General features: G+C 52.1%; 387 protein-coding genes, 10 tRNA genes, 1 other RNA gene, 10 pseudogenes and 1 riboswitch (1 of these 409 running past the window's edge). Of the genes and pseudogenes, 202 read left to right on the top strand and 206 right to left on the bottom strand.

What is annotated here, in order from left to right; genetic code table 11:
* The first annotated feature begins 71 nt into the window (after window positions 1-71).
* From BJJ97_RS11700 to BJJ97_RS11690, 3 genes are all read left to right on the top strand, one after another.
* Window positions 72-764 carry an ABC transporter ATP-binding protein gene (locus BJJ97_RS11700; protein WP_095994028.1) on the top strand — a complete coding sequence of 231 codons (693 nt, stop codon included), beginning with the start codon at window positions 72-74 and terminating at the stop codon, window positions 762-764.
* 16 nt (window positions 765-780) lie between these two features.
* Window positions 781-1,761, top strand: coding sequence for an ABC transporter substrate-binding protein (locus tag BJJ97_RS11695; protein WP_095698873.1), 981 nt, complete (start codon window positions 781-783; stop codon window positions 1,759-1,761).
* Window positions 1,762-1,853: 92 nt separating this feature from the next.
* Window positions 1,854-3,509 carry an ABC transporter permease gene (locus tag BJJ97_RS11690; protein WP_095994027.1) on the top strand — a complete coding sequence of 552 codons (1,656 nt, stop codon included), beginning with the start codon at window positions 1,854-1,856 and terminating at the stop codon, window positions 3,507-3,509.
* A 153-nt stretch (window positions 3,510-3,662) separates the two neighbouring features.
* Here BJJ97_RS11690 and BJJ97_RS11685 read toward each other — a convergent pair whose 3' ends face one another.
* Window positions 3,663-3,869, bottom strand: a complete 207-nt coding sequence (locus BJJ97_RS11685; protein WP_010299142.1) for a YbfA family protein — start codon at window positions 3,867-3,869, stop codon at window positions 3,663-3,665.
* 421 nt (window positions 3,870-4,290) lie between these two features.
* Between BJJ97_RS11685 and kdpF the strand changes: the two genes are divergently transcribed.
* The 7 genes from kdpF to BJJ97_RS11650 all read left to right on the top strand — a co-directional run bounded on the left by kdpF (window position 4,291) and on the right by BJJ97_RS11650 (window position 13,009).
* Entirely contained in the window at window positions 4,291-4,380 is a 90-nt protein-coding gene (gene kdpF / locus BJJ97_RS11680; RefSeq protein ID WP_039290783.1) for a K(+)-transporting ATPase subunit F, read from the top strand.
* The gene (gene kdpA, locus BJJ97_RS11675) at window positions 4,380-6,068 is read left to right on the top strand and encodes a potassium-transporting ATPase subunit KdpA (RefSeq protein WP_095994026.1); all 1,689 of its coding nucleotides are present in this window, start codon (window positions 4,380-4,382) and stop codon (window positions 6,066-6,068) included. Before kdpF ends, kdpA begins: the two co-directional genes overlap by 1 nt.
* Window positions 6,069-6,083: 15 nt before the next feature.
* Window positions 6,084-8,228, top strand: coding sequence for a potassium-transporting ATPase subunit KdpB (gene kdpB / locus BJJ97_RS11670; RefSeq protein ID WP_095994025.1), 2,145 nt, complete (start codon window positions 6,084-6,086; stop codon window positions 8,226-8,228).
* A 19-nt stretch (window positions 8,229-8,247) separates the two neighbouring features.
* Window positions 8,248-8,823 carry a potassium-transporting ATPase subunit KdpC gene (gene kdpC, locus BJJ97_RS11665; protein WP_095994024.1) on the top strand — a complete coding sequence of 192 codons (576 nt, stop codon included), beginning with the start codon at window positions 8,248-8,250 and terminating at the stop codon, window positions 8,821-8,823.
* Window positions 8,824-9,049: 226 nt separating this feature from the next.
* Entirely contained in the window at window positions 9,050-11,812 is a 2,763-nt protein-coding gene (gene kdpD, locus BJJ97_RS11660) for a two-component system sensor histidine kinase KdpD (protein WP_095994023.1), read from the top strand.
* 5 nt (window positions 11,813-11,817) lie between these two features.
* Entirely contained in the window at window positions 11,818-12,498 is a 681-nt protein-coding gene (gene kdpE, locus BJJ97_RS11655) for a two-component system response regulator KdpE (protein ID WP_010309408.1), read from the top strand.
* Between the two features lie 82 nt (window positions 12,499-12,580).
* Window positions 12,581-13,009, top strand: coding sequence for an EamA family transporter (locus BJJ97_RS11650; RefSeq protein ID WP_095994022.1), 429 nt, complete (start codon window positions 12,581-12,583; stop codon window positions 13,007-13,009).
* A 63-nt stretch (window positions 13,010-13,072) separates the two neighbouring features.
* Here the strand turns inward: BJJ97_RS11650 and pgm are convergent, their stop codons facing one another.
* Together pgm and seqA are read right to left on the bottom strand one after the other, a co-directional pair.
* Entirely contained in the window at window positions 13,073-14,716 is a 1,644-nt protein-coding gene (pgm, locus tag BJJ97_RS11645; RefSeq protein ID WP_039319251.1) for a phosphoglucomutase (alpha-D-glucose-1,6-bisphosphate-dependent), read from the bottom strand.
* Between the two features lie 63 nt (window positions 14,717-14,779).
* Complete coding sequence (gene seqA, locus BJJ97_RS11640) at window positions 14,780-15,319, bottom strand: replication initiation negative regulator SeqA (RefSeq protein WP_095994021.1); 540 nt, start codon at window positions 15,317-15,319, stop codon at window positions 14,780-14,782.
* Window positions 15,320-15,592: 273 nt separating this feature from the next.
* On the opposite strand from seqA, the gene ybfF reads away from it, so the two are divergent.
* Entirely contained in the window at window positions 15,593-16,360 is a 768-nt protein-coding gene (gene ybfF, locus BJJ97_RS11635) for an esterase (protein ID WP_095994020.1), read from the top strand.
* A gap of 289 nt (window positions 16,361-16,649) precedes the next feature.
* Window positions 16,650-16,931, top strand: coding sequence for a LexA regulated protein (ybfE, locus tag BJJ97_RS11630; protein WP_010285457.1), 282 nt, complete (start codon window positions 16,650-16,652; stop codon window positions 16,929-16,931).
* 162 nt (window positions 16,932-17,093) lie between these two features.
* Here ybfE and BJJ97_RS11625 read toward each other — a convergent pair whose 3' ends face one another.
* The gene (locus tag BJJ97_RS11625) at window positions 17,094-18,761 is read right to left on the bottom strand and encodes a methyl-accepting chemotaxis protein (RefSeq protein ID WP_095994019.1); all 1,668 of its coding nucleotides are present in this window, start codon (window positions 18,759-18,761) and stop codon (window positions 17,094-17,096) included.
* An 887-nt stretch (window positions 18,762-19,648) separates the two neighbouring features.
* Between BJJ97_RS11625 and fldA the strand changes: the two genes are divergently transcribed.
* Together fldA and fur are read left to right on the top strand one after the other, a co-directional pair.
* Window positions 19,649-20,176 (top strand): flavodoxin FldA, encoded by a 528-nt coding sequence (gene fldA, locus BJJ97_RS11620; protein WP_010285453.1) that lies wholly within the window; start codon window positions 19,649-19,651, stop codon window positions 20,174-20,176.
* A gap of 329 nt (window positions 20,177-20,505) precedes the next feature.
* Window positions 20,506-20,955, top strand: a complete 450-nt coding sequence (fur, locus tag BJJ97_RS11615; protein ID WP_010285452.1) for a ferric iron uptake transcriptional regulator — start codon at window positions 20,506-20,508, stop codon at window positions 20,953-20,955.
* A gap of 63 nt (window positions 20,956-21,018) precedes the next feature.
* Here fur and glnS read toward each other — a convergent pair whose 3' ends face one another.
* Together glnS and nagE are read right to left on the bottom strand one after the other, a co-directional pair.
* Window positions 21,019-22,677, bottom strand: coding sequence for a glutamine--tRNA ligase (gene glnS / locus BJJ97_RS11610; RefSeq protein WP_095698862.1), 1,659 nt, complete (start codon window positions 22,675-22,677; stop codon window positions 21,019-21,021).
* Between the two features lie 190 nt (window positions 22,678-22,867).
* Complete coding sequence (nagE, locus tag BJJ97_RS11605; protein ID WP_095994018.1) at window positions 22,868-24,364, bottom strand: N-acetylglucosamine-specific PTS transporter subunit IIBC; 1,497 nt, start codon at window positions 24,362-24,364, stop codon at window positions 22,868-22,870.
* A gap of 343 nt (window positions 24,365-24,707) precedes the next feature.
* Here nagE and nagB point away from each other — a divergent pair, with 343 nt between their 5' ends.
* The 12 genes from nagB (at window position 24,708) to BJJ97_RS11540 (ending at window position 32,151) form a co-directional block, all read left to right on the top strand.
* On the top strand, window positions 24,708-25,508 hold the full coding sequence (gene nagB / locus BJJ97_RS11600; RefSeq protein WP_095994017.1) for a glucosamine-6-phosphate deaminase: 801 nt from the start codon (window positions 24,708-24,710) through the stop codon (window positions 25,506-25,508).
* 18 nt (window positions 25,509-25,526) lie between these two features.
* Entirely contained in the window at window positions 25,527-26,672 is a 1,146-nt protein-coding gene (nagA, locus tag BJJ97_RS11595) for an N-acetylglucosamine-6-phosphate deacetylase (protein ID WP_095994016.1), read from the top strand.
* 96 nt (window positions 26,673-26,768) lie between these two features.
* A complete protein-coding gene (nagC, locus tag BJJ97_RS11590) occupies window positions 26,769-27,992 on the top strand; it encodes a DNA-binding transcriptional regulator NagC (protein ID WP_095994015.1) in 1,224 nt (407 codons plus the stop codon).
* 203 nt (window positions 27,993-28,195) lie between these two features.
* Window positions 28,196-29,860 carry an asparagine synthase B gene (gene asnB / locus BJJ97_RS11585; RefSeq protein ID WP_095698857.1) on the top strand — a complete coding sequence of 555 codons (1,665 nt, stop codon included), beginning with the start codon at window positions 28,196-28,198 and terminating at the stop codon, window positions 29,858-29,860.
* A gap of 219 nt (window positions 29,861-30,079) precedes the next feature.
* Window positions 30,080-30,156 (top strand) — tRNA-Met (locus tag BJJ97_RS11575).
* A gap of 8 nt (window positions 30,157-30,164) precedes the next feature.
* Window positions 30,165-30,249 (top strand) — tRNA-Leu (locus BJJ97_RS11570).
* 56 nt (window positions 30,250-30,305) lie between these two features.
* Window positions 30,306-30,380, top strand: a tRNA-Gln gene (locus tag BJJ97_RS11565).
* 35 nt (window positions 30,381-30,415) lie between these two features.
* A tRNA-Gln gene (locus tag BJJ97_RS11560) sits at window positions 30,416-30,490 on the top strand.
* 53 nt (window positions 30,491-30,543) lie between these two features.
* Window positions 30,544-30,620, top strand: a tRNA-Met gene (locus BJJ97_RS11555).
* A 6-nt stretch (window positions 30,621-30,626) separates the two neighbouring features.
* Window positions 30,627-30,701: transfer RNA gene (locus BJJ97_RS11550), tRNA-Gln, on the top strand.
* Between the two features lie 158 nt (window positions 30,702-30,859).
* Window positions 30,860-31,348, top strand: coding sequence for a hypothetical protein (locus BJJ97_RS11545; RefSeq protein ID WP_095994014.1), 489 nt, complete (start codon window positions 30,860-30,862; stop codon window positions 31,346-31,348).
* A 173-nt stretch (window positions 31,349-31,521) separates the two neighbouring features.
* On the top strand, window positions 31,522-32,151 hold the full coding sequence (locus BJJ97_RS11540) for a hypothetical protein (RefSeq protein WP_095994013.1): 630 nt from the start codon (window positions 31,522-31,524) through the stop codon (window positions 32,149-32,151).
* A gap of 22 nt (window positions 32,152-32,173) precedes the next feature.
* Here BJJ97_RS11540 and ubiF read toward each other — a convergent pair whose 3' ends face one another.
* Window positions 32,174-33,340: a 3-demethoxyubiquinol 3-hydroxylase gene (gene ubiF, locus BJJ97_RS11535; protein WP_095994012.1), complete on the bottom strand. Its 1,167-nt coding sequence runs from the start codon at window positions 33,338-33,340 to the stop codon at window positions 32,174-32,176.
* Between the two features lie 227 nt (window positions 33,341-33,567).
* On the opposite strand from ubiF, the gene miaB reads away from it, so the two are divergent.
* The 9 genes from miaB (at window position 33,568) to BJJ97_RS11490 (ending at window position 43,191) form a co-directional block, all read left to right on the top strand.
* Complete coding sequence (miaB, locus tag BJJ97_RS11530; protein ID WP_039482809.1) at window positions 33,568-34,992, top strand: tRNA (N6-isopentenyl adenosine(37)-C2)-methylthiotransferase MiaB; 1,425 nt, start codon at window positions 33,568-33,570, stop codon at window positions 34,990-34,992.
* Between the two features lie 331 nt (window positions 34,993-35,323).
* Window positions 35,324-36,382, top strand: coding sequence for a PhoH family protein (locus tag BJJ97_RS11525; RefSeq protein WP_014914633.1), 1,059 nt, complete (start codon window positions 35,324-35,326; stop codon window positions 36,380-36,382).
* Entirely contained in the window at window positions 36,379-36,858 is a 480-nt protein-coding gene (gene ybeY / locus BJJ97_RS11520; RefSeq protein WP_095698852.1) for an rRNA maturation RNase YbeY, read from the top strand. The genes BJJ97_RS11525 and ybeY overlap by 4 nt, the downstream gene beginning before the upstream one ends.
* A 251-nt stretch (window positions 36,859-37,109) precedes the next feature.
* Window positions 37,110-37,988: a CNNM family magnesium/cobalt transport protein CorC gene (corC, locus tag BJJ97_RS11515; protein WP_010298789.1), complete on the top strand. Its 879-nt coding sequence runs from the start codon at window positions 37,110-37,112 to the stop codon at window positions 37,986-37,988.
* A 7-nt stretch (window positions 37,989-37,995) separates the two neighbouring features.
* A complete protein-coding gene (lnt, locus tag BJJ97_RS11510; protein ID WP_095994011.1) occupies window positions 37,996-39,525 on the top strand; it encodes an apolipoprotein N-acyltransferase in 1,530 nt (509 codons plus the stop codon).
* Between the two features lie 407 nt (window positions 39,526-39,932).
* Window positions 39,933-40,829: an amino acid ABC transporter substrate-binding protein gene (locus BJJ97_RS11505; RefSeq protein WP_095994010.1), complete on the top strand. Its 897-nt coding sequence runs from the start codon at window positions 39,933-39,935 to the stop codon at window positions 40,827-40,829.
* A gap of 218 nt (window positions 40,830-41,047) precedes the next feature.
* Window positions 41,048-41,788, top strand: coding sequence for an amino acid ABC transporter permease (locus BJJ97_RS11500; RefSeq protein WP_010285409.1), 741 nt, complete (start codon window positions 41,048-41,050; stop codon window positions 41,786-41,788).
* Between the two features lie 3 nt (window positions 41,789-41,791).
* Window positions 41,792-42,466, top strand: coding sequence for a glutamate/aspartate ABC transporter permease GltK (gene gltK, locus BJJ97_RS11495; protein WP_039482823.1), 675 nt, complete (start codon window positions 41,792-41,794; stop codon window positions 42,464-42,466).
* Complete coding sequence (locus BJJ97_RS11490; RefSeq protein WP_039482825.1) at window positions 42,466-43,191, top strand: amino acid ABC transporter ATP-binding protein; 726 nt, start codon at window positions 42,466-42,468, stop codon at window positions 43,189-43,191. The genes gltK and BJJ97_RS11490 overlap by 1 nt, the downstream gene beginning before the upstream one ends.
* Before the next feature lie 51 nt (window positions 43,192-43,242).
* Here the strand turns inward: BJJ97_RS11490 and BJJ97_RS11485 are convergent, their stop codons facing one another.
* Window positions 43,243-43,725 carry a zinc ribbon-containing protein gene (locus BJJ97_RS11485; protein ID WP_010298779.1) on the bottom strand — a complete coding sequence of 161 codons (483 nt, stop codon included), beginning with the start codon at window positions 43,723-43,725 and terminating at the stop codon, window positions 43,243-43,245.
* A gap of 309 nt (window positions 43,726-44,034) precedes the next feature.
* On the opposite strand from BJJ97_RS11485, the gene leuS reads away from it, so the two are divergent.
* The 13 genes from leuS to lipA all read left to right on the top strand — a co-directional run bounded on the left by leuS (window position 44,035) and on the right by lipA (window position 57,857).
* Window positions 44,035-46,617: a leucine--tRNA ligase gene (gene leuS / locus BJJ97_RS11480; protein WP_095994009.1), complete on the top strand. Its 2,583-nt coding sequence runs from the start codon at window positions 44,035-44,037 to the stop codon at window positions 46,615-46,617.
* A 14-nt stretch (window positions 46,618-46,631) separates the two neighbouring features.
* Window positions 46,632-47,186 carry an LPS assembly lipoprotein LptE gene (gene lptE / locus BJJ97_RS11475; protein ID WP_039356450.1) on the top strand — a complete coding sequence of 185 codons (555 nt, stop codon included), beginning with the start codon at window positions 46,632-46,634 and terminating at the stop codon, window positions 47,184-47,186.
* A complete protein-coding gene (gene holA, locus BJJ97_RS11470) occupies window positions 47,183-48,208 on the top strand; it encodes a DNA polymerase III subunit delta (protein WP_095698848.1) in 1,026 nt (341 codons plus the stop codon). The genes lptE and holA overlap by 4 nt, the downstream gene beginning before the upstream one ends.
* Entirely contained in the window at window positions 48,175-48,864 is a 690-nt protein-coding gene (gene nadD, locus BJJ97_RS11465; protein WP_095994008.1) for a nicotinate-nucleotide adenylyltransferase, read from the top strand. Before holA ends, nadD begins: the two co-directional genes overlap by 34 nt.
* 194 nt (window positions 48,865-49,058) lie before the next feature.
* The gene (gene rsfS, locus BJJ97_RS11460) at window positions 49,059-49,376 is read left to right on the top strand and encodes a ribosome silencing factor (RefSeq protein WP_039482837.1); all 318 of its coding nucleotides are present in this window, start codon (window positions 49,059-49,061) and stop codon (window positions 49,374-49,376) included.
* A 1-nt stretch (window position 49,377) separates the two neighbouring features.
* On the top strand, window positions 49,378-49,848 hold the full coding sequence (rlmH, locus tag BJJ97_RS11455; protein WP_005976291.1) for a 23S rRNA (pseudouridine(1915)-N(3))-methyltransferase RlmH: 471 nt from the start codon (window positions 49,378-49,380) through the stop codon (window positions 49,846-49,848).
* Between the two features lie 33 nt (window positions 49,849-49,881).
* Window positions 49,882-51,786, top strand: a complete 1,905-nt coding sequence (mrdA, locus tag BJJ97_RS11450) for a peptidoglycan DD-transpeptidase MrdA (RefSeq protein WP_095698846.1) — start codon at window positions 49,882-49,884, stop codon at window positions 51,784-51,786.
* A gap of 9 nt (window positions 51,787-51,795) precedes the next feature.
* A complete protein-coding gene (gene mrdB / locus BJJ97_RS11445; protein ID WP_039482841.1) occupies window positions 51,796-52,908 on the top strand; it encodes a peptidoglycan glycosyltransferase MrdB in 1,113 nt (370 codons plus the stop codon).
* A gap of 13 nt (window positions 52,909-52,921) precedes the next feature.
* On the top strand, window positions 52,922-54,046 hold the full coding sequence (gene rlpA, locus BJJ97_RS11440; RefSeq protein ID WP_095994007.1) for an endolytic peptidoglycan transglycosylase RlpA: 1,125 nt from the start codon (window positions 52,922-52,924) through the stop codon (window positions 54,044-54,046).
* Between the two features lie 166 nt (window positions 54,047-54,212).
* The gene (dacA, locus tag BJJ97_RS11435; RefSeq protein ID WP_039482846.1) at window positions 54,213-55,424 is read left to right on the top strand and encodes a D-alanyl-D-alanine carboxypeptidase DacA; all 1,212 of its coding nucleotides are present in this window, start codon (window positions 54,213-54,215) and stop codon (window positions 55,422-55,424) included.
* Window positions 55,425-55,557: 133 nt separating this feature from the next.
* The gene (gene ybeD / locus BJJ97_RS11430) at window positions 55,558-55,821 is read left to right on the top strand and encodes a DUF493 family protein YbeD (protein ID WP_005976281.1); all 264 of its coding nucleotides are present in this window, start codon (window positions 55,558-55,560) and stop codon (window positions 55,819-55,821) included.
* A 159-nt stretch (window positions 55,822-55,980) separates the two neighbouring features.
* Window positions 55,981-56,664, top strand: a complete 684-nt coding sequence (gene lipB / locus BJJ97_RS11425) for a lipoyl(octanoyl) transferase LipB (RefSeq protein ID WP_172644760.1) — start codon at window positions 55,981-55,983, stop codon at window positions 56,662-56,664.
* Between the two features lie 227 nt (window positions 56,665-56,891).
* Window positions 56,892-57,857, top strand: a complete 966-nt coding sequence (lipA, locus tag BJJ97_RS11420) for a lipoyl synthase (protein ID WP_095698844.1) — start codon at window positions 56,892-56,894, stop codon at window positions 57,855-57,857.
* Between the two features lie 82 nt (window positions 57,858-57,939).
* Here the strand turns inward: lipA and tatA are convergent, their stop codons facing one another.
* Window positions 57,940-58,137, bottom strand: coding sequence for a Sec-independent protein translocase subunit TatA (gene tatA, locus BJJ97_RS11415; protein ID WP_095994006.1), 198 nt, complete (start codon window positions 58,135-58,137; stop codon window positions 57,940-57,942).
* 262 nt (window positions 58,138-58,399) lie between these two features.
* A riboswitch (Fluoride riboswitch) is annotated at window positions 58,400-58,504 on the top strand.
* Window positions 58,505-58,589: 85 nt separating this feature from the next.
* Here tatA and crcB point away from each other — a divergent pair.
* On the top strand, window positions 58,590-58,973 hold the full coding sequence (crcB, locus tag BJJ97_RS11410; protein WP_095994005.1) for a fluoride efflux transporter CrcB: 384 nt from the start codon (window positions 58,590-58,592) through the stop codon (window positions 58,971-58,973).
* 98 nt (window positions 58,974-59,071) lie between these two features.
* On the opposite strand, the gene cspE is transcribed toward crcB, so the two are convergent.
* The gene (gene cspE / locus BJJ97_RS11405; RefSeq protein WP_005976270.1) at window positions 59,072-59,281 is read right to left on the bottom strand and encodes a transcription antiterminator/RNA stability regulator CspE; all 210 of its coding nucleotides are present in this window, start codon (window positions 59,279-59,281) and stop codon (window positions 59,072-59,074) included.
* Window positions 59,282-59,498: 217 nt separating this feature from the next.
* Between cspE and BJJ97_RS11400 the strand changes: the two genes are divergently transcribed.
* Both BJJ97_RS11400 and BJJ97_RS11395 read left to right on the top strand, forming a co-directional pair.
* Window positions 59,499-60,206 (top strand): aspartate/glutamate racemase family protein, encoded by a 708-nt coding sequence (locus BJJ97_RS11400; protein WP_095994004.1) that lies wholly within the window; start codon window positions 59,499-59,501, stop codon window positions 60,204-60,206.
* A gap of 404 nt (window positions 60,207-60,610) precedes the next feature.
* Window positions 60,611-62,497: an autotransporter outer membrane beta-barrel domain-containing protein gene (locus BJJ97_RS11395; RefSeq protein WP_095994003.1), complete on the top strand. Its 1,887-nt coding sequence runs from the start codon at window positions 60,611-60,613 to the stop codon at window positions 62,495-62,497.
* A 218-nt stretch (window positions 62,498-62,715) separates the two neighbouring features.
* Here the strand turns inward: BJJ97_RS11395 and ypfM are convergent, their stop codons facing one another.
* A complete protein-coding gene (gene ypfM / locus BJJ97_RS22475) occupies window positions 62,716-62,775 on the bottom strand; it encodes a protein YpfM (protein ID WP_137739554.1) in 60 nt (19 codons plus the stop codon).
* Between the two features lie 233 nt (window positions 62,776-63,008).
* Between ypfM and BJJ97_RS11390 the strand changes: the two genes are divergently transcribed.
* The 4 genes from BJJ97_RS11390 to BJJ97_RS11375 are packed head-to-tail and all read left to right on the top strand — an operon-like array spanning window position 63,009 to window position 65,383.
* Complete coding sequence (locus BJJ97_RS11390; RefSeq protein WP_095994002.1) at window positions 63,009-63,386, top strand: ArsC family reductase; 378 nt, start codon at window positions 63,009-63,011, stop codon at window positions 63,384-63,386.
* Between the two features lies 1 nt (window position 63,387).
* Complete coding sequence (gene dapE, locus BJJ97_RS11385) at window positions 63,388-64,515, top strand: succinyl-diaminopimelate desuccinylase (protein ID WP_095698835.1); 1,128 nt, start codon at window positions 63,388-63,390, stop codon at window positions 64,513-64,515.
* A complete protein-coding gene (locus tag BJJ97_RS11380) occupies window positions 64,512-65,186 on the top strand; it encodes a M15 family metallopeptidase (protein ID WP_095994001.1) in 675 nt (224 codons plus the stop codon). The genes dapE and BJJ97_RS11380 overlap by 4 nt, the downstream gene beginning before the upstream one ends.
* Window positions 65,187-65,188: 2 nt before the next feature.
* Window positions 65,189-65,383, top strand: coding sequence for a YpfN family protein (locus BJJ97_RS11375; RefSeq protein WP_095698833.1), 195 nt, complete (start codon window positions 65,189-65,191; stop codon window positions 65,381-65,383).
* Window positions 65,384-65,491: 108 nt separating this feature from the next.
* On the opposite strand, the gene BJJ97_RS11370 is transcribed toward BJJ97_RS11375, so the two are convergent.
* The 3 genes from BJJ97_RS11370 to BJJ97_RS11360 all read right to left on the bottom strand — a co-directional run bounded on the left by BJJ97_RS11370 (window position 65,492) and on the right by BJJ97_RS11360 (window position 68,538).
* Entirely contained in the window at window positions 65,492-67,162 is a 1,671-nt protein-coding gene (locus tag BJJ97_RS11370) for a methyl-accepting chemotaxis protein (RefSeq protein ID WP_095994000.1), read from the bottom strand.
* 365 nt (window positions 67,163-67,527) lie between these two features.
* Window positions 67,528-68,145, bottom strand: a complete 618-nt coding sequence (gene ypfH / locus BJJ97_RS11365; RefSeq protein WP_095993999.1) for an esterase — start codon at window positions 68,143-68,145, stop codon at window positions 67,528-67,530.
* Window positions 68,146-68,310: 165 nt separating this feature from the next.
* The gene (locus tag BJJ97_RS11360) at window positions 68,311-68,538 is read right to left on the bottom strand and encodes a DUF1272 domain-containing protein (protein WP_095993998.1); all 228 of its coding nucleotides are present in this window, start codon (window positions 68,536-68,538) and stop codon (window positions 68,311-68,313) included.
* 140 nt (window positions 68,539-68,678) lie between these two features.
* On the opposite strand from BJJ97_RS11360, the gene BJJ97_RS11355 reads away from it, so the two are divergent.
* Window positions 68,679-69,050, top strand: a complete 372-nt coding sequence (locus tag BJJ97_RS11355) for a hypothetical protein (protein ID WP_095993997.1) — start codon at window positions 68,679-68,681, stop codon at window positions 69,048-69,050.
* Between the two features lie 62 nt (window positions 69,051-69,112).
* Here BJJ97_RS11355 and BJJ97_RS11350 read toward each other — a convergent pair whose 3' ends face one another.
* The 7 genes from BJJ97_RS11350 to BJJ97_RS11320 form a co-directional block, all read right to left on the bottom strand.
* On the bottom strand, window positions 69,113-71,170 hold the full coding sequence (locus BJJ97_RS11350) for a tRNA(Met) cytidine acetyltransferase TmcA (RefSeq protein WP_095993996.1): 2,058 nt from the start codon (window positions 71,168-71,170) through the stop codon (window positions 69,113-69,115).
* Window positions 71,171-71,187: 17 nt separating this feature from the next.
* Window positions 71,188-71,640, bottom strand: a complete 453-nt coding sequence (locus tag BJJ97_RS11345; RefSeq protein WP_039482881.1) for a DUF441 domain-containing protein — start codon at window positions 71,638-71,640, stop codon at window positions 71,188-71,190.
* A gap of 219 nt (window positions 71,641-71,859) precedes the next feature.
* Window positions 71,860-72,573, bottom strand: coding sequence for a phosphoribosylaminoimidazolesuccinocarboxamide synthase (gene purC / locus BJJ97_RS11340; protein ID WP_010286515.1), 714 nt, complete (start codon window positions 72,571-72,573; stop codon window positions 71,860-71,862).
* Between the two features lie 147 nt (window positions 72,574-72,720).
* Window positions 72,721-73,758 carry an outer membrane protein assembly factor BamC gene (gene bamC, locus BJJ97_RS11335; protein WP_095698827.1) on the bottom strand — a complete coding sequence of 346 codons (1,038 nt, stop codon included), beginning with the start codon at window positions 73,756-73,758 and terminating at the stop codon, window positions 72,721-72,723.
* 16 nt (window positions 73,759-73,774) lie between these two features.
* Window positions 73,775-74,653, bottom strand: coding sequence for a 4-hydroxy-tetrahydrodipicolinate synthase (gene dapA / locus BJJ97_RS11330; protein WP_039482886.1), 879 nt, complete (start codon window positions 74,651-74,653; stop codon window positions 73,775-73,777).
* A 214-nt stretch (window positions 74,654-74,867) separates the two neighbouring features.
* A complete protein-coding gene (locus BJJ97_RS11325; protein WP_039482888.1) occupies window positions 74,868-75,230 on the bottom strand; it encodes a cupin domain-containing protein in 363 nt (120 codons plus the stop codon).
* A 76-nt stretch (window positions 75,231-75,306) separates the two neighbouring features.
* Window positions 75,307-76,119, bottom strand: a complete 813-nt coding sequence (locus tag BJJ97_RS11320; RefSeq protein ID WP_095993995.1) for an AraC family transcriptional regulator — start codon at window positions 76,117-76,119, stop codon at window positions 75,307-75,309.
* A 230-nt stretch (window positions 76,120-76,349) separates the two neighbouring features.
* On the opposite strand from BJJ97_RS11320, the gene BJJ97_RS11315 reads away from it, so the two are divergent.
* The 4 genes from BJJ97_RS11315 (at window position 76,350) to arsC (ending at window position 79,460) form a co-directional block, all read left to right on the top strand.
* Window positions 76,350-76,901 carry a glycine cleavage system transcriptional repressor gene (locus BJJ97_RS11315; protein ID WP_174866086.1) on the top strand — a complete coding sequence of 184 codons (552 nt, stop codon included), beginning with the start codon at window positions 76,350-76,352 and terminating at the stop codon, window positions 76,899-76,901.
* Window positions 76,902-76,976: 75 nt separating this feature from the next.
* Window positions 76,977-77,444, top strand: a complete 468-nt coding sequence (gene bcp, locus BJJ97_RS11310; protein ID WP_039356343.1) for a thioredoxin-dependent thiol peroxidase — start codon at window positions 76,977-76,979, stop codon at window positions 77,442-77,444.
* Between the two features lie 169 nt (window positions 77,445-77,613).
* Complete coding sequence (bepA, locus tag BJJ97_RS11305) at window positions 77,614-79,077, top strand: beta-barrel assembly-enhancing protease (RefSeq protein WP_095993994.1); 1,464 nt, start codon at window positions 77,614-77,616, stop codon at window positions 79,075-79,077.
* A 14-nt stretch (window positions 79,078-79,091) separates the two neighbouring features.
* On the top strand, window positions 79,092-79,460 hold the full coding sequence (gene arsC, locus BJJ97_RS11300; protein ID WP_095993993.1) for an arsenate reductase (glutaredoxin): 369 nt from the start codon (window positions 79,092-79,094) through the stop codon (window positions 79,458-79,460).
* Window positions 79,461-79,497: 37 nt separating this feature from the next.
* Here the strand turns inward: arsC and hda are convergent, their stop codons facing one another.
* The 3 genes from hda to upp all read right to left on the bottom strand — a co-directional run bounded on the left by hda (window position 79,498) and on the right by upp (window position 82,438).
* Window positions 79,498-80,205, bottom strand: coding sequence for a DnaA inactivator Hda (gene hda / locus BJJ97_RS11295; protein ID WP_095995357.1), 708 nt, complete (start codon window positions 80,203-80,205; stop codon window positions 79,498-79,500).
* Window positions 80,206-80,305: 100 nt separating this feature from the next.
* On the bottom strand, window positions 80,306-81,595 hold the full coding sequence (gene uraA / locus BJJ97_RS11290) for a uracil permease (protein WP_040031268.1): 1,290 nt from the start codon (window positions 81,593-81,595) through the stop codon (window positions 80,306-80,308).
* 216 nt (window positions 81,596-81,811) lie between these two features.
* Window positions 81,812-82,438: a uracil phosphoribosyltransferase gene (gene upp, locus BJJ97_RS11285; RefSeq protein ID WP_010307474.1), complete on the bottom strand. Its 627-nt coding sequence runs from the start codon at window positions 82,436-82,438 to the stop codon at window positions 81,812-81,814.
* A gap of 321 nt (window positions 82,439-82,759) precedes the next feature.
* On the opposite strand from upp, the gene purM reads away from it, so the two are divergent.
* From purM to speG, 5 genes are all read left to right on the top strand, one after another.
* Window positions 82,760-83,797, top strand: coding sequence for a phosphoribosylformylglycinamidine cyclo-ligase (gene purM, locus BJJ97_RS11280; protein ID WP_040031267.1), 1,038 nt, complete (start codon window positions 82,760-82,762; stop codon window positions 83,795-83,797).
* A complete protein-coding gene (gene purN / locus BJJ97_RS11275; RefSeq protein ID WP_095993992.1) occupies window positions 83,797-84,435 on the top strand; it encodes a phosphoribosylglycinamide formyltransferase in 639 nt (212 codons plus the stop codon). The genes purM and purN overlap by 1 nt, the downstream gene beginning before the upstream one ends.
* A 282-nt stretch (window positions 84,436-84,717) precedes the next feature.
* Entirely contained in the window at window positions 84,718-85,824 is a 1,107-nt protein-coding gene (locus BJJ97_RS11270) for an ABC transporter substrate-binding protein (RefSeq protein WP_095993991.1), read from the top strand.
* Window positions 85,817-87,943, top strand: coding sequence for a TonB-dependent siderophore receptor (locus BJJ97_RS11265; RefSeq protein ID WP_095993990.1), 2,127 nt, complete (start codon window positions 85,817-85,819; stop codon window positions 87,941-87,943). The genes BJJ97_RS11270 and BJJ97_RS11265 overlap by 8 nt, the downstream gene beginning before the upstream one ends.
* A 168-nt stretch (window positions 87,944-88,111) precedes the next feature.
* Entirely contained in the window at window positions 88,112-88,687 is a 576-nt protein-coding gene (gene speG, locus BJJ97_RS11260; RefSeq protein WP_039472461.1) for a spermidine N1-acetyltransferase, read from the top strand.
* 56 nt (window positions 88,688-88,743) lie between these two features.
* Here the strand turns inward: speG and ybbP are convergent, their stop codons facing one another.
* Entirely contained in the window at window positions 88,744-91,173 is a 2,430-nt protein-coding gene (gene ybbP / locus BJJ97_RS11255; RefSeq protein ID WP_095993989.1) for a putative ABC transporter permease subunit YbbP, read from the bottom strand.
* Window positions 91,170-91,901, bottom strand: coding sequence for a putative ABC transporter ATP-binding protein YbbA (gene ybbA, locus BJJ97_RS11250; RefSeq protein ID WP_095993988.1), 732 nt, complete (start codon window positions 91,899-91,901; stop codon window positions 91,170-91,172). Before ybbA ends, ybbP begins: the two co-directional genes overlap by 4 nt.
* Here ybbA and tesA point away from each other — a divergent pair.
* From tesA to BJJ97_RS11235, 3 genes are all read left to right on the top strand, one after another.
* Window positions 91,824-92,507, top strand: coding sequence for a multifunctional acyl-CoA thioesterase I/protease I/lysophospholipase L1 (tesA, locus tag BJJ97_RS11245; protein WP_095701874.1), 684 nt, complete (start codon window positions 91,824-91,826; stop codon window positions 92,505-92,507). The genes ybbA and tesA overlap by 78 nt on opposite strands.
* 28 nt (window positions 92,508-92,535) lie before the next feature.
* Window positions 92,536-93,306: an SDR family oxidoreductase gene (locus tag BJJ97_RS11240; protein ID WP_095993987.1), complete on the top strand. Its 771-nt coding sequence runs from the start codon at window positions 92,536-92,538 to the stop codon at window positions 93,304-93,306.
* A gap of 110 nt (window positions 93,307-93,416) precedes the next feature.
* Entirely contained in the window at window positions 93,417-94,277 is an 861-nt protein-coding gene (locus BJJ97_RS11235; RefSeq protein WP_039486057.1) for a thioredoxin family protein, read from the top strand.
* Window positions 94,278-94,704: 427 nt separating this feature from the next.
* Here BJJ97_RS11235 and BJJ97_RS11230 read toward each other — a convergent pair whose 3' ends face one another.
* Complete coding sequence (locus BJJ97_RS11230; RefSeq protein WP_095993986.1) at window positions 94,705-95,898, bottom strand: nicotinamide mononucleotide deamidase-related protein YfaY; 1,194 nt, start codon at window positions 95,896-95,898, stop codon at window positions 94,705-94,707.
* Window positions 95,899-96,119: 221 nt separating this feature from the next.
* On the opposite strand from BJJ97_RS11230, the gene tyrP reads away from it, so the two are divergent.
* Entirely contained in the window at window positions 96,120-97,328 is a 1,209-nt protein-coding gene (gene tyrP / locus BJJ97_RS11225) for a tyrosine transporter TyrP (RefSeq protein ID WP_095993985.1), read from the top strand.
* Between the two features lie 144 nt (window positions 97,329-97,472).
* Here tyrP and BJJ97_RS11220 read toward each other — a convergent pair whose 3' ends face one another.
* Window positions 97,473-98,012 (bottom strand): YfaZ family outer membrane protein, encoded by a 540-nt coding sequence (locus BJJ97_RS11220; protein WP_010301323.1) that lies wholly within the window; start codon window positions 98,010-98,012, stop codon window positions 97,473-97,475.
* 249 nt (window positions 98,013-98,261) lie between these two features.
* On the opposite strand from BJJ97_RS11220, the gene BJJ97_RS11215 reads away from it, so the two are divergent.
* Window positions 98,262-98,474, top strand: a complete 213-nt coding sequence (locus BJJ97_RS11215; protein ID WP_227003514.1) for a catalase — start codon at window positions 98,262-98,264, stop codon at window positions 98,472-98,474.
* A 1-nt stretch (window position 98,475) separates the two neighbouring features.
* On the opposite strand, the gene menE is transcribed toward BJJ97_RS11215, so the two are convergent.
* From menE to menF, 6 genes are all read right to left on the bottom strand, one after another.
* Window positions 98,476-99,960, bottom strand: a complete 1,485-nt coding sequence (menE, locus tag BJJ97_RS11210; protein WP_095993983.1) for an o-succinylbenzoate--CoA ligase — start codon at window positions 99,958-99,960, stop codon at window positions 98,476-98,478.
* A complete protein-coding gene (menC, locus tag BJJ97_RS11205) occupies window positions 99,948-100,919 on the bottom strand; it encodes an o-succinylbenzoate synthase (protein ID WP_095993982.1) in 972 nt (323 codons plus the stop codon). Before menC ends, menE begins: the two co-directional genes overlap by 13 nt.
* Window positions 100,919-101,776 carry a 1,4-dihydroxy-2-naphthoyl-CoA synthase gene (gene menB / locus BJJ97_RS11200; protein WP_039486044.1) on the bottom strand — a complete coding sequence of 286 codons (858 nt, stop codon included), beginning with the start codon at window positions 101,774-101,776 and terminating at the stop codon, window positions 100,919-100,921. The genes menC and menB overlap by 1 nt, the downstream gene beginning before the upstream one ends.
* Window positions 101,777-101,781: 5 nt before the next feature.
* Window positions 101,782-102,543, bottom strand: coding sequence for a 2-succinyl-6-hydroxy-2,4-cyclohexadiene-1-carboxylate synthase (gene menH / locus BJJ97_RS11195; RefSeq protein ID WP_095993981.1), 762 nt, complete (start codon window positions 102,541-102,543; stop codon window positions 101,782-101,784).
* 56 nt (window positions 102,544-102,599) lie between these two features.
* Window positions 102,600-104,282 carry a 2-succinyl-5-enolpyruvyl-6-hydroxy-3-cyclohexene-1-carboxylic-acid synthase gene (menD, locus tag BJJ97_RS11190; RefSeq protein WP_095993980.1) on the bottom strand — a complete coding sequence of 561 codons (1,683 nt, stop codon included), beginning with the start codon at window positions 104,280-104,282 and terminating at the stop codon, window positions 102,600-102,602.
* A gap of 217 nt (window positions 104,283-104,499) precedes the next feature.
* The gene (gene menF, locus BJJ97_RS11185) at window positions 104,500-105,822 is read right to left on the bottom strand and encodes an isochorismate synthase MenF (protein ID WP_095993979.1); all 1,323 of its coding nucleotides are present in this window, start codon (window positions 105,820-105,822) and stop codon (window positions 104,500-104,502) included.
* 410 nt (window positions 105,823-106,232) lie between these two features.
* Here menF and BJJ97_RS11180 point away from each other — a divergent pair, with 410 nt between their 5' ends.
* From BJJ97_RS11180 to rcsB, 3 genes are read left to right on the top strand one after another with little or no spacing between them, the layout of a single operon-like run.
* Window positions 106,233-107,402: an MFS transporter gene (locus BJJ97_RS11180; RefSeq protein WP_095993978.1), complete on the top strand. Its 1,170-nt coding sequence runs from the start codon at window positions 106,233-106,235 to the stop codon at window positions 107,400-107,402.
* Window positions 107,403-107,418: 16 nt separating this feature from the next.
* Window positions 107,419-110,103: a phosphotransferase RcsD gene (gene rcsD / locus BJJ97_RS11175; protein ID WP_095993977.1), complete on the top strand. Its 2,685-nt coding sequence runs from the start codon at window positions 107,419-107,421 to the stop codon at window positions 110,101-110,103.
* A gap of 8 nt (window positions 110,104-110,111) precedes the next feature.
* Window positions 110,112-110,762 carry a response regulator transcription factor RcsB gene (gene rcsB / locus BJJ97_RS11170; RefSeq protein ID WP_005976164.1) on the top strand — a complete coding sequence of 217 codons (651 nt, stop codon included), beginning with the start codon at window positions 110,112-110,114 and terminating at the stop codon, window positions 110,760-110,762.
* 37 nt (window positions 110,763-110,799) lie between these two features.
* On the opposite strand, the gene rcsC is transcribed toward rcsB, so the two are convergent.
* Both rcsC and gyrA read right to left on the bottom strand, forming a co-directional pair.
* The gene (rcsC, locus tag BJJ97_RS11165; protein ID WP_095993976.1) at window positions 110,800-113,655 is read right to left on the bottom strand and encodes a two-component system sensor histidine kinase RcsC; all 2,856 of its coding nucleotides are present in this window, start codon (window positions 113,653-113,655) and stop codon (window positions 110,800-110,802) included.
* 115 nt (window positions 113,656-113,770) lie between these two features.
* Window positions 113,771-116,410 carry a DNA topoisomerase (ATP-hydrolyzing) subunit A gene (gene gyrA, locus BJJ97_RS11160; RefSeq protein WP_095993975.1) on the bottom strand — a complete coding sequence of 880 codons (2,640 nt, stop codon included), beginning with the start codon at window positions 116,408-116,410 and terminating at the stop codon, window positions 113,771-113,773.
* A 261-nt stretch (window positions 116,411-116,671) separates the two neighbouring features.
* On the opposite strand from gyrA, the gene ubiG reads away from it, so the two are divergent.
* The 4 genes from ubiG (at window position 116,672) to yfaE (ending at window position 121,540) form a co-directional block, all read left to right on the top strand.
* The gene (gene ubiG / locus BJJ97_RS11155) at window positions 116,672-117,391 is read left to right on the top strand and encodes a bifunctional 2-polyprenyl-6-hydroxyphenol methylase/3-demethylubiquinol 3-O-methyltransferase UbiG (RefSeq protein WP_095993974.1); all 720 of its coding nucleotides are present in this window, start codon (window positions 116,672-116,674) and stop codon (window positions 117,389-117,391) included.
* A gap of 349 nt (window positions 117,392-117,740) precedes the next feature.
* Window positions 117,741-120,026 carry a class 1a ribonucleoside-diphosphate reductase subunit alpha gene (gene nrdA, locus BJJ97_RS11150; RefSeq protein WP_095993973.1) on the top strand — a complete coding sequence of 762 codons (2,286 nt, stop codon included), beginning with the start codon at window positions 117,741-117,743 and terminating at the stop codon, window positions 120,024-120,026.
* A gap of 119 nt (window positions 120,027-120,145) precedes the next feature.
* Window positions 120,146-121,276, top strand: a complete 1,131-nt coding sequence (nrdB, locus tag BJJ97_RS11145) for a class Ia ribonucleoside-diphosphate reductase subunit beta (protein ID WP_095993972.1) — start codon at window positions 120,146-120,148, stop codon at window positions 121,274-121,276.
* A gap of 3 nt (window positions 121,277-121,279) precedes the next feature.
* Window positions 121,280-121,540 (top strand): class I ribonucleotide reductase maintenance protein YfaE, encoded by a 261-nt coding sequence (yfaE, locus tag BJJ97_RS11140; RefSeq protein WP_010284079.1) that lies wholly within the window; start codon window positions 121,280-121,282, stop codon window positions 121,538-121,540.
* Between the two features lie 117 nt (window positions 121,541-121,657).
* Here yfaE and BJJ97_RS11135 read toward each other — a convergent pair whose 3' ends face one another.
* Window positions 121,658-122,008 carry a hypothetical protein gene (locus BJJ97_RS11135; RefSeq protein WP_095993971.1) on the bottom strand — a complete coding sequence of 117 codons (351 nt, stop codon included), beginning with the start codon at window positions 122,006-122,008 and terminating at the stop codon, window positions 121,658-121,660.
* Between the two features lie 575 nt (window positions 122,009-122,583).
* On the opposite strand from BJJ97_RS11135, the pseudogene BJJ97_RS11130 reads away from it, so the two are divergent.
* From BJJ97_RS11130 to BJJ97_RS11105, 6 genes and pseudogenes are all read left to right on the top strand, one after another.
* Window positions 122,584-122,787, top strand: a pseudogene (locus BJJ97_RS11130) (hypothetical protein); the annotation flags it as partial.
* A 16-nt stretch (window positions 122,788-122,803) separates the two neighbouring features.
* Window positions 122,804-123,151, top strand: a complete 348-nt coding sequence (locus BJJ97_RS11125; RefSeq protein ID WP_095993970.1) for a hypothetical protein — start codon at window positions 122,804-122,806, stop codon at window positions 123,149-123,151.
* A 521-nt stretch (window positions 123,152-123,672) separates the two neighbouring features.
* Window positions 123,673-125,040: a hypothetical protein gene (locus BJJ97_RS11120; protein ID WP_095993969.1), complete on the top strand. Its 1,368-nt coding sequence runs from the start codon at window positions 123,673-123,675 to the stop codon at window positions 125,038-125,040.
* Window positions 125,041-125,199: 159 nt separating this feature from the next.
* A complete protein-coding gene (locus tag BJJ97_RS11115; protein WP_095993968.1) occupies window positions 125,200-126,078 on the top strand; it encodes a hypothetical protein in 879 nt (292 codons plus the stop codon).
* Window positions 126,079-126,356: 278 nt separating this feature from the next.
* Window positions 126,357-127,271 (top strand): SPFH domain-containing protein, encoded by a 915-nt coding sequence (locus BJJ97_RS11110; RefSeq protein WP_095698795.1) that lies wholly within the window; start codon window positions 126,357-126,359, stop codon window positions 127,269-127,271.
* Entirely contained in the window at window positions 127,271-127,726 is a 456-nt protein-coding gene (locus tag BJJ97_RS11105; RefSeq protein ID WP_095993967.1) for an NfeD family protein, read from the top strand. The genes BJJ97_RS11110 and BJJ97_RS11105 overlap by 1 nt, the downstream gene beginning before the upstream one ends.
* A gap of 37 nt (window positions 127,727-127,763) precedes the next feature.
* Here BJJ97_RS11105 and cueR read toward each other — a convergent pair whose 3' ends face one another.
* A complete protein-coding gene (cueR, locus tag BJJ97_RS11100) occupies window positions 127,764-128,171 on the bottom strand; it encodes a Cu(I)-responsive transcriptional regulator (RefSeq protein ID WP_039502918.1) in 408 nt (135 codons plus the stop codon).
* A gap of 117 nt (window positions 128,172-128,288) precedes the next feature.
* Here cueR and copA point away from each other — a divergent pair, with 117 nt between their 5' ends.
* A complete protein-coding gene (copA, locus tag BJJ97_RS11095; RefSeq protein ID WP_095993966.1) occupies window positions 128,289-131,009 on the top strand; it encodes a copper-exporting P-type ATPase CopA in 2,721 nt (906 codons plus the stop codon).
* A gap of 95 nt (window positions 131,010-131,104) precedes the next feature.
* Here copA and BJJ97_RS11090 read toward each other — a convergent pair whose 3' ends face one another.
* Both BJJ97_RS11090 and BJJ97_RS11085 read right to left on the bottom strand, forming a co-directional pair.
* Entirely contained in the window at window positions 131,105-131,536 is a 432-nt protein-coding gene (locus BJJ97_RS11090) for a type II toxin-antitoxin system HicB family antitoxin (protein WP_039312292.1), read from the bottom strand.
* A gap of 22 nt (window positions 131,537-131,558) precedes the next feature.
* Window positions 131,559-131,741, bottom strand: a complete 183-nt coding sequence (locus BJJ97_RS11085; protein WP_039485998.1) for a type II toxin-antitoxin system HicA family toxin — start codon at window positions 131,739-131,741, stop codon at window positions 131,559-131,561.
* A 185-nt stretch (window positions 131,742-131,926) separates the two neighbouring features.
* On the opposite strand from BJJ97_RS11085, the gene BJJ97_RS11080 reads away from it, so the two are divergent.
* Window positions 131,927-132,745 carry a TraB/GumN family protein gene (locus tag BJJ97_RS11080; RefSeq protein ID WP_095993965.1) on the top strand — a complete coding sequence of 273 codons (819 nt, stop codon included), beginning with the start codon at window positions 131,927-131,929 and terminating at the stop codon, window positions 132,743-132,745.
* Window positions 132,746-132,815: 70 nt separating this feature from the next.
* Window positions 132,816-133,295: a Cys-tRNA(Pro)/Cys-tRNA(Cys) deacylase YbaK gene (gene ybaK, locus BJJ97_RS11075; RefSeq protein ID WP_095993964.1), complete on the top strand. Its 480-nt coding sequence runs from the start codon at window positions 132,816-132,818 to the stop codon at window positions 133,293-133,295.
* Window positions 133,296-133,402: 107 nt separating this feature from the next.
* On the opposite strand, the gene BJJ97_RS11070 is transcribed toward ybaK, so the two are convergent.
* The 9 genes and pseudogenes from BJJ97_RS11070 to ushA all read right to left on the bottom strand — a co-directional run bounded on the left by BJJ97_RS11070 (window position 133,403) and on the right by ushA (window position 149,767).
* Window positions 133,403-134,785 (bottom strand): glycoside hydrolase family 28 protein, encoded by a 1,383-nt coding sequence (locus BJJ97_RS11070; protein WP_095698790.1) that lies wholly within the window; start codon window positions 134,783-134,785, stop codon window positions 133,403-133,405.
* 281 nt (window positions 134,786-135,066) lie between these two features.
* A complete protein-coding gene (gene yjiA / locus BJJ97_RS11065; protein ID WP_095993963.1) occupies window positions 135,067-136,053 on the bottom strand; it encodes a GTPase in 987 nt (328 codons plus the stop codon).
* A 16-nt stretch (window positions 136,054-136,069) separates the two neighbouring features.
* On the bottom strand, window positions 136,070-136,273 hold the full coding sequence (locus BJJ97_RS11060) for a YbdD/YjiX family protein (protein ID WP_005976130.1): 204 nt from the start codon (window positions 136,271-136,273) through the stop codon (window positions 136,070-136,072).
* 145 nt (window positions 136,274-136,418) lie between these two features.
* Window positions 136,419-138,572, bottom strand: a complete 2,154-nt coding sequence (locus BJJ97_RS11055) for a carbon starvation CstA family protein (RefSeq protein ID WP_095993962.1) — start codon at window positions 138,570-138,572, stop codon at window positions 136,419-136,421.
* Window positions 138,573-138,894: 322 nt separating this feature from the next.
* Window positions 138,895-141,033 (bottom strand): SGNH/GDSL hydrolase family protein, encoded by a 2,139-nt coding sequence (locus BJJ97_RS11050; protein ID WP_095993961.1) that lies wholly within the window; start codon window positions 141,031-141,033, stop codon window positions 138,895-138,897.
* A gap of 458 nt (window positions 141,034-141,491) precedes the next feature.
* Window positions 141,492-143,498, bottom strand: coding sequence for a discoidin domain-containing protein (locus tag BJJ97_RS11045; protein ID WP_095993960.1), 2,007 nt, complete (start codon window positions 143,496-143,498; stop codon window positions 141,492-141,494).
* A 162-nt stretch (window positions 143,499-143,660) separates the two neighbouring features.
* Window positions 143,661-145,678 (bottom strand): annotated as a pseudogene (locus BJJ97_RS11040) (discoidin domain-containing protein).
* A 162-nt stretch (window positions 145,679-145,840) separates the two neighbouring features.
* The gene (locus BJJ97_RS11035) at window positions 145,841-147,874 is read right to left on the bottom strand and encodes a discoidin domain-containing protein (protein ID WP_095993959.1); all 2,034 of its coding nucleotides are present in this window, start codon (window positions 147,872-147,874) and stop codon (window positions 145,841-145,843) included.
* A 243-nt stretch (window positions 147,875-148,117) separates the two neighbouring features.
* On the bottom strand, window positions 148,118-149,767 hold the full coding sequence (gene ushA / locus BJJ97_RS11030; protein ID WP_095993958.1) for a bifunctional UDP-sugar hydrolase/5'-nucleotidase UshA: 1,650 nt from the start codon (window positions 149,765-149,767) through the stop codon (window positions 148,118-148,120).
* A 668-nt stretch (window positions 149,768-150,435) separates the two neighbouring features.
* On the opposite strand from ushA, the gene ybaL reads away from it, so the two are divergent.
* Window positions 150,436-152,121: a YbaL family putative K(+) efflux transporter gene (ybaL, locus tag BJJ97_RS11025; RefSeq protein ID WP_095993957.1), complete on the top strand. Its 1,686-nt coding sequence runs from the start codon at window positions 150,436-150,438 to the stop codon at window positions 152,119-152,121.
* Between the two features lie 111 nt (window positions 152,122-152,232).
* On the opposite strand, the gene hemH is transcribed toward ybaL, so the two are convergent.
* From hemH to BJJ97_RS10985, 8 genes are all read right to left on the bottom strand, one after another.
* Window positions 152,233-153,195: a ferrochelatase gene (hemH, locus tag BJJ97_RS11020; RefSeq protein ID WP_125460903.1), complete on the bottom strand. Its 963-nt coding sequence runs from the start codon at window positions 153,193-153,195 to the stop codon at window positions 152,233-152,235.
* Window positions 153,196-153,542: 347 nt separating this feature from the next.
* Complete coding sequence (gene adk, locus BJJ97_RS11015) at window positions 153,543-154,187, bottom strand: adenylate kinase (protein ID WP_039487885.1); 645 nt, start codon at window positions 154,185-154,187, stop codon at window positions 153,543-153,545.
* A gap of 263 nt (window positions 154,188-154,450) precedes the next feature.
* Window positions 154,451-156,334, bottom strand: coding sequence for a molecular chaperone HtpG (htpG, locus tag BJJ97_RS11010; RefSeq protein ID WP_174868970.1), 1,884 nt, complete (start codon window positions 156,332-156,334; stop codon window positions 154,451-154,453).
* Window positions 156,335-156,514: 180 nt separating this feature from the next.
* Window positions 156,515-157,120: a recombination mediator RecR gene (gene recR / locus BJJ97_RS11005; protein WP_039487881.1), complete on the bottom strand. Its 606-nt coding sequence runs from the start codon at window positions 157,118-157,120 to the stop codon at window positions 156,515-156,517.
* The gene (locus BJJ97_RS11000; RefSeq protein WP_005976112.1) at window positions 157,120-157,449 is read right to left on the bottom strand and encodes a YbaB/EbfC family nucleoid-associated protein; all 330 of its coding nucleotides are present in this window, start codon (window positions 157,447-157,449) and stop codon (window positions 157,120-157,122) included. The genes recR and BJJ97_RS11000 overlap by 1 nt, the downstream gene beginning before the upstream one ends.
* A gap of 40 nt (window positions 157,450-157,489) precedes the next feature.
* Window positions 157,490-159,577, bottom strand: coding sequence for a DNA polymerase III subunit gamma/tau (dnaX, locus tag BJJ97_RS10995; protein WP_095993954.1), 2,088 nt, complete (start codon window positions 159,575-159,577; stop codon window positions 157,490-157,492).
* A 74-nt stretch (window positions 159,578-159,651) separates the two neighbouring features.
* Window positions 159,652-160,206 (bottom strand): adenine phosphoribosyltransferase, encoded by a 555-nt coding sequence (gene apt / locus BJJ97_RS10990; protein ID WP_095698780.1) that lies wholly within the window; start codon window positions 160,204-160,206, stop codon window positions 159,652-159,654.
* Window positions 160,207-160,421: 215 nt separating this feature from the next.
* Window positions 160,422-160,817: a DUF454 family protein gene (locus BJJ97_RS10985; protein WP_095993953.1), complete on the bottom strand. Its 396-nt coding sequence runs from the start codon at window positions 160,815-160,817 to the stop codon at window positions 160,422-160,424.
* Window positions 160,818-161,025: 208 nt separating this feature from the next.
* Here BJJ97_RS10985 and priC point away from each other — a divergent pair, with 208 nt between their 5' ends.
* A complete protein-coding gene (gene priC, locus BJJ97_RS10980) occupies window positions 161,026-161,562 on the top strand; it encodes a primosomal replication protein PriC (RefSeq protein WP_095993952.1) in 537 nt (178 codons plus the stop codon).
* A gap of 37 nt (window positions 161,563-161,599) precedes the next feature.
* Window positions 161,600-161,770 carry a pleiotropic regulatory protein RsmS gene (rsmS, locus tag BJJ97_RS10975; protein ID WP_095993951.1) on the top strand — a complete coding sequence of 57 codons (171 nt, stop codon included), beginning with the start codon at window positions 161,600-161,602 and terminating at the stop codon, window positions 161,768-161,770.
* A gap of 55 nt (window positions 161,771-161,825) precedes the next feature.
* On the opposite strand, the gene acrR is transcribed toward rsmS, so the two are convergent.
* Window positions 161,826-162,467 (bottom strand): multidrug efflux transporter transcriptional repressor AcrR, encoded by a 642-nt coding sequence (acrR, locus tag BJJ97_RS10970; RefSeq protein WP_095993950.1) that lies wholly within the window; start codon window positions 162,465-162,467, stop codon window positions 161,826-161,828.
* Between the two features lie 165 nt (window positions 162,468-162,632).
* On the opposite strand from acrR, the gene BJJ97_RS10965 reads away from it, so the two are divergent.
* The 6 genes from BJJ97_RS10965 to BJJ97_RS10940 all read left to right on the top strand — a co-directional run bounded on the left by BJJ97_RS10965 (window position 162,633) and on the right by BJJ97_RS10940 (window position 168,848).
* Window positions 162,633-163,826 carry an efflux RND transporter periplasmic adaptor subunit gene (locus BJJ97_RS10965; protein ID WP_095698776.1) on the top strand — a complete coding sequence of 398 codons (1,194 nt, stop codon included), beginning with the start codon at window positions 162,633-162,635 and terminating at the stop codon, window positions 163,824-163,826.
* 28 nt (window positions 163,827-163,854) lie between these two features.
* Entirely contained in the window at window positions 163,855-166,983 is a 3,129-nt protein-coding gene (locus BJJ97_RS10960) for an efflux RND transporter permease subunit (protein ID WP_095698775.1), read from the top strand.
* Between the two features lie 232 nt (window positions 166,984-167,215).
* Window positions 167,216-167,464 carry a type B 50S ribosomal protein L31 gene (locus tag BJJ97_RS10955; RefSeq protein WP_015839361.1) on the top strand — a complete coding sequence of 83 codons (249 nt, stop codon included), beginning with the start codon at window positions 167,216-167,218 and terminating at the stop codon, window positions 167,462-167,464.
* 17 nt (window positions 167,465-167,481) lie between these two features.
* A complete protein-coding gene (ykgO, locus tag BJJ97_RS10950) occupies window positions 167,482-167,625 on the top strand; it encodes a type B 50S ribosomal protein L36 (protein WP_005976091.1) in 144 nt (47 codons plus the stop codon).
* Window positions 167,626-168,222: 597 nt separating this feature from the next.
* Window positions 168,223-168,591: an Hha toxicity modulator TomB gene (gene tomB, locus BJJ97_RS10945; protein ID WP_005976089.1), complete on the top strand. Its 369-nt coding sequence runs from the start codon at window positions 168,223-168,225 to the stop codon at window positions 168,589-168,591.
* Between the two features lie 53 nt (window positions 168,592-168,644).
* Window positions 168,645-168,848 carry an HHA domain-containing protein gene (locus BJJ97_RS10940; RefSeq protein WP_005976087.1) on the top strand — a complete coding sequence of 68 codons (204 nt, stop codon included), beginning with the start codon at window positions 168,645-168,647 and terminating at the stop codon, window positions 168,846-168,848.
* Window positions 168,849-169,309: 461 nt separating this feature from the next.
* On the opposite strand, the gene ffs is transcribed toward BJJ97_RS10940, so the two are convergent.
* An RNA gene (gene ffs / locus BJJ97_RS10935) (signal recognition particle sRNA small type) lies at window positions 169,310-169,406 on the bottom strand.
* A gap of 185 nt (window positions 169,407-169,591) precedes the next feature.
* Here ffs and BJJ97_RS10930 point away from each other — a divergent pair.
* Window positions 169,592-169,912: an MGMT family protein gene (locus tag BJJ97_RS10930; protein WP_095993949.1), complete on the top strand. Its 321-nt coding sequence runs from the start codon at window positions 169,592-169,594 to the stop codon at window positions 169,910-169,912.
* Between the two features lie 19 nt (window positions 169,913-169,931).
* Here the strand turns inward: BJJ97_RS10930 and BJJ97_RS10925 are convergent, their stop codons facing one another.
* Window positions 169,932-170,513: a YbaY family lipoprotein gene (locus BJJ97_RS10925; RefSeq protein ID WP_095993948.1), complete on the bottom strand. Its 582-nt coding sequence runs from the start codon at window positions 170,511-170,513 to the stop codon at window positions 169,932-169,934.
* Between the two features lie 212 nt (window positions 170,514-170,725).
* Between BJJ97_RS10925 and tesB the strand changes: the two genes are divergently transcribed.
* Window positions 170,726-171,589 (top strand): acyl-CoA thioesterase II, encoded by an 864-nt coding sequence (gene tesB, locus BJJ97_RS10920; RefSeq protein WP_095698773.1) that lies wholly within the window; start codon window positions 170,726-170,728, stop codon window positions 171,587-171,589.
* A 127-nt stretch (window positions 171,590-171,716) separates the two neighbouring features.
* Here tesB and amtB read toward each other — a convergent pair whose 3' ends face one another.
* The 5 genes from amtB to BJJ97_RS10895 all read right to left on the bottom strand — a co-directional run bounded on the left by amtB (window position 171,717) and on the right by BJJ97_RS10895 (window position 177,821).
* Window positions 171,717-173,003: an ammonium transporter AmtB gene (gene amtB, locus BJJ97_RS10915; RefSeq protein WP_167385195.1), complete on the bottom strand. Its 1,287-nt coding sequence runs from the start codon at window positions 173,001-173,003 to the stop codon at window positions 171,717-171,719.
* Between the two features lie 39 nt (window positions 173,004-173,042).
* The gene (glnK, locus tag BJJ97_RS10910) at window positions 173,043-173,381 is read right to left on the bottom strand and encodes a P-II family nitrogen regulator (protein WP_039485501.1); all 339 of its coding nucleotides are present in this window, start codon (window positions 173,379-173,381) and stop codon (window positions 173,043-173,045) included.
* A 359-nt stretch (window positions 173,382-173,740) separates the two neighbouring features.
* Complete coding sequence (locus tag BJJ97_RS10905; RefSeq protein WP_095993947.1) at window positions 173,741-175,519, bottom strand: SmdB family multidrug efflux ABC transporter permease/ATP-binding protein; 1,779 nt, start codon at window positions 175,517-175,519, stop codon at window positions 173,741-173,743.
* Window positions 175,512-177,281 carry a SmdA family multidrug ABC transporter permease/ATP-binding protein gene (locus BJJ97_RS10900; RefSeq protein WP_095993946.1) on the bottom strand — a complete coding sequence of 590 codons (1,770 nt, stop codon included), beginning with the start codon at window positions 177,279-177,281 and terminating at the stop codon, window positions 175,512-175,514. Before BJJ97_RS10900 ends, BJJ97_RS10905 begins: the two co-directional genes overlap by 8 nt.
* Before the next feature lie 78 nt (window positions 177,282-177,359).
* Window positions 177,360-177,821, bottom strand: coding sequence for an Lrp/AsnC family transcriptional regulator (locus tag BJJ97_RS10895; RefSeq protein WP_005976040.1), 462 nt, complete (start codon window positions 177,819-177,821; stop codon window positions 177,360-177,362).
* Window positions 177,822-178,101: 280 nt separating this feature from the next.
* Here BJJ97_RS10895 and BJJ97_RS10890 point away from each other — a divergent pair, with 280 nt between their 5' ends.
* The 3 genes from BJJ97_RS10890 (at window position 178,102) to queC (ending at window position 180,632) form a co-directional block, all read left to right on the top strand.
* Window positions 178,102-178,545 carry a hypothetical protein gene (locus BJJ97_RS10890; RefSeq protein WP_095993945.1) on the top strand — a complete coding sequence of 148 codons (444 nt, stop codon included), beginning with the start codon at window positions 178,102-178,104 and terminating at the stop codon, window positions 178,543-178,545.
* Window positions 178,546-178,701: 156 nt separating this feature from the next.
* Entirely contained in the window at window positions 178,702-179,778 is a 1,077-nt protein-coding gene (locus BJJ97_RS10885; protein ID WP_095993944.1) for a PLP-dependent cysteine synthase family protein, read from the top strand.
* A gap of 158 nt (window positions 179,779-179,936) precedes the next feature.
* Window positions 179,937-180,632: a 7-cyano-7-deazaguanine synthase QueC gene (gene queC, locus BJJ97_RS10880; RefSeq protein WP_095993943.1), complete on the top strand. Its 696-nt coding sequence runs from the start codon at window positions 179,937-179,939 to the stop codon at window positions 180,630-180,632.
* A 95-nt stretch (window positions 180,633-180,727) separates the two neighbouring features.
* Here queC and BJJ97_RS10875 read toward each other — a convergent pair whose 3' ends face one another.
* The 9 genes from BJJ97_RS10875 to bolA form a co-directional block, all read right to left on the bottom strand.
* Window positions 180,728-181,126, bottom strand: a complete 399-nt coding sequence (locus tag BJJ97_RS10875; RefSeq protein ID WP_095993942.1) for an acyl-CoA thioesterase — start codon at window positions 181,124-181,126, stop codon at window positions 180,728-180,730.
* Window positions 181,127-181,231: 105 nt separating this feature from the next.
* Window positions 181,232-181,597, bottom strand: a complete 366-nt coding sequence (locus BJJ97_RS10870) for a helix-hairpin-helix domain-containing protein (protein WP_095698765.1) — start codon at window positions 181,595-181,597, stop codon at window positions 181,232-181,234.
* A 138-nt stretch (window positions 181,598-181,735) separates the two neighbouring features.
* Complete coding sequence (gene ppiD / locus BJJ97_RS10865; protein WP_095993941.1) at window positions 181,736-183,616, bottom strand: peptidylprolyl isomerase; 1,881 nt, start codon at window positions 183,614-183,616, stop codon at window positions 181,736-181,738.
* A gap of 269 nt (window positions 183,617-183,885) precedes the next feature.
* Window positions 183,886-184,158 carry a nucleoid-associated protein HU-beta gene (gene hupB / locus BJJ97_RS10860; RefSeq protein WP_005976031.1) on the bottom strand — a complete coding sequence of 91 codons (273 nt, stop codon included), beginning with the start codon at window positions 184,156-184,158 and terminating at the stop codon, window positions 183,886-183,888.
* Window positions 184,159-184,355: 197 nt separating this feature from the next.
* A complete protein-coding gene (gene lon, locus BJJ97_RS10855) occupies window positions 184,356-186,737 on the bottom strand; it encodes an endopeptidase La (protein WP_095993940.1) in 2,382 nt (793 codons plus the stop codon).
* A gap of 192 nt (window positions 186,738-186,929) precedes the next feature.
* Window positions 186,930-188,204, bottom strand: coding sequence for an ATP-dependent protease ATP-binding subunit ClpX (clpX, locus tag BJJ97_RS10850; protein WP_039485483.1), 1,275 nt, complete (start codon window positions 188,202-188,204; stop codon window positions 186,930-186,932).
* 163 nt (window positions 188,205-188,367) lie between these two features.
* Window positions 188,368-188,991, bottom strand: coding sequence for an ATP-dependent Clp endopeptidase proteolytic subunit ClpP (gene clpP, locus BJJ97_RS10845; RefSeq protein WP_010282141.1), 624 nt, complete (start codon window positions 188,989-188,991; stop codon window positions 188,368-188,370).
* Window positions 188,992-189,513: 522 nt separating this feature from the next.
* Complete coding sequence (gene tig / locus BJJ97_RS10840) at window positions 189,514-190,818, bottom strand: trigger factor (RefSeq protein ID WP_095993939.1); 1,305 nt, start codon at window positions 190,816-190,818, stop codon at window positions 189,514-189,516.
* A 319-nt stretch (window positions 190,819-191,137) separates the two neighbouring features.
* Window positions 191,138-191,452, bottom strand: a complete 315-nt coding sequence (bolA, locus tag BJJ97_RS10835) for a transcriptional regulator BolA (protein WP_039485477.1) — start codon at window positions 191,450-191,452, stop codon at window positions 191,138-191,140.
* A 323-nt stretch (window positions 191,453-191,775) separates the two neighbouring features.
* On the opposite strand from bolA, the gene BJJ97_RS10830 reads away from it, so the two are divergent.
* The 8 genes from BJJ97_RS10830 (at window position 191,776) to BJJ97_RS10795 (ending at window position 200,798) form a co-directional block, all read left to right on the top strand.
* Window positions 191,776-192,354 carry a lipoprotein gene (locus BJJ97_RS10830; protein ID WP_010304166.1) on the top strand — a complete coding sequence of 193 codons (579 nt, stop codon included), beginning with the start codon at window positions 191,776-191,778 and terminating at the stop codon, window positions 192,352-192,354.
* 59 nt (window positions 192,355-192,413) lie between these two features.
* Window positions 192,414-193,901, top strand: coding sequence for a muropeptide MFS transporter AmpG (gene ampG / locus BJJ97_RS10825; RefSeq protein WP_095993938.1), 1,488 nt, complete (start codon window positions 192,414-192,416; stop codon window positions 193,899-193,901).
* 424 nt (window positions 193,902-194,325) lie between these two features.
* The gene (gene cyoA, locus BJJ97_RS10820; protein WP_039514069.1) at window positions 194,326-195,288 is read left to right on the top strand and encodes a cytochrome o ubiquinol oxidase subunit II; all 963 of its coding nucleotides are present in this window, start codon (window positions 194,326-194,328) and stop codon (window positions 195,286-195,288) included.
* Window positions 195,289-195,292: 4 nt separating this feature from the next.
* Window positions 195,293-197,284: a cytochrome o ubiquinol oxidase subunit I gene (gene cyoB / locus BJJ97_RS10815; RefSeq protein WP_039485471.1), complete on the top strand. Its 1,992-nt coding sequence runs from the start codon at window positions 195,293-195,295 to the stop codon at window positions 197,282-197,284.
* Window positions 197,274-197,888: a cytochrome o ubiquinol oxidase subunit III gene (locus tag BJJ97_RS10810; protein WP_095698760.1), complete on the top strand. Its 615-nt coding sequence runs from the start codon at window positions 197,274-197,276 to the stop codon at window positions 197,886-197,888. The genes cyoB and BJJ97_RS10810 overlap by 11 nt, the downstream gene beginning before the upstream one ends.
* A complete protein-coding gene (locus BJJ97_RS10805; protein WP_039490482.1) occupies window positions 197,888-198,220 on the top strand; it encodes a cytochrome o ubiquinol oxidase subunit IV in 333 nt (110 codons plus the stop codon). Before BJJ97_RS10810 ends, BJJ97_RS10805 begins: the two co-directional genes overlap by 1 nt.
* Window positions 198,221-198,234: 14 nt before the next feature.
* Complete coding sequence (gene cyoE, locus BJJ97_RS10800) at window positions 198,235-199,125, top strand: heme o synthase (protein WP_010282097.1); 891 nt, start codon at window positions 198,235-198,237, stop codon at window positions 199,123-199,125.
* 308 nt (window positions 199,126-199,433) lie between these two features.
* Window positions 199,434-200,798: an MFS transporter gene (locus BJJ97_RS10795; protein ID WP_095993937.1), complete on the top strand. Its 1,365-nt coding sequence runs from the start codon at window positions 199,434-199,436 to the stop codon at window positions 200,796-200,798.
* A gap of 62 nt (window positions 200,799-200,860) precedes the next feature.
* Here the strand turns inward: BJJ97_RS10795 and BJJ97_RS10790 are convergent, their stop codons facing one another.
* Window positions 200,861-201,352 carry a YajQ family cyclic di-GMP-binding protein gene (locus tag BJJ97_RS10790; protein ID WP_095993936.1) on the bottom strand — a complete coding sequence of 164 codons (492 nt, stop codon included), beginning with the start codon at window positions 201,350-201,352 and terminating at the stop codon, window positions 200,861-200,863.
* A 188-nt stretch (window positions 201,353-201,540) separates the two neighbouring features.
* Here BJJ97_RS10790 and panE point away from each other — a divergent pair, with 188 nt between their 5' ends.
* Both panE and yajL read left to right on the top strand, forming a co-directional pair.
* On the top strand, window positions 201,541-202,449 hold the full coding sequence (panE, locus tag BJJ97_RS10785; protein ID WP_095993935.1) for a 2-dehydropantoate 2-reductase: 909 nt from the start codon (window positions 201,541-201,543) through the stop codon (window positions 202,447-202,449).
* Window positions 202,412-203,002, top strand: coding sequence for a protein deglycase YajL (gene yajL, locus BJJ97_RS10780; RefSeq protein ID WP_010299098.1), 591 nt, complete (start codon window positions 202,412-202,414; stop codon window positions 203,000-203,002). Before panE ends, yajL begins: the two co-directional genes overlap by 38 nt.
* Before the next feature lie 217 nt (window positions 203,003-203,219).
* Here the strand turns inward: yajL and thiI are convergent, their stop codons facing one another.
* Window positions 203,220-204,668, bottom strand: a complete 1,449-nt coding sequence (thiI, locus tag BJJ97_RS10775; RefSeq protein ID WP_095993934.1) for a tRNA uracil 4-sulfurtransferase ThiI — start codon at window positions 204,666-204,668, stop codon at window positions 203,220-203,222.
* A gap of 252 nt (window positions 204,669-204,920) precedes the next feature.
* Here thiI and xseB point away from each other — a divergent pair, with 252 nt between their 5' ends.
* The 3 genes from xseB to dxs are packed head-to-tail and all read left to right on the top strand — an operon-like array spanning window position 204,921 to window position 207,961.
* Window positions 204,921-205,169 (top strand): exodeoxyribonuclease VII small subunit, encoded by a 249-nt coding sequence (xseB, locus tag BJJ97_RS10765; RefSeq protein ID WP_010282080.1) that lies wholly within the window; start codon window positions 204,921-204,923, stop codon window positions 205,167-205,169.
* Complete coding sequence (gene ispA, locus BJJ97_RS10760; RefSeq protein WP_095993933.1) at window positions 205,166-206,077, top strand: (2E,6E)-farnesyl diphosphate synthase; 912 nt, start codon at window positions 205,166-205,168, stop codon at window positions 206,075-206,077. The genes xseB and ispA overlap by 4 nt, the downstream gene beginning before the upstream one ends.
* An 18-nt stretch (window positions 206,078-206,095) precedes the next feature.
* Window positions 206,096-207,961 (top strand): 1-deoxy-D-xylulose-5-phosphate synthase, encoded by a 1,866-nt coding sequence (dxs, locus tag BJJ97_RS10755; protein ID WP_039485456.1) that lies wholly within the window; start codon window positions 206,096-206,098, stop codon window positions 207,959-207,961.
* 236 nt (window positions 207,962-208,197) lie between these two features.
* Here dxs and pgpA read toward each other — a convergent pair whose 3' ends face one another.
* The 6 genes from pgpA to nrdR all read right to left on the bottom strand — a co-directional run bounded on the left by pgpA (window position 208,198) and on the right by nrdR (window position 212,410).
* Window positions 208,198-208,734 (bottom strand): phosphatidylglycerophosphatase A, encoded by a 537-nt coding sequence (pgpA, locus tag BJJ97_RS10750; RefSeq protein WP_039485455.1) that lies wholly within the window; start codon window positions 208,732-208,734, stop codon window positions 208,198-208,200.
* On the bottom strand, window positions 208,709-209,689 hold the full coding sequence (thiL, locus tag BJJ97_RS10745; protein ID WP_095993932.1) for a thiamine-phosphate kinase: 981 nt from the start codon (window positions 209,687-209,689) through the stop codon (window positions 208,709-208,711). Before thiL ends, pgpA begins: the two co-directional genes overlap by 26 nt.
* Before the next feature lie 68 nt (window positions 209,690-209,757).
* Entirely contained in the window at window positions 209,758-210,177 is a 420-nt protein-coding gene (gene nusB, locus BJJ97_RS10740) for a transcription antitermination factor NusB (RefSeq protein WP_010282066.1), read from the bottom strand.
* Between the two features lie 24 nt (window positions 210,178-210,201).
* Complete coding sequence (gene ribH, locus BJJ97_RS10735) at window positions 210,202-210,678, bottom strand: 6,7-dimethyl-8-ribityllumazine synthase (protein WP_010282064.1); 477 nt, start codon at window positions 210,676-210,678, stop codon at window positions 210,202-210,204.
* A gap of 110 nt (window positions 210,679-210,788) precedes the next feature.
* Window positions 210,789-211,925: a bifunctional diaminohydroxyphosphoribosylaminopyrimidine deaminase/5-amino-6-(5-phosphoribosylamino)uracil reductase RibD gene (gene ribD / locus BJJ97_RS10730; protein WP_095993931.1), complete on the bottom strand. Its 1,137-nt coding sequence runs from the start codon at window positions 211,923-211,925 to the stop codon at window positions 210,789-210,791.
* A gap of 35 nt (window positions 211,926-211,960) precedes the next feature.
* Window positions 211,961-212,410 carry a transcriptional regulator NrdR gene (nrdR, locus tag BJJ97_RS10725; protein WP_010282042.1) on the bottom strand — a complete coding sequence of 150 codons (450 nt, stop codon included), beginning with the start codon at window positions 212,408-212,410 and terminating at the stop codon, window positions 211,961-211,963.
* A gap of 217 nt (window positions 212,411-212,627) precedes the next feature.
* On the opposite strand from nrdR, the gene BJJ97_RS10720 reads away from it, so the two are divergent.
* Entirely contained in the window at window positions 212,628-213,197 is a 570-nt protein-coding gene (locus BJJ97_RS10720) for a SadB/YajI family lipoprotein (protein WP_039485445.1), read from the top strand.
* Between the two features lie 73 nt (window positions 213,198-213,270).
* On the opposite strand, the gene secF is transcribed toward BJJ97_RS10720, so the two are convergent.
* The 5 genes from secF to queA all read right to left on the bottom strand — a co-directional run bounded on the left by secF (window position 213,271) and on the right by queA (window position 218,881).
* Window positions 213,271-214,182 carry a protein translocase subunit SecF gene (gene secF, locus BJJ97_RS10715; RefSeq protein WP_217451075.1) on the bottom strand — a complete coding sequence of 304 codons (912 nt, stop codon included), beginning with the start codon at window positions 214,180-214,182 and terminating at the stop codon, window positions 213,271-213,273.
* A 72-nt stretch (window positions 214,183-214,254) separates the two neighbouring features.
* Window positions 214,255-216,102, bottom strand: coding sequence for a protein translocase subunit SecD (gene secD, locus BJJ97_RS10710; protein ID WP_071822569.1), 1,848 nt, complete (start codon window positions 216,100-216,102; stop codon window positions 214,255-214,257).
* Window positions 216,103-216,129: 27 nt separating this feature from the next.
* The gene (gene yajC, locus BJJ97_RS10705) at window positions 216,130-216,462 is read right to left on the bottom strand and encodes a preprotein translocase subunit YajC (protein ID WP_010282033.1); all 333 of its coding nucleotides are present in this window, start codon (window positions 216,460-216,462) and stop codon (window positions 216,130-216,132) included.
* A gap of 109 nt (window positions 216,463-216,571) precedes the next feature.
* Entirely contained in the window at window positions 216,572-217,717 is a 1,146-nt protein-coding gene (tgt, locus tag BJJ97_RS10700) for a tRNA guanosine(34) transglycosylase Tgt (RefSeq protein WP_039485440.1), read from the bottom strand.
* Between the two features lie 96 nt (window positions 217,718-217,813).
* On the bottom strand, window positions 217,814-218,881 hold the full coding sequence (gene queA, locus BJJ97_RS10695; RefSeq protein WP_095993929.1) for a tRNA preQ1(34) S-adenosylmethionine ribosyltransferase-isomerase QueA: 1,068 nt from the start codon (window positions 218,879-218,881) through the stop codon (window positions 217,814-217,816).
* A gap of 236 nt (window positions 218,882-219,117) precedes the next feature.
* On the opposite strand from queA, the gene BJJ97_RS10690 reads away from it, so the two are divergent.
* From BJJ97_RS10690 to BJJ97_RS10680, 3 genes are all read left to right on the top strand, one after another.
* Entirely contained in the window at window positions 219,118-219,699 is a 582-nt protein-coding gene (locus BJJ97_RS10690; RefSeq protein WP_095993928.1) for an acyl carrier protein phosphodiesterase, read from the top strand.
* A 211-nt stretch (window positions 219,700-219,910) separates the two neighbouring features.
* On the top strand, window positions 219,911-220,513 hold the full coding sequence (locus BJJ97_RS10685) for a peroxiredoxin C (protein WP_095698751.1): 603 nt from the start codon (window positions 219,911-219,913) through the stop codon (window positions 220,511-220,513).
* 223 nt (window positions 220,514-220,736) lie between these two features.
* Window positions 220,737-222,011, top strand: coding sequence for a mechanosensitive ion channel family protein (locus BJJ97_RS10680; RefSeq protein WP_095993927.1), 1,275 nt, complete (start codon window positions 220,737-220,739; stop codon window positions 222,009-222,011).
* A gap of 65 nt (window positions 222,012-222,076) precedes the next feature.
* On the opposite strand, the pseudogene proY reads toward BJJ97_RS10680, so the two are convergent.
* The 6 genes and pseudogenes from proY to phoB all read right to left on the bottom strand — a co-directional run bounded on the left by proY (window position 222,077) and on the right by phoB (window position 229,853).
* Window positions 222,077-223,446 (bottom strand): annotated as a pseudogene (gene proY / locus BJJ97_RS10675) (proline-specific permease ProY).
* Between the two features lie 141 nt (window positions 223,447-223,587).
* Window positions 223,588-224,907, bottom strand: coding sequence for a branched-chain amino acid transport system II carrier protein (brnQ, locus tag BJJ97_RS10670; RefSeq protein WP_039485425.1), 1,320 nt, complete (start codon window positions 224,905-224,907; stop codon window positions 223,588-223,590).
* Between the two features lie 603 nt (window positions 224,908-225,510).
* Complete coding sequence (locus BJJ97_RS10660; RefSeq protein WP_095993925.1) at window positions 225,511-226,617, bottom strand: cobalamin-independent methionine synthase II family protein; 1,107 nt, start codon at window positions 226,615-226,617, stop codon at window positions 225,511-225,513.
* 242 nt (window positions 226,618-226,859) lie between these two features.
* On the bottom strand, window positions 226,860-227,798 hold the full coding sequence (locus tag BJJ97_RS10655) for a PstS family phosphate ABC transporter substrate-binding protein (protein ID WP_095698747.1): 939 nt from the start codon (window positions 227,796-227,798) through the stop codon (window positions 226,860-226,862).
* 15 nt (window positions 227,799-227,813) lie between these two features.
* On the bottom strand, window positions 227,814-229,136 hold the full coding sequence (phoR, locus tag BJJ97_RS10650; protein ID WP_095698746.1) for a phosphate regulon sensor histidine kinase PhoR: 1,323 nt from the start codon (window positions 229,134-229,136) through the stop codon (window positions 227,814-227,816).
* A 27-nt stretch (window positions 229,137-229,163) separates the two neighbouring features.
* Window positions 229,164-229,853, bottom strand: coding sequence for a phosphate response regulator transcription factor PhoB (phoB, locus tag BJJ97_RS10645; RefSeq protein ID WP_005975981.1), 690 nt, complete (start codon window positions 229,851-229,853; stop codon window positions 229,164-229,166).
* 294 nt (window positions 229,854-230,147) lie between these two features.
* On the opposite strand from phoB, the gene sbcD reads away from it, so the two are divergent.
* Together sbcD and BJJ97_RS10635 are read left to right on the top strand one after the other, a co-directional pair.
* Window positions 230,148-231,386: an exonuclease subunit SbcD gene (gene sbcD / locus BJJ97_RS10640; RefSeq protein WP_095993924.1), complete on the top strand. Its 1,239-nt coding sequence runs from the start codon at window positions 230,148-230,150 to the stop codon at window positions 231,384-231,386.
* Window positions 231,383-235,066 carry an AAA family ATPase gene (locus BJJ97_RS10635; protein ID WP_095993923.1) on the top strand — a complete coding sequence of 1,228 codons (3,684 nt, stop codon included), beginning with the start codon at window positions 231,383-231,385 and terminating at the stop codon, window positions 235,064-235,066. The genes sbcD and BJJ97_RS10635 overlap by 4 nt, the downstream gene beginning before the upstream one ends.
* 3 nt (window positions 235,067-235,069) lie before the next feature.
* Here the strand turns inward: BJJ97_RS10635 and mak are convergent.
* A pseudogene (gene mak / locus BJJ97_RS10630) lies at window positions 235,070-235,980 on the bottom strand (fructokinase).
* A 289-nt stretch (window positions 235,981-236,269) separates the two neighbouring features.
* On the opposite strand from mak, the gene rdgC reads away from it, so the two are divergent.
* Entirely contained in the window at window positions 236,270-237,199 is a 930-nt protein-coding gene (rdgC, locus tag BJJ97_RS10625) for a recombination-associated protein RdgC (RefSeq protein WP_039485408.1), read from the top strand.
* A gap of 109 nt (window positions 237,200-237,308) precedes the next feature.
* On the opposite strand, the gene BJJ97_RS10620 is transcribed toward rdgC, so the two are convergent.
* Entirely contained in the window at window positions 237,309-239,099 is a 1,791-nt protein-coding gene (locus BJJ97_RS10620) for a methyl-accepting chemotaxis protein (protein WP_095993922.1), read from the bottom strand.
* Window positions 239,100-239,636: 537 nt separating this feature from the next.
* On the opposite strand from BJJ97_RS10620, the gene BJJ97_RS10615 reads away from it, so the two are divergent.
* Complete coding sequence (locus BJJ97_RS10615) at window positions 239,637-240,383, top strand: GntR family transcriptional regulator (RefSeq protein WP_095993921.1); 747 nt, start codon at window positions 239,637-239,639, stop codon at window positions 240,381-240,383.
* Here BJJ97_RS10615 and BJJ97_RS10610 read toward each other — a convergent pair.
* From BJJ97_RS10610 to BJJ97_RS10580, 7 genes are all read right to left on the bottom strand, one after another.
* Window positions 240,357-241,334, bottom strand: a complete 978-nt coding sequence (locus BJJ97_RS10610) for a PfkB family carbohydrate kinase (RefSeq protein ID WP_095993920.1) — start codon at window positions 241,332-241,334, stop codon at window positions 240,357-240,359. The genes BJJ97_RS10615 and BJJ97_RS10610 overlap by 27 nt on opposite strands.
* Window positions 241,334-242,335, bottom strand: coding sequence for an ADP-ribosylglycohydrolase family protein (locus BJJ97_RS10605; RefSeq protein ID WP_095993919.1), 1,002 nt, complete (start codon window positions 242,333-242,335; stop codon window positions 241,334-241,336). The genes BJJ97_RS10610 and BJJ97_RS10605 overlap by 1 nt, the downstream gene beginning before the upstream one ends.
* Entirely contained in the window at window positions 242,332-243,612 is a 1,281-nt protein-coding gene (locus tag BJJ97_RS10600) for a nucleoside permease (protein WP_039485397.1), read from the bottom strand. The genes BJJ97_RS10605 and BJJ97_RS10600 overlap by 4 nt, the downstream gene beginning before the upstream one ends.
* A 262-nt stretch (window positions 243,613-243,874) precedes the next feature.
* Window positions 243,875-244,159 (bottom strand): pyrimidine/purine nucleoside phosphorylase, encoded by a 285-nt coding sequence (gene ppnP / locus BJJ97_RS10595; RefSeq protein WP_039485395.1) that lies wholly within the window; start codon window positions 244,157-244,159, stop codon window positions 243,875-243,877.
* 140 nt (window positions 244,160-244,299) lie between these two features.
* Window positions 244,300-244,821, bottom strand: coding sequence for a shikimate kinase AroL (gene aroL / locus BJJ97_RS10590; protein ID WP_039485393.1), 522 nt, complete (start codon window positions 244,819-244,821; stop codon window positions 244,300-244,302).
* A gap of 282 nt (window positions 244,822-245,103) precedes the next feature.
* On the bottom strand, window positions 245,104-246,153 hold the full coding sequence (locus BJJ97_RS10585; RefSeq protein WP_095698738.1) for a type II asparaginase: 1,050 nt from the start codon (window positions 246,151-246,153) through the stop codon (window positions 245,104-245,106).
* A gap of 206 nt (window positions 246,154-246,359) precedes the next feature.
* On the bottom strand, window positions 246,360-248,006 hold the full coding sequence (locus BJJ97_RS10580; RefSeq protein ID WP_095698737.1) for a multidrug ABC transporter permease/ATP-binding protein: 1,647 nt from the start codon (window positions 248,004-248,006) through the stop codon (window positions 246,360-246,362).
* A gap of 733 nt (window positions 248,007-248,739) precedes the next feature.
* Here BJJ97_RS10580 and BJJ97_RS10575 point away from each other — a divergent pair.
* The 5 genes from BJJ97_RS10575 to BJJ97_RS10560 all read left to right on the top strand — a co-directional run bounded on the left by BJJ97_RS10575 (window position 248,740) and on the right by BJJ97_RS10560 (window position 268,306).
* A complete protein-coding gene (locus BJJ97_RS10575) occupies window positions 248,740-259,317 on the top strand; it encodes an Ig-like domain-containing protein (RefSeq protein ID WP_227003591.1) in 10,578 nt (3,525 codons plus the stop codon).
* 44 nt (window positions 259,318-259,361) lie between these two features.
* Window positions 259,362-263,357 carry an Ig-like domain-containing protein gene (locus tag BJJ97_RS22290; RefSeq protein ID WP_264372082.1) on the top strand — a complete coding sequence of 1,332 codons (3,996 nt, stop codon included), beginning with the start codon at window positions 259,362-259,364 and terminating at the stop codon, window positions 263,355-263,357.
* 152 nt (window positions 263,358-263,509) lie between these two features.
* Window positions 263,510-264,949, top strand: coding sequence for a TolC family outer membrane protein (locus BJJ97_RS10570; protein ID WP_095993918.1), 1,440 nt, complete (start codon window positions 263,510-263,512; stop codon window positions 264,947-264,949).
* A 37-nt stretch (window positions 264,950-264,986) separates the two neighbouring features.
* Window positions 264,987-267,125 (top strand): type I secretion system permease/ATPase, encoded by a 2,139-nt coding sequence (locus tag BJJ97_RS10565; protein WP_095993917.1) that lies wholly within the window; start codon window positions 264,987-264,989, stop codon window positions 267,123-267,125.
* Window positions 267,126-267,136: 11 nt separating this feature from the next.
* A complete protein-coding gene (locus BJJ97_RS10560) occupies window positions 267,137-268,306 on the top strand; it encodes an HlyD family type I secretion periplasmic adaptor subunit (protein WP_095993916.1) in 1,170 nt (389 codons plus the stop codon).
* Between the two features lie 94 nt (window positions 268,307-268,400).
* Here BJJ97_RS10560 and BJJ97_RS10555 read toward each other — a convergent pair whose 3' ends face one another.
* A complete protein-coding gene (locus BJJ97_RS10555; RefSeq protein WP_095993915.1) occupies window positions 268,401-269,609 on the bottom strand; it encodes a glycoside hydrolase family 28 protein in 1,209 nt (402 codons plus the stop codon).
* Window positions 269,610-270,312: 703 nt separating this feature from the next.
* Here BJJ97_RS10555 and pelI point away from each other — a divergent pair.
* Window positions 270,313-271,356, top strand: coding sequence for a pectate lyase PelI (gene pelI / locus BJJ97_RS10545; RefSeq protein ID WP_095993913.1), 1,044 nt, complete (start codon window positions 270,313-270,315; stop codon window positions 271,354-271,356).
* Between the two features lie 103 nt (window positions 271,357-271,459).
* On the opposite strand, the gene uxuA is transcribed toward pelI, so the two are convergent.
* Window positions 271,460-272,656, bottom strand: coding sequence for a mannonate dehydratase (gene uxuA, locus BJJ97_RS10540; RefSeq protein ID WP_095993912.1), 1,197 nt, complete (start codon window positions 272,654-272,656; stop codon window positions 271,460-271,462).
* A 274-nt stretch (window positions 272,657-272,930) separates the two neighbouring features.
* On the bottom strand, window positions 272,931-273,665 hold the full coding sequence (locus BJJ97_RS10535; RefSeq protein ID WP_095993911.1) for an FCD domain-containing protein: 735 nt from the start codon (window positions 273,663-273,665) through the stop codon (window positions 272,931-272,933).
* A gap of 211 nt (window positions 273,666-273,876) precedes the next feature.
* Here BJJ97_RS10535 and BJJ97_RS10530 point away from each other — a divergent pair, with 211 nt between their 5' ends.
* The 6 genes from BJJ97_RS10530 to BJJ97_RS10500 all read left to right on the top strand — a co-directional run bounded on the left by BJJ97_RS10530 (window position 273,877) and on the right by BJJ97_RS10500 (window position 279,276).
* On the top strand, window positions 273,877-275,070 hold the full coding sequence (locus tag BJJ97_RS10530) for an alpha/beta hydrolase (protein ID WP_095993910.1): 1,194 nt from the start codon (window positions 273,877-273,879) through the stop codon (window positions 275,068-275,070).
* A 272-nt stretch (window positions 275,071-275,342) separates the two neighbouring features.
* Window positions 275,343-276,587, top strand: coding sequence for a SpoIIE family protein phosphatase (locus tag BJJ97_RS10520; RefSeq protein WP_095993908.1), 1,245 nt, complete (start codon window positions 275,343-275,345; stop codon window positions 276,585-276,587).
* Between the two features lie 13 nt (window positions 276,588-276,600).
* Complete coding sequence (locus BJJ97_RS10515) at window positions 276,601-277,155, top strand: SiaB family protein kinase (RefSeq protein ID WP_039485363.1); 555 nt, start codon at window positions 276,601-276,603, stop codon at window positions 277,153-277,155.
* A gap of 1 nt (window position 277,156) precedes the next feature.
* Complete coding sequence (locus tag BJJ97_RS10510; RefSeq protein ID WP_039485361.1) at window positions 277,157-277,609, top strand: DUF1987 domain-containing protein; 453 nt, start codon at window positions 277,157-277,159, stop codon at window positions 277,607-277,609.
* Entirely contained in the window at window positions 277,596-278,303 is a 708-nt protein-coding gene (locus BJJ97_RS10505; RefSeq protein ID WP_095993907.1) for a GGDEF domain-containing protein, read from the top strand. The genes BJJ97_RS10510 and BJJ97_RS10505 overlap by 14 nt, the downstream gene beginning before the upstream one ends.
* A 79-nt stretch (window positions 278,304-278,382) precedes the next feature.
* The gene (locus BJJ97_RS10500; protein ID WP_095993906.1) at window positions 278,383-279,276 is read left to right on the top strand and encodes a LysR family transcriptional regulator; all 894 of its coding nucleotides are present in this window, start codon (window positions 278,383-278,385) and stop codon (window positions 279,274-279,276) included.
* Here BJJ97_RS10500 and BJJ97_RS10495 read toward each other — a convergent pair.
* The 4 genes from BJJ97_RS10495 to BJJ97_RS10475 form a co-directional block, all read right to left on the bottom strand.
* Window positions 279,273-279,998, bottom strand: coding sequence for a sulfite exporter TauE/SafE family protein (locus tag BJJ97_RS10495; RefSeq protein ID WP_224072359.1), 726 nt, complete (start codon window positions 279,996-279,998; stop codon window positions 279,273-279,275). The genes BJJ97_RS10500 and BJJ97_RS10495 overlap by 4 nt on opposite strands.
* A gap of 515 nt (window positions 279,999-280,513) precedes the next feature.
* Window positions 280,514-281,584, bottom strand: coding sequence for a lytic murein transglycosylase B (gene mltB, locus BJJ97_RS10485; RefSeq protein WP_095698722.1), 1,071 nt, complete (start codon window positions 281,582-281,584; stop codon window positions 280,514-280,516).
* Between the two features lie 138 nt (window positions 281,585-281,722).
* Entirely contained in the window at window positions 281,723-282,064 is a 342-nt protein-coding gene (locus tag BJJ97_RS10480; protein ID WP_095993904.1) for a zinc ribbon domain-containing protein YjdM, read from the bottom strand.
* 120 nt (window positions 282,065-282,184) lie between these two features.
* Complete coding sequence (locus BJJ97_RS10475; protein ID WP_095993903.1) at window positions 282,185-283,807, bottom strand: EAL domain-containing protein; 1,623 nt, start codon at window positions 283,805-283,807, stop codon at window positions 282,185-282,187.
* Between the two features lie 301 nt (window positions 283,808-284,108).
* Here BJJ97_RS10475 and fecI point away from each other — a divergent pair, with 301 nt between their 5' ends.
* The 10 genes from fecI to BJJ97_RS10425 all read left to right on the top strand — a co-directional run bounded on the left by fecI (window position 284,109) and on the right by BJJ97_RS10425 (window position 294,153).
* Window positions 284,109-284,630 carry a ferric citrate uptake sigma factor FecI gene (fecI, locus tag BJJ97_RS10470; RefSeq protein WP_095995355.1) on the top strand — a complete coding sequence of 174 codons (522 nt, stop codon included), beginning with the start codon at window positions 284,109-284,111 and terminating at the stop codon, window positions 284,628-284,630.
* The gene (gene fecR, locus BJJ97_RS10465; protein WP_095993902.1) at window positions 284,627-285,583 is read left to right on the top strand and encodes a ferric citrate uptake sigma factor regulator FecR; all 957 of its coding nucleotides are present in this window, start codon (window positions 284,627-284,629) and stop codon (window positions 285,581-285,583) included. Before fecI ends, fecR begins: the two co-directional genes overlap by 4 nt.
* A gap of 92 nt (window positions 285,584-285,675) precedes the next feature.
* Window positions 285,676-288,024: a TonB-dependent Fe(3+) dicitrate receptor FecA gene (gene fecA / locus BJJ97_RS10460; protein ID WP_095993901.1), complete on the top strand. Its 2,349-nt coding sequence runs from the start codon at window positions 285,676-285,678 to the stop codon at window positions 288,022-288,024.
* Between the two features lie 90 nt (window positions 288,025-288,114).
* Entirely contained in the window at window positions 288,115-289,029 is a 915-nt protein-coding gene (locus tag BJJ97_RS10455; protein WP_095993900.1) for a Fe(3+) dicitrate ABC transporter substrate-binding protein FecB, read from the top strand.
* Window positions 289,029-290,024: an iron-dicitrate ABC transporter permease FecC gene (gene fecC, locus BJJ97_RS10450; RefSeq protein WP_095993899.1), complete on the top strand. Its 996-nt coding sequence runs from the start codon at window positions 289,029-289,031 to the stop codon at window positions 290,022-290,024. The genes BJJ97_RS10455 and fecC overlap by 1 nt, the downstream gene beginning before the upstream one ends.
* A complete protein-coding gene (fecD, locus tag BJJ97_RS10445) occupies window positions 290,024-290,983 on the top strand; it encodes a Fe(3+) dicitrate ABC transporter permease subunit FecD (protein ID WP_095993898.1) in 960 nt (319 codons plus the stop codon). The genes fecC and fecD overlap by 1 nt, the downstream gene beginning before the upstream one ends.
* Window positions 290,984-291,751, top strand: coding sequence for a Fe(3+) dicitrate ABC transporter ATP-binding protein FecE (gene fecE, locus BJJ97_RS10440; RefSeq protein WP_095698715.1), 768 nt, complete (start codon window positions 290,984-290,986; stop codon window positions 291,749-291,751).
* A 196-nt stretch (window positions 291,752-291,947) separates the two neighbouring features.
* The gene (locus BJJ97_RS10435; protein WP_095993897.1) at window positions 291,948-292,577 is read left to right on the top strand and encodes a glutathione S-transferase family protein; all 630 of its coding nucleotides are present in this window, start codon (window positions 291,948-291,950) and stop codon (window positions 292,575-292,577) included.
* A 258-nt stretch (window positions 292,578-292,835) separates the two neighbouring features.
* A complete protein-coding gene (locus BJJ97_RS10430) occupies window positions 292,836-293,315 on the top strand; it encodes an Hcp family type VI secretion system effector (RefSeq protein ID WP_095993896.1) in 480 nt (159 codons plus the stop codon).
* A 1-nt stretch (window position 293,316) separates the two neighbouring features.
* The gene (locus BJJ97_RS10425; protein ID WP_157910777.1) at window positions 293,317-294,153 is read left to right on the top strand and encodes a DUF4225 domain-containing protein; all 837 of its coding nucleotides are present in this window, start codon (window positions 293,317-293,319) and stop codon (window positions 294,151-294,153) included.
* 73 nt (window positions 294,154-294,226) lie between these two features.
* On the opposite strand, the gene BJJ97_RS10420 is transcribed toward BJJ97_RS10425, so the two are convergent.
* Window positions 294,227-294,622 carry a hypothetical protein gene (locus tag BJJ97_RS10420; protein WP_095993894.1) on the bottom strand — a complete coding sequence of 132 codons (396 nt, stop codon included), beginning with the start codon at window positions 294,620-294,622 and terminating at the stop codon, window positions 294,227-294,229.
* Window positions 294,623-295,602: 980 nt separating this feature from the next.
* Between BJJ97_RS10420 and mutS the strand changes: the two genes are divergently transcribed.
* Entirely contained in the window at window positions 295,603-298,167 is a 2,565-nt protein-coding gene (mutS, locus tag BJJ97_RS10410) for a DNA mismatch repair protein MutS (protein ID WP_174877716.1), read from the top strand.
* 71 nt (window positions 298,168-298,238) lie between these two features.
* On the opposite strand, the gene nlpE is transcribed toward mutS, so the two are convergent.
* On the bottom strand, window positions 298,239-298,934 hold the full coding sequence (gene nlpE, locus BJJ97_RS10405) for an envelope stress response activation lipoprotein NlpE (RefSeq protein WP_125460917.1): 696 nt from the start codon (window positions 298,932-298,934) through the stop codon (window positions 298,239-298,241).
* 73 nt (window positions 298,935-299,007) lie between these two features.
* The gene (locus BJJ97_RS10400; protein ID WP_095993891.1) at window positions 299,008-299,562 is read right to left on the bottom strand and encodes a YaeQ family protein; all 555 of its coding nucleotides are present in this window, start codon (window positions 299,560-299,562) and stop codon (window positions 299,008-299,010) included.
* 240 nt (window positions 299,563-299,802) lie between these two features.
* Between BJJ97_RS10400 and BJJ97_RS10395 the strand changes: the two genes are divergently transcribed.
* Both BJJ97_RS10395 and rof read left to right on the top strand, forming a co-directional pair.
* Window positions 299,803-300,003, top strand: coding sequence for a YaeP family protein (locus BJJ97_RS10395; protein ID WP_010285748.1), 201 nt, complete (start codon window positions 299,803-299,805; stop codon window positions 300,001-300,003).
* A complete protein-coding gene (rof, locus tag BJJ97_RS10390) occupies window positions 299,990-300,250 on the top strand; it encodes a Rho-binding antiterminator (protein WP_029367608.1) in 261 nt (86 codons plus the stop codon). The genes BJJ97_RS10395 and rof overlap by 14 nt, the downstream gene beginning before the upstream one ends.
* A 120-nt stretch (window positions 300,251-300,370) precedes the next feature.
* On the opposite strand, the gene tilS is transcribed toward rof, so the two are convergent.
* From tilS to rpsB, 19 genes and pseudogenes are all read right to left on the bottom strand, one after another.
* Window positions 300,371-301,705 (bottom strand): tRNA lysidine(34) synthetase TilS, encoded by a 1,335-nt coding sequence (tilS, locus tag BJJ97_RS10385; protein ID WP_227003589.1) that lies wholly within the window; start codon window positions 301,703-301,705, stop codon window positions 300,371-300,373.
* Complete coding sequence (locus tag BJJ97_RS10380) at window positions 301,695-302,105, bottom strand: VOC family protein (protein ID WP_095993890.1); 411 nt, start codon at window positions 302,103-302,105, stop codon at window positions 301,695-301,697. The genes tilS and BJJ97_RS10380 overlap by 11 nt, the downstream gene beginning before the upstream one ends.
* A 126-nt stretch (window positions 302,106-302,231) precedes the next feature.
* Window positions 302,232-303,191: an acetyl-CoA carboxylase carboxyl transferase subunit alpha gene (gene accA / locus BJJ97_RS10375; protein ID WP_039483881.1), complete on the bottom strand. Its 960-nt coding sequence runs from the start codon at window positions 303,189-303,191 to the stop codon at window positions 302,232-302,234.
* Window positions 303,192-303,203: 12 nt separating this feature from the next.
* Window positions 303,204-306,686: a DNA polymerase III subunit alpha gene (gene dnaE, locus BJJ97_RS10370; RefSeq protein ID WP_095993889.1), complete on the bottom strand. Its 3,483-nt coding sequence runs from the start codon at window positions 306,684-306,686 to the stop codon at window positions 303,204-303,206.
* 103 nt (window positions 306,687-306,789) lie between these two features.
* Complete coding sequence (gene rnhB, locus BJJ97_RS10365; RefSeq protein WP_095993888.1) at window positions 306,790-307,386, bottom strand: ribonuclease HII; 597 nt, start codon at window positions 307,384-307,386, stop codon at window positions 306,790-306,792.
* Window positions 307,387-307,393: 7 nt separating this feature from the next.
* The gene (lpxB, locus tag BJJ97_RS10360; RefSeq protein WP_095993887.1) at window positions 307,394-308,545 is read right to left on the bottom strand and encodes a lipid-A-disaccharide synthase; all 1,152 of its coding nucleotides are present in this window, start codon (window positions 308,543-308,545) and stop codon (window positions 307,394-307,396) included.
* A gap of 3 nt (window positions 308,546-308,548) precedes the next feature.
* Complete coding sequence (lpxA, locus tag BJJ97_RS10355) at window positions 308,549-309,337, bottom strand: acyl-ACP--UDP-N-acetylglucosamine O-acyltransferase (RefSeq protein WP_095701864.1); 789 nt, start codon at window positions 309,335-309,337, stop codon at window positions 308,549-308,551.
* A gap of 4 nt (window positions 309,338-309,341) precedes the next feature.
* Window positions 309,342-309,815 carry a 3-hydroxyacyl-ACP dehydratase FabZ gene (gene fabZ / locus BJJ97_RS10350; protein ID WP_172644777.1) on the bottom strand — a complete coding sequence of 158 codons (474 nt, stop codon included), beginning with the start codon at window positions 309,813-309,815 and terminating at the stop codon, window positions 309,342-309,344.
* 83 nt (window positions 309,816-309,898) lie between these two features.
* Window positions 309,899-310,921 carry a UDP-3-O-(3-hydroxymyristoyl)glucosamine N-acyltransferase gene (lpxD, locus tag BJJ97_RS10345; RefSeq protein WP_039490407.1) on the bottom strand — a complete coding sequence of 341 codons (1,023 nt, stop codon included), beginning with the start codon at window positions 310,919-310,921 and terminating at the stop codon, window positions 309,899-309,901.
* Window positions 310,922-310,924: 3 nt separating this feature from the next.
* The gene (gene skp, locus BJJ97_RS10340) at window positions 310,925-311,422 is read right to left on the bottom strand and encodes a molecular chaperone Skp (protein ID WP_039483875.1); all 498 of its coding nucleotides are present in this window, start codon (window positions 311,420-311,422) and stop codon (window positions 310,925-310,927) included.
* A 143-nt stretch (window positions 311,423-311,565) separates the two neighbouring features.
* The gene (bamA, locus tag BJJ97_RS10335; RefSeq protein WP_095993886.1) at window positions 311,566-314,001 is read right to left on the bottom strand and encodes an outer membrane protein assembly factor BamA; all 2,436 of its coding nucleotides are present in this window, start codon (window positions 313,999-314,001) and stop codon (window positions 311,566-311,568) included.
* Window positions 314,002-314,036: 35 nt separating this feature from the next.
* A complete protein-coding gene (rseP, locus tag BJJ97_RS10330; RefSeq protein ID WP_095993885.1) occupies window positions 314,037-315,392 on the bottom strand; it encodes a sigma E protease regulator RseP in 1,356 nt (451 codons plus the stop codon).
* Window positions 315,393-315,413: 21 nt separating this feature from the next.
* Window positions 315,414-316,271, bottom strand: a complete 858-nt coding sequence (gene cdsA, locus BJJ97_RS10325) for a phosphatidate cytidylyltransferase (protein WP_095701860.1) — start codon at window positions 316,269-316,271, stop codon at window positions 315,414-315,416.
* Window positions 316,272-316,280: 9 nt separating this feature from the next.
* Window positions 316,281-317,041: pseudogene (gene ispU / locus BJJ97_RS10320) on the bottom strand ((2E,6E)-farnesyl-diphosphate-specific ditrans,polycis-undecaprenyl-diphosphate synthase).
* A 198-nt stretch (window positions 317,042-317,239) separates the two neighbouring features.
* Window positions 317,240-318,436 (bottom strand): 1-deoxy-D-xylulose-5-phosphate reductoisomerase, encoded by a 1,197-nt coding sequence (gene ispC, locus BJJ97_RS10315; protein WP_095993884.1) that lies wholly within the window; start codon window positions 318,434-318,436, stop codon window positions 317,240-317,242.
* Window positions 318,437-318,686: 250 nt separating this feature from the next.
* Complete coding sequence (frr, locus tag BJJ97_RS10310) at window positions 318,687-319,244, bottom strand: ribosome recycling factor (RefSeq protein ID WP_095701858.1); 558 nt, start codon at window positions 319,242-319,244, stop codon at window positions 318,687-318,689.
* Window positions 319,245-319,379: 135 nt separating this feature from the next.
* Window positions 319,380-320,105, bottom strand: coding sequence for a UMP kinase (gene pyrH, locus BJJ97_RS10305; RefSeq protein ID WP_005975910.1), 726 nt, complete (start codon window positions 320,103-320,105; stop codon window positions 319,380-319,382).
* A gap of 155 nt (window positions 320,106-320,260) precedes the next feature.
* Window positions 320,261-321,112 (bottom strand): translation elongation factor Ts, encoded by an 852-nt coding sequence (tsf, locus tag BJJ97_RS10300; RefSeq protein WP_010296401.1) that lies wholly within the window; start codon window positions 321,110-321,112, stop codon window positions 320,261-320,263.
* Window positions 321,113-321,246: 134 nt separating this feature from the next.
* Window positions 321,247-321,972 (bottom strand): 30S ribosomal protein S2, encoded by a 726-nt coding sequence (gene rpsB, locus BJJ97_RS10295; RefSeq protein WP_039483864.1) that lies wholly within the window; start codon window positions 321,970-321,972, stop codon window positions 321,247-321,249.
* Window positions 321,973-322,316: 344 nt separating this feature from the next.
* Between rpsB and map the strand changes: the two genes are divergently transcribed.
* From map to BJJ97_RS10275, 4 genes are all read left to right on the top strand, one after another.
* Complete coding sequence (gene map / locus BJJ97_RS10290; RefSeq protein ID WP_014914446.1) at window positions 322,317-323,111, top strand: type I methionyl aminopeptidase; 795 nt, start codon at window positions 322,317-322,319, stop codon at window positions 323,109-323,111.
* Window positions 323,112-323,153: 42 nt separating this feature from the next.
* Window positions 323,154-325,868 carry a bifunctional uridylyltransferase/uridylyl-removing protein GlnD gene (gene glnD, locus BJJ97_RS10285; protein WP_095993883.1) on the top strand — a complete coding sequence of 905 codons (2,715 nt, stop codon included), beginning with the start codon at window positions 323,154-323,156 and terminating at the stop codon, window positions 325,866-325,868.
* Window positions 325,869-325,896: 28 nt separating this feature from the next.
* Window positions 325,897-326,724, top strand: coding sequence for a 2,3,4,5-tetrahydropyridine-2,6-dicarboxylate N-succinyltransferase (gene dapD, locus BJJ97_RS10280; RefSeq protein ID WP_010284812.1), 828 nt, complete (start codon window positions 325,897-325,899; stop codon window positions 326,722-326,724).
* 84 nt (window positions 326,725-326,808) lie between these two features.
* Window positions 326,809-327,201 (top strand): DUF3461 family protein, encoded by a 393-nt coding sequence (locus tag BJJ97_RS10275; protein WP_095993882.1) that lies wholly within the window; start codon window positions 326,809-326,811, stop codon window positions 327,199-327,201.
* A gap of 73 nt (window positions 327,202-327,274) precedes the next feature.
* Here the strand turns inward: BJJ97_RS10275 and BJJ97_RS10270 are convergent, their stop codons facing one another.
* The 4 genes from BJJ97_RS10270 to syd all read right to left on the bottom strand — a co-directional run bounded on the left by BJJ97_RS10270 (window position 327,275) and on the right by syd (window position 330,284).
* On the bottom strand, window positions 327,275-327,730 hold the full coding sequence (locus tag BJJ97_RS10270) for a flavodoxin (protein ID WP_095701857.1): 456 nt from the start codon (window positions 327,728-327,730) through the stop codon (window positions 327,275-327,277).
* Window positions 327,731-327,785: 55 nt separating this feature from the next.
* On the bottom strand, window positions 327,786-328,571 hold the full coding sequence (gene truC / locus BJJ97_RS10265) for a tRNA pseudouridine(65) synthase TruC (RefSeq protein WP_095995353.1): 786 nt from the start codon (window positions 328,569-328,571) through the stop codon (window positions 327,786-327,788).
* Window positions 328,564-328,914: a YqcC family protein gene (locus tag BJJ97_RS10260; RefSeq protein WP_095993881.1), complete on the bottom strand. Its 351-nt coding sequence runs from the start codon at window positions 328,912-328,914 to the stop codon at window positions 328,564-328,566. The genes truC and BJJ97_RS10260 overlap by 8 nt, the downstream gene beginning before the upstream one ends.
* 821 nt (window positions 328,915-329,735) lie before the next feature.
* Window positions 329,736-330,284 (bottom strand): SecY-interacting protein, encoded by a 549-nt coding sequence (syd, locus tag BJJ97_RS10255; RefSeq protein ID WP_095993880.1) that lies wholly within the window; start codon window positions 330,282-330,284, stop codon window positions 329,736-329,738.
* Between the two features lie 70 nt (window positions 330,285-330,354).
* On the opposite strand from syd, the gene queF reads away from it, so the two are divergent.
* The 3 genes from queF to xni all read left to right on the top strand — a co-directional run bounded on the left by queF (window position 330,355) and on the right by xni (window position 333,741).
* Window positions 330,355-331,203: an NADPH-dependent 7-cyano-7-deazaguanine reductase QueF gene (queF, locus tag BJJ97_RS10250; protein WP_095993879.1), complete on the top strand. Its 849-nt coding sequence runs from the start codon at window positions 330,355-330,357 to the stop codon at window positions 331,201-331,203.
* Window positions 331,204-331,521: 318 nt separating this feature from the next.
* Entirely contained in the window at window positions 331,522-332,886 is a 1,365-nt protein-coding gene (gene ppnN, locus BJJ97_RS10245; RefSeq protein ID WP_010284789.1) for a nucleotide 5'-monophosphate nucleosidase PpnN, read from the top strand.
* Window positions 332,887-332,958: 72 nt separating this feature from the next.
* A complete protein-coding gene (xni, locus tag BJJ97_RS10240; protein ID WP_095993878.1) occupies window positions 332,959-333,741 on the top strand; it encodes a flap endonuclease Xni in 783 nt (260 codons plus the stop codon).
* 53 nt (window positions 333,742-333,794) lie between these two features.
* On the opposite strand, the gene rlmM is transcribed toward xni, so the two are convergent.
* From rlmM to BJJ97_RS10220, 4 genes are all read right to left on the bottom strand, one after another.
* Window positions 333,795-334,895 carry a 23S rRNA (cytidine(2498)-2'-O)-methyltransferase RlmM gene (gene rlmM, locus BJJ97_RS10235; protein ID WP_095993877.1) on the bottom strand — a complete coding sequence of 367 codons (1,101 nt, stop codon included), beginning with the start codon at window positions 334,893-334,895 and terminating at the stop codon, window positions 333,795-333,797.
* The gene (locus BJJ97_RS10230; protein WP_010296354.1) at window positions 334,888-335,283 is read right to left on the bottom strand and encodes a DUF423 domain-containing protein; all 396 of its coding nucleotides are present in this window, start codon (window positions 335,281-335,283) and stop codon (window positions 334,888-334,890) included. The genes rlmM and BJJ97_RS10230 overlap by 8 nt, the downstream gene beginning before the upstream one ends.
* A gap of 102 nt (window positions 335,284-335,385) precedes the next feature.
* Window positions 335,386-336,309 (bottom strand): transcriptional regulator GcvA, encoded by a 924-nt coding sequence (locus tag BJJ97_RS10225; RefSeq protein ID WP_039362098.1) that lies wholly within the window; start codon window positions 336,307-336,309, stop codon window positions 335,386-335,388.
* A gap of 537 nt (window positions 336,310-336,846) precedes the next feature.
* A complete protein-coding gene (locus BJJ97_RS10220; protein WP_005975888.1) occupies window positions 336,847-337,068 on the bottom strand; it encodes a YgdI/YgdR family lipoprotein in 222 nt (73 codons plus the stop codon).
* A gap of 183 nt (window positions 337,069-337,251) precedes the next feature.
* Between BJJ97_RS10220 and csdA the strand changes: the two genes are divergently transcribed.
* Both csdA and csdE read left to right on the top strand, forming a co-directional pair.
* Window positions 337,252-338,457: a cysteine desulfurase CsdA gene (gene csdA, locus BJJ97_RS10215; RefSeq protein WP_095993876.1), complete on the top strand. Its 1,206-nt coding sequence runs from the start codon at window positions 337,252-337,254 to the stop codon at window positions 338,455-338,457.
* Window positions 338,458-338,460: 3 nt separating this feature from the next.
* Window positions 338,461-338,916, top strand: coding sequence for a cysteine desulfurase sulfur acceptor subunit CsdE (gene csdE, locus BJJ97_RS10210; protein WP_095993875.1), 456 nt, complete (start codon window positions 338,461-338,463; stop codon window positions 338,914-338,916).
* 51 nt (window positions 338,917-338,967) lie between these two features.
* Here csdE and tcdA read toward each other — a convergent pair whose 3' ends face one another.
* Together tcdA and BJJ97_RS10200 are read right to left on the bottom strand one after the other, a co-directional pair.
* Window positions 338,968-339,780 carry a tRNA cyclic N6-threonylcarbamoyladenosine(37) synthase TcdA gene (gene tcdA, locus BJJ97_RS10205; protein ID WP_095993874.1) on the bottom strand — a complete coding sequence of 271 codons (813 nt, stop codon included), beginning with the start codon at window positions 339,778-339,780 and terminating at the stop codon, window positions 338,968-338,970.
* Window positions 339,781-339,848: 68 nt separating this feature from the next.
* A pseudogene (locus tag BJJ97_RS10200) lies at window positions 339,849-342,106 on the bottom strand (molybdopterin-dependent oxidoreductase).
* Between the two features lie 414 nt (window positions 342,107-342,520).
* Between BJJ97_RS10200 and BJJ97_RS10195 the strand changes: the two are divergent.
* From BJJ97_RS10195 to BJJ97_RS10165, 7 genes are all read left to right on the top strand, one after another.
* Complete coding sequence (locus tag BJJ97_RS10195; RefSeq protein WP_095993873.1) at window positions 342,521-344,107, top strand: ABC transporter substrate-binding protein; 1,587 nt, start codon at window positions 342,521-342,523, stop codon at window positions 344,105-344,107.
* Between the two features lie 52 nt (window positions 344,108-344,159).
* Entirely contained in the window at window positions 344,160-345,146 is a 987-nt protein-coding gene (locus tag BJJ97_RS10190) for an ABC transporter permease (protein WP_095993872.1), read from the top strand.
* A gap of 1 nt (window position 345,147) precedes the next feature.
* Entirely contained in the window at window positions 345,148-346,083 is a 936-nt protein-coding gene (locus BJJ97_RS10185) for an ABC transporter permease (RefSeq protein ID WP_095993871.1), read from the top strand.
* Window positions 346,080-347,801 carry an ABC transporter ATP-binding protein gene (locus BJJ97_RS10180; protein ID WP_095993870.1) on the top strand — a complete coding sequence of 574 codons (1,722 nt, stop codon included), beginning with the start codon at window positions 346,080-346,082 and terminating at the stop codon, window positions 347,799-347,801. The genes BJJ97_RS10185 and BJJ97_RS10180 overlap by 4 nt, the downstream gene beginning before the upstream one ends.
* Window positions 347,794-349,065 (top strand): M20 aminoacylase family protein, encoded by a 1,272-nt coding sequence (locus BJJ97_RS10175; protein ID WP_227003588.1) that lies wholly within the window; start codon window positions 347,794-347,796, stop codon window positions 349,063-349,065. The genes BJJ97_RS10180 and BJJ97_RS10175 overlap by 8 nt, the downstream gene beginning before the upstream one ends.
* 91 nt (window positions 349,066-349,156) lie before the next feature.
* Window positions 349,157-349,858, top strand: a complete 702-nt coding sequence (locus BJJ97_RS10170) for a TetR/AcrR family transcriptional regulator (RefSeq protein WP_039520853.1) — start codon at window positions 349,157-349,159, stop codon at window positions 349,856-349,858.
* A 43-nt stretch (window positions 349,859-349,901) separates the two neighbouring features.
* On the top strand, window positions 349,902-350,819 hold the full coding sequence (locus tag BJJ97_RS10165) for a 4-hydroxy-tetrahydrodipicolinate synthase family protein (RefSeq protein ID WP_095993869.1): 918 nt from the start codon (window positions 349,902-349,904) through the stop codon (window positions 350,817-350,819).
* 87 nt (window positions 350,820-350,906) lie between these two features.
* On the opposite strand, the gene mltA is transcribed toward BJJ97_RS10165, so the two are convergent.
* Window positions 350,907-352,037: a murein transglycosylase A gene (gene mltA / locus BJJ97_RS10160; protein WP_095993868.1), complete on the bottom strand. Its 1,131-nt coding sequence runs from the start codon at window positions 352,035-352,037 to the stop codon at window positions 350,907-350,909.
* Between the two features lie 291 nt (window positions 352,038-352,328).
* On the opposite strand from mltA, the gene BJJ97_RS10155 reads away from it, so the two are divergent.
* The 3 genes from BJJ97_RS10155 (at window position 352,329) to BJJ97_RS10145 (ending at window position 352,702) form a co-directional block, all read left to right on the top strand.
* Window positions 352,329-352,405 (top strand) — tRNA-Met (locus BJJ97_RS10155).
* Window positions 352,406-352,476: 71 nt separating this feature from the next.
* A tRNA-Met gene (locus tag BJJ97_RS10150) sits at window positions 352,477-352,553 on the top strand.
* A 72-nt stretch (window positions 352,554-352,625) separates the two neighbouring features.
* Window positions 352,626-352,702: transfer RNA gene (locus tag BJJ97_RS10145), tRNA-Met, on the top strand.
* Window positions 352,703-352,889: 187 nt separating this feature from the next.
* On the opposite strand, the gene amiC is transcribed toward BJJ97_RS10145, so the two are convergent.
* Window positions 352,890-354,134, bottom strand: a complete 1,245-nt coding sequence (gene amiC / locus BJJ97_RS10140) for an N-acetylmuramoyl-L-alanine amidase AmiC (RefSeq protein WP_095993867.1) — start codon at window positions 354,132-354,134, stop codon at window positions 352,890-352,892.
* Between the two features lie 260 nt (window positions 354,135-354,394).
* Here amiC and argA point away from each other — a divergent pair, with 260 nt between their 5' ends.
* Entirely contained in the window at window positions 354,395-355,738 is a 1,344-nt protein-coding gene (gene argA, locus BJJ97_RS10135; protein WP_174866179.1) for an amino-acid N-acetyltransferase, read from the top strand.
* 83 nt (window positions 355,739-355,821) lie between these two features.
* Here argA and BJJ97_RS10130 read toward each other — a convergent pair whose 3' ends face one another.
* Window positions 355,822-357,018, bottom strand: a complete 1,197-nt coding sequence (locus tag BJJ97_RS10130; RefSeq protein WP_039283981.1) for an L-talarate/galactarate dehydratase — start codon at window positions 357,016-357,018, stop codon at window positions 355,822-355,824.
* Between the two features lie 326 nt (window positions 357,019-357,344).
* On the opposite strand from BJJ97_RS10130, the gene BJJ97_RS10125 reads away from it, so the two are divergent.
* The gene (locus tag BJJ97_RS10125) at window positions 357,345-358,367 is read left to right on the top strand and encodes a LacI family DNA-binding transcriptional regulator (protein ID WP_095993866.1); all 1,023 of its coding nucleotides are present in this window, start codon (window positions 357,345-357,347) and stop codon (window positions 358,365-358,367) included.
* A gap of 76 nt (window positions 358,368-358,443) precedes the next feature.
* Here BJJ97_RS10125 and recD read toward each other — a convergent pair whose 3' ends face one another.
* The 8 genes from recD to BJJ97_RS10085 all read right to left on the bottom strand — a co-directional run bounded on the left by recD (window position 358,444) and on the right by BJJ97_RS10085 (window position 372,330).
* Complete coding sequence (gene recD, locus BJJ97_RS10120) at window positions 358,444-360,309, bottom strand: exodeoxyribonuclease V subunit alpha (protein WP_095993865.1); 1,866 nt, start codon at window positions 360,307-360,309, stop codon at window positions 358,444-358,446.
* Complete coding sequence (gene recB / locus BJJ97_RS10115) at window positions 360,306-363,887, bottom strand: exodeoxyribonuclease V subunit beta (protein ID WP_095993864.1); 3,582 nt, start codon at window positions 363,885-363,887, stop codon at window positions 360,306-360,308. Before recB ends, recD begins: the two co-directional genes overlap by 4 nt.
* On the bottom strand, window positions 363,884-366,820 hold the full coding sequence (gene ptrA, locus BJJ97_RS10110) for a pitrilysin (protein WP_095993863.1): 2,937 nt from the start codon (window positions 366,818-366,820) through the stop codon (window positions 363,884-363,886). Before ptrA ends, recB begins: the two co-directional genes overlap by 4 nt.
* A gap of 96 nt (window positions 366,821-366,916) precedes the next feature.
* Window positions 366,917-370,315, bottom strand: a complete 3,399-nt coding sequence (recC, locus tag BJJ97_RS10105; protein ID WP_095993862.1) for an exodeoxyribonuclease V subunit gamma — start codon at window positions 370,313-370,315, stop codon at window positions 366,917-366,919.
* A gap of 57 nt (window positions 370,316-370,372) precedes the next feature.
* A complete protein-coding gene (locus BJJ97_RS10100; protein ID WP_095993861.1) occupies window positions 370,373-370,768 on the bottom strand; it encodes a prepilin-type N-terminal cleavage/methylation domain-containing protein in 396 nt (131 codons plus the stop codon).
* Window positions 370,755-371,210 carry a YgdB family protein gene (locus tag BJJ97_RS10095; RefSeq protein WP_227003587.1) on the bottom strand — a complete coding sequence of 152 codons (456 nt, stop codon included), beginning with the start codon at window positions 371,208-371,210 and terminating at the stop codon, window positions 370,755-370,757. Before BJJ97_RS10095 ends, BJJ97_RS10100 begins: the two co-directional genes overlap by 14 nt.
* Entirely contained in the window at window positions 371,207-371,833 is a 627-nt protein-coding gene (locus tag BJJ97_RS10090) for a prepilin peptidase-dependent protein (protein ID WP_095993859.1), read from the bottom strand. Before BJJ97_RS10090 ends, BJJ97_RS10095 begins: the two co-directional genes overlap by 4 nt.
* The gene (locus BJJ97_RS10085; protein ID WP_095993858.1) at window positions 371,827-372,330 is read right to left on the bottom strand and encodes a prepilin peptidase-dependent protein; all 504 of its coding nucleotides are present in this window, start codon (window positions 372,328-372,330) and stop codon (window positions 371,827-371,829) included. Before BJJ97_RS10085 ends, BJJ97_RS10090 begins: the two co-directional genes overlap by 7 nt.
* A 222-nt stretch (window positions 372,331-372,552) precedes the next feature.
* Here BJJ97_RS10085 and BJJ97_RS10080 point away from each other — a divergent pair, with 222 nt between their 5' ends.
* A complete protein-coding gene (locus tag BJJ97_RS10080) occupies window positions 372,553-373,107 on the top strand; it encodes a hypothetical protein (protein WP_193438359.1) in 555 nt (184 codons plus the stop codon).
* A 21-nt stretch (window positions 373,108-373,128) separates the two neighbouring features.
* Window positions 373,129-373,365: a hypothetical protein gene (locus BJJ97_RS10075; protein WP_095993857.1), complete on the top strand. Its 237-nt coding sequence runs from the start codon at window positions 373,129-373,131 to the stop codon at window positions 373,363-373,365.
* Between the two features lie 44 nt (window positions 373,366-373,409).
* Here the strand turns inward: BJJ97_RS10075 and thyA are convergent, their stop codons facing one another.
* The 4 genes from thyA to rppH all read right to left on the bottom strand — a co-directional run bounded on the left by thyA (window position 373,410) and on the right by rppH (window position 378,057).
* Window positions 373,410-374,204, bottom strand: coding sequence for a thymidylate synthase (thyA, locus tag BJJ97_RS10070; RefSeq protein ID WP_095701828.1), 795 nt, complete (start codon window positions 374,202-374,204; stop codon window positions 373,410-373,412).
* Between the two features lie 36 nt (window positions 374,205-374,240).
* A complete protein-coding gene (gene lgt, locus BJJ97_RS10065; protein WP_095995351.1) occupies window positions 374,241-375,107 on the bottom strand; it encodes a prolipoprotein diacylglyceryl transferase in 867 nt (288 codons plus the stop codon).
* Window positions 375,108-375,333: 226 nt separating this feature from the next.
* Entirely contained in the window at window positions 375,334-377,580 is a 2,247-nt protein-coding gene (ptsP, locus tag BJJ97_RS10060) for a phosphoenolpyruvate--protein phosphotransferase (protein ID WP_095993856.1), read from the bottom strand.
* A 12-nt stretch (window positions 377,581-377,592) separates the two neighbouring features.
* Window positions 377,593-378,057 carry an RNA pyrophosphohydrolase gene (gene rppH, locus BJJ97_RS10055; RefSeq protein WP_337248129.1) on the bottom strand — a complete coding sequence of 155 codons (465 nt, stop codon included), beginning with the start codon at window positions 378,055-378,057 and terminating at the stop codon, window positions 377,593-377,595.
* Between the two features lie 764 nt (window positions 378,058-378,821).
* On the opposite strand from rppH, the gene mutH reads away from it, so the two are divergent.
* From mutH to BJJ97_RS10030, 4 genes are all read left to right on the top strand, one after another.
* A complete protein-coding gene (gene mutH / locus BJJ97_RS10050; RefSeq protein ID WP_010282867.1) occupies window positions 378,822-379,517 on the top strand; it encodes a DNA mismatch repair endonuclease MutH in 696 nt (231 codons plus the stop codon).
* A gap of 215 nt (window positions 379,518-379,732) precedes the next feature.
* Window positions 379,733-380,449: a TerC family protein gene (locus BJJ97_RS10045; protein WP_095993855.1), complete on the top strand. Its 717-nt coding sequence runs from the start codon at window positions 379,733-379,735 to the stop codon at window positions 380,447-380,449.
* A 174-nt stretch (window positions 380,450-380,623) separates the two neighbouring features.
* Entirely contained in the window at window positions 380,624-380,842 is a 219-nt protein-coding gene (locus BJJ97_RS10040; RefSeq protein WP_174872011.1) for a YgdI/YgdR family lipoprotein, read from the top strand.
* Window positions 380,843-381,049: 207 nt separating this feature from the next.
* Window positions 381,050-382,111 carry an NADP(H)-dependent aldo-keto reductase gene (locus BJJ97_RS10030; RefSeq protein WP_095993854.1) on the top strand — a complete coding sequence of 354 codons (1,062 nt, stop codon included), beginning with the start codon at window positions 381,050-381,052 and terminating at the stop codon, window positions 382,109-382,111.
* A 406-nt stretch (window positions 382,112-382,517) separates the two neighbouring features.
* Here the strand turns inward: BJJ97_RS10030 and phnE (BJJ97_RS10025) are convergent, their stop codons facing one another.
* The 16 genes from phnE (BJJ97_RS10025) to trmB all read right to left on the bottom strand — a co-directional run bounded on the left by phnE (BJJ97_RS10025) (window position 382,518) and on the right by trmB (window position 398,137).
* Window positions 382,518-383,414 carry a phosphonate ABC transporter, permease protein PhnE gene (phnE, locus tag BJJ97_RS10025; protein WP_095993853.1) on the bottom strand — a complete coding sequence of 299 codons (897 nt, stop codon included), beginning with the start codon at window positions 383,412-383,414 and terminating at the stop codon, window positions 382,518-382,520.
* Between the two features lies 1 nt (window position 383,415).
* Window positions 383,416-384,276: a phosphonate ABC transporter, permease protein PhnE gene (phnE, locus tag BJJ97_RS10020; protein ID WP_095993852.1), complete on the bottom strand. Its 861-nt coding sequence runs from the start codon at window positions 384,274-384,276 to the stop codon at window positions 383,416-383,418.
* A gap of 125 nt (window positions 384,277-384,401) precedes the next feature.
* Window positions 384,402-385,334: a phosphonate ABC transporter substrate-binding protein gene (gene phnD, locus BJJ97_RS10015; protein WP_095993851.1), complete on the bottom strand. Its 933-nt coding sequence runs from the start codon at window positions 385,332-385,334 to the stop codon at window positions 384,402-384,404.
* Between the two features lie 84 nt (window positions 385,335-385,418).
* The gene (phnC, locus tag BJJ97_RS10010) at window positions 385,419-386,246 is read right to left on the bottom strand and encodes a phosphonate ABC transporter ATP-binding protein (RefSeq protein ID WP_095993850.1); all 828 of its coding nucleotides are present in this window, start codon (window positions 386,244-386,246) and stop codon (window positions 385,419-385,421) included.
* A gap of 151 nt (window positions 386,247-386,397) precedes the next feature.
* Window positions 386,398-387,534, bottom strand: coding sequence for an alpha-D-ribose 1-methylphosphonate 5-triphosphate diphosphatase (gene phnM / locus BJJ97_RS10005; protein WP_095993849.1), 1,137 nt, complete (start codon window positions 387,532-387,534; stop codon window positions 386,398-386,400).
* Window positions 387,521-388,234 (bottom strand): phosphonate C-P lyase system protein PhnL, encoded by a 714-nt coding sequence (gene phnL, locus BJJ97_RS10000; RefSeq protein ID WP_095993848.1) that lies wholly within the window; start codon window positions 388,232-388,234, stop codon window positions 387,521-387,523. The genes phnM and phnL overlap by 14 nt, the downstream gene beginning before the upstream one ends.
* A gap of 63 nt (window positions 388,235-388,297) precedes the next feature.
* Entirely contained in the window at window positions 388,298-389,062 is a 765-nt protein-coding gene (gene phnK / locus BJJ97_RS09995; protein ID WP_095993847.1) for a phosphonate C-P lyase system protein PhnK, read from the bottom strand.
* Complete coding sequence (locus BJJ97_RS09990) at window positions 389,049-389,903, bottom strand: alpha-D-ribose 1-methylphosphonate 5-phosphate C-P-lyase PhnJ (protein WP_095993846.1); 855 nt, start codon at window positions 389,901-389,903, stop codon at window positions 389,049-389,051. Before BJJ97_RS09990 ends, phnK begins: the two co-directional genes overlap by 14 nt.
* On the bottom strand, window positions 389,896-390,972 hold the full coding sequence (locus BJJ97_RS09985; RefSeq protein WP_095993845.1) for a carbon-phosphorus lyase complex subunit PhnI: 1,077 nt from the start codon (window positions 390,970-390,972) through the stop codon (window positions 389,896-389,898). The genes BJJ97_RS09990 and BJJ97_RS09985 overlap by 8 nt, the downstream gene beginning before the upstream one ends.
* The gene (phnH, locus tag BJJ97_RS09980; protein ID WP_095993844.1) at window positions 390,972-391,553 is read right to left on the bottom strand and encodes a phosphonate C-P lyase system protein PhnH; all 582 of its coding nucleotides are present in this window, start codon (window positions 391,551-391,553) and stop codon (window positions 390,972-390,974) included. Before phnH ends, BJJ97_RS09985 begins: the two co-directional genes overlap by 1 nt.
* Entirely contained in the window at window positions 391,553-391,999 is a 447-nt protein-coding gene (gene phnG, locus BJJ97_RS09975) for a phosphonate C-P lyase system protein PhnG (protein ID WP_095993843.1), read from the bottom strand. The genes phnH and phnG overlap by 1 nt, the downstream gene beginning before the upstream one ends.
* Window positions 392,000-392,713, bottom strand: coding sequence for a phosphonate metabolism transcriptional regulator PhnF (phnF, locus tag BJJ97_RS09970; protein WP_167385222.1), 714 nt, complete (start codon window positions 392,711-392,713; stop codon window positions 392,000-392,002). It abuts the gene before it with no gap.
* Between the two features lie 252 nt (window positions 392,714-392,965).
* On the bottom strand, window positions 392,966-396,031 hold the full coding sequence (locus BJJ97_RS09965) for an autotransporter domain-containing protein (RefSeq protein WP_227003586.1): 3,066 nt from the start codon (window positions 396,029-396,031) through the stop codon (window positions 392,966-392,968).
* A 212-nt stretch (window positions 396,032-396,243) separates the two neighbouring features.
* Window positions 396,244-396,957, bottom strand: a complete 714-nt coding sequence (locus BJJ97_RS09960) for a YggN family protein (protein ID WP_010282855.1) — start codon at window positions 396,955-396,957, stop codon at window positions 396,244-396,246.
* 114 nt (window positions 396,958-397,071) lie between these two features.
* The gene (locus BJJ97_RS09955) at window positions 397,072-397,416 is read right to left on the bottom strand and encodes a YggL family protein (RefSeq protein ID WP_039483816.1); all 345 of its coding nucleotides are present in this window, start codon (window positions 397,414-397,416) and stop codon (window positions 397,072-397,074) included.
* A 1-nt stretch (window position 397,417) separates the two neighbouring features.
* The gene (gene trmB / locus BJJ97_RS09950) at window positions 397,418-398,137 is read right to left on the bottom strand and encodes a tRNA (guanosine(46)-N7)-methyltransferase TrmB (RefSeq protein WP_095993841.1); all 720 of its coding nucleotides are present in this window, start codon (window positions 398,135-398,137) and stop codon (window positions 397,418-397,420) included.
* Window positions 398,138-398,301: 164 nt separating this feature from the next.
* Between trmB and mutY the strand changes: the two genes are divergently transcribed.
* The 4 genes from mutY to BJJ97_RS09930 all read left to right on the top strand — a co-directional run bounded on the left by mutY (window position 398,302) and on the right by BJJ97_RS09930 (window position 401,990).
* Complete coding sequence (gene mutY, locus BJJ97_RS09945) at window positions 398,302-399,408, top strand: A/G-specific adenine glycosylase (RefSeq protein ID WP_039483814.1); 1,107 nt, start codon at window positions 398,302-398,304, stop codon at window positions 399,406-399,408.
* Window positions 399,405-399,677, top strand: coding sequence for an oxidative damage protection protein (locus BJJ97_RS09940; RefSeq protein WP_005975842.1), 273 nt, complete (start codon window positions 399,405-399,407; stop codon window positions 399,675-399,677). Before mutY ends, BJJ97_RS09940 begins: the two co-directional genes overlap by 4 nt.
* Window positions 399,678-399,729: 52 nt before the next feature.
* Window positions 399,730-400,803 carry a membrane-bound lytic murein transglycosylase MltC gene (gene mltC, locus BJJ97_RS09935; protein ID WP_095701811.1) on the top strand — a complete coding sequence of 358 codons (1,074 nt, stop codon included), beginning with the start codon at window positions 399,730-399,732 and terminating at the stop codon, window positions 400,801-400,803.
* A 95-nt stretch (window positions 400,804-400,898) separates the two neighbouring features.
* A complete protein-coding gene (locus BJJ97_RS09930) occupies window positions 400,899-401,990 on the top strand; it encodes a helix-turn-helix domain-containing protein (RefSeq protein ID WP_095993840.1) in 1,092 nt (363 codons plus the stop codon).
* Here the strand turns inward: BJJ97_RS09930 and BJJ97_RS09925 are convergent.
* The gene (locus BJJ97_RS09925) at window positions 401,953-402,996 is read right to left on the bottom strand and encodes an alpha/beta hydrolase family protein (RefSeq protein ID WP_095993839.1); all 1,044 of its coding nucleotides are present in this window, start codon (window positions 402,994-402,996) and stop codon (window positions 401,953-401,955) included. The genes BJJ97_RS09930 and BJJ97_RS09925 overlap by 38 nt on opposite strands.
* A gap of 567 nt (window positions 402,997-403,563) precedes the next feature.
* On the opposite strand from BJJ97_RS09925, the gene BJJ97_RS09920 reads away from it, so the two are divergent.
* Entirely contained in the window at window positions 403,564-403,977 is a 414-nt protein-coding gene (locus BJJ97_RS09920; RefSeq protein ID WP_095993838.1) for a DUF2628 domain-containing protein, read from the top strand.
* 122 nt (window positions 403,978-404,099) lie between these two features.
* On the opposite strand, the gene BJJ97_RS09915 is transcribed toward BJJ97_RS09920, so the two are convergent.
* Both BJJ97_RS09915 and BJJ97_RS09910 read right to left on the bottom strand, forming a co-directional pair.
* Window positions 404,100-404,933, bottom strand: coding sequence for a phosphoenolpyruvate hydrolase family protein (locus tag BJJ97_RS09915; RefSeq protein ID WP_095993837.1), 834 nt, complete (start codon window positions 404,931-404,933; stop codon window positions 404,100-404,102).
* 12 nt (window positions 404,934-404,945) lie between these two features.
* A complete protein-coding gene (locus tag BJJ97_RS09910) occupies window positions 404,946-406,169 on the bottom strand; it encodes a Tm-1-like ATP-binding domain-containing protein (RefSeq protein ID WP_095993836.1) in 1,224 nt (407 codons plus the stop codon).
* A 288-nt stretch (window positions 406,170-406,457) separates the two neighbouring features.
* On the opposite strand from BJJ97_RS09910, the gene BJJ97_RS09905 reads away from it, so the two are divergent.
* The 3 genes from BJJ97_RS09905 to ansP all read left to right on the top strand — a co-directional run bounded on the left by BJJ97_RS09905 (window position 406,458) and on the right by ansP (window position 409,670).
* Complete coding sequence (locus BJJ97_RS09905) at window positions 406,458-407,087, top strand: TetR/AcrR family transcriptional regulator (RefSeq protein ID WP_039483806.1); 630 nt, start codon at window positions 406,458-406,460, stop codon at window positions 407,085-407,087.
* Window positions 407,088-407,166: 79 nt separating this feature from the next.
* Complete coding sequence (locus BJJ97_RS09900) at window positions 407,167-407,907, top strand: SDR family oxidoreductase (RefSeq protein ID WP_095993835.1); 741 nt, start codon at window positions 407,167-407,169, stop codon at window positions 407,905-407,907.
* 311 nt (window positions 407,908-408,218) lie between these two features.
* A complete protein-coding gene (gene ansP / locus BJJ97_RS09895; protein ID WP_095993834.1) occupies window positions 408,219-409,670 on the top strand; it encodes an L-asparagine permease in 1,452 nt (483 codons plus the stop codon).
* A gap of 60 nt (window positions 409,671-409,730) precedes the next feature.
* On the opposite strand, the gene BJJ97_RS09890 is transcribed toward ansP, so the two are convergent.
* Entirely contained in the window at window positions 409,731-411,884 is a 2,154-nt protein-coding gene (locus tag BJJ97_RS09890; protein WP_095993833.1) for an ornithine decarboxylase, read from the bottom strand.
* A 231-nt stretch (window positions 411,885-412,115) separates the two neighbouring features.
* Complete coding sequence (locus BJJ97_RS22375) at window positions 412,116-412,247, bottom strand: hypothetical protein (RefSeq protein WP_262252947.1); 132 nt, start codon at window positions 412,245-412,247, stop codon at window positions 412,116-412,118.
* Between the two features lie 312 nt (window positions 412,248-412,559).
* On the opposite strand from BJJ97_RS22375, the gene BJJ97_RS09885 reads away from it, so the two are divergent.
* Window positions 412,560-412,635 (top strand) — tRNA-Phe (locus BJJ97_RS09885).
* A 248-nt stretch (window positions 412,636-412,883) separates the two neighbouring features.
* Here BJJ97_RS09885 and BJJ97_RS09880 read toward each other — a convergent pair.
* A pseudogene (locus BJJ97_RS09880) lies at window positions 412,884-413,015 on the bottom strand (helix-turn-helix domain-containing protein); the annotation flags it as partial.
* 18 nt (window positions 413,016-413,033) lie between these two features.
* On the opposite strand from BJJ97_RS09880, the gene BJJ97_RS09875 reads away from it, so the two are divergent.
* From BJJ97_RS09875 to BJJ97_RS09860, 4 genes and pseudogenes are all read left to right on the top strand, one after another.
* A complete protein-coding gene (locus tag BJJ97_RS09875) occupies window positions 413,034-413,282 on the top strand; it encodes a helix-turn-helix domain-containing protein (protein ID WP_010299606.1) in 249 nt (82 codons plus the stop codon).
* Window positions 413,283-413,296: 14 nt separating this feature from the next.
* The gene (ccdA, locus tag BJJ97_RS09870) at window positions 413,297-413,515 is read left to right on the top strand and encodes a type II toxin-antitoxin system antitoxin CcdA (RefSeq protein ID WP_095993832.1); all 219 of its coding nucleotides are present in this window, start codon (window positions 413,297-413,299) and stop codon (window positions 413,513-413,515) included.
* A gap of 59 nt (window positions 413,516-413,574) precedes the next feature.
* Window positions 413,575-413,825 (top strand): annotated as a pseudogene (locus tag BJJ97_RS09865) (CcdB family protein).
* Between the two features lie 100 nt (window positions 413,826-413,925).
* Window positions 413,926-414,741 (top strand): toll/interleukin-1 receptor domain-containing protein, encoded by an 816-nt coding sequence (locus tag BJJ97_RS09860; protein WP_095993831.1) that lies wholly within the window; start codon window positions 413,926-413,928, stop codon window positions 414,739-414,741.
* A 401-nt stretch (window positions 414,742-415,142) separates the two neighbouring features.
* Here BJJ97_RS09860 and BJJ97_RS09855 read toward each other — a convergent pair.
* The 15 genes and pseudogenes from BJJ97_RS09855 to BJJ97_RS21985 all read right to left on the bottom strand — a co-directional run bounded on the left by BJJ97_RS09855 (window position 415,143) and on the right by BJJ97_RS21985 (window position 430,331).
* A pseudogene (locus tag BJJ97_RS09855) lies at window positions 415,143-415,572 on the bottom strand (GNAT family N-acetyltransferase).
* 56 nt (window positions 415,573-415,628) lie between these two features.
* Window positions 415,629-415,922, bottom strand: a complete 294-nt coding sequence (locus tag BJJ97_RS09850) for a type II toxin-antitoxin system TacA family antitoxin (RefSeq protein WP_095993830.1) — start codon at window positions 415,920-415,922, stop codon at window positions 415,629-415,631.
* A gap of 206 nt (window positions 415,923-416,128) precedes the next feature.
* Window positions 416,129-416,629 (bottom strand): serine acetyltransferase, encoded by a 501-nt coding sequence (locus tag BJJ97_RS09845; RefSeq protein WP_039461785.1) that lies wholly within the window; start codon window positions 416,627-416,629, stop codon window positions 416,129-416,131.
* 26 nt (window positions 416,630-416,655) lie between these two features.
* On the bottom strand, window positions 416,656-418,050 hold the full coding sequence (locus BJJ97_RS09840; RefSeq protein ID WP_095993829.1) for a DUF4832 domain-containing protein: 1,395 nt from the start codon (window positions 418,048-418,050) through the stop codon (window positions 416,656-416,658).
* A 38-nt stretch (window positions 418,051-418,088) separates the two neighbouring features.
* The gene (locus tag BJJ97_RS09835; RefSeq protein WP_039483767.1) at window positions 418,089-418,496 is read right to left on the bottom strand and encodes a hypothetical protein; all 408 of its coding nucleotides are present in this window, start codon (window positions 418,494-418,496) and stop codon (window positions 418,089-418,091) included.
* A gap of 2 nt (window positions 418,497-418,498) precedes the next feature.
* Window positions 418,499-419,611, bottom strand: coding sequence for a glycosyltransferase family 4 protein (locus tag BJJ97_RS09830; protein WP_095993828.1), 1,113 nt, complete (start codon window positions 419,609-419,611; stop codon window positions 418,499-418,501).
* A 1-nt stretch (window position 419,612) separates the two neighbouring features.
* Complete coding sequence (locus BJJ97_RS09825; RefSeq protein ID WP_095995350.1) at window positions 419,613-420,824, bottom strand: glycosyltransferase family 4 protein; 1,212 nt, start codon at window positions 420,822-420,824, stop codon at window positions 419,613-419,615.
* A 9-nt stretch (window positions 420,825-420,833) separates the two neighbouring features.
* On the bottom strand, window positions 420,834-421,823 hold the full coding sequence (locus BJJ97_RS09820; RefSeq protein WP_039513016.1) for a glycosyltransferase family 2 protein: 990 nt from the start codon (window positions 421,821-421,823) through the stop codon (window positions 420,834-420,836).
* Complete coding sequence (locus BJJ97_RS09815; RefSeq protein WP_095993827.1) at window positions 421,816-423,198, bottom strand: capsular biosynthesis protein; 1,383 nt, start codon at window positions 423,196-423,198, stop codon at window positions 421,816-421,818. Before BJJ97_RS09815 ends, BJJ97_RS09820 begins: the two co-directional genes overlap by 8 nt.
* On the bottom strand, window positions 423,195-424,406 hold the full coding sequence (locus BJJ97_RS09810) for a lipopolysaccharide biosynthesis protein (protein WP_095993826.1): 1,212 nt from the start codon (window positions 424,404-424,406) through the stop codon (window positions 423,195-423,197). The genes BJJ97_RS09815 and BJJ97_RS09810 overlap by 4 nt, the downstream gene beginning before the upstream one ends.
* A gap of 13 nt (window positions 424,407-424,419) precedes the next feature.
* Window positions 424,420-426,552, bottom strand: coding sequence for a GumC family protein (locus BJJ97_RS09805; protein ID WP_095993825.1), 2,133 nt, complete (start codon window positions 426,550-426,552; stop codon window positions 424,420-424,422).
* 2 nt (window positions 426,553-426,554) lie between these two features.
* Window positions 426,555-427,112 (bottom strand): polysaccharide biosynthesis/export family protein, encoded by a 558-nt coding sequence (locus tag BJJ97_RS09800; RefSeq protein WP_029368636.1) that lies wholly within the window; start codon window positions 427,110-427,112, stop codon window positions 426,555-426,557.
* A 1-nt stretch (window position 427,113) separates the two neighbouring features.
* A complete protein-coding gene (locus BJJ97_RS09795; protein WP_095701789.1) occupies window positions 427,114-428,400 on the bottom strand; it encodes an outer membrane beta-barrel protein in 1,287 nt (428 codons plus the stop codon).
* A complete protein-coding gene (locus BJJ97_RS09790) occupies window positions 428,390-429,781 on the bottom strand; it encodes an undecaprenyl-phosphate glucose phosphotransferase (protein WP_193438358.1) in 1,392 nt (463 codons plus the stop codon). The genes BJJ97_RS09795 and BJJ97_RS09790 overlap by 11 nt, the downstream gene beginning before the upstream one ends.
* A gap of 364 nt (window positions 429,782-430,145) precedes the next feature.
* Window positions 430,146-430,331, bottom strand: coding sequence for a hypothetical protein (locus BJJ97_RS21985; protein ID WP_125460901.1), 186 nt, complete (start codon window positions 430,329-430,331; stop codon window positions 430,146-430,148).
* Window positions 430,332-430,339: 8 nt separating this feature from the next.
* Between BJJ97_RS21985 and BJJ97_RS09785 the strand changes: the two are divergent.
* A pseudogene (locus tag BJJ97_RS09785) lies at window positions 430,340-430,486 on the top strand (type II toxin-antitoxin system CcdA family antitoxin); the annotation flags it as partial.
* Between the two features lie 416 nt (window positions 430,487-430,902).
* On the opposite strand, the gene BJJ97_RS09780 reads toward BJJ97_RS09785, so the two are convergent.
* Together BJJ97_RS09780 and BJJ97_RS09775 are read right to left on the bottom strand one after the other, a co-directional pair.
* Window positions 430,903-431,268, bottom strand: a complete 366-nt coding sequence (locus tag BJJ97_RS09780; protein ID WP_095993822.1) for a cyanovirin — start codon at window positions 431,266-431,268, stop codon at window positions 430,903-430,905.
* Window positions 431,269-432,013: 745 nt separating this feature from the next.
* Window positions 432,014-432,970: an AraC family transcriptional regulator gene (locus tag BJJ97_RS09775; RefSeq protein ID WP_095993821.1), complete on the bottom strand. Its 957-nt coding sequence runs from the start codon at window positions 432,968-432,970 to the stop codon at window positions 432,014-432,016.
* 115 nt (window positions 432,971-433,085) lie between these two features.
* Here BJJ97_RS09775 and BJJ97_RS09770 point away from each other — a divergent pair, with 115 nt between their 5' ends.
* Entirely contained in the window at window positions 433,086-434,273 is a 1,188-nt protein-coding gene (locus BJJ97_RS09770; protein WP_095993820.1) for an MFS transporter, read from the top strand.
* A 130-nt stretch (window positions 434,274-434,403) separates the two neighbouring features.
* Here BJJ97_RS09770 and BJJ97_RS09765 read toward each other — a convergent pair whose 3' ends face one another.
* The gene (locus BJJ97_RS09765) at window positions 434,404-434,826 is read right to left on the bottom strand and encodes a MarR family winged helix-turn-helix transcriptional regulator (protein ID WP_010303416.1); all 423 of its coding nucleotides are present in this window, start codon (window positions 434,824-434,826) and stop codon (window positions 434,404-434,406) included.
* 158 nt (window positions 434,827-434,984) lie between these two features.
* Between BJJ97_RS09765 and BJJ97_RS09760 the strand changes: the two genes are divergently transcribed.
* Window positions 434,985-436,004 carry an alpha/beta hydrolase gene (locus BJJ97_RS09760; protein ID WP_095993819.1) on the top strand — a complete coding sequence of 340 codons (1,020 nt, stop codon included), beginning with the start codon at window positions 434,985-434,987 and terminating at the stop codon, window positions 436,002-436,004.
* Between the two features lie 688 nt (window positions 436,005-436,692).
* Here BJJ97_RS09760 and BJJ97_RS09755 read toward each other — a convergent pair.
* Both BJJ97_RS09755 and BJJ97_RS09750 read right to left on the bottom strand, forming a co-directional pair.
* Window positions 436,693-437,832: a methyltransferase gene (locus BJJ97_RS09755; protein WP_227003585.1), complete on the bottom strand. Its 1,140-nt coding sequence runs from the start codon at window positions 437,830-437,832 to the stop codon at window positions 436,693-436,695.
* A gap of 131 nt (window positions 437,833-437,963) precedes the next feature.
* Complete coding sequence (locus BJJ97_RS09750) at window positions 437,964-438,551, bottom strand: NAD(P)H-dependent oxidoreductase (protein ID WP_095993818.1); 588 nt, start codon at window positions 438,549-438,551, stop codon at window positions 437,964-437,966.
* A 117-nt stretch (window positions 438,552-438,668) separates the two neighbouring features.
* Between BJJ97_RS09750 and BJJ97_RS09745 the strand changes: the two genes are divergently transcribed.
* Together BJJ97_RS09745 and cueP are read left to right on the top strand one after the other, a co-directional pair.
* A complete protein-coding gene (locus tag BJJ97_RS09745; RefSeq protein WP_095993817.1) occupies window positions 438,669-439,271 on the top strand; it encodes a TetR/AcrR family transcriptional regulator in 603 nt (200 codons plus the stop codon).
* Window positions 439,272-439,471: 200 nt separating this feature from the next.
* Window positions 439,472-440,023: a copper-binding periplasmic metallochaperone CueP gene (gene cueP / locus BJJ97_RS09740; protein ID WP_193438365.1), complete on the top strand. Its 552-nt coding sequence runs from the start codon at window positions 439,472-439,474 to the stop codon at window positions 440,021-440,023.
* Between the two features lie 106 nt (window positions 440,024-440,129).
* Here cueP and BJJ97_RS09735 read toward each other — a convergent pair whose 3' ends face one another.
* A complete protein-coding gene (locus BJJ97_RS09735; protein ID WP_095993816.1) occupies window positions 440,130-441,023 on the bottom strand; it encodes an ABC transporter six-transmembrane domain-containing protein in 894 nt (297 codons plus the stop codon).
* 93 nt (window positions 441,024-441,116) lie between these two features.
* Between BJJ97_RS09735 and BJJ97_RS09730 the strand changes: the two genes are divergently transcribed.
* Entirely contained in the window at window positions 441,117-441,689 is a 573-nt protein-coding gene (locus tag BJJ97_RS09730; protein ID WP_095993815.1) for a TetR/AcrR family transcriptional regulator, read from the top strand.
* Between the two features lie 58 nt (window positions 441,690-441,747).
* Here BJJ97_RS09730 and BJJ97_RS09725 read toward each other — a convergent pair whose 3' ends face one another.
* Complete coding sequence (locus BJJ97_RS09725; RefSeq protein WP_095993814.1) at window positions 441,748-442,218, bottom strand: FidL; 471 nt, start codon at window positions 442,216-442,218, stop codon at window positions 441,748-441,750.
* The gene (locus BJJ97_RS09720; protein ID WP_095993813.1) at window positions 442,205-442,978 is read right to left on the bottom strand and encodes a winged helix-turn-helix domain-containing protein; all 774 of its coding nucleotides are present in this window, start codon (window positions 442,976-442,978) and stop codon (window positions 442,205-442,207) included. Before BJJ97_RS09720 ends, BJJ97_RS09725 begins: the two co-directional genes overlap by 14 nt.
* A 716-nt stretch (window positions 442,979-443,694) precedes the next feature.
* Here BJJ97_RS09720 and BJJ97_RS09715 point away from each other — a divergent pair.
* From BJJ97_RS09715 to BJJ97_RS09695, 5 genes are all read left to right on the top strand, one after another.
* Entirely contained in the window at window positions 443,695-444,243 is a 549-nt protein-coding gene (locus tag BJJ97_RS09715; protein ID WP_095701757.1) for a fimbrial protein, read from the top strand.
* 241 nt (window positions 444,244-444,484) lie between these two features.
* On the top strand, window positions 444,485-446,908 hold the full coding sequence (locus BJJ97_RS09710; protein ID WP_227003584.1) for a fimbria/pilus outer membrane usher protein: 2,424 nt from the start codon (window positions 444,485-444,487) through the stop codon (window positions 446,906-446,908).
* Window positions 446,909-446,945: 37 nt separating this feature from the next.
* Window positions 446,946-447,695 carry a fimbrial biogenesis chaperone gene (locus tag BJJ97_RS09705; protein ID WP_095993812.1) on the top strand — a complete coding sequence of 250 codons (750 nt, stop codon included), beginning with the start codon at window positions 446,946-446,948 and terminating at the stop codon, window positions 447,693-447,695.
* A gap of 16 nt (window positions 447,696-447,711) precedes the next feature.
* Window positions 447,712-448,746, top strand: a complete 1,035-nt coding sequence (locus tag BJJ97_RS09700) for a hypothetical protein (protein ID WP_095993811.1) — start codon at window positions 447,712-447,714, stop codon at window positions 448,744-448,746.
* A 27-nt stretch (window positions 448,747-448,773) separates the two neighbouring features.
* Window positions 448,774-449,343, top strand: a complete 570-nt coding sequence (locus tag BJJ97_RS09695) for a fimbrial protein (RefSeq protein WP_095993810.1) — start codon at window positions 448,774-448,776, stop codon at window positions 449,341-449,343.
* A gap of 107 nt (window positions 449,344-449,450) precedes the next feature.
* Here the strand turns inward: BJJ97_RS09695 and BJJ97_RS09690 are convergent, their stop codons facing one another.
* Both BJJ97_RS09690 and BJJ97_RS09685 read right to left on the bottom strand, forming a co-directional pair.
* Window positions 449,451-449,942, bottom strand: a complete 492-nt coding sequence (locus tag BJJ97_RS09690; RefSeq protein ID WP_095993809.1) for a DUF2569 domain-containing protein — start codon at window positions 449,940-449,942, stop codon at window positions 449,451-449,453.
* A gap of 97 nt (window positions 449,943-450,039) precedes the next feature.
* Window positions 450,040-450,789: an AAA family ATPase gene (locus BJJ97_RS09685; protein ID WP_095993808.1), complete on the bottom strand. Its 750-nt coding sequence runs from the start codon at window positions 450,787-450,789 to the stop codon at window positions 450,040-450,042.
* A 282-nt stretch (window positions 450,790-451,071) separates the two neighbouring features.
* On the opposite strand from BJJ97_RS09685, the gene BJJ97_RS09680 reads away from it, so the two are divergent.
* Entirely contained in the window at window positions 451,072-452,418 is a 1,347-nt protein-coding gene (locus tag BJJ97_RS09680; RefSeq protein WP_095993807.1) for an MFS transporter, read from the top strand.
* Window positions 452,411-453,760 (top strand): enolase C-terminal domain-like protein, encoded by a 1,350-nt coding sequence (locus tag BJJ97_RS09675; RefSeq protein ID WP_095993806.1) that lies wholly within the window; start codon window positions 452,411-452,413, stop codon window positions 453,758-453,760. Before BJJ97_RS09680 ends, BJJ97_RS09675 begins: the two co-directional genes overlap by 8 nt.
* Window positions 453,761-453,864: 104 nt before the next feature.
* Here the strand turns inward: BJJ97_RS09675 and fhuE are convergent, their stop codons facing one another.
* The 3 genes from fhuE to BJJ97_RS09660 form a co-directional block, all read right to left on the bottom strand.
* Window positions 453,865-456,108, bottom strand: coding sequence for a ferric-rhodotorulic acid/ferric-coprogen receptor FhuE (gene fhuE, locus BJJ97_RS09670; RefSeq protein WP_095993805.1), 2,244 nt, complete (start codon window positions 456,106-456,108; stop codon window positions 453,865-453,867).
* A 208-nt stretch (window positions 456,109-456,316) separates the two neighbouring features.
* Window positions 456,317-457,243 (bottom strand): AEC family transporter, encoded by a 927-nt coding sequence (locus BJJ97_RS09665; RefSeq protein WP_095993804.1) that lies wholly within the window; start codon window positions 457,241-457,243, stop codon window positions 456,317-456,319.
* 146 nt (window positions 457,244-457,389) lie between these two features.
* On the bottom strand, window positions 457,390-458,283 hold the full coding sequence (locus BJJ97_RS09660) for a LysR family transcriptional regulator (protein WP_095993803.1): 894 nt from the start codon (window positions 458,281-458,283) through the stop codon (window positions 457,390-457,392).
* 635 nt (window positions 458,284-458,918) lie between these two features.
* Between BJJ97_RS09660 and BJJ97_RS09655 the strand changes: the two genes are divergently transcribed.
* The 3 genes from BJJ97_RS09655 to BJJ97_RS09645 all read left to right on the top strand — a co-directional run.
* Entirely contained in the window at window positions 458,919-459,608 is a 690-nt protein-coding gene (locus BJJ97_RS09655; protein ID WP_095701741.1) for a helix-turn-helix transcriptional regulator, read from the top strand.
* A gap of 14 nt (window positions 459,609-459,622) precedes the next feature.
* The gene (locus BJJ97_RS09650; protein WP_095993802.1) at window positions 459,623-460,939 is read left to right on the top strand and encodes a purine-cytosine permease family protein; all 1,317 of its coding nucleotides are present in this window, start codon (window positions 459,623-459,625) and stop codon (window positions 460,937-460,939) included.
* 306 nt (window positions 460,940-461,245) lie between these two features.
* Window positions 461,246-461,373: the 5' end (the start) of an Svx/AvrXca family virulence/avirulence protein gene (locus BJJ97_RS09645; RefSeq protein ID WP_095993801.1), read on the top strand. Its footprint extends 1,738 nt past the window's final position; the window shows 128 of its 1,866 coding nt (coding positions 1-128); its start codon is at window positions 461,246-461,248; its stop codon lies off the right edge, out of view.

The raw sequence follows: 461,373 nt of genomic DNA, 5'->3' as shown, positions 1-461,373 counted from the left end.
ACCCCAAAGCGCTCGCCCGATCCACCGATATCAAAATGGATATCGCCTCCCGTTATTGCACGGAGGTGATGATGACCACCGCTGAACTCACCGCACCCGCCGCGATTGCGATCGACAAATTGTCCCACGCTTTTGCAGGCAAAACGGTTCTCGATTCCATCAGCCTCGATGTGCCAAAAGGCACCATTCTGGCCCTGCTGGGGCCTTCCGGCTGCGGCAAAAGCACGTTGCTAAAGCTGCTGGCCGGTTTGTTACAGCCGGACGCGGGCACCATTCATTTTGGCGATCGTCAGGTTGCTGGTCACCAGCTATCCCTGCCGCCTGAGCAGCGCAATCTGGGCATGGTCTTTCAGGACTACGCGCTTTGGCCACATATGACCGTTGCACAAAACGTCGGGTTCCCGCTGCTGATGAGGAAGGTTCCGCGCGATCTCTGCCGCCAACGCGTTGACGTCACGCTAGCGCGCGTCGGTCTGGCTGATTTTTCCGATCGCAAACCGGCCGATTTGTCTGGCGGCCAGCAACAGCGAGTCGCGCTGGCACGCGCCATCATCGCGGAACCGAACATCCTGCTCTTCGATGAACCGCTATCCAATCTCGACCGGGATCTACGTGAATCGCTTTGTCAGGAGATGGCATCGCTCTTGCGCCATCTTGGGACCACCGCCGTGTATGTCACCCACGACAGAGGCGAAGCCAACATATTGGCGCACCGTATTGTTCACATGTCGCAAGGCCACATTACTGATATCACCACTCTTTAACTTTGGGGAAAATGCAATGAAAAACACACTGTTTACCATGAATCAACGAGGCATCATTATGGGTATAGCTCTCTCATTAGCAGCGGTAGCAGGCAGCGCACAGGCCCTGACGCTGTACACCGCCGGACCGGGAGCACTGGCAAAGAAACTGGCAGCAGGTTATGAAAAGCAGACTGGCGTGAAAGTCGATGTTTTTCAGGCAACAACCGGTAAAGTCATGGCCAGACTGGAAGCCGAGCAGGCCAACCCACGTGCCGATGTCCTGATTTCCGCCTCCTGGGATACGGCGACAGATTTGCAGCAACGCGGCTGGCTGCTGGAATTTGATAGCCCGAATGCAGCCACCGTGCCTGCACAGTTCAAAACCCCTTTCTACGTGGCACAGGGCATTTCCGCGCTGGGCATTGTCTGGAACAGCAAGAGCGGCACGCCAGAACCCAAAGACTGGAACGACCTCACCAAACCTGAATTTAAAGATAAAGTCACCACGCCAGATCCCGCGCTGTCCGGTGCCTCGCTCGATCTGCTGATTGGTTTGCAAAATGCGGAAAAAGATAAAGCCTGGGAGATGTTCGATCGCTTAAAAGCCAACGGTATGATCATCGCAGGCCCGAACGCCCAGGCATTAACGCCGGTGCTGCAAGGCGCGAAAGCCGCCGTTTTTGGTGCCGTGGATTACGTTTCTTACGGCAGCATGGAGTCTGGCGAATCCATTAAAGTCATTTTCCCTTCCAGCGGCACCGTCATTGCCCCTCGCCCGATGATGATCCTGAAAAGCAGCAAAAACCAGCAGCAGGCCAAAGACTTCATCAACTATATGTTGTCGCCTGAAGGCCAGAAAGCCGTGGCGGAAGCCTGGCTGATGCCCGCACGTCAGGACATTGATGCCAAGCGTCCTTTGTTTAAGAGCCTGACATTACTGCCGGAAGGCGATAGCGCGTCAGCGTCCCGTGCTGCCATTCTCGATCGCTTTGCCACCTTATTTGGTCAGCGCTAAGCCTGTTCAGTCATGACAGCCCTCGGATAGTTCGAGTGGTATGACACGAGATAATGCCTTGCTGACGACCGTCAGCAAGGCTGGAGTATCAGATGAACAAGTTTGCTTTACTGCCACTGTTTACGGTGGCGGTACTTTTTACGCTGGTTGGCATTCCCGTATTGTTCGTTGCGCTACAGGCGATTTTCCCGAATTTGGGTTCAGGTTCCTTTGCGAACCCGTTCTCGGCCTTCGCGGACGTCTTCGCACAGGCGCGCTTGTTCGCGCTGTTGAAAAATACGCTGCTGCTTGGGCTGGGTGTTGCTCTGTGCTGTGCGGTCATTGCTATTCCACTCGGTGCGTTACGCGGGCTCTTTGCGCTCCCGCTGGCAAGATTTTGGGATTTACTGTTTCTCATTCCCTTCCTGATCCCACCGTATATTGCCGGGCTGTCGTGGATGCTGGCGCTACAGCCACGAGGCTACGCAGAACAGCTATTGCCCATTCAACTCGGTGAGGTTCTGTTTTCACTGCCCGGCATGATTGGTGTCATGACGCTGAATATTTTCCCAGTCGTCTATTTCGCCGTTTCGCGCAGTATGGCTGCAAGCGGAAACCGTCTGGCGGATGTCGCTCGCGTTCACGGTGCCAGCGGCTGGCAGGCCTTCTTGCGAGTCACGCTGCCATTGTCGCTGCCTGCGACAGCAGCCAGCCTGCTGCTTGCCTTCACGCTGGCTATCGAGGAATACGGCATACCTGCCGCACTGGGATCGCGTGCCGGTATTCAGGTCCTGACGACAAATATCGAGCAGCGTCTGGCGGACTGGCCGATCGATCTCTCCGGTTCCGCTGTGCTGTCTTTGCTGTTGGTCGCCATTGCGCTCTGCGCATTTACCCTACAGCGGGCGATTGTCGCCGGTAACAATGTGGAAACCACCACCGGCAAACCCGCCGCCATTGTCACTCGTCCATTAGGAATATGGCGCTGGCCGGTATTAGTGCTGTTTAGCACCGTCGGGCTGCTGGCCGTCGGGATTCCACTGGCGTCCATGCTGATTACCGCGTTTTCTGCCACCATCTCCAGCGAGATTTCCTGGCAAAATTTAACCTGGCAGCACTTCACTATGTTGGTTGATTACGAAAACGAAGCGTTACCCGCCTTGACGACCAGTCTGGGACTGGCGGTCGGCAGCGCGTTGCTGACGGGTACGGTCGGCTTTTTGGCATCGTGGTTTGTGGTCGCCAAGCGTATTCGGGGGGCAGCAGTGTTGGATGGACTATCGATGCTACCCGCCGCGCTGCCGGGAATCGTTGTCGGAGTGGGGTTGATACTCGCCTGGAACCAAAGCTTCTGGCCGATCACGCCCTATAACACCTGGGTGATTTTGCTGCTGTCATACAGTTGTCTGCTGCTGCCCTACCCTGTCCGCTATAGCAGTGCGGCATTGGCGCAAATCGGCAGTAATCTGGAGTCAGCGGCGCGTGTTCACGGCGCTAGCGCAATGGCGGCATTACGATTGATCGTTTTCCCGCTGGTCTTCCCCAGCCTGCTGGCAGCGATGATGCTGGTTTTTGCCGTCGCGTCGCGCGAGCTGGTGACGTCACTCCTGCTATCACCTGCGGGCGTGCAAACGGTGTCCATTTTCGTTTGGCGTCAGTTTGAGCAAGGTTCCGTCGGGGATGGGATGGCGATGGCAAGCGTTGCGGTATTTATCAGCTTATCGGTGATGTTGCTGGCATTACGATTTCATGCGCTAAAAACAAAATAAGCGCCAGATCCGTAGTGGAAATGACGCTTAATCAGTGCCGTTGAATGTTTCAAACTCATGGCGTCAGTATGCACAACGTACTGGCGTCACTGTTCACGACTACATTCACGACTACGCGCGCAGAGCGGTCAACGGTAACCTGGCGCGGTATTCTTAATAAAAATCGCAGGCGGCGGCTTCGGACTGCGCCATCCATACCGGCTTATCGCTGGTTTTCAGCCAGACGCGGTGTAAATAGCTGTAAAAACGTGCCCGATCGCGACGGAACAGCATCACCGGTAACGCCAGCACGCCGATGGCAACCACGGCAGCGCGACGCAGGAGAATACGGTGCAAGGGATAAGTAGTATAAAGCGACATAACGATCCTCCTCTGGGATAAGCGCCCTTGTTCAGCGGCGCTTTTCATAACGATAAAATAAGAACTGTGATATTGGTTAAAATTTTACCGCCTTTTCTGAAAGTTTACTACTCATCTGACCAGTAAAAGATGAAATAATCGCCAATTTTTTCATCATCACGTTATTAAGTTACAGCGACGTTAAAAATAAACCCACCATTAGTTAATTTATGGTTTTAGATTGGATCACTTTATTCCCTTTCCTCAGTACCCGCTTCTCGCCACCTACAGCTTTACTGACGCCATAACGCCCTTATAGCCTCCACCGCCGACTTTTCATCCCATTTTTATACTTTTTTTACGCCCGCATACGGGAAATTTGCACCTTCTTTTCCTGCGTTTTCCTACTCTGACGCTGTCTATTTTGTTCTGGAGGTGTGTTGTGACGCTTAGCATCGTCTTAGGCGGCCTACTCGTGCTGCTGTTACTGGCCTATCTGGTTTATGCCTTGTTGAAGGCGGAGGAATTCTGATGGCCGCTGACGCTTTTTTACTGATCTTTGGTCTGCTGCTTACCGTACTGATCGCCGCTCAGCCGCTGGGCAGCGGACTGGCCCGTCTGATTGAGGGCGAAACGGGTGTGTTCCTGCAAAAGTTTGAAGCGGGAACGGCGCGCCTTTTCGCTTTCGATACGACGGAGATGCGCTGGCAGCAGTATGCGGCGGCTATTCTGACGCTTAACCTGATCGGCATTGTCGTCTTGTTTGTCCTGTTAATGGCGCAGGGGGGTCTGCCGCTTAACCCAGAAAATATGCCGGGGTTGTCGTGGCATTTGGCGTTGAACACGGCAATCAGTTTTGTCACCAACACCAACTGGCAGGCTTACAGCGGTGAAAACACGCTGAGCTACCTGAGCCAGATGGTTGGCCTAACGGTACAAAACTTCCTGTCCGCCGCCAGCGGCATTGCGGTGGCTTTCGCGTTAATCCGCGCCTTCTCCCGCCGCTGTGTCGACACGCTGGGCAACGCGTGGCTCGATCTGTTTCGCATCACGCTGTATGTGCTGCTGCCGCTGTCTCTGCTGCTGGCGCTGTTTTTTGTCAGTCAGGGCGTGTTGCAGAACCTGCTGCCTTACCAACATCTGACCACGCTGGACGGCGCAGCCCAAACGCTGCCGATGGGGCCGGTTGCCTCACAGGAAGCGATTAAACTGCTGGGCACAAACGGTGGCGGCTTCTTTGGTGCCAACTCGGCGCACCCGTTTGAAAACCCGACCGCACTGAGCAACATCGTGCAAATGCTGGCGATCCTGTTGATCCCTACCGCGCTGTGCTTCGCCTTTGGTAAAGCCGTGAGCGACAAGCGTCAGGGCCATGCGCTGCTGTGGGCGATGGCGCTGATCTTTATCGTCGCCGCTGCCGTGGTGATGAAAATGGAGGTCAACGGTAACCCGCATCTGCTGGCATTAGGCGCGGACAGCGCCGCAAACCTGGAAGGTAAAGAGACGCGTTTTGGCGTTCTGACGTCCAGCCTGTATGCGGTTGTCACCACGGCCACCTCGACGGGCGCGGTGAATGCGATGCACGACTCCTTCACCGCCCTCGGCGGCATGGTTCCCATGTGGTTGATGCAGATTGGTGAAGTGGTGTTCGGCGGTGTCGGTTCTGGCCTGTACGGCATGCTGCTTTTCGTCCTTCTGACCGTCTTTATTGCTGGCCTGATGATTGGCCGCTCGCCGGAATATCTGGGCAAAAAGATCGAAGTCTATGAGATGAAGATGACGGCGCTGGCGATTCTGATTCCGCCCGCACTGGTGCTGCTCGGCACCGCGCTGGCGCTAAGCACAGAAGCCGGACGCAGCGGCATTCTGAACCCTGGCGCACATGGCTTTAGCGAAGTGCTCTATGCCGTGTCCTCCGCCGCGAACAACAACGGCAGCGCATTTGCCGGCCTGAGCGTCAACACGCCGTTCTATAACGTTCTGCTCGCTGTCGCCATGCTGCTGGGCCGCTTTGCCGTCATGATCCCCGTGCTGGCTATCGCCGGTTCGCTGGTCGTGAAAAAGCGCCAGCCGGAAAGCAAAGGCTCACTGTCCACTCGCAGTCCGCTGTTTATCGGCATGCTCATCGCCATCGTTCTGCTGATTGGCGCACTGACGTTTATCCCTGCACTGGCGTTAGGGCCAGTTGCTGAACATTTACAGTTCGGCCTGACTCACTAAGGCTGGAGACTTTTTATGACTCGTCACACGATGAATCATCAGGCAACACAGGAACCGACCTCTGCCCAGCAGAGCGAGGCTTCCCGCCACGTTGGCAAACGTAAACAGCAAGCGCTGTTTGATAGAACGTTAATCCGCTCAGCGCTGAAAGATGCGCTGAAGAAACTCGACCCGCGCATACAGTGGCGCAACCCAGTCATGTTTGTGGTGTATCTCGGCAGTATGCTGACGACCCTCGTCTGGCTGGCTATTCTGGCGGGTAAGACAGAAGGGAACGCCATGTTTACCGGACTGGTATCACTCTGGCTGTGGTTTACCGTGCTGTTCGCCAACATGGCCGAAGCGCTGGCAGAAGGTCGCAGTAAAGCGCAAGCGAACGCGCTGAAAGGCGTCAAAAAAACCAGTTGGGCTAACAAGCTCGCCGCGCCACATCACGATACCAGCTCGGAATCAGTGCCAGCCGACAGCCTGCGCAAGGGCGATATCGTGCTGGTGAGCGCGGGTGAGACCATTCCGTGCGACGGTGAGGTGCTGGAAGGCGGCGCGTCCGTCGATGAAAGCGCCATCACCGGGGAATCCGCACCAGTGATTCGCGAGTCCGGCGGCGATTTCGCCTCCGTCACTGGCGGCACGCACGTGTTGTCCGACTGGCTGGTGATTCAGTGCAGCGTCAATCCGGGCGAAACCTTCCTCGACCGAATGATTGCCATGGTCGAAGGGGCACAGCGTCGGAAAACGCCGAACGAAATCGCGCTGACCATTCTGCTGATTGAGCTGACACTTATCTTCCTGCTGGTGACGGCGACGCTCTACCCGTTCTCCTGGTTCGGCGTACAGGCGAATAACAGCGGCGATGTCGTCGGCGTGACCGTACTTGTCGCTCTGCTGGTCTGTCTGATCCCGACCACCATCGGTGGCCTGCTGTCGGCTATCGGCGTGGCTGGGATGAGCCGGATGCTGGGGGCTAACGTGATTGCCACCAGCGGACGCGCCGTCGAAGCGGCGGGCGATATTGACGTTCTGCTGCTGGATAAAACCGGCACCATTACGCTGGGCAACCGCCAGGCTTCCGCTTTCCTGCCCGCGCCGGGTGTGACCGAACAGGCACTGGCTGACGCCGCGCGTCTCGCGTCTCTGGCGGATGAAACGCCCGAAGGCCGCAGTATCGTGGTGCTGGCGAAGCAGCGCTTTAATCTGGCAGATCAGGATCTCAGCTCGCTGGACGCCACCTTTGTTCCTTTTACGGCTCAGACACGCATGAGCGGCGTCAATTTTGGTCAGCGCACCATTCGTAAAGGTGCCGTCGATGCTCTGCGCCGCTACATTGAAGCGAACAACGGCGACTTCCCGCATCAGGTCGAAGAAGCGGTCTCCAACGTCGCACGCAGCGGGGGGACGCCGCTGGTTGTTGCGGAAGGTAAGCGCGTGCTTGGCGTGGTGGAGCTGAAAGATATCGTGAAAAGCGGCATCAAAGAACGCTTTGCCGAGCTGCGCAGTATGGGGATCAAAACCGTGATGATCACCGGCGACAACCCGCTCACGGCAGCAGCGATTGCCGCAGAAGCTGGCGTCGATGATTTTCTGGCGGAAGCGACGCCAGAAACCAAGCTAGCGCTGATCCGCCAGTATCAGGCCGAAGGGCGGCTGGTGGCTATGACCGGTGACGGCACTAACGATGCGCCCGCGCTGGCGCAGGCCGATGTGGCGGTTGCCATGAACTCCGGCACGCAAGCAGCAAAGGAAGCGGGCAACATGGTTGATTTAGACTCCAATCCAACCAAGCTGATCGAAGTCGTACACATCGGTAAGCAGATGCTGATGACGCGCGGCTCGCTGACAACGTTCAGTATCGCCAACGACGTGGCGAAGTATTTCGCCATTATCCCGGCCGCTTTTGCCGCTACCTATCCGCAGCTCAATGCGCTCAATGTAATGCAGTTGCATTCCCCCACCTCGGCCATGCTGTCGGCGGTGATCTTCAATGCGCTGATTATCGTGTTTCTGATCCCGCTGGCGCTCAAAGGGATTCGCTATCAACCCATGAGCGCGGCGGCGCAGTTAAGCCGCAATCTGTGGATTTATGGTCTTGGCGGGCTGCTGGTGCCGTTCCTCGGTATCAAGCTGATTGATATGTTGCTGACTGGGCTGAATCTGGCTTAAGGACTGACGGGTATACGCTATGCGCTATTTACGTTCTTCATTGTTTTTATTCTTGTTATTACTGCTGTTGACCGGTCTGGCCTACCCGCTGCTGACAACAGTGCTGGCACAGTGGCTGTTCCCGACACAGGCAAACGGATCGCTTATTTACCGTGAGAATACCGCCGTGGGGTCATCCCTGATCGGGCAGGCGTTCAATCGAGCGGGCTATTTTCAAGGGCGCCCGTCCGCCACGTCAGATGCGCCTTATAACGCGCTGGCGTCCGGCGGTAGCAATCTGGCCGCCAGCAATCCGGTGCTGGACAAACAGATCGGTGAACGCGCCGCTCGCTGGCATCAGCTAGTTGGCAATCAGCAGCCAGTACCTGCTGAACTGTTGACGGCATCCGGCAGCGGGCTGGATCCGCAGATTTCCCCAGAAACCGCGCGCTATCAGGCGCTCTACATCGCGCAGGCCAGAGGAATGTCGCTCCAGCAGGTGCAGCAACTGATCGATCGCTTTACTGAGACGAGTAAACCCGCGTTCATTGGGCAGCCAGCGGTCAATGTCCTGCTGCTGAATCTGGCGCTGGATAAGGAAAAAGGCCTGCCTTAATCGACAGTGCGTTACTATTAATCATCATACCCGTCATACTTCAAGCTGCTTGTGCGTTGGCTGCCCTTACTCACCCCAGTCACTTACTTGTGTAAGCTCCTGGGGATTCGCGCGGTTGCCGCCTGCATGCAGCTCGAATTATTTAGGGTATAACGGGGAGCCAGACTCCCCGCCGTCTTTGCTGCGGCCTGACCACGGTTCAGGCCGCGCCAATAAGGGATAGAACATGATTGACGGTGAAGATCGTCGCCCGGATCCCGATAGCCTGCTGGCTCAGGTCGGTGCGCCACCGCGCGGCAAGCTGAAAATCTTTTTTGGTGCCTGCGCCGGTGTCGGGAAAACCTATGCCATGTTACAGGAAGCTCAGCGGCTGCGGGCACAGGGGCTGGATATTCTTGTCGGCGTGGTCGAAACTCACGGCCGTAGCGAGACCGCTGCGCTGCTGGAGGGGTTGCCGCTGCTGCCGCCCAAACATTTTCGCCACCACGGCCGCCATACTGTCGAATTCGATCTGGATGCGGCGCTGGCGCGCTGTCCGGCGCTGATTCTGATCGACGAACTGGCGCACAGTAACGTAAACGGCTCTCGCCACCCAAAACGCTGGCAGGACGTGCAGGAACTGCTCGATGCCGGTATCGACGTTTTTACGACAGTGAACGTTCAGCATCTGGAAAGCCTGAATGACGTGGTCGGCGGCGTCACGGGGATTCGGGTACGGGAAACCGTACCCGATCCGATATTCGATCAGGCCAGCGAAGTCATTCTGGTGGACTTGCCACCGGACGATCTGCGCCAGCGCCTGAATGAGGGCAAAGTCTATTTGCCGCTTCAGGCCGAGCGCGCCGTCGAGAACTTTTTCCGTAAAGGCAATTTGATCGCTCTGCGTGAACTGGCGCTGCGGCGCATGGCGGATCGGGTTGACGATCAAATGCGCGCCATGCGTGCCGGAAAAGGACGCGAGCAGGTCTGGCATACGCGCGATGCCATTCTGTTATGCATCGGCCACGGCACGGGCAATGAAAAATTGGTGCGAACGGCGGCACGACTGGCGGCACGGTTGGGCAGCGCCTGGCACGCCGTTTACGTTGAAACGCCACGTCTGCACCGCTTGCCCGAACCGCAGCGGCGCGCCATCTTACGGGCGCTCAAGCTGGCACAGGATTTAGGGGCAGAAACGGTTACGCTATCTGAACCCGACGAAGAGCTTGCCGTCCTGCGCTATGCGCGTGAGCACAACCTCGGTAAGATCGTTATTGGTCGCCACGTAGAGCAACGTTTCGGCTGGTGGTGGCGTACCCGCTTTGCCGAACGGCTCGGCAGGCTGGGGCCGGATCTCGATCTGGTCGTCGTGGCCGTGCAGGATGATGCGCCAGCCGCACCGATTAAAACGCCTGATGCGCGCGGGCTGGTAGAGAAATGGCGTATGCAGCTGTTTGGCTGCGGGCTCGCCACGCTGCTATGTGCCTTTATCACCCTGCTCGCGTCGTGGTCGCCGTTTGCCATGCTGGAGCCAGTCAATCTGGTGATGATTTATCTGCTGGCCGTGGTGATCGTCGCGCTCTTCTTTGGCCGCTGGCCGTCGGTATTCGCCGCCGTCATCAACGTCGCCAGTTTCGATCTCTTCTTTATTTTACCGCGCGGCACGTTTGCCGTGTCGGATGCACAATATCTGGTCACCTTTGCCGTGATGCTCGGCGTCGGCCTACTAGTCGGTAATCTGACCGCAGGCGTGCGCTATCAGGCCAGAGTCGCCCGCTATCGCGAGCAGCGCGTCCGCCATCTGTATGAGATGTCCAAGGCGCTGAACCGCAGCCTGTCCAGCGCCGATATTGTCGAAGCTAGCCAACATTTTCTCAGCACGACGTTTCAGGCCAGAATCGCGGTTCTGCTCGCCGATAGCCTGCATCATACGTCGCCTGAACTTGCGCAGCCTGCGCGAGACAGCCAGCAGCTGATTGTCGATCGGGCTATCGCCCGCTGGAGCTTCGATCATCGCGCGCCGGCCGGAGCGGGAACGTCCACCCTGCCCGGCGTGTCGTATCAGATCCTGCCGCTCGCCACCACGCAGCAAATCTTCGGTGTGTTGGCGATCGAACCCAATAACGCCCGCCAGTTGATGATCCCCGAACAGCAGCGCCTGCTGGAAACCTTTACCGTGCTGATCGCCAACGCGCTGGAGCGTCTGCATCTGATGCAAAGTACGGAAAATGCCCGGCTGGATGCCGAGCGCGAACAGTTGCGTAACTCGCTGCTTGCCGCGCTTTCACACGATCTCCGCACACCGCTGACCGTCCTTTTTGGTCAGGCAGAAATTCTGACGTTGAATCTGGCAAGCGAAGGGTCGCCTTATGCCCAGCAGGCCAACCAGATTCGCCAGCACATTTTAAACACCACGCGGCTGGTGAATAATCTGCTCGATATGGCGCGCATTCAGTCGGACGGTTTTAACCTGCGCAAAGAGTGGCAAACGCCGGAGGAACTCATCGGCAGTGCTCTGCAACAGTTGGAAAGCGCACTGGCGAAAAACACCATTCAGGTTAATCTACCTGATGAGATGGTTCTGGTTTATTGTGATGCGGGGCTGATGGAACGCGTGTTCATTAACCTGCTGGAGAATGCGCTGAAGTACGCCGGAGAGCAGGCCACCATCGCGATTTCGGCGAGCGTGATTCCCACAAGCCTTATTGCAGAGAACACAACCTCGCTGCCTGCTACGCAGGAAAACGTTTTGGAAATCATCGTGCAGGACAATGGTCCGGGGATTGAGCACGGCCAGGAAAGCATGATTTTTGATAAATTTTCCCGTGGTCACAAAGAGTCATCGATTCCCGGCGTGGGGCTGGGGCTGGCGATCTGTCGAGCAATTGTGGAAATTCACGGCGGCCGTATCTGGGCAACGAATGCGGAAAGCGGCGGTGCAGCTTTCCACTTCACGCTACCGTTATCGGCACCGCCGGATCTCGAACCGGAAGATATTGAGGAGCACTGAATCCATTGCAGGCCACTATTTTAATCGTTGAAGATGAAAAAGAGATCCGTCGTTTTGTTCGTCAGGCGCTGGAAGGCGAAGGCTGTCGCGTGTTTGACGCCGAAACGATGCAGCGCGGCTTGCTGGAAGCAGCCACGCGCAAACCCGATCTGATTATTCTCGATTTGGGCCTGCCGGACGGCAACGGTATCGACTACATCCGCGATTTACGCCAGTGGAGCAGCCTGCCCGTGATTGTGCTGTCTGCCCGCACCGACGAGCAGGATAAAATAGACGCACTGGATGCGGGTGCCGATGATTACCTGACGAAACCGTTCGGCATCGGCGAGCTGCTGGCACGGTTACGTGTCGCGTTGCGTCGCCACAGCAATACACAGCAGGAAACGCCGCTGGTGAGCTTTGGTAATATTACCGTCGATTTACTTAATCGGCAGGTGAATCGCGACGGTCAGGAACTGCACCTGACACCCATCGAATTTCGTTTGTTAGCCACACTCCTCGCCAGCCCCGGCAAAGTGCTGACACAACGTCAGCTCCTGACGCAAGTCTGGGGGCCGAACGCCGTCGAGCACAGCCACTATCTGCGCATTTATATGGGGCACCTGCGCCAGAAGCTGGAAAGCGATCCGGCAAGACCGCGCCATCTCTTGACTGAAACCGCTATCGGCTATCGTTTTATGCCGTAAAATCACATTTCTGTATCAGGCAACGTCCGTGGAGAATATCTCCTGCGGTACACGCCTGTCTTTTCTTCAGGAATACGCCGTCATGAGTAGTTGGTTAATTTACGCCTTGCTGTCTGCCGTGTGTGCCGCGATGGTCGCGATATTTGGCAAGATCGGTCTGCAAAATTTGGACGCCAATACGGCGACCGCGATTCGTGCCGTCATCATGGCACTTTTTCTAGTGGGAGTGGTGGTCGCACAAGGCAAACTGGCGCTGGTCGGTGAGGTTGTCGCCAATAAGAAAGCGCTGTTGTTTATTGTGCTCAGCGGCGTCGCGGGGGCGCTGTCGTGGCTGTTTTACTTTGTGGCGTTGAAGAACGGTAACGTCGCACAGGTCGCGCCGATCGATAAGCTCAGCGTGGTCTTCGCTGTAGTGCTGGCGGTCATACTGCTGGGAGAAAAAATTTCGCTGATAGCGGGAGCTGGCGTGGCGCTGATTTCCGTGGGAGCGCTGCTTGTCGCATTGGGGTAAAGGCGTTCTGCATTTTCTGTCCGTACAAGATTAAAAAAGGCGCTGCAAGCAGCGCCTTTTCACTTATTTAGCCGTTGCGAGTACCGCACTGACAATTTCTACCGCTTCTTTCTCGATTCGCTCTCGGTGCTCCGCCCCGAGGAAACTTTCACAGTAGATCTTGTAGGCTTCTTCCGTGCCGGAAGGACGTGCAGCAAACCAGCCGTTCTCCGTCATCACTTTCAAGCCACCAATCGATGCCCCGTTGCCCGGCGCAGCGGTCAGGCGTGCCGTAATCGGATCGCCCGCCAGCGTGCTGGCTGATACTTGCTCAGGCGACAGCTTAGACAGCACAGCTTTTTGCGCATGCGTCGCAGAAGCCTGAATACGGTTGTAGCTCGGCGCGCCAAAGCGCTGTGCCAGCTCATCATAGTGCTGCTGCGGGTTTTTCCCCGTCACGGCTGTAATTTCTGCCGCCAGCAGACACAGGATGATGCCATCTTTGTCCGTCGACCACGGCGTGCCGTCAAAGCGCAGGAAAGACGCCCCCGCGCTCTCTTCACCACCGAAGCCAAAGCTGCCGTCATACAGGCCGTCAACGAACCATTTGAAGCCAACCGGTACTTCTACCAGCTTACGGCCCAAATCAGCAACCACGCGGTCGATCATCGCACTGGATACCAGCGTTTTGCCGACAGCAACAGACTGTCCCCACTGTGGACGATGTTGGAACAGGTAGTTGATCGCCACCGCCAGATAGTGATTCGGGTTCATCAGCCCAGAAGGCGTGACAATACCGTGGCGGTCATAGTCAGGATCGTTGGCAAACGCCAGATCGAATTTGTCACGCAGCGCCAGCAACCCAGCCATCGCGAACTCTGACGAGCAGTCCATACGGATCACACCATCGTGATCCAGCGACATAAAGCGGAATGTCTGATCGACGGCATCGTTCACCAGCGTCAGATCCAGCTTGTAGTGCTCTGCGATACGCTGCCAGTAGGCAATACCGGAACCACCCAGCGGGTCAACGCCCAGCTTCAGACCGGCGCGTTGGATCGCCGCCATGTCCACCACGCTAGCCAGCCCTTCGACATAGGCCTGAACCAGATCCTGTTCATGGACGTGTCCGCTGTTCAACGCCTGATCCAGCGTGATGCGCTTAACGTCACGCAGTTCATCCGCCAGCAGCGCATTCGCACGCGTCTCAATCACGCTAGTGAGGTTGGTATCTGCCGGGCCACCGTTCGGCGGATTATATTTGATGCCACCATCTTCCGGCGGGTTGTGAGACGGCGTAATCACAATGCCGTCCGCCAGCGCACCGCCCTGACGATTGTGAACCAGAATCGCGTTAGACACCGCAGGCGTTGGCGTAAAACCATTATCCAACTGCACGATCACATCCACGCCGTTGGCAGCCAACACTTCCAGCACAGAGATAAACGCCGGCTCGGAGAGCGCATGCGTATCTTTACCGACATAGCACGGGCCACTGATACCTTGCTTTTTACGCTCTTCAGCAATCGCCTGCGCAATCGCCAGAATGTGCGGTTCATTAAAGCTATGACGCCCCGCGCTACCGCGATGACCAGACGTACCGAATTTCACCGCGTGCGCTGTGTTGCCGACTTCCGGGCGCAGCACATAATATTGTGACGTTAACTGTGCCACATTAATCAAATCGCTCTGCTGGGCAGGCTGTCCGGCCCTTGGGTGATTAGCCATTGGCGCTTCTCCCTAACGCTGTGGTTAGATAGATAGTTGATAGATAGTTAAATAGATAAATAGTTAGATAGTGCCGCACACTTTTTCTGTCAGTTCTGCGGGGAACTGCATTGCCAGCATGATGTGTTCAACCATGCTGCGTTTACGACCGGTATTCGTGTTGGTGATCGCCCAGTATGGCGTGCCCGGAATATGTTTGGGCTTAGTGTGTGTGCCATGCTGAAGCAAGGTTTGCTGGTCGCCCGCGAAATAGACGCGGGTGCGGCCATGAAGAGATTCTGTCGCGGCAGCAAATTCCTGCGGCGATAAGGTATACAGCGTGGACAAAACCAGCATAAAGCGATTAATGGCTTTATTCTGTTCAGCGTATTCATCCGACAGCAGCAGCTCACGCAGGGTTCGTACCCGATCGCGCGGGCTCGGTGCAGCGGCAGGCTGAGACGTCGTTGTTGTTGCGGCAGCCGCTACCGCAGGCGTTGCGACAGGCTGCCCAGCGGTAAATTTCAGCATGCGCCGTAAAATATCTGATGCGCTCTCACCAATATGCTGTGTGTGGCTGGCAATATAACGATAAAGCTCTTCGTCGACTTCAATAGTTTTCATCTTTATCCAGTGCTGTTTTTACCCATTATCATGCAAATTACAGAGACGTTCCCCTTCTGTAACCCGACATCTATGGGTAGATGACTCAAATCAAAAGGATTATACAGGCGTTCAAACATTATCGAACAGCGGCATAGTGGGACAATAGCAAAAGTCAGACTATGCCCCAATGCCTTTCACATCCCTTCGAGTGGCTATACTGTTCCTTCAGCGACAACATTGATTCTAAAGTCATGATACCCTAACCCCATGTCTCTCTGAATGAACTTCACCATGAAATTGAATCATCGCTGGCAAAATGCGCACCAACCCACAGATAAACTTCCTGTCATCCTGATTCATGGCCTGTTTGGCACATTAGATAACCTTGGCGTATTGGGCCGGGATTTGCAAAACACGCATGACATTCTGCAAATCGATTTACGCAATCACGGTTTGTCGCCACGTTCATCGCAGATGAATTACCCCGAGATGGCGCAGGATGTGCTGGCATTACTGGATGAACTGAACATCGAACGCGCTATTGTTATTGGGCATTCGATGGGCGGAAAAGTCGCCATGGCGCTCAGCGCGCTCATTCCCGAACGGTTGGACAAGCTGGTCGCCATTGATATCGCGCCGGTGGATTATCAGGTACGCCGCCACGACACTATCTTTGCCGCACTGCGTGCCGTAACGGAAGCGGGCGTGACATCACGCGCAGAAGCAACAACACTCATGCGCCAGCACATAAAAGAAGACGGTGTGATTCAGTTTTTGCTGAAATCCTTCCAACAGGGAGAGTGGCGTTTTAACGTACCGGTGCTGTGGGATGAATACGAAAACATCGTTGGCTGGCAAGAGGTTCCGGCCTGGCAAGGGCCAATCCTGTTCATTCGCGGCGGCGATTCTCCCTATCTGGACGATGGTTACCGCGATTCACTGCTTCGCCAGTTCCCGGCGGCGCGTGCGCATGTGATCAGCGGTGCCGGTCACTGGGTTCACTCAGAAAAACCCGATGCGGTTTTGCGCGCTATCCACCGTTTTCTGGACACGAATTAACCAGACGATACTGACACTGGCGGATTCATGATAACGGCGGCAGTTAACCGTTGTCGCCGCCAGTGCGGCTAGGGTATGATGACGCCCGCAGTAGAGGGACGGCTGATTCAGCCACAAGCATTGTAACCACTTCATCAAAATGCACGCATAACTTCCCAACATGTTTCACAGATAGAAAACCGCCACCTGACAATCCTGTAGCAGGGTGAGAATAGGCATCGATTTTATCTGTAGAACAAGACGGACAGCGCCGTGTATTTTGGTCCGAATACCTTGCAGTATATTACTTATGGCAAAAGAACAAACGGATCGCACCACACTGGATCTGTTCGCAGATGAGCGTCGTCCGGGCCGCCCCAAGACCAACCCGCTCACGCGTGACGAACAACTAAGAATTAACAAGCGTAATCAACTACGTCGCGATAAAGTTCGTGGGTTGCGCCGTGTTGAATTAAAGATTAACAGCGACGCCGTCGATATCCTGAACAGCCTTGCTGAAGAGCGGAACATTAGCCGCAGTGAATTGATTGAAGAGATGCTGCTGGCGCAGTTGGCCGAACAGCAATCCTGATTGACGTAACCTGATATTTATAACGTAGTATTTAAATAACGCTGCATTTAAATAACCTTGTATTTTAATAGCTTAGGTACTCACATCTTGTGCGGCGCCATTTCTGACGCCGCCTGAACATTCACCCAAGATTACACACGCTCTCTCAGATTAAAACGACGCTTAGAATTTTTCCCAATTGTCGTTACTGGGCGGTAGCGTTTTGCCCGCACGCGGGGCAATCACCGGCGTTTTCAGCACCGGTTTTGCCGCCACTTGCAGTCCTGACTGCGTATCGGACAGTTGGAACAGCGACACAGTCTGGTTCAACAGCGCCGCCTGCTCTTCCAGAGACAAGGCTGCTGACGAGGCCTGTTCAACCAACGCGGCGTTTTGCTGCGTTACGCTGTCCATTTCCGCCACGGCCTGACCAACCTGCGCAATCCCTTTGCTTTGTTCTTCCGATGCCGACGCAATTTCACCCATGATATCCGTCACGTTAGTCACCGCACGGACGATATCCTGCATGGTGTCACCCGCGTCGCTAACCAGATTGGAGCCAGTATCCACACAGCGAACAGACTCAGAAATCAGTCCTTCAATCTCTTTCGCTGCCTGCGCACTGCGCTGCGCCAGACTACGTACTTCGCCCGCCACTACGGCAAACCCGCGGCCTTGTTCACCCGCACGTGCCGCTTCTACTGCCGCGTTCAGCGCCAGAATGTTGGTTTGGAACGCGATGCCGTTAATCACGGTGGTGATCTCTGCAATTTTTCTCGAGCTGCCGGAGATTTCCGCCATGGTTTTCACCACGTTCTCAACAATTTCACCGCCCTTCTTCGCCGTTGTCGAGGCTTGTAATGCGAGTTGGCTGGCATGGTTGGCGTTTTCGGCATTCTGTTTCACCGTTGCCGTCAGTTGCTCCATGCTCGCCGCAGTTTCTTCCAGCGCGGAAGCTTGCTCTTCGGTACGTGAAGACAGATCGTTGTTGCCTGCGGCAATCTCAGAAGCGCCCTGATAAATAGAATCCGTGCTGTTTCTGATTGTGCTAACCGTGCTGGCCAAACTCCCCTGCATTTCACGCAGCAGTGGGAACAGGCGACCGACACAGTTATTACCAAAGTCCAGAATCGGTTTGCCCAAGTGGCCGGAAGCAATCACGCTAAAGTGATAGCGCAGATCGTTTAATGGACGAACCAGACACACCACCAGATAGCGGTCGGTCAGGAACAGCATGATCAGGCCGATAATCAACCCGCTCAGCAAGATGTTCTGTCCAATCGTGGTAATTTGTTCAAAACGAACACCGGCGGCATCAAATTTCTCTGCGCTGGCGTTACTGAATGCGGAGAGAGAGGCGCCAAACTGACGGCTCAATGGCGGCACAACATTCTTGGCCTGATTTTGGTAGTCGTCCAGCGCGTTAGCAACGGCCTTCTGGTAAAGCGGTTCAACGCCCTGAGTCACCAGGTTATTCCAGTCACGACTAACGGCCTGTACCAGCGCAGCATCCAGACCCGCATGATCGATAGCATTAAACGCCACCAAATCAGATTTCAGTTTATCCAGCGCAACAAGTGCAGAAGCCTGCTCTTTATCTGCGGTGGCATTATCACCGCTGCGACGAGCGTCAACCGCACGCGCCAGACGGGTTACCATACGGAAATATTGATCGTTGCCCTGGTTGATAAAATTCATGTTCTGAACCAGCAAGGTGCTGGTTTTCGAGGTCGCAGTCATCTCTTTAAAAGAGAACATGGTATATATCGATACGCCACCCCAAAGAACACAAAAAATGCCCAGAACCCATAGCATCGCGGTTCTGATGGCAATATTTTTTATAAGTTTCATAGCTCACTCCAAATCAGGAAAATGGTTAAAAAGATTTTTATCGCTAATCAACCGATATGAATCAGAAAATTCACACCATGAAACAAGTCACTTCTCCCTAGCGTTCACATTTCACCGAGTTGAAAACTCAAAAACCACGCTAACTCATCGGCTAAATACAGAGAATATTTAGCGTTCTCGCTATATTTATTAATATAATTTTTCATACTGAGAATAAGCCTACCTATTTTTATAGATATAAGTCTTCTAATCATAGGGTTGCAAGAGAACACGCCGCCAACCCGCGTCCTGCGTGCGTTAGCATGGACAGGTTACCAGGCGACAAAGTAGTTTGAATGACATTTCATTTTATTCTTTAACATCAAAAGAATAAAACCCCCTTTTATAGATTTGCATCGTTTCAGCTGCAAATGGTTATAATTCTTATTTCCATTCCCTAAGAATATTCCCGCGAAATGTTACAGATTTTCAATTCTATAAAAACATTATCTTTTGTACGTATTTTAATTCCCACGAATAACAACGTACCGTTACGTGACTTTTATTCTTCACAAACAGAAGTCTGCTTTTAATTACAATTGAAACAAACCATAAAATAAAAAATACATTCATAAAAAATGAAACGCAGTTGCAAATAAATAACCGCAACGCTATTAAGGGAATGTGTACTGAGTCTCAGACAATAACATAATCCCTATTCATTATGGGGAATTTAGCATCAAGCAGAGATACGTTTCGTTTCCTTACTTACCTCGCATTTCACACACTCTTGATTTACGCATCCTTACCGATACGAGTTTCTCCCGATGTGAGTGTCTGTTATTATTAACAGATAAGTGGGTGAAATATTACACCATACCATTAGGAATCAAGAGGTTATTCAATTCATGGCACTCATCGGAATATTCTTTGGCAGTGATACTGGCAACACTGAAAACATCGCCAAAACGATTCAACAGCAGTTAGGCACCAACGTCGCTGATGTTCATGACATCGCCAAAAGCAGCAAAGAAGACCTCGAAGGTTTCGATATTCTGCTGCTGGGTATTCCAACCTGGTATTACGGTGAAGCTCAGTGCGATTGGGATGACTTCTTCCCATCGCTGGAAGAAGTGGATTTCACAGGAAAATTGGTTGCCCTGTTTGGCTGCGGCGATCAGGAAGACTATGCAGAATACTTCTGTGATGCCATGGGCACTATCCGTGACATTATTGAGCCGCGCGGCGCGACGATTGTCGGTCACTGGCCAACAGAGGGCTATTACTTTGAAGCCTCTAAAGGACTCGCCGACGACAATCACTTCATCGGCTTGGCTATCGATGAAGACCGTCAGCCTGAATTGACCAGCGAACGCGTAACAACGTGGGTGAAACAGATCAGTGATGAACTGAACCTGAAAGAACTGGTTGGCTAAGCCATTTTGGCTCTGATAATCCCTATCAGAGCCAAAACAGCATTGATAGGTAAAACCTTTCATAATAATTGATACATTTTTTTAACTTCTATCAGTAAACCTGTACAATAATCCCATCGGCTTTGTATGTGCATCATCATTTCCTCATTCATCAACAACGAATTGCGTTGTATACCAATAGTGTGAATGGGGACAATATTGTTAACATTCGCTTGTTTTCATTTTGTATGCGCGGTTCTATAATTGAGACGCTTTTGCATTTTTTGAGCCGACCGATGTCATAGGCTAGGCAACCTCCATTGATAAGTAAGCAACAGGATTAAACCCGCATGACTGACAACAATACCGCATTAAAGAAGGCCGGCCTGAAAGTCACTCTTCCAAGACTGAAAATACTGGAAGTGTTACAGGACCCTGTCTGCCATCACGTCAGTGCGGAAGATTTATATAAGAAACTGATTGATATGGGCGAAGAGATTGGTCTTGCTACCGTCTATCGCGTACTCAACCAGTTTGATGATGCGGGTATCGTAACCCGTCATAACTTCGAAGGTGGTAAATCCGTCTTTGAATTGACGCAGCAGCATCATCACGATCACTTAATTTGCCTCGACTGTGGCAAAGTCATTGAATTCCGCGATGAATATATCGAAGCACGTCAGCGCGAGATCGCAGAAAGACACGGCATCAAACTGTCCAACCACAGTCTGTATCTCTACGGGCATTGCAGTGAAGGGGATTGCCGAGAGGATGAAACCCTGCACGATTCCACACGATAAATCGACCGCATAAAAAAATAAAACCGCCTAGGCGGTTTTATTTTTGTCTTCTTACTGGTGGCCTTAGCCTACCCAGGTATCGCGTAGTCCAACCGTACGGTTAAACACCAGATGTTCTGCACTGGAGTAAACGCGGTCAGCACAGAAATAGCCTTCACGCTCAAACTGATACGCTTTCTCTACTTCTGCCTGCGCCAGGCTCGCTTCCACAAAACCTTGCGTAATTTTCAGTGAGTCTGGATTAATCGTCGACAGGAAGTCTTCTGCCGCACCCGGATTAGCCACACTGAACAGGCGATCGTACAAGCGGAACTCTGCTGGTACCGCGTGTGCCGCAGAAACCCAGTGGATAACGCCTTTCACTTTACGGCCGTCAGCCGGATCTTTGCTCAGCGTTTCCGCATCATAGCTACAGTAAATCGTGGTGATAACGCCCTGCTCATCTTTTTCAATGCGCTCTGCTTTGATCACATAGGCATTACGCAGGCGCACTTCTTTACCTAGCACCAGACGCTTGTACTGTTTGTTGGCTTCTTCACGGAAGTCAGCACGATCGATGTAAACTTCGCGGCTGAATGCGACCTGACGTGAACCCATTTCCGGCTTGTTCGGATGGTTTGGCATCGCGACAAACTCTTCGTGCTCGGCTGACAGATTCTCGATCACGACTTTGACCGGATCCAACACCGCCATGGCACGCGGAGCGTTCTCATTCAGATCGTCACGGATACAGGACTCAAGCGCGGCCATTTCCACGTTGTTATCCTGCTTCGTTACGCCGATGCGCACACAGAATTCACGGATAGAGGCTGCGCTGTAACCACGACGACGCAGACCAGAGATGGTCGGCATACGCGGATCGTCCCATCCTTCAACGACGTTTTCCACCACCAGTTGGTTCAGCTTACGCTTGGACATAATCGCGTATTCGAGATTAAGGCGGGAGAATTCGTACTGACGCGGATGGCAAGGAATGGTGATGTTATCCAGCACCCAGTCATACAGACGGCGGTTATCCTGGAATTCCAGCGTACACAGCGAATGTGTGATCCCTTCCAGCGCATCGGAAATGCAGTGGGTGAAGTCATACATCGGGTAGATGCACCACTTGTTGCCCGTCTGATGATGATCGGCAAATTTAATGCGATACAACACCGGATCGCGCATCACGATAAAGGACGATGCCATATCGATTTTTGCACGCAGACAGGCTGTACCTTCCGCAAATCCACCGTTACGCATTTTTTCAAACAGCGCCAGGTTTTCCTGCACGGTACGATCGCGGTATGGGCTGTTTTTGCCCGGTGCCGTCAGCGTACCGCGGTATTCGCGAATCTGCTCAGGCGTCAGTTCATCAACGTAAGCCAGCCCTTTACCGATCAGCTCAACCGCATAAGCGTGCAGTTGATCGAAATAATCAGAAGAATAGCGAACGTCGCCGCTCCATGAAAACCCCAGCCATTCGACGTCACGTTTGATCGACTCAACGTATTCGATGTCTTCTTTTACCGGATTGGTATCGTCAAAACGCAGGTTGCATTGCCCCTGATAGTCACGCGCGATACCAAAATTCAGGCAAATAGACTTTGCATGCCCAATATGCAGATAGCCGTTCGGCTCTGGCGGGAAACGCGTCTGAATATGGTCATGCTTACCGGACGCCAGATCTTCATCGATAATCTGACGGATAAAGTTGGTTGGGCGGGCTTCAGCCTCACTCATTCTTCATTCCTCAATGCTAAAACGACGTATAACCGACAATGATCCAACAAGCTACGCTGGGAAACAACCGTTAGTTTCATTTAATTATTCATAACGAAAAAAAAGGGCGAGATTGCTATCTCGCCCCATTCATTTCATCGATATAACACAGCGTTAAACGATCAACACCGCCATATTACGTCTTGCCATACTATATCTTGTCATACTCCGCTTTCAGTGCGGTCGCTATCAATTCAGCCTGCGTACCCACCACAATCTGTACACTTTGCTTATTCAGACGAATAACGCCCGCCGCACCAAGACGTTTTGCCTGTGCATCATCAACCAGTGAGGAATCAGCCACGTTCAAACGCAGACGTGTGATACAGGCATCAATACCTGTCAGGTTGGCTTTTCCACCAAGCGCCTGCAAATAGCCCCGCGCCAACGCTGCTGTATCGCTTGATTTCTCGCCAGCAGACGCAGTACTCACGTCATAGCCATCGGCTTCGCTACCGCTTACAGCCAGTTCACGCCCTGGCGTTAACAGATTGAAGCGAGTGATGGTAAAGCGGAACACCACATAGTAAATGACGAAGAATACCAGACCCTGTGCAAGCAGCATGTACCACTGAGTAGCCAACGGGTTACGTGAGGACAGCACCATATCTACCAGACCCGCACTGAAACCAAAACCGGCAATCCAATGCATGCTGGCCGCGATAAACACGGAAAAGCCTGTCAGCAACGCATGCAGGAAATACAGCACCGGCGCAACAAACATGAAGGAGAATTCCAGCGGTTCGGTGATCCCGGTAAAGAAAGAGGCAAATGCCGCCGCCAGCATAATCCCCGCCACTTTGCTTTTGTTCTCAGGACGTGCGCAGTGATAAATCGCCAGCGCAGCGCCCGGCAGGCCGAACATCATAATCGGGAAGAAGCCCGCCTGATAACGTCCGGTGATCCCAACGACAGCTTTGCCAGAGTCGATAGACTGTTGGCCGGCTAGGAAGTTAGGAATATCGTTGATACCCGCGACATCAAACCAGAACACGGAATTCAGCGCATGGTGCAATCCAACAGGAATCAGCAAACGGTTAAAGAAGGCATAAACCCCAGCACCAACCGAACCCAGTTGTTGAATGTATTCACCGAACGACACCAGCGCATTGTAAATCACCGGCCAGACGTACATTAAAATGAACGCCACCAGAATCATCAGGAAAGAAACCAGAATCGGGACCAAACGGCGTCCGCTGAAGAACGACAGCGCTTTAGGCAATTCAACCTGACTGAAGCGGTTATACAGCTCGGCGGACATGACACCAACCAGAATCCCGATGAACTGGTTTTCAATCTTGCCAAACGCAGCGGGTACCTGTTCAACAGGGATCCGTTGGATCATGGCAACAACGGCCGGTGAACACAGCGTGGTCAGCACCAGATAACCGACAAAGCCGGTCAATGCTGCCGCACCATCTTTATCTTTCGACATACCGTACGCGACACCAACGGCAAACAGCACGGCCATGTGCCCGATAATCGCCTCACCCGATTTGATGAGGAGTGCCGCCAACGCGTTCTCGCTTCCCCAGCCAACCGGATCAATCCAGTAACCTATCCCCATCAGGATAGCGGCAGCAGGCAGCGTCGCGACAGGCACCATCAATGCCCGACCGACTTTTTGTAAATAGCTCAGAGTACTCACTTTTCCCTCTCTTACCTTTGCGAGGTAATGAAATGTTGTGGGGCAAACAAACCTGCCAATAAATTTCACTGCCGAAGAACGCCGCTGTCGAAAAAACGTGGCAGCGGTGGTTCTTAGGGGGAGTGTAAGAAAAATAATTCGCTACACAAATTAAACCCCGTAATTATGTGATAAAAATCACCAAAAAACTGCATACAAAAAGTTTATACCTGAATAAAACCCCAACTTATTTCAAGATTAAAAAAAACGGAGTAGACTAATTTTAATGCATAGACAAAACGCGCAACTGGCGTGATTTGCGCAATAACGTATTTAATTCCACTAAAAAATCAGGAGAGCGCTGATGAGACTCATTCCTTTAACCACCGCCGCCGACGTCGGAAAATGGGCCGCCCGCCACATCGTTGAGAAGATTAACGCTTTCAAGCCCAGCGCAGAGCGCCCTTTTATTCTGGGATTGCCGACAGGCAGCTCACCGCTGGAGGCTTACAAATCGCTGGTCGCCATGCACAAAGCGGGACTGGTGAGCTTCAAACACGTCATCACCTTCAATATGGATGAATATGTTGGCCTGCCAACCGATCATCCAGAAAGCTATCATACCTTCATGCACCAGAATTTCTTCAATCACGTTGATATTCCGCGTGAAAACATTAACCTGTTGAATGGCAACGCAGAAGACACCACAGCAGAATGTCGCCGTTATGAAGAGAAAATAAAGTCCTACGGGAAAATTCACCTTTTCATGGGCGGCGTGGGCAATGATGGACATATCGCCTTCAATGAACCCGCTTCCTCTCTGGCCTCCCGCACCCGCATCAAAACGTTGACAGAAGAAACCCGTATCGCCAATTCCCGTTTCTTCGGCGGGGACGTCAGTCTGGTGCCTAAATTTGCCCTGACCGTTGGCGTCGGTACGCTGCTAGATGCCGAAGAAGTGATGATTCTGGTGACCGGTCGCAACAAGGCGCAGGCGCTACAGGCTGCGGTAGAAGGCAACGTTAACCATATGTGGACCATCAGCTGTCTGCAACTTCACGCCAAAGCCATCATGGTTTGTGACGAGCCTTCAACAATGGAGCTGAAGGTAAAAACCGTTAAATACTTCCGTGAATTAGAAACGGAAAGTATGAAAAATCTCTAACCGATGCGGGAGTCGATGATGTACGCGTTAACCCATAGCCGGATCTTCACCGGCCACCAGATTCTGGACAATCACGCTGTCGTGATTGCCGATGGGCTGATCGAGCGAGTCTGCCCACTTGCCGAGCTTCCTGCCGGCATTGAACAACACGACCTGAGCGGTGCGTTCCTCGCCCCGGGTTTTATCGATCTCCAGTTGAACGGCTGCGGCGGCGTGCAGTTCAACGACTCGCTGGACACGATCTCCGTCAAGACGTTAGAGATCATGCAGCAGGCGAATGAGCGTTCAGGCTGTACCAGTTTTTTACCTACGCTGATTACCTCCAGCGATGCATTTATGAAGCACAGCATCGATGTGATGAGAGACTGGCTGGCGCAGAATAAGCATCAGGCGCTTGGGCTGCATCTCGAAGGTCCGTGGCTGAATGTACTCAAGAAAGGCACGCATGACCCTGCCTTTATTCGCAAACCCACGCAAGAGCTGGTCGACTTCCTGTGCGCCAACGCGGATGCCATTACGAAAGTCACGCTGGCACCGGAAGAAGTCGAACCGTCGGTTATCCGTCAGCTAACGGCTGCGGGCATTATCGTGTCCGCGGGGCATTCCAACGCCACCTGGGAACAGGCTAAGCTGGGTTTTGCCGCGGGTATTCGTTTCGCTACCCACCTATTCAACGCCATGCCGTATCTGACTGGCCGCGAACCCGGATTGGTCGGTGCGATTTACGACGCCCCAGAAGTCTATTGCGGTATTATCGCGGATGGACGACACGTTGACTGGGCCAATATTCGCAACAGTAAACGTATCAAGGGCGATAAGCTGGTGCTGGTTACCGACGCCACGGCACCGGCCGGCGCGGATATTGACCAGTTCATTTTTGCTGGTAAAACCATATACTACCGTGATGGCATTTGTGTCGATGAACACGGCACCCTGAGCGGTTCGGCACTGACCATGATTGAAGCCGTGCGTAATAGCGTCGAACACGCGGGCATCGCGCTGGATGAAGCGATTCGGATGGCAACGCTCTATCCCGCCCGTGCCATCGGCGTGGATAAGCAGTTAGGCAGTATTGAAAGCGGTAAAGTGGCCAACCTGACCGTCTTTGACCGTGACTATCACATTCTCAAGACGTTTGTTAACGGTAATCCTGTTTGGGGATAAAACGAGAAACGCCTTGGGGTAACGCGGATATACGTTGGGGTAAACTGAGATAAGGTTTACCCCACGTTGAGTTAAACCTAAGCGAGTAACTTCTTAATGACCACAGGCGGACAAGCGCAGATAGGGAATGTCGATCTGGTTAAGCAATTAAACAGTGCGGTGGTTTACCGCCTGATTGACCAGCAGGGTCCGATCTCACGAATTCAGATAGCAGAAGAGAGCCAGCTTGCCCCCGCCAGCGTTACCAAAATCACCCGCCAGCTTCTGGAACGTGGGCTCATCAAAGAAGTCGATCAACAAGCCTCCACCGGCGGCAGACGCGCCATTTCGATTATCACCGAAAACCGTCCTTTCCATACCATAGCCGTACGCCTTGGTCGCTATGACGTCACCATTGCGCTGTACGACTTGCAGGGAAAAGCGCTGGAAGAAGCGCACTACGATCTGCAAGAAAAAACGCAGGCGTCGCTAGAAGCCGCGCTCTTTAAAGTTATCAGCGGCTTTATCGCCAGCCATCAGCGCCGTATTCGCGAGCTCATTGCTATCTCGGTTGTGCTGCCGGGGCTCGTTGATCCGGTTGCGGGCATCGTCCGCTATATGCCACACATCAGCGTGAATAACTGGCAACTGGTCGAAAATCTGCAACGACACTTCAACGTTACCAGCTTTGTCGGACACGACATCCGCAGCCTGGCGCTAGCAGAACACTATTTTGGTGCCACCCACGACTCACTGGATTCTATCCTGGTACGCGTCCATCGCGGCACTGGCGCGGGTATTCTCGTCAACGGGCAAATTTTTCTCGGCAGTAACGGCAACGTGGGCGAGATCGGTCATATTCAGATCGATCCACTTGGCGATCGCTGCCACTGCGGCAATTTCGGCTGTCTGGAAACTGTCGTCGCCAACGCCGCCATTGAACAGCGCATACAACACCTGCTGAGTCATGGCTATCCCAGCAAACTGTCTACCGATAACTGTACGATTTCTGCGATTTGCAAAGCAGCAAACCGCGGTGATGCCCTCGCGCGTGAAGTCATCGAACAAGCAGGACTCAATCTTGGCAAAGCGCTGTCCATCGCGATCAATCTGTTCAATCCTCAGAAAGTGGTGATTGCCGGTGAAATCACCGAAGCAGAAAAAACGCTGCTTCCTGCGATCCAACGCTGTATCAACGCGCAGGTGCTGAAAGAATTTCGTCATAACCTGCCGATTGAGATCTCCAGCCTCAACCATCTTTCCGCTATCAGCGCGTTCGCCTTGGTCAAACGGGCGATGCTAAACGGCATGCTGCTACAGCAATTGCTCGAAAACGCCTGATTCCCTTTCTGGCCGGATTATGTAATCTCTAAAAATCCGGCCTTTCCCTTCTATGAATTTGACGAATCAACACCAAAAAACCAAATAAATTAACGAAACACCACGTCGATGGCTTTTTTCATTAAATAATATTGAATTCCTATGGCACTTTGATGCTAAATCAATGGCACTGAGTTCGAATCTGTCATTACTGGGAGTCATGTATGTGTTCTATTTTTGGTGTGCTTGATCTGAAAAGCGATCCTATTGAACTGCGTAAGAAAGCGCTGGAGTTATCCCGTTTAATGCGTCACCGCGGGCCAGACTGGTCCGGCGTTTATGCCAGCGACAAAGCGATTCTGGCTCACGAACGTCTGTCTATCGTTGACGTCAACACGGGCGCACAGCCGCTTTACAACGCCGAGCGCACCCACATTCTGGCCGTTAACGGTGAAATTTATAACCATCAGGCATTGCGTCAGCAATACGGTGACCGTTACGCGTTCCAGACTGGCTCTGACTGCGAAGTGATTCTGGCGCTGTATCAGGAAAAAGGCCCAGAATTCCTGGATGAACTGCGCGGCATGTTCGCTTTTGCCCTGTATGACAGCGAAAAAGACGCCTACCTCATTGGCCGTGACCACCTCGGCATCATCCCGCTGTATATGGGTTACGATGAGCACGGCAACCTCTACGTCGCTTCTGAAATGAAAGCGCTGGTGCCAGTTTGCCGCACCATCAAAGAATTCCCAGCTGGCAGCTACCTGTGGAGCAAAGACGGCGAAATTCGCGAATATTACCAGCGTGACTGGTTTGATTACGATGCAGTAAAAGACAACGAAACGGATAAAGAAGCGCTGCACGATGCGCTGGAAGAAGCCGTGAAAAGCCACCTGATGTCTGACGTGCCCTACGGCGTGTTGCTCTCTGGCGGCCTGGATTCTTCCGTTATCTCTGCGATCACCAAAAAATATGCGGCACGTCGTGTAGAAGATGACGCGCGCAGTGAAGCCTGGTGGCCTCAGTTGCACTCTTTCGCCGTCGGTTTGGAAGGTGCACCAGATTTGAAAGCCGCGCAGGAAGTCGCTAACCACTTAGGCACCGTGCACCACGAAATTCACTTCACCGTGCAGGAAGGGCTGGATGCGATTCGCGACGTGATTTATCACATCGAAACCTATGACGTCACCACGATTCGCGCTTCAACGCCGATGTACCTGATGTCCCGTAAAATCAAAGCGATGGGCATCAAAATGGTGCTATCTGGCGAAGGCTCTGACGAAGTGTTCGGCGGCTACCTCTACTTCCATAAAGCGCCAAACGCCAAAGAATTGCATGAAGAAACTGTGCGTAAGCTGCTGGCACTGCACCAGTACGACTGCGCCCGCGCGAACAAAGCAATGTCAGCCTGGGGCGTGGAAGCTCGTGTACCGTTCCTGGACAAAAACTTTCTCGATGTCGCGATGCGCATCAACCCGCGCGACAAAATGTGTGGCAACGGCAAGATGGAAAAACACATCCTGCGCGAGTGCTTTGAATCCTACCTGCCGCACAGCGTTGCATGGCGTCAGAAAGAACAGTTCTCTGACGGCGTGGGCTACAGCTGGATTGATACGCTGAAAGAAGTAGCGGCTCAGCAGGTTACCGATCAACAGTTAGAAACAGCACGCTTCCGCTTCCCATATAACACGCCGGGCTCTAAAGAAGGCTACCTGTACCGTGAAATCTTCGAAGAGCTGTTCCCGGTTCCAAGCGCAGCAGAATGCGTACCGGGTGGCCCATCAGTCGCCTGTTCGTCTGCTAAAGCGATTGAGTGGGATGAATCTTTCAAGAAACTGGATGATCCATCAGGCCGTGCGGTTGGCGTACACCAGTCAGCCTACAAATAATTCGATTTAACTTCTTCAGTCAACGGGCCTTTCATGGCCCGTTTTTGTACGCTTAATTGCTTGGGAATGTGTGCTTTTTGGCGTTTTTCTCACCATACTGTTCACAACCCAAACAAACGATACATTGAGGGCACTTTTCGGGAAAAAACTAGTTGACGCAATTAGGCCAACTACGCATAATGCGCCCCGCAACGCCGATGAAGGTGACGCGGAAAAGATGGCTACGTAGCTCAGCTGGTTAGAGCACAGCACTCATAATGCTGGGGTCACAGGTTCGATTCCCGTCGTAGCCACCATCTTTTTTGCGGGAGTGGCGAAATTGGTAGACGCACCAGATTTAGGTTCTGGCGCCGCAAGGTGTGCGAGTTCAAGTCTCGCCTCCCGCACCATATCATCTTCTCGGTCTGACATCGCTTTTCGAAGCTTGTTAGTGTTTTGTAGTGATTGGGGTATCGCCAAGCGGTAAGGCACCGGTTTTTGATACCGGCATTCCCTGGTTCGAATCCAGGTACCCCAGCCATTTCAAAACATATGCTGAAAAATTCGTTGTCCTGTTGGGGTATCGCCAAGCGGTAAGGCACTGGTTTTTGATACCAGCATTCCCTGGTTCGAATCCAGGTACCCCAGCCATCTACTTGATAGTAGAAGATTTGTTGAAGTGAAGTAAGATTAGCAGTACATTTGGCTACGTAGCTCAGCTGGTTAGAGCACAGCACTCATAATGCTGGGGTCACAGGTTCGATTCCCGTCGTAGCCACCATATTTTTGGGGTATCGCCAAGCGGTAAGGCACCGGATTCTGATTCCGGCATTCCGAGGTTCGAATCCTCGTACCCCAGCCAAATAAAGCTGGTAAAACAGCAAAGAAACGGGGCGACAATCGAAAGATGTCGCCCCGTTTTGTTGTGCGTGGCGACAAAGTGGCGATAGAAAGACAAAATGCGTGCGTCTCTTTTATGTTCAATTTTCTTAGCTGTTATTTTGAAGACGGAATTTCCACATGGCATTAACGAAATGCAGAGAGTGTAAAAAAGAAGTCTCCATGTCGGCAAAAGTGTGTCCACACTGCGGGATTAAAGACCCTGCCGTCACATTAGGCATGTTGTTAGTTATGACCGTTATGCTAGTTGCTATCGGATGGGGAATATTCCGTTGGGTTAGTGGTGATGACGAAAGTACAGCACCAAAAACTTGTAGCGCTACCGATGGGCAATGCCTTTTCAAAGCCAATGTTGTTGACGCGACAGCTCACTGTAAGCCTCTTGTAGAAAAAGCCTCAAAGTACGATTACGAATGGGCTGACGACATACTCGATAATATCTTTTCCCGCTTTTTACTCGACAGCAAAAACAATCAGCTAACGTTCATCGGCGACAAAGTCAAATTCACAAATAGCGTTAACGCAAAAATGACGATGACGTATGCATGCTCTTTAGATCTGAAAACCAAAGGCGTGGTTAGCTTCGATATTGCAGAAGGGAAGCTGTAACACCGGAATTCCAGCAGCAGCGCGGGCTAGCGTATACATTCGTAAAAAAATAAAACTGAGATCCGAAAACCAGACAATAGAAAGATGTCGCCCCGTTTTGTTGTGTCTGGTATTAACATAGTCTGGTGTTAATATATCCAAACCAATCATTCGATTTTCCCCAAAGGGCAGGCATGAAGGTTTTATCTACATCCTCTGTTATTCATGATTTCAGCCACGTTGTGCTGCCACAGCAGAATAACATCGGCCAATCGCAATGGTCTGTCATACGTCCACAGTTAACTACGCTGTTACTCTGCGTGGCGTTGCTGCTTTGCTTCATTACACCGACTTATGCTGCTGGCGTTCCTTCTTTTAAGATGTCTTCGCAAACGTTCGCCGACCGGATGAATGCTAATCTGACGAAACTCAATATCCCTCTCGCATTGACCGTTAAGTTGGAAAAGGGAAGCTCCGTCGATGACTTTCAGCACGTCTTTAACGAGCATGTTGGATTAATTGGGTCGGTAGAGAGTAAAAGCCAACAGCTTAATGGGATCTTGCTGCTCAACGCCGCGTCAGAATCCGCCGAAGCAACAAGACAGAATCTGCAAATCGTCACAGCCGCGTTTTCTGCGCTATTGGGCGGGGCGTCTTCAGGTGAAAACAGTCTCGAAAGCCCTGAGATGACTGAGATGATGTTCGGCCTGCTTCAAGATAGCCAGACCTCAGGTAAAGGCGTTAGGCAGATAGGACATGTTCGCTTTACGGCAACAACGAATGAGGACACCGATATTATCTTTACCGCCGAGCCCGTGATGTAGCGGGTGGCGTCCTCATTATTCATCAGACGCCAATGGCATATTTCAATGCGCGCTGTTTTAACACGCCAGCGCGCTGTGCAACCATCAGTGCCATATTGCGAGCAAAGCTCAGCGGCGGTAACGCATTACTGAACGCGTTATAGAAGAGATCCATCCCGCTTTGCATCATCAGATTATCCGGCATACGGCGGCACTGATAGCGGCGTAACACGCGCTCAGAAGCCCATTCTTCTCCTGCATTACGCGCATTAATTAACACATCCAGCAGCGCCTCAACGTCGCGATATCCCAGATTCACCCCCTGCCCCGCCAGCGGATTGATGGTATGCGCAGCATCCCCTAGCAGCACCAAACCTGGCTTGATATAGGTTTGCGCATGGCGTCTAACCAACGGGAATGATCCCGCAGAGAGCGCCTTAACCGCGCCCAATCGTTCAGGAAACGCAGCCGCAATTTCTTTATCCAGCTGTGCAAGCGGCATCGCCTGAAGCTGACGAATACGCTGCGGACTGTCATACCACACCAGCGATCCCCACTGATCAAACAGCGGTAAAAACGCACGCGGACCGCTCGGCGTGAACTGCTGCCAGGTCACATCCTGCTGGGGTTGCGAGGTCTCTACGCCGATCAACATACAGGACTGACGATACTGCCAGCCGCTGATACCAATCCCCGCCCACTGGCGAACCTGAGAATTTGCGCCATCGGCACCAATCACCAGCGAAGCCGTCAGTTGCTGCCCGTCAGCAAGCTGTAAACACCAGCCATCATCGGTACGTTGCAGGCTCTGCGGCGTAGCTGGGCAATAGCATTGGCAGCGATCCTCTTCCTGCAAACTTTCCCAGAGCGCCAGTTGCAGCACGCGGTTTTCCACCATAAAACCCAGCTCGGGCAGGTGAATGTCGGCAGCATCGAAAACGACTCTGGCATTCGCCCATTCCCAGGTTTCCAGCCGACGGTAAGGCGCGCTGCGCATCTGCTGCACTCGCTGCCATGCGCCCAGTTCTTTCAATAGCGCAACCGACGCATAGCCAATCGCCGAGATCCGTAAGTCTGGCGGACTGGCGGCATCAAACGGTATCGGCATGTCCTGCTCAACCACTGCAACCTGAAATCCTTGCTGTGCCAGCCCAAGCGCCGCGGCCGCGCCGACCATGCCACCGCCAACCACAATCGCATCGTAATGCATATTGGCTTTATCCTCTCTGGTTCTGGTTTATTCACACCAGTAAAAATGCATGAAAATAGTGTACTGGATTTGCGGGTAACTTTTCAGAAAAGCCGCATTTTTATAGAAAGTAAGGGGTTATCAAACCAGCGAGGTTTCCGGCGCTGGTCACAACGTCGGCGAGCGATTACAATACCCACCCCAAATGAGGGGAATCTTTCTTATCCGCACTGAGTAATGGTAAGTCGATGATAAAAAAACTGCATATTAAAACCTGGGGCTGTCAGATGAATGAGTACGATTCATCAAAGATGGCTGATTTACTGGGAAGTACGCACGGCTATGAGCTAACTGAAATCGCTGAAGAAGCCGATGTCCTGCTGCTCAATACCTGCTCGATCCGTGAAAAGGCGCAGGAAAAGGTCTTCCATCAACTTGGCCGTTGGAAAACGCTGAAAGATCTCAATCCGAACCTGATTATTGGTGTTGGTGGCTGTGTCGCCTCACAGGAAGGTGCGCATATTCGTGAACGTGCGCACTACGTTGACGTTATTTTTGGCCCGCAAACCTTACACCGCCTGCCGGAAATGATTAATCACGTTCAGGGCACTCGTAGCCCCATCGTGGATATCAGTTTCCCTGAAATCGAAAAATTCGACCGCCTGCCAGAACCACGCGCCGATGGGCCAACGGCTTTCGTCTCCATCATGGAAGGCTGTAATAAATATTGTACATTCTGCGTTGTGCCTTATACCCGCGGCGAAGAAGTCAGCCGCCCGTGCGATGATGTGTTATTCGAAATCGCTCAACTGGCCGCGCAAGGCGTACGTGAAGTTAACCTGTTAGGACAGAACGTCAACGCCTACCGCGGCGAAACCTATGACGGTGAAATCTGCTCCTTTGCTGAGCTGCTGCGTCTGGTTGCCGCCATCGATGGGATCGACCGTGTCCGCTTTACCACCAGCCATCCGATTGAGTTCACAGACGATATTATCAGCGTCTATGAAGATACGCCGGAACTGGTCAGTTTCCTGCATTTACCAGTGCAAAGCGGCTCTGACCGCGTGCTGACGATGATGAAACGCCGCCATACCGCGCTGGAATACAAAGCTATCATCCGTAAGCTGCACAACGCACGTCCGGGCATCCTGATCAGTTCTGACTTTATCGTCGGTTTCCCTGGCGAAACGCAGGCTGACTTTGAACAAACGATGAAGCTGATTACCGATGTGAATTTCGATATGAGCTACAGCTTCGTCTACTCTGCCCGTCCGGGAACACCGGCTGCGGATATGGTCGATGACGTGCCGGAAGAAGAGAAAAAACAGCGTCTGTACCTTCTGCAAGAGCGCATCACCCAGCAGGCAATGCGGTTTAGCCGCCTTATGTTGGGTACCGTCCAGCGTATTCTGGTGGAAGGCACCTCGCGTAAGAGCGTGATGGAACTGTCTGGCCGCACGGAAAACAACCGCGTCGTCAACTTCGAAGGCACGCCGGATATGATCGGTAAATTCGTCGATGTGGAAATCGTTGATGTTTATACCAACTCGCTGCGCGGCATCGTGGTGCGTACAGAAGATCAAATGGATCTGCGCGTACATGAATCACCGTCTTCCGTGATTGCGCGTACCCGCAAAGAGAATGAGATCGGTGTCGGGTTCTATCAGCCGTAACTGACACTCACTCCAGTCTCAGCGTGATGATGGGTGGCTTTGCCACCCATTTTTTATGGCAGACTATCGCTGTCTACCACCCTTCGGGCCGTTGCGATGCAACGTTGAAAAACGCTCCTGCGTTTTTTTATGGCAGGCTATCCACTTCAATTTCATGCCGCTTACATTTGCTTTTGCGAGGCAGCATCCCAATATCATGATTGTGACTTGCACCATCGGGCATTCACGATGAATAATTCATTCATATGGCGGATACATCAGGCCGTCTGACAACTGTTCATTTTGTGCGGGCAGAAATAGCGCCAGCACAGTAACGCTCAAGAGGAATAATTTGAACGTAACGACAAAAGAAATTGCCCTTGAACCTGCGGATAACCAGCGTCTGCTCAGCCTTTGCGGTCCGTTTGATGACAATATTAAACAGTTAGAGCGTCGTTTAGGTATCGAGATCAATCGCCGGGATAATCAATTCAAACTGGTTGGAAAAAACCTGCTGACGCAAGCTGCCGCCGATATCCTGCAACGTCTGTATGTCGATACGGCCCCAGTACGTGGCGTCATCGGTGATATCGATCCTGAGCAAATTCACTTGGCGATTAAAGAATCTCGCGTGCTGGAACAGTCTGCGGAACACGTTCCTGACTATGGCAAAGTGGTCAATATCCGCACCAAACGCGGCGTAATCAAACCGCGCACGCCAAATCAGGCGCAGTATGTTGCCAATATCCTCGATCACGACATCACGTTCGGCGTTGGCCCTGCAGGAACGGGGAAAACCTACTTAGCCGTCGCTGCCGCCGTGGATGCATTGGAGCGTCAGGATATTCGCCGTATTCTGTTAACGCGCCCAGCGGTCGAAGCCGGTGAGAAGCTGGGCTTCCTGCCCGGCGATCTGAGCCAGAAAGTCGATCCTTATCTGCGCCCGCTTTATGATGCCCTGTTTGAAATGCTGGGCTTTGAGCGCGTCGAGAAGCTCATCGAACGCAACGTGATTGAAGTTGCGCCACTGGCTTACATGCGTGGCCGAACGCTGAACGATGCCTTTATCATTCTGGATGAAAGCCAGAACACCACCATCGAACAGATGAAGATGTTCCTGACACGTATCGGGTTCAACTCAAAAGCGGTCATCACCGGTGACGTCACGCAGATCGACCTGCCGAAGAATCTGAAATCCGGCTTACGCCACGCGATAGAAGTGCTGGCCGATGTGGAAGAGATCAGCTTTAACTTTTTCCACAGCGAAGACGTGGTGCGCCATCCGGTGGTCGCGCGGATTGTGAATGCCTATGAAGCGTGGGAAAATGCCGAACAGAAACGTAAAGACGCCTTAGCAGAACAGCGTAAGCGTGAAGCACAGGCTGCGGCATCAGATCAGGAGCAAAAATGAGTCAGGTGATTCTGGATTTACAAATCGCCAGCGAGCAAGCACAAGGGCTACCGGAAGAAAAAGACTTTCAGCGCTGGCTGGAAGGTGTTCTGCCGCAGTTTCAGGAAGTCTCTGAAGTCACGATCCGTATCGTGGATGAAGCCGAAAGCCGAGACCTGAATAACACCTATCGCGGGAAAGACAAACCGACCAACGTACTGTCGTTTCCTTTCGAGGCACCGCCTGAGGTTGAGCTTCCTTTGCTTGGCGATTTAATCATCTGCCGTCAGGTTGTCGAGCGTGAAGCCACAGAGCAGGAAAAAACCGTAGAAGAGCACTGGGCGCACATGGTTGTCCATGGTAGCCTGCATCTGCTAGGGTATGACCATATCGAAGACAGCGAAGCCGAAGAAATGGAAGCGCTGGAAACCGAGATTATGCAAAGTATGGGCTATGCCGATCCTTACCTTGCAGAAAAAGATGGCCTCACCGAATAAATAGAAATACATTTTGTATAGACCCTAAATAATTCGAGTTGCAAGAAGGCGGCGACACAGCGAATCCCTGGAGCTTACACCAGTAAGTGACTGGGTGAGTGAGGAAAGCCAACGCACATGCAACTTGAAGTATGACGGGTATAGCCCGAGATCGGGAAGATATCGGGTACTAATCTGCTCCACGTCAGCCGCTGTGTTGATTCCAACGGCTGGCAATAATCCCTTAACAAGAGTGATGTTAATTAAAACGCATGAGCGACGACCATTCTCAAAACAGCGATGCACCCAGTCCCAAAAAGGGCTTCTTTTCTCTTATTCTTAATCAGCTTTTTCACGGCGAGCCAAAAGATCGTAACGGTTTACTCACTCTGATTCGTGATTCCGAACAGAATGACCTGATCGATCCTGAAACACGAGATATGCTCGAAGGCGTCATGGATATCGCCGACCAGCGTGTACGCGACATCATGATCCCTCGCTCGCAGATGATTACGCTCAAGCGCGATCAAACGCTGGAAGAGTGTCTGGACGTGATTATCGAATCCGCCCACTCTCGTTTCCCCGTGATTAGCGAAGATAAAGACCACATTGAAGGCATCCTGATGGCGAAGGATTTGCTGCCGTTTATGCGCAGCGATTCCGAGCCCTTCAGTATGGATAAAGTTCTGCGTTCCGCCGTGGTTGTGCCGGAAAGTAAACGCGTTGATAGAATGCTGAACGAGTTCCGCTCGCTGCGCTATCACATGGCGATTGTCATCGATGAGTTTGGTGGCGTATCCGGCCTGGTCACGATTGAAGATATTCTTGAGCTGATTGTCGGCGAAATTGAAGACGAATACGACGATGAAGAAGACAGAGATATTCGTCAGCTTAATCGCCAGACCTACACCGTTCGTGCTTTAACCGATATCGAAGATTTTAACGAAGCTTTCGGTACACGATTCAGCGATGACGAGGTCGATACCATTGGCGGCTTGGTTATGCAGTCTTTCGGCCATCTTCCTGCCCGTGGTGAAACCATCGACATAGAAGGTTACCTGTTTAAAGTTGCGATGGCGGACAGCCGCCGTATTATTCAGGTTCATGTCAGAATCCCTGACAATGCCCCTCAACCAAAATTGGAAGAATAATTTGGCAATGGTTGTCGCTTCTTTTCTACAACGCCAGCAGGTTAAAGCCCTGCTGGCGCTCTTATTTGGTGCCTGTGGCACACTGGCGTTTTCTCCCTTTGATTTCTGGCCTGCGGCAATTATCTCGCTCATGGGGTTACAGGCACTGACGCTCAACCGTACGAGTCGTCAGTCAGCCTGGATAGGATTTTGCTGGGGATTGGGTCTGTTCGGCAGCGGCGTTAACTGGGTTTACGTCAGCATCGCGCAATTTGGCGGAATGCCGGGCCCTGTCAATGTCGCGCTGGTCATTCTGCTCGCCGCCTATTTGTCGCTCTATCCACTGCTGTTTACTGCCCTGCTCTCACGCCTGTGGCCGAAAACAACGCTGTGGCGTCTGGCGCTTGCCGCCCCCGTGCTCTGGCAGTTAACCGAATTTCTACGCGGCTGGGTGCTCACCGGTTTTCCATGGTTGCAATTCGGCTACAGCCAAATTGACGGCCCGCTCAAAGGTATCGCGCCTATTCTGGGTATCGACACCATTACCTTCCTATTGATGAGCCTCAGCGGGCTACTCGTTTATGCCATCAACCAACGAAAAATAGCGCCGGCAGCCATTGCCATCGGCGTTTTCGTTTTATCATGGCCGCTGCGTAACGTGCAGTGGTACACCCTGCAACCTGAACGTGCCGTCAATGTCGCACTGGTACAGGGCAACATCCCACAGGCCATGAAGTGGGAACAAGATGAGCTGTTGAACACGCTGAAAATCTATCTGGATAACAGCCTGCCCTATATGGACAAGGCCCCCATCGTTATCTGGCCAGAAACGGCGATTCCCGATATTGAAAGTCGTCAGGGTGCCTATCTGAAGCAGATTGACGATATCCTGCGTAGCCGTAATAGCAGCCTGATTACGGGTATCGTCGATATCCGGCGTGAAGGTAATAAAACCGATTTTTATAACTCGGTGATCGTTTTGGGCGACAAAGATCCGTATCACTACCCCACAACGAACCGTTACAACAAAAACCATCTGGTACCTTTTGGCGAATTTGTCCCTCTGGAAACGTTGTTACGCCCGCTCGCGCCGTTCTTCGATCTCCCTATGTCGTCATTTAGCCGGGGAGACTACGTTCAGCCACAGCTTTCTGTTCATGGCTTCAAGCTCAACGCCGCTATTTGTTATGAAATTATCTTAGGCCAACAGCTGCGTGATAACTTCCGGCCAGACACCGATATGCTGCTGACCATCTCGAACGATGCCTGGTTTGGCCATTCAATCGGCCCGTGGCAACACTTCCAGATGGCACGCATGCGCGCGCTGGAATTAGGGCGTCCGCTGGTTCGTAGCACTAATAACGGCGTCACAGCGGTGATTACCCCTGATGGCAATGTCAGCGCCAGTCTGCCGCAGTTTACGCGTGCGGTGCTGGACACGCAGGTTGTGCCGGCAACCGGGATAACGCCTTATGCGCGCTTCGGTTCCTGGCCGCTCTGGATCATTACGCTACTGGGCGGCATTGTTGCCGTTTTCTTCGGTTTGCGTCGCCGATAACTGGCCCCTCCTCACTTCCCTAAGGGCATGCTTTTGCATGCCTTTTTTTATTTATGGCACGGTATTTGCCTCTTATTACCCTGTAAAGGGTTGTTTCTGTATTTTTTTGGATATTACGTCGGCGTAAAGCGCTCTATTGGGGCAAGCAACGCACCAAATTGGTGCCACCCTCTGACATTGCTGTTATTTGGTGCGGCGGATATCGCAAAAAACAAACATTTCTATTTCAATCTATTTACAATCAGCTACTTTTTAACTGTATAGACAGTAACTTCGCGCTTTAACGGTGCAGCGTTATCACAGAGAAACCGCAAAGCCTTATGAGTGATACAGCAATACGATGTTAGCTTGAAGACAATGTTAACTTGAAGATGACGGGTATATAACGACAGCAAAGGAGTTAGAACATGCAAATGCGTAAACTGGCATTATCACTGCTTCTGCTTGGCACCGCCGCCAGCGTAGCTCAGGCTGAAGATCTGGCCGGTACATTGAAAAAGGTCAAAGATAATGGCGTGATCGTCATTGGACACCGCGAATCGTCCGTGCCTTTTTCTTACTATGACAACACGCAAAAAGTGGTCGGCTACTCTCAAGCCTACTCTGACAAAATTGTCGAAGCGATTAAGAAAAAACTGGATACGCCTAATCTGCAGGTCAAGTTACTCCCTATCACCTCTCAGAATCGTATCCCTCTGCTGCAGAACGGTACCTTTGATTTTGAATGTGGTTCAACGACTAACAATCTGGAACGTCAGAAACAAGCCGCGTTCTCTAACACCATTTTCGTGGTCGGTACGCGTCTGTTAACCAAAAAAGATTCCGGCGTAAAAGACTTCCCAGATCTGGCGGGTAAAACCGTCGTCGTGACTTCCGGCACCACCTCTGAAGTTCTGCTGAACAAGCTGAATGAAGAAAAACAGCTGAAGATGCGTATCATCAGTGCGAAAGACCACGGTGACTCCTTCCGTACGCTGGAAAGCGGCCGTGCTGTCGCCTTTATGATGGATGATGCACTGCTGGCGGGCGAACGTGCGAAAGCGAAAAACGCCGATCAGTGGGATATCGTCGGCAAAGCACAGTCTGAAGAAGCTTACGGCTGTATGCTGCGTAAAGACGATCCACAATTCAAGAAACTGGTTGATGACACCATCGCTGAAGTTCAAACCTCCGGTGAAGCTGAAAAATGGTTTGATCGCTGGTTCAAACAACCGATCCCACCAAAAGATCTTAACCTGAACTTTGCACTGTCAGACGAAATGAAAGCGCTGTTCAAAGCGCCAAATGACAAAGCACTAAACTAATTAATAATGAGAATAAGGGCAGAGCTATCTGCCCTCTGATTGCTGATTCGTGGCAGGACAGACAGGCATGTGATGGTCGTTCCCCGTCACATGTTGCCCGAGAAATTTCGATAAACAGGAAAATAAACAATACGCCTGTAGTTTGAAACTGAACGGGAATATGGCCGCTCATCAATCTTCAGGGTAGCTTCGCTACCCTTTTTTTACCGGAGTTCGTTATGTCAATAGATTGGAACTGGGGCATATTTCTACAAGCCGCCCCCTTCGGCAACACAACCTACCTCGGGTGGATTTTGTCCGGTCTGCAAGTCACTGTGACATTATCTATCTGTGCCTGGATTATCGCCTTTCTCATTGGTTCTTTATTTGGAATCCTGCGTACCGTCCCAAATCGTTTTCTTGCGGGTATTGGCACCTGCTACGTCGAACTATTTCGCAACGTCCCACTGATTGTCCAGTTCTTTACCTGGTATCTGGTGGTTCCTGAACTGCTTCCCGTCAACATCGGAATGTGGTTTAAAGCCGAGTTAGACCCGAATATTCAATTCTTCCTGTCATCGATGATTTGTCTGGGGCTCTTCACCGCCGCGCGCGTTTGTGAGCAGGTGCGTGCGGGGATTCAGTCTTTACCACGCGGACAAAAAGCAGCAGGTCTGGCAATGGGCCTGACACTGCCGCAAACCTACCGCTATGTATTACTGCCGAATGCGTATCGCGTGATCGTTCCGCCGCTGACGTCAGAGATGCTGAATCTGGTAAAAAACTCAGCTATCGCGTCCACGATTGGTCTGGTGGATATGGCGGCACAGGCAGGGAAACTGCTGGACTACTCCGCCCACGCATATGAATCCTTTACCGCTATAACGCTGGCGTACGTTGGCATCAATGCCATCATTATGTTGATTATGCAGGTCGTTGAGCGAAAAACCCGTTTGCCGGGCAATATGGGGAGCAAATAAATCATGCATGAATTTGACTGGAGCTCAATTGGGCCAAGCATGCCGTACCTGATTCAGGGGATGGTCGTCACACTCAAAATTACGCTGACAGCAGTGGTATTCGGGATTGTCTGGGGCACGATTCTGGCGGTGATGCGCCTGTCACCGATAAAGGCCGTTAGTTGGTTTGCCAAACTGTATGTGAATCTGTTCCGCTCCGTTCCACTTGTCATGGTGCTGCTGTGGTTCTATCTGGTAGTTCCTAGCTTATTACAAAATGTGCTTGGGCTATCGCCGAAAACCGATATTCGACTGATTTCAGCTATGGTAGCCTTCTCGCTGTTCGAAGCAGCCTATTATTCGGAAATCATTCGTGCAGGTATTCTCAGCGTGTCACGTGGTCAATCCTCCGCGGCGCTAGCATTAGGCATGACGCACTGGCAATCCATGAAGCTGATTATTCTGCCGCAGGCATTCCGCGCCATGGTGCCATTGCTGCTGACGCAGGGGATTGTTCTGTTCCAGGATACCTCACTGGTTTACGTGCTCAGCCTCGCTGATTTTTTCCGTACCGCCTCAACCATCGGCGAGCGTGACGGAACACAAGTTGAAATGATCCTGTTTGCCGGGTTCATTTATTTTCTCTTCAGCATTACTGCCTCAATGCTGGTCAGTTACCTGAAAAAAAGGACGGTTTGATGATTTCCCTGAAAAATGTTTCTAAATGGTACGGCCAATTTCAGGTGCTAGCCGACTGCTCCACAGAAGTAAAAAAAGGTGAAGTTGTGGTCGTCTGCGGACCTTCTGGCTCTGGCAAATCAACCCTGATCAAAACCGTAAACGGTCTGGAACCGATTCAAAAAGGTGAAATTACCGTCAATGGCACCGCCGTTAACGATAAAAAAACCAATCTGGCTCAGTTGCGTTCCAAAGTCGGGATGGTATTCCAGCACTTTGAACTGTTCCCACACCTGTCGATTATCGAGAACCTGACGCTGGCGCAGGTGAAAGTGCTGAAACGTAAGCGTGAAGACGCCAAAGCCAAAGCACAGAAGCTATTGGAGCGCGTTGGGCTGTCAGCACACGCCAACAAATTCCCAGGGCAGCTTTCTGGCGGTCAGCAACAGCGTGTCGCCATCGCCCGCGCGCTGTGCATGGATCCTATCGCGATGTTATTTGACGAACCGACATCCGCACTTGATCCAGAGATGATCAACGAAGTGCTGGACGTTATGGTTGAATTGGCGCAGGAAGGCATGACCATGATGGTCGTCACGCATGAAATGGGCTTTGCCCGTAAAGTGGCGCACCGTGTGATCTTTATGGATGAGGGAAAAATCGTTGAAGACACCCGCAAGGATGATTTCTTCAATAACCCACAGTCCGAACGCGCTAAAGACTTCTTGGCGAAAATCCTGCATTAATACTCAGACAAAGCGTGCCGCAAGGCACGCTTATTTACCGCCCCCAGCAAACTACGGCTGAAACGGCTGGCGGTGGAACAGGTCATGTGAGCATTTCGGGCAGAGTGGTAAAACCTCCGGCGTGTAGAACGCGATATGATGATGGCAGTTCTCACACACCAGATTACCTAGCCCCACCACTTCACCGCTGTGGTACACCCCGTGATGATTCACATCTTTGAAAATCTCACGCCACTCCAGCTGTGTTTTATCCGTAATATCCGCCAGTTCCTGCCACAGGCTTTCCTTGATGACTCGCATAAACACGCTGTCGGTAAACTCATCCTGACTTTCGTTATAGCTGCGGGCAAACTCTTCCAGATCGCGCTGAACGGCCTGAATCACCTGCTCTATTTCTTTCTGCGTCAGCTCCGAGCTTTCCTGCAAGGTTTTGCGGGCGCTCAGCACCAGACTGTCGAGATCGCGTTCACCATTGTTCAGCCGAGCCGTCACTGAAGCCATTAACTCGCGATAATAGCGGGCTAGTTTATTCATGCTTCCTCCTGAATTAAGCGGGTTGAAGGGTGATAAAGAACGCCTATTCGCTGTCTGGCACATCTGGCCAAAACCGATACGTTACCTATCTGTCTCTATTTTAGATTATTTTTTCGGTACGCCTGATAAATTGTCGCCAATTTGCGCAACGCCTCGCAGTATGTCGTTCCTAGATCAGAAATATTCCTCAGTCGGGCGCTGGGTGTTGTTGCACGCGCCGCTTACGGCTATGCTATGCGGATCTTTTGTTATGAATCAGAAGAGGCTACTCACGTAGCAATTCTTCACTAAACAGGACCCCTGGCAGCCATGCAAGAGCAATACCGCCCAGAAGAGATAGAAGCGGACGTCCAGCTTCACTGGCAAGAGAAGCAGACCTTTAAAGTCACCGAACAGCCCGGCAAGGAAAAATACTATTGCCTTTCCATGCTGCCTTACCCTTCTGGCCGACTACATATGGGGCACGTCCGTAACTACACCATCGGCGACGTGATCTCCCGTTATCAGCGCATGCTGGGCAAAAACGTTCTGCAACCGATCGGTTGGGATGCCTTTGGTCTGCCAGCAGAAGGGGCTGCGGTCAAAAACAACACCGCGCCAGCACCTTGGACCTACGCCAACATCGATTACATGAAAAACCAGCTCAAACTGCTGGGCTTTGGCTATGACTGGGATCGTGAAGTCGCGACCTGCAAACCAGACTACTACCGCTGGGAACAGTGGTTCTTCACCAAGCTGTACGAGAAAGGTCTGGTTTATAAAAAAACCTCCGCCGTTAACTGGTGTCCGAACGACCAGACCGTACTGGCGAACGAACAGGTTATCGATGGCTGCTGCTGGCGTTGCGACACCAAAGTCGAACGCAAAGAAATTCCACAGTGGTTTATCAAAATCACCGCTTACGCAGACCAACTGCTGAACGATCTGGATACGCTGGAAAGCTGGCCTGAGCAGGTCAAAACCATGCAGCGTAACTGGATCGGCCGTTCTGAAGGTGTGGAAATCACCTTTGATGTGGCGGACAGCGAAGAGAAACTGAGCGTTTACACCACGCGCCCAGATACGTTCATGGGTGTGACCTACGTTGCTGTTGCCGCGGGTCACCCTCTTGCAGCACAAGCTGCCGCAACAAACCCAGCGCTGACTGATTTCATTGCAGAATGCCGTAATACCAAAGTCGCCGAAGCCGATATGGCAACGATGGAGAAAAAAGGCATGGCCACTGGCCTGTATGCGATTCACCCGCTGAACGGTGAGAAAGTCGCTATCTGGGTCGCCAACTTCGTCCTGATGGAATACGGTACAGGCGCAGTGATGGCCGTTCCGGGCCACGACCAGCGCGACTGGGAATTTGCCACCAAATACGATCTGTCCATCAAGCCGGTTATTCTGAATGCCGATGGCAGCGAGCCCGATCTGTCCGCTCAGGCGATGACAGAAAAAGGCAGCCTGTTCAACTCTGGTGAGTTTGACGGTCTGGATTTCGAGGCTGGATTCAACGCCATTGCTGATAAGCTGGTAGAAAAAGGCATCGGCGAGCGTAAAGTCAACTATCGCCTGCGCGATTGGGGTGTATCTCGTCAACGTTACTGGGGTGCACCAATCCCAATGGTGACGCTGGAAGACGGCACCGTCGTCCCAACGCCAGAAGATCAACTGCCGGTAATCCTGCCGGAAGATGTTGTGATGGACGGCATCACCAGCCCGCTGAAATCGAACCCGGAATGGGCGAAGACGACCGTTAACGGTCAGCCAGCGCTGCGTGAAACCGACACATTCGACACCTTTATGGAATCCTCTTGGTACTACGCGCGCTACACCTGCCCGCAGTACGATCAGGGAATGTTGGATCCGGCTGCCGCCAACTACTGGCTGCCTGTTGACCAATACGTTGGCGGTATCGAACACGCCATCATGCACCTGATGTATTTCCGCTTCTTCCACAAACTGATGCGCGACGCGGGTCTGGTGACCTCTGATGAGCCCGCCAAACGCCTGCTGTGTCAGGGCATGGTGCTGGCCGATGCCTTCTACTATCTGGGCAATAACGGCGAACGTATCTGGGTGTCTCCGACCGACGTAACCGTTGATCGTGATGAGAAAGGACGCATCGTCAAAGCCGTCGATAACGAAGGCCGTGACGTGGTTTACGCGGGTATGAGCAAAATGTCGAAGTCTAAAAACAACGGCATCGACCCGCAGGTCATGGTAGAGAAATACGGTGCAGATACCGTGCGTCTGTTCATGATGTTTGCTTCTCCGGCAGAAATGACGCTGGAATGGCAGGAATCCGGCGTAGAAGGCGCAAACCGCTTCCTGAAACGCGTCTGGAGACAAGCCTTCGAGCATACAGAGAAAGGTGCGGTAACAGCTCTGGATATCGCTACACTGACGGAAGATCAGAAATCACTGCGCCGCGATCTGCACAAAACGATCGCTAAAGTGACCGATGATATCGGCCGTCGCCAGACCTTCAACACCGCGATCGCTGCCATCATGGAACTGATGAACAAGCTAGCGAAAGCGCCGCAGGACAGCGATCAGGATCGCGCGCTGACGCAGGAAACGCTGCTGGCCGTCGTTCGTATGCTGTATCCGTTCACGCCGCACGTCTGCTTCACGCTGTGGCAGGCGCTGCAAGGTGAAGGCGACGTTGATACTGCGCCGTGGCCGGTTGCAGATGAAAGCGCAATGGTTGAAGATTCCAAGCTGGTCGTTGTTCAGGTTAACGGTAAAGTACGTGGTAAAATCACCGTTGCCGCTGACGCAAGCGAAGAACAAGTTCGCGAACGCGCTGCACAGGAACCGCTGGTCGCGAAATATCTGGACGGCGTCACAGTTCGTAAAGTGATTTATGTCCCTGGCAAACTGCTTAACCTGGTTGTGGGTTAAGGCAAGGAGGAACTGTGCGACATCGTCTATTCACGTTGTTGCTGGGGCTGGCGGTGTTAATCACCGCTGGCTGCGGTTTTCATCTGCGCGGCACGACACAAGTGCCTGCGCAGTTACAAACACTGGTGCTCGACAGCAGCGATCCTTATGGTCCGCTAACGCGTGCGGTACGTGAGCAGCTCCGTCTCAGCGATGTGAAAATCGTTGATGATGCGACGCGTCAGGATATCCCGTCTCTGCGGGTACTGGGCTCAAGCGAAACGCGCGATACCGTCTCTATTTTTCAGGACGGTAAAACAGCGGAGTACCAGATGGTGCTAACGTTGCAGGCGCAGGTGCTGATGCCGGGTGAAGATATTTATCCGCTCAGCGTGACGGTGTTCCGCACGTTCTTTGATAACCCGCTGGCTGCTCTGGCGAAAGATGCCGAACAGGACATCGTCCGTCAGGAAATGCGTGAGCAGGCTGCCCAGCAGTTGGTGCGTAAGTTGCTGACCATCAACGGTAGTCAGGAAGTCAAAAATCGGCTGCAGTCCACCGATTCAACGACTGCCGCCACGCGTTCATGATTCGGCTTTACCCCGAACAACTCACCGCGCAGCTCCATGAGGGGCTGCGCGGTTGTTATTTGGTCTTTGGTTCAGACCCGCTCTTGCTGCAGGAAAGTCTCGACAGCATCAAACGGGTCGCTCAACAGCACGAATTCAGCGAGCATTTCAGCTTCATCCTGGATCTTCATACCGACTGGGATGCGATTTTCAGCACCTGTCAGGCGCTCAGCCTGTTCGCCTCACGCCAATCGCTCTTACTGGTTTTGCCGGAAAACGGCCCAAATGCCGCGATGGGTGAAAATCTGGTTAAGCTCTCTGGATTATTGCACCCCGATATTTTGCTGATTCTGCGCGGTCATAAGCTGACCAAAGCGCAGGAAAACAGCGCCTGGTTTAAAGCGCTGGCGCAAGACAGCGTCTATATCAATTGTCTGACGCCAGAACAAGCCCAGCTCCCTCGCTGGGTTGCTCAGCGTGCGAAAGCCATGAAGTTGACGCTGGATGAACAGGCCACGCAGCTCATTTGCTATTGCTATGAAGGCAACTTGCTCGCACTGTCTCAGGCGTTAGAACGGCTGGCGCTGCTTTATCCCGATGGCAAGCTGACTCTGCCTCGCGTGGAAAGCGCAGTCAATGATGCCGCTCACTTCACACCGTTCCATTGGCTTGATGCGCTGCTGGCAGGAAAAGGCAAACGCGCCTGGCACATTTTGCAGCAGCTAAAACAGGAAGATTGCGAACCTGTCATTTTGCTACGCACGCTACAGCGTGAACTGCTACAGCTTCTGGCGCTGAAACGGCGCATGTCAGACACGCCGCTACGTACGCTATTCGATCAGCAAAAAGTGTGGCAAAACCGGCGTGACCTGCTCACTCAGGCATTACAGCGGCTCTCTCTTCAGCAGCTACAGCAGGCTGTCCGATTGCTGACGCAGGTAGAAATAACCTTAAAGCAAGACTATGGTCAGTCCGTTTGGTCTGAATTGGAATCGCTTGCCATGCTGCTATGCGGCAAAGCCTTGCCGGAGGCATTCATCTGAATACGTCGCCCGCAGCGCCATCGCTGACCGCGTTTTTTGGCGGCACGTTTGACCCGATTCATTACGGTCACCTTCAGCCAGTAACGGCACTGGCAAAGCTTGTGGGTCTGACTCAGGTCGTCCTGATGCCCAATAATGTTCCGCCACATCGGCAGCAGCCCGAAGCCAGTTCCCGGCAGCGTTTCCATATGGCTGAGCTGGCCGTCAAAGGCAACCCGCTATTTACCGTGGACGATCGTGAACTACAACGGCAAACGCCCTCCTACACCATTGATACATTGGAGGCATTTCGGGCTGAAAAAGGCGGTGATGCGCCGCTGGGCTTTATCATCGGGCAGGACTCGTTGCTAACGCTACACCATTGGCACCGCTGGCAGGACCTGCTTAACGTTTGTCATTTGCTGGTATGCGCTCGGCCCGGCTATCGCTCAACGCTGGAAACGCCCGAATTACAACAGTGGCTGGACGATCATCTGACGCACACGCCGAACGATCTTCATCAGCAACCGCATGGGCGGATTTTTTTAGCAGACACGCCGCTAGTCACCATTTCCGCAACGGACATTCGTCAACGTCGACAGCAAGGTCTGGACTGTCACGATTTATTACCTCCCGCCGTACTCCGTTACATCAACGAACACGGCCTGTACCAATAGCGCAGGTTTTCCCGTCCATCAGCCACGGGCTTTGTACCACTCGACAAAAGTGCGTGATATACTCCGCGGCTGGTTTCAATCACCGGGAAAAGCGAAAATTTTCGACAATGACTCGGTGATTCACGTTTTTCCTAAACAATTCAGCGCCGCACGCGTTCGTCAGTTCCTGACAAAACGCCATTGAGGGGGAACCTTTGCAAGGCCAAGCACTCCAAGACTTCGTTATTGATAAGGTCGATGACTTAAAAGCTCAGGATATCGTTGCACTCAACGTCCAGGGTAAGTCCAGCATCACCGATTACATGGTTATCTGTACGGGTACTTCTACACGTCATGTCGCCTCCATTGCCGATCACGTCGTACAATCCTCACGCGCCGCGGGTTTGATCCCACTCGGTGTCGAGGGTGAAAACGCCTCAGATTGGGTTGTTGTCGATTTGGGTGACGTGATGGTTCATGTCATGCAAGAAGAAAGCCGCCAGTTGTACGAACTGGAAAAACTGTGGGGCTAGCATGAAACTGCAACTGGTCGCCGTTGGCACCAAAATGCCCGACTGGGTGCAGACTGGTTTCACCGATTATTTGCGCCGTTTCCCAAAGGACATGCCTTTCGAATTACTCGAAATTCCGGCGGGGAAACGGGGTAAAAATGCGGACATCAAACGCATTCTGGAGCGCGAAGGCGAACAGATGCTAGCGGCAGTGGGCAAAGGCAACCGCATTGTGACGCTGGATATTCCAGGGACTCGCTGGGAGACGCCGCAGTTGGCGCAACAGTTGGAGCGCTGGAAACAGGACGGGCGCGACGTCAGCCTGCTGATTGGTGGGCCTGAAGGGCTTTCACCAGAATGCAAAGCCGCAGCGGAACAAAGCTGGTCACTCTCGCCATTAACGCTGCCGCACCCGCTCGTTCGTGTACTGGTGGCGGAGAGCCTGTACCGTGCATGGAGCATTACGACTAATCACCCTTACCATCGGGAGTAAGGCGATACGATGAAACTTGTGAAATAACGCTGGATGAAAGTAGAACGTAAACCCTTTCGTGATTATACGGCTGAGTCCGCCCTGTTTGTGCGTCGTGCTTTGGTCGCATTTCTGGGCATTTTGCTGCTTTCCGGTGTATTAGTCGCTAATCTGTATCATCTGCAAATTGTGCGCGTTGATGACTACCGCACACGCTCTAATGAGAACCGCATCAAGCTGGTTCCTATCGCGCCGAGTCGCGGCATCATCTATGACCGTAACGGCACTCCGCTGGCGTTGAATCGCACTATCTATCAGTTAGAACTGGTACCCGACAAAGTCGACAACCTTAAAGATACGCTCGAAGCCCTGCGCCCCGTCGTCGACCTGACCGATAGCGATCTGGAAAACTTTGAAAAAGAGCGTAAGCGTTCACGCCGTTTTACTTCCATCCCCGTAAAAAGCGGGCTGGATGAGATTCAGGTTGCCCGTTTTGCCGTCAACCAATATCGCTTCCCCGGCGTTGAAGTTAAAGGCTACCAGCGCCGCTATTATCCTTACGGCTCTGCCCTGACGCACGTCACGGGTTATGTTTCCAAAATCACCGATAAAGAAGTGGAACGGCTGACCAAAGAAGAAAAAATTGCCGATTACGCCGCCACGCGTGACATCGGTAAGCTAGGTATTGAACGTCATTACGAAGATCTGCTGCACGGCAAGCCTGGCTATGAAGAAGTTGAAGTTAACAACCGTGGCCGCGTGATCCGCCAGCTCCACGAACAGCCACCGCAGGCTGGACGTGATATTTATCTGACGCTGGATCTGAGCCTGCAAATCTACATCGAGAAACTGCTGGAAGGCAGCCGTGCCGCCGTGATTGTCACCGATCCACGCGACGGCGGTATTCTGGCGATGGTTTCCACCCCCAGTTACGATCCCAACCTCTTTGTCGACGGGATTTCTACCAAGAATTACGCAAAACTACAAAGCGACCCCGATCGTCCACTGATCAATCGCGCAACACAGGGGATTTATCCCCCCGCCTCCACCGTTAAACCTTACATCGCGGTTTCCGCCCTGACAGCGGGTGTGATTACCACTAATACCAGCCTGTTCGATCCCGGCTGGTGGCAATTACCCGGTTCCGAAAAGCGCTTCCGCGACTGGAAAAAATGGGGACATGGCCGCCTTAATCTCACCAAGTCACTGGAAGAGTCCGCGGATACCTTCTTCTATCAGGTCGCTTATGACATGGGCATCGATCGCCTGTCAGAATGGATGACCAAATTTGGTTACGGCGAGAGAACTGGTATCGATATTTCGGAAGAAAGCAAAGGCAATATGCCAACGCGCGAGTGGAAATTAGGCCGGTTTAAAAAGCCGTGGTATCAAGGGGATACGATTCCAGTCGGGATTGGTCAAGGTTATTGGACCGCTACGCCTATCCAAATGAACAAGGCGCTGGTCACGCTGATCAACGACGGTCAGGTCAAAACACCGCACCTGCTTTATAGCTCGCGGGAAAATGGCAAGATTGTGCCTTTCCGCCAGACTGAAAATCAGCAAATTGGCAACATCCACTCTGGCTATTGGGAAGTGGCGAAGGACGGTATGTATGGCGTGGCTAACCGGCCTAACGGTACCGCCCACAAAAGCTTTGAGGATGCGCCTTATAAAATTGCGGCAAAATCCGGTACGGCACAGGTTTTCGGCCTGAAAGAAAACGAAACCTATAATGCGCACAAGATCGCAGAACATCTGCGTGACCATAAATTAATGGTTGCGTTTGCCCCGTATAAAGACCCTAAAGTAGCGATGTCGATTATTCTGGAAAACGGTGGCGCAGGCCCGACCGTTGGCACCATCACCCGCCAGATCCTTGATCATATTCTGCTAGGTGATAACAATACCGATTTACCCAGTGCGCCTCCTGCGCCACCGGGTAGCGAGAGTGAGTAACAGACAGTCATGACCGATAGCCAACAAAAGGGATCGTTCTGGGCGAAAATCCACATCGATCTCCCGTTTCTTCTCTGCATCCTGGCACTGCTGGGCTATAGTCTATTTGTCTTATGGAGCGCCAGCGGGCAAGACGTCGGCATGATGGAGCGAAAAGTCGTTCAAATCGTGCTGGGGTTTACGGTAATGATCGTAATGGCGCAAATTCCCCCGCGCGTGTATGAAGGCTGGGCTCCTTACCTCTACATCGTTTGCGTGATTTTGCTGCTAATCGTGGATATTTTTGGGCAAATCAGTAAAGGCGCACAGCGCTGGCTGGACCTGGGTTTTATCCGTTTTCAGCCGTCAGAAATTGCCAAAATCGCCGTACCGCTGATGGTCGCGCGTTTTATCAACCGTGATATGTGCCCACCGTCGCTAAAAAATACGGCAATCGCGCTGGTGCTGATTTTTGTCCCTACGCTGCTGGTTGCCGCACAGCCCGACTTAGGTACCTCGATTCTGGTCGCGCTATCAGGGCTATTTGTGCTTTTCCTCGCGGGTATGAGCTGGCGCTTAATTGGCATCGCCGTCCTGCTACTCGCCGCTTTTATTCCTATACTCTGGTTTTTCCTGATGCATGACTATCAGCGCGCCAGAGTCATGATGCTGCTCGATCCAGAAAGCGATCCGCTCGGGGCTGGGTACCATATTATTCAGTCGAAAATTGCGATAGGCTCAGGCGGTCTGTCTGGAAAAGGCTGGCTGCATGGCACACAGTCTCAGTTAGAGTTTCTGCCAGAGCGCCATACCGACTTTATCTTTGCCGTACTGTCAGAAGAGCTTGGGTTAATCGGCGTGTTGATTCTGCTCGCCATGTATCTGTTCATGATCATGCGCGGTCTGGTCATTGCCGCGAATGCGCAAACCTCGTTCGGCCGGGTGATGGTCGGCGGGCTGATGTTGATTCTGTTTTTCTATGTGTTCGTCAATATCGGGATGGTCAGCGGTATACTTCCCGTCGTTGGCGTGCCGCTGCCGTTAGTCAGCTACGGTGGGTCGGCGCTGGTCGTCTTAATGGCGGGGTTCGGTATCGTCATGTCGATACATACTCACCGCAAACTGCTATCTAAGAATTTATAACACGAGGTGAGCAATGCGTAAGGATTGGCTTTGGGTCGGCGTAGCAACTCTGGCGCTTGCGGCCTGTACCACAACGGAACAGCGGCAGCCTGCGCCGCCTGTGACTCAGGTTTACAGCGGACCGACGGAAGAAATCGGTGGCGCAGAACCACGTTATGAACCCTACAATCAGGGCACGCTGCAAGACTACAGCATCAAAGGCAAGAGCTATAAAATTGTCAAAAACCCGCAAAATTTTAGCGAGACAGGTTTAGCGACGTGGTACGGCGAAGAAGCCAGCGGCAACCGCACGTCAATCGGCGAAACATTTGATCCTAATGCGATAACCGCCGCACACCCAACGCTGCCGCTGCCAAGCTATGTCCGCGTGACCAACCTGAGTAACGGTCGCCGTCTGGTTGTACGCGTGAACGATCGCGGGCCGTATACACCGGGCAGAATTATCGATCTGTCGAAGGCCGCAGGCGATCGGCTGAACATTTCGAACAATACCAAAGTAAAAGTGGATTTCATCAACGTCGCGCCAGATGGCACGCTCTCCGGCCCCGGAACCGTAGGCACCACCGTCGCCAAGCAAAGCTTCTCCCTACCGGAACGCCCGAGCTTCGGCGCCAGCGGGCTGGGCACACCGATGATGGAAACAACGTCGCCAACGCCCAACAGCGCCGTACGCCCAATCAGCAATAGCAACCTGAGCACGCCAACAGATAGCACGCAGCCACAGAGCAGCGCGCCGTCGCACAGCGGTGGTTTTCTGGGAGCACCATCCGCGCTGCGCACTGGCGTGGTTGAGTCCACTGTGACGCCAGCGGCGGCGGCAACACCATCGTCATCCGCTGCGCCAATGAATGTCGCGCCAGCGGCAGCGGTTACAGCTCCTGCTGCTGCAACGCCATCTGCCACGGGTCGCTATGTGGTTCAGGTCGGTGCATTGAGCGATCAGCAGCGCGCGCAAACCTGGCAGCGCAGCCTGAGCGAACGCTTCCGCGTGGCCGGAAAAGTCAGCGCGAGCGGCGGCCTGTATCGCATCCAACTGGGGCCATTCCAGAATCGTCAGCAAGCCGCTGAACTTCAACAACGTTTGTCAGTCGAAGCTCAGCAGCAGTCGTTTATTACCGCCGCACCCAGCACCCTCTAGTAACGGATAATCGGCAGACTCACTCAGCGAAAACGGCGGCTATGGCATTGAACATACCGCCCTTTTGCAAAATCACGTAACGTAATGTCTGATGCCTGCCTATTTCCCATCTGCTATAGTGTGGCTCGTTTTTTAACTCATACCCACGGATGTTGTTGTTCCAATCATGAATACTGTAAACACGTCTCGTTTTACTAAACGTACTGCGCTTGGCGCACTGCTCGCCATTAGTGCCTCTTCCTTTGCCTATGCCGAAGATATCAATCTTAAAACGATGATCCCTGGCGTCCCGCAAATCGATGCTGAATCCTACATCCTGATTGATTACAACTCTGGGAAAGTGTTGGCGGAAATGAATGCCGACACGCGCCGCGATCCGGCCAGCTTAACGAAAATGATGACCAGCTACGTGATTGGTCAGTCCATTAAATCAGGAAAAATCAGCCCGAACGACATCGTTACCGTCGGTAAAGATGCCTGGGCAACCGGCAACCCAACCTTCCAGGGCTCTTCCCTGATGTTCCTGAAGCCGGGCGACCGCGTTCCTGTCTCCCAGTTAAACCGCGGTATTATCCTGCAATCCGGTAACGATGCCTGCGTCGCGATGGCCGACTACGTTGCTGGCAGTCAGGATGCCTTCGTTAACCTGATGAACGGTTACGTGAAAGCACTGGGACTGAAAAATACCAATTTTGAAACCGTGCACGGTCTTGATGCACCGGGCCAGTTCAGTTCAGCACGCGATATGGCCTTGATCGGTCAGGCGCTGATTCGCGATGTGCCAGAAGAGTACGCGACCTACAAAGAGAAAGAGTTCACGTTCAACAATATTCGCCAGCCTAACCGTAACGGTTTGCTGTGGGATTCCAGCCTGAATGTTGACGGCATCAAAACGGGCCATACGTCATCAGCTGGCTTTAATCTGGTCGCCTCGGCAACAGAAGGCCAGATGCGCCTGATTTCTGCGGTACTGGGTGGACGTAACGCCAAAGGCCGCGAATCAGAAAGTAAGAAACTGCTGACCTGGGGCTTCCGCTTCTTTGAAACCGTCGCGCCATTGAAAGCAGGCAAAGAGTTCGCGTCTGAGCCCGTCTGGTTTGGCGACAGCGACCGCGTTGCGTTGGGCGTTGAGAAAGATGCCTACCTGACCATTCCACGCGGCCGTATGAAAGATCTGAAAGCCAGCTATGTTCTGGACAACACGGAACTGCATGCGCCGTTAGCCAAAAATCAGGTTGTGGGTTCCATCAACTTCCAACTGGATGGCAAAACCATCGATCAGCGCCCGCTGGTGGTGATGAACGAAGTGAAAGAAGGCGGAATCTTTGGCCGCATGATCGATTACATCAAACTGATGTTCCATCACTGGTTCGGCTAATCCCTTGTGTGGGGCCAAAACGCCCCCATATCGATACCATCCATAACTCCCGCACAACGCGGGAGTTATATTTTTTAGTATACTGTACTGATGTCAGTGCGAATGTCGGCGTATTACCCTCTCTGGAGCGCAAATGAAAACCAAATTAAACGAACTGCTTGAATTCCCCTGTGTTTTTACCTACAAGGTCATGGGTGAGGCAAAACCAGAGTTGGTCGATCTGGTCGTTGAAGTGGTACAGCGTCATGCGCCTGGCGACTACACGCCGCAGATCAAACCCAGCAGCAAAGGGAATTATCACTCGGTTTCCATCACCATCACTGCGACACACATTGAGCAGGTGGAAACGCTGTACGAAGAACTGGGCAACATCGACATCGTGCGCATGGTTCTGTAAGGCATAGGGTTCTATAAGACATAGAGCTCTGTCAAAGTCGTACTGTAATAAAAACGAGCGGGAAAACTGGCGAGTGCGGCAGGGTTTTGTGATGTTGCAAAGTGCTGTTCGCTGAGGCTTCCCGCCGTTATAATCCCCCCACCTTTCCTTAACCTGAAGATGACACACTTGCTACAGGATAAGATCATCGTACGCCAATTTGACGTACAGCCGTATGAACCCGTCTCTCTGGCGATGCATAATTTCACCGACCGACGTGATGATAAAACGCCAGATGAAATCTGGCTGGTTCAGCACCCTCGCGTATTTACACAGGGTCAGGCAGGCAAAGCCGAACATGTCCTCATGCCCGGTGATATTCCCGTGATTCAGAGCGACAGAGGCGGTCAGGTGACTTACCACGGCCCCGGTCAGCAGGTCATGTACGTGTTGATTGACCTGAAGCGTCGCAAGCTCGGCGTTCGTCAGCTCGTCACTGCCATCGAAAACACCGTGATTGGCACACTGGCACATTTTCAGATTGAAGCCCATGCGCGCCCTGATGCACCCGGCGTCTATGTAGGCGAGCGTAAAATCTGTTCGTTAGGACTGCGTATTCGCAAAGGCTGCTCTTTCCACGGGCTGGCGCTCAATATTGCTATGGATCTCTCCCCTTTCCTGCGTATCAACCCGTGTGGTTACGCTGGTATGGAGATGACGCAACTCAGCGATCTGGTGCCGGGCGTCACGCTGGATGACACCGCCCCCGTGCTGGTGAACACCTTTTTGCAGTTAGTCGGCTATTCCGCACCCGAATTTGTTTCGTGGAATCTGGACGTTCAGGGTGAGCCGCTTCCTGGCTAATGCATTTTGTCCTGTTAATAAAAATCAGTCAGTTAGACGATCGTTTTTTGATAAATTACATTTTATTCACATAATTTCTTCATTTTGATCGTGCAAAGGCTGATTGTGGTTAGGCAAGATGATATAATTTTTATAGTTTTTTAAAAAAAAGTTTAACTAAAAACATAATCCTTTGAATTTGAATTACAAATTTAAAGAAACGATTCAGAACTGGAACTTACGCAAACATGAGTAAACCGATTCAGATCGAACGCGGCGTTAAATACCGCGATGCCGATAAGATGGCGCTAATCCCGGTACGTACCGTCGTCACCGAACGCCAAGAGCTTCTGCGCAAACCTGAATGGATGAAGATTAAACTTCCGGCGGATTCAAGCCGTATTCAGGGAATCAAAGCAGCCATGCGCAAAAACGGGTTGCACTCAGTTTGCGAAGAAGCGTCCTGTCCGAATCTGGCAGAGTGTTTCAACCACGGCACCGCCACCTTCATGATTCTGGGCGCGATTTGTACGCGTCGCTGCCCGTTCTGTGACGTTGCCCACGGCCGCCCGCTTACGCCGGATGCCAATGAGCCTGAGAAACTGGCACAGACCATCCATGACATGGGCTTACGCTATGTCGTGATCACCTCCGTTGACCGTGATGATCTGCGCGACGGCGGTGCCCAGCACTTTGCAGACTGTATTAGCGCTATTCGCCGCAAAAACCCGACTATTCGCATCGAAACGCTGGTGCCAGACTTCCGTGGACGTATGGATCGCGCGTTAGAGATCCTGACCGCCACGCCGCCAGATGTGTTCAACCACAACCTGGAAAACGTACCGCGCGTTTACCGTCAGGTCCGTCCTGGTGCGAACTATGAGTGGTCACTGAAGCTGCTGGAAAACTTCAAGAGCGCACATCCAGATATCCCAACCAAATCTGGCCTGATGGTTGGATTGGGGGAAACCAATGCTGAAATCGTGGAAGTGATGCGTGACCTGCGTCGCCACGGTGTGACGATGCTGACGCTGGGACAATATTTACAGCCGAGCCGCCATCACCTGCCAGTACAGCGCTACGTCAGCCCGGATGAGTTCGATGAGATGAAGGCCGAAGCGATGGCGATGGGCTTTACCCACGCTGCCTGCGGTCCATTTGTTCGCTCGTCCTACCATGCCGACCTACAGGCAAAAGGCATTGAAGTAAAATAAGCGCTCATACATATTTACACATTTTTTGTGTGGAATAAAAAACGGACGGCTATTGCCGTCCGTTTTGCTGTGTGGGGTGCGATCAGAGTTCTTTACGAGATGAATCATTCAGCGCTGTCGTTTCATCCGTCTTTGCCGGCTGATCGTCACTCATCGCCTTCTTGAAGCCTTTAATCGCCGCGCCTAAATCACCGCCGAGGCTACGAAGTTTATTCGTACCGAACAGCAGAATTATTAACGCGCCAATCACCAACAGCTTGGCAATACTGATACCTTCCATACAAACCTACCTGATTTAGATGCTGGAGACGCCAGCGAACGAGAACGATTTTTATTAAAAATAATTCTTTTACCCTATGTCCTCTATCTAAGACCTTATGCAGCACGACACAATTTGCATCTGTAACAAATTGCATCTATAGCAAATTGCATCTATAAAAACGTAAGACGCGGCAAAAGGGCTTTCTCGCGCATTCAGATTGCTTTACAACTTTCGCCTCGGCACCACTACAAAAATCCCTTCTGACGGCGTAAACTTTCTTTACTAAAGCGGAGATGACATTCCTCCCTACCCTCGCGCAGCCAAAACGCTGACAGCCTTAAAAACAGGGTACAACCGCCACTCGGCTAATGATGTCTACGTCCACCTCGCAGAGAGGGCGTAGCGTCCTGCCCAATACTCTCCGAGATCGCAAAAACAATTCAGGCAAAACAGCCCAAAGAAAGGTTTCTATGTTTAGTACATTACTTGCGGTATTTATTGGCGGCGGAGTCGGTAGCGTGGCGCGCTGGCAGCTTGGCGTGAAGTTTAACAATCTGTATCCAACGCTGCCGCTGGGCACTCTGCTTGCTAACTTAATTGGGGCTTTTGTTATTGGCGGCGCACTCGCTTTCTTCCTGCGCCATCCTCATCTCGATCAGGACTGGAAAATATTGATTACCACCGGGCTGTGCGGCGGTTTAACGACGTTTTCGACCTTTTCCGCAGAAGTCGTCATGTTCCTGCAAAGTGGGCAGCTTGCGGCGGCGGGGTTACACGTACTGTTGAATCTGGCGGGTTCGTTGCTCATGACCGCACTGGCATTTGCTCTGGTCACGTGGGTGACAACACACTGATGTCACGTGGAAATTGCTAGCTCGTGAAAATTGATAGCACGTGGAAAATAAAGCAAAAAAAACCCGCCATCGGCGGGTTTTTCACGAAATCGGTATAATTAAATAGCGTTAACGTTAGCAGCTGAAGGACCTTTGGCACCGTCAGTGATTTCGAACTCTACACGCTGACCCTCAGCCAGAGTTTTGAAACCATTGCTCTGGATGGCAGAGAAGTGTACGAACACGTCTTTGCTACCATCTTCAGGAGTGATGAAACCGAAGCCTTTAGACTCATTGAACCACTTAACACTACCTTTAATCTTAGACATCAAACTTACCTTTACATGAATGAAAGACACAAAATCTGTGTCAGGTACAGTACAACAATAGATTGGCCTTTTGTCCAGTTGAAGTTGGATAAAAAGTGATAAAAGTCGCTAAAAATGTATACCACGTAACTCCGCTGTCCTATTTTAACCCGATGCAGAACGCAGAGAGTTCAGTTCTGGTCGATTCATCACTTTTTACGATATGAAGGAAGGCATCATGATAAGCAAAACGCTGGGTCTGATCGGGGGTATGAGTTGGGAATCTACCATCCCGTATTACCGCATGATCAACGAGTATGTGAAAAGCCAACTTGGCGGCCTGCACTCCGCTAAAATCATCCTGCACAGCGTCGATTTCCACGAGATCGAACGGTTGCAGTCACAAGGTGATTGGGCGCAGTCATCCGCCGTACTCAGCAATATCGCAGTAGGATTACGTCAGGCGGGAGCGGAGGCGATCGTCATCTGTACCAACACCATGCATAAAGTGGCCGATGACGTTGAACGCGCCTGTCAGCTTCCTCTTTTGCATATTGCCGATGCCACCGGTGCCAGCCTGAAACAGCACGGATTGAAGAAAGTCGGTTTGCTTGGAACCCGCTACACAATGGAGCAGGATTTCTATCGCCAGCGCATTCAGGAACGATTTGCCGTGGAGGTGATGGTTCCCGATGATGAGGGGAAAGAGGCCGTCAATCGCATCATTTACGATGAGCTGTGTCTGGGAAATATCAACGAGGCATCGCGGCAGGTCTATCGGGACATCATCCAGCAGCTTGAACAGCAAGGCGCGGAAGGCATCATTCTGGGTTGTACTGAGATCCCGCTATTAATCAGTGCCCAGGATGCGAAAGTTCCTCTTTTTGATACCAGCAGGCTCCACGCGATTGCCGCTGCAAAATTTGCGCTTAACCAGCCATCATGATGAATTAATTCGATAAAATAAAATCTATACGCAAACTAATAATATCCTCTTTTATTTACTCAAGTTTCCTCTTTTACCCCTGAGTTACCCTAGAGCAACACTGATACCGGCCCCCTATGTACAAAGGGCCGATATCAGTCCAGGTAGTTAAAAAGCCAACACCAGCGTCTTGAAGTATGACGGCCGTATCTATAGCCAGCATGTTCTCCGTAATAAGGAAAACATCGTAGCTAAGATAGCTCTCATAGTTTTACATATAAGACATATCCTATATATCGCAACCTCAACACTAATAATCTTCATTCGTTATTATCAACTACCGAAAGTAAATTCCTTATTCTCGATTATCCGTATCCAATTACCTGAACATATTATTTTCTCACAATCCCGGGGGGATAAAAATTATGAAAACCATCCGAAGACTCCTGACAATTACTTATAACAGTAATTATGTTGATTTAATAAACAGAGTGTTATGGATGAAATCAAAGGCATTTTTACTATTTATTATTTTTGCATTGCTGATTTACACATCATCTACGGAAGCAGAGACTTTTAACAACACGGTCGTTTTTGGTGATAGCTTAAGTGATGCAGGCAATCTTTCACATGCGTTAGGCATCGGAACATCAAGGTTTACAACCAACCCTGGGGAAACAGCTACGATGTATGTTGCAGATGGGCTAGGTCTGTCGGCAACAGATTCATCCTCAGGAGGAACCAACTATGCCTGGGGTGGGGCCGGTATTATTAATAATTATTCACTGGGCGTTATATTTTCGCCGACGATTCAATCTCAAGTTAACAATTATATTCAAAGCAATAAAATTAGCGCATCAACGCTTTATCAGTTCTGGGGAGGCTCCAATGATATCTATTCTATTTATGAATCATCGCCTTCAACTGAAACCAGTAAAATCATTCCTGTTGCGAATACTGAAATATCATTACTAAATAATCTATATCATGCAGGAGGGAAATATGTCGTTGTTTATAACCTCACCAACCTTGGCGCAACCCCCGATGCCGCAAGACGCAACCTACAAGAAAAATATCAGGACGTAGCCAATCAATATAACAATACATTAAACAGCGGACTTCGCACGTTGAGTGATAATGGTTTAAATATAATCCCTGTCAATACGTATGGATTGTTGTCTGAAATAATGGCAACGCCATCAACCTATGGCATTATCAACACCACCAGTGGTGCCTGTAACACAACCTCATCACTTTTTTGCAATACAGGAAACTACGCTGGCGGCACAGAATATACCTATCTTTTTGCTGACAATGTCCATCCTACAACGGGTGTCAACAAGATGCTCGCCAGTGTCGTTTTATCTGAAATTTCAGCGCCAGGTAAAATTTCATTACTGAGCAAAGCTCCTCTACAGGCAACAAAGTCGCAGTACAACTTGTTACGCAAAGCGATCCTTACCGATACCTATGGCGGCGATACGCGGGTATTCGCTAATGGTGATTACCGCCATCAGGCCAACTCAACCGACGATACTTTTTCAAGCAGTAGTAATAACCGCTTTGCTTCAGTCGGTGGCGACGTGAGATTAAGTGACAACCTTAACATCGGGGCGCTGGTCACCGTCTCTAACCAAAAGACGGCGCTTGATGGCGCAGGCTACACATTGTATGACCACAGCGTTGCGCTTTATCAGGTCTACCACGCCGACCATCCCTGGATGAGCACCTTCGTCAATGCTGGTTCTTCTCACTTTGATGATGTTTATCGCACCATTAACATCGGCCCGGCTACGCGCACAGAATCCGGCTCAGTGAAAGGACGCCATTTTGGTGGTGGGATTGATGCTGGCTGGTGGTTTGATCTGGGGACATCCGTCAAAACAGGGCCTTTTGCGCGTCTGGAACGTCAATCCGTTGAGGTAGAAGGTTATCGTGAGCGCGGAAATAACAGCTCGGCCATGTGGTTTTCTGAACAGCATCGTAATTCTCTGGTTTCCAGTCTTGGCTGGCAAACTCAGGCCCACTTACTCGTGGCCAGTTTGGACATTAACCCTTACATCGGGATGGCCTGGAATCATGATTACATGGCAAGTAATGTGCGCCCAGTCACCGCGGGATTAAACTCTATGAGTGGTCACTTCTCCATGCCAAGCGCGGCTTCAGAAAAAGACTGGGGCGTCGCAGACGCTGGGGTTATGGTCAACCTGACAACCAATCTGCATACATGGCTGCAATATTCCAATGAGTTTGGTGGTAACTCCAGAAAAGGCAATTACAGCACCAGCGTCGGTCTGGAATACGCATTCTAATCATGCTGTTATGTATTATCTGGTGATAAAAATGGCAGCAGTGTTCTCTTTGGATCGGCAAGGTTATGGGGCGAGACATGAGGAAAGAACGCTACGAATGCGCATAAGATTGAAGTATGGCGGGGAGAAAAAAAGCAGTATTGAGAGACTCAATACTGCTTTATTCGTATGATTTTATTCCTGGTATGGTATGCAATGACTAACAGTACTTCTCGTTATTATTTACGTAACATTGCTTCAATAAAATCTTTCCAAGTACTTACTTCTACTTCTACCATGCGAACCTCTTGGTGATTAACGGCGACGCATTATATGCACACTTTTTAATCAGGAAAAAGTGTTATGAAAGTATAAAAACTATACTTCTTCACATTTCTGCTACACAGTTCACAGTAGATCTCCCCGCCTTTTTTCGGCATGCTGGGCTATCGCACGATTAAGCTCAGTCAGGCTGTGCTGTCCTGAACAGCAATCGTCATGCAACCCAATAAGCAGAAAGGATTTTATCCCTATGGCGCTGACCATGTACGGCATCAAAAACTGTGACACTATAAAGAAAGCGCGCCGCTGGCTGGACGATCAGCAGGTGACGTATCGCTTCCATGATTACCGTGCCGACGGTCTGGATGAACAGCTGCTACAGCGCTTTATCGACCAACTGGGGTTTCAGGCCTTACTCAACACACGCGGAACGACCTGGCGTAAGCTCAGCGAAGAATTGCGTGAACAGATCAACAGCGATACCAGCGACAACGCAGAGGCCGCCAAAAACCTGATGTTGGAACAGCCAGCGGTGATTAAACGGCCGTTGCTGATAACCGATGACGGCCACGCGCTGCTTGGTTTCAGTATCGACAGCTACCAGAAATTTATTGCGGAGAACAAATAACGTGTCTTGCCCAGTCATAGAACTCGCTCAACAGTTAATTAAACGCCCTTCCCTCAGCCCGAATGACGAGGGTTGCCAGGCGCTCATGATTGAACGCCTGACGGCGATTGGCTTTACCGTCGAAGCGATGGATTTTGGCGATACCCAGAATTTCTGGGCATGGCGCGGCACAGGGAAAACGCTGGCCTTCGCCGGACACACCGATGTGGTTCCCAGCGGTGATGAAAGCCACTGGCAGCATCCACCGTTTGAACCCATCATTCGTGACGGCATGCTGTACGGTCGCGGCGCGGCGGACATGAAAGGCTCACTGGCTGCGATGGTGATTGCCGCCGAGCGCTTTGTCGCTGCCCATCCTAATCATCAGGGGCGTCTGGCGTTCCTGATTACCTCAGACGAAGAAGCCAGCGCCGTAAACGGTACCGTGAAAGTGGTTGAGGCGCTGATGGCTCGCAACGAGCGATTGGACTACTGTCTGGTCGGCGAACCGTCCAGTACGCATGTTGTGGGTGATGTGGTCAAAAATGGCCGCCGTGGTTCTATCACCGCGAATCTGCGCGTACACGGCGTACAAGGGCACGTTGCGTATCCTCATCTGGCGGACAACCCCGTTCACCGCGCAGCACCGGCGCTTAACGAACTGATCGCAACCGAGTGGGATCAGGGCAACGCCTTCTTCCCGCCGACCACGATGCAAATCGCCAATATTCAGGCAGGCACCGGCAGCAATAACGTCATCCCCGGCGAACTGTCTGTGCAGTTCAATTTCCGCTTCAGCACCGAATTGACGGACGTGTTAATCCAACAGCGCGTGGCTGAATTACTGGATCGCCACCAGCTTAAGTACACCATCGACTGGAAGCTCTCCGGCCAGCCATTCTTGACCGCACGCGGCGAGCTGGTCGATGCCGTAGTGAATGCCGTCAAGCATTACAACGAGGTCACGCCAGAGCTACTGACAACCGGTGGCACCTCCGATGGCCGTTTCATTGCCCGCATGGGCGCGCAGGTCGTTGAACTGGGCCCCGTAAACGCGACGATCCACAAAGTCGATGAATGCGTCAGCGCGGCAGACCTGCAACTGCTGAGCCGCATGTACCAGCGCATTATGGAGCAGCTCATCGCATGATGACGCCAGCTACATTAACCGGTAAAAGCGACCAGCATTTGGTCGCTTTACAGGGGCGTCATCGTCTTCAGCCGGAGGCAGTAACCGCATTTCTGGCGCTACAGCAGGCGGCAAAAACGGCGGGATTTAACCTACAGCCCGCCAGTACGTTTCGTGATTTCGAGCGCCAGCGTCAGATCTGGAATGGCAAATTTCGCGGTGAGCGTCCCGTCATGGATGCCAACAGCCAGCCGCTGGACGTGTTATCTCTGAACGAAGGCGAGCGCTGTGAAGCCATTCTGCGCTGGTCCGCTATGCCCGGCTCTAGCCGCCACCATTGGGGCAGCGATCTCGATATCTACGATCCCGATTTATTACCCGCAGGCCGTTCGCTCCAGTTGGAGCCGTGGGAATATGAAGAAGGCGGTTACTTTGCCGCACTGAACGCGTGGCTGAGTGCGCACATGCATGAATACGGTTTTTATCGACCTTATGCGCACGATCTCGGCGGTGTCGCAGCCGAACTCTGGCATATCAGCTATTATCCACTAGCACAGTATGCGGAAGAACAGCTGACACCCGACCTCATTCTTGCCGCTTGGCAAGATGAGGACATTGCAGGCTATCACTGGCTTTGCCAGAACTTGCCGCAGCTGTTTACCCGTTATATTCATAATGTTGATGAGGCGTAACCATGGCATGGCTGGCTGATTACTGGTGGATAATTCTGATTGTCCTGATAGGCATGCTGATTAACGGCATCAAAGAATTGCGCAACGTTGACCATACGCGTTTTCTGCTCAACAAACCGAAATTGCCCCCACACCGTGACAACAACGACAAGTGGGACAATGAAGAAGACGACGACTGGCCGAAGAAAAAACCCTGATACCTATCATCGTCAAACCGCCCGCAGCGCGAGGCTTAGCTCGCGTGCAGGCGGTTTGGATGCTTACTCTTCCGTTAAATACTCATTTCCATTAAACACTTACGTCAGCTAAAACGTTTCCCAATTTGCATTCGATGACCCGGCATGAGCAGGTTTAGGTAACAGCGATTTCGGTAATGTAGCAAGTGAAGGCGCGCTCTCGGCACGATGTTCCTGCGCGGCTGCCTGATTAATCTTGAACACCGCCACCGCGTTTTGTAAATATCTGGCCTGCTCTTCCAATGCCGCTGCGGCAGACGCGGACTCTTCCACCAGCGAGGCGTTTTGCTGAGTGACGCGATCCATTTCATTGACCGCCTGCCCAACCTGATCGATTCCCCGGCTTTGCTCATCGGACGCCGAGGAGATTTCCCCCATGATATCCGTTACCCGGCTCACCGCACCGACGATTTCTTTCATCGTGTCACCCGCGTCTTTCACCTGCAAAGATCCGGTATTAGCACGGCTAACCGAATCATCAATCAGCGATTTGATCTCTTTGGCGGCCTGAGCACTGCGCTGCGCCAGCGTTCGCACTTCACCCGCCACCACGGCAAAACCTCGCCCTTGCTCCCCGGCTCGCGCTGCTTCTACCGCCGCATTCAGCGCCAGAATATTGGTTTGGAAGGCGATGCTATCAATCACGCTGGTAATGTGGGCGATTTTTTGTGAACTGTCGGCAATCTCATTCATCGTTTTCACGACATTATCGACGACAGTGCCGCCTTTATTGGCCGTTTCCGACGCATTTTTTGCCAGCAGCGTAGCCTGACGCGCGTTGTCTGAGTTCTGCTTCACCGTTGAGGTCAGTTGCTCCATGCTGGCCGCCGTTTCCTGTAGTGATGCCGCCTGCTGCTCCGTACGCGAAGACAGATCGTTGCTACCTACCGAGATTTCACTGGCCCCAGAGTGGATGGAGTGGGAACTGTCGCGCACCAGACTGACGGTACGGATTAATGACTGCTGCATATGATGTAGCCCCGCCGCAAGCTGGCTCATCTCATTACGACCGGTCGCATCAATAGGATGCGTCAGATCGCCCTCGGCAATCGCGCTGATATGCCGCATGAGCGTACGCAGCGGATGCAAAAGAATACGCTGCAACCCGATCCAACTGAGGATAATCACCAGCACGACGACGACGGAAAGTGCACCCAGAAGCCACAGCATCGTTTCAAATGCAGCGTGGTTTTCCTGTAGCCCGTCATCCGACAGCTGGTTTTGCGCCGCTCGCCACGTAATATAGGCGTCCTGCATGGCCACGTTCAGCGGCGTGGCACCGCTACTCAATTTCATCGCCGCCCCCGCTAACCCACCGGAAAGCGAATCCACAATATCATTCAGTAACTTGTCGTAAGCGGTATAGCTCGCCTCAAGTTTTTTGGATAATGCTTCATCCAACCCGGGCGTATTCGGTAGAGACAAATAGTGTTTATAACTACTCTCTGAGGCGGCCAATTGCGATTTGGCTTGTTGTAAAAGAGCCTGCATAGCCTCTTTATCCGCATTCCCCATCATCATGTTTTGTATAATAGAACCGATAGCGATACGCGTCTGATTCATCATAATCCATGCATCAGTAAATGCGGCCACATTCTGGTTAGAGCGTTGGGAAACAAGGAATCCCTCTCTGTCGTTAATCAGTGCACGAACGGATAACGCACCAGTTAAAAACTGAGATATCCCCAATACAAACAATAAGATAACAAGGATGGTAATGACTTTAATTCGTTTAAACATGGCACACCCTCTTTTTCCATAAGGATGCGATATTTATATCTGAAAAAATAAGATAAATATTGAACACTCAACACAAATAAAAACATTGCCTATATTATTTAACATTCAAATATGGATTATATTCTTTTTAATATGGATAAATTCTCATTCCTAAAAATAGAGCCTCTACTTTGAATAGAGATATTCATAAATGAGCAATAAGATAATCTGATGGAATAAAAAATAATTCGAGCGGCGTGATAAAACGTGAGCAAATTGAACAGCGCAAGGCGTTGGTCCTTTAAAGCCAGCCCATAAAGAACTGGGCATTTAAGGGAACAACGCTCAAGCAGCTTGAAGTATGACGGGTATAGCGGGATAGATTTTTATTTGAGGTAAGACAAGGCCTGTTTCAACATCCGTTCATCAATGCCGTGCCCGACAGCGGGGGCAACATCCAGCGTAAACGACGTCCCCAGTTCCTGAAAGCGCTGAGCGGCAGCATGCGCATGTCCAACCACAATCACGCCGTCCGCTTCGCCGTGAATCAGGTGCACCGCAACATCAGCAAAGGCTTTTTCTGGCAGCACAGCAAAGCGACCGCTGAACGCGATAATGTGCCCAGCCAGCGAGGACTCAGACTTCAAGGCCTCCAGCGACATAATGCTACCTTGCGAGAAGCCCACCAGCACAGTTTGTTCCGCACTCATACCACTTTGCTCTTGCCAGTGGCGCACCGTCTCAATAAAACGCGGCAGATTCGCCTCAATGCGAGAGAAACGATTCTCTTCCGTGACTCCCTGAACAGAGAACCACTGCCGCCCGTCGCCATAGCCGCTGCTGAACGGTCCAGCAATGCTGATCACCATCGCCTGCGGCAAGGCGGCGGCAAAATAGCGCCCAATCTGCGCCATGCCTGCGGCGGTATCCCCCACGCCATGAAACAGCAGGATTAACCGATTCGCCTTCGAAGGCTGCTGAACAACAACATAATCTTGATTCACGTTTCTCTCCTGAAGGCATGCGCCGAACGCGTCACCTGCCGATATTCGTCATAAAGTACGGTTAGCTCTCACTATACGCCGCGCAATAACAGGAGAAATCGGGAATTACTGAATGAGATGTTCCATTTTTTGCAACGACAAAGGGAATATTCCGCCCTCGCCTTGTCAGTGCGGTTTGATAATACGGATCGTTGAAGCGGGATCGTTCGCCAGACAGCGTGCCGGACGCACCGGCCGTTTAACCAGTTCGCCGCCGCAGTTTGGGCAGGCGTGATGAAAGACGGTATCTGCGCAGTCAGGACAGAACGTGCATTCGTAGGAGCAGATATACGTTTCGGCATCCGGCAGCAAATCACAATCGCAGTGTTCACAGTTGGGACGTAATTCCAGCATCGGCTTATCCTGACTCAGCAAAAATAATGAGATTCTTTTCTACCAGAAACCTTGGCAATAGCAAATGTGCTGCAAAAATTCGCAGGCCGTCGCTGATGATGTAGAGTGGGACGGTTTAGTTCAAGGCAAGGAAGTGAGAGATGACGGATGACAGAGAAGAAATGTATCGGCTCGCGGGCGCGCTATTGAAGAGCATCCAACATGGCGATCCCGCGACGTTATTGGATTTTGGCGTGAGCCCTGCGATTTACGAAGAGATTCTGGAGGAGCTGGATAGCGCAGGGGAAAATCTGGCAGATTTGGCGATTCCACCTTATGACGTTGCCTTTACCCCCGACAAAACAGGCCGGATTCCTCTGTGCAGCTACGCGACAGACGCCGAACCTCAGCGCAAGCGAGTGGAATGTCAGCTCTGGTCTGGCGAGCGGAAAACCGATCTCACATTAATTGCCGACTATTCTGACAAACAGGGGAAAACTCCGCTGATTTTCCGACTGTTAGAGACGCAATAAATCCGCCCATACTCAACGTGCCGATTGAGTATCCCTATGACCGTCTTGGCACATCGAACACATCATCCGGTGGTGTTAACCATTACAGCGTCCTTCCAGCGCTCACACCGCTGCGCATCGAGATCGACCAGCGCACTGGTGGTTTCTTCACGCCAGCGTTTCAGGAGTGCTTTCCTGCCGGTCAGCCCCAGTGTTATGGCTATCTGCTCGCTTTCATCCGGCTTTTCTGCCAGCAGGCGTAGCGCAGGTAGCGACAATGTGGTGTGAATCAACAAGCGGCAAAGTGCGGCGAAGCTGGCCTCCATCGGCCGATGCGCAAACGCAAATCCCGCCAGCTCACGCCAGTCGTCTTCATCCAGCTCGGTATTTCCTGTCTGCGGCAGTGCGAGGTTCAGCGGAATCAAGCGCTGTAACCAGCGCCAGTTACGCGCCAATTGCTGACTTCCCTGCTCTGCCAACCGATACCCCGCTTCGCTCAGCGGCAGCACCGCCATCGCGCTGTAACAGCCGCTGCTGGCCTCAATATGGCTACCAATACGCATCAGTTGAAACCCACACGACTGCCAGAATGCCCACAAGTCTGGCTGATAGCCAAAGCTAACCGACAGATAATCCAACGCTCGTCGCTGTGCCTCGCGCATCTGCTCTGCAATGAGTGCCCGACCAATCCCCTGTCGGCGACATGACGATGCAACTGCAATACGGCTCACGCGGCGCGCACGCAGCGTCGGCGCATGCCATAAACCCGCGTGTGCCGCCAGCGACTGCGCCACCAGATTACCGCGCGGGCGTCGTCGTCCTGCCCACACCTCATGAGCCAGTGAAGCTGACAGTCCGCCTTCCTCCACCAGCCACAGCACACCACACATCTCGCCCGCCACCTGTGCGCTGGCAATATGCATGCCCGGCGCGTCCATCAGGCGACGCAAATCCAGCGGCGAAGTACGGTAATGTGCACTGCACAAAAGCGCGTAGCACCACGCCAGACGCTCAGGGTGTATTAGCCAGTCGTCGGCACGTTCGATTCGACTTTCCAGCGCAGAAGAGGGAATAGGTCGATCAGGCTGATGTGGGGAATGAAACACTTCGGGCTCGTTGAATAACAGCGCCTGATCCAACACCCGTTCCAGTGGATCGTTCGCGGCCCAGCGCAGAGGCTCGTTCAGCGTAAATGCCCGCCACTGCGGCAGCGTCGCACAAAACTTCAGTAGAAATCCCCGCCCGGTGCCTTCATACCCTTGCACCGTCGTGGTCATCAGAATACGGGGAAAATACGGCAACAGCGCGGAAAGCACGGAAGACGGAACCGCCGCTGCTTCATCAATTAACAACCAGTCGACATTGGGAGCGCCATGCAGGCGGCAGTGTGCCAGCAGCGCATCCGGTGCCCAGAACTGCGCATCGGTACGTGCGTGCTGTTGCAGAATCTCCGCCGCAGCACGAGACGGTGCGGTAATCCAGCAGGTTCCGCGACTGCGCTGCGTCAGCATTCCCGCCAGTGCTGATTTCCCCCGTCCGCGCGGTGCGGTAATCACAAACACACCAGATTCTGCGGCATTCAGCTCATGCAGAATATGCTGCTGTTGCGCTGTCGGTTCACCATTCGCAGGCTGCCAGTCAGTGCGTTCGCCCAGTGGACGAATCACGACTTCCTGATCTTGCTGCCAGAGGACAACGTCTTCATCGGCCAACAGCTGGCGCTGAAAATGCTGGATAAAGTGCGGGGCAGCAATCGGCTGTTCTTGCTCGCTCCAGCGCAGGCTGTCTTCATCCGGCAGCGTCGGCCATGACTGCCACGACGGCACCAGCATGATCAGCCAACTACCGACCTGTAGCGTGCCTGATAGCATCGCCAGCGCCTCGACGTCCACGCCTTTGCGCGCATCAAACACCGCATGGAGAAACTCTCGCCCTAGCAGCGTCCGCACTCGGCTGGCTGGCAGCGAAGTGACGGAATCAGGTACAGATTCGCCGATCCACAGCCAGTCGCCAGACAATTGGCGGCTGAGCGCCAGCGCCTGTTCTTCACACCAGTCCGCTTCACCACTCAGCACCAGCAGTCGCCGGACACCATAGCGCTGCTGCTGGCGTTGGCTGTGGAGAAAATCACGCAACATCATCACACGCGCCGGATCAATCAGGTCTTGCCAATCAGCAGGGAAAGCAGCCCTGCGGCGATTAGCGGCCCAACGGGAACGCCGCGAAACAGCGCCACGCCCATGACCGTGCCCACCAGTAGCCCCGCCACCACGGAGGGCTGGTTACTCATCAGCGACACGCCGCGTCCGCCAAGCCAGGACACAGCAACGCCAATAAGGATCGCCAACAGAGATTTCCAGTGCAGGAAGGAATGCATGACTTCACTGGCGGTAATTTTTCCGCTGGCAATCGGTGCCATCACGCCAATCGTCAAAATGACGATACCGATGCTCAGGCCATATTTTTCCACCCACGGGAAATAGCTGTTCAACGGCGTGATACGTATCGCCAGCAGAACCAGAATCGCCAGCGTGACGGTCATGTTGTGACTGATGATACCCAGCCCCGCCAGGACGAGCAGAATTAACAATGTTGGATCGAGATAGGTCATGGATGCGAGTCTGTCGAAAGTAGTCGGATTGAGCGTTAAGCAAACCGCGATGATAGCATTAATCAGGGTCAGGGGCAGGAATCGAAGTAAGGGCCAAGTGAGCAAATCATTCGGGCAGAGACGAGAAGAGAAAACCAGTTTTTCGAGAGGAAAATCGGAAAAACATTCAGGCCGTCAGCCTATCGCCAACTGGCGACCCGAACGTAAACGATTGCGCAATTAGTCTAATTTTACGCCGATACGGTGCGCAACTTCTTCATACGCTTCAATCAAGCCACCGAGGCTTTGACGGAAACGGTCTTTATCCATTTTGTTCAGCGTTTCTTTGTCCCACAGGCGGCTACCGTCTGGTGAGAACTCATCACCCAGCACGACTTCACCTTTGAACAGACCGAATTCCAGCTTGAAATCGACCAGAATCAGCCCAGCGTCGCCAAACAGTTTGCTCAGTACGTCGTTCGCCTTGTAGCTCAGCTCTTTCATGCGAGCCAGATTCTCTTCATTCACCCAGCCGAACGTCTTGCAGTAAGATTCGTTCACCATCGGGTCATGCATCTCATCGTTTTTCAGGAACAGATCGAACAACGGCGGGTTCAGCTCGATGCCTTCTTCGATGCCCAGACGTTTTACCAGCGATCCCGCCGCGCGGTTGCGCACGACACACTCGACCGGCACCATGTCCAGTTTCTTAACCAGCACTTCATTGTCAGACAGCAGGCTCACCATTTGAGTTGGGATTCCAGCTTCTTCCAGTTTGCTCATGATGAAATGGTTGAACTTGTTATTCACCATTCCTTTACGGTCAAACTGCTCAATGCGTGCACCGTCTCCTGCTGATGTATCATTGCGGAACTCCAGCACCAGTAGATCGGGATCTTCGGTGGTGTAGACGGTTTTCGCCTTTCCACGATACAGCTCAGCTAGCTTTTGCATCTTTAATTACTCCACACAGTGAGGGTCAACAAGTACGACCCGATATTTAACGCTTCCCCGAACGGTTGCCGATAGCGCCCGTCAATTCGGGTAGAGATTGTTGAATGAAGAAGGGCCGGATAATCCGACCCTTGGTTTACTTATGCGTTATTTACTGAACGCCGCCTGGAATACGGCCACCAGTGCATCGTTCTGAGACTGGGTTAGCGTATGCCCTTTGGAGTCGATAAATTGCAGACTGCTGCGGTTATCTAAATCGCCGACCTGCAATTTGTAATCGCCGTTAGGCAGTTCAGGATTTTTCGCGCCCAGGTCATCCCAGGTTCCGCCGCTCGGTGCACGATACGTCACGGAGACAGAACCTTGCGGACGGCTGCGATCGTTAACCTTCATGCCGATTTTGTCCAGCGCGACAGGCAGACGATCCCACACCACGGTATACGGGCCACGCACAATCAGCAGTGGCAAGCCAGTGTCATCCGCCCCGCTCTGCACATCCAGCGAACCAATAGTGCGGTTTGCCAGCGCGTTTTCACGTGCGGTTGCCTGAGAGTCCAGACCATTGCTAAGCGCATTCAGCATCAAGCCGGTGTAGCGCTGAGCCTGATCGCCCGCCGTCACCGGCTGACCGTTCAGCTGTAATCCCAGCAGTTTCACGACCAGTGCGACCTGATAACCTTGCTGCTGCACGGAAATCTGATAACGTCCTTGATACGGGACGTCTTCATCTTCACGCGGCCATGAGATCCAGTCGGTCGTCAGCGTTTGGCTGGCATCCTGACGGCTGGCAATGGTGAATGCTTTGTCTTGCAACACGCGGATAACCTGAGACCAGAGCTGGCTGTTTTGCGCGCTGTTTTCTAACAACAGCGTTGCCGTATCTCCTGAGATCTGGGTACGGGAACCATTCAACAAAGCCAATGGCTGCACTGGAGGACGAATATCCAGTTCCTTGCCGACCGCACCATTCAGGGTCACTGGCGGTATATCATAATCCCCGTTCTGCACCGGTAAAATCATCCCGGCAGGCGTATTCAGCGCGTGCAGCGCCGATGCCTTCAGATAGGATTCATCGCCACTGACCTGACGCTTATAGCGCTGATCGCTGGAACAAGCCGCCAGCAACATCACGAGTGATATGCCAACAACTTTCGCCACCATCGACTTTTGTAATGAATAACTCATTAAATCTCCCTAACGATTACAGCAAACCCGCTTGCTTAAGTGCTTGCCCCATCACCGTACGACCGGAATCGGTCAGCGGTGTCATCGGCAGGCGCAGCGTATCGGTCGCCATGAGTCCCAATTCCTTACAGGCCCACTTCACCGGAATAGGATTGGGTTCAACAAATAATTTCTGATGCAGTGGCATCAGGCGCTGATTCAAACGACGCGCTTCAACAAAATTGCCCTGCGCTGCCAGCCTGCAAAGTTCCGCCATTTCACGCGCAGCAATGTTCGCCGTTACGGAAATCACCCCGTTACCGCCGAGTTGCATAAAGTCCAGACCGCTAGCGTCATCGCCGCTCAGCAAAATGAAGTCTTCACTAACCAGCTCTTGGATCTGGCTTACCCGACTTAAGTTCCCCGTCGCTTCTTTAATTGCGACAATATTTTTCACTTCGGACAAACGGGCAACGGTTTCCGGCAGCATGTCGCAGCCGGTGCGGGAAGGTACGTTATACAGGATTTGCGGCAGATCGGTATGCTCGGCAATCGCTTTGAAGTGCTGGTACAGGCCTTCCTGCGTCGGTTTATTGTAGTACGGTGTGACCGTCAGGCAGCCAACAACACCGGTGCCATGAAAGCGTTTGGTCAGTGAAACGCCTTCAGCGGTAGCATTCGCACCGGTTCCAGCGATGACAGGAATACGTCCGTCGCTCAGTTCCAGCGTAAGCAGCACGACATCGCCATGCTCGTCGTGGCTCAGCGTGGCAGATTCCCCCGTCGTGCCGACAGAGACAATCGCCGATGTACCGCTAGCGACATGATAATCAATCAGTTTTTTCAAGCTCGCCCGATCGACGGCGCCTTTGGCGTCCATCGGCGTAACTAGCGCAACAATACTTCCCGTAAACATTGGCCATCCCCTCCACAAACAAGTGCTTCATGGTACTTTTGACTTCTATGCAAAAGCAAGCGGACAAGGGCGTTGTAGGTGCCTGACGCAGGTTTTTTTATGACGCAGTAAACGAAATTAAAAATGCTTCTGATGTTTTGGTACAAAAGCAGCCCGTTTACTGCGACTTATGCGTCACTCGCAGGACGTCTTCGGTTATTTTTCACTCAACTGATCAAATCCAAATATCATTTTCAGCCGTCCGCCCGCCGCCTTCATGTCCCGTATTCAGAACACCTTTCGGTTCAATGAGCAGCAGCTTTACTTCGTGTTCTGCATAAGGCTTGTGTTCAACGCCGCTCGGAACGACATACATTTCTCCGGCATTGATGCGCACATCACCGTCACGAAAATCGATTCTCAATTGGCCTTCCAGCACGATGAACGTTTCATCCGTTTCGGGGTGGGAATGCCAGATAAAATCGCCCTGAATTTTAACGATTTTGAATTGATAGTCATTCATCTCAGCGATTACTTTCGGCTGCCAGCGATCGTCGAATAACGCTAACTTTTGGGCAAAATTAATGGATTTATACATATCGTCTCTCCTTATGATGACGCCCTCAGACTAACTAAGCAGAGTACCGACTGTATTGAACGATTGTGCAAGCAGGCTAAGACGCAGCAAACATGCGCTGCCAGTGACCGGGGGAAAGGCCAAATGCCTTCACGAAATGGCGCGTCATATGGCTTTGATCGGCGAAACCCGTCCGGGCAGCAATATCGACGAGACTGTCACCAGCCAGCATGAGCCGCCGACAGTGTTCGAGACGGCGCATGGTGACGTAGCGGTACGGCGTCGTACCAAAGAGCGCGCGGAAATCACGTGTCAGGCTCCAGCGGTCTCGACCGCTCACCTGTGCCAGCTCATCAAGCGTAATGGTCTTATCAAAGGCATCATGAATATATTCACGCGCCCGCTCGGCAGCGTGATAGTCGAACAAACGCCGCGGATGCCGCTGCCCCCCCACAGCCGATAGCGCCTGCGCCAGATCGTAGAGCACATCGTCTTTTTCCAGCTCATCAAACGCTTCTTCCATCGCTCTGAGTAACGGTTCTGTTGCCGCAAACAGACGTGGATCGTTGGATATACCGCCGTTAATGAAGGGCAAAGGTTTACCACCGAGTATTTTTTGAATCAGCGCAGGCTCAACGTAAATCATGCGGTACTGAAAGCCGTCGACAGAACCCGCTTCGCCATCATGAATCTCATCCGGATGAAGCACCAGCGTTCCCCCCGGCACGCTATTGCACAGGTTGCCGCGATAGTGAAAACGCTGCACGCCGGATAACGTCCGTCCAATCGCATAGGTATCGTGTCGGTGGGGATCGTAGCCATGACCACGGAAAAAAGCCTCAATTCGTTCGAACGAGGCGGGATGCTGAGCCTGTTTTACCCAGTCGGTATTTATTTGATGGCGTCGCATGATGGAAGGCGCTTTATCTCTGGTTACCAACGCTTACCTTAGCGCGGAATGCCCACAATCACGAAATATTGTCTGATATACCGCAAGCGGCGTTAAAAATTGCTCCAGTTTTTTACGGCGGACTATCCCTGTCCGCCGCCCTTCGGGCCACCGCAAGCGGCGTTAAAAATTGCTCCAGGCAATTTTTTATGTTTACCATGTGATTAATGGGAAAAAAGACAGGAAGCACGATGTTGCCAAGCTCACAAGAACACTATCTGGTTATTACCGCGCTGGGGGTTGATCGCCCCGGTATTGTCAATGCGATTACCCGCCACGTCAGTAGCTGTGGCTGCAACATCGAAGATAGCCGTCTTGCTATGCTGGGCAAAGAGTTCACTTTCATTATGCTACTGTCCGGCAGTTGGAACGCGATAACGCTGATTGAATCAACCCTGCCGCTGAAAGGCGCGGAGATGGATTTGCTGATCGTGATGAAGCGGACAGAGTCGCAGGCCAGCCAGCCAACACCTTCTACCGTCTGGGTGAAGGTTGACGTTGCCGACTCTCCTCACATCATCGAGCGTTTTACCGATTTGTTCGATTCTCACCAGTTAAACATTGCTGAGCTGGTTTCAAAAACCCAGCCCGCCGAAGGTGACAAGCCGCCGCAGCTGTATATTCAGATTGCCGCACACAGTTCGACCACGCTTGATAGCTCAATTATTGAGCCAGCCTTTCATCAGCTATGTACAGAATTGCACGCACAAGGCAGTATTAGCGTCGTTAACTATGCCCAATAGCATAACGTTGCCATTATTATTGCAAATAGCATGGGTATATCCACAGCATGAAGAGAAACAAGACGGAGAGTCGTGATGAACACACTGAAAGCCGGTGATATCGCACCGAAATTTAGCTTGCCCGACCAAGATGGCGAACAAGTAAATTTAACCGACTTCCAGGGACAGAAAGTGTTGGTGTATTTCTACCCTAAAGCGATGACGCCAGGATGCACCGTTCAGGCTTGCGGCCTGCGCGATAATATGGACGATTTGAAAAAACATGGCGTTGAAGTTCTCGGTATTAGCACGGACAAATCAGAAAAACTGTCCCGCTTCGTCGAGAAAGAAGTCTTAAATTTCACGCTGCTTTCTGATGAGGATCATCAGGTTTCAGAAGGATTTGGCGTTTGGGGAGAAAAAACCTTCATGGGGAAAACCTATGACGGTATTCATCGCATCAGCTTCCTGATCGATGAAAATGGCAAGGTGGAGAAGGTGTTTGACGACTTCAAAACCAGCAACCACCATGACATCGTTCTCGATTATCTGAAAAGCGCCTGATTCGCGGTTTTCAGTTCGTCCACCGGCACCGTCATACGTGCCGGTTTTTCCTGCCTTTCTCTCTCTTCTCCACGTTTTTCCCGCTCGGGCATTTCTTTGTCTGCCATCGCTGGCTAAGATAGTCAGCAGAATGTTTTCACGTTAGCTGTTGATAAGGTTATCTTCCGTTATGTCTATTCGGTTAAGAAAAACGGTCATGTCCGTCCTGTTTGGGGCATTACTGGCTGGCAACCTGCTTCCTGCTCAGGCCGACACGCAGGATCGGCTGCCGGATATCGGCACCACCGCGGGCGGTACGCTCAGTATCAATCAGGAACTGGCAATGGGCGATTTTTACGTCCGCCAGTTGCGGGCTGGTGCGCCGCTTATCAACGATCCGCTGCTGTCCAATTACATTAACCAGCTCGGCAACAGATTGGTCAAACAGGCCGATTCAGTGCGTACGCCGTTCCATTTTTATCTGATCCGCAATGACGACATCAACGCCTTCGCCTTCTTCGGCGGCAACGTGGTGCTGCATTCCGCGCTGTTCCGCTATGCCGACAGCGAAAGCGAGCTGGCCTCGGTGCTGGCACATGAAATCTCTCACGTTACCCAGCGCCATCTGGCGCGCAGCATGGAATCACAGCAGCGTAGCGCCCCGCTCACCTGGGTCGGCGCGCTCGGTTCTATTCTGCTGGCGATGGCCAACCCACAGTTGGGGATGGCGGCGCTCAGCGGTACGCTGGCGGGCGCACAGCAAGGCATGATTACGTTCACACAGTCAAATGAACAGGAAGCAGACCGTATCGGTATTCAGGTGTTGCAGCGCGCGGGCTTTGATCCGCAGGCCATGCCGAATTTCCTGCAAAAGCTGGCGGATCAATCTCGCTATGCCTCCAGACCGCCGGAAATGTTACTGACTCACCCATTGCCGGAAAGTCGCCTGTCCGATGCCCGCAACCGCGCCAACCAGATGCGCTCCACGCCGGTACAATCTTCTCAGGATTTCCTGTTCGCCAAAATACGCACCTTTGGTATGTATGGCTCACCGGAGCGTCCGCTGAGCAACGATCTGCTGGAGCAGTGGGAAAAAGGCAACGTGCGGGAGCAACTGGCTGCGAAATATGGCCGCGCGATCCAGCTTTATCAGGCGAAGAAGTACGATGAGGCGCGTAATGTGCTGCAACCGCTGCTAAGCAGCGCGCCTGAAAATCCGTGGTTTCTGGATATGATGACGGATATCGATATAGGACAAAGTCGCGCGACACAGGCTATCGCACGCTTACAAAACGTGCCGGGAATGCAGGCGAACCCGGTACTTCAGCTTAATCTGGCGAATGCCTATGTGGAAGGGAAACAGCCTGCTGCTGCCAGTAAAATACTGTATCGCTACACCTACGCGCACCCTGACGATTCGAACGGCTGGGATCTGCTGGCACAAGCCGCAGCAGCACAAGGACAGCGGGCAGAAGAACTGGCCGCGCGAGCGGAAAGTCTGGCCCTCAGCGGTCAGCTCGATCAATCGATTCGGTTACTGAGCAACGCGAGTTCACTGGTTAAATTGGGGAGTCTGGAACAGGCGCGTTACGACGCCCGCATCGACCAGCTTCGCCAGTTGCAGCAGCGCTTCCGCCAGTACCAGAAATCCTGATAAGGAGCATGACGATGACACCCCAAACATCCGTGACGATTTACCACAACCCGCGCTGCTCCAAAAGCCGTGAAACGCTGGCGCTGCTACAGGAACATAATATTACGCCCGACGTCGTGCTCTATCTCGACACGCCGCCCGATGCCGCGACGCTGGCTCAGCTTATCAAGCAGTTGGGCTTTACTAGCGCGCGCGAATTGATGAGAACCAAAGAAGAGATTTATCAGCAGTTGGGGCTGTCCGACGCTGCAATAACGGAAGCGCAGCTGATTCAGGCGATGATCGATAATCCGAAGCTCATCGAGCGCCCCATCGTCGTGGCACAGGGTCAGGCTCGAATCGGCCGTCCGCCGGAACAGGTGCTAGAAATACTGTCGCTGTAAGTGATCCTCAACGACGACCTTTATTAAAGATCGTCAATTACAGCCCGAGGATCTCTTTCACAAAAGGAATGGTCAGCTTGCGCTGTGCAGTGATGGAAGCATGGTCGAGCTGATCGAGCGTCATAAATAACGTACGCATTTCCCGATCCAGACGCTTAAGCAGAAAACGGCTGACGTCTTCCGGCAATTCGAACCCGCGCAGTCTGGCACGCAGCTGTAGCGCTTCCCCTTTTTCGTCATCCGACAACGGTTGCAGCTTGTAGATTTGTCCCCAATCGAGGCGAGAAGCCAGATCGGGCAGGCGTAAATTCAGCTGGCGCGGCGGACGATCGCCGGTAATCAACAGCAGTGCACGCCCTGTTTCCTGAATGCGGTTATACAGATTAAACACCGCCATTTCCCACTCTTCATCGCCCGCGATAGATTCAATATTATCGATACACACCAGCGCCAGTTGCTCCATCCCTTCCAGCACATCTGGTACAAAGTAGGCACGTTTATCCAGCGGCACATAGCCCACCGCGCGTTCCTGACGCGACAATTCGGCGCAGGCAGCATGCAGCAGATGGCTGCGCCCGCCCCCTTCGCGTGACCAGAAATAGATGTAGCTACCATGCTCTTGATACAAAGCATTATTGACGGCGGCAAGAAGAGACGCGTTTTCACCCGGATAGAAACTGGCAAATGTTTCGTCATCGGGTAAGTAGAGTGGCAATGAAAGCTGTGCCGGCGTGTTCAGAATCACCTCAAGCAAAACGGGCAGGAAATCGGATCGAGTTTATCACAGAAACCGGCCCCTGTTGAGGACGCGATACGCACGGCCTCAACAGGGGGGAATGACGCGGTTATGAACGCGCGTCGTTCTCTTCCGGCGCATCGAGGATCTCTTCCTCTTTGCGGAACAGGCTGATGACCTTAAACACCAGACTCATGCCGATACCGACAACCGTCGCCAGCGCCATGCCTTTCAGTTCGGTCGAGCCCAAATGCACTTTCGCGCCGCTGACGCCAATGATCAGAATCACGGAAGTCAGGATCAGGTTTTGCGCTTTGTTGTAATCAACTTTGGATTCAATCAGCACGCGAATACCGGATGCACCAATTACGCCGTACAGCAGCAGCGACACGCCGCCCATAACAGGAACCGGCACAGCCTGAATCGCCGCCGCCAGTTTACCCACGCAGGAGAGCAGAATCGCCAGGATCGCCGCACCACCGATCACCCAGGTGCTGTACACTTTGGTAATCGCCAGCACGCCGATATTTTCGCCGTAGGTTGTGTTCGGCGTAGAACCAAAGAAGCCGGACAGCACGGTAGAAATGCCGTTGGCAAACATGGAGCGGTGCAGCCCCGGTTCACGCATCAAGTCTTTCTTCACGATATTCGCCGTCACCACCAGGTGACCAACGTGTTCCGCAATCACCACCAGCGCCGCAGGCAAAATCGCCAGAATGGCAAACCACTCAAAACGTGGCGTATAGAATGTTGGCATCGCGAACCAGTGCGCTTCACGAATCGGAGTCAAGTCAACCACACCCAGCACGAACGACAGCGCATAGCCAGCCAGTACCCCAATCAGAATCGGGATGATCGCCAGAAAACCGCGAAACAGCACCGAGCCCAGAATGGTGATCGCCAGCGTCGCCAGTGAAATCGTCACGGCAGTAGAATCGACAGAGGCGCCATCGGCAGGCAACAGTCCAGCCATTCCCGCCGCAACACCCGCCAGTTCAAGGCCGATAACGGCGACAATCGCCCCCATCGCCGCAGGCGGAAACAGCACATTCAGCCAGCCGGTGCCCGCTTTCTTAACAATCAGCGCCACCAGACAGAACAACACGCCGCACATAATGAAACCACCCAGCGCGACTTCATACCCCAGCGGCAACAGCAGTAAAACAGGGGAAATAAACGCGAAGCTCGATCCCAAATACGCCGGGATTTTGCCCTTACAAATGAATAAATAAAGCAGCGTCCCCACACCGTTGAATAACAGTACGGTGGCCGGATTGATCTTGAACAGAATGGGCACCAGAACGGTAGCGCCAAACATCGCGAACAGATGCTGGAAACTCAACGGGATGGTTTGTAACAAGGGTGGTCGTTCACTTACCCCGATGGCGCGACGAGTCATCTTCAATATCCTCTGTAGTGTTGCTATTTATGTGTGCAGGTAGACCCGCACTTCTTATGACAGCCAGACGCATCCCGCCCCACCGTAGTGAAGCAGGATCATATTGACTGCTGATGTATAAAAGAACCGCGTGTGACGTAACACAGGCTGTGGCGCACCATAGGAAATACTTAGGTTTACGCCAAAAAAAAGCCGACTATCAAGTCGGCTTACCTGTTATTTGGTACCAAATATTTTATCGCCCGCATCACCCAGGCCCGGCATGATGTAACCCTGCTCGTTGAGGCCTTTATCGATGGATGCCGTGTAAAGCTCGACATCTGGGTGGGCTTTTTCCAGTGCGGCAATCCCTTCTGGCGCTGCGACCAACACCAGCACCTTAATGCTGTGACAACCCGCTTTTTTCAGCAGGTCGATCGTCGCGATCATTGAACCACCGGTTGCCAGCATAGGGTCAACAACCAGCGCCATGCGCTCTTCGATATTGGAAACCAGCTTCTGGAAATAAGGAACAGGCTCCAGCGTCTCTTCATCACGGTAGATGCCGACAACGCTGATACGCGCGCTAGGGACATTTTCCAGCACGCCATCCATCATCCCCAACCCTGCACGCAGAATCGGTACGACGGTAATTTTCTTGCCTTTGATCTGATCGACTTCAACCGGACCGCACCAGCCATCAATGGTGACTTTTTCGGTTGCCAGGTCAGCCGTCGCTTCGTAAGTCAGCAAACTTCCCACTTCGGAAGCCAGCTCACGAAAACGCTTGGTACTAATATCGTTCTCACGCATCAAACCCAGTTTGTGTTTGACGAGTGGGTGTTTCACCTCGACGATCTTCATCATTATCTCCCCATCGGCTAGTGGACGGACAAAAACGCCAAGCGCGTTTTTAAACACCGCTTGCGGCGGCCCGCAGGGCGGCGGGCACGAGAGCCCGTCGTAAAAAAAATCGCGGGATTATACCGCCTTTTTTACTTAGCGCCATATGATTAAGCCTGATCCAGATCAACCGAGCAGAGAAATTGTCGCCATTAACGAAAAATAGCCAGCCGATGACTCATCACTCGCAAACGATTGCCTACACTGTTAGAATTAGCGCGCATTATTTTTACCACAACGTGTTTTCTGAATACAAATCGTAACCTTCGTGGGGACTCAGCAGTGACCGACAAAACCTCTCTCAGCTATAAAGACGCAGGCGTGGATATCGATGCGGGTAATGCATTGGTAGACCGTATCAAAGGTGTAGTGAAACAGACCCGTCGCCCGGAAGTTATGGGTGGATTGGGTGGTTTCGGTGCCTTGTGCGCCTTACCGCAAAAATACCGCGAACCGATTCTGGTTTCCGGCACTGACGGAGTCGGCACCAAACTGCGCCTGGCGATGGACCTGAAACGCCACGATACGATTGGTATCGACTTGGTTGCAATGTGCGTGAACGACCTGGTCGTTCAGGGCGCTGAGCCGCTGTTCTTCCTCGACTATTACGCCACGGGCAAGCTGGATGTTGACACCGCTGCCAGCGTGATTACTGGTATCGCGGAAGGCTGTAAGCAATCAGGCTGTGCGCTGGTCGGTGGCGAAACCGCCGAAATGCCGGGGATGTATCACGGCGAAGACTACGACGTTGCCGGCTTCTGCGTCGGTGTCGTAGAAAAATCAGAAATTATTGACGGCAGCAAAGTGCAGAACGGCGATGTTCTGGTTGCCCTTGCTTCCAGTGGCCCGCACTCAAACGGCTATTCGCTGGTGCGCAAAGTGCTTGAAGTCAGCAAGACCGATCCAGAGCAGTTCGAGCTGGAAGGCAAGTCACTGGCCGATCACCTGCTGGCCCCAACCAAAATCTACGTGAAATCCATACTTTCCCTGATTGAGAAAGTTGATGTCCACGCGATTTCTCACCTGACTGGCGGTGGCTTCTGGGAAAATATCCCACGCGTGCTGCCAGAAGGCATGCAGGCAACGATCGACGAATCCAGCTGGCAATGGCCTGCCGTTTTCAACTGGCTGCAACAGGCTGGTAATGTCAGCCGCCACGAAATGTATCGTACTTTCAACTGCGGTGTTGGTATGATCATCGCACTGCCAGCAGACCAGGCAGACGAGGCCGTTGCATTACTGAACAGCAGCGGCGAAAACGCATGGAAAATCGGCGTCATTACTCAAACCGATGCCGGAGACGCAGTGGTTATTAACTGATGAAAAACATCGTTGTTCTGATTTCAGGTCATGGAAGCAACTTGCAGGCGTTAATTGACGCCTGTAAGAACGGACGCCTTAAAGGAAAGATCGTTGCCGTATTCAGTAATAATGCGGAGGCTTACGGGCTAGAACGCGCACAGAATGCGAATATTCCTACGTGCGTCCTGAACCCTGAAGACTTTGCCGACCGTGCTGCATTTGATGCCGCACTGGCAAACGAAATTGAGCAATATGAACCCGCGCTGGTGATCTTGGCAGGCTACATGCGGATTCTCAGCCCGGAATTTGTTGCCCAGTTTGCTGGCAAAATGCTGAACATTCACCCTTCCCTGCTGCCCAAGTATCCCGGCCTGCATACGCACCGCAAGGCGCTGGAAAATGGCGATCGGGAACATGGGACATCCGTCCATTTCGTCACCGATGAACTGGACGGCGGCCCACTGATTCTGCAAGCGAAGGTACCTGTATTCAGTGACGACACGGAAGAAAGCCTGAGCGAGCGCGTGAAGACGCACGAGCACACGATTTATCCGATGGTCATTAACTGGTTCCTGAACGGCAGGCTGGTGATGCGGGATAATGAAGCCTGGCTGGACAGCATTCGCATCCCGCCGCAGGGCTACGCTGCCGAGTAGTTTTGTCAGCTCATCGCTTCATCATAGAGTAAGGCTCCCCTGCGGAGCCTTACTTTTTATTACGTCTTCTTAACCACATCTTCCTTTCTACATCTCATCGACCATCACTCTTTTCCCTTCCCTCACCACGCTTTAAATATTTACTAATCTTTACGAAAAATTCATTAACCATCAGATAATAAAGAATATTTCTATCAACCGAAATTACACATACTCTTCATCGGTTGAAAATGAAAATAACAATGATTATCTTTCCCCATCTTAAATTTTGTGAACTCCATCATGCGTACCGTCTTACTGCTTTGCCTGCTTTTTCTCAGCCCGCTCTTGCAGGCAAAAACCGTCACCGACATTTTAGGCCGACAGGTGGCGATCCCAGACAATCCTCAGCGCATCATTCTGGGCGAGAGCCGTATGCTCTACACGCTGGCATTACTCCAGCCCGATAACCCGGCAAAATATATCGTCGGCTGGCCAGGAGACATGGCGCGCTACGATGCGCAGAGCTGGTCACGCTATACCGAAAAATTCCCACAGCTGAGCCAGATCCCCCAGTTAGGTAACGGCAGCCTGCAAGCGATGAATGCAGAAATGCTGCTGCCGTTAAAACCCGATCTGGTCATTCTTCCACGGCTGGCAAAAAATGCGGCTAATGAAGACCTCCTGCAACAGACGCTGACTCGTGCAGGAATCCCGTTTATTTACGTCGATCTGCGTATCGATCTGCTTAACAACACGTTGCCCAGTATTCGCCTGCTCGGTGAGGTGTTAAATCAACCCCAGCGCGCTACCGCCTTCAGCAATTTCTATCAGCAGCATATGGATGTGATTCGCCAGCGCATCGCGCAATACCACGGCAAGAAACCGACGGTCATGCTGCATCTGCATCTGGGCAGACGAGACACCTGCTGCACCACGGCGGTCGGCGGTAGCCTTGGCGATCTGCTGACTTTCGCTGGCGGCGAGAATATCGCCAGCGGCACCATCAATAGCGTCTACGGCGAACTGAGTCCGGAGCGCGTGTTGGCGGCCAATCCCGACGTCTACGTCGCCACCGGTATGGCAGGGCCAGACGGCAAACGCTTCTCCAGTCTGATGCTCGGCCCGCTGGTTAACGCTGCACAAGCAAAAGAGAGCTTCGACACGCTTATTCGTCAGGAGCCCATTTTGTCTCACCTGCGTGCCGTGCAAACAGGCCATGCCTGGAGCATGTGGCACAACTTCTATCTCAGCCCGTACCACGTCGTAATGGTCGAGATGTTTGCCAAGGCGCTCTATCCAGATCGGTTTGCCGATATCGATCCGCAACAAACACTACAACAACTTTATCAGCAGTTTTTACCTATTGAATTTTCAGGGATTTATTGGAGTCAGATTTCGCATGAATAAGTTTTTTATAAAAAAGACCACGCTCCGTCACGGTTGGCCGCTGCTGGCGCTGTTGCCGTTTAGCATTCAGGCTGCCACCGTCGATGGCAAAGAAGACACTATGGTGGTGAATGCCACTCCTGGTGCTCAGGCAGGAAAAGAGACTGGCTATCAGCCGCATAAAACCGTGACCGGCACCCGCACCGAAAGCCGCCTGCTGGATGTTCCACAGGCTGTTAACGTCGTCCCGACTCAGGTACTCGAGGATCGTGCGGTACGCAACATTGATGAAGCGCTGTATAACGTCAGCGGCATCACCCAGTCCAATACGTTGGGCGGCACGCAGGATGCCATAATCAAACGCGGCTTCGGCGATAACCGAGACGGTTCAATCTTTCGTGACGGCGTGCGATCTATTCAGGCGCGCAACTTTACGCCCAGCAGCAAACGCGTCGAAGTGCTGAAAGGTCCGGCGTCCATGCTCTACGGCATGGGCGAACCCGGCGGCGTCATTAATATCATCAGTAAAAAACCCGAACTGGTACAGAAAACGCACATTGAAGGCTGGGGAAGCAGCTTCAAAGGTGGCGGCGGGCAGTTGGATGTCACCGGCCCGTTAGGCACATCCGGTCTGGCTTACCGTATGGTGGTCGATCACGATGAAACTGACTACTGGCGCAACTTCGGGCGTAACCGCCAGACGACGGTTGCTCCATCTTTGATGTGGTATGGCGAAGACACCACCGTGCGTGTCTCCTACGAACATATGGAATACCTGACGCCTTTCGATCGTGGCACCCTTATCGATCCGAAGACGGGCAAGCCGGTTAATACGCCGCGCGATCGCCGCTTTGATGAAAGCTACAATGCAACACGCGGCGATCAGGACAGCGTCACTATGCAGGTTGACCGTAACCTCAATGACCGCTGGAAAAGTAGCCTGACCTACTCGTACAACCGCAACCGCTACAGTGACAATCAGGCACGCGCCACAAAGTACAATGCCAACACGGGAGTCCTGACGCGCCAGCCAGACGCCACGGGTTACGCACATAGTCAGGCACAAATCGTCCAGCTCACGCTGAACGGCGATGTGGACTGGGGGCGTATCAACCACCAGTTACTGTTTGGGTTTGATTATGAAGCGGATAGGACATTCCGTGGCGATATGATTCGCGGCACCGCAACTTCAGGGTTCAACATTTATAACCCGATATACGATCAACTGCCTGCTTCTACCGCCGTCAACGCGAAGGACAGCGACCAGCGCGAGAATATCGATAGCAAAGCGCTCTTTATGCAGGATGCTATCCGGCTTAACGATCGCTGGCAGTTGCTGGGTGGTCTACGTTATGACACGTTCGATGTCATGGCAGGTAAAGGACGTCCTTTCCTCACCAACACAGACAGTTCATACCACCGCGTCGTGCCACGTGCAGGCATCATTTACAGCCTGACGTCGTATTCATCGCTCTATGCCAGCTACAGCGGGTCATTTAAACCCAACAGCAATATTGCCAATAATATCGGTGCCCTTCCGCCTGAAATCGGCAAGTCTTACGAAATGGGTGCCAAGCTGGATCTGCCCAATCGTATTACTGGTAACGTAGCCTTGTTCGACATTGAAAAACAAAACGTGATGGTCAAGGTCGACGACAATCTTTACCGCACAGCAGGAAAAGTGCGCTCACAGGGAGTTGAACTCGATCTGGCTGGCAGTCTCACGGATACCCTGAGCCTGATTGGTTCTTATGCCTACACCGACGCCCGAGTCACCGCCGATCCAGAAAACACCGGTAAACGCATGCCTAACGCTACGCGCCATACCGCCTCGCTGTTCCTGACGCAGGACTTCGGAAACATTGGTTTGGCGGCTGGTGACGATCTTCGTGCTGGTGCAGGCGCACGCTACGTCAGCCGTCGCGCAGGCGATGCAGCAAACACCTTTTATCTGGATGATTACACCGTCGCCGATGCCTTTGTTGCCTATAGTCTGCCGCTCAATGGTTACAAGGTGAAATGGCAGCTCAACGTGAAGAACCTGTTCGACCAGACCTATTATCCATCCAGCGGTAACAACCTGCGCGTCGCCGTCGGTGAACCGCGTCAGGTGGTGCTGCGCGCCAGCGTCGATTTCTGATGCACTTTCGCCCCGCGTCTAACCGATGCGGGGCACCTTACCGAGTTTCATTCCACATTGAGAGTTCAGCACCCGCCTCCCCGCCGCTATACTAGCGTTGGCATACTCATGCCAGCGTGACCTCGGTAACCACGGGTCACGTCCCTTTATATCAATTAAGGATTCACTATGTCCGGTACGAGCAATTCTGTTCGGCTACGACCGCTGGAGCGAGACGATCTCACTTTTGTTCATCAGTTGGATAACAATGCCAGTGTGATGCGTTATTGGTTTGAAGAGCCTTATGAGGCCTTTGTCGAACTCAGCGATCTGTACGACAAGCATATTCATGACCAAAGCGAGCGCCGCTTCATTATTGAACACGAGCAGACCAAGGTAGGTTTGGTTGAGCTGGTGGAGATTAACCATATCCACCGTCGTGCGGAATTTCAGATCATTATTGATCCCGCGTATCAAGGCAAAGGTTACGCCAGCGCGGCGGCCAAGCTGGCGATGGATTATGGCTTCTCGGTGTTGAACCTCTACAAGCTGTATTTGATTGTGGATAAGGAAAACAAGAAAGCGATCCACATCTACAGCAAGCTGGGGTTTGAGGTAGAAGGCGAGCTGATCCACGAGTTTTTCATCAACGGCGAATACCGCAACACGATCCGCATGTGCATTTTCCAACATCAATACATGGCGAAGCACAAAACCGTGACGGGAACCGGCGGCGAAGCGCCGGGAAGTTCTATTAGCCAATAAGTTCTATCAGCCGATATGTAAGAAGGCCAGCAATGCGCTGGCCTTCCGTTAGAGCATTAACCCGCGAATTGCCGGAACAACGCTTTACCGCGTAAGAGTCGTAGCCCCAGCCAGCCGCCGCAGAGCGACAGCAGGAACGCCGCAATTAACGGCAGTGCTATCCACATCCCGATATTCGGTTCCCAGGCAAAGTTAAAGACCTTACGCTGCAACAGCCACAGGGCCGATTCTGCGCCAATCGCCGCCGCCGTTCCCGCCACCAAGCCCAGCACCGCGAATTCACACCACAGCGTGGTGCGCAGCAGGCGCAACCCGGCTCCCAGCGTGCGGTATACCATCAGTTCCTGACGTCGCTGACGCATCCCGACCTGAATCTGAGCCAGCAACAGCAGCACGCCGCAGAACAGTACCAGGATGACCATAATCTCCAGCGCACGACTCACCTGCTGCAAGACCTGCCCAACCTGACGCAGAATACTGCCAATATCCAACACGCTCACCGTCGGGAACTGGCGATTCATCTGCGTAATCATCTTCTCATCACCATCGTAGCGGAAGCTGGTCAGCCAGGACTGTGGCTGGTTATCCAACGCCCCCACGGGGAAAATGAAGAAGAAATTCGGACGCAGGCTTTCCCAATCCACCTGACGGAAACTGGTCACCGTAGCGCTAAACGGCTGCGTGTCGCCGGTAAAGGTCAGCGTATCGCCAATCTTGATCCCCATCTCTTTGGCTTCTTTCGCTTCCATCGAGACTTCACCCGCCTTCGGTGCTTCACCTTCTACCAGCACATTGTGTTGCGGGATACCGTTCATCCAGGTCAGGTTCAGTTCACGGTTTACCGTGTTGCCGCCCGGATCGTCCTCGTGGATCACTTCCGTAGCGACCTGCTGATTAATCTCCGTCAGCCGCGCGCGAATAATCGGGAAGAATTGCTCCGGCATCACGTCATGCTGAGAGAGGAAATCCCTTATCTGTGGCACCTGATCTGCCGTGATATTCAGCAGGAAATAGTTCGGGCTACCCGGCGGCAACTGCTGCTGCCAGCGTTCCAGTAAATCACCGCGCATCACCAGCAGCAGCGCCAATAGCATAAATGACAGCGAAAACGCGGCCAGTTGACTGAGCGTCGACCACGGCTGACGCAGCAGGCGATTAATCGCCAGACGCAATGCCAGTCGTTTAACCGTCAAACGCCGTAACAGCAGCAGACCGCCCCAGCCAATGACGCCCAGCAGTAGCGACAGCACTGCCACGCCGCCAAGCAGCGACCACAGCAGCACGCCGCCACCGGACAACACGGCCAGCAGCCCGACGACAATAATCAGGACGATCGGCAGGTAATAGCGCAGCGGCCACACGTTCGCCACCACATCCTGACGCAACACGCGCAGCGGCTGTGTCGCCAGCAGCAGTCGATACGGACGCAGCCCAACCAGCAGCGAGATCAGCACCAGCGATCCCAGCGCCCATACCCACGGCCACAGCCCGGATGCAGGCAATGCGGCGGGTAGCACCGGCGCCAGCATTTTCATCAGCAGCGCCTCAAACCCAAGGCCGAGCACGCTACCGCAAACCGCCGCCAGCCCGAGCACGGAAAGCCACTGCCCGATGATTAATCGCCTCAACGCCTGTTTGCCTGCCCCCAGCGTTTTTAGAATAGCGACCAAATCATAGCGGCTGCGGCAGTAGTGCCCCATCGCCACCGCGACAGCGGCAATAGACAGCAACAGCGTCAGCAATGCCGACAGCAACAGGAACTGCTGCGACCGCTTTAACGACTGGCTCAGTGCACCTTCAGAATCTTCCATGCCATACCAGCGCTGATCGGGCTTGAGCTGTGGCTTGATGAAGTTGCTGAATTCACTGATTTGCTTCTCATTGCCAGAAAACATGTAGCGCCAGGTAATACGGCCCCCAGGCTGAATCGCGCCGGTTTTCTCGACATCGTCCAGATTCATCAGAATACGCGGCGCGGTCTCAAACGGATTAAAGCCGGAATCTGGTTCCTGAATCAGTTCGCCGCTGATGCGCAGCGAGGTATCGCCGACGTCCAGCATGTCACCGACTTTCAGCCCAAGTAACGCCAGCAGGCGCGGGGCCACCAGCACCGTTCCCGCTTCCGCATGCAGCCCTTCGGGGCGCGTCTGCAAATTGCCGTACAGCGGATAGCGCTGGTCGGTCGCTTTAACCTGTGCCAGCTGCGGCGTATCACCCGCAAACGTCATGGTCATGAAAGAAATCTGACGGCTAAGCGTCAGCCCGCGCTGCTCCGCTTCCTGAAGCCAGGTATCCGCGATGGGACGCGATGCACGCAACACGCGATCGCCCGCCAGAAAATCCCGGCTCTGCTGGCTGAGCCCTTTCTCCATGCGGTCGCTGATCGTGCCCAACGCCAGCACGCAAGCCACGGCCAGCGTTAGCGCCAGCCAGACAATCAATAAGGAAGGAGAGCGCCATTCGCGCCAGAACCACCGCCAGATCATGCGTCCTCCCGCAGCTTGCCGTCGACTAACCGCAGACGTCGCTCGCAGCGTGCCGCCAGTTGTTCATCGTGCGTCACCAGAATCAGCGTCGTGGCATAATCACGATTGAGGGAAAACAGCAGATCAACGATGCGCTCACCGGTTTTACGATCCAGATTCCCGGTTGGTTCATCGGCAAACAAGACGTTAGGGCGACCGCTGAACGCGCGCGCCAGCGCCACACGCTGCTGCTCACCACCGGAAAGCTGAGCAGGAAGATGATGTAAGCGCTCACCCAGGCCGAGCTGCTGTAACAGCTGTTCGGCTTGTCCACGACTGTGGCTGTCGCTTTCACCGCGCAATAATGCGGGTAACTGTACGTTCTCCAGCGCATTCAGCGTCGGCACCAGCATGAAAGACTGGAAGACAAAACCGACATGCTGAGCACGCAGCGCCGCACGACCTTCTTCATCCAATCCGTTGAGTGATTTTCCCATCAGGCTAACATCGCCCTCGGTGCCATCATCCAGCCCGGCCAGAATCCCCAGCAGGGTTGATTTCCCCGAACCGGATTCACCAATCAGGGCAATTGTCTGCGCAGGTTTGACAATGAGCTCAACTCCGGTAAGGATGGAAAGCCGATTTTCTCCTTGACCAACGTGCTTACTAAGATGATGAACTTCAAGAATGTTTTCTACGTGCGCAGTTTCGCTTGGCGTAGCACTCGCTGGGCTGGTCTTCGCAAACATGTTTTTGTCCTTTTGCTTCTGGGATTATGCAGCGTACGCGCTTTCGCCGCTGACACATTATTAATTCTGGGCGATAGCCTCAGTGCGGGCTACCAAATGCCAGCCGCTAACGCGTGGCCAACGCTGCTGAACACGCAGTGGCAGACGCAGAAAAAAGGCATCGCGGTGGTTAACGCCAGTATTAGCGGTGACACCACCGCACAAGGGCTGGCACGTATTCCTGCCCTGCTGAAACAGCATCAGCCACGTTGGGTGTTGATTGAACTGGGCGGCAATGATGGGCTCCGGGGATTTCCGGCAGCCAATATCGAGCAGGATCTGACGAAAATCATCACGCTGGTCAAACAGGCTAACGCACAGCCATTGCTCATGCAGATCCGTTTGCCGACCAACTATGGCCGTCGCTACACCGAGTCATTCAGCAATATCTACCCCAAATTGGCGGAACAGTTTGCGCTTCCGCTGCTGCCTTTCTTTATGGAGCAGGTGTATCTTAAACCGGAGTGGATGATGGAAGATGGCATCCATCCAACCCGGGATGCCCAACCGTTTATCGCAGAATGGATGGCGAAGCAGCTGGAACCCTTAGTTAACCATGAGTCTTAATAAATAGGCTTTTGAATTAGGTAAAGTTATGCAAAAAACGGTCTTCATTACCGGTTGCTCCAGCGGCATTGGCCTGATTGCCGCTCAGGATCTGCAAAAACGCGGCTATCGTGTGATTGCGGCCTGCCGCCGCGCAGAGGATGTCGCTCGTCTGACTGCGCTCGGTCTGGAAGCGATTACGCTCGATCTGGATGACAGCGCCAGCGTGGAACAAGCCGCTGCGGAGGTGATCAGGCTGACCGATAACCGTCTGTACGGTTTGTTTAATAACGCTGGATATGGCCTGTATGGCCCGTTGAATACCATTTCGCGCCAGCAGCTTGAACAACAGTTTTCCAGCAACCTGTTCGGCACGCATCAGCTCACGCAGCTGTTGCTGCCCGCGATACTGCCGCACGGTGAAGGCCGTATCATCCAGACCAGTTCTGTGCTGGGGCTGGTGTCAACACCGGGTCGCGGTGCGTATGCCGCCAGCAAATATGCGCTGGAAGCCTGGTCAGATGCGTTGCGTATGGAATTACACGGCAGCGGCCTGCATGTCAGCCTGATCGAGCCCGGCCCAATCAGTACGCGCTTTACCAGCAATGTCGCACAGACGCAGACGGACAAACCGGTTACCAACCCCGGCATCGCCAAGCGCTTCACGCTGCCACCGGAAGCGATATTGCCGAAGCTCCATCATGCGCTGGAAAGCTCACGGCCTAAATTACGCTATCCCGTGACGCTGGTAGCTCACGCCTTAACCTGGCTGCGTCGTTTGCTACCGGGGTGTCTTCTGGATAAGGTAGTACGAGGATAAGGTCGCAGAGGGCGATGTATTGCACACTCACCTCTGCACAAGGCTTGTAAGTCATACCGACAGGCCCCATCTAAGAGTCAAATGAATTCAAGAAGTAAGAGAGACTACTCATGTTAGAACAACAAGCGACTATCGTTGACGTCAATGAATCCAACCTGCATCAGGTGTTGGAACACTCCATGACACTGCCAGTCCTGTTTTACTTCTGGTCGGGGCGTAGCCAGCACTGCCTGGAGCTGGAACCGGTGCTGGACAAGCTGGCGCAGGAATACGCAGGACAGTTTGTTCTGGCGAAGGTTGACTGTGATACCGAACAGCGCGTCGCGGCACAGTTTGGCCTGCGCTCAATCCCAACCGTGTATTTGGTTAAAGACGGGCAGCCGCAGGATGGTTTTCAGGGTCCACAGCCGGAAGAAGCCATTCGTGAATTACTGAAACGCGCGCTGCCAAAGGAAGAAGAGCTGAAAGTCGCACAGGCGCAGCAGCTGATTCAGGAAGACAAACTGCCGGAAGCAATGCAACTGCTGAAAGACGCCTGGCAACTCAGCCAGCAGCGCAGCGACATCGGTCTGATGCTGGCAGAAGTGCAGATTCAGATCAACCGCAGTGAAGATGCAGAAGCCGTGTTGGCCACTATTCCTTTGCAAGACAGGGATACCCGCTATCACAGCCTCGTGGCGCAGATTGAATTACTGAAACAGGCGGCAGATACGCCAGAAATTCAGCATCTACAGCAGCAGTTGGACGTCGATCCGCAAAATGCGGAGCTGGCGGTACAGCTGGCGCTGCAACTGCATCAGGTTGGGCGTAACGAAGAAGCGCTTGAACTGCTGATGGGCTTCCTGAAGAAAGATCTGGCCGTCGCTAACGGCAGCGCACGTAAAACGCTAATGGACATCATGGCCGCCCTCGGTACCAGCGACGCCCTCGCCGCTCGTTATCGCCGGCAGCTTTATTCGTTATTATATTGATTCTCTTGTGGAAAAGGCCAGAACGTTGATTCTGGCCTTTTTATTTGCAGGCAGGTATAGCCATCGGCTTATGAGCTTATCGTCTTATGCTAGATTGATGTGATAGTTTCGGGCGTGCTAAGCCAGCGTAAAAATTGCGCTGAGGTGAGCGTTACCGCCGAGTGAGCGGCATGGACGCCGCGAAAGCCAGTGCCGCGTAGGGAACGCGTCACTGGCGGCTCGACAAGCGGAAACGATCGCCGAAGGCACCGCACAGCGGCGCAATTCACGCCAAAAAGCCAGGGGTCACGGGGCGAGCGGCGCTGAGCCGTCCCGTGTCGGGCGCGTGCTATGAAGTAGCATGAAAGTGACGGCATTATCGCGCACGAAACAGCCTCAACAGCGGCATAAAAATGCGACTCAGAGGCAGTCTTGGATCCCCCGCTGACTACAGCGTCTTCAACACCGTTATCCAGCCGTGTCCGCCATACACGGACCATCCGTTTAGCCAGCGGCGCAGCATGTTCATCGCCAGCATCGCAACGACTTCCTGATGCGTTTTCAGGCTGTAGCGCTGTACGTTGAACTGTATCGTTTGGGCGAAAGATCCTTCCGGCGTATGCAGCGCTAAGGACAGCTCCGCATCATTCCGGTTCCCTACAATCAGCGCTAACGATGCCCCCTGACGCTCCGCCAGATGACGTGCATAGTCCGCTAGCCCAGACAGGCTAGCATCCTCAACCTCTGCCAGCAGTGCTCCGCCCGCTAGCGGAACATTCGCCGACTGGAGCTGCCAGTTGAGCAATCCTGCCGTGAAGTGTTCACTCACTGCCAGCGTCATATCACGCTCGGCCAGACGCCGTGCCAACTGTGCCGGTAACCCCTCGGTTCCTTCAAAGATGGTATTTTCCCCTGCCACGGTGCGCACCGTTTCCCACAGTTGCTCCATGTTTTCCTGCTGGGCAGCAGGGCCGGTCAGCTTCAACTCGATAATCGGCATAGAAGAGCGGTAGCCCAGCACCACGCCCGGCGGTAACGCCATACCGTCCAACTGGCTTGCCAGATCGCTCTCGGATCGGCCAAAGGTGGTCAGGCGCAGGCACAGCGGGGCATCCGCGACAGCAAAACGCTCGCGCAAGCGCGGCATAATTTGCTGATCGACCATGACCTTAAACTCAGACGGCACGCCCGGCGTAAAAAACATCAGGCACTTGTTCAGTTGCAGCGCAAAACCACAGGCGGTGCCCACCGGGTTATCGACCATTTCCGCGCTGGCAGGGATTTGCGCCTGTTTGCGGTTGCTCGGTGCCATCACTCTGCCGCGTTCGGCAAAGAATGCCTCCATACGCGCCAGCCATTCCGCGTGCTCAACCAGCCCTTCTCCCGCTGCGGTGGCCGCTGCCAACGCGCTGAGATCGTCGCTGGTCGGCCCCAGGCCGCCGTTCACAATCAGGATATCGGCTATCTGGCTACGCTGCGTTATCGCAGTCACCAGCGCATCGAGATCGTCCCCCACCGTCATCCGGCTGGTCATCGGTAATCCCTGCTGAAACAGATAATCCGCCAGCCAAGCCGCATTGGTATCAATAATCTGACCATGCAGCACTTCATCGCCGGTACATAACATCTCGACCCTAAGCATTTTTTTATTCCTCGTGACGATCCTGAAACCACTTTAAAAAGTCGGATGAACAAACACAATATTTCTTTCAGCCCGCCGAAAAATACGCCACCGCCGACGAGCCTCACTCTAGTGTAAATATAAAATTACACCCCTCGTAACGGCGTTTTGACAGAAATCACTGAATACTCTACCCTGCTGCCAAAAATATCTGGATAGCCACGCTATTTATAGAGGAATAGGTGAAAAATCGTACTCTTGGCAGCATTTTTATCGTTGCAGGCACCACCATTGGCGCGGGGATGTTGGCGATGCCGTTAGCCACCGCCGGCGTCGGGTTTGGTACTACATTGATGATATTAATCGGTTTGTGGGCACTGATGTGTTACAGCGCCTTATTGCTGGTTGAAGTGTATCAACATCAGCCGTCGCACACCGGGCTGGGCACGCTGGCAAAAATCTACCTCGGCCGCTGGGGACAGTGGATCACCGGTTTCAGTATGTTATTCCTGATGTATGCGCTAACGGCAGCGTATATCAGCGGCGCAGGCGAACTGCTCGCCAGTAGTATTAGCCAGTGGAGTGGCTACTCACTTCCATTGTCCGCAGGCATTCTGCTCTTTACGCTGGTTGCTGGCGGCGTAGTCTGTATCGGCACATCCTCCGTCGATTTGTTTAACCGCATCCTGTTTAGCGGCAAAGTCCTGATGCTTGTCATCATGCTGGCCGTCATGGTGCCGCATATTCAGCGCGTCAACCTACTAACGCTGCCGCTGCAACAAGGTCTGACGCTCTCAGCATTACCCGTCATTCTGACCTCCTTCGGCTTTCACGGCAGTATCCCCAGTATCGTGCACTACATGGGGGGCGACAGCCGTAAGCTGCGCCGGATATTCCTTATCGGTAGCGTGATACCGCTGATTGCCTATATTTTCTGGCAGCTTGTGATGCTGGGCAGCCTCAGCTCTTCAACATTCAACGCTATTTTGGCCGATCAGGCGGGATTGAATGGGTTGATGCAGGCTATTCGCACGCTGGTTGCCTCACCGCACGTTGAACTGGCCGTACACCTGTTTGCCGATCTGGCACTGGCGACCTCTTTCCTCGGCGTGGCACTTGGATTGTTCGATTATTTAGCCGATCTGTTTAAACGTAAAAATAGCATCATCGGGCGCGCGCAAACGGGCTTGCTGACCTTTATTCCCCCGCTGGTGTTTGCCCTCTTTTATCCGCAAGGGTTCGTGATGGCGCTGGGCTATGCGGCGATCGCACTGGCCGTGCTGGCACTGCTTATTCCCGCCCTGCTGAGTTGGCAGGTACGCAAACAGCGTCCTGAAATACGCGCAACGCGCGGTGGCGCGCCAGTCTTGGCACTGGTCTTCACCAGCGGAGTAGCGATTATCCTGATCCAACTGGCGATGGTCGCGGGCTGGCTACCGTCAATCAGTTAACCTTACGTGCATAAAAAAACGCTGGGAGCGTTTTTCAACGTCGCTTGCGACGGCCCGAAGGGTGGCGGACAAGGATGTCCGTCATAAAAAAAGAGCGTGAACTCAGCATTCACGCTCTTTTTTCTTTTTAATTTCAGATAGCTATCAGAAATTCAGACCAACGCCAATATAGGCAGAATCCGCCAGTCTGTTATCCGGGCCATTCTCACGCGCCATATTGATATAACGGTAGCCGACATCAACGCTCAGCGGTGCAAACACCTGCCAGCGTACGCCTGCTTTCCCTTCAACATAGTGGTCGACATGGCTGGAGAAGGAATCCGGTGAATAGTAACCTTCACCATACAGCGAGAACTGACGGCTCAGCGGCCACTGCACGCCACCGCCCAGTGCGACGCCATAGCCATCATTGCCGTGATCCTGATTCAGGTACAGCGCTTTGCCACCCAGCGTCAGCTTGAGTGGACCAACAGGAATGGTGTATCCCAGACCGAAGCCGTATACATCATTGTTGTTGTCGCCGTGGGCATAGCTCACATTGCCCGCAAGCCCTGGAATGCCCAGACCGAAGCCCGCACTAGCACCAGCGTAATCGCGACCTGCTTCCCCGGAAAGGCTAATGGCATGTACAGAAGCACTTGCAAGTAACAAGCTTCCCGCACAGGCAATCACAAACTTTTTCATTTTCAATATCCTTAAAAACCGTCGTTAAACGCGCGTGTAAAGGTGTTATCGGTGCCGATTCTACCCGAAACGCCCCCTCACTCCAGCATGAAATTGCCCTGAGCAGCGATTTATTCTTTTAATAATCATGAAAGTTTGCTTTCAGCGCTGCTGACAATAGCAGCAATAAGCGCCGCCTATTTGCTCAAAAAAGACAAAGTGAACAATAGTAATCGTCATGGATGACGATAAAGCAGGCAGAAGGAAACGATGATGAGAGAAGGAAAATTAACCACAGAAAAGCGCGCAACGACGATGGATACCCCTCACACGGTGAGTTCCGACAGGCACAGCCCGATGCGGTTTCAGGACACGTGGTTTCTGGAGAAGCTGGCGCTGTTCGATCGTGAAACCCGCGCCAGTAATCAGACCAATCACCCGCGAAAGGTGGCGAAGTCCGTCACCAGCGCACCGGACAACTAGCCTACGAGCGCGCTGCGCCGCCTGTTGTGTTGGACGAATGGTGCACTGCATTGACCCAGCTTTTCACCTGCTGGCGAGAAAGCTTAATCCCACCATTTTTCAGTTCAGCGGGCAGCGCATAATACGTAACCGGACGCTGAAATCCGGCAAGCTGTGGCTGTAGCCAATCGCGTATTGCATCAAGCGTCGTGGTTTGTGCCACCTCCAACACCGCAACAGGACGGTGGCCGAACTCCGCATCGTCAACGGGCACAATGCAGGCCTGTTGAACATCAGGATGCGCCAACAACACAGCTTCGATATTCTCGGGCTGGATCCCTTCTCCACCGCTGAAGAATTGGTTATCCAGACGCCCCAGAATGTGCCACTCACCTTCGGTAAATAGCCCGCGATCCCGCGTGTGGAACCAGCCGTCATCATCGACCAAAGGCGTCAGTTTTCCATCACGCCAATAGCCAGTTGCCAGCGTGCTGCCACGCAGCAGAATTTCTTCCTCTACCAGCCGGATCTCTCGCCCGAGCAGCGGCATGCCGACGCCCGAACGCCCGTCAGCACGTTTCGCGCAGACCGTGGACGCCAGCTCCGTCAGCCCATAGCCACACCAGCAGCTAACGCCTCGCGCTTCTGCCTGTTGCGTCAGCGCCTGTGGGATCATCGCGCCACCAAGCAATACGGCCTTCAATGCCGAAGGGAATGTCCCCTCTGACAGCAGTCGCCACAGTTGCGTTGGCACCAGAGAAGCATGGGTGCAATCGCGCAGCGCACTATCCAGAGGCTGATGTGCGCGAACAACAATGGTTGCCCCAGTAGCAAGCCAGCGCCAGATGATGCCCTGCCCGGAAACATGAAAAAGCGGAAGTGACAGCAGCCAGCTGTCGCTGGAGGAAAACGCCATCATCTGCACCACACCTTCCGCACTGGAGAGATGGGCAGCAAATGAATGCACCGCGGCTTTTGGCATCCCGCTGGAGCCGGATGTCAGCGTCAGCGTCGCCAGCCGATCGGCCTGCCAGCGTACTTGGTCGATGCAGTGACTTTCTTCGGTATCGCCTGATGGCGAAGCGTCTGATGGCAAAGAAATAGGAGGCAAAGAAAGCGTACGTATCGCATTCGGCCACGGTTTATCATTCAGGCACAGACCATACGCCACATTCAGCGCAGGCAACAGCGCCTCGGTTAGTGCATCAGGTAACTGTGGATTCAACGGCAGCACGCGCACGCCGCACTGTAACAGCGCCAGATAGCTGAACAGCATCTGGACGCTATTTTTCCCGCGTAGCGCGACCGTATCGTCGGCCATCACGCCCTGCTGTGTGAAATGCCCTGCCAGGTGATCCACCTGCTGGGCAAGCGCATGCCAACTCCAGCGGGTTTCGTCGTCAATCAATGCGATTGACTCATTCAACGAGACAGGCGCATTCACCGAAACAGGCTGGGACGTCTGGTTAGCCCAGTGTCGCCACGGCCAATCAGTCAGGATTGCCATACCACGTCCAGTTGCTCAGCAGCCAGCAGCGGCAACGCGCTATCCGGCCAACGTTGAATCACCTGCGCCTGCATCAGATCCAACGTGTCCAGCCCTGGGATCGTGTCCGGTGTCAGCCAGTGCGCCAGACGTGCCAGCTGCGTTAAGCCCAGACTGGATTCGATACTGGAGCTGATCACCGCCGTTAATCCAACCTGATGCGTTTCCTGCACCAGTTGCTGGCAGCGTGCGAGGCTACCGACCAGCGTCGGTTTGATCACAATCGCGCTCACGCCCGGCTCAGCTTCCACTCGAAAATCCGCATCGCGCACGCTTTCATCCCAGGCAATGCTGATACCCGTTTCCCTCGCAAACTCGCGAGATTCTTCACGGGTTTTACAAGGTTCTTCGAGAAAGGCAATACGCGAACGTAATGACGGCGCGACATAACGAGCGAAGCCGTCGGCTTTGGCTCGCGTCCAACTGCGGTTTGCATCCAGACGAAGTTTCAGATCCGGCAAGGCTTCCAGCAGCACGTTAACGATCATGCCATCACGCACCGCTTCGTACAGGCCGACTTTGATCTTTGCCACTTTCTCGCCTGGCATCGCCTGTAGCATGTCAAACAGCTCGTCAGGATCGCCGCTGCACAATGGCGCTTTGCGATAGTCCGCCGCCAGCGGCAGACGCTGATCCAGCTCGGCCTGCGCACAGCTCAAGCCAAAGGCAACAGAAGGCGGAAGATCGTCAGAAAATGCCGCGCCTGCCGCCCACGATGTTAGCTGTTCAAGCGTGGCTGATTCCGCCTCTGCCAGCGTTTCCACACTGAATTCCGGCAGCGGCGCGATCTCGCCCCAGCCCAATCGCTCGCCATCTTGCAAGCGAACGATAAGCCCATCGCGGGTTTTCAGACGCTGATTACGCAGCACCACTCCGGCTTCCATCGGCACGCTGTAACGATAGAGAGTAACCTGGCGCATTACGGATTCCGTTTGAATTTGCTGAAGTCAGGCTGACGTTTTTCGTTGAACGCATTGCGGCCTTCTTGCCCTTCGTCCGTCATGTAGAACAGCATGGTGGCGTTACCCGCCAGTTCCTGCAAGCCAGCCTGACCGTCGCAGTCCGCGTTCAGCGCCGCTTTCAGGCAGCGCAGCGCCATCGGGCTGTTTTGCAACATTTCACGGCACCAGCGCACCGTCTCTTTTTCCAGCTCTGCCAACGGAACCACGGTGTTAACCAGGCCCATATCCAGCGCCTCCGCCGCATCGTACTGGCGGCACAGGAACCAGATTTCACGCGCTTTCTTCTGACCCACGATGCGCGCCATGTAAGAAGCGCCCCAGCCGCCGTCGAAGGAACCGACGCGTGGACCCGTTTGACCGAAGATGGCGTTTTCTGCCGCAATCGTCAGGTCACACATCATGTGCAGAACGTGTCCGCCACCGATGGAATATCCCGCGACCATCGCAACAACCGGCTTCGGACAGGTACGGATCTGACGCTGGAAATCCAGCACGTTCAGGTGATGCACGCCGCTGTCATCCTGATAACCGCCGTAGTCGCCGCGTACTTTCTGATCGCCGCCGGAGCAGAATGCCTTATCGCCCGCGCCAGTCAGAATGATCGTCCCGATACCGTCGTCGTGACGGGCATTATCGAGCGCCTGAATCATCTCTTTTACCGTTTGCGGACGGAACGCATTGCGAACCTGAGGACGGTTAATGGTGATTTTGGCAATGCCATCGATAGATTTATGGTAGAGGATATCGGCGAAGTCGCCGCTGCAATCGTGCCATTCAATCGGTGCGTAAAGCAGGTCTTCACTCGGATAAAGCATAGTTATCAATCCTTAACGTGATGCAAAAGAAAAGAGCGAACCCGCTCGGCATAGGCCGTTGGATTCGCCTGATGAGCATTATGACCCGCCTGAGCCACGCTCAGTAACGGCAGGCCGTATTGCGCCGCCAGCGTTTGAAACTTCACGTCGCTGGCACCGCATAAGTAAACAAAAGGTATCGACAGGTGCCGGAGGCGTTCTGCCAAAAAAGGCTGTTGCCCCAGCGAGGTGGCTTCCAGCATTGCCGCAACGGACGCACCGTGATTCGCGCTGCGACGCGCGATCAGCTGTTCACGCTGCACTGAATCCAGATCGGCAAACACCGCCTGCTGATACCAGTCCTGCAAGACCGCTGGCAGCGGCTCCTGACAAAAGCGCTGCGCCCAGCGTGCATCATGGTGGATACGTTCCGAACGCAACTCCGGCGTTGCCAGACCGGGATGACCGCCTTCAACCAACAGCCCCAGCATGCCGTCATGCTGTCCGTTGCAGGCGTGATACATCGCGATACGCCCACCGAGCGAATAGCCTAGCAGCCAGTAATTCTCAATGCCTTGATCCAACAGCGTCTTACTTAACTGGCGGCTGACATCGGCAAAATCTGTTGTGGAAATCGTTCGCGACGCACCGTGTCCGGGTAAATCCACCAGCAGCACCGGCCAGTCACGACAAAACGGCAAAACAGGCAGCCAGTCTTCGCCGCTGCCTAATAAACCATGCAGACACACCAACCACGGCTGCCTCGGCGCCACCGCGCCATGCGTCACTTTCCGGCAGCCTAGCCTCTGAAAGCTTGGCCTCTGAAAATCTGGCCCCTGAAACGCTAGTGCGCCCACGTCGCCACCTGAGCGACCAATTCATTGAGCATTTCCGCGCCGTCCTTCGGTTCAACCACCACTTCCAGCAGCGTGACGCCGCCCTGAGTCCAGCAATTCGTCACCGTGTCCGCCAGCTGTTCCCAACTCTCGGCGCGCAGGTAATTCAAGCCAAACATCGCGGCCGCGTGGCCGAACTCCACATTTTGTGGCATGCAGTAAAACGCTTCACGCTGTGCAACCGGCGTCGGCAGCAGGGAAAATATCTGGCCGCCGTTATTGTTTACCACGATCAACACCAGCGGTGCGGGAGCCTGACGCAGCAGCGCCAGAGCATTCAAATCGTATAACGCGGAAAGATCGCCGACGATGCCCAGCGTGGCTTTTGACGTAGCACGCTGTACACCAGCCAGCGTGGAGATCAGGCCATCAATGCCGCTGGCACCGCGATTACCGTACACCGGATATCCCTGCGGGAGTTGCGCCAGCGCGTCGATCAAGCGAACCACAAGGCTGTTGCCGACAAATAGCTGTCCATCCGGCGGCAACAGCGCCGGTATGCGCTGCGCCAGCTGCGCCTCACCAAAACGGGAAGCCAGATGCGCGTCGATCTGCCGCTGCGTTTTGTCGGCAATATCCGCCAGCAAATCCGCCCATGGCGCTTGTTTATGTGCCGGATGCGCAGACAGCCATTCGCCCACGTCCGCCACCAGACGGCGTCCGCGATGGTGAGCCGGATCCAACCGTCCCGGCAGGTCATCGATTAACCAGAATTCTTGCGGCTGGCACTGTTCCTGCCATTGCAGCAGGCGCTTACCCGTCAGGCTGCCGCCGAACTGCAGGACAATGTCCGCCTGCCGTAAGCGATCCGCTGCGTCAGGATGCGCCAACCAAATATCCGCACAGGGTAACGGCTGCCCGCTTTGCGACAGGACATCACCAATCAGCGGCCAGCCCAGTTCGTTCGCCCACGCGGCAAGTCGCGCGCCTTGTTCTGGTGTCACGCGACCAGCGAGAACAACGCCCCGCTTCTGTCGCCACTGCGGCCAGTCCGACTGCACCGCCAGCGTACTCTGGCGCATTTCACGCAGCCAGGGTTCACGGCTGTTCCACCAGTCGCCCAGCGTCATCAGCCAGTCCTGATACACCGTGCCGTCATCGGCACCGTACAACGGTTCGGCAAAGGGACAATTAATGTGCAACGCGCCGTGCGTCAATCGCGCCATTGCGCTATCCACAGAGGAAACCAGCCAGCTAGCGGGAATATCGGGCGTAGGGCGCGGCAAATCCAGCGCCAGCGTGGGGTGTGAAGCATACAGAGCATGTTGGCGAATCGCCTGATTTGCACCGCAGTCAATCAGCTCTGGCGGGCGGTCGGCCGTCAGAACCACCAGACGTTCACCGGTCAGCCCAGCTTCGATGATGGCTGGATAAAGGTTCGCGGCAGCGGTGCCTGACGTCACGATAATCGCAACCGGCTCACGCGACGCTTTTGCCAGCCCCAGCGCCAGATGCCCGAGCCCCCGCTCATCGAAATGCGTGTGGCAAATCAGTGCGTGATTGTCCGCCGCAGACAGCGTCAACGGCGTAGAGCGCGAACCAGGCGCGATGCAGACATGCCGGACACCGTGGCGGGTCAGCGATTCCAGCAGTAATGTAGCCCAGCGGCGATTAAATACACTTGTTGACATGTTGTACTCAACAACTCAGGTTGCAGGTTATATCCGTTATGCTTCAAGCCGCCTTCACGCAACTCGAATTATTTAGGGTATTAAGCAAATAATAATGATCAAACTGTTGGCGGTCTGGTGCCCTTCAGCAAACATCGAGATCAGCCTTATTATATTTTTTTTTCTCACGCTGACTTTGATATAAACCAGTACCTCGCACAACAACCATAAAACAAAACTATGACATATCACCGTCTAACAGGGATCTTAGCCCTGCTGCTTTGTTTTCTAACTCCTGCCATTCTTGTTCTGGATCAGAAGCCGCCACAATTCCGGCACCGGCATAAAGCGTTAAAACATGATCCCGCACTTCGGCCGAACGTAGCGCCACGCTGAATTCAGACTGCTGACGCGAAAGGTAACCTGCAGAACCGGCATACCAGCCACGTTCAAACGGTTCATGTTCAGCAATAAAACGGCGAGCCTCTTGCCTCGGCAGGCCCGCGACGGCTGCCGTGGGCTGTAACGCATTCAGGCACGCGCTATCGGATGCAGTGCGCAGCGTGGCGTGAATGGTACGGCGCAGATGCTGTACTTTACGCAGGCGCACAATTTCCGGCGGCATGACATCCAGCGACAGCGCGGACTGCTGTAGCCGCTGACAAATATCATCCACCACCAGCATGTTCTCACACTGATTTTTGGTGTCATTCATCAGCCAGTCGGCCAGTTCCGCGGCTTTGCGTGCATCGCGATCGCTTGCCACCGTCCCCGCCAGCGCCTCAGTTTCCAGTTCACTACCCCGACGGCGATAAAGCCGCTCCGGGCTGGAGCCGAGAAACGCATGGCGCGCATCATGCGCCAGCATGAAATGGAAACAGTGGTGATTTGCCGCTCGGCTGGCGGCCATAAAGGTGGTGGCCTGTAGCGGCTGTGTCAGCGTTAGCGTGGTCGCCCGCGCCAGAACCACTTTTTCCATCAGCCCGGCATTGATGTCATGCAGCGCGCGGTGGAGCAAATCAATCCACCCCTGACGCTCCGGCTGATGCCCGACGGATTGCACTTCCGCATGCAAAAGAGGCTGCGACGCGGGTGGCAGAAGCAGGTTAATAAACGCCGAGGCTTCAACAGCATCCTGCTGCAATGAGGTGTCACTGAACAGGTTAATGCTGAGGCTGAGCGTATCATCCTGACGCCGTAGTTCTGCACGAGGCAAAAACAGGTAGCCAGGTGAGGCAGCGCCGTCCTCTTTCGTTTGATTAAACGCGTTCAGCCCCCAGATGCGCACATCGGGATCGCACTGCTGCTGAACGAGGAATGCCTCAGCATCCTGAATGTGGCGAAACCCGCACACGTTGCCGCACACGGCGGCTTCTTCACGATCCTGACGATGCTGCCAATAGAACTGGGGGTACACTGGCTGGGTCGCCAGCCACGGCAATAGCTCAGACGTTTCGCTGAGACGTAATGAACGCGTTATTTGTCTGAAACCTGCGCGTTCAGGCTGTGGCTCGCGCAAATCCTGCTGCAGATGCCGCAGCAAGTCGGAAAGTTGTTTCACCGTTACCCCGGAGACCTAACACAAAGTAGGGGATTATACGGGAAAAAAACACGCCGTGGGTGAGAGGTTACGCAAGACCAACAGGCTACCCTCAGCAGGGTACACCTTGCCGTATCTTTTACCCCATGAGGGTTATCCTCATGACCATAATGGTGAGCATGGACTGAAATCGCACCAAACGGCAAAACGGGTCACGCACATCGCTCTAAAATCCTCTTCCATCATCATTATTGCTTCAATTGACCGATTCTTTTGCCGATTATCTAATCGGCATTTTTTTGCCCGTTCCACGGCCCAAAGCCTCCCTTCTTTCCTCGCGCCAAAACCGCACACCAGGATTCTTTCCATTCAGACCGCTAATTATGGTAAAAATAGGCCCTTGTTACATCGACCGGATAGCCTCATTCAGGATGAGTACAACACTGAATTCCAACCCGTTATGCATTAATCAGAATCTGCCAGGCAAGAAAGCACAGGCAGCCACTCGCCTCGTTTTCTTTGTTGCGGGCTTTGCTATGGCTGCTTGGGCGCCGCTGGTGCCCTTTGTCAAAACGCGGCTGGCTATCAGTGATGCCTCTCTGGGGATGTTGCTGCTTTCTCTCGGTATTGGCTCGCTCTTAGCCATGCCGCTGACCGGTTTCCTCACCAGCAAGCTAGGGTGCCGCAGCGTTATTTTGCTGGCAAGTGCGCTGCTTTGTCTGGTGTTGCCCGCGCTGACGCAGGCGGAAACGCTGCCTCTGATGGCGATAACGCTGCTCTTTTTCGGCGCGTCCATGGGCATGATTGATGTCGCGATGAATATTCAGGCCGTCATCGTGGAACGGGCGAGCGGCCGGGCGATGATGTCCGGTTTTCATGGTTTCTTTAGCATAGGTGGGATTGTCGGCGCAGGCGGTGTTAGCGCCCTGCTGTGGCTTGGCCTGTCTCCGCTGATGGCAATTCTGGCGATTGTCGCACTCATGCTGATAGTGATGGCAACAGCGCACAAACACCTGCTGCGCACCACAAATCAAGATGACGACGGCCCGCTGTTTGTCATCCCGCGCGGCTGGGTGATGTTCATTGGCTCACTGTGCTTCATCATGTTCTTAGCCGAAGGATCCATACTGGACTGGAGCGCCCTCTTTTTAACGGTTGAACGCAACCTGAGCGGCGCGCAGGCGGGTATGGGCTATGCGGCGTTTTCCGTCGCGATGACGCTAGGCAGGCTGAACGGCGATCGTATTGTTAACGCACTAGGACGCTACGCAATTCTGACCGGTGGCAGCCTCTGCGCCGCACTCGGTCTGGTGTTAACGATCAGCATTGATAATGCAATCACCGCCCTTCTTGGCTTTGTGATGGTGGGCATCGGCGCATCAAATGTGGTGCCGATCCTTTTCAGCGCCGCGGGGAATCAAAAGATCATGCCGCCGAATTTGGCCATCGCCTCCATTACCACGGTAGGCTATGCAGGTATTCTGATCGGCCCGACTATTCTTGGCTTTATTGCACAGTTCAGCAATTTGGCTACCGCATTCGGGTTTGTCGCACTGCTATTGCTAGGCGTTAGCGCCAGCGCACGTGCCGTTATCCGCTAATCAGGAGCGTTAATTGATGCCAGCCATGATCCTGCGTTATTTTTCACTCCTTACGGTGCTCTCGCTCCTGATTACCGGAACATTTGGCTATAACTACATCAACGATTTGCTAACGGACAAAAAACATTCGCTGACGACCATCGCTCAGGGCATACAAAAACGCGTCGATACCTATCGTTTTTTCACCTATCAAATATACGGCAGCCTGAACAGCGAACCAGCTTCTAGCGACGCCAACATTAGCGCCATTAATTTAATGCCGAATGTTTTCTATGTAGAAAAAAACGGTCAGAAAACGGACGCGCTGATTTTTGGGCAACACGATAAAGGGACGCTCACCTCAGTTCGCCGGATATCACGCTATCTTGATATTCTCTGGGGCGCGGAGAATAGCGTCTATTCCATGTATTACCTGAATGGTATCGACAACAGCCTGACGATGATTTCCACGCAGACGCTGAAAGATATCTCCTCGCAGTTCCGTGGTAATTATATTACGGTCATCGCCGAAGCACGCCGTACAGAAATGCTGCAACAGGCGAATGTGCTAGACGAGCGCGAAAGTTTTTCCCCGCTGCGTAAATTACGCTTCTATAACGACTACTATTTTACGCTACGCACCACATTCAATCAGCCGGGCCATCTGGCGACGATTCTGGCGTTCGATTTACCGATTAACGATTTAATCCCAGACACCATTCCGCGTGAGCATCTTATGCTGAAGCCGGATACGCCGGCGGCCAGCAATATGGATAACAATAATGGCGAAGGCACGGCTGACGTTCAGCTTCATGGCTCGAATCTTGAAATCTCCGCCACGCTCGTGAATGCGCCGATAAAAATCGTTTTTCAGGTGCCGATAAAAGTCCTGATTATTGATTCATTACGTAATAACGTCTGGCTTCTGCTGCTGAATCTGGTTCTGCTGAGTGTGTCTATCGTCGGCTTTTATCTTTTCCGTCGACAGTATGCGCATCCCAGAGAGGATGTCTCGCATCAATTGGAAAAGACGCTGGATATTTACCGCGAAACCACGGGCAGAATCCCGATGGGCGTGCTGGTTTATGATTTCAGCAACAATAAAGTCGTCATACAGAATGAGCGCGCAGAGCAGCTGCTTCCGCACCTGAGCCTGCAAAAAATCACCAATATGGCGGACGAGCATCAGGGCGTCATTCAGGTCACGATTAATAATGAGATGTATGAAATACGCCAAATTCGCAGCCAATATTCGCCTGACTATTGCCTCTTCCTGCTGCGTGAACAGGATAAAGAGATTCTGGTACAGCGGAAATTGCTGCTCGCCCAGCGTGAATACGAAAAGAATATTCATGCCAGAAAACGGTTATTCCAAAACCTGCTCAGCGAATTCAAACAACCGCTGATTTCACTGCGACAGCATATTCATGCGCTACGCCACAGCGAGACAGCAACCGTACCGACACCCACGCTGGATCAGCTAACGGCGGATACCCGCTGCGCGATTGAGCTGCTGGAAAATATTGCCTTGCACGAAAAGCTGGAAGCGCAGGAATGGAGCGTGGTCAACGAGAGTTTTTCACCGCTGACGGTTATCGACCATGTTCTCCTTGAGCTGCTGCCACGATTGAATCAAAAAGGTCTGACCCTATTCCATCATTACAATCTGGATATGAATCAAACCTACGTGGGCGATGCCGAGCTGTTGAAAAAGACGCTGGCGCTGTTGCTGAATTATTCGGTGACCAATACGGATTACGGCAAGATTACGGTGTCGATTGATAGAAAAAATAATGAGTCGGATACGCTGATTATTCAGATCAGCGATACGGGAACGAATGTTTCAGGCAAAGAGCAGGAAAATATTCGGCACCCCTTCCTGCATCCTGCAACTTCCGATCGTTTCGGACAAAATTCAGGATTGACCTTATTTTTGTGCAATCAACTCTGTAATAAACTGGGCGGCGCGTTAACTATCAACAGTAAGGCCGGATTAGGCACACACTATATTCTGACGCTAAAACTGGAGCCAGAAGCGCTTCCCGTTGAGGAAGAAAAACTGCTGGATGGTATTACCGTTCTGCTGGATGTGACGTCTGATGAAGTACAGCATATTGTCGGCAATATGCTGACGGGCTGGGGTGCGAATTATCTGGTTAGCGATGAACGCCAGATTAATCAGGAAGCGGATATCTGCATGACTGACGACCCGGAGAAAAAAGCAGATTATACGCTGCTGTTGAGTCATGACGATGACACAGTAACGCCTTTGGGCCCGCGCCGTTTGCGGGTGAATTATAATATCAGCCACCTCCTGCTGGAGGCATTACTTAAGCTGATTGAGCTACAACTGGAAACATCACCCGATGCGCTACAGGAAGGGGAACCGGATAATGTCGAATTTTACGCCGAACAATTGGCAGCAAGCGACTATTATTCGCTGTTCGTGGAGACAGTACCGGATGATTTAAAGAGGCTGTATACTGAAGTGGAAGCAGGCGATTTCCCGTCGCTTTCGCAGACGGCACACCGGCTGAAAGGCGTGTTTGCCATGCTTAATCTGCATCCTGGCAAACAGTTGTGTGAACAGCTTGAACAGCATATTACCGCGCATGATAGTGAACAGATCGAGGCTAACCTTCATGAAATTGAGAGGTTTGTCAGTGCATTACTATCCCCAGTAGAACCTAAAGGGCAGCAAGGTAGCCAACAAGATGAGTAACCAAAACGATGAGTAACTTAAACGTAATTATTGCCGACGACCATCCTATTGTCCTTTTTGGCATCAAAAAATCGCTTGAGCAGATTGAATGGGTCAATGTGGTTGGCGAATTTGAAGACTCAACAGCGCTGATCAATAACCTACCTAAGCTGGACGCTAATGTTTTAATCACCGATTTATCCATGCCAGGCGATAAATACGGCGATGGTATTACCCTCATTAAATACATTAAGCGCCATTTTCCCCACCTTTCTATTATTGTTCTTACCATGAACAATAATCCGGCGATTCTGAGCGCGGTGCTGGATTTGGATATCGAAGGCATCGTACTGAAACAGGGTGCGCCGACCGATTTACCCAAAGCGCTGGCTGCCCTGCAAAAAGGGAAGAAATTCACGCCGGACAGCGTATCCAAAGTGCTGGAGAAAATCAGCGCCAGCGGCTACGGCGACAAACGCCTGTCACCAAAAGAAAGTGAAGTACTGCGTTTGTTTGCAGAAGGCTTTTTGGTTACCGAAATCGCCAAAAAACTGAATCGCAGTATCAAAACGATCAGTAGCCAGAAAAAGTCAGCCATGACTAAGCTGGGCGTCGAGAACGATATCGCCCTGCTGAATTACCTGTCCTCCGTTAACGGCGGCGCGACACAGGTAGACTAAGCATCTCCCCTCCTGCACCGGCAGTCGCTGGTGCAGGTTATTCCTCGGATGTTCTCGCCTGACGCACCACGTTACTGTAATGCGCCAACGCCTGCTGCAACGTATCCAGCGTAACCGGTTTTGACAAACAGTGATCCATCCCTGCCCCGAGGCAACGCTCTCTTTCTTCCGCCAACGCATTTGCCGTCACGCCGATAACCGGGAAACGTAATCCCTGCTCGCGCATACGCCGTGTGAACAAATAACCATCCATATTCGGCATGTTGACATCCGTCAGCACGATATCAATATGGTTTTTACTCAACACACTCAGACCATCTACGCCATCATTCGCCGTCATTGCCTGATAGCCCAGAGAGCCTAGCTGATCCGCCAGTAGTCGACGATTGATCGGGTGATCGTCAACCACCAGAATCATAATGTCGCCATTCTCAGCTCGCACATAGTTAGTCAGCGGCGGTGAAATCTCTGTACGAGTCTTATCCTCGTTCTCTGAACGATAGATTTTTTCCAGCAAATCCGGCAGATGTTGAGGTGTGGACGTCCCTTGCACCCAGTGCCCGTTGCTCACTTCCTGCGCTGACCCGGTATGCGCGCCGCTCATCACGATATGCGCCCGAACGTTAACGGATTCTTCTGACACATAATCGCTAATCATCACATCATCAGGCGACACGGTTTGGTTCTGGTAACGCGCCACCTGCAACCCTTGATCCTGCAACAGCGTCAGCAGATAAGCCTCAAGCCGGGCATTGCGTATCCTCAACCAGCACGTTTTCCCTTGCAGGCTGGCGTTGATCGCCGCTGGGGCATAGCGCGCTTTATAGAGCGGAATTCTGACACCAAACAGGCTGCCAAGCCCAGGTTCCGACTCAATGGTAATGTCTCCATCCATCAGATTGACCAGCTTTTCACAAATCGCCAGCCCTAAGCCCGTGCCCTGAAAATGACGCTGAACACCGCTCCCAGCCTGGAAGAACGGATCAAACAGCTTCACCGCCTCGCGAGGCTGAATGCCCACGCCAGTATCACGCACCACAAATTCCAGATAACCATCGCGGCAGCCGACTTCGAAAATGATGCAGCCCGTGTCCGTAAACTTGATGGCGTTGCTCAGCAGGTTAGATAACACCTGCTGCAAACGTACGGGATCGCCGAACAGGCTGACCGGTACATTGGGATCGATAAAGCAGTACAGCGTCAGGCGTTTTTTGACCACCAACGGGAGATAGTTGCTGGTAATGTGGCTGATGACTTCATGCGGCGCAAACTCACACGCTTCGATCTTCAACTGCTCCGACTCAATCTTGGAAAAATCGAGGATATCGCTGATGATTTTCAGCAGCAGTGAGGAAGAGTTGTTCATCGCGGCAACCAGACGGTTGGCATCCTGCGGCAACGATTTGGTTTGCAGTAAATCGAGGTTACCGATAATCCCGTACAGCGGCGTACGCAATTCATGGCTGACCGTGGCAAGAAACATCGATTTAGACTGGCTTGCCTGCTCGGCGGCATTCGCCATTTCCTGTAGCGACTCTTCCATTTTGACTCGTGCACTGACGTCCAACAGCACACAAATCGCCACGTTTTCATTACGATAGCGCGAATGGACAAAGCTGATTTGCAGGTGATGATTGCGGCTGGTCATGACATCAACAAACTTAGACTGCTGCTCGCAAATGATGCGGGTAATTCGCAGCCTATCCTCGTGGGTAAGCAGGTTGAGATAGTTGTGCGCCAGCTCGTTACTGAGGATGTTCGTGCCGTCATTAATACGCAGGATACAAATGCCTACGGGTGCCGATGCGACAATCTTACGGTTGAATTGCTCGTTTTCTTCCAGTTGGAACGCATTGATTTCCGATGGCAATAGCATTTTCCGCTCAAACACCAGCGCCAGCACAAACAGCAAGATAGCCGAGAGCATATTCAGTACCAGCATATTGATCATCAATGCGCTGATATGGGAGAGCAGCACCTTCAACGGCAGCGAATACACGATGCTGAATGATGTCGGCGACAGCGACTTCTTCAGAATGAGTTCATCATACCCATTCACATAGCCAAAATAGTTATGATCGGAGGGATAACCGTCTACCGAAGAAGCGTACCGCTCTTTATCATCGGAAAACTGCAAAACCACCTGATTATATTGATCCAGCAGCCGGGCACTGATCGGAAATTTACCCATGGTGACGAAGTCATCCAGACGAATCGTCTGTTCAATCCCCATGATGACTTCCAGTTTGTTATCCACATAAATCGGCGTCAGTGCATATAAATAGCCGACATCGGGGATAGAGGCAGGGGTAATCCAATAGACCGTTTCATCGCGTCCAGTTTGAGTGCGACTCTTCTTCTGATCCTGAAACCGATCCTGCACATTTTTAAGCAGGTTATCACGGTCGAGCGACTGGTTACGGATGCCAAAATCAACCATACAGCGCCGATCGCCGCCGACAAAAAAGACCCGATTAAGATCGTAGACGGCAGAGAAATTATCCTGCCAGCCGTTGAAAAAATGGCTCAATGAGAGCAGCGCCGCATTCCCGCCATATTGCGTGGAACAGGTTGCGCCGGGAGCGAGTGAATAAACGGAAACACCGGGGCCCCCTTCCGTTGGCGGCTCTGCCTTTTCTCTTGCCAACATCAGGCGATTTGCCGCCAGATACTGGAGTTCGCGCACAATATCCGATGCGTGTCGGATGTAACCCTGCGACTGATCAAAGCTGAGGTTATACTCCTGCCGCAGCTCTGATTCTTTTTCATTCAATACTTTAGTGACATAAAAAACGGATATCAGCGCGCCCAATACCCACAGCATGACCGCCAGAACCCGAAATAAATAGCGGGACACCTTTAATGTGGTCTGGAATGAGGCGAGATATTTCAAATGGATACCGTTGAATAAGGGAAGAACCAGTTGGCTGATACACTACCGAGAGTCGATAAAAAAAGCCAGCGCATCGCGCTGGCTTACTCTACTCATTCCGGTTTAATAAAAAGGCTTATTCGTCATCTTCAGCGATATCATCATCGCCATCAATGTCATCGATAGCATCATCGTCTTCGGCAACTTCGCCTTCAACTTTTACCACGCCATCCAGCTCTTCATCTTCTACCGGCTCGGCAACGCGTTGCAGGCCGACAACATGTTCGTCTTCCGCCGTACGAATCAGCGTGACACCCTGCGTGTTACGGCCAACGATACTGACTTCAGACACGCGAGTCCGCACCAGCGTTCCCGCATCGGTGATCATCATGATCTGGTCTGCGGCATCAACTTGAACCGCGCCAACCACTTTACCGTTACGTTCGCTGACCTTGATAGAGATAACCCCTTTCGTCGCACGCGACTTGGTCGGGTACTCGCTCACGGCAGTACGCTTACCAAAGCCATTTTGCGTGACGGTCAGGATATCGCCTTCGCCTCGAGGAATGATCAGAGAAACGACGCGATCTTCGCCTTGTAGATTGATACCACGGACGCCCGTTGCCGTACGGCCCATCGAACGCACCGCCTGCTCGGAGAAGCGAACCACTTTGCCTTCCGCAGAGAACAGCATCGCTTCATCGCTACCGTCGGTCAGGTCGACGCCAATCAGCTCGTCACCCTCGTTCAGGTTAACCGCGATGATCCCCGCACTACGCGGACGGCTGAATTCCGTCAGCGCCGTTTTCTTCACAGTACCGCTCGCGGTTGCCATGAAGATATGGCGGCCTTCTTCGTATTCACGCACTGGCAGAATCGCGGTAATACGCTCATTCGGCTCAAGCGGCAGCAGGTTGACGATCGGACGACCGCGCGCACCGCGGCTGGCTTCCGGCAATTGATACACCTTCATCCAGTACAAGCGACCACGGCTGGAGAAGCACAGAATCGTGTCGTGGGTGTTGGCCACCAGCAGACGATCGATAAAGTCTTCTTCTTTAATACGAGCCGCAGACTTGCCACGACCACCGCGACGCTGGGCTTCATAGTCGCTCAGCGGCTGATACTTCACGTAACCCTGATGAGACAGCGTAACAACAACATCTTCCTGGTTGATCAGATCTTCGATGTTGATGTCAGCGGTGTTCGCCGTGATTTCCGTACGACGCTCGTCGCTGTATTGCGTTTTGATCGCTTCCAGCTCTTCGCGGATGACTTCCATCAGGCGCTCAGGGCTATTGAGGATATAAAGCAGCTCGGCGATCTCCGCCAGCAGCTCTTTATATTCATCAAGCAGCTTTTCGTGCTCCATGCCGGTCAGTTTCTGCAAACGCAGATCCAGAATCGCCTGCGCCTGCGGTTCCGTCAGGTAGTAGTGACCGTCACGGATACCGAACTCTGGCTCCAGCCACTCTGGACGCGCAGCATCATCGCCCGCACGTTCCAACATGGTAGCCACGCTACCCAGCTCCCACGCTTGTGCGATCAGCGAAGCTTTCGCTTCAGCGGGTGATGCAGCACGACGAATCAGTTCGATAATCGGATCGATGTTCGCCAGCGCAATAGCCAGACCTTCCAGAATGTGGGCACGGTCACGGGCTTTACGCAGTTCAAAAATGGTACGACGCGTCACCACTTCACGGCGGTGGCGCACAAACGCAACCAGAATATCCTTCAGCGGCATGATCTTTGGCTGGCCCTGATGCAGAGCGACCATGTTGATGCCGAATGACGTCTGAAGCTGGGTCTGGGAGTACAGATTATTCAGTACCACTTCGCCCACGGCGTCACGCTTAATCTCGATGACGATACGCATACCGTCTTTATCGGATTCGTCACGCAGTGCGCTAATGCCTTCGATACGCTTATCTTTGACCAGCTCGGCAATTTTCTCGATCAGGCGAGCTTTGTTCACCTGATAAGGAATTTCATGCACGATGATGGTTTCACGTCCGGTTTTCGCATCCGCTTCCACTTCAGCACGCGCACGGATGTAAATTTTACCGCGCCCGGTGCGGTAAGCTTCTTCAATGCCGCGTCGGCCATTGATGATCGCCGCTGTCGGGAAATCTGGGCCTTTGATGTGTTCCATCAACCCTTCAAGGCTGATGTTTTCATCATCGATATACGCCAGACAGCCGTTCACGACTTCTGTCAGGTTGTGCGGTGGAATGTTCGTTGCCATCCCGACGGCGATACCGGAAGAACCGTTAACCAGCAGGTTGGGAATACGCGTAGGCATGACGTCAGGAATCTGCTCGGTGCCGTCATAGTTCGGCACAAAATCGACCGTCTCTTTTTCAAGGTCGGCCAGCAGTTCATGAGCAATTTTCGACATGCGAATTTCGGTATAACGCATCGCCGCAGCGGAGTCGCCATCAATCGAACCGAAGTTGCCCTGACCATCAACCAGCATGTAACGCAGTGAGAAAGGCTGCGCCATACGTACGATGGTTTCATAAACGGCAGAGTCGCCGTGCGGGTGGTATTTACCGATGACATCCCCGACGACACGGGCGGATTTTTTATACGGTTTGTTCCAGTCGTTACCCAGTACGTTCATCGCGTACAGTACGCGGCGGTGTACCGGTTTCAGTCCATCTCGAACATCTGGTAATGCACGCCCGACAATAACGGACATCGCATAATCCAGATACGAGCTTTTCAGCTCTTCTTCAATGTTGACCGGTGTGATTTCTCTGGCAAGGTCGCTCATGGAGCCGCTATCCCTCTATTTAGGCATCTACCCGTGTTCAGAAAAGTGAACCGTTCAGATAAGGTGAACTGTTCAAAAGGTGAAAAATTATATCACAAACCGCCGTTTCGGGGGAAACTCCCTTCCGCTCTGAACAGACTGTTTTCCCAATGGACTTTATTCCTCAGATATCCCTTAGAGAAAACGGACACCGCTGCACGTTGCAGCGCGAAGGGAGTATACTCGCGGCAGGATAAAGATGACGAAAGGCAGTGATGACACATGAATGTAGAAAATCAAACTCCGAACGTTGACCATCAGGAGATTGCCAAATTTGAGGCTATCGCTTCACGCTGGTGGGATTTAGAAGGTGAATTCAAACCATTGCACCGCATTAATCCGCTGCGTCTTGGCTATATTTCGCTGCACGCGGAAGGCTTGTTCGGCAAGAAAGTGCTGGATGTCGGCTGCGGCGGCGGCATTTTAGCTGAAAGCATGGCGCGTGAAGGCGCGGACGTCACCGGGCTCGATATGGGCGCAGAGCCGTTGCAGGTCGCGCGTTTGCATGCGCTGGAAAGCGGTGTCGCCGTCGATTACGTGCAGGAAACGGTAGAAGCGCATGCACACGCTCATCCGGGCCTCTACGATGTCGTCACCTGTATGGAAATGCTGGAGCACGTTCCCGACCCACAATCCGTGGTGCAGGCTTGTGCCAAGTTGGTCAAACCCGGCGGACACGTCTTTTTCTCCACCATCAACCGCAATGCGAAAGCGTGGATGATGGCCGTTATCGGTGCCGAGTACGTGCTAAAAATGGTACCGCGCGGCACGCACGACATTAAGAAGTTCATTCGCCCAGCAGAACTGATGCACTGGGTCGACAGTACACCGCTGCGTGAAAAGCATATCACCGGGCTGCACTACAATCCGCTGACGGACCACTTTAAACTGGGTCCAAACGTGGACGTGAACTACATGCTGCACACTCGCCACGATAAATAGAACCGATTAAGAATACTCTTAAAAGTTGCGTGGTTTTTCACCGCGCAATTTTCCAGGTTTTAGCTGAAAAACCAACAAAATGACTACGACTTATTTTTTTTACAGAATATTGACATCCTCTTAGCCCTTACAAAATCAGGATTTCGAGAAACCAACGGTTCAGCAACCTGAAATTAACACCAAAATCAAGCCTTGTACTCAAACGAATCCGGACTAGAATACTCACCATGTAGTAGCCATTTATTAAAAAATATCTATATCTAGTATTTATCCACAGAGTTAGTCACAGAGACATTTCTGTGAATAAACAGGGGATATTTTTTATTTTCACCAACAGGTAAATCCCAACATGAACCAGAGCTTGCTCGTCACCAAACGCGATGGCAGTAAAGAAAAAATCAATTTGGATAAAATCCACCGCGTCATTACCTGGGCCGCAGAAGGTTTACACAATGTCTCCGTTTCTCAGGTCGAACTGCGTTCACACATTCAGTTTTATGACAGCATCAAAACCTCTGATATCCATGAAACTATCATTAAGGCCGCAGCCGATCTGATCTCCCGCGAAAGCCCGGATTATCAATATCTGGCTGCGCGTCTGGCTATCTTCCATTTGCGTAAGAAAGCTTACGGCCAGTTTGAGCCGCCGGCCCTGCTGACCCACGTCACCAAAATGGTCGAACTGGGCAAGTACGACAAGCACCTGCTGGAAGACTATAGCCAAGAAGAATTCGCCCAGATGGACGCTTTCATCGATCACTGGCGTGACATGAATTTCTCCTATGCTGCGGTTAAACAGCTGGAAGGGAAATACCTGGTACAAAACCGCGTCACCGGTGATATCTACGAAAGCGCCCAGTTCCTGTACATTTTGGTCGCCGCCTGCCTGTTCTCCGGCTACCCGCGTGAGACGCGTCTGGACTACGTTAAACGTTTTTATGACGCAATCTCTACGTTCAAAATTTCTCTGCCGACGCCAATCATGGCGGGCGTGCGTACGCCAACACGTCAGTTCAGCTCTTGCGTGCTGATCGAATGCGGCGACAGTCTGGACTCCATCAACGCGACCTCCAGCGCGATTGTGAAATACGTTTCTCAACGTGCCGGTATCGGCATTAACGCGGGTCGCATCCGTGCGCTCGGTAGCCCAATTCGCGGCGGTGAAGCATTCCACACCGGCTGTATTCCTTTCTATAAACACTTCCAGACAGCAGTGAAATCCTGCTCTCAGGGCGGCGTACGCGGCGGGGCTGCCACGCTGTTCTATCCGCTGTGGCATCTGGAAGTGGAAAGCCTGCTGGTGCTGAAAAACAACCGTGGCGTAGAAGGCAACCGCGTTCGTCACCTCGACTACGGCGTGCAGTTGAACAAACTGATGTACCAGCGTCTCGTAAAAGGTGAAGAGATCACGCTGTTCAGCCCGTCTGACGTGCCAGGACTGTACGATGCCTTCTTCGCCGATCAGGATGAATTCGAGCGCCTGTATGTGCAATATGAGCAGGATAGCAGCATCCGCAAACAGCGCATCAAAGCAGTCGAACTGTTCTCTCTGATGATGCAGGAACGTGCTTCTACGGGCCGTATCTATATTCAGAACGTTGACCACTGCAACACGCACAGCCCGTTCGATCCGCAGATCGCCCCCGTTCGCCAATCCAACCTGTGTCTGGAAATCGCACTGCCGACCAAGCCGCTGAACGACGTGAACGATGAAAACGGTGAAATCGCGCTGTGTACGCTGTCCGCTTTCAACCTCGGCGCAATCAATAGCTTAGACGATCTGGAAGATCTGGCGACGCTGGCCGTACGCGCGCTGGATGCTCTGTTGGATTATCAGGATTACCCGATTACCGCGGCAGAACGTGGTGCGATGGGTCGCCGCACGCTGGGTATTGGCGTCATTAACTTCGCTTACTATCTGGCGAAAAACGGCGTGCGTTACTCCGACGGCAGTGCTAACGGCCTGACACACAAAACGTTTGAAGCGATTCAGTACTATCTGTTGAAAGCGTCGAATGTGTTGGCACGCGAGCAAGGTGCTTGCCCGTGGTTCAATGAAACCACCTATTCGCAGGGTATTTTGCCTATCGATACCTATAAGCGCGATCTGGATGCGATTTGCAACGAACCGCTGCATCTCGACTGGGAAGCGCTGCGTACCGACATCAAAGAGTATGGCCTGCGTAACTCCACGCTGTCTGCGCTGATGCCGTCTGAGACCTCATCTCAGATCTCCAACGCCACCAACGGTATTGAACCACCACGCGGCCACATCAGCGTCAAAGCGTCCAAAGACGGCATCCTGCGCCAAGTGGTGCCGGAGTACGAAACGCTGAAAGACGCTTACGAACTGCTGTGGGATATGCCAAATAACGACGGCTATCTGCAACTGGTTGGTCTGATGCAGAAGTTTGTCGATCAGGCGATCTCTTCCAACACTAACTACGATCCGTCACGTTTCCCATCAGGTCGAGTACCGATGAAACAGCTGCTGAAAGATCTGGTCACGGCCTACAAATTCGGCGTGAAAACGCTGTATTACCAAAACACCCGTGACGGCGCGGAAGACGTACAAGACGACCTGCTGCCAGAACCTCAGGACGACGGCTGCGAAGGCGGTGCGTGTAAGATTTAAGCCAATAATGAAAGGCTGCCGATGCAGCCTTTCTCTTTTATAGCAAACGTCGCTCCGCCCCTGATGGGCCTTCACAAGCGGCGTTAAAAAATGCTCCCGGCATTTTTTTGGAGAGACTCATGGCCTATACCACTTTTTCACAGAATAAAAATGACCAACTGCTAGAACCCATGTTCTTCGGTCAATCGGTTAACGTTGCGCGTTTCGATCAGCAAAAATATGAAATTTTCGAAAAACTGATCGAAAAACAGCTGTCTTTCTTCTGGCGTCCGGAAGAAGTTGACGTGTCCCGCGATCGCATCGACTATCAGGCGCTGCCCGATCATGAAAAGCATATCTTCATCAGCAACCTGAAATACCAAACGCTGCTGGATTCGATTCAGGGACGCAGCCCGAACGTGGCACTGCTACCGCTGATTTCTATCCCTGAACTGGAAACCTGGGTGGAAACCTGGGCTTTCTCGGAAACTATTCACTCACGTTCCTACACGCACATCATTCGTAATATCGTGAACGACCCGTCGCTGGTGTTTGACGATATCGTGACTAACGAAGAAATTCTGAAGCGTGCCAAAGATATCTCCAGTTACTACGATTCGCTGATCGAGATGACCAGCTACTATCATCTGCTGGGTGAAGGGACACATCAGGTTAACGGCAAGACTGTGACCGTGAACCTGTATGCGCTGAAAAAGCAGCTGTATATCTGTCTGATGAGCGTAAACGCGCTGGAAGCGATTCGCTTCTACGTTAGCTTCGCCTGCTCGTTTGCTTTTGCGGAACGCGAACTGATGGAAGGCAACGCCAAAATCATCAAGCTGATCGCCCGTGATGAAGCGCTGCACCTGACAGGTACGCAGCATATGCTGAACCTGATGCGTTCCGGCCATGACGACCCAGAAATGGCGCAGATTGCCGAAGAGTGTCAGCAAGAGTGTTATGACCTGTTCGTGCTCGCCGCTCAGCAAGAAAAAGAGTGGGCTGAATACCTGTTCCGCGACGGTTCGATGATTGGCCTGAACAAAGATATTCTGTGCCAATACGTGGAATACATTACCAACATCCGCATGCAGGCGGTTGGGCTGCAGCTGCCGTTCCAGACGCGCACTAACCCAATCCCGTGGATCAACGCCTGGCTGGTGTCCGATAACGTACAGGTCGCGCCACAGGAAGTTGAAGTCAGCTCTTATCTGGTCGGTCAGATCGATTCAGAAATTAGCGACGACGATCTGAGCGATTTCCAACTGTAATCGATGAGCAATCCAACGATCACACTGCGCACATCCGGTGCGCAGTTTTCCTGTTCAGACGACGGCCCTTCCCTGCTGGATGTGCTGGAATCCAACCGAGTCAGCATTGAATATCAGTGCCGCTCCGGCTATTGCGGTTCCTGTCGGTTGCGTCTGGTAAAAGGCAGAGTGGCGTATCGTCAAACTCCGCTGGCCTGCATCCAGCAGGATGAGATCCTTCCCTGCTGCTGTATGCCGCAGGGCGACATCGAACTCGATATCTAGCGAAGAAATTAGCGAAATGATATGGCGAAGTTCGCCAATGGAAACAAAAAACCATCATTTTGCAGACGCAATTTTTTACTATAGCGGACACCTTATTGCAGCGCGTCCGCCATATATTTACTTTTCAGCGTCTTTTTCAGTGGATTTCAGGTATTGCAGGACATCTTTTTTAATTTTTTCCTGATTAGAGTATTTCCACTCTTTCCACAACTCTGGATTATCAAGATAGACTTCCGAGCGGAGACCATAGTCTTGAAGCACAACCCATTCTCTCAGTAGTTCTTCATCGCGTTGTTGCAGGAAGCGCAGTAACTCTATCAGCGTCAATGCGGTAGCAGGAAAGTTCGTTGTTTTCCCTTCAAGATATTTCCATAGCGTAGCTCTGGGCAGGTTCATCATCGTTTGCAGAACCCCCTTCTCAATTCCCATTTTTTCAAAGGTCTCTTTGAACACATCCGCATCACTCATAACACTTATCGTCTCCAATGCGGCGAAAAAATAGCGCCAACAAAACATGATCTCTATCAATAAAGGATACGTATTTTATCTTATCGCCTGAGCTCTTTCCAGTAGAGGGCGATTAGCCCTTGAGTTTCAAGATATTACTTAAGACAAAATAACTTCACATTAAAACAACACAGCAAAAAATAAATCCATTGAAGACAAAAATAAAACTCCAATGAAGATGAGCAATATTTAAAAACCGAATAAACAGGATAAAAGTCGAATATTTGTGATGTGCAGCACACAAATCTGAGCGTATAAATCAACTCCATTGAAGACAATGGCTCACTCATGGAAGTCATTGATAGAGCTATCATGAAAAAATGATGCTTATCATTCGCTGTGATTGCCGCAAGCATTCCATTGATAGCTAAACAAATCTTTAATTACAATGAGTTAGATTCATAAAATACTTATTTCGCGGCACATCCTGACATTCAGATATATGCACCTTGGATCGGGAAACCAGTACTGGATGTCAGCTCTCGACAGAGTCAATAAGTAGGGACAGTTAGGTTAATCATAACAGAGCAAAGAATATGAAAAGAATCGCTGTAATCGCCCTCGGCGCAGTCACGTTTGGTCTGCTAGCCGGTTGTTCCTCCCAAGCTTCACGGATGGCGGAATGTGAAGCACAAGGCATCAGCCGCGACGCCTGTTACATCGCGGAAAAAAACCGCCAAGCTACAATTAATGCCAGTGCGGAAAAGCAGGCGCTGGAAAACGCAGCGCACGCGGTACGATAAGGAGTTTACCCATATGAAAAACGGAACAGTAGCGATCGGCATACTAGTGCTGACTGGGTCTCTGATCGCTGTAACCAGTTACGGTACGGTATTAGCGGGTACGCCACATACTGATCATTCTTCTCATCAAGCCGTAAAGGCCACGCAGAAGAATATGACCAAATCCTCTTGGGCGGGCTTTGGCATCAAAGTGATTCGGGAGAAAGACGGCATCATCACCGTCGATGGAAAGCCCGCAGCCTTAGATGAATCGAGTAAAGATGCTCAGGTTTACTCTCAAGGGCTAAACACGCTGATTTTCTACAAAACGGGAAGAGTCGTGTTAATGCGTAACGGACAATTTGTTGGAGACTTGAGGTAACTTTCTGCGTGAGTGGCTTTTTGTTATTGGTTATTTGAGTGTGACACCATCAGAGGTTTTGCTCAGCTTCCTCTGATTGTCTGATAGAACGTATTTCTCTTTGTGGTTTATCTTTCCTGGTGATTTGCCCTTTATCTCGCATAAAGGGCTTTTTTTTAACTCGCTCATGAAAAAACGCGAGGCATTCAGCATGCCATGACGCCCCTATAAAACCATCAATAAGTCATTTAAAAGACTCAAATGACAATTATCATTTTCCGTCAAAAAAAAATAGATAGCCTGCAATGAGAAATTGATTTTCACCATTCCAAAAAACCATCCCTCACCTTACCCCTCATTTAAAACCCTTAAAAGAAATTAAAATCACTAACTTTTCAATCACTTCATTAAAACACATCAAAATCACTAAAAAAAGACTTGAGAATCACTACTTGAAGAGTAGGATTCGCAACATCAAAAGCCATTGGAAACCCTTAGGGGGTTCAAGGCTTATTTAATTTTTTCTTTTAGGAAGAATGAAGATGAAAACCAATACCACCAAAACATTGATCGCTCTGGTTGTTACCGTTGCTGTTGCACCTATGAGCGCAGCACATGCTAGTAACGTTGATGTGAATAACTTTCTTGTGAAAGCACACGGTGAGAATTTTCAGGAAGCGGTGAACGCCTACGATAACCTTAACCAGCGTGACCGAATGGTCGTTGATGGGATTGCAGATAAAACAGATTTAGGCGGGAAGTTCTTAGACATTAAAGGCGCAGCCGATCAGCTGGCTCACACTCATACAGCCCCGCAGGGTTGGGACTCTTCAAAAACACAGGCTTTCATTGACGCTGCTAACGGTAAAAATGGGATCGACGGCGCAGCAGGTAAAGATGGGGTTAACGGTAAAGACGGTGTTAACGGTGCGGACGGTAAGGATGGCGTGACCACGATTATTACCAAAGTTGAAACCGATACCGCCACACAAAATCAGGTTAAAACCAATACAGCGGCCATTACGAAACAGGACCGCACAAATGATGTTCAGACTGGTCAGATCGAGGTGACCAACCTGCGCATTAATGAAGACCGCGCCAGTATTGCGGCAACCAATGCCCGTCTCACTGGCGATGAACTCACGCAAATGAACCGCGATCGTACTGCTAACCAGCACATGCAACCTGTCGTGGGTCACGATGGTGTTAACGGTAAAGACGGTGTTAACGGCAAGAATGGGATCGACGGCGCAGCGGGTAAAGATGGCGTGACGACGGTTATTACCAAAGTTGAAACCGATACTGCCACACAAAACCAGGTGAATGTGAACAGCGATGATCTGAAAGGTTTGCAACTGCAACAGGCGAACCGCGATCGTACTGCTGACCAGCGCGTACAACCTGTCGTGGGTCACGATGGCGCTGATGGTGCGAACGGTAAGGATGGCGTGACGACGGTTATTACCAAAGTTGAAACCGATACCACCACGAAACAGCAGGTCAGTAACAACATGACATCGCTCCGCGCTGTACGCACTGAACAGGATGCACAAGGGGAATTTGTACAGCGTCAAGTAACGGTCAACAACCAACATTCAGAGCGTCTCACTCAGGACTCCGCCGACATCGCTCACAACAGCCAACGCATTGACCAGAACGCGAAACGTATTGATGAGACTAAAGAGGATCTGAAACGTGGCCTGAATAATGCCGCGGCCATGTCTTCACTACATTTCAACGGCAACCGTGATTCATGGGCGCTGTCTACGGGTTCAGCGAATGGTGAAGGTGCTGCATTGGCTGGTGGTATGCAAAAATCGCTGACTGAACACACTGCGGTAACTGTCCAATACTCTGATTCATTGTCTGGTGGCTACATGGTCGGTGCGGGTATCCACGGCGATTGGTAAGCCATCATCGACTCTTTTAAAAGGCTGCCATTCGGTGGCCTTTTTTATTTTCTTCTTATCAATGATAACGTGAAGACTTACCTCGCACTGGTAGTTAAAGCACCGTTGAAACTTTTCGTGCTATTCTGGTGCGGGTAGACAAAACAGGAAATCTATAAAATGTCACACGTTTTTCTTGAATTCGCAAACATCGATCCAGGGGTTAAGACTTTGGAAGATCTGCACTATGTGTTACGCAAAGATGATGACACCGCTTTTTCAATTAGCCCGGAAGTTGCACAATGGTTCAAGCAAACGTTGCAGGCATTCAAAGGCCAGAAGCTCACGCTGCTCAAAAATTGTCGCATTGCTTTTGCCGATGGCGCGGAGTTTGTAGAAATTGATAATAAAGGCAACGTGCAGCCAGTGACCAGCGTTGCACCGGCCTGGTACCCCGATCGTGGTGAATTCCTGCGTGAGAAATGGCTTATCAACAAAGAAATGCACGATCAGAATATTGTTGAATTTCTCCGCAACTTCCTGGAAATGTACCCTAACGTGAAAGATCGCAGGGTTCACGGCAATCTGCTGTTTGATCTGCAACTGGATAAGATCGACACGGAAAAGTCTGCCGAGCACACCAAACCGCCAGCAGGGAAGATTGGGAATAAAAACAGATTATCGACTCAGCCAAAAGTGAATGACCTGAAGTCGTTCGACATGTTCAGCCAGTTCTATTCAAATCTCGCCAAGGCGGTTATCACTAACCAGTTCCCTACCATGCAGGTTTTGACCGGACAAGATAACCTCACCAAAGCGTCTACACCGTTGAAGGGTGCGGTCCGTACCTGGTTCAAGGCTATCACTGGTGAGCTGCCACCGAACAATAAAAAGGTTGAAGCGGGTCACGCAGAAGTGTTTTGCGCACCGATTCAGACCTCGCTACAGCAAATCACAGACTACGGATTAGAAAAATATTACGCTGAGCTCTCACAAGCTATCCAGCAGGCGGGAGATCTCACACTGGATAAATTTGAATATCCATTCCCGAAGCAATAAGACATCCACCACTTTAAAAGGCTTCCTATCTGGGTGGGCTTTCTCTTAGCTCACTTATGAAAAAACGTGATTGCTTCAGTCGTCAGTCATGGCGCAACGTTATTACCTATTATCCTTTTTCTACTGTATTGACGCTGCAATCTGACGAAAAGATAGGCTTTGTTGGGCGAAAGCGTTAGAATGCATTCGCAAGAAAAGAAAATAAAACCATCCCTTTCAAATAGTTAATAATCACTATTACGAATAAACACACGTAAGCGCCATTGGAGGTGAAAACTATGTTTACCGTCATTCCTATTTTGATCTTTGTTGCACTCATCATTGTCTGGTCAGGCATCAAAATCGTACCTCAGGGATATCAATGGACTGTGGAACGGTTTGGTCGCTATACCAAAACGCTGATGCCGGGGCTGAATCTGGTCGTGCCGTTTATGGATCGCGTTGGTCGTAAAATCAACATGATGGAACAGGTATTAGATATCCCCTCTCAGGAAATTATCTCTCGCGATAACGCCAATGTGGCCATTGATGCCGTGTGTTTTATTCAGGTGATCGATCCCGCGCGGGCCGCCTATGAAGTTAGCAATCTGGAACAGGCTATCGTGAACCTCACCATGACCAACTTCCGTACGGTGCTGGGTTCCATGGAGCTGGATGAAATGCTGTCTCAGCGCGATAGCATCAACACCCGCCTGCTGCACATTGTTGATGAAGCCACGAACCCGTGGGGCGTGAAAATCACCCGCATCGAGATCCGCGACGTACGCCCGCCTGCTGAACTGATTGCTGCCATGAATGCGCAGATGAAAGCAGAGCGTAACAAGCGTGCCGACATTCTGGAAGCCGAAGGGGTGCGTCAAGCCGCGATCCTGAAAGCCGAAGGGGAAAAACAGTCGCAGATTCTGAAAGCCGAAGGCCAGCGCCAATCCGCCTTCCTGGAAGCAGAAGCGCGTGAGCGTGCGGCAGAAGCAGAAGCACAGGCGACTAAAATGGTGTCCGAGGCCATCGCAGCAGGCAACATTCAGGCGATTAACTACTTTGTTGCCCAGAAATATACCGACGCCTTGCAGCAGATCGGCTCCTCCAATAACAGCAAAGTGATCATGATGCCGCTGGAAGCCAGCAATCTGATGGGCGCTATTGGCGGGATTACGGAGCTGATTAAAGACAGCAAAGATAGCCGAGGTCAATAATGGGCATTGAACTGGTGATGGAAAATGCGCACTGGTTCTGGCTGTCGCTCGGCGGTCTGCTTTTGGCCGCCGAAATGCTGGGTGCCAGTGGCTATTCGCTGTGGAGCGGTTTATCGGCAGTATTGGTTGGGCTATTAACGTGGGTGATGCCGCTGGGGTGGCCATTACAGGGAGCGATTTTCGCCATCCTGACGATCGTTACGGCACTGCTCTGGTGGTATTGGCTGCGTAAACGAACGCTGTCACGCCCACAATCGATGCTCAACCAGCGCGGACAACAGTTGGTTGGCCTGCGCGCGACGCTGACCGACCCGGTGATCAACGGTTTCGGCCGGGTAAACATCGGTGACAGCAGCTGGCGTGTGAAATCAGAACAGGATCTGCCCGTCGGCACGCAGGTTGAAGTGATTGCCATTGATGGTATCACGCTGCATGTGCGCCCGATTGAGCACTAACATAACGCATTATTTGGGGGAGCCAGTCTCCCCTTTATCACTCTTTTCTCTTTTGACAACAGCCCGCCAGATTATTGATTATCGGACAGTCTGCGCCCCCATCCCCCGGACACTGTTCTGCCAGTGCCAGTAAATGTTCACGCATCGTTTTCAGCTCTTCGATATGCATCTCGATTTCCTGCACTTTCTGCAAGGTTCGCGCTTTTACATCCGCACTTCGCCGCAGCGGATCGTTAAATAACGTAACCAGCTCTCGGCATTCATCCAGATTAAAGCCGACCTGACGCGCCTGACGCAGCAGCGTCAGTTCTTCGACGTGATGCTCGTCGTAGCTGCGGTAACCATTTTCAGAACGCAGCGGCGTAGTCAGAAGTTCTTTCTCTTCATAGAAGCGAATGGTTTTACTGCTAAGACCGGTTTTTTTTGCAACATCACTGATATTCATGATTTCCCCCTTGACCCTCCCCTTGCTAGAAGGTTTACCTTATCCAATAACTAGTAGAAATCAGATGGCCGGTCAACGTCTTTCGCCGCCGGCTGTGATCACGGGAGAAAAATTACTATGTCACAAACCGTCTTGTTGTCATTGCAGGGACTGACCTGCGGACACTGTGTCCAACGCGTTAAAAAAGCACTGGACGCGCTGCCTGCGGTCGAACAAACCGACGTCACCCAACAGTACGCCAGCATCAGCGGCGACGTTGATTCCCAGACGTTGATCGACACCATTGAGCAGGCTGGCTACGAGGCACAGCTTGCTACCACGCCGGATGTGTCCCTCCAGCTTTCCGGCCTGAGCTGCAATCACTGCGTCGCCGCTACGCGCAAAGTGCTGGAAGCGATTCCCGGCGTCGTGGCAACGGATGTCACCAAAGAGCAGGCAACCGTGTATGGCAACGTTGCGACCACGACACTGATTAGTGCCATTGAAGAAGCTGGCTATCACGCCAGCGTGCAGGAGAACGTTCACCCAAAAACTGAGCCGCTGGCACAGGTAGCGATGACGCCGGAAGCGCTGCCAGCGGCCGAGAATACTCTTCCGGCAACAACACACGCCACCCGCGATGACGACAGCGTGCAGCTCCTGCTTCAGGGCATGAGCTGCGCCAGCTGCGTAAACCGCGTACAGACGGCGCTGCAAAACGTCAGCGGCGTCACACAGGCGCGCGTCAATCTAGCCGAACGCAGCGCGTTGGTTAGTGGTCATGCCGAGCCGGAAGCACTGATTGCTGCCGTTGAGCAAGCGGGCTATGGCGCGGAAATTATTCAGGACGAAGAAGAACGCCGCGCGCGCCAACAGCAAACCTCTCAACAGGCTATTCGCCGTTTCCAATGGCAGGCCGCGCTGGGCTTGCTGCTTGGTGTGCCACTAATGCTGTGGGGCGTGCTGGGCGGCAGCATGAGCCTGACGCCGGAAAGCCAAACGCCGTGGCTGGTCATCGGTATTTTGACGCTGGCGGTGATGGTGTTCGCTGGCAGTCATTTTTACCGTAACGCCTGGCGCAGCCTGATAAATGGCGCCGCAACCATGGATACGCTGGTCGCGCTGGGAACAGGTGCCGCCTGGCTTTACTCTATTACCGTTAACCTGTGGCCGGATCTTTTCCCGATGGCGGCGCGTCACCTTTACTACGAAGCCAGCGCGATGATCATCGGTTTAATCAACCTCGGCCATGCGCTGGAACAGCGCGCCCGCCAACGCTCTTCACGGGCACTGGAACGGCTTCTGGATCTGACGCCCCCCACCGCTCGCGTCGTAACGCCGGAAGGTGAGAAATCTATTCCGCTGTACGACGTGCAGTCTGGCATGACGCTGCGCCTGACAACCGGCGATCGTATTCCTGTCGACGGCGAGATTTTGCAAGGCGAAGTGTGGGTGGATGAAGCCATGCTGACCGGGGAACCGATCCCGCAATCCAAAACGGCTGGCGATACGGTTCACGCAGGCACGCTGGTTTCCGACGGCAGCGTTCTCTTTCGCGCAGACGCGATCGGCAACCAAACCACCCTGTCGCGTATTATCCGACTGGTCAGGCAGGCGCAAAGCAGCAAACCCGCTATCGGCCAGTTGGCGGATCGTATTTCTGCCGTGTTTGTTCCCGTCGTCGTGGCCATTGCGCTTCTCAGCGGCGCAGTCTGGTTCTTCGTGGGGCCACAGCCGCAGATTGTCTACACGCTTATTATCGTCACGACCGTTCTGATCATTGCTTGCCCCTGTGCACTTGGGCTGGCAACGCCGATGTCGATTATTTCCGGCGTCGGACGAGCAGCGGAGTTTGGCGTGCTGGTGCGTGATGCCGATGCCTTGCAGCAGGCCAGCAAGCTGGATGTGCTGGTGTTTGACAAAACCGGTACGCTAACCGAAGGACAGCCACGCGTTGTGGCGATTCATACCTTCGGTGACGTGACAGAAGAACAGGCACTGGCTTGGGCGGCTTCGCTGGAGCAAGGCTCAAATCACCCACTGGCAAAAGCGATTCTTGAACGAGCAGAGGATTTGACGCTCACGCAAGCCGAACAGTTCCGTACGCTGCGCGGCCTCGGTGTCAGCGGCGAGATCGGCGATGCCCACCTGCTGTTAGGGAATCCGGCGTTGCTCAAACAGCACCAGGTCGATATCACCGCAGGCGAAACGCTGATCAATGAACAGGCTCAACGTGGTATCACGCCCGTACTGCTTGCGGCGGATGGTCACATCATTGCGGTGTTTTCTATCCACGATCCGCTGCGAGCAGATAGCGTCAGCGCCTTGCAGCGTCTCCACCAGCAGGGCTACCAGCTCGTCATGCTAACGGGAGACAATCCGCTCACGGCGAAGAGCATCGCGAAAGACGCGGGTATCGATCAGGTGATTGCTGGCGTGCTGCCAGACGGCAAAGCGGAAGCCATCAAAAAGCTACAGGCTCAAGGCAAACGCGTTGCGATGATTGGCGACGGCATCAACGATGCGCCGGCACTGGCGCAGGCCGATGTCGGCATTGCGATGGGAGGCGGCAGCGATATCGCGATTGAAACCGCCGCCATCACGCTGATGCGCCACAGCCTGCACGGCGTCGCCGATGCGCTGGCGCTCTCCAATGCCACGCTGCGCAACATGAAGCAGAACCTGCTGGGCGCGTTTATCTATAACTCGCTGGGGATCCCAATTGCCGCGGGCGTACTCTACCCGCTGACTGGAACGCTGCTCAGCCCGGTAGTAGCCGGTGCCGCTATGGCGCTCTCCTCCATCACGGTGGTCAGCAACGCCAACCGCCTGCTGCGTTTTAAACCTAAAAGTCAGTAATGCAAACGCGGCGCGCCTCAACAACGCGCCGCGTTTTCCTTTGCCGAACATCATCGTGATTTTTATCGCTGGCAACCAGACCTATTCAACCGCGCTTACTCTAGTTCATGGCGTGCAGCTTCGGCCAAAAAATGGCTGCGATCGCGATAAGTACCCGGCTGCTCTCGTACGCGATTATCAATACGCTGTATCAACGTATCGGGAAGAGAAATGTTCAATCGCTGCGGCTTTCCTTCAAAAGCTGATAGATCGACATCCAGCACGAACCAACTATCATAGTCCGCAAAATCTGGCATCGCCGCATAGATGAGGTGTCCAGCGTCGTTAAGTCGTCTAATATCCAGATTTCCGCGACTCACGGCTTCATCAATAAGGGTTAAAATCGCTTCCCGCGCCATGCGTGCAATCTCTTGTTGGCTGTCTGCCGCAGAGAAGCAGCCGTAATCATCAGTACACAACGCCGGAACGATCAGCCCATATGCCGTAGCATCATCTTTTGGCGTTTCAACACCGACTGAAAAAAACATATTGCCTCCGAAAAGGCGGGGATCAGATCCCCGCCATTTTTTTGATGGATTTGACAGTGCCAAGTGGTAAATCCTTTTTTGGATGCGGCACTGGAAACGTTTTTCCAGTAATGGGTGACCACCATATTTGGTGACTCCCGCCGTTATGCCGTTTGCACTCACAACCTGCCGCTGCCAGCTCCTTTATCAGGTCGGTTGATTTCATGTATCCTCCTAACCTGATTTTTATTATACACACCAATACACACTCATCAATATTTACGTATAGAAAGAATCGATAGGAAGTGAGTAGCCAAACACGTAGGCTTCCGTGCCCTTAGGAGTGGTATACCTTGTATTGTTCCGCATCTAGCGTTTAGCATAGTTATTCCACATCAGGAGACGGAATCAATGGGGCAACTGCTGCGTAGAATCGCGACTTTTCTTGGCTTTATCTCACCGCTGGCTTACGCCTACCCGGCGATAGACGTTCAGCTTGCCAATGAACGGCAACTGCATCTGGTCGGCAGTATTCATATGGGTAGCAAGGATATGGCACCGCTGCCCGATACGCTGCTGCAACAGCTCCGGCAGGCGACCGCACTTATCGTCGAAGCCGATATATCCGATTCACATTCCCCCTTCGGACACAATGACGCCGAGCCGCCGCTCGTACAGCGCCTCAGCCCGGAAAACTACCGTCAGCTGCAAAAAATCTGCGAGTCGCTCTCTTTCGATGAGAGCAATATCAGTACGCTGCCGGCCTGGCAGGCCGCGCTGATGCTGCAAGCGAGACAGGCGCAGTTGCTGGGCTTACGTCCCAACTACGGCATCGATTATCAGTTGATTAACGCCGCGAAATCTCACGGTATTCAGATTATCGAATTGGAAGGACAGCAGACGCAGGTTGATTTGTTACAACAACTGCCGCAGGGCGGCCTGCTATTGCTGGAAGATACGATTAAACACTGGCGCACCAACGCGCATTTGCTACAAACGATGGTGGGCTGGTGGCTAGACAGCAGGCCTGGCAAATATACGCCGGATATCCCCACGACATTCAGCAATGAAATGACCGACCTGCTGATGGGTCAGCGTAACCGCCGCTGGCAACAGCAGCTTCAGGCGTTACCACCCGGAAATTACGTCGTGGCCGTAGGGGCACTGCATCTGTATGGCGATGAGAATTTACCTACGCTGCTCACAAACGGTCATTCAGCAACCCCTTGAAAGAACATGCTATGACGCTTAACGACGTCCGCAAGATAAAACCCGCTACAGGGTTAAGGATAGTGAAATCATGACACCCGCAGTCAATCTGCTCGAAAAGAACAAGGTCGCCTTTACGCTACACAGTTACCATCACGACAGCGATGAAACCAATTTTGGCGAAGAAGCGGCCAGAAAGCTGGGGCTGAATAAAGAACAGGTGTATAAAACGCTGCTCGTTTCTCTGAATGGTGATGCGAAAAATCTCGCGGTGGCCGTTACGCCAGTCGCTGGCATGCTGGATCTCAAGAAAGTCGCTCGCGCGCTGTCGGCTAAAAAAGCGGATATGGCCGATCCGATCATCGCTCAGCGTGTCACGGGTTATCTGGTAGGTGGAATCAGCCCGCTGGGGCAGAAGAAACTGTTGCCGACCGTGATTGATGCACCGGCGCGCCAGTTCGGTACTATTTTTATTTCCGGTGGTAAACGGGGGTTGGATATTGAGCTGTCGGCTGACGATCTGGCACGCCTGCTGCGCGCCACTTTTGCAGATATCGCAAAGCATGATTAATGCCCGCCATTAAACGAACATAACCAGCTAGGCGATGAGCATCAAAACGAAGCAGATAGCAGAGGACTCCACGGCCAGTGTGTCCCCTGCTACCGCTTCATGATCGATTACTGATCGACTTTCGCCCCTTTATCCAACTGCATCACTGGGCCTTCTTTCACATTCAGCGTCAGGCCTTTGGTTTGCAGCTCCGCATTCCTCACGCGAATGCCTTTATCTGCATCGATACGCACATTATCAAAGTGGAAACCACTGAGCGGCGCTTCCGGTACGCCGATAATGTACGCGGCGGCCTTGGTCTTACCGGTCGACTCCAGATTCTCGATCGTCACATTGCTGAAATGCGGCGTCTTGTACTGATCAAACGGCTGCTCTGGATCGGTATCTGGCGGGTAAATCTGCTCACCCATCGTGAAGCCACCTTCGGCCAGCATCTTGTCTACTTCAGCCTGCACAATCGGCGCGGCTTTGTAGTAAGCGGCAAAGACTAGCGGGATTTCAACATCCACCATTTTGGTATTACGGTAGGTGATGTTTTTCACTTCGCCGCCTTTACCACGATGGGTTTTAATGCGGATACCGTACATGGAACCTTCGAACTGGTTATTTTCCACCAGCACGTTATTCACACCACCGGAGGTTTCGCTGCCGATAGAGATGCCGCGCCCCTGCTTCAGGATATTGTTGGCGATATAGATGTTATCCACAACGCCATTCGGGAAGCGGCTATCCGGCTTCTCGGCTTTTATCGCGATGTGGTCGTCATTACAGTCGATATAGTTATTGGTAATACGGATATTCTGGCTGTCGATCGGGTCGATAGCATCAGTATTTGGTGCATGCCACGGCGACAAAATCCGAGTACCGTTGACATCCACATCATGCGAGTAGCGCATCACAATGTGGAAGCTCGGAGAGTGAGTGAGCGTGACGCCATCCACCAGCACGTTATTAGAGCTTTTGATATAAATCAGACGTGGACGGTCGGTGCCACCTTTCTTACCGGTTGCACGAATGTTCTCACGCCAGCGCTCCCACCAGACAGCGCCTTGCCCATCAATAGTGCCCTGCCCGGTGATAGCCACATTCTGTGCATCGGCAATACTGATAAAGGGAAGCCAGCCATTTTCCGCTTCAGCGTACTTGGTTTTTTCCGTCGCGCGATACGCCGCTTCTTCGGTCGACGCGACGATGGTCGCATCTTTTGCCAGATCCAGTCTGATGTTACTTTTCAGGAACAGCGGATCGACCAGATAGTTACCGCGAGGAACGTGTACCGTTCCGCCGCCGGCCGCAGCACAATCATCAATCGCTTTCTGGAAAGCTTGAGTATTCAGTGCGATCTGTAGGCGGTGGCCTTCGGCCCCGTATTGCGTTACGTCACAGGTTTTATCGGGAAATTTCACTGAACTGGCCGCTTGTGCGGTGCCAGCTTGAATACCCAACGTGATGCAGGAAGCCATTAATGACAGGGCAAGACCACTACGCATACTTAACCTCACTAAAAAATGAAATATCGTTTTAATAAAATACCACTCCTATTCCATTAAAAAGCGAGAGGCGATCACGTTTTGGATGTATTCGTAATAATTACAATAAGGTAGGAATTTTTTCGTGCAATTGCACGATTCACATTTTGCTGATCTACTAATGACAGAGATCGCACCTGTCAGGCAGTGCGTCGCGTAAGCAGATCAAGTGAGGTAAAAGAAAGTAAGATCGAGGGAAATGGTGCTGGCCTGAGCGACCAGCACAGAGAAGATAAAGGGCGTTATGCCGTCAGGCGAGCGAAAGCGTCACGGATTTCCTGTTCAGGTAAATCCACACCGATAAATACCAGCACGCTCTTTCTTTCTTCATCAACGTGCCATTCTCTGTCCCAGTCGGCGCTGTACAAGCGCTGAACGCCCTGAAACAGCAGGCGACGGTCATCACCGTTGATGGCCAGAATGCCTTTATAACGCAGCAGATTGTCGGAGAATTGCAGCAGCAGGTTTTCCATCACATCGGAAACAGACTGAAGCTCAACCGCCTTCTCGAGATACACAACAATCGATTGCACGTTATTTTGCGTAGGAGCAACAAAGCGAAATACGGGCGTTTTCACGTCCAGCTTGTCACTGAGGACAAAGCCATCGATGTTAAACAGCACGCTCAGATCGATATCGCCATGTACCACAGGATAGATCGGTGCACGCGCATTGATGCGCTGAAGACGCGGTAGCAGCGTTTCGTCTTCGCTTGCCACGTCGGTTTTGGTTAGCAGTATGCGATCGGCATAGCCAATCTGCGACTGAGCGATAGTGAACTGATCGAGCTGTTGCTGCGCATGTACTGCATCCACCAGCGTGATAATCCCGTCCAGAACAAAGCGTTCACAGATAACTTCATGCGAGAAGAAGGTCTGCGCTACCGGCCCCGGATCGGCCATACCGGTGCATTCAATGATGACATGATCGAAATCCAACGTGCCGTTATCCACGCCATCAATCAGATCGAGCAGCGCATCGGCCAGCTCATTGGACTGCGTACAGCAGATGCAGCCGTTGCTCAGCGTCGTAATCTGGCTGGCACGTTCGCCGATTAGCGAATTATCAATCGGGACTTCACCGAATTCGTTTTCAATCACGGCAATCTTGTAGCCATGATCGGCATTCAGGATATGCCGTAATAAAGTCGTTTTTCCTGCGCCGAGAAACCCGGTCAGAATAGTGACATACACGGGTTTCGTCACATCAGAGGATAAAGGTTGAGTCATAACAGGTCCCAAGTCGTTAACAGCAACGCATCCCGCCTTTGCCGTCTCCGCCGTAACGCGCCTGCTGGCGTTCACGGAAGAATTCTTCGTACGTCATCGCAGGTTTATCCGGGTGATTAGTCTGCATATGCTGCACATAGGTATCATAATCTGGCATACCGACCAGCATACGCGCCGCCTGGCCCAAATATTTTCCTGCTTTTCCCAGATTGCCAAACATCATTACCTCCAGACCATCGCCTGCAATAGCGGCTAGATAAAAAATACCCTGTATAACGTTATACATTATACAGGGTATCTGTACCCGTCATCTTTCACGTTCAGCCTTGCTAGCTGTCTCGCAAAATCTGACGGGCGCGAATCACTTAGTGGCCGGAAGAGACTTTCACGCCACCTTCAGGAACCGGAACATACGGGGTTTCCTGATCGGTACGTTCAGCCACTTTACGTGCAGCCAGTGCCGCTTTAATACCGTACGCAATAATGCTGTACACCACGATCAGGAACAGAATGCTCAGACCGGCGTTGGTATAGTTGTTAGTCACGATATGGTTCATGTTAGAAATCTGCTGCGCGCTCAGTTCAGCACCGCCTTCCGCAATTTTGCCCTTGAACATGTTCGCCATGTAGAAGAAGCCTTCCAACTGAGGATTGTCGCTGAACAATTTCAGACCCAGCGCCCAAGTAGTACAGATCAACAGCCAAATCGCCGGAACCAGCGTTACCCAGATGTACTGCGTACGTTTCATCTTAATCAGGATAACCGTACCCAGCACCAGCGCTACCGCAGCCAGCATCTGGTTAGAGATACCGAACAACGGCCACAGGCTCTTCACGCCGCCCAGCGGATCAACCACGCCTTGATACAGCAGGTAGCCCCACAGACCAACGCAGCCAGCCGTACCGATCATACCGGCAATCAGAGAGTCGGTTTTCTTCAGGAACGGAACGAAGTTACCCAACAGGTCTTGCAGCATGAAGCGGCCCGCACGCGTACCCGCATCCAGTGCTGTCAGAATGAACAGCGCTTCAAACAGAATACCGAAGTGATACCAGAAGCCCATGTTGGCACCAGGAATGATCTGGTGGAACACGTGTGCGATACCGACAGCCAGTGTTGGTGCACCGCCTGCACGGTTCAGAACGGAAGGTTCACCGATGTCTTTCGCCGTTTGCAGAATCTGCTCTGGAGAAATCACGAAGCCCCAAGAGCTAACGGTCGCCGCCGCGTGTGCGGATACGTCCTGCAGCTGTGCCAGAATCATCGGCGCATCGGCTGTGCCCAGACGGTGCAGATCCGGCATCGTAATACCCAACGCCGCTGGCGGGGTATTCATCGCAAAGTACAGACCCGGTTCGATGATAGACGCCGCAACCAGCGCCATCACCGCCACGAAAGACTCCATCAGCATGGCGCCGTAACCGATGAAACGCGCATCGTTTTCGTTAGCCATCAATTTCGGCGTAGTACCGGAAGCAATCAGCGCGTGGAAACCAGACACCGCGCCACAGGCGATAGTAATAAACAGGAACGGGAACAGCGTACCTTTCCAGACCGGACCGGTGCCATCCACAAACTGCGTTACCGCTGGCATTTTCAGATCGGGATTCAGAATCACGATACCAATCGCCAGACCGACGATGACACCAATTTTCAGGAAGGTTGCCAGATAGTCACGCGGTGCCAGAATCAACCATACTGGCAGCAGTGCGGACACAAAAGCATAGCCAATCAGCGTATAGGTGATGGTCGTATCTTTGAAGGTCAGCGCCGGGCCCCAGTACGGGTCATGTGCCACTACGCCACCAAACCAAATTGCCAGCACCAGCAGCACGATCCCGATCACCGAGATTTCACCGACTTTACCCGGACGGATGAAGCGCATGTAGACGCCCATAAACAGCGCGATCGGCACCGTAGAACATACGGTAAAGACGCCCCACGGACTTTCTGCCAGTGCTTTCACCACGATCAGCGCCAGTACGGCAAGAATGATGATCATAATAAGGAAGCAGCCGAACAGCGCAATCGTACCCGGGACTGGGCCTAATTCTTTCTTAACGATTTCGCCTAATGACGCGCCGTTACGACGGGTCGAAATAAACAGGACCATGAAATCCTGCACGGCACCGGCCAACACCACGCCGCCCAGCAACCATAAGGTGCCCGGTAAGTAGCCGACCTGCGCAGCCAGTACCGGCCCAACCAGCGGACCTGCACCTGCGATAGCGGCAAAGTGGTGCCCGAACAAGACGTTACGGTTCGTCGGCACATAGTTAAGACCGTCGTTATTCACAACGGCAGGAGTTGCTCTGGTCGGATCTAACTGCATGACTTTTTGTGCGATATACAGGCTGTAGTATCGATAAGCCACGAGGTAAACGGCGACAGAAGCAACAATAATCCATAATGCACTAATATGCTCACCGCGACGTAGTGCGACTACGCCGAGGCAAGCAGCCCCGATGATTCCAAGAATCATCCAAGGGATGTGTTTAAGAATGGCGTTGCTCTTCATAAGACATCCTTCAATTAAAAATCACAATCGTTTGATTTTGTTAGCTGTAGAAAAATAAACCCTGGTAATGCGTCGTGCGATAACGCGGGTTATCGCGTATTTCAGATAAAGGAAAATAGTGGCGGCACATTACGCCATCGCGTACGCGCGTGGGGCGGGTATTTGGGTAGGCGGCAGAATAGCGAGCTAAGCGGTTAGAATGACGCAGTGAGTGGCTGGGGATAAATTGGGCGGTATAAACGAAAAGGCCGCGACGTTCGCGGCCAGGCGAGATAAATTACAGATAGATTTATTTCACATACAGAAAAGGAATTACAGATTTCTAGCGACCGCCGATGACTGTAACTCTGAACGACGTCGGATTGATGAGTGCATTCGCCGCATTATAAAACAGAATCCTGAACGAGTTCGTCGTCTTAAATACCACTCTATGGATGATGAACGATGCGTCTTCTGTATATTCCACGTCAACTCTATAGTTATCAGTAACGAGATTGGCCATGCTTACATTGAATTGGCCAACAGCTTCAGTTGTGCATCCTGTAACGAAACCAGTAACCGTGTTGCTAGAACCCCTTCTGAACAACGTCCCCACCACCCCGCCGTTGATGTCATTATTTTTAACGTTAGACCAGCTATCGCAGACCAGCCCCTCTAATGACACAGGCCCAGCATTCTGTCCTGATGCGAATGTAATCATGTGCCACCCCGCCGTTGTCACATGCAAATAGCCTGCGGTTGCGAGTTGAGAAAATCGCTCAGTAGCCCGGTTTTTTGATGTGTCACCCGAAATCGAACGCCTAGAAACAATGTAGTCTGGGTCTTGTAAAATGGTAGGGATTTCAACATTTGACGGATACAACGGCTGACGTGCGCCATTATTCAGAATCATGTCAACCATCCACGGGCCTTTTGCATGAAATGACGGAAAAATTAATGAATTATCGTCCTTGATATAAACCGCGATTGTTACGCTCCCGCCAACTGGGTCGTTGGGTAACATAACCCCGACAGCCTCTGGATCGTCAGCAGCACCGAGAAAAGGCGGTGAGGTGCCGTTAGTAAATTCGTTCCTCTTCAATGTAACGTTAGACGATACAGGGGCATAAAATATGTGAGGAAGGACTACAGAACCCTGCCGCATGACGCACGGTCTTTTGTAATCCTGTTGCATAAAGACAGCGGCCAGCTTCTTACCCATTATCGATAAGAATTCTTCACGTAGATGAACACCATCGAACGCCGATTCGCTCAAACCATACTGCCGAATAACGTCCCGCTTGGTATCAATAAACATACATCCGAATTCATTCGCGACCGATTTAACCGCTGAGTCATATACCCATGAAACATAACCCTCTGTCAGATTACCCATCGGAGAGATATTTGCACCACCGACAAACTGTGTAGTGCCCAGCAATACTACACATCGGCGACGTAACAATTCTCTCGCGACAAACTTACGCATGACTACAGAAAAATTTTTACCGCTATAGAGAGAATCGCCGTCTACATTTTCGGGCACATTGCCGTTATTGGTTGCGGCTTTAATATCATTGATGCCCAACATAATTGTTGAAATATCACCGTCCAAACCATCATTAATCGTTCGGATATAGTGGACTAATGCTGTATCCCCTGCATGCGCCTGATTCTGAGACGTCCATACTGACTGCGTTAATGACGACATCACCTCTGCTATCATAGCGGGGTACGTCATAGACATTTGCCCGCCTCCTGGTCCTTGCGCCCATGTGATGCTGTCTCCATAACTGATCATTTTGATGGGTTTATTAGTCCGCAGCTTAGCTTGATATTGTGTATAGCTGAGATTTTCTAACTCATTTAGTTTGCCGTAATCGTCAAACTCTAACATCCCACTATTCGAGACTAACTTATGCAGTTCATCGTCAGATGTGATTTCCGAGCCTGCATGACCGGGGATAATATTTCGCGATGAGTTATACACAAATGTATAACCGACATCCGTTAAATAAACGCGCTGGCCATCAATAAACCGCTCAAATGTTTTTGCATTGGCCAATGTGAGACGAATGACTTGCAGGCCACCGACCATTAAAAACCCTGTAGGTGCGGCCAGCTCGCTTCGTAACGCCACATCGCCAATGTTAACGTTAATCCAGTTGCCATCATCATCCGGGGATGCCACAGAGATAACATGAGGTTCATCAAGATTACCTGCGTAGCGATACCATGAACCCTGATAGTTCACAATCTGGGTCGGCAATGAGATTTCCAGACCTATCTCCCATATCCCTAATTGAATCCACCCCAGACCATCAAAGGCTGTGTTGAATTTCTGATACAACCAGCGCGTTCTATTTGCCAGGTCTCTTAACGGTTTATTCGCAGTACCATCCGGTCCACCGCCAACGGGGTCGTTACGCTCTATTTGATAAACGCCTGCTGTCCATTCTGGCGATTCAGGTAAATTAGCCATTTGTTTTCTCCTGGTGTACTAATACACGAACTTGTGTTCGCCGTTAAAATCGATTTCGTCGTTATAAGTGATGGTGCGTAATTCATTAATCATTGAGACACGCCCGAATATGCCCAGTTCTATTGACGCTTTTTTTTGCAGAACGGGCAATATTAATGACGTAGTTTCTAATCCGACGAGGTTATTACTTGTATTAATCAGCTCTAACATGCCAACTGGATCGATATTGACGCGGTAGAGTTCGATAAGAGTTTCCCTGCTATTCTCTGCCAGATTGAGGGGCGTACTAAGTTCGGACTCCTAGAGCCCTCTCTTCATAGTTCATGCATAGGGAGTATTATTTGTTTTTTATAAATACTATTTTAAAGAAATTTAATAACTTACCTCTTCATGCTCTGTAAAATTTAGAAAAAAGCCGCGATATACGCGGCTATTGAAATAGGTCATCGGGCGAAGAGTTATGGAATCTGATACGCCAGTTTGTAATTACCTGCCGCCATAGTGCGGAATGTCACGCTGTCCGTGCGCCAGCGGATTTCCACTTCCGCAGGTGACTGTACTTTCCAACTGGAAGCATCGTTGACGTTCAGCACCAGTCGATCAATGGTCGCAACGTCTGTCTCTGGATCGGTGATATCAAGCGCAAACGCAAACGCGAGTGAATCCGGCACGCCGTTATTGGATGAAAACAGCTGCGCCCACTGTGCCGCTGTAATACCGCCAAGATCGGCTGGCGTCATACCACCCGCAATCAGTGCTTCTGCACCTGCGGTATCGGCTGACAGCGCCCCTACATCAACCCACGCTCCGTTTCGCAAGACATGCCAGTTCACCAGATCCCGCGTCACAGCGACACGCACTTTACCCTTGGCGGTTAGCGTTGCGGTATTGATTTTTGACCACACAGCAGACGTCAGTGATTTTTGAATAATAACTTGAGGCATTAATTTGTATGCATACTTAATTAATGCTCTGTTATTGCTAACAATTTCTACATTTTGAGCATCATCTCCGCTAAGAGATGCGGATGAAACCCCAATTTCATCAATCAACTCAGGTGTAACAGTATCCGTTATCTCACTGAGTGTTCCATTTACGACAGTGTAAAATTTATCAGCATAGCGCATGACAAATTTACTTTCAGGAGGGGATAACTTAAGTTCTGCAATTACAATAAAATTTTGAGTGCCGTTAACACTGGAGATAAACAGTCTGTAATGTTGATATGCAACAATTTTATCTAACTTAAATGATTTAATAACTCGAGTGTCATTTCTCGTATCATTCGTTACCTTATGCAAATCATGCCAATCAATTCCATCATCACTGCCTTGAAAAATGAAATCTCTGACTGAGGCAACATTATTACCATATGAATCAATAAATCTAGAGAAAATAGTATATCCAGAAACTGGAAGTTTATTCGGTAAATCTATACGTAACCATTGTGGTGCTTGTTCGGTCGGGCGGGCATTAGAAATCCATGCTTTCTGATTTGTTTCAGTTACGCCATCAAAACTGTAATATGCGTTATATGCTGCCGTATTATAACTGCTGGCACTTGCGATATATCCAGCTGGAACGTTATCAGATGTCATTTTTGGGATTATGGAATCCGTTACAACACTAATATCGAAAGAATGATACCCATTTTTTACTTCTGAATAATAAAACCCGCCTCTCTGCTCTAACATTTCTGAATACACGCTACTATCTTGGTGTACCCCTCCATCAAAAATAACATCATCCGTTGTATCATAATTATCTTTACTGGATGCGCCGAAATCATCAACAACGTAAGTCTGATTTGCTGCACCGGCTTCTTCTTTCAGCGCATACGCCGCGAGATTAAATGTATTTTGTGGACGAATGTTGAACGCGTGGTTTTGCCCTGCCGTTGCGCCCTGACGATCGGCGACGATATAGCCAGAATTGCCGCCGGAACCACCAACAGCACTGATAATGGTTTTCTCATTCACAGGGTTATAACTCAGCGTCACGCCCGCCCCCGCTTCCAGCGAGGAATGGATAAGCTGTTTCGTTTTTTGCGTGTAGTCGGTGATGTCCGCAGTGGTGTGAGTGTGATCTGCGGCCGCAACCCCCATTTGCGCTGGCGTCAGTGAGATATCACCGCTGCCCAGCAGCGATTGACCAAAGAGCGTGCGGATGGTGGTGCCAGAAATTAATTCAGCCTGCTTTGCGTTCCAGATTGCTTTTTCATCCGGCGAGGCAAATTTTCTGGTGGCGGTTTCGGTGATCTGATCGGCGGTATAGTCGCCGGATTGTGCAATCACGATACCAGTACGCCCGAATACGGAGGCCACACCCGAAACACCGGGTTCTTGACCACCACCATTATCTGAATGACAGCAAGTATGGGGATTAACCTGAATAGGAGGATGAACGGTACATGTCACTTTGCCTGTACTGTCACAAACATTGATTTCAATATTAATGTCTTTCATGGCGTTGATGACTCCGTTAATAAAGGGCATAGGGAGTATCACTTATTTGTTATAAACATTATTCTAAAGTGCTTTAATAACTTACTGCTTCATGTTCTGTAAAATTCAGAATAAAAAAGCCGCGATATACGCGGCTATTGAAATAGGTCATCGGGCGAAGAGTTATGGAACCTGATACGCCAGTTTGTAATTACCTGCCGTCGCAGTGAGGAATGTCACGCTGTCCGTGCGCCAACGGATTTCCACTTCCGCAGGTGACTGTACTTTCCAGCTGGAAGCATCGTTGACGTTCAGCACCAGCCGGTCAATGGTCGCTACGTCGGTGACCGGGTCAGTGATATCGAGTGCAAACGCAAACGCGAGTGAGTCCGGCACGCCGTTATTGGATGAGAACAGCTGCGTCCACTGCGCCGCAGTAATACCGCCGAGCTCGGCTGGCGTCATACCATCAGCAATCAGTGCTTCTGCGCCTGCGGTATCGGCTGACAGCGCCCCCACATCAACCCACATCCCGTTCCGCAAGACATGCCAGTTCACCAAATCCCGCGTCACAGCGACACGTACCTTGCCGTTGCCCGTCTGCGTTGCGGTTAGCGTTGCGGCATTGATTTGTGACCATGAGCCAGCAGATACCAACAATTTATCAACTGCAATCTGGGAGTCGGGCGAATATAAGGTCGCCACCCTAGATGCTGAGTTACTAACAATTTGAACAGGTAACAACCCTCGCATTTGATCACTGCCGATAAAACCAGAATTAGAAAATCCATTTTTATGGAAGTCTTCTGACTCTGACGGTGGCGAGACAAGTGTTAGCACACCATTTTGAATGGTATACCAACTATCGTTAGATCGAATAAGAAATGGTGTACGAGAGAACAGTTCAAATTCACCGATAGTACAAAAACTGCCTCCATTTTGTTCAGTGATCCATAACCTATAGGATGAATAATTCGCTACTACTGGTAATTTAAAGTTACGAACAACACCAGCGGAATTATTCGTATCATTAGCTACAGAATGTAATGTATCCCATGTTTTACCATTATCATTACTCCCTTGAAATTCCCATGTGCGTGGATTTCCCTGAATACCGCTATATCGATTTTTTATCGTATAAGAATCTACTGATGATACACTTGGCAATGTTATTTTTAACCACCCAGGCGAAGCTGCATTAACTACATTTTGAGTTGCCCAGCAGTCAGTGCCATTATTTTTTCTGTCAAATGCTTTCCATGCTGGATTTGATGTCACTCCCCACTCAGATGAAGCAGATACGGTGTATCCTAACAAGTTTGAATTTGATGTCATTACTGGAACGATGCTATCTTCAGGCTGAAATATTGATATAGATCTGCCGTCCGCTTTAATTCTTGATGAATAAAAATCACCATCAGCGTTAAGTGAATAAATTTCACCCACATATGCTTTTAACGCACTATCAAAAATAACCGCATTCGTCGCGTTGTAATTCGGCTCACTCGACGCATTAAAATCATCAACAACATAAGTCTGATTTGCTGCACCGGCTTCTTCTTTCAGCGCATACGCCGCGAGATTAAATGTATTTTGTGGGCGAATGCTAAACACATGATTTTGCCCCGCCGTTGTGCCCTGACGCTCGGCGACGATATAACCCGAACTGCCGCTGCCAGAACCACCAGCAGCACTGATAATCGTTTTTTCGCTCACTGCATTATAGCTCAGTGTCACGCCCGCCCCGCTTCCAGCGAGGAATAGATAAGCTGTTTCGTTTTTTTCGTGTAGTCGGTGATGTCTGCTGTGGTGTGTGTGTGATCTGCGGCCGCAACACCCATTTGCGCTGGCGTCAGTGAGAGATCACCGCTACCCAGCAGCGATTGGCCAAAGAGCGTGCGGATAGTGGTGCCAGAAATTAATGCGTCTTGCTTTGCATTCCAGATTGCTTTTTCATCCGGCGAGGCAAATTTTCTGGTAGCCGTTTCGGTGATCTGATCGGCGGTATAGTCGCCGGGTTGTGCAGTCACAATACCGGTACGCCCGAATACGGAGGCCACACCCGAAATACCGGGTTCTTGACCACCACCATTATCTGAATGACAGCAAGTATGGGGATTGACCTGAACAGGAGGATGAACGGTACATGTCGCTTTGCCTGTACTGTCACAAACATTGATTTCAATATTAATGTCTTTCATGGCGTTGATGACTCCGTTAATAAAGGGCATAGGGAGTATCACTTATTTGTTATAAACATTATTCTAAAGTGCTTTAATAACTTACTGCTTCATGTTCTGTAAAATTCAGAATAAAAAAGCCGCGATATACGCGGCCATTGAAATAGGTCATCGGGCGAAGAGTTATGGAACCTGGTACGCCAGTTTGTAATTACCTGCCGTCGCAGTACGGAATGTCACGCTGTCCGTGCGCCAGCGGATTTCCACTTCTGCAGGTGACTGCGCTTTCCAGCTGGAAGCATCGTTGACGTTCAGCACCAGTCGGTCAATGGTCGCAACGTCTGTCTCTGAATCGGTGATATCAAACGCAAATGCAAACGCGAGTGAGTCCGGCACGCCGTTATTGGATGAGAACAGCTGCGTCCACTGCGCCGCCGTAATACCGCCGAGCTCGGCTGGCGTCATACCGTCCGCAATCAGAGCTTCTGCGCCTGCGGTATCGGCTGACAGCGCCCCAACATCAACCCACATCCCGTTCCGCAAGACATGCCAGTTCACCAAATCCCGCGTCACAGCGACACGTACCTTGCCGTTGCCCGTCTGCGTTGCGGTTAGCGTTGCGGCATTGATTTGTGACCACACAGCAGACGTCAGTGATTTTTGAATAACGATTTGTGAGTATGGTGTATATAGTGTTTCCACATCGATTTCGTTAGCTGAAAATATTTTTATCGGCATGAGATCGTTTAGTTGCGAGTTCTGAATTTCACCCGATGAATCAAACCCAGACATTAAAAAGTCATTCGCGTCATGCGGCTCAGGTACTACAGATAGTACTCCAGAACGTGATGAATACCAGTCGTTTGAGCGGGATTTAATCAAAACACTATTTTGTGAATATAGCTGAAACTCGCCTATTGTCACTGAGATCCCATTCCCATTAGTTAGAGTGACAAATAATCTATATGACGTGAAATATTCGGGATTGGGGATAGTAAAAAATCTTTCACCCGCAGTTTCAGTATTGATATCATTAATAACGGAATGCATTGTTTTCCATGAATTTCCGTCATTGCTAGCCTGTAATTCCCACGTTTTCGGCGTTGTAAAATCTACTAGCGTTCTGTTTTTTGCTCCTCTATTTTTTATCATATATGAACCAATCATCATTGGCTTTTGAAAATCAACTCGTAGCCACTGCGGGTTAGTTGAATTCAGAACGTTTTCTGATGCCCAACAATCACCCGGAGCCGTTGTTTGCGTAATGCCATCAAATGCTCGGTATGGAGGGAAATTGGGCAGAATCGATGTAGATGCGGAGACGGTATAGCCGTCTTGGCTATTTGACGTCATTTTAGGTATTGCCGTTTTTTTTACTGCATTAATTGATATCAACTCACCACCAGTCCTGATTTGTGATGAGTAAAACGCATTATCACTAATTAATGAGTAAGTCTCGCCGCGATATAAATTTACCGTACCATCAAAAATAACATCATCCGTTGCATCATAATTTGCTTTACTGGATGCACCGAAATCATCAGCAACGTAAGCCTGATTTACCGCCCCCGCTTCTTCTTTCAGCGCATACGCCGCGAGATTAAATGTATTTTGTGGACGAATGTTGAACACATGGTTTTGCCCTCCCGTTGCGCCCTGACGATCGGCAACGATATAGCCAGAATTGCCGCCGGAACCACCAACAGCACTGATAATGGTTTTCTCATTCGCTGGGTTATAGCTCAGCGTCACGCCCGCTCCGGCTTCTAGCGAGGAATGAATTAGCTGCTTCGTTTTTTGCGTGTAGTCGGTGATGTCCGCTGTAGTGTGCGTGTGATCTGTGGCCGCAACGCCCATTTGCGCTGGTGTCAGTGAGATATCACCGCTACCCAGCAGCGGCTGACCAAAGAGCGTGCGGATAGTGGTGCCAGAAATTAATGCATCCTGCTTTGCATTCCAGACTGCTTTCTCATCCGGCGTGGCAAATTTTCTGGTGGCAGTTTCAGTGATCTGATCGGCCGTATAGTCGCCGGGCTGTGCGGTTACGACACTGGTGCGCCCAAATACGGAGGCAACGCCAGAAACACCGGGCTCCTGACCACCGCCATTGTCTGAATGGCAGCAAGTATGGGAATCAACTTGAATAGGGGGATTAACAGCACATGTTGATTTTCCCGTGCTGCCACAGACGTTGATTTCAATATTTACGTTTTTCATAGTACCGACTACTCCGTTAGTTAGGGTGTATCAGGAGTATCGTGTATTTGGCAGGTCGGTTATTTTAAAGCACTTTACTAAACATAAGATTATTTAATCAATTAAATCAGCAAATTAGATTTAATCCGTTTTGGGAATTAAAGGTTTAAATGCGGCACGGCATCTCAGAATAACACCCAAAAAAAATGGCGGTTTATGTCATCAGTGAAGAGACAAAAACCGCCATCACGATTTGTTAATTTGTTACTTATAAACAATCTCGCCTTTCGGCGCGTAGGCTTCCGCATCCAGCGGAGAATGCTTCTCGATATACTGCTTCAGCACTTCAGCGTCGACAAAACCGGTGTTCACATAGCTCGGCAGATTATCAAGACGCGGATAACCATCGCCACCCATCGCATTAAAGTTCAGCGTTGCCATACGGTAAACTTTATCTGCCTGCAACGGCTCACCTTTGATTTTCACGTTCTGCACACCCTGCCCGTCTGCCGCCAGGCTGACGTTAAGGAATTGCGCATAGGCACCAGAATCCACCTTTTTATTGGCGGCTACGGCCAGATACTTCTCAACGTCGCTGCCTTTCATATCCACATAAACCAGCGTGTTGGCGAACGGCTGAACCTTCAGTACATCTTTATAGGTGATATCACCGGATTCGATCGAGTCGCGTACTCCACCGCCGCTCATGATGGCAAAATCAGCCCCAGCACGTTCAAGCTGCGCCGACAGCAGCAAGTGCGCCAGATTGGTCTGACGGAAACGCACCTGATTGCGATCGCCTTCCAGCTTGCCTTTCACGCTACCGATCTTGATGCCCAGCTGCGCCTGCCCTTTCTCCTGGAACGGCGTCAGCATTTTCATAACGTCAGCATCCTGCGTGATTTCATGCGTATAGAAAACACGCTCGGTCTTGCCGTCTTTCTCTACCTTTTTCTTCAGGTTGATCGGAATCAGCTGGTAATGCTCAAGTTTCAATTCACCATTGCGGAATGTGAAATCAGCACGACCGACATATTTACCCCACTCATGTGCCTGAACAATCCAGGTGCCGTTCTGACGATCGGGTGCACAAGGCGTGCCCGGCACATAATCCACCTGTTTTTTATTTTCCTGCGCCATACAGACCGGATCCTGCGAGTGGCCGCCGACAATCATGTCCAGATATCCAGCAGGCAGGCTACGCGCCATTTCCACATCACCCGGCGCATTAGAACCGTGATTACCGTCGTCATAGTGTCCCATGTGCGTCGCGGCAATAATCACATCCGGCTTTTCGCTCTTCCGCAATTGCTCAACAACCTGCTTCGCTTCTGTCGAAGGATTACGGAATTCGATATCGGTAAAATACTCAGGATTGCCTAATTTGGCCGTATCGTCCGTTGTCAGGCCGATAACCGCGATTTTTACACCTTGCTTGTCGAACAGGGCATAAGGCTTAAATAAGCGCTGATTGGTGCTTTTTTGGTAGATATTGGCTGATAACAGCGGGAATTTCGCCCATTTCTCCTGCTGACGCAGGACAGACAGCGGATTATCAAATTCGTGGTTGCCAAGTGCCATTGCATCATAGCCGACCATGTTCATACCACGGAAATCTGGTTCTGCATCCTGCAAATCGGACTCAGGCACACCGGTATTAATATCACCACCGGAAAGCAGCAGTACGCTGCCACCTTTACTCGCCACTTCCTGACGGATCTGATCGACCAGCGTTTTTTGCGCCGCTAGCCCATATTCACCGTGGTCGTTATGCCAGAAGTGACCGTGATGGTCATTGGTATGCAAAATAGTGATGGCGTATGTTTTGTCTTTTTCCCAAGCCATTGACATTACAGGTGTTAGCGCGAGCGATACCGCCATCGCACATCCCAGAGCTTTTACTGAAAAGCGCATGATAAATCTCCGTTTATTTTAAAGACCCAGTGGAACCACTGAGAAATTCACCACACAAATTAGCACAGCAAGATGAACAATGCGCGAGGCGCATTCACGCGGTCCGTCAGCAATGTGCGGTAGCCAACAAAATCAGATTAGGTATAGCAGCGAGAGTGATATCACGCTGACTTGCCACTGTCGTCACGCCGTCACGAACTCTTGCTAATATAGATACTTCATCGGAATAACCCAGCGACACACCGTTTATCCCCTATTTTCTGGGGTTCTACGTCAGTGGATAAAACCATTCCGCTGAATACACGGGAAAGCCGTAGGGCATTACAGTCCATAACATCATGCTATCAGAATAATTACGCATGTTTATCAACGCTTATCGCGAGAAACCATCCCTAAATCTGTGTTAGACTACCTTTAACTGGAGAAACTGATATTTTTCATAAAATACCACTTTTATCCAAGCAACATTTCGCTATATGCAATAGAATTTATCTATACCCAGAGTAATTGGCGTTGCAGCCAAACAGCAAACGAACGAATCCCAATACGCTTTTCGGTACATAATAAAAGTCATAAGGGTACGTAAGCGCTGCTAACCACGCTGTAACTTCAAAGCAAGAAGGGTAAATCCGCTCAATTACGTTTCACCTATGGCACAAGGAGTTGGGATGCATGCTGCAACACCGCTAATTTCTACTATCGCTGGGGGGCTGGTTCTTGCCTTCCTCCTTGGTATTCTGGCACACCGCCTGCGTATCTCTCCCCTTGTTGGTTACCTTGCCGCAGGCGTTCTTGTCGGTCCTTTTACACCCGGTTTCGTTGCCGATACTTCACTGGCATCAGAACTCGCGGAACTTGGCGTCATCCTGCTGATGTTTGGCGTTGGCCTGCACTTCTCGCTGAAAGATCTCATGGCGGTAAAGTCCATCGCCATTCCCGGTGCGATAGCCCAGATTGCCGTGGCAACGCTACTTGGAATGGGGTTATCCACCATGCTGGGTTGGAGCCTGGCGAGCGGCCTGGTTTTTGGCCTCTGCCTGTCCACCGCCAGTACCGTGGTACTGTTACGCGCGTTGGAAGAACGCCAGCTTATTGATAGTCAGCGTGGTCAAATCGCCATCGGTTGGCTGATTGTGGAAGATCTGGCGATGGTCCTTACGCTGGTTCTCCTACCGGCCTTCGGCGACATGATCGGCGCTGAGCATGCCGACACCAGCAAACTGCTGGCCGATTTAGCCTGGACTATCGGTAAAGTGATTGCGTTTATTACCCTGATGATTGTAGTCGGTCGCCGTCTGGTGCCGTGGGTATTGGCAAAAAGCGCCAGCACCGGCTCACGCGAGCTTTTCACGCTGGCGGTGTTAGCCATGGCACTGGGTATCGCTTTTGGCGCGGTGAAGCTGTTTGATGTCTCCTTTGCACTGGGCGCATTCTTCGCCGGCGTGGTATTGAACGAATCTGAACTCAGCCAGCGTGCGGCACACGACACGCTGCCGCTGCGCGATGCCTTCGCCGTACTGTTCTTCGTTTCCGTCGGTATGCTGTTTGATCCGATGATCCTGCTGAACGACCCGATTTCCGTGCTGATCACGCTGGCGATTATCGTATTCGGTAAGTCAGCCGCCGCTTTCGTGCTGGTTCGACTCTTTGGTCACTCCAAGCGTACAGCATTAACGATTTCCGCCAGTCTGGCGCAGATCGGTGAATTTGCCTTTATTTTGGCCGGACTCGGTATTGTGCTGGGGCTGCTGTCCGAAGAAGGACGGAATTTGGTACTGGCCGGTGCCATTCTCTCCATCATGATAAACCCGCTGCTGTTTACGCTGCTGGAACGCTATCTGGCGAAGAACGAAACAATAGAAGAGCAGATCGTAGAAGAAGCGATTGAGGAAGAGAAACAAATTCCTGTCGATATGTGCAACCACGCGCTGCTGGTCGGCTATGGTCGCGTTGGTAGCCTGATTGGCGCCAAGCTGCATCAGGCAGGGATTCCCGTGGTCGTGATTGAGAATTCGCGTACACGTGTTGACGCACTACGTGAACAGGGAATTAAAGCCGTATTGGGTAACGCCACCAAGCCTGAAATCATGGATATTGCGCGTCTGGACTGCGCTCGTTGGTTATTACTGACGATTCCGAACGGCTATGAGGCGGGAGAAATCGTCGCGGCAGCTCGTGAGAAGCGTGCCGATCTGGAGATTATCGCTCGTGCGCACTATGACGATGAAGTCAGCTACATTACCGAACACGGCGCCAATGAGGTGGTAATGGGTGAGCGGGAAATCGCCAATAGCATGATCACACTGTTGAAGCTGGATGACATTCCACCAGCACCTCAGGCGTGCCCTATCTAAATGGCTACACGTTAGAGACAAAAATGGCGGGCCTATTTGGCCCGCCATTTTTTTTACGCTGTGCGATATCGATATGCCTGAAAACGTCGCCAGACAAAAAACCGTTGTTCCCTACTCGGCTTTACTCACTAGCTGTTCCAGCAGATCAATGTGCAGCGGATCGTCATTGAGTGCAGGAATATAGTGGAATGCCTCTCCGCCTGCATGCAGGAAGATTTCACGGTTCTGTTCCTGAATCTCCTCCAACGTTTCCAGACAGTCAGCGGAAAAACCGGGGCACATAATCTGAATATGTTTGATTCCCTGCGCAGGCAGCCCCTGCATGGTTTCATCCGTATATGGCGTCAGCCAGGGTTCACGGCCAAAACGCGACTGGAAGGTCATCATTATTTTGCCTTCCGGCAGCCCCAGTGCGGCAATTAGCGCCTCTGTCGTCGCCCGACAGCGTTGTGGATAGTCATCCCCTTCATTGGCATACCGCTCGGGGATGCCGTGATAGGAGATCACTAATCTGTCGGGTTCGCCGTGTTCAGCAAAAGACTGCTCGACACGGTGCTTCAATGCCGCAATATAAGCAGGATGTTCGGCGTAATCACGGATAAAGCGAATCGCAGGCAACTGACGATTATCACGCAGCTGTGCCGCTAATCCATCCCACACAGCAGCGGTCGTTGAGCAGGAATATTGCGGATACATCGGCAAGACCACCAGTTGCGTGACACCCTGCGCCAGTAACTTATCCAGCGCTGAACGTAGGCTTGGCGTGCCATAACTCATTCCCAGCTCCACGGGCGTTTCCGGCATGCGCGCAGCCAGTGCCTGCTGCTGTCGGCGGCTAATCACCAACAGCGGCGATCCCTCTTCCATCCAGACCGACTGATAGAGCTTCGCCACTCGCGGTGAGCGGGTTGGCAGGATGATACCGCGCAGCAGCGGCCACCATAGCAGGCGCGGCGTATCCACCACGCGCCGGTCGCTTAGAAACTCCGCCAGATAGCGCCTCACCGCCTGCGGCGTCGGGGCATCGGGTGTCCCTAAGTTCACCATCAGCACGCCGTATTTCTCTTGTTTCATCGCCGTCTTCCTTTTATGGAGAAGCAGGCTTTCTCTCAGCCCACCAGTGCGTAACATCAAATTTTCATACCCTAAATAATTCGAGTTGCAGGCAGGCGGCAACCGCACGAATCCCTAGGAGCTTACTCAAGTAAGTGACTAGGGTGAGCAAGAGAAGCCAACGAACATGCAGCTTGAAGTATGACGGGTATATTGTAGCGAAAAAAAGCTAAACAAATACGGGTAGATAGCAGGGATAACGCCGATGCTATCAATAGAGGAAACAAAGCCAATGAGGATCTCAGAACGAAAAAATGCCAGACGATCGTCTGGCATTCAGATAGCGGAGTATGATTCGCTTAGAAAAATTAGCCCAGAATGGTTTCCAGCTCTGCGCGAACTTCTTCTACTTTACGCGTACCTTCCACTTTGAAATAGCGCGTATTACCTGCATCAGCTTCTTTCTGATAGTAAGAAACCAGTGGTGCAGTCTGCTGATGGTACTCAACCAGACGCTTGCGAACGGTATCTTCCTGATCGTCCTTACGAATGCTCAGCTCTTCGCCCGTCACGTCGTCTTTGCCTTCAACTTTAGGCGGATTGAATTTTACATGATAGACACGACCGGACGCCGCATGAACGCGACGGCCAATGATACGATCGATGATCAGTTCGTCAGGAACTGCAAATTCGATAACGTAATCCACATTGATGCCTGCATCTTTCATCGCATCAGCTTGTGGAATGGTGCGTGGGAAGCCATCCAACAGAAAACCGTTACGGCAATCCTCCTGGGCGATGCGCTCTTTAACCAGAGCAATGACCAGTTCATCAGTGACCAGTTTACCTGCGTCCATGATTTCTTTAGCCTGCTTGCCCAATTCAGTACCCGCTTTTACCGCTGCACGCAGCATGTCACCCGTGGAAATCTGCGGAATACCGTATTTCTCCATGATGAATTGAGCCTGAGTACCTTTGCCTGCGCCCGGAGCGCCCAGCAGAATAATACGCATCGCGTAAATCCCCTTGCTATGTAATATTTATAAAATAAATTTGAAAAACGCTAAACCATACCATTCCAGACGCTTATGCTCAAGGAACGGGCTCGCTTCAGCAACGCGCAGGCAGATGAAAAAAAGCAAGATACCTAAAAATACGGTTTGCCGTCTGCCCAATGTTGCCATTCAGTGTAGACGAAGAAACGCCCAATAACGGATGGAAACGTAAAATCGGGGGGAAGACCCCGGTTGGCACCGGGGTCTAGAGGACATCAATATCAGGCACTTAACAGCTGATTCATACGGCGGATGAACAGGTTCGGATCGTCCAGCGTACCGCGTTCAGCCAGCAGAGCCTGATCCAGCAGCAGTTCGACCCACTCGCCAAACTCAGCGTCATCAGAAACGTCAGCCGCACGTTTAATTAACGCGTGTTCCGGGTTCAGTTCAAAAATGTACTTCACTTCCGGTGCTTGCTGGCCTGCCGCAGCGAACAGTTTCGCCATCTGCGTGCTCATCTCGTCCGCATCCGTCACGACAATCGCAGGCGTATCGGTCAAACGGTAGGTGAAACGCACATCTTTAACGCGCTCGCCCAGCAGCGTTTTCACACGCTCAACAAACGGCTCCAGCGCTTTCTGTGCTTCTTTCTGCGCATCGTTTTCTTCGTCAGCCAGTTTATCCAGCGTATCGTCCGCTTTGCTGACCGACTGGAAGGATTTACCGTCGAATTCGGTCAGGTAGCTCATCATCCATTCGTCAATACGTTCGGACAACAGCAATACCTCGATACCTTTCTTACGGAACAGCTCCAGATGTGGGCTGCTCTTCGCCGCCGCATAGCTATCTGCGGTGATGTAGTAGATCTTGTCCTGACCTTCCACCATCCGGCTAACGTAATCTTCCAGCGATACCGTCTGTGCGGAGCTGTCGGATTGCGTGGTAGCAAAGCGCAGCAGTTTCGCGATCGCTTCTCGGTTGCTGCCATCTTCCGCTGGGCCTTCTTTCAGCACCAGACCAAATTGTTGCCAGAACGTCTGGTATTTTTCTGCGTCGTCTTTCGCCAGTTTATCCAGCATTTGCAGCACGCGTTTAGTCAGCGCATTACGCAAGTTCTGCGTCACACGGCTATCCTGCAAAATCTCGCGGGAAACGTTCAACGGCAGATCGTTGGAATCAATCAGGCCGCGAACAAAACGCAGATAGTTCGGCATGAACTGCTCGGCGTCATCCATAATAAAGACGCGCTGAACGTACAATTTCAGGCCGTGTTTATGATCGCGGTTCCACATATCCCACGGTGCATGGGCAGGAATGTAGAGCAGGCTGGTGTATTCCTGCTTACCTTCTACACGGTTATGGCTCCAGCTCAGCGGATCGGTAAAGTCATGGGAGATGTGTTTATAAAACTCGTTGTACTCTTCATCGCTGACTTCAGATTTACTGCGCGTCCACAGAGCCTGTGCCTTATTAATTTTTTCCCAGCTAACGGTGGATTCACCGCCTTCTTCTTCGCTTTCAGTCCGGGATTCAATTTCTACCGGCAGCGCAATATGGTCGGAATATTTGCTGATGACGGAACGCACACGCCAATCATCCAGGAATTCGTCTTCACCTTCGCGCAGATGCAAGGTGATTTCCGTACCGCGATCGTCTTTGGTGATGTCAGCAATGGTGTAGTCACCTTCACCAGCAGATTCCCAGTACACGCCCTGATCGGCATTTGCACCTGCAGCACGGGTGCGTACAGTCACTTTATCCGCAACGATGAAGGCGGAATAAAAACCGACACCGAACTGACCAATCAGTTGGCTATCTTTAACCTGATCGGAACCCATAGATTCCAGAAAAGCCTTGGTGCCAGATTTCGCAATCGTACCGAGATTATCAATAACTTCGTCACGGCTCATGCCGATACCGTTATCAGAAATCGTCAGCGTACGTTTTTCTTTATCCGTAGACACGCGCACGCGCAGGTCGCCATCGCCCGCATACAGTTCTGGTGCGGACAGCGCACGAAAACGTAATTTATCTGCCGCATCGGAGGAGTTGGAGATCAATTCACGCAGAAAGATTTCTTTGTTGGAATAGAGTGAATGGATCATCAAATGCAGGAGTTGCTTAACTTCGGACTGGAACCCGCGAGTTTCTTGGCCTTTCATGCTCATTGTTGCTTACCTCAATCCTAATATTATTCAGGCTGATTAAACTGACGATAAGTAGCAAGTGGGGATAAACCAAGGTGATTTCAAGGGGTAAATTTCAGCGAAAAAAGAAAACGGTGAGATGAAAGAGGAAAACAAGACTGCGGCTGCCAGATAATGATGCTGGCAGCCGACAGATTAAAACCGGAAAGGCTGACGACCCGCGAGTGAATGGGAAAGAGTGGTGCCATCGACCATCTCCAGCTCACCGCCAACGGGAACACCGTGTGCAATGCGGCTGGCCATCACACCGTGTTGTGCGCACAGTTCAGCGATATAATTCGCGGTGGCATCACCTTCTACCGTCGGGTTGGTCGCCAGAATCACTTCGCTCATCGATTCCACTTGCAGACGTTCTTCCAACCGCCCCAAACCGATATCGTCTGGGCCAATGCCATCCAACGGTGACAAATGCCCCATCAGAACGAAGTAACGACCGGCAAACTGCCCCGTCTGTTCAATGGCATGAATATCAGCCGGGCTTTCTACCACGCAAATCTGCCCGTTTTGCTGGCGTCGCGGGTTCGAGCAAATCGCACAAACGTCCTGCTCGGTAAATGTCCGGCAATCGCTACAGTGACCGATTTCGGACATCGCCCGCGTCAACGCCTGCGCCAGACGCATACCGCCACTGCGGTTACGTTGCAGTAGCTGAAACGCCATGCGCTGCGCCGACTTGGGCCCAACGCCCGGCAGGCAGCGCAGCGCTTCCATCAATGATTCAAGAAGCGGACTGGTCTGCATCAGAACGGCATCTTGAAGCCCGGCGGCAGTTGCATACCGCTGGAAACCGACGCCATTTTCTCTTTCTGCGTTTCAGCAATACGACGAGCGGCATCGTTGAACGCCGCAGCGATCAGGTCTTCCAGCATCTCTTTGTCGTCTTCCATCAGGCTTGGATCGATCTCAACACGGCGGCAGTTATGCGCACCGTTGATCGTGATTTTCACCAGACCTGCACCCGATTCGCCCGTGACTTCCAGATTCGCAACTTCTTCCTGCATCTGCTGCATTTTTTCCTGCATCTGCTGGGCTTGCTTCATCAGGTTGCCAATTCCACCTTTACCAAACATAGTTTTCTCTCTATCACGTCGGGCTGCGTACTCGCAGCGGTTAAACAGGGCGGATACTTTCTTCGTCCAGTTCCGCATCAAAGAAACGCCGCAGCGTTTGAATCGTTGTATCGGCCAGAATTGACTGACGCGCCTGCGCCAGTTTCTCTTCATAGATAGCCTGACGCCACTCCAGCGGCGTCCGTACCGCCGGATTGTCGTCTTCAGTAATCAGTAATTCTACAGGATGCCCGTAGTAAGCCATCAATGCGTCCACCAGCGTCTTTTGCGCCGCAGGCGAATTCAGGTGCCGCTGGGATGAACGCAGATGCAGATGGATCTTACCTGCTTCTTCGCTCTCTTTAAACGCATTGAGTGCCAGCTGTTGTACCAGCTTTGGCAACGTCAGGCGATGGATTTCCGCCGCCCATGCATCCCGCTCCAGTGACTCTTCCGCCAGCCGTGCCGCCAGTTCAGGCGTTTTTTCGTGCTCTAATGCTGAACGCAACGCTTTTGGCGTCGCGACATCGACCTTCTCTTCTTCGACTTTATTCTGCGCTCGCCAGCGATAGGCTTCCGGCTTTTTGGGTTCGGAGGAAGAGGTTTTCGCGTTTTGCCGTTGAATGCTGCGCTCAGTCACCGAAGCCAATCGCTCCAGCGCTGAGGTTGCCGGCCGCGTGTTGTCAGACGCTGCCGGATCAGCCTTTTTTGGTGGCGTACTCCCCTGTTTTCGCAGGAGCTGGCTGCGAGCCTGTAATAGCTGAGACGTTGCATCAGGCAGCTCGCTCTCACCATACTGATCCGCAGACCCCGTTGACGCAGGCATTTCCCCTAACGGCGGCGCATACGCAGAGGCATCCATCGGCGGTTCGGAAGAGTAAGATGGCGACGGCACGTCTTCATGAGATTCACTGCTTTGCGGCATTGGCGCACGAACCGTCGCCGGTGTCGTGGCAACAGGCTGCTGTGCAGGAGTCTGGAGAGAAGGCTGAATAATAGAAGGCGCACGCGCAGCTTGAACAGGCGCGGCGTTTACGGGTGCCACAGGTTCGGCAATAATCTGGCTGGGGTGAAACGCCAATGCTCTCAGTAGCGTCATTTCAACGCCCATGCGGCGATCGGGCGCAAAAGGCAGTTCTTTACGGCCAATGAGCATCGTCTGGTAGTAAAGCTGCACGTCCGCTGGCGGCAGCGCACGTGCCAACTCGCGCATACGGGCTTCAACCGCAGCGTAATCATCACCCAGCGCAGCAGGCAGCAGTTGAACCATCGCAATACGATGCAACAGCGTCTGAGTTTCTACCAACAGTGATTCCCAGTCCACACCTCGTGCCGCGACCTGGTCTAATAGCGACATGACCTGTGCCCCATCGCCTTTCGCCAGCGCTTCAATAAGTGCTAGCGGTTGCTCATCGTCCAGCGTGCCCAGCATGTGGCTGACGGAATCCGTCGTCACCTGCCCTTGCCCCATAGCAATAGCCTGATCGGTCAGACTCAGCGCATCACGCAAGCTCCCATCAGCAGCACGAGCCAGAAGCTGTAGCGCACGTGGCTCACTGACGAGATTTTCTGCCTGTAATACCTGTTCCAGATGCGCACGAATCTGTTCGACATCCAGCGCTTTGAGGTGAAATTGCAGGCAGCGCGACAGAATGGTCACGGGCAGTTTTTGCGGATCGGTGGTCGCCAGCAAGAATTTCACGTGCGGAGGCGGTTCTTCCAGCGTTTTCAGCAGCGCATTAAAGCTGTGGCGCGATAGCATGTGCACTTCGTCGATCAAGTACACCTTGAATCGCCCACGAGCGGGGGCGTACTGCACATTATCCAACAGATCGCGCGTGTCTTCGACTTTAGTGCGAGACGCCGCATCGATTTCGATCAAATCGACAAAACGGCCCTGTTCGATTTCGCGGCAGTTATCACACTGACCACAAGGCGTTGCCGTCACGCCCTGTTCGCAATTCAGCCCTTTTGCCAGCAAACGGGCAATCGACGTTTTCCCGACACCGCGGGTGCCAGAAAACAAATACGCGTGATGAATTCTGCCTAGGGAAAGGCCGTTAGCCAACGCGGTCAGGACATGCTCCTGACCGACAACATGGGTAAAGGTTTGGGGACGCCACTTACGGGCAAGAACCTGATAGCTCATCAATACCGCAACAGTCGAGTTATTGAGGCGATCATGCTAACACAGCCACGCCGCTATCGGCGAGACTGTTATGATTAATGTCCGGGGAAGTCAACCAGGCTATAGCAGGTTACACCCATCTCGGTCAGGCGTTGCTCGCCGCCCAGATCGAACAAATTGATGATAAAAGCGGCATCATTGACCGAACCACCCAGACGACGGATCAATTTTACCGTCGCTTCGAGCGTACCGCCGGTTGCCAGCAGATCGTCGATCACCAGCACATTATCGCCAGCGGAGATTGCATCTGCATGAATTTCCAGCGTATCTGAACCGTATTCCAGCTCATAGCTTTCACTGATAGTCGGACGTGGCAGCTTGCCAGGTTTACGCACGGGAACAAAACCCACACCCAGCGCCAACGCAACTGGGGCGCCAAACAGGAAACCACGCGCTTCCGTCCCGACAACTTTCGTCACACCGGTGTTGCGGTAACGGTTTGCCAGCATCTCAATACTGGCCGCATAGGCCACAGGATCTTCCAGCAGGCTGGTGACATCACGGAACAGTATGCCCGGCTTAGGATAATCGGGGATGCTTTTGATACTGTTTTTAATTAATTCTGCCTGCTGCGCTGTTACGGTCGTCATAGTTGTGCCTGATAAAACGTTCTGAACATACCAATGCCGGTCGCCACAAGGCTTTCATCATCGCATGATGCGATGAATAGGCATTATGACAAAGAGGAAAAATGGCGACCCGTGCACGAAAACGGTCAAATCTAGTCAAAGTGACGGATAAATGCAACCACCCGCACTCTGGGTGTGTATTTTTTGTCTGTCCGTCACAGAGGCCACCGCTTACACTATCTTTTCGGATTCGCGCTCTGCGTTTGTTGTTCTGGATCAACCACGGGTAAACGAAGCATGAAGGTCAGTAAAATAGCCAAAATGGCCAACAGCAAAATCCTGACCCAAACGAGCTTAACCAGCCAGAGCGAAAGCGCGAACGTTAACAGAATCATGGTGACAGCCTTCCATTTTGCACCCGGCGGCAACGCCCGATGTTGCTGCCAATGGCGCAGATAGCTGCCAAACCAAGAACGGTACAGTAACCAGTCATGGAAACGCGGGGACGAGCGGGCAAAACACCAGGCGGCCAGTAGCAAGAAAGGCGTTGTCGGTAATAAAGGTAACACGACACCCAGCGTTGCCAGCACAACGGAAACCCACCCCAATATCATCAGCAACACGCGATACATATTCACCTTTATGCTCTGTTCACTACAACTATGTGTTGTCTACTCAATATGCGTTGTCTACGACAATGTCTATCACACTTTATCACCACCTTGCCCGATGAATTAGTTAAGATATCCTCATACAGTGTATTAAGGCGATGTAGACTCACAGTGTCGACCTACCAAGCACCGATTCGCTGAATCATCAGCCTCACCGTAAGGGATAAAAGTGAACACGCATCGATTGCTGCAGGCACTTGAACAACAAATTAACACGCTGGCGAAAGAGCTTGAACCGCTGGCGGATAAAGCTGTGCCGCAATCGCGCTTTGATCGTCAGCTTTTTAGCAGCTACGGTACCCGGCTACGTGACTATCGCGCCGAAGTTGAACAAAACCTGCACGCAATAAAGCAGTTAGTCGCAGAGCAGCGCACCGATCGCGTGGCGTTTCTGGCAGAAAAATTGGTCAGCCAGATAGCCGCACTGCAGCGTGAACTGGCGACGCAGTCATTACGCAGGCAGGAGCAAAATACAGCCCCACAGCCGGAAGATGTGTATCACAAGCTGGCGGAACATCAGGATTATGAGCGCCGTTTGCTTTCCATGATTCAGGATAGAGAAAGCTTGCTCACCACGCAGACGCTCTTCAGCGAGCAACAGCGATTACAAAAAGAGCTGGCGGCGCTGGAAGGAAGGCTATCACGCTGCCGTCAGGCGTTATCGCGACTGGAGCGTCAGATAGAACGCCGAGAGCAAGGACTATAGCGCGGCGGCTTCGCCGAGAAAAAAGAGGAACCGCTTCATGTCACTTGAAAACGCCCCACCCGACGTCAAGCTGGCGGTCGATTTGATTATGCTGCTGGAAGAAAACCAGATCGAACCGCGTATCGCGCTGGCCGCATTGGAGATTGTGCGCACCGATTTTGAAAAGAAGATCTCACAAGAAGAGGGTGACGCTAAATCCTCTGCCTAAGACAAAATAACTCAGCACGTAAAGGCAACGGGTGTTAGCGCCGTCGATCAATCGCTTACTCGGTGGGTTTACGGAGCGCCAGGCTAAAATGCAACATATCGATAAAGGCATCTACTAGCGATGGGGCTTCCTGATCGAGATCGAAACTTTCCGGCAGAAATAGCCAGTTCTCCATCACGCCAGAAAAATAGGCACGCAGCGCAATCGCCGCACGACGAGGATGAATATCCGTCGGCAACATTCCCAGACGGATGCACTCAATCAGATTCTCTTCAATATCGACATAACAGGAGAGGTAAAGCTCTTTGCGCGCATTGTACGATTGCAACATTTCACCGACAAACTCACATTTGTGAAAAGCGATCTCCATAATAGATCGCCAATGCGTATCATTAACGGTTAAACGCAGCATATAAATCAATAGTTCACGCATCACGCGGAGTGGATTATCAGGAAATTTTGTCTGATACTCTATTTCAAACTCACTGATCTTTGACTCTGCTAACGCCCAGATCTCATCAAAGATTTCGGCTTTGTTCTTAAAATGCCAATAAATAGCACCGCGAGTCACACCAGCAGCAGTCGCAATGTCAGACAATGAAGTCGCAGACACACCATGCTCAGAGAATACTCTTAACGCAGTATCCAGTATCTGTTGCCGGGTTTCCTGAGCCTGTTTTTTGGTTTTTCGTGCCATGATAATTTGGTTTTTCGTGCCATATCGCTGTATTTGAAGGAAAGTGAGATTTACATACATTCAAGTATGTATGTAACATAGCACGAACATAAGACTATAGCAGCAATGGGTTTTTGAGCTTGTGATCCATTGGTCAATTTCAAATCGGACACTTGAGGTTTATCTATGAACAAAAACAGAGGGCTAACGCCTCTGGCGGCAGTTCTGATGCTTTCCGGCGGCTTAATGCTCGCAGGATGTGATAGCGGCAATAATCAACAAGGCGGCGCACAGCAGCAGATGCCTGAAGTGGGTATTGTTACGTTGAAAACGGAAGCACTGAATGTCATGACCGAACTGCCGGGCCGTACAAGTGCTTACCGCATTGCTGAGGTTCGCCCACAGGTTGGCGGGATTATCCTCAAACGCAACTTCGTTGAAGGATCTGACGTCAAAGCTGGTGCATCGCTGTATCAGATCGATCCTGCGACATATCAGGCAAGCTACAACAGCGCCAAAGGTTCACTCGCTCAGGCTCAGGCTCAGGCAGAAATTGCCCGCTTGACCGTTAATCGCTATAAGCCGCTGCTGGGCACCAACTACGTCAGCAAGCAGGATTACGATCAGGCTGTCGCTACGTCCCGTCAGGCTGATGCCGCGGTTCAGGCTGCCAAAGCGGCAGTGGACACCGCACAAATCAATCTGGCTTACACCAAAGTCAATTCGCCAATCGAAGGCCGTGTAGGTAAATCTACGGTAACGGAAGGCGCATTGGTAGCAACCGGACAGGCAACGGCATTAACGACCGTGCAGCAGCTTGATCCGATCTATGTTGACGTCACGCAGTCCAGCAACGATTTCCTGCAACTGAAGAAAGAGCTGGAAAACGGAACGCTGAAACAAAGTGAAGGCAAAGCCAATGTCCGCCTGCTGTTGGAAAACGGTACTGAATATACTGAGGCAGGTACATTAGAATTCTCTGATGTCACGGTAGACGAAACCACCGGTTCTATCACACTGCGCGCTATTTTCCCGAACCCACAGCACAACCTCCTTCCCGGAATGTTTGTACGCGCTCGCCTCGATTCCGGCGTAAACCCAACAGCCTTGTTAGTTCCTCAGCAAGGTGTTACCCGCGATCCACGTGGTCAGGCCACGGCAATGGTGGTTGGGGAAGGCGATAAAGTAGAACCCCGCACGCTTAAAACGAGTAAGGCAGTTGGTGACAAATGGTTAGTTACCGAAGGCTTGAAAGCGGGCGATCGCGTTATCGTCACTGGTCTGCAAAAAATCAGACCCGGTGCGCAGGTGAAAACTAAAGAAGTCGCTTCAGAAAATCAGCAGACGCCGCAAGCGTCAGCAGAACCCGCGAAGTCTTAAGACGTTCTAACAGGAGCCGGTATAATTCATGGCTAAGTTTTTTATAGATCGACCCATTTTTGCATGGGTGCTCGCCATCATGGTGATGCTGACGGGGTTGCTGGCAATTGTTAAATTACCTATTGCCCAGTATCCAACGATCGCACCACCTGCGATTGAAGTAACAGCAAATTATCCAGGGGCCGATGCATCAACGCTGCAAGATTCCGTGACGCAGGTTATCGAACAGAATATGAACGGTATCGATAACCTGATGTACATGTCATCAAGCAGTGACTCTTCAGGTACAGTGCAGATTACGCTGACCTTTGACGCAGGTACGGACGCGGACATCGCGCAGGTTCAGGTGCAGAACAAACTGCAACTGGCCATGCCGCTGCTGCCGCAGGAAGTTCAGCAGCAAGGGGTTAACGTTCAGAAATCAAGTAGCAGCTTCCTCATGGTTGCCGCCTTCATCAGTGAAGACGGTAAAATGTCGCAGGAAGATATCGCTGACTACGTGGCTGCTAACGTTAAAGATCCTATCAGCCGTACATCCGGCGTAGGTGACGCGCAGCTGTTTGGTGCTCAGTACGCGATGCGTATCTGGCTGGATCCAAACAAACTGAACAACTATCAGTTAACTTCAGGTGATGTCACCGCAGCAATCAGAGTCCAAAACAACCAGATCGCAGCAGGACAACTGGGGGGAGCACCACCCGTTCCCGGCCAACAGTTGAACGCCTCGATCATTGCGCAGACCCGACTGAACTCAGCAGAAGAGTTTTCTAAAATCCTGCTGAAGGTTAACGCTGACGGCTCTCAGGTTCGTCTTAAAGACGTTGCCCGCGTTGAATTGGGCGCAGAAAGCTATGACACGATTGCACGTTACAATGGTCAGCCCGCTGCTGGTATCGGTATCAAGCTGGCGACAGGCGCGAATGCGCTGGATACCGCGACTGCCGTAAAAAACTCACTAACAAAACTGGAAGAGTTCTTCCCTTCTGGCATGAAAGTGGTTTACCCGTATGATACAACGCCCTTCGTTAAAATCTCGATCAACGAAGTAGTGAAAACACTGGTAGAAGCCGTCGTACTGGTATTCCTGGTTATGTATCTGTTCTTGCAGAACTTCCGTGCCACGCTGATCCCAACCATCGCGGTACCGGTCGTCTTGCTGGGGACGTTTGCTATCCTCTCCGCGTTTGGTTATTCCATTAACACCTTGACGATGTTCGCGATGGTTCTCGCCATCGGGCTTCTGGTGGATGACGCCATCGTCGTCGTGGAAAACGTGGAACGTGTCATGGCGGAAGAAGGCCTGCCGCCTAAAGAAGCGACAAAACGCTCCATGGAGCAGATCCAAGGTGCGTTGGTCGGTATTGCACTGGTCCTGTCCGCGGTATTCGTCCCAATGGCGTTTACCGGTGGTTCGACAGGGGCAATCTACCGCCAGTTCTCCATCACTATCGTTTCTGCAATGGTGCTGTCGGTTCTGGTTGCATTGATTTTGACACCTGCGCTTTGTGCAACGCTGTTAAAACCGATTGCCAAAGGCGATCACGGTGAGAAGAAAGGCTTCTTCGGCTGGTTCAACAGACTGTTCGAGAAAAGTACCCATCACTACACCGATAGCGTGGCAAATATCCTGCGCAGCACGGGTCGTTATCTGGTCATCTATCTGCTGATTGTTGTGGGACTGGCGGTGTTGTTCTTACGTTTGCCAGCGTCCTTCCTGCCAGACGAAGACCAAGGGGTTCTCCTGAACATTGTTCAGTTGCCTTCCGGTGCGACGCAGGAAAATACGCAGAAAATCATGGACAGAATGACGCAATACTATCTCGACAATGAGAAAGGTAACGTCAAGTCTGTGTTTACCGTGACCGGCTTCGGGTTCTCTGGTCGTGGGCAGAATGCCGGTCTGGCTTTCGCCAGCCTGAGTGACTGGAGTGAACGAAGCGGCAAAGAAAATAAAGTTCTGGCGATTGCAGGCCGAGCAAACGCAGCCTTTAGCCAGTATAAAGAAGCGATGGTTTTCGCAGTCAACCTTCCTGCGATTATCGAACTGGGTACCGCAACAGGTTTCGACTTCCAGTTGATTGACCAAGCTAACCTTGGGCACGCAAAACTGACGGAAGCACGTAACCAACTGCTGGGCATGGCGGCACAACGTCCTGATACGCTGGTGCAAGTTCGTCCTAACGGGATGGAGGATACACCGCAGTTCCGTCTCGATATCGATCAGGAAAAAGCACAGGCGCTTGGTGTGTCACTGTCGGATATCAGTTCAACATTGGCAACCACGCTGGGTGGTTCTTATGTAAATGACTTTATCGATCGCGGTCGCGTGAAGAAAGTTTACGTTCAGGCCGATGCGCCTTTCCGTATGTTGCCGGATGACATCAAAAACTGGTACATCCGCGGTAGCAACGGACAAATGGTGCCATTCTCTGCATTCACGCAGAGCCACTGGGAATATGGTTCACCGCGTCTGGAACGTTATAACGGCCAACCATCCATGCAGATCCAAGGTGAAGCCGCGCCAGGTAAGAGTACCGGTGAAGCCATGGCACTAATGGAAGAGTTCGTCACCCAATTGCCGCAGGGTATTGGCTACGAATGGACGGGTATGTCCTATCAAGAGCGGTTATCAGGCAACCAGGCACCGGCAATCTATGCCATTTCACTGATTGTCGTGTTCCTGTGTCTGGCAGCGCTTTATGAGAGCTGGTCAATCCCGTTCTCCGTCATGCTGGTGGTTCCATTGGGGATCATCGGTGCGTTGATTGCGGCGAATATGACAGGTCTTGAAAACGACGTTTACTTTAAGGTGGGCCTGCTGACAACCATAGGGCTATCGGCGAAGAACGCCATATTGATTGTCGAATTTGCTAAAGATCTGATGGAGAAAGAAGGGAAAGGACTGATTGAAGCAACGCTTGATGCCGTTCGTATGCGTTTGCGTCCAATCCTGATGACATCACTTGCCTTTATCCTCGGTGTTATGCCGTTGGTTATCAGTAGTGGTGCCGGTTCCGGTGCACAGAACGCCGTTGGTACTGGCGTAATGGGCGGTATGATTACCGCAACCGTGCTGGCTATCTTCTTCGTTCCTGTGTTCTTTGTTGTTGTCCGCCGTCGCTTCGGCAAGAAAGTCGACGACACAACAGCGCACTAAGACCGAATCCCTCCGATATACTCTAAAAGGCCGCTTAGCGGCCTTTTTTACGCCCCTGCCCCAGTCCTATGACTAACCTGAGCTAAGCAGCACTATGCGCTGTTTGGCTCAGGTTAGTCGTCTCTATAGTGGCTTAGAGAATGCTGACGTCTACCGCAACATAATAGTTGATCCTGATGCTAAAAAAGCGCAACATAATAGATATGTTATAACATAACAATCAGAGGCAGCTATGAAAGCGGGTATTCATCCTGACTATCGCACAGTGGTATTTCATGATACCAGCGCGGATGTCTATTACAGGACTGGGTCAACCATTAAAACCGATCGAACCATTGAGCTTGAGGGTACCAGTTACCCTTACGTCACCATTGACGTTTCTTCGGCATCGCATCCCTATTACACCGGGAAGCAAAAAGAATATTCCAAAGAAGGCAGCACAGCGCGCTTCCAGCAGCGTTTTGGGAACTTCTTCAAGTAATCAGAGAGGGCTATTAAATGCAGGTGCTTAGTTCGCTACGTTCAGCAAAGAATCGTCATAAAGATTGTATTGTGGTCCGCCGTCGCGGGCGCGTTTACGTTATATGCAAATCCAACCCGCGCTTTAAGGCTGTGCAAGGCGGGAAAAAGAAAAAAGGTTAATCTTTCTCGCATCCATCCCGATACAGTCAGTGTTATGACGCTAACAAGGCTGTACGGGATGATTCGCATGAAAAAACTGCTGAAACAATAAGATAACGCATACCAACACCCCTTATCCGTTGAGTAATCTCTTCGCATTCCTTCTGCCATTTCTCATATTTTCAGATAGAAATAATTAAATAATCAGCAGCCGAGTTTATTCTATGCTCATTGTTACAACAAAAATTCTGAGAATTAATCAAAATAAATAGCAGTGAAAACCTTACCTATTATCCGCGAACTTTACGAACACTTTTGCTATAGTCATATATAGAATGACGTAACCGTAACCAGCATGGTATAGCTATACTTAAGGTTAAGTCATGAGATGTTGGTATTTACGCCAACGCTATTTCGCGACATAGTAGATACTGGGAGGGACGATAATCACTGTTTTCTCATTCATTACAGAACAAATCACAATGGTTCAACGCCCTGTCTGTAACAACATGAATACGAAACAACGTTAACGTTTTATCTTGTAAGCTTCATCAGTCTACCTGTTTACCAGGTGTTAACCGCAGTAACACTGAATAACGGCTTAACGGAGGGATTGATATGGATGAGTACACACCAAAACATTATGATATTGCCCAACTCAGATTCTTATGTGAGAATCTGTGTGACGAAAGCATAGCAACGTTAGGTGATAGCAGTCACGGCTGGGTCAATGATCCAACATCTGCGATCAATCTCCAATTAAATGAACTTATTGAGCATATCGCTACGTTTATTCTCACATTTAAAATAAAATACCCTAACGAAAGTGAGCTTTCAGAGCAGGTTGAAAAGTATTTGGATGATACTTACGTCTTGTTTAGCAACTATGGAATTAATGATGCTGAACTGCGGCGTTGGCAGAAGTCCAAAGCAAAATTATTCGGAATGTTCTCAGGGGAGAACGTCTGTACGCCTGCTAAAACTTAAGCAATAATTTATTTATATTTTTTAACCACCAGGTACTGCTTGCATAGGCCATTATGAAAAAAATCGACTATTTGATGCGTTTGCGTAAATGCACAACCATTGACACTCTCGAACGCGTTATTGAAAAAAACAAGTATGAACTCTCCAATGATGAACTGGAGATGTTCTTTTCCGCAGCGGATCATCGTCTGGCAGAGCTGACGATGAACAAACTCTACGACAAAGTCCCTACTGCAGTATGGCGATACGTTCGTTAATTCCTAACGAAACGCATACAAAAACTGACATTAAATACACTGCGCCGATAATATTATCGGCCTTTGTTTTTATTATCTTTTTAACGTATTAATTGCGTAAGACTTGTAACAAATTGTATTTTTTATATTAAGTAAAAATGAATTATTTCTCATATCCCACACTTATTTCTCCGGCACTCATCGTTTATAACAATCGCATCGATAGCATCCACGAATAGTATATCCCGTGATGAAAATAGAGGATGTAATAATTACCGCAATTATTACTCGCTAAGTAAAGATGCACAGTAATCCTCTCGAAGCAGCAGCGATCGAAAAATGACACCTATCGAGCAAAGAATGGCGGCTCAGCGTTTACGTCTGTCAGAAAATGGGTTTATGGCAGAGAGTTTAATTTACGTGCAGAAGATGAAGACCAGTCTGGCGATGAAGCGATTACCGAGGGCACAAATTGGTGGAGGCCCTGCCAGCTACATCCCGGCACACACGTCTCCTGCTGCGGCTGCTTCCTTCCGGACCTGACCGAATCCACAGGTTAGTGTTGCGGGAGAACCGACAGGGCCTCCATTGACGACTTCATAACAGCTTGCACATGATAACCGCAACGCGTCATAAAGCGGTGGGCATTATCGGCGATGGGATAGGCAATTGCAAGCTAACACAGACTAACCGTTGTTTTCTTACCCACCCCACTGTGCCACTATGATGCTCAATCGGTTTAGGAACAGCAGGAACATCCGCTGATGTCAGAAGAAAACGATAATTTCCGCCAGCGCGTTTTTCAAATCGTTGCGGCAATCCCTTACGGAAAAATAGCGACCTATGGCGACATCGCACAGCTTGCCGACTCACCCAGAGCATCCCGACAAGTCGGCGGAGTATTAAAACGTCTGCCGAAAGACAGCAAACTTCCCTGGCATCGGGTAATCAATCGTAAAGGCGAAATATCGCTGGTTGGTGGGGACTATATGCGTCAAAAGTCAGCGCTACAGGCGGAGGGCATTATTTTCAATCGTCAGGGAAAAGTTGATCTTGCGAAATACCGCTGGCAATACGCGCCATAACGGCGCGTATTCAGATGAATTACCAAATGGTCTGTGGTGCAGTAGATGACGGGCCAGACTGCCCCTGAAGCATATGAGGGGTCTGATTCGTCGGGTTAGACATCATTGATTCCTGATTTTTCGCCGGTAAGGGAACAGAAGCGACAGGTACCAGCACCAAATCGGCGTTATTTACCCCGTTGCTAATAACCGGCAATACGTTCTCCGTCACCATGACGATACGATTATCGATTGCAATCGCAGCACTGAGTAAGATACGCGCATTGGGCTGGATATCAGCCGGGTTATACGGTAGCTCGAATTGGAAAGGTGCCTGCTTTCCTTCTGTACGCGTCACACGCTGGGTAATCACTTTTGAAGGCGCATCCGCCAGCGATGCATCAGACACCGTAACGGTCAAAACGGCGTTGTGAGGTAGCGCAATGCGCTGACGAATATTCACCGTACCCGTTACCGCAGGCATCGCGACAGCTGGGCGCTGTGAAGAAACACTGGTGACAGGTGCGCCAGTTTGACGAGAAACGCCATAATCATTCCTCTGTGCGCATGCAACCAGAGTCATCGATAACGTGATACCGCCTAAGATATGCCATAATTTCATTCGGTCAGTCTCCTTTATTATTGTCAGACTACCAGTATCGAAAACTGGTACTCATAAATAGTATGATTCAACCAACACAATAATGATGGTGCAAAATTCTGATATTTTCCTGAAAACCACACACTTATTGCAGTGAAAATCTATAACCAGATATTTTACACATTAAAAAACAAACAGATAACTAGCCATTCGCATCCATTGGGGCCGATACCATGAGTCAATCACTACAACACCTTCTCGACCTCCTGCATTTAGAAAAGCTCGAAGAAGGGCTATTTCGCGGACAAAGCGATGATTTGGGGCTGCGTCAGGTCTTTGGCGGGCAAGTCGTCGGCCAGGCCATGTCGGCCGCTAAACAGACCGTTCCCGTCGAGCGCAACATTCACTCTTTCCACAGCTACTTTTTGTTACCCGGTGACAGTCAGAAACCGATTATTTATGACGTTGAAAACCTGCGCGATGGCAACAGTTTCAGCGCCCGTCGCGTTAGGGCCATCCAGAATGGTCGCCCCATTTTTTATATGACGGCGTCATTTCAAAGTCATGAAGAAGGGTTTGAGCACCAAAATGTAATGCCAAACGTCACACCGCCAGAAGATCTGAAATCTGAGCAGGAAATCGCACAAGACATGCAGCACCTTCTGCCGCCCCGCTTTCACGATAAATTTATTCAGGCCAGCCCGATTGAGATACGCCCGGTTAAATTCCATAACCCACTAAAAGGCGAAGTAGACGAACCGGTGCGACACGTCTGGTGCCGAGCCAGCAGCCCACTGCCGGACGATAAGCGTATTCATCAATATCTGCTCGGTTATACGTCTGACTGTAATTTCCTACTCACGGCCTTGCAGCCTCATGGCGTTGGCTTTTTGGAACCGGGTATGCAGGTCGCCACGATCGATCACTCAATGTGGTTCCATCGTGATTTCCGGCTGGATGACTGGCTGTTATATACCGTGGAAAGCACGTCTGCATCCGGTGCTCGTGGTTTCGTTCGTGGGCAATTCTATACACGGGAGGGCGTGCTGGTTGCATCCAGCGTGCAGGAAGGCGTAATACGTCGCCGCCAGCCGTAGCAGCCTCGTCATGTAAAAAACCACCTCATCAGAAGGTGGTTTAACACTGATAATAAAACAGGCGTGGAGTTTCCCCCACGCCTGCTTATTTGTACTCAAACGATCTTGCTGATTAATTTACGCGATCTTATTGGTTGTAAGCACTCTCGCCATGGCTGTTGACGTCCAGACCTTCGCGCTCTTGATCTTCAGGTACACGCAGGCCGACAACCATATCCGCGATCTTGAAGGCGACAAATGCCACCACGCCAGACCACACCAGACAAACAATCACGCTGAACAGCTGCACCCAAACTTGGTGTGCCATCGTCACGCCTTCCGCATAGCCAGTACCGCCCAGTGATGCAGAGGTGAATACGCCAGTCAGGATACAGCCAACGATACCGCACACGCCGTGAACACCGAACACATCACACGGGTCATCCACACGCAGCCATCTTTTCAGTACCGTTACGCCCCACAGGCCTGCAACACCACCAGCCAGACCGATGATCAGTGCACCGCCGACGCCAACCGTACCCGCAGCAGGCGTGATTGCCACCAGGCCAGCGATACAGCCAGAACATGCGCCCAGCAGAGAAGGCTTACCACGTACCATCCACTCACCGCCAACCCATGCCAGAATTGCAGCAGCAGTTGCAACAACAGTGTTCAGGAAAGCCAGAGCGGCGATACCGTTCGCAGCACCTGCAGAACCCGCATTGAAACCAAACCAGCCGATGTACAGGATCGCCGTACCGATAAACACCATCGGCAAGTTATGCGGTTTGAAGGCCTCTTTGCCAAAACCAGCACGTTTGCCCAGCAGGTAAGCACCAACCAACCCAGCAACCGCAGCGTTGATGTGAACCACCGTACCGCCAGCGAAGTCCAGCGCGCCATCCGCAGCCAGATAGCCACCGCCCCATACCATGTGCGTCATCGGCAGGTAAGAGAACGTCAGCCACAGCGCAACAAAGATCAGTACAGCAGAGAAACGGATACGTTCAGCAATCGCCCCGACAATCAGCGCAACAGTGATACAGGCAAAGGAAGCCTGATAAGCCACGTGTACGAACTGATAGAAGGTGCCACTGATGGATTCAATCCCAATGCCTTTCAGCATAAAGGTGCTGAAACCACCGAAGAAGGCATTACCTTCGCTGAAGGCCAGGCTATATCCGTAAACCACCCACAGGATACAGACCATCGCGAACGTTACGCTCACCTGCGTCATCATGGACAGTACGTTCTTAGAGCGAATCAGGCCGCCGTAAAACAGTGCAATGCCCGGTATAGTCATAAAGAGTACCAGTGCGGTACAAATCATAATAAAAGCGTTATCCGCTTTATCAATCGTCGGTGTCGCAGCCATTGCCCAGGTCGGGAGTAATGCCGCCACACCGAGACCTAATGAAGAGAGTAGTTTTTTCATTTTCATCCATCCCTATTTACGTATCTACGCTAGGTGTTGTTAAAGTGCGGCTTCGTCAGTTTCACCCGTACGAATACGGATAACTCTTTGCAACTCGGCGACAAAAATTTTGCCATCACCAATTTTTCCGGTGTACGCGGATTTGCTGATGACGTCGATCACTTCATCCAGTTGGTCGTCTGCAATCGCGATATCAATTTTTACCTTAGGTAAAAAGTTAACGCTGTATTCTGCACCGCGGTAAAGCTCCGCGTGCCCTTTCTGACGACCAAATCCTTTCACCTCAGTGACGGTGAGCCCCTGGATGCCAACAGAAGATAACGCTTCACGTACATCTTCCAGCTTGAATGGTTTTATCACCACAGTAACCAGTTTCATTTATCTTCCCCCTAGCCATTATGTTCAGGCTTTCGCCCGTCACTTGTTCGATTACATGCTCTATGAAGTAGGTCTACGTCATGACTAAAGCAAAGGATGTGCCATAAATGATTTATCTGGCACAAATCAGGAAAGAGAACGCAATTAACGATAAGAAAGGGCAAAAAGAAAACCCGGTGGGAAAGAAGTGCAGGAAGAATCGGGCAAGAATTGCACTAATTTAGTGCACGGCGAGTATTTTCAGTGCAGCGGGGGAAAAACCTGAATCATGATGCTTATTGATGGTGCGAAGCCATGAATAGACTGTCAGTCTGCACCACACAAGGCGGTGCAGACTGAGATACTATCTCAGGTAAGTCTCAGTGCGCAGGGCAAGGCTCCGTGCTGGTGGCGGCAAGATCCTCTCCGGCGAGCTGCAATTGATACATTTGATAATAGCGCCCCTGCTGTTGCAGCAGTTGCTCATGCGTTCCCCGCTCAACGGTTTGCCCATGATGGAGCACCATAATCGTGTCGGCCTCAACGATAGTGGAAAGCCGATGGGCGATGATAATCAAGGTCGTTTGTTCCCGGATAATGCGCAGCGCCTTTTGCACCGCCTGCTCCGTACCCGAGTCAATATTCGCCGTCGCTTCATCGAGAATCAGGATTTTAGGCGTTTGCACCAGTACCCGCGCAATCGCCAGCAGCTGCTTCTGTCCGGTAGACAGGTTATTCCCCTGCTCACCAATGCGCGTGTGCAATCCTTCCGGGAAAGCACGAACCAGTTCGGCAAGCTGCACCACTTCCAGCACGCGCCAGACGGCCTCTTCACTGATATCACGCCCCAGCGTTACATTCACAAACATGGATTCCGCCAGAACAACCGGATCCTGTTGCACCATTGCCACATTTTGGCGCAACACCGCATGAGAAAGCGTCGACAGCGGGCGGCCATCAAGCCGAATCTCGCCCTCATCCGGCGCGTAATACCCCATAAGCAAACTGGCTAGCGTACTTTTCCCACTGCCGGTATGTCCGACCAGCGCGACGAATCCGCGCTCAGGTATCGCCAGAGAAATATTCTGTAGCACACGTTTTTCTGTGCCATACGAGAAAGAAACCTCATCAATATCGACGCGCCCAGTTGCCAGAGGACGATCATCATCGCCGTAGCTCTGCTTTTTGCCATCCATCAATTCAAAGATACGCTCACCAGCGACGACCGCCTGCTGTAACATGGACTGCTGGGTTGTCAGTTCAATCAGCGGTTCATTCAGACGGCCCAAATAGTTGATAAACGCGTACAAGACTCCAACGCCAACCGATCCCATTGAGCTGAAACCGAATTGGATTAACAAGCCACACAGCACCATTGCGGCAAACAGACTCAGCAACGGCCTCAGCAGGAAACCTTCCAGACGCAGGGCCTTCATCCGCGCTTCATAATGTTCATAGCTGGCTTCGCCCAATTTCTTGCCAAAGCGAGCCTGCTGGCGAAACTGCTGAATGACGCCCATGCCATTAATCACTTCGTTGAAACCATCATTGATGTCGGCCAGATAGCTTCGTACCTTGCGCACAGTCGGCGTACTAAAGCGATGGTACAGCACCATAACCGTCGCTACCGCAGGGAAAATCATCAACGCAACCAGCGCCATCTGCCAGTTCAGACTGAACATCGCCACCAGCATGGCACCAACCAGCGCCGCACTGCGTAATACCGTCGACACCACCATGACGTACAGGTCTTTGACCACTTCGGTGTCATTGGTAACGCGTGAAATCAGTTGCCCGACAGGCTGCGTATCAAATGTACTCAGCGGCTGGCGCAACGCCGCATCCATCACATCAATACGCAATTGCTGAACGACACCGACCGCGACCCGGTTAAACAGTAGCGTCTGAAAATAGTGCAGCGAGGCCGCCAGAATTTGCAGCAGGATATAGGCCATTGCCAGACCAGCCGCAATCGCCAGCGGGAACTGGCCTTTTGCTATCAAATCATCAATAAAATAGCTCACCAACACGGGGCCTGAAACTTCAGCGATTGCGGCAATCCACAGCATCAGGACGCCCTGCATTAGCGGTTTTCGCCAGGGGGAACCATAGGCCAGCAAGCGTTTCAGGGTTGGCCAAAACTGTTGAGGGCTATTCATTTTTCGTTCCTTCCAACTGCGGCACATCATCCAGCGCCGCCTCCAGCTGTTGATAACGGTACATATCCCGATACCAGCCAGGTTGTGCCGCCAGCGTCCGGTGTGTGCCACGCTGCACCGTTTGTCCTTGCTGCAACACCACAATTTCATTCGCTTCGGTTAGGGCTGACAGGCGGTGTGCGCTAATGATCACCGTCCGTTTTTCACCCCATGTTTTGAGATTCTGTAAAATCTGGTGTTCCGTTCGCCCATCAACCGCAGACAACGCATCGTCCAGCACCAGAATTTCAGCATCCAGCAGTAATGCACGGGCAATCGCGATCCGCTGTTTTTGACCGCCTGATAGCATTACGCCGCGCTCTCCGACCTCTGTCTGATAACCCTGAGGCAAACGCAGAATGTCGTCATGCACGCTGGCAAGCCGTGCCGCCTGTTCAATCTCTTGTTGGGTAGCATCAGGCCGGCCCAGTGCGATGTTTTGCGCCACCGTATCGGAAAACAAAAAGGGCATTTGCCCCACAACGGCAAAACGGCTCCGCAGTTCATCCAACCGAATAGCACTCAATGGACGATCGTGATAACGAATCTCTCCCGACTGGGCATCGAAATGACGCAAAATCAACGCCAGCAGCGTACTTTTACCCGATCCTGTCGGCCCACATAGTCCCAGCATATTGCCAGGTGCCAGCGTAAACTGAATATGTTGTAAAGCATCACGGGTATTATCCGAGTAGCGAAACGCGGAGATATTCACCTCAAGCACGCCCCGCTCGGCAGGTAATGATTCCTCACCGTCTTTCACCACGAGATCTTCCGCAAGCAGTTGCCGAATACGGCTATATGCCGCGCTACCACGCTCAACAATATTAAACATCCAGGCCAGCGCCAGCATCGGCCAGATCATCAACCCGAGATACATAACAAAGCTGGTCAACAAGCCTAAGGTCAGTGAACCGTTAATCACCATCCAACTGCCGCCGCCAATCGCCAGCAAATTCGACAGCCCGACGGCAATATAAATCGTGGGATCAAAGCGGGCATCAACTCGGGCGACGTGCATGTTCTTGGCACCAGCATCCGCCGCAACCTGCGCAAAACGCGCGGACTGATAGTTTTCCAACCCGAAGGCTTTAATCATCCGAATGCTGGTCAAACCTTCCTGCGCCTGATCGTTAAGTGAAGAAAACGCCGCCTGTGCGGATTTAAAACGGTTATGCAGTTGGGTGCCGTAGCGTTTGATGAAAATCGCCATGACCGGCATCGGAAGCAGCGCCAGCAGGGTCAGTTCCCAACTAATTTGAGTACACATGACAACCAGAACGGCACAGCCCATCACCATTGAATCGACCAGCGTCAGCACGCCCTCCCCGGCGGCAAAGACCACGCGATCGACATCGTTAGTCGCTCGCGCCATCAGATCGCCAGTTCGGTGACGTTGATAAAATGCCGGATGCTGGCGGCTCAGTTGGCGGTAAAAATCCTCTCGTAGCTCAACCGCCAACTGGTATGACGCACCAAACAAGAACACTCGCCACACATAGCGCAGCAGATAGACCATGACGGCAGTCAGCAGCATCACGCCAATCCACTTCATCATTTCGGTCATCGACATGCCGTGCTGTGTTACACCATCGACAATCACGCCGACCAATTTAGGGGGCAACAATTGCAGAATGGCAATTGCAATCAATAGCGCAACAGCACCCAGATAGCGCCGCCATTCGCGGCGAAAATACCAACTCAGTTGAGCAAACAGTCTCACGCGGTTTTCATTCCAATAGCCAGACGGGTCATGACAGACTCAGACAAGTAATTATACAAAAGACGGATATACGATGAATCACAGGGATAAGGGCAGTGCCGTGGTATGTTTGATTCGTTCCATAGCAAAGCTAGATGTTACATCGACCAGCCCGGGAATACCATTCACCAGCCGTTTATAGAAATCATCATAGCTTTTCATATCAGCAACCTGAACCTGCATCAGGTAATCGTATTCGCCAGCCATACGATAGAAAGCCAGCACCTCCGGCATGTCGGACACTACGCGAGTGAAGGTCTGATACCAGTCACGGTTGTGCTGCTGCGTCTTCAGTAAGACAAACGCCGTCAGCCCTAACCCCAGACGTTCATTATCCAGCAGCGCCACCCGAGCCCGGATGATCCCTTCCTCCTCCAGACGCTTCAGTCGTTTCCAGCACGGCGTGGATGTCAGATTAACCGCATCGGCCAGCGTCTGTAGTGAAAGTGTGCAATCCTGTTGCAGCATATTCAGCAGTGTGCGATCAATTTTATCTAGCATAGTTTTACCTAATATAGCCCGCCGATAGAAAGCTTTGCCCTACTTTCCCCCATTAAGAGAGAAAAGCAATGTTCTTCCCGTTAAAAATCGCCTTCAATATTCACTGACAACATCAAAAAACCACATCACCATTCGATAATGAAAAATCATAATGGATTGTATAATATGGAATTTCATTACCTTTTACAGAAGGTAATACGATAAGCAGACAGATTGATTTCTACAATTCATTACGCATCAGCCAGTGACGTATTTTATGCCAATCAGGAGTGGCGAAACGATGACAAAGGATAAAAACAATAAACTCAGTACTATAGGTATGATTTTGGGCGCAATCGGATTAGTGATTGCCGTATCTTACTTTTGGGTCGGACCATCAACACCAGAAGTACCGATTGAAGAGCGAATCGCAGAAAAAATTGTCTCCATCCGTGATACCACGTTGGATAGATTAATAGGAAAAGCGGCGCCCACACCACCACAGCAATCCTCATTCAATGAAGAGCGGTTAGTGATTGCAGCAACATCCGTATTAGGTTGCCTTGCGATAATTTTCGCTGTTTTCGGCTTCGCTCGCCGTGAATCCACCAGACCTTGCATGAGCGCAGCCATGCTTGGTATCGCTGTGATCGCATTCCCTTTCATTATCAGTGCCATCAATATGGCGTTCGCTTTAATGGCTCTCGTTGCGCTAGCTGCAGCCATCGCCATGTTTTTTGGGTAAGCATCCCTCAGTCAGGGAAATAGAAAACATTCCCAAAAAACCAGAAATAAAGAGTAAATATTTTCTTTAAATTGGTCATGAAGAGATAAAAAGATAACCTTTTTATCCTGAAAACTCGTTACTCTATTCGCATCACTGCCTAACCGAGTTTTCATCATGACCAATGCCTGGGTTAAAAATGCCATCAGCGCTATCGAAGCAGATTTTCAGCGTTCGGCTGATACGCACCTTATCCGTCTGACCCTGCCAGATTATCCGGGTATCTATTTTTACCTCAAAGATGAAAGCACACATCCCAGCGGCAGTCTGAAGCATCGTCTGGCGCGTTCTTTGTTTCTCTACGGGCTGTGCAACGGCTGGATTAAAGAAGGCACGCCGATTATCGAAGCGTCATCCGGCAGTACCGCCGTCTCAGAAGCCTACTTTGCACGTTTGCTTGGCCTGCCGTTTATCGCCGTCATGCCTTCCTGTACCGCAAAAAAGAAAATCGAGCAAATCGCTTTCTATGGCGGGCGCTGCCATTTTGTCGAGCAGGCGGGACAAATCTATGCCGCATCCGAACAGCTCGCACAAGAGATGAACGGCCATTATATGGATCAGTTTACCTACGCTGAACGCGCCACCGACTGGCGTGGCAACAACAATATTGCCGATAGCATTTACCGACAAATGGCACGTGAACCGCATACTGTGCCGGACTACATCGTGATGAGCGCAGGAACTGGCGGTACGTCAGCCACGCTCGGACGCTACATTCGCTATCAGGGGCTGGATACGCAACTGGTCGTCGTCGATCCAGAAAACTCCGTCTTCTACGACTGCTACCAGAAGCGTGATCGTTCCATCACAGGGCCATGTGGTAGCCGGATAGAAGGTATTGGTCGCCCGCGTGCCGAGCCTTCTTTTATTCCTGACGTCATTGATCACATGATCAAAGTGCCGGATGCCGCCAGCATCGCAACGCTGTACTGGCTGGAAAGTGTGTTAGGTCGCAAAGCGGGAGCCTCTACCGGCACCAACGTCTGGGGGATGCTGCAACTGGCCAAAGAGATGGTGAGCAGGGGTCAAAAAGGCGCGATTGTGACCCTGCTCTGCGACAGCGGCGAACGCTATCTGGACACCTACTACAACAGCAACTGGGTAGAAAAAAATATCGGTGACATTAGCCCTTATCTCAGAGTGCTGAACAACCCAGAGATAGCTCACCTTTCCCCTGAATCCAGTCTGACGTGAGGTTAGCGTATTCCGCACGCAGCCGCAGCGCTGAATGCGGGCTATTTTCTAGGTAACATGGTTTTCAGATAACCGCGCTTTTCAGGTAAAATAGCGACTTTACACCGCAGTGCGTTACAGACGTATTGCGGTTAACGTCGCGTTAAGGTGAATGAAGAATGAAGCGTGCTGTTGTCGTTTTTAGCGGTGGACAAGATTCCACAACCTGCCTGATTCAGGCTCTGCAAGATTATGATGACGTCCACTGCATCACCTTCGATTATGGGCAACGCCACCGCGCAGAAATTGATGTTGCTCGGGAACTCAGCCAGAAACTGGGTGCAACGGCGCATAAGGTTCTGGACGTCGGCTTGCTGAATGAGCTCGCCACCAGCAGCCTGACGCGTGACAGCATTCCTGTTCCCGATTACGACGCTAATGCACAAGGCATCCCCAACACCTTTGTTCCGGGAAGAAACATTCTTTTCCTGACGCTCGCCGCTATCTACGCCTATCAGGTTGGTGCAGAAGCCGTCATTACCGGTGTGTGTGAGACTGATTTTTCCGGTTACCCTGATTGTCGAGATGAATTCGTCAAAGCACTGAATCAGGCTATTGTTTTAGGTATTGCCTGCGATATCCGTTTTGAAACCCCGCTGATGTGGCTTAATAAGGCCGAAACCTGGGCGCTGGCGGATCATTACCAGCAACTCGATACCGTTCGTTACCACACACTAACCTGCTATAACGGCATCAAGGGTGATGGGTGTGGTCAGTGTGCCGCCTGCCATCTACGAGCAAATGGGCTTGCGCAGTATCAAAATGATTCCGTGGCTGTCATGGCATCGCTGAAGAAGAAAGCAGGATTACGCTGAGACTTCACTCCACCATTCAGAAACCGACAAGCAGAAACATCACACAGTGTAAAAACAGCAGGCCATGCTTACAGAGAGTGGCCTGCTGCTTCATGTTAACGGCGAATCTCGTTTAGGTGTTCCAGCAGTTTTCCCTCCAGCGGCAGTGATTTTTGCGTCGATAAATCGATGCAGACAAACGTCAGCGTGGCATCCGCCACATCACTTTCATCAGACACTTGGGTTATCTTCTGACTGATCACGCCACTCTTTGTATTCATCTGCAGTAATTCGCTATCAATACGCAGCACGTCACCGAGAACGGCAGGCTTGCGATAGTTGATATTGATGTTCACCACGACGAAAGCAATATTGTTGCTATGCATCCAGCCAAAAGCGGGCAACGTTTCCAGCCATTGCCAACGCGCCTCTTCCAGAAACTCCAGATAGCGCGCGTTATTAACGTGCTGATAAACATCAATGTGATAACCACGAACGGTAATGAAAGTCTGCATAGCGGTGATACTCCTGTGACAACACCAACAACTGGTATGACCTGATAATTAGCCTAGCAGAGGTTCGCAGCCCAGAGGAAGTGCTCGACTGGGCTGCGACTAATATCACAGTTTTAAACGAGAGAGATTTCGCTCAACCAACGCAGCCCCAATTCCCGGGACCTCAGTTAATTGATCGATCTGGGTAAAAGGACCATTTTGTTCACGATAGTTAACGATCGCTTCCGCCTTTTTAAGGCCGACACCGTTCATTATTTCCGCCAAGTCAGCAGCGTTTGCTGCGTTAATGCTTACCTTATCCTCGTCACCATCAGGAAGCGTTGCTTTCTCCGCTTTCTGATCTGCTGGCGCAGACTTCACTACTGTCGCCGTACTGTCGGCGGCTTTAGGTGCCGCCTGCCCCAGTAATGGCAACCCAGACAAACTCATTCCGATGATTAAACACAGTGCTTTTATTCCTGATTTTTTCATGCTGTTTCCTCCTTGTGTGTGACAGCACGGCTACCTTGCCGCAGACCCATCAACACCGCAAACAGCAGAATTTAAATGTGGAAAAGGCCGCGAAAGCGGCCTTTTGTTGTTGCAACGATTTGCAAATTTTTGCGGAGCTTATTGCTGTTCTTGCGCCGCATTGCCCATCTTGATTTTCGCTTCACTACGCAAGCTGGACAGCAGAGAATCAAACAGCGCACCCAGAGAACCTTGCTGAACCTGGCTAGCAAACTGTGTTTTCTGCTCATCATTTAGCTGATGTGGCGTCACGCTATCCAGCGCGACCAGCACGACATTACCAGCTTGATCCTGAGTAATCGCATAAGATGGCTTATCTTTCTCTGGATGTGGCATAGCAAAGATTGCTTCAGCCGTTGCATCACCCTGAGAGATAGAAGACATCGTTTTTGCCTCACCAAAGCTCAGACCCGCAGCTTTAAGCGCGTCGTCTTTACCTTGCTTCAGCTCAGCCAGAATTTTTTCAGCGTCTACACGAGTCTGCTGTTCAGCTTTCTGACGTTTCAGCGTCTCTACGATCTCGGTACGAACCTGATCCAGAGGGCGAGTACTTTCAGGCTTGTGCTCAGTGATACGCAGAACGAAAGCACGATCGCCGTCGACGTTAATCACATCGGAGTTGTTGCCCGCAGCACCGTTTTCGCCCAACAGCGCACCGCTAAAGATAGCCTGCGTTACTGGCTGGAAGTTCAGCGCAGCGGGAACTTTCTCACGCGTAAACCAGTCGGTCTGCGTTGCCTTCACACCGGCCGCTTCTTCTGCTGAAGCCAGAGATTCGTTGTCGTTACTGGCCGCTTCGCTGACTTTTTGTTGCAGCGCATAGTAACCATCCTGCGCTTTCTCGTGTTTCACTTTCTCAGCAATCTCTGCACGCACTTCGCTCAGCGGTTTGACCTGCTGCGGCTGAACATCATCCAGACGCACAACCAGATAGCCAACAGATGATTTAATCGCTTCGGAAACCTGACCTTTCTCCGTCAGTTTTGCCTGCTTCAGCTCATCAATCATGCTGTTTTCGTCCATCCATCCCAGATCGCCACCGTTGCGGCGCGAGATAACGTCCGTTGATTTTTCTTTCGCCAGCGTAGCGAAATCACCACCTTGCTTCAGCGCATCAAGAACAGACGCTGCATCGGCCTCATTCTTCACCTGAATAACGCTGAATTTTTTGCGCTCAGGTTGGGAATAATCGCTCTTGTTCTGTTCGTAGAAATCGTTGATGGCAGCATCGTCTACTTTCACGCCGTCCATGATGCTTGCCGCATCCAGCGAGATATAGCTGACTTTGAATTCTTCTGGTGCGATGAAATTCCCTTTGTTTTGATCGTAATAACTCTGGACTTCATCATCAGCAACCGTCTGGGCTTTCGCCTTGGCAGCAATATCAATGGTTGCAACACGGACAACGCGATCTTGTGCAGCCAGTTTCACCAGGTTATCGATCTCCTGCGGCAGCAGGAAGGCGGTATTGCCAAAGCCACGAATCAACTGCTGTGAAGTCAGTTGTTTACGCAGCATCTGAGCATACATATCCGGTGTGACGCCAAGGCGACGAACCTGATCCAGATACTTTTCATTATCAAAACGGTTGTTGGTCTGAAACGCGGGAACGTCAAAGATCGCCTGTTTGATTTGCTCATCACTGATGTTCAGTCCCAGCTTGTTGGCATACTGATCCAGCAAGGTTTCATCAATGAGTTGGGAGAGTGCCTGCCTACGCAATTGCTGCATGTAGCCGTCATTACTCGCCAGAAGAGAGAAATTCTCACCCAAGGCTTCCTGCTGACGACTGCGTTCGTTCTGTACCGCCTGCTCAAGCTGTGCGCGGGTAATTTCCTGCCCGTTCACCTTTGCAGCGTAATCTCCTGAACCACCAATAAGATAATCACCAACGCCAGTTAGAACGAATGATGCGATGATCAAAGCAAGAATAATTTTGAGCACGACGTTATTCGCGGCCGTACGTAAATTGTCCATCATAATGTGACAACACTCCGCTGTAGAATGGATAAAACTCCCTGCGCTGGCCGGAGCCATGCATCCTTGCGATTGCTATAGCCCAATACAAGGCTAGGGCGCATTTAAGCTTATTGCCCGCCACGTTTTGCCATGTGTCGGGTATGTATAGTCCTAATAAATAAAAGGCACATCATAAAATGATGCGCCTCGTATCTTACCCTACCAATATCATTGCGTCAGGTATTGTTTGGCACCCAAAGTGGTTATCAGCCAAACCTGTGACGTAATAATCAGTTAACGGCGTCTTTCAGCGTTTTACCAGCACGGAATCCTGGTACTTTCGCCGCAGGGATACTGATTTCTTTACCAGTTTGCGGGTTACGGCCGGTACGAGCAGCACGTTCACGCACTGAGAAAGTACCAAAACCAACCAAAGCAACATCATCCCCTTCTTTCAGGGATTCGGTAACGGAACCAATAATTGCATCCAACACACGCCCTGCTGCCGCTTTGGAAATATCAGCATCTGCGGCAATTTTGTCGATCAATTGTGACTTGTTCACTCTGTCATCCCCTCTGGAATTCTCTTATCGCGCTTCATTGTCCCAAGACGCGACACGTGACTTATTATCAATACTGTCATGCCTAGCCTGTTATGGCTAAAACTAACAGTGCTCTAACTTAGCGGTACAAAAAAAAGCTGGCAAGCACGATTTCACTCACCAGCCCTGATTTTCTCAAGGGTTTTTGCGACAGGTCACTATTTTGCCTTGGCTTTGGTCTTGGCTTTAGGCGCCGTGACCACCTGCATGCCAGAAGGCGCATTCAGCAATGCGAGTGCCAATACTTCCTCGATACGTTTCACCGGATGGATTTCCAGATCGGCAATCACGTTCTGTGGGATATCTTCCAGATCGCGCTTGTTGTCATCAGGAATCAATACCGTCTTGATGCCACCACGGTGTGCTGCCAGCAGTTTCTCTTTCAGACCACCAATCGGCAGTACCAGACCACGCAGGGTGATCTCACCCGTCATCGCCACATCGGCACGCACCGGATTCCCGGTCAAACAAGAAACCAGTGCGGTACACATGGCGATACCCGCACTCGGACCGTCTTTCGGCGTCGCCCCTTCTGGAACGTGAACGTGGATATCACGCTTCTCGTAAAAATCAGCATTGATGCCTAATTTTTCTGCACGGGCGCGAACCACGGTAAGCGCAGCCTGAATCGACTCCTGCATGACCTCACCTAACGAACCGGTATAAGTCAGCTTACCTTTGCCCGGCACGCAGGCGGTTTCAATCGTCAACAGATCGCCGCCAACTTCCGTCCAAGCCAGTCCGGTCACCTGCCCTACGCGATTTTCATCGTCCGCACGACCATAGTCAAAACGCTGTACCCCAAGGAAATCCTTAAGGTTATCGCCCGAAATCTGGATATGCTTAGTGGATTTATCCATCAACAGCGTTTTTACTGCTTTACGGCACAACTTGGAGATTTCACGCTCCAGGCTACGCACGCCAGCTTCACGCGTGTAATAACGGATAATGCCAACAATCGCGCTGTCTTCTACCGAGATCTCACCATTTTTCAGCGCATTACGTTCGATCTGTTTCGGCAGCAGATGCTGTTTAGCGATATTCAGTTTTTCGTCTTCTGTATAGCCGGAAAGACGAATGACTTCCATACGGTCAAGCAACGGCGCTGGGATGTTCATCGAGTTAGACGTCGCAACAAACATCACGTCGGACAGATCGTAGTCGACTTCCAGATAGTGATCGTTAAACGCCACGTTCTGTTCAGGATCGAGCACTTCCAGCAAGGCAGAAGCCGGATCGCCACGCATGTCAGAAGACATCTTGTCGATCTCATCCAGCAGGAAGAGTGGGTTTTTCACACCAACTTTTGCCATTTTCTGGATCAGTTTGCCCGGCATTGAACCGATATAGGTACGACGGTGCCCGCGGATTTCAGCTTCGTCACGCACGCCACCCAGCGCCATACGCACATACTGACGTCCAGTCGCTTTGGCGATAGACTGACCGAGCGAGGTTTTACCCACGCCAGGCGGCCCCACCAGACACAGAATCGGCCCTCTGATCTTGCTGACACGGCTCTGTACTGCGAGATATTCAAGGATGCGTTCTTTCACGCGATCCAGACCATAATGATCGGTATCCAGCATTTCCTGCGCTTTCAGCAAGTCTTTCTTCACTTTGCTACGCGCATTCCACGGTACCTGCACCATCCAGTCGATATAGCTGCGCACCACTGTCGCTTCCGCTGACATCGGTGACATCATTTTCAGCTTTTGTAATTCTGCTTCGGCTTTCTCACGCGCGTCTTTCGGCATTTTCGCCGCTTCAATCTTGCGTTTTAACGCTTCGTGTTCATCCGGTGCGTCATCCATCTCACCCAGCTCTTTCTGAATCGCTTTCATTTGCTCATTCAGATAGTACTCACGCTGGCTTTTTTCCATTTGCTTCTTAACGCGGCCACGAATCCGTTTTTCTACCTGCAACAGGTCGATTTCGGATTCCATCATCGCCATCAGGTACTCCAAACGTTCAGTAATATCGAACATTTCAAGTACAGACTGCTTATCAGCCAATTTCAGCGGCATGTGCGCAGCAATGGTGTCAGCCAAACGCGCAGCATCATCAATGCTGTTCAGCGATGTCAGCACTTCAGGCGGGATCTTCTTGTTCAGCTTGATGTATCCCTCAAACTGATTGACCGCCGTGCGCATGAGCACTTCTTGCTCGCGCTCATCAATCGCTGGGGGATCAAGATATTCTGCGTGTGCAGCGAAATGTTCACCGCTGTCAGAAAGCGTCGTAATACGCGCACGCTGTAACCCTTCGACCAGCACTTTTACCGTGCCGTCCGGCAGTTTCAGCATTTGAAGAATTGAGGCTACCGTCCCTACCGAGAAAAGATCGTTAATACTTGGCTCATCCGTTGAGGCTTCTTTCTGTGCCACCAGCATGATCTTCTTATCATGATCCATTGCGGCTTCAAGGCACCGAATCGATTTCTCCCGACCAACAAACAACGGAATGACCATGTGCGGATAAACCACCACATCGCGCAATGGCAATACGGGGATTTCTATGCGTTCGGAACGCTCAGGGTTCATAGAGCTCTCTCTTAGTTTCGTTTCCGCCAGGTTATGGGAATCTCGTGAAACGCGGTTTTCACGGGTTTCATCAAATAGGTATTTGAGTATATGGGGATAAATGTCTCACATTCAACGACCAGCATGCGTGTAAAAAACAAATGGGGGATAAAATCCCCCATTTTTATTTTTTGATACCGCCAAATTGATTAATTATTCGCCGGAAGCCTGCTGTGTCTCAGGTTTGCCATAGATCAGCAATGGTTCGGACTGGCCCGCAATAACGGATTCATCAATGACGACTTTATCCACGCTTTCCAGCGATGGCAGGTCATACATGGTATCCAGCAAAGCAGCTTCAACGATAGAACGCAGACCACGTGCACCGGTTTTACGCACCATCGCTTTCTTAGCAATCGCCGTCAGCGCTTCATCGCGGAATTCCAGCTCAACGCCTTCCAGATTGAACAGCGCCTGATACTGTTTGGTCAGCGCATTCTTCGGCTCACGCAGAATCTGAATCAGCGCGTCTTCGCTCAGTTCTCTCAGCGTAGCAACGACTGGCAGACGACCGATAAACTCAGGAATCAAACCGAATTTAATCAAATCACCTGGCTCAACCTTGCCCAACAACTCGCCTTCTGTCGCTTTATCTGCAGTGCCTTTAACCGTTGCGTTAAAGCCGATGCCGCGTCCCGTGTCGGTACGCTGCTCGATCACCTTGTCCAGACCCGCGAACGCACCGCCACAGATAAAGAGGATCTTGGAGGTATCAACCTGCAAGAACTCCTGCTGCGGATGCTTACGGCCACCCTGCGGTGGAACCGCTGCGATAGTACCTTCGATCAGCTTCAGCAGAGCCTGCTGAACACCTTCACCCGACACATCGCGGGTGATCGATGGGTTGTCTGACTTACGAGAAATCTTGTCGATTTCATCGATGTAGACAATGCCACGCTGCGCTTTCTGCACATCGTAATCGCACTTCTGCAACAGCTTCTGAATGATGTTCTCAACGTCTTCACCGACGTAGCCCGCTTCAGTCAGGGTAGTCGCATCCGCCATAGTGAACGGAACGTCCAGGAAGCGCGCCAGCGTTTCAGCCAGCAACGTTTTACCGCTCCCCGTAGGACCGATCAGCAGGATGTTACTTTTACCCAGTTCGATCCCGTTGCTGCTGTCACCATTACGCAAGCGTTTATAGTGGTTATATACCGCAACGGCCAACACCTTCTTGGCCTGCTCTTGACCGATGACGTAATCGTCAAGGTGGCGGCGAATTTCGTGTGGCGTCGGCAACGCACTGCGCTCACGGTGGGGCGCCACTTCCTTAATTTCTTCGCGAATAATGTCGTTACACAAGTCAACACATTCATCGCAGATATACACCGACGGCCCGGCAATCAGCTTACGCACTTCATGCTGGCTTTTGCCGCAAAAAGAGCAGTACAGTAACTTTCCTGAACCGTCTTTGCGCTTATCTGTCATGAGTTAAACCTCTTTTTCGTCTTTTGCCCGCAGGCCAACCACAGCGATACCGCTACAACGAACGCCGATACTTATAGCTAATACGCGTAAAATAACCTCGCACAACAGACTATCGGTCGAACACTGATTTTTAGCTACACCAGACCGCTAATATGGCGAATTATTACCCACGGTTAGTGAATACGGAGTCTACCAAACCGTAGTCTACTGCCTCACTGGCAGAGAGGAAACGATCGCGCTCGGTGTCTCTCTCTATCGCTTCAAGAGGCTGACCCGTATGTTTCGCCATCAGCTCATTCATCTTGGCTTTCACTTTCAGTATTTCTTTGGCATGGATTTCAATATCCGTTGCCTGCCCCTGGAAACCGCCCAATGGCTGGTGAATCATGACGCGCGAGTTAGGCAGGCAAATACGTTTGCCTTTGGCTCCCGCCGTCAACAGGAACGCGCCCATGGAACAAGCCTGTCCCATACAGATCGTGCTGACATCCGGCTTGATAAACTGCATGGTGTCGTAAATAGACATACCGGCAGTAATGACGCCACCTGGAGAGTTAATGTACAGATAAATGTCTTTTTCTGGGTTCTCAGCTTCCAGAAACAGCATCTGTGCCACAACCAGATTCGCCATGTGATCTTCAACCTGACCAGTCAGGAAGATTATCCGTTCTTTTAGCAGACGGGAATAGATATCGTAAGAACGTTCCCCGCGAGAGGTCTGTTCAACCACCATCGGCACTAACGCCATATGAGGTGCTTGTCTTTCTTGTTCGCCACTGTATGACATTCACGTCTCCTAGATAAAATGCGTCCGGCACTCTTAGCGTTGTTCAATCAATTGCATTGTTCAATTCTACTAGAGATAGGGGGGGATGACTACGGAACCCTGTCTCGTCCTTGCTGAACAACCCATACGGCCGAGAATCCTTACCTGCTGTGCCTACTTTTCCTCTTCAGTGAGTGGGGGCACACGCATTGTATTTCAAGCTTACACTATCAATCGTTCTCTATTAAAGAGCCAATTATTTTATTCTTAACACGTTATCGGCACGGCAACGCCGCAGTTTAACTCGTTGCCTGACCTAACAAATTCGCTGCCTGAGTTAACTGTATGACTTAATAGTAGTGCAATTTCAGGCAATCATTCCTCGTGTATCCCCTGACAGGAACACCAGATACGACGTAACATCCAAACGATCATTATCAGTATTGCACAAAGCACCAAGCAAAAAGCCCGCGCCATAAGGCACGGGCTTTTGATAGGGAAGCATCCCCGCTACGCAATAAACAATGTTGATATCAACAAGGTTTATGCCGTAGTCGTTTGATTCATCAGTTCGTTGAAGCTTACTGATTTCTCAACAACTTTCGCTTTAGCAAGCACGGTTTCTACCGCTTGCTCTTCCAGAGCGACGTTACGCATGTTGTTCAGCAGCTCTTTGTTTTTGCTGTAGAACTCGATAACTTCCTGCGGATCTTCGTAAGCAGAAGCCATCTCTTCGATCAGTGCATTAACGCGTGCTTCGTCAGCTTTCAGCTCATTGCTGCTGATGACTTCGCCCAGCAACAGACCGATAACAACGCGGCGTTTAGCTTGCTCTTCGAACAGTTCACGCGGTAATTCCTGCGCTTGCTTCTCGTTGCCGCCAAAACGCTGTGCAGCCTGACGACGCAGAACGTCGATTTCGCCATCGATCAGTGCAACTGGCACGTCGATTTCGTTAGCGTTGATCAGTCCGTCCAGAACCTGAGTTTTAACACGGTTACGCACCGCGCCTTTCAGCTCACGTTCCATATTTTTACGAACTTCAGCACGCAGACCTTCCTGAGAACCATCAGCCACGCCGAAACGTTTGATGAATTCTTCAGTCAGTTCAGGCAGCTCACGTTCTTCAACTTTCTTCAGGACGATAGCGAACTGAGCCGCTTTTCCTTTCAGATTTTCAGCGTGGTAATCTTCTGGGAAGTTCACGTTGATAGTGAATTCTTCACCCGCTTTGTGCCCAACGATGCCATCTTCAAAGCCTGGGATCATGCGATTCTGGCCCATTGCCAGAACGAAGTCGGACGCTTTTCCGCCTTCGAAGACTTCGCCGTCGATAGAACCGGTGAAATCGATCGTTGCACGATCTTCCGCTGCCGCAGCGCGGTCAGTTTCTTTCCAGGTCGCCTGTTGCTTACGCAGCGTGTCCAGCATGGTATCAACGTCAGCATCAGTGACTTCAACAACCGGTTTTTCAACTTCGATTGCATCCAGACCTTTCAGCTCGACTTCTGGGTACACGTCAAATTCAACAGAGTAAGTGAAGTCGCCACCTACGGCATATTCGCCAGGGATGTAGTTAGGCGCGCCAACCGGATTAATTTTTTCTTTGATGATCGCGTCAACAAAGTTGCGCTGCATCAGGTCACCCAATACGTCCTGACGCACAGAGGCACCATAACGCTGAGCAACAACATTCATCGGCACTTTGCCTTTACGAAAACCGTCAATACGTACTTTTTTGGCCGTGTTGACCAGCTCGCTCTTCACCGCACTCTCAATGATGTCAGCAGCAACGGTAATCGTTACGCGACGTCCCAGACCTTGAGTTGTTTCAACTGAAACTTGCATCTTATTACCTCAAAAAATCACAGTGATCGGTCAACCCCAAAACTATTCTCGCGACGAAAAACTCTCACGACAGCGACACTTACTCAGACTGCCGCCACCGAAGGCGTACAGCTCGAATCAACCTCGCAGAACCGGGAAATTGCCAACCCCGTCCTTGTAGTCAGAAGCGTCCCGAATACATTCAGGAAAAAATTAGACGCGTATTATAGCGATATAGAGAGGATGAGTCGAGAACGGCGGGCGGACTATTACAGCAACGGATTCACACTTTTGTCAGTAACCCGCCCTGAATATGTCAGGAACGGGCCATATTAATGACTTAAGAAAGGATGCCAGCGCCACCGCAAGGCGGTGAAGAAGGTACGGCATTTTGCAAACTGGTCCACTCTTTTGCCGTATACGTATGCAGCGCTAACGCATGCACTGACCCCGCCAGCTCCGTAGCCAGCACGGCATAGACTGCACGATGTCGCCCAATCACGCGTTCGCCCGTAAATTTATCGCTGACCAGCACAACTTTAAAATGGCTTTCTGCTCCCGCAGGCACGTTGTGACGATAACTCTCATCAGTCACTTCTAAATGAACGGGTTCAAAACCCACACGCAGCTTGTCTTCTATCGTTTCACGCATCATACGGCTACCCTTTCGGCTTGGGGAAAATTTGATATCAACGCGACATGACTGTCATTCACCGATGCCCGAATCACTATAACCTCATCGTTTTTCAACCTGTTATGCGTAAAAACAGCATCGCGAGAAGAAAGCTGTACGCTACGGGTTGATATATCATCGACGGTCTTGATGTGATAAAAACGGTTTTTCCAGGTCAAAAGCGTGAAAAAGATGAATTTCAGGACAATTTACCTGCTATCGGATCTTTTTCCTGCCTGTGGCGATGATATGATATCAACAATATTTGTCAGCTCACCACACTAATCATTACTGAGAAAATACGAATGTTAAAAAAATTATTTTTCCCTCTTCTGGCCGTAATTCTGCTTGCAGGATGTGCAGCAAAAAGCAACACCTTGAACATCACACCAAAAATTAGCGTGCCTTCTCAGGATCCGACGCTGATGGGTGTAACGATTAGCATCAATGGTGCAGACCAGCGCGCCGATCAGGCTCTGGCGAAAGTGAATCGCGATGGCCAACTGATTACGCTGACGCCTTCTCGCGATCTGCGTTTCCTGTTGCAAGAAGCGTTGGAAAAACAAATGACCGCACGCGGTTACATGATCGGAACTGGTGGCCCAGTCGCCTTGCAGATCGTGGTTAACCACCTGTACGCTGATGTCTCCGAAGGCAACCTGCGCTACAACATCACCACCAAAGCGGATATCTCGATCATTTCTCAGGCGGCGAATGGCAACAAACAGGTGAAAAACTACCGCTCGACCTATAACGTTCAGGGCGCGTTTACTGCCAATAATGAAAATATTACCAATGCCGTTAACACGGTGTTAGGCGATGTCATCAACGACATGGCGCAAGACACGACTGTAAGTAGCTTTATCAAAGAAAACGCCCGTTAATTTCTGTACGCCGCTTCCCTTGCTCCTGAACGCTCACGGAGCAAGGGAAAGGACTCTTCATGTTTAGTCGCATCATTGCTTTATTCAGCCAACGTAATTCGCTTTTTATGCTGTTGCTTGGCTTTGCTTCCGGTTTACCACTGGCATTGACATCAGGCACATTGCAAGCCTGGATGACCGTCGAGAATGTCGATCTGAAAACCATTGGTTTTTTCTCTCTGGTTGGTCAAGCCTACGTCTTCAAGTTCTTGTGGTCCCCGCTGATGGACCGCTACACCCTACCGTTTCTCGGCAGACGCCGCGGCTGGCTGATTCTCAGTCAACTTCTGCTCATTGCTGCCATTATTGGCATGGGGTTTATGAACCCGGCACGCGATCTCTGGTGGCTGGCCGCATTGGCGGTTCTGGTCGCGTTCTGCTCTGCGTCTCAGGATATTGTTTTTGATGCCTATAAGACGGATTTACTTCCCCCTGAAGAACGCGGTACGGGTGCAGCCACCTCGGTATTAGGTTATCGTCTGGCCATGCTGGTTTCTGGCGGACTGGCGCTGTGGATGGCCGATCGCTATTTCGGCTGGCAGGCCACTTATTGGTTAATGGCAGGGTTAATGCTGATTGGTGTATTCGCCACCCTGTTAGCGCCGGAACCACTGAATAGCCAGCCTGCACCGCGCACCATGGAGCAAGCAATTGTTGCCCCCTTGCGTGACTTCTTCGCACGCAACAACGCCTGGCTCATTCTTCTGCTTATCGTGTTATACAAACTCGGTGACGCCTTTGCGGTCAGCTTGACGACAACCTTCCTGATACGAGGCGTTGGCTTCAATGCTGGTGATGTCGGGCTGGTTAATAAGACACTTGGACTCTTAGCCACCATCGTGGGAGCCATTTACGGCGGATTACTGATGCAGCGACTCTCGTTGTTCAGAGCGCTGATGCTGTTTGGTATTCTTCAGGCGGTATCGAATGCGGGATACTGGTTGCTGGCTATCACAGACAAAAGTCTGTTCACCATGGCCAGCGCTGTCTTTCTGGAAAATCTCTGCGGCGGTATGGGAACGGCAGCATTCGTCGCGCTATTGATGACGCTGTGTAATAAGTCATTTTCAGCCACACAATTTGCTCTGCTTTCCGCCCTTGCCGCTGTCGGACGGGTTTACGTTGGCCCTATCGCAGGCTGGTTTGTCGAATCCTACGGCTGGGCATGGTTCTATCTGTTCTCGATTTTTGCCGCATTACCGGGACTGGCAATCCTGATGATTTGCCGTGAAACGCTGGAATTTACCCAGAAAACCGATACTTTTCAGTTACGCACACATTTCCAAAATTATTACAAAAAGGCCATACATGTGCTGGGATTAGGTGTGATCGTGCTGGTATTGTGGCTCATGCTGCTGATCAGCAATGCGCTGGAATGGTCCTCATTGCCTCTATTGGCAGAATACCTGCTCGCCGCAGGCGGCACGCTCGCTCTACTAGGCATTTTCTTCGGTAGCTTGCTGGACTATCTGTCACTCCGGCGCACGTCCAAACAGTCCACGCACTGACGATATTCGTTCAGGCAGCACTCATCTGCTGCCTGAACCTATTACATCATTCCTTTATTTAATTATTTTTTTCATAATTATCTTGCTAGAGGGAATTTTATTTCCTCGTGAAACCCGCCAGAACTAATTTCATTCGTTATCAAAAACACAGATTGAGCAAAAAATTTCACCAAACTAAAAATAGAAAATAAGCGTTACGATACGTTGTAATTTCTTATTATCCATCCATACTCTCATCTGGGTAGCCACTTAATTTGCTGTTTTTCAATACCATTTTTATTTTGGCTATCTTTGTGACATTAAGGGCAAAAAACAGCAACAATCGGCTGACATAACCTTAATCATGTTTACAGTGCAGTAACCTTCCCGTAAAATGCCCGCTCGCATGAAATGACAATAGAGCCCTTGTTATTGAGGTCGCTAGATGAGACTCAAGAAATACAATAAAATTTTTGGGATGCTGTCTTTATTTGCAGCCACTGTTCTACTGAGCGGTTGCGATATGGCGCTGATGAACCCCAAAGGAGAAGTCGGGTTAGAGCAAAGATCGTTAATACTGACTGCCATCGGGCTGATGTTGATCGTTGTGATTCCCGTTATCGTTATGACGATAGCTTTTGCCTGGAAGTTCCGTGCTTCCAATGAAAAGGCAAAATATACCCCGAACTGGTCACATTCCAATAAGATAGAAGCAGTAGTCTGGACTGTACCAATTATCATTATCGTTATTCTTGGCACCATTACCTGGAAGACGACTCACTCGCTTGACCCTTACAAGCCGCTGGTATCAGACGTCAAACCTATCAATGTCGAAGTTGTTTCGCTTGATTGGAAATGGCTGTTTGTGTACCCGGATCTGGGTATCGCGACGGTTAACGAACTGGCTTTCCCTGCCAACGTGCCTGTTGCGTTCAAGATTACATCCGACTCCGTGATGAACTCCTTCTTCATCCCTCGTCTTGGCGGACAAATTTACGCCATGGCCGGAATGCAGACGAAGCTCCACTTGATCGCTAATGAACCGGGCAAGTATGACGGTATCTCTGGCGGCTACAGTGGTAAAGGCTTCTCTGGTATGAAGTTCACCGCGATTGCCACGCCAACTCAACAAGAGTTTGACCAGTGGGTTGCGAACGTTCGGTCGTCCCCTAAGACACTGAATACCATGGATGAATTCAACGCTTTGGCTAAACCAAGTGAATTCCATCCTGTCGAATACTTCTCCACTGTCCAGCCGGATTTGTTCAATAATATTATTCGCAAATTCACAGGCAACGACATGAACATGCAACATCATGGTGAAGGCATGAAGCCCGACGAAAACATGCAACACGGTGAGGGTATGAACATGGGCGAGCATAGCTCGCACAAAGGAGCCGAGGGATAATACGATGTTCGGAAAACTTACACTCGATGCGGTTCCGTATCACGAACCCATTATTATGGTCACCGTGGCGGCGATCATCGTTGGCGGCCTTGCGCTGCTGGCGGCAATAACCTATTTCGGTAAGTGGAAATGGCTGTGGGCCGAATGGTTCACCTCCGTAGACCACAAGAAAATCGGTATCATGTACATCATCGTCGGTCTGGTGATGATGATACGTGGTTTTGCCGATGCCATCATGATGCGTGGCCAGCAGGTGCTGGCCTCTGCCGGGCAAGAAGGCTTCTTAAACGCTCACCACTACGATCAGATTTTCACCGCACACGGTGTCATCATGATCTTCTTCGTGGCAACCCCGTTCGTTGTTGGCTTGATGAACCTTGCGGTTCCCTTGCAGATCGGTGCGCGTGACGTTGCTTTCCCATTCCTGAACTCCCTCAGCTTCTGGCTGTTTGTCGCTGGCGTTATCTTGATCAACCTCTCTCTCGGGGTAGGTGAATTTGCGCAGACTGGCTGGGTGGCGTATCCGCCGCTTTCAGGAAAGGAGTACAGTCCCGGCGTCGGGGTCGATTACTGGATATGGAGTCTACAGATATCCGGTATAGGTACCACGCTGACAGGTGTTAACTTCTTCGCTACGATTCTGAAGATGCGCGCACCGGGCATGACGCTGATGAAAATGCCAGTATTTACCTGGACGGCACTGTGTACCAACGTGCTGATCATTGCCGCATTCCCGATATTGACCGTGACCATTGCACTACTGACGCTTGACCGTTACCTCGGCACCCATTTCTTTACCAATGATATGGGTGGCAACATGATGATGTACATCAACCTGATTTGGGCATGGGGTCATCCTGAGGTTTACATTCTGGTGCTGCCAGTCTTCGGTATTTACTCCGAAGTGGTTGCGACCTTCTGTAAAAAACGGCTGTTTGGCTACACCTCACTGGTGTGGGCAACGATTGCGATTACGGTTCTGTCGTTCATCGTTTGGTTGCACCACTTCTTTACCATGGGGTCTGGCGCGAACGTCAACGCCTTCTTTGGTATAGCCACCATGATTATTTCAATCCCGACCGGGGTTAAAATCTTCAACTGGCTGTTCACCATGTATCAAGGCCGTATCGAATCCAACTCCGCGATGCTGTGGACCACGGGCTTCATCATCACCTTCACCATCGGTGGGATGACCGGGGTACTGCTGGCCGTACCGGGTGCGAACTTTGTCCTGCACAACAGTCTGTTCCTGATTGCTCACTTCCATAACGTGATCATCGGCGGCGTAGTGTTCGGTTGCTTCGCAGGTATTACTTACTGGTTCCCGAAAGCCTTTGGCTTCACCCTGAACGAAACCTGGGGTAAGCGCGCATTCTGGTTCTGGATTATCGGCTTCTTCGTTGCCTTCATGCCGCTGTATGTCCTCGGCTTCATGGGAATGACGCGTCGTCTGAGTCAGCAAATCAACCCTGAGTTCCACGCCTTACTGGTTGTGGCCTCCATCGGTGCGGTATTGATTGGTATCGGCGTACTGTGTCAGGTTATGCAGTTCTACGTCAGTATCCGTGACCGTGACCAGAACCGCGATCTGACGGGCGATCCGTGGGGTGGACGTACGCTGGAGTGGGCAACCTCTTCTCCTGCACCGTTCTATAACTTCGCTATCGTGCCACACGTCAACGACCGTGACGCATTCTGGGAAGCGAAAGAGAAAGGTGAAGCTTACAAGCGCCCTGCCAGCTATGAAGAGATTCACATGCCGAAGAACACCGGCGCAGGTGTGATTATCTCCGCATTCAGCCTGGTATTCGGTTTTGCCATGATCTGGCATATCTGGTGGCTTGCTATCGCCGGCTTCGCTGGCATGATTGTGACCTGGATTGTGCATAGCTTTAATCAAGACGTGGATTACTACGTGCCGGTTAAAGAAATTGAGCAAATTGAGAATCAGAATTTTGATCAACTCAGTAAGGCAGGCGTGAAACATGTCAACTGAAACTCTGACTAACCACAATACTGCCCATGCCGAGCATGGGCACCACGACGCAGGAGCCAACAAAGTATTCGGCTTCTGGGTCTACCTGATGAGCGACCTGATCATTTTCGGGTCACTGTTCGCAACCTATGCGGTACTGGTTAACGGTACTGCGGGTGGCCCAAGCGGGAAGGAACTTTTCCAACTGCCTTTTGTGCTGGTGGAAACGTTCGCGCTGTTGTTCAGTAGTATTACCTACGGCATGGCAATGATCGCCATGAATAAGGGCAACAAATCTCAGGTTAACACCTGGTTAGGCGTGACCTTCCTGTTCGGTCTGGTGTTTATCGGGATGGAAATCTATGAATTCCATCACCTGATCGCTGAAGGCTATGGCCCGGATCGCAGTGCGTTCCTGTCTGCCTTCTTCGCACTAGTCGGCACCCACGGACTGCACGTAACAGGCGGTCTGATCTGGTTGGTCATCATGATGATTCAGGTGTCCAAGCGTGGCCTGACTGCAACCAATAAAACGCGTCTGATGTGCCTGAGTCTGTTCTGGCACTTCCTCGACGTGGTATGGATCTGTGTCTTCACCGTTGTTTATCTGCTGGGGGCAATGTAATGAGTCATTCAACAACCGATCATGCAGGTGCCAGCCACGGCAGCGTGAAGTCATATGTGATAGGTTTTGTTCTGTCTGTAATTTTGACAGTGATTCCTTTCAGTATGGTCATGAGCGGCACAGCCTCACATAGCGCCATTCTTTTCACGGTGGTGGGATGTGCCGTTGTTCAGATTCTGGTACATCTGGTGTACTTCCTGCACCTGAATACGTCCTCAGAAGAGCGCTGGAACGTGGTGGCTCTTGTGTTTGCCGTCCTGATTATCGCTATTGTCGTCGTGGGCTCCATCTGGATTATGATGAGCGCACACCACAATATGATGATCCAGTAACAGAGCCGTAAAAGATGATTAAGCAATACCTGCAAGTTACTAAACCAGGAATTATTTTCGGAAATCTGATTTCCGTTATCGGTGGATTTCTCCTTGCGGCCCAAGGCCGCATTGATTATCCCCTGTTTTTCGCCACCCTCGTGGGTGTGTCGTTAGTCGTTGCATCTGGCTGCGTGTTTAACAACGTCATTGACCGCGACATCGACAAGAAAATGGAGAGAACCAAAAATCGGGTTCTGGTAAAGGGACTGATTTCGCTGAAGGTAACGCTGGTTTACGCATCGCTGTTAGGTATTGCGGGCTTTGCTCTGCTTTACATCGCGGCTAACCCGCTGGCCATGTGGCTGGCGGTGATGGGCTTCGTCGTGTATGTCGGTGTGTATAGTCTGTACATGAAGCGGCATTCTGTTTATGGCACGCTGATTGGCAGCCTGTCCGGCGCGGCACCACCGGTTATCGGTTACTGTGCCGTCAGCAACCAGTTCGATGCTGGCGCGTTGATTCTGCTGCTGATCTTTAGCCTGTGGCAGATGCCGCATTCATACGCGATTGCGATTTTCCGCTTCAAGGATTATCAGGCCGCCAACATCCCGGTTCTGCCTGTTGTGAAAGGTATCTCCGTTGCGAAACACCACATCACGCTGTACATCGTGGCGTTTGCGGTAGCGACACTGATGCTGTCTCTCGGCGGCTATGCCGGCTATAAATATCTGATCGTTGCCGCAGCAGTTAGCGTCTGGTGGTTGGGTATGGCGCTGTCAGGCTATAAAAATGCGATTGATGACCGCGTATGGGCAAGAAAACTGTTTGTTTTCTCCATTGTCGCGATTACGTCACTGAGCGTCATGATGTCTGTGGATTCAATGGCACCAGCGCATGAAATTATGCTGACCTACCTACGTTAATCACAAGCAGCGTTACAGGCATTTAATAAAAACAGGTGGCTCGTCCGCCTGTTTTTTTATGACCCGCTTCCTGCACGCGCCCTTCGTCTCGTCGCAAGGACGTTAAAAACGTTCCCTGGTTTTTTATGTCGAGCTTCCTGCTCTCCCCCCTTCGGGCCGTCGCAAAAGCGACGTTGAAAAACTCTCCCTGCGTTTTTTTCTTTTCCCCCTCCCCTATTTCCTACCCCGCCAAATCACGTAACAAACCTATCGTTTACTGTCTGGCCAATAACGCACTAAAATAGCGCCAATTGTTTTCAGAGGTACGTATGAACGATAATAAAATGACCCCTGGCGAATTACGCGCCACATGGGGCTTGGGAGCCGTTTTTTCACTGCGCATGCTTGGCATGTTCATGGTTCTGCCTGTTCTGACCACGTACGGCATGGCCTTGCAGGGCGCGAGTGAAGCGCTGATCGGTATTGCGATTGGTATTTATGGCTTAATGCAGGCTATTTTCCAGATTCCCTTTGGTTTGGTCTCCGATCGTATCGGTAGAAAACCGCTGATCGTCGGGGGACTGCTGATATTTGCACTCGGCAGCGTCATCGCCGCACTGAGCGACTCCATCTGGGGCATCATCCTTGGTCGGGCATTGCAGGGCGCTGGCGCGATTTCTGCCGCCGTCATGGCGCTACTTTCCGACCTGACGCGTGAGCAGAACCGAACCAAAGCCATGGCGTTTATCGGCGTCAGCTTTGGTGTCACCTTTGCTATCGCCATGGTCGTTGGGCCTATCGTTACTCACGCCTTCGGTTTACAGGCGCTCTTCTGGGGCATCGCCCTTCTGTCACTCGCTGGCATTGTCATCACGCTGACCCTAATTCCTTCTGCGCCTGCACACGTCCTGAATCGAGAATCGGCGATGGTACGCGGCAGTTTCCGCAAAGTGCTCGGCAATAGCCGCCTGCTGAAACTGAATATCGGCATCATGTGTCTGCATATTTTATTGATGTCGAGCTTCGTCGCCCTGCCGCGCGTAATGGAATCTGTGGGCTTGGCACCGCAGGACCACTGGAAAGTCTATCTGGTCACGATGCTGATCTCTTTTGTCGGCGTCGTGCCTTTCATTATTTATGCTGAAGTGAAAAGGCGAATGAAGCAGGTCTTCATCGGCTGCATCGTGGTGCTGATCGCCGCAGAAGTTGTCCTATGGAAGGCAGATAACCACCTCTGGCAAATTATCATTGGTGTACAGCTGTTCTTCCTGGCTTTCAACGTCATGGAAGCCCTGCTGCCCTCGTTGATTAGCAAGGAGTCGCCTGCGGGATACAAAGGCACCGCGATGGGCGTTTACTCCACCACGCAGTTTATCGGTGTGGCCATTGGTGGGAGCATCGGCGGCGGGCTGTTTGAGCTTTATGGTGCCTCAGCCGTGTTTATGGCTGGCGCGGCGATTGCGGCCATCTGGCTACTCGTCAGCGTCACCATGCAGGAGCCGCCTTATCTCAGTAGCCTGAGAATCACGCTGTCTGATTTAGCATTGCAGGATAGTGAATTGGAACAGAAAATTCGTACCCAGCCCGGCGTGGCCGAAGTGGTCATCGTGCCGGATGAATACAGCGCCTATGTGAAGATCGACAACAAAAAGACCAATCGGCAGCAGTTAGAACAATTAGTGGGTCAATCCTAACGCACCATGCAACAGGCCAGCTTTCGCTGGCCTTACTGTTCATCGGCGGATGACTAAACGAATCAATCGCGGAAGTTGGTAAACTGGAACGGTTGCCCCAGATTTCCGCCTCGAATCAACGCCATCACGCCCTGCAAATCATCCCGTGATTTACCGGTGACGCGAACCTGTTCACCTTGAATCTGCGCCTGCACTTTCAGCTTGCTGTCTTTAATCAGCTTGATGATTTGCTTCGCTAGCGTCGTTTCAATACCTTGCTTCAGCTTCGCTTCCACGCTGTACGTTTTTCCGCTGTGTTCCATTTCTTCTGGGATCTCCAGCGCACCGCCTTCAATACCCCGCTTAACCAGCTTTTCACGCAGAATATCAACCAGCTGTTGTACCTGAAAATCAGACTCGCTGGCCACTTTGATAGTCTGTGATTTCTCATTCAGTTCAAAGCTGGCCGGAACATTGCGAAAATCCCAACGGGTGCTCAGATCGCGTGTCGCATTTTCCACCGCGTTACGGACTTCCTGCATATCAATTTCCGAAACAATATCGAAAGATGGCATAATTCGCTCTCCTGACAAATTTGGCTGGCGAGCATAATAACCGCTCTTCTGCGATAAGCAAGATGCCAGACACGATCCCGTTTTTTACTCTGCATCAGGTAAACAGGCCGAATAACGCAAGATCGCGACATGAATGATAGCCTATGATGGCTGAACAACAGCGCCCGCATCGAATAAGGGAGACACACATGAAGATCACCGTTCTTGGCTGTGGCGCGCTGGGGCAACTTTGGCTCGCTGCGTTACATCAGCAAGGGCATGATGTCCAGGGATGGCTGCGCATTCCGCAACCGTATTGTCCAGTCAATGTCACGATGCTGGACGGCCAGCACTGTAATCTCAACCTGACAGCGAACGATCCCGATCATCTTGCCCAAAGCGAACTTCTGCTGGTGACGCTCAAAGCCTGGCAGGTTTCCGATGCCATTACCGTGCTGTTGCCGCAGCTCAACCCGCATTGCACGATTCTGCTTTTACACAACGGGATGGGCACACGAGAAGAATTGCCGTCGCTGCCGCAGTCACTAGTGCTTGGTATTACCACCCACGCTGCCAGACGCGATGCAAATAACGTCGTACACGTTGCGGCAGGCACAACGCATATTGGCACGTTTAACGGTGACAGTAGCCAAAGCCATTTAGCTGAAGTGCTGCATCAGGCCTTGCCGGATGTGGCCTGGCACACCAACATTAGCGCTACCTGCTGGCTGAAACTGGCGGCTAACTGCGTCATCAATCCGCTCACGGTGAAATATCACTGCACCAATGGCGAGCTTTCTGCCTACCCGGAACTGATTGTGTCACTTTGTCAGGAAGTGGCCAGCGTCATGGAACGAGAAGGCTTCCACACATCGCCAGATAGCCTGCTGCTCTACGTGAACCAAATTATTCAGAACACTGCGGCAAACACCTCATCAATGTTGCAGGACATCATCGCTCAGCGACATACCGAAATTGATTACATTACCGGGTATTTACTGCACCGTGCGCGTCTCCACGGGCTGATGCTCCCCGAAAATGCCCGTCTGTTTGACTACATTAAGCAAAAGGAAAATGATTATGACCGCATCGGCACTGGTGTGTCTGGCACCTGGTAGTGAAGAAACTGAAGCCGTCACGACCATCGATTTGCTTGTCCGAGCGGGTATTCAGGTCACGCTTGCCAGTGTAGCCAGCGATGGCAATCTGGAAATCGTCTGCTCACGCGGGGTAAGGCTGCTGGCGGATGCCCCACTGGCTACCGTCGCCGATCGGCCTTTCGATGTACTGGTGTTACCGGGCGGCCTGCAAGGTGCGGAGTGCTTCCGCGATAGCCCAATACTGGTGGAATGTATTCGACAAGCGCATCTGGAAGGGAAAATTGTCGCTGCGATGTGTGCAACGCCTGCGCTGGTGCTGGAATATCATCAGCTGTTCCCCGTCGGAAACATGACGGGCTATCCTGCGTTTAAGGATAAGATTGCACCAGAAAAATGGATGGAAAAGCGCGTCGTCTACGATCCACGGGTGAATCTGTTAACCACACAAGGGCCAGGAACCAGCATGGATTTCGCGCTGAAGATCATCGATTTGCTACTGGGAAAAGAAAAAGCCGCCGACGTCGCCGCACAGCTCATCCTGCCGCCGGGAATTCATAATTATCGCGATTAAGACTGACGAAAAAGGCGCTTGCGCACGTTCTGTCGTTGATAAACCTATTTGGGGAACGAAAACGGTGATAATGGAATAGAAGAGTAAAGCGTCCGCGCCAAGGATGGCGCGGCTCGAGCTTACATGGACGTACTTGCAGCGTCTTTACGATCTATCCATTACCACCGCTCGACGCACTTTGTCAGCAAGTCTAAGGCGCTTGCGCGCCTTATTTCTATTACGGACGGTATACCTTCACATTGCTGAAACCTTGCTCACGCAGGTACAGCGCCTGCAAGCGGCTCATCACGCCACGCTCGCAGTAAAGTAGATAGGTTTTACTCTGATCCAAATCGCCAAACTGCGTACCCAGTTTGTAGAACGGTAAGGATTTGATTTCGATCTGATCCAGCTCAAGCGGTTTATCGTCCTGTTCATCCGGCGCGCGGATATCCAACAGCACGTCAGTTGGCGCAAACGACGCGACCGTTTCGACTTCAACCACCTCTTGCTTGGTCTGCTCGGCGATCTCACGGATATCAATATTCCGTGCTTCACTCACCACGCGATCCAGGATAGCAAAATCAAAGTGGCCTTCTTCGGCCTCAATCTTCGCTTTCACTGCCTTCACCGTCGGGCTTTTAGAGATCACACCACAGTATTCCGGCATCGTTTTGGCGAAATCTTCCGTCCCCAGCTCACGAGCCTGTTTGATAATGTGCTCTTTATCATGAGAAATCAGCGGGCGAAGAATCAGCGTGTCGGAGGCATTATCGATCAAACGCAGGTTAGTTAGCGTCTGACTGGACACCTGCCCTAACGCTTCACCGGTCACCAGCGCCTGAACACCGTAACGCTCAGCAACTTTGGAGGCCGCACGTACCATCATGCGTTTTAAGACGACACCCATCTGGCCGTCGTCAACCTTCTCCAGAATTTCACCCACGACAGGATCGAAGTCGATGGCAATGAAACGCACCCGATGCGAGCTACCAAAACGGTTCCACAGATAGTGTGCGACCTGCTTCACACCGATCTCATGTGCTGCACCGCCAAGGTTGAAGAAGCAGTAATGCACGCGGCATCCACGACGCATCAACATATAGCTGGATACGCCAGAGTCGAAACCACCAGAAATCAGTGATAACACATCTTCCTGCGTACCGATTGGGTAACCACCGATCCCTTCGCTGCGGCCTTTAATCAGCAGCAGGCGGTCCTGCTCGATTTCCAGATGCACGGTGACCTGCGGTGTCGTGAGGTTAACTCGCGCCGTTTCAATATGCTGGTTCAAACCGCCGCCGACGTAGCGCTCCACGTCCTGTGAGCTAAATTCATGCTTACCGCGGCGTTTCACTCGCACACAAAACGTTTTGCCTTCCAACCGCTCACGATACAACGCCAGCGCCTGTTCAAAGATGTTATGCACATCGGTATAAGAATGATCTTCAACTTCCAGAATATGGTGAATACCCGGAATTCTTGTTAGCGCATCACGAATCGCTCCACGCTGATTTTCATCTTTGGCACGAACTTCGATATGATCCCAGTGACGGACAACCGCCAGCGTTTCATCATAGTGTTTTAATACGTTGCGAATGTTTCCGGTTAGAATCTTGATAAAGCGCAACCGCACAGATTGGCTCTTGATGGTGATTTCCGGGAACAATTTAATGATAAACTTCATGGTGGCTGTCGTTACTTGGTCAGAAAGGCGTAAATAAATTTACCCTGAGCACTAAAATCACGTTATCGGTAAAATCAGCCAGAACAGAGATGATTTTACCAATAGCATCCAGGGCGCGGAGTATATCATTATATGAAGATATACTGTGCGCTTTAACCGTATAATTGTTGCGCATCCACAGATGACCACACGCAACACCACGCTCTGCCGCCACAAGCCAACGGCGTATAACACCAGGATTCTGAAACCACTATGCCTAAGAAGACCGAGCAGCCAGTCAGCTTTGAAAGCTCGCTGAACGAACTGGAAAAAATCGTTACCCGCCTCGAATCAGGCGAACTACCGCTGGACGATGCGCTAAATGAGTTTGAGCATGGCATCCAGCTTGCTCGTCAGGGGCAGCAAAAACTGCAACAGGCAGAACAGCGCGTACAAATCCTGCTAAGCGACGATCCCGAGGCACCGTTGTCACCGTTTACGCCGGATAACGATTCGCTATGACCGATTTCAGCACGCAACTGAATGCACATTACCAGCGCACTAACCATATGTTGGGGCATTTCATCGCCGATCTCCCCTTTCAGAGTAGTCCACTGGTCAATGCGATGGAGTATGGCTCACTCTTAGGAGGCAAACGCCTGCGCCCGTTTCTGGTTTATACTACTGGCGAACTGTTTGGCGTGCCGTTAGAGAGTCTGGATGCGCCTGCTGCTGCAGTCGAATGTATCCATGCCTATTCACTGATTCATGACGATCTACCGGCAATGGACGACGACGATTTACGCCGCGGACAGCCAACCTGCCACATCAAGTTTGGCGAAGCGAATGCCATTTTGGCAGGCGATGCATTACAAACGCTGGCATTCTCCATTTTGGCCGATGCACCGATGCCGCAGGTCTCTGACCGCGATCGGCTGGCGATGCTTTCAGAATTAGCTCATGCTAGTGGTGTTGCGGGCATGTGCGGTGGTCAGGCTTTCGATCTGGAAGCGGAAGGCCATCAGGTCGATCTGGCCGCGTTAGAGCGGATTCACCGCCACAAAACCGGTGCCTTAATTCGCGCGGCTGTCCGATTAGGCGCACTGGCCGCCGGTGAAACAGGCCGCGCTGCGTTGCCCCATTTGGATCGTTACGCTAACGCGATTGGGCTCGCTTTTCAGGTTCAGGACGATATTCTCGATGTTGTTGGCGACAGCGCGACAACAGGCAAACGTCAGGGTGCAGACCAGCAACTAGGTAAAAGCACCTATCCCAGTTTACTGGGGTTAGATAACGCACGAAAAAAAGCACAGGAGCTCTATCAGGAATCACTGGCATCGCTTGACGATCTCGTCGCATCCAGCTCAATTCCCCTGAATATTGCCCCACTACAAGCGCTGGCGAATTTCATCGTTGAACGCGATAAGTAATTACCTAATGAGTCTCTAATGAGTTTTGATACCGCGAAGTACCCTACATTGGCGTTAGTGGAAACACCGGATGAACTTCGGTTGTTGCCAAAAGAGAGCCTGCCAAAGCTGTGCGATGAGCTGCGCCAATATCTGCTGGACAGCGTCAGCCGTTCAAGCGGCCATTTTGCTTCAGGGTTAGGGACGGTTGAATTAACGGTTGCACTGCATTACGTCTATAACACCCCTTTCGATCATCTGGTGTGGGATGTCGGCCATCAGGCTTATCCGCACAAGATCATTACCGGCCGTCGCGATCGTATTTCAACGATCCGTCAAAAAGGCGGTTTGCACCCTTTTCCATGGCGTGATGAAAGCGAATATGACGTATTAAGCGTCGGGCATTCATCCACCTCAATCAGTGCCGGACTGGGCATGGCCGTTGCAGCCGAGCGTGAAGGCAAAGGCCGCCGTACCGTTTGTGTGATTGGCGACGGTGCGATTACCGCAGGCATGGCCTTTGAGGCAATGAACCACGCGGGCGACATCAAATCCGATCTGCTGGTTGTGCTGAACGACAATGAAATGTCGATTTCAGAAAATGTCGGCGCACTGAACAACCATCTGGCGCAGCTGCTATCCGGCAAGCTCTACGCCAGCCTGCGCGAAGGCGGCAAAAAGGTCTTATCCGGTCTGCCGCCTATCAAAGAGCTGGTGAAACGCACCGAAGAACATCTTAAAGGCATGGTCGTGCCAGGCACGTTATTTGAAGAGCTCGGTTTTAACTATATCGGCCCGGTTGACGGTCATGACGTTCAGGCGCTGGCACATACGCTGAAAAATATGCGCAGCCTGAAAGGCCCACAGCTCCTGCACATTATGACGAAGAAAGGCAAAGGGTACGCCCCTGCCGAGCAGGATCCGATCAGCTGGCACGCGGTGCCGAAATTCGATCCGGCCAGCGGCACATTGCCGAAAAGCAAAGAAGGTGCCCAACCCACCTATTCCAAAATCTTCGGTCAATGGCTACAGGAAACAGCTGCCAAAGACAGCAAGCTCATGGCGATCACACCTGCAATGCGCGAAGGTTCGGGCATGGTGCAATTCTCCCGCGACTATCCACAACAATATTTTGACGTTGCGATTGCCGAACAGCATGCCGTAACGTTTGCTGCGGGTCTGGCTGTCGGTGGTTATCATCCAGTCGTCGCTATTTACTCGACTTTCCTGCAACGTGCCTACGATCAGGTCATCCACGATGTCGCGATCCAGAATCTACCAGTTCTGTTTGCTATCGATCGCGGCGGTATTGTTGGTGCGGATGGACAAACGCATCAGGGCGCGTTCGATCTCTCTTTCTTACGCTGTATCCCGAACATGATCATCATGACGCCCAGCGATGAAAATGAGTGTCGCCAGATGCTGCACACGGGCTATCACTACCAGAAAGGCCCTACGGCAGTGCGCTATCCGCGCGGAAACGGTACGGGTACGGAACTGACACCACTATCAGAACTGCCAATTGGTAAAGGTGTGGTACGTCGTCAGGGCGAAACGATCGCGATTCTGAATTTCGGAACGCTATTGCCGGAAGCTCAGATTGCGGCAGATAAGTTGAATGCCACGCTTGTCGACATGCGTTTTGTTAAGCCGCTGGATGAAGCGTTACTGGAAGAGCTAGCGCAGTCTCACAGCACGTTTGTGACGCTGGAAGAGAATGCGGTCATGGGCGGCGCAGGGAGCGGTGTGAATGAATTCCTGATGGCGAAACGCCTTGCTGTCTCGGTGCTGAACATTGGGCTACCGGACGTCTTTATCCCACAAGGCTCGCAGGAAGAAATCCGTGTCGATCTGGGTCTGGATGCCGCTGGCATCGAGCGCAGAATCACGCAGTGGATGGAATAAGAGACTCACGATAACCGGGGCGTATAGCCCCGGTTATCGTTGCTGACAAAATTCGTCGAGCGGGAGTAACGGATAGATCGTAAAGTCGCTGTAAACACATCCCTGTGCGCTCGGCTTGCGCCATCCCTGGCGCAAACGCTTTACTCTTCTATTCCGTTACTCCCGTTTTCATTCGATAAATAGGTTTGTTGATTCTGAACTGGGGAACATAGTCCCGGTTCAATAGCGTTGTAACGTCAGAATATCGGCCAGTGATAGCCGATAAAATAGATAATTCCCGCAGAGATCACCCCCGCGACGACATCGTCGATCATGATGCCCATACCGCCATGCACGTTGCGATCGAACCAGCGAATCGGCCAGGGTTTCCAGATATCCAGACAGCGGAAGACGACAAATCCAGCCGCCACCCATTGCCAGTTATCCACCGGGATCGCCATCAGGGTAATCCACATGCCAACAAATTCGTCCCAGACGATGCTGCCGTGATCGTGAACGCCCATATCTTTCGCGGTCTGATGACACAGGTAAACCCCGATACAAATGCTCAGCATCACCAAGAGCGAATACAATTCAAGCGGCAGGAACGACATGAGATACCACAGTGGAATCGCCGCCAATGACCCTACCGTACCCGGCATCCAGGGAGACAAACCGCTGCCAAACCCGGTTGCCATCAGGTGCCACGGGTTACTCAGCCGTAAGCGGCGTTTTGCCACTTCAGCACCTTTCGCCTTGTTCGCAGAGTCAGTTTTGCTCGCTAAAATGGTCATACCCCTTCCAGTTCAGCTCGGTCGCTTTATTATCCCTGAAAAAACGTAGCCCTTCAGAGGAAGGCCCGATTTGCCCGATGCAGGTGTAGTCAGCGCCGAGATGCCCCAAGGCCAGCTCCAGCGCACCACGGTTAATTTCCGGCACGGTAAAGCACAGCTCATAGTCTTCGCCGCCAGATAGCGCCCAACGCAACGCCTGTTCTTCATCGACGCAGCCTCGCAGCCAATCAGATTGTGGGATCGCGTCCAGATTAATACGCGCACCGCACTCGCTGGCTTTAAGTATATGCTGTAGATCGGAGATGAGGCCGTCAGAAAGATCGATAGCCGAGCTGGCCAGATCGCGCAATGCCTGACCTTGCAGAATTCTCGGTTGAGGACGAAGGTGACGTTGGATCAATCCCTGACGTGCCTTTTCATCATCAACGTGCAGTGTATTCTGGAGGATAGCCAGACCGGCCGCGCTGTCGCCTAATGAACCGGTAACATAAATCCAGTCACCAATTCTGGCTCCGCGACGCGTCAGTGCCCGACCTGCTGGCACCAGACCGTGGATAGTCAGCGTCAGGCTCAGTGGACCGCGCGTCGTATCACCACCCACCAACTGCATACCATAATAATCAAGCAGCTCAAACAAGCTGTCGCTGTACGCGGATAGCCACTGGCTATTGCTTTTAGGGAGGGTAATGGCCAGAGAAAGCCAGGCAGGATCGGCGCCCATTGCAGCCAGATCGCTTAAATTGACCGCCAGAGATTTGTAACCCAGATCGGCGGGATCGATATCAGGTAGGAAATGAACGCCAGATACCAGCGTGTCGGTACTTACCGCTAGCATCTGCTTATCTGCCACCGTCAGTAACGCACAGTCATCACCGATGCCTAACTCAACATCGCGACGTGAACTTCGGACCCGATTAAAATAGCGGGCAATAAGGTCAAACTCACCTTCAACCATAACCTTTCCAGCCAGCCTATCATTCAAAAGCGATCAGGGCCGGATATCCGGCCCTGATTCGATTCGTTTTACTTCTTGCCTTTCCGTACACTCGGAGCAGCTTTGTCTAGCACGCCATTCACAAACTTATGGCTATCTTCAGCACCGAAGATTTTAGCCAGTTCGATGGCCTCGTTAATCGCCACCTTGTAAGGAACGTCTTCGCGCTTGCTCAGCTCAAACATCGCCAAACGCAGAATCGCTTTTTCAACCTGTCCCAATTCCTCAATTTGACGAGACAGGAAAGGTGCCATCAGTTGATCAAGCTTCTCAGCCTGAGTGGCAACACCCGCCAGCAATTCACGGAAATAGGTAATGTCGACATCTTTGACATCCTGCTCGCTCAGGAATTGGTGTTCAACATCGGCAATATCATTTTTAGATAACTGCCAGGAGTAAAGCGCTTGAACCGCACATTCACGAGCGCGGCGACGAGCAGCAGGTTTCACGGAATTCCCCTTACTTAATCAGGCTTACTTAATCGCTTTCAATACATTAATCATTTCTAGCGCGGTCAAGGCAGCTTCAGCACCTTTGTTCCCCGCTTTCGTACCGGCACGCTCAATCGCCTGCTCAATGCTTTCCGTCGTCAGAACGCCGAAAGCAACAGGGATTTCACTGTCCATCGCAACAGAGGACAGGCCTGAGCTACATTCGCCAGCAACAAATTCAAAATGCGCTGTTCCACCACGGATGACCGTTCCCAGAGCAATCACGGCATCATATCCGCCATTTTTCGCGCTTTTGGTCAGCGCACGAACCGTCAATGGCAGTTCGTAAGCACCCGGCACCCAGACAACGGTGATGTTTTCGTCTTTAACCTGACCGATGCGTTTCAATGCATCAATCGCACCGTCCAGGAGGCTGTCGTTAATAAAATGGTTAAAACGCGCAATCGCAATCGCCACACGGGCATCAGGAGTAGCAACAACACCTTCAATAACGTTCATAGCATTCCTTGTATCTGGTCTTTATGGCCCGCTAGGGGGCGGATTCTATCATAATTTTTGTTGGCACGTATCCGGTTTTGTCGGACCTGCACCACGTATTTACATACACATCAGAATTTAGGTTTCAGGCGCAATCGCAAATCTGGGCCAATCTGGCGAACGTCTGCGATATCAAATTCCGGTGCCTGAGACAGCTGATCCAGCCCAGGCAAGAGGCACAGCGAACGGGCATTTTCACCCAACAGTTTGGGGGCAAGATAAACGATAAGTTCATCAACAACGCCAGCATTAAGCAGCGCACCGGCCAGACTGGCCCCGGCTTCAACCCAAACGGAGTTAATCTGCCGTCTCCCCAGCACCATCATCAGCGCCACCAGATCAACGCCGCCATTGTGCTGCGGTAGCATCACTTGTTCAACGCCCTGCGGCCACGCCTGTTCGTCCGCCTGCACGCGCGCCAGCCAGGTCTCACCCGGTTGACTAACAATCCGATGCTGTGGCGTGACGCGCTGTCGGCTGTCCACAATCACCCGCACGGGCTGCCTGAGATCCGCTTCTGAATAGCGTTTCTGCACATCGGCCCCCAGCTCTGACCAGCGTACAGTGAGAGAAGGATCGTCAGCTAACACCGTTGCACTGCTGCTCAGAATCGCTGCGCTCTGCGCACGAAAACGCTGCACATCCTGACGCGCCAGCGGTGAAGTGATCCACTGGCTTTCTCCCGACGCCATTGCAGTTCGCCCATCCAAAGACGCCGCCATTTTGAGCTGCACGTAAGGAAAGCCCGTCCGCATGCGTTTCAGGAAACCGACATTCACTTTCTCTGCTTCAGCCATCATCAAACCATGACTGACGGCAATCCCCGCTTGCTGTAAGCGATGCAAACCACGACCCGCCACCTGTGGATTCGGATCCTGCATTGCAGCAACCACGCGGGAAACGCCAGCAGCAATCAACGCATCGGCGCAAGGTGGCGTGCGGCCATGGTGGCTACACGGTTCCAATGTGACGTAGGCCGTCGCACCACGTGCACGTTCCCCCGCCATTCTCAGCGCATGCACCTCAGCGTGTGGCTCACCAGCACGAAAATGATAGCCTTCACCTACAATTTCGCCATCACGAACAATCACGCAGCCAACATTAGGGTTGGGTGCGGTCGTGAAACAGCCACGGCGCGCCAGGTCTAACGCGCGCGCCATGTATAATTCATCCTGCGGCAAGTGGCCGTTTTCCTGAAAAGCGCTCATTCCCGAACCTCTTATCTCTATTGCGTCGGCGCGACTTAATCCTGCAAACGCGCAATCTCTTCGCCAAATTCGCGGATATCTTCAAAGCTGCGATACACCGATGCAAATCGGATGTAAGCCACTTTATCCAGCTTTCTCAACGCTTCCATCACCAGATTCCCCACCATCTTGGTGGTAACCTCGCGTTCTCCGGTGGCACGAAGATGAGATTTAATGTGATTAAGCGCCATTTCGACGTCATCAGAACTGACTGGCCTTTTTTCCAGCGCTTTCAGCATACCGCTACGCAATTTATCTTCATTAAAAGGCTCGCGTACTTCATTGCTTTTGATGACTCGCGGCATCACCAGTTCAGCCACTTCAAACGTGGTGAAGCGTTCATGACAAACCAGACACTGCCGACGACGACGGACTTGCGAACCTTCGCCGACCAGACGGGAATCAATGACTTTGGTATCAACAGCGGAACAAAACGGGCAATGCATGATGTGTCCTGACCAGTAATCCTTAACGTAGCGACAGTTTACCCTGAATTAACGGACTAACCAAAACTCCTGATCCACGTTGCGAAGGGTTTCGCATCTCTCCCGGTAATAGGATGAAAAAAGCTGTCTCACCTATGACTTAGGCTTAATCGCAGCTAAACTCAGCAACAGGGATCAACGGATCAATGAATAAAACATCGAAAGGGGAACCACAGATATGAGAACCCGATATCGCGTACTGACCTTCCTGCCAGCACTGCTTTTGCTCGCAGGATGTGCTGAACAGCGCCAGATGCCCAAATTGCAGAACCAGATAGGTCAACTCAATCAGCAATTACAAACGCTGACCGATCAGGCCACTGCATTAGAGCGACAAAATGCGTTGAATTCCCAGTCCACCTCCGGCGTTTATTTACTGCCAGCCGCGCAAACCAGCACCGTATTGGAAAGCAGTATTGGCAGACTCAACGTATCGTTGCGCAATATCGAGACTGAAGCGAACGGAACAAGCGCGTTGCTACACATTCGTACGCTTGATGCGAAGGGGCTACCGGCTTTTGGCGCACAGCTTGACTGGGGACGGCTCGATCCCGTGAGTGGGAAGCCTTTAGCTGGCGATACGCAAACACAGTCCTTTGTCGTCTCCCCTACTCTGTTACCAAAAGCCGAAGCGATTATTGAATTGCGTCTGAGCGGCCTGCCGCCGGAAGAACTCGGCTTTGTTCGTTTACATCAGGTTCAGGAAATACAGAGTCCGCCGCCTGTTGCCGCAACCGAGTCCCCCTAGTAAACGTATTTCCCCAACGCTAAGATGCAAAAAACCCCGCAATGCGGGGTTTTTTATGTTTACAGTCAGCAGATTAAGGCAGGATAGACGGTTGGTCCGCCCCTTCTTTTTCCACTTTCTGAACGATCAGGTGTTCACGCTTCATACCCAGTTTCAACGCCAGAGCGGAAGAAACGTAGATAGAAGAGATCGTACCGATGATCACACCGATAAACATCGTCAGCGAGAAGCCATGCAACAAGGCGCCACCGAAGACCATGAGGATCACAATCATCGCCAGCGTGGTCGCTGATGTGATGATGGTACGCTGCAACGTCTGCGTCAGAGAAATGTTGGTAATCTCGTAAGGTGTGCCACGACGCACCTTGCGGAAGTTCTCACGAATACGGTCAGATACTACGATCTTATCGTTAAGTGAATAACCAATTACCGACATCAGCGACGCAATGATCGTTAGGTCAATCTCAATAGAGAACAGAGACAGCAGACCCATCGTGATGATCGCATCGTGCGCCAAAGCCAGCACCGCACTCATCGCCAGACGCCATTCAAAACGAAAACCGATGTAAATAAGGATAGCAATCAACGCAGACATCAGCGCCAATGCGCCCGCCTGTGCCAAATCACTCCCCACGCTCGGCCCGACAAACTCAATACGTTTCACCGTCGCATGCTGCTGGAAGGTATCATTCACCACCTTCAGCACTTTGTTACCGAGCGCTTCGTTCTCGCTGCCAGAAACGGGTGGCATACGCACCATCACGTCACGGCTGCTACCGAAATTCTGCACCTGCGGCTCTGAAAACCCAGAGGTCTCTAATGAACTGCGCAGGACATCGAGATCGATCGGTTGCTCAAGGTTGATCTCGATAACCGTACCACCGGTAAAATCGAGTCCCCAGTTGAAACCACGCACACCCATAATCGCGATAGAAGCGATGATCAGCAGACCGGAAATGACAAATGCCAATGTATCCCAGCGCATGAAATCATAGACTTTACGCCCATGATTGAGTTGTTCAATGTTGTATTCCTGTTCCTGTGCCACAACGCACTCCTAGATAGACAGCTTGTTGATACGTTTACCGCCGTAAAGCAGGTTAACGATGGCACGAGTACCGACGATCGCCGTAAACATTGAGGTCGCAATCCCAATCGCAGTCGTGATAGCAAACCCTTTGATAGAACCGGTACCAACCGCATACAGGATGATAACTTTAATCAACGTCGTGACGTTCGCATCAACAATCGAACTGAATGCACCTTTGTAGCCCTCATGAATGGCCTGTTGCACGGAGCGACCATTACTGAGTTCTTCTTTGATACGTTCGTTAATGAGTACGTTAGCATCGACGGCAACCGCCAGCGTAAGCACGATACCTGCGATGCCCGGCATGGTCAGCGTCGCCCCTGGTAGCAGCGACATCACGCCGACAATCAACACCAGGTTAGCAACCAGCGCACTGGTCGCAATGACACCAAATTTCTTATAGAAGAAGACCATAAAGAGAATCGATGCGATCAAGCCCCACAAACAGGCTTCCAGCCCCTGAGTGATGTTTTGCATCCCCAGTGTTGGCCCAATGGTACGTTCTTCAACGATTTGGATCGGCGCAATCAGCGCACCCGCACGCAACAGCAGAGAAAGCTGACGCGCTTCGTTCGGGTTATCAATGCCGGTAATACGGAAGCTGTTACCCAGTCGCGACTGAATCGTCGCTACGTTGATCACTTCTTCGTGTTTTTCCAATATCGAACGGCCAGTCGCATCTTTCTTACCGCTGTCTTTGTATTCCACAAAGAGCGTCGCCATCAGCTTGCCGATACTGTCTTTGGTGAAGTTGGACATGGTGTTGCCACCCGCGCTGTCCAGTGAAATATTCACCTGAGGCTGGTTATATTCATCCGTACTCGATGTCGAATCGGTAATATGGTCGCCTGTCAGAATCACACGTTTGAACAACACCACAGGTGAGCCGTCACGCATGTTCTTCACTTCAGAGTCGCCCGGCACACGGCCGTTCGCCGCTGCGGTTGCATCTGCATTACTGTTGACCAGACGGAATTCCAGCGTAGCGGTTGCACCAAGAATTTCTTTCGCGCGCGCCGTGTCCTGAATACCCGGTAACTCAACGACGATACGGTCAGCACCCTGACGCTGTACCAGTGGTTCAGCAACACCCAGTTGGTTCACACGATTACGCAGGATATTGATGTTCTGCTGTACGGCGTATTCACGTGCTTCACGCAGACGTTCGTCAGACATCACTGCGCGCAGCAGGTTGCTGCCGCTGCTGCTGAGAACCAGATTGCGGTGACGAGTCGTCAGATAGTTGATGCCCTCATCACGCGTTTGAGCATCACGGAAACGAATTTCGACACCGTAATTATCAATTTTACGCACGGAGGCATAAGGAATGTTCTTCTCACGCAGATCGCTGCGCAAAGAGTCCATTGTTTGTTCTTGTAGTTTACCCAGCGCCGTATCCATATCCACTTCCATCAGGAAGTGAACGCCGCCGCGCAGGTCAAGCCCCAATTTCATCGGTTCAGCGCCCAACAACCGCAGCCAGGTTGGCGTAGCAGGTGCCAGGTTAAGTGCAACGACGAACTTTTCGCCCAGCTCATTCACGAGCGCTTCACGCGCACGGAGCTGAACATCAGGGTTAGAGAAGCGAGCCAGAATTGCACCGTTTTCCAATGCAATCGACTTACTGGTAATGTTCTGTTCTTTTAAAACATTCTGGACTTGGATCAGCGTCGTTTCGCTGGCGGCGGTTCCCCGCGCGCCAGTAACTTGTACCGCCGGATCCTCACCATATAGGTTAGGAAGTGCGTAGAGCAGGCCGACAAACAACACCACGACCAGCATCAGGTACTTCCACAAAGGATAACGATTTAACACGGCAGTTCCCTTCGGGAAAATCGGAAATTACAGGGCCTTAATCGTGCCCTTCGGCAGCACGGCAGCCACGAAATCACGTTTGATAACCACTTCATTGGTCTCGTTCAACGCAATCGCAATATAGCCAGTTTCGGACACTTTGGTTACGCGACCAACCAGACCACCGGTCGTTAAGACTTCATCGCCCTTGCCGATAGAATCCATTAACTTTTTGTGTTCCTTGGCGCGTTTTTGCTGAGGACGCAGGATCATAAAGTAGAAAATCAGACCAAAAACGGCCAGCATAATAACCAGAGAGTACGGGCTTCCCTGAGCCGGAGCGCCGGTTGCAGCTACAGCATCGGAGATGAAAAGACTCATTTAAATATCCTCTTTTTTGTCAAAAGATAAGCTATCAAAAAGATAAGTTATCAACCTTACAATCGTGAAAACGCTTCACAGCAAAATGCAATTCATAGCAAACGGGCTGTCAGTTGCTTGTGGCAACGTCTTTTTCAGCAAGCGGCGGAATGGGTTTGCCTATCCGTTGGTAAAAATCCACCACAAAGTGCTCTAATTTACCCTCTTCAATGGCCTGACGTAAACCCGCCATTAAACGCTGATAATAACGCAAGTTATGAATGGTATTGAGTCGTGCTCCGAGTATTTCGTTGCAACGGTCAAGATGATGCAAGTAGGCGCGGCTATAATTGCGACACGTGTAGCAATCACAGTGTTCATCCAGCGAGCTGACGTCATCTTTATGCTTCGCATTACGGATTTTCACTACGCCATCAGTCACGAAGAGATGCCCGTTACGTGCGTTGCGCGTTGGCATCACACAGTCAAACATATCAACACCGCGGCGAACACCTTCGACTAAGTCTTCCGGCTTGCCAACGCCCATCAAGTAGCGCGGTTTATCTTCTGGAATCTGCGGGCAAACGTGCTCCAGAATACGGTGCATATCTTCTTTCGGCTCACCGACAGCCAAACCGCCCACAGCGTACCCATCAAAGCCAATGTCTACCAGCCCTTTTACGGATACATCACGTAAATCTTCGTAAACACTTCCCTGGATAATACCGAACAGCGCATTTTTATTCTCCAGCTCATCAAAACGCTGACGGCTGCGTTTTGCCCAGCGCAGTGACATCTCCATCGAGCGCTTGGCGTAATCCCAATCGGCAGGATACGGCGTACACTCATCAAAGATCATGACGATGTCGGAACCGAGATCGTGCTGAATCTCCATCGATTTTTCCGGGCTAAGGAAAATCGAGTCCCCGTTGATAGGGTTACGGAAATGCACGCCCTGTTCGGTAATCTTGCGAATATCGCCGAGGCTGAACACCTGAAAACCGCCGGAATCCGTCAGAATCGGGCCGTGCCAGTTCATGAAGTCGTGCAGATCGCCATGCAGCTTCATGATTTCCTGACCGGGACGCAGCCACAGATGGAACGTATTGCCGAGCAGAATCTGTGCGCCGGTCTCTTTCACTTCTTCCGGCGTCATGCCTTTCACCGTGCCGTACGTCCCCACGGGCATAAAAGCCGGGGTTTCCACTACGCCACGTTCAAAAATCAATCTACCGCGTCGCGCACGGCCGTCCGTTGTTTGTAATTCGTACTTCACTTAGCCTCCAGCATCAGAAAAACAGTCTGATGGTAATCATGTATTAACACCTGACAGAGCGTGGTCTGTGGCGTTCCTATTATGTGGAAAGCGGGTTTATCCCACTTTTTCCTGTTCGGCCATCGGGTTATGCGTAATAAACATCGCATCACCGTAGCTGAAAAAACGATATTGCTCTGCCACCGCCTGACGGTAGGCAGACATCGTGTTGTGGTAACCGGCAAAGGCCGACACCAGCATGATTAACGTCGATTCGGGTAAATGGAAATTGGTCACCAGCGCATCGATAATGCGGTAGTGATAGCCCGGATAGATGAAAATTTTGGTATCGCCGAAGAACGGTTCGATAGCAGCGTTCTGGCTGGCCTGCGCGGCACTTTCCAGCGAACGAACCGAGGTGGTGCCAACGGCGATTACGCGGTTTCCCCGCGCTTTGCACGCCAGAACAGCATCCACTACGTCCTGCGGCACTTCGGCATATTCGGCGTGCATGATGTGATCTTCGATCGTATCGACGCGTACAGGCTGGAAAGTCCCCGCCCCCACGTGCAGCGTAACAAACGCCATGTCGATGCCCTTCTCGCGCAGCGCGGCCAACATCGGCTCATCAAAATGCAAGCCCGCTGTCGGTGCCGCTACGGCGCCTGGACGTTGGCTATACACCGTCTGATAAAGCTCACGGTCGGCGTCTTCATCAGGTCTGTCGATATAAGGTGGCAACGGCATGTGGCCGATATCATTCAGGATCGACAGGACATCGCGAGAATCATCGAAATGCAGCTCGAATAGCGCATCGTGGCGAGCGGCCATCGTCGCTTTGACGCTTTCGTCATCGCCCAGTAGCAGCTCTGTGCCCGGCTTCGGCGCTTTTGACGCCCGAACGTGCGCCAGCACCCGATGGTCATCCAGCACACGCTCGACCAGCACTTCAAGTTTGCCGCCGCTGGCTTTACGGCCAAAGAGACGAGCAGGAATCACGCGCGTATTGTTGAACACCAGCAGATCGCCGGGATTCAGTTTATCCAGCAAATCGGTAAACACGCCGTGCGTCAGATTTCCCGTTGGCCCGTCCAGCGATAGCAGGCGGCACCCACTGCGTTCCGCTTGTGGATAATGGGCAATCAATGATTCAGGAAGTTCAAACGAAAAATCAGCAACACGCATGGCAATTCACTTAGCTGTAATACATTAAAAATGGGCGGCCTAGTCTAGAGCCGCAAGCGCATGGCTGCAAGAAATAAGCATCTGAGTCGTGGAATGCATTATACCCAATAGATTTCGAGATACAGGAAGGCGGCAACTGAGGGAGTCCTCAGGAGCTTACATCAGTAAGTGACTGGAGTGACCAAGGGCAGCCAACGAGCCTGTAACTCGAAAGATGAAGGGTATATACTAGCGCCATGAATTTTCTTGCCCACCTCCACCTGGCCACGCTGGCCGACAGCTCCCTATTAGGTAATCTGATGGCGGATTTCGTGCGCGGCAACCCGCAGGATAGCTACGCTGACGAGATCGTCGCGGGTATTCGCCTGCATCGTCGCGTTGATTCACTGACCGACAGCCTGCCGGAAGTCAAACAGGCGCGTCAGTATTTCAGCGATGAATTCCGCCGCGTTTCACCGATTACGCTAGATGTCCTGTGGGATCACTATCTTGCACGTCACTGGCTACAGCTGGTGCCGGATACGCCCTTACAAACCTTTATTGACGGTGCGCAATCACAAATCGAGCCGCATCTGGCCCTGACGCCTGAACGCTTTCAGAATCTGAATCGCTATCTGTGGCCGGAACGCTGGATGACCCGTTACGCAGAGCTGCCGTTTATCGCCGATGTGCTGCACAGAATGTCGGTACGCCGCCCAAAACTGGCTGCGCTGTCCGGCTCTTTTCAGGATATCGAGCAGCACTATCACCAATTTGAAACACTCTTCTGGCAGTTTTATCCACGGATGATGCAATTAGCGAAAGCGCAGAAACTGTAAGAACGCGATTTTTCCGTTTTTCTACGCGGCGTATTGTCCTTTCCGTCAAAAGGGATAATGTAGCCCCTTGAAAGGAAATAGCGATGAGTTCAATAGACAGAAGCTATCTCATTGATTGGTCTCTTTGCCTGTATTCACTCAGGTAGAGTCCCTATACTAGTCGCTGTTTTTTATATCATCCGATCACTAACCGCTATCTACAGGAGTAATTATGGTCCTGGTAACTCGTCAAGCCCCAGACTTCACCGCAGCTGCCGTTTTAGGCAGTGGCGAAATCGTCGAAAATTTCAACCTGAAGAAGCACATCAACGGTAAAGCTGCCGTGATCTTTTTCTGGCCGATGGACTTCACCTTCGTTTGTCCGTCAGAGCTGATTGCTTTCGATCACCGCTATGCCGAGTTCAAGAAACGCGGTGTAGAAGTGGTTGGCGTTTCCTTCGACTCCGAGTTTGTTCACAACGCATGGCGTAAAACCCCTGTGGACAAAGGCGGCATCGGCGAAGTGCAATACGCGATGGTTGCTGATATCAAGCGCGAAATCCAGAAGGCCTACGGCATTGAGCACCCAGAAGCAGGTGTTGCACTGCGTGGTTCTTTCCTGGTCGACAAAAACGGCGTAGTTCGTCACCAGGTGGTGAACGATCTGCCGCTGGGTCGTAACATCGATGAAATGCTGCGTACCGTTGACGCCCTGCAATTCCACGAAGAGCACGGCGAAGTGTGCCCGGCGCAGTGGGAAAAAGGTAAATCCGGTATGGGCGCGTCACCAGACGGCGTAGCGAAATACCTGTCTGAGAACGCAGACAAGCTGTAATTCCTCATCCTGCCAACATGGCAATATGATGACCAAGCCAGTTGCGATGCGACTGGCTTTTTCTTTGCCCGCCATTTATCCCTCTGTTCTTCTTCATCTCTCACCGCCTCTTCCCTGCGATATCTTAAATAATACAAAAGGTTGACTAGGGGCGCTAAATCCTTAGCCTTAAAGCCACATCGTGTTAATGCACGACAGATTCATTGGAATAAAAGGAGAACGCATGCAACAAAACCTCACGCTGTGGCTGAGAGAAGCTGAGATACAACACGCGAGCATCATTGCGTTACTGATTGTTCTTGGGCTGATATTGCTCATTTCTGCCGTCATCCACCTGATTTTGCATCAGGTTGTGCTGAAAAGAATGGTACTGCGTTCGCTCAATAAGCCTGGAAAAACCGAGGGGCATGGGTGGAAACAGGCACTGACGCAACACAACTTGTTTAACCGGCTGGCCTTCTTGCTGCAAGGGGTGATCCTGAATATTCAGGTCTTTGTGTGGCTTCCTACGCAGAGTGAAACCCGCGAAACGCTGATCATCTGTTCCCAGGTGTGGATCATGATCTTTGCGCTGCTGTCCCTATTTTCGCTCCTTGATGTTCTGCTCAACGTTTCCGCCCGAACCAAAGTCGCGGCCCAATTGCCTCTGCGCGGTATCTTCCAGAGTCTGAAGCTGATCGCCACCATCGTTATCAGCATTATGGTGGTGTCACTGCTCATCGGGAAATCACCGCTGATTCTGATCAGTGGGTTAGGCGCGATGGCCGCCGTCCTGATGTTAGTGTTCAAAGATCCGATTATGGGATTGGTTGCAGGAATCCAACTCTCTGCCAACGACATGTTAACGCTGGGTGACTGGCTCGAAATGCCGAAATACGGTGCTGACGGGGCCGTTATCGATATCGGGCTGACAACGGTAAAAGTGAGAAACTGGGACAATACCGTCACTACCATTCCCACCTACGCGTTAGTCTCCGATTCTTTTAAGAACTGGCGTTCGATGTCCGAATCTGGGGGCAGGCGCATCAAGCGCAGTATCAATATCGATACCACCAGCGTGCATTTTATGACGGAAGACGAGCAGGCCCGATTGCTGCGCAGCAAATTACTGTCGCCTTATATTCAGAACAAGAAGAGCGAACTGGAGCAGCACAATGCACAGTCCGATTCCGACCTGACATCACCGCTGAATGGCCGTCGTTTGACGAATTTAGGCACGTTTCGCGCCTACCTTCAGGTTTATCTGCGCACCCATCCGGGTATTCATAAAGGCATGACGCTGATGGTGCGGCAACTTGCGCCAACGTCAGAAGGGGTACCGCTGGAAATTTATGCGTTTACCAACACGACCGCTTGGGTCGATTACGAAAGCATTCAGTCTGATATTTTCGACCATATTTTTGCGATCTTACCGGAATTCGATCTCCGCGTTCATCAAATACCAACCGGCCACGATATGCGGGTCATGGCACAGCAAATGACGACCCCGAAAGCGTAATATCAATTCAAAAAAAAGCGCTCCAACAGGAGCGCTTCTTCTGACAGCAAGCGACTAGCTTAATGCTATGCCGCTACCGCGTTCTGACGCTTCTTCTTCCAGACATAGCCCACTAAAAGCAGCACTATCCAAATGATGCCGACATACAGCGACACGCGCGTGTCCGGGAAGTAGCCAATCAACCCGATGATGAAGAACAGGAAGACGATGCCGAACACGGAGGTCACGATGCCACCGCGCAGTGGGAACGCCAGCGCCTTCACTTCATCTGGGCTCAGACGGCGACGGAATGCAATCTGAGAAAACAGAATCATGATCCACACCCACACCGTTGCAAAGGTTGCCAGTGAAGCAATCACCAGGAAAACTTTGCCGGGCATAATGTAATTCAGATACACCGCTACCAGCAGCGCCATCATCATCACAACCACCGTGACCCACGGGATACCACGCTTGGAAAGGCGGCTAAATACCTTCGGTGCGTGCCCCTGCTCCGCCATCCCGTGCAGCATTCTGCCGACGCCGAAGACATCGCTGTTAATCGCCGACAGCGACGCGGTAATCACGACAAAGTTCAGGATACCTGCCGCCGCTGTAATGCCCATATGCTGGAATGTCAGCACGAACGGGCTTCCGTTAGTACCTACCTGATTCCACGGGTAAATCGACATAATCACGAACAGCGTGCCGACATAGAACACCAGAATACGCCATGGCACAGAGTTAATCGCACGAGGGATAGACTTCTGCGGGTCTTTGGCCTCACCGGCCGTAATCCCGATAATCTCGACGCCGCCATACGCAAACATCACCAGTTGCAACGACAGAATCATCCCCATCACACCGTTACTGAAGAACCCACCATTGCTCCAGAGGTTGTGGATACCCGTCGGTTCCCCCCGTTGCCAATCCCCCAGATGATGATGCCGATCCCAGCTGCGATCATGATGATAATGGTGGCCACTTTGAAGAAAGAGAGCCAAAACTCCAGTTCACCAAAGGCTTTCACATTCATCAGGTTAATGGCACCAATGATAAGCACCACGCTCAGAACCCACACCCAGTGCGGCACGGCAGGGAACCAGACGCCCATGTAGATACCAAACGCGGTCACATCGGCAATGGCAACAATCAGCATCTCAAAACAGTAGGTCCAGCCGGTGATATACCCCGCTAATGGCCCGAGATAATCCTGCGCATAGCGAGAAAACGAACTGGACTGCGGGTTGTGCACCGACATTTCGCCCAGTGCGCGCATGATGATATACGCGACAACTCCGCCGATCAGATAAGCCAACAATACGCTGGGGCCAGCCATTTGGATCGCACTCGCGGAACCATAAAACAGACCGGTTCCGATCGCCGAGCCAAGGGCGATAAAGCGGATATGCCGCGTGCTTAACCCACGCTTAAGCTTGGAGGATGGTTGTTCCATTGATAAGCAACCCTGTCTTATATAAAGGAAAATTTTACAAAAAGAAAAACCACAGGCAAAAACCTGTGGTGCATAAACCCAACCTTGTGCTGGAGCAGTACGCTATCCCTACCGCCCCAGCGCTATCAGGCATTAACGATGTTATTGATGTACCGTAACTTCCTGACGACCACAAAGTCTGTCGTAAATCACCGCAACCAGTAAAATCAGCAGTGATGGTGGCAGCCAAGCCAACCCTTGCTCGCTCAGCGGCAGGTTGAGGCTCCACTCTGGCAACAGCGATTTGAAGGCCGACGATTTTACACCATCAATCATGCCAAATAACAGACTGACTAACATGACCGGGGCCACAATACGTGAAGCGCTATTCCACCAACGCAGCGTAAAGCTCAATAAAACCAGAATGATACACGGTGGATAAATCGCCGTCAGTACAGGAATGGAAAGTTGAATCAGATGGCTTAAGCCCAGATTAGACACCACCATCGAGAACGTTCCCAACACAAATACCAGCGTGCGGTAAGACAACGGCAGGTATTGCGCAAAGAATTCAGCACAGGCACAAGTCAGCCCCACCGCCGTCACCAGACACGCGATGAAGATTAACAACGCCAGGAAGCTGCTTCCCATATTGCCAAACGAATGTTGCACATAGGCATGGAGAATTTCAGCACCGTTCTGCGCCTGCGGCACCAATTCACCGCTGACGGAACCGAGCTGGAACAGGCTCAAATAGACTAATGTCAGGCCAATACCGGCAATCAACCCCGCCCACATGGTGTAACGCGTCAGTAGCACAGAGCTGGTCACCCCACGCGAGCGCGCAGCATTAACGATCACGATGCCAAAGACCATTGCGCCCAGCGTATCCATCGTCAGATAGCCGTTAACAAAACCATTAGAGAACGGCAGTTGCTCATACGTTTCTGTCGCCGGGATAGGCGAACCGGCAGGCCACAGCACCGCGGCAATACCCAGTACCGCCAGAGCAATGATCTTCAACGGTGCCAGCACATGACCAACCGTATCCAGCAGTTTGCCCGGATACAGGGAAATCGCGATCACAATGGCAAAATAAATCAGGCTATAAATCAGCAGCGGAGAGGCTCCGTTGCCGACCAAAGGCGCCAGACCGACTTCAAACGAGACGGTTGCCGTGCGCGGCGTTGCGAACAGTGGCCCAACGGCCAAATAGCACACGGTCGCCAGAACAACACCGGCCTTTTTACCAATCGGCGAGCTCAGCGCATCAACGCCACCACCAACCCGGGCAAGCGCGATCACGGTCAACACCGGTAGGCCAACCGCCGTCAGCAGAAAGCCGAGCGCTGCGGTCCAAACGTGCTCTCCGGCCTGCAATCCCACCATAGGCGGAAAAATAATATTTCCTGCCCCCACGAACAAAGCAAAGGTCATAAAACCTAATGCCACGATATCTTTGGAAGTTAAACGATGACTCATAGTTATGTCGTGTTGCCTGTATCAAATCGATAAAAGAAAACGGTGCCGTTTATCGCCGCCTGAAGCCATTCACAAAGGGCTAGTGCGAAGCTGACGCCAACGCTCTGGAAACGCGAAAGATGGCGAGCATATACTCTAAATAATTCGAGTTTCAGGAAGGCGGCAAGCGAAGCAATCCCGATGAGCTTACTCAAGTAAGTGATTCGGGTGGCTGAATGCGGCCAACGCACATGCAACTTGAAGTATGACGAGTACAGAGGAGTTATTTTTTGCACAGCCATATTGGGTGCTAAGTAAAACGTTTATAGCGTAAAAAGACAAGTAGAGATCCAAAAACCAGAGTATCAAGCCTAACTATGCCAAAAAGTAAGAATATAAATTGGTTTATCCTGATTTGCATAACACATGATTTGCGCATTTATCGATATTTCATTGCAATAAAACTGACAAAAACTGGAATAAAATGCGCTGTTCGATCATAAAAAAAACATATTTCACAAAAGCGTCGCGAATAGAAAGCCGGATAACGGCCACAAAAAAGGCCGGATCGTATGATCCAGCCTTTGTATGTCTGTTGCAGAATAGCGCGCTACCTCATCGGTATCACCACACGCGATTGGCGATATCCACAACAAGTTTCAGCTTATTCCACTGCTGCTCTTCCGTCAGGCTATTGCCCTCTTCCGTTGAAGCGAAGCCACACTGCGGGCTCAGGCAAATCTGGCTGAGATTGACATATTTTGCCGCTTCCGCGATACGCGCCTGCACGACTTCTGCCTCTTCCAGCTCACCGTTCTTCGTGGTGATCAGTCCCAGTACCACCTGTTGATGACCCGGCTTCACAAAACGCAGCGGCTCAAACCCGCCGGCTCTCTCGGTATCGTATTCCAGGAAGAACGCATCGACATTCACTTCGCCAAACAGAATTTCTGCCACAGGCTCGTACCCGCCTTCAGAAATCCAGGTGGAGCGGAAATTACCGCGACAGACGTGCAAACCGATCACCAGATCCGCAGGCTTATCAGCCAGCGCTGTGTTCAGCACATCAGCATAGGTCCGTGCCAGCTGTGCTGGATCTTCACCACGTTCACGGATCTGGCGTTTTTGATCGTCAGAGCACAGGTAAGCCCACACGGTGTCATCCAGTTGCAGGAAGCGGCAGCCTGCGTCATAAAATGCGTGAATCGCATCGCGCCAGGTTTGTGCCAAATCGTCGAAATAGTCCGCCAGATCGGGATAAACCGTCGCATCAATCGCTTTGCGGCCGCCGCGGAAATGCATCACGCTAGGGCTTGGAATCGTCATTTTAGCGACCGCATCGCCAGAAATGCTGTTCAGGTAGCGGAAATGATCGAGCATCGGATGCTGGGAATTGAAGCTCACTTTATCCACAACGCGAATCGCATGGGATTTGGTCTGAATACCGTTGAATTGAATACCGTGATCGGCTTCGTAGCGCTCCACGCCGTTCAAGTCGGCAAAGAAGTCGAAGTGCCACCAGGCGCGACGCAGTTCACCATCCGTCACAACCTGTAGGCCCGCTTCACGCTGCTTTTCTACCACCCGCAGAATCTCGCGATCTTCAATGCTACGCAGCGCAACATCATCAATCTCGCCTGCCTGATGCTGAAGACGTGCTTCCTTAATCGCTGCTGGACGCAAGAAACTGCCGACGGTATCGGCACGGAAAGGGGATAAGGTGTTCGCCATATGTCGCTCCTGACATGTTGCCAGCACCGACCTTCAGGAAAGAAGCGCGCTGACAGATAGTTTCAATATGAAATATTTGCCCAGAGAGATAATTACATTTAATTTTATTTAGCCATCTGGACGTCTAAATTTAAAACTATCCTGTCACGTGGCGAATCACAGGGCAATAGAAGAATTTTCACGTCACATGAAGAAAATTCATCTAACGTGAAAACATCGCAAATTCGTAGTGGAAAGAGAAATTATTCCGGCAGGCCAATCAGCTGACGCGCCTGACGACGCGTTGCTTCCGGCAGTGGCAAATAACCATCCTGATTCACCAACGACTGCCCCGTTTCAGACAGCACACGTTCTAGAAATGCCGCCGTCAGCGCTTCCAACGGTTGGCTGGGTGCTTTGTTCACATAGATATAGAGATAACGGGTGTAGGGATACAAACCGCTGCGGATATTTTCAGTCGAGGGGTAGATGTAGTCGGTGCCTTGTGCGGCTAACGGCAGCATTCTCACGCCGCTGGTACGAAAGCCCACGCTGGCATAGCCGATGGCATCGGTTGACGCCGCAACTGCCTGCACAACGGACGCCGAGCCCGGCAACTCATTAACCTGAGGAAGGAAATCGCCACGGCACAGCGCCTTTTGCTTAAAGAACCCATAGGTTCCCGACGCAGAGTTTCGCCCATAGCGCAGTAGCGTGCGTTTTTCCCAACTGCCGTGCAGGCCGAGATCGCCCCACTGTTTTATCGGCTGGTGGTTACCGCAGCGCTGCGTAATCGAAAAGATAGCGTCCAGCTGCGACAAGTTCAGCCCCGGCAGCGGATTATCCTGATTGACCAGCACGACCAGCGCATCCAGTGCCACCGGCACCGCCAGCGGCGGGTAGCCATAATGCTGGACGAACGCCTCAATTTCGCTGGCCTTCATCGCCCTGCTCATCGGCCCAAGCTGCGCGGCACCCGATGCCAGAGACGTCGGCGCAGAGGACGAACCGGCGGCCTGAATCTGTAAATTCACGTTCGGATAATGCTGGCTGAAATCCGCCGCCCAAAAGGCCATCAGGTTAGCCAGCGTATCCGACCCCGCGCTGGAGAGGTTACCTGCCAGCATCTGACGAGGCTGCGCGGAGCACAACGCGCTGAGCAGCAGTAAAAAAGCGCCCGCAATACGAGTGGCGGATGTCATAGATAGCGTTTTCCGTCAGGCTGAAGGTTTCACCGTATTTTCAGCCAGAGAGGCAGGGACAATCAACCGATTCGGCAACGTAAAGACGAAACGTGAGCCCAGACCATCCTCACTCATGATCTCCAGACGGGAATCATGATGGCTAAGCGCATGCTTAACAATCGCCAGCCCCAGTCCGCTGCCGCCTGTTTGTCGTGAACGCGCCTTATCCACCCGATAAAAGCGCTCCGTCAGGCGCGGCAAGTGCTCGGCCGCAATGCCCGGCCCGTTATCGCTGACCTGAAATTGCGCGCCCTGTGGGATCTTCTGCCAGCAGACTTCGATACGCGTTCCCTCTGGCGTATGGTTGACCGCGTTATACACCAGATTGGATACCGCACTGCGCAGCTGTTCTTCATTACCAAACACGCGGAGGCTTTCGTTCACACGAAAGACGATCTCATGACGCCCTTGACTCAGCGTCTGCGCTTCACGCTGAAGTACGCGCAGCATCAATGGAATATCGACTTTTTCATTCAGATCGATTGCCGTCGCCGCCTCAATACGGGACAAGGTCAGCAGCTGTTTGACCAGCCCATCCATGCGTCGGGTCTGCTCCTGCATGGTATTCAGCGCTTTTCCGCGTAGCGCCGCATCCAGCGTTTCTTCCTGCATCATTTCCAGATAGCCCTGCAACACCGTCAGCGGCGTACGCAGTTCATGGCTCACGTTGGCAAAAAAGTTACGTCTGGCGCCTTCAAGCTGGTGCATTTGCGTAATATCACGCACCACCATCAATAGCTGGCCTTCGGAATAGGGCATCACGCGGAATTCAACATGGTGGGAATTATTCAACTGCAGCGTGAGAGGACGGCTAAAATCCTGTCCTTTCATGTAATTCGTGAATTCGGGATAGCGCAATAAGTTGAGGATATTCTGACCGTTATCTTCCGGCCAGCGGAAATTTAACAGGTGCTGCGCCAGATGGTTACACCAGAAGATCGTGCCTTCTTCGGTGGTGATCACCACGGCATCGGGTAAGGATTCGGCACCGCTGCGAAACCGTTTGATCAGGAGTGCCAGTTCCCGACGTCGACGTCGATTACGCAACTGCATCTGATAGAGCCCGTAAAACAGCGGCTCCCAGCTCCAGCGACCAGGTGGTGGCGTCATGCTGCGGTCAACCCACAGCCAATAAGAGAGTTTTAGCTGGTTATAAAAATTCCAGCACAGTAAGCCTAATACGGCGACCAGCAGAAACCAGGGCAGATAGCCAAAAATCAGCCCCAGCAGTAAAGCGGGCAAACAAAAAAAAGCTAGCTCCAATGCCAGCCTTTTCCAGGATAAACGTTCTAGCACGTTAATGTGTCTCCGGTTACGATCACCTCAGTAACGCGTTGAAAAACGGTAGCCCGTTCCCCGAACGGTTTGCACCATTTTGTCATGTCCGCTGGTTTCCAGCGCTTTACGCAGGCGACGAATATGGACGTCGACAGTACGATCCTCAACATAAACGTTAGTGCCCCAAACGTGATTCAGCAACTGTTCCCGGCTATAAACACGTTCAGGATGCGTCATAAAGAAATGCAGCAGTTTAAATTCCGTCGGTCCCATGTCCAACGCGTGCTCTTCGGTCGTCACGCGATGTGAGGAAGGATCGAGACTCAGGCCACGCATTTCAATCACTTCTTCCACTGCCATCGGTGAAATTCGGCGCATGACGGCTTTGATACGCGCCACCAATTCTTTGGGTGAAAACGGTTTGGTAATGTAATCATCCGCTCCCACTTCAAGCCCGCGCACGCGGTCTTCTTCTTCGCCACGCGCGGTCAACATCATCACCGGGATATCACGCGTCAGCGCCTCGCGCTTCATATGCTTAATGAATTGCAGGCCCGACCCGCCTGGCAGCATCCAGTCCAATAACACCAGTTCAGGGAATGGCTCCGACAGTTGCGTTACCGCGCTGTCATAGTCTTCAGCTTCAACGGGTTGATAACCATTTTGTTCCAGTACAAAGCAGACCATTTCACGAATTGGTGCTTCATCTTCCACGACTAATATGCGTTTTGCCATTGTTAATCCTGTCGTTAATCATCGTCGCTGTTAGCAGGCGGAGGCATTATGCGTCAGTTTTATGACAGATTTATGAAAAACGCACGGACCGCTCTGCACGATTGTTACAGCGCGTACATCCGATTTTTCGAGCCGCTTTCCAAACGTCTGATTCCACCGCGACAGCCGCCATCCCTGCTATATATAATCATGGCATTACGATGACAAAGCACCATGGCGACGACACACCCTTTCACATAATAAATAATGACAACGTCATCCACCGCCACGCGGCATGAATATCGAGAGAACACGATGCGCATTATCCACACCGCCGATTGGCATTTAGGGCAATATTTTTATACCAAAAGTCGCGCTGCTGAGCATCAGGCTTTTCTAAACTGGCTTATCGTTCAAGTAGAACAACATCAGGTCGATGCCATTATCGTTGCTGGTGATATTTTTGATAACGGCTCGCCCCCCAGCTATGCGCGAGAAATGTATTATAGCTTCGTGGTCGCGCTACAGCGCACAGGCTGCCAGCTCATCGTTCTCGGCGGTAACCACGATTCTGTCGCGATGCTAAACGAATCCCGCGAGCTGCTTGCCTGCCTGAACACGAAGGTGATTGCCTGCGCCAGCGACGATCCAGCCCAACAGGTGCTTCTGCTGGAAAACCGTCAAAAGCAGCCCGGTGCCCTGCTCTGCGCGATTCCTTTTTTACGTCCACGTGATGTGTTAACCAGCAAAGCCGGACAATCCGGGGATGAAAAACAGCTGGCGCTACAGGAAGCGATTACCGCGCACTACCAGCAGTGTTACCAACTGGCTTGCCAAAAGCGCGACGAGCTTGGCCTGCAGCTGCCGATTATCGCAACCGGGCACCTGACGACGATTGGCGCAACCGCCTCGGAATCCGTGCGCGATATCTATATTGGTACGCTCGATGCCTTCCCTGCTCAGGCTTTTCCTCCTGCGGATTATATCGCGCTCGGCCATATTCACCGCCCACAGCGCGTGACCCAAAGCGAGCATATTCGCTACAGCGGTTCGCCGATCCCGTTGAGTTTTGATGAACTAAACAGTGAAAAATCCGTCTGTCTGGTGAGCTTTGCATCTGACACGTCACCGCAAACGCCTCCGCAGATAGACATCCTGCCGATTCCCATGACTCAGCCGATGCAGCTGATTAAAGGCAGCCTGAGCGATATTGAAAAACAGCTGGCCACCTTCCAGAACTATCAGGGCGATAAACCCGTGTGGTTGGATATTGAGATCAACACGCAGGATTATCTGAGCGACATGCAAAAACGCATTCAGGCGATGACCGAGAACCTGCCCGTAGAGGTGCTGCTGCTGCGCCGCACGCGTGAACAGCGCCTGCAGGCGATTACCCGACAGGACAAGGAAACGCTGAACGAGCTGAGCGTACATGACGTTTTTGAACGTCGTCTGGTAACGGAGACAGACATGGAAGACAGCCGCCAACAGCGTGTTCGCACGCTGTTTAATCAGGTTATTGATGAACTGGAAAATAGCGAGACGGCCAAATGAAGATTCTCAGTCTGCGCTTAAAGAACCTTAATGCGCTGAAAGGCGAATGGAAGATCGATTTCACACAGGAGCCGTTTTCCAGCAACGGCTTATTTGCCATTACCGGCCCGACCGGCGCGGGAAAAACCACGCTGCTGGATGCGATCTGTCTGGCGCTGTATCACGAAACACCACGGCTTGGCCTGCTTTCCGCCAGCCAGAATGACCTGATGACGCGTAATACCGCAGAGTGCCTTGCCGAGGTTGAGTTCGAGGTTAAAGGCGTCGGATATCGCGCCTTCTGGAGCCAGCGCCGGGCAAGAAATGCGCCAGACGGTAACTTACAGTCTCCCAAAGCCGAACTCGCGCTCATTGAAGACGGCAAAATTCTGTGTGAAAAGCTCAATGATAAGAAAGAGATGATCACACAGCTCACCGGGCTGGATTTCGGCCGCTTCACGCGATCCATGATGCTGTCGCAGGGGCAGTTTGCCGCCTTCCTCAACGCCAAAGCAGATGATCGAGCGGAACTGCTGGAAGAGCTGACCGGCACGGACATTTATGGCCTGATTTCCGAACGCGTCTATGACAAACACAAGCAGGCAAACGTCGCACTGAACACGCTACAGGCGCGCGCATCAGGCATTCAACTGCTGACCGATGAGCAACGTCAGCAGGTGGAAGAGCAGCTTGCCGAGCTAATCCAGCAGGAGCAACAGGGCAACGCCGAACGTGAGCAAGCGCTGACTACGCGGCGCTGGTTTGAGCAACTGACGCAGCAGCATGCGCAGCTAACCAACACGCAGGCGCAGCATGCAAGTGCCGAATCCGCCATTCAGCAGGCTAAACCACAGCTCGACAGGTTAACGCACAGCGAACCAGCAGAAAAACTGAGGCCGCTACATCAGGAACGAGAGCGCTATCGACAAGAATCTCTTACGCTGGCACAGCGTATTGAACAACTGACCGAGAAGCAGGCCGCCGAGCAGGTGACATTAACCGCGCTACGCCAGCAGGAAGAAAAAGCAGAGCAGGAGGTTAATGAGCACAAACGGGTACGGCAGCAGCAAGAACAGGTGATCAACGAACAGGTTGTGCCACTTGACCATCGCATTGCCACGCTGGTGCAGCAAAACGCACAGCAACAGGACGAACTGGCAAAAACGCAGGCTCGTCTGCACGCCGATGAAAGCAAACAAACCCAGACAGCGACGGAACAGCAGCAGGCTAAACAGCAGCTTGAACAAATTCAGTCTTACCGCCAGCAATACGCGCATCATCAGCAGTGGGGAGAACAACTTCCTCAGTGGCGCACTCAGTTTCGGCAATTGCGCCAGCTTCAGGATGAGCAAGAGAAGCTGAAGCAAAAACAGGCGCAGCACACCGTACAGTCAGCAGTGCTACAGCAAGAGACAGTGACGCTGGCGGCACAACAGCGTGAACAACAAGCGGTCGTTGATGCGGCCCGTCAGCAGTTCATGCAACACGATGAAACACGGCAACAGCAGGAAGCGCACCAGCCGCTTTCCGCCCTGCAACAGCAGTTTAATCAACGCATTGACCAGCGAGCTGAACGCCAACGGCTCGCGACAATCAGCGACCAGTTCCAGCGTTTGCATGTGCGCAAGCAGCAGTACTTCACCAAACAGGGTGAAGTACAAGAGCATATCAGCCAGTCAGAAATCTTAAAGCAACAGCAGCAGTCTGAGCATGAGCAGCGTAGCCAGCATCTGGTCGATCTGGAAACCGTGCTCCGGCAGGAAGAGCGTATCGTTAAGCTGGAGGCTGAACGCCAACGGCTCCAGGCCGGAGACGCATGCCCGCTATGTGGTTCAACCGAGCATCCCGCTATCGAACGCTATCAGGCGCTGCAACCGTCTGAAACCCAAAGCCGCCTGACGTCGCTACAGCAGGAAGTGAACCAGTTAACGACAGCGCTGGCGAATACGACTGCACAGTTGGCCTCGCTAGCGCAACAGCGGGAACAGCTACAACAGGAGATCGCTCAGCTCGATAGCGAACATCACACCCTGCGGCAACAGTGGCAAGATGTCAGTGAGCGCTTACAAGTTAACTACACGCTGGAACAACCGGATGAGATCGCAGTCTGGCTTACGCAAAATGAAGCCGAAGAACAGGCTATTCGACAGCAGATTACCGCACGCGAGCAATTGCAAAAACAGTGGCAGGAAAGTAAGGATTTACTGACCTCCACAGAGGCAGTGCAGCGGGAACTCGACCAGAAAATCGCGCTCAACACCCAGCAGCAAACTTCGCTAAGCGTTACGCAGCAAGAAATCGAGCTGTCGCTGCAAAACGTGCACCAGCAGATCACGCAGCACACTCAGGAAATCACGCAGACGCTGGCAACCTTAAGCCTTGTTCTACCTGAAGCCGACGCACAGAATGACTGGCTGGCTCAGCGCGAGAACGAGTGGCAAGACTGGAAAACCAAAGAGCAGGAGCAATCTCGCCTAGTTCCTCTATTAGCCACGTTGGAAAGCGATCTTCAGCATCTGAATCGCAGCGTGACCGAGGCAAAACAGCAGCTCCACACCCAGCAACAGCATCTGGAACAGCTCCTCGCGTTGCTCAACGCGAGCCAAAAAGAGCGACAGGCACTTTTCGGCGACAGACAAATCGCGGCTGTGCGCGAACAGCTACAGCACACCAGCCAACAGTATGACGATGCGCTCCGACTAGCACGGTCAGCTCGTCAGCAAACCGAAACGGCGTTGAGCCGTCTGACGGGAGAGCTGGCTAGCACGCAACAGCAGTATGAACAGAGCACGCGCCAGCATGAAAGTGCGGCCGAACGTTTTATTCAGGCTTTACAGCAAAGCACTTTCGCCGATGAAGCCACGTTCCTCAATGCGCTGCTTGATGAGCAGGAACGCCAGACATTGCAGGCATGGAAGGAAGAACTGTATCAGCGTTTGCAGCAGGCGGCGGCCCTTCATCAGCAGGCTGAGCAGGATCTGCTCGCCCATCAACAAAAGCGCCCTGCTTCCCTGACGGAAGACGCCACACAAGAAGCGGTACAGCAGCAGTTGGCAGCGCTGGATGAAACGCTGAAAGCGAACCTGCGGCAGCAGGGAGAGTTCCAGCATCAGTTGGCTGACGATCGACAACATCGCCAGAACCAGCAAGATTTGCTCAATGAGATCGCCCAAAGTCAGCAAATGTATGACGACTGGAGCTGTCTTAATACGCTCATCGGCTCACAAAGCGGGCATAAATTCCGTAAATTTGCTCAGGGGCTAACGTTGGATCATCTGGTTTATCTTGCCAATCTCCAGCTTTCCCGCCTGCACGGGCGCTATATGCTGAAACGGAAACCCGGCGACGATCTGGAGCTGCTGGTGATGGATACCTGGCAAGCGGACGCCGAGCGTGATACGCGTACGCTGTCTGGCGGCGAGAGTTTCTTAGTGAGTTTGTCGCTGGCGCTGGCGCTATCCGATCTGGTCAGCCATAAAGCCAGCATCGACTCGCTGTTTCTGGATGAAGGCTTCGGCACGCTGGATGCCGAGACGCTGGATATCGCGCTGGATGCCCTCGATAACCTGAACGCCTCCGGTAAAACCATCGGCGTTATTAGCCATGTCGAAGCCATGAAAGAGCGAATTCCGGTACAGATCAAAGTGCAGAAGATTAACGGGCTGGGCGTCAGCCGATTGGCGCCGCAGTACGCCGTTTAGCCATTACTCCGTCTTTGGCCAGAGCCAGGCGGCTCCGCGTACCCCGCTGGAGTCGCCGTGTATGGCCTGGCGCACGGGCGTTTCGCACTCACCGCCGAAGATCCACGGTTTAATCTTTTCCGGCACGGTTTGATAAAGGCGAGCAACGTTGCTCATTCCGCCCCCAGCACCACGACATCGGGGTCGAGCAGGTTAATCACATGCGCCAGCGATTTTGCCAGACGATGTTCATAACGCTGTAACGCCAGTTCTGCGACAGGGTCGCCCTGCTCCGCTAAGGCAATAATCGCCTCGCCCTTGTGCGGCTGACCGCTCAGGCGTTGGTAATCCAGCGCAAATCCCGTACCGGAAATAAAGGATTCAATGCAGCCAGACTTGCCGCAGTAGCAGGGAACCGTCTGCCGATAGCGCAGCTCATCGTCATCCATCCAGGGCAACGGATTATGTCCCCATTCGCCCGCAATACCGTTGCCGCCGACGTGAGCCTGACCGTTCAGTGCAATGCCCGATCCGCAGCCAGTTCCGATGATGACCGCGAAGACGGTCTGCTTCCCTGCCCCGGCACCATCAACTGCTTCTGAAACTGCGAAACAGTTCGCGTCATTGGCAACCCGCACGGGCCGATTCAGCAGCGTGGCGAGATCGCGATCCAGCGCCTGACCGTTGAGCCAGGTGGAGTTGGCATTTTTTACCTTACCGGTAAACGGCGACAGCGTACCGGGGATCCCCACGCCGACGCTGCCGCGAGAGCCGGTCGCTTTTTCAGCCATCTCCACCAGCGTGGCGATAGTCCGCAGCGTTTCCGGATAATCATTTCTTGGCGTCGGCATACGCTGCCGAAAACGCTCCTGCCCCTCGTCATCCAGTGCAATGACTTCCGTTTTCGTCCCGCCTAGATCGATACCGATTCTCATGATGTCTCCCCGCGTGTTGTAAATAGGCCAGAGTAAATTCACTACCGACCTGAAAACGTTCTGATTTATAGATAGAAACCCTAAATAATTCGAGTCGTGCAGCCAACGCACATGCCACTTGAAGTATGACGGGTATAACCAGAGAAACCAATCAGCTGCCATTCAAAGCGTGATAGGTATTCCTCTGAATCCCGGTATTTTATTCCACATAACCGTCTCGAATTCGTTATCATGCGCGCAACATTACAAACCCGCGTGCAAACCTGCGCGCCCAGTCAGGGATAACACCATGTTGTGGTTTAAGAACTTAATGATTTACCGCCTAAGCCGGGACAGCGTGCTGTCCAAAGATAACGTTTTATCTGCGGATGAACTGGAAAAACGGCTCAGCGCTTTCGCATTCACCCCGTGCGGCAGTCAGGATATGATGAAAACGGGTTGGGTATCGCCGATGGGATCCCATAGCGATGCCTTAACGCACGTCGTTAATGGGCAAATCGTTATCTGCGTCCGCAAAGAAGAAAAAATCCTGCCGTCTCCGGTCATCAAGCAAACCCTTCAGGCCAAGATTGAACGTCTGGAAGCGGAACAGCACCGCAAGCTGAAAAAAACCGAAAAAGACTCGCTGAAAGACGAAGTGCTGCATAGCCTACTGCCGCGTGCATTCAGCCGTTTCAGTCAGGTTTGGCTGTGGATCGATACGGTTAACGGCCTGATTATGGTCGATGCTGCCAGCGCCAAAAAAGCGGAAGATACGCTGGCGCTGCTGCGTAAAACACTGGGATCGCTGCCCGTTGTGCCGCTGACGATGGAAAATCCTATCGAACTGACACTAACCGAGTGGGTTCGCTCCGGTGAGCCAGCGGCAGGTTTTGCGCTACAGGATGAAGCAGAGCTGAAAGCCATTCTGGAAGACGGCGGCGTTATCCGCTGTAAAAAACAGGATTTGGTATGCGATGAAATTGCCGTACACATTGAAGCTGGCAAACTGGTTACCAAGCTGGCGCTGGACTGGCAGGAACGGATTCAGTTGGTCTTGTCCGAGGACGGTTCGGTAAAACGCTTGAAGTTCTCTGATACGCTGCGGGAACAAAACGACGATATCGATCGGGAAGATTTTGCTCAGCGGTTTGATGCCGATTTTATTTTGATGACCAGCGAGCTGGCGGCATTGGTTGCGAATCTGATTGAAGCACTGGGCGGAGAAGCTCAGCGTTAATACTGTCGATTTTTAATACTGTTGACTGTTAATACTGTCGATTGTTAATGCAGTCGGCGATTGCCCGCCAGCGTTCTGGCGGGCAATACCTCTTCAGTACCTGAATCCGTTAAACTCGGAATGCCCCGACAACGGCGTTCAGTTCTTCAGCCTGTGACTGCAACGCACCCGACGCAGCAGCAGATTCCTGCACCAGCGCGGCGTTTTGTTGCACCATTGAATCCAACTGCGCGACCGCTTTGTTGATCTCGTTGATGCCACGCATTTGCTCATCGGCCGCATGCGTGATTTCAGACATCACCGAACTCACCGTAGAGACGCCGCCGACAATTTCATTCATCGTGTCGCTGGCCTGACGAACCTGCACGGAGCCAGAGGTCACGCTGGAGACCGTCGCTTCAATCAGCTCTTTAATTTCTTTTGCGGCCTGCGCACTGCGCTGTGCCAGACTGCGAACTTCACCAGCAACCACGGCGAAACCACGCCCCTGTTCGCCCGCTCGCGCGGCTTCTACCGCAGCGTTAAGCGCCAGAATGTTAGTCTGGAATGCAATGCCATCGATCACACCGATGATATCGCCGATTTTGCCAGACGCGACCACGATCTCTTCCATCGTGACAATCACATCGGACACCACTTTTCCGCCCGTACCGGCATCTTTCGACAGCAGCAGCGCTTTGGCGTTAACCTGCTGTGCAGAACCTGCCGACTGCGTGACCGCCGCAGAAATTTCTTCCAGCGAGGCTGCGGTTTGCTGAATGCTCGACGCCGCAGATTCAGTACGCGCAGAGAGATCGTTGTTCCCCGCCGAGATTTCATCCGCCGCGACCTGAAGCGATGCGCTGATATCGCGAATCTGCATCATTACCTGACTGATCTTATCGACAAAGATATTAAACGAGCGGGCAATTTGCGCCACTTCATCATGCCCTTCATCCGGCAGACGCTGTGTCAGATCGTTATTACCGCTGCTGATATCATCCATTGCATCGCGGATTTGCAGCAGACGCTTGAGCGCTGAGGCAATGATGAAACCAATCACCAGCGTGCCCAGCAGGGCGATAACGACTAGCGTGATCACAGAGGTAGACAGAAGAGAACGCATGCCCGCTGTCGCTTCGGCTTTATCCAACGCCACCAGCATGAACCAGTTCGTGCCAGCAATCGGTTTTGCCACCACGAGCTTTGTTGACCCAGAAAAATCCACATCGCGGGCGCTATCGGCGGAAAGAATGTCGTTCAGATCAATCCCGGGGGCAATGTCAGTGATATTTTTCAGCGTCAGTTTTTCATCCGGGTGAGCAATGATCAGACCGCTACGCTCGATGAGCACACCGAAGCTATCTTTGGCTGGGTTAATCGCTTTGACGTTTTCAATCACGCTGTTCATCGTGACATCGCTACCAACTACGCCTCTGACCGTTCCGCCGTCCACCACGGAAGCAACGAAAGAAACCACCAGCGTATTCGTCACCGCATCAACGTAGGGGGCAGTGACCAGCGGTTTGCCCTCTTTCACCGCCTGCTGATACCAGGGGCGGATCGTTGGGTTGTAATCGGGAGGAATACCGCCAGAATCGGCAAACTTAGCCGTGCCATTGGCATAACCCATGTACACATTCAGGAGGCCGCCGGATGACGCAATCTGTTTGAACAGCGGAATCGGATCCTCATCAGTCATGACACGGTCGTGCAACGCAGAAATCATCAGCGTTTTAGAAGCAACCCAGTCGCTAATCGCAATACTATGGCTAGTGGCTACCGCATTCAGCGTATTCTGGATCGATTCCTTATTAGCGTTATTGGCGATGGTGTAATTAAGAAAGGTATTGATAACAAGTGAAAGCACAACAATTGTCGAACAGGCCGCAAGGATGCGGGAGCGAGTCGTTTTCAGCATAAAATACTCTTTGCATAGAATAGTTATACTATCCATAACGGCACAGCAAAATAAAACTTGAATGCGATCACATTCCACAACAGCCATTTATCTTAAAACGCAGAAAAATAATTAATACGTTCAACCAAACCTTTATACAAAAAAAGACACCAAATGGATTTCCAACCAACAAACCAACACGAAAACCCAGTTTAAAGAAAATAAAAAGAACAAAAAACTTATTCACCCCCATAACATAAAATTATCGGTGAATGCCGTAATCTGTTGTATTTTAACAATCATGGGATTATTCCTAATAACTACGACATTCTTTTACGCTATTAATTAATAAACACCATTAAATAAAATAACTCATATATGGAATTAATGATGAGCACTACAAAGAATAGATGACGTTTTCGTGACAGGTAAACATGCTGAAAATCACTAAATATACTTTATTTTATGTGGCAACGCCGCGATTGCCATTTCCAGTATAGCGGTAATAATACCAGTGGTATTATTACCTCTACGCAAACCGATCAGGATCAGAGAAGAATGGAACACGCGCATACTCGATTAATAGAACAGCTTACTCAGCGCTTTGCGACAGCAGATAATACCCCACTCTATCTAAAGTTTGCCGAAACGGTAAAAAATGCAGTGCGCAGCGGTGCATTGGAACATGGCAATATTCTGCCGGGAGAACGTGACCTAAGTCAGTTAGCCGGCGTATCCCGCATTACCGTGCGCAAAGCGATGCAGACGCTGGAAGAAGAAGGTGTGGTGACCCGCGTGCGCGGCTACGGGACGCAAATCAATAATATTTTCGAATATTCGTTGAAAGAGGCGCGCGGATTTTCACAACAGGTCGTGCTGCGGGGTAAAAAGCCCAACACGCTGTGGGTAAACAAACAGATCGTAAAAAGCAGCAAGGAAGTAGCCGAGCAGTTAGCTATTGCGCCAGACACTCCCGTTTTTCTGTTGAAACGTATTCGCTATGTGGATGAGGATGCCGTTTCGATTGAAGAATCGTATGTTCCTGTTGATCTGATCGCTGACGCTGAGGATATCGGCGTCTCGCTTTATGACTATTTTCGTAGTCAGAACATCAATCCGCAGCGTACACGCAGCCGCGTCAGTGCCCGTATGCCCGATGCCGAGTTTCAGTCACACATTCAGCTTGATAATAAAGTACCGGTTCTGGTCATCAAGCAGATTGCGCTCGACCCGCAGAACCGGCCCATTGAGTACAGCATCAGCTATTGCCGTAGCGATCTATACGTTTTCATCTGCGAGGAGTAACCGCGTACGCAGTTCATCCAACGTAGGCGCGCAGTCTCCGCCGCGGTGACTCACGACATACGCCGCAACGGCGTTCCCCAGCGTGACGGCATCGCCCAACGACCACCCAGCGGCCAAACCAGCCAGCGTCCCGCCCGCGTGACTGTCCCCTGCCCCGATAGTATCCACTACCGTTGCCGGAAACGGGGCGACGATGCCTTCAGAAGTCGCGTCGAAATACCACGCTCCCGCTTTGTCTTGACGAATAATCACCGGGGCACAATACGCCGCCTGCCAGGCTCGCCCCAGCGTTTGCACATCAGCCGACACGCCGAGCATATCCGCCGCCACATCCGCTTCCTGACGATTAAGGGAAACCACGGGGTGAAGCGCCATAATGCGTGCCATCAGGCTTGCCGGTATATCGGCAATGCGTGGGCCAAAATCGATGAATGGCGTGACGTTATGCAAATTTTCCAGCCAGCTCACCAGAGGCTCACCGCACGGTGCCGCCAGTTGATAGCCAGAAAGGTAGACCAAACTCCCCGATGCGACGAATAACGACGCCAGCCAACTGTCGCTCCACTGATTCTCAACCCCGCTGAAGGACATAAAAGTCCGTTCGCCGTCCGGTTCAACCAGCGCCAGACACCAGCCGTTGTCTCCCGAATCGGTTTGTACCACCGTGGTGATATTTTGCTTTTCCAGACTCTGACGAATGATATCCGCCCACACGCCCTGCCCGACAGGCAAGGCGTTTTGTGCGGCTATCCCAAGGCGTTTAAGCGCGATGGCAATGTTCAAGGCACAGCCGCCAATATTCACGCTTTGCTGCTTCAGTTCGATATCACACCCGCGATACGGCAGAGCGTAAGCATCGGCAATCACGTCAATCACCGCCGCCCCGATGATGGTCAGCGGCTGACGCGTCGTTAGTCCATCCAGTTTTGCGGCAAGTTCGCTGGCCTTCATCACGCCTCCCGTGCTGAGCGGTATTGCTGGAGCAGGCTGGCGTAGCGGCGAAAATCAAGCTGGTTAATGTCATCCAGCTCCTGCTTCAGCGCGGCATCAATTGCCGTGACCCCGTGCAGCGCACCGCATATTGCAGTCGCCATCGCCCCGATAGTGTCGGTATCCCCTCCGAGGTTGGCGCACAGAATCGCACAGCGATTTGGGTCGGTCTGCGCCAATTCCACCATCGCGATGGCGGTAGCAACGGATTCAATGGTGCTCGTTCCCGCGCCAATCAGCTGATAAAGCTGTTCGCTAGCGCTTTCCGTCCCGTTTGCACGGCGCACGATACTCAGTGCCAGCTCCAGACGCGCGGCAAGGGAGGCGCTAAACGTCGTGATACGCTTTTCCTGCGCGTGGCGTGCCACAGACGGCAACGCGTCGACAATCTCCTGCCAGCTGGCGCCGTCAACTGCCCGGGAAATAGCCCAGGCAACGACGACCGCCCCCGCAATCGCCAAATCGGATTTATGTGTCGGGCTGGATGCCAGCGCTACCTGATCGATGAATTCATCAAGATCGTGCGCAGGCAGCAGACAGCCTAGCGGGGAAGCCCGCATCGCCGCGCCGTTCGTGACGCCATTATTTTCCAGCTCGCTGACCGGTGTTCCCTGACGAATCGCCTTCAACGCAATTTTAGAGGTTGGGCCGAGTACATTCTTATTAAATGCATCGAACGATTCTGCCCATTTCAGGATGTGGCGACCAATCGCATCGGCGTTGATGTCGCCATCGCATTCAATGATGGCGTCGGCCAGACTCAGCGCCATCGAGGTATCATCCGTAAACTCGCCGCGGCCAAAATAGCACGCCGCATTGTTTTCCACCGGTCCGGGTAAAAAGCGATCAATCCAGCCGAAATGCGCTTTCACACGCGTTCGGGGCCACAGTTCCGATGGCATGCCCATCGCATCGCCTAAAGCCTGGCCGTATAAGGCACCGAGAATACGTTCTTGTTTCATTTGCTTTCCTCTGTACTGAAATGCTTGTTTTTTGCACCGTCTACATCAATGGTCGAGATCGTCTTATCCGATTCACGGAAAAACAGGATAAAGATCAGCGCAATAATCGCGATCATCACCGCACCAAACAGCCACATACCGGTCCAGTTAAAGGTCAGGCCGTTCACCGGCTCACCGTGGGCGAAAAGTTTCTCCATCATCACGCCACCCAGACGATATCCCAACAGGCTGCCGAAGCCCTGACAGCAGAGCGTAATCAGCCCCTGCGCGGCCGTGCGCATATGCACCGGCGCTTTTTTATCAACGTAGATATAGGCGGTCACATAGTAAAAATCGTAACTCACGCCGTGCAGCAGAATGCCGAGGAACAGCAGTGCATACGTGAAGTAGTGGTAAGCGTCGCCGTAGACGAAAAAGACATAGCGGATAGCCGCTGTCACCAGCCCCAGCAACAATACCTTTTTAATACCAAAACGCTTGGTGAAAAACGGCAGCGCCAGCATAAAGAAGATTTCAGAGAACTGGCCCAGCGTCATCCAGCCAGTGGCATTTTTCATGCCAACTTCGGTGAGGAAGCCCGTGGCAAAAATGTAATAAAACGCCAGCGGCATCGCGAACAAGAAGGAGCAGACAAAAAACACCAGAAAGTTTTTGTCTTTCAACAGCACAAGCGCGTCCAGCCCCAGCATGACTTTAACATCCATCTTGCCAGTGCTTTTTGGTGGCGTATTGGGCAGGAAAAAGGCAAAGACGCCGAGCAACGCGGAGCTGGCAGCGGTAATCAGCAGCGGAACATTGGTGGGCGAAATATCGCTAAATCCAAGCCATGTCGGCAGAAAACCGCAGACGATCCCGGAGGCGATCCAGCCAATCGTTCCCAATACCCGGATACGTGGAAAATCCCGTTCTACATCGGCCACATGCGAGAAAGCGATGCTGTTAGTCAGTGCGATAGTCGGCATGTAGGTCAACGAATAGGCCAACAGCAGCGGGAAGAAATACATAAATTCCGTTTGCTGCGCCGCCAGGTACATCAGTATCGCCCCGGCGAACATCAATACCGCCAGCACCTTTTGCGCGGCAAAGAAGCGATCGGTGAGCGATCCCACCAGAATCGGCGACAGAATCGCGGCAATCGCAGTACAGGCATACGACCAGCCGATTTCACCCGCCGTAAATCCGCTTTTGCTCAGATAAAGCCAGAGTGGAACGAACCAGGCTCCCCAGATAAACCATTCAACGAACATCATGAACGACAGCTTTGCTGTAGTTTTCATATTTACATCCTTCATGACAGAGTAAGGTACACCTTTAAAATACCAATTAATAATACCTTTTAAATACCTTTGCGTTCATTACTTGAGCTACTTAACATTTTTGCAGCATTATTTATTACCATCAGAGGAAGAATGGCAGAGAAAGGCGCTAACCACGTTGGGGAGTAACAAGGGGGATGAGGCAGGACTAGGATAAAAAACGCCGCGTTATGTCGTACATAACGCGGCGAGAATGATCTACTCTACAGAGAGAGAATAGATATTACAGGTACTTACACAGATAAGAGGTCGGTTCGACCACCTGCAAATTGAATTCACTTTTTCCCGGAACGAAAAACGTTTCTCCCGGTGTGAAAACCTGCCAATCCGGTGCGCCTGGCAGCAGTACTTTCAATGCTCCGGTGATCACCGTCATTTCTTCCGGCTGTGCGGTTCCAAAGGTGTATTCACCCGCATCCATGACGCCGACACTGGCGCGGCCAATGCTGTCGCCTTCAAAACCGATTGATTTGACCTTCCCTGCAAAATACTCATTTACATTCAGCATAGCGCGGCACCCTATCATCGAAAAAATTCAGGAAATTCATCTTAAAAGGAGAGTCGAGCCACTGTCACGATCTATTCATTGAAAGTTGGTGTTCGGTAACACTGACTGGTGATTATTTTGCCAGTATCCGGCTCACCAACCTATGCAGCCGACGAGCGCAGCGCTTTCAGCACGCTTGCCACAATCGCTTCCGGCGTTTGCGATGCATCGATGACGTGGTGCGCGACACCGCGATAAAGCGCCTCGCGCGCGGCCAGTACATCAGCCATTTCCTCGGCGATAGGACGACCAGTCAACGTCGGCCGCTGGTTATCCTGCGGGTTTTCTTCCAGCCGCTGAGCCAGCAGTTCGGCATCCGCATGGAGGTAAATGACGGTGCCTTTATCATGCATAAAGCGCCGATTGGCTTCTGCCAGCACCATACCGCCGCCTGTCGCGACGATGCAGCGGTTGGACGTCACCTGCTGAAGCGCCAGACTTTCACGCTGGCGGAACCCATGCCATCCTTCCTGCGCAACCACATCAGCCACCGTCATATTGGTGGTCTGCTGCATAAACAGGTCGGTATCGACAAAGTCATATCCTAACGCCTGCGCCAGTTGATGCCCAACGGTGGTCTTCCCACAGCCTCTGGCACCAACCATAAAAATGGGGTGTGTCATGTAATGACGTATCCTTCTTCTTTAATTCACCCGCTCCGCCATACTTCAAGCTGGACGCACGTAGGCAGTCCCGCCACTCGAATTATTTCGGGTATCAAAGATAAATAGGGGTGATTACCTGCTTTGTCGTGGGCTGAATCATACCGATAAAATCAACAGAGAGGGAAGTGACTTCTCAGTGGAAACGAAAAGTTGAATAACTAAAAGTAAAAATTGAATAACGGGAAATAAAAAGCCCCGCGTTTAAAGGCGGGGCCATCACACTACAAACCGATCAGACGATTAATACGCGTGGAAATAATCCTGAATCACCGCTGGGTTCGTCGTTTTCGTCAGCGCCAGCATCAGCAGAATGCGTGATTTAGCCGGGCTCAGAGAATCGGCAACCAGACCCGGTTGGCCCGCATCCGGTGGCACAATGCCGCTACCGGTACGGCTGGAGCGCACAACAACAACGCCCGCGCTTTCCGCTTTACGGATACCTGCATCGCCGCGCTTGGATACCGAGCCTGCGCCCATACCCGCATAGACAATACCTTTCGCGCCGTTTTTGATAGAGGCGTGGTACATGTATTCAGGGTCATCCTGATAGCCATAAATAATGTCAACGGCTGGCAGTTTATCTACGTTGGTCACGTCAAATACGGAACGCGTGGTGTGAACTTTATCCAGACGCGTCTGGTAGTAAACTTTGTCACCGATAATCACGCCCAGATAACCTTCTTCTGGCGCTTTAAAGGTATCCAGCGTAGAAGCGTTGGTTTTGCTGATGAAACGAGCAGAACCAATACGGTCGTTCAGCACAACTAAAACGCCGCGACCGCGAGAGTTTTTATCCGCTGCCACTTTTACTGCGCCGTACAGGTTCATTGGGCCGTCGGCGCTGATTGCCGTTGCCGGACGCATCGCGGCGGCAAAGACCACCGGTTTGTCACTCTTCACCGTCAGGTTCAGGAAGTAAGGTGATTCGTCGAGCGTATCCGTACCGTGCGTAATGACCACGCCATCAACATCGCTGCGTGCCAGCAGCTCGTTCACGCGCTTGCTCAGCTTCAGCAGCACGTCGCTGGTCATATTTTCACTGCCGATGCTGGCAACCTGCTCGCCTGAAATATTGGCAAGCGTTTTCAGCTCTGGCACTGCTTGAATCAGCGTCTCTACGCCCAACGCACCGGCTTTATACCCCGTGGTTTGCGTATTGGCCGCAGCGGAACCGGCAATCGTACCGCCTGTGGCCAGAATGACAATGTTAGGTAGATTTTCTGCCGCATTTGCCAGAGACGAAAAACAAACAAAAACAACAACGAATAATGCGTTAAATATCCTTTTCATAACCTATACCAACTTATTGAGTTAAGTGGCAGACCAGATACGTCAGGTGCCTGATCTGTAAGTAAAAAACGTCCACTCTGTTAGCAGCCTGCCAACATTGGCGCTTATTCTGCCCCAGAACTCAACGAATTAATATATGCCTGTCAGACTTCACGTTAACGATGTGTGATGCCTCACAGCACGGCATTCCGCCGCGCCGATTTGCACTATCGACTAATCTGCGCCACAGCATCCTGCGAGGCCTGTTCACGCGCTTCCCCTGTCAGTTCTGACAGCGTTCCCTGATGCATTTCAAGCAGGCGATCGGCGTGTTCAAAGTAGTGATCGTCATGACTGATCGCCACAATCGTTTTCCCCAATGCACGCAGCTGCGGCAACAGCTCAAGATAGAACACGCGGCGGAATTGCGGATCCTGATCGGCCGCCCATTCATCCAGCAGTAGGATGTCCCGCTGTTCGGCGACGGCCAGCAGCAGCGCCACACGCTTACGCTGCCCCTGAGAAAGCTGTAAGTTCATCACCTGATGATTCTCCAGCGTCAGCTTATGCCGCATGTTCAGGCGATCCAGCCAGCTGTCGACCAGCGCCGTATCCGGTTCCGTTCCCTGCGGCCCCATCATCTGTCCGAACAGGTGGAAATCGGTAAAGATGGCAGAAAATAGCCTTTGGTAATCCTCGCGCGTTTCCGCCGTAACGGGCCGGTTATCCAGCAGCAGCGAGCCGGAAACCGGGGTATAGAGCCCCGTCAACAGCATCGCCAGCGTAGATTTTCCGCTGCCGTTGCCGCCAATGAGAAACACCAGTTCGCCACGCGTTATCACCAGATTGATCGGTCCGACTTCAAAGCCGGAATCGTCATAGCGAAACACCACGTCACGCAGTTCCAGCGTGTGCCAGTCAGCAGGGGCAACCGCAGCAGCAAACGATTCCTGATAATCCGCCAAATCGAAACGTTTCAACTTATTAAACGCGACTTGCGCACTCAGCAACGTCGGCAGTGCACCAACAGCCTGTAGCATCGGCGTGCGTAAAAACAGCAGCGTCAGCGAGTAGGTCGCCGCCACGTTGGTATCCGCCCAGCCGAGGTTATTTGCCATGAAAAAGACCGCGCCAATCACGCCCAACATCATAATGTTCGACCAGTTCACCGCACTGAGGTGGAAGGTGTCGGCACGAATCACGTTCTGTCGATAGTCCTGCGCATTAGCCTGATAAACCTCTTCATACAGCTTCTGCGCCCGTTCACGGTTGAGCGTCAGCTCTTTACGCCCGTTAATCACCGTTTCGTAGTCTTTCTGAAGACGATCTTCCGCTTCCCGCACCTGAGTAAGGTGGCGATACACGCGGGAAACCAGCATAAAACCGCCCCAGAGCGTTATCGCAATCCACACGGAGGTCACGACCAGCATTTTCGGGGAGAGCCAGGCCAGATAAGCGGCCGAACCGATGGTAAGCACAATGCCCTGAATCAGCTCCGGCAGACGCACAAACGCAATCGTGATATTGCGGATATCGCTGGACAAGCTGGCAAGCAGCTGTGCACTGCCGATTTGTTCGATACGGGCAATGTTAGTGTCCAGAATACGCTTGATAAATTGCCCACGCAGGCGGTAAACGAAATGGTGCCCCAGCGTAGTCAGCGCTAATTGGGATACCAGCGTGACGCCCATCAGGAGCAGCAGCAAGCCTAGAAATTGCGGCAACACGCTCAACGACTGATTGACCGTTTCAATCAATTGCAGGTTGATAAAGGCAATAAGCCCAATGCCCAGCGCGGCACTCAACAGACTTAACAGGATAACGGCCAGGAAAGGCCAACGGTACTGCTGGTAAACAATGCGGAGCAACTCCATAACAACCTGGTCTCTCTGATGAAAACAATCGCCCGCAGTGTAATAGGGATGACCGTGATATCAAGAATAATTCTCATATCCAGCGTTATACCAAATGCCATCTATTCAAAACCCACGCTCGGTATCGTCAGCACCAACCATAAGAAAAAGTCATTGATTATCACGTTTCGTTATCACTTTGCTGGCAACACACCTCGCTTAACGTTCATGTATTACCGCCAACAAAAATAAACACAAATTGATACAACAAATACAAATAAAGACACTATCTTAACGGTGAGTATCCCCCCTCGCTTCCTGCTCAAATGCGGACAAAAGGCGTATTGCCAAGCCACAAAATGCGCTAAGAGATGGTAATTTAACATGATAATTAGTGTGGTAATGATAAGAATGGGAGGGTAATGTCGCTAAGTTATTTAATACGTAAGAATATTGTCATATTTTTTATTTTCAAAACATTTCAAAAAAGTTGGATTTTTAGTTAAGCCACACCTATAAATATCAAGAATTGGGTGAATATCATCCCGATAACCTAATCCCCATAACAGAGGGACACACAGCAATATTGTTAATCATATTTGACGACTACTGCTTTTTGTTTCTGAACCAGGTCAGCTTTAGCGCCCCCTCTTTTTGTGTTGGTGGTGCATATCCCCATACGTCTCCCGTTGCGGCCCCGATCCGCCGTGAGAGGTATTAAGACAATGGTTGCAGATAAGCAAGAGGCTATTTCATGTCAGATATGAATGTTATTGCGGGAAATGCAAATATCCTGTCGCGTCATAGTGGTCAGTTCATCAACGCCGTTCCTCAGGGAGCGACGAATATCGAATTGCTGGAAAGCAGCACCGTCAGAATCTTTGGCACACCCGACGTGGTGTCTCGGTATGAGCGTGTTGGCAACGATCTTATCTTGCACATGAGCGACGGTACCACCGTCCGCTATGAAAGCTTCTTTACTCTGGATGCCGCCGGTTATCACAGCGAGTTGGTTTTTGACGATGGCACCCGACTCATCCATGCACAGTTCTCCGGCGCGGCAGCGGCAGAAGGAGCGGCACTCGCGGCGGAAGCCGTTGCCCTTACGCCAGAATATACCGCGCTGGGCGATATGACGTCATTGCTGATTGGTAGCACGACCACTAGTACGTTATCTGCAACCACGCTGGGCAGCGTTCTGGGTGCGGTCGCCGTCGGCGGAGCGGCTGTCGCTGGGGTCGCCGTCGCTGTCTCGTCATCAAGCAATGACAACAACTCCACACCGCCACCGCAAGAACCCTTAACCGTCGATGCCTTTGCCGGAAATAACGGGCTGAACCGTACGGAAATCGGCCAGCCTCATGTTCTCAGCGGGAAAACAACCGGCGTCAATGCGGGACAAACCGTCACTATCACGCTGAACGGCGTGGTTTACACCACCACCATTGCAGCCGACGGCAGCTGGCGCTTTACACTGCCAGCAGATGCGTTTACCGGGCTGCAAGACGGCGTTTACGCATTAAAAGTGAGCGTACCGGATGCCAACGGCGTCGTCCATGAGAAAACGATCGATCTCACCATTGATACCCTGCCGCCGAATTTAACCGTTGATAAATTCACGGGCGATAACTACCTCACCGTCGGAGAGCTGGCAAACGGCCAGATCCTCAACGGAACCGGTGAGGCCGGCCAGAACGTCAGCATCACGCTGAATGGAAAAACGTATACCACGACCATTAATGCCGCCGGTACCTGGACCCTGACGGTGCCGGCCGCAGACCTTCGTGCACTGAGCGAAGGCCAGCACGCCATGTCGTTCACGATTAGCGATAGCGCCGGCAATACCACCGTGGTCAACCGCACCATTATTGTCGATACCACGCCGCCGGAGCTGTCCCTGTCGCCGTTTACCGGCAACAACCTGATCACCGCCGATGAACTGCAATCCTCACAGTTTGTCTCCGGTACGGCCTCCCTGTCGGACGTTGGTCAAACCGTAACGGTGACACTCAACGGTATCACCTATACCACCACCGTAGAGAGCGACGGCGCATGGAGCGTGTTCATTCCTTCCGGTGATATTCAGGCGCTGACTAACGGCACCTACAATCTGGTGGCATCATTAACGGATAAAGCGGGCAACACCACCACGCTGCCGCCACAAACCATCACGGTGGACACCAACGCCGAAGCGGTCAACATCAGCATCATCTCATTTGATAATCGCCTGAATGCTGTGGAAGCTGGGCAGCCGCTAACGATTGATGGCACAACGGCCAACGTTGCCGCGGGCCAAACCGTCACCGTGATATTGAACGGGAAGCCCTACACCACCACAACGGGAGCAGACGGCAAATGGTCTTTGGACATCCCCAGCGCCGACCTGCTTTTGCTGTCAGACGGCAGTAATACCCTGACTGCCAGCGTAGAGGGAATCAGTGGCGATACCGTCACCGTCGACCGCACGCTGGATGTACATATCAACACGCTCCCATCCATTACGCTGACACCGCCTTTCGCCGACGGCGTCTTAAACGGAACCGAAGCCGCGCAGGATCAGGTCATCCGTGGGGAAACCGGGATTAGCGGCAGGGGCCAAACCGTCAGCCTGACGATTGGTGGGAATTACGTTACCGGAACGGTGGATGCCAACGGGAACTGGACGGTCACGATCCCTAAAGACGTGCTGCAAAGCCTGCCCTCGGACAACATCAGCGTGCTGGAGATCGTCGTCCGCGATATCGCCGGCAATGAAACTATCGTCACGCAAAATATCACTGTGGATACGACGCCGCCGACGCTCACCGTCTCCGCTATCGCTCAGGACGATATCCTCAATGGTGCAGAACTGGCCGTTAATCAGGTGGTCAGCGGGACCGCATCGCTCAGCGAAGCCGGTCAAACAGTCACCGTTACGCTAAATGCCAAACCCTACACCGCCACCGTCGGCAACGACGGAAACTGGAGCGTTACGCTGCCAACGGCCGATCTGGTGGCTATCGCAGACGGTAGCCAGAACCTGACCATTACGCTGACCGATGCCGCAGGCAACACCACAACGGTTACCCGCCCGCTGACCATTGACAGCGGTACGACCACCGCGCCAACCATTACCATCAATAATTTCGCGGACGATAACGTCATTGATGGCGCAGAAGCAAAAGTCAGCCAGCAGTTGAGCGGGACCACCACCAACGTTGAGGCGGGACAGGTTGTCACCATTGGTCTGAATGGAAAAACCTACCTTGCCACCGTGCAATCCGGCGGCGTCTGGAGCATCAACGTTTCAACCGCAGATATCGCCCTGCTGGCGGACGGTGCGCATAGCATTAGCGTTAACGTGAGTAACAAAGCGGGCAACGCCGCGAGCGGAAGCCAGAATATCAACGTCGATAAGTCTGGCGACAGCATCGCCATCAACATTGTCGCCAGCGATAACCTGTTAAGCCGGGCAGAATCCCTGCAACCGCTGGCGATTAGCGGAAATACCGCCAATGTCCCAGCAGGACAGACGGTGACCGTGACGCTGAACGGGAAAAGTTATACCACCACCGTGGCCGCAGACGGCAGTTGGACGCTGCAAATCCCCAGTGCCGACCTCCAGCTTCTATCAGACGGCAATGCCACTGTAACCGCCAGCGTGAATGTGACGGGAAGCGCTGCCATAACGGACAATCATACGCTCGGTGTTCACATTCATACCCTGCCGCAACCGACGATTGATACCCCGTTCGGCAACGGTTCACTGAACGGCGCAGAGGCGCTGGTTAGCCAGACGATTACTGGTCACACCGGCATCAGCGGTACGGGGCAGACGGTCATCTTGTCCCTCGGCGGGAAATCTTATACGGGAACGGTTGATACGGCAGGTAACTGGAAAGTCACCGTCCCTGCGGCCGATCTCCAGCAGTTACCAGAAGGCAACAACACCCTGTTGGTGACCGCACAGGATGCAGCGGGCAATCAGGCAGGTAAAACGTTTATCAGCCCTACCGACTTTACCGCCCCTAGCCTGACTATCGGCACCCTTGCAGGTGATGACACCATCAATCTGGTCGAATCGCAGAGTAACCAGACCGTCAACGGCACCGCCTCAATCAGCGAAGCGGGTCGCACCGTCGTTATCACCTTCGATGGGCAGTTCTATACCGGCGTTGTTGGCACCGATGGCAACTGGAGTATCAATTTGCCCACGGCAGCCCTGCGCGGCATGGCTGATGGCAACTACACACTGTCCGCGTCGCTGAGCGATGTCGCCGGGAATACCGTCAGCGTTGAGAAGTCCATTACGCTCAGTGCGGATCCGGCATTCCAGCCAACGATTTTTGTTAACGCCTTCGTTGATGAGAATAACGTCATCAACGCAGCCGATCTCAGGGTCAGCCAGTGGCTAACAGGCACCAGTTCGAATGTCGAAACCGGCCAGATCGCGACCCTTTTCCTTAACAAAAAATTCTACTTCGCCACCATCCAGAACGATGGCAGTTGGGGAGTGGAAATCCCCGCTGAACATATGGCTGAACTTAGCGAGGGAACGGTATCTATTTCTGCACAAGTCACGGATATGGCTGGTAACGAGGGCAGTCATGAAACCTGGTCCTCTATCGATACGAGCAATGACAGTATCTCCATCAGCATTGTCGCGATTGATAACCAGATCAACCGCCTGGAAGCATCACAACCGCTGACCATTTCGGGTTCGACAGTCAACGTGACTCCGGGAGAAAGCGTTACCGTTACGCTTAATGGCAAGACCTATATTGGTACGATTGCCGCAAACGGGAGTTGGAGCGTCACAATCGAGAGCACCGATATGCTCGCCTTGCCGGATGGCACAGCGACGATTACCGCTAGCGTCGCCAACCCCGGTGATGTCCCTGTCACCGCTAGCCGCAATATTGATATCCATATTAATAACCTGCCACAGCCAACGATTGATCAGCCTTTCGGCGACGGCATACTCAACATCATCGAATCAGCCAGCGGGCAGAACCTGACCGGGAAAACCGGGATTGCAGGAGGGGGCCAAAGCGTCATCGTCACGCTGAACGGCAAAGCCTATACAGCAACCGTGGATAATCAGGGCAACTGGAGTGCCGCGCTTCCCGCCGCCGACCTGCAACTTCTGCCAACTGGCGTACAGACCATTCGCGTAGAAGCGACGGATACCGCAGGCAACAGCATACAGAACATTCGCGACATTACCGTCGATATGGCTCGCCCTCTACTGACGCTGAAACCGCTGACCAACGATGGCATCATCAACGCCGCTGAAAGCCTGAACGATCAGGTGATCTCCGGTCACGCGCTACAGTCAGAAGCCGGACGCACCGTCCTTGTCACGATCAACAATAAAAATTATCAGGCGCAGATTCAGGTTGACGGTAGCTGGAGCACCACAGTTCCTGCCACCGACCTTCAGGCTATGGCTGACGGCAATTACACCGTGACGGCGACACTAACAGGCGTATCAGGCAACAGCGCCACCAGCACGGGGTCATTAACGCTGGATGCCAATCCGGCCAATCTGCCGCTGCTTACCGTCAACGCCATCGCGCTTAATAACATCATCGACGGAGGCGAAATCAACGTCGCGCAAATCATCAGCGGCGGCAGCCTGAATGTCGAGGCGGGGCAGCGCGTTACCGTGACGCTTGGCGACAACACCTACACCGCAACGGTTGACAGCAACGGCCAATGGCGCGTCAGCGTACCGTCTGTCGACCTCCTTCATCTGGCACAAGGCGCGCATACCGTCACGATTGGCGTCAACGACGTCAGCGGTAACCCCGCAACACTCAGCCAGACCATTACGGTGAACACTTCCCTGAGCGGTATCGCCATCGATACCGTCGCGGGTGATGACAAACTGAATCAAGCCGAAGCCGCGCAAGATCTCACCGTCAACGGCAGCAGCCAGAACGTGGCAGCAGGCACCGCCGTCACGATTGCGCTGAACGGGAAAAGCTATGCTGGCGTCGTACAACCGAACGGCACCTGGAGCATCACCGTATCAGCAGCCGATGTCAGCACGCTGGCCGACGGCACCTCAACCCTGACCGTCACGACAATAGACAGTACGGGGAATGTGTTAAGCGGCAGCCGTACGATCGAGGTATTCACCCACAGTAGCCCGGCGCTGACGCTGAATACGCCGTTCAGCGACGGCATCCTCAATGCCACAGAAGCGGGCGTGACTCAGACGCTCAGCGGCACAACCGGTATCGCCTCACCAGGGCAAACCGTCACGGCCACACTCGGCGGCGTGACGTACACAGGGATCGTAGATTCGGCAGGTAACTGGACGATCTCTCTGCCTGCGAATGGCCTGCAAAATCTGCCAAATGGCAGCACCGCATTGCAGGTTAGCGTCAGTGACGCGGCCGGAAACAGCAGCACCTTAACCAGTAACGTTACCGTGGCGCGTACACCGCCTACGCTGACGGCGGGCAACGTTGCGACCGACAACATTCTGAACAGCACCGAGGTACAAAGTAATCAGTTGCTCACCGGCACCGCCTCACCGTCTAGCGCGGGGCAAACCGTTACCACCACGCTGAACGGGAAAACCTACAGCGGTACCATCGGCGGTGACGGCACCTGGAGCATCACCATTCCGTCAGCCGATCTGAGCAACCTGTCCGACGGCAATTACAGCGTCGTGACACGTCTGACCGATGCCGCAGGCAATACCACAACCACAACGCAGACCATTGTCGTCGATGCCAGCCCGCTCAACGCACCGGTCGTCACGATTGGTACTTTTGCTGGCAACAACATTATCGATGGGGCGGAAGCTCGGGTCAGCCAAGTGATCAGCGGCACCAGTAAAAACGTTGAGCAAGGCCAGACGGTAACGATTAGCTTCAATGGCAAGGCGTATACCGCACAAGTTCTGTCGAATGGAAGCTGGAGCACCACGATTTCGGATACCGACATGGCACTGCTGGTTAACGGCAGCCAGACGATTACCGTCAGCGTGAATGATGTCGCCGGCAATACCGCGACATCCAGCAGCGCCGTCACGGTGAATACTAACGCGAGCGGGCTGTCTATTGCGCCAATCACCGGGGATAACCAGCTAAACGTGCTGGAAGCGGCAAACGGTATTACGATTAACGGCGGTGCCGTCAACGTTGCGTCAGGCACGGATGTCAACGTCATACTCAACGGGAAAACTTACACCGTACAGGTGCAGCCAGACGGGACCTGGAGCGCCACCATTCAGCCCAGCGACCTGCAAGTGCTGGGGGATGGCGTCATCACGGTTAACGTCACAGCGGTCGATCAGGCGGGCAATGCCCTGTCGGGGACGCAGCAGTTGGGCATCAGCATCCATAACCCACCGGTGGCATCGCTGCATATGCCTTTCAGCAACGGCTACCTGAATCTCAGCGACGCTCAGGCCGTGCAAACACTCTACGGCACGACGGGTCTACGCGGAGCCGGGCAAACCGTCAGCGTGACCATTGGCACCGCAGTCTATTCCGGTACGGTTGACAGCAACGGCAACTGGAGCCTTCAACTGTCACCGAGCGTGCTGAACGCGCTGGCAGACGGCATACAAAATATTTCCGTTACCGTCAGCGATGCGGCAGGCAATACCTCTACCGTTCAGGGTAGCGCCTTCGTTGACTTGACCCCGCCGGTGCTGACCATCAACCCGATTGGCATTGACGATATCATCAATATCGCGGAAAGCCTGCTGCCGCTGGAGATCAGCGGTACATCGCCCATCCACGACAGTGGCCGTCCTATCATTGTTAACGTCACCATCAACGGGCAGATCTATCAGGGGCTGGCGCAGGCCGATGGTACCTGGAGCGTCACCGTGCCTGCTGGCGACCTGCAAAATATGCCGAACGGCATCACGGCAATCACCGCCAGCTTGACCGATGCGGCCGGCAACACCGGCACGGTAAGCCATTCGATTACGCTGGATACCGATCCCGCTAAAGCACCGACTCTGACGATAGCCACGCTGTCGACCGATGATTACCTCAATCTGGCCGAATCAGGCCAAGCGTTGACCATCAGCGGAAGCAGTCAGAATGTAGAACAGAACCAGCAAGTTACCATCACCCTCAACGGTGGAATTTATTTTGCCACCGTGGGTGCGAATGGCAGTTGGAGCGTGCAGGTTCCTGCAACCGATGTCGGCAACATCCCTGATGGCAAACAAACCGTAAGTGCCAGCGTAACGGACGTGAGCGGCAACCCCGGTTCAGCGACGCATAGCATTACCGTCATCACCGATGTGACTAATCTGCCAGCCATCACCATCGCCACCCTATCGGGTAACGATGTCATCAGCGCGCAGGATACGCAATCTGACCTGCTCATCTCTGGCTCAACCACGAATGTTCAAGTGGGACAGCGCGTCACGGTGACGCTGAATGGCAAAACGTATCTGGCGACCATTGGCGCTGACGGTAGCTGGAGCACGACCGTTACCGCTAGCGATGTGCAAAATCTGCCGCAGGGCAGCCAGAACGTTACCGCGACGGTCAGCGACATCGCGCAGAATCCGGCCACAGCCACCCATCCGTTCACGGTCGATACCGTCCCACCGCTGCTGTCCATCGACATGTTGGTTGATACCAGCGACATCGGTTTGGCGGACGCGCTGGCCGGGCTACCGCTGAGCGGTAAAGCCGAAGCGGGCCTTCTGGTCACGATCAACGTCGGTACGGCAGTCTATAGCGCCGTCGCCGATAGTAACGGCGTCTGGCAAATCACCGTTGCGGCAAGCGACCTGCTGGCATTGGGCGACGGCGTGAAAACGCTGGCAGCCAGCGTGACCGACGGCGCAGGGAATGCCAGCGCCACCAGCATTGATATCACGTTAAAAACGCAGTCGCTCCCGACGCTGACGCTGGATTCGCTCTATGACAACAACGTCCTGACTATTGCGGAGCTGGCGACGGCAACAACGATTGGCGGCAGTTACACCAACCTGCCCGTCGGGACAGTGATTCAGGTCACGATCGGGACTTACACTACGACAGGCGTGACGCTCGCGGGCGGTTTGTGGAGCGCCACGATTCCGGCCAATGCGCTGAGCATTCTGGCAGATGGCAACATGCAGGTCAGCGCGACGGTCACAGACAGCGCGGGCAATACCGGCAGTGCGAGCGGCACATTGGATGTCGTCATCCACACCAATTTCGCCATCAGCATCGCCACCCCGTTTGTCGACGGCGTGCTAAATCAGTTAGAAAGCACGGTGGATCAATTGCTGACAGGCACGACGGGGCTCATCGATCCAGGTCAGAGCGTGTCTGTCTCGATCACCAACGGTACGATCACCTCCACCTACAGCGCCACAGTGGCAGCAAACGGTCAGTGGAGTGTGATGCTACCCGCAGCCGATCTCGCTGCACTTGGTGATGGTACACAAACCATCAATGTGACCGTCACGGACCATGCAGGCAATACCGGTTCAGGCAGCGGATCCTTCACCAGCGTCATTGTGGGTGTTCCCGTCGCCTCGCTGGATACCCCGTTCGGCGATGGCAAATTGAGTCTGGCCGATGCGCAGCCGGGCGCTATACTTTCCGGACAAACGGGGCTCACCAGCAACGTGGGGCAAACCGTGTCGGTCAGCATTAACGGCACAAGCCTCCCCGCTACGGTAAATGCCGACGGCAGTTGGTCGTTATCGCTGGATCGCCAGACGCTAATTGATCTGCCGGATGGCACCGTGAATTTCACCGTCATCGTAACCGACACCGCGGGCAACACCAGCACCACAGCAGCCACGGCGAATGTACTGACTACCACCCTGCCTGTGGCAACGCTGGATCTGCCGTTTGGTGACGGCATCCTGAACGCCACTGAAATTCAGGCCATCCAGACATTGACCGGTAAAACCGGTATTACCAGCGCGGGTCAGGAAGTCATCGTGACGGTGACCAATAAAACTACGCTGGTCGACACCCCCTTTACCGCCATCGCTGACGGCTTAGGCGGCTGGTCCAGAGAGCTAAGCCTTGCTGATTTGGCGATCTTCACCGAAGGCAACTACAGCATTAGCGTTAAGGTCACCGACTGGGTCGGCAATACCAACACCAGCGCCTCGCTCGACGTGAGTTCGGCACAGACGCTGCCAGCGCCGATTATCGACATGGTGCCGTTCGGTATTGATAATATTCTGAGCGGTGCCGAAGCCGCATCCGCACTGACTTTCTCTGGCCGCACGCAGATTGGCGGCAACGGGCAAAGCGTTAAACTGGAGATCGACCTCAACGGCATTCGCTACACCGCAACAGTGGATGGTCTCGGCAACTGGTCCGTTACGCTGCCCCCTAATGCGCTGAACTCGCTGAGCGACGGCCAACATACCATCACCGTCACCGCCGTCGATGCGGCCGGCAACGTAGGGTCTGCGCCGATCGTCTTTGACAGCGATCTCACGCCACCGACCATCACGCTGAATACGCCGTTTGACGATGGTTACATGAGCATTGCAGAAGCCGCTACGCTGCTGGGCAGGACGCTAAGCGGTACCGCAGGCGATGCGGTGAGTGTGGACGTCACATTTGGCGGGCAACCCCTAGTCGTACAGCTTAGCGGGGGAGTCTGGACCGCAACGCTCACCCCGACCCAGCTTTCCCAGCTTGCCGATGGTACGCAAAATATCAGCATCACGGCCACGGACAGCCTCGGTAACAGCAGTACGTTGAATTCTCAGGCCTACCTCGCGATTCAGGCCGCACCGACCATTACGATTTCGGCCTTCGCCGGTCTGGACGGTCTGACCTATGCGGAAAGCCGGGCAACACAGGCCGTCAGTGGGACATCGACCGGACTGGAGATCGGCCAGAACGTGACCGTCAGACTGAATGGCCTGAACTATCAAACCAAAATTCTCAACGGTGGCTTATGGAGCGTTGACGTCCCTTCCTCTGCATTGCTGGTATTGTCCAACACGACCTATTCGCTTTCCGTCAGTGCGCAGGACCGAGCAGGCAACTCAACGCCGCCATCCAGCGTTAACTTTACTGTTGACCTGACGCAAACACCATCAACTATGGTGATTGACGCAATAGCAACCGACGACATCATCAACGCTGCCGAGATAACCGGTAATGTCACCATCTCTGGGAGAGCCACTAACGTTGCTACCGGCCAATCGATAACAGTAACCATTAATGGCATTTCGGTTTCTTCTCCTCCAACCACCGATGCCAATGGCATTTGGAGTGTCACGGTTGACGCTGACACTTATTTTACTAACATGGGCTCAAATAGTGTCACGGCTACCGTAACAAACACCCCTGCAATAACAAACACGAAAAGTGTGCTGGTCGATACCACCCCCCCGATTTGAATATTGTCGCATTGGCGACGAACAATGCGCTCAATGCGGCGGAAATGAGCACAGCGCAGGCGATTACCGGTACGGCCTCCATCTCAGAGGCGGGACAAATTGTCACCATCGTCCTGAACGGTAAAACCTACAGTGCTCAGGTTGGTTCCCTTGGCGCCTGGAGCGTCAATGTCCCGGCCGCCGATCTGGCACTGTTAGCCGACGGCAACTACGTCATCACCGCGACGCTGTCGGATAAAGCTGGCAATACCACAACGGATACGCAGGTTATTACCGTTGATACCGATATCCCACTGCTTAGCGTCACACTGTTTGATGACAATATCCTGACGCTGGCTGAAGCCGTAGCGGGCGCAGCGATTACCGGCAGAGGCGAAGCGGGTGCCACCGTCACCTTAACCGCCGGGCCGCTGACGGGTACCACAACCGTCGGCCTCGACGGCAACTGGAGTCTTCCAATCCTGTCCGCCAATCTGCAAAACCTGATTGACGGGCCGCAGGTCATCGGCGTGAGGCTGACCGATACGGCGGGCAATACCGCGCACCTTGATGTCACGCTGGATGTCGCACTGAACAAAACGCTCGGCGCAGGCATTAACGATATCTTCGGTAACGATGGCATCCTCAATCTGGCTGAATCGCTGGTGACGCAGGTCATCAGCGGTAACGCGACCGGCAACTATCTGGGCGCGAAAGTACAGGTCACCGTGTTGGGCACCACAGTGGAAGGCACCGTCGGCGCCAACGGGGCCTGGAGCGTTGCCCTGCCTTCGAACGTGTTCACTGGCTTAAGCAATGGCGTGCTGGCGGTTAACGTCGACATCGTCGATTCACACGGCAACGTGAAGAATCAGCTAGTCAACATTGACGTGTTGAAATCCCTGCCGGTCATTGACTCTGTTGTGGCCTTCACGGATGGTGCGCTGAATGCCGCCGATACCGCGACCAGCCAGATTATCAGCGGTATCGTCAGCAATGTGAATATTGCCGCTGGCGCAACGGTCGCTGTGACGTTGGGCACCAAAATTTACACTGGGATTACCGTCGGTGCAGGCGGTGCCTGGAGTCTGTCCGTTCCTGCTCTCGATCTGCAAGCCTTGCAGGACGGGACGCTGGCGCTGGGTGTGGCGGTCACCGATCACGCGGGCAATACCGCCAGCCAGATAGTGAACGTCCCGACAGTTATCAAGAACTTGCCGAGCATTACGTTGAATCCGGCCTTTGGCGATAGCCTGCTGAATCTGAGCGACCTGCTGGTCAACCAAACTCTGAGCGGCACGGCTACCGGTCTGGCAGGCAGAACCATTACGCTTAGCATTGCGGGCTCACAGACGGTCACCGCGACCGTTGGTCTGGACGGCAAATGGAGCGCCGCGGTTACCCCAAGCATACTGGGTATTCTGCAAGGGCTGGGCAGCGGTGATTTCACCGTGACCGCCACCGCGACAGACAGCGTAGGCAATAGCGCCAGCGGCAATGCCGGCATCAAGTTCGATTTTGCCCAGCCGGTGATTACGCTGAACCCGGTATTTGGCGGCGATGGTTTCCTCAACGCGGCAGAAGCGCTGGCGGCACAAACGATCAGTGGCGTGGTCACCAATGCCAGCGCCGGATCGCAGGTTGCGGTTACCCTTGGCGGTAAAACCTTCCTGTCTACAGTCGGCGCGGGGGGCGCGTTTAGCCTGACGCTGCTGCCGTCCGATCTCGGCACGTTGCTCGATGGCAACACCACGCTGAATGTGTCGATCACGAATACCTCGGGCAATATCGGCACGGTCAATAACGCCATCAACATTATTGCCAAAACTCTGCCGACGATTAACCTTGGCTCACTGTTTGGCGGCGATGGTTTCCTCAATGCCGCAGAAGCCGCGCTGACGCAGACGATTAGCGGCACTACCACTAATGCCGTCGCAGGATCGGCAGTCGTGATTCGCATTGGCACCCTGACGCTAAACGCGACCGTCGGCAATGACGGCACCTGGAGCACCAGCGTCACGCCGCTGCAACTGTCCGGCTTGGCGAACGGTAACCTCACCGTCAGTGCCACGGTAACCGACCCGGCAGGCAACAGCACGGGTATCAGCACGGGCCTAAACATCGCCATCTTGCCGCCGACGATTACCCTTAACTCGTTGTTCAACAACGGTGTTCTGGATCTCCCTAGCCTGTTAAGTACGCAGCTCATCGGCGGGACCACGACCAATGTGCCAGCGGGCACCGCGATCAACGTCACGCTGGGCAGTAAAACCTACACCACAACAGTTGGTGCAAACGGCAGTTGGAGCCTGCCGGTCCCTAGCCTCGACCTGAAAGCCCTTGCGGATGGCGTCACTAATGTCGGTGTTCGTCTGGTCGATGCGGCGGGTAACGTCGGCACGCAAGCTGGTACCGTCAGCGTGGCGATTAATGGTCAACCGACGCTGACCATCAGTCCACTCTTTGGCGGTGACGGCCTGCTCAATGCCGTCGAGGCAGCGGCGGGTCAGGTCATCAGCGGCACCAGTACCAATGCGATAGGTTCTACAATCCAGATCTCACTGGGTACCAAGACCTACTCTGCCGTGGTGCAAAGCAACGGGAGCTGGTCCGTCAGCCTGCCTTCGCTCGATCTCAACGGTTTAACTGACGGCACGCTTTCCCTCAACGCCTCTCTGACCAACGCGGCAGGAAAAAGTATCAGCGCGGGGGCATCCATCGGTGTGGGCGTTCACGCGCTGCCAACGGTCAGCCTCGGCTCCCTGTTTGGCGGGGACGGTTACCTGAATCTGGCCGAAGCGGGCATAAACCAGATCATCAGCGGAACCACGACTAACGCGGCAGGCGGTAGCGTCACGCTGACTGTGGGCGGGCTTGTGCTCAGCGCCACTGTCGCTGGCAACGGCACCTGGAGCATCAGCGTACCGAGCACTAACCTGCTCAACATCGCCGATGGCAATTTGTCCGTCGGTGTCAAAGTCACTGACCGCTATGGCAACACCAACAACACCAGCAGCAATGTGATCGTGAAAACGCACCAGTTGCCGCAGTTGGGCATTGATGCGGTGGGGTCGCTAATTGGCAATACCGTAGGCCTGCTGGCAAACGGCATCACCGTCAGCGGGACATCACGCTACGTGCAGCAGGGTGCCAAAGTGACCGTCACGCTGCTCGGCCAGACGCTACAGGGTACCGTCGGTGCCGATGGCAAATGGAACGCGCACTTCACCAGCTCACTGCTGGGGATCAACGTCCTGAACGTTGGCACAATTTTGACGGCGCTGCTGGGTACGGCGGTTGAAGCCTCCGTCACCGATCAGGCGGGCAACTTCACTGGCGTCTCCGCGGGATTAACCTCCGGTATCTCCCTCGGGTTACCGCTGATGAGCATGATGGCGCTGGACGTTGACGATAGCAGCCTCGCGCAGGTGGCGTCGCTGTCCAGCGAACCGCTCGATACCGGGGAAAATGCCGAGGTACAACCCCTTCATGTCAGTTCGAAAGTGGCGGCGGCTGCGCTCAGCGAGACCAACACCATCGACAATAGCGCCAGCACCGACGTGGAAGACAGCGTTTACGCCATCGGCGGTGTTGTCATCAATCTGGCCGACGGCAGTGTGCAAACGGGAGCAGATGTCGAAGGCGGTGAAGGCGATGACCTCATTACGCTCTCAACGCTCGACTTTACCCAGATCGATGGCGGCAACGGCATTGATACGCTGGTTCTGGATGGCACCGATCTCAATCTGGATCTCACCGCGCTGGGGCTGAAAATCGACAACGTGGAGATCTTCGATTTAGGCCAAAATGGCACCAACAGCATCACGCTGGATCTCGATCGCGCCCTGAATGTCACCGACCGGCCAGAAGACGACTTGCTGATCGTCGGGGGAGAAGGCAATCAGGTGAACCTGATCCCGGGCGAAGGGGCGTGGAGCACGGTAGGACAGCGCGATATTGATGGTCAGCGTTTCGATGTCTACCACCATTCATCGCTGGATAACGCCAACAACCTGGGAGATGTACTGGTGCAGCAAGGCCTGCTCGTCAATATGGTGTAACGGTGTTTTAAGAGTTAAGTGTTAACGCCTCCTCCAGCCAAAGGGGGAGGCTTTGAGAGGAGGCCAGTTAGGGAAAACAACCACTGTTACTAACAGGCTGGCCGCCCTTTTAAAGGAACTAAAACAAAGAGTGATGAAAACAGGGGTCATTGATGCACAAACCATTTTTTATCAGGGGCATGTTTTTTCCGCGCAATAGCGCTTTTTTGACGCACACATTACGCCATCACACGCCGCGCGGTGTGCTGACGGTCGGGCTGGCGCTCGGACTGGCCTGCTGTAGTCTTCCTTTCTTCTATAGCTCGCCGACGTTCGCTCAGGCCGTCGCGTTTGACTGGTCTGCCGCACCAACAGAGCAGCAGGTCGATAGTCTGGATCTCAAGCAGGCCATTCTCCGCGCGTTCGCACGCAACCCGCAAATCGCACAGGCCTCGGCGCAAATTCGCGTTGGAGAAGCCGATCTGCGCGTGGCGCAAAGCGCCTGGTTCCCGCAAATTGGTCTGAGCGGCAATGTCGGTCGGTCAGATCAAAGTGATACCAGCGGCACGATGAGCAACAATTCGACGGCGGGTCTTACGCTAAAACAGCTCCTGTACGATTTCGGTAAGACGGGCGGCAGCATTGATGAACAGCACAGCCTGTCAGATGCTTATCGCTATCAGCTCTACGGCACCATGACCACGGTCGGCCAGCAAACCTTGCTTACCTACCTGAAAGTCAAACGCTATCAGGAACTGAGTCTGGCGGCCGAGCGTAATATCACGTCGCTCAGTGTGGTAAAAGACACCGCGACGCTCCGCGCAGAGGCCGGTCTCAGTACGCAATCCGACATCCTGCAAGCGGAAACCCGTATCGCGGGTATGAGGGCGACACTGGAACAGTATCGGGCACTGGAGCGTTCCTCGCTGGCGCAGCTCAGCGTGTTAACCGGCGTTCTCCCCACCGCCCTGCCCGATCTGCCACGCGCGCTGCTGCAACAAAAGATTACGCTCAAGGCGCTCCCGTACCAGCAGAGTAATGCGGTGCTGAGCGCACAGTCCAAGCAAGAGGCCTCGCGCCACCGGGTTCGTCAGGCAGAAGCGCAACACTTTCCCACCATTGCCGTGCAGGCAGGTCGCACCCGCTATGAAACCGACAGGCGTAATTACTGGGACGATCAGCTACAGCTGGTGGTCGAAGCCCCGCTTTATCAGGGCGGAGCCGTCAGCGCGCGCGTTGATGCCGCGTCAGGCACGCGCGAAGCGGCGCAAGCCGAAGTCGAAGCAGCTAAGCTGGATATGAACCAAAAAGCCTCAACGGCCTATGCCGATCTTATCGGTGCGCAGCAGCGTGAAAAAGCCAGCCAGCAGCAAATTACCAGCGCGACCTATACCCGCAACGTCTATCAGGATGAATACAAGCTCAGCAAGCGCAGCCTGAACGACCTGCTCAGCGTGGAACAAGACGTGTTGCAGGCCGAAACCTCACGCATCGGCGCGTTATACGACGGCTGGGAGGCGACGGTTAACTACGCCGCTGCCGTCGATAATCTGTTGGATATGCTGGGTATTGAGCGTCATGAAACCACTGGCGAGACGTTACCGTCGCTGTAAGCCGGCTCCTGCCGGATAAGAACATGCAGGAATATCAATGACACACGTTGCCCAAACTGAAGTCTGGATTGCCGCGATGGCTCGCGCCGCCGCCCACTATGGACAAGTGGTGGATACTCAGTCGGTACGCCAGCAGATGCGCTGGTACGAACAGCAGCCGATTGCCCGCCAGTTAGAACAAATCAGTCACCTGATGGGGTTGAGCATCAGCCTGCGCCATACGGAGAAACTCCGCTGGCGTAACAAGATCCTGCCGGTACTGGCGGAAACCGATGACGGCGGCGTTATCGTCATCGAATCATTGAATGACGAAGGCATCGCCACCTACTGGCTGAATGACGGCGGCGATCTTCAGCGCGAAGCCGAACTGACAGAACTCATCAAACACAGTCAGGGGATTATCGTGCTGGTCGGCATCGCGGAACGTGGCCGCGATACCCGCATCGATGATTTCGTCAAACCGTACCGCAAGCACTGGTTCTGGCAGCACTTTCGCGGAGCAAAACGACAGATCGGGGAAATCTCTCTGGCCTCTATCGTGGGTAACGTTCTGGCGCTCGCGGGGATCCTGTTCTCCATGCAGGTGTATGACCGCGTGATTCCGGCGCAGTCGATTCCCACCTTGTGGGTGCTGTTTTTCGGCGTGCTGCTGGCCGCTGCATTAGAGTATGCCATCCGTTTGTCGCGCACCGTCGTTTCCGATTTGATGGGCAAAAGCATCGACCTGAACGTGTCGGGTATGCTGTTCGCCCGCGCGCTGGCGATAAAAAACGAGGCTCGGCCGAAATCCACCGGCTCGTTTATTTCTCAACTGCGGGAAATCGATCAGGTGCGTGAACTGTTGACGTCGACGACCGTCGGGGCGGCAGCCGACATGCCGTTCGTCTTGCTGTTTCTCGGCATCATGGCGATGATCGGCGGACCGCTGGTGTTTATTCCCATGCTGGCGATCCCGCTAATTGTCATCCCCGGTCTGCTGCTGCAATGGCCGATGGCGAAACTCGCCAAAGAAGGGATGCGTGAAAGCGCATTGCGCAATGCGGTGCTGGTCGAGTCCATCGAAGGGATCGAAGATATTAAAGCGTTGCAGGCCGAACCCTACTTTCAACGCCAGTGGGAACAAACTCACGAAGTCAGCGCCGCCATCGGGATGAAGCAGCGCGTGTGGGGGGCACGGCTCAGCGGCTGGGCATCGACCGTTCAACAGCTCACCTATGCTGGCATGCTGGTTTTCGGCTGCTATCTGGTGATGGCAGGTGACATCACCACCGGTACGCTTGTGGCCTGTAGCCTGCTTTCCTCCCGCACCATCGCCCCGCTCATGCAGCTAACGATGGTATTTTCCCGCTGGCAACATGCGAAAACTGCAATGACCGGGCTGGATGACCTCCTGCAAAAACCGCTGGATCGGCCGGAAGAGGGCAAAATGGCACACTGCCCGATCCTTCAAGGACACTTCCAACTGCACAACGTGCAATACAGCTACGACCCCGAAAAAGGTGATACCGCCTTGCAGGTCGGCAAACTGGAGATCAAACCGGGCGAAAAAGTGGCGCTGCTGGGTAAGGTCGGCGCGGGGAAATCCACCCTGCTCAAGCTGCTTGCCAATCAGGCAACCGCGACGCGCGGCAAGGTCATTATTGATGGCGTTGATATCAGCCAGATCGATCCGGCCGATGTCCGCCGCCAGTTGGGTTTTCTGTCACAGGAATCACGCCTGTTCTTCGGCAGCCTGCGGCAAAACCTGATGCTCGGCAACCCGCACGCCACCGAACAGGAACTGTTGCAGGCGCTGCGCATTAGCGGCGCGCTCAGCCTGATCCAACAGGATGCTTCCAGTTTGGATCGCATCATTCATGAAGGCGGGCGCGGTTTATCCGGCGGGCAGAAACAGATGATCTTGCTCAGCAGGATGCTGTTGCGTAATCCCCAAATTGTGCTGCTGGATGAACCCACCGCCTCAATGGACGAACAGTTGGAAAGCCACGTTATTCAGCAATTAAGCAACTGGCTTACTGGCCGCACGCTGGTGCTGGTGACACACCGTCCGGCGCTGCTCAAGCTGGTCGATCGCGTGGTCGTCATGGATGGCGGGCGCATCGTCGCTGATGGCCCGCGTGATCAGATCCTGAAAGCAGTCAGCAAACCGGCAGATACCGCACAGAGCGTGGCGTAAGGGGAAATACAATGAGTAGCATCACTATCCATGATGACCTGAAACGCCAGGGTCGACGTGTCTCCGTCATTATCTGGCTCAGCCTACTGGGGCTGATCGTGTTTTTTATCTGGGCCAAATTTGCCGTGCTGGATGAGGTTTCCGTCGGGAGCGGCAAAGTCACGCCGTCGACCCGCGCGCAGGTGATTGAAAGCCTGGATGGCGGGATCATCGGTCAACTGTATGTGCAGCAGGGCAACGTCGTCGAGAAGGGTCAGGTGCTGGCGCAGTTAGACATCAACCGCTTCCAGTCCGTCTACGGTGAAGCCTTCTCCCGCGTGCAGACGCTGCGCGCCTCCGCCGAACGCCTGCACGCCGAACTCAGCGGCGCACCGCTAAAATTTAGCGAAGAAACCATGAAGGAACCGGCGCTGGCCGCACGCGAACGTCAGCTTTATGAATCACGCTTGCGCAATCGCGATGAAACGGTCGCCAACCTGCAACAGTCTATGCGGCTGGTAGAACAAGAGCTGCGGATGACAGAGCCGCTGGTGCAGCGCGGTGCCGCCAGCGCCGTCGAGGTGATTCGCTTACGCCGTCAGATTAGCGAAATCCGAGGAAAAATCGACGAAGCCAACAACCAATATGCCGTTCGGGCACGGGAAGAACAGGTCAAAAACAACGCCGATCTGGAAGCACAGATGGAAGTAGTCAGTGGGAAAGCCGATCAGCTAAAACGCGCGACGATTACGTCACCGGTACGCGGGATTGTGAAAGACATTCAGGTAACAACCGTGGGCGGCGTGCTGCAACCGGGCGGCAAGCTGATGGAAATTGTACCGCTGGAAGATCAATTGCTGATAGAAACGCGCATCAACCCGCGCGATATTGCCTATATCCGGCCGGGTTTGCCCGCCACGGTAAAAATCACCGCCTATGATTCTTCCATCTACGGCAATTTAACGGGCGAAGTCGAAAGCGTGTCGCCGGATACCCTTCAGGACGAAGTCAGGCGCGATCAGTTTTATTATCGAGTCTATGTGCGCACCACGCAGGCAGAGCTGACCAACAAAGCCGGAGAAAAATTCCCCATCGTGCCCGGCATGGTCGCCAGCGTTGAGATAAAAACCGGTCAAAAAAGCGTGATGGACTATCTGATTAAACCGCTGAATAAGGTCAATGAAGCGCTGCGTGAGCGTTAAACTCGCACCCGGAACAACGAGTGGAAGTGACAAACAGCAGCGCCGCACGGTTCCCCGCGCGGCGCTGTTATGACAGAACGATGTCTTAACCGCGTTATTTCTTAACCGTGACGTTCTTGATTTGCCAGGTACTGTCGCTCGTCAGTTTGACGTTCTTCATGGTGACTTCTATCGGCTTTTTCGCGTTCTCGCCGTTCAGTACCACTACGCCTTTGGTTTGGGACGTAATATCTTTAAACGTAATGTCGCTCCAGTCAGGAACATTACTTCCCTCTTTTTTCTCATATACCGTATCAATCACGATCGGCTTCGCCACATTTTTCATGACGACATTGCTATACCGAACGCCAGTGACCTGCCCTGCCGCCGATTTGTCACTTTTAATACGTAAGCCATTCGTGGTGCCAGTCATGACCAAATCATCGACGGTTACATTGTAAACCCCCATCGTTTCGCTGCCGATCGACATACCGTGGCCAGTTCCGAATTCGTTATGCAAAATGGAAATATTGCGCGTTTCGGCACGGCCTTTATAGGCTTTGATCGCCACGTTATCGTCACCCGTCGAAATATTGCTGTGGGCAATAGTGATATTTTTTGATGACATCGGATCGATACCGTCGGTGTTTCTGGCGGTGGACGGTGTTTTGATCGTGGTTTTCCACGCGGTGAAACCATCACCATCACTGAATACCACATGGAAATTCGGGGAATTAATGAGAGAGATGTTATACAGCGTGAAATTCTTGCTCTTATTAATCTGAATCAGCCGGGGAGTATTCTGTTTTAACTTTTTCACTTTGGCATCGGCGGCCAAATCCCACCAGCTCACTTTTTTATCTTGAAGCTTCACGCCGCCTTGCCCATCAATAGTGCCCGGCCCATAGATTCCGCTACCTGTCGTACTCGTTGCGGTAATAAACGCGTCACAGCCTTTACCGTTTTTATCGACGACGCCGCAGGATGATGGCGCGTTCTCAAAAGATTTGGCGTTATTCACTGCACGTAAGGTCACCCCTTTGTCGATTAATAAGCTCACGCCAGAAGGCAGAGAAAGCGGGCCGCTCAGAAAGACGGACGAACTCCCTGTGCTCAGCCTTACCGCTTTTCCTTGCCCGCAATTATTCAGAGCCTTTTGAATCGTACTCGTGGCCGTACTGCTGTCCGCTTTAAGCACCGTACAGGAAGACGGTGCTTTCGGTTCACTCACCGTTCGTGAGTCAGAAGCAAACGCCGATGCGCTGAACAGACCTAATAGCCCCAATGATAGTGATAAAACTCGCTTGCCTGATTGGTATTCCATGTCAAACCTTCCCTTATATCCCCGTCATACTTCAAGCCGCAGGTGCGTTGGCTTCTCTTACTCCCCCCAGTCACTTACTGGAGTAAGCTCCTGGGGACTCGTGCGATTGCCGCCTACCCGCAACTCGAATTATTTAGGGTGTAGATATCCGCAATTTTATTGTGACTAAAAAGGAATGACGCATTTTCTTTATTTAATTAAGAAACATGAAACACCTTTATAGAAACTAAAAATTGTCGCACATGAATATGTAGATTAATAAAAGTCCATTTACATAAAACTTTGCTGATGTTTATCAAGAAAAGCATTCAGTTTTACGCATGGTTAAATTATCACCAGAAAATTAAATGGCACATCAACGAAACGTGGAAACAAATCGAATCCCGTCACGCACAGCAATCGGCGAGTGATAAGATTTTCACCTCGCCACACCATTCACTTTTCTTATTTTTTAATAAGAACCTTCCGAGTATTTATTAATTTCCAGAAAATAATTAAAGGAAATATAATAAACGAGTAATAAAATTAAATATAAAATAATAACAGACTAAATTAAATAACCTGATTAATCTCAAAAATTTCGTCGAATTATTATTTATTTCATATTCCCTGCTATATAATCCTTTTCGATGCGCAAGGACTCCCTCTTTATTTGGAATAAATAAAGAGAAAAAATATCCGTTTAATTTACAAGGAAAAACACATGTTTAAGTATTTAACACCGATATTTTTATGCACGGCTGCTTTCTCTTTTCAGGCTCAGGCTGATGACACCATGTTAATGCTGCTGAAAAAAGACAATGCCACCTATTTAAGCTGGTCTACCGATGCAGGCAATGTTGTTCGCCAGGATGTGTATCGCAGCACCAGTAGTGCTCAGGCAGGCAGCGAAAAAATCGCAGAGCTCAATTCCACAGACAGAACCTTTACCGATTTAAGCGCCAATCCACAGTCAGACTATTGGTATTGGGTGGATACCGTTAGCGGTAATAATAGCGTTCTGAAATCTAATGCCGCCTCAACGGCACCTGCGCCATTACGTGCAGCGCCGCTTAAAGCAGCCAGTCCAGAATGTAAAGCGGGTGCGGTAATTAAAGATAAAACCGTCGACTGCGGTGGTATTACTCTGGGTCTGAGCTGTAAAGGCGACAGTGATAAACAGCCTCCTGTTATCACACTGGAAAATGCCACCATTAAGAACTTGCGCATCTCTGAAAAAGGCGGTTCTGACGGTATCCACTGTAAATCAGGCAACTGCCGTATTGAAAACGTGATCTGGGAAGACGTTTGTGAAGATGCAGCAACCAACCTGGGTAAAACCATGACCATCGTCGGCGGTGTTGCACATAACACCACCAATGGCCCTGGTGGCAAGCCGGACAAAGTGCTGCAACAGAACTCCAAGAACAGTCACACTATCGTACAGGGCAACTTCACCCTGACTGGCCAACACGGCAAACTGTGGCGCTCTTGCGGTGACTGCACCAACAACGGTGGCCCACGTAACCTGACCATCATCAGCGCAACGGTTAACGGCACCATCGACAGCATCGCTGGCGTAAACCGTAACTTTGGTGATGTCGCTGAAATCCGTGATTTGCGTATTAAAAACTACAAAGCAGGTAAACCTAAAATCTGTGAAGAGTTTACTGGTGTAGAAAAAGGCAAAGGCACACCAACAAAACATGACGAGCAGTGGGATACCAAGAACTGCAAAGTCAGCCGTTCAAACGTTAAAGCTCTGTAATTCTGCCAGCAGAATTCACATATAAATTAATACCTCCTCTGGGGTCCTGACGCATCAGTCACCTGCAGACCGTGCTTGAATAAGCACGGTCTGTTTCATTTCATCACCCTTGCTGCAATTCGGTAAACAGCGTGCGCTTCAGCGCCAGCTCGACGCCGCGCAGTTCCGCCAATCCTTTCAGCCGCCCAATTGCCGAGTAGCCGGGGTTGGTTTTCTTTTTCAGATCGTCCAGCATCTGATGCCCGTGATCTGGCCGCATCGGGATCGGACGGAGATCGCCCGCCTTCTGACGCCGTAGTTCTTCCGCCAGAATGGCTTTGATAATCGCCACCATATCCACATCCCCCTGCAAATGCGCGCCTTCATGGAACGAGTTGGGATTGTCTTCCCGACAGGTGGCACGCAGATGGGTGAAATGCACGCGATCGCTGAACGTTTCCAGCATCGTCACCAGATCGTTATCGGCCCGTACGCCATAGGATCCTGTGCAGAAGGTAAAGCCGTTATGAAGGCTATCGACCGTCTGTTTCAGCCAGCGCATGTCGTCAATCGTGGACATCACGCGCGGCAGCCCAAGGATCGGACGCGGTGGATCGTCTGGGTGAATAGCAAGGCGAAGGCCGACGGCTTCCGCAACGGGCACAATCTCACGGAGGAAATGCCCAAGGTGCTCACGCAGTTTGGCATGATCGATACCATCATATTCCGCCAGACGGCCCCGGAATTGCTCCAGCGTATAGCCCTCTTCAGAGCCCGGCAGCCCGGCGATAATGTTACCCGTCAGGCGCGCGATATCTTCTTCGCTCATCGCACGGAAGTAGTCGGCAGCCTGTGCCTGTTCATCCGCCGTGTAATCTTTTTCAGCACCGCGACGCTTCAGGATATGCAGTTCAAAGGCGGCAAAGGCAATATGATCGAAACGCAGCGCCTTTGCGCCATCCGGCAGGACGTATTCCAGATCGGTTCGCGTCCAGTCCAGCACGGGCATGAAGTTATAACACACCGTATCGATGCCACACTGCGCCAGGTTACGCAGCGATTGTTGGTAATTGGCAATATGCTGCTGATAATTCCCCGTCTGAGTTTTGATCTCTTCATGAACCGGTACGCTTTCCACCACCGACCACACCAGCCCTTTCGCCTTCAATTCGGCTTTGCGCTTTTCAATCTCTTCAACCGACCAGATTTCGCCATTGGGAATGTGGTGCAATGCCGTCACCACGCCGGTCGCTCCAGCCTGCCGAACATCATCCAGTGAGACAGGATCGTTCGGGCCGTACCAACGCCAGGTTTGTTCCATACCGAGTTACCCTTTTATTTTCGTCAAGATAGTGAGTTGTCGTCGAGAATAGGAAAAGCCTACCTCACCGGGACAGGCTGTCAAACGAAACTCACGAATTGATTGACCAATTACACAAAAAATTCGCATTTTGGACTAACATCATGCGTATTTAGGCTGAAATCATGAGGAGAAAAGTCAGAAACGGATTATTTGGTCTGATATCTTTTCTCTCCGTATGCCGATGCGATGCCGGAGAGAAAAGTTACACGGGAAAGGAAACGCAGGAGGAGAGTTAGGATTCCAAACGGGAAGGAACGGACTCGAACAGGTAGCCATCGAAAGCAGGATCGTCCGCGTTCGAGATTTCAAGCAGTTTAATTTTTACGTTTTCCAGATGCTGCCACATTGCCTGACGCGCCATGTTCACATCGCGGCGAGACACGGCACGCAGGATCTGTTCATGGTCGTCCAGCCACTGGCGCTGATAGCTGAAATCGTCGGTATGGGAGTGAATGCCCTGCCACATTGGGCTGCGTTTACGCGCCTGCCACACCTCATACACCATATTGGCTAAGACGCTGTTTTGGGTAGACTGCGCCAGCAGGCAATGGAATTGTTCATCGGCGCTTTCATCCACGCTGCCGTTCTCAAGCGACGCCCGTTCTTGTTCAATGGCCTGCCGCATTTTCACGATGTCACTCTTGGTCGCCTGCATCGCAGCAAACGCTGCAACTTCGCCTTCCAGCAGTTGACGCGCCTGCATCAGCTCGAAGGGGCCATAGCCGCTGTCCACCACGCTGTCTTTTCCCTGTGCGCTCGGCAGTTGCATGACATAAACGCCAGAGCCTTTACGCACCTCAATCAGCTTTTCCAGCTCCAGCATAATCAGCGCTTCACGCACCACGCTGCGGCTGACGTTGTAGGTTTCAGCAATATCACGCTCGGGAGGCAAACGATCGCCAATCTGATAGTTTCCCTTCAGAATTTCCGCGCGAAGATTGTCGCCAATCTGCTGATATAAACGCATACCGCCATCCCTTTATTCAACATCGGCCATCGTAATATTGGCCTGACCAAAAGACAGAAAAAACGCCAGAGTTGTCTGAAGTATAACATGAAGCCATACAGCGCCGCACGTTGAGCAATCTGCATACGAAATGATTTCGGATATAGTGTTGTCAACACGCCATTATCCCGTTAGCGATCAGATTGATATTGCCAGAAGGCAAGGAGCATAAATGACAATAAGCGTATTCCGATTCGTTTCGTGGACAGTCTGGAAACGGGTGATGGCAGGCTTGTTCGCCCTCATCGGCGTACTTTTCATGGTGGGATGCAACAGCAGTCCGCGCGACATCACACCGTTAGGACAAACCTCATTCGAGCGTTACCAGCAAGACACCACACGCTGGGTCGCTGAGCATCGTGCCTTTCAAACCACGGATAAGCAGTTGGAATTACGTTGGAATACGCCCAGTGAAACCCGCCCCCTCGGCCAACCGCAGAAAGCCATCTTATTGGTACACGGACTGGGCGATTCACCCGGTTCATTCACCGACATCACCCCAAAATTGGTCGAACAAGGCTTTCTGGTCAGAACCGTGTTGCTACCGGGTCATGGCACCCGCCCCTCCGATCTGTTGCACGTCACCGTCGATGACTGGCGCAGCGTAGTCGCCGAGCAGGCGGCCATCCTCAGCAAAGAGGTCGATGAGGTTTATCTGGGCGGCTTTTCCACTGGCGGCAATCTGGTACTGGAATACGCTTTACAGCACCCTGAAATCAAAGGACTGGTGCTGTTCTCCCCCGCAATTAAATCCAACGAAAAATACGCCTTCATGGCGCCAGTGCTGTCCGTGTTTACCGACTGGCTGATGCCGCCGCGCCCCGGTTACCCCCAGCAGTTGGCAACCCGCTATATGCGCGTGCCGACCAACGGTTTCGCCCAATATTATTATTCCAGCAGCGGTGTGCGTTCAGAGCTCGCCAAGAAACCGTATAACAAACCGGTGCTCATCGTGCTGGCGGAACATGATTCCGTCGTCGATACGACTTATCTTGTCGACACGTTCGATAAGCAGTTTACCCACCCACGCAGCCGTCTAATCTGGTATGGCGATCGCCCTGTCGGTATCCATTCCTCACGTGTTTTGGTGCGGACAGGCTCGCTACCCGACTGGCGCATCAGCCAGTTCTCACACATGTCGCTCCTGTTTTCACCAGACAATAAGGAGTACGGCAAAACCGGTGCGATTGTCATCTGCGCCAACGGCCAACCCCTGAACGACCTGAAAACCTGTCAGGATCGCAGCACGCTGTGGTATTCCGACTGGGGATACGTGGAAAATGGCAAAACCCATGTTCGCCTGACCTTTAACCCCTACTTCGACTGGCAAAATCAGATCATGGCCAACGTACTCGACGCGCAATAACACAGGTGTCTCCCTAAATAATTCGAGTTGCAGGAAGGCGGCAACCGCGCGAGTCCCCAGGAGCTTACGCCAGTAAGTGACTGGGGTGACAAATCTGCCGGGAGCAGATTTGAACGCTGCTCGCAGCGGCCCTTTAGGGCGAGGCCCACGACGGGCCGAGTATTTAAGGGAAGCCAACGCACCTGCGGCTTGAAGTATGACGGGAGTTGTCATCATTTGGTCATCAAGGGCATGTATTTTGACTTAAAGATAAATACGCCCAAAGATTAACCATGATCTCCATGCCCGTTCCTTGCGCCCGACCACTCCTCCGGGGTACACCGGTGGCGCGAGATCTTTGCATTCCTCTGCCGGACGTTTCTCCTAACACCGACAACGCCACCGTATTGCAGTTGTTCAGTAAGAATAAAGAGTGGGTCAGCCTGCCGGTGGTGGAGGATGGACGCCCTTTCGGCTTAATCAACCGCCATATTTTTCTCTCGCAGATGTCCCGGCCTTTTTATCGTGAACTGTACGACAAAAAGAGCTGCATCGCGTTTATGGATAAAAATCCGCTGATTGTCGATGCGCTGGCGTCATTGAACGACGTCGCCGATCAAACGGTGATTACCGGTGATAAGTCGCTGACGGACGGCTTTATGATCACTGAGAACGGGCGTTATATCGGTATCGGATTAGGCATCGATCTGATCAAGGCCGTCTCCGATATGCATCTGCGCCAACATCAGCAGATTATGCAGAGCATCGAATATGCCAGCGTGATTCAGACAGCGATGCTGACGACATCAACACAGGCGATGTCCCGCACGCTTGCCGACTGGTGTTTAGCCTGGGAACCGCGAGACTGTGTCGGCGGCGACTGCTATGCCTTTAAAACCTATCAGAATGGCTGGCTTGCCGCCGTCGCGGACTGTACCGGACACGGCGTACCCGGCGCATTCATGACCCTGATTTTCTCTTCCGCGCTGGAACAGGCGCTGACACAGCACGGCCCGATGCTACCAGCGCAGTTATTACAGGCAATCAACCGTCATATCAAAGATACGCTGGGGCAGCGTGACGAAGCGCGTCAGCTTTCTACTTCTAACGACGGCTGCGACGCGATGCTGGTGTTCTGCGATATGACGCGAAACACGCTGACGTTTTCCGGTGCGCGGATGCCCGCTTTCATGTTGCAACGCCAGACCGGAGAGCTGACACCACTCCAGTGCGACCGTATGGGGGTCGGCTATACCGAAACGCCTTATGACTACCAGTGGTCGAGCTATGAATTGCCGCTTCATGACAACGATATATTTTTCACCACCACGGATGGATTGACGGATCAAATCGGCGGAGAACGCCGGATTATGTTTGGTAAACGTCGCCTACAGGAGTACCTCCAGCACCATCAACACCAGCCGATGCGCGAACTGGCTAACCAGCTCCTGTCGGCACACAAGATCTACCAGGGCGATCAGACCCGACGAGACGATTTAACATTTTGGGGCTTCCGACATTGTTCGACTTTTGTTTAATCAGGCAGACAGAATGATGCCAAACATCAAATACACTGAATTTTTTTCGCCCTCACACCAGCATGACATCACGCTGTATTACGTGGGCTATTTTTCACAAAACATCATCAGTTCACTGGCCGAAACCATGCGGCTACAGCTGGAGAAAAAACAGCTTCCTGCCGGCATCCGTCGCCGACTGTTCTCTACGTTCGTCGAAATGGTGCAGAACATTACCCGCTATTCCGCTGCACCGCTAACCGCGCTCGATCACACCGCCGAAGTCCGTCATGGCTCGGTGTGTCTGGGTTACGAAAATGGGAAATACTTCCTGTTGTGCGCCAATCCGGTACACCCCGACGATGTCGAGACGCTGCGAGGACGTCTTGAGCCGCTGCGCGGCATGACGCTTGATGAAATCCGACTCGCCTACAAAGTCTCTCTGCGTGATGAAACCCCGTCATCAAGCAAAGGCGCGGATATGGGGCTATTGACCGTCGCGCGTGATGCCAGTGAGCCACTCCAGTTTACGTTTCGGGCCGATGCATCAACGGGGCTATCTACGTTTTATCTGAAGGCAATCATTTGACATGAAAAATATAACAACCCTAAGCAACCTCCATATTTCGGGGACATCCTGTACCCCGACGGTTGATTTTCACTTTGACACACACCGTCTTTATCTTTCCGGCGAATCTTATCCTGAGAACGCCGCGGCGTTTTATCGCCCGCTGCTCACCGAGATTCAGGCGTATCTGCACGCGTTAACAACCTACGCGGAAACGATGCCGCCGGATGAAGCGCTGCCGAGCATCGAAATTCACGTTTCCCTGATTTACTTCAACAGTTCCAGCACCAAGATGCTGTTCAGTTTATTCAACCTGCTGAATCAGGCGGCTGAACAGACGCTCTCGATTGCGCTGTATTGGTATTACGACAAAGACGACGACATTGCGGAAGAATTTGGTGAAGAGCTTCACATCGATTTCCCTGCCCTGACCTTTCACAGCACAATTTTGAGTGATAATCATGAGCACAATTGAATTGTTTACACCGGAATACGACATTCTGCTCGCCGCGCGCAACATCGCTAACCAGCAGGAAAGACCAGCCGAAGTCTATCGCGACACGCTGCTGGCGTTAACCGACCACTATCAGCGGCTAGTACGCGAGTCGCACCGCCTGATTTCACGCAGCGACCGGGCGGAGAAAGAGTTGAATCGTCTGAACGCACAGCTCAATCAGCTGGCCGTCGAACTGGAATACAAAGCCAGCCACGATCCGCTGACAGGCGTGTATAACCGTGGCGCGATTATTGAACGCATTAACCACGCGCTGGAGCGCAATCAGGCGGCGCTCATCGTGCTGGATATCGACCACTTCAAGCAGGTGAACGATACCTATGGTCACCCAACCGGCGACGCCGTGATCTGCGATCTGGTCTCACGCGTGCAGCACGTGCTGAATACCTCGAGCAGCATTGGTCGCGTCGGCGGCGAAGAGTTCACCATCCTGCTGGAAGGGCACACGCTCATGCAGGCCATCTCGCTCGCCAGCCGCCTGCATCAGGATCTCAACAGAATGCCGCTCAGCGTGCTGCCACAACAGCGCGTTACTGCCAGCTTCGGCGTCAGTTGGGCCCCGCAGAAAACCCGTTTCGATGCGCTCTACGGTGCCGCAGATGCCGCGCTCTATCAGGCCAAAGAAAAAGGCAGAAATCGCGTGGAGTTTCAGTAAGTCGCAGGCTGGGCGATTGCCGTCGCCCTGACTCACGACCATAATAGTGGGTATCGGCTTTTCCGAGACAGATTCCCCTATGCGATTCGATTTAACCGATCTTCGGCTGTTTCTCAATATTCAGAAAGCAGGCAGCATTACCGGTGGCGCAGCAGCGTCTAGCCTGACCGTGCAGGCTGCCAGCGAGCGAATCCGGGGAATGGAAGAGGAACTTGGCGTACCGCTGCTGCTGCGGTCAAAGGCAGGCGTCTCGCTCACCGACGCAGGCTTTTCGCTGGCGCACCATGCCCACATTATCCTGCATCAGGTAGAACATATGCGCAGCGAATTACACCAGTACAGCAAAGGGCTGCGCGGCCATATTCCGCTACTGTGCAACTCTGCGGCGCTGAATGAATATTTGCCTGCCCTGCTGGGCCGCTATCTGGTGGTCTGCCCGCAGATATCCGTCGCGGTGAATGAAAAACTCAGCCGCGATATCGTCAGCGCTATTCGTAATCAAACCGCCGACCTTGGCATTGTGGCCGATTCCGTACCGCTCGACGGGCTGGAAACGCGACCGTTTCGTCAGGACGAACTGGTGGTTGTGGTTCCCCGTGACAGCATCTGGTCTGACGCACAGCAGCTCACCTTTTCCGCCATTGCCGACGCCGAATTTATCGGGCTTAGCGAAGGCGCAGCCTTGCAGGAACACATCGACGAGCACGCCAGAAGACTGGGAAAACGCCTGAATTACCGCGTGCGCCTTGCCAGCTTCGATGCCGTCACGCAGGTGATTCACAGCGGTATCGGCATTGGTATTCTTCCGCGACATGCCGCACAGCGCATGATGGAACGGCTGGCGATTCGCACGATCCCGCTGTCAGACGACTGGGCAATGCGTAATCTGGTTATCTGCGCCCGTCAGTTTTCCGCGCTGCCCGGCTATGTTCAGGATTTCGTGGCTTTTATTACGGCAGAGAATACAGCTTAAAGCAGCCCACGCGCGGCCATGTATCCGCCTAGCGCCACCAGCCCGATAAAGAAACAGCGCCGGAAAACCAGTTCGCTAATCGCGTGGCGCAGGCGTTGCCCAATCATCATGCCCAGCAGCGCGGGAATCAGCGCCAGCATCGACTGCCAGAGATCGATGCCCTGTAGCCCGACTCCCTGCATCAGCTGTAGCGCCAGCCCCAACGTGGAAACGGTAAACGCCAGCCCCAGCGCCTGCACCAGATCGTTTTTATTGAGTCGCAGGCATTGCAGGTAAGGCACGGCGGGAATCACGAAGACGCCCGTTGCCGCCGTGATAGCACCGGTGATGTAACCCACCAGCGGTGACAGCCAGACTTCGTGACGACCGGGCTGCGGCAAAGTCGTCGCTACGATGCCCCACAGGCCATAAACCACCAAAATGCCGCCGAGCGCCGCGCTCGTCCATGACGATGATGAAGTTAGTGCCGGCAGACCATTCCAGAACGTCCCAATAATGATCCCGGCAAACAGCGTCCAAAACCGTTTAATCAGGCTGAGAAAGGCGGGGCCACAGGCGAGCTGCCAGATGTTGGTCACTAGCGAAGGAACAATCAAAAGCCCCGCCGCGCTGGCAGCGGGCATCACCAGCGTTAACAGACCCATCGCGATTGTCGGTAACCCCAGGCCAATCACGCCTTTCACCACGCCAGCCAGCAGAAACACCACCATCATCGTCGTCATTTATTGCCTCGGTTTGCGGCGCCATAGGAAGAACCCTATGCAGGAATAGTCCAACGAGGTTGTTGCTGGTGTCTATGCGGATTGTATTGAGGGTGATTCAGGGAAAATTGGAGGCAAAGGGAGGATTAGGATTCTCGGGGTCACATCTTTATGCAAGTTCAGAGACCGTTTCGTGCGCAACAATACCGTTATTCTCATGCTACTTCGTCGCACGCGCCCGACATAGGGGGCTCAAACACCAGCCCCCTATGAACCCCGGCTTTTGGCTAAATTATGTCGCTACGCGATGCCATCGGTGTTCATGACAGCTAATCGAGCCACCAGTGACGCGTTCCAGACGCGGCACTGGCTTTCGCGGCATCCATGCCGCTCACTCGGCGGTCATGCCCACCGCTGCATAATTTTTACGCCCGATAACAGTCAATCCTGCTGGCATCCCACACTGTGTATGAGAAACAGCCCTGAGATTGGGGTCAGCCGTTATTAGCAAGCCACAAAATTTAATAGCCCTGACCCTAGCGCGCGCGGCCTACAGCTTCGCCTAGCTGCCACACAGCCATCGCATAGTGCGTGCTGTGGTTGTAGCGCGTGATGGTGTAGAAGTTCGGCAGTCCGTACCAGTATTGGTAACCCGTGCCGATGTCCAGCCGCAGCAGGCTGGCTTCACTGTATCCCGCCAGCGAATGCTGTGGCGTTAAACCCGCGGCCTGTAGTTCCGTGAGCGAGTAGCGGGTATTAAAACCGTTCGGGAGCAGCGGAGCCTGACCATTTGCCTGCACCGCCACAGGGGCGCCTTTCACCCATCCGTGTGCTTTGAAATAATTGGCTACGCTGCCAATCGCGTCCACCGGATCCCACAGGTTGGTATGTCCGTTGCCGTCGAAATCCACCGCGTAGTTCTTGAATGATGACGGCATAAACTGCCCATAGCCCATCGCGCCCGCGTACGAGCCGCGCAGGCTGAGCGGATCGTTTCCTTCTTTACGCGCCATCAGCAGGAAGGTTTCCAGCTCGCCCGCAAAGTAATCGGCACGTCGCGGGTAATCAAACGCCAGCGTTGCCAATGCATCAATGATGCGCGTTTTCCCCATCACTCTGCCCCAGCGGGTTTCAACGCCAATAATACCGACGATGATCTCAGGCGGGACGCCGTAAATGTTCTGAGCGCGCTGTAGCGCATCCTGATACTGATTCCAGAACGCCACGCCGTTCTGCACGTTGTCTGGCGTAATAAACTGATTGCGGTAGCGGTTCCAAGATCCGTTCGGCCCTGAAGGCGGGCGCGATGTCGGGGCTTGTTTATCCATCAGACGGATCACCCAATCCAGACTTTTCGCCTGCACCAGCACATCATGCAGTTGCTGGCGGTTAAAGCCGTGCTCCAGCACCATTTTCTCGACAAACCGTGCGGTAGCCGGGTTAGTCGCAAAATCACCGCCTAGCGGATGGACATTGTGTGCGGGTTCAAGCAGGAAGCCACCTTTAAAAGGATTACCTGAAGGCGCTTCTGCGGGAGGAGGGGCCGGCTGACTGCTACAGGCCGAGAGCAAAACGAGCAGAGGGAGAAAACGAACCAAATGACGCATCAGATATCCGTATAGCCAGGTAAGAAATCAATACAGGCTATGGTAAAGGATTGTCTGATGTGAAAAAACCAGCCAGAGGTGAAAAAATGCAGCGCGCCGATCAAATAGAAGACCGACGCGTATGTCACCACATCCGGATCAGTTCTTCTTCACAAACTCGGACTTCAGCTTCATCGGGCCGAAACCGTCGATTTTACAATCAATATTGTGATCGCCTTCCACCAGACGAATGCCCTTCACGCGGGTACCGATTTTCAGCGGCGTTGAGCTGCCTTTTACTTTCAGGTCTTTAATGACCGTTACTGTATCGCCATCCGCCAGCAGATTGCCGTTAGCATCTTTCACGACTAAACCGTCATCCTGCGCTGGCGCATCGCCTGCCGCCGACCACTCATTTCCGCATTCTGGGCAGTTAAGAATTTCGCCCTCTTGCCAGGTATATTCAGAACTGCATTTTGGACAATGAGGCAACTGTTGCATGATAAACTCCTGAAAAATTCACAATAAAAAAGTAATAAATATCATTAGGTAACTACCATATTTTCGATATTTTACCCTTTTATGCGTATTTTTGATAGTGAAGCCGCGTTTATCGTGACTTTACGACGCATCCGACCCTGTTTCATCTTTTTCCGCCAGAAACGTAATCAGTGCTTCTTGCGTTAGCGCTTTGGAATACAGCCAGCCCTGCGCATAAGCGACGCCAAGGCTTTTCAGATAGGCTTCCTGAGCCGTAGTCTCAACTCCTTCGGCAACAATATGCAGATTAAGGCAGTGCGCCATGCTGACAATATGAGACAGCACAATATCAGTCGGTGAATGGACACTAATATTCCCAACAAAGGACTTGTCGATTTTAAGCTTATTGGCTTTTACCCGCTCAAGATACGACAGCCCCGAATAGCCGGTACCAAAATCATCAATGGCAACATCAATGCCTTGTTGTTGATACAGCTCCACCATCGGTGCTGCTTTCCGGGGTTCAATCATGGATGATTCAGTTAATTCGACATTAACATTGGCACCATCGAGATCGTATATGGCAACCTGCTCCACGAGATAATTGAAAACGGACATATCCTCAAATTCGGCCGCCTCAAGATTGATAGAGACAAACATGTCAGGGTCACTTTTCTTCAGTACACTGGCTGTTTGTAGCGCCTCATTAATGACGAACAAGGTTAACTCTTTCATCAACCCAACCTGACGAATCATGGGAATAAAAGAGTCTGGCGTAATCAGGTTACCATCCGAATGACGCCAGCGTATCAGCGCTTCACATCCCACGACCTGAGCAGTATCCAATTTAATAATCGGCTGATAATGCAATTCAAACTCTTTTTGCCTCAGCGCCTGCTTGAGAACATAGAGCGGACTCTGAATTGTCAGCGACTTTCTGGAGATAAGGATTGACAGAATCAGGGAAATCAGCAGAAAAATGGGCAAAGCAGAGAAAAAAATCTTCAGATAAAATGAGAGGGATGTGGATTGATCCGCACTCACCACCAGAGCAAGATCGCTATCCGGTATCGGTTTCAGAACGTAGTATTTATCGCCAATATAAAACTTATCAGGGTTATTCTCCCCGACGACCAGACGAGAATAAATATCATCAGTCATTAAATCCGATAGAATAACGCGTCCATCTCCCTTATTTTTTTCCAGCAATGCATATTGGATATTATAGCTGTAGGAAGGAACATCCAGAAATGAACGCGGATTCAACACCACAAGATGACGCGTTGCGCCAACATAAATCATCGGCTTATTTCTATTCAGCGGACTTTCAATTTTGTACCAAATATTATAGCTATTTTTATAGTGAAAATCGGGCGATGGAAGAAACACCGAATTAATTTCGCTCATCATCGAAGAGCAGCGGAGGCGATTCCCATCGATATAAACCACATCCTGAATATAATCATTGTCGTAAGCGTTCTTACGCAGTAAACCTAAATGCAAATCATCACAATAAGGTGGAAACTTTTTTTCTAAAATATCGAGTGCGGAGGTCGCCTGTAGAATGATTTTCCCAGCATGTTCAACCGTGACGTTAGAAAAATCATCAACTTCGTGTTCAAACTGTCTGAGCGTAAACGTTGAATAAACCGTAAGCACCAACGCAAAAAGTGAAGCCAGAATAAAAAGCAGGCTGGAAGATAATAAGAAAAAACTTTTCTTAAAATAGAGCGTTTGAAAATAGGCTAGCAGGCTTTTTTTCATAGTAGCGACGCAGCATCATTATGAGAAATCCAACATAGCACACAACCCTTCCCGACAATCTATCGATATCTCAAATAATTCTGATTTTAAGACACCCGAACCGTCGGATTCCGCAGCGCCTCTCAGGAAAAAGCAACATCGCTATTTGCTTTCCTATTTACCTTAAAAAACAGCCAGTTGCTTTCTATCACTTTTTTCTTATCACTGTCGCTCTGTGATTTAATTGTAATGAGAACCATTATCATATTAACATGGAGCCCTATTATTGACCGTCGATACGTTTTTTCTATTTCTGCCCATGATATCTGACCACGCCACTCCCTCTGCTGAACTGACGCTTGAATCACTCTATGGTTCGCATCACGGCTGGCTGAAGCACTGGCTAACGGGCAAGCTCCAATCCTCTTTTGATGCCGATGATATTGCTCAGGACACCTTCCTGCGCGTGATGAACGGCGAGTCGCTGACCACAATCCGCGATCCTAAATCGTTTCTGTGTACCGTTGCCAAGCGCGTGATGGTCGATCTCTTCCGCCGCAATGCGCTGGAGAAAGCCTATCTGGACAGGCTGGCGCAGTTGCCAGAAGCGCTTGCGCCCTCACCGGAAATTCAGCAACAGCAGCTTGAGACGCTCCAGCAGGTGGATCTCATGCTCGATGGCCTGAGCCACAAAGCACGACAGGCGTTTTTGCTTTCCCAGCTTGACGGCATGGCCTACGGCGAGATCGCTACGCGACTAAATGTCTCCGTCAGCTCCGTCAAAAAGTACGTTGCCAAGGCCACCGAGCATTGCCTGCTGTTCCGTCTGGAGCATGGGCTGTGAGCCTCCCGCTGACCGATTCTCAACGTCAGGCCCTGCGCTCCGCCTCACATTGGTATGCGGTACTGAGCGACGAACGCGTGAGTCTCCAGCAAACCGAGAAATGGCAGCAGTGGTATGAGCAAAATGGGGATCACCAGTGGGCCTGGTCGCAGGTAGAAAATCTGCGCAGCCAGATGAATGTCGTGCCCGGCAACGTCGCCCACCGCGCCCTTCAGGATACCCAGCTCACCCGTCGCAGAGTGATGAAAGGTCTTTTACTGCTGTTAGGCGTTGGCGGCGGGTGGCAGCTTTGGCGCTCCGACACCGGAACGGGTCTGCGAGCCGATTACACCACGGCTAAAGGTGCCATCCGTCAGCAGCGTCTGGAAGACGGGACACTGCTTTCGCTGAACACCGACAGCGCCGTCGATGTTCGCTTCGATCCACAGCAGCGGCGTATTCACCTCTGGTACGGCGAAATCGCCATTACCACCGGACAGGATGCCAGCCGTCGCCCTTTCTACGTGCAGACACGACACGGGCAACTGACTGCACTCGGCACTGAATTTACGGTCCGTCAGGAAGCCGACAGCACGCTACTGAGCGTGCAACACCATGCGGTAAAAGTCGTACTGGCAGAAGATCCGACTCAAGAGCGCATCGTGCGGCAGGGCGAAAGCCTGCGCTTCAGTGCACGGGAGCTGGGTGAAATCCAATCCGCAGAGGAAGAAGACAGCAACTGGGCGCAGGGCATTCTCAGTTTCAGCAATAAGCCGCTCGGCGACGTGATAGCGACACTATCGCGCTACCGTCATGGCGTGCTGCGCTGTAGCCCGGAGGTCGCGACGCTGCGGTTAAGCGGCACCTTCCCGCTGAAAAATACCGATACGGTGTTACAGGTTATCGAGAAAACACTTCCCGTTAAGATTCAGTACATTACTCGTTACTGGGTCAATATCCTTCCCGCAAACTAAACGATAACGAAAAAAATTATCATTCTTGATTGTCCTTTTTCTCCCTCTCGTTCGACTTAGGTGTATAGAACAAAAATGATGATGGAGATGTTATGACGCTCTTACGCGCCTTTCGTAAAGCAACCCCTTTAGCCATGGCGATACAGCTCAGCCTGCTGTCGACAGTCGGTCTCACGACAGGGATGGCCCACGCGGCGACGGCTCCCGCCACCGTACGCTACGATATTGCTGCTGGTGAGTTAGACAAAGCGCTCAACCACTATGCCGTCCGCAGCGGGATTACGCTGTCGGTCGATGCTAGCCTGACGCAGGGAAAACGCAGCAACGGTCTGCATGGCGACTACACCGTTGATGGCGGCCTGAAAGCCCTGCTGGCGGGTAGCGGTCTACAACTGAAATCGCTGGGCGATAACGCCTGGACGCTGGAACCAATCCCTGCGGCAGCGGAAGAAACGCTGACGGTCGTCGGCGACTGGCTGGGTGAAGCGCGTGAAAATGACGTCTTTGAACACGCGGGCGCACGCGATGTGATCCGTCGTGAGGACTTCGCCAAGACCGGAGCCACCACCATGCGCGATGTCTTAAACCGTATGCCGGGCGTGTATGCGCCAGAAAATAACGGCACAGGCAGCCACGATCTGGCCATGAACTTTGGTATTCGCGGTCTCAGCCCACGCCTCGCCAGCCGTTCCACCGTGCTGATGGACGGCATTCCGGTGCCGTTTGCGCCCTACGGTCAGCCGCAACTTTCCCTCGCGCCCATTTCGCTTGGCAATATGGACGCCATTGATGTCGTGCGCGGCGGCGGTGCCGTGCGCTACGGGCCACAAAGCGTCGGCGGCGTCGTGAACTTCGTCACCCGGGCGATCCCGAAAGAGTTTGGCATTAGCGCTGGCGTAGAAGGTCAACACAGCCCGACATCTTCACAGCACAACCCGAAAGAAACGCACAATCTGCTGGTTGGCGGCACGGCGGATAACGGTTTTGGCTCGGCGCTGCTCTATTCCGGCACGCGCGGTAGCGACTGGCGCGAACACAGCGCGACGCGCATTGACGACGTGATGCTGAAAAGCCGCTACGCGCCAAACGACGTGCATACCTTTAACAGCCTGCTGCAATATTACGATGGCAGCGCCGATATGCCGGGCGGTCTGTCGCGTGCCGATTACAATGCGGATCGCTGGCAGTCAACGCGCCCGTACGATCGCTTCTGGGGACGTCGTCAACTTGCCAGTCTGGGCTATCAATACCAGCCGGATCAGCAGCATAAATTCAATATTCAGGGCTTCTACACACGTACGCTGCGCAGCGGCTATCTGGAACAGAATTCGATCATTACCCTGTCGCCACGCGAATATTGGGTACGTGGCATCGAACCGCGCTACAGCCAAAGTTTTACCCTCGGATCTTCCGCTCATGAAGTGGGCGTCGGCTACCGCTATGTCAGCGAATCCACCCATGAGGTGCGTTATTTCACCAGCACCGCCAGCAAAACGCTGCCAAGCGCCAGCAGCCCTATCGACCGCGAAACCCGCGCGGGTACAGAGGCACACGCCTGGTACATCGACGACCGCGTTGATATCGGCAACTGGACGATTACGCCGGGAATGCGCTTTGAGCACATCAAATCTCATCAGGACAACACGCTGAAAGGCACAGGCGAAGCCGTCAGCTACAACGCCCCGCTGCCCGCCTTGAACGTGCTCTACCACGTTAACGAGAGTTGGAATCTTTATGCAAACACCGAAGGATCATTCGGCACCGTACAGTACAGCCGAATTGGCAAGGCTGCTCAAAGCGGCAAAGTGGAACCAGAAAAAGCGCGCACCTGGGAAGTTGGTTCCCGCTACGACGACGGCGCGCTGACGGCAGAAATGGGCGTTTTTCTGGTTAACTTCAATAACCAGTATGACTCCAATCAGACCAACAACACCGTCACCACGCGGGGGAAAACCCGCCATTCTGGGCTGGAAACGCAGGCTCGTTATCACCTCGCCGAGCTGTCACCTCGCTTAGATGCGGTGTCGGTTTATGCGCGCTATTCCTATGTGAATGCTGAAATTCGCGAAGCGGGCGATACCTACGGTAATCAGGTGCCCTTCTCTTCAAAACACCGGGGAGGATTCGGCGTCGATTATCAGCCGGGCAACTGGACGTTCAACCTGAACAGCGAGTTCCAATCCAGCCAGTTCGCCGATAACGCCAACACCGTTGCCGAAAGCGCCGATGGCAGCGCCGGACGTATCCCCGGCTTTATGCTGTGGGGCGCACGCGCGGCCTACGACTTTGGCCCGCAATTCTCTGACCTCAATCTGGCCTTTGGTGTGAAAAACCTGTTCGACCACGACTACTACACGCGCTCGAACAGCGATGACAACAACAAAGGGATTTATGCCGGTCAGCCCCGCACCTTCTATATGCAAGGCTCGCTGAAATTCTGATCGCCATACGCACTCGCCGGGCAACGGCCCGGCCTGACTAACGATCGTGACTTATTCGATCACAATAATGACTACTGATGGGGTTACGCTATGTTTGCTCTAATTCGCATTGCACTAATTACCACGCTTTGTCTGTTCGGACTGAGCCGCGCCAATGCGGTAACAGTGCAGGATGAACAAGGTTCCTTTACGCTCGACACGCCGCCTCAGCGTGTTGTGGTGCTGGAACTGTCTTTTGCCGATGCGCTGGCAGCGATCGATGTCAGCCCAGTCGGCATCGCCGATGATAACGATCCAGACCGGATCCTGGCGGAAGTCCGTGAACATCTTAAGCCCTGGCATTCCGTAGGCACACGCGCTCAGCCGAGTCTGGAAGCCATCAGCGCATTGAAACCTGATTTGATTATCGCCGACAGCAGCCGTCATAGCGGCATTTACACGGCGCTGAAAGCGATTGCACCGGTGCTGCTGCTGAAGTCGCGCAATGAAACCTATGAAGAAAACCTGCACTCCGCGGAGATCATCGGCAAGGTATTGGGGAAAGATAGCGCGATGCAGGCGCGTCTCGCCCAGCATCGTGAGACGATGAAAGCCTACGCCTCCCAGCTTCCCAAAGGCACGAATGTGGTCTTCGGTACCTCACGCGAGCAGCAGTTTAACCTGTACTCCAGCGATGCCTACACTGGCAGCGTGCTGGCCGCACTCGGCCTGAGTGTCCCAAAACCGATCAACAACGCCCCGATGGCTTCCATCAATCTGGAACAGCTGCTGGCGATTAACCCACAGTGGCTGATCGTGACGCATTATCGTGAAGAAAGTATTGTGAAACGCTGGCAGCAGGATACGCTCTGGAACCTGCTGGAAGCACAGCAAAAACAGCAGATTGCCGCCGTTGATAGCAACGCCTGGGCGCGGATGCGCGGCATTTTTGCAGCGGAACGCATCGGCAGCGATACGGTGAAGATTTTTAAACATCAGCCCGTTAGCGTCAGCAACGAGCAATAATGAAGAAAAGTTTTCATCCATTCTGGCGTTGGGGATTGCCGATAGCGGTACTGCTGGGCGTGTTTTGGCTTAGCCTGTTCTGTTATTCCGCGATCCCCATTCCCGCCTTGCGTGCCATCAAAGCGCTGGTAACGGGATCGTCCTCTTCACTACCCGAGGCGCTGGTGCTCAACCTGCGTCTGCCACGCAGTCTGGTTGCCGTTCTGATCGGTGCCAGTCTGGCATTGTCCGGTGCCCTGCTTCAGACCTTGACCCATAATCCTCTGGCTTCTCCTTCTCTGCTCGGCATCAACAGCGGCGCGGCGCTAGCGATGGCACTGACCAGCGCATTCAGTTCTTCACTCTCCGGTTACCCTATCGCCTTTGTTGCCGCCTGCGGTGGCGGCCTATGCTGGCTGATGGTAATGGCTGCGGGCGGCGGCTGGCGACAAACGCTCGATCGCAATCGACTGATCCTGGCGGGCGTCGCACTTTCCGCGCTGTGCATGGCCTTAACGCGGATTACGCTCCTGCTGGCGGAAGATCACGCCTATGGCATTTTTTACTGGCTGGCGGGTGGCGTATCGCACGCACGCTGGGTCGAATTCTGGCAACTCTTCCCGTTTGTCATCACTGTCACCCCGATTGTCTTGCTGCTGGCGAATCAGCTTAATCTGCTGAACATCGGTGACGTCAGCGCCCATACGCTGGGCGTCAACTTAGGTCGTCTGCGCCTGATTCTCAATCTGGCCGTGCTGATTCTGGTGGGGGCCTGCGTGAGCGTCGCCGGCCCGGTGGCGTTTATCGGCCTGTTAATACCGCATCTGGCGCGTTTCTGGATCGGTTACGACCAGAGAAAGATGCTCCCCATGAGCATGCTGATGGGCGCAGCGTTTATGTTACTGGCCGATCTGCTCGCCCGCGCGCTCGCCTGGCCGGGCGAACTGCCTGCCGGCGCGGTACTGGCGCTAATCGGCGCTCCCTGTTTCGTGTGGCTGGCAAGGAGGCGAGGATAATGCGCCCCGCTATTGTGTTCATCTCGATTACGCTGCTGTTACTTGCCACCAGCATTCTGTCGCTGCGCATGGGAGCAATTCCGCTGCCGTGGTCGGCGTTGATGAGCGGCTGGCACAGCACCAGCGAACATCATTATGTACTGACCCAATACCGTTTGCCGCGCGTGCTGCTGGCGTTGTTCGTCGGCGCAGCACTGGCCATTTCCGGCGTGCTGGTGCAAGGGATTGTGCGTAACCCGCTGGCATCGCCGGATCTTCTCGGCGTGAACCACGCGGCAAGTCTGGCGACCGTCGGCGCGCTGATGCTGGTGCCTGCACTGCCCGTGATCTGGCTGCCGCTACTCGCGTTTATCGGGGGCATCGCCGGGCTGCTACTCCTGCGTCTCATCGCGGGAACATCATCCCCGATGCGGCTGGCACTCATCGGCGTCGCGCTGTCCGCCACTTGGGCAAGCATCACCGATTACCTGATTCTCTCCCGCCCGCAGGATATCAACAACGCGCTGCTGTGGCTGACGGGTAGCCTATGGGGACGCGACTGGTCATTCGTTATGGTCGCGCTGCCCGTCCTCTGCGTATTGATTCCGCTCGGCCTGCGTTTTTGCCGCGATCTGGATTTGCTCGCGCTGGGCGACGATCGCGCCAGCACGCTGGGCGTGAATATCGGCCGCATTCAGTTTTGGGGATTGGCACTCGCCGTCGCACTCGCCGCAACCAGCGTGGCCGTGTGCGGGCCTATCGGCTTTATCAGCCTCGTGGTGCCGCATCTGATCCGCTATCTGGTAGGAGGACGGCACCGCTGGCTCCTTCCTGCTTCTGCCGTTGCCGGTGCGCTGGTATTGCTGCTTGCCGATCTGCTGGCGCGCACGCTGAACCCACCGATGGAATTACCCGCAGGGGTGCTCACTGCCATTATCGGCGCGCCCTGGTTTTTTTGGCTTCTCGTGAGAATGCGCTAAATGGAACTGACAACACAAAACCTGACGGCGGGCTATGGCGACAAGCGTATTCTCGACGGACTGTCGCTGTCGCTACCCGCCGGAAAAATTACCGCCCTGCTCGGCCCCAACGGCTGTGGCAAATCAACGCTGCTGAAGTGCTTCGCCAAGCTGCTTACCCCGGAATCCGGCGCTATTCAGCTCAACGGCAAGCCGCTCTCTGCATTCTCTGCCCGCCAGCTCTCGCGCCATCTGGCGCTGTTACCGCAGCAGCATTTGACGCCAGAGGGGATCACCGTGCGCGACATGGTGGCCTACGGACGCAGCCCTTGGCTATCGCTATGGGGACGGTTATCTCAGGACGATCGCCAGCGCGTACAGCTCGCGATGGAGAAAACACACATCGTCGATCTCGCCGACAAACGGTTAACCGATTTGTCCGGTGGACAGCGTCAGCGGGCGTTTCTGGCGATGCTGCTGGCGCAGGATACGCCCGTCGTCCTGCTCGATGAGCCGACAACCTATCTTGATATCAACCATCAGGTCGAGTTAATGAAGCTGCTGCGTGAACTCAATCAGGCCGGCAAAACGGTGGTGACCGTCCTACACGATCTGAATCAGGCCAGCCGCTACTGCGATCATCTGGTGATGCTGGCGGGCGGGCGAGTGATGGCGCAGGGTTCACCGCACGAGGTCATGAAACCGGCATTATTACAACAGGTATTCAGCATCGATGCAGAGATCCACGCCGAACCAGTCTCAGGCCAGCCGATGTGCGTGGTGCGGTGAGTGCGGCTCATATTTTTTATCCAGCATTCGTGGGCATAACCACCTCATAAAAATATTTATGCCCCTTCAAAAATAGCCTTGTTAGCCGTGAACCATCAGAACCGCTACTCTGCCTGTGTGACATGGAATCAATGCACATAGCGGGAACACCACTATGGCGATTAGCTCAAACCATCAGGATTTAAGGAAGCGTGACATGGGATTAAAATTGCATCATCTTAATGATTCGCGGTCTGTGCGTATTCTCTGGCTGCTTGAGGAAGCAGGGATACCTTATGAGCTTGTCAGATATCAGCGGGATGAAAAAACGCATCTGGCACCAGCCTCATTGAAAGCGATACATCCTTTAGGTAAATCCCCACTGATTGAAGAAGATGGCAAGATCATCGCAGAATCCGGCGCTATCGTTGAATACCTAATTAATCGCCATGCAAGACACTTAGCCCCGGATGCAAACGCAGCCGAATACATTGATTATCTGCAGTGGATACACTTTGCGGAAAGCTCCGCAATGCTGCCGGTTTTATTGAAGATCTTTGGCGAGTTTGAAAAAAGCACTGGCACTACGCTGAATTTCCTTGAGGATTACGCTGACAATGAATTCGAGAAAGTCTTTTCATTCTTAGACGACTCGTTATCTTCACGGGAATTTATCGTGGGCGATACGCTGAGCGGTGCGGATATTATGCTGGGCTTCGTTATTAATACCGTCGTCGAACGACTCGTTCCCAGAGAACGATTCCCGAATATTCAGCGTTACTCTCAGCGCCTGAAAAACCTACCTAGCTGGCAAAAAGTTCAGGCCATTGAATCACACGCAGAATAAGAAATCAGCGCGGGGCATAACACCATACTTTGGAAAAATTGCCAACGGCCTCGCGCGCCCAGACCACCCTCCTCTAATCAATATTAGTTAAATTAAAAATAGTTAGCATGTTAATCACTTCAAAAATCAAGCATTTCAAGTTATATACCTCGCCCGATAACCACTATTGACTCGTTGACTAAAAATGCAGAAATTACCCTCCCATAAGGAAAAAGGATTTATGGGGGCTGGATTATGGACAACATTAAGGAATAAATAATGGCAAATTTGATCTATCTAAAACTCACCGGCATCAAGCAAGGTCTGATCTCTGCGGGTTGTTCAAGTGCAGACTCAATTGGTAACAAGTATCAGATCGCTCATGAAGATGAGATTTTTGTTTATGAGTTAATGAACCAGATAACAAGACAAGATAACGTTTCACTCTCCCCTGTCGAAATCAGAAAGCCAATAGATAAAGCCACACCGCTTCTGGCACAGGCGTTGAATGGTAATGAAAAGCTAACCTGTGAGTTCTTTTTTTACAGGACTTCTCAATCAGGTGGTAATGAACTCTATTTTAAAATGGTGTTAAGAGATGCTGTTATCAATGATATTCGCTTTTTCGCCCCAAACTCATTAACACACAACGAATTACAGCCTCAGGAAAATATTTCATTCAAGTTCGCATCGATTGAATGGGAACATGTAGTTGCACGGACAAGCTCTTATATCTTATGGAAAGATGTGGAATATTAAGATGAGTATCGATTCGGCACATCAATTTCACTTTTTAGAGGAAAGCAACCGCCTGAGGAGGGTTGCTCTGTTGGCTTCCTCTTTTTTCATTCAAGATAAAACATTAAGAATGCGTTATCTTCGTGAAATTGAGGATTTCATCAATGAAACAGAGATGAAACTCAGGTCATCAACAATTAGTTTTTTTGATAAAAATCATATCTTTCATGAATTGGTAACCGAGCGTGAAGAAACAGAAAGAGACTACCAAAAACTACGAACTGGTGATTATGTAAAATATATCGTTACGGATATATTTGAAGACCAGGGTGTTTTAAAATACACCAAAATCGCATCTGGTGTTGTTTCTGGTGGTTTTCAGGCATTTATGGGATATCGATTAAATCAATTAGGAAAAGATCTCAATGTAAAGCACTTCAAATCATTTGGCGTTTTATTAATGGCTCATGGATTCAGTAATGTTTATGAGTCAGTATCTCCAATAATATTTGATGGTAAGTATGGTTCTGGACCAGTAAGAAATATATATAGGTTTCTTGCTTCACAAGCCGGATATAACAATGACGCTGGAGATGCTTTGTATAGCGTTGCGGATTTGACACTCACTATTTATGCTTCATTCAGAACACCAACTTTAGTAGACAGCCCCACACGATTGGCATCAAGAGGATTTATGGACAAACCTAGGACGACAAAACTATTTAGATATGTACCGAAAGATTTCAAGACTAAATATAATGCAGCAAGTAATATAATGAAGCTTTATATGGTAGGAAGTTCTGGTCATAAAGTATATGCGGAATTTACAGATGAAAATTATCTTCTTGGTGATAAATAGTAATTTCAAAGTATCCAATTAATCCTATAGCAATGACTGTGTCATTGCTAAAATACACAAAAAAGAATTTCATTCAAAACTTAACCAAATAGTTAAATGAATTTAAAAAACGGATGGGGATTAATTTAATCATCATAACCATTGTTATTTTATAATTTTCACTTTTAGCTTTCGTAAAACTGAAAAACACAATGCCATAAATTAATAAAAATATTTTCATACTATCCATCACAACGCGGTATTCATAGTAATTGTAAATAGCAAACCCCAAAGACATAAGAAAAAGAACCAACATCTTATTCCAGCACAGATATGCGATAAAATAAATATAGTCATAAAAAGGCTCAATGTTTTTTATTTTCATCTCTTTGCCATAAGCCCTATTTTTTGTATCTACATAGTTCTTTTTCAGGAGAAGCAATTCCCTGACGCTCAATCCTGATTTTAATATTAGCTCTCGTTTATCCATTATGCACTCCATCGCTCTTAACATAAGCCATTTCCGCTTAACCAATCTCGACTCTGAATAACATTCAAATAAAATTAGTTACTAAAAAAAACAATCAATCTAAACCTGATTAATTTTATAATCGTAACCATGCGTATATTATAAGAATCACACTTGACTTTAAAAAAACAAAAAACAGCTATAGAAAAAATAATAATAAAAATTTTTATAGAGGCAATTATATTACCACTATCATAGTAAGCATAAATTGAAAAAAAGAGACTCATGAAGACAGGAAGATACGTTGCTTCCCAGCATAAACGTGCGAATATAAAAACATAATCAGTAAAGGACTCGGCTTTCTTCATTGGGGTATTAAATTTGAAATCATCGCTTTTGACATACACGTAGTTATTTTTCAGGCGAAGTAGCTCCCTGACAGTCAATCCTGATTTTAAGACTAGTGCTCTTTTGTCCATCGTCCATTCCCTTGGTTGTTTGTTCTACTAATCAGCTAAATTTTCGCCCTTCGGCTCAATTCATGTTTGCGAAGCGCTTACGGACAGATTCCTTTAACATGTTATGCAGGCTGATACTTTCTTTTGCTGCTGCAATCTTACCCTATGATTGACTGCAGCATTAGGCAAAAATGCCACCCATTATAAGCTCAATAACATTGATTGTTCCCCGATTTGACTTAATCCTCACCTTATTGACCTTATACCTTTTCCGGACAAACTTGCGAGCCGCCTCGCGCACTTGAGCAATAGAGGAAAAATCGCATACGCATCCCTGTCTCAGTCTGGTAACGTCGTCTGACGCCAAATGACGGCAAGCAGTGGTAAGATAGCGCATTCGCGGGTGATGTTTTTCATCCGTCAGTCAGTATACTTCTGGCATTCCATTTCAATGCTCAGGTGATGAGCCATCCGTAAGGTTTGCCATCAAACCCAATGCCATCACCTGAACGAACAAAAGCGTTAAGACTGAGTAAAATCAATATGAAAGATTCTACCGACAAGGATTTCACTGCCCACACTCCCATGATGCAGCAGTACTTTAGGTTAAAGGCTGAACATCCGGAAATCCTGCTGTTTTACCGCATGGGCGATTTTTATGAGCTGTTCTATGACGATGCCAAGCGGGCTTCTCAACTGCTGGATATCTCGCTGACGAAGCGTGGTGCCTCCGCAGGGGAACCGATACCGATGGCAGGCGTTCCCCACCATGCCGTTGAAAATTACCTTGCCAGACTGGTGCAAATGGGCGAATCCGTCGCTATCTGCGAACAGGTTGGCGATCCCGCCACCAGCAAAGGTCCAGTAGAACGTAAAGTCGTACGCATCGTCACGCCGGGAACCATTAGCGACGAAGCGCTATTGCAGGAAAAGCAGGATAACCTGCTGGCTGCAATCTGGCAGGACGGTCGGGGATTCGGTTATGCCACCCTGGATATCAGCTCTGGACGCTTTCGCGTGAGCGAGCCGGACGATCGGGAAACCATGGCTGCCGAATTGCAGCGCACCAACCCGGCAGAATTACTCTACCCTGAATCCTTTGAATCCATGGATTTGATCGAAAATCGCCATGGGCTTCGCCGCCGTCCGCTGTGGGAATTTGAGCCCGATACCGCACGCCAGCAGCTTAACCTGCAATTTGGCACTCGCGATCTGACCGGTTTCGGCGTAGAGCAGGCGAAACTCGCGCTGCGGGCCGCCGGATGCTTGCTGCAATATGCGAAAGACACCCAGCGCACCTCGCTGCCGCATATCCGCGGAATTACGATGGAACGCCAGCAGGACGGCATCATCATGGATGCGGCCACCCGCCGTAACCTTGAACTGACGCAGAATCTGTCCGGCGGCGTGGAGAATACGCTGGCCGCCGTACTGGACTGCACCGTGACGGCAATGGGCAGCCGGATGCTGAAGCGCTGGATTCACATGCCCAGCCGCGATATTGAGGCGCTCAAACAGCGCCAGCAGGCTATCAGCGCGTTGCAGGACATCACTCCCGATCTGCAACCCTCTCTGCGACAGGTCGGCGATCTGGAGCGTATTCTGGCGCGACTCGCGTTGCGCACGGCACGCCCGCGCGATCTGGCTCGTATGCGCCACGCTTTCCAGCAGTTTCCCGATATTCGTGAGCAGCTTGCGCCACTGGATACTGATTCCGTTCGTCGTCTGGTCAGCCTAATTGGGCAATTCGATGAGCTACGTGATTTGCTGGAACGAGCCGTTGTCGAAGCACCACCTGTGCTGGTACGTGACGGCGGTGTCATCGCGCCGGGCTACCATGCAGAGCTGGATGAATGGCGCGCGCTGGCTGACGGTGCCAGCGATTATCTGGATCGTCTGGAAATTCGTGAACGCGAAAAATTGGGGCTCGATACGCTGAAAGTCGGCTTCAATGGCGTACACGGCTATTACATTCAGGTCAGCCGTGGTCAAAGCCATCTGGTGCCGATCCACTACGTACGCCGCCAGACGCTGAAAAATGCCGAACGCTATATCATCCCCGAGCTGAAAGAATACGAAGATAAGGTTCTGACCTCGAAGGGCAAAGCGTTAGCGCTAGAAAAAGCGCTCTACGATGAGCTTTTCGATCTGCTGCTGCCTCATCTGGCCGAGCTTCAACAAAGCGCCGCCGCGTTGGCAGAATTGGACGTTCTGACGAATCTGGCTGAACGCGCCGATACGCTGAATTACGTCTGCCCGACGCTGAGTGATAAACCCGGCATCAAAATTACGGGCGGCCGTCACCCCGTCGTCGAGCAGGTGCTTCGTGAGCCGTTTATTTCGAACCCTCTATCGCTAGCACCACAGCGTCGTATGCTGATTATCACCGGCCCCAACATGGGCGGGAAAAGTACCTATATGCGTCAGGCCGCACTGATTGTGCTGATGGCGCACATCGGCTGCTTTGTGCCTGCGGATCAGGCGGTCATTGGTCCCGTCGATCGTATTTTCACTCGTGTGGGTGCCGCGGACGATCTGGCCTCTGGCCGTTCTACCTTCATGGTGGAAATGACAGAAACGGCGAATATTCTGCATAATGCCACGGAAAACAGCCTGGTGCTGATGGACGAAATCGGCCGCGGAACCTCAACCTATGACGGCCTGTCACTGGCCTGGGCCTGCGCCGAAAATCTGGCGAACCGCATCAAAGCGATGACGCTGTTTGCAACGCACTACTTTGAACTAACCACCCTACCGGAAAAAATGGAAGGCGTGGTGAATGTCCATTTGGATGCGCGCGAACACGGCGATACCATCGCCTTCATGCACAGCGTACAAGATGGCGCAGCCAGCAAAAGTTATGGCCTTGCCGTCGCCGCACTGGCAGGCGTACCGAAAGAAGTGATTAAGCGCGCACGCCAGAAGCTGAAGGAGCTGGAAACGCTATCGAATAATGCATCATCCAGCCATATCGATGGCGCACAGTTGGCGCTGCTGAGCAATGATGAGCCGTCACCGGCCATTGAAGCGCTGGAAGCCATCGATCCTGATGCGCTCACGCCACGTCAGGCGTTAGATTGGCTTTATCAGCTAAAGAAAATGCTCTAACACGAGTTAGAGCGAGGCAAATCGATACAAAAAAGGCACTGGAATCAGTGCCTTTTCTTTTTAATGCTGCGTTAGTCTATCTGTGTATCGCAGTTTGCCCGCGCGTTCATGCGTGCGTTATCGCTGCTGTTAGGGACCACCGCTTTCACCATCTGCCCTTCTTCCATTGATGGAATAACGGCAAAATGCGCGGTGAAGGAAACCAGCACCGGTTCACCTGCCGACGCCGTCGTACGAAGGTACAACCTTTCCAGCACGGCATTACTCGCCACCACAAACGTTTTTCCGGTTGCACAGTCAGAGAACGTTGCAGCATCCGCTAGATAGCGGTACATCCCCTTCATCGACATCGGCGTATCCGGCAATGCCTGCTCGGTTGCCGTCAGTTGGCGAGGAAGAGAAGAATTGATGGGCAGACCTTCCTGATCCAGCATTTCAAGAGTGTTATTAACTGGGCGGAAGTAACGTTTTTCGCCCGCGCTATCCGTCAGCACCAGCTTGTCGGCAGTGCGCCGCCATTGCCCATAGGAAGCAAACGTGTTGTTGCCCTCTCGTGTCGTTTGATACTGTTCGCGCAGAACAAAAGTCCCGTCTTTTTCCAAAAACAGTGACGTATCAATCCCTCCGCAGTCCGCACAGGGTAAAACGCCACGATAACTTTGCGCCATTGGTTTAAGGGGTTCTTCCTGAACTTGCGAGCGGGTATGACACCCGATCAACCCAGAAATCCCTGCAATCAACAGCACACCGATAGCCAGTTTTTTCATCATTATTTTCCTGCCGTCTCTGCCCTGTTTTTATCGTTTTGACTCAACGATCTGGAATATATCCAATCTGTTATCATCCCTGAGTCTGAGGGATTTTCCACTCAGAAAATGCTATTTCCAGACTATTCTTATCGTCAGATAACCAGATCGTGCCTTCCTGTATCGTTGCCTGCAATGACATAGTGCGTTGAACCAGTCCGGCAAGCTGAGCCAGTTGATTATCATCCAAAAAGCGGATAGCCAGGTTCTTGTACCCGGAGACCTTGCCCGATATTGCACTCCACCAAACCTGTGCCGCACGCTCGCTGTAGGCGTACAACACCACGGAGCGGGACTGATTACAGGCTTTTTTGAGCCGTTTTTCATCCGGCAGGCCTAGCTCAATCCACAGTTCCAGTTCCATCGTATCGTTACGTCGCCAGATTTCCGGCTCGTCATCTGCGCTGAGCCCTTTGGTAAAGCGCAGATTTTCATCAGCATGGCAAATCCACGCTAAAAGCCGCAGCATCATGCGCTGCTCAGTTTCAGACGGATGCTGCGCTATCGTCAGGCTCGCGTCGTGAAAAAAATTCCGATCCATATCGGCAATATTGATTGCTGCTTTGTAAACCGTTGCTTTTAATGCCATCAGTGACCTCGTCTTTATTCCCTCCTAGTTTACTTGAGTTAGCGCCATCCTCACAGTAAAGGTGATATCTGCCACGTAACCGATAGATTAGGCCTCTAAGGACTACTGATATCCTGTTAGTGCCTATGCTATAGTCGGTTTGATAAATAGAGTTTATCTTCGTAGGCTTACAACATCGCGCACCACAGCAAGTGATGATGCATGAATATCTACCGAGCTAAGCTTTTAAGGGAGGATATAGTGCAAGAATACTGTGAATTAGTACGTCGCTTATACGCAGAGATCGCCAGTGGCGATCTGGGCTATATACCCGATTCGCTGGGTTGTGTTTTGAAAACCCTGGATGGCATCGCCGCGAATGATGCGTTGCCATCCTCCGTCAGGGAACAGGCCGCTTTTGCCGCCGCTAACTTATTGGTGAGTGATTATGTCAATGAGTAATGAATATCAACCCATCAACTGTGATGATTACGACAGCCTGGAAGCCACTTGTCAGCAGAATTTGACGCTGACGCTGGAACTACGCAATGGTGAAGTTGTGACCGGTAAAGCCAGTGATATGATCTCACGTAAGCAGGTCGAATATCTGGTGATTGAAGCCTCAGGCACAACGCGCGAGCTGCGTCTCGACCACATCGTCAGTTTCAGTCATCCTGAAATCGGGAAGGTCGTCGTCAGCGAATCCTGACAGACTTTTCCTTTCATTCAGCGGCAAACGCTGAACAAATGCTTCCAAAACGGACAACGCAGGTTGTCCGTTTTTATTTCAGCGCTTTTGCTTCAAGCTTCAGGCTTATTTTTCCCAAACTTATCTTTCCCAAACTATGTGCCATACAGGCTGGTTTTCTCTCACCTGCCCTTCTCGCGTGACGAATCGTCCCACTGCCGCAATCAGCTGCTCGTTGTAGAACACCAGCGGCGTACGGTCGCGCCACCAGGGCGGAACACCCAACTCCTGCCAGAGCTTCTTGATTTGTCGCCCGTGGGCTCTACCGACAATATGCACGGTTCCGCTGGTCGAAAAACGGATACTCACCGACTCACCGTTTTCCGGCGCGCGAATCGCCACACCGCTATCGGCCAACGACAGCGTGCCTAGATTGTCGGGTAGCGATAACGGACATGACGGCGACTGCCACGGGATAATATGGTCTTTTAGCGACGACATCAGCGGTAGCAGATAGAGATGCTGACGAAAACGACGAACCTGCATCTGATTCAGTTGCAATACCGGCTCCGCATCCTGACGGCTCGTCGCGATTTCATCCCAGAGTCGCTGTAACTGTTCACGTGCGGGCATCGTCGCCCCTTGCTGTGCCAGCCAGCGACGCAGGAGTGCAAAACGACGCACCGGACTTAGTGGCAGCAGGCCGTCAATGCTCAGCGCGCCATCCGGCTGGCATAGCGCCTGCAATGACTCCTCCAGCAGCTCATCTAGCAGTTGTTCCTGTTCAGCACAAAGCTCGGCACTACGCGCCACGGCGGAGGAGAAATGCGGCCAGCGCTGCGTCAATCGCGGTAAGATCTGATGACGTAGAAAATTGCGGTCAAAACGTTCGTCCTGATTGCTGTCGTCTTCAATCCAGTCAAGCTGATGCCGCTGCGCATACGCTTCCAACTGCAAGCGAGAAACGCCTAACAGCGGACGCACAAGACGATGATGACCGAGCGTACTTTGAGCCGCCATCGCAGATAATCCGGCAGGCCCACTGCCGCGTTTAAGCGCCAGTAAAAAAGTTTCGCTCTGGTCATCCAGATGTTGCGCCGTCAGCAAGGCTTCGCCCTCTTGCAGATGCGCTTGCAAAGCCTGATAACGTGCCGTTCTGGCCGCGGCTTCGATACCGCCGTTCTGCGCCTCAACCGTCACAGACAGCGAGGCAAACGGCACCTGCCTGCGTTCACACTGCTGACGACAATGTTCAGCCCAGCTATCGGCCAGCGGATTTAAACCATGATGGATATAAGCTGCACGAATGGACAGCCCAGAGCGCTGACGCAGAGCCACCAGCAGATGCAATAGCACGCTAGAATCCAGACCACCGCTGTAGGCCAGCAGGATCGACCCGCATCCGGCTGTTTGCGTCGCGATCGTCTGGAGCAGTCCATCATCAGGTTCGGTGTGGTCCACGGTATCAGATCTCATACAGTTCTAAAGGCAAGCCGTCAGGATCGGAGAAAAAGGTGAAGCGCTGCTGCGTGTCAGGATCGATCCGGACAGGTTCACAGATAACGCCAGCCTGTTCCAGCGAGGCGACAGCTTGTTCCAGCGAGGCGACAGCTTGTTCTACGTTAGCTACGGCAAAGGCCAGATGGCGCAGGCCACAGGCTTCAGGGCGACTCACGCGCGCAGGTGGATGGGGGAAAGAAAATAGCTCAATGGTATAGCGCCCATTCAGCGAGAGATCGCCTTTCCACGACTGCCGCGCTTCACGGTAGACCTCGTTGTTCAACGTAAACCCCAGCACATCACAATAAAATGCCTTGCTGCGTTCGTAGTCAGAGGCAATAACCGCAATGTGATGGACATCGAGCAGCTTCAGCATGCTTCAAACCCTCATAGCAAAAAATCCGCTGTCATTTCTGACAACGGATTTTCAAAGTAACGCCAGAATCGCCTGATTGATAACACATCAATCAGACAATCACCTTATCAGCAGTAACCACTGTACTTAACAGTAACCATAGTTCATCAAACGCTGATAACGGCGGTTCAACAGCTCTTCTTCCGTCAGGCCGTCGAGGTCGAGCAGGTCGGCCAGCAGCTGTGCTTTCAGAGACTCTGCCATCACCGGGACGTTACGGTGCGCGGAACCCAGCGGTTCAGGGATCACGGTATCGATCAGTTTCAGCTCTTTCAGACGTGGCGCAATGATGCCCATGGCTTCCGCCGCCAGCGGCGCTTTATCTGCACTTTTCCACAGGATAGACGCACAGCCTTCCGGTGAAATAACCGAGTAGGTGCTGTATTGCAGCATGTTGACCTTGTCACCCACGCCGATAGCCAGTGCACCACCGGAACCACCCTCACCGATAACGGTACAGATGATTGGCACACGCAGCGTCGACATTTCACGCAGGTTACGCGCGATAGCCTCAGACTGACCACGTTCTTCTGCACCAACGCCCGGATAAGCGCCCGGCGTGTCGATGAAGGTGATGATCGGCATTCTGAAGCGATCGGCCATTTCCATCAGGCGCAGCGCTTTGCGATAGCCTTCCGGTGCCGGCATGCCAAAATTACGGCGAATCTTTTCTTTGGTTTCACGTCCTTTCTGATGACCAATGATCATCACCGGACGCCCCTCCAAACGGGCAATCCCGCCGACAATGGCTTTATCGTCGGCATAGGCACGATCGCCAGCCAATTCATCAAAGTCGGTAAAGATATGCTTAATATAATCAAGCGTATAAGGACGTTGCGGATGGCGCGCTAATTGCGCAACCTGCCAGGCACCCAAATCGGCAAAGATTTTGCGCGTCAGTTCAACGCTCTTCTCACGCAGGCGCTGGACTTCTTCGTCCAGATTAATATCCAATTTTTCGTCTTGACGGCTGACTGCGGTCAGCGAGTCAATTTTCGCTTCCAACTCTGCAATCGGCTGCTCAAAATCAAGAAAATTCAGACTCATAGTATTCCTATATTAGTCAAATTCCAGTTCCACCTGCTCATTACCCACTAATCCGCGCAGCTCGTTCAGTAGCGCATCGGCAGGCGTTACACGCCATGCTGCGCCGAAACGTAACCGGGCGCGCGCATCTTCACGCTGGTAATAGAGATGCACTGGGATCGTCCCCGATCGATGGGGTTCCAACGATTGGCGGAGACGGTTTAATAGCTGGTCATCAATTTGCCTGTCAGTCAGCGAGATAGCAAGCCCGCGCGCGTATTTTTCCCGCGCTTCACTGATATCCATTAACTCTCGGACGGTCATTTTAAGCCCGCCGCTGAAGTCATCAAAGCTGACCTGTCCACTGGCGATAAGGATACGGTCTTTCTCAAGTAAATGCTGATATTTTTCCAATGCATCGGTAAACAGCATTATCTCAAGGCGACCGGAACGATCGTCCAATGTACAGACACCAATACGGTTACCCCGCTTGGTGATCATGACGCGAGCCGCCAACACCAGCCCAACGGCAGTGGTCATTTTACCCCGATCCGTCGGGTGCATATCTTTCAAACGCACGCCACCGGCATAGCGTTCAATTTCCTTAATATATTGCGTGATCGGGTGGCCAGTCAGGTACAGCCCCAGCGTCTCACGTTCACCATCCAGCACCACCTGCTCCGGCCACGGCGGCACCGTACTGTAGGATTGCTCAACCTGTTCAGGCGCATCGGCCAGCACGCCGAACATATCCACCTGACCGATGGCTTCCGCTTTCGCATGCTGATCGGCAGCCTTCAGCGCATCAGGCAATGAATTCATCAGCGCGGCGCGATGCGGCCCCAGACGGTCAAATGCCCCAGACATAATCAGCTTTTCCAGCACGCGGCGGTTCAGCTTTTTAATGTCGGTACGCGCGCAGAGATCAAACAGCTCTCTAAAATAGCCGCCCTGATTACGCGCTTCGATAATCGCCTCAATCGGCCCTTCACCTACGCCTTTAATCGCACCGATGCCGTAAACAATCTCGCCATCGTCGTTAACGTGGAAGTGATACAGCCCGCTGTTGATGTCCGGAGGCAGGATTTTTAACCCCATCCGCCAGCATTCATCAACCAGACCGACCACTTTATCCGTGTTGTCCATATCGGCCGTCATCACCGCCGCCATGAATTCTGCTGGATAGTGCGCTTTCAACCACAGCGTTTGGTAAGACACCAACGCATAAGCTGCGGAGTGAGATTTATTAAAGCCATAACCGGCGAATTTTTCCACCAGGTCGAAAATCTTAATCGCCAGTTCACCGTTCACGCCACGAGATTTGGCACCATCTTCGAAGCCACCACGCTGCTTCGCCATCTCGACCGGGTTCTTTTTCCCCATCGCACGACGCAGCATGTCCGCACCGCCCAGCGTATAGCCCGCCAGAACCTGCGCAATCTGCATGACCTGTTCCTGATACAGGATAATGCCGTAGGTCGGCTCCAGCACGGGCTTAAGCGACTCGTGCTGCCATTCGATATCAGGATACGAGATCGCTTCACGACCATGCTTACGGTCGATGAAGTTATCCACCATGCCGGATTGCAGCGGGCCAGGGCGGAACAGCGCCACCAGCGCGATCATATCCTCAAAGCTGTCGGGTTTCAGTCGCTTGATCAGGTCTTTCATGCCGCGCGATTCAAGCTGGAATACCGCCGTGGTTTCCGAGCGTTGCAGCATATCGAAGCTTTTCTTATCGTCGAGCGGGATCGCCGCAATATCAATCGGCTCCTGTCCTTGCTTCGCGCGACGGGCGTTAATCATCCCCAGCGCCCAGTCGATAATGGTCAACGTACGCAGGCCAAGGAAGTCGAACTTCACCAGCCCGGCATATTCCACGTCGTTCTTATCAAACTGGGTAACCGGATGGTTCCCTTCCGAATCACAATACAGCGGCGCAAAATCGGTAATCTTGGTGGGAGATATCACCACCCCACCGGCATGTTTACCGGCGTTACGCGTTACCCCTTCGAGCTTGCGCGCCATATCGATGAGGGCTTTAACTTCCTCATCGGCTTCATAAATTTCCGGCAACTGTGGTTCAGCAGCAAACGCTTTTTCCAGCGTCATGCCCGGATCGGGCGGCACCAGCTTTGAAATACGATCGACAAACCCATAAGGGTGTCCAAGCACGCGCCCGACGTCACGAATAACTGCTTTCGCCGCCATCGTACCGAAGGTGATAATCTGCGATACCGCATCACGTCCGTACATTTCCGCGACGTGATCGATGACCTTGTCGCGTTTTTCCATACAGAAATCGACGTCAAAGTCTGGCATGGAAACGCGTTCAGGGTTGAGGAAACGTTCGAACAGCAGGTCGAATTCCAGCGGATCCAGATCGGTGATTTTCAGCGCGTAGGCCACTAACGAACCCGCACCGGAACCACGCCCCGGTCCAACAGGCACATCGTTATCCTTCGACCACTGAATAAATTCCATTACGATCAGGAAGTAGCCGGGGAACCCCATCTGGTTGATAACGCCCAGCTCAATATCCAGACGCTCATCATATTCAGGGCGACGTTCAGCGCGCACTTCCGGATCGGGGAACAGGAATTCGAGACGCTCCTCCAGCCCCTTTTTCGAGCACTGAACCAGAAAATCTTCCGTACTCATGTCGCCCGTCGGGAACTGCGGCAGGAAATACTCACCCAGACGAATCGTTACGTTACAACGCTTGGCAATTTCAACGCTGTTCGCCAGCGCTTCGGGGATATCCGCAAACAGCTCGCACATTTCCTCTTCGGTACGCATGTACTGTTGAGGGCTGTAATGACGTGGGCGTTTGGGGTCATCAAGCGTGTAGCCATCGTGAATAGCCACGCGAATTTCGTGAGCGTCAAAATCATCGGTGCTGATAAAACACACTTCATTGGTCGCCACCACGGGCACACCGTGCTTCGTCGCCAATTCAACGGCGGCATGCAAATAGCTTTCTTCATCGGGGCGGGACGTGCGGATCAGTTCCAGATAGTAACGCTGGGGGAAGTGTTCCTGATAGAAGGCCAGACACTGTTCAGCTTGCGTTTGGTTACCGCGCAGCAAAAATCGGCCAACATCACCTCGGCGGCCGCCAGACAGTAAAATCAGCCCTTCCTGATGCTCAATAAGCCAATCTCGGTCAATCGTCGGCCCAGCAGCGCCATAACCTCGTTGATAAGCGTGTGAAATCAGCAGCGTCAGATTCTGGTAGCCAGCATTATTCATGGCTAGGACGGTAAGATGCGCGAGCTCATCACCCAATTCGTCGCTTTCGACACAGAAATCTGCGCCGATAATGGGCTTGATTCCCGCACCATGCGCGCCGCCATAAAATTTAACCAGCCCACACAGGTTGGTAAAATCAGTAATCGCCAGCGCTGGCATGCCGAGTGCTGCCGCTTTTTTTACCAGCGGACCGACTTTGGCTAGCCCATCGATCATGGAATAGTCACTGTGAACACGCAGGTGAACAAAACGTGGTTCGGCCATCTCCAGATCCCAGAATTTATCGATTAGTCAGCATGGCAACGGCACACTTACGTGCCCACGCCATACCGAGAGTGAATGATGATGTTTTACGCCAGCCTATGTTTTAAGCCAACCCTAGTACACGTTTGACTGGCGCGAAGCTCCGACGGTGAAACTCAGTGGCACCCAGTGCGGCCAGTTTCTCCAGATGAAAAGCCGTTGGATAGCCTTTGTGTTGGGCAAAACCGTAAGCGGGGAAGCGTTGATCTAACTCGACCATCTCACGATCGCGAGTCACCTTCGCCATAATCGAGGCCGCGCTGATTTCTGCCACGCGGCTATCCCCTTTAACGACCGCCTGAGCGGACATCGGCAAGGCCGGGCAACGGTTGCCGTCAATGAGAACAAAATCAGGCACGACAGCCAACCCGGCAACCGCACGCTGCATTGCCAGCATGGTAGCATGCAGGATATTCAGTTGGTCAATCTCTTCCGGTTCCGCACGGCCAAGGCTCCACGCCAATGCCTTCTCTTTGATTTCATCATAGAGCGACAGTCGACGTTTTTCACTCAGCTTTTTGGAATCCGCCAGCCCGACAATTGGCCTAGTCGGGTCAAGAATCACCGCAGCCGTCACGACCGCACCAACCAGAGGGCCACGGCCCACTTCATCAACGCCAGCGATGCAGGTCGCCTGCGGATAGATAAATATTTCACTCATGGTCTTATTAACATGGCTTAACTAATTCCAGTACCGCCTGAGCTGCTTGCTCATCGGCATTGCAGCGGATCTGCTGATGCAAATCCACAAACGTCGTGCGTAGCTCAGCCATTTTTTCCTTATCGGCAAACAGCGGCAGCAGCGCGGCGGCCAGCTTATCCGGCGTACAATCGGTCTGTAGCAATTCCGTCACCAGCTCGCGCCCAGCCAGCAAATTCGGCAGCGACACCCACGGCGTTTTGACCAGACGCTGTGCTAACCAGAAGGTAAAGGGCTTCATACGATAACCCACAACCATCGGGCATTTAGCCAACATACACTCCAGTGCTGCCGTACCGGATGCCAATAGCGCCGCATCACTGGCAATCATGGCTTCTCGCGCTTGCCCATCCAGCAGATGCACGCGTAGATCGGGCGCCACGCTACTTTTTATCCGCTCGAACTGTTCACGGCGCTTGCTGTTGACCAGCGGAACCACGATTTCCAGATCGGGAAAATGCTGACGCAGTAGCACAGCTGTATTGAGGAAATCTGCGCTAAGCATTTCAACTTCTGCACCGCGACTGCCCGGCAGTAGCGCCAGACAAGGCACATCGGGCGCAATACCCAACGTCGCACGTGCAGCCAGCTTATCGGGATGCAGCGGCATTGCATCAGCCATCGTATGACCGATAAAGCGACAAGGGACATTGAAACGATCGTAAAACGCTTTTTCAAAAGGCAAGAAGGCCAGCACCAGATTGGTCGCTTTACCTATTTTGAAAACGCGTTTTTGACGCCATGCCCACACAGAAGGGCTGACGTAGTGAATAGTATTGATACCGCGCTTTTTGAGGTTGCCCTCCAGCGTGATATTGAAATCAGGTGCATCAATGCCGACGAAGACATCGGGCTGAAGCTCGCTAAAGCGCTGGGTTAAATCCCGCCGAATTTTCAGCAGTCGAGGAAGCCGCTCAAGCACTTCAACAATGCCCATAACGGCCAGTTCTTCCATCTCGTACCAGGCTTCACAGCCTTCGGCCTGCATACGTGGCCCGGCAACGCCGACAAACCGCACATCAGGCACCTTTTCTTTTAGCGCACGGATCAGGCCTGCGCCAAGGATGTCGCCGGAAGTTTCTCCGGCGACCAGCCCAATAGTCAAAGGACGTGATGACATAGATTAACGAATGATGCCGCGAGTAGAACGGGCAAAGAAATCGGTAAACGCCTGCACAGCCGGGTGTTCAGCCGCCAGCGCTTCAATTTCCGGTTTCACTTCGTCCAGCGTTCTACCGCTGCGGTAGAGAAGCTTGTACGCATTACGAATCGCGTGCAGGGTGTCTTTCTCGAATCCACGACGCTTCAGGCCTTCAATATTCAGGCCAAACGGCGTCGCGTGGTTACCCTGCGCGATCACATACGGCGGCACGTCTTGCGCCACACCGGAACATCCGCCAACCATGACGTGAGCACCGATAATGCAGAACTGGTGCACGGCCGTCATCCCACCGATAATCGCAAAATCATCGACGGAAACGTGGCCGCCCAGCGTCGCGTTGTTCGCCAGAATACAACGGCTGCCCACGACGCAGTCATGTGCGATATGCGTGTTGATCATCAACAAGTTATCGCTACCGACTTTAGTCAACCCGCCGCCCTGTGCCGTGCCACGATGAATCGTGACGCTTTCACGGATGCGGTTACGATCGCCGATCTCAACGCGGGTCGGTTCCCCAGCATATTTGAGATCCTGATTCACTTCACCAATTGACGTGAACTGATAGATTTCGTTGTCGCGACCAATTTTAGTGACGCCATTGACGACGACATGTGATTTCAGCACCGTCCCCGCACCGATCTCAACCTGAGAACCGATATAGCAGAAAGGGCCAATATGAACGCCAGCACCAATAATGGCACCGTCTTCAACAATCGAACTAGGGTGAATAAAGGCGGTTTGATCAATCACGTTATCAGGACTCCCGACGGCGAGCACACATCATTGACGCTTCACAGGCCACTTCGCCATCAACTTTGGCAACACCTTTAAAGCGCGCAACGCCGCGACGCTCTTTGATGAATTCAACTTCAAGGATCATTTGATCGCCTGGCTGCACGGGACGCTTAAAGCGCGCTTCGTCCACAGCGGCGAAATAGTACAGCTCACCCGGCTCCAGTTTACCCACGCTTTTAAACGCAAGAATACCGGTGGCCTGAGCCATCGCTTCCAGAATCAGCACGCCGGGAAAAATCGGTTTGCCCGGGAAATGGCCCTGGAAGAAGGGTTCGTTGAAAGAGACGTTTTTCACCGCCCGCAGAAACTTCCCTTCTTCAAAATCCAGTACCCGATCAACCAGCAAAAACGGGAAACGGTGCGGTAATAATTCTAAAATCTCTTCAATATGCAGAGTATGAGTGTCAGTAGTCAAAATACTCTTCCTGTCCATAAAAACTGATGCCATCAACAACACGGCCTGCGCAGACCCTAAATTAGGTGTCTTCAGGCAGGCCGCAAATAAAACGCGAGTGATTAAACGTTATCGACTTTTCGTTCAACGGCTTTCAACCGTTTGCTTATCTCATCAATATTCATCACCAGCGCTGCAGTTTTGCGCCACACTTTGTTGGGTTGCAAAGGAATGCCCGAAGAGTATACCCCAGGTTCTGTGATTGGTCGCATGACCATCCCCATTCCCGTTACCGTCACTTTATCGCAGATCTCCATGTGCCCGTTAATCACGCTGGCACCACCGATCATGCAATAACGACCAATTTTCAAGCTACCCGCCATAATGACGCCACCCGCGACCGCGGTATTGTCGCCAATCACGACGTTGTGCGCAATCTGACATTGGTTATCAATGATAACACCATTACCAATGACCGTATCATCCAACGCACCACGATCGATGGTTGTGCTCGCGCCAATCTCAACTCGATCGCCAATTCTGACCGTTCCCAACTGCGGGATCTTCACCCAGTTGCCGCGATCGTTGGCATAGCCAAAGCCGTCAGAACCGATCACGGTTCCCGACTGGATCAGGCAATGCTCACCCAGCTCAACGCGGTGATAAATCGTTACATTTGCCCACAAGCGGGTACCAGCACCAATGCGGGCATCTTTGCCGATAAAGCAGCCGGGGCCAATGACAACGCCATCACCCAGCTGTGCACCAGATTCGATGACAGCATTTGCACCAACGGACACGTTCTGGCCCAGCGTCGCGTCTGGAGCAATAACCGCACTCGGCGCAATATCGGTTGCTGGCTGCGGCGTGGTGTCCAGCAGCTGTGCCATGCGCGCATAGGTAAGATAAGGATTCTTCACTACCAACGCAGCAACCTGACAGTAAGGTAAATCCGCTTCCGTCAGCACGACCGCTGACGCTTGCGTCCCGGCCAGTTGCTCACGGTAACGACTGTCGGAAAGAAACGTAATTTGCCCAGTTTTTGCCGAATGCATAGAAGCAACACCGGTGATGACGATATCGCCATCACCGTGTAATTGTGCATCCAACTGTTGAGCTAACGCGTCCAGTCGAATTGAATACATGTATTATTTAACCTGTTTCAGCACATCGGCAGTAATGTCTTTAGCATTGGCGACATACGCAACAGCGTTAGCGTCAATCACAACATCATAACCTTCTTTGGTTGCAACGGCTTTCACCGCATCCTGAATACGGCTCAGGATTTTGTTGCGTTCTTCATTCTGGCGGCGGCGGTTGTCCTGGTCAAAAGCCTGAGCTTTAGTAGAGAACTGCTCGCGCTGCGCCATGACGTCTTTTTCCATTTTGCTGCGATCGCTCGCTTTCATGGTAGAACCATCACGTTGCAGTTTCTGCATCTTGCCCTGTAAATCGTTTTCCATCGATTGCAGTTCAGAAGCACGACCTTTGAATTCGTTTTCCAGCTGTTTGCCAACGGTTTCACGCTGCGGCAGCTGTTGGAAAATGCTGGAAACGTTAACAACGGCAATTTTGTCAGCAGCCTGAACGCTGGCTGAAGCAGCCAATGCTAAACCGAGGCCTGCGGCACATAACCACTTTTTCACTATAAACTCCTCAACCTAACCTAATTTGTGTCTTAACACTTTAATTATGAGCATCGCGTCATGGTATGAACGTCTTATGTTCAACCACTCATATCCATGAACAACGATGCGACATTCCCTGCATACGACCTATTGACGTCACACTACCAGGTTTTGCCAATGTTAAACTGGAATTGTTCCGACTTGTCTCCATCGTACTTTTTAACCGGCTGGGCATAGGAGAAGACCAATGGCCCAAGCGGAGACATCCATTGCAACGCGATACCGCTGGAAACACGGAAGTTGCTCGCCTTGCTGTAATCCGGCACGCCTGCGGCAATCGTTGCAGGTGTATTTTCCCAGTTGGTATCCCATACCGTACCGCCATCCACAAAGAAGGACGTACGTACGGAGCTCGCGTATTTATCACTGATAAACGGTGTTGGCACGATCAATTCCGCACTCAATACTGCCATTGCGTTACCGCCAACGGCATCATCCAGATTGGTTTTATCAATAGCACAGCCTGAATAAGAGCCTGGAAGTGGTGTTCCTGTACACTGGTAATACGCCGCTTTAGGACCAATCGTATTCGACTGGAAGCCACGTACCGTACTGGAACCACCCGCATAGAAGTTGTCGTAGAACGGCACTTCTTTGCTACCGATACCATCCGCAAAGCCTGCGCGCGTACGGCCCATCACGACCCAGTTACCGCTGTCGCTCAACGGGTAGTAACTCGCCGAATCAAACGTCAGTTTGTAGTATTCGTTGTCCGAGCCCGGCACCGCAATCTTGGCATTCGCAGACGCACGCGTTCCTTTCGTCGGGAAGTAGCCGCGATCCAGATTGTTATACGACCATCCCGTATTCAGGAAGAAATCGTTCGCTTTAAAGTCAGCGCTAGATTTATTCCCTTCCTGAACCACGGATGGATTAACTCCCACGGAATCCAGATAACGCCACATCGCCACCTGCGGCCTCATATCCGACAGATCGTTATGCACATAATCCAGACCGACACGCAGTGAGTTATTCTCGTTAATCGGGAAGCCCAAGGTGCTGCCAACGCCATAGCTCACGTTGGTATAGTCGGACAGATCGGCGTCAGATGCCTCAAATTTGTTATAGAAGACACGGCCACCGAGGCTAACGCCATCAACGGTAAAGTACGGGTCAGTCAGTGACAGCTCGACATACGTCTGGTAGTCGTTTTTAGTCCCGCTGATACCAACGGAGTTACCCGTTCCCAGCCAGTTGTCCTGCTGAACCCCAGCCTGGAAGCTCACGCCACTTTCGGTACCGAAACCGACACCAAAGTTGAATGTACCCGTATTACGCTCTTTGACTTTATACGTTACATCAACCTGATCGGCCACACCGGGAACGCGCTGCGTTTCTACATCAACGCTTTCAAAGTATCCCAGTCGGTTCAGACGCTCTTTGCCCTGCTCAACCAGATCGTTGCCTAACCAGGCACCTTCCATCTGACGCATTTCACGGCGCAGAACGGAATCTTTAGACGTGTCGTTACCGTCAAAGCGGATATGACGCACATAGAAACGGTTACCCGCATCGACGTTGATGTTTAATCTAACCGTCTTATCTGCATCATTAATTTCCGGCTGAGTGACCACACGCGGATAGGCATAGCCATAACGGCCCAGCAGTTTCTTGATGTCCTCTTCCATCCGGGTCACTTTCGTCCCGTTGTAGAGTTCACCTGGTTCAACCTTCGTCAGCCCTTCGACTTCCGCAGAGTGACCAGCCAGATTACCTTTCACCGTGACGCCAGACAGCTTGTACTGCTCGCCTTCCGTCATATTGATGGTGATATAGATACCTTTTTTATCCGGCGTCAGGCTCACTTGTGTGGAATCGATGTTGAAACGCGCATAGCCGCGATCCAAATAGAAACTCCGTAACGTTTCCAGATCGCCAGACAGTTTTTGTTTCTGGTATTTACGATCGCCAACTACGTTCCACCACGGCACTTCGTCACGCAGTTGGAAACGGGAAATCAATTCGTCGGAGCTGAACGCTTTGTTACCGACAATATTAATCTGCTGGATCTTGGCGGAAACGCCTTCTGTGAAGACCAGTTTAAGGTCTACACGGTTACGCGGGAGTGGCGTGACAACGGCTTTAACCGACGCACTGTACTTACCCACGCTGTAGTAGAAATCTTCCAGTCCCTTTTCGATGTTGGTGAGCGCCGTGCGGTCTAACGCTTCACCGACGCGCACGCCGGAGGCCTCCAGGTTTTCTTTCAGCATGTCGTCTTTGACGGACTTATTGCCGGAAAACGTGACGCTGGCGATTGTTGGACGTTCTTTCACCTGCACAATCAGCGTTTCGCCATCGCGCAGGACACGAACATCTTCAAAATTTCCGGTCGCAAACAAGGCACGGATGGTGTTACCGATATCATCGTCACCGATGGTATCACCAACGCGGACTGGCATACTGAGTAATGCCGCCCCGACGGCAACCCTTTGCAGGCCCTCGAAATGAATGTCCTTCACTACGAACCCGTCTGCACCGTATACGGTTGCGCTGCTAAACAGCAGCGACGCTATGAGCAACTTTTTGATCGCCATCGTTGTTATGCGTTTTTCCTAACCTAATCCCGCGCCTAGAGACGAGAGAAATCATTGAAAAGTGCGAGTCCCATTAACAACATCAGCAACACTGTACCAATGCGATAGCTAACGTCCTGCACACGCTCAGAAACCGGCCTGCCCTTCAACTTTTCAACCGCAAGAAAGAGCAGGTGTCCACCATCCAATACCGGCAGAGGGAACAGATTGATGATCCCCAAATTGACGCTGATTAAGGCCAAAAACATCAGGTAATAAATCAATCCATAATCTGCTGACATTCCTGCGCCCTGAGCAATCGAAATGGGACCGCTCAGGTTGTTCAGCTTAACATCACCCATAACCAGTTTCCCTAACATACTGACGGTCAATTTCATCAGTTGCCAGGTTTTATCTGTTGCCTGGTAGATCGCGCTGAACGGCCCATACTGGCGCACAGTCCTGTATTCTTCAGGCAGTGGCGTCACGCTTGGCATTACGCCTGCCAGCCCTTCAACTCTGCCACTTCCCACAGATTTGCTGTCTGGCGTTAACGTCAACGGGACTGTTGAGCCGTTGCGTTCCACCTCCAGAGCAATAGATTGCCCGGGGTTATCACGCACGGCGATGACAAAATCACGCCATTGCGCTAGCGCCTGCCCGTCGACTTTAACGATCCTATCTCCGACTTGCAAACCTGCTTTTTCCGCCGCCGAATCCGCCTGCACCTGATGCAATACAGGTTCGATTTGCGGACCACGCGGGATAATCCCGAGCGAGGCCGCAGGATCTTGCTTATCCGGCTCAAACTGCCACTCGCGTAAATCCAGCGTTTTCTGGACGACACGGTCGGAGCCTAAAGGTGCAGTTCCGACCACGACATCGCTATCGCCAATTTTACCGATCAGCGCCAGACGCGCGGTATCCCAATCAGGCGTTTCGATACCATCAACGGACTTTAGTTCCGTTCCCGCCGACATTTCCGCCTGCGCCGCGATGGAGTTGGGCAGTATTTCACCCACGACGGGACGCACGCCCGGTACGCCGATAATAAACACCAGCCAGTACGCCACAATCGCAAAAAGGAAATTGGCAATCGGCCCAGCGCTGACAATAGCCGCACGTTGCCAGACCGTTTTACTGTTAAATGACTGGTGACGGAATTCTGGCGCGACCGTGTCGACGCGCTCATCCAGCATCTTCACGTAGCCGCCAAGTGGGATCAGCGCAATCACGAATTCTGTACCGGTGCGATCGCGACGACGCCATAGCGCGCGCCCGAAACCGACGGAGAAGCGTTCGACCTTCACACCACAGCGGCGCGCCACCCAGAAATGTCCAAATTCATGGACAGTGACCAGCACACCCAGTGCGATGATAAACGCGGCAAGATTCCAGAGAAAACTCAGCATAAATAGCTCTACCGCTTTATTCTAAGCCACTTTAAACAGCAGCAGCATCAGGCAAGAGAACACAGGAACCGCAGCCGTCAGGCTGTCGATACGATCGAGCACGCCACCGTGCCCCGGAATCAAATGGCTACTGTCTTTGATGCCCGCCTCGCGTTTGAACATACTTTCCGTCAAATCACCCAGCACCGAGGCCAGCGCAGCAGCAATAGAACAAATCAACAACGTTGCTGGCGCTACCGTTAACGGCGCATAAAGGCTAAACAGCACAGAGATGAGCGCCGAGGTTGCCAGACCACCGAGAAAGCCTTCCCAGGTTTTGCCCGGCGAGACTTTTGGCGCGAGCTTACGCTTACCAAACAGTTTACCGAACATGTAGGCACCGCTGTCCGCGCCCCACACCAGCAGCATGACGTACAGCAGCCACCAGGCACCCGCGAATGGGTTAATCGCGTAATTGTAATGGCGAAGCGCGACCATGCCCCAGAAAAACGGCACGATCGTCATGATACCGAACACCAGTCGTAATGTGCGCGAATGACGCCAGAATGAGGCGGAAGCCGGATAGAACAGAACCAGAAACAGCGCTACACCCCACCACACCAGTGATGACCAGAGCGCGATGCTGATTTGCGGAATATGCACGGAATAATGGTAGGCCGGGAGTGATAACAGCATCAGCGCCAGCAAGAAACCACACAGGATCGCGAGCCATAGACGTTGGCCATAAGAGGCAAACCCCGCCAGCTGACCCCATTCCCATGCCGCCAGCATACAGACAGCCAGCGTAACAAGCGTGAATCCCAGAGGAGGCAACAAGAAAAGTGCTGCAATAACAATCGGGATCAAAATAAAAGCAGTAATCAGGCGATACTTCAGCAAAAGTTCCCCCTAGGATGCATCAGCATCGATAGGTGTTGTTCCCCGAAGCGGCGCTCGCGTTGTGCAAAAGCATTCAGCGCACCTTCAAAGACTTGTTCATCGAAATCAGGCCAGAGGACATCAGTAAAGTAAAGTTCAGCATAAGCAATTTGCCACAGAAGAAAATTACTGATGCGGTGTTCTCCACCGGTTCTGATCACCAAATCAACCGGAGCCAGATCATGCAGACAGATGTACTGACATAATGACGCTTCATTAATGCTATCAGGGCGCAGAATGCCTTCCTGCACCTGCTCTGCAAGTTGCCGTACTCCCTGAATAATATCCCAACGGCCGCCATAATTCGCGGCAATATTCAGTGTGAGCCCCTGATTCTTTTCCGTCAGTGCTTCTGAACGGCGGATTCGCTCTTGTAAACGCGGACTGAAGCGGCCGATATCGCCAATTACCCGCAAGCGAACGTTGTGCTTGTGCAGGCTTTTCACTTCGCTGTCCAGCGCTCTAACAAACAGTTCCATGAGTGCGGAAACTTCCTGCGCCGGACGGTTCCAGTTTTCACTGCTAAATGCGTAAAGTGTCAGTGCATCCAGCCCTTGGCTCACTGCAAAACTGACCGACCGTCGCACAGCCTTTACACCAGCCTGATGGCCAAAAATCCGCATTTTCCCCCGGCTTTTCGCCCAGCGACCATTGCCATCCATGATAATGGCAACATGCCGCGGCCCGGCGGGTGGCAGATCGTTAGTATTTTTTTGATTATCGGACGGCATAACGCGTACTTATTTCCTCAAGCAAGAAATACAACAGTTCTTCCGTAACATCAGATCCCGTTAGCGCAAAAAAAGCCGTGAACGATCACGGCTTAGCTTCCCGGTCGATTAAACAACTTTCGCATAATCAACCATTGAGTGGCGCAGACTATACCACCTCCACCGCACATGAACAAATTGTGCCACGCCGTTATCCAGCTATCGCGCGTAATGTGTCAGGGTCTGTGTTGCGACCTGTCTGGCCCAGCGGTCGATAAACAAAACATCATCGACGCTGGCGGGTTCTGGTAATGTAAGTTGTTCAATGACATGCCGATTTACCGCCGCGATATCCGTAAAACGAATCTGCGACTGCAAGAATGCTGCCACTGCAACTTCATTCGCCGCATTCAGTGCCGTGGTGGCCGACTGACCATGATTACAAGCATCAATAGCGAGCTGTAAGCAAGGATAGCGCGCATAGTCCGGTGCCAAAAATGTCAGCGCGCCAATCTGGCAAAAATCTAACGTTTTTGCACCCGATGTCACACGTTCAGGATAAGCCATTGCATGAGCAATCGGCGTACGCATGTCGGGCGATCCTAACTGCGCCAGAACGCTACCATCACGGTAACGCACCATCGAGTGAATCACTGACTGCGGATGAATAATGACTTCCATCTGTTCGGCAGAAGCATTAAACAACCAGCGCGCTTCGATATACTCCAGCCCTTTGTTCATCATCGTGGCAGAATCAACCGAAATTTTGCGCCCCATTGACCAATTTGGATGCGCACACGCCTGATCCGGCGTCATGTCCGCCAACGCCGACACCGGAGTTTCACGAAACGGTCCACCGGAACCGGTCAGAACAATACGTTCGACCCCATGCTGCGACAATGAAGCGTAGCCTAATTGGCGCTGAATTTGCTCAGGTAAACTCTGAAAAATCGCATTATGTTCGCTATCAATAGGTAAAAGCTGTGCGCCACTTTGCGCTACGGCATCCATGAAGAGACGTCCGCAGGTGACCAGCGATTCTTTGTTCGCCAACAAAACCTGTTTTCCGGCATGAATTGCCGCTAGCGTTGGCAATAACCCTGCCGCTCCCACAATCGCGGCCATCACCTGATCGACGCCATCCAATGCAGCAAGGTCACATGCTGCCTGAACTCCCGCCAGCACTTCCGTTTTACAACCATATTCCGCCAACTGCTGGCGCAGGGCAGTTGCAGAGGCTTCATCAGCCATTGAGGCATAGGCGGGTTGGAAAGTGAGGCACTGCTCTAACATCAGCTTGACGTTGTACCCGGCGGATAACGCGCGTACGGCAAATTTATCGGGATTGGCTTTAATCACTGCCAGCGAACTGACGCCAATAGAGCCGGTGGAACCAAGAATTGTCAGTTGCTTCATTAAAAATGCTCTGAATAACCGGATTTGATGACAGGAAGGTACACGAGTCTGAGGCGATTACCATGATATATCTCTGCTATCGATCACAGTCACGATAACCGCAGGCATATACACAGCAAAAAATTGTTTACTACCCAGAGGGGCTAGCCTTCACCCATTCCTTACACGATCATTGTATAAAAAATAAAGCGCCGCAGGAAATTAGGGGGCATCCCACAGATTTCCGGCGACGCAATATTCAACAGGCTGATTAGAACTCCATCAGCTCCGCTTCTTTTTCTGCCAGTGCAACGTCCACTTTCTTAATGAAGTTGTCAGTCAGTTTCTGCACATCGTCCTGAGCGCGACGTTCTTCGTCTTCACTGATCGCTTTATCTTTCAGCAGCGCTTTCAGTTTGTCGTTCGCGTCACGACGCACGTTACGTACGGAGATACGGCCCTGCTCTGCTTCGCCACGAACCACTTTGATCAGGTCTTTACGACGCTCTTCCGTCAGCGGTGGCAGTGGAACACGGATTACGGTGCCAGCAGAAGACGGGTTCAGGCCGAGATCGGAGGCCATGATCGCTTTCTCAACCGCTGGGCCAAGCGAACGATCGAAGACCGAAATCGCCAGCGTGCGGGAATCTTCTACGACAACGTTAGCAATCTGACGCAGTGGCGTTGCGCTGCCATAGTATTCAATATGGATGCCATCGAGAATGCTAGGTGACGCACGGCCGGTACGGATTTTGCTGATCTGGTTTTTAAACGCTTCAACACATTTGTCCATGCGCGTTTCAGCATCTTTTCTGATTTCATTAGTCACGTTGTGAACCCTTGAAAACTGGTTGCCAGGCAGGCCATGTCAGTACATGACCCGGTGAATAATTAAGCCAGCGCGCGGCTGGCGTATGGCGCAATACTGGGGAGTATAGTACCCCATAATTGGCGTGAGACGTTATTACTGACTAATCAACGTCCCTTCTTTTTCACCCATGACAACGCGACGCAGTGCGCCAGGTTTGTTCATGTTGAAAACACGGATCGGTAAATTATGGTCGCGTGCCAGCGTGAACGCGGCAAGATCCATCACTTTCAGCTCACGTTCTAACACGTCTTGATAGGTTAGCGTTTCGTACATCGTCGCTGAAGGATCTTGTACCGGATCGGCAGAATAGACGCCATCGACTTTTGTCGCTTTCAAGACGACATCCGCTTCAATCTCAATGCCGCGCAGACAAGCCGCTGAATCCGTGGTGAAGAAAGGGTTGCCTGTTCCAGCGGAGAAAATCACTACGCGGTTATTACGCAGCAGGCTAATTGCTTCTGCCCAGCTGTAATTGTCACAGACGCCATTCAGGGGAATGGCAGACATCAGACGAGCGTTCACATAGGCACGGTGCAACGCATCACGCATTGCCAGACCATTCATGACGGTCGCCAGCATTCCCATGTGGTCGCCCACAACGCGGTTCATACCCGCTTTAGCCAGACCCGCGCCACGAAACAGGTTACCACCGCCGATAACTACACCGACCTGAATGCCTAACTCAACCAGTTCTTTCACTTCCTGAGCCATGCGATCCAGAATGCTCGCATCGATACCAAAACCTTCAGTTCCCTGTAAAGCTTCGCCACTGAGCTTCAGCAGGATTCGTTGATAGACGGGTTTTGCATTGGTTGCCATGGTGTTCTTATCCTACAGGCTGTCGTCGTATTGGGGGGTTGTAAAAATCAAAACTGTTCCACCCGGCCCCTATCTGAATGCAGGAAACCAAGCGTACTAAAACTCTTTGGGCTGGATAAAAAGGAACCGCCAACTGGCGGCTCTTTTTTTTGCTATTAAGACTGCTTGCTCATCGCTGCAACTTCAGCAGCAAAGTCAGTCTCAACTTTTTCAATACCTTCACCCACTTCGAAACGGATGAAGTTAGTCACGTCAGCGTTGTGCTCTTTCAGCAGTTGACCAACAGACTTAGCTGGATCCATAACGAAAGGCTGGCCAGTCAGAGAAACTTCGCCGGTGAATTTCTTCATACGGCCTTCAACCATTTTCTCTGCGATTTCTTTCGGCTTACCAGACTGCATCGCGATTTCCAACTGAACCTGGTACTCTTTCTCTACCACTTCAGCAGACACGTCTTCTGGCTTAACGAATTCAGGCTTGCTTGCGGCAACGTGCATAGCCAGGTGTTTAACCAGCTCTTCGTCAGCGCCTTTAGCAGCAACCAGAACACCGATGCGCGCACCGTGTTGGTAGTTACCCAGAACTTCGCCTTCCAGAGCAGAAACGCGACGAATGTTGATGTTCTCACCAATTTTCGCAACCAGCGCAACACGCTCTTCTTCGAACTGTGCTTTCAGCACGTCAACATCAGTGATTTTGCCTGCAACCGCAGCGTCCAGCACTTTGTCAGCAAACGCCTGGAAACCACCGTCTTTAGCAACGAAGTCGGTCTGGCAGTTAACTTCCAGGATCACAGCGTAGTTACCGTCGATCTTAGTCTTGATCACGCCATCAGCAGCAACGTTACCTGCTTTTTTCGCCGCTTTAATCGCGCCGGATTTACGCATGTTTTCGATTGCCAGCTCGATGTCGCCGTTAGCTTCAACCAGCGCCTTCTTACATTCCATCATGCCCGCAGCGGTACGCTCACGCAGCTCTTTTACCAGGGATGCGGTAATTTCAGCCATTCTAAAATCCTCGGAAGATTTTTTCTGCCTGGTCGTCACGACCAAACAGCTTTAAAAGTGAAAAAGGGGCCATAAAAAGGCCCCTAACCAAACTAGTACTACCTGGTTAATAAGGGCTCAACGAGCCAGACTTATTATTCAGCTTCTACTAAGCCTTCTTCTGCCTGCACAGCCAGATCTTGAGAACGGCCTTCGCGGACAGCAGTAGCAACAGCGCTCAGGTACAGGTTAACTGCACGGATTGCGTCATCGTTACCAGGGATGATGAAGTCAACGCCATCTGGATCGGAGTTGGTATCAACCACTGAGAATACCGGAATACCCAGGTTGTTAGCTTCTTTGATTGCGATGTGCTCGTGATCGGCGTCGATAACGAACAGCGCGTCTGGCAGACCGCCCATATCTTTGATACCGCCCAGGCTGTTTTCCAGCTTGTCCAGTTCACGAGTGCGCATCAGCGCCTCTTTTTTGGTCAGCTTGTCGAACGTGCCGTCTTGAGATTGGGTTTCCAGATCTTTCAAACGCTTGATGGACTGACGAACGGTTTTCCAGTTAGTCAGCATACCGCCCAACCAACGATGGTTCACGTAGAACTGATCGCAGTTGTTGGCCGCATCTTTTACCGCTTCGCTTGCTGCGCGCTTGGTACCAACGAACAGAATTTTGCCTTTGCGAGAAGCAATTTTGCCCAGCTCAGCCAAAGCATCGTTGAACATTGGTACAGTTTTTTCAAGGTTGATGATGTGAACTTTGTTACGTGCACCGAAGATGAATGGCTTCATTTTCGGGTTCCAGTAACGGGTCTGGTGACCAAAGTGTACGCCAGCCTTGAGCATATCGCGCATGGAAACAGTTGCCATGATTACCTCTATTAATTAAGTATGGGGTTATGCCTCCACATGTCCCATTGCGCCGACCCCATCCGGTGAAACACCTCAGGAGCACCCCGGCGAACGTGCCGACATGTGTGTGTTATTTACACAAAGTGAGTTTAGTCGATGTCGTTGAATATCGTATAACCGATATCCAGCCGGATCATCGGCGCGCTTTATACCATAAATCCCCCAGCGACACCAACTTTTGTTATTCAATCGTCCACTAATCAGAATGATAGTTTGGCAAGCCAACGGCATGGCTGGTAACATAAGTTATTAGTTATCGCTTTTAATTTTTGTGCTTAACAGGCACCTGCGGACAATCATCAATGGCAATTTCAATTAAAACTCCTGAAGACATCGAAAAAATGCGCGTAGCTGGCCGTCTGGCTGCCGAAGTCCTGGAAATCATCGAACCCCACGTGGTGCCGGGCGTGAGTACTGCTGAATTAGACAGAATCTGTCACGATCACATCACCAACAAGCAGCAAGCCATTTCTGCTTGTCTGGGCTACCACGGCTTCCCGAAATCCGTCTGCATCTCCATCAACGAAGTGGTGTGCCACGGCATTCCTAGCGAAGAGCGCATTTTGAAAGACGGCGATATCGTCAACATCGACGTCACCGTAATCAAAGACGACTTCCACGGCGATACGTCAAAAATGTTTATCGTCGGCAAACCGACCATTCTGGGTGAGCGCCTCTGCCGCATCACGCAGGAAAGCCTCTATCTGGCGCTGAAAATGGTTAAGCCGGGCATTCGCCTGCGCACGCTGGGCAAAGCGATCCAGCAGTTTGCGGAAGGGAATAACTTCTCTGTGGTGCGTGAGTATTGTGGTCACGGCATCGGCAAAGGCTTCCACGAAGAGCCACAGGTTCTGCACTACGATGCAGATGACGGTGGCGTAGTGCTGCAAGCGGGTATGGCATTCACGATCGAGCCTATGCTCAATGCTGGTGATTACCGCATCCGTACGATGAAAGACGGCTGGACGGTAAAAACCAAAGATCGCAGCTTGTCGGCACAGTACGAGCATACTATTGTGGTAACCGATAACGGCTGCGAAATAATGACGTTGCGAAAGGATGACACCATCCCCAACATCATCACGCATGAACAGTAAACACTAAGCCGGCAGACGCCGGCTTTTTTTATGGGCTGCGCTATGACAGATAACCGATTTTCGCCAGACAGTACGCCACCTGACGCGTCCTCATCAAACAGCCCTATAGACCCCATTGCGCCAGTACAGTTACCTGCCTCACCGCTGACCTATGCTGATGACATGCTGAATTGTCAGACGTTAAAACAGCAGTTGGAACTGTTTCAGCTTTGGCTCGGTTCAGAATTCCGTTCTGGCGTCAGCGCAGAAAAGCTGATTGATGCCAGAACCTTGTTTATCGATCGCCTGTTGCAGCGGCTGTGGTACTTCTACGGTTTTGAAAATATCGCGCAAACTGCGCTCGTTGCCGTAGGCGGATATGGCCGCGGTGAACTGCACCCGCTTTCCGATATCGACGTGCTGGTATTAAGCCAGACAGCACTCAGTGAAGAGCATTCCCAGCGTGTCGGCCAATTCATCACCCTACTGTGGGATTTGAAGCTGGAAGTCGGCCATAGCGTCAGAACGCTGGAAGAGTGCTTACAGGAAGGACGCGCAGATATTTCCGTCGCGACCAATCTGATCGAATCCCGCATGATATGCGGCGACGTCGCCCTGTTTCTCTCGCTGCAAAAAAACATATTCAGTGATGAATTTTGGCCGTCAGACACGTTTTTCCCGGCAAAAATCGCCGAACAGCAGGAACGCCATCAGCGCTATCACAGTACCAGCTACAATCTGGAACCCGACATCAAAAGCAGCCCAGGCGGGCTACGCGATATTCACACGCTACTGTGGGTCGCGAGACGTCACTTCGGCGCGACGTCGCTCAATGAAATGGTGGGTTTCGGCTTCCTGACAGAGGCTGAGCGTAAAGAGCTGAACGAATGCCAAAGCTTTTTGTGGCGCATCCGCTTCGCCCTGCATCTGATCCTGCCGCGTTACGACAACCGGCTGCTGTTCGACAGGCAGTTGAACGTCGCACAGTTGCTGCAATATCAGGGCGAAGGTAACACGCCAGTCGAACGCATGATGAAGGATTTCTACCGAATGACGCGTCGCGTCAGCGAGTTGAACCAGATGCTGTTGCAGCTCTTTGACGAAGCGATTCTGGCGTTGGATGCAAGTGAAAAACCTCGCCCGATTGACGATGAGTTTCAGCTACGCGGCAATCTGCTAGACCTGCGCGATGAAAACCTGTTTATCAAAAAGCCGGAAGCCATCATGCGCATGTTCTACCTGATGGTGCGCAACCGCGACATCAGCGGTATTTACTCCACCACCTTGCGCCAACTGCGCCATGCTCGTCGCCATCTCGCCAGCCCGCTTTGCACCATCCCGGAAGCGCGCCAGCTGTTCATGAATATTCTGCGCCATCCGCATGCGGTAAGCCGCGCGCTGCTGCCTATGCATCGTCACAGCGTGCTGTGGGCCTATATGCCGCTGTGGGGGAACATCGTCGGTCAGATGCAGTTCGATCTGTTTCACGCCTATACGGTGGACGAGCACACGATCCGCGTTCTGCTCAAGCTGGAAAGCTTCGCTGACGAGGATACGCGCCCCCAACATCCGCTGTGCGTAGAGCTCTACCCTCGCCTGCCTCAGCCTGAATTATTGCTGTTGGCCGCGCTGTTCCACGATATCGCGAAAGGTCGTGGGGGCGATCACTCTGAGCTGGGCGCGCAGGATGTGCTGGAGTTTGCGGCGCTGCATGGGCTAAATTCGCGTGAAGCTCAGTTGGTTTCCTGGCTGGTGCGCTGCCACCTGCTGATGTCCGTCACCGCACAGCGTCGCGATATTCAGGATCCCACCGTCATTCAGCAATTTGCCACCGAAGTTCAGAGCGAAACCCGCTTACGCTATCTGGTCAGCCTGACGGTTGCGGATATCTGTGCCACCAATGAAACGCTGTGGAATAGTTGGAAACAGAGCCTGTTGCGTGAACTCTATTTCGCGACGGAGAAACAGCTACGCCGTGGCATGCAAAATACGCCAGATTTGCGCGAACGCGTCCGGCATCACCGCTTGCAGGCGCTGGCGCTGCTGCGTATGGATAATATTGACGAAGAGGCGTTGCACCATATCTGGAGCCGCTGTCGGGCCGATTATTTCCTGCGCCACTCGCCAAACCAGCTTGCCTGGCACGCGCGCCACTTGCTGGAGCATGATGTCAACAAACCGCTGGTGCTGATCAGCCATCAAGCCAGCCGTGGCGGTACAGAGATTTTTATATGGAGCCCAGACAGGCCTTATCTTTTCGCAGCGGTCGCTGGTGAACTGGATCGGCGCAACCTCAGCGTGCACGATGCGCAGATTTTTACCAGCCGCGACGGCATGGCGATGGATACGTTCATCGTGCTGGAACCGGACGGCAGCCCGCTGGCGCAGGATCGGCATGAAATGATACGCCAGGCACTGGAGCAGTCGCTGACGCACCGACATTACCAACACCCGCGCGTACGCCGACCATCACCCAAGCTGCGGCACTTCAGCGTACCAACGGAAGTCAACTTCCTGCCGACGCACACGGACAGACGCAGCTACATGGAGCTCAGCGCGCTTGACCAACCAGGACTGCTGGCACGGATCGGTGAGATTTTTGCCGATCTCAACCTGTCGCTGCACGGCGCACGCATTTCCACAATCGGCGAGCGGGTAGAGGATCTTTTCATTCTGGCCGACAGCGACAGACGGGCATTAAAACCGGATTTACGCCTTAAATTGCAAGAACGGTTGACAGAAGCCCTTAACCCAAACGATAAAGTACCATTGAGTTAATTTTTACAATCAGGAAAGAGAAATCAGGATGCACCAACAATTACAGAACATCATTGAGACGGCTTTCGAGCGCCGCGCTGAAATCACTCCGGCAAACACCGACACCGTCACACGTGAAGCCGTCAATCAGGCTATCAACCTGCTGGATAGCGGCGCCCTGCGCGTTGCAGAGAAAATCGACGGCCAGTGGGTTACCCATCAGTGGCTGAAGAAAGCCGTGCTGCTCTCTTTCCGTATTAACGATAACCAACTTATCGAAGGCGGAGAAACACGCTTCTTCGACAAAGTCCCAATGAAATTCGCTGACTATGATGAAGCGCGTTTCCAGCGTGAAGGCGTGCGTGTTGCACCGCCAGCCAGCGTGCGTCGCGGTGCTTATATCGCACGTAATACCGTGCTGATGCCGTCTTACGTCAACATCGGCGCTTACGTTGATGAAGGCACGATGGTCGATACGTGGGTAACCGTCGGTTCTTGTGCTCAGATCGGTAAAAATGTTCACCTGTCCGGCGGCGTCGGTATCGGTGGCGTTCTGGAGCCGTTACAGGCTAACCCAACCATCATCGAAGATAACTGCTTCATCGGTGCGCGTTCTGAAGTCGTGGAAGGCGTTGTCGTTGAGGAAGGTTCCGTCATCTCCATGGGCGTGTTCATCAGCCAAAGCACCCGTATTTACGATCGTGAAACCGGTGAAATTCACTATGGCCGCGTCCCAGCTGGCTCCGTTGTGGTTTCCGGCAACCTGCCGTCTAAAGATGGCAGCCACAGCCTGTACTGTGCAATCATTGTGAAGAAAGTGGATGCGAAAACCCGCGCTAAAGTGGGTATCAATGAGTTATTACGCTCCATCGACTAAACTAGAAACGGCGGGTTAATCACCCGCCGTTTTTTTATGCTCGAACGATAATCAGGACTATCTAAAAACCGAGAAGGTGGCGCTATGTATGACAATCTAAAAAGCCTGGGCATTACCAATCCCGATGATATCGATCGCTATAGCCTGCGTCAGGAAGCAAACAACGACATCCTAAAGATCTATTTTCGTAAAGATAAAGGCGAGTTTTTCGCTAAAAGCGTGAAGTTCAAATACCCGCGCCAGCGCAAGACCGTCGTGGCAGACAATTCTGGACAGGGCTACAAAGAGATCAACGAGATCAGCCCAAATCTGCGCTATGTGATTGATGAATTAGACAAGATCTGCCAGCAGGAACAGGTTGAAGTCGATCTGAAGCGCAAAATCCTTGACGATCTGCGTCATCTGGAAAGCGTGGTTTCCAACAAAATTACCGAAATCGAAGCGGATTTAGAGAAGCTGACCACCAAGAATCGCTAAGCGCGATTATCTCAACAAGCCGCAAACGAAAACGGGAGCACGATAGGCTCCCGTTTCTCATTTCAGCACAGCATCACTGCGCGTCAACCAAATCAGCCCATGCTTCAACCCACGGGCATGAAATCACTTCAGGCTCAGGGTGTTCGACGGCATCAACGTCCAACACATCGCCCAGGCGTTTAGCCCCGATGTCCTGCAATAAGGCATCGAAAAGATGGCCACCCGCACAGAAATTCGGGTAACTGCTGTCACCCAGCGCAATCACGCCATAGCGCAGCGCGGGCTGGTAACCGCCTTTTTCACGCAGGGCGGCATAAAGCGGAACAATAGAATCAGGTAACTGGCCTTGTCCCGTCGTCGACGTGACAACTAAAACTGTATGTTCGCGGTAGTCCAACCAGGATTCCAGCGTCGCATCTTCAAAGACCTTAACCTCGTGGCCACGGTCCTTGAGAATATTTTCGGCTTCTTCGGCCACCAGCAATGCATTCCCGTAGACCGTACCAACAAAAATACCAATCTGCGCCATGCTTCTGACTCCCTTTTTAATTCAATATATTTAATTAAAAGTAATACGCCAGATATTACCCGACGGAATGCTCGCTATCCTGACCTGAGTCGGCAGGAAACTCAACCCCTTCAAACTCAGGGAGAATCCCCTGCCAGCCAAACTGTGTCATCACACCCTGCCACGGCGCATCCCAACGCGCCTGCAACGTCAATGGCTGTCCGCTCACCGGATGATTCAGCTGCAACTCGCTGGCATGCAGCATGAGCCTGCCGCAGGAGAAGTGCGTCTCCATACCGCGATTGTGTCGCAAGTCACCGTGCGCGGTATCGCCAATAATCGGATGGTGGATATGTGACATATGGCGGCGGAGTTGGTGCTTGCGTCCGGTCTGTGGCTTCAGTTCCATCAGACTGTAGCGTGCCGTTGGGTAACGGCCGATGGCAACTGGCATCTCGACCTGCGCTAAAGAACGGTAATGCGTGACAGCAGGCTGCGGCGCCTTATCAGGATTGGTAAATTTGTCGGCAATCTTGTCCAGCTCTTCAGTGAGCGCATAATCGATCACGCCGTCATCCAGCACATAGCCCCGTACAACGGCATGATACATTTTCTGCATCTGGTGTGATTCAAACTGCTGGGATAACGCACGCGCGACATCGCTGGACAGCGCGAGCAGCAACACGCCGGATGTTGGCCTATCGAGACGATGAACGGTATACACATGCTGGCCGATCTGATCGCGCACAGTCTGCATCACCACGACTTTTTCTTTGCGATCCAGCCAGCTACGATGGACTAACCAGCCACTGGGTTTATTGACGGCAACCAGATGCTCATCCTGATAAATAATCTCAAGCATCGTGCGCTGCGCCATCCTGTGCATCCGGGCGGAACAGCTCATCAAGCTGCCCGATACGCAACAGAACCGCCGCCGTCTCTTCTGGCGCCCCTTCCAGTGCTTCTTCAAAATAAGGCAGCAAGACCAGTTCAGCGGGCAGTGCGAGCTCGCTATCCAATAAGGCATGCATGCGCGGCAAAAAGACCCACTGCAACCACTCTTCGGGTTTCATGGTATCGAGGCTGAAGGGCTCCGTGCTGTTAAACGCCTCCTCTTCCGGCGGGACGACCTGCCAGAAAGGGCTTTCCCTCAACGCGCGCTCAATATCGAATAATGACTGACGAACCTGGTTCTCTCTACTCATGCGGTTTCTCGCCCTTGACGCCAACAGTAATGGCGGCAAAGCATAGCACTGATATCAGCCTGACCCAATCGTCGCATTTTGGCTATACGCTATCGATGATAACCCCTGAACCCAATCGTCACAGGCAAAAAATTGGGGGTACTGATTGCTCAGTACCCCCGGTTCGTTTTATAGCTATCCCGCTACACATTTGCATCCCTGCTCATCCGTGAAAACTTTTCCTTTTTGGTCGTCCTAACCCACAATCCTTGCTGGCGTCCCACTTTCGTCCTGACGTGTCCATCCTGTATCTTCCGTGATTCAATCCCTTTAGGCTCCTGCCCCACCGATATTCCTAATCGGCTCTCGGTCTCCTTCCTGGAGGTGTCCCTGATTTCATCCTGAAACCATGTTTCTTCCTGAAAACCGTTCTTCTTCCTGAAAACAACGCTTCTTCCTGAAGCTACTGTTTCTTCCTAAAACAGTGTTTATCCTTAAAACAGCGTTTCTTCCTAAAACAATGCCTCTTCCTGAAACAATGTTTCTTCCTGAAAACAACCCGAGTGCAGTAACGTTATTTTGTTACCTATAGTAACTGTTACACACACTGTAACCGGTTACTAACTTAAGTAATAAGATGTATTAATTGTCAGCTTTCAGCAAGGGGTAATTGACAGTGTTTCTCAACACCCCATAAGTGACACTGCAGATTTTTGTTATAATTAACTAATTAATAATGAAAAAATTAAAATGAAACATATTTTCAACATTAAAGATAAGACATTTCTTACAGAGAATGTAAGAGATCTCTCACAAGGCAGAAAGTGAAATTCGATTAACCATTAGATCGCTAACGGATTAAGGCCAGAAAGAAACATCGCCAGCGTTGGAGCTAAGGTCTGACGTTTTTTGGTGCCGAATTCTTCCAGGATGATTTCCCCGGAAACATTACACAGCGACACCATCGTCAGCTCCGAATCGGTCGTCGCTAAAAACAGCGTCGGCGTGAGCTTAAGGCGCTTCTGCGTTAATAAATGACCAATCAGATTCTCCTGCATCCGGGTGAAATCCTCTTCACTCCACACCTGCAACAGTTGGCACGATAGCGAATCAAACTGCGCCGCCATATCCCCGGCATACTGCGCGGTGTAAAAAGCATGAACGTCAGGATGCAGGCTGATTTCCAAAGCACGTTCCACACCATCCAATGCGGCTAAAGGCACAAAAGGCTGTGGCAACCAGTGAACCGTATCGTCATGATTTTCGACAATACACGGGGAAGGTATACCGTAAAGGGCTTCACTGGCAGGCAAATGCCCCTTTTCCTGCTGCCAACAAGCAACATAGCGCTGGGTAAACGCCGCCAGTGCTGAAACAACCTCATGTTCCATAATTTTTCTCATCACTCTTTTAGTCAGGTTACACTATTCGCCATCACGCTTATCACATCAAGGTAACAGCATGTCCGTCTATGACAAGCATCAGGCCCTGAGCGGGCTGACACTGGGCAAACCCACTCCCTATCACGACCGCTATGATGCCGCACTTCTGCAACCAGTGCCACGTAGCCTGAACCGCGATCCACTCGGCATTTATCCTGACAGCCTGCCTTTTCATGGCGCGGATATCTGGACGCTCTATGAGCTTTCTTGGCTGAACAATCGCGGCGTGCCTCAGGTGGCCGTGGGTGAAATGCATCTCAATGCGGAAAGCCTGAATCTGATTGAATCAAAAAGTTTTAAGCTGTATCTAAACAGCTTTAATCAGACGGCATTCGACAGTTGGGAAAACGTACGCGCCACGTTAGCCAAGGATCTGGCGCACTGCGCACAGGGGGATGTCAGCATCACGCTGTTCAAACTCAGCGAGCTTGAAGGCCAGCCGCTAGCGGGATTCACTGGCGATTGCATCGACGACCAAGACATCCAGATCGACAGCTACGACTTCAACGCCGACTATCTGGCGACCAACGAACAGGACGCGCCAGTCGTTGAAGAGACGCTGGTCAGCCACCTGCTGAAATCCAACTGTTTGATCACCCATCAGCCTGACTGGGGCTCGGTACAGATTCACTATCGCGGCAAGCGTATCAACCGTGAAGCGCTGCTGCGCTATATTGTCTCGTTTCGTCATCATAACGAATTTCACGAACAGTGTGTGGAACGAATTTTTAACGACATCATGCGCTACTACCAGCCGGAAAAACTCAGCGTGTATGCCCGCTATACCCGACGCGGCGGGCTGGACATCAACCCGTGGCGCAGCAACACCTCGTTTAATGCACCCAATGGCCGTCTGCCGCGCCAATAACTGACCGATAAGTCGCAGGCTTGCACGGTAATATGCGTAGCGTCACGCAAATGGGTTCTAAGACTTCTGCCAACATTGGAAAAAATGATGGCAGCGCGTTAAGGTGGTGTGCCAGACAACAGAAGATCCATAACGTCTGAACGGTGCTCAAGTAGGTTTCATTTAGGCTCGCGGTATTTAACGCATGCGCGTTCCGCGTCGTGTCTTAAATGAATGACATTCGTGCCGTGCTGCTGAAACGTCGAGCGTGTAACAACGGAACGTGCTCTCGGCAGCCAGCATGGCATCGCGAATTATATTGCGTTTCAAGGAGCAAAATTGATTACACATATCAGCCCATTGGGATCGATGGATTTGTTATCGCAGTTGGAAGTGGACATGCTGAAAAGCACAGCCAGCAGCGATCTCTACCGTTTGTTTCGCAACTGTTCCCTCGCCGTACTGAATTCCGGTAGCCAGACAGATAACAGCAAAGAGTTGCTATCTCGTTATGAAGATTTTGATATCAACGTGCTGCGCCGCGAGCGCGGCGTCAAACTGGAATTGGTGAATCCGCCGGAAGACGCCTTCGTTGACGGCAACATCATTCGAGCCTTGCAGGCTAACCTGTTCGCCGTATTGCGCGACATTCTGTTCGTCAACGGCCAAATCGCCAGCGCGGGTCGCTACCAGAACCTAAATCTGGAAAATTCCGCCCATATCACCAATCTGGTGTTCTCTATCCTGCGTAATGCCAGAGCGCTCCACGTCGGGGAAGAACCGAACATGGTGGTCTGTTGGGGCGGCCATTCGATTAATGAAATCGAATACCAGTATGGCCGCAAGGTAGGCAGTCAACTCGGTCTGCGTGAACTGAATATCTGCACAGGCTGCGGTCCGGGCGCGATGGAAGCGCCAATGAAAGGTGCCGCCGTCGGTCATGCGCAGCAGCGCTATAAAGAAGGGCGCTTCATCGGCATGACTGAACCGTCCATCATTGCCGCTGAACCACCGAATCCGCTGGTCAATGAACTGATTATCATGCCGGATATCGAAAAGCGTCTGGAAGCCTTTGTCCGTATCGGACATGGCATCATTATTTTCCCCGGCGGGGTCGGAACGGCGGAAGAGTTCCTCTATCTGCTCGGCATCATGATGAACCCAGAAAACAGCGAGCAGGTGCTGCCGATTATCCTGACCGGGCCGGAGGAAAGTGCAGACTATTTCCGCGTGCTGGACGAATTCATTGTTAGCACACTGGGCCGTCAGGCGCGTCGTTACTACTCGATCATCATTAATGACGCCGCGGAAGTCGCCCGTCAGATGAAGAAAGCGATGCCGCAGGTGAAAGAAAGCCGCCGCCACACGGGCGATGCCTACAGCTTTAACTGGTCACTGCGCATCGCACCCGATCTGCAACTGCCGTTTGAGCCGACACATGAAAATATGGCCGACCTCAATCTGCACCCGAATCAGCCGGCTGAAGAGCTGGCTGCCGCGCTGCGCCGGGCGTTCTCCGGCATTGTGGCCGGCAACGTGAAGGAAGTCGGTATTCAGGCGATTGAGCAACGTGGGCCGTACAAAATTCACGGCGACCCGCAGATGATGAAAAGCATGGATACGCTGCTACAGGGCTTTGTCGCCCAGCAGCGCATGAAGCTGCCCGGCAGCGCCTATATTCCCTGCTACGAAATCTGCTCATAACGGTTCGCCGATCGGTCGTACCTATGTGGGGAAGCCCAGCTTCCCCCCTCTTATCACATCAGGAATTACGCGATGCCCGTCCATTTGCTGATTGTCGACGCGCTCAATCTGATACGTCGTATTCATGCGGTACAAGGTTCGCCCTGTATCACGGCATGCCAACATGCGCTGCATCAGCTCATACAGCACAGCCAGCCTACGCACGTGGTCGCCGTCTTTGATGATGAAGATCGCGATACCAGTTGGCGTCACCAACTCCTGCCGGACTACAAGGCGGGACGCACGCCAATGCCGGATAACCTGAAACAAGAACTCCCGCAGATTAAAGCGGCGTTTGCCGCCGTTGGCGTAGCAAGCTGGCATAGTCCCGGCAATGAAGCTGACGATCTGGCGGCTACGCTGGCCGCCAAGCTGTCATCCGCAGGTCATCAGGCAACGATCGTGTCGACTGACAAAGGGTATTGCCAGCTATTGGCACCACACATTCAGATCAGGGATTACTTTCAGAAACGCTGGCTGGATCTGCCGTTTATCGAACAGGAATTTGGTGTGTCACCGCAGCAACTGACAGATTACTGGGGGCTGGCAGGCATTAGCAGCAGTAAGATTGCGGGCGTCGCAGGAATCGGCCCTAAAAGTGCCGCACAGCTTTTGCAACAGGCGGGGAGCCTAGAGGCGTTATATCAGCAGTTGGATGCCGTACCGGAGAAGTGGCGTAAGAAGCTGGAACAGCATAAAGACATGGCGCTGATCAGTCGTCAGGTTGCGACGCTGCGTACCGATTTAACGCTTAATGGCAATCTGCAACAGTTGAGGCTACCGGTGCAGAATAGCGCTCAGCCGCATTCTCACTAGCAGATAAATACGGATGCGTACCTGAGTGACCTCAGATACGCACCCGCTCGAGACTATCGCTCGTCGCGACGGCCGGGCACCGCGCTCCAGAAACGACGAACATGCACCGTGATCTCCTCGCGGTCATGGTACAAATGCTTGGCATGCACTTCAGCATTAATCCCATTTTCGCTCAGGCGCTCACGCAGCACGGCCAGATTCTGCGACACTTCTTCATAGCGCTTCTTCATCGGCAACTTCAGGTTAAATATCGCTTCACGACACCAGCCCTTGATTAGCCAATCACTCATCAGGCTGGTGACTTTCGCGGGCTTCTCCACCATATCGCACACCAGCCAATACACGTTATTACGCGGTACTTCGAAGCGGAAGCCATCCGCCTGATGGTGCATCACCTGTCCGGTGTCCATCAGACTCGGTGCCATTGGGCCGTTGTCTACCGCATAAACCATCATGCTGCGTTTAACCAGTTGGTAAGTCCAGCCGCCGGGGCAGGCACCTAAATCCACCGCGTACATGCCGCTGCCCAGACGCTCATCCCATTCGTCCGCAGGAATGAAGACATGAAACGCTTCTTCCAGCTTAAGTGTCGAACGGCTTGGTGCATCGGAAGGGAACTTGAGGCGTGGGATCCCCATATAAAACGGTGAGTTGTTATTGCTATAAGAGTAACCGGCATAGCAGCAGCCGGGCGCAATAAACAGCACATGCAGCACCGGACGATCCGCTTTTTCATAACCCAGCAGAATTTTGTGCTCACGTAATGCCGCGCGCAGCGGCACGGTGAATTTGCGGCAGAACTTCATCAGCTCTTTACTTTCATTGGTGTCGGGGACTTCGACGCGCAGATCTCCCGCGCGCTCAATGGCTCCCGTCAGCATACCAACGATTGGAGTGATCCGGTCTTCCGGCGACAGGTCGCGCAGCAGTTCACCACTCACAAACATCTGGCGGGTAAAAATCAGCTCATGAAACGGCAGCGTTTTGACCAGACGTTCGGCATCTTCATGCTGATAGCATTCAAACACAACGTAGCCACTGTTCTCTTTTACCCGCGCGAAGCCAAAGGCATTATGCTCCGTGGCTTTTTCCGTTATTTCCGCCGCACACTCTTTCTCAAACCCAGGGCGGCAATACAAAATGACTTTATTCATGGCGTTTAGCCTTTCTCTTCAGACGCAGTGCGCCAATCAATATTAATATCCACCCCACCAGAAAACAGGCTCCGCCAATCGGCGTCACATAAACCCACAGTTTCAGGTGAGAAAGCGCCAGACAGTACAAACTTCCGCTGAAGAGTACCGTTCCCAACGCCAGAAAAACGCTGCTCCAGTAAAACCACAGATTGGTTCGCTGTTGCATCGCAACCGCCAGCGCTAAAATCGCCAGCGTGTGAAATGCCTGATATTCAAGGCCGGTATGTAGCCAGCCCAGCTCCGTTGCGCCCAGCGTTTTGCTAAGAACGTGAGAGCCAAACGCGCCCAGCGCGACAAAAGTGAAGCCGCTGATAGCAGCAAACACCAGCATGAAACGACTATTCATCGTATTTACCTATAATCGTTGTTGCCTATCATCGTAGCTACCGACATGGGTTATCTACGTGAGTTATTCGGTCATCAATCTTCGACAGCCAGTGACATCATTTCAGCGCGTGCCGTTGTCATAGCGGAAGCGAAATTTTTCCTGTTCGCTGGCTGCCCGCGCCAGAATCCAATGGCGAAAGGCGGCTATTTTACCCAGTTCTGCCTGACTGTCATGACATACCAGATAAAAAGCATTCCGGCTGACCAACACATCGTTAAACGGGCACACCAGTCGCCCAGCTTCGATTTCCGTTTGCGCCATCACATTATTTGCCAGCGCTACGCCCTGCCCGTGAATCGCCGCCTGCAACACCATCGCGCTGTGGCTGAAAATCGGCCCTTGCTGCACGTTAATCTGCACGCCAAGCTGGCGCGTATAGGACAGCCAGTCACGACGTGACGCATCGTGCAACAGCGTATGAGCAACCAGATCGTCCGGCGTTTTTAACGGGTGATTCCCCGTCAGCAATACTGGCGAGCAAACCGGCAACAGATATTCGGCGTACAGCTTTTCAACCCGCAACCCCGGCCAGTTTCCCCGACCATAGAAAATCGCGACATCCACGTCATCCGCCAGACGATCTTCATCGCGATCGACCGCCTGAATACGCACATCAATCCCTGGATAGTCGGAGTTAAAACTCGAAAGGCGCGGCACAAGCCAATGGATAGCAAAGCTAGGCAGCAGGCTAACCGTTAACGCGCCTTTGGCGCTGCGGGATTGCAGTTTACGGGTTGCATCATTCAAAGAGGAGAAGATCTCTTTGATATCAAGATAGTAACTTTGCCCTTCTTCCGTCAGTAGCAGGGAGCGATTACGACGGCGGAATAATTTAAGCCCCAGGAAATCTTCCAGTGACTTAATCTGGTGGCTGACGGCAGCCTGCGTAACAAACAGCTCTTCTGCCGCTTTGGTAAAACTTAAATGGCGAGCCGCCGCATCAAAAACGCGCAATGCGTTGAGCGGTGGGAGACGTTTTGACATGAATGAAATCTTTTGGTTTACGCTAAATCAGCGATTTATCAGGCACATTCGTACCCAATAACGCTTAAGGTGCAGAAAGGCGACAAGCGGAAATCGCCCCAGCCGATCCGCTGTCTGCGCGTTTAAAGCCATCGACAGCGGCCAACCTCTCCACAACGAAAAGATGACGGGTACAACTATTAGTTTTTGTAATCCGAGACATTATAATTTGTCCGTTGAGGATGTACCAGCAAATACCTATATTAGCGCAACTTCCTGGGCCGGAACGAAAAGTGCGGATGGGTGACCTGAGGTGCTTTTGGCTTGTGGTTGTGATGTTGTGTTTGCTATTTGTTTGTCTGCCTTTTGCAGATGTGGTAGCGAGTCTACCCTATTCACTTCCTGTACATTTACCCTGTCTGTCCAAAGTGATTTTTTGTGTAGCACCGCAAATTGCGGTGCTTTTTTTTGCTTACGTTTCACACCTGAATGCCATGACACGCTTATCTAGTATCTGGCACGGCTTAACAGGCAACGTGTGATGATGGGCAAACGGTACTATTTCCCTTTCGCCATTTCTTTCACATTATCACGGTTAATTTGCTGCTGCTGACCGTAGGCATCGGTATAGCTGATCATACCCGTCTCATCATCAACCTTCGGTTTCCCCTCTGCGACGATGGTACGACCGTCATTGGTATGCATGACGTAATTACTGGAACAGGCTGCCAGAGAAAACGCCATCACGATAGCGGCAAAAATAGAAATTTTATTCTTCATAGTTAACCCTCAATAAATTTAAATGTTTTCTAGTTAACCTTATGCATCAGGAAATCCTGAAAATTAACACTTTAAAGCGTAGCAATAGTTGCTTTTTTTTCCATAAAATCGCATTAGGCATAGTCCTAAACTTGTCTCTCTCGACAAAATGGGACAGGATCTGCCCTCCAAAAGAGGATGCACATGACACCGTTTAACCCCGCCACCTTTCGCCAACAGTTCCCCGCTCTCCAGCATTCGACTGTCTATCTTGATAGCGCCGCGACCGCACTGAAGCCGCAGCCCGTCATTGATGTAGTGCAGGCGTTCTATGGCAGCGAGAGTGGTACGGTGCATCGCAGCCAGCATCGCGGCGCGCAGGCGTTAACCCAGCGTTTTGAAGGCGCTCGTGAGCAAATTGCTGCTTTGCTCCACGCAGACGATCCGCGTTCCATTGTCTGGACCAGAGGCACGACGGAAGCGATCAATCTGGTCGCACAGAGCTATGCACGCCCTCGCCTTCAACCGGGCGACGAGATCGTCGTGAGCGAAGCGGAACATCACGCTAACCTCATTCCGTGGCTGATGGTGGCGCAGCAAACGGGCGCGAATATCGTGAAGTTACCGATAGGTGCGGACTTCTTGCCGGATATGGAACAGCTCGCCACGCTGATCACGCCAAAAACCCGCCTGTTGGCGCTAGGGCAGATGTCAAACGTGACAGGCGGCCAGCCCGATCTGGCGCGTGCGATTGCGCTGGCCCATAGTTATGGCGCGGTCGTGATGGTTGACGGCGCGCAGGGCATCGTTCACTGCCCGCCCGATGTACAGGCGCTGGATATCGATTTCTACGCATTTTCCGGACACAAGCTTTATGCACCAACCGGGATCGGCGTGCTGTACGGCAAAACCGCCTTGCTGGAAAGCATGATGCCGTGGCAAGGCGGCGGAAAGATGATGACGCAGGTTTCCTTTGACGGCTTCAAACCGCAGGCGATTCCACAGCGCTTTGAAGCGGGAACACCGCACATTGCCGGCGTGCTTGGCCTGTCTGCGGCACTAGACTGGCTGACCACGCTGGATTGGCACGCAGCAGAGCAGCATAGCCAGCAGTTGGCACAGCTTGCCGAAACGTATTTAGCGCAGTTTCCCGGCTTTCGCAGCTTCCGCAGCCCGCATTCCAGCGTATTGTCCTTTGATATTGCCGATGTCCACCACAGCGATCTGGTGACGCTGCTGGCCGAAAGCGGTATCGCACTGCGCGCTGGACATCACTGTGCGCAGCCGCTGATGGACGCGCTCGGTGTCAGCGGCACGCTGCGCGCCTCGTTTGCCCCGTATAACAACCAACAAGATGTTGCTGCGCTGATCGCTGCGGTGGGCAACGCCCTTGAATTACTGATCGACTAAACCATGACCCAGACAACTGACACCACGCATCCTTTTGGCCACCACACCACTGTCGCCGACCTGCTGGCGCGCTTCGATGCCTGCCGCGCATGGGAAGATCGCTATCGGCAGCTCATTTTGCTGGCAAAGGCATTACCAACGTTGCCCGAGGCGCTGAAAACCGAGGAGATTTCATTATCCGGCTGTGAAAATCGCGTCTGGCTGGGTTATCAACGTCAGGAAGACGGCAGGCTGCATTTCTACGGCGACAGTGACGGGCGCATTGTGCGGGGATTACTAGCGGTGTTGTTAACCGCCGTAGAGGGAGAAACGCCAGAAACGCTATTGCAGCACGATCCGCTGGCGCTGTTCGATAAGCTAGGGCTACGTGCGCAGCTCAGCGCCTCGCGTTCAAGCGGACTAGCGGCGCTGGCCGCCAGAATCAAGGAAATTGCAGAACAAGAGGCGGCGGACAAATAGCGGAATTCACGCTATTTCTGCGCCGCAGGCTGGTATGTCACAAACACTCTGTCACGTCGCAGACGCTCTTTCCCTTTTCGCCATCATCTTCTTCAACGCATGAGAGACCGCAACAAACCCAAAGGTTGCGGTGACCATCGTCGCAGCACCAAAGCCTGACGCACAATCCATACGCATCACCCCATCAGCCGTGCTGCGCGACGCACAAACGGAACCGTCAGGCTGCGGATAAACCAGCGGTTCGCTGGAAAACACACAGTCGATGCCCAGCTTCCCTTTGCTGTTCTTCACCACGTTAAAATCGTGCTTTAACCGCTCGCGCAGCTTGGCAGCCAGCGGATCCTGAATCGTTTTCGCTAGATCGACCACCTCAATGCGGGTCGGATCGATCTGCCCGCCCGCACCGCCAGTTGTCACCACTGGGATCTTATAGCGGCGGCAGTAGGAGAGCAGTGCCGCCTTCGGGCGCACGCTGTCGATGGCATCGATCACATAGCTGAAATTCTGGTCGAGCAGCTCGGCCACGTTTTCCGCGCTGATAAAATCATCCACGCAGGTGACGCGACACTCCGGGTTGATCGCCAGAATACGTTCGGCCATCACTTCCGTCTTCGACTGTCCGGTGTGCTGACGCAGCGCGTGGATCTGCCGGTTGGTGTTACTGACACACACATCATCCATATCGATCAGCGTGATCGCACCGATGCCGGTACGCGCCAGCGCCTCAGCCGCCCAGGAGCCGACGCCACCAATACCAATCACGCAAACGTGAGCCTGAGAAAACAGCGCCAGCGCCTGTTGACCATATAACCGCGCGGTGCCGCCGAAGCGTTGCAAATAGGCTTCGGATAATTGCGTACTCATTCAACCAACCTTACGAAAACAAAGTCACAGGAAAATAAAACCGCGAGAAAAAGCGGCTCAGGATAGCGCTAAACCCGCACGACATCCACCAGACAGCTCATGGCGTTCGGTCCCTGCGTCAGCGGCGACGTGCCGATATCCAGCGTCAGCACATTCGCATTGCCTGATTGTTCAACCGGATGCCACGTTTTCTGGCCGAAGCCGGGCTCAAACCAGGCACCGGTCGACATAATCACCACGCCCGGCGTAACGCCGTCGGTAATCTGTACGCCCGCCAGAATTCGGCCACGCGCATTTCTGACTTCTACCTGCGAGCGGTCGACGATATCTCGCGCCGCGGCATCCTGCGGGTGCATATAAAGCGTCTCTTTTCCTGCGGTCTTATTTGCGGCGACCTGCGGCGTAGCGGCCAGTTGGCTGTGCAAACGGTCGGACGGCTGAATGGAAATAAAGTGCAACGGCCATTCTTCCGTGCTTTTGGCTCCCAGCCATTCAACGGGAGGTTGCCACTCAGGATGCGGCGCAAAATCCGCATAGCCATAGCTGGCGATGGCAGAGCTAAACAGTTCAATTTTACCGCTTGGCGTACTCAGCGCATGCTGCTGCGGATCGCGGCGGAAATCCTCAAAGAACACAAACGGCTTTTCATCCATCGGGATTTCTACATGTCCCTGCTGCCAGAAATCCTCAAATGACGGCCAGCGGTCAGCGGCATCTCGCTGCCTTGAACGGCATTCATCATAAAGATGTTCCAGCCACTGCTGCTCACTACGATTTTGCGTAAACGCGTCGCCATAACCCAGACGCTCCGCCAGTTCGCTGAAAATATCCACGTCATTACGCGCCTGATGCTGCGGCGCAATCGCCTGATGCATGGCAAAGATAAAGCGATCGCGGGATGAGCCGCCGATATCATTACGCTCCAGCGTGGTGGTGACGGGCAGCACGATATCCGCCATCTGCGCTGCTGGCGTCCAGACGATATCCTGCACAATCACCGTATCCGGCTTGCGCCAGCCGTCCACCAGACGGTTCAACTGCTGGTGATGATGGAACGGATTACCGCCTGCCCAGTGAATCAGATGAATATCGGGATAAGTATGGGTTTCCCCCTGAAAGGTATAAGGCGTTCCCGGATGCAGTAGCATATCGGCGATACGTGCCACGGGGATCGCCTTCCCCGCATTCGGGGTTGATGGAGAAGCCGGCGCAGGCGTTGAAATACGCTCGTTGCCGACGCTGTTCATCGAACCGTGGCCAAAGGAGAATCCGCCGCCCGGTAACCCCACCTGCCCCAGCATGGAAGACAGCGCAATCATCATCCAGTAAGGCTGTTCGCCACGGTGGGCGCGCTGCACGGAGTAAGAACAGGTAATAAAACTGCGTACGCCAATCAGCTGCTGCGCCAGACGCCGGATGCGTTCGGCGGGAATGCCCGTGATGCCGCTGGCCCATTCGGGGTTTTCACCACGCCGTCACCGCGACCGTGCAAATAGTCACTCAATTGTTCGTAGCCAACACAGTAGCGTTGCAGGAAATCCTTATCATCAGCGCCCAAGCGCTGAATTTCATAGCCCAGCGCCAACATCAGGGCGACATCGGTATTCGGGCGGATAGGAATCCACTCGGCATTCACAAATTCAGGGCAGTCATCGCGCATCGGGCTGATGTTAATGACCGGAATCCCTTTCGCCACCAGCGCTTCCAGCGCGGGCTTAAGCGTGTGGTGCCCGGCACCGCCGGATGCCACCTGTGCGTTTTTCAGCGCCAGACCGCCAAATGCGAGGAAAATATCACAGTGCTCGGCGACGCTGCGCCATTCGGTAACTTTACCCGTCAGCGGGTGGAAAGTGCCGATCACGTACGGCAGGAAGAACTGCGCCGCGCCCCAGCTGTAATTGCCCTGCTGATCGACCGCGCCGCCGCCAGAGAAATAGAAGCGTCGAACCTGAGAACGCGCATGGTGATAGCGCCCGGCAGAGGACCAACCGTAAGAACCGGCAAACAGGCCGTCCGCACCGTAGCGATCGCGAATACGGCGATTCTCCTGCGCGACCAGATCGAGCGCGACGTCCCAATCCACTTCAACAAAGTCTTCCCGACCACGCAGCGTTCTGTCGCTGTTTTCGCGTTTCTGGAGCCAGGAACGACGCACCGAAGGCCGACGGATACGTCGGTCGGAATACACCAGCGGCACGATGGAATCGAGCATTGCGGACGGTGCCGGATCGTCGGCAAACGGCTCGCAACGAATCAGCTTGCCGTCTTCAACCACAGCGGTAAACGCGCCCCAGTGCGCAAGATGTGGATAACGTTTAATCGCCATGACAACCTCAGAATAATTAATTAGCAGGCTGGATAATAACCTGAATTATCCGTGCTCCCAACAGCAAGAAGAGTGAATAGCTTATGCGTAATGTGACATTACTTATCCATATTTAAACGTTCGTTTAAAACACACGTTGGGCTAGGGTTTAACCAGAAAATAAAGAGTAGGTTCAGGCCGTTTTATTATTTTTTCGTTATTCAAACCAGGAACGCAGCATGAAACCCATTACGCCACACAGCAACGGTAATGACGTTATTTCATTACTGCCCCGATGTTGACTTAATTCAGCCTGATTTCTCTTCCTCCTGAAGAGAACGGTTTTTTGTCACCCAAAACACATCATTCAAAACACGCCATTAAAAAAATAAAGGCGGAGCGCACAACGCTGCCCTCTGCATACGGATGGGAAATATGAAAAAGAATTTACTCTTGTCAGCGTTGATTCTGACGTCTTCGCTCTTCGGCCTTGCCGCACAGGCAGAAACGCCGACGCCCAAGCGCGGCGGCACGCTGAACTTTTTAGCCGAGCCTGAGCCGCCCGTATTAACCAGTCTGGTTAGCACCAGCGGCGCAGTAATGAAGGTCAACGCCAAGGTGATTGAAGGTCTGTTGAATTACGATTTCGATATGAAGCCAACCCCGCAGCTGGCGACCAGTTGGTCAGTAAGCCCGGACGGCAAACAATATACGTTCCATTTGCGTAAAGGCGTGAAATGGCATGATGGGCAAGACTTCACCTCTGCGGACGTCGCGTTTTCCATTCTGACCGTCAAGAAATACAATTCACGCGGTCAGGGCACGTTTGCCAATGTCACCGAAGTGAAAACCCCCGATCCGTATACCGCGATCCTTGAGCTGTCCAAACCCGCACCTTACCTGCTGAGCGCGTTCTCTGCCAACGAAGCGCCCATCGTGCCGAAACACTTGTACGAAGGCACAAACATTCTGTCGAATCCTCACAATACTGCACCGATTGGCACCGGGCCGTTCGTCTTCAAAGAATGGGTTCGCGGTAGTCATATCCTGTATGAACGTAACCCGAACTACTGGGACAGCCCCAAACCTTACGTCGATAAACTGGTGGTGAAAATCATTCCCGATGCCGCTACTCGCACGATTGCGCTTGAAACCGGCGCGCTGGATCTGGGAAGCGACTCTCCCGTTCCGCTGAGTGAAATTGAACGCATCAAGAAAAACCCCAAGCTGGGCATTGAAACCAACGGCTACGGTTACAGCCCGACGCAAACCCGCATCGAGTTCAATCTGGATAACCCTTACCTGAAGAACCTGAAAGTTCGCCAGGCCATTGCGCACAGCATCAATATTGATGTGTTGAAAAACGTGGTGTGGTACGGCTATGCGGTAAGTTCACCGACGCCGATTACGCCAGAACTGGCGCAGTTCCATGATGCAACGCCGTCTCCTTATGGCTTCGATATTGCCAAAGCGAACAAACTGTTGGACGAAGCGGGCTTCCCGCGTCAGGCAAACGGCATTCGCTTCAAGCTGGTGCATGATTTCATGCCCTATGGTGATAGCTTCAAACGCGTAGCGGAATACCTAAAATCCGCACTGGCCAAAGTGGGGATTGACGTCACCATTCGCTCGCAGGATTTCGCCACCTTCGTTAAGCGCGTTTATACCGACCGCGACTTTGACTTCAACAACGGTTCCATCTCTAACCTGTTTGATCCCGCCGTGGGCGTACAGCGCCTGTACTGGTCAAAAACCTATCAACCGGGCGTGCCTTTCGGCAACGGTTCACATTACAGCAACCCAGAGGTAGACCGTCTGCTTGAGCAGGCCTCGGTAGAAACCGATCCTGAAAAACGCGTGGAACTGTACAAGCAATTCCAGCGCATCATCGCCACGGATATTCCCGATTTGAACCTGCTCCAAATTAAGCGCCAGACGATTTACAACAAGCGTGTACATAACGTCGTCACTGATATTCAGGGCGTCAACGGCAGCCTGGCTGACGTGTGGCTGGATCAGTAATCGCAAGACAGCATTCCCCTGCGCAGGCAGGGGAACTTCATGAAGGTATGTGATGAATAAAGTAGAACGAATCGGGCGCGTACTCTGGCGCACGCTGCTCCATACGCTGCCAACGGCAATTGGCATTGTCATTCTGGTGTTTTTCCTGTTGCAGCTGGTGCCGGGAGACGCCGTTGATGTACTGGCTGGCGAATCAGGCAATGCAACCGAAGCGACGATGGCACACCTGCGCGCTCAGTTCGGTCTCGATCAACCCATACTGCAACAGCTTTCTGTTTATTTGGGCAATTTGGCGCAGTTCAGCCTCGGCTTTTCGCCTCGCTATAACGCGCCGGTGATGGACCTGATCCTGTCGCGACTGCCGGGTACGCTGTTCCTGATGCTGCTGTCACAGGTCTTCGCCATCATCATCGGCATCACGCTGGGAACGATCATGGCGGTGTGGGCGGGTAAATGGCCCGATCGCCTGCTCTCGCTGATCGCGCTGCTGCTCTACTCAACGCCCGGATTCTGGATTGGCCTGATGACGCTGATTCTGTTTTCCGTGCATCTAGATTGGCTGCCAAGCGGCGGCAATATCACCATAGGCGCGAGCCTCACTGGCTGGGCGTATTTCAAGGATATGTTGCAGCATGCCATCCTGCCGGTAGTGGCGCTGAGCAGCTTTTTTATTGCCATTTACGCCCGCCTGACTCGCGCGGCCATGTTGGAAATTGCCCAGCAGGATTTCGTGCGCACCGCACATGCCAAAGGGCTGTCGCCGCTGTGGGTTACCGTCAGGCACATTCTGCGCTGTGCGCTGCTGCCTATCACGACTGTTGCGGGTATGCACTTCGGCAATCTGCTGGGCGGCGCGGCCGTGGTCGAGACGGTTTTTAGCTGGCCGGGACTGGGCCGTCTGGCGCTGGAAGCGGTGATGGCGCGTGACTTCAACGTCTTGTTAGGCGTCCTGCTGCTTTCCGCCTTCTTAGTCATTTTGGCTAACGTGCTGGTGGACCTACTGCAATCCTGGCTCGATCCCCGAATTAAGGCGCGCTGATATGAATCGCCTTTCTCCTGACAATCTCACACCGAAGAAAGCCGCAGCGGACGGCGTTAGCTCAGCGGCAACTCGCCCGTTAAAAACGCCTTTTCGCCTATCGCCGGAGGTGCGTGCATTTATCCGCAACCCCGCAGGGATGGCTGGCCTGCTGTTGCTGATGACGGTATTTCTGATGGCCGCTTTCGCACCGTTGCTGTATCCCGGCGATCCGCTGGATATGGTCGCTCAGCCTTTCTTGTGGCCGGGCGAACATCCTGATTTCCCGTTAGGAACCGATTCGATGGGTCGGGATGTCGCCGCCGGAATTGTCCACGGTTCACAGGTTTCCTTGCAGATCGGTTTCTCGGCAGTCATCGTCAGCCTGTTAATTGGCACCGTCGTCGGTGCGCTGGCGGGCTATTTTGGCGGTCGGGTCGATGACCTGCTGGTGCATATCACCGAACTGTTCCAGACCTTCCCAACCTTTTTGCTGGTCGTGGTGCTGGTCGCTATCGGCTCACCGTCAGTTACGCTGATTTCACTGGCCATCGGGATTGCCTCCTGGCCAACGATTGCACGTCTGGTGCGTGCCGAGTTTCGCTCACTGCGTGAAAGCGATTTTGTGTTGGCCGCACGCAGTCAGGGATTTTCCAGCCTGCGTATCATCTTTCAGGAAATGCTGCCGAACGCGCTGCCGTCGATCATCGTCACCACGTCGGTCATGGTTGCCTCAGCCATTTTGATTGAATCCGCCCTCTCCTTCTTAGGCTTTGGCGATCCGAACCGCGTGAGCTGGGGCAGCATGATCGGCGCGGGCCGGGAATCGCTGCGTACCGCCTGGTTTCTTACCGCCCTGCCCGGCACCGCACTGGTCTTAACCGTGCTGTCATTGAATCTGGTTGGCGACGCGTTGAACGATGCCCTGAATCCACGGTTACGGGGGAGAAGCGCATGAAGCCGCTGGTCGATATTCAAGATTTACGCGTTGATTTTCCCGGCCATCAGGCCGTTCGAGGACTAAACCTGACGATTAATGCCGGAGAAACGCTGGCGCTAGTCGGTGAATCCGGCTGTGGTAAATCAGCGACGGCGCTGTCTCTGATGCGACTGGTCGCCGAACCGGGAAAAATCAGCGGCCGCATCCTGTTTGATGGACAGGATCTGCTGACCCTGCCGGATCGACAGCTGCGCCAGCTGCGTGGCAATGCGCTGTCGATGATTTTTCAGGAACCGATGACCTCGCTCAATCCGGTGCTTTCCATCGGGCAACAGATTAGCGAAACGCTGCGATTGCATGAGGCGCTGACGCCCGCACAGGCACGAACGCGCGCCATCGAGCTGCTGGATCTGGTCAAGATCCCTGAACCAGCGCGCCGGGTGGATGACTATCCACATAACCTTTCTGGCGGGCAGCGTCAGCGCGTTATGATCGCCATGGCGGTAGCGTGCCGACCGCGCCTGCTGATTGCCGATGAGCCGACCACGGCGCTGGACGTCACCATTCAGGCACAAATTCTGGCTCTGCTGGATAACCTGCGTCGTGAATTCTCGATGAGCCTGCTGCTGATTACCCACGATCTTGGGCTGGTGGCGCAATGGGCCGACCGCGTGGCGGTGATGTATGCCGGGCAAAAGGTAGAAGAAGCACAGGCGGCTGACCTGTTTCAGTCATCCACACACCGTTTCTCACCCAAACACAGCTACACCCGCGGGCTGTTAGCGACATCGCTGCACATGGATCAGGACAGGCACTACCGCACCCATCGGCTGGCGGAAATCCATCACGCACCAACGGACGAAGGCTTTACGCTGCTGACGCCACCAACCTTGATTCACCGTGCCACGGATACGAGCCAGCAGCCGCTGCTCTCGCTGAAAAATATTCATACCCGCTACTCAACAGCGCAGGGCAAAGTGCTGGCCGTTGACGATGTGTCACTGACTATTTTACCCGGAGAAACGCTCGGTCTGGTGGGCGAATCCGGCTGTGGTAAATCCACCCTGTCCAAAACCATTCTGCGTCTGCTACCGCCTTCACACGGGCAGATTGTGTTCGATGGGCAAGACATCACCACGCTAAAAGAATCACGGCTGAAAGCGCTGCGCCAGCGGGTGCAGATGATCTTTCAGGATCCTTACGCTTCGCTGAATCCACGCCACAGCATTCAGCATATTCTTGAAACACCGCTGATTGTGCACGGCCTGGGCGATCGTTCGCAGCGACAGCAGGCGATCAAAAATATCATCGATCGTGTCGGTCTGCCGCAAAGCAGCCTGAACCGCTATCCCCATGAATTTTCCGGTGGGCAGCGCCAGCGCATCGGCATTGCTCGTGCGCTGGTGGTTCGTCCTTCGCTGGTGATTTGCGACGAGCCAGTGTCCGCACTCGATGTCTCTATTCAGGCGCAGATCCTCAATCTGTTGGTTGAGTTAAAAAACGAAATGGGCCTGTCGCTGCTGTTTATTTCCCACGATCTCGCGGTAGTGCGCTATATCGCCGACCGGGTCATGGTCATGCAAAACGGGCGCTGCGTGGAAAGTGGCGATCACCACAGCATCTGGCATCAGCCACAGCACCCGTACACCCGCAAACTGATCGATGCCGTCCCCGGCGGCGGGCAGCGTGATGCGCCTGTGCCTCCACAGCAGATGGGCAGACAGGCGCATGGATAAGAACAGAGAACACATGATGAATACATCGGCACCAGCCGTTATTGACCAAACGGCGATGGAATCGGTCATTCAGGATTTTTTACCTGAGCTGATTGCGATTCGTCATCATATTCATCAGCACCCAGAAATCGGCTTTGAAGAGGTTGCCACCGCGCAACTGGTGGCAGAAAAACTGACGGCGTGGGGGCTTGCCGTCACGACGGGCATTGGTGGAACGGGCGTGGTCGCCACCCTACGTGGTCATTATCCCGGTGAAGACAGCATCGGCCTGCGGGCAGATATGGATGCGCTGTATATCAATGAGAAAACGGACCTGCCCTATGCTTCGGTGTATGCCGGGAAAATGCATGCCTGCGGACATGATGGACACACCACCATGCTGCTGGGTGCCGCACGCTATTTGTCTCAGCACCCCGACTTTGCTGGCACGGTACATTTTATTTTCCAGCCCGCGGAAGAGGGATTAGGTGGCGGACTTGCCATGCTCAATGACGGCCTGCTGACCACGTTCCCCTGCAACCGACTGTTTGGCCTGCATAACAAGCCCGGTATCGAGGTAGGTAAGTTCGCCATTTGCAGCGGGCCGATGCTGGCGGCCAGCGACACCTGGCAGGTCACGTTTCACGGCACAGGCGGACACGGCGGTTCAGGCGTGCACCTCTCTATCGACCCGACGCTGCCCGCCGCGCAATTTATGCTTGGGCTGCAAACCATCGTCAGTCGCAACGTTCCTGCGATGGATGCGGCGGTGCTCAGCATCGGCCATATTCAGGGCGGCGATATCCATGCCCCAAACGTTATCCCTGACAGCATCATCCTTAAAGGCACCGGACGCAGCTACTCGCCGAGCGTGCGCCACCTGCTGGAAACGCGCCTGCGAGCGCTGGCACACAGCACCGCACAAGGCTTTGGTGCAACGGCCGATGTGCATTATGAACAGCAATATCCCGCGCTGGTTAACGATACGCACGCCACACAGTTAGCCGTTAACGCTGCCGCGCAGGTGGTCGGACTCGAACAGGTCGACACCGCGATGACACCGCTGCTGGGCGCAGAAGATTTTGCCTACATGCTGGAGCAGCGCCCCGGCGCATTCATGATGCTGGGAAACAGCGACAAAAATGCGGCCAACGTGCATCACCTGCATACCCCGCACTATGACTTTAATGATGCGCTGATCCCATTAGGTATCCGCTATTGGGCGACGTTGGTTTATCAAGAACTCGGTTTATCAAGAACTGACATTATCTGGAACCGGGTCTAGCGGGAACGACAGCGCATTTCCCCACGGCCTCAATATAACAACGCATGACGTCGGTGCATCCGACGGCAAGCGTGAGCAAAAAGGATGAATCATGGTGGCGTTATTGAAAACCAAAGATCAAAGCAAAGAAAAAGAGGCAGACATTAAACAGCGCATCCTGCGTGAAGCCATCACGATCTTCGCCTGCAAAGGCAGTGAGCTAACGACGATTCGCGAAATAACGGAAGCGACCAACGTGAATGTGGCTTCGGTGAATTATTACTTTGGTTCGAAAGAAGGGTTACTGCGTGCCGTGTTGGACAACGTTCTCGGCCCGTTAAATGACGAAAGAACGCGTCTGCTGGATGAGGTGGAAAAGGCTAATCACGGTGATGAACTGCCCGTTGCCGCGCTGCTGGATGCACTCTTGCGCCCGCTGGTTAAAACCGCTCGCACGCCCGACGGCGGACGCATTGTCGTTCGCCTGTTACAGCATCTGCGGGCAACGCCGGGTCTGGAAGTCACCGCCCTGCTTTCAGCCCAGTTTGATCACGTCGCTCACCGTTTTATCGATGCCTTTTCTCGTGCGTTACCGGCGCTATCGCGCGCGGAAGTTATCTGGCGTTATGAATTTGCCCGTGGTGCCGCCATGCACGTGTTAACCGACGCCGATCCGCGTTCTGGCCGTTTGGCGCTGCTTTCCAAAGGGCTATGCGACAACCGCGATGACGATCGCGTGCTGTCGCACCTATTACGTTTTGTCGAGGCGGGTTTTACCGCCAAACCACTGACTGAGACATCACTTCAGTCCTGATTTTTCGCTATTCGCAACACGTTTACATTGACAGGAAACAGACATGAGCAGAGAAAAAATTGAAGGGTCATTCGTTGCCCTCATTACGCCTTTTAATGACGATGGCAGCGTGGATTTCGGCGCATTTGAGGCGTTATTAAAATTCCAGGAAGACAACGGCACGGCGGCCGTTTTGATTATGGGCTCAACCGGGGAAGTGTCCATGCTGTCCCCCGATGAGAGAAAAGCGATCATCCGCCGAACCGCACAATACAGCACCAGCAAAATGAAGCTGTTCTATGGCTGTACTGGTAACAATACCGATACTACCATCGACTATGTTCGCTATGCACATGACAACGGCGCAGACGGTGCGATTATCGCCGCCCCCGCCTATATCTGTGCCAGTGAGAGCGACATCGAAAGCTACTTTCTGGAAATTGCAGATGCGACCGATTTGCCGTTAGGGATTTATAACAACCCGCCGCGCGTAAAAACGGACCTGCACTGGACATCGCTGCTGCGTATTTTCCAACATCCGAACTACGTCATTCATAAAGAATCCACCACCCGCGTAGGCCAGGTCGCACAAGTGCTGGCAGGCAATCCCGATGTGTCGGTGATGTGCTGCGATTCACCTAATCTGGGTCTGGTGGTGCCAACGATGTCGTTGGGAGGACATGGAACAGCCAACATGACGGGCAATATTGCACCGGCAGAACTGGCAGAAATTTCTCGTCCGTGGAAAAACGGCGAAGATGCAGAACGCTTCCGTAAGGCGTATCAGCATTTGCTGCCGCTGCTGCACTACACCTACTCGGCCATCAATCCCGTGGCGGTAAAATCGTTGATGAAGGCAGTCGGATTACCGGCAGGCAGTCTGCGCCGTCCGCTGCGGGGTTTGCAGGGAGAAGCGTTGGATTCCGGCGTTCGTATCGTGAACGAATTAGGATTGAGCAGCAAATACGGCTTTAACCGCTGATTCTATTCTGGTGCGTGGGGAGCAAACGTCTCATCTCAGAAGTGGCTTATTTGACACCACTTCTGAGATTTCAAACGAAAGAGATGACTACTGTGGATTGCTGACTAACAGCGATCCTGAACTGTTCGTCGGGCTGCTTTGCGCGTTCTTCAAGACCCAGACCCGGCCATAGTGGTTATAGAAACCCGCCGAGTGACCGGCATCCGGCCCAATGCCCTGATACATATCGAAGTGCTGGCCTTTAATCGCCCCGCCAACATCCAGCGCAATCATCAGACGCATTTCATACTTGCCAGTGAATTTTCCAACGTTATCCAACAGCGGTACTTCCATTAACAGAGCCGTGCCTGCCGGGATCAGCGAACGGTCAGAAGCGACGGAGGCTTTCGCCACCAGCGGCACGGCGCTTGCCCCTTTGACGGGCGCAGACATCATTGGCTTAAAGAACACAAAGGAAGGATTCTGCTCAAACAGCTCACGCACTTCATATTCGGTGTGCTGCTCCGCCCACTTGCGGATGGCCTGCATCGACATGTCTTCACGTGCAACTTCACCGCGGTCGATCAGCACCTTACCAATGCTGCGGTAAGCGTGGCCGTTTTTGCCCGCATAGCCGAAGAACGTCAGCGGGCGTCCATCACCAAAATCAATATAGGCGCTGCCCTGCACTTCCATCATGAAGTTATCGACCAGCGAATTGGTCCAGGCGAGAACCAGTCGTTCATCAAGCGCGCCTGAATAAATGCCGGCACGATCTGGCAGTCGGCGGTTCTTTTTGCCCTTTGACGGCATAGCATATAAAGGATGGCGGAATTCACCCTGACGGGTATGGCGCGCCTGCAACACTGGCGTGTAGTAACCCGTGAACTGCACGTTACCAAAGTTATCAACGCCTTCCATCTGCCAGGCGTTCAGACCAAACTTGCTCAGCTCGCGGGTGTCCGCGCCTGACATCATCCAGCTTTCAATCGCCTGAAAGGTCGTATTATTGCGCGAATACAGATTAGGTGACGCCGACCGGATTTCAGAAACCTGAGTCATGAAATCCCGCGCGTTGACCGGTTTTCCTTTGGCACTAGGTTCATTCACCAATTCTAGAGGCTGGTTGAGGTGACCATCTTTATATTGCTGCCCGCGATCGGTTGGCCTGGATTGGCACCCCGCCAGAATGGCAATGACCACTGCGGTCAGCACGTACTTTCCCCACCGTCCCTTCATCTTTTCGCTCGCTTTTTACATCAAAAAATTTACCGTCGAACGATAACAAACGGCTATCGAGAAAGGAATGGGAGAGCACATAAATCCACGGGTCAAGCGTATGCTGCTCGGCACACGGCATCGTAAAAATCTATTTTTCTGTTAATCGTCGTATTACGTTCACAAAGCCACCCATTCGGTGATAAATCAATCCATCCGGTGGTAAATCAATCACCTGACAGCTCAATGCCGCGTTTTTTACAGAAATAGGTTGCATCAATGTTCATGGAGAGTATAGTGCGCATCCACGGACGCGGGGTGGAGCAGCCTGGTAGCTCGTCGGGCTCATAACCCGAAGGTCGTCGGTTCGAATCCGGCCCCCGCAACCAATTGATGTGAGTCGTCCATCAAGAGAAGTGAACGCAGTAAAAGGTTGTCAGTAGTAAAAAGTTAGTACGGACGCGGGGTGGAGCAGCCTGGTAGCTCGTCGGGCTCATAACCCGAAGGTCGTCGGTTCGAATCCGGCCCCCGCAACCAATTGATGTGAGTCGTCCATCAAGAAAAGTGGAAGCAGTAAAAGAGAGTCAGTAGCAAATAAGCTAGTACGGACGCGGGGTGGAGCAGCCTGGTAGCTCGTCGGGCTCATAACCCGAAGGTCGTCGGTTCGAATCCGGCCCCCGCAACCAATTAAGACTCTCTTTCATTACGTTCTGTTCGATTAACTTTTTTTCGATTAAGAACTCAGCGATAAAGCACCTTAACGGGTGCTTTTTTGTTTTTTACGCATTATTTGTTTCTACTGTCCCAGACATCTTCCTTCTGAACCGCGCCAGTTAGGCGCGGTCATCGCACGTGCTACATCGCAAACATCAACTACCGCTCAGCCTGACTGGCAAAGTAGGCTTTAATGCCTGCAAAAATGGATTCCGCAATTTGCTGCTGGAAATGACTGGTGCGCAGCTTGCGCTCTTCTTCCAGATTACTGATAAACGCAGTCTCAACCAGAACAGACGGAATATCCGGCGCTTTCAGTACCGCAAATCCGGCCTGATCGACGCTGTTTTTATGCAGACGATTCACCCTGCCCAGCCGGGTCAGGATCTCTTTACCAAACTTCAAGCTGTCGCCAATCGTCACGGTCTGCACCAGATCGAACATGGTGTGATCCAGATAGCGATCGCCGCTCATGCTCACACCACCGATCAAATCCGATTCGTTCTGGGTCTCCGCCAGAAATCTGGCAGCGGTACTGGTTGCGCCTTTCTTCGACAGGGCAAAAACCGACGATCCTCTTGCCGATCGATTGGTAAACGCATCCGCATGAATCGAAATGAACAGATCGGCACGCTGCTTACGCGCTTTCGCCACCCGCACGCGCAGCGGAATGAACACATCTTCATTACGCGTCATATACGCTTTCATGTTGGATTCATTATCGATCAGCTTGCGCAGGCGGCGGGCGATTTGCAGCACGATGTCTTTCTCGCGCGTTTTATTCTTGCCAATCGCGCCGGGATCTTCACCGCCGTGACCGGGATCGAGCATGATAATCAGCGGACGATCCCGCCCGGCTTTCCCGGCTTTCGGCGCTTCTGCTGGCAGCGTACGTTCCAGATCGCCTTTGTTATAATCCTCCAACAGCGCCAGCAGCGGATCTTCTTCGTTGTCGTAGCGCCCTGCCGCAGGATACAAATCCAGTACCAGTCGGTGCTTGAATTCAGCCACCGGCCCCAGCGTAAAGACTTTGGTCGTCGCCTGCTGCTTAAGCTCCAACACCAAGCGCACCGTGGTTTTATCGAACTGGCCGATGCGCGCTTCTTTAATCAGCGGATCGTTATCTGACTTAAACTGGCTGGCGATCTCCTTCAGTACGCTGTTCAGATGAACATTTTCGATATCCACCACGATGCGTTCAGGATTACTCAGACTAAACTGTTTATATTTCAGCGGGTGATTGGATTCCAGCGTGACGCGGGTATAGGCGGAGGACGGCCAGACGCGCACGGCAACGACCTGCGTTGTCGCCGCTATTCCTACACCACTTACGCTTAACAGCCAGGTTGCTGCTGCGCTTTGTAATAGACGCCGTCGAGTCAGATGATGATTCGAATGAGACATGCCACTCCGATCTGATTGCTGTGCGCTATCCTGCATTGTTGTGCTGCGAATGCGCTGGATAGGCCATTAAAAAATGAATAAAGGTAAAAATTGTCAAAAACTTTAACGAATCTGTTCCATGCTGTCATGCAAAAATCCAGTGCAAGCCTTATAACAGGCGGATATCATAAATTTGAAGCATTAATCCTCGCTTTTCTGGTTAATACTTCCTCTTGCCTTTTACGTCATAAAGAATAAAAATACAGAAATTACGAATAAAAATGCAAAGAGGGCTCGCAGTGAAGGAACGGAGTACAGAACTGGTTCAGGGCTTCCGCCATTCAGTTCCCTATATCAATGCCCACCGCGGCAAAACGTTTGTCATCATGTTAGGTGGCGAAGCCATTGAACATGCCAACTTCTCTAGCATCGTAAATGATATCGGGCTGCTACACAGTCTGGGGATCAAGCTGGTGGTCGTTTATGGCGCTCGTCCCCAGATCGATGCCAACCTGACAACGCATCACTACGAGCCTCTCTACCATAAAAACACCCGCATCACCGACAGCACCACGCTGGAGCTGGTCAAGCAGGCAGCAGGAATGTTGCAGTTGGACATCACCGCCCGGCTGTCGATGAGCCTGAACAACACGCCGCTGCAAGGCGCCCACATTAATGTCGTCAGCGGTAACTTTATTATCGCGCAGCCGCTTGGCGTGGATGACGGTGTGGACTATTGCCACAGCGGCCGTATTCGCCGCATTGATGAAGAAGCCGTTCACCGCCAGCTGAATAGCGGTGCCATTGTGCTGCTCGGTCCGGTTGCGGTTTCAGTCACTGGTGAAAGTTTCAATTTAACCTCGGAAGAGGTCGCGACCCAGCTCGCTATTAAGCTGAAAGCGGAAAAAATGATCGGTTTCTGCTCCTCGCAGGGAGTGACCAATGAAGAAGGCAACATCATTTCCGAGCTGTTCCCCGACGATGCACAGCAGCGTATTGATGCGCTGGAACAGACTGGCGATTACCATTCGGGTACGGTCCGATTCCTGCGCGGCGCGGTCAAAGCCTGCCGCAGCGGCGTACGCCGTAGCCACCTGATCAGCTATCAGGACGACGGCGCGCTGCTGCAAGAACTGTTCTCACGCGACGGCATCGGTACGCAGATCGTGATGGAAAGCGCCGAGCAAGTTCGCCGGGCGACCATCAATGACATTGGCGGTATTCTGGAGCTGATTCGCCCGCTGGAAGAGCAAGGTATTCTGGTCAGACGCTCGCGTGAGCAGTTGGAAATGGAGATCGACAAATTCACCGTCGTGGTACGCGATAACCTGACTATCGCCTGCGCCGCGCTTTATCCGTTCCCGGAAGAAAGCATCGGCGAAATGGCCTGCGTCGCGGTTCACCCAGATTACCGCAGCTCATCACGCGGCGATATGCTGTTACTGCGCGTTGCTGCTCAGGCGCGTCAGCAGGGTCTGCAAAAGCTGTTCGTGCTGACGACGCACAGCATCCACTGGTTCCAGGAACGCGGCTTTTTACCTGCCGAAGTGGAAATGCTGCCGAAGAAAAAGCAGGCGCTGTATAACTACCAGCGTCGCTCGAAGATTCTGGTGCTGGATCTCTGAGTTATTCAACTCGATAACGCTTCTCGTGGCCGATCGTAAAATCGGCCACGCTGTTTTCATTCGCTCACGATGTTTTCATCTGCTTATGGCTGCTTGCCAAACTCACAGCTTAGTGTTGTCCACTTCCTTGCTTGTTCACTCAGCGTAAATCCTAGTCCCAGACGATCGGATACCCACATGCGACCATCGCGCAGCTCTAGCTGCTCGTTGAAGAGCGGATTCAGCCACTCGAAGTGTTCCAGCCAGGGTTCAATTGGATAGGCCGCAGCCAGATGCAAATGCACTTCCATCGCAAAATGCGGTGCCAGTTTACGACCGTGCTTAGCAGCTAAATCCATGATTTTCAGGAAAGGCGAAATCCCGCCCACGCGCGGTGCATCCGGCTGGACGAAATCACTGGCGTTACCGAGGATCAGCTGTTCATGCTCGCGGAAGCTGGTCAGCATCTCGCCAGTCGCAATCGGCGTATCCAGCGCGGCCGTCAGCGCCGCATGGCCTTCCACATCGTAGGCATCCAGCGGTTCTTCAATCCAGATCAGGTTAAAGGCCTCCATCTTTCTGCCCATCCGAATCGCCGTTTCGCGATCCCATTGCTGATTGGCATCCACCATCAGCGGAAAATCCTCTCCCAGCGCTTCACGCACCGCCGTGAGACGACGAATATCCTCCGCTGTATTCGGCTGCCCGACTTTCAGTTTGATCCCACCGATGCCGCTTTCACGGGAGATCACGACATTTTTTAATACCTGATCCAATGGCGTGTGCAGGAAGCCGCCGGAAGTGTTGTAACACTGCACGGAATCACGGTGTGAGCCCAACAGCTTCGACAGAGGCAGACCCGCGCGCTTGGCCTTCATGTCCCACAGCGCGATATCGAGCGGAGAAATCGCCTGTACCGCCATTCCACTGCGGCCAACCGATGCGCCAGCCCACAGCAGCTTGGTGTAGATCTTATCGATATCGTTCGGATCTTCACCCAACAGGTTATCCGCAATCTCTTTCGCGTGGGCATAAATGCCCTGTCCACCCGCCCGTTTGGAGTAGCTGAACCCGACCCCTTCAAACCCATCACGACTGCGGATTTCCGCAAAAATAATGGCGACTTCGGTCAGGGGTTTCTGCCTTCCGGTCAGTACTTTCGCATCACTAACCGGCGTTGCCAGCGGCAAAAACGCCAGAGAGAGTTTTACCCATTCGATTCGATCGCCCGACTCGGCAGCCGTCCTGACGTTCGTGACTTTTGCATAGCTAACTGCTGCTGAATTTGCACTGATGGTCATGTCTTACCTCGTAAAATGATTGCGCTAACATTCATAAACAGAAGGAAGATAGCGATAAATGAAGAAAAAACATGCAATGCAGATCACATAATAATCATTATCACGATAAAACCGTCCATCAAGAGACAAAATTAATGATTGCGCAATCACCACAAAAAGTTAGAGGATACAGCAGAAATACCGCCTAGCCAGCTCTTGGGCCAGCCCGAAAAAGCGAGACAATTCGGCAGGTTGTCAGAAACACAGGCGACTGGTAAACCGATGTACCATCAACGATAATCCAGCGACATGTGAATATGCGCGCAGCCTCAGAAGGGAACCCGTGATTGAAACGCGATAAGAACGCCAGCAGCATGCCGCCACGTGCTCCCACGCTTGAAGATGTGGCGCGTGCCGCAGGCATTTCGCCCATGACCGTCAGCCGCGCGTTGAACAATCCGAAGATTGTTCGTGCAGAAACCGTGAACAAGGTGATGGAAGCGGTCCGTGCCACGGGTTATATCCCCAATATGTTAGCGGGCGGGCTCGCCTCCCGACGCAGTAAGCTGATCGCCGTCGTTGTGCCGCAAATCAATAACAATATGTTCGTTGATACCGTTCAGGCGATCAGCGATGAGCTGGCCGCACGCGGCTACCACATGCTGTTGTGCGTCGCTGGCTATACCAATGAATCCGAGGCAGAGATTGTCGCCACTCTGCTTTCTCGTCGCCCGGACGGGATCGTTCTCACCGGTATTCACCACACGCCCGAACTCAAACGTCTCCTGCTCAACGCCACGATCCCCGTGGTAGAAATCTGGGATCTCACCCCGACGCCGCTCGATATGCTGGTCGGTTTTTCCCATGAAAGCATCGGGAACGCCATCGGCCACTATTTGCTGGGTAAAGGACATTCGCGCTTTGGCCTTGTCTGGACCGAAGACGCTCGTGCCGGATTACGTAAGAAAGGCATTTACGACGTCATACAAAAACAGCCGGAAAGCTACGTGCGTGAAGCCATCGCCCCGTGGCCTGCAACGCTGGCGTTAGGGCGACAAGGGCTGAGTGAACTTCTGGCTAATGGCGACATTTTTGATGCCATCATTTGCAGTTCCGATACGCTGGCGCAAGGTGTGATGATCGAAGCGGCTGCCAGAGGATTAGCGGTGCCGGAGCAACTGGCAGTCATGGGATTTGGCGATCTCGATTTCGCCGCCCACAGCAAACCGACGATTACCACCGTCAGGGTCGATCGCTGGAAGATCGGCACCGATGCAGCGGCAATGTTGGCAGAAAAGATTGAGGGGAAGAGCGTACCCTCCCCCATCATGGATATAGGTTTTTCGCTGATTGAACGCGAGTCTGCCTGACATTCTATTCATCACATTTGATTGCACTTACCGACTCGGCCCGCCGTGGGCCTTGCCAGTCTGCAACGCCAATGATTTAAGGTGTGTCGCCATTCATCAGTGCGCTAATTCTCTCTTCCAAGCCGCTATAGCGCTGCGTTGGCGTTTTCACCGCCCGGCAGAGAATGCGGACATCGGTATAGAGTGACAAACGCTGGCGCGCGCGCGTGATGGCGGTATACACCAGCTCTCGCGTCAGCACCGGTAAATAGTGGTTCGGCAGCACCAGCGCCGTATGATCGAACTCCGATCCCTGTGATTTATGCACCGTCATCGCATAGGCCGTTTCATGCGGCGGCAGACGGCTTGGCGTAACGTCTTTGGTTTCGCCATTTGGCAACGGGAAAAATACGCGCAGTTCCCCGTTGTCTCCCATCATGGCGATACCGATATCCCCATTGAACAGACCCAATGCGGCATCGTTACGTTCAATCATGACCGGTCGGCCGGGATACCAGCGGTTAAGCGGATTACGGCTGCGCTGAATCAGCCCAGCCTGATGCAAAGCCTGCTCAATGCGCTGATTCAGCCCTGCTACGCCAAATGGTCCTTCGCGCAATGCGCACAGCTGGCGATAGCGCTGGAAAGCAAGCAGCACGGCATCCGGCGTGGATCCCGCCGCAACAAGCTGTAGATAATCACGATACCCTTCAACGCACTGTGCCAGCATGGCCTGATACTCTTCAGTCTCGGTTAACGGGCTACAGGTGATATCGGCAAACTCGCCGTTCAGCACCACACGCACACGCGCATCATCACCGCCGTTCACCGCCAGCGCCAGTTGGCCAATCCCGGAATGCGGATCGAAACGGTAGCTTCGGCGTAACAGACAAATACTGTCACTGACCGTCGATTGCCCTTCAGGGCCGCTTTCATCGAGCTTACAGCCCGTCAGTCGCTGCAATTGCTGCGCCCGCGCACGGCTATAGCCAGCCTCGGCAAAACGACAGATATCGCCCAACACCGCACCCGCCTCGACGGACGCTAGCTGATCGCGGTCACCCAGAAAGATAATTCTGGCGTGTGGCGGAAGCGCGGCGATCACATTCGCCATCATCGGCAGATCGACCATCGACGCCTCGTCCACAATCAGCACATCCAAATGCAGCGGGTTGTCCTGATGATGACGCAGGCGTTGGCTGTCTGTCACCGCCCCCAAAAGACGATGCAGCGTTGTCGCTTCCTGCGGAAACGCATCCCGCAGTTGAGGATCCACCGCAAGACGGTGCAGCGCCTGCCCCAGCGACTCCGTGAGCCGCGCAGCCGCTTTTCCAGTCGGTGCCGCCAGTTGAATACGTAACGTTTCTCCCGTATTCAGCTCAATCAGCGCCGCCAGCAATTTGGCCACCGTCGTGGTTTTCCCCGTTCCCGGCCCGCCGGAAATAACCGCAATACGGCGCGTCAAGGCGACAGCCGCGGCGACCTTCTGCCAGTTAATCTCTTCGCCTGCGTCAGGAAACAGCCGATCCAGAACCGCTCGGATCGCGGGTTCATCAGCGGGGATCGTATCGCGCTCGCTGGCAATAAACCGCGCCACGCGGCCTTCACTCTGCCAGCTACGCTGTAAATACAGCTTTTCTCCTTGCAGCACCAGCGGCGTCGGCTGGCTGCCGTCGCTGACGGCATCGGACACTAGTAAACGCTGCCGCCATGCGGAAACCGTGTTTAGTCCTGCCGCCGCAAGCAGCTGTTGCGCCAGTTCAGGCTCGCGGCCGTCAAACAGCGTCTGCGCCTGCAAATTCTCCAGCGGTAAACACACATGCCCCGCGCCCGAATGTGCACTCAGGCAGGCGGCGGCCAACAGCAAATCGGGCTTTGTCTCATCTGCCAGCATTCTGGCGAACTGAACATCCAGCGGGCGCAGCAACCGCCGCGCCAGTGCCGTTTCAAGTAACGCAATCATGAGGGCATTCCTGTATCAGCATCATCAGGCGTCTTTCCCTTAAAGAGCGCATCAAGCCCGAAAACAAATTCAGCAGAGGGGCGAAAAGTAAAGATGCCATTGCCAGGGTGAGACGCTTCAACGCCGCGTAAAAACAGATAAAACACCCCGCCAAAATGGCGTTCATAGTCATAATCCGCAATGCGATGACGTAGATAGCGGTGCAAAGCCAGCGTGTAGAGCTGGTATTGCAAGTCATAGCGGTGTTCGTCCATCGACTGCATCATGGCCGTTTGGGTGTACGCACTGGCATCAGGGCCGAGCCAATTGGACTTATAGTCCAGCAGGTAATAACGCCCTTCCCAGCGGAACACCAGATCGATAAACCCTTTCAGCATGCCTTTCACCTGCTGGAAAGAGAGAGCCGGACACTGCGCTGATAGCGGATCGTGATGCTTTGCCAGCCGATCGAGCTGCGCCGCCTGTATTGGCGCGTCAATCGGTATATAGAACTGTAATTCAGCCTGCTTATCGGCGTTATCCAGCGCCGATAGCGCGATCCCTTGCTCATTAAGCGGTGTATGCAACAGCGTATCCATCCACGCCTTTAACACGGGTTGCCAGTGCGCTTCAAATCCCTGTAGCTGCAACTGCTCGGCCAGCCAGTCATCCTCAACGGGCTGGGTGAAATCCAGCGTTTCAAACAGGCTATGCAAAAACGTGCCCGGACTCGCGCCGCGCGGGAACGTATGCGGTGTTAGTTGGGTTTCGTCCGCTTCCTGACGCTCGCCTATCGCTTCAATATCCAGACGCGGCACCAGATCCTGCGCACTGGCAGAACCATGTTGCTGAAGCCCCGAATAGCTGGTTACTCGCCAGCCGTCGCGCAGCTGGCGTTCGATGTGGCGAGCCCGCAGCTCTGCCTGTTCTGGTCTATCCGGCTGCCAGCGCTGTTCTCCCGTCGCCTGTAGCGGTGTCAATGCGACACCGTCGCCAACCATGCCTTCCAGCTCGCTGACTAACGTGGCAGCCTCAGCTTCTTTACCGCGCTGGAGTAAATAGCCAAGCGCGCTCTGGTGCATATCGCTGCTACCATCTTTCTTACGCGACCGCTGAACAGGGGCGACACCCACGCTACAGTGATAGATAGAACGGGTTAGCGCGACATATAGCAAACGTAAATCTTCCGCCAGCCGCTCTTCTTCCGCCAGCGCCTGGCTTTCTTCGTTATTTTGCAGATCCAACACGGCCTGATAGCTTTCGCGATCGTGGTAAATTCCCTGATCCTGCACGCGGAAGTTACTAATGAAAGGCAGCCATACCAGCGGGTATTCGAGCCCTTTCGATTTGTGGATCGTCACAATCTGCACCAAATGACGATCGCTTTCCAGACGTAGCTGCTGGTTCTCTGCCTGCGGATTAGGTTGAACGATCTGCTGGGATAGCCAGCGCATCAGCGCATGTTCGCTATCAAGCGTTGCCGAGGCATCCTGCAATAACTCACCGATATGCAGAATATCGGTAATGCGGCGTTCGCCCTCCGCACTCGCCAGCAGGTTCTCTGCCAGTTGATGTTGACTCATCAGCGCACGCAGCATCGGCAGCACGCCGCGCTGACGCCACAGAGCACGGTAATCTGCAAATTCATCCACCAGCGCATCCCACGCGGCTTCGCTTTGCCCTAATGCATCAACCTGTTCGGCATCCAGCCCCATCAGGGCCGTCGCCATCGCGCTGCGTAACGTACGCTCCTGCTCCGGTGCCAGCACCGCCTGCAACAGCCACAACATATCGCTGGCTTCTGGCGTGCTGAATACACTGTCGCGATTGGACAGATACACCGAAGGAATGGATAAACGGCTCAGCGCGTCACGAATCAGCGAGGCTTCACGTCGGCTACGCACCAGTACGCTCATGTCAGATGCCCTGACCAAACGGCGGGAATCGTCGGTGACCAGCCAGGCTTCATTGCGCTGACTGGCCGCCAGCCAGTCACGAATCTGCGCCGCACACTGACGCGCCATCTGCTGCTGATAATCTCCTACGCCAATCGGTTCTGAACCCGTTAGCCAGAATTGCAGCGCAGGCTGGGGCTGCCCTGCAACCTCAAACACCAAACCACGCTTGGACTCAGCAGGCTTAACCGGCAGGAAAGGGATATTTTGAAAAATAAAAGGAGAATCGAGGCGTTCAAACAGACGGTTAACGCCACGTACCATCTGGTGCGACGAGCGCCAGTTCGTACCCAGCGTATAATGCGCGGCGACTTCTCCGCGCGCGTGCATGTAGGTAAAAATATCCGCACCGCGAAACGCATAAATAGCCTGCTTAGGATCACCGATCAGCAGTAGCCCACACTGCGGCTGCCCGACGTACAGCGTTCGGAAAATACGGTACTGTTGGGGATCGGTATCCTGAAATTCATCGATCATCGCTACCGGATAGCGTTCGCGAATCGCGCTGGCAAGCTGTTCACCACTCGGCTGCTGCAACGCAACATCCAAACGGCTCAGCAGATCGTCAAATCCCAGTTCTGCTCGCTGCCGTTTTTCCTCACTCACCGACTCCCGGATCGCCGACAGCGCGCGAACAATGACTAAATCGCGCAGCGACAGTGGCGCTTCAAGCAGCCGTTCCGTCTCCTCAAAGAGGGTATGGGCAGGCGGCTCACCTTTCTTCGTTTTCTCGATTAGCGTTTGCTGGGTAAATCTCACCAGATCTTTCGGCAGCTGATAATCCAGCGTCGGCTGCTCTGCCCACAGCGTGACTTTCTGTAGCCAGTTGGGAAGATGCTTACTGCTGTAGCTGCGTTTATCGACGCCAGAAGCACTAATCAACGCTTCCAGTTCCGCTGCCGACAGCAGCCAGCGTTGTTTATACGCATCGATCGTCGCCACGATCTTCTCATGTCGACTCAGCAGCGTTTCATCTTTTTCTGGCGGCAAGCGAAACGCAGGCGCTTCACCGTGCAGATAAGGCGCCAGATCGGCCAACAGGTTTTCCGGCCCTTTCCACTCCAGACCGACAATGCGTGCGACCTCGATTGGCAACGGATAGCAATAACGACGCCAGAAATCAGCGCAGGCCTGACGGCGCAGCGGTTGTTCATCTTCTATCAGCACCTGTTCGAAAAGCACTCCAGATTCAAACGCATTGGTACTGAGCATACGCTGGCAGAAGCCGTGGATCGTGTAGATCGCCGCTTCGTCCATTTGGCGTTCAGCCGCCAGCAATACATCGGCCGCATCGCGGTGATCTGAAATCTCCGCCAGCAGCTGCGCTAGTGAAGCATCCTTAGGCTTCTCCGCCTCTTCGCCCTGCGCACTTCTACGCAGGCAGGCGATGCGCAAAGCGTGAATTCGGGCACGAATACGCTCCCGCAGTTCTTCGGTCGCGGCCTCCGTAAAGGTCACAACCAGAATTTCTTCGACCAATAGCGGACGTGGATACGCGGCTTGCTTGCCCAGCCCGAGCAACAGGCGCAGGTAAAGCGCAGCCAGCGTATAAGTTTTCCCCGTTCCGGCCGACGCCTCAATCAGCCGCTCCCCAAGGAGCGGCAACGTCATGACGTCTAATGATTGCGGCGCGGCATTTTTCATTCTGCTGAAACCTTACCGACAGCTTCTGATGCTACTGGCGCAGGGATCATCACAGGCGCTTTCTCACGCGGTAACGTTTTCTGCAATGAAGACGCATCCGCGTAGGTATGCCAGCCTTTCGGTGCGGCATAGTCGGCTTTACCATGATGACTGCCGGAAACCTGCGACAGAATCGCCAGCCCTTCAGGCTTCAGTGCCTTCTGGAAGAAGTCTGCCAGCTGCGTCACCGTCAGCGGTTTGATTTGTTCCAGCAGTTTCTCACGTGAATCAAAAGCGAAGTTTTCCCGATCCAGATCGCGACGCAGTCGGCTGGCCTCTTCGCCTAAGGTTTGCGGACGCTGGCTCAGCTCATTCATCACGCCCTGCTTATACTGCTCAAACTCTTCTTTACTCATTTCACGCAGTCGTTTTTGCGCTTTCAGGTAAAAATCTTCATAGCGCTGATACAGATAAGCAGGCTGTTTGCTATTGCTTTGCAGCAGGAAGGCAATGCCCATCTGTCGACCGACCGTCGTTGGGAAGGCAAACACCGCGTAACCCAGCTGCTCTTCCGTTCTCAGTTGGCTATAGAACCAAGGCTGAACGATCTGCCCCAGCACCGAGCTATACGCCATGCTTTCCGTTTCAGAATACCCCGTCGGTACATACACAGCTGCTAACGCAGAATCCGTGCTGCTGCCTGGGCGTTGCAGATTAGCCAACTGCGGCTTACTGACTTTGACATCATCGCTGCGCGACAGATTTTCGCCACCAGCTTTCAGATGTGCTTTCAGCGTGTTCGCCAGCTCGGTGACTTTCTCTGGTGCCAGATTGCCGACGACCAGCATTTCCGGCGTGGCTTTTTGCAGCAGGTCTTTGCGGTAGTTAACCACATCCTGTAAACGGATATCCTTCAGCAGGTTACGACGTTCTGCGCGCTCAAAGTAAGGCAATTGCGATATCGCCTGAACGGGCTGCAACGCCTGTTCAAAGGCTTTTGATTTCTCTACCGCATCCAACTGCTGTATGTACCAGGATTTCGCCTGTTCCAGCTGTGCTTCCGTCGAGATAAAGGAGGCATAACCATCCGCCAACGTCAGCAGCAACCGTGGCAAATGCTGGGTATAGCCATTGGCGCTAATCACCAGACCATCATTGCTGCGGGTGGAGAAACTGATGCCGCCGATCGAAGCCTGATAGCTCAGTTCATCCAGCGCCAGACCTGCCAGATAATCATTTAACGCAAACAACACCTGATTACGGGCGGTACTGCGCGCTTCCTGATTACGCAGGAACAGCGTAATTTCCGCTTTCGGCTCATCAGCGAAGTAGTGGCTTGGCATATACAGCACGCGCAGTCCTGGCTGATTCAGCAGGAGCGTCGGCTTAGTCATCGCCTTATCGGCTTTGATCAGGGAGAAATCATCCGGGATGTAGGGGTTGATCGTCGGCAACGACAGTGACATTTTCTGCCCCAGCGTTTTCCATTTTGCGAATGTTGCTGACGGGATTTTATTCATCTCGTACGGTGCATCGACAAAATAGGCCACTTTATTATGCGGCTCATTAGGGCTGATGACCCAGACGCGCGCGTTCTGTGGCGTCATCTCGTCCAGTCGTGCGGCGATAGCTTTCGGATCGTAGCGATCGGCAACATACTGCGCATCCAGCGTATGTTCGACCGGCACGCGCAGCATGGTATCCACCAACCATTCGATGTAGTCCATATCGCGGCTGATGGACGGATAGCGGAAATCCAGATCCAGAACATGCGCGATCTCATCAAAATAGCGCTGCTGAATCCCTTCGGTGCGGATTTGTTGCAGGTAACGGAATATCGCAGCAATCACTTCATCACGCTGTGCCAGACCTTTATCGGTCAGCGAGGCTGAAATAGCGAACATGCCGCCGTTACGGTCAATGATCGGCGAAGAACCCGCCCCGATAGACTCAACCAGCCCTTCCTTTTGCAACCAGTCAGAGAGCGTATTCTGGCTACGGTTGCCGATCAGATAGCTAATATAGGTATCCGTCTTACTGCGAAACGCCTGGCTAATATCGCTGACGCGAAACTCAATGCGCAGCTGTTTTCTTGGCTGAGCAGGAACATAGTGAATCATTACGCCGCGCTGCTTTTCCGTCGCCACAGGAACGGTCACCGCAGGAACGCTGGCGTTGTGATTAGGAATGCGCCCGAATGTATCAACTGCCAGTTTCGCCAGTTCAGGCAGAGGTTGATTGCTGTAAATCACCCCTTTCATCAGGTTGGCGGAGTAGTATTGCTGATAGAACTTCACCAGCTCATCATGCAGTTTGCTGCCGGGTTTATCGCTCAGGGTTTCAAGATTCCCCCCCGAAAAACGCGCGCTTGGGTGCGCTGGGTTCAGCGTTTCCGCCCCCACCTGCGCCATGCGGTGACCGTCGCGCGAACGCGCCATGGTTAATTCCGCATTGACCGCGTTACGCTCACGATCGGCATTCACCGGATCGAGCAGCGGTTCCGCAATCGCATCCGCCATCCGATCTACGGCTGGTCGCAGCGCATCATTTTCCACTTCCAGATAAAAAGCCGTGCGGTAAGACGCCGTGCTGGCATTATGACTACCGCCATGCTTTTTCAAAAACTCGGACAGCGCCTCTGGCTCAGGGTAACGTTTCGATCCCATCAGCACCATGTGTTCGAGGTAATGCGCTAATCCCAGTTGATTATTGGGATCGTCCAGCGAGCCAATAGGCAGCGCCAGTGATGCCAACGATTTGGGTGCCTGCGGATCGGAAACCAGCAGAACGGTCATTCCATTATCCAGTTTGATCGCCTGATATTGCCGCGGATCTTTTTCGCTTTTTCGAATCGTCTGAGCCAGCGGCTGCCAGCCCGTCTCAGCCCAACTCGCCGGAAGCCAGAATGTGAATAAAAGAAACCACCCGGTAATCCAGACCCACTGTTTACGCATGCAATTCTCCAACCTCATATCCATCACTTTTCACGTTGCAGTGCGTTATCTTCTCGCACCTCGAAATCGACTCGGGCATTACCCAAAACAAACTCATCACGCCAGATTAGAGCGGAACGGTGGCAGTAGCCAGATTTGCGCCGCTTCAATCACCTCATTCATTCGCTTTTCGTCCAACTCACGAATAATGCGTTGCAGGTAATAATCCTCACCTTCACCCCGCATTCCCATATTGCCCTGCCAGGCTTGCAGTAAACGGGCGCGCGCTTTGTTCTGCGCTTCCTCATCCGACCGCAGGCTATCGCTTTCACGATCGTAACATTCAGCCAGCCAGGCGCTCCCCGCTTTATTGAGCAATAACAGCGGCTTGTTCATTCCCTGACGATAGCCATCCAGCATGACAGACAGATGCTCTCTGGCCTGCGCTTCCGACAAGGCAGCAAAGCGCCACGCCGTATCTTCCCGCCCATACAGGCGGCTTTCACCCTGCCCGCCCGTTGCACAGTAGGCCAGATGCTCCAACCACAGCGTAATGCCATCCTTCATGGAAAGCGTGCCGGGACGCCAGCGCAGCAAACCATCCGGCTGCACCTGATTCAGCCAGCCGCTGATACGCACACCGTCGAGGAGAATATCCACTTCCCGACTCGCCGACAGCGACGGCATTAGTTCATCACGCACACGCGCAGCCAACTGCGCCATCTCCTGCTGCTGTTCCTGCCAGTAAATTTCGCCGAACGCGCCATAGGGCAACTCACCCGCAGCTCTGGCACGGCGATACAGTTTTTCGGTATCGCCTTCATTAATCAAGGTATTAAGCAACTCGCTATTCAATTGATAGCGGTTAAGGCTATCAACCACAAAGGGCTCTTCATCCAACAGCTCATCGCTGTGCAGCATAAAACTCACGCCAAGCCGCAGTTGAAAAAAGGCTCGCACAGGATGACGATAAAAACGTTTCAGATCGTCCAGGCTGACATCCCTATCACTCGCTCTTTCGGACAGCGCTTCGCGATCGAAATCAGGCTGAGCTTCCCCTTTTTGGTTCGCCGCCGCTAGCCACTCTGCCGCAAAGCTCAACGGCTGCGGTGCAGACAGGAAGTTATTCGCATCAAAAGGCATACGGCTATGTTCGCGGCAAAGGTGCTTCACCACGCGCTCCGCACTGCTATCGATATCCAGCGCCTCATCGCCCGGCAGGACGTAACTTTGTGCGATATATTCAGTCAGTTCGCTGACCAATACAGAAGGATAGCGACGCGTATTATCCTGAATTGAGCGCCCGATATAGCTGATATAGAGTTTGTGCTGCGCCGACAGAAGCGCCTCAAGAAACAGATAGCGGTCATCATCACGTCGACTACGGTCACCGCGCTTGATTTTCCGCCCCATCAGATCGAACCCGAGCGGTGGCAGCGTTCGAGGATAAACGCCGTCATTCATGCCCAGCAAACACACAACCTTGAACGGGATGGAACGCATCGGCATCAGCGTACAAAAATTGATCGATCCAGCCAGAAAACGCTGGCTGAGCCGCTCCTGATCGAGACGCCGCGACAGTTCATCACGTAACCGGGAGATCGGCACCTGTTGCGGATAATGCGCCATCGTGCCCATACCAATCACGTGCTGCCACTGTTTTTCCACCAATGCCAACGCCGCTTCGGTCTCACTGTCAGCATCAAAGAAGGTTTCGATCAACTCTCGACACAGCGGTAGCCAGTCGACAAGCACGCGCGGCTGAGACAGGCGCTGACGCCAATGGTGGATCTGCATCAGCAGTTCGGCCAGTTGACCGGCCAGTTCGGCAATCAGGCCGCTGGATTCATCATAAGGCAGCACGCCTTGCCAGTCGCCGACCTGGCTGTCCATTGCATAGCCCAGCAACATTCTCGTCAGGCCGAAACGCCACGTATGCTGCCCTGTTGGCGGCAGCATCAGATCGCGCACGTTGTCGTCATCCAATCCCCAGCGCACACCTGATTCCACGACCCACAGGCGCAGACGCCGTAGCCCTTCTTCCTGAATACCGAAACGCGCAGCCAGCGCAGGCACTTCAAGCAATGCCAGAACCTGTTCCGCCGTAAAACGGCTCGTCGGTAAATCCAGCAGGCTGATTACCGCCTGCAAGGCGGGATGCGCATGTCGCGCACGCTGATCGGAGATGGCAAAAGGCAGGTAGCGGTTATCTGGCGCGTTGCCAAACACCGCCTGAATAAACGGCGTATAGCTGTCGATATCCGCCATCATCACAATGACATCACGCGGCATCAGTTCAGGATCGTCGGCCATCATGGCCAGCAGCCGATCGTGAAGCACTTCAACCTCTCGCTGCGGGCTGTGGCAAGCGTGGAAATCGATCGAACGATCGTCGAGTGTCAGCAGGCGTTTTTGCATGCTGGTGTTCTGCGTTTCATGGCTAACAGCCACCACTGCGTGGTCTTCCAGCTCAAGAATATCGCGCTGCAAGGTTTGCAACAGGTTTTCGCCATCCGACTCAACAAAGGCGTCGATCTCCTGCACGTTATCCAACTCAGCCAGCAGATAAAGGTTATCGCGCCCCAGCTTTCCCCACGATGCCAGCAGCGGGTTATTAATCGACTGTTTACCGTCGTCGTTGAACAATGTTTCTGCCTGCGAGGGATTGCGAAAGAGCGGACGAGTTTCATCAGTCTGCTCGCCGTCAAAGCGATGTAAGCGGCGGTTGCGGGCTTTTAGCTTCGCCAGAAATTTATAATCCTGAATGTCACTCCAGTAATGGCGGCAGGGATTGGTAAATAGCAGGTGCACATCAATATGACGCGCCAGCGCGTTCAACGCCTGTAAATAGATGGGGGGTAACGCCGAAATGCCGCAGATAAAAACACGTGGCGGCAGGCCTTTCGGGCACGTTTTTGCCTGTTCTAACGCAGTAATAAAGCGTTGATACAAAATCGCATGGTGCCATTCGGGCTGCGCCAGCTCTCGAGTGTAGCCCACCAACGCACGCCACAGCGCCGACTGCCACAGCTGGTTCCCGCCAAGATCGTCAACCTGTTTCCCTTCTTGCCATGCCTTGATCCATTCCGGGCGATAAATCAGGTATTGATCGAAAAGATCCGCTACGCGTCCGGCAAGCTGATGCAGCTTGCGCTGGTTATCATCATCCTGCAAATAGTGGTTAAGGGCTGCAAAATCAGGCTGTGCCAACAAATCGGGCAGCAAATGCATGAGCTTCCACGTCATTGCATCCTTGCTGAAGGCGCTTTCTTTTGGAATATCCGGCAGCACATGGCGACACATATTCCACAAAAAAACACCGGGCAGCGGGAATTGAATATTGGCAGCAATCCCGAAGTGTCCAGCCAGTTCAATTTGCAGCCACTGCGCCATCCCCGGACTTTGAACTAAAATCACTTCCTGCTGGAAGGGATCCGCAAGCGGCTGACGTTTTATCAACTCAACCATCAGTCTTTTCAAGATATCCAACTGATTGGAGTGATAGATTCTAAACATTCTGGCTCCTGCTCGCCGCGGCTTACGATTTATAATTCATAGTTTACCCAAGTATGCCTATCCAACAGGCGATGACAGGCAAAACCAACGGTTTAGTGTAGCCTGATAGCGACGTGGCGTCATGACTCTTGCCGTTACCTGACGGCATTCTCCATTCAGTCGCTGCTCTGACACACTAAACTGCCAGTTTTTACTCGCAAGAGACGCGGTATTATCACTATCAGACGGATTATACCGTACACCCGCTTCATAGGCCTCCAACTGCTGCATCGCCAACCGCCAGGCCTGACGCTGCTGCAACTGGTGTTGAAATGATTGCTGCAAGATCTGGTGATATTGCAGTAACCCCATCAGCGACACAGCAAACAGCAGCACCGCCACTAGCGTTTCCGGCAGGCTAAAGCCAGATTGATGGCTCGCAACCCCCTTGTTCAGCGCGCTATTCTGTTGCATCACAGCGTGTCATATCCTTATCAGGACAAAAATCTAGCCAGCCGTTACCCAATGGTTGAATCACAATCTGGCCCGACGATTGTGCCGAGAATGACACACGCTGGTACAACCTCAACGATCGCACCGAAGCGGGAAGAGTCCCTTCGCCACGCAGTAATCCTTGCTCCCCATCCGAGGCCACACGCAGGCACGCTACGAGCTGTTCTGCCGATAACTGCTGACACTGCCAGCTTTCCGTCAATGTTGCCCAACGCTGCCCTCTTCCCCAATTCAGCGAGGACAATGCCTGATTGAATGCGCGCAGATAATGCCGCTCATCGTTTCCCATCTGAATGGCAGCATCAAGCTGGCGCTGCAAACCGGACATCAACAGCAGGCCAATAATGGCGATGAGCAGCACCATAGCCAGCGTTCCACTTCCCTCCTGATGTCCTTTTCTCATTGGTTGCGACCAAGAATAAGGCGAGTGGTATGCTGCCGAATGGCAGGACGTTTGGCCCAATAACCCGCGAGCTGTAATTCATACAACGCCGTATTATTTTGTGCAGACAGACGCTGTAACCGGAACACTGTGAGAACCACTTCTTGCGGATCAAACAGTTTCTCCCACCTGTCGCCCTGACAGTTATGCGCCCCGCTCTGGATTTCCAACGACCGGCCACGCAGGCGATAGCCAAAAGACTCGGCATCCTGCTGTTCCCCACCGTCCCAAATCCCATTTCGGTTCAGATCGTAAGAGACATTCAGACAGCTGTTTTCCGCCTCGCTCGGATACTTCCCTATGCTAATTGCCTTTCCCTGACAGGTTCCCGCACAAAAACCGGCACGACGGATATCTTTCTCAACCCCCATCGCTACCTGACTGAACAATTGCTCCAGCCGGAAAAGCTGTGCGCTGTCCTGACTTTGACTGCGCAATAGAGGGTACAACTGTGCCGCCGACAGCATAATCAGGCTACCTAAGCTCAGTGCTAACAGGATTTCCGGCAGAGTGAATCCACTCTGCTTGCACCTCAGCCTTGGTTGCCTCAACACGGTCTGTCTCAACGCTATCGGTTTCAGCATAGGGGAATCGCCAGAACAGCCGGCGCCTCGCTGCACAGACGCATGCGTCCTCTCACCGAGATGATGAGACGAAGCTGACCCGCAGAATTCGACAGTGATATGTGTCCAGCCTGTGCCGCGTTGCGCAAGCCAAAGAACGTAAAAACGTTGCTGGTGAACTTTGCCAGCACAACATCCTGCGTGCGGCGAACGAACTGTCCCGGATGGTTCTCACGGCACGTCTCCTCTGCCTGTTTTTCATTCTGCCCCGTCACCATGCACCATAGCTCTCCCTGCGGTATGAGCTTCGCCGTGCGGGTTTCGTTATGCCAGTAGGCATTCGCCTGAACCCGACTCAAAAAATCCAGCAGTTGCTGTGCACTCTGCTCCAGACGAATTGCCTGCTGATACTGAATCCAGCCATGCAAACCGCCGCCCGCCATCAGCGCCACAATCGTCAGCACCACCAATAATTCAAGCAAGGTAAACCCTCGCCGTTGTCGATTCCCTGTTTTCATGGCGTCAGGATAGTGAGTCTTCTCTGCAAAAACAGCGTGTTAACAGCACTATACGCGTCGGCTCGCAATGTTTTACTGCAACGATGTAACAACAGAAAAAACGTGCGGGGAGGTAGGGAAAACGAGGGAATAGCAGGAGAAAGCACGCGGTGAAGGAGGTAATGTCACACCCCGAGTAAGTCGGTGACAAGGAGGAATCGAACTCAGGATAAGGAGATCGAAATGAAATCAACAACAGTGAGAGAAAATGGGACCTCGGCTCTGGAAGTGGCAAATCGTTACTTTAGTACGGTTAACCTTGGTATGTCAGTTTCCCCAATGAACCAGGATGATGTTGACTGGTGCATTGCTCTTGCCAGAGAAAGCGATTTCGATATTGACTGGCGCTTGGCAAAAATGAGCCTTTACGCTGATAGTGAATTCGGGTTTATCTTTAAGATCGATACTGACATACCAATAACCAAACCCGACGGGGCTTGTATTTGTTCGTTCAACACGACAAACCATATATTAAGCATTGAGTTACTTCAGAATTTTTCAAAAAGGGGATCTATCCTAGATGGGAAAATGCTGACTTATTGTTTAATCATCATCCTATTTTTCCTCATCAGGGTGGAAGGTGAAGGCGTTTATATTCAAAGCCCAGTCAATGAAAAAGTTGCTGATTATTATATCAAAAGTCATCAATTTTTAGATGTAAGCGGGGATAAATCTATTCTCTTTCGCTCGGCAGATGATTTACTAAACTGGTTTATATCGTATTCAAATCGGGGATAGCACATTGAGGAAGAGTAAATAATGCGCGACAATGCGGCTAATAAATCGTCATTTTTCGAGGTGATTATGAATAAAGAGCCGACAGATTACCGTGTAACTGTGTCATCTCGACAGATGAAACCTCATGCTGGTCGCAAAATGCAAATTACCAGTGAGGAAGAACTATTTACTCTCATGCTTATCGCGTCAGATGGGGTTAGAAATTCCCCAGCACCATCGATTCAGGAAGTGGTAGGTCCGTTGCACAAAGATAAGTAACAAAAAGGGCCGCATTACGCGGCCCTCGAAAACATGGGGAGACTTTAGATCGCAACCGGGGCTTTGATGGCGGGATGTGGATCGTATCCCTCGATTTCAAAGTCCTCGAAGCGGTAGTCGAACAGCGTATCCGGACGGCGCTTAATCACCAATTTAGGCAGCGCGCGTGGTTCACGGCTCAACTGTAAATTCGTCTGTTCCAGATGGTTGTTGTACAGATGCGTGTCGCCACCAGTCCAGACGAAATCACCGACATCCAGATCGCACTGCTGCGCCACCATATGCACCAACAGTGCATAGCTAGCGATGTTGAACGGCAGGCCGAGGAAGATATCGCACGAGCGTTGATAAAGCTGGCAAGAGAGTTTGCCATCCGCCACGTAGAACTGGAAAAATGCGTGGCACGGTGCCAGCGCCATTTTATCCAGCTCACCCACGTTCCAGGCAGACACGATAATACGGCGAGAATCTGGATCCTGTCTCAACTGGGTCAGGACATTCTTCAACTGGTCGATCTGACGGCCATCTGCGGCACCCCACGAACGCCACTGTTTACCGTAAACCGGCCCCAAATCACCGTTCTCATCCGCCCATTCGTCCCAAATGCTGACTTTATTTTCATGCAGATAAGCAACATTGGTATCGCCGTTCAGGAACCAGAGCAGTTCATGGATAATCGAACGCAGGTGGCATTTTTTGGTGGTAACCAGCGGAAACCCGTCCTGCAAGTTGAAACGCATCTGATGGCCGAAAATAGAACGCGTGCCCGTGCCGGTACGGTCGGCTTTCGGCGTGCCCTCTTCAAGCACTTTTTTCATCAGATCCAGATACTGTTTCATACTACCTCACCACAAATATTAAAGAAGGACGGCGGATTATTGCTGTGCAGGCTGACGGCGATAGGCCCAGACCATCATCAGAATACCGGCGATCACCATCGGCAACGACAGGATTTGCCCCATGCTGAACAAGCCGCCAAACAGCCCCAGTTGCGCATCCGGCTGGCGGAAGAATTCAGTAATGATTCGGAACATGCCATAACCGATCAGGAAAAGCCCTGAGACGCTGCCCATCGGCCGAGATTTACGAATAAAGAGATTCAGAATGATAAATAGCGCCACACCTTCCAGCATCATTTGATACAGCTGGGAAGGATGGCGTGGCAGCATACCTAATTGATTAAAAATCGTCTGCCACTGCGGGTTGCTGACAGCCAGCGCCATATCTTCGCCACGCGAGCCAGGAAACAGCATGGCCCACGGCGTATCCGTCGTCACACGTCCCCAGAGTTCGCCATTGATGAAGTTGCCCAGTCGGCCAGCACCAAGCCCGAAAGGAATCAGAGGGGCAATAAAATCAGCAACCTGGAAGAAATGGCGTTTGGTGCGATGCGCGAACCACAGCATGACGCAGATGACGCCCATTAAGCCACCATGGAACGACATGCCGCCATCCCAGACTTTGAAAAGATAGAGCGGATTTTCAAGAAATGATGGGAAGGCATAAAACAGGACATAGCCCAGACGCCCGCCGACGAAGACCCCAAGGAACCCCATATACAGCAGGTTTTCGACTTCATCTTTAGTCCAGCCGCTACCCGGTTTATTCGCCCGACGCACCGCCAGCCACATGGCAAATATAAACCCCACCAGATACATCAGCCCATACCAGTGCAGCGCCAACGGGCCAATTGAGAAAATCACGGGATCAAACTGAGGAAACGCCAGATAGCTTGTCGTCATCATTCACCACATATTTTATTGTGTTATCCCTGTTTTCGGGATCGTCATTGATAGGCAAAAGGCAGGAGAATGAATCCGTTCCTGCGAACCGCGGTGGCGAATCATAGCATACGCACCCACGCTCGTTGATCGCGGAGGGGAAAAGTTCTGTAAAACATTGAGTCGTTGTTAAACATTTACTCGCAATTAAATCTTGATGTGTCCGTCGATATCGCACCGCGACGGATTAGCGTCCGCCGCGAATCAAGCCGCCCAATCCGCGATCTTCCATGAAAATCGCCGCCCACTGTCGGACTTCCGTTGCGCTCTGCGCACCGAGCAATTGCTTCACCAGCGCCTGCGATTCAGCCAGCGTAATTTGGCGCAGCAGATATTTAATTCGCGCAACGCTGCGCCCGTTCATACTGAACGAGCGATAGCCCAACCCCGTCAGCAATAGCGCACCAAGTGCTTCTCCCGCCATTTCACCGCACACGGAAAGCGGAATGTTATGCCGTTCGCATTCAACAGCAATCATATTCAGCGCCTGTAACATAGAAGGGTGCAGACTGTCATAGAGCGATGCCACGTGAGCATTGTTACGATCTACCGCCAGCAGATACTGCGTCAGATCGTTCGTACCAACCGAAACAAAATCGATGCGGGAAGCCAGATGAGAGAGCAGGAACAGCATCGACGGGACTTCAATCATGATTCCAATGCGCGGCTTGGGCTGCGGGAAGCCCAACAATTCTTCTACCTCGCCCGCAGCCTGATCGATCAGGCGACGCGCTTCACTGATTTCATCCAGACTGCTGATCATCGGCAGCAGGATATTAAGATTGCCAATATGCGCGTTGGCGCGCAGCATCGCGCGCACCTGAATCAGAAAGATTTCAGGCTGATCGAGCGTAATACGAATGCCGCGCCAGCCGAGACACGGGTTTTCTTCGCTAATAGGCAAATAAGGCAGCGGCTTGTCCGCGCCAATATCCAGCGTGCGCAGCATCACGGGGCGCGTAGGATAAAGCGCCAACATGCTTTGATATTGCGCCATCTGCTCATCTTCGGACGGAAATCCACTTTGCAGCATAAACGGAATTTCCGTGCGGTACAGACCCACACCATCAACCTGATTGATAAAGCGTTTTTCGTGTTCAGCGCTGAGCCCCGCATTCAGCATGACCTGAATGCGTTCGCCGCTTTTCAGTACGGCAGGCTGTTCCATTTCGCCTTCGGCCAGGCGGGTCAGCTCATTTTCTTCCGTCAGCAGGCGCTGGTATTCCTGTACCAGCACGGGTTCAGGATCGACCAGCAGCTCGCCGCGATAACCGTCGATGATCAGCAGGCGCTGATGCAGCAGGTCGGGCTGAATGTCCGCGCCCACCAGCGTCGGAATGCCCATCGCACGGACGAGAATCGCCGCATGCGAATTCGCGGCACCGTCATACACAACAACACCCGCTAGACGCTCCGGCGGCAACTCTGCAAGCAGTGTGGCCGTTAATTCATCCGCCACGAGGATAAAGCGCTCAGGCCATTGCCCCATGATTTGCGCGTTATCGTCGAGGTGGAACAGCAGCCGTTGCCCCAATGCGCGCAGATCGCCCGCACGCTCGCGTAAATAAGTATCCTGCAAATTGGTAAACTGCGCGGCAAAGCGCTCGATCACCAGCTTTACGGCCCACTCGGCGGCATTACCCGCATCCACTTCCTGAAAGAGTTCACGCTTGAGCCGCGCATCATTCAGCAAGTGCGAGTACAAATCGAAAATCGCCGCACTCTCTTTCTGCGCGCTGGCGCTAAACCGCTTGCTGAAGCGGCGGAATTCCGCCGTGGCCTCTTCCAACGCCTGCGTTAAACGGGAGCGCTCACGCTCGCTATCCAGACTCGATGCGGGGAAAACCTGTTCCAGAGAAGGCTGGGTACAATCCTGCCAGCCGGGGGCAATCGCCACACCGGGTGCAGCTACCAGCGCCTTAACGCGCGTCTGACGGTATTGACCGAAGAGCGTTTTTATCTGTGAAAGGGAAAGAATAGCGGCCATCTGCGTGGCCAGCGTCACCATGAACGATTCTTCGTTTTTATCAAACTGACGATGTTCACGCTGCTGCACCACCAATACGCCAAGCAGGTGGCGACGGTAGATAATGGGAACGCCAAGAAAAGAGCGGAAATGTTGCTCTTTCACAGCGGGGATATATTTAAAGCTGGGATGCGCACGAGCATCAGCCAGATTGATGGGCTCAGCACGTTGCCCGACCAGCCCGACAATACCTTGCCCAAACGCCAGCGTAACCGTGCGCCCGCGCGGCTTTTTCAACCCGCGCGTTGCCATCAGGTAATAACATTGACGATCGTGATCGGCCAGATAAATGGAACAGACTTCCGTGTCCATAGCCTGACAGGTCTCATTGACCAGAATGTCCAGCGCATCACTAAGGCGGGCCGTTGCCGCAACGTTTTCGACAATTTCTCGCAAGCGCGTGAGCATAATGTGCCTGAATTACCCTCTTTTTCGCCGAGGACCGGATGGCGTAACCACCCGAGCCGCAACACTCTCCTGAAGCAGTATCACCGGATTGATAAATTCCTTCATCACGCGACGATACACATCTCGCTTAAAAGAGACGACCTGACGTACCGGATACCAGTAACTCACCCAGCGCCAGCCATCAAACTCCGGCGTGCCGCTGCTCTGCATATTGATATCCGACTCATTACACATCAACTGTAGCAAAAACCATTTCTGCTTTTGGCCGATACAGACCGGTTTTGTATCCCAACGCACCAAACGCTTTGGTAATTTATAGCGTAACCAGTTACGGGTAGATGCCAAGACGCGCACATCCTTTTTTCTTAACCCGACTTCTTCAAACAGTTCGCGGTACATCGCCTGCTCAGCACTTTCACCGGGGTTAATCCCCCCTGCGGAAACTGCCAGGAGTGCTGACCATAGCGCCGGGCCCACATCACCTGCCCCTGCCGATTACAAATTACAATACCAACGTTTGGGCGGTAGCCATCATCATCGATCACCGGACTACCTCGATAAACATCAATGCAAAGATGACCTGATTGTTTCACACTCCCGTCAGGTGGTAAACCACTGCTTAGAAAGCATGTGATACGAATAAAAGTAAGATAACCCACAGATAAGATCAAAGTTATAAACATGTGAAGACCGGAATCGGCAATTTATTCACTTTTTCTGTGGACATCTTTGTGCAGAACCCATGAAGAAGTGAGTAAAACTCATTTTTAATGAAGAAAAAATATTAATGCGAATTAAAAAATAGTGCTTTTTATTCATAAAATTACAAACCATTTTACTTGAAATGGCGACCCCTTATTTTTTGTTCAAATGGCATACAACGCAAGATTGGCGAAAGATCGCACTATGCCGATTTTATCCACAGGGAATACCTCAAAGTCAGGCAATAAATAGGCAAAAACAGCAAAAAGGTCGGGAGTCAAGGCTGTAAATCGAACCAGTAATTCATGTTTATGTGGGTTATCCAAGAAATCTGTGGATAACCTAGTGTAAGATCCTGTTTATTGTCGGTGGCTATACGTGCACAGTTTGCAAAACGGTGTTAAGTGATCGCCATCACACTAAAAAAAAGCACTACGAATCATGCTATTATTGTTTTTCTCCACAGTCTTGCAGGCTGTGCGTTGGTATTCTCTATCTATTGTATTTTTTTTGAGCGGAAAAATATCGGGCTATACGCTATGAATTCACCCACGGTTCACACGACTGCGCCGCCAAGTGAGCACACGTTGCTGGAACGCGCGCAATCCCTCGCGGGTTATAATCTCGCGGAGTTAGCGGACATCGCTCGCCTACCCCTTCCTGCCAACCTGAAACGTGATAAAGGCTGGATTGGTATCTTGCTGGAGCGTTTTCTGGGTGCAAGCGCAGGCAGTAAGCCCGAGCAGGATTTCCCCGACATCGGCGTTGAGCTAAAAACTATCCCCATTGATGAACAAGGCAAACCACTGGAAACCACGTTCGTCTGCGTCGCGCCGTTAACAGGCAATAGCGGCGTGACGTGGGAAAGCAGCCACGTACGACACAAGCTCGCGCGGGTACTGTGGATTCCGGTGGAAGGCTCGCGGCACATTCCGCTGGGGGAACGCCGTATTGGCACCCCGCTGATCTGGAGCCCCAATGAAGAAGAAGAGGAACAGCTGCGCTGCGATTGGGAAGAGTTGATGGACCTGATCGTGCTTGGCCGGGTAGAAAGCATCACCGCCCGACATGGCGAAGTGCTACAGTTACGCCCCAAAGCGGCAAATAGTCGGGCATTAACCGAGGCAATTGGCGAATTTGGTCAACCGATTCTGACCTTGCCACGCGGGTTCTACCTGAAAAAAACCTTTACCGCGCCGCTACTGGCCCGCCACTTTATGCAGCTCAGCAGCTGAATTTCATCAGCGCGATGTTCTATTAGCACGATGCTTCATCAGCGCTCCGCTTCATCGTACACGAGCCTTATACGCCGCACTCGATTACGCAGCCAACGCACATGCAACTTGAAGTATGACGCGTATATCTCTACGACATCACACTTTCGCTTGCCTACACACTAAGCTGGCAGAGTATAATATCGTTTACGTTTCGTTTAAGGTGTATTGAAATAATGTTTGATTGGATTGTTGATCCGAACGCATGGTTAGCGCTGGGAACGCTGACTATTCTGGAAATCGTTCTTGGGATCGATAACATTATTTTCCTGTCTCTGGTTGTCGCCAAACTGCCTAAAGCCCAGCAAAACAAAGCTCGCCGCATCGGGCTGATGGGTGCGATGTTAATGCGTTTGGGACTGCTTGCTTCTATTGCCTGGGTCATGCGTCTGACCGACCCGCTGTTTACCATCGCAGGCAATGAAATTTCCACTCGTGACCTGATCCTGCTCTTCGGGGGACTCTTCCTGATCTGGAAGTCGAGTATGGAAATTCACGAAACCGTCGAAGGCGGTTCAGCAGAACAGACTTCCAAGGTGTACTCTTTCTTTGGCGCGATTGTGCAGATCATGTTGTTAGATATTATCTTCAGCCTGGACTCGGTTATCACCGCCATCGGCCTGTCTGACCATCTGTTTATTATGATGGCAGCGGTCATCATCTCCGTTCTCGTGATGATGTTCTCTGCGCGCCCTATCGGCGAGTTTGTCGAACGCCATCCGTCCGTCAAAATGCTGGCCTTGTCGTTCCTGATCCTGATCGGGTTCACCCTGATTCTGGAAAGCTTCGATGTTCACGTACCGAAAGGCTACATCTACTTCGCCATGTTCTTCTCGATGTCCGTCGAAGCATTGAACCTGCTGCGCAGTAAAAAAGAAAAAACGACGCACTGATTGCCGCATAGCGAGCGCTCACGATAAAGGCGTCCTAATCAGGCGGCGACCAGCCGCCTGATTACACAACATTAATTCTCTCCAAACACATTTTTTCCATTATTCCTACGTTATCCCCCGCAACCATTTGCTAGACTCACCCTAAGCTTTGGCATTTATGAACAGGTTAATATGATGAAAGTACGGATGAAAATGGCAATCACACTGGCGTTATTATTCACTCTGGCAGGCTGTTCCAGTGACTACGTGATGGCGACAAAAGAGGGGCAAATGCTCCTGACGCAGGGAAAACCCGTACTGGATAAAGATACCGGGCTGCTTAGCTATACCGATGAGCAAGGTAATCAGAAACAAATCAACCGCGATCAAGTCTCCCAGATAGTGCAGCGCTAGCGGCAACGTTAACCCGATATATCCCCCATCGAACGACGCTCTTCGGCAAAATCCTGCTGAAGAGCAACAGAAGAGACTTCCCCACTCGCCACGGCTTCGTTTATAGTCGAATTCAGGTGTGTTTTCCCAAACTCATTGGAATCGCAGCAAATCATGCGGGAATGACGGGAAATGCGCCTGCTATTTTCAGACATAAGGAAGCTGGCAATGCAATATCACCGTATTCCCCATAGTTCTTTAGAAGTGAGCGTACTGGGTCTTGGTACGATGACCTTTGGCGAACAGAACAGCGAAGCAGACGCTCATGCCCAGTTAGATCACGCCATTGCCGCAGGTGTTAACCTGATTGACACAGCAGAAATGTACGCCGTTCCTCCGCGCCCGGAAACACAGGGGCTAACCGAGAGCTATATCGGTTCCTGGCTGAAATCCCGTGGCGGACGTGAAAAATTGATTGTGGCCAGTAAAGTCTCCGGCCCCGTGCGTGGAAACGATCACAGCATCCGGCCACAGCAGGCGTTGGATAGAAAAAACATCCGTGCCGCGCTGGATGCCAGCCTGCAACGCCTGAACACCGACTATATCGATCTCTACCAGTTGCATTGGCCACAGCGCCAGACCAACTGCTTTGGCAAGCTGAACTATCAGTATACGGATGACAAACCGCAATATACTGACGACAAATCGGTAGTAACGCTGCTGGAAACCCTGGAAGCGCTGAATGAGCAGGTGCGTGCCGGTAAGATCCGCTATGTCGGCGTCTCCAACGAAACGCCGTGGGGCGTGATGCGCTATCTGCATCTGGCGGAAAAGCACGACCTGCCGCGTATCGTGTCGATTCAGAATCCCTACAGCCTGCTGAACCGCAGTTTTGAAGTCGGCTTAGCGGAAATCAGCCAGCATGAAGGCGTAGAACTTCTCGCCTATTCGTCACTGGCGTTCGGTACGCTGACGGGTAAATACCTGAACGGCGCGAAACCTGCTAACGCACGCAACACGTTGTTTAGCCGCTTCACCCGCTATACCGGCCCGCAGGCTCAGGCAGCGGTTGCCGAGTACGTCGCGCTGGCACAAAAGCACGGTCTGGATCCGGCGCAAATGGCATTGGCATTTGTGCGCCAGCAGCCGTTCGTCGCCAGTACGCTGCTGGGCGCGACGACACTGGAACAGCTGCAAATCAACCTCGACAGCCAGAACCTGACGCTAGACAGCGAGATCCTTGACGAGCTGGAAGCGATCCACCGCCGCTTCACGTTCCCGGCACCGTAAACGACAAAATCGGGGCTACAGGAGCCCCGAACCGCCTCCTTCACAAACAACCTCTTAGTCACATTTTTATGCAGATGCGGAGGCTGTTTCGTGCGCCACAATACCGCCATTTTCATGCTACGTCGCAGCACGCGCCCGACTCAGGGCGCTCAGTCGCCGCCGCCCTGAGAACCCAGGCTTTCCGGCTAAATTATGTCGCTGCGCGATGCCATCGGTGTTCATGACCGCTAGACGAGCCGCCAGTGACGCGTTCCCGACGCGGCACTAGCTTTCGCGGCATATATGCCGCTCACTCGGCGGTCATGCCCACCGCTGCATAATTTCTTACGCCGGATAACGGCCAACCCCGTTTGCACCCTACATTAACTGTGTATAAGAGGCGGCTTCACCGGAGAAGAGCAGACACTTAATTATGGGCATCGCTGTTTTTGGGCTGAAACAGCGGAATATCCTTGCCCGTGATATAGCGCCTACGCAACCAAGACGATATCCCATCCATAACCATCACTATCGCGACTAAAATCAGGGTGATAAACATCACCACATCCCAGTTCCATAAGCGCATGTTCTCCGCATAAACCAGCCCGATGCCCCCCGCGCCGACAAACCCTAATACAGCGGCAGAGCGGGTATTGGATTCAATCTGGTAGAGACTGAGCGCCAGAATGATGGGGAACGACTGCGTGAAGATACCAAAACGGTGTTTTTGCAACGCAGTGGCACCTAATGCGCTCAGGCCTCGTCCGGGTGAACGTTCGACGGCTTCGTGCCCTTCGGCGTAGAGCTTGCCGAGCAGGCCAATATCCTGCATCACGATAGCCAACAGCCCTGCCAGCGGCCCCAGCCCGACGGCTCGCACGAATATCAGCCCCCAAATCGCCATATCAATACCGCGCATCATGTCCAACAGGCACCGCACCAGCAGCGCAATCGGCCGTAATCCGCGGCGCTGCATGATGTTACGCGCCGCAAAGAAGGAGAGTAACAGTGCGATACAGGTCGCCGTTACCGTTCCCGCAAACACGATCGACAGCGTGATGGCAATTTGCGACAGGTAGTAACCAAAGGGCCAGTTGAGGAAGTCATGCCAGACAAACATGCGTAAAAAATAGCGTCCCAGCTGCGCCGAGCCATTGGCCCACTGCTGCCAGCTGATGCCAAAGGTCTGGAAAAAAAACAGGTAATACAGCGTGACCACCAGCGCCAGCAGCATAACTCGGCGTAGATAGCGCGACTGTATGCGAAACAGGTCAGGATGCTGCTTTTTCAATTGTTCGACATCAGGCGACGTTACGGTTCTCATGTCACTGTCCTTCTACTACGCGGCGGCGTAAATAGCCGGATAAACCATCCAGCAGCGAGACCACAACAAGAATCAGCAATAACGTCATACTGACCTGATCGTAGCGATCGAGCTTAATGTTGGTCATCAGTTCCTGACCGATACCGCCCGCGCCAACCAGACCAAGAATGGTGGAGGAACGGAAATTAATCTCCATGCGCATAAAGCTGTAGGAGAGAAAAATCGGCTTTACCTGTGGCCAGAAGGCGAAACGCATAATCTGGAGCTTATTGGCACCACAGCTTGCCAGACCGCGTACTGGCCGATCGGAAGCACTTTCCAAAGACTCATAAAACAGTTTGGTTAAGCTGCCGACGGTGTGTAGCGCCAGCGCAATAAAGCCGGGCATGGCGCCAATACCAAACGCCATGACAAACATGACCGCCCAACCCAGCTCCGGCATGGTGCGTAAAAACGCCACCAGCGCGCGAATAGTCACACGCAGCAGCATCGAACTTTGCGTATTCGCGGCGGCACAGAATGCCAGCATCGTGGCAACTGCCACCGCAACGATCGTGGAAGCCAGCGCCATTTGCAGCGTTTCCCAGATCAGCGGCAGCTGTATCGGCAGCCGATATCCCCAATAAGCCAGAGAGCCTTCGGTGTGAGCATTCGCCAGAAGCTGCTGCCAGTGCAGCACAGGTAGCGTATCGCGCAAGTAGCTGAAAAAACTCGGCAGAGAAGACCAAATGGTCGCGGGGCTGAATTCAGCGACCTTGCCCGCTCCCAGAAACAGGCAGGCTAGCAGTAAAGACCACAGTAGCGCTTCACGCTTCTGTCGCCCTTTAATCTGTTGATAATATTGCTCAAAGTCATTATTCAACGCAGTGTCCTGTTTACCGAGCGATACCGTATGCCCTGACCTTGCTTCGCGGACTGCCAACGGTAACGCCCGTTCGATGTCATGTCCGAACAGGCGTTGAGGGAATGGCGAGCGCCTGCTCTCGATCAGCGATTGCCCTGCGTCAGTTCGCGTTTCATATCGATGATGTGTTGGTAATCATTCAGGCTTGCCGGGCCGATATGCTGAGTCCCGCCCATCGCCTTGGTAAAGCATTCATGCTGTTCTTTATCCAGCTTCATCACCGCAGTAATGACCCTCTGCTTGAAATCAGCAGGTAGCTTATTGCTGACCAGAATCGGGCCGTTAGGGATGATCGGGGATTGCCAGATAATTCGGATCTGCTGCATCAGATTCGGGTGTTCCATGCGGATCAGGCGAGTAAAAGCGCCGGAAGTATAGCCCGTGTTGTAATCACCGACCATTGATGTCCAGGCAACAGCACCATCAAATTGGCCGTTCAATACGCCCAGGATGTCCTGCTCATGGCCGCCAGAAAACGTCACGCTGGAAAAGAAATTGTTGTATTTGTTATCGTTATTCCCGCCAAATTTTTGTTTGAATATCTGATTGGGCACCAGAAAGCCTGAGGTGGAATCGGGATCGGCAAAGCCAAAAGATTTCCCTTTCAGGTCTTCCAGCTTTTTGTATGGACTGTCGGCCTTGACCACCACGACAGAGTGGTAGCCGCGTGACTGATCCTTATCGTCAACGGCGATACCAACAATATCTACCGCGTTAGGATCTTTCAGATAAACGGAGGCAAAAGACGACGGCGACATGCTCAGAACCAGATCGACTTTTCCCCCCAGCAACCCCTGAATGACGCCGGAGTAATCCGAAGCGTTACGCAACCGAGTCTCAACCCCCAGCTCTTTATCAAGGAACTGTTTGACGCACTGGTTATCACCGATCTGCTGTGTCGCATTTTGTCCGCCCAAAATACCCAAATTCAGCTCCTTGGGCATCCCCGCCGCCGCCGCACTGAAGACGGTTAGTGAGCTGGTCAACATCATCGCCAAACCAAAGATCTTTCTCATTGTTATCACCTGTTCTCGTGTCAAAGGCCATCGTGTTAAACGCACATTGTCTTAAATGCACATACGTCTTAAATACACATCGCATTAATGTGCGTTCAGTTCATCGCCATACAGCGTATGAAGCAGCGGCTCATCCAATTGCGTTGGATGCCCGTCAAAAACAATGCGCCCTTGGGCGATCCCGATAACCCGCGTGCAGTAATGCTTCACCAGATCCACCGAGTGCAGGTTAACCATCACGCTAATTCCCTGCTGACTCACTTCCCGCAAGACATCCATGATGCGGCGGGTATTTTTGGGATCGAGCGACGCGACCGGTTCATCGGCCAGCAAAATTCTGGGCTGCTGCATGAGAGCCCGACAGATAGCGACACGCTGCATCTGGCCGCCTGAGAGGTTTTCCGCGCGTTGTAACGCCTGTGGCAGCATGTTTAACCATTGCAACAACTCGATGGCGCGAGCGCGGTCTTCGTCGGAAAACACACGAAAGAGTGACTTGAGCGTGGAGGTTTGGCTAAGGCGGCCCAGCAAGACGTTAGTGAGGACATCCAGCCGCGGCACCAGACAGAAATCCTGAAAAATCATGCCGCAATGAGCGCGCCATTGGCGTATCTGGCGCGAGCTTAGCTTGATAATATCCTGTGGCTGCTCACCGCTGTAATTGATGATTTCACCGCCAGAGGCTGAAATCGTGCCGTTTAACAGATGCAGCAGCGTCGATTTTCCCGCGCCAGAACGGCCAATGACGGCAACGAATTCTCCCGTGTGCAGATCGAAGTTAACGTCGTCTAGCACCCGATGTTGTGGAGACCACGCTTTCCCTACGCCGCGAACGGACAGCACCTTTTGCGGCTGAACGGGCTGCAACTGCGTTTTGAATTCGAGGCCAGATTTCAATTGTGCCTGTGCCATCTTGATATCCACTGTGGTGAGGTAGCCCCCTCATTAAGAACAGATGGCGTGATGGTTTAATGAATAGAAAATGATTAAATAATGACCAATTGAAACGATTTGTGAGGCTATCCTTAGCCTGCCAAGATCCGCCAATAAGCAAAGCAATCGATTAGTACACCTTCTGCCCTTTTGCCCACACATGACGAATATGAACATGGCCGTGAAGCGTATGGGCCAGAACCAGATCGGCACGCCCTCCTTCAGCAATCACACCGCGATCGTGTAATCCAATGGCGCGGGCAGGATTGCGCGTCAGCAAGGTGATGGCGCGCGGCAGGTCATAAGGATTGCTCTCATCCTGTGCCAGACGAAAAGCAGCATCAAGCAGGCTAGCGGGGTAATAATCAGAAGAGAGAATATCCAATAAGCCCTGCTGCGCCAGTTGGCTGGCGGATACGTTGCCCGAATGCGAGCCGCCGCGTACCACGTTGGGTGCGCCCATCAACACCAGCAACCCTCGGTCGTGTGAATATCTCGCCGCCGCCTCGGTAGTGGGAAATTCAGCAATCGCACAGCCCACTTGAAGGGATTCGTTAACGTGTTCTACCGTGGCATCGTCATGGCTGGCTAATGCGATCCCTTTTTTACGGCAGAGTGCCGCAATCGCCAGCCGATTGGGCTGAGACCAGCAAGCGGCCAACCCCCTCTGTTCTTCTTCAAACGCGTCCATCTGTAGGTTACTGAGATGATATTTTCCCTGAAAATACTCGCGGTATTTCTGCAACGATGTGTACTGACGCTGGCCGGGCGAGTGATCCATCAATGACACCAGCAGCAGGTCGGGGGTATTCATCAGTTGTTCAAACAGCGGGACTGTGGCGTCATACGGTAGTTCGCAGCGCAGGTGCAGCCAGTGTTCAGCGCGGTTTAGTCCTTTTTCCTGTCCCTGACGGATCGCCTCAACCATTTTATTGAGATTATCGAAGCGATGACCACCGTCCCGCACATCCCCCACGGCAATCGCATCCAGCACGGTGGTGATACCATTCGCCACCATCAGCGCATCATGGCTGCTCATGGCCGAATAGGCTGGCCAATCCACTTTTGGCCGCGGGGTAAAAAATTTATCGAGATTATCGGTATGCAGCTCCACCAGCCCCGGCAGCAGAAATCCCCCTTCGCCATCAAAAGCCCCCGGCTGCTGGCTACATGCGTTGCTAACGTGAGTAATGACGCCGTCTTGCACGTCCAGCGATCCGTAAACCACTTCATTTTCCAATACCAAATGGACATTATTGATAATCATGTTGCTGCACCCCGGGATAAGGTTGCATAGCGTGTAAATGCGTGGCGAGCCGGTTACGCACCGCACCGTCATGGAAAATGCCGACAATCGCCGCCCCGCCCTCACGGGCTTCTTCAATCAATTGAACCACCACATTGCTATTGCCGCTGTCCAGTGAGGCAGTGGGTTCATCCAGCAGGAGAATGGGATAATCGGCGATAAATCCCCGAGCAATATTCACCCGCTGCTGTTCACCACCGGAGAAAGTTGATGGCGGTAGCGACCAGAGTCGCTCTGGTACGTTGAGCCGGGCGAGCAACTGTCTGGCGCGCTCCTCACACTCGGCACGCGCCATACCACGCTCCAGCAGGGGCTGAATGACGACATCCAGCGTGGAGACGCGAGGAATCACCCGTAAAAACTGGCTAACCCAGCCAATGGTGTCGCGGCGAATGGCAAGAATTTGCCGTGACGGAGCGTTCACCAGATCGACCCAGTGATGGTGATGCTTTACCCAGATATGGCCGCTGTTAGGCTGGTAGTTGGCATACAGCGAACGGAGCAGCGTCGATTTACCACTGCCGGAATGACCATCCAGCACCACGCACTCCCCTGCCTTGACCTCAAAATTAGCGTCATGCAACACGGGCAACGCAGCGCCGTGCTGATTGTGTAACACGAAGACTTTATAAAGATGCTCAACGCGAAGCTGTGTGTTCATGGCGTGTTCCGATTGATTACAACCTGATTCACCCGCGCTGGCGCGGGATTCGTGCGGCTTCCATCAGCTCAGGACTGACGAAACCAGCAGTTGCGTATAAGGGTGTCTAGGATCGTCCAGTACGCGGTCAATCAGGCCGCTTTCGACAACCCGCCCTTGTTTCATCACGATCAGGTGGTGAGCCAGCATCCGCGCGACGCCCAAATCATGCGTCACGATCACCACCGCCAGATTCAGTTCACGCACCAGAGTACGTAAGAGATCCAGCAGACGAGCCTGTACGGAAACATCGAGCCCGCCGGTCGGTTCGTCCATGAAGACCAATTTAGGGCGTGTCACCAGACTGCGGGCAATTTGCAGGCGCTGCTGCATCCCGCCAGAAAAGGTGGTGGGCAGATCGTCAATACGCGCGACCGGGATCTCAACGTCCTGTAACCACTGGCTTGCCTGCTGGCGAATCTCACCGTAGTGGCGCTGCCCAGCGGCCATCAGCCGTTCACCAATATTGCCGCCGGCCGAAACCTGCGGGCGCAGGCCATCGAGCGGATACTGATGCACCACGCCCCACTCGGTGCGAAGCAAACGTCGCCGCTCACTTTCGCTCAGGCGATATAAATCGCGCCCCTGATAGTCAATCGTTCCCTGCTGTGGCGTTAACCGTGCCGAGATCGCTTGTAATAGCGTGGTTTTCCCCGATCCTGACTCACCGACGATCCCCAAAACTTCCCCTGGAAAAAGCTCGAACGAGACCTCTTCAAAACCCTTTTCCGGCGCATAAAGGTGCGTCAGGTTATTGACCGCAAGCAGCGGCTGTTCACTGCGATTCATGGCTTTGTTTCTCCTGCTGCTGACGGCAATAGTCGGTATCGGAGCAGACAAACAGACGCGATCCTTCATCATCTATCACGATTTCATCAAGGTAGCTGTCATGCGAACCGCACAGCGCACAGGGCTGATCCCAGCGTTGAACGCAGAACGGGTGATCGTCAAAATCCAGACTTTTCACGTCACAGTAGGGAGGCAAAGCATAAATGCGTTTTTCTCTGCCTGCGCCAAACAGTTGCAGCGCGGGCATCCGATGCATTTTGGGGTTATCAAACTTTGGAATAGGCGAAGGGTCCATCACATAGCGATCGTTTACCTTCACCGGATACGCATAGGTTGTCGCAATATGACCATAGCGGGCGATATCTTCGTACAGCTTCACCTGCATGATGCCGTACTCTTCCAGCGCATGCATTTTGCGTGTTTCGATCTCACGCGGCTCAATAAAGCGCAGCGGATCGGGGATCGGCACCTGATAGATCAGGATTTGATCTTCTTTCAGCGGCGTTTCAGGAATGCGGTGGCGCGTCTGAATTAGCGTGGCCTCAACGGTGCGTTCAGTGGTCACCGCCCCGCTCACGCGCTGGAAGAAACGCCGAATAGAGACAGCATTGGTCGTGTCGTCCGCGCCCTGATCGATCACTTTCAGCACATCGTTTTCGCCAATCAGGCTGGCGGTGAGCTGAATGCCGCCGGTGCCCCAGCCATAGGGCATCGGCATTTCCCGTCCACCAAACGGCACCTGATAGCCGGGAATCGCCACCGCCTTCAAAATAGCGCGCCGGATAGTCCGTTTGGTTTGCTCATCAAGATAGCCGGGGTTATAGCCGCTTAACTCATGCATCTTTGCCCTCCTGATACTCCTGACGCAGACGTTTCAATAACTCCAGCTCCGCCTGAAAATCGACGTAATGGGGCAATTTGAGGTGAGAGACAAACCCTGCCGCCTCGACGTTATCCGCATGCGACAGCACAAACTCTTCGTCCTGCGCCGGGCTGGTCACCCGTTCGTGATGCTCTGCGGTTTGCAGCGCGCGATCCACCAGAGCCATCGACATCGCTTTACGCTCCGCGCGCCCAAACACCAACCCGTAGCCTCGGGTAAAGTGCGGCGCGTCCTCATCCCGATCGGTAAACCCGTTGACCATTTCACACTCGGTCAGCAGGATTTCACCGACTTCCAGCGGAAAGCCCAGCTCCTCCGGCACAATCTCTACCGTGACAAAGCCGGTGCGAATCTCGCCGGCAAAGGGATGAGTCCGACCATAGCCGCGCTGCGTCGAGTAGCTCAACGCCAGCAAAAAGCCTTCGTCCCCCCGCACCAGCTGTTGCAGACGTGCCGAACGCGGGGCGGGATAACTCGGCGGGTCGCGGGTGATATCGCACGGTTCGCTGCCGTCATCCTCTTCCCTGATGGCAAAACCCTCGCGAGTCATCAGATCAAATATCAGCGGGCACGTTGCTTCCAGCGGTATATCCGCCACGCACGGCGTGGGTGTGTCACCGTTGGCAAGCAGCGTGAAATCCAGCAAGCGGTGAGTGTAATCGTAGGTAGGGCCGAGAACCTGACCGCCCGGCACATCTTTGTAGACCGCCGAAATGCGCCGCTCAATGCGCATATTTGCCGTTATTAGCGGCAGACTGTCGGCCAAGCGCGGCAGCGTCGTGCGATACGCACGCAGCAGAAAAATAGCTTCCACTATATCGCCACTGGCCTGCTTGATAGCCAGTGCTGCCAGTTCACGATCGTAAATTCCGCCTTCGGTCATCACGCGATCGACCGCCAGCCCGAGCTGCTGTTCAACCTGCTGGCAGCCAATCTCCGGAATATCACGATCCCCACGACGCAGATCTTCCTGTAAGCGATGGGCATTCTCGATCGCTTTCTCTCCCCCTTTCACGGCGACATACATCAGCAGACCTCCACGTGGGTGGTGCGCGGTAATGCCATCAGGGCATCCGCACAGGTGAACATCAGATCGATACCTTGCGGAAAGGGATCGGGACGGTGACAGAGATAGCGCACGATGTCCGGCGACAATTGCGGATCAACGACGCGTGAGGTTTCCAACCCCGGCCCGCTCAGGCACAGCGGCGTGCCGCCGGTCAGGGAAGTGACCTCGATGATGACCGTGGTACTCTTTTCCGGCGACATGACGTCACCAGCAGAAAACCGCGACAGCGCGATAGCCGTGGCTGACGAAACGTGAAGCAAGGCGAAGGCCGCCGATTCATCGCGGGTCAATATCGCACCGGTATGAAAACGCAGATTGCTGCGGAGGGTGTCATCATCCAATGCGTCATCCAGCCAGAGCGGCGTGTCGCGATCGACCAGCGTCAGCATCACCGCCGTCGAAGCGGGAGAAAGCCTCCCCCAGCCTTGCTGTAACGGTAAGGTCACCATTACGCCCGGCTCGCTAACGGCTTTGAGGATGCGCCGAAAAGTACACTGCGCGTCAGCCACCGGCTGCGCAAAGCTCGCCTGTATAGACATCAGTTATCTCCGCGAACCAACGTGAAGAAATCGACCTTGCTGCTGGCAATTTCACGCGCGCGCTGTTCACACAGCTCGGCACGCTGCGCCGCCAGAGGCTCGATGAGATGCTCCTGTAACCGATCGTGGTTTTCAGGCTGTTGCAACAGAGCATCAATAACGGCACAGCGCTCGGCATGGGCTTTATCGCGCCCAGCCACATAGCTATACCCGCACGTACCGTCTGCCAGACGCACCACGGCACGAGTGATCGTCATATCTCCCAGCACAAAGCGCTTGCCCGTTCCCCCCATTCTCGCCTGTAGGCGAGTCAGGCCAATTTCAGCGGCGCGCAGCAGGGCGTACTGCGGGTGTAAATTGAGTGCGTGCCAGCGTTTTTCCAGCTCGGCAACCGGGCTGAATGCCAGCACCGAGAGCCAGCGTTGACGGCGTGTTAGCGTATCCATCTAGTGCTCCAGCGTCAGTTCGATCATATCGCCGCGCGTCAGGCTGACGGAGTACTCGGCGATCTCACCGTTTGCGGTTTTATTCAGCGTGCGCAAACACAGCAGCGGTGCCTGCGCGTCGATTTCCAACAGCCGACTCTCTTTAGCCTGAGCCAGACGCGTACTGATGCGCGTTTGCGTGCGAACCAGCGTCTGATTCAGTCGCTCGGTAATAAAGTCGTGCAGCGAGCCGCTATTAAACTGCTGTAGGTGCGGCCACCAGGAAAGATTGGGCAGGAAATGGTTAATGACGCAGACGGGAATGCCGTTCACCCGGCGCAGCGTGCGCAAATGGATGACGTTGTCGCCTTCGCCACAGCCCAGCGTGGTGGCAATCTCCTGACTGGCCGGAGTCAGCATGGCAAAGAGTCGTTCGCTGGAGGGATTACTGCCTTGCTCCAACAGGTTCTGGCTAAAGTGGGCCTGCGCATGCAGCGGGTAATCATAAGGCCGCATAAGCACCAAGATCCCCACGCCGTGACGGCGTTGAACCAGCCCCTTTTTCACCAAATCATCCACGGCTCGGCGTAACGTATGGCGATTAACGGCGTAGTGCGTCGCCAGTTGCTTTTCAGAGGGGAGGTAGTCGCCACATTTGTAGCGTTCGCGTAGCTCTTCTTCTAACCGGGCGGCAATCGCCTGATAGAGCGTGGTCGGATGTCTGGACAACTGCATCATAAAAAATCTCCCAGAAACAGGGGCATTAATACGATTCGGAAGGCGAATGCTGGAGTGCATAAATATTGAACAATATTGGCGGGGGAACATGTCGATATCGTTAATCAGACATGGCACAAAAATGAACTTTTTTCGATAGGCTGCTAACAATGTATGGCTATCGGCAACGCATTATCTCACTGGGCGACAACCCTGTACCAAACGCCCCACACACGGCTTTACCCGCGCGTGGGGGATGATTTTCAAGTATCAGAATGTGAGTCCAAACTGCATTTTGGCGCTGTTTTCGCGCATTTTATCGCTAACCAGGCCTTGGTAGCCCAGTAACAGCGTCGCATTCTGCTTAATCGCTAACGTGACGCCCGCCCGCACGAGCAGCGCATCGCGATCGTCAGTGGCAGAGTGGACGGTATACGCATCGCCGCCTTGTACAAAACTCAGCCGCGTTTGATTACGATCCGGCGTCAGGCGTCGCTGATAGCCCGCATCGGCATAGAGCCGGACAGGCGAGAGTGAAGACCAGCGCGCCTCACCGCGTAAGCCCAGCGTTGAGTATCCCGCCCCGCTGTCCTGACGTTCCCAGCGCAGCGCAGCGGCGCTACCGTATTCCTGTCCGCCTGCGAGATCGAGCCAGGCATACGAGAGGTTGCCATAAGGCTCGACACTTAGGCTGTCATTGAACGCAAACCGATGACTTCCTTCCGCAAATCCCTGAAAAAGGTGCGCATGATAATCTGCCTGAGCGCGGCTCGTGAGTCCGGGCACCTGAATGTCTCGCTCAGTGCCCATATCCAGATAGCTGTAGACCAGACCGGATCGCCATGCGATGCCGCTATAGCTCGTTCCCCAATAGCTGCCAACGTGATAAGCCGTCACATCGTTACTGGCGGCACGCGCATCGGTTTTGATCTTGCTTTTCTCTGCACCGACGACGATACCCAGCGTGCTGCTTTCACCGACTGGGCTACCGTTACCGATTAAGAAGCCATAGCCGCTGTGGTTAACGCGTGAGGATTCAGCGGTCCCATCGAACTGGCCATTGTTCGCCCACGTACTCAGCCAAAGCGATTGTGCATTTTCATCGTGCAGTGCGCTGTTGATCTCGTCCCGCACGTACCGGCTACGCTGGAGCAATGCGGCGCGCGAGGCGGCGTAGATCTCACCGTCGAGGTTATCAAATGCCGCCCGTGCGGTCGCTTCACTGCGGCTGTTCGCGATAGCAGAGAAAACCGGCCCACTATTCTGGCTCTCGATCGTCTGCGCAACGGCGCGTTGATTAAGGCTGGTAGCAACGTCATTAAAGGCGCGATTATTGCGCACCACGTCCAGATAAGCCTGCTTGTTGCCATAGCTCAGCGTATCTTGCAGGAAAGGCTGGGTTGAGTTGGAGGTTAATCCATCAAAGCTGCCGCTCAGGGTGCCACCGACATTCAAGAGGGTAAACCGATCGCCCAATGACTGCGAAGGCGCATCCAGCACCACGGTGCCCGCCAACGTCGCATCCTGTGTAACATTCAGGCCATCGGCATTGCCCTGCTCATCAATCTCATAGTGATAAAGACTGCCGGACTGAAACACCACATTGCCAACCGTTAATGTGCCAACGGATGCGCCGGGCGAAAGCGTTGAGCCGTTCTCAAGCGTGACGGTGCCAGCGATTTTGCCATGCCCGCCCAGCGTCGCCGCAGATTGCACCCAGACATCCCCCGCCAGACTACCGCTCCCCTGCGCAACTTTGCCCACTATGACGCTGCCGCCTTCGACAATGGTCGGCCCGAGATAGGTATTATTACCCGTCAGATAAAGGGCTCCTGCGCCCTGCTTGCGTAAACCGACATCTAACTGATACAAGGAACTGCTGCTGGTCGTATTTTTCACCTGTGCAATGTCATTGCTCCAAGTGCTGGAATATCCTTGCGTATCAACCCCGTAGATCGCGTAGTTACCGTTAAATGTTCCACTACTGAGATCGCTATTGCTCAGCCTCTGGGCATTCAATGCGCCCGGCCCCTGCACCGCTTTATACGCATTCACCATCCCCTGACCAAATAGCGATTGGTAATCATCCGTTGTGAGCACATTGATATTTTGCGCGCTGGCGCGGGCACGAATCGCGCTGCGCACCTGTTCATCCGTAAGATTATCGAAGAACGCATCCTCTCTGACCCGTGCCAGAAAGACGGTCATTTCCTCATCGCTAAACGTGACAGCATTACCCGTCGAATAAACATTGAGTTCACTACTGAGATGGTTTTGATGGTCATCGTAATTCTTGTGGATGAGCAACACCGCACGCGGGGTATTGCTACCGGTGAGCGGCGTGGCCGTGGACAAAAGAATATCGGCTAGCTGCTTACCGTCCAGATACGGAAACGCCTCAGACGCCAGCGCGGCAACGCCCGAAACGTAAGGTGCCGAAAATGACGTGCCGCTGAATGTGTCAGTGGTGTTCGCATCTCTGGTAGACACAATATTCACGCCCGGCGCAAGCAGCGTATAAGCCGACGCTCCAAATCCCAGGTTACTGAATGATGCAATAAACGCCGCACTGGAAGGGCGCTGAGAAGGATCGTAAGCCACAACACTGAGCCAGTTATTGGCAATCGTATTGTCAATTCCGTAGGCATCTAATAGCGTTGGCAGCCCAGCATTAATCGACGGCGTCAGGTGCCCTTCGTTCCCGGCAGAAAACACCGTTAACTGACCCTGCTTTGCCATCTCCGTACCAATCACCATATTGTTATTGATGATGCCGTCCAGCAATTCAATCTGACGATCGGCGCTGAACGTTTGCACCGTATCGTTAAATATTTGGTATCCCCAGCTATTATTGACGATCTTGATATCTGGACGATCGAGCACATTAAGCTGGGCATTAACCAATGTATTCGATGAAAAAGTGGTTCCTAACGGCAGCAGGTTCGCCTGATAGGCGATGCCGTGAATGCCGCTATCATTTTTCGCCGCACCAATGACACCCGCCACCGCGTAGCCATGAAACGCGCCATCCCACGGGGATGAGATCCACCCCGCCCCCGAATCCACCCGTCCGGCAAATTCATCACCGCTCAGTTCGCCAGTCGCATCAATGACCGCAACGCCAACGCCCTTCCCCGAGAAACCGAGACTGTAGGCCTCTGCTGCGTTGATCGAATCCAGTGCAGCACCGTTACGCTCATACTCCGCCGTCCGAAAATTATCCGCTCCCCATAACGTCACAGGACAAAACAGCAGTAACCCCATCGCAAGTACACGGCATAAATGGTTGTTAGAAGGATTATTTTTGAAAGGATGGATTTTCCACATCGAGAGCATTAACGACACCCTGTTCGAACACAAATGTGATTGTCACTCTATGTTACTAGTACAAATAATCATAACGCATGAAGGTAACAATCAATGAATTTCATGAGGTATTCGGTTACAGGTAAAGAGGTCAGACCGAAAAGGAAAATACGGAGAAGGGAGAGAGAGGAAAAGGACGATCAAAAAACGGGCCTCAGCCCGTTTCCTTAAGCGACGTCAGTTTACTTCAGCGTCTGCAACAGACTCTTGCGCTGGTTTTCCAGCGATGTGACGCGGCTACATACGTCATTGCCGAAGCGCTGGAATTCCAGTTCCTGATTGTTCCACTCGGCCTGAATCGCTTTCTGCAAACCACCGAGGTTGCCCATCATCGCCTGTAGCGGGTTGCCGCCGCTGGACATCTGTTTCACGCCCATTTCGTTCAGGCTGTCCTGCAAGACGCCGCCCATGCTTTGTTGCACGAGCTGCTTGCCATCTTGTTCAACTTGCTTAATCGCCTGATGGTGGAACGTCAGGCCATCGGTGCGGTGTTCGATAATTCGGTTCATCTGCTGCTTGAGCTGTTTATCCAGCGTAGTCAGACGATTGCGTACATTGCTGTCGCTGCCAAGCTCCTGCACGATCACGTTATCCAGCGCGACTCGCGCTTTTTCAAGATGCTGCTGCGCACCCTGGTCGATCCACGGCAGCTGCTGGCGTAAATCCGCCTGATAGGCTTTGGCTTTCTGGCGCTGTTCGGCATTCAGGGTCAGTGGTGTACCGTTACGGACGATATCGCCCTGCGGGGAGAGTTGTAAATTGCCGCTGGCCCCCACGACCTGTACGTGCTGCGGACTGATAATGATGTCGTCCTGCGGGTTCACGTTGCACTGGTAGGCCGCCTGCGCTTGCCAGGACAGCAACATCAATAAACCCAAGGTTATTTTACGCGACATATTTTCTCCTGAAGAAAACAACGGCAGTAGCGGGAGAGCGGCAATCCGCCCTTTGATGAGGCGGATAACGCCTGAGCCAGAATCAGCTCAGGCATACCTTGATAAGACCAAGGATTACAGCAGGTGTTCTGGCAGATCCCACCAGATATCGAACAGGTTGCTGACTTTGACGTCCGTCAGTTTCTGCTCTTCCAACCAGCGGCTAACCAGTTGGCGATGCTCTTCGGTGCAGTGACCAATTTTTTGCAGACAGATCAGGCCTTCCCAGAGCAAATAACCGCTGCCTTCAAATGCCAGTCCTTCTGGTTCAATGACGTCGTCAACGAACTTATCCATCAGTTGATCGATATCTTCTACGCTAGTGCCTTCTGGAAAGCGGAAGCTGACAGAAAAACCTAATTCCTGAAACTCATCAATGTGAAGCTTTTTACGTAAACGACGGCTACGAGCTTGTGCCATTTTATTTTATCCTCTCAAACATCAGATCCCACACGCCATGCCCCAAACGCTGGCCGCGTGCTTCAAATTTCGTCAGCGGACGGGACTCCGGCCGCTCAACGTACTCATTATTATTGGAAAGATTACGGTACTCGGTGACAGAGGTCATCACTTCGAGCATATGTTGTGCATAAGGTTCCCAGTCTGTTGCCATATGGAACACGCCGCCGACTTTCAGCTTACTCTGTACCAGTTGGACGAAAGGCACCTGAACGATACGGCGTTTATTATGGCGGGCTTTATGCCATGGGTCTGGGAAGAAGAGTTGAACCATGGACAGTGAGCCATCTGGGATCATATTCATCAGCACTTCGATCGCATCGTGACACATCACGCGCAGATTGCTGATTCCTGCTTCCTGTGCGGCAGCAAGACAGGCTCCCACGCCCGGCAGGTGAACTTCGATACCGAGGAAATTCTGCTCAGGATGCTGTGCCGCCATCGTCACCAGCGAGGCGCCCATCCCAAAACCAATTTCCAGCACCACCGGCGCGTCACGACCAAATAGCGGGTTAAAATCGACCAGCTCGGTCTGATATTCCACGCCCATCACCGGCCAGTAGTTATCCAGCGCCAGCTGTTGCCCGTTAGTCAAGCGCCCCTGACGGCGGACAAAACTGCGGATACGACGCATCGGGCGCCCATTTTCATCAAATTCCGGTGAAATGACGTTGTTAATCATAAAGAGTGTTTACTTGCTGTCCGATTTCGTTAATGAAACGCGCATTATGCAAGGATACCGTGGTTTAGCAAGCCCACTGCCTCGGAAAGTTCCGGTTTACAGCACATTCACTCTGTGCTGGAATCGCTATCAAACTTTTACCTGCCGGATAGTGACCCCATTTTATGATGCAAGCGCAACAGTTCGCCCATCAGGTGCTGGACTGGTATCAACGCTATGGCCGCAAAACCCTGCCGTGGCAGCTTGAGAAAACTCCCTATAAAGTATGGCTATCCGAAGTGATGTTGCAACAAACGCAGGTCACCACGGTTATTCCCTATTTCCAACGCTTTATGGAACGCTTTCCGAACGTAAACGCACTGGCGGCAGCGCCGCTGGACGAAGTGCTCCACCTGTGGACCGGGCTAGGCTACTACGCCCGTGCGCGCAACCTGCACAAAGCGGCACAGACCATCGTGTCACGTCACGGCGGCGAGTTCCCCACCACCTTTGATGAAGTCGCGGCATTGCCGGGCGTCGGGCGTTCCACCGCTGGCGCGGTGCTGTCGCTCGCGCTCGGCCAGCATTACCCGATTCTTGACGGTAACGTGAAGCGCGTGCTGGCACGCTGCTACGCCGTTGACGGCTGGCCGGGCAAGAAAGAGGTCGAAAAGAAACTGTGGGCGCGGAGTGAAGACGTCACGCCAGCCGAGGGCGTCAGCCAGTTTAATCAGGCGATGATGGATCTCGGTGCGATGGTCTGTACCCGCAGCCGCCCCAAGTGCGAGCTGTGTCCGCTGAACACGGGCTGCATTGCCTACGCCAACCACAGCTGGGCACAATACCCCGGCAAGAAGCCGAAGCAGACGCTGCCGGAGAAAACCGGCTGGTTCCTGCTGATGCAACAGGGTTCTCAGGTCTGGCTGCAGCAGCGCCCTGCCGTCGGCCTGTGGGGCGGGCTATTTTGCTTCCCGCAGTTCAGCGAACGTCGGGAATTGGAACTCTGGATGCACCAACGCGGTCTGAATCCTGATGGATTGCAACAGCTTGTCGCGTTCCGCCATACATTTAGCCATTTTCATCTGGATATCGTTCCGCTCTGGCTGGACGTATCGCAGACCGATCGCTCACAAAACAGGTCCTGCATGGATGACGATGCAGGTCTCTGGTATAACTTAGCGCAGCCGCCGTCTGTCGGACTGGCCGCCCCGGTAGAACGCCTGCTGAGGGAGTTGGCTCACCCGCAGTCAACACGTTTGAAAGCCTGCGAAATTGATGAGGAAGAAGCATGAGCAGAACGATTTTTTGTACTTTTTTACAACGCGATGCCGAAGGGCAGGATTTCCAGCTCTATCCCGGCGATCTGGGCAAGCGCATCTATAACGAAATTTCCAAAGAAGCCTGGGCGCAGTGGCAAACCAAGCAAACCATGCTGATCAACGAGAAAAAACTCAGCATGATGAATGTTGACGACCGTAAGCTGCTGGAACAGGAAATGATCAAATTCCTGTTTGAAGGAAAGGACGTACACATCGAAGGCTATACGCCTCCGAGCCACTGAGATTGCGGGCTTTCGGGCCCGCTTACGTCCCCATTCCGACACGGCTTGTTATATGAAGAAAATGTTAGCTCTGCTGGTGATTGCACCACTGCTGGTTTCCTGTTCAGGAAACAAAGGGAATGCCAACGACGAAGAGTTTCTCAAGGATACCAACGCCTTCGATATTTTGATGGGCCAGTTCGCCAACAACATCGAAAATATCTGGGGGATGAATGAAGTACTGATCGCCGGCCCGAAAGACTACGTCAAATACACCGATCAATATAAGACGCGTAGCCACATCAACTTTGATGCCGGTTCAATCACGATCGAAACCATTTCGGCAACCGACTCCGTTGCCAGCCTGCGTCAGGCGATTATCACGACCCTGCTGATGGGCGATGACGCCAGTAACACCGACCTGTATTCCGACGCTAACGATATTCAAATCAGCCGCGAACCGCTGCTGTACGGACAGGTGCTGGATAACACCGGACAGCCGATCCGCTGGGAAGGTCGTGCCGCCAGCTTTGCGGATTACCTGCTCCAGAACCGTCTGCAAAAACGCACCTCCGGCATGCACGTTATCTGGTCGGTCACGATGCAGCTTGTCCCTAACCATCTGGATAAACGTGCGCACAAATACCTGCCGCTGGTACGTAAAGCCTCCGAGCGTTACGGCATTGAAGAGTCGCTGATTCTGGCGATTATGCAGACAGAATCGAGCTTCAACCCTTATGCCGTCAGCCGTTCCGATGCGCTGGGTCTGATGCAGGTGGTGCAGCACAGCGCAGGACGCGACGTCTTCAAGATGAAAGGGAAAGGGGGGCAGCCGAGCCGCAGCTATCTGTTCGATCCAGAACAAAACATCGACGCCGGTACCGCCTATCTGTCGATTCTGAAGAACAGCTATCTGGCTGGCATTGAGAACCCGACGTCGAAACGCTACGCCGTCATCACCGCGTATAACGGTGGCGCAGGCAGCGTGTTGCGCGTCTTCTCCAGCGATCGCGATCGCGCCGTGGGCATTATCAACAACATGTCACCGAGCGACGTCTACCAAACGCTGACAACGAAGCATCCGTCTGGTGAATCACGTCGCTATCTGTACAAAGTGAACACGGCACAGAAAAATTACCGCCGCTAATTCACGCGCACCACAGAACGCCGCGCTACCGGGTTTATTCCGGTAGCGCGGTTTCATCAGATCAGATAGCTACAATAACGTTGTTGATAAACACGATGACCGCGATTCCTTTACCGTTTATTACCGCACTTCTGCTGGTTATTTTGTTTTTTCGCATCCAGTTTCTGGCTATTCACAACCATTCCCATCACAAGAACACCAAAAAGCGCAGTGCAACGGCAGAAGCGGTACTCATCGGCGTAAGCTGTCTTGCCCTGACGCTGGTGGCGTTACGCTGGGGCAGCCATGTTGCCTTACCCGCGTTTATTCAACCCATGATTGCCGCATCGATTCCACCGCTGTTATGGCTGTGTCTTTTCCCTCACGGCGACAAGGCCTCTGAGGACGTAACCCGCTCACGCCGACGATCTCTCTGGCATCTGTTACCGCCTTTACTCATCCTTGGCGCAAGCGCCATCCAGAGCAGAACAACCGTTCCGCTCATCGACCTGATGCTGGTGAGTATTTACTTCGGTTATGGGTCAATGCTGATTTACAGCGCTCGCCGTCTGCAAACGTCATTACCTAGATGGAAAAGCGCGCCGTTTATCGCTGGGCTGTATGTGCTTATCTCCGGCGCTATCGACACCGTCATTGCACTGGATATCGCGTTCTACAGCGGCAATAGCGCGGCGACCATCATCACCGCGTTCCACATCGTCATGCTGGCGATATTGACCCTGCTGATCGTCACACACCGCACGTCCCCACAGGCAGGGCTTGTCGCTCCGCCTGACCAGAAGCCTGAAGCCGTCCCCGCCACCGAAGACGAACACCAGCTCGCGAAAGCGTTAGATGATTTCATCCGCACTCACGCGCTGTACACCGATCCGGGCATGACGCTTCAGCGCTTGAGCAGGCGCATGGGCATACCGCTCAGACGCCTGTCCGAAACCATCAACCGCGTTCACGGTCGTAATTTTTCGCAGGTGATGAACGAATATCGCATAGAGGAGGCTAAACGCCTCCTCAGCCAAACGGATGACCGAATCACGGATATCATGCTGGCCAGCGGGTTTCAGACTAAATCAAACTTCAATCGCGAATTTCTGCGGCTAACGGGGGTAAGCCCCAGCGTCTGGCGTAGTCAGTACCCACTTCAGGAACAGACTACGGCTTCCGCCACGCCGCCTGAAGAAAATCGCTGACATCCTTCCCTATTTCCTGATGGATCTGCTCACGCGAACGCTCACCACCGTCGAGACAAATCATGCCGTCGCCAGGGCTCTCGGCATTGATGATTTCAACAGCACCCGGCTTACAAAGCTGCATAAAACTAAAATGCGTCGCGTCGGCAATTTCTTTATACGCTGAATACGCTGGCGACAGCTTTTGCGCCAGATCGTGGGATTCCAGCTTGGCGGGTAGCTCGTCATTGGGATACCCCGCCGCCATAATCAATACAGGAATGTTTATTGCCGCCAGACTCTCTGCGGTAAACCCTCGTGCCAACCCCATATCCAGCGAGAGCACCGCGCTGATGCGTGGATCGGCGAGTGATTTATCAAGCTGCGCACGCGATGCGGCGCTTTTTGCGACCTGCATCTTTTCATAGGCTTTGCAGGACGCCAGCCCGACATGCGTCAGACAATCCTTCTCAAATTGCTCCGTACTGAAACGCCCACCAGCCAGCGCCAGCACCGTCCATCCCCCCAACGAATGACCTACAGCGGCAATGCGCTTCGCATCAACCTGCCCCGTCTTCTCTGGCGTAGCGAGTAATGCCGTAATGACGCGGCTGAGGTCATGAGGCCGTTGCCACAGAGCCTGAGCGTTCTCAGGGCGCATGTCTTTCGTCGTGGTTCCGGGATGATTGGGCGCAGCGACAATATAGCCTTGCTTAACCAACGCCTGCGCCAGCCAGAGTTGATTAAACCAGCTCCCGCCATAGCCGTGTGAAACCACAATCAAAGGATGTTCACCAGGTTCAGGCTCGGCATTTTTACTCACCACAATGCCGGGAAAAGCAATATTCTCGCCAATGCTCGTCGTCTGCGATGGTGATGACGCCGGATAAAATACGGCGACGTCCAACGGCCTGTTAGTGGCCTCATCCGCTAACGTGATTTGTTGAAACCCAATGCCCGCGTTTGCCATAACGCCAAAGCTGAGTAGTAAGTTCGTGAGTAGTCCTATCGTGATACGCCATGTCATACCTATTTCTCCGAAGTTTCCGTGCTGTGAAAAATAGCATTTATAACAATGACTTTCTGACCGATGCGACCTAAAACGCTATTTAGTCCCTCTGTTTTTTCTGCCTGAGCAGCAATACGACTGGGAGCCGAGAGAAGAATAAGAATGCTCTGACAACAAACGTTCGATTAACGCCAATAAATAACGCTATTCTTTGCGATTGTATGAATAAAGGGAGTGAGGACCAATATTGAGTGCAATATTAAATTTTACTTAGTTCAATCAATTATCCGGAATTAATAAAAAATACAAGAGTTAATAGCCATAGTAATAAACATGCCTGTGATTACAAAAATCAGCCGCATAGACTGCACTACCTGCCTTTGATTCCATTATTATCGCAGTAAAATTACTCCATTAACCTCCTACTAATAACAATATTAAATTACCACGACACATTACAAACAATATATCGAGAGGAGTTGTTATAAGTAAAATCAACGGTAGCAAGAAAATAATCTGCGCGTAAAATACCCATCGAAATTATTTACAGCAATATTATTCACATCTTTAAAGAAGAGAGTTGTTATGGAAAACACAACAGTAGAGAAGCAATACTCTAAAAAATGGCAAACCCGCTTCGCGTTTTATAATGAGTTTGGTGGGCCTAATACACCAGCCCATAAGGCTGCATTTAAAAATCTCAGTTTTCTCAATAGAATTCTGATTCAGAGCAACTTTATTGCTTTCTTTTTTGGCCTGATTTACTTCTTTGTTCTTGGGTTATGGCGAAAAAACCTGACGCTGTTAGGTATTGGTATTGCTATTAACATTGTTATCGCTTTCATTGAAGCTATCGTTGATGCCATGCTTCCCGAGTATATGAATCTTCCTATTGCTCTTTCTATCAGTTATCTGTGGGCAGGAACGGCTAACTACGCGTACTACCTGAAGGAAACTCAGAACAGCAAAAGCTGGAACCCGTTTGAAGGTATGCTCTAAACCTCGCTCACAAAAAACTACGGCCAGCATGTGCTGGCCGCATTCCCTGATATTGGCGTAAAATTTACCCACCTTTCTTCCCGCTTTAGGAAGTCTTTTGGGTATAGAGCCAAAAAAGTCTGTTAACGCTTAATTTTTTTAAATTGCTGTGTAGTAGCCGTTAATGCGGTTTCTGTCGGCAGCCGCTCCATAGAGCTGGCACCGTAAAAACCATCGCACTGCGGGCAGTGATCCATAATGAACTGTGCGTCCTGCGGTGTTGAAATCGGTCCTCCGTGACACAGCACAATCACATCCTTACGGATGGATTTTGCCTCACGTGCCCAGTGATTAATCAACGGAACGCAATCCGCCAGATTAAGCGCGGTTTCCGCGCCAATGTTGCCGCCGGTGGTTAACCCCATGTGCGGCACAATAATATCCGCCCCCGCTTTCGTCATCGCGACGGCATCTGCCGCACTGAACACGTAAGGCGTGGTCAGCATATCTTTTTCGTGCGCCAGACGAATCATGTCCACTTCCAGCGCGTAACCCATGCCGGTTTCTTCCAGATTGGCGCGGAAATTACCGTCAATCAGCCCAACGGTTGGGAAGTTCTGCACGCCAGAAAAACCCAGCGCTTTCAGGTCATCCAGAAACTTATCAAACTGACAGAAAGGATCGGTCCCGTTTACGCCCGCCAGCACTGGCGTGTGCTTCACAACCGGCAGCACCTCTTTCGCCATATCCACGACGATCTCATTCGCGTTGCCGTAAGCCAACAGGCCAGCCAGCGAACCTCTCCCCGCCATGCGATAGCGCCCGGAGTTGTAGATCACGATCAGATCGATGCCGCCCGCTTCTTCACATTTCGCGGAAAGCCCCGTTCCCGCGCCACCGCCGATAATCGGCTCACGGCGGGCGATCATGTCGCGGAATTTTGCCAGCAGTTCCTGACGATTTATGCCTGACATCATGCTTCTCCCTTCTTATTTCACTAACGCCCGAAACGCATCGACTGCGGCATGGGCAAATAAAGGATCGTTAATATGGAAAGGCAGACGAATAATCTGTCGTCTTGCCGTTTGCTGCACGACGCTCTCCAACGTGCTGATAAACGCGTCACGCGCTTCCGGGTGCCAGAATGCCTGATCCGGCGCATCCAGCGCGGAGAAGCCGCCTTCTGGGATCAGGAAGCGCACCTCGCCTTCACAGCGGTTGAGCTTCTCCCCAATCCAGCGCGCCATCGCGATATTTTCGTCTATCGTGGTTCGCATCAGGGTGACCTGCGCGTTGTGGTTGTAGAACAGACGATGCGCGTATTTCTCCGGCACGCTAGCGGGAGAACCAAAATTCACCATGTCCAGCGCACCGCAGGACGCCACGTAAGGCACCTGCGTCTTGGCTATCGCATCAAACCGTTCCGGCCCACAGGCCAACACGCCATCAAACAGTAAATCGCACACCTCAGTCGTGGTGAGGTCGAGCACGCCAGTGAGCAAATGGCTGTCCACCAGCTTTTCCATCGCTTTCCCACCGCTGCCCGTCGCGTGAAAGACCAGACAGTCAAACTCCGCTTCCAGCAATGCACTGGCTTCCTGAATGCACGGCGTCGTGACACCAAACATGGTCAGGCCAATCGCGGGCTTATCGTCATGATGTTCCTGAATATGAAACTTCACAGCGCCGGCGATCTGGTGCGCAGCGTTGCCAAGAACCTGACGAGAAATACGGTTCAGGCCCGCCACATCGGTAACGGAATACATCATGCTGATATCGCTGGCTCCGATGTAACCGGAGATATCGCCGGAGGCCATCGTCGACACCATCAGCTTCGGCATACCAATCGGTAACGCCTGCATGGCGGGCGTAATCAGCGCGGTTCCGCCGGAGCCACCGAGACCCAGCACCCCGGCAATATCATCGCGGGACAGCATGAAGTGCTCAAACGCAACGGCCATGGCGCTAATTGCCTGACCTCGGTCATGGCAAAACACCGCCGATGCGCCCTGCGGATGGTAAGATGCCACCGTTGCGGCGCTGATATCTGTCGCCTCTGACACTTGTGTATCTGCTGACGGTGGTGTCGTTGACAGATCGACCGTGACCGTTTTTAAGCCTGTAGCGGCAATCAAATCGCGGACGTAAATCTGTTCTTTTCCTTTAGTATCAGCGGTACTTGCAATATAAACGCTGCCAACTTCACTTCCCATTTGGTATCCCTCCCACCGTTAGCGAAACAACTAACAGATTGATATAAATAGCAATTAAAAGAAGTCAAAAACAGAAAAGATTAATTTGCCGCCATATTGAGACTTGAGTATCAGAAAGACAAATCATTAAATACCCAAATGAGACAAAAGTCTCAAAATGTTATGTATGGCATTACATTAACAGTAAGAAAGCTTGACGTGGCACAAGAATCACTCAATTTGCTATAGTTCAGGCGACAACGCCGTGCTGCCCGATAGCGTCCGGCCCGAAAATTCAATGAGGTCTATGTGATTGAACGGGATGAAAAACTGACATCAACACGGGCTAAAACCCGTCGTTTACTAATTGATACTGCCATGAATATGTTCGATCAAGGCATATTCCCTTCCATTACCGATGTTGCCGCTGCGGCTCAGCTTTCACGCGCAACGGCCTACCGCTATTTTCCAACGCAAAGTGCGTTAGTTTCCGCCGTTGTCGGCGAAAGCCTTGGCCCGATTCTGGCGTGGCACCCGACACAGCCGGACGCCAGTGAACGCGTTTCTGAACTGCTGCACTTTGCTTACCCAAGAATGCTGGAGCATGAAGGTGCGCTGCGTGCAGCGTTACATCTTTCACTGCAACAATGGGCCGATCGCCGTTCCAATCGCCTACATACGGATACGCTGACGCGCGGCAATCGTAAACGCCTGCTCAAAATTGCCACCGAACCGCTGGAAGGAAAAATCACGCCGGAAGCACAACAGCGGGTGATTTATGCCTTATCGCTTATTTATGGTTCGGAGGTTTTCCTGGTGCTGAAAGATATCTGGCATTTGGAAGAAGACGGCATTCAGGATGTCACGCAGTGGGTCGCCAAAGCCATTTTACGGCAGGCGGAAGAAGATGCCGCACAGGCCGCTTCACAGAAAACCTAACGAACACATTCATGCTGCGTTCCGCTCTGTCGCCGGGTACGCAGCAACGGAAGCACACACGTTGCCAAGGGAACATATGATGCTGAAAGGTAAACGCGCGATTGTCACCGGCGGTGGTCGCGATTTTGGACAAGCGGTATCCGTCTGGCTGGCTCGCGAAGGGGTGAAGGTCGATCTTTGCGCCCGTAAACTGGCCGATGCACAGGCCAGCGTCGACATCATTCATCAGGAAGGCGGCACGGCGCGTGCGTATCAGTGCGATATTGCTAATCCTGATTCGGTCAGCAATTTTTCCGCACAGCTGCTGGAAGACAGCACGCCCGTCGATATTCTGGTGCTCAGCGCCGCGCAATGGCTGGAAGGTGCATTGGGGGAGGAAGACACCGATGCGGATATCGTCAGCACCATCAACTCTGGCCTGACCGGTTCAATCCTACTCACCAAAGCGCTATTGCCGAGTTTACGCCATTCACAGGGTGCCGATATTCTGGCGATGGTTTCCGTCTGCGGCGTGCCGCAGTTCCACGACTCTATCGCCCACCCCGCGTTCTTCGCCGCCAAGCACGGCATGAGCGGCTTTAGCCAGAATCTGGCGCATCATGTCGCGCAGGAAAACATTCGCGTGACGGGGTTTTATCCGCCAGATTTTGAGGTCACCGGCTTTGATCACAGCCCCGCGAGCGGGGAAAAAATGGGCGAGCATCTGCTGAATGCCCGCTCGATATGGGAAACCATGCGTTTCGTGCTCATCCAGCCGCGCAGTTGCCATATCAACGCCATCCATTTTCAGGGGCCGACGCGCGCAGATATCGGCGTGTAACCCATCATATTTTGCGCTTCATCCCGCTCCGGTATTTATCACATAACCGGGGCGGTGAAGTGTGTTCCCCGCCTAACGTACCTCGCGTCCCCCCACACCATCATGCTCTGACACACTTTCCTTCTATCCATTTTTTGCCACAGAACACAGGAAAAGGTAGCATCGCTGCCGTTGTTTTCTGCCATGCGGCTTAGAGCGCTCAACGCACTATAAAAAACGTCGCAGACAAAAACGTAATCATTTGAATTTTAAATAATAATAGAGAACGCGTCGCCACGAGATGCGTGACAGACAGGAAAGCACGGACACCAATGACAGAACATTCCTCCCCTCATGGCGAGCGTCATGCCGCCGAGCAACGTCTCCACGAAAAGGGTTATCACCAAAGTCTCGGCAATCGCCATGTGCAGATGATCGCAATTGGCGGTTCCATCGGCACCGGGCTGTTTCTTGGCGCGGGAGCCCGTCTACAAATGGCGGGGCCAGCGCTGGCGTTGGTCTATCTGGTTTGCGGCATCTTCTCTTTTTTCATCCTGCGCGCGCTGGGCGAACTGATCGTGCATCGCCCCACCAGCGGTAGCTTCGTGTCATACTCGCGTGAGTTTCTGGGTGAAAAGGCCTCCTACGTGGCAGGCTGGATGTACTTTCTCAACTGGGCGATGACCGGGATTGTCGATATCACCGCCGTCGCACTCTACATGCACTACTGGGGCACGTTTGCCGATGTCCCACAGTGGCTGTTCGCGCTGGGTGCGCTGTCCATCGTCACACTGATGAACCTGATTGGTGTGAAGTGGTTTGCCGAAATGGAGTTCTGGTTTGCGCTGGTAAAGGTCGCGGCTATCGCCATTTTTCTGGTGGTCGGCACGGTCTATCTCGGCACGGGCAGCCCGCTGGATGGCAACACGCCCGGCCTGCACCTGATTACCGATAACGGCGGCCTGTTCCCACACGGCATTCTGCCCGCGCTGGTGCTGGTTCAAGGGGTGATATTTGCCTTTGCTGGTATCGAGATCATCGGGACAACCGCAGGCGAATGTAAAAACCCAGAGCAGGTGCTGCCAAAAGCAGTCAACAGCGTCATCTGGCGTATAGGCCTGTTCTACGTCGGTTCTGTCGCGCTGTTGGTCTGCCTGCTGCCGTGGAACGCCTATCAGGCCGGACAAAGCCCGTTCGTGACTTTCTTCAGCAAGCTGGGCGTTCCCTATATCGGGACGATCATGAATATCGTGGTGCTGTCCGCTGCGCTGTCGAGCCTGAACTCCGGTCTGTACTCGACGGGCCGCATCCTGCGCTCGCTGTCGCTGGGTGGTTCGGCTCCCGCTTTCCTGTCGAAAATGAGCAACCAGTCCGTGCCCTATACCGGTATTCTGGTCACGGTCGCCATCCACATTCTCGGTGTGGTGCTGAACTACGTGGTGCCGTCGCAGGTGTTCGAGATCGTCCTGAATATCGCCTCGCTCGGCATTATCTGCTCCTGGGCGTTCATCATTCTGTGCCAGATGCAGTTACGTAAAGCGATTCGTAAGGGGAAAGCCAAACCGGTGGCGTTCAAAATGCCCGGTGCGCCCGTGACATCATGGCTGACGCTGGCTTTTCTGGTGAGCGTATTGGGATTGATGGCGTTTGATTACCCGAACGGCACCTGGACGGTTGCAACCATTCCGGTACTGGCGATCATGCTGATTATCGGCTGGCGCGGGCTGAAAAAGCAGCGAGAAGCGGTGAAGCTCGCCAACCAGCAGGAATCCAGCCTGCGTTAAGACAGAAAAAACTCAGGCTCGTTTCCGAGCCTGAGTTTCATGAGCTGAAGAGAAAGGTAATTACTGTTCTACCACGTAACCGTACAGACGCTTGCTGCCATCTTCTTCCGCGACGCTGTAAACGCCCTGCAATTCCGGAGAGAAGCCCGGCAGCAGGTTAATACCTGCTTCCAACGCCAGAAAATAGCGCTGTACCGCCCCGCCCCAGGTTTCACCCGGCACGACACACAGTACGCCCGGCGGATACGGCAATGCCCCTTCCGCCGCGATACGCCCTTCCGCCTCGTCGATAGGAATCAGCTCGATATTCCCGCGCACAAATTCCCTGTTAGCATCCTGTGGCAACATCACCACGGACGGAAACTCGGTTTTGCGGAACATCGCTTTTTGCAGATCTTTCACGTTGTGCTGCGCGTAAAAATCATGCATTTCCTGACACAGCCGACGCAGTCGGTAGCCGCGATAACGCTCTTTGTATTTCTGGTACAGGCTAGGCAGCACTTCACTCAGCGGCGCATCGCGGGCGATCAGCGTTTCGAAATGCACCAGCGCATTCACCAGTTCCTGCATTTTGGCAGCGTCTTCCGCTGGCGTTAGCAGGAACAGGATTGAGTTCATGTCGCATTTTTCAGGAATGATGCCGTGCTCGCGCAGGTAGTTGGCAAGGATCGTCGCAGGAATACCAAATTCGGTATAATCACCGCTAGTCGCATCAATACCCGGCGTCGTAAGCAGTAATTTGCAAGGATCGATAAAATATTGATCCTCAGCATACCCTTCAAACGCATGCCATTTCTCGCCCGGCTCAAAGTTGAAGAAGCGCACGTCCTGCGCGATCGTCTCCGTATCGTGATCCTGCCACAGCGCGCCGCCCACCGTCACGGGTACGAACGGTTTGATAAGCGAACAACGTGTCAGCAGTTGCTTACGCGCTTCAATACCCAGCTTCACGCAGTCCATCCACATACGACGCCCGCTTGCCCCTTCGTGCATTTTGGCATTGACGTCTAGCGCGGCGAACAGCGGATAAAACGGGCTGGTCGAAGCGTGCAGCATAAAGGCGTTATTCAGCTGCTTATGGTTGCAGAAACGGCGCTGGCCTTTGATGTGCGTATCTTTCTTGTGGATCTGCGAGGTCTGGGAGAAGCCGGCCTGCTGCTTATGTACCGACTGAGTCACGAAAATCCCCGGATCGTTTTCATTCAGATCCAGCAACAGCGGCGAGCACTGCTCCATCATCGGGATAAACTGCTCGTAACCGACCCAGGCAGAGTCAAACAGAATGTAGTCGCACAGATGCCCGATGCTATCGACCACCTGACGCGCGTTATAAATCGTGCCATCATAGGTGCCGAGCTGGATGACGGCCAGACGGAACGGGCGCGGCTCGTTGGCACGTTCCGGTGCAACTTCCGCAATCAGCTTGCGCAGATAGGCTTCATCAAAACAGTGTGCATCCACGCCGCCAATAAAGCCGAACGGATTGCGCACGGTTTCCAGATAAACTGGCGTCGCACCCGCCTGAATCAGCGCACCGTGATGGTTAGATTTATGGTTGTTGCGGTCAAACAGCACCAGATCGCCACGCGCCAGCAGCGCGTTCGTCACCACTTTGTTCGCGGAGGAGGTGCCGTTCAACACGAAATAGGTTTTATCGGCGTTAAACACGCGTGCAGCGTGCTTCTGCGCCTTCTTCGCTGCCCCTTCATGGATCAGCAAATCGCCCAGTTTGACGTCCGCGTTACAGATGTCCGAGCGAAAAACGTTCTCACCGTAAAACTCAAAAAACTGACGCCCCGCCGGATGCTTACGGAAGAACTGACCGCCCTGATGCCCCGGACAGGCAAACGTCGTGTTTTTCATGTTAACGTACTTGGTCAGCGTATCGAAAAACGGCGGCAATATCGCATCCTGATAGGCTTTCGCCGCACGCTCCAGCACGTTCGCGTGCTCGCCTTCGTCATCGAGAATCAGCCATTCACTGCCCGCAGGCAGCACATCTAACTCTTTATCTTCATCAGGCTCTTCGACAAACGCCGGAATACTAAAACCGGTGTGCTGCAATATCGACAGAATACCGCTACGGGCTTCTTCAATAGAAACCACGACCGCCGCCACATCAGTGAAGTCGGTCTGACTCAACGCGACAATCTCGCGCGTTGTGATTAAACGGGTGGCAACCGCTGCATTCGCCGCAATTTTTAACTGTTTCATGTAACCAAACCCAAACGGTTAAAGGTAAGTGTACGTGCCTGGAAGACACCGTTCAGGGATAACAATCCCGACCAATCACAATGCCAATCAATAACGACAAGCGTATGATCCCTACAGGTAAACTGTAGGCTAAGAATGGAAAAACTGGAGCCAGCACCATCCGATAGACATCAGTAAAAGCAGAGGCGTACTCTATTTTTACTCATGCCTAACAGCGAGCGAACGAACGCCTCACCGCATGGTGAAGGAGGATAATCGACGGGGAGAAAAGTAAACCGCGCAGTGGTGAGAAGAAGAAACGCGCAGCGACGTCATCAACGAACTGGCGCGAGCGTGCAGCACCATGAGCAATGAATCTGACATATCGGCGATCCTCTTTAGCTAACGCTAACTACGCTTAAAGGGGCGTTCAGGTGAACGAGACGTTAAAAACCGCGCAATAGTGGCATTATTCTTCATCAAATTCAACAATCCAGCCCGCACTCAACACGGTAAAAAGTGCAACGAAACATGCCGCACGAATCAGGAAGAAACGTTATCACGCTAAGCGTGCTGAAAGGATCGCCAGAAACTGGCTAGCAAATAATACAATTGCCTGAAAATAGCGCAGGCGCTCCGCTTTGTGACAGAAACCCGTTGACGCCACGCGGCCAATACGGTTTAATGCGCCCCGTTGCCCGGATAGCTCAGTCGGTAGAGCAGAGGATTGAAAATCCTCGTGTCCTTGGTTCGATTCCGAGTCCGGGCACCACTAATTCTTAACCCTCGCCTTTGGCGGGGGTTTTTCGTTTGTGGCGTATGGACTCTCCATCGAACTCCGTTCGATTATTCGCCGCAAGCGGCTCACCCTTTCAGGGCCAGCGCGACAAGCGCGCTGTTCAACGCCTCCGGCGTTTGTCCGAGTCCGGGCACCACTAATTTAAAGAAACCAGCCTAACGGCTGGTTTTTTGCTTTTGGGGTATAGGGTTCTGAACTGGGTTCGGTTCTCTACGAGCGTGCTATCCCGCCTCCCCTTCCCCATGATTCGGGCTCATACTCTGATAGCGTGACGGCCAGATATCCTCCGGCTGCTTTCCCAATGCACAAGCAATTAACCTTTCGCCTTTGGGCTAATGTCTTGTTAAGAAATTATCTATGGGGTTGAATCGATGGCTTCTGTTTACTCTGATGAATATCAAATCGTTATCAAGGCATTACGTGAAGCACGCATTGCCAAAGGGATCACGCAGGGAAATCTCGCGCTCGCGCTGGATCGTCCCCAATCGTTTATCGCCAAAGTTGAGAACGGGGAAAGAAGATTAGACATCGTAGAATTCATCCATATCGCCCGTTTACTTTCTCTAGACCCCGCCAGCATTATTGCTAAGATCCCTGCAAAATATAAAGCGCTTGGTTAAAGAGGAGCACGGCAATGAAACACCGCATTAGCATGGCCGTGGACAAAAACGATAATCAGATTCCCAATGCTACCGGGGTACCTATTTCTGGTCTGGTGAATGATGCCATTGACAGAGAAGCCCGCCGTATCAAGGCTGAGGAGTGGAAGAAGGAAAACCGCGAAAGGATGGAAGACGTCGCCCAATTTATCGCACAGAATGGTTCCTTTGCTGATGAAAATAGGAATTGGTGATCGTGTAATTCGTTGTTTATGAATACAAACGAGCCAGCCATTACAAAACGTTTGTCGATATACAAAACGATATTGTCCAGACACCAAAGCGGCGTATGGTCATTCCGTTTATCGAATCACATCACCTGTCTGAGAAAGTGAATAAAACGTTGCTCCCCCCAAGCTTCGTATCGATGGCGAGAATTATCGGCTGACGACGACTGAGCTGTCGAGTGTTCCTGTTGAAGTCATTGGCGAAGTGATTGCAGACCTCAGCGACTGTGCGGATGAGATCAAGGATGCTATTAATCTTATGTTTTGGGGGATTTAAGAGGTATTAGATACTGCTCAGAAAATCAAACGTTGTCCAACGAAATATATTAAAATGACGCGATACATGTGTGTATAATAAAGAAAAAAGGAGTTTATTTATGTCATTAAGACCAGGTGATTACGGCATAGTAAAAGTTATCCATGGTGAACATAAAGGAAGAATTGGATATTATGACGACGATGATTTCATTTCCGTTGAAGAGGAAATATCTGACGATGACGAATATATATATGAAGAGAGTGAAAACGAAGACCAAATAGCAATTGTTTACTTTGGTGATTTTCTCTTGGCACCAGAGTATTATTCCATTTCTCATGATGCATTAGAACATGTTTCGATGAATGATCTGATGGCACGTAAGGAAGAGTTATTTAGTCTATGCTCTCCTTTTTTGATGAAAAAAAAGACTAACTACACAACGTTATGCAGCTATTTTTCTGAACTTCACTTAGTTGAAACTACTCTTTTAGAAAAAATCGTGGAGCAGCGATACGTGAATAAACCAACAGGATTGAAAGTTTTCATCTCTCATTCATCAAAAGATAAACCGTTTGCTAAGCTATTATGTATGGATTTAGAAGCAAATGGGCATATTCCGTGGTTGGATGAATGGGATATAAGCGTCGGAGAAAGCATTCCTGAAAAAATATCTATTGGATTGCAAAATGCTGATTTCATTATTGTTATTCTTTCTAAAAACTCAGTATCTTCAAAATGGGTTGAAAGAGAATGGCAGATAAAATATTGGAACGAAATTGAAAAGGGGCGCATAAATGTGCTACCAATTCTATTACAGGATTGTCAAATACCTGAACTATTAAGAACTAAAAAGTATGCCGATTTTAGAACTGACTTTAACCGGGGGCTAAATGATTTATTATCAGCCCTTGAAAACCTATCGAGAAAATTATAAATTCAAATAATTCCAATTCAATCCTATCCTAGGGCGGGCACTGGAAAACCTCACTCGTAAATCCAAGCGTCGCCCTGCGATGCTTGCAGACTCTTTATCGTCGTTCAGGAAGAACTGTAGTAACAACATACTGAATCACTATGGTTTTTTAAAGAAACTACTGAGTCGTTTAAAATAGCTCAAAAAAAATAGGCACTCATGAGCGGTGAACTTATCCCGAATAGTTTAAAATTAAAGAGTTTAAACAGGTTATTAAACGCGGTCATTCCGTTTCAATAGTAACAACACAAGCCAGATTTTTTATTACCATATCCATATGGTTAGACAGAAAGTATCTAAATTACCTGTCACGATTTAATAAATGTGTTTTGAGATCCCCTCATTCTAAAGGAGACTTCAAATCACAAACTCCCCACCAAATCCCCCAACGTAATCATCAACATCATCGAATCTATCGGAGAAGGTTCAAATCCCACACGTAGGTAAAATTCCCGCGATTCATCAGATAGCGCATAAACTAACATCCCTCGGATACCGATAGTATTCGCAACTTGAATCACCCGCAGTCCTGCATCACGCACCAGCGCTCGGCCAACACCCTGACCATGCAATGATTTATCTACAGCCAGACGTCCCAGTACCACGATCGAGATCGAGATCGGGCATATTGCGGCGAAAACGCCCAGGGGCGAAATTCGTTGCTACGGCGCTGGAAGCCAATGAGTAATACGCCAACACTTTTGAATCATCGCAACTGACGAAAGTTCGTGATGCTCCAGTGACCTGATTTTTCATCGCCCGTAGTTTTAGCCAGTTATCCATAGACTCCACGCCACAACAGAATGAGGATAATGCATGTTTGACCTAGATAAGCTCAGGAGTGGAGATCATTTTTTCTGTTCCCACGGAGCGGGAGTTTGCATGGTTTTACGCAGCGCGGCATTCAGCGAAGGAGACTGATCCAAGCGGGCGAGGAATTCCTGATAAGCGTCTGGATCAGCCATGATGATGCTCTGATCAATCAACACTTCCTCTGCGGCAGCACGGGTAGCCTCAAGAACAAAATCAGTGCGATTTTTTCCTCTGGCCTTCGCAGCTTGAGCGATAAGGTCGCGTTCGGCAGGCTTGATGCGTAAATTCAATGTTTCGCGTTTCGCAGAAACGCTGTTCGTCGCTGGCATGATGTTATCCTCTGGCATACGCTTTGGATATTAATCATATAGATAACGTAACGCTAATGTCATTACAACTTATCGATGTCGCAGGAAATTGCGACCAAAGGAACGAACCGAGTATTTCTTTATCGTATGTGGCCCATCATTTTAGTAGACAGCAAGAATGGCAACCCGCTGTCACATGACATTCGCATAGAAATGAGCATACACTCTCAATTCAATTCCCTGGTTCCATACCCCACGACCACCTTTCCGGCAGCAAGGCTTTTTGTTACCACGGTTCCGGCGCCGACTTTTACGTTATCACCTAATGTAATGTCGCCTAGCAGAATGGCATTGGCACCAAGCTCCACCTGATTACCCAGCACCGGGCTTTTGGTGACATGACCTTCACGGTTTATCACGCTACCAATGGTGACTCCCTGCCGTAATGTACAGTTCGCCCCGATGATTACATCGGAATTCACCACAATACAGTGCGGATGATATATTTTCAGCCCAAAACCGATTTGAGTTCTGTGCGGAATTTCCACACAGAACAGCCACTCATTAATCACTTTATTCAGGACAACAAAAGGAACGCTGATAATTTTCAGCAGCGCATTTGATGACTGGTAAATGGTTGAAAGGCGAAACAGCAGTATGACTAATTTAGCTTTAATACTGCCCGCCGCTTTTATTTCACACCATACATGGCCGATATTTTTCAGCATATGAATATCTATTCTTAATTCCGTGCTCAGCGCACCGTTACCGTGGAAATTCGATACCAACCGTCAGCTTGCTTGCCCTCGTTGGCGAGATTAATTCGCGATACTCCCTTTGCGTCCAGCATCGCCATTTCAATATTATACTGCCCGGCTGGCAGCGCTTCCGGCATCGCCAATTGGTAGACGAAGGTATGCTGCCCTGGCAACCAAGTGCGGATGTCATCAGCCATTTTTCCCATACTCATTACGGTGTTGGCATCATTCACCACACGATAGGCCACATCATATTTCAGATAAATGGGCGCTACGCCGTCGTTAAACCACTGCTGGTTTAATGTCAGGCTCTGCCCTTGTGCCAGTTCAGACTCATGAGTTAACGAGGCCAGGCGAAAACGATAGCCGAGTTTGGTCAGCGCGTTATCCACAATGTCCCGATATTCCGTCGGCACGCTGCGCGATTTCAGATTAATGGTGCTAGCATGCTGTGCCAGCGCCCAGTCAAAGGCCACCTGCACTTGCGCACGAGTATAGTGCTGCACGCTCTGCCACTCCGACATATGACCACAGATTTCCAGACTCACCGGCGCACGTTGCCACGCAGAGCTAAAATTTGGATAAAGCGCCTCCGCGTTTTGCAGTCGCTGCGGGTAATCATCTTGCATGTGGCTCCATGTGGTCGAAAAATTATGCCAGTCTCCCCAGCAATCCGCGCGCCATCCAGCACCTTGCTTCACTGCGCTGGCCAACGTGTCGCCGCCGTTAATGAGCATAATCTTTGGGCTGTTGGGAAACGCGGCAAAATACATTTCAACGTACTTATCCAACTGGGCTGATGTGTAGCGTTCAATCAGCGGCGTAATGGTCGGGAAATTGGTGTTGTGCCACTCGCCCCATGACCCCACCAACCCAATATCGATATAAGCCAAATTCGAATTACCGTCATAGCGCAGCCCAAAAGCATTAAGCAAACGCTGGCTGTATTCGATAAACACCGGGTCGTCCAGATCCGGCACAAAGGTTTTTTTGTCCGGCGTCCATTCGCCCTTGATGCCTTTTTGGATCAGCCAGTCAGGAATCTTCGAACCACTGGCAGGCTCATCAAGCGCCATAAAGCGCAACCCCACGTTCATCGGCGGTTGATGCTGGCTAGCCAGTTCGAAAATAGCGTCCACGGCTTGAAAATTATATTGGCCTTCTGCTGGTTCGAGTTCATCCCAGTACAAACGATCATATTCAATGCCGGTGTCGGGATAATCAGCCAGCGACAACGTTGTACCATTACCCTTGTTAAAGCTGGCGACGCCAGTACCTGGGTTCGTTAGCGGGCCAGTTAGCTCTCTGGGGGTGACGGTCGTCATCACGCCATCGGCCACACCCAATACAGAAAATAGCAAACCTCCTACAGCGATAATTTTACAATGCACTTATGACTCCTTATTTCCACATCAGCAGAAACCGGAGGTCAGTGATCCTTCAGGCTGAGCCACCAATCCCAAATTCCTAAGTGGAAATGTGGGAAAATATCAATACCCAAGGCAGACTTAATCATGTAAAGCATCAATAGCGCCGCAAGCATGCAGGAAAAGCCAGTAAACAGGATCAACGCAGTCAGCAGTATGCGAGATAGCGTTGACTCTTTGCGTGGACGCTTGCGGTGATCCAGACCGAACAAAAAAACGAAGTAATAGCGCTTGTTAAAAAAAGGGAAACTCTTACGCACGTCGACCCAATGCATTGAAGATGCCGTAATCGACAGCACCGCCTGCTCAACGGCCAGCCGCTGTTCCGAGGTCAGTTCTGTATCGGTTTTTCCATCAAGGGCTTCATAGAAGCGCTCAATGACTAACGGGCGTTTATTCGATTCATTCACTATTAACCTATTGATTTATTTACTGCGGTGTAAACGGCCATCGTTTGTTCCGCGATTTGTTGCCAATTATACCTTTGTAAATATTCAGAGTAATCAACAGATAACGATTTAGAGCGCAACGTGATTTTTTCGGATAAATCCGCCACATCTCCTACATTGAAATAAGTTTCTGGCGCTAATTTTACCTCCAGATTGGCTGGAATATTGCTGACCACGGCAGGCAATGAGAATGACATGGCCTCCAGTAACGCAATGGGTAACCCTTCATGATATGACGACATCACAAAGAGTTTAGCCTGTGAGAAAATAGTTTGTAGTTCCTGGCCGTTTAAAAATCCGGTCAGGATCACATTCGGGGTTTCATGGGCTAACTGTTTTAATCGCATGCTATACGCAGTGGGGTGATCGGCATCGCCAACCAAAACCAGTGGCATCGTGACACCCGATTGCCGATAGGCCGCGATAAGATCATGCAGGCCTTTTTCTTCCACGAAGCGGCCAACCGCAACCAAATAGTGTTGTGGCTGAAGAGAAAAACGCGCCAATATCTGATTGATAACGTCCGCAGTGAGTCGCTGGGGTAGATTCACACCGTTATAGATAAGATGGGCATCATCGCGTCCATATTTCTGCTTGATCATATTATTAATCACTTCGGAGATCACAATCACTTCATTGGCATATTTCACTGCGACCTTTTCACCCAGCATTAAAATCTTCTTTGCTAGGAATCCCCATTTATGGCGGTCATAGTCTGGGCCATGATGAGTAAAAACCACTTTTTTACCCAGCAAACGTAAAAGCGGCACCACCAGGCCCGGACCAATAGCGTGAACATGCACCACCGTGGACTGATCAAAGCAGGTGATAAATGCCGCCAGCACCGAATGAACGATAGCCTCTAATGAACGCTTTTTCGGCGACAGTAAAGCGCGAGTCATCACGCCTCGATATTGTGATTTTTTATAATTGACATAAGGCGAACGTGCGAGAACACAAATATCCACGTCGAATTGCTGTTTAATCGTCGGATATAAATTTTGGCAATGTGTTTCCACACCACCCAACACGTTTGGAATACCACGTGTTCCCAGAACGGTAATTTTCGTAGTCATATTATTTTTCGATTAATATTTCCCGATAAAGCGCCAATAGAGATTCTGTGTGTTTACGTAATGAATATTTTTCGCGAAGACGTTGGCGCGCATTTAATCCCATTTCTCTGGCTTTTTGCGGATTCAACGTCAGGTCATCCAGCACATCGGCTAATGCCTGCACATTGCCGGGTTCGAATAAAATGCCGTCTATCTTATCGCGAATTTGTTCAGGTATACCGCCAATACGCCCGCCTACCACTGGTTTAGCGAATGCCATCGACTCCAGTACCGACATTGAACAGTTTTCATAGTATTCGGAAGGAACCACCACCGCGCGTGCGTATTTAATCAGCCGGTTAAGTTCTTCGCCCTGCTGTTTATAACCCAGGAATTCCGCATGCGGAAATTGCGCGACCAAATCGTTATACAGCGGCCCGCTGCCCGCAATTTTTAACGGAATTTTATTCCGCATTTGCTGATGCGCCCTGGCAAGCGTAGCAACGCCTTTTTCCCTACTCAGGCGACCAATAAACAGCAAATAACCGTCGTCTTTAACATCCTCCGCCGGCAGGCTGTCATTAATGCCGTTCACAATCACGTCAATACGAACATTCGGCAGCTTGCGCATTAATTGGTTACGCAGAAATTCGCTGGGCGAAACGATCACATCCAGCGCCTGATAGTTTTTGGCAATATTCTGCCAGGCACCTTCTAACGAAAGCAGCAGACTTTTCGATGCAGAACCTTGCTGGCACCGATATTTAAAAGCGTTAAATACCGAACCGGTTAAACAAGCGTCACAGACTTTGCCATCGCGCAGCATGGTGTACGAAGGGCAGATAATCTTGTAGTCATGAGCCGTTAACACGGTTTTACACCCAAATTGACGGGCAATTTTAATCAACGACGGCGTGAGCTGGTGGTAGATATTGTGAAAATGAACAATATCCGGCTTTTCTTTACGCAATAACACCAGCAATTTCTTACATGCCTCAGCATTATGAATAAAGTTAACCGCGGTTTTAATTGCCCCAATCGCACTGCCGTTTTGATGATAATCCACATTACCGACAAAATAGGGCGCGTAGTCTGACGGGAAGTTATTTTCATGCTGCATAGAGAAAGCGATAACGTCAACGCCAGCCTTTTTCAACATATCAATCTCTTGAAAATAAACCGTTTCAGCGCCGCCCTTAATATAGAAAAATTTATTGACCAATAAAACTTTCATCATACCTGCCTATTCATGAATAACCTTGCTGCTTGGTGGTGTCATAGGGTCGCGCACGGGTCTGGTTAACCCTTTTATCAATCCCGCAGAAAACACAGCCAGGTTCATCACACTCTGCACCCCGTTCAGCAGTGAACGGTTCTTAATCGTTTTTAATGCCACAAAAGCGAGTAACGGCAGCAACGCAGCACCAATAACAGTGGCGTTAAACGTCAATAAACTCATCAACAGCACCAGCAGATAAACCGCAAAAACTGCCTCGTTTTTAACGATATGCAATGCCTCACGGAAATAAGGCATCCCCCATGCGCTGCGTAAAAGCTCGCCCGGTGCCCAGAGAAAACCGTTCCGCCAACGATATTGCAGCATTTTATATGTTGGCATGGTGTACGACGTGTGACGGAAATAAGGCACATTAAGTCGATGTAATTTATAGTGGGCATAGCGCAGACGAATACCTAATTCAGCCTCTTCATAACCATGCAAGCTGCGGTTGGTGAGATAACCTATTTTTTCAATTGCCGAGCGGCGGTATAAACCTCCACCACCTAAATGACCGCAGTCGCCCAACGGATATATTTTATGAAGGCGCTGTTTACGTGATGTAAACTCATAGTTCGCCGCGCCATCCATCTCTACCGTTCCAGCCACGCCAGCGTAATCAGGGTGTGCGGTTAAAAATGCTATGCCCTGCTCAATAAAGCCATCTTCCAGCTCCATATCGCCGTCCATTAGCAGCAAATAATCCCCCTGACTGTACAGGTAACCAAGCTGATGCCCCACACCGCAGCAGCGTTCGGACGGTTCAGTCAGCGACACCACGGTAATGCCTTTGGCGCTGGCAAGCTGCTGAGTGTTGTCGGTTGATAAGCTATCGGCAACAATGATTTTATGGGGGTAATCCACAATATGGCGACGAATACTGTCGATGGTTTTTTCGATGCATTCCGACTCATTGAATGTCTTAATACTCACTGAAATAAAAGGTTTATCACTCATACAGTTTTCCGATATAACGGCGGACAGAATGGCGAATCACCAGACTTGAGCCCAGAGATAAATAAAATAGGAATTGCAGCATGGGAATAATCATCAGGATCTGGCTATAAGGCAGACTCAACAGGCACCCAACCACAAAAACGTTAAAGGCCGGAGAAAAACTCAGCAATTTCAGGTCCTGTTGGTCTAATTTATTACGATCTAGTCCCGGCTTTGGCTGCGTAATGACTAAGATATAAATAATTAACCCGATGAAAAATAGCGTTCCAACCACGCCGACTTCCCATAGCAGCACACTTAATGAGGTTGAATCGATGATCAGGTTATAGATAATATTCAAAAAACCGGGAGAGACAGCGCTGCCGCTATTTGTCGCATTTAATCCATAGCCAAACAACGTACCGGAGATCCCCCACATATCGTGATTTTTCAGCCAAAAAAATAGCGTAGTAAGACGCCCAAGTTCACCGGATTCCATAATGTAGCTGGTATCAAAAATATAATTCAATGAATCCAGAAATACGCTCATCGCGCTTTTCGTCGGGTCGCCACCAAACGCCGAGGAGTAACCCGAGGCCAAAATGGTAATCGCCACGGTAATCAGTAACGCCATGCCAGTGAAAATCAGCAAAATTGCTTTCAGGTTTACGCTATTCATGCCTTTGATGTAGCTCGGCATTAACCAAACCCAGACCAGTAATAACGGTGAAATCAGGATCACAAATTTCACTTCCCCCAGGATACACAAGCTAAATCCCAAAACGATATGCAGCGCCGTGGATTTAAACGACGTCAAACCATGTTTAAATTCCGAGACTTTCAGCAGCATAATCAACAGGCAGAACAACCCCATCGCCGCGGTATTTCCTCCGCCCATCGGGTCGCCGCCGAAAGTTCCGACTACCGAGTCCCATTTTTCGTCTTCTCCCCGCAATACTACCCGCCGCGGCAAAACAAACAACACCTGATAAATCACCACCGGGAACTGTGCGTAGAACACCCAATACAAACTGCGGGTCACGCGATAAATCTGTGATTCGCGGCAAAATCCCAGCAGCAGGCAAAACATCATCAGCGACAATGCAACCTCGTTTTTAAACCCAACGATAGTGACGGTTATTCCGCCCTGTAACAGGGTAGATAATCCCGCCATCGCCAGAAAAGAGAGGTAAAGCGTGAGCACCATCAATTCCTGCGTATCCAAATGCAATCTATCGTAGCGAGTCTGCATAATCAGCAACCCCACCATGTTCAGCGCCAAAATAAATGGTAACCACAGCACCGCCAGAAAACCGGTGAAATACTGCGTCAGTCCGCAGAATACCAGTGTGATAACAACATAAACCTGTAGGTAAAGCCCGGTATTCAAGCTCATGATTCTGTCATCATATTTTTCAGCCCATTAGCACGTTTGTTTACTTTGAGATAAATAAACGCGTAGCGTACAAATGTCAGCACAGAAAAAAGAATCATTGATGTGGCATAGTGATTATAAAAATAAGGCACAATCACAAATGCGATTAATACCACACTCAACTGCTCTAATTGAATACGCAAAAAATAGCGATGAGAGCCAAATATTAGTTCGATCACCGTCAGCGGACACACCGCCAGCGCCGGAAATAAATAAGGCAACATATAGCGAGAGGTTGGAATGGAGTTAATCCACTCCTCGCTAAAAAAAATATGCATCACCAACGGATAGAAAATAAATACCCCTAGAGTGCAGATCACTCCCGACATCAATAATACCAGACGGACTTTTTTGAACTCATCATAGTTGAAACGTTTATTTCTGAAATCGGTAGACCAGGTTGAAAAAATAGAATGACGCACTGCATTGCCGATGATCACCACCGGAGACAAACAAAAACGGCTAACCACCGAGAAATACCCCGCTGCCAACGCGGAAAACCAAAAATTAATCAGCATAACCGGCAAATTACTATTAACCATCGCCAGTACTTCGGCGCTGCCAACGCGGGTGAGATGATGAGCATGCTGATGAAAGAAAGCCCTATTACGTTGCGGACTAAAATGTCCAAGCGTAATGGTGTGAATATTGAACGAGAACACAATACATCCGCTAATCAGCACCATCATGGCGCAGGCCCAGGACCAATAAAACGCGGTGGTATGTGAAGTGAACACTAGCGAAAGCACGACCACCACCGAGACGGCGAGTCGCTGAAAGGCCAGAAAACGGTAGTTACCCTCGCGCAGCGACAAATTCTCCGAGATCAGCACCAGCGCATAGGACAGCGTGAGCAGATAGAGAAAGAACACATTTCGCTGAAACAGCCATGCGGTCAACATCGCATAGGGCACAGCGGTAAGCAGGCTTTGCAGTGTGCTGAACACCACACTTTGCGCCAGTTCACAGTCTTGCTGTTTCGGAATCAGCAGTTGCGATGCAAAGGTACAGACCTGCGCCCCCACCAACACGATGCTGTAACTCAGCGCGTAGATCCCCACCTCGGCCATGTTGTATTTATGCGAAATCAGCCAGATAGACAGCGCGCCAATCAGTTGTGAAACCACCGATGAACCCGCAATGGTAGAAATGCTTTTTAGTAAACTCATCTTTTTCATAAACTCACAGGTGACCAGTACTGTCGATTAGCGCATTCATACGATGGTTCAGGGAACGTATCCCCTCTTTGGTTTCGAGGTTTTTATCCGCAACCCGATTCATTACCGCGCCAATCAGCACCGCGCGGTGGTGTTTAACGTTCTCAATGGCATTAAGCACATCACCCGTACGCCACTCGCCGGCTTTCAGCACAAAAACCACCCCGTCGATTACCCGGCTAATGAGTTGACTATCCTGCGTTTGATTCACTGCGGCCACATCAACGATTATTCTCTGATAGCGTGTTCTCAGCTCTGCCATCAACGTCACGACATGTTCGGACGACAGCATCAGTAAAGAAGACATCAAGGCATTGCCACGCGGCAGGAAGCTTAAATTTTCACTGATTGTCACCAGTGCGGCATCCAACGGTGATTGCCCTTGCAGCAGTTCCGCCACACCGATAGCGGAAGGGGGCGCCAGGTCTTGCGTCAGCCCGCCGTCGTTAAAGAAATCCAGGTCGATAAGCAGCGTTTTTTGGTCAGCGCTGAAAGATGTCGCCAGCAAATGCGCCAGCAACGATCGCCCTTCGCCATGCTCTGCCGAGCTGATGGCAATGGCCTGGCAGGATGGATGCGATAACAAAATGTGGGTTCGCATGCTGTGGACAATATCGACGTACAGAGGCGCTTTGGTTATCAAACGCACAACCTGTGAGCGCTTCACGCCACTGGCGAAGATGCGAATTTCCCCCACCGGCGCCACATTCAGGCGCTTTTTCATCTGGCTGATACTGTTGATTGAATTATCCAGCGCGGCTCTCACGATGAAGTAAACCACCGAGAAAATCAGGGTTAGCATGACAACCATCACCAGCAGCATCACTTTATTGGGTTTCGACGGGTGGTCCGCCGGCACGGCAGGGTCGTAAAGTACCGCGTCCGGCTCTAAATAGTTACCTGCCAGCGTCTGCTCTTTGGTGCGCTGATAGAGCGCCTTATACAGCTCTTTTGTTTTATCCAACGCGGTGATCAGGTTATTGTATTCATCACGTTTAGACGCTAGCGTTTGGAAACCCGCTTTCTGTTTCTCCAGCAGTTGCTGATAATATTTTTCATCCCTCAACGCCGCCTGATACTGCTTATTCAGCCCCGCTTCCAGTTCGAGTAACACGGTGTGGGTCTGCTCTTCAATCGCCTGAACCTGGGCTTCGGCTTCTAAAATTTTGGTATGCTTCAGCCCGTAGCGTTTCCGTAACTCGTATAAAGAACGCCGAGCCTGAATCAGCGCAATGCGCAAATCCTGAATTTGGGCATGATTAGAAATATCAGGCAGAGAAATGATGTTTTCCAACGACGTACCCACGTTCAAACGCACGCTGTTGTAGTTCGTTTCCGCCCTGATGCGACGTTGGGTGGCATCCGCTAACTTGGTGGTGACGATCCCCAGTTGTTCAGTTTCGAAGCCATCCACGCCGCGGAAAGTCAGCAGCCCTTCTTTCTTCAGAAATTGGTCGATAACGGCCTGTTGCTCGACGACTTGCTGCCACACCTCTTCCATCTGTTTTTGGTTCAATGTTTTGGCTTTCAGTGTCTTGAGGTGCTTTTGCCTGGCCGTATAGTCAATAAATGCCTGCGCCGCGCCGTTAGCGATGTCGGCCGCCAGCTCAGGCGACGCCGATTCGTATGAGATAGTGGCCAGGTGCGTGGTGCGAACACCAGTGATAGTGAGGTTTGCCACTATCGAATCCAGTGCGTGATCGACCCGCTGTTGCTCATCGCCACGGTTATCCGCATTTTTGTCTATATCGCCGTTAAACGCTGGATTTTGGTCCAGCTTGATGTCCCGCACGGCTTGTTCCAGCACAATACGCGACTGCATCAACGCATACTGGGTTTCGTAATAGCCGCTACGGGTGGAATCATAACCATCGACCTGCGGCAAAGGCGAAACGTTATCCTGCTGTGCTTTAAGCAGTACCGTTGCGGTCGACACATATTTGGGCGTGATCATACTAATCAGCGGGTAAGCCACTACTGCCACAATCAGGCCGGCCAGCATGATCTTCCAGCCGTTCTGTTTGATCTCTTGGGCAAATCTGGAGAAATCGATGATGCTTTCCAATTTTCTGCCATTTTCCACGATAGATAGACTCATGGTCAGAAAAAGCTCATACCGACAATCACGGTATCGCCAGGATGAACGACACGTCTTACATCAACATTTTCAATCAGTTGATTGCTATTCGATAGACGAATACCCACATCCTTGCGGTCTGCGCGATCGGTAAATCCGCCGGCCAGCGCCAACGCTTTTTCAACGGTTAAGCCCGGCTCGTAGGCATACCCGTTCGGTTTCTCCACTTCACCAGTGATATAGAATTTCCGGAACTCGGCGATGCTGACCGTCACCATCGGATTTTGCAGATAGTCGCCGCGCAGGCGATTAGCCAACTCCTCGCCCACCTGCTCTGGCGTTTTCCCCTTCAACACCAGTTGACCAATGTAGGGGAAGGTAATCGCGCCGCTTTTATCCAGCATGAACTTCATCGTCATCTCCGGCTCGCCGTACACCAGAATATTTACAGCATCGCCTTCATCTAACTGATAACCGGTGGTTTCACTTTCAGGTTTGTCCATTTGCCGCTGGCTCGGCGGGGAGCATCCCGCTAGCCAGACGCTGAGGGACAGAAAAATGCACAGTTTTATTATTTTCACGTTAGATCTGTACCTTAGCCGTAAACATAATCAGAGAGTTATCACGGCCCAGCATTCTGACGACCTGGCGATCGCCGTTAGGGCCAATAAAGAAAGAATCGCTATCTTGATTGGAACGTAGCGTGTTCAGTTGATACTTTAATTCAACGTTAATAGAGGGCCTGAAGTTATAACTCATGGCGAATGTGAACACCCTGTTTCTGTCTTTACGATCTCGCGGGTAATTCTTGTAAACGTCCGTCAGGTATGAATAGTCAAACGTGGTGGAGAAACGATCGACGAGCCAAAAGTGCTGATAAGAGATGCCGTATTTAGAAACCAGGATATAGCCGCCGATTTCTGACGGGTCTTTGATATGCTGCGACGTATGTGCGGTAAAAACGGATTGTTTAAGGGGTTTCCACTCCGTCTGAATATCCCAGTTTATCCCGCTAAAACGCCTGGAATTCGGGTTATTATCGAATGTCTTGTATAGCCAGGACACATTGGCATCAATACCGGATTTTCCCGTAAGTTGCGATTTAATGCCGAATTCCAGATAGTATTCATCATTATCTTTTTGCGAATCGATTTCATAACGCCGCTGATTACCAATAAAACGGTAGCGAAAGCGCGTTGACGACGAGTATTGGTCAGATAATTCGGCGATCAAACCGTTCTCGTACCATTCCTGCCCAAGAACATAGTTATAAAAATCAATATCGGTATTTTTAATATCCTCCGTGCGGCCTAACCGCAGTTTTCTAAACAGCAGCGCGACGTCGGCTTTACCGCGCCCTTTCAGCGCGCCATAGCTATAACGCAATTCACTGTTGAAAAGCGCGGTACTCAACGGCGAATGAATACCGAAATCGCTGAACTGTTGTGGTCGAAAACCTTCGGTAATACCGCGCCCACGCACTTCGTGCCCAAGCGCCTCCTCAAAACTGAGCGTTAATCCATGCCTCAACCCGTAGCGCCATGCGCCATTAAAGCGAAAGAAATGGTCGGTGTAATTATCCGCCGGATCGCTGTCGTAACGACGATAATCACCGGAATACATCAACAGATATTGATCCTGATAACGCGCGCCAATGGCCTTAATCATTGGCCTGAGGCTCTGAAAATGAGAACTCACCGCATTCTGATCATCAGCCTGATAGGTCACGTTATTCTCATGCCCATAGTCCAGACCCACCTGGCTTTGAAAATCAATACCAGCGACACCGATATGCGATTTCGGCATCAGGTCGGCCCAAGATGGGAGGGGGATTATCATTCCAGCGGCGATGACCAATTTAGTACGCATTTTCACCGATAAAGCCTTTGAAAATGGTTCTAAAGATAATTTTGATATCCAACCAAAGGGACCAACTCTGAATATAGGCAATATCGTAGTGAACCCGTTTTTCCATTTTATCGAGGGTATCCACTTCGCCGCGATAACCATTAACCTGCGCCAAGCCTGAAATTCCAGGCTTCACTTTATGGCGGATCATGTAATTCTCGACTAGCTGGCGATACTGCTCGTTATGCACGACGGCATGAGGACGCGGGCCAATAATCGACATCGTCCCTTGCAATACATTGAAAAATTGCGGCAGTTCATCCAGCGAAGTCCGGCGTAAAAATGCGCCAAAACGCGTAACACGCGGATCGTTTTTAGTCGCCTGCGTCACGACGCCGGCGTTTTCCATCACGTGCATCGAGCGGAATTTCCACACTTTGATTTTATTGCCGCTCAGGCCGTAACGATCCTGCTTGAATAACACCGGCCCCCGTGACGTCAGCTTGATACCAATAGCAATCACCAGCAGCAATGGCGAAATCATCAGCGTAATAACGCCACCAATCACTAAATCCTCAACGCGCTTAATCACCGAGCCAATACCATCAAACGGCGATCTGAAAATACTGATGGTCTGAATGTTATTGATGGAGCGAAACTGCGATACGTATGAGCTGTAGGAATAAAGATCGGGAATGATATAGGTATCTACCGTCGTATCGGACATCATCGACAGAAAATAACGAATGCGTTGTAGCGCAACCATTGGCAGCGCAATATAAATCTCATCCACTCTGCCCGCTTTAGCCTCTTCAACCAGCTTGCTCACTTTGCCTTTAAATTGGCTCTTAAACAGATAGCCACAACGGGATGGGCTACGATCGTCGTAAAAAGCCAATTCTAACTGCATGTTGGCATATTCTTTAAGCAATGCTTTTTCCGCCGCTAACCCACCGGGCGTTAATCCCACAATAGCAATTCGGATCCGCTTTTTAGTCGTAAATTTAAACGTAATTAAACGCGTGATGTAGAGGCTACATAGCGAAAGAATATACCAGTACAGCGTTGCGGAAAAATATATATTATCGAATTTATGCAATAGACCCAGCGAGTACAGCGTACCGGCATAATTCCTGACTAACTCCACAAAGATGACCGAAAATAATGCGGAACCCCACAGTCTTCGCTGCCCACCAGTCTGCATATTTTTAAGGCCATGGTGATATAGTCCAGTATATTCACCAATAAGTAAAAAAGAGGTTGAGAATAGCAGGCTAATCATAATTACATCATCGAAATCGCCCATCATAAATAGACTAGCACTGACTATTAATGTCAAATTGATTGATAAAAAGTCCATCAATTTAATAACAAAAAAATCATTTCCATAGGAAACATTCATCTGATTAGTAGACACTTTTTAATCTTAATCCATTAAGTTTTTATCATTAACTCTTTTCCGTGCCGGATAATATATCACATAAAAAAATTTAGAATAACAACCAGATCAATCTTAAAGCTTTTTTAGGAAAACACACAAACTGCTAGTGCCCACAACCATAATAATTAACATATAAAATATAACCCCTCACATCATTAATTTCTCTAAATATTTATTTTTTTCATTATTTAATTTTAAATATTTGCATTTGATAATTATTCCAACGTGATGGATAAAGCGTAAAATTTCGCCGTTCAGGCAAGTCTGCTCCTATGTTTTTTGATTCAATAAGTTGGTGTAAATATCTTTTCCGATACGCTTTGATTTATCCCTTCGTATTGGGGAATTTGTGGGTCAGATTGCGAGTCATCCAGTTCGACGAACGGGAGTGATCCGTTCGCACCAGCACACGGGCCGCAGATACCCAGCACGCGGCAACCCAGTCTGCCACTGCGGATAGCGTGACCGTAAACGCCGACAGCCAGACCAAACAAACTGTTATCGTATACATCCCATCATTCTGATCAGGTGAATGACGTCATCGGCGAGGAAGCCCGTCGTATAAAGGCCGAAGAACGGAAGAAGGAAAACCGCGAAGGGATGGAAAACGTCGCCCGATTTATCGCAAAGCATGGTTCTTTTGCTGATGAAAACAGAAACTGGTGATCGGGTAATTCATTGTTTAGCAAAACAAACGAGCTAGTCACAACAAAACTTTTGTCGATATGCAAAGCGATATTGTCGAAATATCAAAACGACGACACTGACGTGCAATCCCTGCTTCATAGAGACATTCTCATATTTCTAATAAAGGAATTACTAATATCGCAGTGTGTTAATCAATGGGGACAGGTAGTGGATCATTTTAGCGTTCGGGATTACCTCGATATTGACTTTTTTGAGCAAGTAGCGAACGGGATAAATCATCAGGGTTCTGATATTTTTATCCAGCATGTTAGTTAAAGCCTGCAACTACTTTTAGTTCATAAATAAACCTTAATTTGATATTGAATGTATCAAAGTCAGGCAATTACACAAATCTATATGCAGGCTTTGCACTACGTACTACCGTTCGTAATACTTTATTTTTGAATCTTCAGTATGCCATCGATATTTGCAATATCACCATCACCCTGTTTGTAATTGGTTATGTCCAATGAAGACCATTGCCAACTACCATCTTTTTTCTGGCAATATGCCGTTAACGTAACGGCAATATTTTGCGTGGTTTTTTTATAGGAACCATCAGGTACAAAGCCTGCGGTTGGAAGAGGAGCGTTTTCCGGTTGCAGGGCGCCATCCCAGTTTACAAGGCCACCTGATAGACCAGTTATATTGAATCCTGCTGCAATCCAAGTTTGATCTCTACGCTGGGCTTTACCGTAAAGGTTAGAATTGATCTGTGAAGCCGTTTTTTGATAGCTTCCGTTAGGAATGAATTTAGACATAGAAACCCCCTATATTTGAATGATATTTAGCATGCGTTCTTTGGAATAAATAACTTAATATATATTCAAAGAATATATTCCCAATGCAATTAAAAAATAAATAATTAAAATAAAAAAAACCACGATAATAATTTCTACACTTCATTTTAATTTTTATAAAAAAGTAAATACAACCGAAGACATAGCGTTGCATTTCAGCGCTAACTCGCTAACTAGTTACAATTAACTTTTTAATATAAAACATCTCTAACAGATAGGTTTAATTAACATTTTACAACCTAAATGAATGATTCGGTAACCTATCAGCCAGATATAAACGGATGAATTTAATTCTATTTATAAAGAGTAGGTGTTACGCAAAAATCTGTCAAAAAAATTTTCAATATATATTTTATGTCACATCCAACCATTTTAAACTGATGTATTTCATGACTATTAACATTATCTAATAGACAGCATAAATATCAATTGCCATCGATCTAAATTCAGTTAAGTCAGAATAATGTCATTACGAATTATTTACATCGCAGGTAATCAAACCAAAAGAATGCACCGGGAATTCTTATCGTATATGTCCCATCATTCTGATCTGTCTATGAAAACACGGGACTTAATAACAAATACGATTAAAACTCATGCTACATTTCAACTTAATAAAAAGCTGAATGCATCCAAATCCTCCAGCAACAACGATCGATACAGTGGCTGCATTCACTTCCAATATGCTCTCTAAGTCTGTTACCCATCAAACTTCCTCAGAAACCTGGCCGATTTCCCGCAGCGCTCCCGGTGCATGGCCCACGATGCGTTTAAATGCCCGGCTGAACGCTGCCAGCGATCCGTAACCCAGACGTAGCGCTACCGTTTCAATCGCCTGATGCTCATGCCGGATGTACTGGACAGCCAGACGCATGCGCAACTCGCTGAGGTATTTCGCAGGTGTGGTGCCAGTTGCAGAGAGAAAACGCTCGGCAAACACGGAACGGGAGGTGCCCGCCTCTTTTGCCAATTCCGCGACGCTCCAGTTTACGCCCGGCTGCTGATGCATCGCGTAAATCGCCCGACTCAGCCGCGGGTCGCGCAGTACCTGTACCCAGCCCGTCGCTTTACCGCAGCCTGCTTCAACCCATCCGCGCACGATGAGCGCCGCGACCACATCGGCCAGTCGCGCCAGAATGCCGGCAAATCCTACCTGACGTGTCATCGACTCACGTTCCATGGCCGCAAGAATTGGATGGATTTCCGGCCAGGTCGACATCAGGCGGCTCACCATCATGACTTCCGGCATCGCTTTGATCAGCGGCTGCATTCCACCCAGCTCAAAATCCATGCATCCGCTGAAGATCACCGTGTTTTCGGTATCGGGGCACGGTTCACAGCCGATAGCACAGACCGAATTGCAAATCGCTTCGCTTGGAAATGCTGACACCGGCGTGACGTCAGCCTTTTCATCAGAGAGCAACGCATGCGAATTCCCGTTGGGGATAAACAGTGCGTCCCCGCTTTTGAGCACAAACGTCGCGCCACTCTCCATGCGCAGCAGCGCTGTACCCTGGCTGACAAAATGAAACTGCGCTCTGCCAGGCTCGTAGTGAAACGCCACACCAAAGGGGGCATGGGTTTCAATTCGGCGATATGTCACCCCGGAAAGACGCATCCCACGCAGAAGCTCGCTGATCAAATCGGGTGACTGAACGGTCATGACGGCAACTCCGGACGAATAATCAATAAGTGAAGATTATATGTCATAGATCGTCCGTGTGGAACGCTCTATGCTTCGTGATGGTTGTCACATTTTTCTAACGAGAGAGCAACAGATGAATTCATGTATAGCGGCAAGTGAGGCCATCGCGCCCGCAAAACCCGCCTGGCGAGCCGTTTACTCACTAGGACTGGGGGTATTTGGCCTGATTACGGCTGAGTTTCTACCAGCCAGTTTATTAACGCCGATGGCGACAAGTTTAGGCGTCACAGAGGGAATGGCAGGCCAGGCGGTGACCGCAACGGCGCTGGTCGCGCTGGTGACCGGCTTGCTCATCACATCGGCCACTAAAAGCATCGACCGCCGTTGGGTGTTGATGTTTTTCTCGGTGCTGCAAATCATCTCCAGCCTGCTGGTGGCGTTTGCCCCCAATCTGCATGTGTTGCTATTCGGACGTTTACTGCTAGGCGTTGCCATTGGTGGATTCTGGGCCATGTCCACCGCCACGGCGATGCGCCTTGTGCCCAAGGATAAAGTGCCCAAAGCGCTAGCGGTGATCTTCTCCAGCGTGTCGATTGCCACCGTTGTTGCCGCGCCGCTTGGCAGCTATCTGGGGAGTTTGATTGGCTGGCGAAACGTCTTTATCCTCTGCATTCTGCCGAGCGTTGTGGCGCTGTTTTGGCAGTTGTGGGTGTTGCCATCGATGAAGCCGGAAAGCAGCGGTAGCCTGGGAACACTACTTCGCGTGCTGCGCCGTCCGGGCATGATCGGCGGATTGCTGGCAACGGTGCTGATCTTCAGCGGACATTTCGCCTTCTTTACCTACCTGCGCCCGTTCCTGGAAACCGTCGGGCAGGCAAGCGTCGAGAATATTTCCCTGATTTTACTCGGCTTTGGCCTCGCCAATTTTGTCGGTACTTCGATTGCCGGTTATCTACTGGCGCGAAATTTGCGCCTGACGCTGGCGCTGGTTCCCTTTGTGATGGGTGTTCTGGCACTGACCATGGCGGCCTTTGGACATCTGGCAATACTGGATGGTCTGCTGGTGGCGATGTGGGGATTTGCGTTTGGTCTGGTTCCAGTGGGCTGGTCAACCTGGCTTGCGACAACCGTACCGGACGAAGCCGAAAGCGCGGGCGGTTTACTGGTAGCATCGATCCAATTTGCGATCGGGGCTGGCGCAGCGGGTGGCGGGGTAATATTTGACCTCAACGGAGCCAGCGGTGTGTTTGCTGGCAGCGGATTATTGCTGGTATCGGCAATGGTGATTGTTTTTGCGGGCGTGCGAGTTCGCGCACAATAACACGCTATGCCACACCTGAGAGTAGGTGTGGCATCTGTCACTTACCATCCTGTTTGATCCGTTCGCATCGCCAGATCGCCCCGATGATTCGAGAATCCTCGATAGGAAATCGAGTTTTTCCCCCACCCGGCTATAAGTCTTCCAGCAGATTTTTAGAAAGCTGTCGCAGCATATTCAGATCCTCATCCTTCATACGCATAGAGCAACGCATCTGATTTGGCAGGTCGACGATCCGTTCTTTCAACGCAAGCGCCTTGTCAGTCAGCACCACTTTTTTCATGCGTTCATCACCCGCAACCGCAACCCGGTTTAAAAATTCCTTGGCTTCCAGTTTCTGGACAAGCGGCGTCAGCGTGCCGGAATCAAACAGCGTTTTCTCACTCAGTTCTTTGAGCAGGATGTTGTCCTGATCGTACAGGGACAGAAGGACGACAAACTGCGGGTAAGTCAGATCGAATTCTTTCAGCAGCGGCCGATACTGACGAATCAGTGCATTGGCGACCGAATACAGAGAGAAGCACAATAATTCACCCAAGGTACTGTTTTCTTTCATTTTAAATACTCCGTTACTCACAAGCTTAAAAAAAGTATAAATAATGTTTGACCAAAAGTAACTTGTACGCAAGCATATATCTAACGATTAAATCGCATTAAATAAAAAATCACTTTTGTGAACCTATCAACCGCACGATTTTAAAAAAGGCCAATATCATGAAAACCATCTCCACCATCCTGACGTCTGCTGTATTCGCTTCTATGACATCCGTCGCTTCTGCGCAGCCGATCAACACCCCTGCGCCGACCGCTGGCGTACAGGCATTTCTTGATGTTCTGAATTCCGGTAAGGGCAAACCGATAGAACAGATGACTCCACAGGAAGCGCGTCAGGTTCTGATCGGCGCGCAACAGGGCGTGAAACTGCCAGCCGCACAGGTGTCTGAAAAAACCATCCAGGTGAACGGTCAGGCTATTAAGCTGAAAATCGTGAAGCCGGAAAATGTATCCGGTACGCTGCCGGTGTTCATGTTTTTCCATGGCGGCGGCTGGGTGCTCGGTGATTTCCCAACCCACGAACGTTTAATCCGCGATCTGGTCAGGGCGTCTGGTGCCGCAGCGGTGTACGTGGATTACACTCCGTCCCCTGAAGCACGCTTCCCTGTAGCCATCAATCAGGCTTATGAGGCGACGCAGTGGGTGGCCGAGCACGGTCAGGAAATTGGTGTGGACGGTAGTCGTCTGGCGTTGGTCGGCAACAGCGTCGGCGGCAATATGGTCGCTTCTGTTGCCCTACAAGCTAAACAGTTCGGCGGGCCGAAAATTCGTTATAACGTCATGCTGTGGCCTGTAACGGATGCGAACTTCGATAACGCGTCCTACAACCAGTATGAAAAGGGCTATTTCCTGACGAAAAATATGATGAAGTGGTTCTGGGATAACTACACGACCCACGCAGCAGACCGTAATAACATTCTTGCCTCCCCACTGCGTGCCAGTACGGAACAGTTGAAGGGCTTCCCGCAGACATTGATTCAGACGGCAGAGCTGGACGTACTGCGCGATGAAGGCGAAGCGTTCGGACGTAAGCTGGATGCAGCTGGTGTACCCGTGACCGTGACTCGCTATAACGGCATGATTCATGACTATGGTCTGCTGAATCCGCTGAGCGAGGAGCCGACAGTCATCACCGCACTGGAGCAGGCAGGCGCAGAGTTGCAAAAACACCTGAAATAACAGCTTTATATAGCAACGGTCCTAAATGATAAAAGCCCTGACTCTATTAGCCAGGGCTTTTAAGGTACTGCAGATTTAAGATTTAACATTCATTGACTTAATAACATCTTACTACTATCGGTACTGCTTCAAATGTACACGTTTATAACAGATAATATTGGGCACTAAAATGAGCTAAACCTCCCTATATTTACTGATTTAAACACTCTGCCAACCTTATCACCATTCAAAGATATGGCAGGCTAACAAGTACATCCCCCATCGCGATATAGACTCTTTGATGCGTGGCCTTACTCATGTTGCGATATTTTTCACATCACTAAACCAACACGTAATCGCAACTAATAAAAACAAAATCATGGCCTTACATCATCGCGCTTTCGTCCCCTTTTTGCGATTGTCGGTACTGACTACGTGGCCTTAAAGCATCATCGAGTGAGGATTATGAATATTTCTCAACATCGATTACCCATACAACAATACTTCGTGACCTGTATCGCAAAATACGTGTTAAAGAACATATTCACTGTCTTTAACATCACAGCAGGCTGAAACTTCACTGCTGTTGGTAACCAATCTACGGATTTTAAAAACAGTGTCAATACTGTTTTTAATAACATGATTTTAATAACAGTAGTCACTAGGTCAGCATGAGGTAAAACGTAGAAAAACAGAGCACCCACGGTATTCAACTCCGTGCCGCCGCGCTTAATTTAATCTCAATGACCGTATGACCAGTGGTTATTTTCTTTGTACCAACGACGGTTAATCCACTTAACGTCAGAATATCTTCCATATCTTTCAACGTTCTGTATCGCGTGCCATCCTGGCAGATGACGGATTGAAAAAGCGCATTCATCAATAACCTTGGTGAGGTTTCTTCATGCTCCAGCAAAGGTTCGATGATTAATAGCGTCGAATGCCCAATTGATTGCGCGATGGCTTCTAATATTTTCAGGCAGAATTCGTCGTTCCAGTTATGTAATATGTTTTTAAGCAGATAGACATCATAGCCAGAAGGAATCGCCTCAAAGAAACTGCCGGGAGTGAAGGCCATTCTTTCTTTCAATTCAGGATAGTGCTGTGCAATACTCTTTTCGCTTCGGTTACAGACACCAGTCATATCGAAAAGACAGCCGGTTAGGTGATGATACTGCTTTATAAGCTCAGTCAGAATAACGCCACTACCGCCGCCAATATCAACAACGCTGCCGACCGTTTTAAAAAGAGACGCATATTCTTTAGCCAGCACATATCCAACCGGGCGAGATAAATCTCGCATGGCAAGATCGTAAATTTCTGCTCGTGATGAGGAGTGCGCCAGATGCTCATATAATGTCAGCCCAAAGACCTGCTTAAACCCCGACTCCCCTGTACGGCTCGTATGCAATAGCCCATCAAACCCCTGATAGTATTCATTGCCGAACAGCATACAGAAATGCTTCATTGAGCTGATGTTATCCGACATCAGCAGCGCAGAACGTGCGTTATTTTTAATAATACTTTCATCTTTCACATCAAAAAAGCCAAAGACCTCAAGCACCTTGATAATATCAAAAATATTCTTTTCACTCGCCTGACATTCCTTTGCCAATTCAGCAATGGTTATCCCCTGCTCCCCTATTTTATCGGCTATCCCTATTTCCGCTGCGACGCATAATGCTTTTGCGGCCAAAGGCATCATCATGATTTCTGAAATACTTCTAATATGCTCAGCGGAATTCATATATTTCCCTTTATTATCTAATTTCATAGCGAGGATGAGTTTACGATTTAGCACATCATTTATGCCGATACGCAAAGTATGCTGAAATGAGGCTAAAAACATATCATCCGTTTGGCCGAACGGTAATCAGCCATCTACCATCCGGCCAGAAGAAATAAGGGATTAAAACGTCATAATTTAAAGACGCTATTATTTTAAAAATAGGATTGGTTATCTATGGCTTAAAATAATGATTAGCGGAAAACGCGCCCACCAATATTGCGCGCGGCGTCGATATACGCCTCTGGCGTTCCCATTTCCGGCATCAGCAGTATTTCAGACGTCAATACTGGCGCACCACAGTAGTCAAAAATCCCGTGTGCGATCTGGGCATGAAAGGCGTCCGCATAGCCATGCTTTTCAAATGTTCTCTGGTTGACTGCACCCAGCGCCACAAGGTGTACCGGTAAATGCCCCAGTTTCTTTATCACATTTCCATCGGCGGTTTCTTCATAGGCCCAGCCGTTTGAAAACACGCGATCGATCCACCCTTTCAATAACCCCGGCATGGACCACCAGTAAATCGGGAACACCAGCACCAGCGCATCTGCGTTATCAATACGCGATTGCTCAGCAATGACGTCAGGCGGTATTGCGCCTGTACACTGGAAAGCAGCGATATCTGGCACAGAAAACACCGGGTTAAAGCCTTCCTCTGTAAGATCTGCGATTTCAAACGTATTTTCTGGGTTTGCCCCAGCGATCCCTTCCGCAATTGCGGTAGCGACACTGTGCGTTAGTGAGGTATGAACAGGATGAGAAACGACAAGTAATGCATGCATTCCGGGTACTCCCTATTGCTATAAAACAGCGTCAGATATAGTCTTATATACTAACAGTAACCTACCATTAGTAAGTTACTTTTGGTACATAAGAATGTCAACAGGATAATATCGCCAATGTCCAAGCCACAGGCACGACAGCGTTTATCAAGAGAAGATCGCCATATACAGCTGATCAAAGCCGCCTGGCAGATTATTCGGGAAGAAGGTACGGAAGCGCTGACGCTCGGACATCTGGCGGAACGGGCTGGTGTAACGAAACCGGTGGTTTATGATCACTTTACTAACCGTTCGGGGCTGTTAGCTGCACTTTATAAGGAATATGATGCTCGCCAGACAGCGATTATGGATGACATTATCCGTAAAACTGAGCCCGTACTCGATAAGCTGGCTGCGGTGATTGCTACTTCGTACATTGATTGCGTACTGCTTCAGGGCCGTGAAATGCCCAACGTCATGGCGGCGCTTACCGGAACCCCAGAGCTTGAACAAATCAGGCAGGAGTACGATGCCACCTTCACGGAAAAATGCCGCGATCTCTTTGCCCCATTCTGCGCGGACAAGCCTCTTCATGACGCCGCACTGCGCGCGATGCTCGGTTCCGCCGAAGGATTATCTTATGCCGCCGTTAAAGGGATTATTACGGAACAGCAGGCTAAAGATGAACTATTCCACGTGATTGTCGCGATGGTGCAAAGGTGTCGCGCACAGCGCCTATAAAACATAACCCAACCCACATCAATAATGGCGCTGATATCACCGCCATTCACCCTGATTTAAAATTGACCAAAATCAATAAAAAATCAGTAAATACATTATTTTACCTTTCTATACACCCCACCTTTTGACCTTCCCGTAGGGGGAAGGTGTAACGTCATAAGTCGTGATTCCAAGCTAATGACTTTAATTGAGGGGAAATGATGATGAAGCTAAAGATGATGTCGGCGCTATTTGCTCTGACACTGAGCGGGCCAGGCTTCGCTGCGGCGACGGACGCCAACGCGTTTCTGGCTAAACAAGGGCTGGCGGGGAAAAGCGTCGAGCAGATCGTCGATACGATCGATCAATCGCCGCAGGCAAGACCGTTGCCCTACAGCGCGTCGATTACCAGCAAAGAGCTGAAATTATCCGATGGGCAGCAGCAGTATAGCTATCCGCTGGGCAATAAATTCTATCTCTCATTCGCCCCTTATATTCAGCAAACCCATCCCTGCTTTAACCACAGTTTATCCGGGTGTCAGGGTGAGCTCGCTAATACGGCGTTTGACGTAAAAATCACGGATAAAGCCGGCAATGTTATCGTGCAAAAAACACTGAGTAGCCACCAGAACGGCTTTGTCGGCGTATGGTTACCGCGCAATATTGAAGGAACGATTAATGTTACCTATCAGGGGCGCGTGGCAAGTTCACCGTTTGCAACCTATGACGACAGTCAGACCTGCATGACGACACTGCCATTGAAAGAGGCATAGCAGAACGCCGTCGCGGACACAGATAAAGAAACCCAGCGCCATCGCTGGGTTTCTTATTCAACGGGAAACTGGCGTATTACTTACTTCATCGCCCCCCGCGATTCACTCACACCACGCCCGTATCCACGCGCTTACCGATATCTTTTAGCTGCGAATATTTTTCTAACAGGCCGGGCGCGTCGTCCAGACTCATAGCAAACATCCACATATAGGTCATCACCGAATAGATATGCCCCGCATTGGTTCCGCCATTAAGCGTCATATGCAGGATCGTCAATGAAAACAGGACGGCAGCGGCGGCACCGATGGACAAATAGCCCAGCGCCTCACGATCCGACAGGCGAATGCGCAGCCCAGCCAGCACATGGTAATGCTTGGTCAATGAAGCCGCCGTCGCGTTGCTGACAAAGCCAACCTCTTTTTCCAGACGGTTATTTAATTTACCGAACAACACCTCGTTCTTGCGGGTGTAGCTTGGCAGGAACAACGCAAAAAACAGCAGAATGACGATACAGGCCACGCCCGCCCAGAACTCAATCACCAGCAACATCACCGCCGCACCGATGATCGACGCCAGCGACGTGATCAGCACCGGAAGGTGGATTTCAAAAAAATCCACGAACTCGCGTGAAAGCGCCACGCGCGCCGCGATAGTTGAGTGGTTATGGTTTTCTTTTCTCTGCGCCAAAATCACTGGGACAGCCAGTGCAGCATAAATACGAGCAAAGGTGCGGGTATCCACGCTGCGCCGTGCCGCGCCAATCGCCCACATAATGAAAACCATCAACGCATACAGCACCGCGTGCCAGGGCTGAGTATTCAAAATAGCGTTAATGGCGAAGCCCGCCATTAGAGGATAAAGAAGGTAAGTCACATTCTCCGCCACGACTAACAGCAGGGTGAGAATCAGTTTTTTGCCATGCAGCTTTCCGAGTTTTTTAAGGGTGACAGCAGCACTATGCGAAACCTTGACCGGTTCGCTGATATTATGGGTTTGCATGAGAATCGTATTTAACAGAGTTATACTTGAGCGGTTGCTCAAGAGCAAAAAATTGTATTTGAGCACTTGCTCAAAGTCAACGCGGGGACGGTAATGAAAGAGACGACGAAAGCGCTAAAAGACAAAATCCTTGATGGCGCAATCGAGCTGTTTATTGAGAAAGGTATTGAGAAAGTGACAACGCGCGAACTGGCAGAACACGTTGGTATTTCGCGCAGCCATCTTTATCACTACTTTCCTGACTGGCAAACGCTGTCCATTGAGGCACTAACGGCGTTCATGCAAGCGGATTTGGAAGCGGTTGCAGCAGGAATCGCCACATTACCGCCGAAAGAGAAACTGCATGCGCTGGTGAAGAATTACTTGCCGGATACGACTGACGTCATCTGGAATCTCTATGGATCGCTATGGCAGTTAGCCGTTCACAATGCCGCTTACGCAGAGCTCGCCCATGTAATGGCAGAGAAATGGTTTGCTTTACTGGAAGCGATCATCGCATCAGGCGTCGCGTCCGGTGTCTTTAAAAATACCGATACTCAACGCGTTTCCCGCCAGCTAGGTGCACTGTTAAACGGCTACTCTGACCATCTGATTATTAACCCTACGCTTGCTGAATTTCAGCAAGCCACTGAAGATATTGATGATTTTATACAACGCGTGTTGTGAAGCACAGGGTCAGCACAGCATACGTCGCGAGTAAGGCGTACACTTGTTCCAGCACGCCTTAATCGCGAATATTACAGGCCATTTTTGATTGGACGGTGCTAATCAGATAAGCATACTTCGTCAGCATTTCGAACTGGATGACATCATTTTCAGCCAGGATGGGGATCGCTTCATCGGGTGCATTATCATTGGTATTCTTATTCATCACGATATTGTGCACCACCAGACGGTTCCCTTCCCACACTGAATCAAAGCTGAACGTGCGCCGAATCGTTAGCGGTACGCCGTCTTCACCGAGGTAAAAGCCGTTGACCAACACCAACGCCCTGTTTTGTTTATTGAGATAAAAATAGACGTCATATTCCTTTCTGATTTTCCCATCTTCTAAGTAGCGCTTTACCTCAGCCTGACAGATCAGCGGATTCCGGTATAAATTACTTTTTAAATAAAAAAGGGTTCCCAGCGTAAATGAAATAAAAAGCACTAATACAGTGCAAAAAATCTTCTTCCTGACTTTAATTATTAACATAAGTTACACATCCCTTCCCATCCTTCTTGCAGGAAATAACGATTTCACTTTTCTTATCCAGCATTCCAGACATAACGATTTTTTTCGACAGGAAGAACAACGTATTGTCGGTACACAGATTTTCATAGTCGGTCGGGAGGGGATAACCTACGCTGTCATATAAATAGAAAAGATCGCATTTCCCGCTCATCTTAACGTCAACAAGGTGCCGATACGGGAAGCGATTTGCGCTTACCAGCGCGATCAGGAAAACCCCCACTATCGTTATCCAGATGAGAAGGAACCGGATGTATTGCTGTTTTTTTACTGGCTCAGAGATGGCACGGTGTTTTATAGAAAACGGCTTTTTTTCTTCGTAAACCTCTTCTTCAACATTCTTCTCATCTCCCTGATTTAGCGCGTCTTTCTCTTCCTTTCCCCCATCCGCTGTTGGGTAGAAAACAATGCTTTCCGCGTTAAAAACAATACCCAATTTGGGGATGGTGACAATCGAATCCGCAAGGTCGAATTCGCGTAATACCTTCCTTAGCAGAGATAAATAGTTATTTAGATTATTAAGAGAGGGGCAAAGCGCGTGCTTTTCCAGTGCCTCTTTTAACAAAAACTCGCGGCTTAGCGTTACGCCCGGATTCTCAATCAACAAGCAGAGCAATCGAGAAATAGGAAGGCTCAGAGAGACGGCTTCATTTTCACGATCTATCCATGCGAGTGTTCCTTCTCCCTCATTAAAAATGATTAAATCATTAATCAAATAAACCATACGTACTTTTTCCATCAAGATTAAGAAGCGCTATTCATTTGTTATAATCAGCCTGATAGATACATCACTTATGATGACAAAACCTATGGAATAGTCTTAAATTCACTACCCCATGACGAAAAATACGTTATCTATAAAAAATAAATATATATGCAATCTCACAGGCTCTATCTCAGGCAAGGATAAAAACTTACCTATTTATTGTCAAAGATTATTTACCCTTCATTTAAGATCTATATAAATAAAAAGACATTTCATTATTTTTATAAAGCAGTGGCTACTTACTCCCATCTCAACCCAGAAGCTAGAAAATAACAAATAAGGCATTGAATTAAAATAAATTATCTCGACAATTATATTTATAGCCCATTATGTCTCGTTAGAACGACAAAACCAAAAAACAGAATAAAAACCTAAATAAAAATAAATTTAAAAGATTTAAACTAAATAAAGTTAAACAAAACAATATATTTGACCACAAATCCACTCAACACTACTATCTACCAGGTTCCAGAGCCACTGATTAGGCAAGCGGAAAATATATTCCCACGTGAAAACATGACAAACCGCTAACCCGTCAGTAAAAGCATTACAAAAGAGAAGGCATTACTCGTTATACATGAACGCATGAGCATTCATGAGAGTAGCGTTCACGTTTAAATATTCACTTTTAAACATTCACGTTTAAACAAAGTAACCAACAGAGAGAGCAGAATATGAAATTATCAAAAATCACCCTGGCATCCCTTATCTCCGTCATATTGTCTGCCAGCGCATATGCTGCGGATTCACATAATGGATCGGTAACGTTCAAAGGAAAAATTATTGATACGCCTTGCTCAGTATCTCAGGATGATTTGCACCAAACGATCGAGTTTGGCGAAATCAGCAAAACTGTGCTGGAGAACGGTGGCACGTCAGAAATTAAGCCGTTTGATATCACATTAAAAGATTGCAGTCTGGATACCGCCACCAGCGCTAAAATTGTTTTCTCCGGCGGCGTGGCATCTGGCACCAATAATGAGCTGCTGGCATTAAACGGCAGTGCAACCGGTGCAGGGATTGCCGTTGAACGTGTTGGCGAAAAAATTAAATTCGACGGAACCACGCCAGCCGTTCCAGCAACACCGCTGGCAAATGGAGATAATATCTTCTCCTTCACGTCTTATGTCGCAAAACTGCCAACCCCACAGGAAGGGGAATCACCAGTAATCACGACCGGTTCCTTCGCCAGCACGGCTAATTTTGTTGTTTCCTATCAATAACATTTTGTTGCGCTAACCATTCGTTGCGACAAACACCCGTTGCGCTAACAACAGGGTAGAAAAAATAAAATGGGGAGATCTCCTCCCCTAATACCTTATTTATTCCACATATCGATTGATATGAATGGATAACCACAATGCGGCATCTATTCAAGTATCTATTCCTATGGCAATGAAGAATATTACATTCAAAGAAAAAATAAAATTCGCGTTATTTCGCTGCGGTATTTTTATTTTTTCTTTGAATACAACATCGCTCAGTGCAACGGAATTTAACGTTAACGTACTGGATGTCGACGATCGTACTGAAATTGATCTTAGCCATTTTTCCGATCCCGAATACGTCACGCCCGGCACCTATCTTTTATCAATTAAAGTCAACGCGCGTGAAATACAACAGCAGATAATTGATTACCTGCCGGAAGGAAATCATCACGCTCGGCCAACAGCCTGCCTCTCGCCCGAACTCGTCGATAAACTAGCGCTGAAAAAAGAGGCGCGTGACAAAGCCGAATTATGGAATAACGGTGCGTGTGTCGATCTGACGCCTATCGCTGGCGTCACCGTCTCTAACCAGATAGGCATGGGAACGCTAAATATTACGATCCCGCAGGCCTGGCTAGCGTACAGCGATCGCAACTGGATTCCACCCGAGCAATGGGACCACGGCATCAGCGGTGCGCTGCTGGACTACAACCTCGTCGGAAACGTGCGCCGTGATACCAACGGCAAAGGCACATCACACTATCTCAGCAGCTACGGCACCACCGGATTTAATCAGGGGGCCTGGCGCTACCGTGCTGATTACCGCTATTTTCTGCAAAAATCGCGTAACGCGAATCGCGATCGTTTCGCATGGGATCAGTTTTACGCCTATCGTCCGCTGCCAACGCTTTCAGCCGATCTCAAGCTGGGGGAAATGTATTTCAGCAGCAACCTGTTCGATAGCTATCGCTTTACCGGCGTGTCATTAGCCAATAACGAGAACATGCTTCCCCCTTCGCTGCGCGGCTACGCGCCCGAAATTCGCGGCGTTGCCAAATCAAACGCAACGGTGACCGTCACGCAAAATGGCAGGCTGATCTATGAAACCACCGTGCCTGCTGGCCCCTTTGCCATTCAGGATATGAAAAACGGCGTCAGCGGGACGCTGGATGTGCGCGTGACGGAAGAAGACGGCACGGTAACGACGTTCCAGACCGAATCAGCCAACCTGCCTTACCTGACGCGCCCGGGGCACGTGCAGTACAAACTCGCCGCCGGTAAACCCTCGAATACCAACCACCGTCTGCAAGGCCCGGCCTTTTCTGCTGCCGAAGCGTCATGGGGATTATCCAACGCGTGGTCGGTGTACGGCGGCGGCATGTTGTCCGATGGCTACCAGTCCTGGTCGGCGGGCGTCGGGAAAAACCTTTACCTGCTGGGCGCACTGTCGGCGGATATCACACAGTCACGCGCAACGCTCCCGGCAACGTCTGCATCGCAAATGGGGCATGCCTTCTCACTCAACTGGTCTAAATACTTCAACTCAATCGATAGCCAGATCAGTTTCGCGGGCTACCGCTTTTCAGAAAAGACCTACATGAGCATGGCGCAATATCTCTATGCGCTGAATCTCGATAACCGCTATCGCAATGAAAAAGAGCGCTACACCATTACGCTCTCCAAAAATTTCGCGACGCGGGAATCCTCCTCCGTGCTGAGCGGGCTATCGACCTACGTTACCTATACGCGCCAAACCTACTGGAATGAAGCCGAGCAGGATCGCTACGGGGTTTCGCTGAACAAATATTTCGATATCGGCGCATTGAAAGGCATTGCCGCGAATCTCTCGGTCTATCGCACCGAATTCAACCGCCGTACCGATGACAGCCTGTATCTGAGCTTTTCTATCCCGCTCGGAGAAAAGGATCGCCTGAGCTACAGCATGGGGCGCTATAACGACGGCAGCAATCAGGCGCTGACCTATTCCAACAATGCCGATCAGCGCCGTACCTGGAATCTGAGCACCCGACACGACAGCAAAGAGAATACTTACCTGAGCGGCAACTATACCCATCTGGCACCGATGACGGATGCCACCGTGGGCGTCGCCTGGCAGCAGGATCGCTATACCTACCTGAACGGCTCACTGCGCGGCGGGATTACCGCCACCCGCCACGGCGTCGCAGCACACCCGAAAGGCAATCAGGGCGGCACACGCATCATGGTCGATACCGAACAGGCGGGCGTACCGTTCACTGGCAGTCAGGTCGAGACTAACCGCTATGGCCTAGCCGTGATTGCTGGCACCAGCAGCTACTACGACGTGTCGACCCGCATTGATCTTCAAAAATTACCGCAACACATTGAAGCGGTGACGACGGTGGTTCAGGGCACGCTGACCGAAGGGGCCATCGGCTACCGCAAATTCGACGTGGTAAACGGGGCAAAAATCATGGCGCACGTCGCGCTGGCCGATGGCAAAAATCCCCCGTTCGCCGCCCAGATCAAAAACAAGAAAGGCCGCGATATCGCCATGATCGCCAACGGCGGGCAGGCCTACATCACGGGCGTGTCGCCTGACGAAACGCTGTCCGTCATCTGGGAGGGGAGAACACAGTGTGCCATCACCCTGCCCGCCACCTTAAATCACCTTGATGCCCTGCTGCTTCCCTGTAAATAAGCGGCGCGAAGAAAGAGAAAAATCTGGAGAGTACGTTATGAAACACACATTTTATCAGCGAGCCGCAGGATTCATTATCGGCTGCCTGTTTTTGATGCCCGCAGCCTATAGCGCCCTGAGCCTCGATCGCACCCGCGTTATTTTTAACGATGAGGAGCAATCCGCGACGGTCATGTTGATGAACCAAAATGCGGAGAATCCGTTTCTGGCGCAGTCCTGGCTGACGGACGATCGGCACAATAAAGTGACGACGCCGCTGATGGTGCTCCCGCCGCTACAGCGCATCGAAGCGAAAGGATATAGCCTGATTCGTCTGGTCAAGACCGAACAAATCAGCCAATTGCCAACCGACCGCGAATCGCTGTTTTACCTCAACGTCCGCGAAATTCCGCCCAAGACGGACAAGCCCAACGTATTACAGATCGCCATTCAGTCTGAAATTAAGGTGTTCTTCCGCCCCCGTGGCGTAAAGCCAGCCAAAGACGAAATATGGCAGGAAAAACTGATCGTCCGCAAAACGGGAAACATCTTTCAGGTAGAAAACCCCACGCCGTACTACATCACGGTCAGCGGCATCCTGAAACAGCCCAAAGCGACGCGCGCCAACCCTACCAGCCTGCTGAAGGGAAACGCCTTTATGGTTTCACCACGCTCAACGCTGTCGGTTGAGGTGAATGACGGCGCGGTCGTTCGCTTCTATCTGTACTACGTCAATGACTACGGCGGCCATCTGGAGTTGCCTTTTACCTGCGCACAAAACCAGTGCCAGCCCGTCATCCGTAAATAAACCACAGGGAACCGCTATGTCTTGGTTAGCTGCTCGTCAACATCGCTATGTCGCCCTTTGTGCTTCGCTCTTTTTCGGCTTAACGGCGTTTAACGCCAGCGCGCTGGAATGCCGGCTGGGCACCGTAACCGGCCCGGTAAACGATTATGAGGATATCGGTACGCTAAAAATCCCCGCGACCTTGCCTATCGGCAGCCGTCTGTGGACGTCAAAACCCTATACCCGCAGCCTGGCCTGCTGGGCGTATCAATCCGTACGCCCACAGGGTGAGATGTCCTATTTCTATCCCAACCCTGAAGGCAAGGCCATCAGCCAAGGGGTCGGGATTGGCATCATCTATAACGGGCAGGATCTCGGGGTGATTACCAACGGCGGCACCACCGCATCCCGCGTCTCCACAGGGCAGTGGATCTTACCGGGCCCAAGCGGCTCATCACCGCCGTCCAACCCGACCATGCTGAATGTCACGGTGCAGCTCTATCTCGAAAAAACGGGAAATATCACCGATACCACAGCGGGAGTCGATTCGCTGCGCGTCTTCCAGATTGACGGTGAAGGAGGCATCAACAACAAACCCAACGGCAACTATGGCCTCAGCCTGTCGGGGCTACACGGCATCGACATTATGCAATGCGCCGCGAAGATCAACGTTTCGCCCGACAGCTATGTCGATTTTGGTACGGTCAGAGCGTGGTCGGGTACAGAAGCCAACGCGCTGGCGCAAACAGAATTCCACATCAACGTATCAACCGACGGCGGAGAAGACTGCGGAAAGGGTTTCGATCTGGATATCAACTTTGACGCCTCGTCACGGGGAAATTCACTCGTCGGGATAGACGGCATGAACATGGGAAATGGCGCTACGCTGAAGATCGAAGATACGCGCAGCGGCAATAACGTAGTGTTTAACCAGTTCATCGGTCTGGTTGACGGCCTGACGGCATCGAGCGGCGTGATTGAACGGCGCTATACGGCTCGACTCTACGCCTCCGGCCCCGCGGTGGTCGGCGATACCGAGAAAAATATTATCCTACGGTTTAATTATCATTAATCCGTCTTCCTACGCGAGATCGCAACGATGATCAAACACAGCAACACGGTAGTGAAATCCAGTTCGCGCCGCACCCTGCTCGCCTTCGCACTTGGCATCATCGCGCTGCATTCAGGTGCATCCTTCGCGCAGCAGATGACCGTGCTGGACGATCACGAAGTGACCTTCCACGTTTTAGTCGTCAACGCCGCCTGCAATGTGAGTACGGAGAGCAAGGCGATTGTGGTGGACATGAGTGAAGTCTCTGACCGTTACTTAAAAGCCAATCGCTACGGCGACTGGCATGACTTCACCATCAACCTCACGGACTGCAATCTGGATACCTACCAAAACGTCACTATCCGTTTTTCAGGCAAAGAAGAGCCGCTCTTGCCCAAGCGGCTGGCGCTGGATACGCCTTCCGGTGCCAAAGGCATCGCGGTTGGCATTTACCATGCGAACAAACTGGTCGGCATCAACAGCAGCACGGACAACATTGTGCTGCAAAGCGGAGACAACGCCATTCCCTTTTCAGCCCGCATCGAAAAGATACGCGACGATCTGCTTCAGTCCGGGGATTTCATGGCAACGGCGAACTTTACGTTGAGCTATTTATAGCGAGGTTGAGGGGAAAGTCGAGGCCGCCCTGTTCTTTACCAAACACTGGCGGCACACGCATTATTCACTCACGGCTAACGTGATTTGTTAGCCTCTCCCCCTATTCGCTAGCGGCTAAAAACCAGCGGAATTCTTTTTGAGAACAGGAAGTACGGGATCCAAACGGCAATACCAAAGAACGAAGAGGCTATCGCGCGAATATCGCCAGTATCGAGCTGGACATTAAACAAGTAAGCCGGTAGCAATGTCATATACCCCACCAGCAGTGCACTAATGAAGTAGTAGGCCACCATGACATTCCGCGTTTGTTTTTTACGTCGGAAGAAGGTCATCGCGGTGAAAATTTCCAGCGCGAACATGGCAAACAGGAAAAATACCAAGGCCAACGCGTAATAGCCGAGAAATCCGGTGTTCTTAAAGTGAATAATCATCGAATTGATAATATCGTACAGTGAGAACGGCGTAGTGATGAGAGAGAGAATAATCCCCAGCGCCGGGAGATAGAGAATACCGTTAATCTTCTGTTGTTCTTTTTCTTCACACGCTGAACACAGGCCGGACTCTTTACGCGCATCGTTATCGCAATTTAGGCACTTCATTTCTTAAATCCCTGTAAGTCGATTCCAAAAGAAAAAGACGGTTTCCCGTCTTGATATCACACTTAATTGTCGCTTATCCCCGAAGTGATGTTAACCCCTATTCCGCCATCAGTTCACGTAGCATGCGCTCAGGGTTGTTCAGGAAAGCGCGCGTGATCTGGTAGTGCTCCGTGTCCTCATACGCGACCTGCTGTATTCCGTCTTCACCGAATTGAAAAATAGTGGCGTCGGGATACGCCATCAGAATCGGAGAGTGGGTCGCGATAACAAACTGCGATCCTTCACGGATGAGATCGTGCATGCGGGCGATCGCCGTTAATTGCCTGCTGGGCGACAGCGCAGCTTCCGGTTCGTCGAGCAGATAAATCCCTTCTTTACCAAAACGATTGAGCAGCAGCGCCATGAAGGATTCGCCGTGGGATTGTTCATGTAGCGAATGGCCGCCATAGGAATCGATCACGGGTGGATCAAAACCGGGTTCGCTATCCAGCCGTTCAATCTCTGTCGCGACATTGAAAAAGCTCTCCGCGCGTAAGAAGAAACCGTTTTTCGGCTTTTTGATGCCTTTCGCCACCCGCAGGAAATGTGACAGTCTGGAGTGCGACGTACGGGTGCCGAAGTTGAAATTGCGGGTGCCGCCTTCCGGGTTGAACCCCATCGAAACGGCGATAGCTTCCAACAGCGTGGATTTTCCCGCGCCATTTTCGCCGATAAAAAAAGTGACTTTCGGGTGCAGTTCCAGCTTATCCAACGAGCGAATCGACGGAATAGAAAACGGGTAGGCCTCGAATGAATCCACCTTTTCGTGAACCAGTGCGACTCTGCTGATGTATTGCGTTGAGATCATTCTCTGTCTTCCTGACGGGTAATGATGATGAGTGAATAGCGTGTTTTTTCCATTACCTTAGCAAACGAATAAAAAGCGTCAATGCCTGATATGCCTCCCCCGTCAGGCTGTGATCGCCGTCGCAGACGTGATATTTCCTCACTTTTTCCTAATTGCGCTGGCCGCCTTCATTTTCGCCGCCACTGTGGAGTAGCCCAACGCATGCTGGGCATCTGCACATGGTTATTCCTTTCACTCATTTTCTATAACACTTTCGTAACCTACCTACGCGAGGTGTAAAAAATGACAACGACAACAACCGAATCATCTAACCACACCAGAGAGGCGCATCTCGCCTCAGCCATTGCCAAATTCTTCAAGCGTATTATTCCGATGCTGGCCATTATGTTGATTATTAATCAGATAGATAGGTCAAACATCGGATTTATAAAAGCAGAACTCCAGACCGATGCCGGCATCAGCGCGGCGGCATTTGGCCTTGGCGCAGGGCTTTTCTTTATCGGCTATGCGCTGTTTGAAGTCCCCAGTAACCTGATGATGAAGAAATTCGGGGCGCGAGTGTGGCTGACACGCATCATGATTACCTGGGGAGCCGTCGTGGTTGCGACCGGCTTTGTCACCAGCCCGATGCAGTTTTATGTCCTGCGCTTTTTGCTCGGCGTAGCCGAAGCGGGTTTCTTCCCCGGCGTGCTGTATTACTTCCGGCTCTGGGTGCCTAACGCCTGGCGTGGCCGGGCAACGGCGCTGATCCTCAGTGCCAGCGCGGGGGCGTTTCTCTTTTCCGGCCCAATTACGGGAGCCATCCTGATGATGCATGATTTCCTCGGCATTGCGGGCTGGAAATGGGTGATGTTTTTAGAAGGTGCGGGGTCGATTCTGGTCGGGATTCTGGCAGCCTTTGTGCTGGTATCCAGCCCTGATAAAGCCCGCTGGCTCAGCGCAGAAGAGAAGCAGGCGCTCGGACAACAGCTACAACAGGAAGAGATTGAGCGTGACGCGCAGCAGGCAAATACCGGAAAACTGCGCTTACTGACGGACCGTAGAACACTGTTCTACTGCGCCATCTTCTTTACCATGACCATGACGGGTTACACGCTGGTGTTCTGGCTCCCGCAGATTATCCAACGCATTCAGGGGTTCAGCAGTTTCGGTATCGGGCTGCTTACCGCGATACCCTGGCTGTGCGCCATTATCGCGATCAATCTGGTTAGCAAATTCAGCGACAAACACCGTCAGCACTTACCCAAAGCGCTGGGCGTCGCCATGCTGATTGCCGCCTGCGGTACGTTTATGGCGACGATCGGATCGCCGTGGTTCGGCTTCTTCGCCATGATCGTTGCCTGCATTGGCTCAAAGGTCAGCGCCACCTTCTTCTGGCCCATGCCACAGGGCAACCTGCCTGCGTCCATCGTCGCTCCGGGGATCGCCCTGATCAACTCGATCGGCAACCTCGGAGGCTTCGTCGCGCCTACCGTCTTTGGCTATCTGGAATTAAAAACCGGCAGCACAACGGGCGGACTCTATTCCCTGACGGCGGTTTCCGTCGTGACCGGTCTGTTCTTATTGCTGCGTAACACACACACCACGCCGCCCAGTTCATTCAAACCTATGGAGCATCGAAATGTCTGACAGCCCTATCATTAAAAAAATGGAGGTCATTCCGGTCGCCGGATATGACAGCATGCTTTTGAATATTGGCGGTGCGCACAACTGCTACTTCACGCGAATTCTGGTGACGCTGACAGACAGCGCGGGCAATACCGGCGTAGGAGAATGCCCCTGCCATTCCAGCACGCTCGCGGTGCTCAACGATTTTATTCCGCAGGTGGAAGGAACATCGCTGCTCAAGCTGAACACTACGTTGAGCACGCTGTTTAAAAGCGATCAGCGCAATCTGAGTAGCGGACAGAGCGACAACACCGCGATTCACATTCCACAGATGAACCCAGAGAAATTTTACAATGCGGTAGCCGCGACGGAAGCTGCGCTACTGGATCTGACCGGGCAGTTCTTAAACCTTCAGGTTGCAGAATTGCTGGCCAGCGGTAAGCAGCGCGAGTCGATTCCGATTCTCGGATACCTTTTTTACATCGCCGACCGCACGAAAACGGACATGAATTACCTGCCCGGCGAAACCGGAAAACATGACTGGTTTTATCTGCGCCATCAGGCAGCGATGGATGACGCCGGCGTCATCCGTCTGGCGGAGGCCGCCAGCGATCTCTACGGCTTTAACGATTTCAAACTCAAGGGCGGCGTGCATCACGGTGAAAAAGAGGTTGAGACGGTAAAAGCGCTGCTGCGCCACTTCCCCGGTTCGCGGGTGACTGTGGATCCCAACGCCAGCTGGTCTCTGGATGAATCGATACGCTTAGGGCGGGAACTACAGGGGCAAATACCGTATCTGGAAGACCCGTGCGGCGCAGAGAACGGCTATTCCGGCCGGGAAACCCTCGCCGAGTTCCGACGCGCCACCAACATTCCCGTGGCAACCAATATGATCGCTAACGACTGGCGTCAGCTTAACCACGCGCTCCAGTTGAACGCTATCGATATTCCGCTGGCCGACCCGCACTTCTGGACCATGCGCCATGCCAACACCGTGGCGCAACTGTGCCAAGAATGGGGATTGACTACGGGCTGCCATTCCAACAACCATTTCGATATCTCACTCGCCATGGTTGCGCATCTGGGTGCGGCCGCGCCGGGCGAACGCATCACGCCGTTTGATACCCACTGGATATGGCAGGATGGTCAGCAGCTCACCCATGAAGCGCCGCGAATTGAAAAAGGCCATTTGCACTTGCCGGAAGGGCCGGGATTAGGGATTACGCTGAACAGGAAACGGGTGGAGGAGGCGCACCGGCTTTATCAGTCACTACCGGATAAAAACCGTAACGACGCGCTCGGGATGCAGTTTTTAATTCCCAACTGGTCGTTTAACGCCAAACGGCCCTCGCTGGTTCGTTGAAAAAATCCCCCGCCGATGCTGTCGGCGGGGGATGATGTTTCACTTAAGATTTAGACGGCACTATCGATCATCAGAAAGCGTTGATCGTCAGAAAGCGCTGATCCTCAGAAAGCATAGTTGACGGTCATTGAGACGCTGCGCGGCGCGCCATACACGGCATAAGGCGCAAGATAGTCGCTGTACTCTTTATCGAACAGGTTGTTGATGTTCGCCTGTACCGCCAGCTGTTTGGTCACCTGATAGCGGCCAAACAGATTAACCAGCGCGTAGCTGCCCTGCTCGGCGCGCAGCGTGGTGTTTTGCGGGCCAGAGCCTTCCTGCCAGATACCATTTTGCCAGTTCACGCCGCCGCCAACGGTTAACTCCGGCAGCGTTGGCAACTGGTAGCGGGTAAACAGCTTGAACGACGTGCGCGGCTGTTCTGGGTTAACTGACTTACCGTCCTGATCGTCAACAACATAGCGCGTACCGCCAAACGTCATTTGCCAGTTATCCGTCACGGCACCGTTAACTTCAAATTCGATCCCTTTGCTGACGACACCATCAACAGACTCGTAAGCCGTTTCTTGTGTCACCACATTCTTCTCAAGCGCAGTTTGAGCTACGCGATCCTGCTCAATTCGGAAGACCGCAACTGAAGCCGTCAGGCGACTGTTATACCAATCTCCCTTCACACCCGCTTCATAATTTTTCCCGGTTGTAGGAGACAAATATTGATTGTCTACACCTTTTTTCGTTTGTGGCTGGAAGACATCGGTATAGCTGGCATACGTTGACCAGGTATCGTTGATGTCATACACCAAGCCGACATAAGGCGTCACACGATTCTTACTGGTATTTCCTGTCGTTCCAACGATGCTCCAGTCGGTATAACGTACGCCAGCAATCAGGTGCAATGGATCCGCTAACGAGAATCTTGCTGAGGTATAGAGGGATTTTTGTCGTGTGGTTGAGTGCTCATAATCATTATTCCAGAGTCCCGGCACAAAAGTGCTACCCACCCAAGACCCCCATGTAGGATCGGCAATATTGCCATTCCAGTTGTAGAAATTGCCCATATCCGCAGGGCTTATCGTCGATTGGGTATTAGCGAATTGATTACGCTGCCGATTATAGCTACCGCCTACCACCAACTCATGCTGGCGTCCCAGTAATTCGAACGGGCCAGATGCGTAAGTATCAATCGCATCAACCTTACGGGTTCCCTTATTCCATCCGCCGTAAGCACCGACATTACCGCCGAACGGATCGACAAGTATTCCGGTATCTTTATCTGGGAACCCATTGGCATACATCAGTTTGGAGTCAAAGTCGTTTTCTGCATGCGTACCATTCATGCGTACTTGCCAGCCGTTATCAAAACGCTGGGTCAGATCGGCAAAAACCTTCTTCGAGGTTTTATCCGAGTAACTCCAGTTTGGTGCGGTGTTAAAACTACGATCAAAACGAACGCGACTACCATCGCTATTCCACGTCGGCAACCCACCCCAGGTTGGGTTAGTTATGTGACTATCCTGATAATCATAACCGAGGGAGATCGTCGTCGAATCAGTCACATCGGCATCAATCACACCGTAGAGGAATTTTTTGCGGCTATTATAGCGATCGAGCCAGGTGTCGCTGTCCTGATAGCCCGCCACCACGCGGCCACGCACGTTGCCGGATTCTGTCAGCGGCGCAGACAGATCGGCCACCATCCGTTGTTTATCCCATGACCCGTAGCTGCCGGATACCGAGCCTTTAAATTCACGACTATCGGCATGCTTGCGAACCATGTTTACTGCCGCGGCAGGATTGCCCGTTCCCGTCATCAATCCCGTCGCTCCACGCACCACTTCGATACGATCATAGATTGCTGTATCGGAAGCGGAATCACCGAAATCCCAAATTTCGTCTACGACAGTAGGAATTCCATCGAACAGATAGTTATTAATCTGGAAGCCACGCGCAAAATACGTCATACGCTCGGAATCGATAATTTTAGAGGACACACCGGTCGTGTTCGCCATTACCTCGCCAATCGTTTGCAGGCCCTGATCTTCGATACGCTGCTGACTGATCACGCTCACCGACTGTGGAATATCACGCGGCGTCAGCGTCATCTTCGTTCCGGCGTTAGTCACTTTCACGCTGTAATCCTGTGGATCGCTGGCTTCGGCGTTAGCATTGGCGTTCGCGCTGACGACGAGCGTATCACCTGAAGCTGGATTTTCTTCGGCAGCGGCCTGAGCGGGCAGGAAAGAGGCTGAGATCAACAAGGCGAGAAGAGAGACTCCGAATGGTTTTACTCCGGCCAGCGAAGAATCACAAACGCGCGTTTTTCCGGCGCGAGTAACTCTAAAAGACATGGTATATCCTCGGTTAACTGATGGTGATTTTGGCGAGATGCTGAGGCGTTTCTTGTCAACATTTGCACAGAAAAGTAAATGATAACTATACGCATTATTATTGTCATTTCAATGCAATGATTAATTCACTTAAAATACAAATAGATAGAAAAGAACAAATCACCATGCCGTTAACAAGGCATTGTTACAAAAAGAACATACGAGGAATTTATAACAGTCCGCTCAGCCCAAGGACGGCCAGCGGCAGCGCGACGCCTGCTACCAGTGTTTGAACCGCAATGATGCCCGCCATCAATGGCGCATCACCACCCAACTGACGAGCCATGATGTAGGACGACGATGCCGTCGGCAGCGCCTGAAACAACAGTGCGGCAATCGCAGCCGAGCCAGACAGACCAAAGAGGTGGCAGGCGACGATTGTCACGAGTGGCATCGCAATAAATTTCGCGCATGATGCCATCACAACAGGCCGCAGCCAGCTACGCGCGGCAGAGAAATCCAGCGCTGCGCCCACGCACAGCAGCCCCAGCGGCAGCGACGCCTGTCCCAATGATTTCATTACCGGTTCAATCCCCGTCGGCAAACCTAATCCGGTAATCTGCAAAGTAATGCCGATCGCGCAGGCCACCACCAGCGGGTTCAGCGCCAGCAGTCGCACGATATTCTTGAATGACGGCGTCCCGGCGTTGCCGTAGCGGGCAAAGACCAAGACACAGAGAATATTGACCGTCGGCACAATCGCTGCATTCGCGACGGCCGCGAGCGCTACGCCGTGTGCGCCAAACAGCCCAGCGGCGGCAGACACGCCAACGTAGTTATTAAAACGGACACCGCCCTGAAATATCGAGGTAAACGCCGCATTATCAACGGGAAAGAAGCGGCGTACCGCGACCAGACCGACAGCGACGGCCACCGTTGAGCACACCAGCGTCAGGATCATCGCTGTTACCGGCACGCCATCCAGACGCGCTGTCGCCAGCCCATGCAGAAATAGCGCGGGAAGTAGAATGTAATAACCCAGCCTTTCAGCCTGTGGCCAAAATGCCGCCGTCAGAAAAGCACGCTGACGTAGCCACGATCCCAACACGATCAGTAGCGCGATCGGCAACAGCGCCAGCAGAAGCGAGACGATCATCGACTGACACGTCGCGGTGCAGAAGGTGAAAGCGGGAAGGATTGCGGGGTGGACGCCATGGTTCAGTACCTGAATTGAAGAAACTGGCACTACCATAGCGGGACTTTTGATGAGAAAAAAACGAGATTAACTCGACATTAGCTCAATTATTTCTCATGAATGCCATCGTCACCAGACTGCGTTCGGATCGCTTCCGCCAGCGCCGCAGCCAAGCGCGCTGCCGGACGATCTTCGCGCTCCAGCAGCACAACGCGCCGCTGCTGTTGAGGTTCGCCGAAGGGAATACATAGCAGATTATCCAAACGACTCACCTCACGTTCAGACAGCGGAATCACCGCCACGCCAAGCCCACTGGTGACCATCTGCATAATCGCATCCTGACTGTCCAGCTCCATATCAGTTTGTACCCGCAGCCGCTGGCGACGCAGCTCGCGATCGATGGTTCGCCCGGCCCAGGCACGACGATCGAAACGAATGAAAGGATGATCTTGTAGAAGCTGTCTGGCATCCAAAGACGCCAGCGCCGGTGGCGCAATAATCCAGAATCCTTCCTGATAGAGCGGCGTACTCACCAAGCCGGTTGGGTAAGGTTTTACCGGCTCGGTGGTCACGGCGGCGTCCAGTTCGCCCGCATCAATGCGAATTGCCAGTTCTGCCGACATCCCCGAATTCACCAGAACACGCAGGCGTGGATGAGCGTGACGCAATGCGGCCAGCGCGGCGGGCAAAACGCCAGCCAGCGCAGTCTGGATCGCACCAATTCGCAGGCGTCCGGCCAACTCCCCGCCCTCGCCTAGCTCGGCGGCAATGCCGTCATACTGCGCAAGAATGTCCCGCGCCTGCTCCACCGCGCGATGTCCGGCTTCCGTGAGTACCGGAATGCGACGTGAGCGATCGAAAAGCGACACCTTGAAGTCTTCTTCTAAGCTGCGGACATGCAGGCTAACGGCCGATTGCGTCAGACACACGGCTTCAGCCGCGCGGGCAAACGATCCATACTGAGCAATCGCGACTAACGTGCGTAAGGCTTTTAACGACATGCAACCCACTCTCCGGCCTATGTACTTGATATAGAAAAACATGAATAGAAAAACGTGAATAGCAAAATGGCGCGCTATCGAACAGTCTGCCAGAACAACGTCACAAGAGACTGTAGCCATGCCATGATGGCTGTAACAATGTCGCCTTTTTGCATAGGTTGCAACATACGTAGACAGAGGGGATGAACGGGAGAAGGATGCCAGCGAAACGGTAATGCATTTCGCTGGCATAAACCGGGCGTGACTCTGCACCTTGATGTGGACACAGAGGAATTAACGATATAAAAATGCTGAAGAGTCAGTGAGTAACGTGTAAATAATGTATTTTTTATTTTTTGATGTAAGACCCAATACCATCCCTTACAGGATTCGGTATTATTTCCCTGGTGCGGCGAATATTTTCTTAATTTTGTGACGCTATCGACATATAATTAGCGTAAAACGTCGTGGCGTAAAATTATAGCACAAGAATAGAAAGTCATAAAAGGCAAAAAACACCCTTGCCTGACAAAAACAGTCATGATAAGCAATCAACCGCAACCTAATAAGTTAGCGGGATAATAATGATCTATAGACTATTAACTAAAACTAAATATTAATATTCATTTAATTAATACACCCTCAAGGAGGGCGGAATGTCACCATCAGCGGAACACATGACTGACTACATTCATAATTTGATTACGATGATCGAGTGCTTAAGCGAGCCGTGGGGGATTAAGGATTTATCATCACGGCATATTTACATGAACAAGGCCGCCTATTTTTATACCAGCACACCGGAAAGATTTGATATCGAGGGACGCTTTGATGACGAATTCCCTGCCAGTTGGGCGGAACTATCCGATGATTTAAAAGAGCACGACAGATTGGCAGAGAATAGTGAGAAACGGGTGACGGTGATCGAAACACATTACTGGTATGGCAAAAAAACTCTCACACCTTGCGTTAGCGAAAAGATTCCTATTTTTGATAGAAACAAGATCTGTATTGGAACCATGTGGAGTGCCAAACAGTTAGATTCGCGTTCTCCCTTGATCTATATCAATCAGCAAAAACCCACCGTATTACAAACGGAACTCGCTACCAATGTTTTCACACCGGCAGAGCTCGACATTATATTTCTGTTATTACAGCGTTTTTCAAATAAAGAAATTGCCCGAAAAATGAATGTCTCGCCGAAAACAATAGAGAACAGAGTCTATAACATGTACCAAAAAACCGACACGCACTCTCTACCTCAGTTTGAAGCATTTTGTCGGAATCTTGGTGTAGATGGTTATATTCCCCGCTCGCTCATCACGAAAGGCATTCAGTTTATATAAGCACATATATCCCTATGGAAAAAATAGATGACTATCCGGTCAGCCGCGTTCCGCTGAGTGTCCGGCTGCCTTTTTTCAATGTGGCACTAGTGCACATCGGCATGTTAACCGCGCTAGACCAGTTTATGTTAGGCGCGGTGCTCGGCCATTCCATGACGCTCAGTCAGGCATTTCTCGCCATCTTTATTGGCAGCGCCATTTTTGGCGTGGTGACCGTGGGGCTGGGCTATGCAGGAATGAAAGAAGGGATGTCGGGCAGCCTGCTCGCACGCTGGTGCGGCTTTGGTCGTATTGGTTCCGTCCTGATTGGGCTGGTGATCGCCGTTAGCCTCATCGGCTGGTTCGGCGTCCAAAATGCCGTATTCGCCAAAGCGCTTAACTTTGCGATGGCGGATAAGCTCGGCTTTGGCTGGTCTGCTGCCTTGTCCGGCATTGCGCTGACGCTGCTGGTTGCCTTTGGTTTCAGGGCGTTACGCTTCACGGCCAAAATTGCTGTGCCGATGTTTGTTATCGTCGTCGGCTATATCTCGATTATGACGCTCTCCGGCCACAACATTGCAGAATTGATCGCTTCCGCGCCTAACGGTGAAGCCATTTCCATTAGCGCTGGCGCGACGATGGTTGTGGGTGGCTGTATCGTCGCCAGCTTAATTACTCCAGACATGACGCGCTATTCCCAAAAAGGAAAGCACGTTTTCTGGATGACGATGCTGTCGATTATCGTCGGGGAATTTATCGTGAATGGCCTCGCCATCATTATTGCCCGTGCGCTCAATACCGCAGACGTTGTGACGATCATGTCCCAGGCGGCTGGTGGCATAGGGCTTATTGCCGTGATATTTTCGACACTGAGAGTGAACGATATCAATCTTTATTCCTCCTCTTTGGGAATCGCCAATGCGATAGAGGGCGTCACGGGGAAGAAATTACGCTATGTCTCCATCACGCTGGTGATTGGGCTCATTGGTACACTGCTTTCAGTTGCCGGTATTCTGGACCGTTTTATTGATTTCCTGACGCTATTGGGCGTGCTGTTCCCACCGATTATCGGCGTGATGCTGGTTGATTATTATATTTTACGCACCCACAAAACGTTGCTCGACACCAGCCGTGCCGAAGGCCAATTACCCGACAGCGCACAAACGCCGCTGATTGGCTGGTCGGCTATTATTGCCAGCATTGTCGGCGCTATCGTCGGGTTAGCCTTTGAGTGGGGCGTGTCGGCATTTAATTCGTTGCTGGCAGCCAGCCTGCTTTATTGGGTAATACAGCATCACATCAATAACCACGTTTATTTTAAGAAACTCAAGCATAACCAAAATTTAAAATGAAATAGGTAACAAGATAAAATTAACCTATAATCCAGTCGGCCTCTTCCTACAGAGGTCGATATATTTTTTACTTAAGCAAATTAGCTCCTAAATAATTCGAGTTACATGCAGGCGGCGACGCAGTGAATCCAAGGTGCTTACATCAGTAAGTGACTGGGGTGAACAAGGAGCCAACGTACAGGTAACTTGAAGCATGAGGGATATAGGCCATGATGGCCTTGGGATGGAGTCTTATCTATCAAAGAGGAATTCCCTCTCGTGAAATAATAAGGCTGATTAGCAATATTCATGCTAGGAAAAGGATTTATGCCAAAAATAAAAACACTTCTCACGCCGCTAAACTGTCTACTCGTTTTAAGTGGCGCATTGATGGTCAATTCGGCAAATGCCGCTGAGGCTTGTATCGCGGGCAACTGGCAGGTGGATAATTCCAT

This window comes from Pectobacterium polaris, assembly GCF_002307355.1.
In the GTDB taxonomy this organism is placed as follows: Bacteria; Pseudomonadota; Gammaproteobacteria; order Enterobacterales; family Enterobacteriaceae; genus Pectobacterium; species Pectobacterium polare.
The sequence above is the reverse complement of the archived record's forward strand: the minus strand, read 5'-3'. Positions and strand labels throughout refer to the sequence as shown.

What these genes read in the sequence shown, in the direction of transcription:
- BJJ97_RS11700 (WP_095994028.1), top strand. Translation starts at nt 72, where the DNA reads ATGACCACCGCTGAACTCACCGCACCCGCCGCGATTGCGATCGACAAA.
- BJJ97_RS11695 (WP_095698873.1), top strand. Translation starts at nt 781, where the DNA reads ATGAAAAACACACTGTTTACCATGAATCAACGAGGCATCATTATGGGT.
- BJJ97_RS11690 (WP_095994027.1), top strand. Translation starts at nt 1,854, where the DNA reads ATGAACAAGTTTGCTTTACTGCCACTGTTTACGGTGGCGGTACTTTTT.
- BJJ97_RS11685 (WP_010299142.1), bottom strand. Translation starts at nt 3,869, where the DNA reads ATGTCGCTTTATACTACTTATCCCTTGCACCGTATTCTCCTGCGTCGC.
- kdpA (WP_095994026.1), top strand. Translation starts at nt 4,380, where the DNA reads ATGGCCGCTGACGCTTTTTTACTGATCTTTGGTCTGCTGCTTACCGTA.
- kdpB (WP_095994025.1), top strand. Translation starts at nt 6,084, where the DNA reads ATGACTCGTCACACGATGAATCATCAGGCAACACAGGAACCGACCTCT.
- kdpC (WP_095994024.1), top strand. Translation starts at nt 8,248, where the DNA reads ATGCGCTATTTACGTTCTTCATTGTTTTTATTCTTGTTATTACTGCTG.
- kdpD (WP_095994023.1), top strand. Translation starts at nt 9,050, where the DNA reads ATGATTGACGGTGAAGATCGTCGCCCGGATCCCGATAGCCTGCTGGCT.
- BJJ97_RS11650 (WP_095994022.1), top strand. Translation starts at nt 12,581, where the DNA reads ATGAGTAGTTGGTTAATTTACGCCTTGCTGTCTGCCGTGTGTGCCGCG.
- pgm (WP_039319251.1), bottom strand. Translation starts at nt 14,716, where the DNA reads ATGGCTAATCACCCAAGGGCCGGACAGCCTGCCCAGCAGAGCGATTTG.
- seqA (WP_095994021.1), bottom strand. Translation starts at nt 15,319, where the DNA reads ATGAAAACTATTGAAGTCGACGAAGAGCTTTATCGTTATATTGCCAGC.
- ybfF (WP_095994020.1), top strand. Translation starts at nt 15,593, where the DNA reads ATGAAATTGAATCATCGCTGGCAAAATGCGCACCAACCCACAGATAAA.
- ybfE (WP_010285457.1), top strand. Translation starts at nt 16,650, where the DNA reads ATGGCAAAAGAACAAACGGATCGCACCACACTGGATCTGTTCGCAGAT.
- BJJ97_RS11625 (WP_095994019.1), bottom strand. Translation starts at nt 18,761, where the DNA reads ATGAAACTTATAAAAAATATTGCCATCAGAACCGCGATGCTATGGGTT.
- fldA (WP_010285453.1), top strand. Translation starts at nt 19,649, where the DNA reads ATGGCACTCATCGGAATATTCTTTGGCAGTGATACTGGCAACACTGAA.
- fur (WP_010285452.1), top strand. Translation starts at nt 20,506, where the DNA reads ATGACTGACAACAATACCGCATTAAAGAAGGCCGGCCTGAAAGTCACT.
- glnS (WP_095698862.1), bottom strand. Translation starts at nt 22,677, where the DNA reads ATGAGTGAGGCTGAAGCCCGCCCAACCAACTTTATCCGTCAGATTATC.
- nagB (WP_095994017.1), top strand. Translation starts at nt 24,708, where the DNA reads ATGAGACTCATTCCTTTAACCACCGCCGCCGACGTCGGAAAATGGGCC.
- nagA (WP_095994016.1), top strand. Translation starts at nt 25,527, where the DNA reads ATGTACGCGTTAACCCATAGCCGGATCTTCACCGGCCACCAGATTCTG.
- nagC (WP_095994015.1), top strand. Translation starts at nt 26,769, where the DNA reads ATGACCACAGGCGGACAAGCGCAGATAGGGAATGTCGATCTGGTTAAG.
- asnB (WP_095698857.1), top strand. Translation starts at nt 28,196, where the DNA reads ATGTGTTCTATTTTTGGTGTGCTTGATCTGAAAAGCGATCCTATTGAA.
- BJJ97_RS11545 (WP_095994014.1), top strand. Translation starts at nt 30,860, where the DNA reads ATGGCATTAACGAAATGCAGAGAGTGTAAAAAAGAAGTCTCCATGTCG.
- BJJ97_RS11540 (WP_095994013.1), top strand. Translation starts at nt 31,522, where the DNA reads ATGAAGGTTTTATCTACATCCTCTGTTATTCATGATTTCAGCCACGTT.
- ubiF (WP_095994012.1), bottom strand. Translation starts at nt 33,340, where the DNA reads ATGCATTACGATGCGATTGTGGTTGGCGGTGGCATGGTCGGCGCGGCC.
- miaB (WP_039482809.1), top strand. Translation starts at nt 33,568, where the DNA reads ATGATAAAAAAACTGCATATTAAAACCTGGGGCTGTCAGATGAATGAG.
- ybeY (WP_095698852.1), top strand. Translation starts at nt 36,379, where the DNA reads ATGAGTCAGGTGATTCTGGATTTACAAATCGCCAGCGAGCAAGCACAA.
- corC (WP_010298789.1), top strand. Translation starts at nt 37,110, where the DNA reads ATGAGCGACGACCATTCTCAAAACAGCGATGCACCCAGTCCCAAAAAG.
- lnt (WP_095994011.1), top strand. Translation starts at nt 37,996, where the DNA reads ATGGTTGTCGCTTCTTTTCTACAACGCCAGCAGGTTAAAGCCCTGCTG.
- BJJ97_RS11505 (WP_095994010.1), top strand. Translation starts at nt 39,933, where the DNA reads ATGCAAATGCGTAAACTGGCATTATCACTGCTTCTGCTTGGCACCGCC.
- BJJ97_RS11500 (WP_010285409.1), top strand. Translation starts at nt 41,048, where the DNA reads ATGTCAATAGATTGGAACTGGGGCATATTTCTACAAGCCGCCCCCTTC.
- gltK (WP_039482823.1), top strand. Translation starts at nt 41,792, where the DNA reads ATGCATGAATTTGACTGGAGCTCAATTGGGCCAAGCATGCCGTACCTG.
- BJJ97_RS11490 (WP_039482825.1), top strand. Translation starts at nt 42,466, where the DNA reads ATGATTTCCCTGAAAAATGTTTCTAAATGGTACGGCCAATTTCAGGTG.
- BJJ97_RS11485 (WP_010298779.1), bottom strand. Translation starts at nt 43,725, where the DNA reads ATGAATAAACTAGCCCGCTATTATCGCGAGTTAATGGCTTCAGTGACG.
- leuS (WP_095994009.1), top strand. Translation starts at nt 44,035, where the DNA reads ATGCAAGAGCAATACCGCCCAGAAGAGATAGAAGCGGACGTCCAGCTT.
- holA (WP_095698848.1), top strand. Translation starts at nt 47,183, where the DNA reads ATGATTCGGCTTTACCCCGAACAACTCACCGCGCAGCTCCATGAGGGG.
- nadD (WP_095994008.1), top strand. Translation starts at nt 48,175, where the DNA reads ATGCGGCAAAGCCTTGCCGGAGGCATTCATCTGAATACGTCGCCCGCA.
- rlmH (WP_005976291.1), top strand. Translation starts at nt 49,378, where the DNA reads ATGAAACTGCAACTGGTCGCCGTTGGCACCAAAATGCCCGACTGGGTG.
- mrdA (WP_095698846.1), top strand. Translation starts at nt 49,882, where the DNA reads ATGAAAGTAGAACGTAAACCCTTTCGTGATTATACGGCTGAGTCCGCC.
- mrdB (WP_039482841.1), top strand. Translation starts at nt 51,796, where the DNA reads ATGACCGATAGCCAACAAAAGGGATCGTTCTGGGCGAAAATCCACATC.
- rlpA (WP_095994007.1), top strand. Translation starts at nt 52,922, where the DNA reads ATGCGTAAGGATTGGCTTTGGGTCGGCGTAGCAACTCTGGCGCTTGCG.
- dacA (WP_039482846.1), top strand. Translation starts at nt 54,213, where the DNA reads ATGAATACTGTAAACACGTCTCGTTTTACTAAACGTACTGCGCTTGGC.
- ybeD (WP_005976281.1), top strand. Translation starts at nt 55,558, where the DNA reads ATGAAAACCAAATTAAACGAACTGCTTGAATTCCCCTGTGTTTTTACC.
- lipB (WP_172644760.1), top strand. Translation starts at nt 55,981, where the DNA reads ATGACACACTTGCTACAGGATAAGATCATCGTACGCCAATTTGACGTA.
- lipA (WP_095698844.1), top strand. Translation starts at nt 56,892, where the DNA reads ATGAGTAAACCGATTCAGATCGAACGCGGCGTTAAATACCGCGATGCC.
- tatA (WP_095994006.1), bottom strand. Translation starts at nt 58,137, where the DNA reads ATGGAAGGTATCAGTATTGCCAAGCTGTTGGTGATTGGCGCGTTAATA.
- crcB (WP_095994005.1), top strand. Translation starts at nt 58,590, where the DNA reads ATGTTTAGTACATTACTTGCGGTATTTATTGGCGGCGGAGTCGGTAGC.
- cspE (WP_005976270.1), bottom strand. Translation starts at nt 59,281, where the DNA reads ATGTCTAAGATTAAAGGTAGTGTTAAGTGGTTCAATGAGTCTAAAGGC.
- BJJ97_RS11400 (WP_095994004.1), top strand. Translation starts at nt 59,499, where the DNA reads ATGATAAGCAAAACGCTGGGTCTGATCGGGGGTATGAGTTGGGAATCT.
- BJJ97_RS11395 (WP_095994003.1), top strand. Translation starts at nt 60,611, where the DNA reads ATGAAAACCATCCGAAGACTCCTGACAATTACTTATAACAGTAATTAT.
- BJJ97_RS11390 (WP_095994002.1), top strand. Translation starts at nt 63,009, where the DNA reads ATGGCGCTGACCATGTACGGCATCAAAAACTGTGACACTATAAAGAAA.
- BJJ97_RS11380 (WP_095994001.1), top strand. Translation starts at nt 64,512, where the DNA reads ATGATGACGCCAGCTACATTAACCGGTAAAAGCGACCAGCATTTGGTC.
- BJJ97_RS11375 (WP_095698833.1), top strand. Translation starts at nt 65,189, where the DNA reads ATGGCATGGCTGGCTGATTACTGGTGGATAATTCTGATTGTCCTGATA.
- BJJ97_RS11370 (WP_095994000.1), bottom strand. Translation starts at nt 67,162, where the DNA reads ATGTTTAAACGAATTAAAGTCATTACCATCCTTGTTATCTTATTGTTT.
- BJJ97_RS11360 (WP_095993998.1), bottom strand. Translation starts at nt 68,538, where the DNA reads ATGCTGGAATTACGTCCCAACTGTGAACACTGCGATTGTGATTTGCTG.
- BJJ97_RS11355 (WP_095993997.1), top strand. Translation starts at nt 68,679, where the DNA reads ATGACGGATGACAGAGAAGAAATGTATCGGCTCGCGGGCGCGCTATTG.
- BJJ97_RS11350 (WP_095993996.1), bottom strand. Translation starts at nt 71,170, where the DNA reads ATGATGTTGCGTGATTTTCTCCACAGCCAACGCCAGCAGCAGCGCTAT.
- BJJ97_RS11345 (WP_039482881.1), bottom strand. Translation starts at nt 71,640, where the DNA reads ATGACCTATCTCGATCCAACATTGTTAATTCTGCTCGTCCTGGCGGGG.
- purC (WP_010286515.1), bottom strand. Translation starts at nt 72,573, where the DNA reads ATGCAAAAGCTAGCTGAGCTGTATCGTGGAAAGGCGAAAACCGTCTAC.
- bamC (WP_095698827.1), bottom strand. Translation starts at nt 73,758, where the DNA reads ATGAGTTATTCATTACAAAAGTCGATGGTGGCGAAAGTTGTTGGCATA.
- dapA (WP_039482886.1), bottom strand. Translation starts at nt 74,653, where the DNA reads ATGTTTACGGGAAGTATTGTTGCGCTAGTTACGCCGATGGACGCCAAA.
- BJJ97_RS11325 (WP_039482888.1), bottom strand. Translation starts at nt 75,230, where the DNA reads ATGTATAAATCCATTAATTTTGCCCAAAAGTTAGCGTTATTCGACGAT.
- BJJ97_RS11320 (WP_095993995.1), bottom strand. Translation starts at nt 76,119, where the DNA reads ATGCGACGCCATCAAATAAATACCGACTGGGTAAAACAGGCTCAGCAT.
- BJJ97_RS11315 (WP_174866086.1), top strand. Translation starts at nt 76,350, where the DNA reads ATGTTGCCAAGCTCACAAGAACACTATCTGGTTATTACCGCGCTGGGG.
- bcp (WP_039356343.1), top strand. Translation starts at nt 76,977, where the DNA reads ATGAACACACTGAAAGCCGGTGATATCGCACCGAAATTTAGCTTGCCC.
- bepA (WP_095993994.1), top strand. Translation starts at nt 77,614, where the DNA reads ATGTCTATTCGGTTAAGAAAAACGGTCATGTCCGTCCTGTTTGGGGCA.
- arsC (WP_095993993.1), top strand. Translation starts at nt 79,092, where the DNA reads ATGACACCCCAAACATCCGTGACGATTTACCACAACCCGCGCTGCTCC.
- uraA (WP_040031268.1), bottom strand. Translation starts at nt 81,595, where the DNA reads ATGACTCGTCGCGCCATCGGGGTAAGTGAACGACCACCCTTGTTACAA.
- upp (WP_010307474.1), bottom strand. Translation starts at nt 82,438, where the DNA reads ATGAAGATCGTCGAGGTGAAACACCCACTCGTCAAACACAAACTGGGT.
- purN (WP_095993992.1), top strand. Translation starts at nt 83,797, where the DNA reads ATGAAAAACATCGTTGTTCTGATTTCAGGTCATGGAAGCAACTTGCAG.
- BJJ97_RS11270 (WP_095993991.1), top strand. Translation starts at nt 84,718, where the DNA reads ATGCGTACCGTCTTACTGCTTTGCCTGCTTTTTCTCAGCCCGCTCTTG.
- BJJ97_RS11265 (WP_095993990.1), top strand. Translation starts at nt 85,817, where the DNA reads ATGAATAAGTTTTTTATAAAAAAGACCACGCTCCGTCACGGTTGGCCG.
- speG (WP_039472461.1), top strand. Translation starts at nt 88,112, where the DNA reads ATGTCCGGTACGAGCAATTCTGTTCGGCTACGACCGCTGGAGCGAGAC.
- ybbP (WP_095993989.1), bottom strand. Translation starts at nt 91,173, where the DNA reads ATGATCTGGCGGTGGTTCTGGCGCGAATGGCGCTCTCCTTCCTTATTG.
- tesA (WP_095701874.1), top strand. Translation starts at nt 91,824, where the DNA reads ATGATGAACTTCAAGAATGTTTTCTACGTGCGCAGTTTCGCTTGGCGT.
- ybbA (WP_095993988.1), bottom strand. Translation starts at nt 91,901, where the DNA reads ATGTTTGCGAAGACCAGCCCAGCGAGTGCTACGCCAAGCGAAACTGCG.
- BJJ97_RS11240 (WP_095993987.1), top strand. Translation starts at nt 92,536, where the DNA reads ATGCAAAAAACGGTCTTCATTACCGGTTGCTCCAGCGGCATTGGCCTG.
- BJJ97_RS11235 (WP_039486057.1), top strand. Translation starts at nt 93,417, where the DNA reads ATGTTAGAACAACAAGCGACTATCGTTGACGTCAATGAATCCAACCTG.
- BJJ97_RS11230 (WP_095993986.1), bottom strand. Translation starts at nt 95,898, where the DNA reads ATGCTTAGGGTCGAGATGTTATGTACCGGCGATGAAGTGCTGCATGGT.
- BJJ97_RS11220 (WP_010301323.1), bottom strand. Translation starts at nt 98,012, where the DNA reads ATGAAAAAGTTTGTGATTGCCTGTGCGGGAAGCTTGTTACTTGCAAGT.
- BJJ97_RS11215 (WP_227003514.1), top strand. Translation starts at nt 98,262, where the DNA reads ATGATGAGAGAAGGAAAATTAACCACAGAAAAGCGCGCAACGACGATG.
- menE (WP_095993983.1), bottom strand. Translation starts at nt 99,960, where the DNA reads ATGGCAATCCTGACTGATTGGCCGTGGCGACACTGGGCTAACCAGACG.
- menC (WP_095993982.1), bottom strand. Translation starts at nt 100,919, where the DNA reads ATGCGCCAGGTTACTCTCTATCGTTACAGCGTGCCGATGGAAGCCGGA.
- menB (WP_039486044.1), bottom strand. Translation starts at nt 101,776, where the DNA reads ATGCTTTATCCGAGTGAAGACCTGCTTTACGCACCGATTGAATGGCAC.
- menD (WP_095993980.1), bottom strand. Translation starts at nt 104,282, where the DNA reads ATGTCAACAAGTGTATTTAATCGCCGCTGGGCTACATTACTGCTGGAA.
- BJJ97_RS11180 (WP_095993978.1), top strand. Translation starts at nt 106,233, where the DNA reads ATGAGTACAACACTGAATTCCAACCCGTTATGCATTAATCAGAATCTG.
- rcsD (WP_095993977.1), top strand. Translation starts at nt 107,419, where the DNA reads ATGCCAGCCATGATCCTGCGTTATTTTTCACTCCTTACGGTGCTCTCG.
- rcsB (WP_005976164.1), top strand. Translation starts at nt 110,112, where the DNA reads ATGAGTAACTTAAACGTAATTATTGCCGACGACCATCCTATTGTCCTT.
- gyrA (WP_095993975.1), bottom strand. Translation starts at nt 116,410, where the DNA reads ATGAGCGACCTTGCCAGAGAAATCACACCGGTCAACATTGAAGAAGAG.
- ubiG (WP_095993974.1), top strand. Translation starts at nt 116,672, where the DNA reads ATGAATGTAGAAAATCAAACTCCGAACGTTGACCATCAGGAGATTGCC.
- nrdA (WP_095993973.1), top strand. Translation starts at nt 117,741, where the DNA reads ATGAACCAGAGCTTGCTCGTCACCAAACGCGATGGCAGTAAAGAAAAA.
- nrdB (WP_095993972.1), top strand. Translation starts at nt 120,146, where the DNA reads ATGGCCTATACCACTTTTTCACAGAATAAAAATGACCAACTGCTAGAA.
- yfaE (WP_010284079.1), top strand. Translation starts at nt 121,280, where the DNA reads ATGAGCAATCCAACGATCACACTGCGCACATCCGGTGCGCAGTTTTCC.
- BJJ97_RS11135 (WP_095993971.1), bottom strand. Translation starts at nt 122,008, where the DNA reads ATGAGTGATGCGGATGTGTTCAAAGAGACCTTTGAAAAAATGGGAATT.
- BJJ97_RS11125 (WP_095993970.1), top strand. Translation starts at nt 122,804, where the DNA reads ATGAAAAACGGAACAGTAGCGATCGGCATACTAGTGCTGACTGGGTCT.
- BJJ97_RS11120 (WP_095993969.1), top strand. Translation starts at nt 123,673, where the DNA reads ATGAAAACCAATACCACCAAAACATTGATCGCTCTGGTTGTTACCGTT.
- BJJ97_RS11115 (WP_095993968.1), top strand. Translation starts at nt 125,200, where the DNA reads ATGTCACACGTTTTTCTTGAATTCGCAAACATCGATCCAGGGGTTAAG.
- BJJ97_RS11110 (WP_095698795.1), top strand. Translation starts at nt 126,357, where the DNA reads ATGTTTACCGTCATTCCTATTTTGATCTTTGTTGCACTCATCATTGTC.
- BJJ97_RS11105 (WP_095993967.1), top strand. Translation starts at nt 127,271, where the DNA reads ATGGGCATTGAACTGGTGATGGAAAATGCGCACTGGTTCTGGCTGTCG.
- cueR (WP_039502918.1), bottom strand. Translation starts at nt 128,171, where the DNA reads ATGAATATCAGTGATGTTGCAAAAAAAACCGGTCTTAGCAGTAAAACC.
- copA (WP_095993966.1), top strand. Translation starts at nt 128,289, where the DNA reads ATGTCACAAACCGTCTTGTTGTCATTGCAGGGACTGACCTGCGGACAC.
- BJJ97_RS11090 (WP_039312292.1), bottom strand. Translation starts at nt 131,536, where the DNA reads ATGTTTTTTTCAGTCGGTGTTGAAACGCCAAAAGATGATGCTACGGCA.
- BJJ97_RS11085 (WP_039485998.1), bottom strand. Translation starts at nt 131,741, where the DNA reads ATGAAATCAACCGACCTGATAAAGGAGCTGGCAGCGGCAGGTTGTGAG.
- BJJ97_RS11080 (WP_095993965.1), top strand. Translation starts at nt 131,927, where the DNA reads ATGGGGCAACTGCTGCGTAGAATCGCGACTTTTCTTGGCTTTATCTCA.
- ybaK (WP_095993964.1), top strand. Translation starts at nt 132,816, where the DNA reads ATGACACCCGCAGTCAATCTGCTCGAAAAGAACAAGGTCGCCTTTACG.
- BJJ97_RS11070 (WP_095698790.1), bottom strand. Translation starts at nt 134,785, where the DNA reads ATGCGTAGTGGTCTTGCCCTGTCATTAATGGCTTCCTGCATCACGTTG.
- yjiA (WP_095993963.1), bottom strand. Translation starts at nt 136,053, where the DNA reads ATGACTCAACCTTTATCCTCTGATGTGACGAAACCCGTGTATGTCACT.
- BJJ97_RS11060 (WP_005976130.1), bottom strand. Translation starts at nt 136,273, where the DNA reads ATGTTTGGCAATCTGGGAAAAGCAGGAAAATATTTGGGCCAGGCGGCG.
- BJJ97_RS11055 (WP_095993962.1), bottom strand. Translation starts at nt 138,572, where the DNA reads ATGAAGAGCAACGCCATTCTTAAACACATCCCTTGGATGATTCTTGGA.
- BJJ97_RS11050 (WP_095993961.1), bottom strand. Translation starts at nt 141,033, where the DNA reads ATGGCTAATTTACCTGAATCGCCAGAATGGACAGCAGGCGTTTATCAA.
- BJJ97_RS11045 (WP_095993960.1), bottom strand. Translation starts at nt 143,498, where the DNA reads ATGAAAGACATTAATATTGAAATCAATGTTTGTGACAGTACAGGCAAA.
- BJJ97_RS11035 (WP_095993959.1), bottom strand. Translation starts at nt 147,874, where the DNA reads ATGAAAAACGTAAATATTGAAATCAACGTCTGTGGCAGCACGGGAAAA.
- ushA (WP_095993958.1), bottom strand. Translation starts at nt 149,767, where the DNA reads ATGCGCTTTTCAGTAAAAGCTCTGGGATGTGCGATGGCGGTATCGCTC.
- ybaL (WP_095993957.1), top strand. Translation starts at nt 150,436, where the DNA reads ATGCATGCTGCAACACCGCTAATTTCTACTATCGCTGGGGGGCTGGTT.
- hemH (WP_125460903.1), bottom strand. Translation starts at nt 153,195, where the DNA reads ATGAAACAAGAGAAATACGGCGTGCTGATGGTGAACTTAGGGACACCC.
- adk (WP_039487885.1), bottom strand. Translation starts at nt 154,187, where the DNA reads ATGCGTATTATTCTGCTGGGCGCTCCGGGCGCAGGCAAAGGTACTCAG.
- htpG (WP_174868970.1), bottom strand. Translation starts at nt 156,334, where the DNA reads ATGAAAGGCCAAGAAACTCGCGGGTTCCAGTCCGAAGTTAAGCAACTC.
- recR (WP_039487881.1), bottom strand. Translation starts at nt 157,120, where the DNA reads ATGCAGACCAGTCCGCTTCTTGAATCATTGATGGAAGCGCTGCGCTGC.
- BJJ97_RS11000 (WP_005976112.1), bottom strand. Translation starts at nt 157,449, where the DNA reads ATGTTTGGTAAAGGTGGAATTGGCAACCTGATGAAGCAAGCCCAGCAG.
- dnaX (WP_095993954.1), bottom strand. Translation starts at nt 159,577, where the DNA reads ATGAGCTATCAGGTTCTTGCCCGTAAGTGGCGTCCCCAAACCTTTACC.
- apt (WP_095698780.1), bottom strand. Translation starts at nt 160,206, where the DNA reads ATGACGACCGTAACAGCGCAGCAGGCAGAATTAATTAAAAACAGTATC.
- BJJ97_RS10985 (WP_095993953.1), bottom strand. Translation starts at nt 160,817, where the DNA reads ATGTATCGCGTGTTGCTGATGATATTGGGGTGGGTTTCCGTTGTGCTG.
- rsmS (WP_095993951.1), top strand. Translation starts at nt 161,600, where the DNA reads ATGTCACTTGAAAACGCCCCACCCGACGTCAAGCTGGCGGTCGATTTG.
- acrR (WP_095993950.1), bottom strand. Translation starts at nt 162,467, where the DNA reads ATGGCACGAAAAACCAAAAAACAGGCTCAGGAAACCCGGCAACAGATA.
- BJJ97_RS10965 (WP_095698776.1), top strand. Translation starts at nt 162,633, where the DNA reads ATGAACAAAAACAGAGGGCTAACGCCTCTGGCGGCAGTTCTGATGCTT.
- BJJ97_RS10960 (WP_095698775.1), top strand. Translation starts at nt 163,855, where the DNA reads ATGGCTAAGTTTTTTATAGATCGACCCATTTTTGCATGGGTGCTCGCC.
- BJJ97_RS10955 (WP_015839361.1), top strand. Translation starts at nt 167,216, where the DNA reads ATGAAAGCGGGTATTCATCCTGACTATCGCACAGTGGTATTTCATGAT.
- ykgO (WP_005976091.1), top strand. Translation starts at nt 167,482, where the DNA reads ATGCAGGTGCTTAGTTCGCTACGTTCAGCAAAGAATCGTCATAAAGAT.
- tomB (WP_005976089.1), top strand. Translation starts at nt 168,223, where the DNA reads ATGGATGAGTACACACCAAAACATTATGATATTGCCCAACTCAGATTC.
- BJJ97_RS10940 (WP_005976087.1), top strand. Translation starts at nt 168,645, where the DNA reads ATGAAAAAAATCGACTATTTGATGCGTTTGCGTAAATGCACAACCATT.
- BJJ97_RS10930 (WP_095993949.1), top strand. Translation starts at nt 169,592, where the DNA reads ATGTCAGAAGAAAACGATAATTTCCGCCAGCGCGTTTTTCAAATCGTT.
- BJJ97_RS10925 (WP_095993948.1), bottom strand. Translation starts at nt 170,513, where the DNA reads ATGAAATTATGGCATATCTTAGGCGGTATCACGTTATCGATGACTCTG.
- tesB (WP_095698773.1), top strand. Translation starts at nt 170,726, where the DNA reads ATGAGTCAATCACTACAACACCTTCTCGACCTCCTGCATTTAGAAAAG.
- amtB (WP_167385195.1), bottom strand. Translation starts at nt 173,003, where the DNA reads ATGAAAAAACTACTCTCTTCATTAGGTCTCGGTGTGGCGGCATTACTC.
- glnK (WP_039485501.1), bottom strand. Translation starts at nt 173,381, where the DNA reads ATGAAACTGGTTACTGTGGTGATAAAACCATTCAAGCTGGAAGATGTA.
- BJJ97_RS10905 (WP_095993947.1), bottom strand. Translation starts at nt 175,519, where the DNA reads ATGAATAGCCCTCAACAGTTTTGGCCAACCCTGAAACGCTTGCTGGCC.
- BJJ97_RS10895 (WP_005976040.1), bottom strand. Translation starts at nt 177,821, where the DNA reads ATGCTAGATAAAATTGATCGCACACTGCTGAATATGCTGCAACAGGAT.
- BJJ97_RS10890 (WP_095993945.1), top strand. Translation starts at nt 178,102, where the DNA reads ATGACAAAGGATAAAAACAATAAACTCAGTACTATAGGTATGATTTTG.
- BJJ97_RS10885 (WP_095993944.1), top strand. Translation starts at nt 178,702, where the DNA reads ATGACCAATGCCTGGGTTAAAAATGCCATCAGCGCTATCGAAGCAGAT.
- queC (WP_095993943.1), top strand. Translation starts at nt 179,937, where the DNA reads ATGAAGCGTGCTGTTGTCGTTTTTAGCGGTGGACAAGATTCCACAACC.
- BJJ97_RS10875 (WP_095993942.1), bottom strand. Translation starts at nt 181,126, where the DNA reads ATGCAGACTTTCATTACCGTTCGTGGTTATCACATTGATGTTTATCAG.
- BJJ97_RS10870 (WP_095698765.1), bottom strand. Translation starts at nt 181,597, where the DNA reads ATGAAAAAATCAGGAATAAAAGCACTGTGTTTAATCATCGGAATGAGT.
- ppiD (WP_095993941.1), bottom strand. Translation starts at nt 183,616, where the DNA reads ATGATGGACAATTTACGTACGGCCGCGAATAACGTCGTGCTCAAAATT.
- lon (WP_095993940.1), bottom strand. Translation starts at nt 186,737, where the DNA reads ATGAACCCTGAGCGTTCCGAACGCATAGAAATCCCCGTATTGCCATTG.
- clpX (WP_039485483.1), bottom strand. Translation starts at nt 188,204, where the DNA reads ATGACAGATAAGCGCAAAGACGGTTCAGGAAAGTTACTGTACTGCTCT.
- clpP (WP_010282141.1), bottom strand. Translation starts at nt 188,991, where the DNA reads ATGTCATACAGTGGCGAACAAGAAAGACAAGCACCTCATATGGCGTTA.
- tig (WP_095993939.1), bottom strand. Translation starts at nt 190,818, where the DNA reads ATGCAAGTTTCAGTTGAAACAACTCAAGGTCTGGGACGTCGCGTAACG.
- bolA (WP_039485477.1), bottom strand. Translation starts at nt 191,452, where the DNA reads ATGATGCGTGAAACGATAGAAGACAAGCTGCGTGTGGGTTTTGAACCC.
- BJJ97_RS10830 (WP_010304166.1), top strand. Translation starts at nt 191,776, where the DNA reads ATGTTAAAAAAATTATTTTTCCCTCTTCTGGCCGTAATTCTGCTTGCA.
- ampG (WP_095993938.1), top strand. Translation starts at nt 192,414, where the DNA reads ATGTTTAGTCGCATCATTGCTTTATTCAGCCAACGTAATTCGCTTTTT.
- cyoA (WP_039514069.1), top strand. Translation starts at nt 194,326, where the DNA reads ATGAGACTCAAGAAATACAATAAAATTTTTGGGATGCTGTCTTTATTT.
- cyoB (WP_039485471.1), top strand. Translation starts at nt 195,293, where the DNA reads ATGTTCGGAAAACTTACACTCGATGCGGTTCCGTATCACGAACCCATT.
- BJJ97_RS10810 (WP_095698760.1), top strand. Translation starts at nt 197,274, where the DNA reads ATGTCAACTGAAACTCTGACTAACCACAATACTGCCCATGCCGAGCAT.
- BJJ97_RS10805 (WP_039490482.1), top strand. Translation starts at nt 197,888, where the DNA reads ATGAGTCATTCAACAACCGATCATGCAGGTGCCAGCCACGGCAGCGTG.
- cyoE (WP_010282097.1), top strand. Translation starts at nt 198,235, where the DNA reads ATGATTAAGCAATACCTGCAAGTTACTAAACCAGGAATTATTTTCGGA.
- BJJ97_RS10795 (WP_095993937.1), top strand. Translation starts at nt 199,434, where the DNA reads ATGAACGATAATAAAATGACCCCTGGCGAATTACGCGCCACATGGGGC.
- BJJ97_RS10790 (WP_095993936.1), bottom strand. Translation starts at nt 201,352, where the DNA reads ATGCCATCTTTCGATATTGTTTCGGAAATTGATATGCAGGAAGTCCGT.
- panE (WP_095993935.1), top strand. Translation starts at nt 201,541, where the DNA reads ATGAAGATCACCGTTCTTGGCTGTGGCGCGCTGGGGCAACTTTGGCTC.
- yajL (WP_010299098.1), top strand. Translation starts at nt 202,412, where the DNA reads ATGACCGCATCGGCACTGGTGTGTCTGGCACCTGGTAGTGAAGAAACT.
- thiI (WP_095993934.1), bottom strand. Translation starts at nt 204,668, where the DNA reads ATGAAGTTTATCATTAAATTGTTCCCGGAAATCACCATCAAGAGCCAA.
- xseB (WP_010282080.1), top strand. Translation starts at nt 204,921, where the DNA reads ATGCCTAAGAAGACCGAGCAGCCAGTCAGCTTTGAAAGCTCGCTGAAC.
- ispA (WP_095993933.1), top strand. Translation starts at nt 205,166, where the DNA reads ATGACCGATTTCAGCACGCAACTGAATGCACATTACCAGCGCACTAAC.
- dxs (WP_039485456.1), top strand. Translation starts at nt 206,096, where the DNA reads ATGAGTTTTGATACCGCGAAGTACCCTACATTGGCGTTAGTGGAAACA.
- pgpA (WP_039485455.1), bottom strand. Translation starts at nt 208,734, where the DNA reads ATGACCATTTTAGCGAGCAAAACTGACTCTGCGAACAAGGCGAAAGGT.
- thiL (WP_095993932.1), bottom strand. Translation starts at nt 209,689, where the DNA reads ATGGTTGAAGGTGAGTTTGACCTTATTGCCCGCTATTTTAATCGGGTC.
- ribH (WP_010282064.1), bottom strand. Translation starts at nt 210,678, where the DNA reads ATGAACGTTATTGAAGGTGTTGTTGCTACTCCTGATGCCCGTGTGGCG.
- ribD (WP_095993931.1), bottom strand. Translation starts at nt 211,925, where the DNA reads ATGAGCGCTTTTCAGGAAAACGGCCACTTGCCGCAGGATGAATTATAC.
- nrdR (WP_010282042.1), bottom strand. Translation starts at nt 212,410, where the DNA reads ATGCATTGCCCGTTTTGTTCCGCTGTTGATACCAAAGTCATTGATTCC.
- BJJ97_RS10720 (WP_039485445.1), top strand. Translation starts at nt 212,628, where the DNA reads ATGAGAACCCGATATCGCGTACTGACCTTCCTGCCAGCACTGCTTTTG.
- secF (WP_217451075.1), bottom strand. Translation starts at nt 214,182, where the DNA reads ATGCGCTGGGATACATTGGCATTTGTCATTTCCGGTCTGCTGATCATC.
- yajC (WP_010282033.1), bottom strand. Translation starts at nt 216,462, where the DNA reads ATGAGTCTTTTCATCTCCGATGCTGTAGCTGCAACCGGCGCTCCGGCT.
- queA (WP_095993929.1), bottom strand. Translation starts at nt 218,881, where the DNA reads ATGCGTGTTGCTGATTTTTCGTTTGAACTTCCTGAATCATTGATTGCC.
- BJJ97_RS10690 (WP_095993928.1), top strand. Translation starts at nt 219,118, where the DNA reads ATGAATTTTCTTGCCCACCTCCACCTGGCCACGCTGGCCGACAGCTCC.
- BJJ97_RS10685 (WP_095698751.1), top strand. Translation starts at nt 219,911, where the DNA reads ATGGTCCTGGTAACTCGTCAAGCCCCAGACTTCACCGCAGCTGCCGTT.
- BJJ97_RS10680 (WP_095993927.1), top strand. Translation starts at nt 220,737, where the DNA reads ATGCAACAAAACCTCACGCTGTGGCTGAGAGAAGCTGAGATACAACAC.
- brnQ (WP_039485425.1), bottom strand. Translation starts at nt 224,907, where the DNA reads ATGAGTCATCGTTTAACTTCCAAAGATATCGTGGCATTAGGTTTTATG.
- BJJ97_RS10660 (WP_095993925.1), bottom strand. Translation starts at nt 226,617, where the DNA reads ATGGCGAACACCTTATCCCCTTTCCGTGCCGATACCGTCGGCAGTTTC.
- BJJ97_RS10655 (WP_095698747.1), bottom strand. Translation starts at nt 227,798, where the DNA reads ATGACATCCGCCACTCGTATTGCGGGCGCTTTTTTACTGCTGCTCAGC.
- phoB (WP_005975981.1), bottom strand. Translation starts at nt 229,853, where the DNA reads ATGGCAAAACGCATATTAGTCGTGGAAGATGAAGCACCAATTCGTGAA.
- sbcD (WP_095993924.1), top strand. Translation starts at nt 230,148, where the DNA reads ATGCGCATTATCCACACCGCCGATTGGCATTTAGGGCAATATTTTTAT.
- BJJ97_RS10635 (WP_095993923.1), top strand. Translation starts at nt 231,383, where the DNA reads ATGAAGATTCTCAGTCTGCGCTTAAAGAACCTTAATGCGCTGAAAGGC.
- rdgC (WP_039485408.1), top strand. Translation starts at nt 236,270, where the DNA reads ATGTTGTGGTTTAAGAACTTAATGATTTACCGCCTAAGCCGGGACAGC.
- BJJ97_RS10620 (WP_095993922.1), bottom strand. Translation starts at nt 239,099, where the DNA reads ATGCTGAAAACGACTCGCTCCCGCATCCTTGCGGCCTGTTCGACAATT.
- BJJ97_RS10615 (WP_095993921.1), top strand. Translation starts at nt 239,637, where the DNA reads ATGGAACACGCGCATACTCGATTAATAGAACAGCTTACTCAGCGCTTT.
- BJJ97_RS10610 (WP_095993920.1), bottom strand. Translation starts at nt 241,334, where the DNA reads ATGAAGGCCAGCGAACTTGCCGCAAAACTGGATGGACTAACGACGCGT.
- BJJ97_RS10605 (WP_095993919.1), bottom strand. Translation starts at nt 242,335, where the DNA reads ATGAAACAAGAACGTATTCTCGGTGCCTTATACGGCCAGGCTTTAGGC.
- BJJ97_RS10600 (WP_039485397.1), bottom strand. Translation starts at nt 243,612, where the DNA reads ATGAAAACTACAGCAAAGCTGTCGTTCATGATGTTCGTTGAATGGTTT.
- ppnP (WP_039485395.1), bottom strand. Translation starts at nt 244,159, where the DNA reads ATGCTGAATGTAAATGAGTATTTTGCAGGGAAGGTCAAATCAATCGGT.
- aroL (WP_039485393.1), bottom strand. Translation starts at nt 244,821, where the DNA reads ATGACACACCCCATTTTTATGGTTGGTGCCAGAGGCTGTGGGAAGACC.
- BJJ97_RS10585 (WP_095698738.1), bottom strand. Translation starts at nt 246,153, where the DNA reads ATGAAAAGGATATTTAACGCATTATTCGTTGTTGTTTTTGTTTGTTTT.
- BJJ97_RS10580 (WP_095698737.1), bottom strand. Translation starts at nt 248,006, where the DNA reads ATGGAGTTGCTCCGCATTGTTTACCAGCAGTACCGTTGGCCTTTCCTG.
- BJJ97_RS10575 (WP_227003591.1), top strand. Translation starts at nt 248,740, where the DNA reads ATGTCAGATATGAATGTTATTGCGGGAAATGCAAATATCCTGTCGCGT.
- BJJ97_RS22290 (WP_264372082.1), top strand. Translation starts at nt 259,362, where the DNA reads ATGAGCACAGCGCAGGCGATTACCGGTACGGCCTCCATCTCAGAGGCG.
- BJJ97_RS10570 (WP_095993918.1), top strand. Translation starts at nt 263,510, where the DNA reads ATGCACAAACCATTTTTTATCAGGGGCATGTTTTTTCCGCGCAATAGC.
- BJJ97_RS10565 (WP_095993917.1), top strand. Translation starts at nt 264,987, where the DNA reads ATGACACACGTTGCCCAAACTGAAGTCTGGATTGCCGCGATGGCTCGC.
- BJJ97_RS10560 (WP_095993916.1), top strand. Translation starts at nt 267,137, where the DNA reads ATGAGTAGCATCACTATCCATGATGACCTGAAACGCCAGGGTCGACGT.
- BJJ97_RS10555 (WP_095993915.1), bottom strand. Translation starts at nt 269,609, where the DNA reads ATGGAATACCAATCAGGCAAGCGAGTTTTATCACTATCATTGGGGCTA.
- pelI (WP_095993913.1), top strand. Translation starts at nt 270,313, where the DNA reads ATGTTTAAGTATTTAACACCGATATTTTTATGCACGGCTGCTTTCTCT.
- uxuA (WP_095993912.1), bottom strand. Translation starts at nt 272,656, where the DNA reads ATGGAACAAACCTGGCGTTGGTACGGCCCGAACGATCCTGTCTCACTG.
- BJJ97_RS10535 (WP_095993911.1), bottom strand. Translation starts at nt 273,665, where the DNA reads ATGCGTTTATATCAGCAGATTGGCGACAATCTTCGCGCGGAAATTCTG.
- BJJ97_RS10530 (WP_095993910.1), top strand. Translation starts at nt 273,877, where the DNA reads ATGACAATAAGCGTATTCCGATTCGTTTCGTGGACAGTCTGGAAACGG.
- BJJ97_RS10520 (WP_095993908.1), top strand. Translation starts at nt 275,343, where the DNA reads ATGATCTCCATGCCCGTTCCTTGCGCCCGACCACTCCTCCGGGGTACA.
- BJJ97_RS10515 (WP_039485363.1), top strand. Translation starts at nt 276,601, where the DNA reads ATGATGCCAAACATCAAATACACTGAATTTTTTTCGCCCTCACACCAG.
- BJJ97_RS10510 (WP_039485361.1), top strand. Translation starts at nt 277,157, where the DNA reads ATGAAAAATATAACAACCCTAAGCAACCTCCATATTTCGGGGACATCC.
- BJJ97_RS10505 (WP_095993907.1), top strand. Translation starts at nt 277,596, where the DNA reads ATGAGCACAATTGAATTGTTTACACCGGAATACGACATTCTGCTCGCC.
- BJJ97_RS10500 (WP_095993906.1), top strand. Translation starts at nt 278,383, where the DNA reads ATGCGATTCGATTTAACCGATCTTCGGCTGTTTCTCAATATTCAGAAA.
- BJJ97_RS10495 (WP_224072359.1), bottom strand. Translation starts at nt 279,998, where the DNA reads ATGACGACGATGATGGTGGTGTTTCTGCTGGCTGGCGTGGTGAAAGGC.
- mltB (WP_095698722.1), bottom strand. Translation starts at nt 281,584, where the DNA reads ATGCGTCATTTGGTTCGTTTTCTCCCTCTGCTCGTTTTGCTCTCGGCC.
- BJJ97_RS10480 (WP_095993904.1), bottom strand. Translation starts at nt 282,064, where the DNA reads ATGCAACAGTTGCCTCATTGTCCAAAATGCAGTTCTGAATATACCTGG.
- BJJ97_RS10475 (WP_095993903.1), bottom strand. Translation starts at nt 283,807, where the DNA reads ATGAAAAAAAGCCTGCTAGCCTATTTTCAAACGCTCTATTTTAAGAAA.
- fecA (WP_095993901.1), top strand. Translation starts at nt 285,676, where the DNA reads ATGACGCTCTTACGCGCCTTTCGTAAAGCAACCCCTTTAGCCATGGCG.
- BJJ97_RS10455 (WP_095993900.1), top strand. Translation starts at nt 288,115, where the DNA reads ATGTTTGCTCTAATTCGCATTGCACTAATTACCACGCTTTGTCTGTTC.
- fecC (WP_095993899.1), top strand. Translation starts at nt 289,029, where the DNA reads ATGAAGAAAAGTTTTCATCCATTCTGGCGTTGGGGATTGCCGATAGCG.
- fecD (WP_095993898.1), top strand. Translation starts at nt 290,024, where the DNA reads ATGCGCCCCGCTATTGTGTTCATCTCGATTACGCTGCTGTTACTTGCC.
- fecE (WP_095698715.1), top strand. Translation starts at nt 290,984, where the DNA reads ATGGAACTGACAACACAAAACCTGACGGCGGGCTATGGCGACAAGCGT.
- BJJ97_RS10435 (WP_095993897.1), top strand. Translation starts at nt 291,948, where the DNA reads ATGGGATTAAAATTGCATCATCTTAATGATTCGCGGTCTGTGCGTATT.
- BJJ97_RS10430 (WP_095993896.1), top strand. Translation starts at nt 292,836, where the DNA reads ATGGCAAATTTGATCTATCTAAAACTCACCGGCATCAAGCAAGGTCTG.
- BJJ97_RS10425 (WP_157910777.1), top strand. Translation starts at nt 293,317, where the DNA reads ATGAGTATCGATTCGGCACATCAATTTCACTTTTTAGAGGAAAGCAAC.
- BJJ97_RS10420 (WP_095993894.1), bottom strand. Translation starts at nt 294,622, where the DNA reads ATGGATAAACGAGAGCTAATATTAAAATCAGGATTGAGCGTCAGGGAA.
- mutS (WP_174877716.1), top strand. Translation starts at nt 295,603, where the DNA reads ATGAAAGATTCTACCGACAAGGATTTCACTGCCCACACTCCCATGATG.
- nlpE (WP_125460917.1), bottom strand. Translation starts at nt 298,934, where the DNA reads ATGAAAAAACTGGCTATCGGTGTGCTGTTGATTGCAGGGATTTCTGGG.
- BJJ97_RS10400 (WP_095993891.1), bottom strand. Translation starts at nt 299,562, where the DNA reads ATGGCATTAAAAGCAACGGTTTACAAAGCAGCAATCAATATTGCCGAT.
- rof (WP_029367608.1), top strand. Translation starts at nt 299,990, where the DNA reads ATGTCAATGAGTAATGAATATCAACCCATCAACTGTGATGATTACGAC.
- tilS (WP_227003589.1), bottom strand. Translation starts at nt 301,705, where the DNA reads ATGAGATCTGATACCGTGGACCACACCGAACCTGATGATGGACTGCTC.
- BJJ97_RS10380 (WP_095993890.1), bottom strand. Translation starts at nt 302,105, where the DNA reads ATGCTGAAGCTGCTCGATGTCCATCACATTGCGGTTATTGCCTCTGAC.
- accA (WP_039483881.1), bottom strand. Translation starts at nt 303,191, where the DNA reads ATGAGTCTGAATTTTCTTGATTTTGAGCAGCCGATTGCAGAGTTGGAA.
- dnaE (WP_095993889.1), bottom strand. Translation starts at nt 306,686, where the DNA reads ATGGCCGAACCACGTTTTGTTCACCTGCGTGTTCACAGTGACTATTCC.
- rnhB (WP_095993888.1), bottom strand. Translation starts at nt 307,386, where the DNA reads ATGAGTGAAATATTTATCTATCCGCAGGCGACCTGCATCGCTGGCGTT.
- lpxB (WP_095993887.1), bottom strand. Translation starts at nt 308,545, where the DNA reads ATGTCATCACGTCCTTTGACTATTGGGCTGGTCGCCGGAGAAACTTCC.
- fabZ (WP_172644777.1), bottom strand. Translation starts at nt 309,815, where the DNA reads ATGGACAGGAAGAGTATTTTGACTACTGACACTCATACTCTGCATATT.
- lpxD (WP_039490407.1), bottom strand. Translation starts at nt 310,921, where the DNA reads ATGTATTCAATTCGACTGGACGCGTTAGCTCAACAGTTGGATGCACAA.
- bamA (WP_095993886.1), bottom strand. Translation starts at nt 314,001, where the DNA reads ATGGCGATCAAAAAGTTGCTCATAGCGTCGCTGCTGTTTAGCAGCGCA.
- rseP (WP_095993885.1), bottom strand. Translation starts at nt 315,392, where the DNA reads ATGCTGAGTTTTCTCTGGAATCTTGCCGCGTTTATCATCGCACTGGGT.
- ispC (WP_095993884.1), bottom strand. Translation starts at nt 318,436, where the DNA reads ATGAAGCAACTGACAATTCTTGGTTCCACCGGCTCTATTGGCGTCAGT.
- pyrH (WP_005975910.1), bottom strand. Translation starts at nt 320,105, where the DNA reads ATGGCAACCAATGCAAAACCCGTCTATCAACGAATCCTGCTGAAGCTC.
- tsf (WP_010296401.1), bottom strand. Translation starts at nt 321,112, where the DNA reads ATGGCTGAAATTACCGCATCCCTGGTAAAAGAGCTGCGTGAGCGTACC.
- rpsB (WP_039483864.1), bottom strand. Translation starts at nt 321,972, where the DNA reads ATGGCAACTGTTTCCATGCGCGATATGCTCAAGGCTGGCGTACACTTT.
- map (WP_014914446.1), top strand. Translation starts at nt 322,317, where the DNA reads ATGGCAATTTCAATTAAAACTCCTGAAGACATCGAAAAAATGCGCGTA.
- glnD (WP_095993883.1), top strand. Translation starts at nt 323,154, where the DNA reads ATGACAGATAACCGATTTTCGCCAGACAGTACGCCACCTGACGCGTCC.
- dapD (WP_010284812.1), top strand. Translation starts at nt 325,897, where the DNA reads ATGCACCAACAATTACAGAACATCATTGAGACGGCTTTCGAGCGCCGC.
- BJJ97_RS10275 (WP_095993882.1), top strand. Translation starts at nt 326,809, where the DNA reads ATGTATGACAATCTAAAAAGCCTGGGCATTACCAATCCCGATGATATC.
- BJJ97_RS10270 (WP_095701857.1), bottom strand. Translation starts at nt 327,730, where the DNA reads ATGGCGCAGATTGGTATTTTTGTTGGTACGGTCTACGGGAATGCATTG.
- truC (WP_095995353.1), bottom strand. Translation starts at nt 328,571, where the DNA reads ATGCTTGAGATTATTTATCAGGATGAGCATCTGGTTGCCGTCAATAAA.
- BJJ97_RS10260 (WP_095993881.1), bottom strand. Translation starts at nt 328,914, where the DNA reads ATGAGTAGAGAGAACCAGGTTCGTCAGTCATTATTCGATATTGAGCGC.
- syd (WP_095993880.1), bottom strand. Translation starts at nt 330,284, where the DNA reads ATGGAACATGAGGTTGTTTCAGCACTGGCGGCGTTTACCCAGCGCTAT.
- queF (WP_095993879.1), top strand. Translation starts at nt 330,355, where the DNA reads ATGTCCGTCTATGACAAGCATCAGGCCCTGAGCGGGCTGACACTGGGC.
- xni (WP_095993878.1), top strand. Translation starts at nt 332,959, where the DNA reads ATGCCCGTCCATTTGCTGATTGTCGACGCGCTCAATCTGATACGTCGT.
- rlmM (WP_095993877.1), bottom strand. Translation starts at nt 334,895, where the DNA reads ATGAATAAAGTCATTTTGTATTGCCGCCCTGGGTTTGAGAAAGAGTGT.
- BJJ97_RS10230 (WP_010296354.1), bottom strand. Translation starts at nt 335,283, where the DNA reads ATGAATAGTCGTTTCATGCTGGTGTTTGCTGCTATCAGCGGCTTCACT.
- BJJ97_RS10225 (WP_039362098.1), bottom strand. Translation starts at nt 336,309, where the DNA reads ATGTCAAAACGTCTCCCACCGCTCAACGCATTGCGCGTTTTTGATGCG.
- BJJ97_RS10220 (WP_005975888.1), bottom strand. Translation starts at nt 337,068, where the DNA reads ATGAAGAATAAAATTTCTATTTTTGCCGCTATCGTGATGGCGTTTTCT.
- csdA (WP_095993876.1), top strand. Translation starts at nt 337,252, where the DNA reads ATGACACCGTTTAACCCCGCCACCTTTCGCCAACAGTTCCCCGCTCTC.
- csdE (WP_095993875.1), top strand. Translation starts at nt 338,461, where the DNA reads ATGACCCAGACAACTGACACCACGCATCCTTTTGGCCACCACACCACT.
- tcdA (WP_095993874.1), bottom strand. Translation starts at nt 339,780, where the DNA reads ATGAGTACGCAATTATCCGAAGCCTATTTGCAACGCTTCGGCGGCACC.
- BJJ97_RS10195 (WP_095993873.1), top strand. Translation starts at nt 342,521, where the DNA reads ATGAAAAAGAATTTACTCTTGTCAGCGTTGATTCTGACGTCTTCGCTC.
- BJJ97_RS10190 (WP_095993872.1), top strand. Translation starts at nt 344,160, where the DNA reads ATGAATAAAGTAGAACGAATCGGGCGCGTACTCTGGCGCACGCTGCTC.
- BJJ97_RS10185 (WP_095993871.1), top strand. Translation starts at nt 345,148, where the DNA reads ATGAATCGCCTTTCTCCTGACAATCTCACACCGAAGAAAGCCGCAGCG.
- BJJ97_RS10180 (WP_095993870.1), top strand. Translation starts at nt 346,080, where the DNA reads ATGAAGCCGCTGGTCGATATTCAAGATTTACGCGTTGATTTTCCCGGC.
- BJJ97_RS10175 (WP_227003588.1), top strand. Translation starts at nt 347,794, where the DNA reads ATGGATAAGAACAGAGAACACATGATGAATACATCGGCACCAGCCGTT.
- BJJ97_RS10170 (WP_039520853.1), top strand. Translation starts at nt 349,157, where the DNA reads ATGGTGGCGTTATTGAAAACCAAAGATCAAAGCAAAGAAAAAGAGGCA.
- BJJ97_RS10165 (WP_095993869.1), top strand. Translation starts at nt 349,902, where the DNA reads ATGAGCAGAGAAAAAATTGAAGGGTCATTCGTTGCCCTCATTACGCCT.
- mltA (WP_095993868.1), bottom strand. Translation starts at nt 352,037, where the DNA reads ATGAAGGGACGGTGGGGAAAGTACGTGCTGACCGCAGTGGTCATTGCC.
- amiC (WP_095993867.1), bottom strand. Translation starts at nt 354,134, where the DNA reads ATGTCTCATTCGAATCATCATCTGACTCGACGGCGTCTATTACAAAGC.
- argA (WP_174866179.1), top strand. Translation starts at nt 354,395, where the DNA reads ATGCAAAGAGGGCTCGCAGTGAAGGAACGGAGTACAGAACTGGTTCAG.
- BJJ97_RS10130 (WP_039283981.1), bottom strand. Translation starts at nt 357,018, where the DNA reads ATGACCATCAGTGCAAATTCAGCAGCAGTTAGCTATGCAAAAGTCACG.
- recD (WP_095993865.1), bottom strand. Translation starts at nt 360,309, where the DNA reads ATGATTGCGTTACTTGAAACGGCACTGGCGCGGCGGTTGCTGCGCCCG.
- recB (WP_095993864.1), bottom strand. Translation starts at nt 363,887, where the DNA reads ATGAAAAATGCCGCGCCGCAATCATTAGACGTCATGACGTTGCCGCTC.
- ptrA (WP_095993863.1), bottom strand. Translation starts at nt 366,820, where the DNA reads ATGCGTAAACAGTGGGTCTGGATTACCGGGTGGTTTCTTTTATTCACA.
- recC (WP_095993862.1), bottom strand. Translation starts at nt 370,315, where the DNA reads ATGTTTAGAATCTATCACTCCAATCAGTTGGATATCTTGAAAAGACTG.
- BJJ97_RS10100 (WP_095993861.1), bottom strand. Translation starts at nt 370,768, where the DNA reads ATGCAACAGAATAGCGCGCTGAACAAGGGGGTTGCGAGCCATCAATCT.
- BJJ97_RS10095 (WP_227003587.1), bottom strand. Translation starts at nt 371,210, where the DNA reads ATGAGAAAAGGACATCAGGAGGGAAGTGGAACGCTGGCTATGGTGCTG.
- BJJ97_RS10090 (WP_095993859.1), bottom strand. Translation starts at nt 371,833, where the DNA reads ATGCTGAAACCGATAGCGTTGAGACAGACCGTGTTGAGGCAACCAAGG.
- BJJ97_RS10085 (WP_095993858.1), bottom strand. Translation starts at nt 372,330, where the DNA reads ATGAAAACAGGGAATCGACAACGGCGAGGGTTTACCTTGCTTGAATTA.
- BJJ97_RS10080 (WP_193438359.1), top strand. Translation starts at nt 372,553, where the DNA reads ATGAAATCAACAACAGTGAGAGAAAATGGGACCTCGGCTCTGGAAGTG.
- BJJ97_RS10075 (WP_095993857.1), top strand. Translation starts at nt 373,129, where the DNA reads ATGCGCGACAATGCGGCTAATAAATCGTCATTTTTCGAGGTGATTATG.
- thyA (WP_095701828.1), bottom strand. Translation starts at nt 374,204, where the DNA reads ATGAAACAGTATCTGGATCTGATGAAAAAAGTGCTTGAAGAGGGCACG.
- lgt (WP_095995351.1), bottom strand. Translation starts at nt 375,107, where the DNA reads ATGACGACAAGCTATCTGGCGTTTCCTCAGTTTGATCCCGTGATTTTC.
- ptsP (WP_095993856.1), bottom strand. Translation starts at nt 377,580, where the DNA reads ATGCTCACGCGCTTGCGAGAAATTGTCGAAAACGTTGCGGCAACGGCC.
- mutH (WP_010282867.1), top strand. Translation starts at nt 378,822, where the DNA reads ATGAATTCACCCACGGTTCACACGACTGCGCCGCCAAGTGAGCACACG.
- BJJ97_RS10045 (WP_095993855.1), top strand. Translation starts at nt 379,733, where the DNA reads ATGTTTGATTGGATTGTTGATCCGAACGCATGGTTAGCGCTGGGAACG.
- BJJ97_RS10040 (WP_174872011.1), top strand. Translation starts at nt 380,624, where the DNA reads ATGAAAGTACGGATGAAAATGGCAATCACACTGGCGTTATTATTCACT.
- BJJ97_RS10030 (WP_095993854.1), top strand. Translation starts at nt 381,050, where the DNA reads ATGCAATATCACCGTATTCCCCATAGTTCTTTAGAAGTGAGCGTACTG.
- phnE (WP_095993853.1), bottom strand. Translation starts at nt 383,414, where the DNA reads ATGAGAACCGTAACGTCGCCTGATGTCGAACAATTGAAAAAGCAGCAT.
- phnD (WP_095993851.1), bottom strand. Translation starts at nt 385,334, where the DNA reads ATGAGAAAGATCTTTGGTTTGGCGATGATGTTGACCAGCTCACTAACC.
- phnC (WP_095993850.1), bottom strand. Translation starts at nt 386,246, where the DNA reads ATGGCACAGGCACAATTGAAATCTGGCCTCGAATTCAAAACGCAGTTG.
- phnM (WP_095993849.1), bottom strand. Translation starts at nt 387,534, where the DNA reads ATGATTATCAATAATGTCCATTTGGTATTGGAAAATGAAGTGGTTTAC.
- phnL (WP_095993848.1), bottom strand. Translation starts at nt 388,234, where the DNA reads ATGAACACACAGCTTCGCGTTGAGCATCTTTATAAAGTCTTCGTGTTA.
- phnK (WP_095993847.1), bottom strand. Translation starts at nt 389,062, where the DNA reads ATGAATCGCAGTGAACAGCCGCTGCTTGCGGTCAATAACCTGACGCAC.
- BJJ97_RS09990 (WP_095993846.1), bottom strand. Translation starts at nt 389,903, where the DNA reads ATGCATGAGTTAAGCGGCTATAACCCCGGCTATCTTGATGAGCAAACC.
- BJJ97_RS09985 (WP_095993845.1), bottom strand. Translation starts at nt 390,972, where the DNA reads ATGTATGTCGCCGTGAAAGGGGGAGAGAAAGCGATCGAGAATGCCCAT.
- phnH (WP_095993844.1), bottom strand. Translation starts at nt 391,553, where the DNA reads ATGTCTATACAGGCGAGCTTTGCGCAGCCGGTGGCTGACGCGCAGTGT.
- phnG (WP_095993843.1), bottom strand. Translation starts at nt 391,999, where the DNA reads ATGGATACGCTAACACGCCGTCAACGCTGGCTCTCGGTGCTGGCATTC.
- phnF (WP_167385222.1), bottom strand. Translation starts at nt 392,713, where the DNA reads ATGCAGTTGTCCAGACATCCGACCACGCTCTATCAGGCGATTGCCGCC.
- BJJ97_RS09965 (WP_227003586.1), bottom strand. Translation starts at nt 396,031, where the DNA reads ATGCTCTCGATGTGGAAAATCCATCCTTTCAAAAATAATCCTTCTAAC.
- BJJ97_RS09960 (WP_010282855.1), bottom strand. Translation starts at nt 396,957, where the DNA reads ATGTCGCGTAAAATAACCTTGGGTTTATTGATGTTGCTGTCCTGGCAA.
- BJJ97_RS09955 (WP_039483816.1), bottom strand. Translation starts at nt 397,416, where the DNA reads ATGGCACAAGCTCGTAGCCGTCGTTTACGTAAAAAGCTTCACATTGAT.
- trmB (WP_095993841.1), bottom strand. Translation starts at nt 398,137, where the DNA reads ATGATTAACAACGTCATTTCACCGGAATTTGATGAAAATGGGCGCCCG.
- mutY (WP_039483814.1), top strand. Translation starts at nt 398,302, where the DNA reads ATGATGCAAGCGCAACAGTTCGCCCATCAGGTGCTGGACTGGTATCAA.
- BJJ97_RS09940 (WP_005975842.1), top strand. Translation starts at nt 399,405, where the DNA reads ATGAGCAGAACGATTTTTTGTACTTTTTTACAACGCGATGCCGAAGGG.
- mltC (WP_095701811.1), top strand. Translation starts at nt 399,730, where the DNA reads ATGAAGAAAATGTTAGCTCTGCTGGTGATTGCACCACTGCTGGTTTCC.
- BJJ97_RS09930 (WP_095993840.1), top strand. Translation starts at nt 400,899, where the DNA reads ATGACCGCGATTCCTTTACCGTTTATTACCGCACTTCTGCTGGTTATT.
- BJJ97_RS09925 (WP_095993839.1), bottom strand. Translation starts at nt 402,996, where the DNA reads ATGACATGGCGTATCACGATAGGACTACTCACGAACTTACTACTCAGC.
- BJJ97_RS09920 (WP_095993838.1), top strand. Translation starts at nt 403,564, where the DNA reads ATGGAAAACACAACAGTAGAGAAGCAATACTCTAAAAAATGGCAAACC.
- BJJ97_RS09915 (WP_095993837.1), bottom strand. Translation starts at nt 404,933, where the DNA reads ATGATGTCAGGCATAAATCGTCAGGAACTGCTGGCAAAATTCCGCGAC.
- BJJ97_RS09910 (WP_095993836.1), bottom strand. Translation starts at nt 406,169, where the DNA reads ATGGGAAGTGAAGTTGGCAGCGTTTATATTGCAAGTACCGCTGATACT.
- BJJ97_RS09900 (WP_095993835.1), top strand. Translation starts at nt 407,167, where the DNA reads ATGCTGAAAGGTAAACGCGCGATTGTCACCGGCGGTGGTCGCGATTTT.
- ansP (WP_095993834.1), top strand. Translation starts at nt 408,219, where the DNA reads ATGACAGAACATTCCTCCCCTCATGGCGAGCGTCATGCCGCCGAGCAA.
- BJJ97_RS09890 (WP_095993833.1), bottom strand. Translation starts at nt 411,884, where the DNA reads ATGAAACAGTTAAAAATTGCGGCGAATGCAGCGGTTGCCACCCGTTTA.
- BJJ97_RS22375 (WP_262252947.1), bottom strand. Translation starts at nt 412,247, where the DNA reads ATGTCAGATTCATTGCTCATGGTGCTGCACGCTCGCGCCAGTTCGTTG.
- BJJ97_RS09875 (WP_010299606.1), top strand. Translation starts at nt 413,034, where the DNA reads ATGGCTTCTGTTTACTCTGATGAATATCAAATCGTTATCAAGGCATTA.
- ccdA (WP_095993832.1), top strand. Translation starts at nt 413,297, where the DNA reads ATGAAACACCGCATTAGCATGGCCGTGGACAAAAACGATAATCAGATT.
- BJJ97_RS09860 (WP_095993831.1), top strand. Translation starts at nt 413,926, where the DNA reads ATGTCATTAAGACCAGGTGATTACGGCATAGTAAAAGTTATCCATGGT.
- BJJ97_RS09850 (WP_095993830.1), bottom strand. Translation starts at nt 415,922, where the DNA reads ATGCCAGCGACGAACAGCGTTTCTGCGAAACGCGAAACATTGAATTTA.
- BJJ97_RS09845 (WP_039461785.1), bottom strand. Translation starts at nt 416,629, where the DNA reads ATGCTGAAAAATATCGGCCATGTATGGTGTGAAATAAAAGCGGCGGGC.
- BJJ97_RS09830 (WP_095993828.1), bottom strand. Translation starts at nt 419,611, where the DNA reads ATGACTACGAAAATTACCGTTCTGGGAACACGTGGTATTCCAAACGTG.
- BJJ97_RS09825 (WP_095995350.1), bottom strand. Translation starts at nt 420,824, where the DNA reads ATGAAAGTTTTATTGGTCAATAAATTTTTCTATATTAAGGGCGGCGCT.
- BJJ97_RS09820 (WP_039513016.1), bottom strand. Translation starts at nt 421,823, where the DNA reads ATGAGTGATAAACCTTTTATTTCAGTGAGTATTAAGACATTCAATGAG.
- BJJ97_RS09815 (WP_095993827.1), bottom strand. Translation starts at nt 423,198, where the DNA reads ATGAGCTTGAATACCGGGCTTTACCTACAGGTTTATGTTGTTATCACA.
- BJJ97_RS09810 (WP_095993826.1), bottom strand. Translation starts at nt 424,406, where the DNA reads ATGAGTTTACTAAAAAGCATTTCTACCATTGCGGGTTCATCGGTGGTT.
- BJJ97_RS09805 (WP_095993825.1), bottom strand. Translation starts at nt 426,552, where the DNA reads ATGAGTCTATCTATCGTGGAAAATGGCAGAAAATTGGAAAGCATCATC.
- BJJ97_RS09795 (WP_095701789.1), bottom strand. Translation starts at nt 428,400, where the DNA reads ATGCGTACTAAATTGGTCATCGCCGCTGGAATGATAATCCCCCTCCCA.
- BJJ97_RS09790 (WP_193438358.1), bottom strand. Translation starts at nt 429,781, where the DNA reads ATGAATGTTTCCTATGGAAATGATTTTTTTGTTATTAAATTGATGGAC.
- BJJ97_RS21985 (WP_125460901.1), bottom strand. Translation starts at nt 430,331, where the DNA reads ATGTATACGATAACAGTTTGTTTGGTCTGGCTGTCGGCGTTTACGGTC.
- BJJ97_RS09780 (WP_095993822.1), bottom strand. Translation starts at nt 431,268, where the DNA reads ATGTCTAAATTCATTCCTAACGGAAGCTATCAAAAAACGGCTTCACAG.
- BJJ97_RS09775 (WP_095993821.1), bottom strand. Translation starts at nt 432,970, where the DNA reads ATGACCGTTCAGTCACCCGATTTGATCAGCGAGCTTCTGCGTGGGATG.
- BJJ97_RS09770 (WP_095993820.1), top strand. Translation starts at nt 433,086, where the DNA reads ATGAATTCATGTATAGCGGCAAGTGAGGCCATCGCGCCCGCAAAACCC.
- BJJ97_RS09765 (WP_010303416.1), bottom strand. Translation starts at nt 434,826, where the DNA reads ATGAAAGAAAACAGTACCTTGGGTGAATTATTGTGCTTCTCTCTGTAT.
- BJJ97_RS09760 (WP_095993819.1), top strand. Translation starts at nt 434,985, where the DNA reads ATGAAAACCATCTCCACCATCCTGACGTCTGCTGTATTCGCTTCTATG.
- BJJ97_RS09755 (WP_227003585.1), bottom strand. Translation starts at nt 437,832, where the DNA reads ATGTTTTTAGCCTCATTTCAGCATACTTTGCGTATCGGCATAAATGAT.
- BJJ97_RS09750 (WP_095993818.1), bottom strand. Translation starts at nt 438,551, where the DNA reads ATGCATGCATTACTTGTCGTTTCTCATCCTGTTCATACCTCACTAACG.
- BJJ97_RS09745 (WP_095993817.1), top strand. Translation starts at nt 438,669, where the DNA reads ATGTCCAAGCCACAGGCACGACAGCGTTTATCAAGAGAAGATCGCCAT.
- cueP (WP_193438365.1), top strand. Translation starts at nt 439,472, where the DNA reads ATGATGAAGCTAAAGATGATGTCGGCGCTATTTGCTCTGACACTGAGC.
- BJJ97_RS09735 (WP_095993816.1), bottom strand. Translation starts at nt 441,023, where the DNA reads ATGCAAACCCATAATATCAGCGAACCGGTCAAGGTTTCGCATAGTGCT.
- BJJ97_RS09730 (WP_095993815.1), top strand. Translation starts at nt 441,117, where the DNA reads ATGAAAGAGACGACGAAAGCGCTAAAAGACAAAATCCTTGATGGCGCA.
- BJJ97_RS09725 (WP_095993814.1), bottom strand. Translation starts at nt 442,218, where the DNA reads ATGTTAATAATTAAAGTCAGGAAGAAGATTTTTTGCACTGTATTAGTG.
- BJJ97_RS09720 (WP_095993813.1), bottom strand. Translation starts at nt 442,978, where the DNA reads ATGGTTTATTTGATTAATGATTTAATCATTTTTAATGAGGGAGAAGGA.
- BJJ97_RS09715 (WP_095701757.1), top strand. Translation starts at nt 443,695, where the DNA reads ATGAAATTATCAAAAATCACCCTGGCATCCCTTATCTCCGTCATATTG.
- BJJ97_RS09705 (WP_095993812.1), top strand. Translation starts at nt 446,946, where the DNA reads ATGAAACACACATTTTATCAGCGAGCCGCAGGATTCATTATCGGCTGC.
- BJJ97_RS09700 (WP_095993811.1), top strand. Translation starts at nt 447,712, where the DNA reads ATGTCTTGGTTAGCTGCTCGTCAACATCGCTATGTCGCCCTTTGTGCT.
- BJJ97_RS09695 (WP_095993810.1), top strand. Translation starts at nt 448,774, where the DNA reads ATGATCAAACACAGCAACACGGTAGTGAAATCCAGTTCGCGCCGCACC.
- BJJ97_RS09690 (WP_095993809.1), bottom strand. Translation starts at nt 449,942, where the DNA reads ATGAAGTGCCTAAATTGCGATAACGATGCGCGTAAAGAGTCCGGCCTG.
- BJJ97_RS09685 (WP_095993808.1), bottom strand. Translation starts at nt 450,789, where the DNA reads ATGATCTCAACGCAATACATCAGCAGAGTCGCACTGGTTCACGAAAAG.
- BJJ97_RS09680 (WP_095993807.1), top strand. Translation starts at nt 451,072, where the DNA reads ATGACAACGACAACAACCGAATCATCTAACCACACCAGAGAGGCGCAT.
- BJJ97_RS09675 (WP_095993806.1), top strand. Translation starts at nt 452,411, where the DNA reads ATGTCTGACAGCCCTATCATTAAAAAAATGGAGGTCATTCCGGTCGCC.
- fhuE (WP_095993805.1), bottom strand. Translation starts at nt 456,108, where the DNA reads ATGTCTTTTAGAGTTACTCGCGCCGGAAAAACGCGCGTTTGTGATTCT.
- BJJ97_RS09665 (WP_095993804.1), bottom strand. Translation starts at nt 457,243, where the DNA reads ATGATCGTCTCGCTTCTGCTGGCGCTGTTGCCGATCGCGCTACTGATC.
- BJJ97_RS09660 (WP_095993803.1), bottom strand. Translation starts at nt 458,283, where the DNA reads ATGTCGTTAAAAGCCTTACGCACGTTAGTCGCGATTGCTCAGTATGGA.
- BJJ97_RS09655 (WP_095701741.1), top strand. Translation starts at nt 458,919, where the DNA reads ATGTCACCATCAGCGGAACACATGACTGACTACATTCATAATTTGATT.
- BJJ97_RS09650 (WP_095993802.1), top strand. Translation starts at nt 459,623, where the DNA reads ATGGAAAAAATAGATGACTATCCGGTCAGCCGCGTTCCGCTGAGTGTC.